Raw genomic sequence first — 451907 nt, 5'->3', positions numbered from 1 at the left:
ACCATCACCGGCCATCCGCCCAGGTCGACGGCGAGATGTCGTTTGGGTCCGTTGACCTTCTTGGCGGCGTCGTAGCCGCGGGTGGCCTTGCTGGCGGTCTCGGCGGCGCGGACGGTCTGGCTGTCCAGCACGATCGCGACCGGGTTGGGTGCGTAGTCGCGGTGGGTGCGTAGGCGGGCGCGCAGCTGGTCGCGGATGCAGGCGACCACCCCGGTGCGTGCCCAGCGCGCGAAGAACCCGTAGACGGTCTGCCATGGGACGCCGTAGTCGTGCGGGATGGCGCGCCATTTTATGCCGTTGTCGACCACGTAGCGGATCGCGTCCACGATCGCCCGCCGTGGGTGCTTCTCCGGCCGGCCACCGCGTTCGGTCTGGCAGGCCGGGACCGGCAGCAGCGGCTCGATCAGGGCCCATTCGGCCGCGGTGGTGTCGGAGGGATACCGTCGCCTGCGCACCACGTCCTCACCCCTCCTTGCTGGTCAGTAGCCTTTGGCCAGCTGGGACAGGCCCGCCTTGACCCCGGTGAGCAGGTCCAGCATGGTCTGGGCATCCTCATCATCAGGCCGGGCGGCGACCGCCGGTGCGGCGGTCGAGGTGATCAGGCGGCGGGTGCGCACCAGCATCTGATGACAGACCGCCGCGGTGTAGGCGACCCACTCGGCCGGGTCAGAGGCCAGCCGCCATCCGTCGCCGCGGGTCCAGGTCAACGGCTCCAGATTGGCCATCGCGGCGGTCTCGCGGATGTAGAGCAGCCCCTTGCGGACCTGGTAGAGCGTCATCCCGGTCGCCGCGACCAACTGCGCGGTGGACAGCCCGGCGGGCCGGGCCTCGCGCAGCGCCATCAGGACCCGGTCCCCGCACACGTTGGCGGCCAGGCGGCCGCCCGCACCGGCCATCACCAGCCTCCCGGCTACTGCTGGTCGCGCAGCAGCGCGGCCAGGCCCTCGTCCAGGGCGGTGTTGCCGGTGTCGACCGCGTGCTCCATCCAGTCGGCGGTCGTGCGGACCCGCGTCAGGTTCTTGTGGATGCGGGCGCGTTCGTCGTCGGTGAACGACCGGCCCCGCAATCCCGGCACGATCCGGCCGCCGGCGGCCACGAAACTGGCGCAGGCGCCGATCAGGTCGATGCAGCCCATTGTGTGGTCCACCCGCCGCAGCGCCGGGCCGGCGACCTGCCGGGCGGGTTCGCCGGCGGCGTGGTCGACCTCGTGCTGGGCCCGGTTCACCAGATGCCGGGCCGTGTGGTCCTGCATGGCCGTCCGCGCGACCGCCGGACGCCGCAGCAGGTCGGCGGCCGCGGCCGAGGCGACCTGGTCATCGGCGGCCAGGTCGTGGATCGCGCGGACCTTCTGCGCAAGGGTGGTCGGGGTCCGGGTCGGCTGCCCGATCCGCGTGCGAGCCGCGTCCTCGGTCCAGCGGCGGCGGCCGGTCCGCTCGTCCAGCGGCGGGTCCGCAATGGCCGCCCACCGCTCGTCGTCGTCGGTGATGCTGGCCAGGATCCGGTGGATGTAGTGCGACACCCCGGCGCGGCGGCGGGCCGCCGGCCAGCGCGAGGACACCCACCGGTAGGTCAGCAACGCCTTGGTCGGAACACCGATGTCGTCGGCGAACATCGCCAGCACCTCGGTCACGCCGACCATCTTCTCGACCGGGCTGTGACCTTGCCCTCCGTGCTGCTGGATCGGTTCGATCTCCAACGCGGTGCCCCCAGGGCGAACTGGCAACGTGACTGCACCTCCACCAGCTCGCGCGCCTTGGTCACCAGTTCCAGGTAGCGGTCCTGGCTGACCCGCCCGACCATGCTCGCGCCCATGCCCATGCCTCCTCAAACGGGGCGAACGGACTCTTCTCTGGCGCGGCTGACGTCAGTGTGCGCTTGATCGCAGTCGGTGACAATCCCTGGTCACAAGAACCTTTTCCGGTGCGGTCAAACCTCAGGTGCCGATCAGCGATCCGTTCGCGGATCGGGCACTGCGCCCCCAACCCGAACGGCTTGCGCGGCCGCCGCCTGCCGCCGGCGCCGCGCCCGCGTCTTGCACCGCCGCGAACAAAAGATCGCACCCCGCTTGTGCTCCACCCCCACCACCCACACCGCCCCGCACTCCGGACAACTCACCCGGCTGTCGGGAGCGGAATCCACCACCCGCGCGACCCTCTGCCGCGTCCGCACCGCCCACCGCCAATGCCGCGCCCGGCACGCCGAACTGCAAAACACCGCATCCCTACGCGCCCGCACCGGCAACGCCTCACCACAGCCCGGACACAACCGCCGCGCAAACTTCCCGACCACCCCACCCACAGTGCGCCCCGCCCCGGCCGGATCACCAGACTGATTCACCAAGATCAGCATTCAGAGACAGCCACTAAGAGCGCCTCAGTATCATCCGGGAATGCTCTACGGCAGGACCCGTGAACAGGGGACGCTCGACCGGCTTCTCGCCGAGGCGGCGGGAGGCGCCAGCGGCGTCCTGGTGGTCAGCGGCGATCCGGGCGTCGGCAAGTCCGCGCTGCTCGACCACGCCGTGGAGCGCGCCGGCGCGGAGTTCACGGTGCTGCGCGGCATGGGTGTGGAGTCGGAGGCAGAGTTGCCCTACGCGGGGCTGCATCTGCTGCTGGCGCCCGTGCTGGGGCGGGTGGAGGAGCTGCCGGAGGTCCAGGCGACGGCGCTGCGCGGCGCGCTGGGCATGTCCACGGCCCGGGCCGGTGACCGGTTCCTGGTCGGAGTCGCGGTGCTGAGCCTGCTGGCGGCCGTGGCGGCGGAGCGGCCCCTGCTGTGCGTGATGGACGACACGCAGTGGCTGGACCGGGCCTCGGCCGACGCCCTGCTGTTCGCCGCGCGCCGACTGCGCAGCGAACGGGTGGCCCTGCTGCTGGCCGCGCGCGAGGAGTTCCACGCTCCCGGCCTGCCCGAGCTACGGGTGTCCCCGCTGGAGTCCCCGGCGGCGGGCGAGCTGGTGGACGCGGTCGCGCCGGGCCTGGCCACGGACGTGCGCGAACGCGTGCTGGCGGAGGCGGGCGGCAACCCGCTGGGGCTCATCGAGCTGCCCCGCGGCGTGTCCGGCGGCGATCTGGGCGAGCTGCCGCTCACGCGGCGGCTGCTGGAGGCGTTCGGGCGGCGGGCCACCGCGCTGGGCGAACCGGCCGGGACCCTGCTGCTGGTGGCGGCGGCCGAGGACACGGGCGAGCCGTCCCTGATCATGCGCGCCGCGTCACGCCTCGGCGTCGGCGAGCAGGCCCTGGAGGAGTGCGAACGTTCCGGCCTCGTCGAGGTGACCGCGGGGCGGGTGCGTTTCCGGCATCCGCTGGTCCGGTCGGCGGTCTACCAGGCGGCGGGCTTCGCCAGGCGCGGGGCGGTCCACCGGGCGCTGGCGGAGGTCAGCGAGCCCGAGCGGCGGATCTGGCACCTGGCCGCGGCGGTGACCGGAACGGACGAGGAGCTGGCCGCCGAGCTGGCGCGGTCGGCCGAGGCGTTCGCACGGCGCAGCGGGCACGCGGCCGCGGCGGCGTGGGAGCGGGCCGCGCTCCTCACCCCCGAACCGGGTCTGCGGACCGTGCGGCTGGCCAACGCCGCCGAGGCGGCCATCTCCGCCGGGCGGCTGGGCCGGGCCGCCCGGCTCACCGACCAGGCGGTGCGCCTGACCGGCGACGGGCTCGTCCTGGCCCGGCTGGCCAACCTCCGGGCCGACGTCGACTTCGAGCGCGGCGCCGTCGAGACCGCGAGCCTCACCCTGCTGGAGGCCGCCAGGCCGCTGGCCTCGGCGCACCCCGGCCGGGCCGCCGCACTGCTGATCCAGGTCGTGCGCAACGCCTGGTACGCCCATGACCTGAAGCTCTCCCGCCAGGCCACCGACCTGCTGGCCTCCCTCGGCCACGGCGCCGACCCGGCCCGCCCGGCGCTGGCCATGGCCTCGGGGATCACGGCGCTGCTGGAGGACGATCCGGAGCGGGCCCTGCCGCTGCTGCGCCAGGTGGTCGAGGGCGGGAGGCACGTCGACCACGGCGAACACGGCCTGCGCAACAACGCCCTGGCGATCGCCCTGCTCGTCGGCGACCACACCACCGCCCTGAACATGGCGCGTGCGCTGGCCGCCGAATGCGCCTCGCTCGGCATGGTGGCCTGGCTGCCGCACACCCATCTGGCGCTGGCCTCCGTCGAGCTGCTGCGGGGACGCCACCTGGACGCGGCCGCCGACGCCGACCACGCCGAGCAGGTGGCGGCGCAGACCGGCCAGACGCACCTGGAGGCGCAGGCGCGCGGGGTGCGGGCCTGGCTGGCCGCGGTCCGCGGCGCCGAGGAGGACTGCCGGCGGCTGGCCGGGCGGGCGGCGGCGACGCCCTCGGGCCAGGTGTGGGCACAGTGGGCGCTGGGCCTGCTGGAGCTGGCCCGGGGCCGTTACCAGCAGGCCGCCGACCATCTGGCCCGCGCCGCCCGCCGGCAGCCCGCCGCCGCCCCCGACCTGGTCGAGGTCCTGGTCAGGCTGCGGGAGCCGGAGCGCGCCCGCGCGGCCCACGACCGGTTCGTACTGTGGGCGGAGGCCAGCGGCCAGGCCTGGGCGCGGGGTCTGCTGGCCCGCTGCCGGGCGCTGCTGGACGGCGACGAGCGGGACTTCGCCACAGCGATCGACCTGCACCGGGCCGCCGACCGGCCCTTCGACGCCGCGCGCACGCGGCTGCTGCTGGGCGAGCGGCTGCGGCGCGAGCGGCGCAAGCAGGAGGCCCGCCCGGTCCTGCGGGAGGCGGCGGACACCTTCGAACGGCTGGGCGCCGCCCCCTGGCTGGACCGGGCCTCCTCGGAGCTGCGCGCCACCGGCGAGTCCCCGGCCAGGAGCGCCGACGCCGCCCTGCTGGCGCGGCTCACGCCGCAGGAGCTCCAGGTGGTGCGCCTGGCCGCGACGGGAGCCACCAACAAGGAGATCGCCGCCCGGCTGTTCCTCAGCCCCAGGACCGTCGGGCACCACCTGTACAAGGCGTATCCGAAGCTGGGCGTCACCACCCGGACCGAACTGGCCGGCCTCATCCTGTCGTGACGCGCAGCGGGTTCTCCACGACGAGCGCGGCGACCACGACGGCCGCCACCGCGACGGCCGTCAGCGCGGTGAAGGCGACCTGGACCGAGCCCGCCTCGTACAGCGCCCCGGTCATCGTCACCCCGGCCACGCCGCCGAGCTGGCGCAGGAAGGGACCGGCGCCGCTGGCCACCCCGACGTCCGCGACCGGGACGCTGTTCTGCGCGACGAGGGTGACCAGTTGCATGAGCATGCCGGACCCGACGCCCAGCACGGCCAGCACGGCCCCGCCGGCGCCGGTCAGCGCCGTGCCCGCCGCGCCGACCGCGACCAGGGACGTCCCCGCCACCAGGACCGGCTTGTAGCGGCCGGTCGCGCTGATCACGCGTCCGGACAGGAACGAGGCGGCGACCGACCCGGCCAGCAACGGCAGCAGCAGGACGCCGCTGGCGGCCGCGGAGCCGCCCCCGGCCTGGAGGTGGAGCGGGAGGTAGGTGACCGAGGAGAGCATCACCGCGCCCTGGAGCGGGGCGAGGATCGCGGCCAGGGCGAAGTTCCGCACGGCCAGCAGGCGCGGGGGCAGCACGGCCAGGTAGTCGGCCGGCCGTCGGGCCCTGCCCTCCCGCGCCGGTGGCGGGAGCCGCACCAGGAGGGCCAGCGCCACGAAGGCGACACCGCCCAGCGGAAGGTTGACCAGGTAGGCCCAGCGCCAGGACAGCGCGTCGGTGAGCAGCCCGCCCGCCAGCGGGCCGCCGACCATCGCCACGGCCGTCACCGAGGTGACGTACCCCTGGTACCGGGCGCGCTCGCGGGGCGGGACCAGCGCGGCGACCACGGTGATGACACCGACCATCAGCCCGCCCGCTCCGACGCCCTGCACCGCCCTGGCCGCCACCAGTTGGGGCATGTCCTGCGCCGCGGCGCAGGCCGCCGACCCGATCTCGAAGAGCACCAGCGCGGCCAGCAGCACCCGCTTGTGCCCCCGCAGGTCCCCCGCCCTGCCCCACAGGGGCAGGGTGAGGGTGGAGGCCAGCGCGTAGGCCACGACCACCAGCTCCACCTGGTCCCGGCCGCCCAGCTCGGCGACCAGGGTGGGGGCGATGACACCGGTCAGCGTGGTGTCGATGGTGGCCAGCAGCAGCAGTATCAGCAGACTCGCGAAGACGGTCCGCACGGCTACTTCATCATCGCGGCGGACATCTGCTTCTTCAGCGGCGGCACCGCGTTGAAGAAGCGGAACATGTTCCTGGTGAAGAAGCGCCGCGCGGAGCTGTCGCTGACGCCCATCCTCAGGTTCCGCATGGCCAGCGCCACCGCCTTGAACCCGTAGTCGAGCATCTCCACCTCGTAGGCGTGCACCGCGTCGAGCAGCGCCCGTTCCCCCCTGGCGTGGCCGATCAGGTTCGCGCACAGCAGGCGGGCGTCCAGGATCGCGGTGTTGGCGCCGACCCCCGCGGTGGGCGGCATGTTGTGGATCGCGTCGCCGAGCAGCGTGACGTTGGTGCTGCGCCACGGGCCGACCGGGGTGGAGCTCTTCAGCGGGAAGATCGAGATGCTGCCGGGGTCGCTGCGCGCGATCAGCTCGTGCAGCCGGGGGCTCCAGCCCTTCAGCGCCCGGAAGGCGACCCGCTGGAGGCCGTCGCCGTCCATGCGTTCCAGCTCGGCCCGGTCGCCCAGCTTGTCCCAGGTGGTGACGAGGTTCCACATGATGTAGTCGGCGCTGTCGTCCAGCAGCAGCCCGCCACCGGCGGGTGCCCTGGCGACCGAGCTGCGGCTGCGGAACTCGTGCGCGGCCAGGAAGACGGCCTCGCCCTGTGGCCCGAACAGGAAGCCCGAACCGGCGAACAGTTGCCCGGGCAGGAGCGCGCGGGTCCCGTCGTCCAGCGGGACCTTGGCCGAGAGCGACAGCGCGCCGGTGTCGACGCGCTCCGCCTCCGGCAGCAGTTGCCTGCGGACCCGCGAGTTGACGCCTTCCGCGCCCACCAGCAGGTCGCCGTCGGCGTGGGTGCCGTCGTCGAAGTGCGCACGCACCCTGCCGTCCGGGAGCTGCTCGTACCGCGTGAACGTCTTGCCGTAGTGGACGACCCCGTCCAGGTCGCTCAGCAGCACCTCCCGCAGCGAGATGCGACTGACGGACTTGAAGCTGTCGATGTAGCGCTCGGGCGCGTCGGGGTCCCCGATGGTCAGCAGCTCGGAGAAGTCGGAGTCGTAGAAGCCCAGCGTGGTGTTGGGCTTGCCGGACGTCGCCACGAACCGGTCGTACAGCTCCTCCGGCAGGCACTCGTGCAGCGCCGCGCACCCCTTGGGCGAGATGTGGATCCGGTAGCCCTGCAACCGGTCGTCCCTGGTCCGGTCGCGCTCGTGGACCGCCACCGAGATGCCCGCCTTGCGCAGCCCCTGGGCGAGCGTGAGCCCGCCGATACCGCCACCTGCGATCAGGACATGGAACGCCATGACGTCCTCCGAACCGGGTAGAGAGTTGATCACGAATCGACGTCTCCGACGGTAGGGATCCGGCCCCTGCCGGGGCATCGGGCATTCGACTTACGCGGCGCCCCATCCCGGTGACGGAGAGGCGCACGCCGGGCGGTGACACGGCGGGGCGGTGACACGGCGGGGCCGCGCGCCGGGGCGGGTTCCCGGTGCGCGGCCCGCGAGGACGGTGTCGCGTCAGGGGCGGCGGGCGGTCAGCCTCCGACGCGGTCGTAGAGGAGGCAGAGCGCGCCGCTGTCGGTGACGGCGGGAGGCCCGGCGGGACGCCAGCTCGACGCGGGCAGGCCGTCGTCGAACAGGCGGCGCCCGCCGCCGACGATCTCAGGGCACTGGGTGACGCTCAGCCGGTCCAGCTCGCCGGCCCGCAGCAGGGCGGTGATGACGTCGGCGCTGGCCAGGACGAGGATGTCGCCGCCGGGCATCCCCCGCAGGTCCTTGACCGCCGCGGCCGGGTCGGTCGCGAGGATGCGGGAGTTCTGCCAGGTCGGCTCGGTGAGGGTGGTGGAGAGCACGACCTTCTCAGTGGCGTCGAGCCACTGGGCGAACGCCCGGTCCCGGGGGTCGGCGGCCGGGTCCTGGGCGACGGTCGGCCAGTAGCCGCCGAAGCCCTCGTAGTTCTTGCGGCCGAGCAGGACGGTGGTGGCCGCCCCAGTGAGGCGGGCGAGGTGGTCGCGGGCGCCGTCGCTGATCGCGTGCGGGCCGATCCAGCCCATGTCGTACGCGCCGCCGGGCCCGGTGATGCGGCCGTCCAGCGACAGGGCGATGTTGCCGACGACCTTGCGGCCGTCGTGGTGCGTCGTCATCGTGGTCATCCTTCGTCTGCGTGGGTGAGAGCGTCCTGCCAGGAGCGCAGGAACGCCGGGTAGTCGGCGGCGAACCGGTCCAGGTCCTCGGCGGCGCCGGGCGTCAGCGCGGTGAGGTCGTAGGTGACCTCGACGGTCGAGCGCCGGTCGCCGTCGGCGGTGAGGGTGACCGTGACGGTGCCGGCCCGCACGCCGGGGGTGACCCGGGCGTAGGAGATGCGGCGGCCCGGCCGGCGTTCGAGCACCACCCAGGTGGTGGGTTCGGCGTGCGAGGTCTCGAAGACGGTGCCCGGCGCCGTGTCGTCGGGCGCCGGAGCCGGGAAGCGGGGCCGCCAGCCCTCGACCCAGCGTTCCTCGCCGCGCGGCGTGAAGAGCGTGAACGCCTCCTCCGGCGGGAGGGGAACGGTGAGGCGCCCCGTCAGCGTGTGCCGGGCGGTCACTTCTCGACCAGCCGGTGGGCGTCCTGGGCGGTCAGGGTCAGGTCGTAGACGACCTTGAGCTGCTCGATCTTCTGGAGGGTCTCGGCCGAGAAGGGCGCCTTGCCCTCGAAGACGTGCAGGGTGATGCCCTCGACCAGCTCACCCAGGGGCATGTCCAGGTATTCGGCCAGCCCTTTGAGGACCTTGAGGAGGTTCCGTTCGATCCGCAGCCCGGTCTGGGCCCGTTCGATTTGTACCATGGTAACAATGTAGCACGGTAAATCAATGGATCCCGACGCGGACGGGGCCGGGACAGCCGAAAGCCCCCAGGCGATGGCTCGCACTGGGGGCCGACGTGACGGAGCGCCCGAGCCGTTAAGCGTTCCTAACGCACTGAGGTCTGGCGTGATCGGGCTGGCGGGCGTTGACAAGGATCTCGCCGAGGGCTCCCACGCACAGGTTCCTCTAGAGTTGCCCGTTTCACAGGTTCCGGTCAGCACGGCCTCGCGGCGAAAGGGAACCGGAGCCGGCATCACAACGTCGATGAGTGGGCGAGAACCACCTTGACTAGGGAAAACGGGGAAAGTGATGTTGCGACGTCGCATGGTGAGCGCCGCAGTGATGGTGGCGTGTGTCGCGCTGACGGCCTGCGCCAGGGATACGACGGTCGCGGTGGGACAGGCACGACCAGAGGCCAGGAAGATCGGCATCGCTTGGAAGCCGCGTCAGACGGTCAACCCCGCGCAGTGGCCGAACGCCTGTGACCTGCTCAGCAAGAAAGAACTCCAGGCGATCCTGCCACAGGCCGAAGCCATCAAAACCAAGGCGAGCCGGAGTGAGGTCGACCGCTTGGACTCCTCCGGTCGTCGGGTCGCCACCGACAAGGCACCTCATGCCGACTGCGACTACGAAGTGAGCCTTCCCCACCACATCGCCAGGGACATGTACCGCTGGAACAACATCTGGATCCGGATCGAGGCCATCGGTGACCCCGCAGTGGTGGCGAAGTCCTTCGCCATCAGAAAGAGGGGCTGGCAGCGTGACGAGGACGGTGATCTGAAGGCCCCGGGCGCCGAGGCGTGCTTCTACTACGAGCAGGGCAGCACGTGGCGCATGCCCGACTCCGTCATGTGCCACCGCGGACCGCTCATGTTCTCGATCGCCGTGCTGAGGTGGCCCGCCACCTTCAAGAGCATCGAAGGCGATGACATCATCGAGCCCCGCAGAACCCTTGAGAAGCAGATCTACCCCGCAGTGATCCAGTCGATCACCGCCAAGGTCTGAACCTCCCGAGAGGGGGCAGTGACGAAGCTCCGATGGCCCTCTCTCGCATACAAGGGACTCCAAGGCAGGCCAGATGGTTAGCGGCCAGTTGAGATTCCCCACTAGCGGCCGTTTAGAGCTCCTGACGCAATGTGCGTCGGAGGCGTCGCCAGCAGATGATGTCGCAGGCCAGCATCAGGAACGCCTCGTGGATGTCGTCGCGACGTTCCCAACGGATGCGCAACCGGCCGAACCAGTGCAGCAACGCCAGGGTCTGCTCCACCACCCACCGGTAGACGCCCCGACCCGACCCGTGCGGGCTGCCGCGCCGGGCGATCTTGGGTCGGATGCCCTTCTTGCGCAGCAGGCGGCGGTACTTGTCATGGTCATAGCCGCGATCGGCGTAGACCACCGGCGGCCTGCACCAGGGTCGTCCGACCTTGCCGCGGATGGGCGGGATCGCCGCCAGAAGCGGAAGGATCTGGGTGACGTCGTTGCGGTGGCCACCGGTCAGGGTGACGGCCAGGGGGATGCCGCCGCCGTCGCAGATCAGGTGGTGTTTGGAGCCCGGTCGGCCGCGGTCGACCGGGCTCGGCCCGGTTTTGGGCCGCCTCGCAGTGCCCGCACGTGCGAGCTGTCGATCACCGCCCGAGACCAGTCGATCTGATCGGCTGTGCGCAGTTCGGCCAGCAACACCTCGTGCAACCGGTGCCACACCTTCGCCTGGTTCCAGTCCCGCAGCCGCCGCCAGCACGTCATACCCGACCTAAACCCCAACTCCTGGGGCAGGTACTCCCAGGCGATCCCGGTATGCAGGACGAACAGGATGCCGCACAGGGCTTGGCGGTCGTCCAGGCACTTGCGGCCCGGATAGCGGTAACGCCGCTGGACCACCGGCAACAACGGCTCGATCCGGACCCACAGCTCGTCCGACACCATCCACGGGGGTGACTGTCGTCTCCGACCCATACCCTCCAGCCAACGCCCGCTGCCTGGGCCGCGCTAGACCTCATTGCGTTAGGAACTCTCAGCCCCGTGCCGGACGAGGTCGGGCGCGGGCTGGCGGCGTACCGGGCGGGTGGCATCTCGCAGGCGCGGACCCTGCTGACCACGATCGCCGGTGCGGGACGCACCAGCGTGTCCGGGCATGGCTGGAACAGGTGGCCGCGGGCGAGGACCCCTGGCTGGGCCCCCTGGCCGCCGTGATGCTCACCCCGGAGTTCCAGAGCTCCCTGGATGAGGCACGTTCAACGTGGACCTTGTCTACGAGCAGATGGAGAACAGCGGCGTCTCGGAGGGAGCGGTGGTGCGGGAGCCCTTCGAGGCCGTCCTCGGCCACAAGGAGGTCAGCCGTCCCGCTCTCGTGGACCTCGGCCTTTACCCGTTCCCCGCGGAGTTCGAGCCGGTGCACGCGGCCCTGGGGCGTCTGAGGAGCTGGAGCGACGAACGGTACGAGCGCGGTCGCGGGCTGGTGCTCGCGCTCCACACCTTCGTCGAGGACCGGCGCGACGACGAACGCACGCGGGGCCTGGCGGAGCTGCGGGAGAGGCTCGGCCTTCCCGAACCCCGCTGAGCGCGCCACGGCGCCGGAGGCGATGACGCGGTCGGGCCGGGACGCCGGTCAGGCTCCGATGCCTTCCTGCATGGTGACGGTCGGGGTGACCAGGACGGCGTCGAAGGCGTCGGGGACCGGCATGGTGAGGGTGGTGCTCTGCGTCCGCATCCGGGTGAGCTCGCCGGACCGGCCCGCGGCGCGGGCGGGGCGCAGGTCGATCAGCCCCGGTCCGATCCCCGCGTCGAGCGCGGCGGCCTCGACGCTTCCGGGCTCCGGCGGGCCGAGCGGGGTGTCGGCGATCGTGAAACCGAGGGAGGCGTTCGGGTCTGGACGCATCTCGACGGTGCGGTCGGCGGTGCTGGTGAGCGCCAGCGCGAAGTAGTCGTCGCCCAGCGTCCGGTGCAGGTGCAGCCCCATCGGCAGGGTGGTGAGGCGGCCGTCGTAGGCCACGGGGTGCTTCTGGATGTGGTTGTTGTGGGCGGCCAGCACGACGCGGGTTCCCGGGGCGGAGCGCGAGAGGTGCCACCGCACCGATTCGGCCATGTACCGGTCGCGGACCGAGAGGTCGGCGGGCGGGGCCGTCCCGTCGAACAGCCCGGCCGTCGCCCGGAGCGCGTCGTCGGCGTGGACGGCGGCTTCCAGCCGCCACATCGCGGTGTCGTAGCGGTGCTGATCGCTGCGCGGGACGTAGAGCGGCTCCAGCGCGCGGAAGCGCAGCCGCAGCCGGGCCAGCGCGGCGGTCAGGGCGTCCTGCCGGGCGGTGCCGAGCTCCGCCCGCGCGGGGACGGCCGAGGCCCCGGAGCCACCGGCGAGCCGCGCGGCGATGCCGATCGCGGACTCCGCCAGCGGCACGGCGTCGGGATCGACGTCCTGGAGGTATCCGGCCACCGGGACCAGCGCCGGGAGGAGCGACCCGCCGGCCTGCGGGATGTCGATGCCGGCGAAGCGCACCGGGCGGCCGGAGGAGATGTTGTGCCCGCGGACGAAGCGCAGCAGCTCCCCGATGCCCCAGGTGTCGGCGTTCTCGCTGATCCGCGCGAGATCCGCCTCCGCGCCGACGCCCTGGATCCACGGGTCCAGTTCGAGTCCTTCGCTGAAGCCGAACTCCAGGGCGAGGAGCGTGAACCCGCACCGTTCGGCCAGGAAGCGCAGGATGCGCTGCCGGGCGAGGGTGAACTCGCGGACGAAGTGGGCGTTCTCGCCGACCGCCACGACCCGGGCGCCGCCGATGATGTCGCGCAGCGGCTCGAGGTCGTCGAGCGGGACGTCCGGGTCCAGCGTGGTGAGGGCCACCGCGTGGTGGGCGAGCCAGCCGTCAACGGCCATGTCAAGATCATAACAGGGAGGCCCCGGATGGCGGTTCCCCCAGGTCACGAGCCCTGAGTCGGCGGTCCACCGGTCAGCTTCGTCTCCGCGAGGCGAGGACCAGGCCGAGCACGATCGGCACGGCCAGGCCGCCCGCGATCATCACCCATGCCGTCGATGACAGGCCCTCGTCAACGGGACCGGCGCGTCCGGCGAGAGGCGTGCCCGTCGGCGCGGAGGGCACCGCGAGAGGTCTGTCCGCCGCCCGGGTGCCGCCGCACAGCGACGCCGCCGGTCCACCCTCGTCCCGCGTCACGAAGACCAGGTACTCACGCCCCATCGCCACCTCCAGCCCGCAACCGGCCCCCGAACTCGCGGTCCGGACGCCTTGCCGGCGCGCGACCTGGCCCTTGTGCACGGCGCTCACCTCGAAGACGAGGGTGACGCTCCCGCCGTTCTCCGACTCGCGCAGGGCCGGGCGTCCGGTGAACACCGCGTCGGCGCGCGCGTACGCCTCCGCGTCGGTGACGCGCGCGCAACTGCACGCGCAGGCTCGATCAGGGGTCGCCAGGACGACACCGGAAACGACGGCGCCCACGGTCAGCACCCAAACGATCAGTCCGCGCGCCATCCCCCATAGACGCCGTCCGACGTCCCCCGGTTCCGGGGACCGCCGGACACGGGGTCGGCCAGGCGGGTCAGGGGGCGGTGAAGGTGCAGGGTAGGCGTTTGATGCCGTTGATGAAGCTGGAGGTCAGGTAGTCGGGTTCGCCGGCGGCGCGCAGGTCGGGCAGGCGGGTGAACAGCTCGCGGAACATCACCGTGATCTCGCGGCGGGCCAGGTTCGCGCCCAGGCAGAAGTGCGGGCCGGGTCCGCCGAAGCCGACGTGGTCGCGCACGTTGGGGCGGGTGATGTCGAAGCGGTCGGGGTCGGGGAAGACCGTCTCGTCGCGGTTGGCCGAGTTGTAGAACAGCATCACCTTGTCGCCCCTGCGGTAGGCGTGGCCGTTCATCTCGTGGTCCTCGGTGACGTTGCGGCGGAAGGTGATGACCGGGGTGGAGCAGCGGACGATCTCCTCCACGGCCCCGGCGATGTGGGTGTCGAAGTCGCCCAGCAGCAGGTCGCGCTGGTCGGGGTTGTCGGTCAGCAGCTTCAGGCCGTGGGCGAGGGCGGTGCGGGTGGTCTCGTTCCCGGCGACCACCAGCAGCAGGAAGAACGTGCCGAACTCGCGGGTGGTGAGCTTCTCGCCGTCGACGTTCGCGTTCACCAGCGCGGAGGTCAGGTCGCCGGTCGGCTCGGCGACGCGTTCCCTTCCGAGCTTGGCGGCGATCGCGTGGAGTTCGCGGCTGGCCAGCGCGACCTTGGCCAGGCCGAGGCCGGTGCGCAGCCGGCCCATCTCGGGGGTGATGCCGGTGTACTCGGCGTCGGTGTTGCCCAGCACGATGTTGGTCAGCCGCACGACGCGCGGGTAGTAGGAGTCGGGGATGCCGAGCATGTCGCAGATGACCTCGACCGGCAGCCGCACGGCGACCTTGGGGATGAAGTCGCCGGGGCCCGAGGCGACCAGCTCGTCGACGATGCGGGCGGCGCGGCGGGCGATGTCGTCCTCGGTCTTGGCGAGGGTCTTGGGCGTGAACGCGCGGGACACGATCCGGCGGATCTTGGCGTGCCGCGGATCGTCCATGTCGATCATGGAGCTGATGTAGCGGCGCAGCCAGGACGGGGAGTCCACCATGCTGGTGGCGTTGGGCTCGCTGGAGAAGACCTTGGGGTTGCGGCTGGCCTCGACGACGTCGGCGTGCCGCACCAGGGCCCAGTAGCCGTCGCCGCGCCGGGTGAAGGGCACCTCGGGCTCGGCGAAGAGGCGGGGGGCGCCCGCGGCGCGCAGCACGGCGAACGCGGCCTCGCGTTCGGGACGGGGCCGCTGCCAGAACCGCAGGTCGCTGATGTCGATGTCCTCGACCCGCAGGGTCGCCGGGGTGGTCACCGTCGTGCCGCCTTTCTCGCCGATGTCGGCTCCATGCTTGGGTAAGCGTCAGCTTACGGTCAAGGCCCGGCGCTGTCCCGTGACCCGCCCGGCCCGGGGCGGCGCCGGGCGCGTTCCCGCACCAGCATGCGGCCCGCGAAGCCCAGCACGGTGCCCAGGCCCCATCCGGCGAGGGCGTCGGTGGGCCAGTGGTAGCCCAGGGTGACCACGGCGACGGCGACGCCGACGATCAGGATGTGCGCGGCGGCCGCCCGGCGGCGGGAGGCGCCGGTGAGGGCGACCAGCATCGTCAGGCAGGCGGCGGCGTTGGCGGCGTGCCCGGAGGGGTAGGACAGGTAGCCGTCGGCGAACAGCACGTCGCGGCCGCTGAGCGGCGGGGTGCGGCCGAAGGCGATCTGCGCGGCGCGGATGAGCAGCTCACTGGCCACCAGCCACACCGCCGTGCCCGCCAGCAGCCACGGGTCGCGGGCGCGCCGGGACGCCCACAGCGCCGCCAGCGCGGTGAGGCCGCCGACCAGCCAGTACTGGCCGCCGTTGACGACGGTGCGCCAGAACAGGTGCCAGGCCCCGGTGCGCGGTGGCAGCCCGTCGGCGAACACCCAGCCGTCGAAGCGGCGCAGCGGCCCGCCCGCCAGCACGTCGAGCGTGGTCGCCACGGTGAGGACGGCCGCCAGCAGCGGCAGCGCGTACGGCGGGGACAGGAGGCGCCCGCCCCCCGATCGGAGCACCTGCATGCCCTCGATCCTGCCGCATGGGGCGGGCGCCCCCGTTCACCGGCCGGACTCCTCGGCCTGCTGCTGGACCTTGGCCATGATGGCGTCGGTGGCGGCGCCGATGAACCGGGGCCGGTTGGCGGCGGCCCAGTCGCGGCTGGCGGCCGGGGCGCGGGCCGTCCCCTGGAAGGCGGGGGCGACGTGGCGGGCGAACAGCTCGTAGGAACGGCGGGTGGCGGCGATGTCGGCCCACTCGTGGGCCATCAGCAGGTAGGTGCCGAACCCGCCGGACTGGTCGGCCAGGCGCCGGATCTGGGCGACGGCGTCCTCGGGGGTGCCGATGACGCCGAGGCCGGTGGAGTTGACGGCCTCGACGAGCCGTTCGGGGTCGTCGGTGTCGGGGGCGATGGGCAGGGCGGCGACGTTGCGGAAGTAGCCGATCCAGTCGGCCAGCCCGAACGCCACGTCGCGGGCGGCCCGCTCGCGGGTCTCGGCCAGGTGCATGGGGCCGACCAGCCGCCAGCGGTCGCGGTCGGCGGCGGTGCCGTACCTGGCGGCGCGTTCCTCCATGACGCCCCAGTGGTAGCCGAGGGCGTCGAACCCGGCGGCCTGGGTGGCGCCCAGCGACAGCAGGGAGCAGCCGAAGCGCCCGGCGGCGCGCGGCCCGGACGGGGACACCATGGCGGCGACCGCGACCTCCAGCTCGCGCTGGTGGGGACGTAGTTGCAGGCGGGCGTCGCGCAGCTCGAACCAGTCGGTCTTCATCGTGACCGGCTCCTCGGTGCGCAGCAGCAGGAGGACGGCCTCCAGGGCCTCCTCCATCATGTCGCGCTGGCGGGCGACCTCGATGCCCATCATGTGGGCGTCGGAGGGCAGGGCCCCGGGGCCGACGCCGAGCATGACGCGGCCGCGGGTGAGGTGGTCCAGCAGCACCATGCGGTCGGCCAGCATCAGCGGGTGGTGGTAGGGCAGCGACGACACGCCGGTGCCCAGGCGCAGGTGGCGGGTGCGTTCGGCGGCGACGGCGATGAACACCTCCGGCGAGGCGATGATCTCGAATCCGGCCGAGTGGTGCTCGCCGATCCACGCCTCGTCGAAGCCGAGGGCGTCCAGGTGGACCAGCAGGTCCAGGTCGCGGTGCAGGGCCAGGGTGGGGTTCTGGCCGGCGGGATGGAAGGGGGCGAGGAAGACGCCGAAGCGCTGCGGGCCGGTCGGGGCGGCGGGGCCGGTCGGGGCGGGTGCGGTCATCGGAACCCCCGGTCGTCATCTAGAACGGCGTTCGGAACGTGCCTATCATCCGCACGACCGCCCGTCGAGCCTCGCGCGCCTCCGCCGGACAGGGACCTGCTCAGAAGGTCGGGTGGATGTCGACGGTCTGGCCTCCGGTGGCGGTGTGGTTGGGGCCGAGTGACCATCGGGTGTCGTTGATGAGCGGCTTGTACTCGAAGGGGCGTCCGGCGGGGACGCCCTTCACCGTGCACCTCCAGAGGGCGGCGGAGTGGTTGACGCAGTCGTGGCCGGCGGACCAGCTCAAGGGGGCGGTGCCGCCGCGCAGGGTGATGCGGTTGCCCCAGCCGACGTCCCGGTGAACGTTGATCACGGTGTCGGGGGTGCCGCCGGGGCCCTCGACGGTGGCGCCGACGTGGAGGGCGAGGGCGCTCATCCTGGGGACGTCGGCGGTGAAGGTGCCGTCGGCGGCGACGGTGACGACGTGGGTGGCCTTGCAGCTACGGGCGGCGGGGTCATGGTCGCCGCCGATGACGTTGCAGTAGCGCCCGGCGGGCAGCCGGGTCCGGTAGGTGCGGTTCCAGCCGGTGGTCTCGTCGCGGTTGATGACGACGTAGCCCTTCGCGCCGCGGCTGAAAGCGATCTTGTTGCCGGGGCCGCCCTCGGAACGGTCGCTGTACCAGTCCTGCTCGGGGGCGTCGGCGGCCTTGTTGACCGGGGTGTCGCCGACCGCGTTGCGGAAGCCGACCATGTCGGCGGTCTCGCTGTGGCGGTGTTCGCAGATCCAGTTCGCGCCGTCGCAGGTGACGGGCGTGGTGGTGCCGTCGGCCGTGCGGGGTGGGCTGGTGTCGCGCCGGGTGAACCCGAAGCTGGACATCACCAGCGGGGTGCCGTAGTCCCAGCCGAGCAGGAAGACGTTGGCGAGCCGGTACGCGGCGCCCTTCTTGTAGGTGAGGATCTGGCGGTCCTGGCCGCCGTCGGCGGCCGGGAGCGCGTCGCGCTGGCTGTCGTGGTTGTCGACCATCACCACGGCCCTGTCGCCCGCCTCCATGTCGTCGCCCCAGCCCACGGGGAACGCGTGGAGCTGGTGGATCCGGTCGGCGGGGTCGGCGGCGCTCCAGAACTTCCTGGAGATGAAGTTCATGGCCTGGACCTCCTTGAGGTCGCCGTTGCCGCGGTACTCCGACGGCCTGACCGGTTCGCCGCTCCCGTACAGGACCTCCTGGTAGACGTAGGGGTCGCGGGTGCCGGTGTAGGACGGGTCGGCGTCGATGTGCGCGCGCGTCTCGCGCAGGATCGCGGCGATGTCGGCGGCGGGCATGTGCTTGCTCGCGTCGAGCCGGAACCCGTCCACGCCCAGCGAGGCCAGGTCCTTGAGGTACCGGCCCAGACGGGTTCGCACGTAGGGGCTCTCGGTCTTCAGGTCGGCCAGGTTCTCCAGCTCGCAGTTCTGTACCTCCCAGCGGTCGCGGTAGTCGCGGATGGGGCGGCGGCAGGTGTGGAAGTCGGCGTCGGAGAACGTTCCCGGGTAGGTGTACTTGTCGGGGAAGCGGGTGCCCGCCGAGCCCTGGCCGCCGGACACGCCGGTCGTGTGGTTGACGACCGCGTCGGCGTAGATCTTCACGCCGCCGGCGTGGCAGCGGGCCACCATGTCCTTGAAGTCGGCGAGGTCGCCGCGCCGGGTCCTCAGCCTGTCGAGGTCGTAGCTGACGGGCTGGTAGTCCTGCCACCAGGGGTGGCCGCCGTCCCCGGCGTCGGGGAGGACGACGTGTTCGTGGGGCGGCGAGACCTGCACCGCGCCGTAGCCCTTGCGGCCGAGGAAGGTCTCGCATTCGGCGGCGACGGACTTCCACGGCCACTGGAACAGCTGGACGATGACCGTCCTTCCGCCCGGCGGGGCGGCGAGCGCCCGGGGCTGCGGGGTGAGGGCGGTCGCGACGGGGGTCGCCAGCAGCAGCGCCGCCGCGGCCACCGGGGAACGGGGGATCCGCATGGGTTCTCCTTGGGGTGGGAGGAGGGGGTCCGGCGCGGCCCGGTCAGCGCTGGACGAACACCGCGACGGTCCGGCCCGGGACCTGGAGCGTGCCGGTCGCGGTGTCGGCCGACGCCGTCCGGACGACCGGATCGGAGGAGGCGGCCTGGACGGGGTGCAGCCGCGTCGCCGTGCCCGCCAGGGCGGGGACGGTCTGCCGTTGGACGTGCGGGGTCGCGTTGAACACGACGGTGACGGACCGCCAGCGGGGGTCGAGACCGCGCCCGTCGAGCCGCATGGTGATCACGCCGGGGGCCTCCCCCGGCGTGCCGCTGAGCGGGAACGACAGCCGGCGCTGGACCTGGCCGGCGTCGTCCAGGGCGAACAGCGGCGTGGAGGCGCGGACGCGCAGCAGCTCGCCGACGCGTTCGCGCGTCGCGTCGATGTCGGCGCAGCCGGGCCTGAGGCGGGGGTCGGCGAGCAGGGGGCGGGCGTGGGACCACTTGTCCTGGTTGTCGGCGGCCGGGGGCAGGCCGCCGCCGAAGGCGTTGCCGAGGCGGCAGTCCCAGTGCATCCGGTTGAACCAGTCCCCGGAGTCGTAGGAGTTGCGGTCCAGCGACTTGGAGCGCAGCCGTTCCGAGCCCGCGTGCACCAGCGGCATGCCCTGGGACAGCAGGGCGGTGGACAGCGACAGCGCCTGCATCCGCGTCCGGTCGGCCATCGTGGTGTTCCGGAGCAGCTTGTAGGCGAGCGCGTCGTGGAGCGTCTCGTTGTCGTGGGCGTCCACGTAGGTGACGGCCTCGCCGGGTGCGGCCGTGTAGCCGGTGGGCGCGCCGTTGTAGTCGATCTGCGCGCCGGTGGCGGCGCGGCCGCCGGAGGCGGTGAACCGGTAGTCGCGCAGGTTGCCGGTGAGCCCGACCTTGATCTGGTCGGCCAGGTGCAGCAGGCGCGCGCGCTGCGCGGGCTCGGCGCCGTTGGCCGGGGAGTCGTTCGGCGCGGTCCACAGTCCCGAGCCGAAGCCCTGGACGCGCGGGTCGGCGTCGAACGGGCCGCCGCCGCGCACCGCGTCCCGCAGCCGGTCGTTGAACGTCGCGACGCCGGTCCCGGCCATGGCCGCCTGGGTGGCCTGGACGAACCGGGCGTTCCCGGCGACCTCCCCGAAGTCCCAGCCCTCCCCGTACAGCACGACCGACCGGCCGTCGACGCCGTCGCGCCCGACGGTGAGCCGGTCCAGGGCGCGCCGCACCCGCAGGATGTTCGCCCGGGGGTGGTGGCCCATCAGGTCGAAGCGGAAGCCGTCCACCTTGTACCGCCGCGCCCACGTGACGACCGAGTCGACGACGAGCCTGCCCATCATCGCGTGCTCGGGCGCGGTGTTGGCGCAGCAGGTGGAGGTGGTCACCGCCCCGTTGTCGTCCAGCCGGTGGTAGTAGCCGGGCACGACGCGGTCCAGGACCGAGCGCGGGTCCTGCCCGGCGGCGAAGGTGTGGTTGTAGACGACGTCCATCACCACCCGCAGCCCGGTCCGGTTCAGACCGGCCACCATCTCCCGGAACTCGCGGACGCGCGCGGGGCCGTCGGGGTCGGTGGCGTAGGAGCCTTCGGGGACGGTGTAGTGCAGCGGGTCGTAGCCCCAGTTGAACGCGTCGGCGTCCCGGGTGGCGGCGACGCAGCGTTGCTGGGCGTCGGAGTCGGCGGGGAACGCGGCCAGGTCGCAGGCGGGCGCCCGCTGGTCGGCGCGGCGCTCGGGCGCGCTGGCGAAGTCGAACGCCGGAAGCAGGTGGACGTGGGTGAACCCGTCGCGGGACAGCCGCGCCAGCGCCCGCGTCCCGGCGGTTCCGCGGCGGGTGAACGCGGCGTAGGTGCCGCGCAGCCGTTCGGGCACGGTCCGGTCCGACGCCGAGAAGTCGCGCACGTGCAGCTCGTAGATCGCGGCGCGGCGCGCCGGGCGGGGCTTGCGCAGCGCGGGCCAGCCGGGCGGGGCCAGGGCCGGGTCGGCCAGGTCGAGGAGCAGGCTGCGGCGCGAGTCGGCGGTCAGGCCCGGGCTGTAGGGGTCGGTGACGACGTTGGTGACGATCCGGCCCGCGGCGGGGGCGAACACCGTGACCGCGTAGGCGTAGGGGCGGCCCTTCCAGCCGGGGCGGCCGGTGACCGACCAGACGCCGGTGGCGTCGTCGCGCCGCATGGCGATCCGGCGGCCGTCCAGGTCCAGGGCCACGTCGCGGGCGGTGGGCGCCCACACGGCGAGGGTGGGCGTGCCGCGCCGCCAGACCGGCCCGAGTTCGGCGCGGGCGGCCGCGCCGTACACGTCGTCGAGGACGCCGGGGATCTGGACTCCGGTCGCGTCCAGCAGCGTGCCGTCCGCCGCGCGTTCGACAGCGACGACCTGGCCGCGCAGGACGGAGGCGGCGCGGGCCGCGTCGCCGGGGGCGAGCCGGAACGCGGCGTGCGCGGCCAGGTGCGGACGGCGGGCCCGCTGCGCGGCGGTGAGGCCGCCGGGGACCGGGGTGAGCGGAAGGGCGTGCCGGTCGCCGACCAGTTCGCCGCGTTCGACCCGGAGGTCGCCCGCCGGTGAGTGGACGAGTTCGAACCGGTGGCCCGGGGCGGGGGCCGTCCGCCAGGCCAGCGTGGCGCGGTCGATCCAGTGGGCGCGGGCCGAGGCGGGATCGGGGGCGCGGCGGTCGGCGGCACGAGCGGGAGCGGGCCGCACGGGGACGGTCAGGGCGGCGGCCAGAACGGCGGCCAGAGCGGTGACGAGGACGGCGGCGGAGGTGCGGCGGGCGGGGGACGTGACCACGCGGGCCTCCCGGCGTTGAAAGGGTTGCCGGGAAGTTACAAAGACTTTCAGAAAGTTGCAAGACCCAAGTCGGGTTCTCATCGACCTCGATCACCGATCGCGTCGCAAAATCCATGCTCACCGGCATGGCAAGACCTTCCCGTACGTGCAAGTCATTGCAAGGATCCCAGCCTCGCGAACGCCGAGCACGGCCCTAGACGTCCGGATGGCCGAACGCGTACAGCTCGCGGCCATCGGGTCCGGGGATGGTGACCGGGAGCCGCCCGCGCGGGATGTTGTGGCCGGTGAGGGTGGCGGCGGCCGCGCGCAGGGCCTCGGTGGTGCGCGAGTAGGTGGCCAGGAACGCCGGGACGCCGGGGAAGCGGGCGATGTCGTAGGGGTCGCCGACGGCGACGACGACCAGGGGCGCTCCGGTCGCGTTCAGGGCGGTGACCAGCGCGGCCTGTCCGGGGCGGGTGCGGGTGTCCCAGGCGCGGTCGGTGACGGCGACGACCAGGTCACGGCCGCGCGCCGCGGCGACGGCCCCGGCGACGCGCCCGGGGGCGGGGTCGGGGCCGGTCTCGACGACGGTGGCGGGAACGCGCCGGTCGAGCTCCGCGCCGAGGGCGGCGGCGCCGCATCCGGTGACCAGGAGGTCGCGGGCGTCCGGCGGCAGGGGCAGCAGGCGGTCGCGGTCGGTGAGCAGGGTGACGGCGCGGTCGGCGGCGCGCCGGGCGGCGGCCAGGTGCTCGGGGGCGCCGACGCGGGCGAGGGCGGCGGGGTCGGTGAACGGGTCGTCCAGCAGCCCCAGACGGTGTTTCAGGCGCAGGACGCGCCGCGCCGACGCGTGGAGGCGCTCCTCGGTGAGCTCTCCCGACCGCACGGCCGCCAGCACCGCTTCGAGCTGGGTGAGGAACCGTCCGGCGGGCGGTTTGAGCAGCAGGTCCACGCCCGCCTTGAGCGCCAGTACCGCGACGCGGTCGTCGCCGAAGCGCGCCCGCACGCCCCGCATGTCGAGGGCGTCGGTGACGACCACGCCGTCGAAGCCGAGCGTGTCGCGCAGCAGCCCCGTGATGACGGGCCGCGACAGGGTGGCGGGCAGGCCGGCGGGGTCCAGCGCGGGAACGACCAGGTGGCCGGTCATGACCGAGGCGACGCCGGCGTCGAGCGCGGCGCGCAGCGGCGGCAGGTCCAGGCGTTCCCAGGTGTCCCGGTCGTGGGTGATGACGGGGACGCCGGTGTGGCTGTCGACGGCGGTGTCCCCGTGGCCGGGGAAGTGCTTGGCGGTGGCGGCCACTCCCCCGGCCTGCGAACCCTCGACGTGGGCGGCGGTCAGGACGGCGGCCAGGCGCGGGTCGGAGCCGAAGGAGCGGACGCCGATGACGGGGTTGGCGGCGCAGGCGTTGACGTCGGCGACCGGCGCGTAGGCGTGGGTGACGCCGACGGCGCGCAGCTCGCGGGCGGTCAGCAGGGCCAGGTCGCGGACGGCGGCGGCGTCGCGGGCGGCGGCCAGGGCCATCGCGCCGGGGGTGCGGGTCGCCGGGCGCGGCAGCCGGGTGACGGCGCCGCCCTCCTGGTCGGTGGCCAGCAGCAGCGGGAGGGTCCCGGCGTCGCGGGCGGCGCGTTGCAGCCCGTCCGACAGCGCGGCGATCTGGCGGGGATGGCGCAGGTTGCCGTGCTCGCCGCCGAAGTAGACGATCCCGCCGGGACGGTGCCGGGCCACCAGGTCGGCGGGGCGGTCCACCCCGTACCAGGCGCGGTTGCGGGGGTCGGCGGCGTGGGCGGCGTCGCCGTGGACGGGCAGGACGAACAGCTGGGCGGCCTTGTCGCGCGGGGACATCGCGTCCAGGAGCCGTTCCAGCCGGGAGTCGCCGCCGGTGAGGTCGTTCATGCGGTCCAGCCTGCCGCCTCGCCGTCCGGCTCCCCTGCGCGGGGGATGCGGGAGGGCGGAACGTAGGTGATCATTGCCCGATGGGCGAGATGTTCACGCACCGGCTGCGGGTGCGCTACAGCGAGTGCGACCAGCAGGGCCTGGTGTTCAACGGGCACTACCTCTTCTACTACGACGTGGCGGTGACCGAGCTGTGGCGGGAGGTGATCGGGGACTACACCGCGATGGTCGCCTCGGGCTACGACCTGGTGGTGGCCGAGGCGCGGATCCGCTACCGGCAGGGGGCCCGGTTCGACGAGCTGCTGGACATCTCGATGCCGGTCGCGCACCTGGGGACGACCAGCATGGTGGTGCGGCCGGAGTTCCGCGTGGGCGAACGGCTGATCGCCGACGGGGAGGTGCGGCACGTGTTCATCGATCCGGAGACCCATCGCAAGCGGGAGATGCCCGAGACGGTGCGGTCGGCGTTGCGGCCGTACCTCGCCGTGGAGTGACCGGGCCGAGGCGCCGGGACGGGCGGGTCGTGCGGGACGGGCGGCCGGCGCCTCGTCGGAGTCCTCGTTGTTCTCAGCAACGTTCCCGACTTGGAATCAGGTGTCGTTCCGACGCGCCCGGCGCAGTTCCCGCGCGATTCGATTGAAGTGGGTCGGCGGCCGGAGGGCAACCGATTTCCCGGTCGTCCTCCGGCCGCCGGTCAGGTCCGCCGCGGGTCGGACGTCCGCGGGTCGAACGTCGTCCGCGTGCTGAACAGGGAGGCGTAGACCGTGCGGCCGTGTTCGGTGACGACCTGCCCGGCCAGGTGGGGGGCGGTGACGGTGGACAGCCGCAGGTCCAGGTAGCTGTCCTCGTGTTGCAGGCGGACCGGCCCGGTGGGCAGGCGGGTGAGCCAGGAGGTGATCTGCGCGGCGCGGTGGGCGCGGTCGGCGTCCAGGGCGGCGCGCAGCTCCTCCAGGGAGTCCCCGCGGAGCGGTTCGGCCGTCCGGCCGGCGGGGCCGGGTTCGTGGTGCCAGGCGGGCACGCCGTAGGCGAAGCAGACCAGCGCGGCCCACACGTCGGCGAAGTAGGCGGGATCGGGGGCGATCTCCAGTCCGGCGAAGTGGCCGTTGATGAAGAACAGCGCGCCGAGCTGGCCGGGCTGCAGCTCCAGGCGGCTTTGGAACTGGGTGAGCACGGGGCGCTTGCGCGACAGGATCTGTTCCAGGTGGCCGCGGCGGGGCAGGCCGTAGCGGGTGTTGAGGTCGGCGATGTCGGTCCACAGCTTGCTGTAGCCCTGGACGCCGCGCAGTTCCAGCGCGCGGGCGCGCAGTTCCAGGGGGAGCACGAAGAACCACTGGTCGCGTTCGGCGAGGAAGCCGCCCTGGCCCTCCTGGACGCAGCAGGCGTCGGTGAACAGCAGGGACTGGCCGGCGGCCAGGAACGCCGAGCGGCACAGGGCGTGGTTCTGGGCGGCGTCCTGGATGTAACCGAGGTGCAGGGGGACGATGGCGACCCCGGTGTCGGCGCCGTTGTGCAGTTCGACCTGGCCGTAGCCGGGGACGCGCCGCAGTTTCAGGCCGCCGCGGGGCGGGGTGACGCCGGGACGGGCGGGTCCGGTGACCGGGACCATGGTGAGGGCGCCGGCCTGCTGGGGGGTGCCCAGGCGGTGCCCGGTCAGGTCGAGGGCTCCGGTGAGGTCGAGCGGGCCGGGCGGCGGCGCGGCCGGGTCGGGTCCGGGGTCGGTGGTCGGGGCGCTCATGCGGCGCTCCTCGTCGTCAGGTGGGCGGCCTGCCGGTGCAGGTCGGTCAGGCGGACGCGCAGGGCGGCGCGCAGCCAGGGCTGCCCGGCGGCGCAGTGCCCGAACATCCAGGGCAGCAGTTCGGCGAAGTCGTCCTGGTGCCAGAACCCGCGCTGCGGGAGGGCGGGGGCGGGGCGGCGCAGGGTGAGGTCGTCGCCGGCGGTGAACTGGGCGTGGCAGAACACCACGGGGGTGGCGACACCGGCGCCCGGCAGGGCGGCGGTGAGCCGCGCCAGGTCGCCGGGGTAGCGGTTCTCGTAGCCGTCGGAGACGACGGCGACCAGGTCGGGGCCGCGCGCCAGGGCGTCCAGCAGGCCGCAGGCCAGGTCGGTGGCGCCGCGGGGGGCGCGTTCGTCGCCGCCGACCTCGACGACCTCCAGGCGGTCGCAGACCTGCTCCAGGACCATGCGCAGGGCGGCGGTCTGGGACAGCAGGGCCCATTCGCGTTCGCCGTAGCCGCGCATTGAGGCCGAGGCGTCCAGGACCAGGGCCAGGGTGCCGGGGAACGGCGGCAGGTCGGCGACGGCGGCGGCGACCTGGCGGCCGAGGGCGACGTACAGGTCCTCGTCGTGGGCGCCGCGGTAGAGGTGGACGAGGGTGGCGGCGATGTCGCCGCGGTTGGTGGCGGTGACGGTGGGGGGTTGGCGGCGGGGGGTGTCGAGGGTCAGGGCGGCGTCGCCGGGAGCGGTGGCGGCGGGGTCGCCCGGGCCGTACAGGGCGTTGACGCGGGGCAGGGCGGCGTCGGGGTCGGCGAGGAAGCGCAGCAGGCGGCGGCGCAGGTAGTCCGAGCCGGTGTCGCCGTCGGCGACGCGGCGGGCGCAGCCGCGCGCGGTGGTCTTGCCGAGGGCGTGCTCGAAGCAGTCGGTCAGGGCGGGGCGGCGGGCGGCGATGAGGGCGTCGGCGTCGGGGTGCTCCAGCACGAACCGCAGGATCGCGCGGGTGGTGTGCTTGTGGTTGGCGCGCAGGCGGCGCAGCGCGAGCAGGACGGTGATGACCTGGGCGGGCGGCAGCGCGAGGGTGAGGACGTGGGCCAGGCGCGCCAGGGTGGCGCGCGTGGGGTCGTCCAGCCCGGCCTGGGAGGCGGCCAGGGTCTGCAGCAGCACGCGGGCGCGCTGCCAGGGCGCGACGCCGGGCGCCAGGGCGAGCAGGGCGTAGCCCTCGGGGTCGCTCGCCTGGGCGGCGCGGTGCAGGTCCGCGTCGTCCCAGCACAGGGTGCCGCCCCGGGGCAGGCGCACCGGCGTGTCATGGGTCTCGAGGTGGGCCAGGAGTGTGGGGGTGTCCATGATTGCCTCCGCAGTCATGGAGTGTAAGAACCCTCGTGACCGGCCCGACACTTATTTTCCGTCGGAAGCATCCGGTTCGGAGGTTTTGCGCGCGTAGTCGCCGAGGCCGTTCTCCAGGAGGTCGAAGGCGCGGCGGGCGGCGGCGTAGACGTCCCGGCGCATCCCCTCCAGCGTCTCACCGGCGAGTTTGCGTTCGACGACCTCGTTGACCAGCTGCCACTGCACACTCATGATCATCGCGGCGGCGACGCGGGGGGCGATGTCGTCGGGGCCGGCGCCGGTCTCGTCGGCCAGCGCCCCGGCCAGGCGGCGTTCGGCCTGGCGGCCGATCTCCTCCTGGCGGGCGGTGAGGGCGGGGCTGTCGCGCACGGTGCGCGCCCACACCTCCGAGCCCTCGTGGAAGCCGGTCTGGTGCGCGCCCCGGTCCAGGCCCTCCAGGAACAGGCGGCGGAACAGGGCGACGACCGTCTCGCCGGGGCGGCGGTCGCGGAGCGCGGCGGCGGCCTGCTCGACGATCTCCTCCTGGCGGTCGAAGAACAGGTCCTCCTTGGTGCGGAAGTAGTTGAAGACGGTGTTGACCGACACGTCGGCGGCGCGCGCGACGTCGGCGACGGTGACGTTGTCGAAGCCGTGCGCGCAGAACAGCCCGGTGGCGACGTCGGAGATCCGCCGGCGGGTCTCCCGCTTCTTGCGCTCGCGCAGCCCCAGTTCCTCGGTCATGCGCCCGAGTCTATCTTCGCTGGAGTCACTGAAAACTTGTAGTGACTTAAAAATCGTGGTTACTGTAGCCGCGTTGCCCACGACGGGAGGAGCGAGATGATCGAGGCACGCGGGCTGGGGCGCACCTTCACCACCCGGCAGGGGTCGGTGGAGGCGGTGCGCGGGGTGGATCTGGACGTGGGCGCCGGCGAGATCGTGGGGTTCCTCGGGCCCAACGGCGCGGGCAAGACGGTTACGGACTTGTGACACTTCTCGATATGGGCCCGACGTGGGCGTTGACCTGCACTGCGGGCGGACGGATGCGGCCTTGGCCGGGGCGGCGGGCCGCTTAGCCTGACCGGCTCACGGGCTGCGGCTCGCTGCCCGGCATCGGCCCGTGGTGCGGCTCGCCGAAGGGGTCCCCGGCCAAGGACGCATCCGGCCGCCTGCCGCGCACGTTGCACCGAGGCGGAGACGCCCGCCCCAACGTGCGACGTGGGGTTTCATGGCCGCCAGCCGGGTCGCCCAAGCGCTTTTAGGTACTGCTAGCCGCCGGAGGCGGCATCCCCATAAGGGCGGGGGCGGGGTTGGTTGGGAACCAAAAAAGCGACACCTTGTGCGCCTACTGGGGCGTTGAGCGGCTGGTATTGCATCAACCTAGAGCGCGTCCGCCTACGGAAGTGGTGCGGCGCTGCGGGAAGGCCGTTACTTCCACAGTGCGCATGTATTGGGACCACAGGTAGATGCGTGCAAGATCAAGTTGCCTCGGTCGCCTTGGTCCCACGGCTCGATGGTGGCTGGACGCCCTGGCCATGCGCGCTCGGCGGACTCGACGTCATCAGGGCCGAAAGATCCGTAGAAGATCGGGTGACCGTCTTCCAACTCGACCTTGCGAACTCCCATCGGCCAGTGACCGGCAAGGAAGGCGTCAGCGTCGAACAGCTCGTCAGGCTGTGGGCGGGTCATGAGCCAAGTATGGGCGAGACCTGGGGACGGCATCGCAGGAACCTGAACGCTGTCCGCTTAGTGGACGTTACGCGGACAGCATGGGGCACTTTGAGTAATGCTGACCGTCAAGTCCGGGTATCACCGGGTCCGGTGCGACGGGAGGAATGCATGGCACTGCGTGTTCAGTTCACGGAAGCCCAGACTTGGGGCGGCATCACCGACACTCAACTCACCGTCGATGCGGCGCGGGTGGTGCTGCTGGACAGCAATGATCAAGTAGTGCTCGACGTCCCTGCGGATGTGCTGCGGCAGATCGACCGGGGCGCGGTCGCTCGCACGTCCGATCTGCGGGGTAGGCATCGCAACCACGGGAAAGCCTGGTCGAAGGAGGAACGGACCGCGCTACGGGAGATGTGGGCGACCGCCGCGCCGTGGGATGTCCTGATCCAACAGTTCGGCCGGTCCCGCAACAGCATCACGTCGGAAGCCCGGCGGCTGGGCCTGGGCGAGCGGGCGGCGACGCCGGGTAGCTGAGCGATCCGGTCGGAGCCCGCCGCGCAGCGGGCCGAAGGCGGCGGGAGACGGGGGCGGGGCGGCAAGTCGGCCACGACGTGACGAACCCCCGTCGGGAGGTGCGGTGACCGGCCGCCGTCGCGACGGGCCGCGCGGGTCGAAGACCCGCGCGTGCCCGGATGCGGACGCCGGACCGGGAGAGCGCGCCGATCCGGCGGAGGGGAACGGCGCGGATGGGGCCAGACGCGCCGACCGGCCCACGGCGACGACGCCGACCGGACCAACGCTCGGCGGGCGAGCGGCCGGGATGCGGTTGGCGGTGTCGGCGGAGCCTCACGCGAGCATCTGGACGAACACTGTGACGTCGCGTTCCGGGGTGGGGCGGAAGGGGTCGGACGAACCCTCGCGCGGCGGCGCGCACGGACGGCAGGGAGGGCGCTTGCGCCCGACCTGACCGGACCGGACGCAACGTCGCGCGCTTGACTCAGTAGGGAAAACCCTCACACAGCAAAGGCCCCAGACGGGGCCCTGCGGTGATCGAGAAGGGTCGTGGGTCAGAGTGCGGTTTTGATGCCGCGCAAGAAGTTCTCCCACTGGCGGGGAGTAAGAGCCAAGACCAGTCCCTCCGGGCGCTTGCTGTCCCGGATGGCAATGCACTCCTGGACGCTGGCGACCTCAACGCACTGGCCGTTGCCACCGCTTCGGCGGCTCTTGCGCCACTGCGCATGGGACAGGTCGCGCGGGGTGGTCATCATGCCCTTCTTCCTGGGTGCTGGTGCTCCTCCGCAACCTTGGCGACCAGGGACGCAGACGCATCCGGCGAGATCGCTGCGGCTCGGAGATGTTCAAACACCAGGTTATACCTCTGGATGTCGGCTTCCTCCTCCAGGAAGAGATCACCGGCCTGGCTCTCGATGTAGACGATGCTGGGACCGACGGATTCAGGGAAGTCCATGACCACGAACGACCCCGGCATGCCCGGATGAGCCCCCGCCTCGTAAGGGATCACCTGAAGCGTGACGTTGGGCAGCTCGGACACCTCTCTGAGCTTCTGCATCTGTTCGACCATGATTTGAGAGCCCCCAACAGCGCGACGCAACGCGGCTTCGTCCACGATGGCCCACAACTCAAGTGGGTGCTCACCCGTGAGGATCGCTTGCCGTCGCATACGTGCCTCAACTCTGTTTTGGATCTGCTCCCGAGTGGCTCCCGGCAGGGTGCCCCGGATCGCGGCTCGGGCGTAGTCCTCTGTCTGGCAGAGGCCAGGGATGAAGAGACACTCGTAGTTCCTGACGGCTCGGGCTGCACCTTCAAACTCGATGTACGAGGCGTAGTGCTCGGGAAGAGATGACGCGAGGGTGTGAAGCCATCCCCGTTCGGCGGCCTGCTTGTTGAGGGTCACGAGCTCGCTTCTGCGGGGCTCGGTGACGCCGTAGGCGTCGAGCAGAGCTACAAGAGTCCTCGTTTGCGGACGGGTACGCGCATGCTCGATGCGGTAGAGCGTGGCCGGGTTGATCCCCGTACTCTCGGCCACCTCTTCGCGCGTCTGCCCGGCATCGGCACGAAGTTGAAGCAGCTCACCAGCCAAGCGACGCTGGCGGACGGTGGGGGCTGGCTTGTTCCTCGGCATAGGACGTTCCTCCCAAAGCTTGGCTAGCCGTCATTCCATGATCGTCTGCAAGCGCAATAGCGATCATGCAAGTAGTGCGTATGCATACCTTGCATTCTCACGTTAGGCAGAGGCAAGATAGGCACAGTTTTCCAGAGCCACGGTACGGGCGCGGGTGAACACGAACGGTAAAGCCCACAAGAGTGAATTGATCTTGGTGGGCGTCGCGCTCGAAACAAAGCGGCCCCGGTAGGTGCGGGAACACCAGCCGGGGCCTTGCCCGACTGGAAGGAGTCGGACCATGAGCAACCTACCGGACCCCATCCCCCCAACGCGTGTACCTGAGGCGCGAAAGCGTCTGGATCTACTGCTCGACCTGCTTACCGGGCTCTACGAGTTGGGGCGGGGCGCAACGGTTCGAACGGACGATGCCGGTCAGTCGGTGCTGATGGTGCGCGCCGTCCGGTCTGGGCGGTCGGTGGGCGTCGTGGTGTGGCAGGAGCCTCGACGGGGGTGGGCGTACGTCTGGGACGGTCACAGCGTCCCCGCTGACGGGACCGCTCGTGCGGCCCACCTACTTGCGGCGGTGTCGGAGTGATGCGCGGACGTGGGGTGCGGACGGTCGAGCGTTCGACGTTCTACGCGGATCAGCGCGGCACGGTGGATGTGCGGGCGGTGCGGGCCTATGTGCGGGAGGCGCTGGCGGCGGTGGGTGACGCTGCGGTGCTGGACGACGTGGAGTTGATGGTGGGGGAACTGGTCGGCAACGCGGTCCGGTACACGGCTTCGGGCCAAGCGGGTGGATCGGTGACGGCGATGGTCGGGTGGGGGCCGGATCGGGTGCGGGTGTCGATCACCGATGACGGCGGGGCTGTCACGCGGCCTCGGCTGGTGATGACGGCTGACCTCTTGGAGGAGGGAGGCCGGGGGCTGCGGATGGTGGCAACGATGGCGGCGGCCTGGGGGATCAACCTCGGGCCAGCGCCCAGAGAAGAGGCGAGTGTGTGGTTCGAGGTGAGCATCAATGAAGGCTGACGATCACCTGCGGCCGGACTGTCCGCTGCGATGCCTGCGGCTGCCCGAACACATCGTGCGGCGGCTGGAGTCCTTCCTTGGCCGCACGGCGACGGTGGGGAAGGTGGCGGCGCTGGCCAATGACGGGCACTTGGCGGAGGTTCGCGGGCTGGGTCGCAAGTGGGAGGAGGAGATTCGGGACGCATTGCGGGTGGCCGGGATGCTGGAGCACGATCACCCGACCTACACGCACGCGGTCGATCACCTCAGATCGGTGGAGGCCCTGGAGCTGCTGGCGGAGGCGCTGGAGCCGTCGGGCTGGAACGCGCGGGTCCTGCAACGCGACTGTCCGCCGGTGCTGGAGGTCTACCAGCGGTGGAGGAACGAGATCTCGCTGACGAAGGCGGGGCCGCAAGAGCGTGTGACCGTGCGGTGGCTGGGGCGGGATCGAACGGGGTGGTACTGCGGGGCGGCATCGGGGCGGCTGGCGCTGTGCGCACTGCCGGAACATGCGGTGCGGGCGCTGGATCACTGGCTGATGCACGGCGAACCGTATGGGGGTTCGGATGGCTGAGGAGGCGGAGCGGCGGATGACGTCGGAGGTGGGGCGCTCGCTGGTGGTGGAGGGTCTAGGGGAGCTGGGCTTTCGGCATGACGATCCTGAGTGGTTGTTCGCGCATGTGGCCAGCCACATGGCAAACGTGAAGGACCTGCAACAGCTACGTCGCAAGTTGCGGTCGATACGCGGCCTGGCGGTGACGGAGGTGGGCGGGTGCCCGCCGATGCTGTGGGTGGGCAAGCCTCCCAGCGACTTCCGAGAGCCGGTGTCGGTGGATGTGCGACCGGGGACGTTGCAGCGCTGGTACGTGGGCAAGTGGGCGGACTGGCTGGCTCCCTGTGCGGCAGTGGATGAGGCTGCGCATCAGGTGGCGCAGTGGCTGGAAAGTGGGTGGCGTGCGGTTGAGTGAAGGGGCCGCGGCGTCCTGACGGGTGCGCCGGGGTAGCGGATTTCCACCTTCCTGGGAGGAGAGGTGGACGCCGCTGCCCCGGCGCATCGCTGTCTGCCGGGTGGGGAGCTAGGCCGACGACGCGCGCAGATCAACCTGGCGCTGGGAGGTGACACCGTCAGCCGCGCCGGTCCGGTCGTCGCTGATCCGTTGGTAACCGACGTGTTCGCGTTCGTCCTGCACCTCTCGCCTCCTCCGGGGGAAAGTGGGGCTCTACCTGCATATTTACCCCTGACAAACGCCCCAAATCGGTATCCGGGAAGACCACGACGCTGCGGATGCTGACCACGCTGCTGGCGCCGACGGCCGGGAACGCGACGGTGGCGGGCCGCGACCTGCGGGCCGATCCGGCCGGGGTCCGGCGCGGTATCGGCTACGTGGCCCAGGGCGGCGGCACCGACCCGGCGCTGCCGGTCGGCGAGGAGCTGGAGTTGCAGGCCCGCCTGTACGGGGTCGGGCCGGTGGCCGAGCGGACCGCCGAGCTGTGCGCGCGGCTGGACCTGGCGGGGCTGGAGCGGCGGCCGGTGGCGTCGCTGTCGGGCGGGCAGCGGCGGCGGCTGGACATCGCGCTGGGGCTGGCGCACCGGCCGCGGCTGCTGTTCCTGGACGAGCCGACGACCGGGCTGGACCCGCGCAGCCGCGGCGACCTGTGGGACCACATCCGGCGGATGCGCGCCGAGGACGGCACGACGGTGTTCCTCACCACCCACTACCTGGAGGAGGCCGACGCCCTGTGCGACCGCATCCTGATCATGGATCGGGGGCGGATCGTGGCCGAGGGCACGCCCGCCGAGCTCAAACGGAGGGTGGCGGGCGACGTGGTCACCGTGGAGCTGGCCGACGCGGCGCGCGACGCCGGGCGGGCGTGCGCGGCGCTGGCGGGGCTGGCGGCGGTGCGGGAGGCGCGGGCCGACGGGGACGGGCTGCGGCTGCGGGTCGACAACGGCGACCGGGAGCTCATGGGGCTGATGCGGGCGCTGGACGGGGCCGGGGTGGAGCTGGCGTCGCTGCGGCTGGCCCGGCCGACCCTGGACGACGTGTTCCTGACCGTGACCGGCCGTTCGCTGCGCGAGGCCGCCTGACCCCGGCGGCGGAGCGAGAACCAAGATCGTTGAGGAGGAGTGACCATGGCGAAGGTCGTGCGCGACACGTACCTGATCTTTCTGCGGTACCTGCGGCCGACGCTGCGCAACCGGATGGTGCTGGTGTTCGGGGCGGTGCAGCCGCTGGTGTACCTGGTGCTGTTCGGGCCGCTGCTGACGGAGGTGTTCGGCGGCGCGCGGTCCTGGCGGGTGTTCGTGCCCGGGATCCTGGTGCAGCTGGTGCTGTTCGGGGCGGGGTTCGCGGGGTTCGCGCTGATCGCCGACCTGCGGTCGGGGGTGGCCGAGCGGCTGCGGGTCACCCCGGTCAGCCGGGTGGCGCTGCTGCTGGGCCGGGTGCTGCGCGACGCCCTGCTGCTGGCGGTGCAGGCGTCGATGCTGGTGGCGGCGGGCCTGCTGCTGGGGCTGCGGGCCCCGGTGGCGGGGGTGCTGGTGGGGTTGGCGCTCGTGACGGCGCTGGCCGTCGCGATCGCGTCGCTGTCGTACGTGCTGGCGATGAGCACGGGGCGGGAGGACGCGTTCGCGCCGTTGCTGTCGACGGTGACGCTGCCGTTGATGCTGCTGTCGGGGATCCTGCTGCCGATGGACCTGGCGCCGGGGTGGCTGGAGGCGGCGTCGTGGGCCAACCCGTTCCGGTACGTGGTGGACGCGACGCGGGCGGCGTTCGCGGGCGACTACGCCACCGCGACGGTGGGCCGGGGCGCGGCCGTCACGGTGGCGCTGGTGGTGGTGTCGGTGGCGCTGGGGACCCGCCGGTTCCGCGCGGAGAACGCCTGACCCGCCGGTCCCGCCCGGACGTCAGGCGGTGAGGGCGGGCGCCGGGGTCTCGGGGCTGGCGGCGGCCGGGACGCGGTCGATGACGGCGCGCTGGGCGATGAACGCCCCGGCCAGCACGATCGCGCCGCCGGTCAGCTGCACCGGGGCGAGGCGTTCGCCCAGCACCGCCCAGGCGATGAGGGTGGCGGCGACCGCCTCGGTGTAGCAGACGGCCCCGGCGACCTGCGCCGACAGCCGCTGCACCGCCGCCACGCCGGCGAGGTAGGCCAGCACGGTGGACACCACCACGATCCACGCCGCCAGCAGCCATCCGGGGGCGGTGTGGTCGCCGACGGGCACCGCGGCGGTCAGCACGTGCCAGGGCAGCGCCCACGGCGCGGCCAGCAGGGTCAGCGCGGCGGCGCCGACCACCGATCCGGCGGCCGTCATCACCAGCGGGTCGACCTCGCCGGTCAGGCGGTCGATCAGCAGGAAGTAGGCGGCCTGGCAGGCGGCGGCGCCCAGCCCGGCGGCCAGGCCGAGGGCGTCCAGCGACAGCCCGTTCCAGACCTGCACCACCAGCGCCAGGCCGACCATGGCGACCAGCACGCCGAGCGCGGCGGTGCGGTGGACCGGGGCGCGGCGCACCAGCCGCAGCCAGAGCAGCACCAGGATCGGGCCGGTGAACTCCAGCAGGATCGCGATGCCGACCGGCAGGCGGGAGGCGGCCACGAAGTACAGCGCCTGGCACCCGGCCACCCCGGTCAGCCCGTAGGCGGTCAGGCGGCCCAGGTGGGGGCGCACGGAGGCGGCGGCGGCGCGGCCGCGCAGGACCAGCACCAAGGGGACCAGGATCAGGGCGGCCCCGGCGATGCGCAGCCACACCGCCTGCGGCGCGGTGAGCCCGGCCTGGATGAGGGCCTTGCCGAACGGGCCGGAGGCGCCGAAGCACACCGAGGAGGCCACCGCCAGTCCCAGACCCCAGCCACGGGAGCGCCCCGCGCCGGCCGCACCGCTCATCGTCCCTCCCACCACCACACCGATGTTCAGGAGCATCGTGCCATAACACTCCTTACACCGTCGATGACGTATATCCGCCGGTTCGCCCGGACCGGCAGTGGAATGCCGGGTCTGACGGCGGCGGGGACTAGGATTCCCGGAGTGAGCTGGCAGTCGGCCGGGGCGGGACTCGGCGGAAGCGGAACCTCGGGGGGCGGCGCGGCCGGGAGCGATCTGTTCACGGCCGTCGAGGGCAACGTGCGTGAGCTGGTGGCCTCGCCGTGGTGGCGGTCGGCGCCCCCGCCCCAGCGCGCCGAGCAGGTGCGGGCCCGGATGCTGTGGGGCTCGGGCGAGTGGTGGCTGTTCGGGGCCTGGGGCCGCTGGTACCGGTGCGGCCTGGACGGCGCCTGGCACCCCTGCCCGCCGCCGGGCGACCCGGCCGAGCGCCGCGCCGCCGCCCCCGCGCCGCCGGGCGCGGGCACCCCGCCGATCCCGCCGCAGCTGCTGCCCACCGGCCCCGACCTGGCCGCCGGGCGCATGGCGCCGCTGGGGTTCCTGGGACCGCTGCCCGACACCGGGGTGGTGGCGCGGGTGTCGCAGGCCATCACCACCGCGCTGGCGGTCAACCCGGCGCAGTTCGCCCAGCAGGACCCGATGTTCCAGCCGGGCACGCCCAGCACCGTCGCCGCCGCCTGGGGCGCGCTGCTGTGGTGCGCGGGCTCGCCGGTGGCGCTGACCGACCATCCGCTGATCGAGTCGTTCGTGCCGTTCCTGACCACGCCCGCCGAGCGGCTGCACTGGATGATGCCGCCGGACTTCTCCACCCTGGCCGGGTACTACATCAACCGGCTGGGCGCCGGCGACGGCGGCGGCGCCGCGCACCTGGCGCGGGTGATGTACGAGGTCGCGGTCGGGTTGCAGGGCGACGAGCGGTTCCGGCCCGGCGCCGACGCGCTGGCGGCGGTGACGGCGACCTCGCTGCGCTACGTCCACCAGGACATGGCCACGGTGCGCTACGGCCCGGCGGCGGTGCTCCAGGAGTGGCGGCGGCGCTGCCCGCCGGAGCTGGCGGCGCCGATGCTGCGCGACACCTCCCCCGGCGAGTACCTGCTGCTGGCGCTGTACGACCTCCAGCAGATCGTGGCGGGGCTGACCGGCGCGGCGTTCGGCGGGGCGCTGGCGCAGGTCCCCGGCCGCGGGCACGACCGGGTGCGGCACGCGGGGCTGGCGGTGCTGGCAGCCGACCTGCAGGCCGCGCCGGGGGTGCTCCCGGCGCTGCAACGGTGGATGGACCCCGACGGGGCGCGCACGCTCCAGGCGGTGCTGACCGATCCGGCGCACCCGCTGCGGGTGCTGTGGCCGCGCGACGGGCGGCTGCCGGAGGCGCTGCGGTCGGCCGACGCCGACGCGCTGGCGGCGCTGCTGGCCACCACCTACACCCTCGGCCTGACCTGGTGCCGGCTGGCGCAGGTGCCGCCCCCGGCCACGGGGTTCGCGGTGCCGCAGGCGGTGGCGGCGGAGCTGACCAGCCCCGCCATGCACACCCCGCCCTCCACCGACGAGCTCAGCGCCTGGGACATCATCAAGGCGGCGCGCGAGCACCTGGCGGCCCAGCGCGAGGCCGACGCGCCCGGCGGCCCCGGTGCTCCCGGCCTTCCCGGTGGCCCGGACGCGCCACCGATGCCGGACCGGCCGGTGGCGCCGGGCCGCGGGGACGAGCCTCCGTCCCCTCCGCCCGCGGTCGCCCCGATGGAACCGCCCGCTCCGCCGCCGGTGCCGCAGTCCCCGGGTTTCGGCGCGGAACCGGCTCCTCCGGCCCCGCAGCCCGTCCCGCACCCCGCGCCGCCGCCGGGCGCGCAGCCGCTCCCGCCCTCCGCGGCGCCGGGGGCGGGTGAGCCGGTGTGGCCGTCGGACGCCGACGCCACGCAACTGGACCCCGATCCGTTCCGCACGCAGCTGGATCCGGCGGGTCCGGCCCCGCAGCCGGACCTGCCGCCCCCGCCGCCGCCGGTGGACCCGCCGCCGCCCGCTCCCCCGCCGAGTCCCGCGCCCGGCACCGGGCCGCAGGTCGTCGAGGTGCACGGGATCCGCTTCGTGTGCGGCGCCGACGACATCGAGCGGGTGGTGACCGAGGTGCGGCGGCGCGGCAAGTGGGCGCGGCGGCTGCGCGGCCAGGAGGTGTCCAGCGCGTCGGTCCCGGCGCTGCTGCTGATCGGGGCGCCGTCCAGCGGGCAGCGCCGGCTGGCGCGGATGGTGGCGCGGGCGCTGGCGGAGGTGGAGGTCTCCAGCGGCCAGGTGCACGGCGTGCACGTCGACGAGCTGCGCGAACGCGGCCCGTCGGGGCTGGGCGCGGTGCTGGAGGAGCACGCCGGGCACGTGCTGCTGGTGGACGGGCTGGAGGACCTGCTGCTGGATCCGGCGCAGGGCCGCGCCTACGCCCAGACCCTCTACCGGGCGCGGCTGGAGGGCGTCAGCGAGACCGCGCTGCTGGGCACGTGCGCGCCCGAGAGGGTGGGCGAGCTGACGGCGGCGTCGCCGGAGCTGGTGAGCGATCTGCGGGCGGTGCGGCTGCCGGACTTCTCCGACGCGCGGGTGCGGGCGGAGCTGCTGGGCCTGCTGGCCGAGGAGCGGCGGGTGCGGCTGGCCGGGGACGCCTGGGAGGTGGTGCACCGGGAGATCGGGGCGCTGCGGGGGCGCGGACGGCTGACCGGGGCCCGGCTGGTGGAGGCGTACCTGGACCGGGCGGTGACGCGTCATCTGGGTCGCGCGGAGGCCACGCGGGCGATCGGGAACGCGGGGGCGCTGATGCTGGCGGCCGCCGATGTGGCGGGGCTGGCCGAGGAGCTGTCGAGGCCCTGAGGTCCGGCGCCGGCCGGGGGCCTCAGCGCCGGCCGTTGGGGTGGTGGTCGCCGCCGAGCAGGCGGGTGAACCAGACGGTCTTGCCCGGGGGTTCGGGGCGGATGCCGAAGTCGGTGGCCAGGGCGGCGACCAGCAGCAGGCCGCGGCCGTCCTCGGACCAGTCGGTCAGGGCGGGCCCGGGGCCGGGCGGGGCGGGGGCGGCGGGGCCGGCGTCGTGGATCTCGCCGGTCAGCAGCGGCCCGGCCAGGCGAAGGCGCAGGCGGACCGGGGCGGTGCCGTGCAGGACCGCGTTGGTGATCAGTTCGTCGACCATCAGGACGATGTCGTCGACGGCGGTGCGGTCGGTGGTGCGGTCGCGCAGGACGCGGAGGGTGAACGCGCGGGCGTGGGCGGCGGCGCGCAGGTCGGGGGGCGGTTCCCAGCCGGTCTCCCACACGGCCTCCCATGCGGGCCGGGCGGCCGGTCCCGCGCCGTGGGGTGGGTCCCCGGTGGCGTCGCCCCTGTCGTCCGCCCCCTGGCCGTCCGCCGTCTGGCCGCCCGACGCCGCGCGGGCGTCGCCGGCCGTCCCGAGGTCGGATCGGCCGCCGCCCAGGGCGTTCCCCATGATGGAGCGGCCTTCGACCCCCAGCTGGTTCGTTCCCAATGCCCCGACTCCTCACCTGTACCGGTTTCCGCTGGTCAGTGCTGTTGTCAAGCTTGTTCCCGGCCTGCGCGCGGCGATGGGGCCGCGTGCCCAGATCTGGCCGGACCGGGAGTGCCCCGTGGCGGCGGCGACCGGGTTGTCTGTCCCGGCCGCACCGGCGCTCCCGAGGGGGTGCGCCGCCGGCGGCGACCGTGAGCGGGCCGGGCTTTCCCCGCTTCCGTCGATATAGGTGACGCTCCCGGTTCGGGGGTGGTGCACGCTCGCAGCAAACCCTCACTCCGGGGTGAGGTGCGCCACGCCGCGGCGGACAGGTGGCGGGAGCACTGCCGGGTTGCCGTTATGGTGGGTGTGTCGGTGTGGCATGTGTCCCCCGGGCTCTACCCAACGCCTTCGAGGAATACCGCCGGTCCCCTGTGGTCCGGGCTGGAGCTTCGTTGTGCCTTTCGCCGTGAGGCGACCACCACACCGGCTTGACGTCGAAGGCCCGGTGCCCCCTCAGGGGGCGCCGGGCCTTCGGCGTTGTCCGGGTGTCAGGTGAAGGTGACGACGATCGCGCCGAGCAGGGCGACCAGGGCGCCGGTGGCCGCCAGGATCACGGCCGCCAGGAGCTGGAGCCGGCGTCCGCGCCGGTCCTGGCCGAGGGTTGACAGGCGATGGGCCAGCCGCGGGTCCTCCTCGCTGAGCCGGTGTTCGATCTCGGCGAGGAGTCGCCGCTCCTCCATCGACAGCGCCATGCTTCTACCTCCGGGGGGCGGTCAGGTGCGGTATTCCTGCCCTGGCGCGGTGGGTTTTATCCCCCGGTGAAGGTCACTGTTGAGGGACTGTGATCTTGATGGAGCGGGTGGGGGTGGACTCGCGGTACAGGCGGTCCAGGGCGGTGACGGTGTAGGTGTAGGTCCGTCCGGGTTTGGCGGTGGGGTCGACGACACCGCCGGGCTGCCCGCCGCCCGCCTGCCCGCCGCGGACGGTGGTGAGCAGGGTGGCGGGGTCGACGGGGGCGCAACCGGAACGGGCGCCGTCGGTGCGGTAGACGGCGTAGGAGGTGGCGTTGGGCGAGGGGTTCCAGCGGATGGTGACGCCCTTGGCCGCGGTGTTGGCACCGGTGCGGCCCTCGCGGTCGGCGGTGGTGGCGGTGAGGCCGTGCGCGGGCGCGGGGGCCGGGGTGGCGGCGGCGCGGTCGCGGCCGGCGACCAGGGGCGGGATGGCGGGACGGCCGTAGTGGTCGGCGCGCAGGCGGCTGGCGAAGCCGCGCCTGTCGGCGACCAGGTCGTCCGCGCTGAAGTACACGTCACCGCGGACCTGGGGGTAGCGGGTGTTGAGGGCCAGGTGGCGCGACAGCTCGTCGGGGCGCTTCCAGACCTTGTCCTCGCCGACGCGGTAGCCGGCCTGGCCGATGGTCAGCTGCACGTCGGTCCCGGCGACCTGGCGGGACCACCAGTCGACCAGGGTGGCGTAGTCGGCGCGCGCGTCGCCGATCGGCCAGTACAGCTGGGGGGTGATGTAGTCGACCCAGCCCTTGCGGATCCAGGTGCGGGTGTCGGCGTACTGGGCGTCGTAGCTCTGCAGGGCGTTGGTGTCCGACCCGGCGGGGTCGGTGGTCTTGTTGCGCCACACGCCGAAGGGGCTGATGCCGAACCGCACCCAGGGCTTGGCGCGGCGGATCTTGGCGGACAGGGTCTGGACGAGGGTGTCGACGTTGCGGCGCCGCCAGTCGGCCAGTTTCGCGCCGCCGCCGTGGGCGCGGTAGGTCGCCTGGTCGGGGTACTCGGACCTGCCGTCGGGATAGGGGTAGAAGTAGTCGTCGAAGTGGACGGCGTCGATGTCGTACTTGGTGACCACGTCCATGACGGCGTTGGTGGCCAGCTCGCGGACCTGGGGCAGGCCGGGGTCGTACCACATGCCGTCGCCGTACTTGCGGACCCAGTCGGGGTGGCGGCGGGCGGGGCTGTTGGGGGCCAGCTTCTTCAGGTCGGTGTGGCGGGCGACGCGGTAGGGGTTGAACCAGGCGTGGAACTCCAGGTCGCGGGCGTGCGCTTCGTCGATCATGAAGCGGAGCACGTCGTAGCCGGGGTCCTTGCCGGGCGTGCCGGTGATCCACTGGGACCAGGGCTCGTGGGGCGAGGGGTAGAACGCGTCGGAGTTGGGCCGGATCTGCACGAACACGGCGTTGAGGTTGAGGCTCTTGGCGGTGTCGAGCAGGCGGCGGAAGTCGGCGCGCTGGCGGTCGGCGCCGGCCTTGGGGTCCTTGGGCCAGTCGATGTTGGCGACGGTGGCGATCCACATGCCGCGCAGCTGCCGGGCGCGCGAGTCGCCGGGGGCGCGGACGGCGGCGCACTCGGCGCGCGCGTTGCCGGGGGCGGCGGCGGTGCCGCCGGGACGGTCGTCGTCGGTGCCGCCGAGGGCGGGCACGCACGCGGTGGCCGCCGTCACGGCCAGCGCTCCGGCGGTCAGGGCCCGCGCCGTGCGGGCGCGGGCGGCCGCGGGGGGACGGGCGGCGCGGGTGCGCGTGAGGCGGTCCGACTCGCTGCTGGCCGGAGCCGGGTGGGCAGGGGCGTTGCGGGTGCGGGGTCGCCAAGTCATAGCAGGCCATTGTTACCTACCGGCCGGGATGCTGCGGACGGAACGCCGATGCCCGCCTGATACGCGTTTGGCCGGAAAGTGGCCCTGTGGAAGTGGCCGCGAACCGCCTCGCCAGCGGACATAAAGGGCCCGTGAAGATTTTTTCAAACATCCCGTGGCGGCCGTCACATCTAACAGGGTGTCCGGCCCACCACGCCACGGATCGCTTTCCACGGAGCCTGCCATGAACGCCACCGAGCGCCACCGCCCCTCCCCCTCCCGCACCGCCGCCACCGTCACCGCCGTCATCCCGACCCTCAACGAGGCCGACAACCTGCGATGGCTGCTGCCGCGGCTGACCGGGGTCGACGAGATCGTCATCGTGGACGGCGAGTCCACCGACGGGTCGGCCGAGGTCGCCGCGGCGCTGCGTCCCGACGCGGTGATCATCAGCCAGCCGCCGCGCGGCAAGGGCGCGGCCCTGCAGGCCGGGTTCGCCGCCGCGACCGGCGACGTGATCGTCATGCTGGACGCCGACGGCAGCATGGACCCCGCCGAGATCGGGTCGTTCGTGGCCCTGGTGGAGCGCGGGTTCGACTTCGTCAAGGGCTCGCGGTACGCCTGCGGCGGCGGGTCGGAGGACCTGACGTTCCTGCGCCGCACCGGCAACCGGTGGCTGACCCGCCTGGCCAACACCCTGTACCGGACCGACTGGAGCGACCTGTGCTACGGGTACGTGGCGCTGCGCCGCGACGCGGTGGCGACGCTGCGGCTGCGGTCGACCGGGTTCGAGATCGAGACCGAGATGTGCGTCAACGCCGTCACCACCGGCCTGCGGATCGCCGAGGTCGCCAGCTTCGAGGGCAACCGCCTGTTCGGCGAGTCGCACCTGAACACCTGGCGGGACGGGTGGCGGGTGCTGAAGATGATGGTCGGCAGCCGGATGCGTCCGGTCCGCGCCTCCCAGGAGCACGACGAGCACGTCGTCCCCGAGCCGGTCCGGCTGCCCGCCGGGGTGGCCGCCTGACGGTTCGCGGCGCGGTCAGCGACCGCGTGTGCGTGGGCGTGGAGGGCCCCGGTCCGTTGCGGCGGACCGGGGCCCTTTCGCATGCCCGGGGCCGTGGTCAGGGCTGGTTGAAGCGCAGATGGTTGCCGAACGGGTCGACGAGGGTGAGGCAGGTGCCGATCTCGTCGTGTTCGAGGCCGGGGTTCAGGAACGGGTGGTCCTTGGCGGTCAGCTCGGCGTGCAGGTCTTTCACGCCGCGCGTCTCGACGTAGACGGTGGTGCCCGGGGTGCCGTCGCCGTGGTGCTGGCTGAGGTGCAGCACCAGCGCGCCGCGCGAGACCTGGAGGTAACGAGGCCCCTGCTCGCCGGTGCGGTGTTCCCAGTCCAGGGTGCAGCCGAGGTAGTCCAGGTAGAACGCGCGGGCGGCGTCCAGGTCGTAGACGCGCAGGATCGGCACGGGCGGAGTGAAGGCGACGGTCATGGGCCCACTGTGCCAGCCGGGTGTGACACATCGGGCGCGCGGGACGGGTGGGTCAGGCGGGTTCGGCGTCGAGTTCGACGGGTTCGGCGATGACGTCGACCATGGCGTCGTTGCGCAGGACGGTGATGGACAGGGGACGGCCGATGGCGTCGGCGAACATCAGGCGTTGCAGGCTCTGGGCCTGGTGGACGGGGGTTCCGGCGGCGGTGAGGACCAGGTCGCCGCGGCGGAGCCCGGCGCGGTCGGCGGGGCTGGCGGGCATGACCTGCTCGATGCGCAGGGCGTGGGGCTGGCCGAGGCGGTCGCGCAGGCGGGCGGGGACGGGGACGGGGGTGGCGACCAGCCCGAGGTAGGCGCGGCGGACGCGGCCGTCGGCCATGAGCGCGGCGATGATGCGGCGGGTGGTGGCGTTGACGGGGACGGCCAGGCCCAGGCCGATTCCGGCCACGGCGGTGTTGACGCCGACGACGCGGCCGCGGGCGTCGGCCAGGGCGCCGCCGGAGTTGCCGGGGTTGAGGGCGGCGTCGGTCTGGATGACGTCCTCGATGACGCGGACGGCGGTGCCGCTGCGGGTGGGCAGGGAGCGTCCGAGGGCGGACACGACGCCGGCGGTGACCGATCCGGTGAGGCCCAGGGGGTTGCCGACGGCGACGACGAGCTGCCCGACGACCAGGCGGTCGCTGTCGCCGAGCGGGGCGGGGTCGGGGGCGTCGCCGCCGGCGCGGATCACGGCCAGGTCCGACAGCGGATCGGTGCCCACGACGGTGAAGGGGGTGGTGGTGCCGTCGGCGAAGGCGGCCTGGCCGGTGCGGGCGCGGCCGACGACGTGGGCGTTGGTGAGCAGGAACCCGTCGGCGGTGAACACCACGGCCGAGCCGGTGCCCTCACCACGACGGTGCCGGACCCGCAGGGCGGCGACACGGGGCGTCAGGTCGCGGGCGACGGCGGAGACGGTCGCGGAGTAGGCGTCGAGAGGCTCGGGGAAGCCCTCGGAACGGCCGGTCCGGTCGGGGTCGGAGTCGTGGTCGTGGGGTTGGGGGATCATGGCACCTCCCGATGATTACAACGTTACATCGCAAGTCGGAAAGGTGAACGCCGCCGGCCCCACCAACGCCCCCAAGGTGCACAGCGCGGTGGTGAACGCAGCGCGGTGATACAGGAGGGGATGGGTGCAGGGGGGTGTGGGGGTGGTGTTGGGTCAGCGGAGGGTGGAGAGGCCGCCGTCGACGTGCAGGACCTGGCCGGTGATGTAGGAGGAGCGGCCCGACAGCAGGAAGACGGCGGCGTCGGCGACCTCCCAGGCGCTGCCCTGGCGGGCCAGGGGGATGAGTCGGGTGATCTTGTCGCGGTCGGTGTTGCCGGCGGCGGCGGCGCGGCCCATGACGGTGTCGATGAGGCCGGGGGCGATCACGTTGGCGCGCACGCCGTGCGGGGCGGCCTCGGCGGCGACGTGGCGGGCCAGGCCGTTGAGGCCCGCCTTGGAGGCGTCGTAGGAGGGAGAGGAGCTGCCGGGCTTGGTGCCGGCCAGCGAGCCGACGAACACCAGGGCCGCGCCGCCGGGCAGCAGCGGCAGCGCGGCCCTGGCGATCAGGAACGGGGCGCGCAGGTTGACGGCCATCACCTGTTCCCAGTCGTCCAGGGTGGTGCCGGACAGGCCGAGGCCGACGCCGATGCCGGCGTTGACGACGACGCCGTCCAGGCCGTCCATGCGGGTGGCGGCCTGGGCGACCATGGCGGCGCAGGCGTCGGGGTCGGCGACGTCGGCGCGCAGCACGTGGGCGCGGCCACCGTCCTCGGTGATCTGCTTGACGGTCGTGGCGGCGGCGGTGTCGTCGAGGTCGGCGCAGGTCACCTCGGCGCCCTCGCGGGCGGCGGCCACGGCGATGGCGCGGCCGTTGCCGACGGGGGGATCGGGATCGGGGCTGGGGCGGGTTCCGGCGCCGACGACCAGGACGCGGCGGCCGGCGAGCAGGCGGTGGTCGGGCATGGCCGGAACCCTAACGGCGCGGCGGTCCGGCCGACAGGCCCGATCGGACCGGCCGACAATGCTGATCATGGGCGGCGGTCTCGTTAGGGTCGGGGGTATGGAAGCAGTGCGCACGGAGACCGGCGAGGGCGCGGAGGCGGACGTGGTGGAGCGGGTCGCCGGGGTGGGCGGCGAGCTGGTGCTGCGCCGCGCCGGGACCGACTTCGAGATCATCAGCAACGGGATGTTCCTCATGGACACCCGCAACGGGGAGTCCGAACGGCTGCTGGTGCGCGCGGCGCTGGAGGGGCTGGACGGGCCGGCGCGGTTGCTGATCGGCGGGCTGGGGGTGGGGTTCTCGCTGGCCGAGGCGGTCGCGCATCCGGCGGTGGCGCACGTGACGGTGGTGGAACGGGAACCGGCGGTGATCGCCTGGCACCGCGGCGTGCTGCGGCCGTTCTCGCGGGACGCGCTGGAGGACGGGCGGGTGGAGGTGGTGTGCGCCGACCTGGTCGACTGGATCGCCGGCTCCGACGGCGCGTTCGACGCGTTGTGCCTGGACATCGACAACGGCCCGGACTGGACGGTCACCCCCGGCAACGCCCGGCTGTACGGGGGCGGCGGGCTGGCGGCGTTGGAACGGCGGATGAGCGGGCGCGGGAGGCTGGCGTTCTGGAGCGCGGGCGCCGCCCCGGCGTTCGAACGGGCGCTGCGCGACCGCTTCGGCGGGGTGCGGGCGGTGCCGGTCCCGGTGCCGCGCGGCGAACCCGACGTGATCTACCTGGCGCACCGGTAGAAAGCCCAGGTGAACGCCGGTTTCGATGCGAAATGGGCGGGACCCACAAAGGCGGGGCGGTCGAATCTGTGGACCGCGTGATCCCCACCCGCCGAGCGGTTCGCTAGGTTTCGACCTGACACAACCGTTTTGGAGGGTTCTGTGGCTACTGCTCACGCCGCCGCCGGGCGGCGCACCGCCGTTCTGGGCGACCTGCTCCCGGCTTCCCTGACCCGCGACGTGGCCCTGGTGCTCGGTTCGGCCGTCCTGGTGGGCGTCGCCGCCCAGATCTCCGTGCCGATCCCCGGCACCCCCGTCCCGGTCAGCCTCCAGCCGTTCGCGGTGCTGCTGGCCGGGGCCGCCCTGGGCGCGGGCCGCGCCGCCCTGGGCATGCTGGTCTACCTGCTGGCCGGGATCGCCGGGATGCCGTGGTTCGCCGAGGGCGCCTCCGGCGTCTCGATGCCCAGCCTCGGCTACGTGCTGGGCTTCGTGCTGGCCGCCGCCGTCGTCGGCCACCTGGCCCGGCGCGGCGGCGACCGCACCCCGCTGCGCACCGTCGGCACCATGCTGGTGGGCACCGCCCTGATCTACGCGGTCGGCGTCCCCTACCTGATGGCCGCGGTCCACGTCGACCTGGCCAAGGCGATCAGCATGGGCGTCACGCCGTTCCTGCTCGGCGACGCCCTGAAGGTGCTGCTGGCCGCGGGCCTGCTGCCGGGCGCCTGGAAGCTGCTGGGCGAGCGCCGCTGACCCTCCCCTTCGGCAAGGGCGCGCCGCCCCCGCGACCGCCGGGGCGGCGCGCCCTTCGCGTTCCCCCGCCTCCCCCGCGGGAATGGGCGTGACGTGCGGGAACGTTGAATGCGCCGCACCGCCGCCCCCGCCGTGCCCTCGGGCGGCACTGTGGCGCACACCTCAGCATCAGCACCCACCCCGCCTGTTTGAACGGGTTCAAATCTCCCGTAGAGTGGCACCGTGAAGCTCGCCGTGACCGCTCCGGAACGCCTCCACGTCCGCACCGTCCCGGTCGCCGACCCAGGCGACCTGATCGCGCGGCTTCCCCATCCCGCCGGGCAGGCCTGGGTCCGCCACGGCGAGGGCATCGTCGGCTGGGGCGAGGCCGCCCGCCTGCGCCTGCCCGGGGGCCCCGACCGCTTCACCCGCGCCGACCGCTGGCTGCGCGACCTGTTCGCCTCCGCGGCCATCGACGACCCCGTCCGCCTGCCCGGCACCGGCCCGGTCGCGTTCGGCAGCTTCGGCTTCGACCCCAAGTCCCCCGACTCGGTCCTGATCGTCCCCCGCTGGGTCGTCGGCCGCCGCGACGGGCAGGCCTGGCTCACCACCATCGGCGACGACACCGATCCCCTCGCCCTGGTCCACCCGCCCACCGCGCCGACCCGCCTGACCTGGAACGACGGCGCCCTGTCGGCTCCGGCCTGGCAGCAGGCCGTGGCCGCCGCCGTCGACCGCATCACCACCGGCGCCCTCGGCAAGGTGGTGCTGGCCCGCGACCTGTACGCCCGCGCCGACGAGCCCATCGACGCCCGCGTCCTGCTGTCCCGCCTGTCCGGCCGCTTCCCCGGCTGCTACACCTTCGCCGTCGCCGGGCTGGTCGGGGCCACCCCCGAGCTGCTCATCCGCCGCACCGGCGACACCGTCGAGTCCCTGGTGCTGGCCGGCACCACCGCCCGCGGCACCGGCCCCGCCGACGACGACGCCCGCGCCGCCCGCCTGGCCGCCTCCGCCAAGGACCTGTGCGAGCACGCCTACGCCGCCGAGATGGTCCGCGACGCCCTGGCGCCGCTGTGCACCGAGCTGACCGTTCCCGAACGGCCCGAGCTGCTGCGCCTGCCCAACGTCATGCACCTGGCCTCCCCCGTCCACGGACGCCTGGCCGACCACCGTTCGGTCCTGGAGGTCGTGGCCGCCCTCCACCCCACCCCCGCGGTCTGCGGCACCCCCACCGACACCGCCATGACCCTGATCCGCGAGCTGGAGGGCATGGACCGCGGCCGCTACGCCGGCCCCGTCGGCTGGGTCGACGCCCGCGGCGACGGCGAATGGGGCATCGCGCTGCGCTGCGCCGAGATCGACGGCACCCGCGCCCGCCTGTTCGCCGGGTGCGGCATCGTCGCCGACTCCGATCCCGCCGACGAGCTCACCGAGGCCCAGAACAAGTTCCGCGCCATGCAGTACGCGCTCGAAGGCTGACCCCGCCCGCGGGATCAGTCCCGCTGGCACCCCGGGCACCAGAACAGGTTCCGCCCCACCAGCACCTCCGTCCGCACCGGCGCGCCGCACACCAGGCACGGCAGCCCCGCCCGCCGGTACACGTACACCTCGCCCCCGTGGTCGTCCACGCGCGGCGGGCGTCCCATGGCCTCGGGCGTGTGCTCGGGCCGCACCGTGTCGATCCGCCCCGTCCGCACCCCCTCGGCCATCAGCGCCACCAGGTCGGCCCAGATCGCCTCCCAGCGTTCCCGCGACAGCTCCCGGCCCGGCAGGTCCGGGCGGACCCCCTGCCGGAACAGCACCTCCGCCCGGTAGATGTTGCCCGGCCCCGCCACCACCGACTGGTCCATCAGCAGCGCCGCGATCGAGGTGCGGCTCCGCGAGATCGCCCGCCACGCCCGGTCCGGATCGGCGTCGGGCCGCAACGGGTCCGGCCCCAGCCGGTCATACAGGCGCTTCACCTCGCCCGGCTCCAGCAGCTCGCACGTGTTGGGACCGCGCAGGTCGGCGTAGCCCTCCTCGCCCGCCAGCCGCAGCCGCACCGCGCCCGTCGGCGCGGGCGCGGGCGGCGGCCCGAACGCGTACTTGCCGTAGATCCCCAGGTGGACGTGCAGCCGCCGGTCGTCGCCGAAGTCCAGCATCAGGTGCTTCCCGGCGGCGCCCGCCCCGACCAGCGTCCGTCCGTCGATCAGCGCGGCGCCCTCGGCGAACCGGCCCTGCGGGCTCTCGGCCCGCACGACGCGCCCCTCGAACATCCGACGATGCTCGGCGGCCAACCGGTGGATGGTGTGTCCTTCAGGCATGCGCGTTACAACCCTCTGATCTCACGTGACGGGACGACGACCTGCTCGGGGGCGCCGCGCCTACGCTACGGCCCCTTCCGGTCGCGCTCCAACCCGCGCGATCGGGCCCGGCCGCCGGAGGGAGCGGGCGCGCCGGTCCCGGCGTCCGGGCCGGTGTCAGCGGAAGGTGAGCGGCACCCGCGTCGACGTCGCGTCGCTCCACCGCCGCAGCCGGTGGTTCGGGCTGGACAGCTCCCCCGGCGCACCGGTCAGCGGCCGGCGCGCGGACGCGAAGGCCGTGAACCGCGGCGTGCTCCCCTCCGGCGGGGGGCCGGTCGTGCTGCTGACCCGCACATGCCGGTCCGGCGGTCTCTCCGGCGGTCCGCCGTCCACCCACCAGGACGTCATCAGCACGGTGCCCGGCACCACGACGCCGAGCGCCGCCACGGCCCTCGCCATCGCGAAAGTCGCGGCCGTACCGGAAAGGGCCACGTGAAAACCGCCCTCGCCACGTCCAATTGCCGAGCCATGAAGGCGGGCGCCTCGCTCCGGAGCGGGCCCGGCGCGCCACCGGAACGTCCGGCCCGGTGGCCGCACGGCGCCCGGCCACCGGCCGTCACCCCGCACCGAATTCGCTTATCGACCGGCGGCGGTGAAATTTCGACGGAACTTTGATCCGGACTGGACGGCAGGCCGAGAAAGGCTCTCTGAACTGCTCTTACACCATTCCGGAGATGGCCGGGGAGCATCGGGGCGCCCATTGTCGGACGCCTCAGGAGAGGTCATCGTGACGGCACCACGAGCGCCTTTCCGAATGGCAGGTGTCCCCGCCCATGGCGAAGCTCCCGAAATTGCTCGTCGCCGTCCTGTCGACATTCCTCCTCGTCCTGACGGCAACGGCCCCGGCCCGGGCCGCGGCCCCCGACCCCACGTCCCAGCGGTACCTGGTCAGCGGGCCCAAGACGACCCAGCAGCGCAGCCAGGTCGCCCGTACCGGCGCAGCGATCGACGCCGTGCGCGCGGACGGGTCGCTGGAGATCAGCGCCATCCCGTCCGAGCTGAAGGAGATCAGGAAGCTCGGCCACACGGTGACGGCGCTGCCGTCGCCGACGTCCCATCCGCGCGCGGCGACCTCGTACCACACCCTCGCCGAGACGCTGGCCGAGCTGGACGCGGTCGTCGCGGCCTATCCCCAGATCGCGCGGAAGATCGCCATCGGCAAGTCCTACCAGGGCCGCGACATCGTCGGCGTGAAGATCAGCGACAACGTGGCGACCGACGAGAACGAGCCCGAGACCCTCTACATCGCCAACATCCACGCCCGCGAGCGGCTCACGGCCGAGCAGGCCCTGGACCTGATCGGGACCCTCACCCGGGGCTACGGCTCCAACACCCGGGTCACGAACCTGGTGGACTCCCGGGAGATGTGGATCTTCCCGGTCGTCAACCCCGACGGCCAGGTGTACGACATGACGTCCGACACCCAGCCGGGCCGGATGTGGCGCAAGAACCGGCAGCCCGCCCCGACCGACCTGAACCGCAACTTCCCCTACAGGTGGGGCTGCTGCGGCGGCTCGTCCGGCAACGTGTCCAGCGAGACCTACCGCGGCCCGAGCCCCGAGTCCGCGCCGGAGACCAGGGTGCTGACCAACTTCGTCAGGAGCCGGATCGTCGGCGGCCGGCAGCAGATCAAGCTGTTCCTGGACATCCACTCCTACGGCAACCTGGTGCTCTGGCCGTTCGGCTACACCTACAACAACACCGTCCCCGGCGCGATGTCGGCCGACGAGGAGGCCACGCACCGCACCATCGGCAGGCAGCTGGCCGCCAGCAACGGGTTCACCCCTCAGCAGTCCAGCGATCTCTACATCACCGACGGGACGACCGGCGACTGGACCTGGGGTGACCAGCGCATCTTCTCGTTCACCTATGAGCTCGGCGGTGGCGGCTTCTACCCGTCGCCGTCCCGCATCGACTCGCTGGTGGCCGGTGTCCGCGACTCGCTGCTGCTCCTGACCGAGTACGCCGACTGCCCCTACCGCGCGATCGGCAAGCAGGGCCAGTACTGCTCGGCCTGACGGCCACCAGGTGAGCGGGCCCTCCGGCCCGCCCCGGATCGGCAGGACTCGAAGCACCCGATCCCCTCGGGACCCATGGTCCCGGGGGGATCACTCGTTCCAAGGCCGCGGGGCGCCTGACGCGCGGCCGGCCGTCGCCGCTACTTCCGCAGCGGCGCCCCCGCCTCGTGCAGGTGGCCCAGCGCCAGCCGGTACGACTCCACCAGCCCCGTCTCGGTGTAGGGCAGCCCCACCGCCGCGCAGTGCTCACGCACCAGCGGCCGCGCCCGCCGCAGGTTGCACCGCGGCATCCCCGGGAACAGATGGTGCTCGATCTGGTAGTTCAACCCGCCCATCAGCCAGTCGACCACCACGCCGCCCCGCACGTTCCGCGACGTCAGCACCTGCCGCCGCATGTGGTCCCAGCGGTCCTCCGCCCCCGGCATCGCCATCCCCTTGTGGTTCGGCGCGAACACCGACCCCAGGTGCAACCCGAACAGCCCGTGGTGCAGCAGCATGAACGCCACCGCCTTCCCCGGCGACAGCAACGTGAAGACCAGCCCCACGTACCCGACCATGTGGGCCGTCAGCAGCCCCCCTTCAAGCAGCTGCTCGCGCCGCGGACGCCCCCGCAGGAACCGCAGGCTCCCCACCTTCAGGTTGAACCCCTCCAGCAGCAGCAGCGGGAAGAACAGCGCCGCCTGGTGCCGCTGCACCCACCGCAGCGCGCCCCGGCTCCGCGCCGCCTGCTCGTGCGTCCACGCCAGCACCCCCTCCCCCACGTCCGGGTCCTTGCCCACGTGGTTCGGATTGGCGTGGTGCCGGTTGTGCTTGTCGTTCCACCACCCGCGTCCCATCCCCAGCAGCAGGTTGCCCAGCACCAGCCCCAACGCCCGGTTCACGCGGTGCGACGCCGCGATCTGCCGGTGCCCCGAGTCATGCCCCAGGAACCCCGTGCGCCCCGACACCAGCGCCATCGGCACCGCCAACGCCAGCACCCACCACGACGCCCCCCACCACCAGACCGCCGCCCACAGCCCCACCGTCGCCGCCACGTTCCCGGCCGCCGCCCGCGCGTAGTACCCCCGCCGCCGTTCCAGCAGCCCCGCCGCGCGCACCTGCCGCACCAGCGGCCCGAAATCCCCGCCGACGGCCCGCCCACCCGTACTTCCGGCCGTCTCCCCGGCCACGGTCTCCACCGCGGTCTCCGCAGTCACGCTCACGAACCCTCCATCCACGATCCGGTGCCTGAACACTCCCAACCGCCGGACCGAACGGTCGCCCCACCACAGAGCCAACCCCTATCTGGCTCTCAGGTCCCGTCCGCGACCGAAGGCCGAGAACGCGACCAGCCTCGCCCCTCCTCCACCTCCACCGCAGGAGGGCTAGCACCCCATTTCCGGGGGACCCACCCCCACCCTCGCGCAGGAGGCGTAACCCCCCCTGCGTAAAACAAACGTCATGACCGCCCGATAAAGTCACCAACCATGAGCGAGCGCACGCGGTGGATCCAACTCGAAGGCGCGGTCAACGCCCGCGACCTGGGCGGCCTCCCCACGGCCGACGGACAAGAGACCCGACGCGGACGGGTCCTACGCGCCGACAACCTCCAGGACCTCACCGTCGCCGACCTCCGCGTCCTCCTCGACGACTACGCCCTCAAGAACGTCATCGACCTGCGCAGCCACCCCGAGGTCCGGCTGGAGGGCCCCGGCCCCCTCACCCGTACCCCCTCCGTCACCATCCACCACCTGTCCCTGTTCGCCGAAGGCGGCCGCCACACCGACGTCGCGGCCGACACCGCCCCCGGCGGCATCGACCTCGACCAGGTCCTCCCCTGGCAGCAACGCCCCCACCAGGACGATCCCGAACAGGAACGCTCCATCGGCCACTACCACGGCTACCTTCGCGACCGCGCCGACTCCATCGTCGCCGCCCTGCGCGTCATGGCCCGCACCGACGGCGCCGCCCTCGTCCACTGCGCCGCCGGAAAGGACCGCACCGGCGTCGTCTGCGCCCTCGCCCTGGACGTCGTCGGCGTCACCCGCGAGGCCATCGTCACCGACTACGCCCAGACCGGCGAACGCCTCCACGCCGTCCTCACCCGGCTGCGCAACAGCCCCACCTACGCCGCCGACCTGGACTCGCGTCCCGCCGACAGCCACCAGCCCCACGCCGCCATCATGGACAAGTTCCTCACCCGCCTCGACGAGGAGCACGGCGGCACCCTCCCCTGGCTCGCCCGGCACGGCTGGACCGACGAGGACACCGCCGCCCTCCGCGGCCGCCTGCTCGACTGACCCCGCGCCGGCCGACGGCGCGCGGACCCTCACCGGCCCGCGCGCCACCCGGCTTCTGCGCTGACGCCCGGGTCACGTGGTCAATCCCCAATGTCGGGTGGTGGTGCCGAGCCGCTCCACCCCTGAGGGTCGTGGTGAGACAGATGCGAACTCGACACCCCCTGGGGGATCACCATGGGCGACCGGGACAGGCGTTTCCGCGAGGCGAACGACTACGCGGCCCGCAACGGCTACGTGGCCGGGCTGCCCACCTTCCACCAGGCCGACCACGGCTCCGGTGTGGTCTACGGGACCTTCCTCGTCAAGCCGCGCAAGGCCGAGTTCCGGGACGCCCGACCCGCCGTTCGGCCACGACCGCCACCGCGACGAGTTCGTCGCCATCGGCGGGCTCAACCGTGACGGGGCCGAACTGAAACGGCTGCGGGGCCCGCTGGCCGCGTTCCTGCCGGCGCGGGCGGTGCACCGCTGGCGGCCGCTCATCGAACGCACCGTCCACCACCACCTGGACGACCTCGCCACCCGCGACGAACCCGACCTGCACTACCACTTCGCCGTGCCCGTCGTCACCGGCGTCTGCGCCCGCATCCTGGGGTTCGCCCCCGGCACGACGCGGAGCTGGCCGAGCGGATCGCCGCGCTGGCCAGCGGCCTTCCCCCCGCCGGGCCGGCCGTCCACCTCGACCGGATGAGCGAGCTGATCAGCGCCACCCTCGCCGACAAGATCCGCAATCCCGACGACACGCTGCTCGGCGTGCTGCGCGCCGAACTCAAGGCACGCGCCTGGACCGGATACGAGATCCTCAGCGTGACCATCACCCTGCTGACCGGACGCCCCGACCTGCGCCGCCTGCTCCACGCCCCCGACACCGGCCCCGCCCTGGTGGAGGAGCTACTGCGCTACCGCAACCCCATCAGCCACGGCCTGTGGCACTTCACCACCGCGCCCGTCGACATCGCCGGGACCACCATCCCCCAGGGCGCGGTCGTCGCCCCGGTCTTCAACGCCGCCAACCACGACCCCGCCGCCTTCCCCGACCTGGCCCTCACCATCCCGTTGGACCGGCTGCCCTGGCAGGCGGGCATCGTCGAGCGTGTCCCCCAGGCCCTTCCCGTTCGTCTCCGCTCACCGGCGCGCCCCTGACGGCCCGTCCGTCACCGTTCCGGGACGCACGACCTCCCGTTCGGGTGCGGCGGGCCGGCCGTCAGTCGGCCAGGGCGGTGCGGACGGCCTGGTGGGCCGCCCGGCGGAGTTCGGCGTGCAGGGCCGCGTTGGCCTCCCGGTCGGTGCGGGCCTCCACGATCCGCAACCCCTCCCCCGCGACCGCCTTGGACAGGTCGGCCGCCGACTCCAGGCGCCGGTACGGGATGCGGTGCGCGGCCGCGACGGCCTCCAGGTCCACCTGGTGCGGGGTGCCGAAGACCCGCTCGAACGGCCCCGGCAGCGTCGCCTGCGGCAGCAGCGAGAAGATCCCGCCGCCGGAGTTGTTGACCACCACGATCGCCAGGTCGGGACGCCGGTCCTCCGGGCCCAGGATCAGGCCGTTCTGGTCGTGCAGGAACGACAGGTCCCCCAGCAGCGCGTACGCGCGGCCCGAGTGGACCAGCGCCGCGCCCATCGCCGTGGACACCAGCCCGTCGATGCCCGACGCCCCCCGGTTCGCCATGATCCGGATGCCGCGGCGCGGCCGCATCACCTGGTCCAGGTCGCGGATCGGCATGGACGCCGCCACGAACAGCAGCGACCCGCCCGGCAGGCCCGCCACCAGGTCGCGGGCCAGGCGCGGTTCGGTGATCTCGGGGTGGGCGTCCAGGACCTCGTCCACGGCCGCCGCGGCGGCCAGGTCGGCGGCCCGCCACGACTTCAGCCACCCGTCGTCGCCCGACACCACCGGGATCTCCACGTCCTGGGCGACCTGGGTCGCCGACCGCACCGGGTCGGGCCAGCGCGCCAGGTCCGGTGACAGCACGATGTGCTCGTCGGCCCGCCGCAGCAGCGACAGCAGCGGCCGCGACAGCCCCGGTTTGCCGAGCGTCACCACCACCTCGGGCCGGTGCCGCTCGACGAACTCGGGCACCCCCAGCAGGAAGTGGTGCGCCGACAGCGCGTGGTCGCCGTAGCGGGCGTTGCCGTTGGGCTCGGCCAGCACCGGCCAGCCCGCCATCGACGCCGCCGCCACGTACCGCTTGACGTTGGCGGCGCCGTCGCCGACCACCAGCAGCCCGCGCCGGGTCGCCGGGACGTGCAGCACCGACCCCGGCGTCGCCGCCCGGATCTTCGTCCACGGCCCGCCGGTGTCGGAGTCCAGCGGCTCGCACCACGAGTCGTCGCCGTCGGGGATCAGCGGCTCGCGGAACGCGGCGTTCAGGTGCACCGGGCCCGGCACCGGCGCCTGCGCCAGCCCCCACGCCCGCGCCACCAGCGAACGCCAGTAGGCGACCATGCCGGGCCGGTTCTCCGGCGTCCCGACCTCGGTGCTCCACCGCACCGCCGTGCCGTACAGCTTGACCTGGTCGATCGTCTGGTTGGCGCCGGTGTCGCGCAGCTCGGGCGGCCGGTCGGCGGTGATCACGATGAGCGGGACGCCCGACTCGCTCGCCTCGATCACCGCCGGGTGGAAGTTGGCGGCGGCCGTCCCGGAGGTGCACACCAGCAGCACCGGCCGGGCCGACCGCTTGGCCATGCCCAGCCCCAGGAACGACGCCGACCGCTCGTCGACCCGCACGTGCAGCCGCAGCCGCCCGGCCTGCGCGGCGGCGTGCAGCGCCAGGGCCAGGGGAGCCGACCGCGACCCCGGGGCCAGCACCGCGTCGGTCATGCCGCAGCGCACCAGTTCGTCCACCAGGACGGTCGCCAGGGCGGTGGCGGGGTTCATGGGCGGGACTCTCCGATCACGGTCAGGCCTCCAGGGACGCGTGGGCGTCGGCGACGCGCCGCCGCCACCCCTCGTCCTCGATCTCGAAACGGCGCAGGGCGGCCTCGTCCACCTCCGGGCGGCGGACCGGCACGAACCCGCCCTCGGCCACCAGCGGGTCGCGCACCACATCGCCCTCCAGCAGCGACAGCGTCGCCAGGCCGCACGCGTACGGCAGCTCCGGCAGCGCGGCGGCCAGCGCCACGCCCGCCGCCAGCCCCACCGAGGTCTCCACCGCGCTGGACACCACCACCGGCAGCCCGGTGGCCTCGGCGACCCGCAGCGCGGCGGCGACCCCGCCCAGCGGCTGGACCTTCAGCACCGCCACGTCGGCGGCCCCGGCCGCCCTCACCCGCAACGGGTCCTCGGCGCGGCGGATCGACTCGTCGGCGGCGATCGGGACGTCCACCAGCAGCCGCACCCGCGCCAGCTCCTCCAGCGTCGCGCACGGCTGCTCGACGTACTCCAGGCCGAACCGGTCCAGGGTGCGGATCATCCGGGCGGCGTGGTCGACGTCCCAGGCGCCGTTGACGTCGATCCGCACCAGCCCGCCGGGGCCGATGGCGTCGCGCACCGCCTCCACGCGGGCGATGTCGTCGGCGTCGTCCTGGCCGCGCTCGGCGACCTTGACCTTGGCGGTGCGGCAGCCCGAGGCGCGCACGATCGCGTGCGCGCGCTCGGGGGCGACGGCGGGAACGGTCACGTTCACCGGGATCCGGTCGCGGACCGGCGCCGGCCAGCCGTCGCGGGCGGCCTCCCGGGCCGCCGCCAGCCAGCGCGCGGTCTCCGGCGGCCCGTACTCGGCGAACGGCGAGAACTCGCCCCACCCCGCCGGGCCGTGCAGCAGCACGCCCTGCCGCCGTGTGATGCCGCGGAACCTCGTCCGCATCGGGATCGAGTAGACCCGCACCCGAACCGTTCCCCCTGCCCTGCTCGAAGCCCTAGTAGTGCCACGGGTAGCGCGACCAGTCGGGGTCGCGCTTCTCCAGGAAGGAGTCCCTTCCCTCCGCCGCCTCGTCGGTCCCGTAGGCTAGCCGCGTCGCCTCCCCGGCGAACACCTGCTGCCCCACCAGACCGTCGTCGATCAGGTTGAAGGCGAACTTCAGCATCCGCTGCGCCGTCGGGCTCTTGCCGTTGATCTTCCGGGCCCACTCCAGCGCCGTCTTCTCCAGCTCGGCGTGCGGCACGACCGCGTTGACCATGCCCATCCGGTGCGCGTCCTCGGCGGTGTAGGTCTCGCCCAGGAAGAAGATCTCCCGCGCGAACTTCTGCCCCACCTGCCGCGCCAGGTACGCCGACCCGAACCCGCCGTCGAAGCTGGCCACGTCCGCGTCGGTCTGCTTGAACCGGGCGTGCTCGGCGCTGGCCAGCGTCAGGTCGCACACCACGTGCAGGCTGTGCCCGCCCCCGGCGGCCCACCCCGGCACCACGCAGATCACGACCTTGCCCATGAAGCGGATCAGCCGCTGCACCTCCAGGATGTGCAGCCGCCCCGCCCGCGCCGGGTCGATCGTGTCGGAGGTCTCCCCCTCGGCGTACTTGTAGCCGTCCCTGCCCCGGATGCGCTGGTCGCCGCCCGAGCAGAACGCCCACCCGCCGTCCCGGGGCGAGGGCCCGTTGCCGGTCAGGATCACACACCCCACGTCGCTGGACATCCGCGCGTGGTCCAGCGCCCGGTACAGCTCGTCCACGGTGTGCGGCCGGAACGCGTTGCGCACCTCCGGCCGGTCGAACGCGATCCGCACCGTGCCGTGGTCCACCGCACGGTGGTAGGTGATGTCGGTGAAGTCGAACCCCTCGACCACCTTCCACGCGTCCGGGTCGAACAACTCCGAAACCATGTGTCCCTCTCCCTGCCCGATCCCCTGGCCGGACCCGACGACCGGGCCCTCCCCCATCTAACCGCCTCACCGATTCGAACGCGTTCAGCGGGGTCGTCTACGCTGAACAGACCATGGATCGCCGCCTGCACGCCGTCGTGCTCCCGCCCGGCCCACGCCTGTTCGCCGCCCTGGCCGCCGCCCTCGACGGCACCGGTCCGGCGATCTGCCCGATCTCCCCCGACCTGCCCGGCCCCGCCCGCACCGCCCTGCTGGACGCCCTGGCCCCCCACGCCGTCGAGACCGCCGACGGCGTCACCCCCTACCGGCCCCGCAGCGCCTGCGCGCCGATCGCGGGCATCCCCGCCGGGCCCGACACCGCCGTGCTGATCGCCACCTCCGGCTCCACCGGCACCCCCAAGATCGTCGAGCTGTCGGCCCCGGCCCTGCGCGCCTCGGCCACCGCCACCCTCCAGCGCGTGCGCGCCGAACCCGGCGACCGCTGGCTGTGCTGCCTGCCCACCAGCCACATCGCCGGCGTCCAGGTCCTGGTCCGCGCCCTGGTCGCCGGCACCGAACCGGTCATCCAGCCCCGCTTCGACCCCACCGCCGTCGCCGACGCCGACGCCGCCCACCTGGCCGTCGTGCCCACCCAGCTGCGCCGCCTGCTGGACGCCGGAACCGACCTGTCGAAGTTCCGCTCCATCCTGCTCGGCGGCGCCGCCGCCCCCGACGGCCTGCTCACCGCCGCCCGCGAACGCGGCGCACGGGTCCTCACCACCTACGGCATGAGCGAGACCAGCGGCGGCTGCGTCTACGACGGCCTCCCCCTGGACGGCGTCCGCCTGGACATCGACGCCGAGGGCCGCATCCGCCTCGCCGGGCCCGTCCTGTTCACCGGCTACCGCCTGCGCCCCCGGCTCACCGCCTCGGTCCGCGACGGCGACTGGTTCGTCACCCGCGACCTCGGCGTCGTCGAGAACGGCCGCCTGCGCGTGCGCGGCCGCGTCGACGACGTCATCAACACCGGCGGCGAGAAGGTCGTCGCGGGCGAGGTCGCCGCCGCCCTGGCCCGCCACCCCGGGATCCGCGACGCCGTCGTCGTCGGCCGCCCCGACCCCGAGTGGGGCGAACGCGTCACCGCCGTCGTCGTCCCCGGCGACCACGCCCCCACCCTCGCCGAACTGCGCGACTGGATCCGGCGGACCATGCCCGCCTGCGCCGCCCCGCGCGAACTGGAACTGCTGCCGGAGATCCCGCTGCTCCCCTCCGGCAAGCCCGACCTGGAACGCCTCCGCCGCCCCTGACCCGGCCCCGCCCGCTCCCCCGCCCGGCCCTCCCGTGTCAGCGCCGCGGCGACGGGAATGACAGCCGTTGATCACGGGGGGTGTGCATGGCCGGGGAGAAGCCGGAAAGCGCGTTGACGGTCCTGCTGGCGTTCGGGGCCAATCTCGGAATCGCCGTCGCGAAGATCATCGCGGCGGTCGTCACCGGATCGGCGTCCATGGCCGCCGAGGCCGCCCACTCGGTCGCCGACACCTTCAACGAGGTCCTGCTGCTGGTCGGACTGCGCCGCAGCACCCGCCCGGCCAACCGCCGCCACCCGTTCGGCTACGGCAAGGAACGCTACATCTGGACCCTGCTCGTCGCCGTCGCGATCTTCGGGATGGGCGCGCTGTTCGCCTTCTACCAGGGCGTGGAGACCCTGCTCGGCCACCACCACGGCGACGAGCCCGACCCGCTGGTCGGCTACGTCGTGCTGGGCGTCTCCTTCCTCCTGGAGGCGATCTCCTGGCAGCAGGCGCTGCGGCAGGTCCGCTCCGACGCCCGCGCCGAGGGCCTGTCCACCATCGTCCACATCCGCCGCACCGACGAGCCCACCTCCATCAGCGTCCTGCTGGAGGACTCGGCCGCGCTGATCGGCCTGCTGCTGGCGTTCGCGGGCATGGGCCTGCACCAGCTCACCGGCTCGGCCGTCTGGGACGGCGTCGGCTCGGTGCTGATCGGCGTGCTGCTCACCGCCGTCGCGCTGGTCCTCGGCCGCATCAACCTGAACCTGCTCATCGGCAGCCAGGCCGACCCCCGCATCGTCGGCGACGTCCGCGCCCGGCTCGCCGCCGCCCCCGAGGTCGAGCAGGTCGTGGACGTCCTCACCATGATCGTCGGCGCGGACCGGGTGCTGGTGTGCGCCCGGCTGGACTTCCGCGACGTGCTGACCTCCGTCGAGATGGAACGCGCCTGCGTCCGCCTCGACCACGAGCTGCGCGAGGCCCACGAGGAGATCGACGAGGTCTTCCTGGAGCCGGTCCCCCGCGACGACCCCGAGCTTCGGGCACGTGTCATCGCCCGCTACGGCCCGGCGCTCGGCCACAAGGGGACCGCGACCTCATAGGAGCCACAGGCGGCGCTCTTTACGCGGTAAGGTCAGTCGTTGCCGCGGTCGGGACGCCTCCCGAAAATTACGATCATGTGACACTGTCCGAAGTGATCTTGCGGGCGGGTGCGCGGTGCGGCAGGGTCCGGTGCGGCCCAACGATCCACACGCGCGACGCGTGTCCGAAGGGATCCCCCATGCGACGCTCCCATCTGCTGACCGCCGCGGCCGCGCTGGCCTGCGCCCTGGCCCCCGTCGCCGTCTACACCGCCGGCGCCGCCTCCGAACCGGGCGAGGCACCGGCCGCCCCCGGCCCGGCGGCCGCTCCCCCGGCCGCCCCGCCCGCGCCCGGCGCCCGCAAGGTGATCGTGGACGCGGACATGGGCGAGCTCAACGACGACGCCGCCACCCTGTTCATGCTGGCCAAGGACCGGGGCGTGCACGTCCTCGGCGTCACCACCGTCAGCGGCAACACCTGGGTGGAGGCGGGCACCGCCTACTCGCTGCGCCAGCTCGAACTGATCGGGCGCGGGGACGTTCCGGTGGTCCCCGGCGCCGGGGAGCCGCTGTTCGCCTGGCGGCAGTCCCGGCTGCCCGGGCAGGACGCGCTGTACGGCAAGTCGCCCTACGGCGGCGCGTTCGACACCAAGCGGCCCCCGTCGTACCTGAAGCTGCCCAAGCCGCCCTACGGCGGGTACCCCAAGGCCAGGCCGAGGGGCGGCGCCGCCGCCGACTTCATCGTCGACCAGGTCAGGCGCCACCCCGGCCAGGTGACGGTGTTCGCGATCGGCCCGGCCACCAACCTGGCGCTGGCCGTGCGCACCCACCCCGAGATCGTGCCCATGATCAAGGAAGTGGTCTACATGGGCGGGGCGTTCGACGAGCCGGGCAACACCACCCCGGCCGCCGAGTTCAACTGGTGGTTCGACCCCGAGTCGGCCAAGATCGCGCTGCGCACGCCGTTCCGCAGGCAGACGATCGTGCCGAACGAGGCCGCCATGAAGGTCCTCTACACCAAGGCGCGGTACGACCGGATCGTCGCCGGGCCGCAGACGCCGATCAAGAAGATGTTCAAGGACCTGCACGGACCGGAGTTCGCCAGGAACCCCCGGTACACGACGCCGGTCTGGGACTCCCTCACCGCGGCCGTCTTCCTGGACCCGGGCGTGATCAAGCGCGCGGAGGAGCGGTACGTGGACGTGGACGCCACCGAGGGCCCCAACTACGGGCGCTCGATGGGCTACGCCACGCGGGAGTTCGCCGCACCGCGCAATCCGGCCGGGACCCGCAAGGCCACCATCGTGTTCGAGGTCGACCAGGAGCGCTTCTGGAACCTGTACGTGGACCGCATGACCCGCTGAGCCCCGCGGCCCGGTGTGGGCCGCGTCACCCCCGCCCGACCCGGTCCCCTCGACGTTCCCGCAGGTAAAAAGCGTCTTTTGGCCGGGTCTGGGCGCGTGTTGTGAGACGCTTGGTGTACCGGCCCGGGAACAACGACCCGGCCGTGCGACGTTGCCGTAAGTGCGCGCGTCACCAGAGCAGACATCCTCCGCGTCGCAGACACACACGAAGGGAGAGGGGTGTCCCCATGCCACGAACCGCCGTAGAGACCCCGCTCACGGAGTCGACGAGCTCCGCTCTCGGCGACCTCCTGGAGCGTGGCCGTGCCCAAGGACGCCTCTCGCTCGACGAGGTCCGCCGGGCTTTCGAGGCGGCTGGTATCAGCCCCGCCCAGGGCCGCTCCATCCTGCGCGAGCTGTCGGAGAACGGCATCAGCCTCGCCAGCGAGGAGGAGCCCAAGAAGCGCGCCACCCGCTCCAGGAGCGCCACCAAGGCCACGGCCAAGCCGGCGGCGAAGACCGCCCGGGCCGCGAAGAAGACCGTCGCGGCCGTCGAGGGCGAGCAGGCCGTCGAGGAGACCGCCGAGCCGGTCGAGGCCACCGCCCCCAAGGCCGCCCCCAAGGCCCCGGCCAGGAAGCGCGCGACCCGCGCGACCGCCGACAAGAAGGCCGCGGTCAAGGCCGCCCCCGAGCCCGCCGACGAGGAGGACGCCGACGAGGCGTTCGAGCTGTCGGACGCCGACCCGGCCGACACCGAGATCGCCGACCTGGACGACACCTCCACGGCCATGGGCGACTCGGTGCACACCTACCTCAAGGCGATCGGCCGCCGCCAGCTGCTCACCGCCGAGCAGGAGGTGGACCTGGCCAAGCGCATCGAGGCGGGCCTGTACGCCGAGTACAAGCTGGAGAACGAGCCGGACCTCTCCCACGAGGCGCGCATGGACCTGGAGTGGGTGGCCGCCGACGGCCGCCGCGCCAAGTCCCACATGCTGGAGGCCAACCTGCGCCTGGTGGTGTCGGTCGCCAAGAAGTACTCCGACCGCGGCCTGTCGCTGCTGGACGTGGTGCAGGAGGGCAACCTGGGCCTGATCCGCGCGGTGGAGAAGTTCGACTACTCCAAGGGCTACAAGTTCTCCACCTACGCGATGTGGTGGATCCGGCAGGCGATCCAGCGCGGTTTCGCCGACTCGGCCCGCACGATCCGGCTGCCCGTCCACGTGCTGGAGATGCTGAGCAAGCTCAGCCGCGTCGAGCGCGACATGCACCAGCGCCTGGGCCGCGAGCCCACCCCCGAGGAGCTGGCGGTCGAGCTGGACAAGAGCCCCGAGCAGGTCCGCGAGCTGCTGCGCACCAGCCGCCAGCCGATCAGCCTGGACTCCACGATCGGCGAGGACGGCGAGACCCGCATCGGCGACCTGATCGAGGACACCGACAGCCCCGAGGCGTCGGAGCTGGTGGACCGTCAGCTGATGGCCGACCAGCTGCGCCGCACGCTGGACATCCTCAACCCCCGCGAGGCCAAGATCATGGCGATGCGGTTCGGGCTGTACGACGGCACGCCCCGGACCCTCGACGAGATCGGCAAGGCGCTGGGCCTGACCCGCGAGCGGATCCGCCAGCTGGAGAAGGAGTCGCTGTCCAAGCTGCGGCACCCCAGCAACGCCCAGCCGCTGCTGGACTTCGCGGTCTGATCAGCGCCGCCTGACCCGTCCCTCGTCCCCTGTCCCCCGTCCCCTGGCCCGCCGGTTCCCCGGCGGGCCTTCACCGTTTTCGGCGGGCTTTCCCCGACAATGCCCGGATGACCCCCGTCACCGACGCCCAACGCGCCGCGCTCGCCGACGAGCTGGAGATGCGCGGTTCCCCGCTCTGCGACTGTTCCGGATCGCCCGTCGCCGCGCACGCGTGCGGCTGCGCGGCGGTTCGCGCCTCGGCCCTGGTGCGCCGGACGGCGTCGGCCACCCGCCATTCCCGCGAGTGCGGCTGCGGGATCCCCGACCGTGAGGCGGCGCTGTTCTGGGAGCCGATGCTGTCGGCCCGCCCCGGCTCGCCGGGTCCGGGCCCGGGGGCCTGCTGAGCCGCCGGTTCCGTCCGGGCCGTTCGGCGGCCGCCACGGAGGTCCCCCTCGCCGCGCCCCGTCTCCGGCCGGGCGGCCCCGTTCCCGGGAACACCGCCCGTCGGGGCGCGGCGAGGGGTCTCGCGAGAGCCGTGCGCGGGCGGCCGAGGGTCTGTCCGGCCGCCGCGCCGCGTCGCCTCCAGGCAGTCCCCCACAGATGACCTGGGCGTGCGGCTCGTGCGAGCAGGATCATGCTGCCCGCCCGTCCCCGCCGGCGCGAGCACCACGCCACACATGCGCTGACCTGGTATTTCATATGGTGAACAGGAGCCGCGTGCGGGAACTCCCCGGCGGGGCCGGCCCCTGCGCCAGAAGGGACCCCGCCAAGAACGCGAGGCGGGCCCCGTCGGGAACGATCATTGCCGGGGCGCCCGGCCGGTCCCGGACGGCTCCGGCGCCTTCGCCGTCGAGCACGGGGGCTACCTGATGGCGGCGGGCGTGCGCGCGTTGCGGCAGCGCTCCGGGTTCCGCGATCCGCTGGTGGCGTCGGCGTTCTTTCTGCGACCCGGGGCGCCCGGTCCCGGCAGCTCGCCCTGCTGAGCGCGGGCGGGCTCCGTGGCGCGGGACGAGGCCGACAGCGAGGCGTCGTCCCGCGCCCTCCCGGGAGAGAGTGGAGCCAGTACCGGACGGGCCGTGCGGAGCGGCCGGGGCCCGCCCCGAGACCGGTGCGAGCGAGCATTGGGCCGGGTCGGCCCGCTGTTCGGTACGCCTCTTCCGGGGACCACGACCAGGACTGTTCGGCCGCCGAGCGGGAGTTCGGGGCGGATGATCGCCCTGCGGCCGTCCCCTCGGACCCTGGCCGGTGCCCGGGCCGACAACCTCCTTTGGCAGGATGAGAACCATCTGCCCAGGTCACCAAGTGGTGTGTCGACCGTAACTCCGTATTCGGTCAGACGGAAGTGACAGGGCGCTTACAGTTGTTCACAGCACCCGTCAGTCCCGCGCGGTGATTTTTCCACCCGCCACCCCACCGGGCGCGGGAGAGCCGCGCCGACACGCCGACGCGCGCCGCCGGCCGGGCGAGCGGCGGGACGCCCCCTCGGCCCACCCCCGTCGGCGATGCGGCCCGAGCCACATGTGCGCTGGCCAGAAGCGTGACACGACGGCGAACGAAGATCACTCAGAGTGTTACCAACCCTCCGTCTGTGGTTACGCTAAGTGATCATGATCATGAGACTGGGGAAGCGGGACGGCCCTCTGGCACGCGTGGGACGCCCGGGAACGCTGCTCCTGACGATCGGGCTGGGCGGCACGGTCGTGTTCGCTTTCTCGCCGGTCCAGCCCGCCGAATCCCATCCCTCCCGCATCCTGGCCTTCGTCACCAACACCGGGTCCGACACCGTGACCGTCTACGACACCCGGCTGGAGGAGGTGAGGGCGACCGTGCCGGTGGGCGACGCCCCGGTCGCCGCCGCGGTCGCCCCGGACGGCAACCGGGCCTATGTCGCCAACGCCCTGTCCAACGACGTCTCGGTCATCAACACCGCCACCCTGAAGGTCGTCGCCACCATCCCGGTGGGGCGGGTGCCGTTCGGCGTCGTGGCCGTCCCGGACCGCGTCTATGTCGCCGACCACGGCTCCGACACGGTCACGGTGATCGACGCGGGCAGGGGCCGGCCGGTGGCGACCATCCCCGCCGGGCCCCTGCCGCACACCCTGGCGGCCTCTCCCGACGGAGCCCAGGTCCTCCTGACCAACAACGGCGGCCGCAGCCTGTCGGTCATCGACGTCCGCACCAACAAGATCATCGCCTCGCACCGCACCGGCCTGTTCCCCCACGGCGTCGCCGCCCCCGGCCGCGCCGGCCACGTGTACGTCGCCAACACCGGCTCCCGCTCGGTCACGGTCGTCGCGCCCGGGGCGGAACCGGTGACGGTCCCCGTCGGCCGCACGCCGACCGGCGTCGGGGCCACCCCGTTCAGCGAGTGGGTCTACGTGGCCAACATGCGCGACAACACCGTCTCGGTCATCCACGCGCCGACCGCCCGGGTCACCGCCACCATCCCGGTCGGCCGCCGCCCCGAGGGCGTGGCCGTCGAACCCGGCGGCGACCGGGTCTACGTCACCAACACCGGCTCGGACACGATGTCGGTCATCGACGCCCAGGACAACAAGGTCATCGCCACCGTCCCCGTCGGCGAGGAGCCCGAGGGCGTGGCCGTCTCGCCGCGCTGAGGACGGGCGCGGACCCCCGGGAGGCGGGGCGGGGAGGCGGTCGGACGTCCCCGCCCCGCGACGGTTCCGCTACGACGCCGTCACGGCGTCGCCGGGCTCGGGGACAGGGACGGGGCCGGAGCGCCGGTGCCCTCGACGCAGACGGGGACGTAGCCGGGGGCGGGCTTGACGCTCGAGGTCGGCGCGGGGGCCGCGCGCCGCTCGCCCTCCAGCAGGCTGGTGATGTCGGAGAGCTTGATGCAGGTCGGGGTCACGTTGGCTGAGGTGCTCGGGGTCGGCGCCATGACCGGCGGCCGCCCGGAGCGGCTCTCGTCGGCCGCGGCCAGGGAGATCCCCAGGCCCAGCGTCGCCAGTGCGCTCAGGGCGCCGATGCCGGTGGCGATGGAAAGACGCTTGTTCACGAGACTCCTCGATGCAGGTCGGTGAGCGGCGATGAGCCGCTGGGAGCGTGTTCAGACCACTACCTGCTCGATCGGTGCCGTGTGTATCCGGCCGATCACCCATTGTTGGGTAAAAGAGCTCGGGCCGATGGAACCTCCGCGGCGCCCTCGCGGATGATCATGGCGTCGAACACGCGGGGCGGTCGAGATCCGCTGGTCCGTGGTGCGACGCCTCGACCAGCGCCCTGCACACCCCGACCGCGTCATGGCCCAGCCAGCGGCAGGCCCACAACGGCCTGCCGTTCCTCGTCCAGCCGCCCCCTTGTGACGGGTCCCGCCTCCGCGGTCGTCGGAGGCCCGGTGATCCGGGCCCCGGTTCACCCCTCGCCCGTCGGCCTGCCCGGGCTCGTACCGCCGCGCCGCCGGTCGCCGTCGCGGGCTCGATGGTCGGTCACCGCGTGGCCCGCTCCGCGTCCGTCCGCGCGGGCCACGATCAGGCCGTCGCGGGTGCGGACCGCGAGCTCGGTGAAGTCGTCGGCCGGGTTCCGGCCGACGGCCGCGGCGACCGCGCCGTCGTCGTCGAAGACGAGGCGGAATCGCGGCAGGTCCCCGGGCGCGAACACCCGTCGCAGGCAGGCGATGAGATCGACGGTCCGGAGCCGGGCCAGGCGGCCGGTCTCGGCGGGATCGCCGGTCACGACCACGAACGTCAGCGCGTCGCCCGGCCGCGCCGCGCGCATCGCCTCCTCGGCCGCGGACAGGCGCCGCACGCCCAGCACGACCACCACGCCGTCGCCGTCGAGGTCGGCCCGGCGGCCGGTGATCTCGTCGCGGAGTCCGCGGGGGGCCGTCCAGGGGTCGCGCGCCGGCCGCGCCGGGGCCACGAAGGGCAGGTGGGGCGGGTCCGCGTCCTCGTCGAGGAGGGGGACGTCGGCCAGGTGCTCGGCGGCGCGGACCAGGGCGAAGGGATCGCCGACCCCGGGGGCGCCCTCGGCGAGGCTCGCCGCGCCCTGGAGCAGGGTCAGGACCAGTTCGGCCCGCCGTACCGCCCCGGTGCGCAGCGCGGCGTGCGGTTCGAGTGCCCGGGCGAGCAGCAGGGCTTCGAACCGGACGAGTTCGGCCAGCGCCGCCCGTGCCGGTTCGGTGTCGACGACGCCGGACAGCGAGCGCAGTTGGAGATGGCCGCTGCTCGGGGTGTCGACGGCGAGCGGCAGCCGTTCGAGCCAGACCCGGGCGAAGGCGCCCAGCGCCCGCCCGGCGGTGGCGGGCGGCTCCGGTGGCGGCTCGGCGGCGGCCCGGGCCCGTTCGGCGGTGTCGAGGAGCACCGCGAGGTAGAGAGCGCGCTTGCCGGTGAAGTTGGAGTAGACCGCGCCCCTCGTCAGTTCGGCGCGCTCGGCGATCCGGTCGACCTTGGCCTCGGCGTAGCCGTGCTCGGCGAACTCCCGCCGGGCCGCGACCAGCACGGCCGCGCGGGTCTGCTCCTGCTGCTGCGCGCGGGTCAGCCTCGCCATCGATGCCCCTTTCCCTTTCCCGCCGTGTCATGATACTCAGAACATCCAGATGGTGGCGTCATCGGGATTTCGCGAACATCGGAGATGGGACATGGACGACAACGGCTTCGAGGTCAATGGGTTGATCAAGAGATTCGGTCGGACGACCGCGGTCGGCGGGGTGACCTTCGCGGCTCCCCGGGGGCAGGTACTGGGACTGCTGGGCCCCAACGGCGCCGGGAAGACGACCGTCGTCCGGGTGCTGGCGACCCTGCTGCGCCCCGACGCGGGCGAGGTGCGCGTGGCCGGGATCGACGCGCGGCGGGACCCGGAGCGGGTCCGCCGGCGCATCGCGCTGTCGGGACAGCACACGAGCGTCGACGGCGAGCTGTCCGGGCGGTCCAACCTGGTCATGATCGGCAGGCTGCTCGACCTCGGACGGCGGGACGCCCGCCGGCGCGCCGACGAGCTGCTGTCCCGTTTCGGCCTCGACGACGCGGCCGACCGGCCCGTCGCCACCTACTCGGGCGGGATGCGGCGCCGGCTCGACCTGGCCGCCGCCCTGGTGGGGCGGCCCGAGGTCGTCTTCCTCGACGAGCCCTCGGCCGGGCTGGACCCCGGCGGGCGCGAGGAGCTGTGGCGGATGATCCGCGGGCTCGCCCGGGACGGCGTCACGGTCCTGCTCACGACGCAGTACCTGGAGGAGGCCGACGCCCTCGCCGACGCGATCACCGTCCTCGACCGCGGACGGGTGATCGCGTCCGGCACCCCCGCCGACCTCAAGCGCGAGGTCGGCGGGCACACGATCGCGCTCCGGACGGCCGACGCCGCCGACCTCGACCGCGCCGCGGCGATCATCGCCCGGGTCACGGGCCGGGAGCCCGACCGGTCACGCCGCCACGGGCTCGTCGCGCCGGTCGCCGGTGACGCGGAGTTCTTCGAGATCACCGCCCGGCTCCGCGGAAGCGGCATCGACGTCGGCGAGCTCGCGTTCCGCCTGCCCAGCCTCGACGAGGTCTTCCTGTCCCTGACCGGGGCGCCCGCCACCGGCACCGAGGAAGCGGCATGACCACGACATTCCCCCAGGCCACCGGGCCCCGGCGCCTCGCCGTCCTCCGGCACAGCGCGGTGCTCGCCCGGCGCAGCCTCGCCAAGACCACCCGCAACCCGGGCCCGGCCGTCAACGGCATCGTCACCCCGGCGCTGTTCATGGTCCTGTTCCTCTCCCTGTTCGGCCGCCCGGTCGCCGGGACCACCGCCGGCTACCTGCAGTACCTGTTCCCCGGCATCCTCGTCATGGGCGCCGGACTGGCCGGCATGATCTCCACCGGGTCGGCCATCAACCTCGATCTGAGGAACGGCGTCACCGACCGGTTCCGCAGCCTGCCGATCAGCCGTACGGCTCCGCTGCTCGGCTCCGTGATGGCCGACATCCTCCGTTACACGGTCGCCGTCGCGGTGCTGTTCGGCCTCGGCGCGCTGCTCGGGTTCCGCGTCCGGGGCGGCGTCCCCGACGCGCTGGGGGCGGCCGGGCTGGCGATCCTGTTCGGGTTCTGCCTGAGCTGGGTCACGGTGTACATCGGGGTGCTCGTCAGGAGCGCCGACGCCGTGCTGGCGGTCGGCTTCGTCGCCTTCCTGCCGCTCCAACTGGGCAGCAGCCTGGCCGCCCCGGTCGAGACCCTGCCCGGCTGGCTCCGGGCGTGGGCGGACGTCAACCCCGTCACCCACGTCATGGACGCCTGCCGCGCCCTGCTGAACGGGACGGCGCCCGCCGGAAGCGTCGGCCTCACGCTGCTGTGGTCGGCGGCCCTGTTCGCCGTCTTCTGCCCGCTCGCGGTCCGCGCCTACGGCCGCCAGGAGTGACCGTGCCGTCCCGCAGCCTTCCCACCGACCGGAGAGACGAGACGTGAACCACTCCGAAACCCCCACCACGGACGCCGACCTGCTGGTGCTGCACGCCCTGCGCTGCACCGGCGCCACCGGCCCCGCCCGTCTCAGCCTGGCCACGGGCCTGGACGAGTCCGATGTCGAGTCCGAGCTCATCGACCTCGGCGTCGCCGGACTCGTCACGCGGACCTCCGGCCCCATGCCCGGCTGGAGCCTCACCGACGCCGGCCGCGCCGCCGACATCGAGCGGATCACCGGCGAGCTGGAGTCGGCCGGCGCCCGCGCGGCCGTGACGGCGGCCTACGAGCGGTTCCTCGTGCTCAACCCGGAACTGCTCGACCTGTGCACGGCGTGGCAGCTCCGCACCGTCGACGGCGTCGTCGGCGTCAACGACCACGGCGACCCCGCCTACGACGCCCGGGTCCTCGACCGGTTCGCCGACCTCGACCGGCGCGCCGCGGTCGTGTGCGCCGAACTGGCCGCCGCGCTGCCCCGGTTCGGCCGGTACCGCGACCGCCTCGCCGGGGCCCTCGGCCGTGCCGCCTCCGGCGAGCTGGAGTACGTGACCGACAGCACCGCGTCGTACCACACCGTGTGGGCGGAGCTGCACGAGGACCTGCTCGTCACCCTCGGGATGCCCCGATGGCCCCGATGAGGTGGGTCCGCGCGGTCTCCGCCCGGGTCGGGGAGACGGCGGAGACGCTGGGCGGCAAGGCGCACGGCCTGGTCCTGCTGCACCGCCTCGGGCTGCGGGTGCCCGCCGGGTTCGTCGTCACCACCGGGGCGTGCCGCGCCTTCCTCCGGGACGGACGCCGTCCCCAGGGGCTCGACGAGGAGCTCGCGGCGGCCGTCGCCGACCTCGAACGCTCCACCGGGCGCGTCTTCGGCGGGCCGCGCAGGCCGCTGGCGGTGTCGGTCCGCTCCGGGGCCGGCGTCTCGATGCCCGGCATGATGAACACCGTCCTCAACCTCGGCCTGACGACCGAGGCCACCGAGGGCCTGGCCGCCGAGACCGGCGACCGGCCGTTCGCCCTGGACTCCCGGTCGCGCTTCCTGGCGAGCTTCACCTCCGCGACGAGGGCGGCCGAGGGCCTCGCGGGGGAACGCCGCGGCCGGCCGGTCCCCGACGACGCGATCCGCCAGCTGGAGTGGGCGGTGGAGGCCGTGTTCGCGTCGTGGGACACGCCCCGCGCGCGGACGTACCGCACGTTGCACGGCATCCCGCACGACCTCGGCACGGCGGTGGTCGTCCAGAGGATGGTGTTCGGCAACCGCGACGCCCGCAGCGGTACCGGGGTCGCGTTCAGCCGCGACCCCAACACCGGTGAGAACGTCCCGTACGGCGAGGTCCTGTTCGGGCACCAGGGCGACGACGCCGTCTCCGGCAGGGCGGCGACCCGGCCGCTGGGCGAGCTCGCCGCGCGGGAGCCGGGCGTGTGGGCGGAACTCCTCGACGCGCTGCGCCGCGTCGAGGGGCACTACCGCGACGCCTGCTACGTCGAGTTCACCTTCGAGGCCGGTGAGCTGTGGATCCTCCAGGTGCGGCCGGGCCGGTTCGCCGGCGCGGCCGCCGTCCGCCTGGCCACCGAACTCGTCGACGAGCGGGTCATCGAACGCCACGAGGCGCTGCTCAGGGTCTCGCCGCGGCATCTGCCGCACGTCCGCACGCCGCGGATCGCGCCGTCGGAGCGGACCGACCTTCTCGCCCGGGGGATCGGCGCCTGCCCCGGTGTCGCGGCCGGCCGGGTGGCGACCACGGCGGAGGGGGCCGTGCTCATGGCCCGGGACGCCCCGGTCATCCTGGTGCGGCCGGAGACCTCGCCCGACGACATGCACGGCCTCGCCGCGGCCGCCGGGATCGTCACCGCGCGGGGCGGGCCGGCCAGCCACGCCGCGGTCGTCGCGCGCGCCATGGGCAAGCCCGCGGTCGTGGGCGTCACCGGCCTCACCGTCGACGCCGGGAGCGGCTCGGTGACGGTCGGCGGCCGCGGCGTCGGCGACGGCGCCCTCGTCACCATCGACGGGACGAGCGGCGAGGTCGCCCTCGGCACCCCCCGCGTCGTCGCGGACGCGGCCGGCGGCCACCTCCACCGGCTGCTCGCATGGGCCGACGACGTCTCGGGCGACCACTCCGCACGCGACGAGGCACAGCGCCTCGACGCGGCCCACGCCGCACTGCGCCACCACCCGCCCACCGGCCGCGCGAGCCGTTGAGCGCGGGCCCGACCCCAAGGAGGACGACGATGGCGACCCGGCACGTGTACCTGGTGCGGCACGGAGCCGCGGACCCGTTCGGTGAGCTGACCGACGTCGGGCGGCGGCAGTCGGAACTGGTCGGACGGCGCCTGGCCGCCCTTCCCATCGACACGGTGTGGCACTCGCCCCTGCCCCGGGCGGTGCGGTCCGCGAAGATCATCGGCAGGTGCCTGCCGAGGGCCGCCGTGCGGGAGGCGCCCGAGCTGGTCGACCACGTGCCGCACGTACCGGAGCAGGCGCCGCCGTCCTGGGCGCCGTTCTTCGACGGGTACGGCGCCGCGGAGGCCGCGGAGGCGGAGCGCCGTTCCTCCGCCCTGACCGCCAGGTTCGCGCGCCCCGCCGAGACCGAGACGCACGAGGTGCTGGTCACCCACGCCTATCCGGTGGCCTGGCTGGTCCGGGACGCCCTCGACGCGCCCCTGGTGCGCTGGCTCGGCCTGAACTGCGGGAACACCGCGCTGACGGTGATCGAGTACCGCGACGGCCCGGCGCCGACGGTGCTGCTGTACAACGACATGGGGCACCTGCCGCCCGAGCTGCGGTGGACGGGGTTCGGGGCCGGCGTTCGGCCCTGAGGCGGGCGGCCGGGCCGGCGCCGCGTTCCCGGGCCCTCCCGCATGCACGCGGGTCACCGGTTCGAGGCGGCGTCACCGCCCGGCCAGCCCCCGCATCATGATCTCGAAGGCGCTGTCCCAGTGGTGTCGCGCCTCGTCGGTGCCGCCGAGGGCGCCGCGCAGTTCGAGGCTGCACAGCCCGTGCGCCAGGGCGTTGATCTTGACGGCGACGTCGTGCGGCTCGGCGGGCGCGAAGGCGCCCTCCTCCACGCAGCGGGCGACGGCGGCGACCAGGGTGTCGAAGGTCGGCCGGATCAGCGCGCCGGTCTCGGCGTCGGGCTGGAACTGGGGAACCGGCCGCCCGAACATGAGCTCGTAGAGGTGGGGGTTGGCCAGGGCGCTGGCACGGTAGGCGCGGCCGAGCGCGAGCAGGTCGGCGACGGGATCGCCGGTACGGGGCACGGCGGCGAACGCCGCGGCGAGGCGTTCGAACCCGGCCAGGAACATCTCGCGGACCAGGCCCGCTTTGTCGCCGAACAGGTTGTAGACGGCCGTGGTGGACACGCCCGCCTCCCCCGCGACGCGGCGGGTGCTCAACGCCGCCGGTCCCTCGGCGGCCAGGAGCCGTCCGCCGGCGTCGACGAGTTCGCGGCGCAGTTCCTCGTAGTCCCGGTTCCTCGGTCTTGCCATGCGGACCATCATAACGTAACGTCGTTACGAAACAGCGTTACTAAACCTTTCCGGGAGCCGCGCCATGTCCGAACTCCACGTCGTCCTCGGTGCCACCGGCGCCATCGGCTCGGCCGTCGTCGCCGAGCTCACCGCGCGCGGCCACCGGGTCCGCGCCGTCAGCCGCGGTCCGGCCACCGGCCCGGACGGCTTCCAGGCCGACGTCACCACCACCGAGGGCGCCATCGCCGCCTGCGAGGGCGCCGCGGTGGTCTACCAGTGCGCGCAGCCGAGGTACGAGCGCTGGGCCGAGGAGTTCCCCGGCCTCATCCGCCCGATCCTCACCGGGGTCGAGGCCGCCGGGGCGAAGCTGGTCATGGCCGACAACCTCTACGTCTACGGGCCCGTCGAGGGCCCCATGACCGAGGGCCTGCCGCACGCCGCCGCCAACCCCAAGGGCCGCGTCCGCGCCGAGGTGGACGGGATGATCCTCGACGCCCACCGGTCCGGGCGGCTCCGGGCGACCCTGGGACGGGCCTCCGACTACTACGGCCCCGGCGGCGTCAACACCGTCATCGGCCCGAACGTCTTCGCCGCCGCCCTCGCCGGGAGGACCGTCCGCTGGGTCGGCGACCTCGACCAGCCGCACACCCTCGCCTACCTCCCCGACATCGCCGCCGGGCTCGTCACCCTCGGCGAGAGCGCCGAGGCCGACGGGCGGGCCTGGCACCTGCCGGCCGCCGAGGCGATCACCGGCCGCCGGTTCCTCGACCTCGTGCGGGCCGAGGCGGGAGGCGGGCCCAAGGTCGCCGGGCTCGGCCGGGGGGCGCAGCGCCTCATCGGGCTGTTCAACCCCACCGTGCGCGGGCTCGGCGAGACCTGGTACCAGCGCGACCGGCCGTTCGTCGCCGACGACACCGCCTTCCGCGAGGCGTTCGGCCCCGTCAAGGTCACCCCGCACGCCGAGGGCGTGGCCGCGACGCTCGACTGGTACCGGCGCGACGCGGCCTGAAAGGACGCCTCGCCCCACCCCTCCGGCCGGTCGCAGGCCGGAGGCGATGCCGCGCGGGAGGGGCGGATCAGGCGGGGGCCCCGAGCCGGTACCTGCCGTCGTCGCCACAGCAGAACTCGTAGTCCCAGTTCGCGTCCCGGCTGATGGTGACGAACACCTCGTCGCGGCCGCTCTCGCTGACCGCGAGGGCCCGGAGGCCGTCGAGGAACACGCCGCTGCCGCAGGCGCGCCGGGCTGCCTTCTCCCGGGCCTGGCTCCCGGCGGCGGCCGCCGCCGAGGTCCCGGTGAGCGCGAGGCCTCCGGGCATTCAGAGCCTGTCTGCGATCCCCCTGACGATCAGGGATCGGCGGGCGGGTCGCTGGCCTGGGGGATGACCTTGAACGCGGGAATCCCTCCTCACGGGCCAGTCCGCAGCCGAGGCCGTTCAGATGGGCCAAGCCCTGGTGAGGGCGCGTGGGTGCCGGCTGCGCGAGACACCGTTCTGAAGCAGATCTGAAGCACGCGGGCGGTTCACTCGCTTTGCCAGGCATGCCTGACCGGGCATGCCGCATCGGGAACGGAGAAGCGATATGCGGACCAGCATGTCCGGACGCTCCAAGCGCGCCGTTGTGGTGGGAACGCTGGCCACGGCGATGGCCGGCGGAGGGCTCTTCGCCACGGCGTCCGCCGCCTCAGCCACCACGGCACCGGCGGACAAGGATCACTGCGTCGTCAACCTCGCGACCGACCGGACGCAGTGCTACGACACCTTCCCGCAGGCGATCTCCGCCGCCACGGGCGGCCAGATCACCGACGCGCCGCAGAGCCCGGCGGCCGCCGCCGCCAGCCGGTCGTTCGAACAGCGGATCAACGCCATCGGCAGGCAGGCCGCGTCAAGCGCCGCGCCGCTGGCGACGGTCACACTCTCCATCGAGTACGACTGGAACTACTACCAGACCACCGCGGGCAGCCTCACGATCACGGGCACCTCCGGCTGCGACGGTGACGGCTCGGTGGAATGGATGAAGACCAGCCTCGGTGGCTGGAACGACCGGATCTCGTCGTTCAAGGGCTACAACGGCTGCCAGGTCAGGCACTACCAGCACGAGAACTTCGCCGGAGCGTACACCTCACCCGTCGGAGAGAATCCCTCGATGATGCAGCACGGCGGCCTGAACAACCAGGCGTCCTCGATCCACTTGATCTGAGCGCCGCGAGCGGGCCAGCGCGTGTGAGGCTCTGACGATGTGACCGCGGCCCCCCGGGCCGCGTGAGGAGGCCGTCTTCGATCCCCCAGCGGAATCGAAGACGGCCTCAGCACTCGCGTTAGCAACGGCTACCACGGCCTCGGGGAACGTCGCACGACGACGTCGGTGTCACCAGAGCCCGTGTCGACAGACGCAGAGCAGTTATGCGGGAACTGTGTCCTGCGGATAGCCCTGCGCACCGCCCGCGGCGGTGTTCCGGTCGCATCGCCGAACGCGCTGTGCCGGCCGCTCAGCCGTCCTCCTCCGGACACGCCGACAGGAAGTCCGCGACCAGCGCCGCCGGGTTGGCGGCCTTGGTGAGGGTGAACATCTCGTCGGGGTTGAACATGTCATACAAGATCACGGGCAGGGGGCGTCCCAGGGTCTCGACGATCCGCCCGTCGGCGTGGAGGTCCCGTGCCAGGTCGACGCACAGCGCGTGGAACTGCTCCTCAAGCCGTTCGTCGCGCTCGTCGCGGTCCTGCTCGGAGATCTCGTCCTCGTCCTCGTACCACAGGCCCTGTGCCAGCGACTCCTCGCGGTGCAGCCCGGAACCGACCGGGTCGTGTTCGGGGTCGTGTCCCGCGACGCGGATCCCCTCAAGCCCGGACGGCGCGAAGTAGGCGTAGCTCCAGCGGGCCTCCCACGCGTCCAGCGGTCCCGCCTCTTCCAGCACCCGCGCGACCTCGGACTCGGTGTTGTAACCGATCGCCAGGTAGGGGAACCGGGCGTCCTGGTCGACACAGTCGATTCGGAAGGTGATGGCGTAGATGTCCGGCACGGCCCCGGCCGGGAACTCCGCCAGGGCGCGGCCGACGGCCTGCCCCATGTGCTGCCGAAACGTCATCCAAGGCTCCCGCGCGGTCGACAGGGTCACGATGATCACCCAGGAGCGGGACTCTAACGAGTCCGCGCCCGGCGCGTCGACCGCCTCGTCCTCCGAGGCCCCCGCGGCAGGCGCGCCCTAGGACACGCGGGTGCGGCTGATGGTGACGTTGCGCGCCCGCAACGACACCGGGCCGGTGGGGCCGGGCTGCTGCGCCCACTGCTGGGGGTCGTTCAGCCAGGGCTCGTCCTGCTCGAAGGAGGCGTAGGAGCCCATCTGCAGGTTGATGATGAGGTTCATGGGGACGCCGACCCAGTTGCGGCCGCGGTGGTAGCCGGGGTTCCCGTAGAAGTCCCCGTCGAGGTGGTAGTTCACGGCGACGTCGGTGGCGTCGAGCTTCTGGATGTAGACGCGGTAGGTGTGCCAGGTGCCGGGGTCCTTCCCCAGCGCGGGCATGTCGACCGGGGTGCGCTCCACGACCTCCGCGGTGTCGGGCCTGCCGTCGTGGTCGGACCAGGTGTTGAACAGGTTGACGGGTTTGCCGACGTACTCCAGCACGTCGGTCTCGGGCGGCCAGACCTGGTCGGCCCCGGTGAGCCAGAACGCGGGCCAGCAGCCGCGCGCGGTCGGGGCCTGGAACTCGCCCCTGATCTCGTAGGCGGGGAACCGGTCGTTGACGACGATGAGGTCCCTGGCGTGCACGGCCCCGGAGCGGTACCACAGCGGCGCGTGGGGGTGGCTGGTGCTCTTCCCGTCCGGCTGGGAGAGCCGGTTGGCCGTCAGGGTGAGCACTCCGCCCGACAGGGAGACCTGGCTGTGGTCGGTGGGGCTCCCGTACATCCTGGCCGCGCCGTTGTGCTGGTCGCCCCAGGGGTACAGGTAGTTCCACCTGGCGTGGAACGCCGTGTAGCTGCCGAAGGAGGCGGCGGGCAGGACGGTCTCCCAGGTCTCCGCGGCGGAGGCGGGACGCGGGGTGAGGGGGACGAGGGCGGCGCCGCCCAGGAGGCCGAGCGCCTGCCGCCGGGAGAAAACGATCATGTGAAGAGGAACGCACGGCGGGCCGCCGCGCCACAAGCCGCGAAATGATCTTGGCCGGTTCCGGCTGCCTCTCTTGCCCGGCGCGGCAGTCCATGATCCACACGGCCGGGGCGTCCCGGGTCACGGGCCGTTCCCGGCCTCCCGGCCCGGGTCGAGGGCCGCGGTGGTCGTCATCTGCTCCGCGCCGATGAAGTGGCGGAGCAGCAGCAGGCCCGCCGCGTGGGCCTCGGGGCCGTGGTGGCTGGCGCAGGCGTCCTCGACCAGGTGCGGCGTCAGGCCCCGTTCGAACGCGCCCACCGCCGTCGCCAGGACGCAGGCGTTGGTCGCGATGCCGCACAGGTAGACGTCGCGCCAGCCGCGCGCGGAGAACAGGTCCGCGCCCGCCGGCGCCGCGAACAGGCTGTAGCTCGTCTTGTCGATGACCGGGACGCCCCCGGCGTACGGGCGCAGCCCGTCGACGAGGTCGGTCTCCGGCGGCCCCATGAACCGGGACCAGCGCAGCAGACGGACGTAGGGCGAGCCCGGACGGTTGACGTAGCGGGTGAGGACCACGTCCCCGCCCGCCTCCCGCCAGCGCGCGACCAGGTCCACGACCGTGGGAACGACCGGCGCCGTCGCGGCGTTGACGAAGCCGCGCTGCATGTCGATGACGACCAGGACGGCATCCCCCATGACGGGTATCTCCCCGCCATCGGCGGGCGGCTACCGTCAGGCGGCCGGGATCGCGGCGGCGTGGCGCAGCCAGGCCTCGTCGAAACGGCGCAGGACCAGCCGGGCCAGCGCGTCGTGCGCGCCCAGCGGCGGCGTCACCGCGTCGGCCCCCGCCTCCAGCATCCGCTCGTGGAACAGGCCGGGGGCCAGCAGGTAGGAGGCCACCTTCACCCGGGGCGCGCCCCGGCGGCGGCGCTCGGCGACCACCTCGGCCAGCCGCGGGCCCTCCGCCGCCACGAACCCGTACGGGACGGGCCGCCGCAGGCGCCGGGCCAGCAGCCGCGCCGCCGTGCGGACGTCCGCCACGCCGGCCGGGTCCGAGGAGCCCGCCGCGCCCAGCACCACCGCGTCCGAACTCCGCAACGGCCCCAGGTGGTCGGCCAGCGTCGCGGTGAGCAGGGCGTGCGGCCCCAGCGGGCGCGCGGTGACCGCGTGCGGGTGCACGCGCTCCAGGCGGCCCGGGATGTCGACCAGCGCGTGGTATCCCCGCGCCAGCAGCAGCGGCACCGCGACGACCGGGCCGTCGAGGCCCGCGACCGCCTCCTCCAGGACCGGCTCGGAGATCTCGGCGTAGGCCTCGACCACGTTCAGCCAGGGGCGCAGCCGCCGCACCCGCTCCAGCAGCGCCCGGACCGTCTCCGGTCCCCCGGGGCGGCGGGTGCCGTGGGCCACCGCCACCAGCGTCGGCGCGTACCCCCCGCGCATGGGCCCGCTCGTGAGCTCAGCCATGGGCGTCCGCCCGCAACGGCTCGACGGCGCGCGGGTCGCACGCCAGCCGGTAGCCCCGCTTGACGACCGTCTCCACGATCCCCGAACGCCCCAGCCCCCGGCGCAGCCGCGCCACCGCCATCTCCACCGCGTGCTCGTCGGCCTGCGGACGCGCGTCCCGCGACCACGCGCCGCCCCCGCCCACCATCCGGCTGGGCAGCACCCCGCACAGCTCGGCCCGCGACACCACGTGCCCGGGGCGGCGCGCCAGCGCCCGCAGGATCGCCATCGGCGCGGGCGCGATCGGCCGCAGCTGGCCGTCCAGCACCACCGCGTGCCCGCGCAGCTCCAGCGACGACCCGCGCACCTCGATCCGGCGGGCCCGGCGGCGCGGCAGGTCCGACGACAGCGCCCGGACCAGCGCGCCGATCCGGGCGCGTTCCGGCTGGACGGTCGGCACGTCGCGCTCGGTCAGCGGCTGCGCCGTCACCGGCCCCACGCACGCCGCCACCACGTGCGTCCGCAGCGCCTGGAGGAACGCCTCCTCCAGCCCGTCCTCGGCCGCCACCGCCAGCGTCGCCGACACCGCCGGGGCGCTGGTGAACGCGATCGCGTCCACCGTGCCCGCCACCGCCTGCCCGACCAGCCGCCGCAGCGGCGTCGGGTCGTCGGTCCGCGCCCACCGGTACACCGGGATCTCCACGACCTCGGCCCCCGCCGCCCGCAGCGCCCCGCTGAACTCGGGAAGCTGCTCGCCGTACAGCTGCACGGCGATGCGCGTCCCGCTCAGGTCCTCCTCCAGCAGGTGCTTGAGCACCTCCGCGCAGCTCTCCGACCCCGGCGACCAGTGCTCCTGCATGCCCGCCTGCCGGATCGCGCCGCGCGCCTTGGGGCCGCGCGCCAGGATCCGCACCCCGGCCAGCGCCTCGGCCAGATCGTCGTGCAGGCCCCAGCCGTCGGCCGCCTCCAGCCACGCCCGGAACCCGATCCCGGTCGTCACCACCAGGAAGTCCAGCGGGCCCGACAGGCACTCGCGCGTGGCGTTCAGCAGCTCCACGTCGTCCGACAGCGGGATCAGCCGGATCGCGGGGGCGTGCACCACCCGCGCGCCCCGCCGCTCCAGCAGCATCGCCAGCTCCTCGTGCCGCCGGGCCGCGGTCACCCCGACGGCGAACCCGGCCAGCGGCTCCCGGTCCGGGCCCTGCTCGCGGTCGGTGCTGAGCTCACGGTCGGTGCTGAGCTCACGGTCGGTGCTCATCGGGGAGCGCCACCTCCACGCGGTCCTCCGCCGTCCGGCGGATCGGGAACGTCGGCAGCGCCACCCCGGGATCGTCCAGGCACACCCCGGTGCGCAGGTCGAACACCTGCTTGTACATCGGCGAGGCCACGGTCGGCGCGCCCCCGCGCGTGCCCAGGATCCCGCGCGAGATGACCTGGGCGCCGCTGAAGGGGTCCAGGTTGCCCAGCGCGTACAGGTCCCCCTCGAAGGTGCGGAACACCGCCACCTGCACGCCCGCCACCAGCGCGCACGCGCCGCGTTCGGGGATCAGGTCGGTGTAGTGGCACACGTCCCGCCAGACCGGCGCGGTCCCGGCCGGGCGCTGGTCGAGGGTCGGGGTCGTCATCTGGGTCGTCATCGGGTGGTGACCTCCAGGCGGGGGCCGGCGACCAGGACCGGCTTGATCTGCTCGCGTTCGGGGGTGAAGGCGATGCTCGGGTCGGGGGTGTCGGGCGCGTTCACGAACGACACGAACCGCCGCAGCTTGTCGGGGTCCTCCAGGGTGGCGCGCCACTCGTCGGCGTAACCGTCCACGTGGCGGTCCATCGCCGCGTCCAGCTCGGCGCACAGGCCCAGCCGGTCATCGACGATCACCTCGCGCAGGTAGTCGATCCCGCCCTCCAGCGACTCCAGCCACGAGGCGGTGCGCTGGAGGCGGTCGGCGGTGCGGATGTAGAACATCAGGAACCGGTCGATGTACCGGATCAGCGTCTCGTCGTCCAGGTCGGAGGCGAACAGGTCGGCGTGCCGGGGGCGCATCCCGCCGTTGCCGGCCAGGTACAGGTTCCAGCCCTTCTCGGTGGCGATGACGCCGAAGTCCTTGCTCTGCGCCTCGGCGCACTCGCGGGCGCACCCCGACACCGCCGACTTGAGCTTGTGGGGGGCGCGCAGCCCCCGGTACCGCAGCTCCAGCCGGATCGCCATCGCCACCGAGTCCTGCACGCCGTACCGGCACCAGGTGGAGCCCACGCACGACTTCACCGTCCGCAGCGACTTGCCGTAGGCGTGCCCGGACTCGAACCCCGCCTCCACCAGCCGCCGCCAGATCTCCGGCAGCTGCTCCACCCGCGCCCCGAACAGGTCGATCCGCTGCCCGCCGGTGATCTTGGTGTAGAGACCGAAGTCGCGGGCGACCTCGCCGATCACGATCAGCTTGTCCGGGGTGATCTCCCCGCCGGGGATCCGCGGCACCACCGAGTAGGTGCCGTTCTTCTGCATGTTGGCCAGGAAGTGGTCGTTGGTGTCCTGCAGCGCGGCCTGCTCGCCGTCCAGGATGTGGCCGTTGCCGAGGCTCGCCAGGATCGACGCCACCACCGGCTTGCAGATGTCGCAGCCGCGCCCGCGCCCGTGCTCCTCGATGAGCCGCGTGAACGAGGTGATCCCCCGCACCCGCACGATGTCGAACAGCTCGGCCCGGCTGTGGTCGAAGTGCTCGCACAGCGCGCGGCTGACCTCGATCCCGGCCGCCGTCAGCTCCGCGTCCAGCAGCTTCTTCACCAGCGGCACGCAGCTGCCGCACGTGCTCCCGGCCCGGGTGCAGCCCTTCACCTCCGCCAGGTCCCGCAGCCCGTCGTCGCGGATCGCGCAGCGGATCGTCTCGGCGGACACGTTGTTGCACGAGCAGATCACCGTCGCGCCCGGCAGGTCCCCGCCGGCCGCCTCGGTGCCGCCGAACAGCGCCTGCTCCGGGCTGCCGGGCAGCTCGGCGCCGACGTAGGCGCGCAGCGTCGGGTACGCCGACGCGTCGCCGACCAGCACGCCGCCCACCAGCGTGCGGGCGTCGTCGCTGACCACCAGCTTCTTGTAGACCCCGGCGACCGGGTCGGTGTAGGTGATGTCCAGCGCGCCCTGCTCGGGACCGGCGAACGGGTCGCCGAAGCTGGCCACGTCCACGCCCATCAGCTTCAGCTTGGTCGACAGGTCGGCGCCCTCGAAGCGGGCGCCGCTGCCGGCTCCCCCCGCCGTGGCCAGCAGGTGGTCGGCGACCACCTCGGCCATGCTGAAGCAGGGTGCGACCAGCCCGTAGACCTGCCCGTCGACCAGCGCGCACTCCCCGACCGCCCAGATCGCCGGGTCGGCGGTGCGGCAGGCGTCGTCCACGACGATCCCGCCGCGCTCCCCCACCGGCAGGCCGCAGGCGCGCGCCAGCTCGTCGCGGGGCCGGATCCCGGCCGAGAAGACCACGACCCCGGCGTCGATCGCCGAGCCGTCGGCCAGCGCGACCCGCGCGACCGCGCCGTCCCCGCCCGCCTCCAGGCCCGCCATCGGGGTCCCGGCGTGCACCCGCATCCCGAGGGCCTCGATGTGGCGGCGCAGCATCGCGCCGCCGCCCTCGTCGAGCTGGCGCGGCATCAGCCAGGGCGCGACCTCCACCACGTGGGTGTCGACGCCGAGGTCCTGGAGGGCGCGGGCGGCCTCCAGGCCGAGCAGGCCCCCGCCGACCACGACGCCGCCGGCTCCCGGCCGCGACGCCGCCAGGCCGGCGCAGTGGCGGCGGAGGGACTCCAGGTCGTCGATCGTCCGGTAGACGAACACCCCGGGCAGGTCGCGGCCCTCGACCGGCGGCACGAACGGCGCGGAGCCGGTCGCCAGCACCAGCGCGTCGTAGGCGACCTCCCGGCCGCTTCCGGTGCGGACCACCCGGGCCGCGCGGTCGATCTCCACGGCCGGGTCGCCGGTGAGCAGCTCCACCTCCCCGTCGTGCGCGGGGTAGGCCAGATCGGCGTCCTCGGTCAGGTAGGAGGTCAGCGCCACCCGGTCGTAGGCGGACCTGGTCTCCTCGCCGATCACCGTGATCCGGCAGGAGCCGGTGTCGTCCCGGGCGCGCAGCGCCTCGACCAGGCGATGTCCGGTCGGACCGTGACCGACAACGACCACCTTCATCCGTACGTCCCCTCCGAGGTTCATGCGCCGATCCTCGGAAGGGGCCGTTTCGCGGTTGCGTCCCCTCTGTCACCGCCGTGTTAAAAGGGGCTCACTCCGGGACGCGCCCGAAGTCGGGCGGGTCAGACGGCTGACCAGCCGTTGTCGACCGGGAGGATCGCGCCGTTGAGGTTGCCGGCGTGCGGGCTGCTGTCCCGCGACCAGGTGGCCGCCGCCGTCCCCGTCCGGGGGGTCCTCAACGGCCGCCGCGCCCCGCGCCCGACCGCCTGCGGTTTCACCCTGCGCGACGGCACGCCCGTCCTCGTCACGGTCGAGTGGGTCGCCCGGGACTCCGAGGAAGCGGAGCGCGTCTATCTCGGCGAAGTCGACTCCCTGTACAAAGAGGGCGCGACCCCTCGGCCGGTCTCCCCGACGCTGCGCATCGTGCGCGGTCTTCACCTGGAGGACGTCTTCGACACCGCCCTGATCCGCTCGGGGCGCGTCATCGTCCGGGTGACGGCCCAGCACTCCCCCGGCGCGATCCGGCGGATCGCGCTCCTGGTCGAACGCCGCCTGTGATCCCCGCGCGGACGCCCCCGCGCGGGGCCGTCACCGTCCGGGAGCGGTCGCGCGAACCTTCCGCAGGTGGTCCAGCCAGGCCAGCACGGGGGTGGAGGTGAGGCCGTGCAGGCAGACCGAGACCAGGACGGTGAAGGTCACCACCGCCCACAGCGACCGCGCGGAGACGCCGAAGTCGGCGTGACCGAGGGCGTAGGCCAGGTAGAACAGCGAGCCGATGCCGCGCACGCCGAAGAACGCGATGGTCCGCCGCTCGCGCGGCCCGGCCAGGCCCCGGTGCAGCGACAGCCAGCCGACCAGCGGCCGGACGACCAGCAGCAACAGCAGCCCCAGCGCCGCCCCCTGCCAGGTGAGATCGGCCAGGCCGCCGGTGGCGACGTAACCGCCGAGCAGCAGCAGGAGCCAGGCCGTGAGCAGGCGTTCGATCTGCTCGATGAAGCCGTGCAGGACGCCGTGGTAGCCGTGGGTCCGTTCCGCCGCGCGGATCGCGCAGGCCGTGGTGAACACCGCGATGAAGCCGTAGCCGCCCGCGGCCTCGGCGACGCCGTAGGCCAGCAGGGTGGCGGCCAGCGCCACGAACCCCTCGTTGCGCTCGGCCAGCCGCAGCGAGGTCCGCTGCGCGCGGAAGAACATCCGCCCCAGCAGCCATCCCACCAGCAGCCCGACGACCAGCCCGGCGGCGCACTTGTAGAGCAGGTCCACCGCCAGCCACGTCCCCAGCCACTCCCCCGGCCGGCCGCCCGCGCCGGCCAGGGCGACCGCCAGCAGCACCAGCGGGAACGCCAGCCCGTCGTTCAGCCCCGCCTCCGAGGTGAGGCTGAAGCGGACCTCGTCGTCGTCGTGCTCCTCGTCGTCGTACTCGTCGTCGGGCCCGACGGGTTCGCCGACCTGCACGTCGGAGGCCAGCACCGGGTCGGTGGGCGCGAGCACCGCGCCCAGCAGCAGCGCCGCCGCCAGCGGCCAGCCCAGCATCCACTGCGCCGCCCCGGCCATCGCCAGCGTCGTCACCGGCAGCACCACCACCAGCAGCCGGGCGGTGGACGACCAGCCGCGGCGGCCGAACGGGCGGTTCAGGGCCAGCCCCGCCCCCATCAGCGAGACGATCAGGCACAGTTCGGTGAGGTGCTCGGTGGCCGCCCGCTGCTCCACCGGGTCGGGCGAGGGCAGCGGCAACGGCAGCAGGTACAGCACCACGCCGCTCGCCAGGAACAGCACCGGCAGCGAGACCGGAAGGCGGGCGATCAGCCCGGGCAGCGCCGCCGCCAGCAGCGCCGCCGCGCCCGCGACCACGAAGACAAGATCGGTTTCCCCCACGCCCTCCCGCTGCCCATCTCGTCCCCGATCAATCTTTGATGTCGGGTTTCTCACGAAATTCGGCGGCGGTGGCGCCGTCCGGCACGATCATCTGGAGGCGGCCCAGGAGCATCTGGAGCAGCTCCTCCACGACCTCCGCCAGGGTCGCGTCCACCCAGCCGACGGCCCAGTCGTGCATGAGGCCGTTGACCGAGCCGATGAACGCGGCGGCGGTGACGCGGAAGTCGCGGCGCTCGATCTCGCCGCGGTCGGCGGCGTCGTCGAGCTGGCCGCACAGGAAGTCGACCCAGCGGGCCCGGCGGGTGAGGCGCTGGCGGTCCAGGCGCGGGCTCACCCCGATGATCTCGACGAAGGCGATCCGGGTGTGGCGGGGGTCGCCGGTCGCCCCGGCGGCGTAGGCGCGGAACAGGTGGGTGCAGCGCTCCACCGGTTCCATCCCCTCGGCCTCGGGCAGCGCCGCCAGCACCGCCCGCTCGGCGACGTCGTTGACCCGCAGGTGGAGTTCGGCGAGCAGGTCCTCCAGGGTCTGGAACTCCTCGTAGAACTGGCGGGTCGACAGGCCCGCGGCCCGGCTGACGTCGCTGACCCTGGTGGCGCGGTAGCCGGGCCCCGCCCCGAACAGCTCCAGCCCCGCCGCCATCAGCCGTTCCCGGCGCTCGGCCCGGCGCTCGGCCGCCGACCGGCCGCCGTACCGGCCCTCCGGTGGTGTGATCCTGCCCGACACCGTGCCCCCTGACCGTGCCCTCCGTGGCCCTCCGTGGCCCTCCGTGCGCGACGCGACGATTTTCCCGCACGGGCCCTTGTGGCGCGGATCACCCTTGCCTACCATCCAGTAACCGCAGTCTGAATATCCGCGTTTTCAAACTGTGCACTCCCCCCACTGGAGGACGGACATGAGATCCCCCACCCTCGCCCGGCTCCGCAGGACCCTGCTGTGCGCCGCCGTCGCCGCCTCGGTGGTCGGCACGGCCGCGCCCGCCACCGCGGCCCCCGCCACGGCCCGCAGCGCGCCGCAGTTGCAGGAGGTGATGTTCGTCGGCAACAACTGGGAGGGCACCGCCGACGTCATCAGGTCGCGGGGCGACTTCGCCCGCATCGGCCGCGTCAACGTCGTCCCCGACAAGGACGCGCGGCTGCGCGAGATCTACGCCAACCCCGTCCGACTGGCCTACTTCCTGGGCATCCGGGAGACCGTCGGCGAGGGGCACGACCAGTTCGTCGACGACATGTACTCCACCCCCGACGGCCGCGCCATGGTCGTCTCGCGTCCCAGCTTCGCCGACGTGGTCTCCATCGACGTCACCACCGGGCGGGTCAACTGGCGTTTCCCGGTGTCGGGCCACCGCGCCGACCACATGGCGGTCTCGCCCGACGGCACCCGCGTGGCGGTGTCGGCCTCGACCTCCAACACCGTCCACGTGCTGGACATCCGCACCGGGCAGCAGGTCGGCTCGTTCGCCACCGGCGCCAAGCCGCACGAGAACGTCTTCACCCGCGACGGCCACATCTGGAACATGTCCATCGGCGAGGTCAACACCGACCTGGACGCCCCCTGGCTGGACTGGACCAAGGGCGACCGCCGCATCACCGTCGTCGACGCCGCCACCTTCAGGCAGGTCAAGGTCATCGACATGCGGCAGCGGCTGGACGCCTTCGGCCACCGCGAGGCCTCCGACGCGGTCCGCCCGGTCGCCTTCACCCCCGACGAGTCGAAGCTGTACTTCCAGGTGTCGTTCTTCAACGGCTTCTACGAGTACGACGTCGCCGCCGACAGGATCACCCGCGTGAAGACCCTGCCGAAGAACCCCGGCACCAGCGAGGACCGCACCACCTGGGTCAACGACTCCCGCCACCACGGCGTCTCCATGAACCCCTCGGGCACCAAGCTGTGCGTCGCCGGGACCATGGACGACTACGCCACCGTCGTCGACCGCGCCACCCTGGACAACGGCCCGCTGGTCACCGCGGCCAAGCCCTACTGGGCCACCGTCAGCGGCGACGGCCGCGCCTGCGTCGTCTCCGAGAGCGGCGCGGACCGGGTCACCGCGATCGACTTCGCGACCGGCCAGAAGATCACCTCGGTCGCCGTCGGCGACCACCCCCAGCGCGTGCGCCTCGCCCACGTCCCGGCGGGCTGGACCGGGCCGGCCACCCGCTGACGACGCGTCCGGGCCGGAGACGCCCCCGCCCGCCTCCGGCCCGGACGTCCCACGAAAGGCCCGTCCCGTGGTGGGCGGATGTCCGGGTCCGGCTTTCGCGGATGTGGGGGATCTGGCACTGTTCCTGCCGAGGCGCTGGAGGGATGTGTCGATGGCCGAGGCTCTGGATGGGACCGCCGCACGCAAGGGCTGGTCGTTGGTGGTGGTCGGGTGGATAGGGTTCCCGCTCGTCCTGTTCGTCCTGCTGGCGACGGAGGACACCGCCGGCTGGTGGCGGTGGCCGGTGGCCGTGGCCGGCTTCGGGTTCTTCGTGTGCGTGGCCGTCGGCCTGGTCCGGTTGAAGGTCCACTACCGTGGCGGCCACAAGGCGGGCCTGGTGATCCTCACCCTCTGGGCGGCGTTCCCCGTCCTCGTCCTGCTCCCGTCGATCACTCCGGCGCGGACCAGCCAGGTCGAGTCGTGCCGGGTGTCGGAGCTGAAGCCGACGAGGGAGCTCTGGCTCAGGCAGGAGTACCGGGTCGCCTGCCCGTCAGGGACGCGCGAGGTGGTCTACAAGCCCAGTCCGCGCGCGAAGATGGCCGACGGCAACCGGCAGGTCCACGCCATCGGCAAGAAGGTCTGGGTCTCCTCCCCCAAGGGCGGTACGGGCAACCGGGGCACGTTCGTGCACAGCCCCGGCAGCGGCCGCTTCCGCGAGGCCGGCGTCCCTCTCCTCCTCATCCTGGGGCTGATGACGGCCATCGGCCTCTGGCGTGTCCTCTTCGGGCCGAAGCGCCCCGCCTCCCAGGAGGAGGGGCGGCGCTCGCCCGCCGATCCCGCCGACCGGCGTGTGACGGGCGCCTGACCCCTCCAGGGCCGGTCAGCCCCCGCCGGGCGGGGTGACGACCGCGGTGACGCGGACCTCGCCGCCGTGCCGGAAGACCAGCGTGAACGGCACGGTCCGGCCGGCCCGCAGGGGTTCGCGCGGCTGGATCATGACGTTGACGGTGGCGGGGGTCATGCGCACGGCGGTGTGCGACGGGACGGCGAGCCGGTCCAGCATCTCCATCCGCCCCGCCCCGTCCCGGTAGACGTGCCGGGAGAGCATGGCCGAGGCGGAGACCGGGGTGCGGACGGCCAGCAGCTCGTCGGGCTGGTCGCCGCGGTTGCGCACGGTGAAGTAGGCGCCGGTCCGCGCGGCGGTGGGCGCCATCACCCGCGCGTCCGTGACCTGCGGGCGCGCGGGACGGCCGGCCTGGCCGGTGACCGTCCAGGCCGTCAGCAGCGCCAGCGCGGCCCCTCCCGCCGCCAGCGAGGCGCGTACGGTGCTCATCGTCTCCCCTCGCGGAGCAGGCGCAGGCTGTTGCCCGCGACGAGCAGGGAGCTGAGCGACATGGCGACCGCCGCCAGCATGGGGTTGAGCCGTCCGAGCGCGGCCGCCGGGATCGTGACGGCGTTGTAGGCGAACGCCCACGCCAGGTTCGTCGTGATCGTCGTCCGCGCGCGCCGGGCCAGGCCGATCGCGTCGGCCAGGCCCGCGACGCCGGGGCGCACCAGCGTGACGTCGGCGGCCGCGGCGGCGGCGTCGGTGCCGCCCGCGACCGCGACGCCGAGGTCGGCGCGGGCGAGCGCGAGCGCGTCGTTGACGCCGTCGCCGACGACGGCGACGGCGTGTCCCCGCTCCCGCAGCCCGGCGACGAGCGCCGCCTTGCCCTCCGGGCCGATCCCGGCGTGGACGTCGGTGATGCCGAGACGCCGGGCGACGGCGCGGGCGGCCGCCGGGCGGTCCCCGGTGGCCATCACCGGGCGCAGCCCGCCGCGCCGCAGCCGCCCGACCGCCTCGGCCGCGTCGTGGTGGAGGGTGTCGCCGACCGTCAGCACGGCGACCGGGCGGCCGTCGACGCGCACGACGACGGCGGTGTGGCCCTGGTCGTCGGCGCGGGCGACGGCGGCGCGCAGCGGCGCGGGCAGCGGCCCGGCGTCGTCGCAGCGGACGACCTCGACCTCGCGTCCCTCGACCCGTCCGCGCACGCCGTGCCCGGGGGTCGCCCGGAACCCGGTCGCCTCCGGCGCCGGCGCGGGGGCCGCGCGCACGACGGCGCGGCCGATGGGGTGCTCGGAGGCGCGCTCGACCGCCGCGGCCAGCCGCAGAACCTCGCCCGGGTCCTCGCCCGCGACGACCGCGCGGTCCAGCAGCGTCATGCGGCCGCTGGTGAGCGTGCCGGTCTTGTCGAGCACGACGGTGTCGACGCGGCCGAGCCGTTCCAGCGCCCGGGGCCCGCCGATGACCACCCCGGCGCGCGCCCCGGCGCCGGTGGCGGCCAGGAACGCCAGCGGGACCGCCAGCCCGAGCGCGCACGGGCACGCCACGACCAGGACGGCGATGGCCGTGGTGACCGCCGCCGCGGGGGCGGCCCCGGCGCCGAGCCAGAAGCCGAGGCAGACCACCGAGACCACCAGCACCGCCGGGACGAAGACCCCGGCGATCCGGTCGGCGCGGCGCTGCGCCCGCGCCTTGGCGAGCTGGGCCTCCTCCAGCAGCGCGCCGATCCGGGCGAGCCGGGTGTCGGCGCCGACGGCGGTGGCGCGGACGACCAGCACGCCGCCGACGTTGCCGGTCCCGGCGGTCACGCGGTCGCCCGGGCCGCACTCGGCCGGCACGGCCTCCCCGGTGACCAGCCGTCCGTCGATCGCCGAGGCGCCCTCGACCACGACGCCGTCGGCGGCGACGGTCTCGCCGGGGCGGACCACGAACCGCTGCCCGGGCGCGAGCCGCCGCGCCGGTATCCGCGTGCCGTCCTCCAGGGTGACCTCCTTGGCGGTCAGGTCCTCCAGGGAGGCCAGCGCCGACCCCGTGCGGCGGCGGGCGCGCGCCTCCAGGAAACGGCCGACCGACACGAACAGCGTCACCCCGGCGGCCGACTCCAGGTACAGGTGCGCGGTGGCCTCCGCCGGGGTGGCGGTCCAGGCGAACGGCATGCGCATCCCGGGCTCGCCCGCGCCGCCGAGGAACAGCGCGTACACCGACCACGCGAACGCGGTGAGCACGCCGAGGCTGACGAGGGTGTCCATGGTGGCGGTCCCGTGCCGCAGCCCGCGCGCCGCCCGCGTGTGGAACGGCCACGCCCCCCAGACCGCCACCGGGGCGGCCAGGGCGAAGCTCAGCCACTGCCAGTTGCGGAACTGGAGCGCGGGCACCATCGACAGCACCAGGACCGGGGTGGCCAGGAGGGCCGTGACGGCCACGCGGCCGCGGTCGCCGCGCGCCGGGTCGTCCCGCCCGCCGGGCGGCTCGGGCTCGGGATCGGGCGCGTCCGGCCGTCCCCGGTACCCGGCCTTCTCGATCGCCGAGAGCAGCTCGTCGAGGGTGACCGAGGCGGGGTGGGCGATCCGGGCGCGGCCGGTGACGAGGTTCACCGTGGCGGTGACGCCCTGGAGGCGGCCGAGCCGCCGCTCCACCCGCGCCACGCACGCCGAGCAGGTCATGCCCTCGACGGTCAGGTGGGTCGTCCGGACGCTCATGGCCGTCCCCCCTCCATCGGCATGCCGCCCATGCCCGGCCGTCCGGTGGTTCCGGTGGCGGGCGGGGTGCCGGGCTCGGTGCGGTGCATGCCCGGGGAGACCGGCCCGGCGAGGCTTCCGGCGGCGAACGCGACGGCGAAGGACGCGGCGAGCAGCGCCGCGAACCCGGCGGCGGCCCTCATCGGCCCTCCATGAGGTCCTGGCCCAGGTAGCGGCCGGGCCGGCAGCCGTGCGGGACGGCGAACAGCGCGCTGGACTCGTGCCGGACGAACCGGCTCAGGTCGTCGGCCCGGGCGAGCCGCTGCTGGACGCGCGTGAACCCGTCGCGGGGGTCGGCCTGGAACGCGATGAACAGCAGCCCCGCGTCGGGCGCGCCGTCGGGGCGGTACCCGTCGAAGTAGGACAGGCCCTTGCGCAGGAGGGTCGCGCCGGAGTTGGACAGCGGCGACGACTGGCGGACGTGCGCGCTGGCGGCGATGGCGAGGCTCCCGTCGGGGTTCTGTTTTCGCAGGTCGGGTGCCGTGGACTCGGTGCCTCCCGACAGCGGCGCGCCGGTGTCGGCGCGCCTGCCGATGATCTGCTCCCGCCGGTGCCGGGGCAGCCGCTCCCAGTCGTCCAGCAGCATGCGGATCCGCCGGAAGACCAGGTAGCTGCCGCCGCGCATCCACGCCGGACCGGCCGCGAAGACCTTCCGGCCGAACCCCGGATCGTCCGGCCGGGGGTTGCCGCTGCCGTCCGGCTGGCCCATGAGGTTGCGCGGGGTGGCGCCGGTGCCGTCGGCGGTGCTGAAGCCGGTCATCTGCCAGCGCGGCCGCGCGGTCCCGCGACCGGCGGCGGCCAGGACGCGCAGCGCGTGCGCGACCACGAACGCGTCGTCGGCGGTGACCAGCACGCCGAGGTCGCCGTCGCTGCGGCGCGGGTCGATCGCGTCGCGCGGGAACGCGGGCAGCGGCTCCAGCTCGGCGGGCACCGGCGCCCCGATCCGCCGCAGCAGCGAGGCCCCGAATCCCACGGTGACGGTCAGCGAGGCCGGGCCGTACCCGGTGGGGGCGTCGCCCGGCACCGGGGCACCGGCCGTCAGCCGCCGCGCCGCGTCCGTCCACGCCTTCAGCAGCGCGGTCACCTCGGCCCGGCCCGCCTTCGGTTCCAGGTCGAACGCGGTGAACCGGCCGTGCGCCGCGGGCGGGGCGAGGATGCCCGCCTGGTGCTCGCCGTCGAAGGGGATGCTCCGGCCGGTCCACCGCCCGGACTCCGCACGGGTGGCCCCGACCGCCTGCGCCCCGGCGGCCCCGGCCACCAGGCCGCCGCCGGCCAGGGAGGCGGCGCCGAGCAGGCGGCGCCGTCCCAGCCGTCCGGTCCCGCCGGTCACGACGCGCCTCCCGGACGGCCGTCCCGCTCCAGCAGCCCGGGCAGGTCGGCCGCCAGGTCCCGCGCCGACACCCCGGACGGGTAGATCACGCGAGCCCGGCGGTCGGTGCCGAACACCACGAGCTGCCCGCCGTGGGTGACCTCGTAGCCGCCCTCGCGCACCTGCGGGCGTTCCAGCCCGATGCCGAGCGTGCGGGCCGCGGCCCGGGTCCGGTCGAAGTCGCCGGTCATCCCGATGAAGGACCGGTCGAACGAGGCGAGCCAGCTCTTCACCGCCTTGGGCGTGTCGCGCCACGGGTCGCTGGAGACGAAGACCACGGCGACGCGGGCCCGCTGGCCGGGGGTCAGCCGCCGCAGCGCGGCGGCGACGTCGGCCATCGTGGTCGGGCACACGTCCGGGCAGTTGGTGTAGCCGAAGAAGACCAGGGCCAGCCTGCCCCTGGTGGCCTCGGCGAGGTTGACGGGGCGCCCGGAGACGCCGGTCAGCGTCAGGTCCGGCTGGGGAAGCGGGCGGGGCAGCTCGATGCGGCGGACGCCGTCCGGCGCGGGGGCGGTCGTTCCGGCCGACGCCGGCGGCTCGGCGCCGTCCCCGCAGCCCGCCAGCAGGGCGGGCAGGAACAGGCCCAGCACCAGGGCCCGGCGCGAACGCCGTCCGGGAGGGGCATGGCGGTTGTGGGCATGCCGAAAGAACATGGTGCTCCTCGATGGGATCGGAAGGTCGGTGTCCTGCGACGACCACGACCCCGCGCCCGGCCCGCCGAACGGCGGATCACCGGTCGGCGGCGCGGGCGGAGCGGGCGGCGCGGCGCTCGAGGCGCGGCCGCCGCGGACGGGCCGTGATCAGATGGGGGCGTCTACCGCGACGCCGACCGGCCGAGGAGGACCGCGTCGTACGAGGGTGTGGCACAGCACGGCCACGTTCGGCGGGCGCTCGTCCTCACCCCGCCCGCGCCCGATGCGAGGGGCCCGCGCCTCAGCGGGGAGACCGCCGCCGAACAGGACGGCGAACGTCCACAGCACGGGCCGCAGCAGGAACCCGGCGACGGCGTCCAGCATCCGCCACAGGGCGCGCTCCCCCGCGTACAACCAGAGCGCGACCAGCGCGCCCGCCAGCGCGTGCGCGCCGAGCATCCCCGGTGACGCGCCGCCGTGGTCCATCGGCACGGGCGTTCCCGCGCCGCCGTGATGGGCGGCGCCGGGCACCGCGGCGGCCGGGTGGCCGAGATGGGCGGACCAGGTGAACCACAGATGCAGGACCCCCTGCACCACCTCGACGGCGAGCAGCAGCCACCAGGCCGAACGCCGCCGGTCGGCCAGGCAGTGGCCGGCCGCGGTCAGCCCGGCCAGCGCCGTCCACCCGGCCCAGGCGGGCGCGGGATGCGGGGTCATCAGGTCGTGCCCCGCCAGCGACAGCACGACGCACACCGAGGCGAACAGCCCCGAGCGCATCAGGCGGAACCAACCAGGGGGACGCATGACCTCACCATGAACTACGACCTGTAGTAGAAGAACGCTACACCGACCCGCCGCGCGGCCGTTCGGGGGGATGCGCGCACCCTGCCGGGACGTCGTGAGCGGAATCGCAGCGTGCGGGCCGCGATGTGACACAGTGCACATTCGTGGGCGGAAACAGTGGGTTCGACTCCCATAGCGGTCCGTGTCGGCCGGGTTTCTAATTGGGAGCCACCTCGGTCCCACCCCTGATTTTCCGTCGGCCTGACCGAGTGGCATGAGCCGTTCTCCTCATGCGGACGCCGACGGACAGGAGGATTCGATGCTGCTCCCCACCCCCGCCGAAGCGGCACGGCCGTCCGGAAGGACCAGGCGCGGCCGCGGGCTCCTGGCCGCCGCCCTGTCGGCCGGAGCGGCGGCGCTGACCGCCGTCGCCGCGTTCGCGGTCCCCTCGGCCACGGCCACCGCCGCGCCCGTCCACGACCCGGTGATCATGATCCCGGGGATGACGGGCAACACCACGTCGATGGACACGATGAAGAGCAACCTGCAGTCCAACGGCTGGCCCGCCGACCGGTTGTTCACCTGGACCGACAGCAGCAAGATGACCCAGGACCTGGCCGTGGCCGCCCGGGAGCTGGGCGCCAAGGTCGACCAGGTCCGCTCCCAGACCGGCGCCTCCCGGGTGGTGCTGGCCACCTGGTCGGCCTCCACCCTGGCCGCCCGCTACTACATCAAGAACCTGGGCGGCGGCGACAAGGTGTCGCAGTACATCGGCTTCGCCGGCCCGCAGCACGGCACCACCAACAACGGCTGCCAGTTCTACGTGTCCTGTCAGCAGTTCGCCTCGCCCAACACCCCGTTCCTACGGGCCCTGAACTCCGGTACCGAGGTGCCCCACAGCAACAAGGTCGCCTACATGACGGTGCGGTCGGTCAACGACATCAACGCCGCCCCCTACGACACCGCCAAGCTGGAAGGCGCCCACCTGAACTACCTGATGTCCGGGCCCACGGCGCCCACCCACTTCACCATCATCAGGGATGCCACCGCCCTGGCCGAGATGCGCAGGTTCATCAAGGAGCACGAGGGCACCACCCCGCCCACCACACCCCCGACCACGCCGCCGCCTTCCTCGGGCACCTGCTACATCACCAGCAACACCGGTCACGTCCAGGCCGGTCGCGCCCGCGCCGTCTGGGGCCAGACCTACGCCAACGGCTCCAACCAGTACATGGGCTACCACTCGGCCTACGTCACCACCAAGCTCCGCCAGAAGGCCGACAACCACTACGTCATCGACAACACCTGCACCTGACCGCACGCCCCACGGCCGGGCCCGCAGAACCGGGCCCGGCTAGGTCGCGCTGCGGACGAGGTCGTGGACGGCCTCGCTCATCGTGACCGGGTCGACCTCGCCGAGCGGCACCGTGTCCTGCGGCGAGGGGGCGGGGGCCGGGCCCGCCCACAGCGCGTTGATCCTCTGGGGCTCGCCCTCCCCGTACATGTAGGCGGAGAGGCCGGGGCTCAGGTCCGCCACGACGTACAGGCCCGCGGGGTCGCGCCGGGCGAGCCATCCGCCCGCGAACCCGCCGTCGGCGGTCACGGACTCCCAGCGCCCCTGGGAGTGCCCCTTGGCCTTGCCGTAGGGCAGCACGAGCCCCTCCACGCGGGCGAGCCGGTGCGCGGCGCGCTCGTCGTCGGTGAGCCGGTGGACGGGCCGCCCGAGCTGCTCGAACGGTTGCAGGATCTCGTAGTCGGCGAACAGTTCCGCCCAGGCGTCGAGGTCGTCCAGCAGGATCGGGTGGGCGATGCCGACGCGGGCGTCCGGCTCCGGGGTGAACGGGTCGTCGTTCACGTCGGCGTAGGTGCGGTCCTCGGCGACGCGGAAGGCGGTCCCGCCGTCGGTGATCCACACCAGCCGGCGGGTGATGTGCCCCATCAGCGGGTGGGCGACGAACAGGGCGTGGAAGTCCTCCGGTGTCCACTCCCGCCGGTTGATCATGGCCAGTTCGAGGCGCTTGATCTCCTGGTCGGCGATCGTCCGCAGGTCCTTCCGCAGGCCCGTGAACAGGGCGTGCGCGGCCGGGGCGAGGGCCGGGTCGTCCTTGGGGCCGGGCTTGGGCGCGCTCCTGCGGAGCTTGCCGTTCGGCTCCACGACCAGCGGGACGAGCTGCTGGTCGAAGGTCACGGTGAACCGGCGGGGGCCGTAGTCCAGGACCAGGGTGCCCTGGTCGTCCAGGCCGAAGTCCGGGACGGCGCGGTCGGCCAGGGCCTCCGGCGTGATGCCGCGCGCGGCGGCGATCTGGTCGATCTTCCGGAGCGCCCTCGCCTTCAGCCCCTTGTGCCGCCCCCGGCGGGCCAGTTCGAACAGGTGGGTGAGGGCGACGTCGGAGCCGATCTGGGCGAGGACGTCCAGCGCGGCGGTGGCGCGGGTGGAATTGCCCTCGCCCGGCCAGAGCCTGATCAGCGGGCTGAGCCGCCGCACCGTCGTGTCGTCGCCGATCAGGCCGAGCTGGGCGAGCGCCCAGTTGTACCGGCCGAGCGCGCCGAGGGCGTACCAGTACTGGAACAGGGCCCAGGAGAACTCGGCCAGCGAGTGCCGATCGCAGAACTCGCGCACGGCCGCGGCCTCGGGGTCCTTCCTGGCGAGCAGGTTCAGCAGGCGCCTGGTCGCGTTCTCGGGCAGTGCCCGGTCGCCGCCCCGCGTGAGGATCTGCGGGAGCAGCGCCGGGTCGGCCCAGTCCACCTTCGCGCTGCGGGCGGGCTTGCCCGCAAGCATGTCGGGCACCTCGTCGCTGTCCGGAACGGCCGGGCGCGGCAGCAGCGCCTCGACGGCCCTCGACGGTTTCGACGGCAGTTCCGCGGCCAGGTCGGGCCGGGCGTACAGCAGGCTCCGCAGCAGCCCGGCCGCCCGGAGGCCGCGGGTCGTGCCGTCGTCGACCGTCGACGCCAGCGACCGGACCGCGTGGACCGGGTGGCGTTCGATCGCCTCCCGCAGGACGGCGGGCACGCCCTTCTGGCCTGTCCGGTCCAGCATGATGGGAAAGACTCCTTCGTCGGGGATCGCCAGGAGGGCCTTCAACACGAACGGACGCCTCTCGTCGGCGCCGTGGTAGGAGGAGTTCTCAAGTGCCCTTTCGAGCAGCGGGAGGGCGCCCGCGCCCAGCCCGTCGAGCAGCGTCCCGAGCACGGCGGGGGTCTCCGGTGTCCAGCCGATCCGGTCGGCCTGCCCGGCGTGGGACAGCGAGCAGAGCACGTGTTCGGGCCTGAGGGTCCGCTGGAGGGAGGAATCCGCGAAGGAATCCTCCACCCAGGCCGTCTCGGTCGGTACGAGATAGGAGACCGTGCCGCGCCTCCAGGTGTCGCCGCGGTGCGCCGCCAGGCGCGCGACCGCGTCGCGGTACTCCGCCTCCGGGGCCGCCGCCAGCAGCGTGCGGAGCCGCTTCATCACGGTGTCCTCGGCGATCCACTCGCCCGCGCCGAAGTGGTCCGCGGAGGTCCTGCGCCGGATCTCCCCGCGCCACCCGGCGGGCCCCTCACCGACATAGCTGTAGGCGACGAGCCGGATGACGCCGTCGGCGTCGGGTGTCGCCGGTCGCGGCACCGGGCCGAGCTCGACGGAGGCCGTCTCGGTGACCGCGCGGGCGGCGAAGGCGAGCCCGTGGTCCAGGACCCAGGCGTCCAGGAAGGCCGCGCCGTCGGTGCCCGGGAGGTACTTCACCGCGACGGCGGCGACGACCGCCGCGCCCACCGGGTCGGGCTCGCCGTCCAGCCACGCCCGGACGGCCTTGGCCAGCTCGGGGTCGGTGCGCTCGTGGCCCGCCATCTCCGCGGCGATCGGGCGTGCCTCGCGCTCCTGTTCGCGCGCCCGCCGCGCGGCGTCCTCGTCCAGGACGACCCGCGGCCCGGCGACCCCGCCGCGCCTGGGATGTATGTGCTCACGCCATTCGACCGGAATGTCCACCGTCTCGACCATGGCCCCGCAACCTAGCGATCACGGCCGACATTTCCGCCGAGCGTCCTCTCACAGGGGGTGTGGGCCGACGGCGGTGGATCGCGGGTGGGGTCGTGGGCCGAGGTGGTCCAGGTGGATCGTGCCGATGACGAACGCCGGCAGCCCGCAGGGCGACGGCGCGCCCGGGCTCGGTGAGGCCGGCGATGACGAGCCGGCGGCCACCATGGATCGCCCCTGGTTCACCGGGGCGCTGGCCGCTGATACCGCGCCGCGGATGCTGGACGCCTTGGTCGCCGCTACGACCACGGTCCTGGAGCTCGTCGCCCCGACCGGCAGGGTGCCGGAGGCCGCCGCCGCGAGCGATCCCGAGGTCGCCGCCCTGTGGCCGAGGGACGTCGATCCGCGTCACGTCGTCCATCGGACGGCGGCCGAGGCGGCCGACCTGCCGTACGGGCTGCTCAGCCCCGATCCGTACCTGCCTGTTCGTGCGCGAACGCGGCTGGCCGCTCGAACGCCGGACACGATGGGTGGGCCAGACCCTGCACGCCCAGCTCCACTCCGGGTGACCCCGGCGCGGGTCGAGCGGGCCGGCGGACCACCACCGGAAAAACGTGGTTTCCGCCTGCCGACCGCCAGATGTCCGGTGAACGCCCCTGTCGTCCCGCTCTATCACAGGTTGATCTCTCCCGTACCGGCCGGCCCCGCTCATCGGATAATCGGGAAGCGGGCGTGGACGGCCGGCCAGAGCGTGTCGAGGTCGTGTCCACAGGGGGACGATTGACGGAATCAGACGGGTTGTTCGGCCGTATTCGCGGGGATATTTCGGGCTTGTTCGCCCTGCTCATCGCCGCGTCGGAGGACCCTCACGGGACGGGCCCGACCCACCGGTGCATCCGTGTGCTACTGTTACATCAGTTGCGGTTCCCATAGACATTTGCACGCGCCTGTAGGTTCTCCACACAACCTCTGGCGCGTTTTTTGTTGTTCTGGATTTTCCGGATGGGTCTATCGCGGCGCTCCCGGTCCACACGGTGTGGATCGGGATCAAACCCAGAAGGAGAACGATATGGCCACCGGTACCGTCAAGTGGTTCAACTCGGAAAAGGGCTTCGGCTTCATCGAGCAGGACGGCGGCGGCGCCGACGTCTTCGCCCACTACTCCAACATCGCCGCCCAGGGCTACCGTGAGCTCCAGGAGGGCCAGAAGGTGTCCTTCGACATCACCCAGGGCCAGAAGGGCCCGCAGGCGGAGAACATCGTTCCCGCCTGAAACGGCTGACGGTCTCCCGCGGCGGGCGCCGGCCCGTTCCGCCCCGCCGCGGGGGCATCGCCACCAGCGGCCCCCACCGGCCGCCCACCCGGCACGACCGGGCCGCGCATCCGCGGCCCGCCGCCCGCGGTTCGTTCTTGAGAATCCCGCATACGGCCCCGCTTCGGGCCTGTGGAGCCTTCCTCGACACGCGCCGTTCTGAGGAAGGTCTCTCACCATGCCCCGTACTTCGCGTACCTCGCGACCGCCCGCCCACGGCCGGTCCCGCGCCCGCGGCCCGCAGGCCGCCCACCCCTCCCGGCCGCAGCCGGGCGAGGGCGAGTTCACCCAGCCCACGCCCGTCACCCCGGCGCTGCCCGCCGTCACCTCGTTCGCCGAGCTGTCGATGCCCGCGCCGCTGCTGGCCACGCTGACGCGCCAGGGGGTGACCGCCCCGTTCCCCATCCAGGGCGCGACGCTGCCCGACGCCCTCAACGGCCGTGACGTGCTGGGCCGGGGACGCACCGGCTCGGGCAAGACCCTGGCCTTCGGCCTGGCGCTGCTGGCCCGCACCGCGGGGCGACGCGCCGAACCGCGCCGTCCGCTGGCGCTGGTGCTGGTCCCCACCCGGGAGCTCGCCCAGCAGGTCACCGAGGCCCTCACCCCCTACGCCCGCGCCGTCGGGCTGCGGATGACCACCGTGGTGGGCGGCATGCCGCTGCCGCGCCAGGCCAACGCCCTGCAACGCGGCACCGAGGTGCTGGTCGCCACCCCCGGCCGCCTGACCGACCTGATCGACCGGGGCGCGTGCCGGCTGGACCAGGTGACCCTCACCGTGCTGGACGAGGCCGACCAGATGGCCGACATGGGCTTTCTGCCCCAGGTCACCCGGCTGCTGAACGACGTGGCGCCCGGCGGCCAGCGGATGCTGTTCTCGGCCACCCTGGACCGCAACGTCGACGCGCTGGTGCGCCGCTTCCTGCACGACCCGGTGACCCACTCGGTCGACCCCACCGCCGCCACGGTCACCACGATGGAGCACCACCTGCTCCATGTCACCGAGGCCGACAAGCACGACACCACCGCGCACATCGCGGCCCGCGCCGGCCGGGTCATCATGTTCGTCGCCATGAAGCACAGCGCCGACCGGCTGGTGCGCAAGCTGACGGCCTGCGGCGTCCGCGCCGCCGCGCTGCACGGCGGCAAGACCCAGTCCCAGCGCAACCGCACCCTCAACGGCTTCCGCTCCGGAGACCTGACCGTGCTGGTCGCCACCAACGTCGCCGCGCGCGGCATCCACATCGACGACCTGGACCTGGTCATCAACGTGGATCCGCCCACCGACCACAAGGACTACCTCCATCGCGGCGGGCGCACCGCCCGCGCCGGGCAGTCCGGCACCGTGGCCACCCTGGTGCTGCCCTCCCAGCGCCGCGCGATGAACCATCTCATGTCCCGGGCCGACATCACCCCGCACAACACCACCGTGCGCCCCGGCGACCCCGAGCTGGCCCGCATCACCGGTGCCCGGACCCCGTCAGGCGTCCCCGTCGACGTCACCGCCCCGGCCGGCGGTCAGGCCCGCCCGCGCCACACCGCCCCCAGCCGCCGCGGCCCGCGCGACTCGCAGCCCGCCCGCTCCGCACGAGGCGGACGTCCGGCGCGCAGCAAGACCTCTCGCTAGGGACGAGGCGCGAGCGAAGCACCCCACACCCCGCGAGGCCGACACCGTTCGGCGGCCTCGCGGGGTGAAGGCCGTCAAGAGACGGTCAGGTTCCAGGGTCGGTCCCGGGGGTGGATGCCGGGTAGGGCCGCAGCAGCGGACGGGCCTCGGCCAATGTCATCTCGGTGAGACCGTAGGAGCAGACCTCCAGCCATGACAGGTAGCCGCCCTGGACGAAGAGCAGGACTTCTCCCAGCCATTCCTCCCCGCCGGTGACGATCTGCGCCTCAGCGGCGATCACGGTGCCGCGGCCGGGGACCGACGCGGGCGGCACGGCATCGGTGTCCAGCTCGAAATAGGCGGTGCCGCACCCGCACCCGCAGCGCTCCCGCACACCGAGGTGCGGAAGCTGACCGCGAAGCTCCCGGTGCGCCGGGCCGTCGCCGTCCAGGAGGAGGTCCAGGACATCGGCGACGTCCTCGGGAAGGTTCCGCATGAGCCGATACCGTATCCGACCTGCGTTTCCTCAGGGATCACGGAGCGGGGTGGGGCGCCGTAGGGGTCGTCGGCGCTTGACCTTGACACGGTGACAACGTCTTCACTGCGGTCAGGGAGGTGGTCCCGATGACCATGCCGGAAGAGGACACGAACGTCATGCGAGCCCTCCAGGGGCTGGAGAGCAGCGGTTCGTCGGTGCGGCTGCGGGCGGCGATGGCGGTCGGCACGGCCCCTGACCCGCGGTTCGTCGGCAAGCTCGTCGAACGGTGCGCGATCGAGCCCGAGTTCTTCGTGCGCGACATGCTCACCTGGGCGCTCACCCGCCACCCGTCGTCGGTGACGGTGCCCAGGCTCATCGACGAACTGCGCTCGGAGCGTGCGCAGGCACGGAGCCAGGCGCTGCACACGCTGTCCAAGATCGGGGATCGGCGGGCGTGGCCGGCGATCACGCGGGCGCTGCTGACCGACGCCGACGACGAGGTGGCGCGGAGCGCGTGGCGGGCGGCGGTCGTGCTCGTGCCCGAGGGCGGGGAAGCCGAGCTGGCCGCGGTGCTGGCGACACAGCTCGGGCGCGGGGCGCGCGAGACGCGGTTGAGCCTCAGCCGAGCGCTGATCGCGCTCGGTGAGGTGATCATGCCGGTCCTGCGTGCCGCGATGACGGGTCCCGACCCCCGGGCGCGTCACCATGCGATCGTCACGGAACGGCTGTTGCGCGACCCGGACGCCGGGTTCGAGTTCGCGGTCGAGGAGGCCAAGCGCCTCGTCGCCCTCGGCATGGCCGGCCAGGAGGGATGATGGACGGTGTTGATCGGTGATGTGGCGCGACGCTCCGGGGTCAGCGCCCGCATGCTCAGGCATTACGAGTCGCTCGGCCTGGTGCGGCCGACGGGGCGTACCGCGGCCGGTTATCGGGAGTACTCCGGCGAGGACATCCGGCGGATCTTCCATATCGAGAGCCTGCGGTCGTTGGGGCTGTCGCTGCGTGAGGTCGGGTCCGCGCTGGACGACCCCGGCTTCACGCCCTCCGGGCTCGTCGACGACCTCATCCGCCGGACGCGGGAGCGCATCGCGAGGGAGACGGAGCTGCTCACGCGACTGCGTCGGATCGGTGCCGCGGAACCCGCCGGCTGGGAGGACGTCCTCCAGATCGTCGCGCTCCTGCAGGCCCTGGGGGCGGAGAGCGCCGCGAAGCGTCAGCGCGCGGCGCTGTCCTCCGTCGAGGAGGTTCCGGCGCCGGTGGAGGCCCTGGTCGAGGCGGTGTTGAGCGAGACGGACCCGAACGTCGCCGGAGCCCTCCGATGGGCTCTGGCGCGGTCGGGCGATGACGGGTTGCCGCTGCTGGCGGAGGGCCTTGGCTCGCCGGTGGCCGAGGTGCGCAAACGCGCCGTCCAGTCCATCGCCGAGATCCCGGGCGAGGAGGCGACCGCGCTGCTGCGGAGCGCCCTCACGCACCCCGACATCGCGGTCCGCGGGTGGGCGGCCCTGGCACTCGGGCCACGGGGGGTGGCCGACGCGGTCCCGACGCTCGTCGACATGGTCGCCGAGGAGGCGAACGACGCCGATGCGGCCGACGCGCTGAGCGCGCTGGCGGGCGATCCCGCGTTGGCGGATCGGATCGCCACCGGGCTCGTCGAGCGCCTCGCCCCGGGCGTCGTGGACTCGTCCGCACGCCGGAGGCTGACGCAGGCGCTCGCGGACATCCCGGGAACCACGGCGTCCCGCGCCCTCGCGGAGCTGTCGCACGACGAGGACCATGCCGTCGCGCTTACTGCGACATACATCCTGAAACTACGCGATGTGGGGTAGCCGCACCGGCCACGGCCGTGCCGGTGAGGCGGGCGGCGGCCAGGTCGTCGCGGTCACCGTCCAACTCCAGGCTCTCGGCGGTCGAGCCGAGGTGTGGCTCTGTAAGCGAGAACGGGAGCCGGATGTTGGTCCGTGGCTCTGAGGTTGCACAGGCCAGCTACGCAATAAAAGCCACCAGCACCGACTGCGACGATCCCGGCTCCATCGCCCCCGAGGTGCTCACCGGACCGCCGGCAAAGCCGGACAAGCCCATCCCAGCCGATGATCGAGCCGATGACGGCGCGACCGTGCCCTCGCTGACCGAGCGGCGGCTGCGCTTGGCCCGGCTGCCGTCTGGCACCCGGCCGTCACCGCCGGCCGCGAGCAGATGTCCCACCTGGGATTCCTGGCCCCGCTGCTGCTGACCGAGTGCGACGGCCGGGCCCGCCGCCGCTGTGAGCGCCGCATCAAAGCAGCCCAGTTCCCCCGGCCAAAGTCGCTGCGCCAGTTCGACTTCGAGGCCAACCCCAACGTCGACCCGGCCGTCATTCACACCCTCGCCACCTGGTCATCTCGCTGGGCACCGAGGCCGCCACGAAGGGCTTCCGAGTCCGCTACACCCCGGCCACCAAGCTGGTGAACGAACTCGTCGAGCCACCCACGACAAACAGCTCCAAACGAGGCCTTCCGCGGCTCTGCGCCGCCATCGTTGACCGCCTCACTTTCGGCGGCGACATCATCGAATCCGGCAGCGCCTCCCACCGCCCCGCCCAGACCCGCGCCAGAGCTGAACAGGGATCGGATTGGCCCCCTAGATTCGTTCCTGGGCGGCAAGGACGTCGGCCCTTCGCCCAACACGCAGCCTGGAGAAGGCGATGATCGATGTGTCCTGGTTGGGATCGCCTCTTGACGTCCGGCCGCTGTTCGGTGCGCAGCATGCCGCGTTCATCGATCTGTTGCGTGGTCTGCGTGACCAGGAGTGGAGCCATCCCACAGTCTGCCCGGGTTGGGACGTCAAAGACATCGCTGCACATGTGCTGGGCGATCACATCGGCCGTCTGTCCATCCACCGCGATGGTTTCCAGGGCCTGCGCCCCCATGCCGATGAGGCCTTCGCCGCTTTCCTCAACCGCATCAACGACGAGTGGGTCACCGCTGCCCGCCGCATCAGCCCGCCGATGCTCATCGACTTGCTGTCGAGCACCGGTGATCAGATCGTGGAGTTCTGGCAGACCGTCGATCTGGACGCACCCAACGGATCGGTGCGTTGGGCCGGCCCCGAGGCACATCCGGCCTGGCTCGACGCAGCTCGCGACTTCACCGAATACTGGACCCACCACCAGCAGATCTGCGACGCCACCAACCGGATCGGTCTGACCGAACCCCACTTCCTCGGACCCGTCCTCGACACCTTTCTGCGGGCTTTGCCGCACACGCTGCGCGACGTGTCGGCTCAGGAAGGCAGCACGGTCCAAGTCACCGTGCCCGGTCCCGCCGGAGGCACCTGGACCTGTCTCCACGGACCGAACCGGTGGGCACTACAACACCAGCCGCACCCCTGCCCCACATCGCGGATCCGACTTGACGCCGACACCGCCTGGCGTCTGTGCACCCGCGGCATCACCCCCAAGCAAGCAGCCGAACGCGCCGAGATCGAAGGCGACCAACAGCTTGCCAACGCAGCTCTGCACATCGTGTCGATCATCTGGACCCCGCACCAAGCCACCTGACGATCCTGATGAGCGCCGGACACTCGCAGTGACGGTCCCGACGACGGACACAGAAGCGGCTGGCTCCCAAACTCACCTACGAAGCCACGAGGTGGCATCCGTGAACGCGGTCCCGAGAGGCACGACCATGCGATTCAACCTTCGGCGAGATCCCCGGCATCCTGTGGACGCCCGTCCCGCGCCCGCACCGGCCCCGTTCGGCCGCCGCCGGGCAGGCCCGCGCTGACCTTCACCGAGCGCGGGAGGCCGGCCGGGCGTGGCACACGGTCAAGACCGGGCGAACGTTGCCTGACGGGGCGCTAGCGACCGAAGTCGAAGAAGACGTCGCCTTGACCGCCGTTGTTCGGTTGCGCCGAGGCGCCTGCCGGCGGGTGTGGGGCGACATCGGGCCGCGACGGTTTGTCATGGACGCGGAACGTGCCTTCGGCGGTCGGATGGGACGCCCGCCTGAACACTTCGGCCAGGCGGTCGTCGGGCCATGTCGTGGCGCCGTCCCAGGTGGCCCCGCCGAAGAGGGACGCCGCCAAGGACACCTGCTCGGCGGTCGACGCACGTTCCATGCCCGTCCAGAATCTGGCGCCCGCGAAGTCCGCGCCGGACACGTCCGCGCCGGTGAAGTACGCACCCAGCAGATCGCTGCCGGTGAAGATGGTGCGTACCAGTTTCGCCTCGGTGAACTGCGAGAAGCCGCACTCGGGCGCACCGCCGAGGTTCAGTCCGGCAAGGTTGGCGTCGGTCAGGTCCGCCCTGCTGAAGTCGGGGGCGATGCCGAGGTCGGCGCCGCGCAGATCGGCCCCGACGAGATTGGCGCCGGCGAAGTCCGCGTACACGCCGCCGCCCGCGAGGTCCGCCCCGGACAGATCCGCGTGGCGCAGACCGGCTCCGCTGAGGTCAGCGCGGGTGAGATCGGCGCGCGGCCCGGATGGCGGAGTCCCGGTCCGTTCGCCCTGGACGATGTCCTCCCGGACCACCCGCCCGTGCAGTGCGTACAGGCACCAGCCATCGCGGTAGCGCATTGCCGGACCGTCGCGGCGGTGCAGCCGCACGTCCGCTTCACCGCGCTCGCGCCAGGGCTCGACGTGAACGACGATCGGCCGCTCTGACACCACGCACACCCGCTCGAACGGCCACCAGCCGCCGCAGGAGCCGACAAGGTCCCTCCAGAGGGTCAGCCGCTGCTCCCACACCTCCCGGCGGCGGGCTTTGGCCCGCCATCGGCGGGACTCGCCGTCCGGAACAGTGCCGTTGAGGACCGGTAGCAGCCAGGCCCCCGGCGCCGGTCCACCGTGCGCCTCCGCGACCGCCTCGGCCGTGGGCTCGCAGAAATCATCGCCTGGCGGGCAGGCGGCCGCGGGCGAGTCGATCCACACCAGCCGCGGTTCCTCGGCGCCGATCAGCCGGTACAGGCCGATGATCGCGGCTTCGGCGGCGGGCCGGTCGGCGGGAGCGGTCGCCCGATCGTGCCCCGGCCACTCGCTCCGCAGGCGGGCGGCCAGCTCCGCCAGTCCTGGAGCGCGTATGTCCGCGCTGACGAAGATCTCGGTGTTGAACGGGTAAGGCGGCCCCATCTCCGCTGCCTATCACAGGCGGGTGGGCCCGTCCATCGCCGCGACCTGCACGCACCGGTACTCGACGAACTCCCGATCGCCGTCGTTCAAGCGCCAGCACCCAACCCGACCTCAGGACGACCGGGCGAACGTTGCCTGATGCGGCACCAGCCGCCGCGGTCGGGGCGGCGCATTGTAGAGGCGGCGTTGCAGGTCGCCGACGCGCGGCGCTACCGGTCCCCCGCCTTGCGGATGACGGACCAGACGGCCTTGCCGCCGTTGGGCAGCGGCGTGACGCCCCAGCGTGCGGAGAGTTCGCAGACGATGTTCAGGCCCCGCCCGGACTCGGCCTCGAAGTCGACCGGCATCACGCGCGGCGGCTCGGGCGACCGGTCCCACACCTCCACCACCGGCCCTTCGGCGGACATGTAGGCGCAGACGATCATCCCGTCCAGGAGCTTCCCGTAGCGCAGCGCGTTCGTCGCGAGCTCGCTGACGACGATCGCCGCATCATCGATCACTTCGGCGTCGATCCCCTGGCTCGCCAGGGCCCCGGTGACGAATTCCCGGATCCTTCCGATCGACCGGACATTCGCCCGCAGCATGATCGCCGATACCGTCGACAGCCGTTCCGGACATGATCGACGCCCTTCACTGATCATGAACACACCTTCGGGTTCCGAAGCCCCCCGCGGACGGGTTCCGCACTTCTCACTCTCAGTGAGCCACTCGCGACCTAGACTGGCTATCAACAATGAAGAACTGACCAAAGGTCGAAAAGCGTCAAGTGGTTTGTGAATTCAGTGAAAGGATCTGATCATGTCTCCTCGGCGGCGTTCCCCCACGTCACAGCCCGCGCTCGCCGCCTTCGGCCGCCAGATGGCGCGCTATCGTCTGCGCGCCAACGTCGTACAGCAGGCCATAGCCGCACGAACCAACACATCCGTGTCGTTCGTCTCGCAGGTCGAGACCGGCAAGCGACGGTGCAAACGCTCGTTCGCGGAGATCGTCGACGAGGTGACCGGCGCCGGTGGTGCGCTGCTGGAGCTCTACGACGACCTCACCAGGGACGGGACCCCGGTCCCCCTCTGGTTCGACTGGCCGACCGTCGAGCAGGAGGCCGTGATGCTGGTCGGCTACGAGCACTCGCTGGTTCCCGGCCTGCTCCAGATCCCCGACTACGCCCGCCCCATTCTCCGTTGCGAACAAGCCGTGTCGGCGCGTATCGAACGCCAGCAGGTCATCATGCGAGAAAGCCCCGCACCCGCGACCCTCGTCGCACTGGTCGACGAACTCGCCCTGTACCGGCCGGTCGGATCTCCTGAGATCATGCGGGCGCAACTGGAGCACCTGATCACGGTGAGCGAGCGGCCGAACGTGACGATCCAGGTCGTCCCCGCCGGGGGAGAGCACATGGGCTGCGGAGGCGCTTTCGTCCTCGCGACGTTGAGCGACCGAAGCGAAATCGCTTATCTGGAGACGACGATCCGGGGCATAACATCGGACGAGGCCCAGGACCTCACCGCATTGAGCAGGGCTCTCGTGGAATTGCGCGAGAACGCACTTCCGGGCAGAATGTCGAGAGATGTTATCAGGAAGGTTGCAGAGGAAAAATGGAGCTGAACGGGTCGGAGTGGCGGAAGGCGAGCAGGAGTTCAGCCAACGGCGGAAACTGCGTGGAAGTCTCCGCCGCTCGCGACGGCGTTTTTGTTCGCGACAGCAAGGACAGGCAAGGCCCCATGATTTTCGTGAGCCGGGTTGCGTTCCAGCAGATGTCGATGACGGTCAGGGGCGGAGTCGATGGCTGATACCGGGCGTGTCAGCCGGTGAGGCGGCGCAGGACGACGCCCACGTAGTCGGCGGGGCGCACGAAGCCGTACTCGCGGGAGTCCCAGCTCACCGACGGGTTGTCGCCCAGCACCACCAGTGACCCCGGTGGGACGACCGGTTCGGTCGTGTCGCGCAGGGCCGGGAAGTCGTCTCTCGGCACCGGGTCGCCCGCCACGGCCACCGCGCGTTTGACCAGCAGGCGGTCGGCGGGCGGGGGCTCGATCTCGGGGGCGTTCGCCTCCTCGGGGGTCAGGGGGCCGTCGGGCTCGTAGGCCAGCGGCGGGTCCGGAGCGCGGACCACGACGGCCTGCCCGGCGCGCGGACGGGCGGCGCGGCGGACCAGCAGTTGGTCGCCCTCCCGGTAGGTGGGTTCCATGCTGCGGCCCCGCACGGTCGCCACCAGGTAGTGGCGGCGGAACCACAGCACCGCCCCGGCCGCGAGCAGGGCCCCCAGCGCCGCCGTTCTCACGTGGCCTCCTGTCATGTGGCCTCCTGGTATCCGGCGGCCTGGAGGCGGAACAGGCGGGCGTACTCGCCGTCGGCGGCCATGAGGTGGTCGTGGTTCCCGCGCTCGATGATCCGCCCCTCGGAGAGGACGGCGATGAGGTCGGCGTCGCGGACGGCGCTGAGCCGGTGGGTGATGAGCAGGCTGGTACGGCCCTCGCGGTGCTCGCGCATCCGCTGGTGGATCTCGTGTTCGGCCTCGGGGTCCAGGCCGGAGCTGGGCTCGTCGAGGATCATCAGGTCGCGGCCCTCGCGGACGAACGCGCGGGCCAGGGCCAGGCGCTGCCACTGCCCGCCCGACAGCACCACGCCGGTCTCCTCGTCGCCCTCGTCGGTGTCCCCGAAGAACATGCGGCTGAGCAGGGTGTCGTAGCCGCGTGGCAGGGCGGCCAGCTTGTCGTCGATCCCGGCGCGGGCGGCGGCCTCGGCGAGGCGGGGACGGTCGTCCAGCGCGGTCAGGTCGCCCAGGGCGATGTTCTCGGCGGCGGTGAGGTCGTAGTTCATGTGGGCCTGGAACACCGCGCTCATCCGGGCCCGCAGCCGCTCGGGCGGGACGTCGCGCAGGTCGACGCCGTCCCACAGGATCCGGCCGCGCACCGGGTCGTACATGCGGCACAGCAGTTTCACGAGGGTGCTCTTGCCCGCGCCGTTGAGCCCGACGAGCGCGACGGCGCGGCCGTGCGGGATGAACAGGTCGACGCCGCGCAGCACCCAGGGGTGGTCGTCGCTGTAGCGGAACCACACGTCGCGCAGTTCGACGCCCTCGCGCAGCTCGGGGGCGTCGCCGTCGGCGGCGCGGGGCAGGTCGGGGTCGGCGCGGACGACGGCGACGTAGTGGCCGAACGCCAGCAGCCGCCCGTGCACCGACGCGATCGCCGCGACCAGCCCGTCCAGGGCGCTCTGCACGCCCGCGACCCCGGCCACGAACATCGACACGTCGCCGACGGTGAGGGCGCCGCGCCGCGCGGCCAGGACCGCCCACCACAGGCCGAGGCCCGCGACGGTGGCGCTGAGGGTGGTCAGCCCGCCCTGGACGGCCAGTTCCCAGCGGTCCATGCGGCGCTGGGCGGCGTCGGCGCGACGGCGTTCGGTCATCATGCGGGCGCGCAGGAACGTGCCGACGCCGAACAGCCGGATCTCGGTGGCGGCCTCGACGCCGGTGAGCAGGCGGCTGTAGAAGAACTCGCGGCGCTGGGTCTTCTCGGTGTCCCACTCGACCTGGGCGCGGCGGCGCGACAGCAGCAGTTCGGCGGCCAGGGCGGGCAGGGCGGCCAGCAGCACCAGCCCGGTCATGGCGGGGCTGATCACCAGCAGCGATCCGACGAATCCGGTGAGGGCCAGCACGCCCTGCAGGCCGCCGCCGACGCCGTCGACGAGTTCGGCGACGCTGCCGGCGCCCTGCTGGCCGAGGCGGAGCCGGTCCAGGAACGCCGGGTCCTCGAAGCGGCGCAGGCCGACCTGCTTCTCGGTCGCGGCGAACAGCCGGTCGGTGGCGGCGACGCCCGCCGCGCGTCCGGTCTGGGCCCGCAGGTAGCGGGCCACGCCGGGCAGCGCCGCGGCGGCCAGCCCCGCCGCCGCCAGGCCGAGGGCCAGGCCGCCGACCGCGCCGCGCCCGGACGCCAGGCGGTCGATGACGAGCTTGGTGAGCCAGGCGGTGGCGATCGGCGCGGCGGCGGTGGCGAGGGTGAGCAGCAGGTAGCCGGCCACCCCGGCGGGGGCGGCGCGGGCGGTGAGCGTCAGGGCCTCGCGGGCCGCCGCGAGCAGCGCGCGCGGGCCGGAGCCCCGGCTCATACGGTCGTTTCGAGGGGCAGGTCGTGCAGCCGCCCCCCGGTGGCGACGATCCGGTGGTCGGGGCCCAGCAGGTACAGGGCGGGCGTCCAGTCGTTGCGGAACGCGGTGGAGACCGGACCGTCGAAGTCCTCCACGACGACGCGGGTGAACGGCGCGAGCGCGTCGACCAGCGCGTCGTCCTCGCCGGAGACCACGGCGAGGACGCTGGCACGGTCGGCGGAACGGGCGTGTTCGGCGACGCTGGGGGCCAGTTTGTGGCAGGGGTCGCAGCCGGCGGAGAAGAACGCGACCACGCCGACCAGGTCGGTGTCGGAGACGCTCTCCCCCGCGGTGGTGACGGCGGTGAACGCGGCGGGGCTCTTCCCCGGTCCCAGGGCGACGGGCGGTCCGGCGTTCATGCCGCCATGGCCGTGATCACCGTGGCCGTCGCCGCGTTCCCGCATCGTGCGGGCCAGGCGCAGGGTGAGCAGCAGGTTGAACACGCCGAGCAGGCCGACGAGCACGACCGCCGCGGTCAGGTAGGGCATCAGTGGCTCCCTGCGAACAGGTCGACGAGGTCGTCGAAGGAGACGATGAGCAGCCCCGCCACGAGCCCGGCGGCCGCGGCGACGGCGAGGCCGGCGGCGGGCGCGGCGCCGCCGGGCGCCAGGGCTCCGGCGGACGCGGCGGCCAGGAGCACGCCGTTGCGGACCAGGTGGCGGGGGCCGAGCGGGGCGGCGGAGGCGCCGAAGCAGCGGCAGGGGGCGCGGCGGCCCCGGCGCAGCGCGCCCGCGATCGCGACGGTGAACGCCGCCAGCAGCACCAGCGCGACCCCGAAGCCGAGGATCCGGGTCGCGGGCACCGCCAGCAGGACGGGGACCGCCGCCTCCAGGGCGATGACGGTGTGGGCGAGCGGCCCGAGCAGGCGGGCCGGGAGCGCGGGGACCAGGTCCGGCACCGATCGGGTGAAGCCCGCGCGGTCGCGGAGCTTGGTGAACGCCGAGACGGCGAAGACCAGGCCGATGAGACAGGCGAAGACTGCGGGAAGGTACTGCACGGCACCCCTTCGTACCGCCGGGCGCGGGCGGCCCGGCCCGACCGGCTCAGGGGGCCGGGCCGCCCGCGGTGGTTCAGCGGAGTCCGGTCAGCACCTGCCGATCGGGTTGGTGTAGCAGCCCTCGTCCTTGCAGCACATCCGCAGGTACTTGATGCCGTTCTTGCAGAACTCGTAGCGGCTGCAGCCCGCGTCCACGGTCTCCTTGTGGGCGACGCGGGCGAGTACGCGGTCGATGAGGCGGGTCATGACGCCTCCTCCTTCCCGGCCGGGCTCCCGGCCGATCGGCAAGCAGGAAGATCATCTGTAGCTTGGCATTTTCGGCGCAAGGAAAAACGACCCGTTTAATCAGCCAAAGGCGTTCCGGCTGGCCGACGTGTTTCGGACGGGGGCTTGATGATCATCCCTGAGCACCTAAATGGACACCAAACATACTTTTCAGGTTCGTTTATCGGTGCGTCAGGGGCCGGGGGCGGGGGTCAGCCCGCGGGGACCGCGTCCTGTTCCCCCAGCCACGCCACGATGCCCTCCAGGGCGTCGCGGCAGCCGCCGCAGCCGGTGCTGGCGCGGGTTCCCTCGGCGACCTCGTCGGCGGTGCGGGCCCCCTTCTCCCAGCAGGCGCGGATCTGGCCCTTGGAGACGTTGTTGCAGTGGCAGACGGTGGCGGCGTCGGGCATCCGCAGCGGCGAGTCGGCGGTCGCGGCGCCCTCCATGCCGGGGAAGAACAGGCTGAGCCGGTCGCTGGGCGCGGGGGCGGAACGGTCGTACAGCTGGGTGAGGGTCCCGGCGGTGCTGGTCTCGCCCAGCAGGATCGCGCCGATCACGCGGTCGTCGCGGATCGCCACCTTCTTGTAGGTGCCGCGGCTGGGGTCGGTGAAGCTGAGCACCTCCACCTCGGGGTCGTCGTCGCCGTGATGGGTCTCCCCCATCGCGACCAGGTCCACGCTGGCGGCCTTCAGCCGGGTGATCTGCCGCGCGCCGGTGAAGCGGGCGCGGTCGTCGGCGCCGGTGAGCAGGTCGGCCAGGACCGTGGCCTGCTCCCAGGCGGGGGCGACCAGCCCGTAGACGGTGCCGTCGTGCTGGGAGCACTCGCCGATCGCGCGGACCGCCGGGTCGGTGACCGAACGGAGGGTCCCGTCGACGACCACGCCCCGGTCCACCTCCAGGCCCGCCGCGCGGGCCAGGGCCGTCTCGGGGCGGACGCCGCAGGCCAGCACGACCACGTCGGCGTCCAGCCGTTCCCCGGTGGCCAGCCCGACCCCGGCCACCCGCTCCCCCTCCACGTGCAGGGCGGAGACGGTGACGTCCAGGCGGGCGCGGATCCCCAGGCGGCCGAGGGTCCGCGCCAGCACCCGGCCGGCGCCGGGGTCGAGCTGGCGTTCCATCAGGTGCCCGGCCAGGTGGACGACGGTGACCTCCAGGCCCCGCCCGGCCAGGCCGCGGGCGGCCTCGATGCCCAGCAGCCCGCCGCCGACGACCACGGCGCGGCGCGCCCCGTCGGCGGCGGCCAGGATCTCCCGGCAGTCCTCCAGGGTCCGGAACGCCACCGCCCCGGCGGGCAGGCCGCCCTCGGTGCCGGGGATCGGCGGGACGAAGGCGGTGCTGCCGGTGGCCAGCACCAGCGTGTCGTAGGGGACGGCGGTGCCGTCGGAGGCGTGCACGACCCGGGCGGCGCGGTCGACGGAGACGACCTCGACGCCGAGCCGGGCGTCGACGTCGTTGCGTCCGTACCAGGCGGGGTCCACCAGGCTGATCTGGTCGGGCGCGGCGGTCCCGGCCAGCACGTTGGACAGCAGGATCCGGTTGTAGGGCTGCTGGCGCTCGGCGCCGAAGACGGTCACCGGGACCTGCCGGTCGCGGGCGCGGATCTCGGTCACCAGCCGGGATCCGGCCATGCCGTTGCCGATGATGACGATGCTCATGCGTTCACTCCGAGAGGTTCCAGCCGGACGGCGCAGACCTTGAACTCCGGCATCCGGGAGGTCGGGTCGAGGGCGGGGTTGGTCAGCAGGTTGGCGCGGCCCTCCCCCGCCCAGTGGAAGGGCATGAAGACGGTGTCGTGGCGGATCGCGGTCGTCAGCCGGGCGCGGGCGGTGGCGGCGCCCCGGCGGCTGGTGACGCGCACGTCGTCGCCGTGGGCGATGCCGAGGCGTTCGGCCAGGTCCGGATGGATCTCCACGAACGGTTCGGGCGCGGCCTCGGTGAGCGCGGCCACCCGGCGGGTCTGCGCGCCGCTCTGGTACTGGGCCAGCACCCGCCCGGTGGTGAGGGTGACGGGGTAGTCGGCGTCGGTCGGCTCGGCCGGGCCGTGGTGCTCGACCGGGACGAACCGGGCGCGGCCGTCGGGGGTGGCGAACCGGTCCAGGAACGGGCGGGGCGTGCCGGGGTGGTCCTCGCCGGGGCACGGCCAGAACACCCCGCCCTCGTTCTCGACGCGCTCGTAGGTGATGCCGGAGTAGTCGGCCAGGCCCCCGGCGCTGGCGGCGCGCAGCTCGTCGAACACCTCGGCCGGTTCGGTGGACCACTTGCCGGGGGCGTCCAGGCGGTCGGCGAGCGCGGCCAGGATCTCCAGGTCGGTGCGCACGCCGGGCGGCGGCGGCAGGGCGCGGCGGCGGCGCAGCACGCGGCCCTCCAGGTTCGTCATGGTGCCCGACTCCTCGGCCCACTGGGCGGTGGGCAGCACCACGTCGGCGCGGGCGGCGGTCTCCGACAGCACGAAGTCGGCGACGACCAGCAGGTCCAGGGAGTCCAGGCGTTCGGTGACGGCCAGGGCGCGCGGCGCCGACACCACCGGGTTGGAGCCGAACAGCAGCAGCGCCTTCGGGCCCTCCGCGGTGCCCAGCGCCATCAGCAGCTCGTAGGCCGAGCGCCCCGGGCCGGGCAGGTCGTCGGGGTCGACGCCCCACACCCCCGCCACGTGCGCGCGGGCGGCGGGGTCGGCGATGCTGCGGTAGCCGGGCAGCTGGTCGGCCTTCTGGCCGTGCTCGCGCCCGCCCTGGCCGTTGCCCTGCCCGGTCAGGCAGCCGTAGCCGGAGCCCTCGCGTCCCGGCAGGCCCAGCGCGAGCGCCAGGTTGATGAACGCGGTGACGGTGTCCACGCCCCTGGCGTGCTGCTCGGCGCCGCGCGCGGTGAGGATGTAGGAGCGTTCGCCGCGCGCCAGCAGCCGCACCGCCTCGCGCATCAGCGGCACCGGGACGCCGGTGATGCGTTCGACGCGGTCGGGCCAGTAGGCGTTGACGGCGGTGCGGACCGCCGCGAACCCGGTGGTGCGTTCGGCGATGTGGTCCTCGTCGAGCAGGCCCTCCATGACCGCCAGGTGCAGCAGCCCGTTGGCCAGCGCCAGGTCGGTGCCGGGGGCCGGTTGCAGGTGCAGGTCGGCCTGGCGGGCGGTGGCGGTGCGGCGCGGGTCGACCACCACCAGCGCGCCGCCGCGTTCGCGCATGTCGGTCAGGTGCCGCACGAACGGCGGCATCGTCTCGGCGACGTTCCCGCCCACCAGCAGGATCGCGTCGGCGCGCCCCAGGTCGGTGATCGGGCCGGGCAGTCCGCGGTCCATCCCGAACGCCCGGTTCGACGCGGCGGCGGCCGACGACATGCAGAACCGGCCGTTGTAGTCGATCTGGGAGGTGCGCAGCGCGATCCGGGCGAACTTGCCGAGCTGGTAGGCCTTCTCGTTGGTGAGCCCGCCGCCGCCGAACACCGCGACCGCGTCGGGGCCGTGCGCGGCCCGCAGCCGCCGCGCCCCGGCGGCGATCCGGTCCAGCGCCTCGTCCCAGGTGCACGGCTCCAGCGGCGCGCCGCGCCGGGCGCGCATCAGCGGCGTGGTGATCCGGTCGGGGACGGTGAGCAGCTCGGCGGCCGTCCAGCCCTTCTGGCACAGCCCGCCCCGGTTGGCGGGCACGTCGTCGCGGGGCGTGACCGTCAGCGGCCCGGCGCCGTCCAGCCGCATGCCGCACTGCAGCGCGCAGTAGGGGCAGTGCGTCGCCGTCGAGCGCGGGGGTGCGGTCTGTGGAAGGGTCGCGGTCATGGTGCCGAGACTCGACAGTGCCCGTTTCGCGTCCGCGTCCCGCGTGTGACCCGGCCGTTAAAAGCCCCTCACACCGTCCCGTTCGGCAAGGTCAGAACGATCGTGACGGTTCCGGCGAACAGCACTGACGATCACGTGTCAAGTGTTGTTGCGCTTTGTCAAGGTCCATTCGGAGCCGCCGTCGTGGGGGGCGAACGGATCGACGGCCGACCGTGGAGATCTTTTACGGATGCGGCCGGAGCTGTGCCGGAGGACGCATGACCGCCCGCCCGGCGCGCCTACCCTCGGAGCATGCCCGACGCTGCTTACTACGCCTCCCTGCCACGCACGCGCGGCGCCGCCGCGGCCCTGCTGCTGGACGACCTGGGCCGGGTCCTGCTGGTCAAGCCCACCTACAAGGACGGCTGGTTCCTGCCCGGCGGGGTGATCGAGGCGGGCGAGTCGCCGCTGGAGGCGTGCGTGCGCGAGTGCCAGGAGGAGCTGGGGCTGGTGCCCCGCCTGGACGGCCTGGTCTGCGTGGACTGGGCGCCGCCGCGCGACAGCGTCGTGGACGCCGCCAACGTGTTCGTGTTCGGCGGGGCGATCTCGGGCGCCGAGATCGAGGCGATCCGGCTGCCGGCCGACGAGCTGTCGGACCATGTGCTGGTCGCGCCGGAGAAGGTCCCCGAGCTGGCCCCCTCGCACATCTCCCGCCGGATGGACCCGTGCCTGCGCGGCATGGCCGAGGGTCGCGCCGTCTACCTGGAGGACGGCCGCGAACCGGTCTTCGGCGTCGCCGAGGCCTGACCCCGGCGGCCCCGGTCACGGCGGCGCGGTCGCCGCCCGCGCGGAGGCCCTCCGAGGCCGGAGACGTTCCGGGACCGGGGGCCTCCCGCGGCTCAGGCCGGGACGCTGTCGCGGACCTGCGTGCCCCGTTCGGGATCGGCGGCGCGGGCGCAGTGGGCCGAGCAGTACCAGTGCCGGTCCACCTCCATCCCGTGCCCGAGGATCCGGCACTCGCAGTGCTCGCAGATCGGCGCCATCCTCGTGATCGCGCACTCGAACGAGTCGAACGTGTGCACGCTCCCCTGGGCGTGCACCTCGAACGACAGCTCGTAGTCGTTCCCGCAGACCTCACAGGTCGCCATGGCTGGCTCTCCCCCTCCCCCGGGCATCGCGACAGGGGACCTACCCCGCCCGGAGCGCGCTATCCCTGACGCGCCCCAGGTCAGAGCCCCGAACCGGTCGACGGCGAGGGAACGGGCCACGGCCGGGCGCTCAGTTGGCGTCGCGCCACCACCGAGACCAGGAGGAGCAACCCCACGGGCCGCATCCGGCCTGTCCTCCGGGCGAGGTCAGAACGGTCGGCGGACCGGGACGCGTGGGCCGGGCCGCCTTGGCCCGGCCCACGCGTCAGGTGTCCCTCGACGGGACGCGCCGGCGGCGGCCCCGGTCAGACGCCGGCTTCGGCCAGGCTGGTGCGGACGCCGCCCACGGTCACCTTGCGCAGGTAGCACGCCCAGGTCAGCACCACGCACACCCCGTAGAACCCCGCCAGTGTCAGCAGCGCCGGGCCGATGCCCCCGCTCTGCTCGATCGAGATCCGGAACGCCTGCTGGATCAGCACCCCGCCGGCCGCGCCGACCGCCGAGATGATGCCGATCGCCGCGGCGGCCGTGCGGCGCGCCCGGGTCGTCGCCCGCCGCACCGCGGCCGGGTCGGCGCCGTCCACCTCCGCCAGCTCCCGCGCCCGGAAGATCGCCGGGATCATCTTGTAGGTGGAGCCGTTGCCGATCCCGGTGGTGACGAACACCAGCAGGAACGCGCCCAGGAACAGCCCCCAGCTCCCGGCCCCCACGGCGGCGGCGACCACGGCCACGCCGAGGCCCATCACGAAGAAGTTCACCATCGTCACCCGGGCCCCGCCGAACCGGTCGGCCAGCCAGCCGCCCAGCGGCCGCGCCAGCGACCCGGCGCACGCGCCCAGCCAGATGAAGTTCGCGCCCTTGACGTCGGGGAACTGGCTCTTGATCAGCACGCCGAAGCTGAACGAGTACCCGATGAACGACCCGAACGTCCCGATGTACAGCACCGACATGATGACCGTCTGCCGGTCGCGGGCGCCGGCGGCCATCTCCCGCATCGTGTACGCCGAGGTCGCCCTGGTCAGGTTGTTCATGAACAGGTAGGCGCACACGGCGGCGACCAGGACCAGCGGCATCCACACCCAGCCGACCGCGACCAGCCCGAACGCCACGATCAGCGGCGGCATCGTCAGCTGGGTCACGCTGGTGCCGAGGTTCCCGCCCGCCGCGTTCAGGCCGAGCGGCAGGCCCTGCCGGGACGCCGGGTAGAAGTGGGTGATGTTGGCCATCGAGGAGGCGAAGTTCCCGCCGCCCAGCCCGGTGGTCGCCGCGATCAGCAGCAGCGCCCAGAACGGGATGTCCGGGTTGTTGACCGCGTACACGAACAGCCCGCACGGGATCAGCAGCAGCAGCGCGCTGACCACGGTGAAGTTGCGCCCGCCGAACCGGGCGGGCGCGAAGGTGTAGGGGATCCGCATCGCGGCCCCGACCAGGTTGGGCACGGTCGTCAGCCACAGCGTCTGCCCCACCGTCAGCTGGACGCCGACGCTCGGCAGGTGGAGCACCGCGATGCTCCACAGCAGCCACACCGAGAACCCCAGGTGCTCGGTGAGGATCGAGAAGACCAGGTTGCGGGCCGCCACCCGCCGCCCGGTGGCCGCCCAGAACCGCTCGTCGTCGGGGTCCCAGTGGTCGATCCAGCTCCGCCCCCGGGACGTTCTCGACGGGGCGGGGTGATCGGTCAGCGCCGTCATGCCCTTCCTCCAGGTGTCGTGCGGAGCGCCCGGACCGGGCGCGTCGCACCTGGAAAACTAGGAAGGGCCGGTTACACGGGGCGGCACGCGGTGTACCCGCCGTGCAACATCCCTCGCACAAGCGACATCGGGCGTTGTGAAGGGGCTCAGGAACGGTGGACGCGCCGCCGCGCCGTCCCGGCGGTCTCCTCCGGCCACAGCGGCGAGCGCCCCGACGACCGCAGCACCGACTCCCACGGGTCGCCGGGCCCCAGCGGCAGGTGCGGGACGCCCCAGTGCCACGCCGACACCAGCAGCCCCGAGTCCTCGGGCCGGTAGTCCTCCCCGAGGGCGCGCGCCAGGTCCCAGGCGTGCAGGTGCCACTCCACGCACGCCGCCCCGGCGTGGTCGCCGACGGTGTACTTGGTGCCCCGGTAGATCAGGTGGGTGCGGTCCCACCGGTCGGGCATCAGGTCGGCGTAGGCCCCCGCCGCCACGGTGAACGCCATGATCCGGCTGAGGCCGTGCTCGGCGGGCAGCACCGCCAGCTCGGCGGCGTTCTGCCGGGCCTGCTGGCGGATCAGCACGGCGGTGGCGGCGTCCTGGGCGAACAGCTTGGCCAGCCGGCTGTCGGGCGAGTCGTGCAGGTACTCCAGGTAGTTCTCGGCCACGCACCGCAGGTGCCCGGCCAGGTCGATCACCTGCCACTCGTCGCAGGGGGTCGGCGCCGCCCAGTCCTCGACCCGCGCCGCGAGGGCGCGAATCGCCCGCACCCCGTCCTGGTAGCACTCCAGGACGCGATACCGGTCCGGCGGCGTGCACTCCACCTGCTTCCATCCCCCCGCGTTCTGGGCGCCGCGCACCGGCACCGCCCCCTTCACCGGAACGCCCTCCCCTCGCGCCGGGCCGTCTCATGCGACGCGGCGCGCGTACGGTACGCGCGCCGCGGCACGGCTCCGGTGCGGGACGTCCCGACTTTCCCCAAGAGGGCAGACTCTCAAAGTTCGACGACCGGTGCCACTCGGTGACGCTGTGTCGCCGGGGACGCCGTGCCGCCCGGGCGGGTCAGGCGGGCACCGCCGGAGGGTTGCGGTAGCTCAGCCGGTGCGCCTCGCGCGCGGTGCGCAGCCGGTCCACCTCGTCGGTCCACGGCCGCACGGCGGGCTTGGCCCTGCCCTTGCGGCGCTCGATCTCGGCCGCGCGGCGCGCCTTGGCGTCGGCGCCCTCGGGCGCGTACCCCCTGGGGCCGATCGCGACGCGCTCGGCGGCCTCGGCGGCCTCCACGGCGGCGGTCAGCGCCCGGTCGAACGCGATCATCAGCTCGCGGATCTCCGCGTCGGACCGCCGCTCGGACTGGGCGGCGCGCAGCGCGTGCTCGGCCTCGGTGGCGGCCGTCACCCGCTCCCGGTAGGCCTCGGCGAGCCGCCGGTCGGCCTCGACCGGTTCGGCGACGTCCTTGCTCACCCGGCGCCCTGGCAGCAGCGGCATGGCGACACTCCTCGACCCTCGGTGATCTTCCAAATCGGACCGGTCCCAAGAGTACGCTCGGGGCTGCCCGATTGTGACGGCAGACACCAAAGTTTCTCCCTTTACGCAGTAAGGTGGGGTCGGTCGCGCATCCGTTCCGCGCGTCGCGTCCGAAGACAGCGGTGTGACGCGAACACAGATCTCCGCTCCCCCGGGCCCCCGGCCCGCGCACGGGCGGAGCCCTTGGGTGTGGGCCGGGTGCGGGCTGCTGGCGGCGACGCTGGTCGCGCAGTGCGCCTCGGGGGTGCGGGCGCGGCCGGTGGGGCTGACCGGTGCGATCGTGCTGCTGGTCGCGGCGACCGCGGTGGCGTTCGCGGCGGGGCGGTACGGGCCCGGACGGGCGGCGGGCGCGCTCGGCGGGGCGTTCGCGGTCGGGTACGCCGCCGAGTGGACCGGGGTGCGCACCGGGGTGCCGTTCGGCGAGTACCGCTACACCGGGGTGCTCCAGCCGCAGGTCGGGGACGTGCCGGTCGCGGTGGCGCTGGCATGGGCCGGGATGGGGCTGGCGGCGTACGCGGTCGCGGCGGCGATCACGGGACCGGCCGCGGGGAACGGCGCGGCGCGGGCGCGGCGGCTGCTCGTGGGCGCGGCGGCGCTGACGGCCTGGGACCTGTTCCTCGATCCGCAGATGCTGCGGCTGGGGCTGTGGGAGTGGGCGCACCCGGGTCCCTACCGGGGCGTGCCGCTCACCAACTTCGCGGGATGGCTGGCGGTGTCGCTGCTGCTGATGGCGGTGGTCGACCGGGTGCTGGCGGACCGGGGACGGCCGTCGGCGGGCCTGGTCGCGGTGTACACGGCGATGGCGGTGATGGAGACGGTCGCGTTCGCCCTGGTGTTCCGGCCGACCGATCCGCTGGTCGCGGCGGCCGGCGGCGTCGCGATGGGGGTGCCCGCCGCGCTGGCGTGGACCCGGCTGGTCGGGAACGCTCCGGTGGGGAGGCGTCGGTGAGTGACGTGGTGGTGGTCGGCGGCGGCGTCGGCGGGATGACGGCGGCGCTGCTGCTGGCCCGGCAGGGACGGCGGGTGCGGCTGTACGAGCGGCTGGACCGGCTCGGCGGCAAGCTCGCCGAGCACCGCCGCGACGGGTTCGCCTTCTCGGTCGGCCCGTCGCTGCTGACGCTGCCGGAGGTCTTCCGGGAGCTGGGGGTGCCGGTCGACCCGGTGGAGCCGGCCGAGCTGTGCCGCTACCGCTTCGCCGACGGGTCGGAGCTGACGGCCCGCCGCGACCCGCGGCGGATGGCCGCGGAGGTGGAGCGGCTCGCCCCCGGCGAGGGCCGGGCGTGGCTGCGGTTCCATGACTGGGCGCGGGGCTGCCTGGAGGCGGCGCGGCGCACGTTCTTCGCCGGGCCGCCGACCCGGCCGCCCCGCGCGGCGCGGCCGGGGGACCTGCTGGCGACCGCGCCGGGCCGCACCCTGGACGGGCTGGCCCGCGGGTTCTTCCGCGACCCCCGGCTGCGGCAGTACGTGGGGCGGTACGCCACCTACGCCGGGTCCAGCCCCTACCGGGCCCCGGCGGCGCTGGGCTGCGTCCCGGCGATCGAGCACGGCACGGGCGGCTGGTACGTGCCCGGCGGCCTGCCGGTGCTCGCCGACGCGCTGGCGGCGCTGCTGAAGGAGGCGGGCGTGGAGGTGTACCTGAACGCGCCGGTCGCCCGGGTCCTGACCGACTCCGACCGGGTGCGGGGGGTGGTGCTGGCGTCCGGCGAGCGGGTGCGGTCGGACGTGGTGGTCGCCAACACCGACGCGGCGGCCCTGTACGGGCGGCTGCTGCCCGACCGGCGGCGGCTGCGCCGCGTCGCCGGGCTGGGCCTGTCGTCGTCGGGGTTCCTGATGCTGGCGGGGGTGGAGGGGCGCACCGAGGGCCTGGCGCACCACTCGGTCGTGTTCTCCGCCGACTATCCGCGCGAGTTCGACGACATCTTCGTCAGGCGGCGTCCGCCGGAGGACCCCACGGTCTACATCGGCTGCTCGAAGGTCGACGACCCCGGCCAGGCCCCCGACGGGTGCGAGAACTGGACGATGCTGGTGAACGTGCCCGCCCGCGACCCCGGGCGCTGGCCGCTGCCGCCGGAGTCCTACCGCGACCTGGTGCTGGAGAGGCTGGCCGAGCGCGGCCACGACCTGGCGGGACGGCTGCGGTTCGTCGACCTGCTCACCCCCGCCGACCTGCGGGAGCGTTACGACTGCTGGGGCGGGGCGATCTACGGGCCGGCCTACGACGGCGCGCTGTCGCCGTTCCGGCGGCCGGGCAACCGGGGACCCCGGCGCGGCCTGTACCTGGTCGGCGGGTCGGCGCATCCCGGCGGCGGGCTGCCGCTGGTGGCGATGGGCGGCCGGATCGTCGCCGCGCTGGTGGACGAGGACTTCCCGAGATGGGCGGGCCGGTGAACACGCCGCCCCTCCCCCTGCCGGTCCCCACGCCGCCGAGTCCCGCACTGTCGAAGCTCGCACTGTCGAGGCCCGCGCGGCTGGGGTTCGCGCCGCCGAGATTCGCGCCGTTGGCGCTTGCGCAGGGGGTGGCTGCTGCGGTGGTGCTGGCGCGGCTTTCGCGGGGCCGTCGCAGGCGTCCTCCGCTGGAGCCGCGCGAGGGCGCGCCGGGGTCGGTGTCGGTGGTGGTCCCGGCGCGCGACGAGGAGCACCGGATCGGGCCGTGCCTGCGGGCGCTGCGCGCCGACCCGGCGGTCGCCGAGGTGATCGTGGTGGACGACGGGTCGCGCGACCGCACCGCCGGGGTCGCCGCCGGGCTCGGCGCGCGGGTGCTGCCCGGCGCGCCGCTGCCGGAGGGCTGGGTCGGCAAGCAGTGGGCGCTGCGCCAGGGCGTCGAGGCGGCGCGGCGCGAGACGGTGGTGACGCTGGACGCCGACGCCCGGCCCCGTCCCGGGCTGGTCGGGGCGCTGGCGGCGCTGCTGGACGACCACGACCTGGTGACGGTGGGGCCGCGGTTCGTGTGCGACGGGGTCGCCGAGCAGGCGCTGCACGCCTCGTTCCTGGCGACGCTGGTGTACCGGTTCGGGCCCGTCGGCCCGGTCTCCCCTCCCCCGCCGCACCGGGTCCTCGCCAACGGCCAGTGCATGGCGTTCCGCCGCACCGCGATGCGGACCGCCGACGGGTTCGCGCGGGTGCGCGGCCACCTGACCGACGACGTGGCGCTGGCGCGGACGCTGGCCCGCGACCGGTGGCGGGTGGCGTTCCTGGACGCGGGCGGCCTGCTGGAGGTGGACATGCACGCCTCGGCCGCCGAGGTGTGGCGCGAGTGGGGGCGCTCCCTGCCGCTGGCCGACGTCACCGGCCCGGCGGGCCGCGCGGCCGACCTGGCGGTGGTGTGGCTGACGGCGGCCCTGCCGGTGGCGCGGCTGGCGCTGGGCCGCCCCACCCGGCTGGACCTGGGCCTGCTGGCGGTGCGGGGCCTGCTGACGGTGGCACTGCGGTCCGGCTACGCGCGGCCCGGACCGGGGCTGGCGCTGTCGCCGCTGCTGGACGTGGCGACCGCCGTGCGGCTGACGCAGGCCACGGTGCGTCCGGTCCGCACGTGGCGGGGCCGGGCCTACCCGCGGGGCCGGGCCTCCCCGGCCCTCACGCGTCCCGCCCGGCCAGCGCCGCCTGCCCGAACCGCAGGCCGATGAGCGACATCAGCAGGCCGGTCGCCGCCACCGCCGGGACGGGCGCGAACCACAGTTGCAGCACCGGCAGCGAGAACACCGCCACCCGCGCCCCGACCGCGAACGACGCGGCCTTCCCGACCAGGACGAGCAGGGCGATGCCGATCCCGAACGCGGGCGGGCAGATCACCGCGAAGCCCCCGGCGAAGGTGAGGATCGACCGGCCGCCCCGGAACCCGGCGAACACCGGCCAGGCGTGCCCGACCATCGCCGCCGCGACCGCCGCGTACACCGGCACGAGCGCGGCACCGGCCGACAGCCCGGCCGCCAGGCCTGCCAGACCGGCGAGGGCGCCCTTGGCCATGTCCCCGGCGAAGACCGGGGCGGCCGCGCGCCCGCCGAGCAGTTCCCTGACGTTCCAGAACCCGGGGTTGCGGTCGCCGGTGTCGCGCGGGTCGAACCCGTGCGCGCGGCACACCAGCACCGCGACCGGGACCGAGCCGAGAAGGTAGCCGCCGATGACGGCCGCGAGCAGAGCGAGCACGGATGGATCAAGCACGGGCGGGACGGTCATCGTGTCCTTCCACCTGGTCAGGTACGCGCGTGTGGACGCCATGCGGTACATGGCCTTCGACCGGCCGGTGCTGCGCGGCACCGGCGGCCTGAGGTTCTGGCGGCTGCTGGGCACCGCCCGGGGCGGCTCGATGGGCCTGAGCGCCGACCCGCGCCGCTGGGCGACGCTGGCGGTGTGGGACGGGGAGGCCGCGCTGGAGGGGTTCCTGTCCCGCTCGCCGATCGCGCGGCGCTGGCGGGAGGAGGCCGTGGAGTCCTGGCACGTGCGGATGGCGCCGCTGCGCGCGCACGGCCGGTGGGGCGGGGTGGAGCCGTTCGGCGCGCCCTCCCCCGGCGCGTCCGGCGCGGAGCGCGGGCCGGTGGCGGTGCTGACGCGGGCGTCGATCCGGCCGTCGCGGCTGGTGGAGTTCTACCGGGCGGTGCCCGCCGTGGAACGGGACCTGGCCGCGCAGGACGGCTGCCTGGCGTCGGTGGGGATGGGCGAGTGGCCGGTCGCGCGGCAGGCGACGTTCTCGCTGTGGCGGGACGCCGCCGCCGTCGGCGGGTTCGCGCACCGCACGGACGCGCACCGCCGGGTGATCGGCCGGGTGCGCGAGCGCGGCTGGTACGCCGAGGAGCTGTTCGCGCGGTTCGCGCCGCTGTCCAGCGAGGGCACGTGGAACGGCGTGGACCCCCTGCGCCCCGGGTGACTCAGCCATCGGCCCGGCCGCCGGCCCGGTCACCGGCCGCCAGGTCGCGGGCGACCGCGCAGGCCCGCGCCAGGGCGCGCGGGCTGGAGGAGCCGTGCGCGACCACGACGGTCCCGGCCAGTCCCAGCAGGGCCGCGCCGCCGTGGGTCTCGGGGTCGTAGAACGCGGCCACGCGCCGCAGGTCGGCGGGCGCGGCCAGGCCCTGGCGCGCCACCAGCTCCAGGGTGGCGCGGACGGTGCCCTCGATGTTCTTCAGCACGACGTTGCCGGTGAACCCGTCGGTGACCAGCACGTCGACCGCGCCGGTCAGCACGTCGTGGCCCTCGACGTTGCCGGCCGACCGCAGCGGCAGCGCCGCGACCAGCTCGGCGGCGCGGCGGACCAGGCGGTTGCCCTTGCCGGGCTCGGCGCCGATCGTCAGCAGGCCCACGCGCGGGTCGGCCACGCCCAGCACGCGCCGGGCGTAGCCGGCGCCGAGGGTGGCGAACTGCGCCAGCATCTCGGGGGTGGGGTCGGCGGTGGCCCCGGCGTCGACCAGCACGGTCGCGCCGCCCGCCAGGTTCGGCAGCGCGATCACCAGGGCGGGGCGCAGCACGCCCTCGGCGCGGCCCACCGTCCGCACCGCGCAGGACACGACCGCGCCGGTGGACCCGGCCGACACCAGGCCCGCGCCGTCGCGGTCGCGCACCGCCCGGCAGCCGACGGCCAGGCTCGACCGCTCCCGGCCCAGCGCGCCGGGGCCGCGTTCGGTCATCGGCACCGCGTCCTCGGCGTGCAGCACCCCGACCTCGCCGGTCGCGCCGTGCCGCCGCAGCCGGTCGGCGATCTCGTCGGCGCGGCCGGCCAGCAGCACCGGCACGCCGTGGTCGCGGACGGCCAGGACCGCGCCGGCCACGGTGGCGTCGGGGCCGCGGTCGCCGCCCATGGCGTCCAGCACGACCGGCGCGCCCGTCACGGCGTCCCCGCGGTCACGCGCAGCTCGCCGCGCCGGGCGACGGCGGCGGCCAGCAGGTTCCGCGCGAAGATCGACGCCCGGTCGCGGCGCGGCACCCGCGCCCGTTCCGCCAGCACGTCGTGCCCGGCGGCCTCGATGCGCTGCAGGATGCCGCCGTACAGCAGCAGCGCGGCGCGGACGCACGGCCGGGAGGAGGGCGCCAGCAGGTCGATGCCGGGCACGGCGCGGCGGTAGTGGTCGCGGGCGCGCCCGGCCTCGAACGCGACCAGGTCCCGCACCCGCCGGTCGGCGACGCCGCCGCGCAGGTCGTCGTCGGTGACGCCGAACCGGTCCAGGTCGGCGCGCGGCAGGTAGACGCGGCCGCGGCGCAGGTCCTCGGCGACGTCGCGCAGGAAGTTGGTGAGCTGGAAGGCCAGGCCGAGCTGGCGGGCGGGTTCGCGGGCGGCGTCGCGGGCGCCGGGGACGGTCTCCAGCACCGGCAGCGTCATCGTGCCGATCGCCGCCGCCGAGCCCTCCATGTAGCCCAGCAGGTCGTCGTAGGTGTCGTAGCGGGTGACGGTGAGGTCGGCGCGCATGGAGCGCAGGAAGACGTGCACGTCGGCGTGGTCGATGTCGAAGGCGCGGACGGTGTGCGCGAACGCCGGGACCACCGGGTCGTCGACCGGCTCGCCCTTCAGCGCCAGGGTCAGCCGTTCCTCCAGCCGGTCGAGGGCGGCCGCGCGGTCGCCGGTCATGGTGAAGGAGTCCACGATCTCGTCGGCGTGGCGGGCGAACCCGTACAGCGCGTGGACGTGGCGGCGTTTCCAGCCGGGCAGCAGCAGCGTGGCCAGGTAGAAGGAGCGGCCGTGGCGGGCGTTGAGCAGGCGGCAGCGTTCGTAGCTGGCCGACAGCGTCATCGTGGGCGGGGTCATCGCGCACTCTCCAGGACGCGTTCGGCGGCCAGGCGGCCGGAGATCAGGACCGGGGGGACGCCCACTCCGGGCGCGGTGAACATCCCGGCCAGGTGCAGGCCGGGGACGCGGCGGGGCGCGCCGGTCGGCCGGAACCAGGCCGTCTGGGTGAAGCGGTGGTCCAGCGCGAAGGGGGTCCCGGCCGAGTGGCCGAGGCGTTCCCAGGCGGGCGGGTCCAGGACCAGGCGGGGCGCGCCGGACAGGTCGCCGTACCCCAGGGCGTTCAGGCGCTCCAGCAGCCGGTCCTGGAGCTCGGCGCCCCGGCGTTCCCAGTCGACGGTCCCGCGCAGGTTGGGCGCGGGTTCCAGGGCGCTGAGGGTGACGTGGCCGGGCGGGGCGGCGGTGGTGTCGGCGGCGGGGCGGGTCACCAGCAGGCTCGGGTCGGGCTGGGGGCGCCCGGCCTCCAGCGCGGCGAACGTGCGGTGCCACTCCCGGCCCAGGTGGAGGGTGTGGTGGGCCCGGCCGGGCGGGGGCCGGTCCAGGCCGAAGTGCATCACCAGGCAGGACGGCGAGTGGCGCGGGTCGCGGGTGCGCCAGTCGGCGGCGCCGGGCGGCAGCATCCCGTCCAGGGCCCGGGGCAGGTCGCAGGTGACGACGACGTGCCGGGCGGGGAGGCGTTCGCCGCCCTCCAGGCGGACGCCGCGCACGCCGTCGGAGTCGGCCTCGACGCGTTCTACGCGCGTCCCGTAGCGGAACCGCGCCCCGTGCTTCTCGGCGACGTCGGCGAGGGCGCGCGGGATGGCGTGCATGCCGCCGTGCTCGGGGAAGTAGACGCCGCCGACGGTGTCCATGTGGGCGATGACGGCGTAGACGCCCAGGGCGCGCCGGGGCGGCAGGCCGACGTAGAGGGACTGGAAGGTGTGGGCGCGCACGAGGCGGTCGTCGGTCAGGTGGCTGCGGGCCAGCCGGTCCAGCCGCCGGAACCCGCCCATCCGCGCCAGCCTCAGCAGGGCCACGGGGCGGGCCAGGGAGCGCAGGCGGGTGGTGTCGGCGTTGATGAACACCGGCCAGGCGGCCTCGAACATCTCCCCCAGGTGCCGCCGGAACCTCCGGTACCGCTCGGCCTCGGCGGGGCCGCACAGCGCCGCGACCCGCCCGACCATGGCGTCCTCGCCCTCGACCACGTCCAGGTGGGTGCCGTCGTGGTAGGCGATGCGGTAGTAGGGGTCCAGGCGGCGCAGCGGCAGCCGGGTGCGCAGGTCCTCCCCCGCCGCGCCCAGGATCTCCGCCAGCACCTCGGGCATCGTCAGCACCGACGGGCCGGTGTCGAACCGGTAGGGGCCCACGCGGGCGGTGCCGCAGCAGCCGCCCGGCTCGTCGCGCGCCTCGACCACCCGCACGGCGCGTCCGGCGGCGGCCAGACGCACGGCGGCCGCCAGCCCGGCCAGCCCCGCGCCGACCACCACGATGGGATCGTCGTCCATGAACCGCTCCTCGTGATCGCTCACCGGGTCTTCGGAGCCGGGCGGGGCCGCGGATGCGTCCGGTGGCGACCGGTTCCGCCGATCCGTGCCGCGGGTGCCGCCACGGCGCCGGTGGGACCTGCGATGATCGGGGGAACGCACAGGGAAGCGGCCCACGACTGCGAGGCCCGGGACGGAAGGCACTGACAGCGCATGGTCCGGCAGCCACAGATCAACGCCCAGAACCGCCCGCCGCTGACCATCGAGCGGATCATCGAGTCGGCGCTGCACATCATCGACGGCCAGGGCCTCGGACGGCTCACCATGCGCCGCCTCGGGGACTCCCTGGAGGTCGAGGCGATGGCGATCTACCACCATCTGCCGCGCGGCAAGGAGCAGCTCCTGGACGGGCTGGTCGCACACGTGGCCGCCGCGCCCGCCGACGCGACCGGCGCGGCCGGGTGGCGCGACGCGCTGCGCCGCTGGGCGATGGCCTACCGGGCGCGGCTGCTGGAGCACGCCGGGGTGCTGCCGCTGCTGGTCACCGGCCGCAACCCCGCCGCGCTGACCGAGACGGTGCTGTCGCTGCGGGAGATCCTGCGGCAGGGCGGCGTCCCCGAGGCCGCGGCGGCGACCGCCGCGCACACCCTGCTCGGCTTCGTGATCGGGCACGCCTCGCTGGAGGTGCGCGGCACGGCCGCGTGGGCCGAGGCGGTGCGGGCGATGGAGGGCCCGGTGGACTGGGACGCGCGGTTCAGCGCGGGCCTGGACCTGGTGATGAACTCGGTCAACCCCGGTTAGCGGCGTCCTCCCTTTTTATGGGGCGCACCTTTTACCGGATTTCTCAAAAAATCAGTGAGAGAGTCAGGGAAATGCACGGGAAAGACCGCCAAGCGGAGCCGGAGTAACGCATTCGGTGACACCCGGCTCCACTTTTGGCAACTTTCCCCAAGATCCTAGGAAACGGTTTCGGCGGGCTTGGGAAGGGGTAGCCGGTCCACCGCGTGGGACGAGGCAGTGACCGTTCCGTTCGGGTCGATCACCACGAAGGTCGGGTAACCGTCGACAGCGAACGCGGCCCCCATCGGCCCGTCCGGCTCCTCGATGACCACCTCGGCGGCCCCGCCGAGCGCGTCGCGGTGGGCGCGGGTCTCCTCCTCGTTCCCGTGCAGGACGGCGACGGCGCGACGGCCGGCCGCCCGCGCGGCGAACTTCGGCAGTTGGACCTCGCAGGCAGAGCAGCCGGGCGAGAAGAACCCGACGAGAGCGCCGCCCAGCGAGTCGCGCGTCACGACCTCCCCCGCCGTCGTCATCACGGTGAACTCCGGCACGACGGTGCCCGCCGGAAGAAGCGGGACGGCCTCGCCGTCGTCGCGCCGTAGTCGACGGACCACCCCCAGGATCAGCATCAGATTGAACACGCTCAGCACAGCGAGCAGGATCACGGCCGCGACCAGGTAGGGCATGGGAAACCTCCCGCGCCGGACTCCGACGTCCAGCATGATCAGGTTGCGGGCAATGTAACCCATCGACAGTTTGCGCGCCCGAGAGATGATCACTGGATTATTGACTCTTGCGCTTTCAGAAGGGCGGACTTACCTCGATCATCGTTTGGTCCGTTCCGACTGGGAGGTGCTTTATGGCACGCATTCTCGGCACGATGAGCGACAGGCTGCTCAGCGCGATCCTGCGGGAGAGGGGCGCGTGCGTTCCCGAGCACGGCCAGCTCTGCCCGACCTGCAAGTCCGGCTACCGGTACCGCTACAACTGCAACGGCTACTGCACCTCCAAGACCGCCATCCCCTGCTGACCCGATGACGCCGGGATCCGGCGGGTCAGCATTGATCACGATGAGCCGCGATGAGTGACCTGTCCGGTCGGGACCCGGCCGACGACCCCCGGGGCGGGGAACCGTCCCGGGGGCGCCGGTCGCGTCCCCGCGTCGCCGCCATGGCGGTGGCCATGCAGTTCCGGGCCGCGCCGTTCGGCGCGTGGGCGCTGCTGGCCGCCACCGTCGTCGCCGGGACGGGACCGGCGGCCGTCGCCTGGTGCGGCAAGCTGCTGTTCGACGAGCTGGGGCGCGGCGGCGCCGCCGACGCGGCGCGGGCGGCCTGGCTGGCGGCGGCCCTGGGGATCGCGGGGCTGGTGCTCGCGGTGACGGCGCAGGCCGCCGGGTACCTGGACGACCTGGTGCGCCAGCGGCTCGCGGTGGACGTCGAACGCCGCCTGTTCGCCAAGGTCAACGAGTTCCGGGGGCTGCGGCGGTTCGAGGATCCGGTGTTCCACGACCGGCTGCGGCTGGCGACGCAGGCGTCGGCGGACGCCCCCCACAACATCACCGGCTTCTGCCAGCAGACCGTCCAGACGGTGGCCACGGTGGGCGGCTTCCTCGGGGCGTTGCTGGCGGTGTGGCCGCCGATGGCGTTGTTGCTGCTGGTCTGCGGCACGGCCGCACTGGTGTCGCGGTTGGCGGTCGCCCGCCGCCAGATCGAGGTCGCCGAGAGCGTGTCGGGCCGGTACCGGCGGCAGACGTTCTACCGGTCGCTGCTGACCGACCCGCGGGCGGCCAAGGAGATCCGGCTGTTCGGGCTGGGCGGTTTCCTGCACGGCAGGCTCGTGGCGGCCGTCGGCTCGGCGAGCGAGGCGGAGCTGGCCGTCAAGCGGCGCGGCGCCCTCACCCAGGCGGGGTTCGCGGCGCTCAACGCCGTCGTCACCGGCGGCGGGGTGCTGCTGGTGGTGGTCGGCGCGGCGCAGGGCCGCTTCACCGTCGGGGACGTCACCCTGTTCGTCGCCGCGACGGCGGGCGTGCAGGGGGCCTTCACCGGGGTGGTCCTCCAGGCGGGCGCGGCCGCCGAGGCCGTCCGGCTGTTCGGGCACTACGCCGACCTGCTGGAGACCCCGACGACCTGGCGTCCGGTTCGGCCCCGGTGCCGGGGCTGAGCGGGCGGGTGGAGTTCCGCGACGTGTGGTTCCGCTACGACGAGGACGGCCCGTGGATCCTGCGCGGGGTGGACCTCGTCCTCCCGGCCGGGAGCGCGGTGGGGCTGGTGGGCCGCAACGGCGCGGGCAAGAGCACGCTGGTGAAGCTGCTGTGCCGCTTCTACGACCCCGACCGGGGCGCGATCCTGTGGGACGGCCGCGACCTGCGCGAGCTGGACGTGGCCGAGCTGCGCGCCCGCATCGGGGTGACCTTCCAGGACTACCTGACCTACGACCTGTCCGCGCGCGACAACATCGGCGTCGGCGACCTGCCGCACCGCGAGGACGAGGAACGGGTGCGCGCCGCCGCGCGGCTGGCCGACATCGACGCCACCCTCGCCGCCCTCCCGAACGGCTACCGCACCCAGCTCAGCCGCGTCCACCACGACGAGGAGGACGAGGAAGGGGACCTCGCCGGGAACGGGGTGACGCTGTCGGGCGGGCAGTGGCAGCGGGTCGCGCTGGCGCGGTCGCTGATGCGGTCGGACGCCGACCTGCTGGTGCTGGACGAGCCCAGCTCCGGGCTGGACGCCGAGGCCGAGCACCGCATGCACCGCACGCTCACCGCGCACCGCGCCGGGCGCACCGGCCTGCTGATCTCCCACCGGCTGGGCGCGCTGCGCGCCGCCGACACCCTCGCCGTGCTGGCCGACGGGCGGATCGTCGAGACCGGCACCCACGAGGAGCTCATGCGGCGCGGCGGGCACTACGCGAGGCTGTTCGCCCTCCAGGCGGAGGGCTACCGGGACGGCGTTCCCCTCGACGGGGCGGAGGCGGCCCGGTGAGGGCGGTGCTGGTCGGCGCGTTCGCCGTCCCCGTCGTGGCGCTGTGGTCGCTGCGCCGCAGCCTCACGCTGGTACGGGTGGCGGGCGGCAGCATGGCCCCCACCTACGCCGACGGCGACCGGCTGCTGGTGCGCCGCACCCGGCGGGTGCGGCGGGGCGAGGCCGTGGTGTTCCGCAACCCGGTCGCTCCCCCGGGCGGCGTGCCGGATCCCCCGTGGCTGGTGAAGCGGGTGGCGGCGACGCCGGGCGACCCGGTCCCGGAGGAGGTCCGTCCGGCGGTGCGCGCCGCGCCCGGCGCGACCGTCCCGCCGGGGAGCCTGGTGGTCAGCGGTGACGCCCGGCGCAGCCAGGACTCGCGGCACTTCGGGTACGTCCCCGCCCGGGACGTCGTCGGCGTCGTCCTGCGCCGCCTGTGACGGTCAGGCGGCGGGCACCAGCGCGCCGTCGCGGGCGACGAGGGCGGCGTAGCGGCCGCCCAGCGCCATCAGCTCCTCGTGGGTGCCGCGTTCCGCGACGCGTCCCCGATCCAGCACGACGATCTGGTCGGCGTCGCGGACGGTGGACAGGCGGTGGGCGATGGTGATGGTGGTGCGGTCCCGGCTCAGCTCGTCGATCGCCCGCTGGACGGCGCGTTCGGTGCGGGTGTCCAGGGCGCTGGTGGCCTCGTCCAGCACCAGCACCGGGGGGTCGCGCAGGATCGCGCGGGCCAGCGCCAGGCGCTGCTTCTCGCCGCCGGAGAAGCGGTGGCCGCGTTCGCCGACGAGGGTGTCGTAGCCGTCCGGCAGCGCGGCGATGTGGTCGTGGATCTGGGCGGCGCGGGCGGCGGCCTCCAGCTCGGCGTCGGTGGCGTCGGGCCTGGCGAAGCGCAGGTTGTCGGCGACCGAGGCGTGGAACAGGTAGGTCTCCTGGGCGACGACGCCGATCGCGCGGGTCAGGTCGGCGAACGACAGGTCCCGCACGTCCACCCCGTCGATGGTGACGCGGCCGGAGGTGACGTCGTACAGGCGCGGCACGAGCTGGCCGAGGGTGGACTTGCCCGCGCCGGTCGCGCCGACGACCGCCAGGGAGGTGCCCGCCGGGACGGTCAGGTCCACCTCGCGCAGCGTGGGCTCGGCGTCCGGGTCGTAGGAGAAGACGACACGGTCGAAGCGGACCTCACCGCGCGCCCTCGGCAGCGGCGTGGGGTCGGCGGGCTCGGTGATGTCGGGCTCCAGGTCCAGGTACTCGAAGACCCGCCCGAACAGCGCCATCGAGCTCTGCACCTCGACGCCGGTCTGGAGCAGCATCACCATCGGGCGCAGCAGGCCCGACTGGAGGGTGGTGAACGCCACCAGCGTGCCGACCGACACCAGCGGGCGGCCCTGGGTGACGGTGAGCCCGGCGACCCAGTAGATCACCGCGGGCATCGCGGCCATGACGATGCCGATGGTGGACTGCCGCCAGCGCCCGGCCATGCTGGCGCGGATCTCCAGGTCGACCAGGCGGCGCGACTCTCCGGCGAACCGTTCGGTCAGCGCGGGCGAGCGGCCCATGGTGCGGCCCAGCAGGACGCCGCTGACCGACAGCGACTCCTCCACGATCGCCGACATCCCGGCGAGCTGCCTCTGGCGTTCGCCGGTGATGCGCTTGCGCTCCTTGCCGACGCGGCGGCTCACCCACACGAAGAACGGCAGCATCGCCAGCGACACCAGCGTCAGCCGCCAGTCCAGCACCACCATCGCGACGACGGTGGCGACCACGGAGGTGAAGTTGGAGACCAGGGAGGTGGCGGTGGAGGTGACGGTCGACTGCATCGAGCCGATGTCGTTGGCGATGCGCGACTGGACCTCGCCGGTGCGGGTGCGGGTGAAGAACGCCAGCGGCATCCGCTGCAGGTGGGAGTAGACGGCGGTGCGCAGGTCGTGCATGACGCGCTGGCCGACGCCGGTGGACAGGTAGGTCTGCAGGACGCCGAACACGCTGGTGGCGACCGCGACGACGACCATGCCGAGCGCCAGCAGCGTCAGCAGGTCGGTGCGCGCCCGCGGCAGGGCGACGTCGAGGATCTCGCGCAGCAGGAACGGCGAGGCCAGGCCGACCAGCGACGACAGGCCGACCAGCAGGGCGACCACGGCCAGCCGGCCGCGGTAGGGGCGGAACAGGCGCAGCACGCGCCGGGGCGGGACCGGGTACTTGTCGTCTCCGGGCTTCACAGGCGGCTCCTCTCGGGGTGCATCCCCCTAACTGAGCTTTACTCATAATTATTCCATACAACTGTGAGGTAGGCTCTGAAGCATGGAGGACGACCTGGCCGACCTGCTGCTGCGCACCACCAAGCGGATCCGCCACGCCCAGTCGCGGCGCCTGGCGCCGCTGGGCCTCACCCCCTCCCAGGCGCGGGCCCTGCGGGTGATCGTCCGCGACGGGCCGCTGCGCATGGTGGACCTGGCCGGCCGCCTCGGGGTGGTGCCGCGTTCGGTCACCACGATGGTGGACGGGCTGGAGGCGGCCGGGCTGGTCGGCCGCGCGCCCGACCCGGCCAACCGGCGTTCCCTGCTGGTCCGGCCCACCGAACGGGGCCACGACGCGCGCGTGCGGATGGCCGAGGCGCGCCGCGCGGCGGTGGAGGAGGTCCTGGCCCCGCTGTCGGCCGACCAGCGCCGGGCGCTGCGGGACCTGCTGGCCGTCATCGACGAGGCCCGCGACTGCGGTCACGGCGCCTGACGGCCGGGGACGCGGTCAGGCGGACCCGCCGCCCGGGTCACCGCCGGAGTCCCCTCCGCAGCCTCCCCCGTGGTCGGCGCCGTGGTCGGCCCCGTGGTCGTGCCCGGAGGCCTCGGTCTGCCGCGTCAGGTGGCGTTCGAGCTGCTTGGCGGCGCGTTTCATGCGCCGCCCGTCGGGCGCCGGATTCGCGGTCGTGGAACGCAGGACGATCTTCGGGCGCGCCCATTCGGCCAGCTGCGGATCGGGGGTCTCGAAGATCCTTCTGAGCCTCGCGTCCTCGATGCCGGGCGCGCCCAGGACCGCGGCCCGCCGCAGCCCCTCCCCCGGATCGAGCGCCGGCCGCCGGCGCGGCCGGCGGCTCGGGCGCAGCCCCCGGTCCCGCAGCGAGGCCGCGACCAGCGCCACCGCGGGATGGGCGGCGATCCTGGTCAGGGCCCGCCAGAGCGGCAGTCCGGCCGGGGGGATCACCTCCAGGGCGGCGGCCTCGACCGGATGGCGGGACTCCGGACGCACCACCGTGACGCGCCGCCGGGCGGGCGCGATCCCGATCCGCCCGTCCTGCCGCAGCGCCACCAGGACGACCAGCGCGACCCGCTCCGCGCCACCGCAGAGATACGCCGTCTCGTAGAGCTCCAGCTCACCGGCGGAAACACCACGCCTGCCCACAAGGCCCCCTTCGCAGCCGAAGGTCCAAGCGTGAACGGCTTCCCCCGCCGCCACTGGGCCCGGTGACACAAAACCCGTGGCCGGGCGTGTCCTGGGGCCTGTTTCAAAGGAGGCCTCAGCCACGCACGCGAGCGCGTGACCTGACCGGCGGGCCCGAAGCCGCAGGCGAGGGCCCGCCGGTCAGATCGCGAAGCGATGCCGCGCTCGCCAAGTCCTGGTGAGGCGCGAGCCCCCGGGCGAGCGCCGTAGGCCAGGGCTTTGGAACTCGGCCTAGTCCTCCACCACCAGGATTTCGAGGGTCCGGGGGCCGTGGGGCCCCGGTGCCCGGGTGCCGCCGAGGTCGAGGGTCGCCGCCGGGCCGCTGATCCAGGTGAGGGGGCGGGCCGGGTCGAGGCGCGGCAGCGCCTCGGCGACCGTGCCGACGATCTGGTCGGCGTGCACCACGCACAGGTGGTGGTCGGGCACCAGCGACAGCGCGCGGCGGCCCTGGGCGCGCCCGCCGTCCAGCACGACCGTGCCGGTCCGGGCGACGGCGACGGCGCAGCCGGTGACCGCGCCGTCGCAGGACTCCAGCACCGCCGCGTCGGTCGCGGGCGTGTCGGCCAGGGCGTGGACGCCGTCGAGCTCGGCCAGCCAGCCGAACGGCAGGTCGGCGGGGACGATGACGCGCTTGGCCTCGCGGCCCCACAGCGCGGCGGCGACGGCGGTGGCCAGCTCGTCGGCGTGGACGTGGCGGACCGAGGCGCGGTGGTCGGCGACGCGCTCGGTGAACAGGGCGATCACGTCGGCGCGGTCGGCGGCCTCCTCGGGGCCGAGGCGCCGCCGGTAGCCGCGCGGCACCGGCACGGCCGTGCCGCGCGCCGGGCCGAGCGCGGCGCGGACCCGCCGCAGGACCTCCTCGCGCCCGGTCACCGGCCCTCCTCCCGGGCCCGCCACCAGTCGCGGAACGCGCGGGCGGGCGGCGCGGGCAGGTCGCGGGCCTCGGTCCACCGGCCCAGCAGGCCGGGCAGCCGCCGGATCCGGCCGCCGCGCGCCAGCAGCCGCCCCCACCGGGCGCCGCGCCGCAGCGCGGTCTCGTAGCGGCGGCGGTCGCCCATCGCCCAGGCCACCGCCCGCATCATCGCCAGCTCCGGGGTGGGGACGGGCCGGTGGCGGCGCGCCTCGACGACCCGGCCGCGCAGGTGGACCAGCACCTCCGGGATGTCGATCTTGACGGGGCAGACGTCGGCGCACCTCCCGCACAGGGTGGAGGCGAACGGCAGCGACGCGGTCGCCGCGGCGGCCACGCCGCGCAGCTGCGGGGTGAGGATCGCGCCGATCGGGCCGGTGTGGGGCGCTCCGTAGGGGGCGTCGCCGACGCGTTCGTAGACGGGGCAGACGCTCCGGCAGGCCGAGCACTGGACGCAGCGCAGCGCCGAGCGGCCGACCTCGTCGGCGAGGGCGGCGGTGCGGCCGTTGTCGAGCAGCACCAGGTGGAAGTCGCGGGGGCCGTCGCCGGGGGTGACGCCGCTCCAGGTCGAGACGGCCGGGGTCATCCGCGCACCGGCCGCGCGCGGCAGCAGTTGCAGCAGGACCTCCAGGTCCTGCCAGGTCGGCACGGTCTTGTCGATCCCGGCGACGCAGACGAGGGTGTCGGGCAGGGTCAGGCACATGCGGGCGTTGCCCTCGGACTCCAGCACCACCGGCGTGCCGGTCTCGGCGACCAGGAAGTTCGCGCCGCAGACCGCGACCCGGGCGGTCAGGAACCGGTCGCGCAGGTGGGCGCGGACCGCCGCGGCCAGGGAGCCGGGGTCGTCGGACAGGTCGGGCGGGACGCCCGGCATCGCGCGCAGGAACAGGTCGCGCAGCTCGGCGCGGCCGCGGTGGACGGTGTCGGCGGGCGGCTCCCCGGCGAGCCGGGCGACCAGCTCGGCCAGCGCGGTCCGGTGGACGGTGATCCCGGCCGCGGCGAGGGCGTCGTCCAGGCCGATCTCGTGGAGGGTCGCCGACCGGGCCCGCAGGACCCCGGTCCCGCCGGTCGCGCGCACCAGGCCCGTCACGACGCGGCGGGCCGCGGCGGCGTCGGCGGCCCAGTGGACGGTGCCGCCCGCCTCGGTGACGGCGCGTTCCAGCTCCTCCAGGTGGGTGTCCAAGTTGAGCAGGGCGCCGTCCCGGATGGCCCGCCCGGCCTCGCGCAGCTCCTCCCAGTCGGGCAGCTCCGCCACGGCGCGCGAACGGTGTTCGCGGGCGGCGCCGGCCGCGCCGCGCAGGCCCCGCCGCAGCCGGGTGTCGTTCAGGGGGGCGCGGGCGGCGTCGGCGAACCTCGGCCGGGCGGGCCGCGCGGGGACCGTTCCCGGGGAGGAGGGGGTCCGCCCTTCGGAGGAGGCGGTCACGCGGGCCCCGTCCCGGCCAGGATCTCGGCCAGGTGGGCGGTGCGGACCCCGGCGCGCAGCCGCGACAGCGCCCCGCCGAGGTGGGCCAGGCAGGAGTTGTCGACCGCGCACACCACGTCGGCGGCGGTGGCGCGGACGTGGCGGACCTTGTCGGCGACCATGGCCACCGACACGTCGGCGTTCTTCATGGCGAACGCGCCGCCGAACCCGCAGCACTCCCCCGCCTCCGGCAGGTCCACCAGCTCCAGGTCCCGCACCGCGCGCAGCAGCCGCAGCGGCCGGTCGCCCGCGCCGCCGGGCCGCAGCGAGTGGCAGGTCGGGTGGTAGGCGACCCGGTGCGGGAAGCGCGCGCCCACGTCGGTGACGCCCAGCACGTCCACCAGGAACTCCGACAGCTCGTACACCGCCAGGCCCGCGGCGGCGCGGGCGAGGCCGGCGTCCCCGGCCGCCCGGGCGATCCGGGGGTAGGACTCGCGGACGGTCGCCGCGCACGACGCCGACGGCGTCACCACGGCCCCGCCGGCCGACGCGCCCCCGAACGCCCGGACGAACCCGCGCGCCAGGTCGGCGGCCTCCCGGTGGTAGCCGGTGGTCCAGTGCACCTGGCCGCAGCAGGACTGGGCGGGCGGGAAGACCACCTCGTGGCCCAGCCGCTCCAGCAGCCGCGTCACCGCCCGTCCCGTGCCGGGGAACAGCGCGTCGTTGAAGCACGCGACGAAGAGCGCCACCCGCACCGCGCCCTCACCTCCCCCTCGCGTCGCCCCCGATCCAGGCGCCATCGTAGGCGGCGGAGGGGCGGCGGGCCCGGGGAAGCGGGCGACCGGTGGTGGCCGGAGCGGGCCGTCACCGCGCGGCCGGGGCCATCCCCAAACCGTTATGGGGAGAACGGTAGGAAATGTTTGCGGATCAGACGGCGTGTCGTTCTTGGACCGTTATGCAGATCAAGGCACGCTATGCTGCGACACCTCAGGGTGAGACACGTCACAGCCCACTGGTACTCCGGTACCACAGGACAACCGTCCTGACGGGCTATGGCCGCAAGGACGCGAACCGTTCCACACTGAGATGCGTCAATAAAGACAACACCACCCACCAGTAGTTGAGACCGGAGGCACGCCGATGTGCCGTCACCAGCCGCCCTGCCCCTCACCCGACGGACCCGACCGCGACGCCGCGCGGACGGTCGCCAGCCACCCCGAGCAGGGGTGGAGTCTCCTGTGCAACGGCGTCGTGCTCTTCGAGGACACCGGTGAGCTGCTGCCCGACGGGGTAGTGGTCGCACCGCACCGGCCGACCGACCTTCGGGCCACGGCGGCCTGACCGGACCTCGGCTCCGGGGCCCCGGCCCCGGACGCGCGGAGGACTAGTCAGAACGGGTGATCTTCCTCGGGGGCGCCCCATCCGCCCTGACCCTCCGGACCCGCTCCGGGTCCGGAGGACACCGCACCGGACGACCGTCCCGGCCCTCACCACCGGCCCGACCCTCACCACCAGCCCGGCCCGATCGGCCGGGCCTTCGTCTTTTCCGGACGGGGAACGCGTCAGGGGCGCCCGGCCGCCGCACCGTCCCGTGCGTCCGCCCAGCGGCGCAGCCACGGCCCGACCGCAGCGCCGACCGCCGCCGGGGCCCTGGCCAGTTCGTGGCGCTCGCCCGGCAGCACCGCCACGTGCGCCGCGTCGGCCGGGTCCGGCACGCCGAACGGGTCGCGGTCGCCGTTGACGACCAGCACCTCCACGCCCGCCCCCCGCAGCTCTCCCGCCCGCGACCTGTCCGGCTTGCCCGGCGGGCGCAGCGGGAACGCCAGCGCCACCACCCCCACCGCGCCCGCCGCGCGGGCCGTCCGGCACGCCACGCGCGCCCCGTTGCTGCGCCCGCCCTGCACCAGCGGCACGTCCCCGAACCGCTCCCGCAGCACCCCGATGATCTCCAGCCACGCCTCGTCCTGCCGGGCGGCCGAGCCGGGCGCGCGGCGGCCCGCCCGGCGGAACGGCTGGAGCACCCGCGCCACCGCCCCGCCCAGGCCGAGCGCGACCTCGCGGACGGCCAGCAGGTCCGGCGCGTCCACACCCCCGTTCGACCCGTGCGTCAGGACCAGCAGGAACGCCGGGTCGTCCGGCCCGTCCAGGGTGACGTCGGCCGGGCCGTGCGCCGTCGCGATCTCAAGCATGCCGCCCACCGTAGCGGCGAACGGGATCTGGCAGGGTGAGCGGCATGGGACAGAGGATGACCGACGGGGAGTGGCGGGCGTTCGTGTCGGAGGGCACCCGCACGGGCAAGCTCGCGGTGACGCGCAGGGACGGCCGCCCGCACGTGACGCCGATCTGGTTCGTGCTGGACGGCGACGACCTGCTGTTCACCACCTACGGCAAGGGCGTCAAGGCCAACGCCCTCAAGCGCGACCCGCGCGTGTCGCTGTGCGTGGACGACCAGACGCCGCCCTACTCCTACGTGATGATCGAGGGTGAGGCGGCGCTGACGGAGGACCCGGACGAGACGCTGCGCTGGGCGACCGCCCTCGGCGGCCGGTACATGGGTGCCGGCCGGGCCGAGGAGTTCGGCCGCCGCAACGCGGTGCCCGGCGAGTACCTGGTGCGGGTGCGGATCACCAACGTGATCGCCGAACGCGGCGTCGCGCACTAGAACCGCGGCACCGGAACCGCGGCACCGGAACCGCGGTGCCGGAACCGGGCGGCGCGCCCGCGCGGTCAGGCGTCGGGCGTGCCCATCGCCAGCCGCAGCCGCTCGGCGAAGCTCTCGTGCAGCAGCGGCCCCCAGGCGTAGCCGCCGGGCACCGCCACCGCCTCGCCGATCGCCTCGTCGGCGCCGCCGCGCGCGTACCGGACGGCCAGCAGCGCGTACATGTGGTCCAGCGCGCCGAACGCCTCCTGCGCCAGCGCGGGCAGCGACCCGTCGGCCACCGACTGCTCCACGACCGGCTCCCACCACAGGTCGGCCGGGTCGGTCCCCTCGCCGTCGCCGGCCTCCTCGCCGAAGTCGCGGCGCAGCCGCGCGCGGACCTGCCCGGCCACGCCCGGGTCGGCCAGGCCGCGCCGCCAGGCCTCGCGCGCCTCGGCGTCCCGGCCGCGCAGCGGCAGGGTCCGCGCCAGCAGCTCGGTGGCCAGCGGGCCGACCTCGGGATCGGCGGGCTCGTCGGCGTCGCCGAGCGCGGCCCCGAACGCGCCGATCGCCTGGTCCAGGTAGGCGATGCCGAGCGCGACCGCCAGCCGCGAGTAGGCGTACGGCGAGCCGTCGCGGTCGATCAGCCGCAGCCCGGCGGTCAGGACCCGCTGGGCGCGGGCGGGCTCGCCGCGCTCCAGCAGCCGCTGCGCCAGGTCGTGGGCGGCCAGCGGGCCGTACTCGGGGTCGCCGGTCTCCACCGCCTTCTCCCAGTGGCCGCGCGCGGCCTCGAAGTCGCCGGAGTCGTCGGCCAGCCGCGCCAGCGCCAGGTGGGCGGGCGGCAGGTAGGCGGGGTTGCCGAAGTCGACCACGACCCGCCAGGCGGGCTCGGCCTGCTCGCGCTCCCCGGCGCGTTCGTGGGTGAGGGCCAGGTGGTAGGCGGCGCGCGGCCCGTACTCGGGGTCCCCGGTGGCGATGGCGGTCCGGTCCGCCTCGCGGGCCCCGGCGACGTCGCCGGAGTCGTCCAGCACGACCGCCAGCCCCAGGGCGGCCTGCGCGCGGTGGGGGGTGTCGCCGAGGGCGAGCACCTGTTCGAACAGGCGGGCGGCGCGGGCGGCCTCGCCGTCCTCGGCCAGCCGCCGGGCCCGCTCGCACAGCCGGGACGGGTCCTGGGACTGTTCGAGGGGGTGTTCGAGGGTCGGGTCGTGGGACGGGTCGTCGGACGCGGTCGCGTCAGGCTTGCTGCTCATCGCTCTGCTGCCCTCTGGGGGTCGGGGTCCGCTCCGAGCCTGGGGCCTGTTTCACGGCGGGCCCCGGCCACGCACGCGAGCGCGCCACCCCACCCGCGGGCCCGCAGCCGGGGGCGAGGGCCCTCAGGTCAGACCGCGAAACGATGTCGCGCTCGCCAAGACCTGGTGAGGCGCGAGCCGCCGGGCGAGCGCCGTGGGCCAGGGCTTGGGAACCCAGCCTAGCGACCCGGCCGCCCCGCGTCCCGTGCCGACACACACATCCCCACCAAGATCATCCAACGGGGGTCAGAACGACCTTGCCCGCGATCTCGCCCGCCTCCCCCGCCCGGTGCACGTCGGCCAGCTCGCGCAGCGGACGCGCCGCGGCCTCCACCCGCACCGCCCCGGCGTCCACGAGCCCGACCAGCGCGGCGAGCTGCGCGGTGTCGTTGCGCGCGACGAAGTGGACGGCGCGCACCGACGGGTCGGCCACCGGCACCGGGCCGGTCGCCGAGACCAGCGAGCCGCCGGGGCGGACCAGGGCGGCGAGCGCGGCCCCGGCCTCGGCCGAGGGCACCAGGTGCAGGGCCAGGTCCACGGGCTCCCCGACGGCCTCGGCCGGCGGGGTGCGGGTGTAGTCGACGATCTCGTGGGCGCCCAGGCGGCGCACCGCCGCCGCGCTGCGGCCGCTCGCGGTGGCGATCACGTGGGCCCCGGCGTGCCGGGCGAGCTGGACGGCGAACCGGCCCACTCCCCCGCCCGCGCCGGCCACCAGCACCCGGTCGCCCGGCCCGGCGGCGGCGTGCTCGAACAGGGCCTGCCAGGCGGTGAGCCCGGCGACGGGCAGCGCGGCGGCCGCGGCGAGCGGAACGGCGGCGGGCGCGGCCGTCAGCTCCGTCTCGGCGGCGACGGCGTACTCGGCCGCCGCGCCGCCGCCGTCCAGGCGTCCGACCACGCGGTCGCCGGGCGCGAACGCCGTCACGCCCGGCCCGGTGGCGGCGACCGTCCCGGAGACGTCGGTGCCGAGCACGAACGGCGGCTCGACGGGCAGGACGCCGCGCAGCGCGCCGGACCGCAGGCCGACGTCGGAGGGGTTGTAGGAGGTCGCCGCGACGCGGACCAGCACCCGGCCCGGGCCCGGGACCGGGCGGGGCACGCGGGTGTAGGTGATCACGGACGGGTCGCCGAACGCGGTCACGAGCGCGGCGTTCATGGTGGGCACGGTCGTCATGGCCGGATCCTTTACAAAGTAGATCTTTTGCTTGGTTCCAGCCTAGGAACGGACCTTCCGGACGTTCCATGCCGTCTCGTCTCGTTTTCCTACGCGCCCGTCTCACCGGGGCACACGGCGTTAGAGTGCGGGCGTGGACGTGCTCAGCGACGTGGTCGCGGTGACGCGCACGGGGGAACCGCGGTCGGCGCGCGTCGCCTGGCACGCGCCCTTCGGGCAGCGGTTCGGGGAGGTCCCCGGGGCGGCGGGATTCCAGGTGGTGCTGCAGGGCTCGTGCTGGCTGCGGCCCGAGGACGGCCCGCCGGTCGCGCTCGGGGCCGGGGACGTGGTGTTCTTCCCGCACGGCGGGGCGCACGCCCTGGCCGACTCCCCCGGCACCCCGCTGACGGCGCGGGCGTGCCTGCCCGACGACGCCCTCCCCCGCTACGCCGCTCCCCCGGACGGGCCGGGCGAGCCGGCCGCCGTGACGCTGTGCGGGGCCTACCGGCTCGACCCGCGCCGCGCCCACCCGCTGCTGCTGGACCTGCCGGAGATCGTGCACCTGCCCGCCCGGGCCGGGCGGCACACCCGGGTCCGCGCCGCCGTGGAGCTGCTGGGCGCCGAGCTGACCGACCCGCGCCCCGGCGTCGACGCGGTCGTGCCCGCGCTGCTGGACACGCTGCTGATGTACATCCTGCGGGCCTGGTTCGCCGACCGGCCCGCGCACGTCCCGGTGTCGGGGTGGGCGGCGGCGCTGGCGGACCGGGGCGTGACGGCCGCGCTGGACGCGCTGCACCGGGACCCGGCCCGGTCCTGGACGATCGCCGGGCTGGGCGCGGTGGCGGGGATGTCGCGGGCGGCGTTCGCGCGGCGCTTCACCGCGCTGGTCGGCCGCCCGCCGCTGGCGTACCTGACCTGGTGGCGGATGACCACGGCGGCGCGGCTGCTGGAGGAAGGCGACGACCCGCTCGTCCGGGTGGCCGAGCGGGTCGGGTACGGGTCGGAGTTCGCCTTCGCCAACGCCTTCAAGCGCGAGTTCGGGGTCGCGCCGGGGCGTTACCGCAGGACGTCGCGGGCCCCCCTGGGGGCTCAGTCCTCGAACGCCTCCGGCGGCGGGCAGGAGCACACCAGGTTGCGGTCGCCGTAGGCCTGGTCGATCCGGCGCACCGGCGGCCAGTACTTGCCCTCCCGCAGCGACGGCAGCGGGTAGGCCGCCTCCTGCCGGGAGTAGGCGTGCTTCCAGTCCTCGTCCAGCAGGGCCGCCGCGGTGTGCGGGGCGTGCTTCAGCGGGTTGTCCTCGCGGTCGTGGGAGCCGTCGGCGACCCGCTGGATCTCCCGGCGGATCTCGACCATGGCGTCGACGAACCGGTCCAGCTCGGCCAGGTCCTCCGACTCGGTCGGCTCGATCATCAGGGTGCCCGCGACCGGGAACGACAGGGTCGGCGCGTGGAAGCCGTAGTCGATCAGCCGCTTGGCGACGTCCTCGGCGGTGATCCCCGTCTCCTTGGTGATCTTGCGGAGGTCGGCGATGCACTCGTGCGCGACCAGGCCGTTGCGGCCGGTGTAGAGGATCGGGTAGTGCGGGGCGAGCCGGGCCGCCAGGTAGTTGGCACCGATGATCGCGGCCTCGGTGGCGGCGCGCAGACCGTCGGGGCCCATCATCGCGATGTAGGCCCAGGAGATCGGCAGGATGCCCGCCGAGCCCCACGGGGCCGCCGAGATCGGGCCGACGCCGGTCTCGCGCGGGCCGGCCTCCGGCCGCAGCGGGTGGTTGGGCAGGAACGGCACCAGGTGCTCGCGGACGCCGACCGGGCCGACGCCGGGGCCGCCGCCGCCGTGCGGGATGCAGAAGGTCTTGTGCAGGTTCAGGTGCGACACGTCGGAGCCGAACTCGCCGGGCCGGGCCAGGCCGACCAGGGCGTTGAGGTTGGCGCCGTCGACGTAGACCTGGCCGCCCGCGGCGTGCACGGCCTCGCAGACCTCGGTGATGGTCTCCTCGAACACGCCGTGCGTGGACGGGTACGTCACCATGATCGCGGCGAGGTCGGCGCCGTGCTTGCCGATCTTGGCGTGCAGGTCGGCGATGTCGATGTTGCCGTGGTCGTCGCACTTGACGACCACGACCTTCATCCCGGCCATCACGGCGCTGGCGGCGTTGGTGCCGTGCGCCGACGACGGGATCAGGCAGATGTTCCGGTGCCCCTCGCCGCGCGAGGCGTGGTAGCCGCGGATCGCCAGCAGGCCGGCCAGCTCGCCCTGGGATCCGGCGTTGGGCTGGACCGACACCTTGGCGTAGCCGGTGATCTCGGCCAGCGCCGACTCCAGCTCCTCGATCAGCTCGACGTACCCCTGGGCCTGGTCGATCGGCGCGAACGGGTGGATGTTCGCGAACTCCGGCCAGGTGACGGGCTCCATCTCCGTGGTGGCGTTCAGCTTCATCGTGCAGGAGCCCAGCGGGATCATCGACCGGTCCAGCGCGATGTCCTTGTCCTGGAGCCGGCGCAGGTACCGCAGCATCGCGGTCTCGGAGCGGTGCTGGTGGAACACCGGGTGGTTCAGGTACGGGCTCTGGCGGCGCAGCGCCTCGGGGAACGCCGGCGCGACCTCGGCGGTCCCGGCGCTCTCGATCCCGAACGCGGCCAGCACGGCGGTGACGTGCTCGGGCAGCGTGGTCTCGTCGCAGGCGACCGCGACGTGGTCGGCGTCCTGGCGCCGCAGGTTGACGCCGCGCTCCAGGGCGGCCCGCACGACCTCGTCGGCGCGGCCGGGCACGCGGGCCAGCACGGTGTCGAAGAACGAGCCGTGCACGACCTCCACGCCCCCGGCGCGCAGCGCGGCGGCCAGTTCGGCGGCGCGGGCGTGGGTGCGCTGGGCGATGGCGGCCAGGCCCTCGGGGCCGTGGTAGACGGCGTACATGCTCGCCATGACGGCCAGCAGCACCTGGGCGGTGCAGATGTTGCTGGTGGCCTTCTCGCGGCGGATGTGCTGCTCGCGGGTCTGCAGGGCCAGGCGGTAGGCGGTGGCGCCGTCGGCGTCGACCGACACGCCGACCAGGCGGCCGGGCAGCTGGCGCTGGATGCCCTCGCGGACGGCCATGTAGCCGGCGTGCGGGCCGCCGAAACCGTAGGGGACGCCGAACCGCTGGGAGGAGCCGACGACGATGTCGGCGCCGAACTCGCCCGGCGGGCGCAGCAGCGTCAGCGCCAGCAGGTCGGCGGCGACGACGACCTGCGCGCCCCGCTCGTGGGCCTGCGCGGCGACCGGCTCCAGGTCGCGGACCGCGCCGGACGCGCCGGGGTACTGGAGCAGCACGCCGAAGAAGTCGCCCTCGGGCAGGCCGCCGGACAGGTCGGCGGTGACGACCTCGATGCCCAGCGGGACGGCGCGGGTGCGCACGACCTCGATCGTCTGCGGCAGGGCGTCGGCGTCGACCAGGAAGGCGCCGGGCTCCTTGCGCCGCGACACCCGGTGGGCGAGGGTCATCGCCTCGGCGGCGGCGGTGCCCTCGTCGAGCATGGAGGCGTTGGCGACCGGCAGGCCGGTCAGGTCGGCCACCACGGTCTGGAAGTTCAGCAGGGCCTCCAGGCGGCCCTGGGAGATCTCCGGCTGGTAGGGCGTGTAGGCGGTGTACCAGCCCGGGTTCTCCAGGACGTTGCGCAGGATGACGCCCGGGGTGATCGTGCCGTGGTAGCCCAGGCCGATCATGGAGGTGTACACCTTGTTCTTGGCGGCCAGCTCGCGCAGCCGGGCCAGGGCGGCCGGCTCGCTCAGCGCCGGCGGCAGCTCCAGCGGCCGGTCGGTGCGGATGGCGGCCGGGACGGCGTCGTCCACGAGCGCCTCGGCGGAGGCGTAGCCGATCGCGGCCAGCATCCGGGCCTGGTCGTCGGGGGACGGCCCGATGTGCCGGTCGGCGAACTGCTCCCGGGCCTGCTGCGGCGATGCCACCGGGGCGAAGTACTGGGCGGTCATTGGGGAGCCTCCTGGCTGCTGGGGTCGCTCAGGGCCGCCAACGGCCCTGGCTGGGCCGGTGGCCGGTCTCCCCCTCTGTCATGGGCACCTGAGAGCTTCACCCGCCGGAGCGGGGTTTCCCCTTCGGTGAGCCGCCCCTTCCCCGCCGGGGGAAGTCACGCCTGCTTTCCAGAGGTGCCTCGCCCGAGCGGTCCTTTTGCCTGAGAGGTTCCGGGGAGGGTTGCCCCTTCGGCGCCCCACGCTGGCCGCGTGGGATCTCTCCCGCACGGGGTCGACGGCTGTCCTTGGAGTGAACTCTATCCAACGGATCGTCCCCGCGATCTACCCGGGAGGCCCGCGTACCGCGCTCCCCCGACCCGGAGTCGCCCGCGGAGGCCCCGCAAGTACGATATGCACAGCTCAGGAAGACGGGGACCGGCCGTGGCCAGGGGCGGGGCCGCGAGGCGGAAGGGCATGGGGGCTGGGTTTGGAGCATGCGCACGGTCAGGTCGACGCGAACCGCCCTCGACGGGGCCGCCTCCGTTCTGCGACGCTGATCACGGTGACCTGTCCGGACGGCGGTGCGCGGTGACGCAGACCCACGACGAGAGGACCGAGCGGGCGACGCGGTCCGACCCCGGCACGGCGGCCACGGCGGCCGTGACCGTCGACGAGCCCGCCCGCCCCAACCGGGTGCGCCGCTCCAGCGACGCGTTCCGCTTCGCCGCCTCCCTGCTGGGCCTGGCCGCGGTGATCCTGCTGGTGTCGTTCGCCCAGCAGACCACGCGCGGGATCCAGACCGACATCACCGAGGGCACCGCGCACGCCCCGCACGCCCTGCTGGCGCTGGCGACCCTGGCCTCCAGCTTCGGCGTGCTGGCGGTGCCGGTGGCGTTCGCGGTGGAACGGCTGCTGCACCGCGACGGCCAGCGCGTCGCGGTCGCGCTGCTGGCCGCCACGATCGCGTTCGCGCTGACGGTGCTGCTGGACGGCTGGGAGATCCCGGCCGCGCCCGGCGGCGTGCTGGACTCGCTGATCTGGGGCGGCACCGGCACCGCCCCGCTGCACACCGACATCACCCCGGTGATCGCGTTCGTGACGGCGGTCGGGATGGCCGGGCGGACCCGCTGGCAGACCGCCGCCTGGCTGATGATCGGGCTGGCGGCGCTGACCGGCCTGACCGCCGCCTACGCCTCGGTCGCGGCGCTGACCGCCACCTACTTCCTCGGCCGCGCCATCGGCCACGGCACCCTGTACGCGGTCGGCGCCCCCAACACCCGCCCGCCCGGCGCCGCCGTGCTGGGCGCGCTGGAACGCCTGGGGCTGCGGCCGGCGCGCGCCGAGCGGGTCCCGGCCCCCGCCGACGAGCCCCGCTGCTACCTGGTCGGCGTCGCGCGCGACCCCGACGGTTCCCCCGCCGACGCCTCACCCGCCGACGCCACCGGCCCGGCCCTGCCGTGCGGCGAGTGGCAGCTGCGGGTCCACGTCCTGGACCGGGACCTGCAGACCGCCGGGCTGCCCTACCGGCTGTGGCGGCTCGCGCGGCTGCGCAGCGGCGCGCCCCGGCGGGCGCTGCGGTCGCTGCGCCGCTCCCTGGAGCAGGAGTCCCTGATGTCCTACGCCGTGACCGCCTCGGGGGTCCGCACGCCCCGGCTGGTCGCCACGGCGGAGGTCGGCACCGAGGCGGCGCTGCTGGCCTACGCGCACGTCCCCGGGCGGCGGCTGGACGACGTCCCCGACGAGGAGCTCACCGACGCGCTGCTGACCGACGTGTGGCGGCAGTTCCGGCGGTTGCAGGCGGCGCGGCTGGCGCACCGGCGGCTGGAGGGCGACGCGATCCTCGTCGACGACGAGGGCCGCCCCCACCTGGTGGAGCTGGGCGCGGGCGAGATCGCCGCCGGTGACCTGCTGCTGCGGCTGGACCTGGCGCAGCTGCTGACCACCCTGGCGCTGCGGGTCGGCCCGGAGCGGGCCGTGCGCACCGCCTCGGGCGTGCTGGGCGAGAAGGCCCTGGCCTCGGCCGTGCCGCTGCTCCAGCGGGTCGCGCTGTCGCGGGGCACCCGCAGCGCCGTGCGGCACGACAAGGAGCTGCTGACCCGCATCCGCGAGCAGATCCTGCGGCTGGAGCCCGAGAGCGAGGCCCCGCCGATCCGGCTGGAGCGGTTCCGCCCCCGGACGATCTTCAGCATCGTCGCGCTGACCGCCGCCGCCTACATCGTCGTGCCACAGCTGGGCAGCGTTGACCTGCCCCACCTGCTGGCCACCGCCAACTGGTGGTGGGCGCTGGTCGGCCTGGCGGCGGCGGCCGCGACGTACCCGGCGGCGGCGTGGATGGTGATGGGGTTCGTGCCCGAGCGGCTGTCGCTGTGGCGCACGGTGCTGGTGCAGCTCGCCGCGTCGTTCGTGAAGCTGGTGGCCCCGGCCGCCGTCACCGGCGTGGCGCTCAACACCCGCTACCTCCAGCGCTCCGGGGTGCGGCCGGGCCCGGCGGTCGCCAGCGTCGGCGCCTCCCAGCTCGCCGGGATGGTCATCCACATCCTGCTGCTGATCATGTTCGGGTTCCTGACCGGGTCGGCCGCCAACGCCACCCGCGACCTGGCCCCGTCCCGCACGGTCGTCATCGCGCTGCTGGCCCTCGCCGTGGTCGCCAGCGTGGCCCTGGCCGTCCCCCGCGTGCGGCGGCTGGTGGCCGGGCGGCTGCGCGACATGTTCTCCGGGGTGGTGCCGCGCCTGGTGGACGTGCTGCAGTCGCCGGGCAAGATGCTCACCGGGTTCGGCGGCACGATCCTGCTGACCGTCGGGTTCGTGGTGTGCCTGGACGCCTCGATCCGCGCGTTCGGCGGGGAGCTGCCCTGGACGGCCGTGGCGGTGGTGTTCCTGACCGCCAACGCGGTCGGGTCGGCCGCCCCCACGCCGGGCGGCCTGGGGGCCGTGGAGGCGTCGCTGGCGCTGGCGCTGACGATCTCGGGGCTGCCCGCCGAGACGGCCGCCTCGGCGGTGCTGCTGTTCCGGCTGCTGACGTTCTGGCTGCCGGTCCTGCCGGGCTGGGGCGCCTTCACCTACCTCCAGCGGAAGAAGGCGATCTGACCGGGCCGGCCGGGCCCCGGCGGGGCCGGTTCCGGGCAGGGCTCAGCCGGTCCTACGTGCCCGGCGCCGGTGGGCCAGTTCGTCGTGGGGGTGTTCGGTAGGGCCCATGGCGTCGGGCTCGGCGCGTTCGGCCGGAAGCTCGGCCAGGGTGCCCTCCACCTCCTGCCACACCCGTCCCAGAGCGATCCCGAACACGCCCTGACCGCCCTGCACCAGATCGACGACCTCGTCGGCGGAGGTGCACTCGTACACGCTCACGCCGTCGCTCATCAGCGTGATGCGGGCCAGGTCCTGCACGCCGCGGTCGCGCAGGTGCGTCACGGCCGTGCGGATCTGCTGGAGCGAGACCCCGGTGTCCAGCAGCCGTTTGACGACCTTGAGCACCAGGATGTCGCGGAAGCTGTACAGGCGCTGGCTGCCCGACCCGTGCGCGGGCCGGACGCTGGGCGTCACCAGGCCCGTGCGGGCCCAGTAGTCGAGCTGGCGGTAGGTGATTCCCGCCGCGGCGCACGCCGTGGGGCCCCGGTAACCGACGTCCTCCGGCGGCGCCGACACCTGCGTCTCGAAGAGCAGGCCCTGCTCTCCGGCGCGCTGCGACGCCACATGCCTGTCGGGGGTCGCCTTGCCCTCGCCGCTGCTCACCGCCACGCGGACCTCCGGCTTCTATCAGCCCGTTGTGTTCCGTCAAGGGGGTTTGACGAATTGCACCACGGGTGTTCCACCAGCACGGTAGGTGCCGGTCAGGGTGTGGTCAACGTTCGTCGTCGGCGCGTCGCATGCCCGGATGAACCGGCTTCACGTGGGCAAACTGCACACCTTCGCTCTCCTGGAACTCCTACCCCGTTACGCCCGGGGCGGAAACGGCTCGATCGCCGCGATGCAAGAACACTCGTCCAAGGGCATAAACGTGCAGAACGGCACAGGAGGGCGGCAACGGGAGCTGCGGCGCGCCACGGAGCGTCCCCGGGATATCACGGGCACGCCGCCCGGGGGCGGCCGTGGATGGGCCGTGGATGGGCCGTGTGGCGGCGGGCGGCTCAGCCCGCGCGGCCGAAGTCCTCGGGGGTGATGGTGTTGAGGAACTCGCGGAACTTCTCCACCTCGTCCTCCTGCTCGTCGGGGATCGCGACCCCGGCCTCCTCCAGCACGTCCTCGCTGGCGAAGATCGTGGCGCCGGTGCGCAGCGCCAGCGCGATCGAGTCCGACGGGCGGGCGCTGACCTCGACCCCGTTGGAGAACACCAGATCGGCGAAGAAGATGCCCTCGCGCAGCGCGGTGATGTTCACCGTGCGCAACTGGACGCTCAGGGCGTCCAGGACGTCCCGGAACAGATCGTGGGTGAGCGGCCGCGCCGGCAGCACCCCCTGCTGGGCGAAGGCGATCGCGGTGGCCTCCACCGCCCCGATCCAGATGGGCAGGTAGCGGTCCCCGTCGCTCTCCTTCAACAGGACGATCGGCTGGTTGGAGGGCATCTCGACCCGGACGCCGACGACCTCCATCTGCTTCACAGCGGCTCCCTGCTGGTCCTCGAAGTCTCGATCACCACGTGGCCCGGATCGTCGCCTGACCGACCCCTGTAGCCAACGTACACCCGGTGACCGTCGCCGCGTCCGGTCGGCGGGGTGGCAAAATCCTTTGCCCGGCCCATGATCAGGGGTCGAGGCTTTCCCGCAGACCGGTGGCGACCAGGGCCGCGTGCAGCCGTACGGCCAGGTCGGCGATGCGCCGGGCGGTGTCGGCGGCCTGCTCGTGCGCGCCGGGGCTGCGCCGGCGCAGCTGCGGCGCGACGACCTGCTCGACCAGGCCGACCTGCCGGTCGGCGGCGGCCTTGACGGCGCGCAGGTGCCGGGCCTCGAACCCGAACTCCCCCAGCGCGGCGGCGGTCCGGGCGACCGTCAGCGCCTCGCCGTCGTAGTGCGTGCCGTTGCGGCCGACCAGCCCGTACTCCTCCAGCTGGGCCAGCAGCGCCTCGTCGATCCCGGCGCCGTCGAGCAGCTGGCGGCGGGTCAGGCGGACCTGCGGGCCGGGGGCGGCGGCGTCGGCGGCGACCAGGGTGCGCGGGCCGCGTCCCTCCCCCGGGCGGGGGTCACCGGCGCCCCGCGGCGCGGCGCCGTTCCCGCCGTCGGCACGGCCGTCGGGGCGGCCGTCGGGGCGGCCGTCGGCGGGGCGCGCGTCCGGCGGCGGCAGCGGCTCGCCGCGGTCCAGGGCCTCCAGGCGCTGGCGGATCACTCGCAGGGGCAGGTAGTGGTCGCGCTGGGCGGTCAGCACGAACCGCAGCCGCTCGACGTCGGCGTCGGAGAACTTGCGGTAGCCCGCGGGGCTGCGCTGGGGCGTGACCAGCCCCTCCGCCTCCAGGAAGCGGATCTTGGAGATGGTGACGTCCGGGAAGTCCTCCCGGAGCAGCCCCAGGACGTCCCCGATCGTCATCAGGGCGCGGGCCGGCTGTGCCGTCATGCCCCTCCCCTCGTCGCCGCGTTCGTCCGGTGGTGCGCCCGCCTGCCGGTCCGGCGCGCCCGCCTGGCGGACGCGCCGGACGGACCGGTCAGCCGTGCTGCGGGTTGGTCAGGAAGACCAGGCGGAACTTGCCGATCTGCACCTCGTCGCCGCCCGACAGCCCCGCCTGGTCGATCCGCTGCCGGTTGACGTAGGTGCCGTTGAGGCTGCCGACGTCGCGCACCGAGAACGTGCCGCCGTGGCGGGAGAACTCGGCGTGACGCCGGGAGACGGTGACGTCGTCCAGGAAGATGTCGCTCTCGGGGTGCCGCCCGGCGGAGGTGCGGTCCTTGTCCAGCAGGAAGCGGCTGCCCGCGTTGGGGCCGCGCTTCACCACCAGCAGCGCCGTGCCCGGCGGCAGGGCCTCCACGGCGACCTGCTCGGGGCCGGCGGCCTCCGGTTCGCCCTGGTCGTTGTCCAGGGCCTCGAACCCGCCGATGGAGATGGTGGAGGTGGACTCGCCCGGCGACTCCCGGTAGGGCGAGGCGCCCCGCGCCAGCGGTGTGCCGCAATTGGAGCAGAAGCGGGCATCATCCGGGTTGGCGTGACCGCACTGCGTGCAGTAGACGCTCGGCATAGATCGGCTCGGCCTCCTACGATCGGCGCGGCGCCCACGGCCGCCCCGGTCCGGGGAGCCGCCCGCGCCACGCGCATCCTTCTACCAACCCACGCCGGGGACCCGCCCCCCGGCCTCGGTCCGGCTCACGCCGCCTTGTGACACGACGGTCGCCGCAACTTACGCGGGTAGTGCCCGAGGGGTCAACCATGGCGGAGAGCCGGCCGCCTCCCAAGCTACATTCGACAATGATCGCAGGTCTACGCCGCCGCGCGGACAAGCCCCCGTGACCGGCCCCCGCGATCCGTCACCCCGACCGTACCGCGCGCACGGCGACACGGGCACTCGGGGTGATCGTCACGGTGGCCCCGGCGGCCTGCAGGGTGCGCACGACGCCGCCGGGGATGTTGAGGGCGGTGGTCATGGTGTGCGCGTCACCGATGGCCAGGAACCGGTAGGGCGCCTGCAGCCGCCGGCCGTCGGCCTCGATGCCGCCGGACCAGTCCAGGAAGTAGGTGCCGGCGCCCGCGCGCACGTCGTTGACCTGCACGACCTCGGCTCCGGCGTCGCGCAGCTCCTGCAGGGCGTCCAGCAGGTGGACCGACCGCACCGTCCCGCGGGGGTCGTCGATCCGCACCTCGATGCCGGGTCCCTCGGCGGGGAGGGTCCCCGCCAGCAGGCCGTAGGTGGCCGCCCGGCGGCGGGCCTCCTCCAGGGCCGTCTCGCCCTGCACGTCGCGTTCCAGGCCCACCCGGACGCCCTCCAGGTCGCGCAGGTCGCCGCGCAGCCGCTCGGAGCGCTGTGACAGATCCGACAGGATGCCGACCAGCTCGTCCTGGCGGGCGGTGGCGAACGTGGTGTCGTGCTGGGTGGTCTGCACCTGGGCGACCACCGCGAAACCGACCACCAGGCACAGCAGGCCTCCCACGAGCTGCCCCCAGGTGGTGCGGGGGCGCAGCAGGTCCACCAGGCCCGCCAGGCCGTTCCCGGACGCCTTCTCGGCGGGGCGCTCGCCCGGATGCTCGTCGGGGTGCTCGTCGGGGCGCTCGTCGCGGTGCTCGTCCTTCTCCCGGTCGCTCATGCGCCGAACAGCTTCCGCCGGATGGCCGCCGCGTTGGAGAAGATCCGGACGCCGAGGACGACCACGACGCCGGTGGACAGCTGGGAGCCGACGCCGAGCTGGTCGCCCAGGAAGACGATCAGGGCGGCGATGATGGTGTTGCTGAGGAACGACACGACGAACACCTTCTCGTCGAAGATCCCCTCCAGCCGGGCGCGGACGCCGCCGAACATGGCGTCCAGCGCTGCCACGATGGCGATCGGCAGGTAGGGCTGCAGCCACAGCGGCACGGTGGGCTCCAGCAGCAGCCCCAGCGCCACCCCGGCCACCAGGCCGATCAGTGCGATCACCCTCGGATCTCCTTCCCCCCGCTCATGGTCTCCCCCGCCGCTCCCGGTCCGGTTCCTCCCGTTCGCGCAGCGGACGGGCGTGCCGCAGGCGCAGCGCGCTCCCCGCCGGGAGCCGCGCGGAGGCCGAGCGCCGCCACTCGTAGCGCATCCGGAACCGGTCGGCGAGGGCGCGCAGGCGGCGGTCGGCGGGCGAGCCGCGCAGCGCCCGTTCCAGCCGGTCCGGGTCGCCGAGGGCCGTCACCTCGTAGGGGCCGCTCAACGGCCGGTAGTCGACGAGGATCGCCTCACCCGCGGTGCGCACGGCGGTGGTGGGGGTGAGCCGCTGCCCGTTGATCGCGATCGCGGTGGCCCCGGCCGCCCACAGGCCGTTCACCAGGACCTGGATGTCCTGATCATAGACCCGGCCCTCGTCGGCCCGGCCCCCGGCGCGGCCGTCGCCGCCGGAGCGGGGGGCGTCGTCCAGCACGACCACCAGCGCGGGCCCCGAGGCGGGCGCGGCGGCCGCGGCGCCCTCGGCGGCGGACAGGGCGCGGCGGGCGTCGTCGCCCTCGTTGCTGCGGGCCAGGGCGGCGGCGCGCAGCCGTTCGGTCTCGGCGCCCAGCCGCTCCAGCCGCCGCTGCAGGGCGTCGGTCTCGCCGGTGCGGGCGCGGATCTGCTCGACCAGGCGGGACCGCTGGGCGGCGGCGACCGGCTCGCTGCGGCGCGCCTCGGCGCCCGCGACGGTGGCCAGCAGGCCCGCCAGGACGAGCACCAGCAGCACCCCGGTGCCGCGCAGGCCGCGCAGGCCGCGCCCGGCGGTCTCGCCGGTGCGGGCGCGGCGGGCGGCGGCCTCGGCGTAGCCGGGGTCCAGGAGCCTGCCCGTGAACATGTCCGACAGCAGGGACATCGACGCGTCGGGCCGCCATCCCGGCGGCCGGTCCCCGGTCCTCGGCTCTCCCGTCTTGCCGCGCTGTCGTCCCGTCACCGGACCATCATGGCAAGATTCGCAAAATCCCGCAGGTCAGGGGGCGGCCACCACGATCTTGGAGCGGTCCAGTCCAAGGTGGACGGCGAGCCCGCCGAGCACGGTGCCCATCGCGTAGCGCTGGAAGCGCCGCCAGCCGGGACGGCGGGCCAGGAACGCCGCGACGCCCCCGGCGGCGAGCACCCACAGGGCGTTGCCGGTGACGGCGACGACGATCTGGGTGAGGCCGAGCAGCAGGCCCTGGAGCGCGACGTGGCCGCGTTCGGGCTCGATGAACTGCGGCAGCAGCGACAGGTACAGGATCGCGATCTTGGGGTTGAGCAGGCTGGTCATCAGGCCCATCGCGAACAGCTTGCGCGGCGGGTCGTGCGGCAGCTCGGTGGGGGTGAACGCGCCGCGCCCGCCGGGGCGGACCGCCTGCCAGGCCAGCCACAGCAGGTAGCCCGCGCCCGCCAGCTTCAGCGCCACGTACAGGGCCGGGACCAGGGCGAACAGCGCCGACAGCCCGGCCACGGTCGCCACGACGTAGACCAGGAACGCGGTCGCCACCCCGCCCAGGGAGATGAACCCGGCGCGGCGGCCCTGGGTGAGGGAGCGGGACACCAGGTAGATCATGTTGGGGCCGGGGGACGTGACCATGCCGAACGCCACGACGGCGAGTCCGGCCACTGCACCGAGGGAGATCATTGCTCGATGCTATGCCCCGGCTTTTCGAGGTGCAATAATGACTTTGCACTCGGTGCAATCGGGAGGTTCCGGTGGAGCACTATCGGCAGGTCGCCGACGCGGTCGCGGCGGACATCGCGGCCGGGCGGCTGCGGCCCGGGGACCGGCTGCCGCCGCAGCGCGCCTTCGCCCGGCGGCACGGCCTGGCGGCCTCCACGGCCGCCCGCGTCTACCGGGAGCTGACCCGGCGCGGGCTGGTGACCGGGGAGGTGGGGCGCGGCACGTTCGTGCGGGCTGCCGTCCCGGCGGCCGGTCCCCCGCTGGTCGAGCCCGCCGGGGCGCGCGTCGACCTCGAACTGAACTACCCGGTCGTGGCCGGGCAGGCCGAGCGGCTGGCGGGCGGGCTGGCGCGGCTGCTGCGCCCCGACGTCCTGGAGGCGGCGCTGCGGCCGGTTCCGGCCGCCGGGACGCCGGGGGCGCGGGCGGCGGTGGCGTCGCTGCTGGCGCGGTCCGGCTGGGCGCCCGACCCCGGGGACGTGCTGTTCACCGGCAACGGGCGGCAGGCGATCGCCGGGGCGGTCGCGGCGCTGGCGGCGGCCGGGGACCGCCTCGGCGTGGAGGCGCGCACCTATCCGGTGATCAAGGGGGTGGCGGCGCGGCTGGGCGTCGTCCTGGTCCCGGTCGAGGGCGACGGGCACGGGATGCGCCCGGACGCGCTCGCCGAGGCCCACCGCCGCGCCCCGCTGGCCGGGGTGTACCTCCAGCCGACGCTGCACAACCCGACCGGCGCGACGATGCCGCCGCCGCGGCGCGCCGCCCTGGCCGAGACGCTGGAGCGGCTGGCGCTGACGGCGGTCGAGGACGCGGTCTGGGCGTTCCTGCGCGAGGACGCCCCGGCGCCCCTGGCCGCGCTGGCCCCCGGGCGGGTCGTGCTGGTCGACAGCCTGTCCAAGCGCCTGGCCCCGGGCCTGACGCTCGGTTTCGCGGTGGCCCCCCGCCCGCTGGCCGCGCGGATCGCCGCCGCGCTGCGGTCGGGGGCGTGGCTGCCCACCGGCTACGCGCTGGAGGCGGCCGCCGGCTGGATCGGCGACGGGACGGTGGCGGAGGTGGGCCGCGCCAAGCGCGCCGACGCGGCCGCCCGGCAGCTCATCGTCGCCGAGCGGCTGGCGGGCGCGGCGATCACGACCGACGCCCGCTCCTACTTCTGCTGGTGGGACCTGCCCGAGCCGTGGCGGGCCGAGACGTTCGTGGCGGCCGCGGCCCGGCGCGGGATCGCGGTCACGCCGGGCGCGGCGTTCACGGTGGGGCCGGGGGCGGCCCCCTCGGCGGTGCGGATCGGGCTGGCCTCCCCGCCGCCGGACGTCCTGGGGCGCGCGCTGGGCGCGCTCGCCGAGATCGCGTGCGCGGCGCCCGAGGACGTGCTCGCCGACTGATCCTCCACCCGCCGCGCCGGACCGGTCAGGATCCGGCGCGCTCCACCACGACCGCCCACTCCTCCAGCAGGGCCTGGGCGGAGTCGGTGTCGGGGCCCTCGGCCCACAGGTGGGTGACGGGCTCGGACGGGTCGGGCAGCACCAGGGCCCAGCGCCCGTCCTGCTCCACGACGCGGACGCCGTCGGTGGTGTCGATGCGGCGGCCCGCCGCGGCCTCGACCACCGTGCGCATGACGCCGCCCTTGGCCGCCCACGGGGTGGGGACCGAGCGGCGCAGCAGGTGCGCCTCGGGGATGCGGCGGTCGATCTGGGACAGGGTCAGGCGGGTGCGGGCGACCAGCCCGACCAGCCGGACGAACGCGGCGATCCCGTCGATGGTGGCGGTGAACTCCGGCAGCAGGAACCCGCCCCGCCCGTCCCCCGCGAAGATCACGTCGGGCTGGGCGGCGGCCTTGGTGAGCACGTCCTGGGAGGTGGAGGTCCACTCGACCTGCACCCCGTGGAAGCGGCAGACCTGCTCGGCGACGCGGGTGGTGGTGACCGGCAGCGCGACCCGGCCGCCGCGGCGCTCGGCGGCGACCAGGTCCAGCATGACCAGCAGGGCGCGGTCGTCGCTGATCAGCTCGCCGTTCTCGTTGACCAGGGAGATGCGCTCGCCGACCGGGTCGAAGCGGACGCCGAACGCCGCCCGCGACGACGACACCAGCTCCCCGAGCCGTTGCAGGTCGCGCATGCGCTCGGCGAGGGTCTCGGTGGGGTTGGCCTCGTCGAGGGCGTTGTTGCGGGTGAGGACCTCCACGCCCATCAGGCCGAGCAGCGACGGCAGCACCAGGGAGGCGGTGCCGCCCGCGCAGTCCAGGACGATCTTCAGTCCGGCCTCGCGGACCCCGCCGGTGTCGACGCGGCGCAGCAGGTCGCGGGTGTAGGTCTCGACGATGCGGGCCGGGTAGGCGAGCTCGGCGATCTCGCCGGGGAACGCGCGCCGGTACTCCTGGCGGCCGAAGACGCGCTCCAGCTTGCGCTGGGCGGTCAGCGACAGGTCCGCGCCGGAGGAGTCCAGGAACAGGATGTCCACGCCCTGCGGGTCGCCGAGGGTGGTGCGGATGTAGATGCCGCCCGCGCAGTCCTCCTGGCCGACCTGGAACCGGGCGACCGGCAGCGAGCACGCCTCCAGGTCCCGGACGTTGATCGCCGAGGCGGTCAGGGCGCTGATCACGGCGCGTTTGAGGGTGCGGGCGGCGCGGGAGGCGTCGCGGCCGGTGACGACCGTGGAGCCCTTCTTGAGGGTGGTCGCGTAGGCGCTGGCCAGCCGCACCGCGAGCTCGGGGGTGATCTCGACGTTGATCAGCCCGGACACGCCGCGCGGGCCGAACAGGTTGCGCTGGCCGCGCGACTCCCAGATGACGCTGGTGTTGACGACGGCCCCGGCCTCGATCGTCTTGAACGGGTAGACCTTCACGCCGCTGGACACGTACGCCTCGGCCTCGATGACGCACTCGTCGCCGATGACCGCGCCCTCCTCGACGCGGGCGCCGGACATGATGTCGGTGTTCTTGCCGACCACGCAGCCGCGCAGGTTGGTGGAGGGGGCGATGAACACGTTGTCGTGGACGACGGCGCGGTGCAGGAACGCGCCCTCCTTCACCACGACGTTGCTGCCGAGCACGGTGTACTCGCGCAGCTCCACGCCGGCCTCGACCTTGGCGTAGTCGCCGATGTAGAGCGGGCCCTTCAGGACGGCCTCGGCGTCGACCTCGGCGCCCTCGGCGACCCACACGCCCGGCGACATCTCGAAGCCGTCCAGGGCGATGCCGACCTTGCCCGACAGCATGTCGGCCTGGGCCTTCAGGTAGGACTCGTGGGTGCCGACGTCCTCCCAGTAGCAGTCGGCGACGTACCCGTACAGCGGCGCGCCCTCGGCCAGCAGCTTGGGGAACACGTCGGCGGACCAGTCGACCTGCTCGTCCTTGGCGACGTGGTCCAGGACCTCCGGCTCCATGACGTAGATGCCGGTGTTGACGGTGTCGGAGAACACCTGGCCCCAGGTCGGCTTCTCCAGGAAGCGCTGGATGCGGCCCTGCTCGTCGGCGATGATGATGCCGAACTCCAGCGGGTTGGGGACCCGTTTGAGGCCGATGGTGACCAGCGCGCCGTTGCGCTCGTGGAAGCGCACCATGTCGGTCAGGTCGATGTCGGTGAGCGCGTCCCCGGAGATCACCAGGAAGCGGTCGTCGCGCAGCGCCTCCTCGGCGTTCTTGACGCTGCCGGCGGTGCCGAGGGGGATCTCCTCGGTGGCGTAGCTGAGCGACATGCCCAGTTCCTCGCCGTCGCCGAAGTAGTTGCGGATGAGCGCGGCCAGGAACTGCACCGTGACCACGGTCTCGTCGAACCCGTGCCGGCGCAGCAGGCGCAGCACGTGTTCCATGATCGGCCGGTTGATGAGCGGGAGCAGGGGCTTGGGCTGGTTGGCGGTCATCGGACGCAGCCGCGTCCCCTCGCCGCCCGCCATCACGACGGCCTTCATCGGGTGGTCTCCGCTCCCTTCTGGTCGCCCGGGCCGCGGTCGCGTCCGGGCTCCGGATCCGCCGCGCCGGCGGGGTCCGGGTCGGAATCGGGGCCGGGGGGACCGCCGGCGGACGCGGCGGCCCCGCGCCCGGCGCGGTCGGCCAGCACCAGCTGCCGGGTCTGCCACCAGTAGAGCGCCGCCGCCCACCAGTACAGGCCGGTGCCCCAGACGGCGAACGACCAGCCGACGACCCTGGCCCCGGTCGCGATCGCCCCGGTGTGGTCGCCGAGCAGCAGCAGCGGGAAGGCGTACAGCAGGCACATCGTGGCGGCCTTGCCGATGAAGTGGACCGGCAGCGCGCCCCGGTAGCCGAGGCGCCGGGTGATCGGCCCGATCGGCAGGATCGCGAACTCGCGGGCCACCAGCAGCACCACCAGCCACGCCGGGATGATGTCCCGGACCGCCAGCCCGATCAGCGTGACCAGGATGTAGAGCCGGTCGGCGGCCGGGTCCAGCACGACGCCGAGCTTGCTGGTCTGGTTGAGGGCGCGCGCCAGCTTGCCGTCCAGCCAGTCGGTGAGCCCGGCCAGCACCAGCACGCCCAGCGCCCACCCGTCGGCCTCGACCAGCACCAGCCACAGGAACAGCGGCACGCCCAGCAGCCGCGCGAAGCTCAGCAGGTTGGGCACTGTCCAGATCCGGCCGGACGCCGCGTCCGGGACCAGGTCCGACACCGGGTCCGGAACGGGGTCCCCCGCGGCCCCTGACACGCGGCCCGCCGCGGTGTCCGGCGCGGTGTCGGAACCGCCGCCCGGCTCGCGTGTCCCGTTGACCTCAGCACTCACCGACGTGTTCGCCTCCCCTGTCCCCCAATGATCCTGACCCTACCGTCAAGGATCGGGAAGCCCCCGGCCGTGTCCGGGTCACGGCCGGGGCCCCGCCGTCGGTGGTTCCGGGCTCCAGGGGGAGCACGGCGGTGACGGTGAAACCGCCGTTCGGACCGGGTCCGGTGCGCACGGCGCCGCCGACGCTGCGGGCGCGTTCGGCCATCCCAACGAGCCCGTACCCCTCGGTCGTTCCCGGTCCGGGGCCGCGACCGTCATCGGCCACCGTGACCGCCAGCGCGTCGCCGTCGCGGGCCAGGCCGATCCGGACCCGGCGCGCCCCGGCGTGCTTGATCACGTTGGTGAGGGCCTCCTGGACGATCCGGTAGGCGACGACGCCGACCTCCGGCGCCGGCTGCGGCCCGGCCCGTCCGGTGAGGCGGTCGGCGAGGTCGACCACCAGCCCGGCGGCGCGGGCGGCCCCGGCCAGGTCGGCGACGTCCGCCAGCCCGGGCGGCGGGGCGAGCGGGGCGGGCGCGTCGTCGCCGCGCAGCAGCCGCAGGGTGGCGCGCAGCTCGCGGCGGGCGTCGCGGCAGGTCGCGGCGATCGCGTTGAGGGTGGCGGCCAGCTCGGCGCGGTCGACGGGGCGGTCCCCGGCGACCCGGTGGGCGGCGGCCCCGGCCTGGACGCCGACGACGGTGATGCTGTGGGCGAGCAGGTCGTGCAGGTCGCGGGCGATGCGCAGGCGTTCCTCGACGACCAGGCGGCGGGCCTCCTCGGCGCGGTCGCGCTCGGCGCGCTCGGCGCGCTCCAGGATCGCGGCCATGCGGGCGCGGTGCATCCGCCAGGCCTGCACCACCAGAACGGCGGCGATCACCGCCTCCATCATGGCGATCTGCTCGATCGCGGCGCGCCCGCCGAGCAGCGCGGCGCACGCGGCGGCCCCGGCCGCCAGCAGGGCCATCGCGCCGACCAGCACCGCGCGCGGGCGGCGGCCGAGCACGGCGTAGTTGAACAGGGCGGCGACCTCGCCGGGGACGGCGGCGTGGTGCTGGTACTGCAGCACGTGGAAGCCGAGCGCCGCCATGATCGTCACGGCCAGGACCGCGCCCGGCCGGCGGCGGCGCAGGGCCAGCGGCAGGTACACGCCCGCCAGCAGCAGCGCCCCGGCGGCGTCGAGCGGCCGCGTCCAGGGCCAGGCCGCCGCCATCGCCAGCGCGCCGCCCAGCAGCGCGACCGCGATCACCGTGTCACGCGCCCCGCGCGTCCAGAGCACCGTCGCCACAGGGCCATCCTGCCGGGGGACGCGGCGGTGCCCGCACCCGCCCCCGACCCAGGGGCCATAACCATCTCTTCTGATTGCGCGAAGGATCCTTTCTTGGACTTATGGTCCGGTTGTGGCCAGACTTGATCACCTGGACCGGCGAGGGGAGCGTTCGATGGACGTCAAGGGCATGATCGCGGCTGAGCGGCGGGAGCTGGCGGACCTGCTGGACGGGCTGCCGGCGGAGCGGTGGAGCGCTCCAACCCTGTGCGCGGGCTGGCGGGTGCGCGAGGTCGCCGCCCACATGTCGATGGGGTTCCGGTACCCCTTCCCCAGGATCGCCGCCGAACTGGTCCGGGCGCGAGGCAGTCTGAACCGGATGACCGACCGGCTGGCCCGCCGGGACGCGGCCGCGTTCTCCCCGGCCGAGATCGCCGGTTTCCTGCGGGACAACGCCCACCACCCCTGGACGCCGCCGGTCGGCGGGAGCGTGGCGGCGCTGGGACACGACGTGGTGCACGGCCTCGACATCACGGTGCCGCTGGGGCTGGACCGGCGGGTCCCCAAGGACCGGCTGCGCGTCCTGCTGGAGGCGGTCACCCCGCGCGGCGCGCGGTTCTTCGGGGCCGACCTGGCGGGCGTGCGGTTGTGCGCCGAGGACCTGGACTGGTCGTTCGGCGACGGCGCGCCGCTGTACGGGGACGCGCAGGACCTGCTGCTGGTCGCGTTCGGGCGGCGGCTGCCGGAGGGGCGGCTGCGGGGCGAGCGGAGCGACCGGTTCGTCGCCGCGTGATCACCCGGTGATCTCCTCGATGAGGGCGGTGTAGCGGGGGCGGCGGTCGGGGCGGGCCCGGCCCTCGGCGTGCCGCAGGGCGGGCAGCGCCGCCGTCCCGAACCGGGCCAGCCCCTCGGCGGCGGCCCTCCGCAGCCGCTGGTCGGAGTGGGTCAGCAGGTCGGCGAGGGTGGGGATGAGGGGCCGCCAGCCGGCGTGCGAGAGCGTCCGGATCGCCGAGCGGACCACGTCGGGCGCCGGGTCGTCCAGCAGGCGGGCCGTCTGCTCCAGGTAGGCCGCCCGGTCCAGGTGGGTGCGGGCGAGGCGGTGGGCGTGCAGGCGGATCCGGCGTTCGGGGTGGCCGATCGACTCGACGAGCAGTTCCGCCAGTTCGGGGCCGGGGTGGGTCTCGGCGAGCGTGGTCAGGGCCCGGCGGGCCTCCTCGACGGCGCCGGTGCGGGCCGTCCGGAACAGGTCCTCGGGGTCGGGGGTCTGCGCGCCCGGGGGCCGGGTGCGGGCGCGCAGCGCGGTGAGGGTGGCGGCGTCCCGCCCGACGGCGCCGGGGGCGCGCAGCGGACCCTCCACGAGGGTGACCTGGTCGACGCGGTCGCCGTGGCCCGCGTCGCGCAGTTCGCGCAGCGTCCGCCGCAGGGCGGGGGTGCCGAGCAGCGGGACGCCGGTCAGGACGCCGAGCAGGGACGGGTGCGCGGCGAGCCGGTCGGCCAGCAGGTCGGGGGTGGTGCGGCGCAGCGCCCCGGCGACGGCGGCGCGGAGGTCGCGGTCGTCGTCCTCCCACCAGTCGAGCAGCAGGGGGACGAGCCGCGCCGCGTCCAGGGGGTCGAGGTGGGCGGCGGCGCGGGCGGCGCGCGTGCGGAACGCCGTGCCGCCCTCCCGCAGTTCCCTCTCGTCCAGCTCCGTCAGGGGGCGGGCGAGGTCCGCGGTGAGGGACGGTTCGATCCGGCCGCGCAGGAACGCGCGCAGCAGCGTCAGCCGGATCTCCGGCTCCGGCCAGCCGGCCAGGACGCGGGCGGCGGTCGCGCGGCGGCCCGGGTCGGGGTCCTCCAGCATGGCCAGCAGGCGTTCGCGTTGCGCGGCCGAGCGGGGCTGGTCCAGGTCCCGGGGGTCGGGTTCGCGGTGGTCCGGCGCGCTACGGGCCTCCTCGGCGATCGTCCAGGGCGGCGCGTCGATCGGCTGCAGCCCGGTCATCCAGTCCAGCAGGGCGGCGCGGACGTCGGCGCCCGCCTCCGGGAACACGCGGACCAGCGCGTCCAGCCGGTCCCGCGAGCCGGCGGGGTGGTCGGCGACCCGGAACCGCCGCAGGCGGGCCGGCGAGGTGACGGCCTCGCGGAGCGCGGCGCGCCAGCGCTCGCCGGTGTCCGGTCGTTCCCCTGAGCCGGGGGCGGGGCCGACGGCGGATGACCTGCCGGCCTCCCGGAGGTCGTGCGGGTCCCCCGGCGGGGCGATCCCGAACGCCTCGCGCAGCACCTCCTCCAGGGTCGGCAACGGCGCGGCGGCCAGCGCCCGGTCCAGGTCGGCACGCGTGAGGAAGGCCCCGGCGCGGCGCAGCAGGACCAGCAGGCCCCGGCCGTCCACGGCGCCCGGGGGCAGCGCGCGGACGCGTTCGGCGATCTCGGCCCTCCGGGCCTCGGGGAGCCGGGGAAGCGCCTCCTCCAGCGCGGCCACCAGGCGGTCGCGGTCCTCCCCGGCGACCTCGGTCAGGCCCGCCACCAGCGTCGGCGCCGAGCGCGCGAAGCTCCGCACCTCGCCGTCCGACCAGGGGGCGGGGCACAGGCGCAGCGCGAACCGCAGGGCCGGGCCGCGCAGGTGACGCCCGTCGGCGGCCAGGTCCAGCCAGCGTTCCAGCATCGGCCGCAGGTCCTTCAGCGCCTTCGGGTCGAGGTCGTCGCGGAGCGCCAGCCGACGTCCGGGCCCGGCGTCCCAGCCGAGCGTGGTCAGCGCCTCGACGTCGGGGTCCGGGGGCGGGGGCTGCTTCTCCGGCTCGGGAAGGGCCTGGAGCAGCAGCGTGCGGGTGCGGTGGTCCCCGGCCCGCTCCGCCGCCGCGATGACGGTGGCCCGCCATGCCCCGCCGAGGACGCTCCGCAGCGCCTCGACGATCGACTCCCGCAGGCCGGGGTTGTCGTGCGCGCCGAGCCAGTACAGCAGTTTCGGCACCGCCGCCGGGGCCCCGGCCCGGTGGAGGGCGGTGGCGGCGGTCTTCTTGACGTTCATGTTGGGGTGGTCGAGGCACGCCGCGACCGCCTCGGCCGCCCAGGCGGCCCGCGCGCCGCCCAGCGCCGACACCGCCTGCCGCACGGTCTGGACGTCGGGGGCGGCGGTGAGCGGGATCAGGCTCGCCGACAGCGCGTCCGCGCCGCCGGTCCGCGCCAGCAGGTCGATCGCGTGCTTGCGGACGTGCCGGTCCCGGTGGCGGAGCAGGGGGTGGACGCGGGCGCGGGCACGGGCGCCCGGGACGTCCTGGAGCAGCCGCAGCAGGACGACCTGTTCGGCGGCGCTGACGTCGGGGCGTTCCAGCAGGTCCAGTGCCAGGTCCGCGAGGAGCGCGTGACCGGCGTCGGTCGCGTTCGCGGCGTCCAGCAGGCAGCGGGGGCGGATCGCGCCGCGTTCGTGCAGCCGGGTTCCGAGGCCGCGGATCGCGTCGCGGACCTCCTGCGGCACGTCCGGTTCGTGGGGCTGCGCGCCGATGGTCCACGCGGCGGCCAGGTCGGAGACCACGCGCAGCAGCAGGTCGGCGATGGCGGGGAGGGTGGCGCGGCCCCCGTTGCGCGCCAGCCGGCACAGGGCGTCCTCCGGCCGTTCCGCGGCCAGGCCGGTGCGCAGGACGGCGAGTTCGCGCTCGTCGGGGCCGCCGAGGTCGGCGGCGATCCGGCGGGGCAGGTCGCGGGGGTTGAGGCGGACCAGGATCGACCGGCGCCGTCCGGGGTCCTCGGTGAGATGCCACAGCACCTCCAGCGCCCGGTGGCGGACCGGCCGCAGGTGGGCGAGGACCGGATGCCCGCCGTCCACGCCCAGCCCGGCGCGCAGGACCTCCGCCGTCCGTTCCCCGCCGATGGCCTCCAGCGCGTCGAGCGCCGCCCCGGGCGAACGCGGCAGCGCCTCCAGCACGTCCTCCTCTGCGGGGACGTGCCGCAGGGCGCGCAGGGCGCGCAGGAACGGCTCCGGGTCCCGGGCGGTGCGCAGCGCGCGGGTGACGGCGTCGCCGACGGGAAGGTCACCGGTGCCCTGGGCGGCCAGCGCGGTGAGCAGTTCGAGCCGCCTCGGCCAGTCCCCGTCGCCGTCGGTGAGCGTGCGGAGCAGCTCGGCGCGGCACGTGAACAGCACCGTGGCGACCTCGCCGGCGGGCACGGTGTGGTCGGCGAGGGCCAGCGCGGCGATCCCCGGCACGTCGGCCGGGGCCGGGAAGTGGCCGCGCCGGTGCATCCCGCGCAGGCAGCGCACGGCGGGACCGGCCAGCAGCAGCGGGTCGGCGGCGGCGATGCCCACCAGCGCGGGGACGTCCTCGCGGCGGGCCAGTCCGCCGAGCAGCTCCAGCGCCCGGCGGCGCAGCGCCGGGGCGCGCCCGGGGTCGGCGGCGACCTCGCGGAGCAGGTCGGCGTGCCCGTGCCGCGCCGCCGTCCCGAGCGCGGCCTCGGCGTGGCCCGTTCCCAGGAAGCGGGCCAGCCGGTCGCGTGTCAGCGGCTCCAACGCGGCCCACGGCTCGGCGAGCTCGCGCAGCACGTCCCCGGTCGCGGTGTCGTCGACCTCGGTGAGCCCCACCAGCAGGCCCCGCGCGCGGGCCGGGGTCAGCGCGGCGTCGTGCAGGGCCTCGCGGACGATCCGCAGCGCCTCGCCCCGCAGCACCGGATCGCCCGTGGCCGCCAGCTCCCGGGCCAGCGCCCCGGGATCGGCCGCCTCCGCCGCGCGGACGCCCCGGACCGCGTGGTAGAGCAGCTCCCCCGGGGGCTCGTCCCGGACGCGGCCGGGCCGTGCCGTGATGTCGTCGGTCAGCTCGGCGATCCGGGCCCGGACCGGTGTCTCCTCCGCGCGCATGGCGCGATCATAGGATTCCGGCATGACGGGTCTGCACGTGAATTTCCACGGCGCGGGGCGGCCGCTGGTCGCGTTGCACGGGATCGGCGGCCACGGGGCCCGCTGGCGGCGGCTGGCCGAACGGCACCTGGACGGCTTCCGCGTCCTGGCGCCCGACCTGCGCGGGCACGGGCGTTCCCCCCACGACGCGCCGTGGGACGTGGACACCCACGTCGCCGACCTCCTCGCGGCGCTCCCGGAGGAGCGGTTCGACCTGGTCGGCCACTCCTACGGCGGGATGATCGCCGTGCACCTGGCCCGCGCCGCGCCCGAACGCGTGCGCCGCCTGGTGCTGCTCGACCCGGGCATCGGCCTGGATCCGGCGCACGCGCGCCGGAGCGCGGGCCGGTACCTGCGGGACCTCTCGTTCGCCGACCCCGCCGAGGCCCGCGCCGAGCGCGCCAGGGGCTGGGCCGAGGCCGCGCCGGAGGCGGTGGACGCCGAGGTCGCCGACCACCTGGAGCAGGGCGCCGACGGCCGGTGGCGGTGGCGGTACGAGCGCGCCGCCGTGGTGACGGCGTTCTCGGAGATGGCCCGGCCCGCCGCCACTCCCCCGCGCGAGGTGCCCACCCTCCTGGTGGTCGCCACCCGCGCGGGGGTCGTGCGGCCCGCGTACGTCACCGCCTGCCGCGCGGCCGTCGCGGACTTCGCGGCCGCCGAACTCGACGCCGGCCACATGCTCTACCTGGACCGCCCCGAGGAGACCGCCACCCTGATCCGCGACTGGCTCACCCCCTGAAACCCCGCCGCAACGACCTCCCCTGTCCTGCGGTGCGGCTTGGGGCTGTTCAGGGTGTGGGGCGGTGTGTCGCGGTGGTCGTCGGTGCGTTCGTCCATACCTCACGGGGCCGGGTTGCGGCAATGGGGGTGGAACGCGTTAACGTCGTCGGCGACAGATCGCGGGTGCCCGGCGAACCGGGCTGAGATTGCGGCTGGGACGGCCGCTGACCGCTGGAACCTGACCGGGTAATGCCGGCGTAGGGAGAGATCGAGTCGTCATGACGAACGACACCGTGGTTTCGCACGCCCGTAAGACCTACCTCCAGGGGTCGCGTCCCGACCTGAGGGTCCCGATGCGGGAGGTCCCGCTCACCAACGGCGACACCGTCGTGCTCTACGACACCTCCGGGCCGTACACCGACCCCGACCACGAGGCGGACGTGCGGCGCGGGCTGCCCGCGCTGCGGGCGGCCTGGATCGCCGAGCGCGGCGACACCGCCGAGTACGACGGGCGCCCGGCGCGGCCCGAGGACGACGGGCGCCGTTCCGGTGACCCGCTGCGCGACCGGGCGGGCTTCCCGTCCCGGCGGCCGCGGCGGGCGGCCGGAGGGGCGGTCACGCAACGCGCGTACGCGCGGCGCGGGGAGATCACCCCGGAGATGGAGTTCGTGGCGCTGCGCGAGGGCGTGGAGCCGGAGTTCGTGCGGGCCGAGCTGGCGGCCGGGCGCGCGGTGCTGCCCGCCAACGTCAACCACCCCGAGATCGAACCGATGATCATCGGGAAGAACTTCCTGGTGAAGGTGAACGCCAACATCGGCAACTCCGCCGTGGCGTCCTCCATCGAGGACGAGGTCGAGAAGATGACGTGGGCGACCCGCTGGGGCGCCGACACCATCATGGACCTGTCCACCGGCCGCGACATCCACACCACCCGCGAGTGGATCCTGCGCAACTCCCCCGTCCCGGTCGGCACCGTCCCGCTGTACCAGGCGGTGGAGAAGGTGGGCGGCAACCCCGCCGACCTCACCTACGAGGTCTTCCGGGACACCGTCATCGAGCAGGCCGAGCAGGGCGTGGACTACATGACCGTCCACGCGGGCGTGCTGCTGCGGTACGTGCCGCTGACCGCGCGCCGCAAGACCGGGATCGTGTCGCGCGGCGGGTCGATCATGGCGGCGTGGTGCCTGGCGCACCACGAGGAGAACTTCCTCTACACCCACTTCCGCGAGCTGTGCGAGATCTTCGCGGCCTACGACATCACCTGGTCGCTGGGCGACGGACTGCGGCCCGGCTCCATCCACGACGCCAACGACGAGGCCCAGTTCGCCGAGCTGCGCACCCAGGGCGAGCTGACCCGGATCGCGGCCGAGTTCGACAACCAGGTCATGAACGAGGGCCCCGGGCACGTCCCGATGCACAAGATCAAGGAGAACGTCGAGCTCCAGCAGGAGTGGTGCGCCGAGGCCCCGTTCTACACCCTGGGCCCGCTGACCACCGACATCGCGCCCGGCTACGACCACATCACCTCCGCGATCGGCGCGGCGATGATCGGCTGGTACGGCACCGCGATGCTGTGCTACGTCACGCCCAAGGAGCACCTGGGGCTGCCCGACCGGGACGACGTGAAGGCCGGCGTGATCGCCTACAAGATCGCCGCGCACGCCGCCGACCTGGCCAAGGGGCACCCGGGCGCGCAGGCGTGGGACGACGCGCTGTCGGACGCGCGGTTCGAGTTCCGGTGGGAGGACCAGTTCAACCTGTCGCTGGACCCCGACACCGCGCGCTCGTTCCACGACGAGACGCTCCCGGCCGCCCCGGCCAAGACCGCGCACTTCTGCTCCATGTGCGGGCCGCACTTCTGCTCGATGAAGATCACGCAGGATGTGCGGCGGTTCGCCGAGGAGGGCATGAAGGAGAAGTCCTCCGAGTTCCGCGAGGCCGGCGGGCGCGTCTACCTCCCGGTCGCCCCGGCCGAGTAGGTGAGCAAGCGCTCACTCACTATGCTGGCGGTGTGCGGGTGCGGGGCCCGCACACCGCCTTTTCACGGGGAGGGACGATGGCACGCCGTCCGGCCGGGACGCCGCACCGCTGGGCGTCCAACGAGCGGGAGGCGCGCGAGCTGGAGGCCGCCTGGGCGGGCGTGGTCGAGACGGAGACCGCGCGGCGGCTGATGGTGGCGGGCGTGCTGGCGTTCGCGGCCAAGGGCTACCACGCGACCACGACCCGCGACATCGCCGAGCACGCCGGGCTCAGCCCCGGCGGCCTGTACGTCCACTTCCGGTCCAAGGAGGAGCTCCTCTACCGGATCGCCGTCCTGGGAACGCGGCAGACCCTCGAACGCGTGCGGGAGGCGGTCGCCGAAGCCCCCGACGACCCGGAGGCGCGGCTGGGCGCGGCGATCCTGGCCCTGGTGGAGCGGGGCGCGCGCTACCACACCACCAGCCGGGTCATCGAGGACGAGCTGCGCTCGCTGGACGGCGCGCACCGCGCCGAGGTCGCCGGGCTGCGCAGGGAGATCGAGCACACCGTGCGCGCCATCCTGGAGGACGGGGTCCGGCGGGGCGTGTTCGAGGTGGCGGACGTCCCGGTGACGGCGCTGGCGGCGCTGTCGCTGGTGGTGGACGTGGCGCGGTGGTACCGGGTGTCGGGCCGCCGTTCCCCGGCGGAGGTCGGCGCGCTGTACGCCGAGCTGGTGGGCCGCATGGTCCGGCCGACGTCCTGACCCCGCCCATCGGACCCGCCGGACGGTCGTTCACCGCCGTCAGCCGAGTTCCTCGGCGAGGCCGACGACGATGCCCTCGGGGCCGCGGACGTAGCAGAGCCGGTAGACGTCCTCGTACCGCACGACCTCGCCGACGAGTTCGGCGCCGTGGGCCCGCAGGCGGGCGACGACGTCCTCGATGTCGTCGACGGCGAACATGACGAAGAAGGCGATGACGGCCTCAAGGTCGTCGACGACGATGAGGACATCGTCCATCCGGTGGATCGCCATGCCGGGCCTCCTTGGTGTGGGACGGCCGCGCCAGCCGTTCCCACCTCCGGGACGGAGCCGGTGAGCCGTCCTCGACATCCCCGGCCACGTCCCCTTCGGCCGGCGGCCCGCGCATCCGGCGGTCACGGCCCGGCGGTGGTCATGCGGTGGTCATGCGGTGGTCATGCGGTGGTCAGCCAGACGATGTCGGCGAGGATCTCGGAGGCGGTGATCGCGTCCGGTTCGGAGAACGGCAGGGGGCGGGAGTCGGCCCGCCGGGTGAGCCGGACGCGGACGACGCGCTGCTCGGGCCGGTGGTCGAGGTCACCGACGACGATGCCCGGTGCGATGTCGATGACGACGGTGCGGTCCCCGGGGAGTTCCCGGCGGACACCGACCTGGACGCCCTCGTCCTCGGCGTCGCCGCGCAGCCAGCCGCGCCGTTCCATGCCGAGCAGCCTGCCGACCGGCACGGTGATGTCGTGGAAGCGTTCCAGTTCGGTGCTCGCGCGCTCCCGCCCGGTCAGCGCGTACGTGGGGCGGTCCAGTTGCGGGAAGGGCTGGCTGATCTCGTAGTCGTCGAACACCCCGGCCCAGGACTCCAGGCTGCCGGGCAGGTGGAGCGGGTGGGCGACCCCCACCCGGGTCGGATCGGCCAGGGTCAGTTCGCCGTCCTGGAGGTCGGCGAGCGTCCGGTCCTCGGCGACGCGGAACGTGCGGCCGTCGTCGGTGATCCACACCAGGCGCCGGGCGACGTGCCGCACCAGCGGATGCTCGACGATCAGCCCGCGGAACTCCCCGGCGGTCCACCGGCGCTGGGCGACCATGGCGTGTTCGAAGCGCCGGAGCTGCTGGGCGGCCACGGTCCGGACGTCCTTCTTCAGGGCGGCGAACCGCTTGTGGGCGGCCGGGGCCAGCTCCCGGTCGTCGCGGGCGCCCGGCTTGGGGAGGGTCGCGCGCCTTCCGCCGGTGTCGTCGGTGACGTACGGCCTGAGCTGCTCGTCGAAGCCCACGGTGAAGCCGCGCGGCCCGTAGTCGAGGAACAGCCCGCCGCTCTCGTCCAGCCCGAAGTCGGGAACGAGCCGGTCGCCGAGCTGCTCGGCGCTCAGCCCGAGATCCTCGGCCAGGGAGTCGAGCCGCTCCTGCGCCTGCCTCGCGAGGCCCTTGTACCTGGTTCTGGTGGCGATGCCGTGAAGGTGCATCAGCGCCACCTCGGTGCCGATCGCGAGCAGGGTGTCCAGCCCTCTGACCGCCTTGTGGTGGCCGCCGTCGCCCGGCCATGCCTGGATCACCGGCGCGAGCCTGCGCGCCGTCTCGTCGTCGCCGAACAGCCCCAGGGCGGTCAGCACCCAGTAGTTCCCTTTCGCGTCGAAGTCCTGCTCGCGCAGGCCCGACAACTCGAACAGCCGCCAGGCGAGTCCGGCCAGGGAGGCGGGATCGCAGATCTCCCTGACGACGTCGAGGCCCGCGTACGGCTTGTCCGGCGTGGAGATGGCGAGCATGGTGACGATGTGGTCGACCGCGTCGGCGGGGAGGGCCAGCCCGTTCTCACGAAGGAGCACCTGGGGGAGGAGATACGGATCCCGCCAGACCGGCCGCCGGGGCATCTCGGCCGGAAGGTCCTCCAGGGGGTCGGCGGCGAGCAGCGCCCCGGCCGCCTTCGCGGCCTTGGCACCGTATTCGCCGGCCACCTCAAGGACCATCTCGTCGCCTTCGGCCGCGGCGATGCGCCGGAGGGCGGCTTCGGCCTTGAAACGCTGCGGGCCGACCTTTCCGAGGGCGAGGGGAACGAGGGCACGGGCCGCCGCCCGTTCCTCCGGCTCTCCCGGAACTCCGCCGGTCAGCGGTTGGAGTCCCTTGACGGTCACCCGCTTGAATCCGGCATGCCCACGCGTCCACGGCGGCTCCACCAGCAGTCGTGGCAGGGACTCCACCGGAGCCTCCGGCGCCCATCCGGCCGCCCGCTCGTCGATCGACTCGACGACTTCGCGGACCTTGGCGGGCAGGCGCGGCAGGACGGCGGCGGTGACGTCGGGACGGGCCGCCACATGGTCGCGCAGCAGCCGGAGGGCGTAGGAGGCGATCGGCGCGGGGCCGGACACGGCCGCCTCGCCGAGCAGCCGCAGTGTCCGTTCGGGGAAGTGACGGGCCGTCTCGATCACGGCCCGGTGCGCGCGCGGCCGGTCGAGGCGGTCCACCAGGAGCCGGAACGCCTCGTCGGTCGCCAGCACGCCGAGCGCCCGCAGGAGCTCGTACGGGTCGCGCCCGATCTCGGTCTCCTCGTCGGCGACGGTGGCCAGCGTCGGGGCCAGCGCCGGTCCGACGCCGTCGACGGCCGTGGAGAGCACGCCCGGCCTGCCGTCGAGCCAGTGCCACCCGCGTTGGGTGTCGAGCAGCGTGGCGAGATGGTCGGCCGACCCCATCGTGCGCAGCACCATCATCCAGGTGTGCGGCTGCAAGTCGGGCAGGGTGGCGCAGAGCTCGTCGACCCACTGCGTCTGCGTCGGCGCCAGGTAGGCGGCGGCCAGGCGCCGCATGCCGTCGTGGCGGCGCTCGCCCAGCGCCTCGACGGCCCGCCGGTACTCCGGTTCGTCGGCGGCCGCGAGGAAGGCGCGGACGCGTCCCGCGACCCGGTCGAGGCAGTCCAGACCGCGGTTGTGACCGGAATCCTGCTTGTCCAGGCGGCGGATGCGGAGATGGCGCCCGTGCTCCCGTCCCTCCCAGGAGTAACCGTCGACGAAGACGCCGCTGAGCTCGACCGCGGCCACGGCGGCGAACACCAGGCCGTGCTCGGCGATCCACGCGTCCGCGAAGACGGCGAACGGCTCCTTGCCGTACTCGTGATCGTCCCGTAGCCGCCACTCCGCGGCGAAGACGGCCGCGAGCACGGCGGCGCCTTGGGGGTTCGCCTCGCCCCGCAGGTACGCGCGGGCCGATTCGACCAGTTCTGTTCGGCTGGACCGGTGGTCGAGCAGATAGTCGATCTCGTCGCGCGTCTGTTCCACCCACCGCCGGACGGTGGAGACGGCGTCCGGGACGAGCGCGAGCGGGGGGCCGGGCGTCCCGCCACGACGTGGATGGAGGGTGGCGCGCCAGTCGTCGGGGATGACGAGAAGATCCTCGTTCTGGGTCATGCGGAGCACCGTAGTGCCGACGCCCGACAAGATCATGCAAACGGCGATCGTTCCGTCATCCCCGGCTCTCAGCGGTCGCGCAGTTCGCGTTTGAGCAGCTTGCCGGTGGCGTTGCGCGGCAGCTCGGGCAGGATCACGACCTCGCGCGGGTACTTGTAGGCCGCCAGGTGCCCTCGGGAGTGGGCGATCAGCTCCTCCGGCGTCGCGGCCGCGCCGGGCCGCAGCGCGACGTACGCCGCGACCTCCTCGCCCAGGCGCTCGTCGGGGCGGCCGACGACGGCGGCCTCGGCGACGGCCGGGTGGGCGTGCAGGACCTCCTCCACCTCGCGCGGGTAGACGTTGTAGCCGCCCCGGATCACCAGGTCCTTCATCCGGTCGACGATGTAGAGGAAGCCGTCGTCGTCGGTCCGGGCCAGGTCGCCGGTGTGCAGCCAGCCGTCGCGGATCGCCTCGGCGGTGGCGGCGGGGTTGCCGTGGTAGCCGCGCGTGACGCAGTGGCCGCGCACCAGCAGCTCGCCGACCTGGCCGGGCGGCAGTTCCTCCCCCGCCGCGTTCACGACCCTGGTCTCCACGCCCCACACGGGCTTGCCGATCGACAGCGGGCGGCGCTCGCCGGGACGGTTCATCGTGGCGGTGCTGGCGGTCTCGGTCATGCCGTAGCCCTCCAGCACGACGATGCCGAAGCGGTCCTCGAACCGCGTCAGCAGCGCCTCGGACATCGCCGCGCCGCCGGACCCGGCGACCCGCAGGCTCGACAGGTCGCGGTCGCCCTCGTCGGCCTCGGTGAGGGCGTGGAACATCGCGGGGACGCCGAGGAACACGCTGACCCGGTGGCGGTGGATCGCGTCCAGCACGTCCGGGACGGTGAAGCGCGGCACCACCGACATCGTGGTGCCGCGCCGCACGGCGGTGTTGACGACGCCCGACAGCCCGAACACGTGGAAGAACGGCAGCACGGCCATCACGACGTCGTCGTCCTCGACGCCGAACAGCTCGCTGGAGACCGTGCAGTTCATGTAGAGCTGGAAGTGGCCGAGCTCGGCGCCCTTGGGGCGGCCGGTGGTGCCGCTGGTGTAGATGAGGACGGCCGTGTCCCCGGGGCCGGTCGGCGCGGTGCCGGTGTCGCCGCCGCCGTCGTACAACTCGTCGAACGGGCGGGTCCCCTCGGGCGCGTTCCCCACCACGAACAGCGGCACGTCCCCGGCGGCCTTGGCGGCCTGCTCCAGGCACCCCTCCCACACGACCATCAGGCTCGCGCCGGAGTCGGCGAGCTGGTGGGCGATCTCGTCGGCGGTCAGCAGCGGGTTCATCGGGACCATGACGAGCCCGGCCTTGAGGATGCCGAAGTAGGCGACCAGGAACTGCGGCAGGTTCGGCAGCTGCACCGCCACGCGCGCGCCGGGCGCCAGGCCCTCGCGGCGCAGTCCCGCGGCGAGGCGGCCGGACAGCGCGTCGAGCTCGGCGTAGCCGAGGTCGCCGTGGGCGGTGCGCGCGACCGGCCGGTCCGGGTGGGTCCGGGCCGACTCGGTGAGCATGGTCGCGAGGTTGAAGCTCATGGGGTTCTCCTTCTCCTGCGGCGGCTCAGAACGCGGCGGCGTCCAGGTCCATGAGGGCGTTGTCGGTGTCGCGCAGCGCGGCCAGCCGCGCGGTCAGCTCGGGCAGGACGGTGCCGGCGAAGAACCGGGCGGCGGCGAGCTTGCCCTGGTAGAAGGCGGTGTCATCGGCGTCGGCGGATCCGGTGTCGAGGGTGGTCAGGGCGACGGCGGCCTGCCGCGCCAGCAGCCAGCCGACCGCCAGGTCGCCGACGCTCATCAGCAGGCGGGTGGTGTTCTGCCCGACCCGGTAGACCTCGGCGGGGTCGTGGGCGGCGGCGCGCTGCCAGCCGAGCATGGTGTCGACCATGGCGCGGACGTCGTCGAGCGCGGCGCCGAGGGCGTCGTGCTCGCGCTTGAGCCGCGCCTCGTTCTCGATCCCGGTGAGGAACGCCGAGATCTCCCCGGTCAGCGCGCCCCAGGCGCGGCACCGGTCGCGCACGATCTTCCGGAAGAAGAGGTCCTGGCCCTGGATGCCGGTGGTGCCCTCGTACAGGGTGTCGATCCTGGTGTCGCGGAGGTACTGCTCCAGCGGGTGGTCCTGGAGGTAGCCGGAGCCGCCGAACGTCTGCAGCGCCAGGCCGAGCAGCTCGCAGGCGCGTTCGGAGCCGGCGCCCTTGACGACCGGCAGCAGCAGGTCGTTGACGCCCTCGGCCAGTTCCGCGGTGATCTCGTCGCCGTCGTGCCGGGCCTGGGCGGCGGCGTCCATCCGGTCGGCGGTGTACAGGTACAGGGCGCGCAGTCCCTCGGCGTAGGACTTCTGGAGCATCAGCATGCGGCGCACGTCGGGGTGGCGGTCGATCGTCACGCGGGGCGCGGCCGGGTCGGCGGCGCGGGTGAGGTCGGGGCCCTGCACGCGGGTGCGCGCGTACTCCAGGGCGTTGAGGTAGCCGGTGGACAGCGTGGCGATGGCCTTGACGCCGACCTGCATCCGCGCCGACTCGATGACGCGGAACATCTGCGCGATGCCGTCGTGGACCTCGCCGACCAGCAGGCCGACGGCGGGTTCGCGGTGCCCGAACGTCAGCTCGCAGGTCGTGGAGACCCGCAGGCCCATCTTCTTCTCGACGTTGGTGGCGTGGACGCCGTTGCGGCCGGTCAGCTCGCCCGACACCGGGTCGAAGGTCCACTTGGGGACCAGGAACATCGACAGTCCCCTGGTGCCGGGTCCGGCGCCCTCGGGGCGGGCCAGCACGAAGTGGACGATGTTCTCCTCCAGGTCGTGCTCGGCGGAGGTGATGAACCGCTTGACGCCCTCGATGTGCCAGGTCCCGTCGGGTCGCCGGACGGCCCGGGTGGTGCCCGCGCCGACGTCGGACCCGGCGTCCGGCTCGGTGAGCGCCATCGTCGCGCCCCAGCCCCGGTCCACCATGATCTCGGCGATGCGCCGCTGCCCGGGGGTGCCGATGCGGTACAGCAGGCCCGCGAAGGCGGGGCCGCTGCCGAACATGAACACCGGGGCCTGCGCGCCCTGGACCATCTCGACGGCCGCCCACCACAGCGCGCGGGGCGCGGGGGTGCCGCCCAGTTCCTCCGGCAGGTCCAGCCGCCACCACTCGGCGTCGGCGTAGGCGCGGTAGGAGCGGCGGAACGGCGTGGGCATCTCCACCGAGCCCGTCCCGGGATCGTAGACGGGCGGGTTCCGGTCGCTCTCGGTGTAGGAGGCGGCGACCGGGCCGGTGGCCAGGCGTTCCACCTCGGCCAAGACGTCGCGCGCGGTGACGGCGTCCAGCGCGGCGAACGGCCCCGCGCCCATGCGTCGGTCCGCGCCGAGCACCTCGAACAGGGTGAAGTACAGGTCACGCAGGTTGCTGCGGTAGTGGGTCACGCGCGTTCCTCGCCGGTACGGAAGGGGCCGCGAGCCCCCTTGTGGGTAACTAAGCGCTCGCTTAGCATTGCCCTCACTTCACGGAGGTGTCAATGTCCGGAACGCCGATGTCCGCCGCGCCGTTCGCCGCGCCGGTGACGCTCACGGGGCCGGAGCGCGCGCCCCGCAACCTGCTGGCGGAGCAGACCTACGGCGACCACGCGAGCATCCACGACGAGGCGACCGCGCAGGGGCTGGGCGTCGCGGGCGCGGCGGTCGAGGGCCCCACGCACTTCAGCCAGTTCGACCCGCTGATGGCCGCGCTGTGGGGGCGCCGCTGGTTCGAGCGGGGCCGCCTCAGCGCGCACTTCACCGCGATCTGCGTCGACGGGGAGACGACCCGCGCGGTCGCCGAGGTCGCCGGGACCGGCGCGACGCGGGCGGTGCTGCGCACGGAGAAGGCCGACGGGACGGTGGTGCTCACCGGGACGGCGGACCTGGGCGGCTCCGGGGAGGGCGGCGCGGACGGCGGCGCGGACGGCGGGCCGACCGCCGCGCGGGAGCGGCTCGCCCGGATCCGCCCCCTGACCGATCCGGTGATCTACGCGGGGTGGGCGCCGGGACGGCGCGGCGCGGCCCCCGAGCGCGTGCGGATGGGCTTCGACACCCACATGGGCGACCTGTACCCGTTCACGCTCCGCGACAAGCTCGCCTCCATCACCGAGCCGAGCCCCTGGTACGAGGGCGGCGACAACCCGTGGGGGCGCCCGGTCGTGCCGTTCGAGATGATCAGCGTGCTGGCGATGGCGAGCTACGGCGAGTCGGGGCTGACCAAGGCCGAGCCGTCGGTCGGGCTGTTCCTGGACCTGGAGATCGCGCTGCTGGACGGCCCGGTGTTCGTGGACGAGCCCTACGTGCTGGAGCGCGAGGTCGTCGCGCTCGGCGAGAGCCGCCGCACCGAGTCGGCGTGGGTCCGCACGACCGTCACGTCCGAGGGCACCGGTGCGGCGGTCGCCGAGGTGCTGCTGCACCAGGGCGTGTTCAAGGAGTCCTACCCCGGCTACCCCGCCCAGTAGGGGGCGCGCAGCCCGCGCTTGTCGAGCTTGCCCATCGCGGTGCGGGGCAGGTCCGACACGAAGTCGACCGAGCGCGGGCACTTGTAGTGGGTGAGCCGGTCCCGGCAGAACGCGATCAGCTCCCCCTCGGTGAGGCCGGGGTTCCGGCTGACCACCAGGGCCTTCAGCTCCTCAACCATCTCCGGGTGCGGGACGCCCACGCACGCGGCGTCGACCACGTCGGGATGCTCGAACAGCACCCGTTCGGCCTCGGCCGGGTAGATGTTGACGCCGCCGGAGACGACCATGTCGGAGAACCGGTCGGTGATGTAGACGAACCCGTCGTCGTCCACGCGGCCGATCTCGCCGAGGGTGAAGACGCCGGGCTCCAGGTGCGCGGCGGCGGTCTTGCCGGGGTCGTCCTCGTACAGCACGCCCCGGCCGGTGGCGTCGCGGAAGTACAGGCGGCCCTCGGCGCCCGGCGGCAGCGGCCGCCCCTCCTCGTCCACGACCAGGACCTCGAACGGCGGCAGGGGCCGCCCGACCGAGCCGGGGTGCTCCAGCCACTGGTGGGAGTCGATGACGCAGACCGTTCCGGCCTCGCTGGCCCCGTACGCCTCCACGATCACCGGGCCCCACCACTCGATCATGGCGCGCTTGACGTCGGCCGGGCAGACCGAGCCGGTGTGCACCACCAGCATCAGCCCGGAGACGTCGTACCCGGCGCGGACCTCGGCGGGCAGCTCCAGCAGCCGCACGAAGTGGGTCGGCACCATCACCGACACCCTGATCCCCCACTCCTCGATCGCGCGCAGCACCGCCTCGGCGTCGAACCGGCCCAGCACCCCCAGGGTGATCCCGCCCGCGAACGCCCGCACCCCGTACAGCGGCCCGGTGTGGTACAGCGGCCCGACCGCCAGGTGCGGGCCGACCATCGTCAGCGGCTGCGCGCGCAGCGCCTCCACGTGCTCGGCGACGGTCGCACCGCCCGCGTACATGTTGGGCGGCAGCGGGGTCGCCTTGGGAACGCCGGTCGTGCCGGAGGTGTAGAGCAGGTTGGGCAGCGGCTCCAGGTCCGACGGGGGCTCGGCGGGGGACGATCCGGCGAGGAACTCCTCCCACGACCCGACGCCCTCGGCCGGTCCGGAGCGCCAGGCGAGGATCCGGGTGATGCCCGCCTCCTTCGCGGCGGCGACGGCGCGCTCGACGTTCTCCGGGCCGGTCAGCAGCACGGCCGCGCGGGAGTTGCCCAGGATGTAGGCGGTCTCGGGCGCGGTCAGGTGGAAGTTGACCGGGACGACCGACATCCCCGCCAGCAGGCCCGCCACGTGCGCCAGGACGGTCTCCACGGAGTTCTCCGCGTACACCGCGATCCGCCGCTCCGGGCCGACGTCCAGGGTCAGCAGCCCGTTGACGGCCCGGTTGAGCAGGTCGTCGGCCTGGGCCCAGGTCAGGGTGGTGCGCTGGTCGCGCAGCGCGGTCTCGTCGGGGCGTTCGGCGGCGTGCCGGGCGGTGGAGACGGCCATGGACTGCCCTCCGGGGCGGGACGGTGACGGCGGTGGCAGGGATCACTCAAGCACAGTCCGGCCCGGAACAGAACGGGATTCGGTTGCCGGATTCCCGTCCCACCGCCGATGGATCGTTCCAACCGATCTTCCAGGGTGAGGGGCATGTCCCGGGAGACGGCCGCGCGGGATGGTTCGCGGCGACGGCGCTGGTGGCGGCGGTCGGGCTGGCCCTGGAACTGGTGCTCTCGGCGACCGCCGGCGGCGGGCGCTTCACCACGCCCGCCGGACGGATCGTGAACACCCTCTGTTACTTCACGATCCAGTCCAACATCATCGTCGCGGTGACGAGCCTGCTGCTGGCGCTGCGGCCGGGGCGGTCCGGCGCCCCGTTCCGGGCGCTGCGGCTCGACGGCGTGCTGGCGATCGTCGTGACCGGCGTGGTCTACCACCTGGTGCTGGCCGGGCTGTCGGACCTCCAGGGCGCGCGCGCCGTGGGGAGCTTCCTGCTGCACACCGCCTCGCCGGTGCTGTGCGTGGCGGGCTGGCTGCTGTTCGGCCCGCGCGGGGCCGTCACCGCGCGCGTGGTGGCGCTGTCGCTGGTCTGGCCGCTGGCGTGGGTGGCGCTGACGCTGGCGCGGGGGCCTTTCGTCGGCTTCTACCCGTACCCGTTCGTGGACGTGGCCGGGCTGGGCTATCCGCGCGTGCTCGCCAACACCGCTCTGGTGGCGGCGTTCTTCCTGGTGCTGGCGGGCTTGGCTGCGCTGTTCGACCGCTGGCGGGCGCGCCGGGAGGTCCCGGTTTCCGCGGAGTCGAAGAGTCCCGCCCTCCGGGGCGGCCCGGACCGGTAGGTTGCGGCCGTCAGAGTCGGAGGGTGGGGATGACTGCTACGGCCTCGGCGGGCGAGACGGCGGGCGGACCGGCGGGCGGGACGGCGGGCGGGACGACGCTGTCGCGGGCGGTGCGGGTGCTGGAGGCGTTCGGTCCGGACCGGGCCGCGCTGTCGGTGGCGGAGATCGCCCGGCGGTCGGGGGTGTCCATGGCGACCACGTCGCGGATGGTCGCCGAACTGGTGCGGCTCGGGCTGCTGGAGCGCGGCGCCGACCGGCGGGTGCGGGCCGGGTCGCGGCTGCGGGAGCTGGCGTCGCGGGCCGCGCCGGCGGGGCTGCGCGAGGCGGCGGCGCCGTTCATGGAGGACCTGCACGCGGTCGTCGGCCACCACGTCCACCTCGGCGTGCTGGAGGACGCGCGGCTGCTGGTCGTCGAGCGGCTGTCGGCCCCGGACGCGGTGGTCGACGCGTCGCGGTTCGGCGGCCGGCTCCCGGCGCACGCCTCCTCCGGCGGGCTGGTGCTGCTCGCCCACGCGCCCGCCGAGATCCGGGAACGGGTCCTGGCCGGGAGGCGGGAGCGGTTCACCGCCGCCACCGTCACCGACCCGGCGCGGCTGCGCGCGCTGCTGGCCGACGTGCGCCGCGGCGGGTTCGCGTTCTGCCGGGGGCACGTCCACCCCCGCGCGGCGGGCATCGCCGCGCCGGTCCGCGACGCGCGGGGGCGGGTCGTCGCGGCGCTGACGGCGGTGGTGCCCAACGACGCGGGCGCGCGGGCGCAGGTGTCCGCGCTCCGGGTGGCCGCCCGGGGCGTCTCCCGGGCGCTCGGCGCGCGTCCGGCGTGACCCGCGCGGGGGCGGCGGCGCGGCGTTGCTACGCTCCCCGCGGGGGGTGGGTGCGCTGGTCACCGGGGGCGAGAGGCGCGGGCCGCGGGTCCGCGAGCTGCGGACGCTGGAGGAGCTGGCGGAGGTCAACCGCCTCTTCGACCGGATCTGGCGGCCCGGTGAGCCGCTGTTCCAGGTCGAGCTGCTGCGGGCGCTGTCGCACGCGGGCAACTACGTGGCCGGGGCGTTCGAGGGCGGGACGATGGTGGGCGCGTCGGTGGCGTTCTTCGCCGAGCCCGCCGGGGAGGCGCTGCACTCGCACGTCACCGGCGCCCTCGGCGGGCGCGGCGTCGGGCTGGCGCTGAAGCTGCACCAGCGCGACTGGGCGCTGGAGCGCGGGCTGCGCCGGATCACCTGGACGTTCGACCCGCTGGTGCGCCGCAACGCCTACTTCAACCTGGTGAAGCTGGGCGCGCGGCCCGAGGAGTACCTGCCGTCGTTCTACGGGACGCTCGACGACACGATCAACGAGGGCGACGAGACCGACCGCGTGCTGGCGGTGTGGCGGCTGGACGGGCCGCCCGCCCCGGCCGCCGCCGGGGGCCCGGTGCTGCTGGGCGACCGGGGCGGACGGCCCGTGGTGCGCGCGGCCGGGGGCGACGTCGTGCTGGTCGAGGTGCCCGCCGACGTCGAGGCGCTGCGGCGCGAGGACCCGGCCGCCGCGCGGGAGTGGCGGGCGGCGGTGCGGGAGGTGCTGGGCGGGCTGCTGGCCGGCGGCGCGCGGGTCGTCGGGTTCCACGGCCGCTCGGCCTATGTCGTGGATCGCTCCACCGGGACGCGGGAGGACGCATGAGGATCACCGGGGTCGAGCTGCGGCGGATCGCGATGCCGCTGGTGGCGCCGTTCCGCACGTCGTTCGCCGTGGAGACGGCGCGGGACGTGCTGCTGGTGCGGGTCGTCACGCCGAACGCCGAGGGGTGGGGCGAGTGCGTGGCGATGGCGGACCCGCTGTACTCCTCCGAGTACGTGGACGGGGCGGTGGACGTGCTGCGTCGGTTCCTCGTCCCGGCGCTGCCGAAGACCGGCGTGGACGAGCACGCGGTGGAACGGGCGCTGGAGCCGTTCAAGGGGCACCGGATGGCCAAGCACGCCCTGGGGACGGCCGTGCTGGACGCGCGGCTGCGCGAGGACGGGCGGTCGCTGGGCCGCTATCTCGGCGCGTCCCGCGACCGGGTGCCGTGCGGCGTCTCGGTCGGGATCATGGACTCGGTCCCCGAGCTGCTGGACGCGGTCGCCGGGTACCTCGACGAGGGGTACGTCCGGATCAAGCTGAAGATCGAGCCCGGCTGGGACGTGGAGCCGGTGCGGGCGGTGCGCGAGCGGTTCGGCGACGACGTGCTGCTCCAGGTGGACGCCAACGCCGCGTTCACGCTGGTGGACGCGCCCCGGCTGGCGAGGCTGGACGACTTCGGGCTGCTGCTGGTCGAGCAGCCGTTCGCCCACGACGACATGGTGCAGCACGCCCGGCTGGCGCGGCTCATGCGGACGCCGGTGTGCCTGGACGAGTCGATCGAGTCGGCCGCGCACGCGGCGGCGGCGATCTCGCTGGGCGCGGCGTCGATCATCAACGTCAAGCCGGGCCGGGTCGGGGGCTACCTGGAGGCCCGGCGCATCCACGACCTGTGCCGGGCGCACGGGGTCGCGGTGTGGTGCGGCGGGATGCTGGAGACCGGCGTCGGGCGCGCGGCCAACGTCGCGCTGGCCGCGCTGCCCGGGTTCACGCTGCCCGGCGACACCTCGGCGTCCCGGCGGTACTTCGCCGAGGACGTGACCGAGCCGTTCGTGCTGGACGACGGCCACCTGGCCGTGCCGACCGGCCCCGGCATCGGGGTGGAGCCGGTCGCCGAACGGCTGCGGGCGTTCACCACCTGGTCGGAGTGGCTGCCGGCCTAGGACGGGTCACAGGGCCTTGAGCAGCGCGTCGGCCAGCGGGGCGGAGGAGGCCGGGTTCTGGCCGGTGTGCAGGTTGCGGTCGACCTCGACGTGCGGGGTCCACGGCTCGCCCGCGACGAAGTCCGCGCCCAGCTCCGTCAGGCGGTCCTGGAGGAGCCACCGCGCCTTGCCGGCGTTGCCCGCCAGGGTCTCCTCGGCGTTGGTGAACCCCGTCAGCCGGTAGCCCGCGAACGGCGAGGCGCCGTCGCCGTCCACGGCGGCCAGCAGCGCGGCCGGGCCGTGGCACACCACGCCCAGGGGCTTGCCGGAGGCCAGGAACGCGCTCAGCAGGCGGCCGGAGTCGGCGTCCACGGCCAGGTCCTCCATGGGGCCGTGGCCGCCGGGGTAGAACATCGCGTCGAAGTCGGCCGGGTCCACCTCCGCCAGGCTCACCGGCGAGCGCAGCTCCTTGATCGCCTCCAGCCGGGGGGCGAGCTCGGGGGCCAGGCTGGCCGGGTCGACGGGCGGCACGACACCGCCGGGGGTGGCCACGACGACCTGGTGGCCCGCCGCCGTGAACGCCTCGTAGGGGACCACCGCCTCCTCGGCCCAGAACCCGGTCGGGTGCCCGGTGCCGTCGGCCAGGGTCCAGCGGTCGGCCCCGGTCATCACGAACAGGATGGTCGCCATCGTGGATTCTCCTTCAGTGGTCGGACTGCCTCAACGCGGTCGACACTAGGCGGGCGAGCCATAGGAGGACCAATAGGCTCGGCTCTATGCGATATCAGGATTCCGATGGCTCGCTGGACCTGAACCTGCTGCGGACGTTCCTGGCGGTGCACCGCGGCGGGTCGTTCACCGCCGCCGGCCGGCTGCTGGGGCTGGCGCAGCCGACGGTCACCGCGCAGATCCGGGCGCTGGAGCGGAGGCTGGGGCGGGAGCTGTTCGAGCGGCGGGCGCGCGGCGTCGTCCCGCTCCCCTACGCCGACGACCTGGCCGCGCGGGTCGTCGGCCCGCTGGACGCGCTGGCGGCCGTCGCCGGGGGCGAGGCCGGGTCCCCGGCGCAGCCGGTGTACCTGGCGGGGCCCGCCGAGCTGTTCTGCGAACGCGTCCTGCCCGCCCTGGCCCCGCTGGCGGCCGAGGGCGTCGAGGTGCGGGCGGCGCTGGGGCTGACCGAACCGCTGCTGGAGGAGATGCGGGGCGGGCGGCACGACCTGGTGGTCGCCACCTCCCGGCCGCGCCGCCGCACGCTGCCCGCCGAGCCGATGATGGACGAGGAGTTCGTGCTGGTCGCCGCGCCCGCGTGGGCCGGGCGGATCGGCGGCCGGGTGCCGGAGGGCCTGGGCGGGGCGCCGCTGGTCACCTACGCCGAGGACCTGCCGATCGTGCGCCGGTACTGGCGGCACGTGTTCGGGGAGCGGCCGTCGTGCCGCGCCGCCGTCACCGTCCCGGACCTGCGCGGGGTGCGCTCGGCGGTCGTGGCGGGCGCCGGGTTCGCGGTGCTCCCCCGCTACCTGTGCCTGGCCGAACTCGCCTCCGGGGCGCTGGTCCCGCTGCACGAGCCCGACGACCCGCCGATCAACACGGTGTACCTGGTGCGGCGCCCCGGCTCCGAACGCAACCCGCACGTCGCCGTGGTCCGCGACCTGCTGCTCCACGCCGCCCGGGAGTGGTGACCACCGGGCTCAGCGACCGTCCGGTCCGGCCTCGCCGGTGATGTAGCGCTGCAGGGTGGGCCCGATCCAGGCGACGACCGCGTCCCGGTCCATGGCGGCGACGGGCGGCAGCCGCAGCACGTACCGCGTCAACGCCAGCCCGAGCACCTGAGCCGCGACGAGCCCGGCCCGAAAGGCGACATCCCCGGAGGACACACCGCCACCGGAAGACGCGGGAGCGTTGGGAGACCCGGGAGCACCGGGAGCCCCCGACGTGCCCGGCGACACGGCACCGCCGGAAGACCCGGCACCGTCAGAAGACCTGGCACCGCCGGAAGACCCGGCACCACCGGAAGACGCGGGGACGCCGGAAGACTCGGGGACGCCGGAAGACTCGGGGGCATCCGGAGACATGGAGGCGCCGGGAGTCATGGTTTGCCCGGACGCCGGCGTGGCGGCGGGGAAGGCGTCGTTTTCGGAAGCGGCGCCTTCGGCGGGGGCGGTCTCCTCAGGGGACGCAGTGTCGCCGGGAGGCGCATCGCTTCTGGGCGGGGTCTCGTCGGCGGAGGGGGCATCGTGCTCGGGCGCGGTGCCGCTGACAGGCGCGGCGGCGTCGGCAGGGGCGGGGGTGAAGGTCGCGAGTGCCGGTTGCAGTTGGGTGGCGAAGATCTCTCGCATGCGTTCGGCGGCGGCCGGGTGGGTCACGGCGGCGCGGAGGAGCGCCATGAGGGTCTCGTCGCCGTCCCAGCGGTCGATCACGTGGCCCGCGATCCTGCGGCCGATCCGGTCGCGGGGCGTTCCGGTGAGGTCGGGCAGGCGCAGGTCGAAGTCGGCGGCCAGCGCGAAGAGCCGGTCCTTGCTGCCGAAGTACCGCATGACCATGGAGGGGTCGATGCCCGCGTCGGCGGCGATGGCCCGGATGGTGGCCCGGTCGTAGCCGTCCTCGGCGAAGCGTTCGCGGGCGGCGGTGAGGATCGCTCTGCGGGTGGCGTCCGAACGCCGTTCCCTGCTCGTGGCCTGCATGCCAACAACTGTAGGCCAACAGGTGTTGACTTCCCGGGGGCGGCGTGTTGCAGTGAAGTCAACAAGCGTTGGCCAACAAGCGTTGACCTGAAGGAGGGACCATGACCGAAGTGATCGTCGTGGGCGCGGGGCCCACCGGGCTGCTGCTCGCGGGGGACCTGGCGGAGGCGGGGGTCGCGGTCACCGTGCTGGAACGCCGGGACGGCGAGATCTCCAACCTGTCGAGGGCGTTCGTGGTCCACGCCCGGACGCTGGAGCAGCTGGACGCGCGGGGCCTGGCCGAGGCGCTGACGGACACCGGCACGGTCCTGGACGGCCTGCGGCTGTTCGGGCGGGTGCGGGTCGATCTGAGCATGCTGCCCAGCCGCTTCCCCCATCTGGTGGTCACCCCGCAGTACAACGTCGAGCGCCTGCTTCTGGAACGCGCGCTCCGGGCCGGGGCCGAGGTCGTCCACAACGCGGAGGTCGTCGGCCTGTCGCAGGACGGCGCCGGCGTCACCGTCACCACGAACGGTGGGACCTACCGGGCCGCCTACGTCGTGGGCGCCGACGGGATGCGCAGCGCGGTGCGGCACCTGGTCGGGCTGCCCTTCCCCGGCCGGTCGGTGCTGCGGTCCATCATGCTCGCCGACGTGAAGGTCGCCCGGGAGCCCGACCAGGTGCTGACGGCCGACGCGGTCGGGGACGCCTTCGCGTTCATCGCCCCGTTCGGCGACGGCTACCACCGGGTCTTCGCCTGGGACCGCCGCCGTATCCTCCCCGATGACGCGCCGCTGGCGCTCGACGAGGTCCGCGAGGCGACCCGGCGGGCCCTGGGCGACGACTTCGGCATGCACGATCCGCGCTGGCTGTCGCGCTTCCACAGCGACGAGCGCCAGGCCCCGCGCTACCGGGTCGGCCGGGTGTTCCTGGCCGGGGACGCCGCCCACGTCCACTCGCCCGCCGGGGGCATGGGCATGAACACCGGGCTCCAGGACGCCGCCAACCTCGGCTGGAAGCTGGCCGCCGCGCTGCGCGGGGCCCCCGACGCGCTGCTGGACAGCTACCAGGACGAACGCCATCCGGTCGGCCGTTCGGTGCTGCACACCAGCGGCGCGATCGTCCGCGTGGCGCTGGTCAGGTCGTCGGTCGGCCGCGTCCTGCGCGGTCTCCTCGGGCAGGGCGCGCTGGCGGTCCCGGCGGTCCGCGCGCGGGCCGCCGGGCGGATCAGCGGCGTCGGCTTCGCCTACCGCGCGCCCGCCGGGGCGCACCGGCTGGTCGGCACCCGCGCCCCGGACGTCCGGCTCGCGGGCGGCGGCCGCCTGTACGAGGCGCTGCGCGGCGGGCGGTTCGTGCTGGTCGGGGACGCCGACGTCACCGGCTGGGAGGACCGGGTCCGCGTGGCCGGGCACGCCGGGCCGGGCGGGTCGGCGGTGCTGGTCCGGCCCGACGGCCACGTGGGCTGGGCGGGCACGGACGCCGCCGGGCTCCGCCGGGCCCTGACCGCGCTGGCGGGAGCCCCCATGAGCAGGTCAGAGGTTCCACACGCCTGAGGCGGCGGCCTCCTTGACGTACTCGGCGAAGGAGCGCGGCGAGCGTCCGAGGACGCGTTCCACGTCGCCCGACACGGGTGCGCCCGCGTTCCGGGCGACCGAGTCCATCAGGTCCGCGATGGTCCGGGCGATCTCCCCGGGGTGGCCCTGCCGGGACGCCAGGTCGACGAAGGCCGCGCGGTCGAGCGGGGTGTAGCGGACCTCGCGCCCCGAGGCCTCGGAGATGAGGGACGCGGCGGCGCGGAACGACAGCGCCTCCGGGCCGGTCAGCTCGTACACGCGGCCCGCGTGCCCGTCGCCGGTGAGCGCGGCGGCGGCGACGTCGGCGATGTCGCCGGCGTCGACGAACGCCTCGCGCCCCTCACCGGCGGGCAGCGCCAGCTCCCCGGCCAGGACCGGGGGCAGCAGGAAGTCCTCGCTGAAGTTCTGCGCGAACCAGGCGGCGCGCAGGATCGTCCATTCCGGGGCCGCCTCGCGCACGGCCGTCTCGACCGGCTCCTGGTGCGGGTGCGCGCCGCCGCCCTCTCCCCGGGCCGACAGCAGGACGATCCGCCGGACGCCCTCCCGCCCGGCCCGCCGGGCGAACGCGACGACGTGGGCGGGGTCCACGTACTCGACCATGGGGACGAGGTAGACGGCCCCGGCGCCCTCCAGCGCGGGCCCCCAGGTCTCCGGGTCGCCGTAGTCGAAGCGGGTCCCGGTGGAGCGGGAGGCGGCGCGGACGGGGGCGCCGAGGTCGCGCAGCCGGGCGGCCACGCGGCGGCCGGTCTTGCCCCGGCCGCCCAGTACGAGGATCGGTGCTCGGTTCATGACATCCATTCCAGCGCGCGGGATGAGACGTTCACATGGCCGTTCGTCTCGGACGCATGTGAGATCGTCTCGCCGGCTAGGACCCCCGGCCCCACACGAACATCCCGAACGCCGCCAGCAGCAGGGTGATCCCGCAGGCGACGCCGCGCAGGTGGTTCCAGGCGGTCCAGCGGCCCGTGTAGTCGGCCCAGATCCGGGCGGCCTCGGCCGGGTCGGCGGGGATCGACGCGGCGTCCAGGACGTTGTTCAGCGGGACGTTCACCACGGCCGTCGGGGCGATCGAGCCGACCACGTACACCACGGCCGCCGCCAGGAACAGCAGCGCCGCCGTCTTCTGGTCGAGCAGGAAGAACAGCAGGATGGCGGTCAGCAGCGCCGCCACCGGCGTCAGCGTGAAGGAGGACAGGAACAGCGGGTTGAGGATCTTGCGGTTCATGTGCTGCATGGCCTCGATCGCCGTACCCGGCCGCGACGCGTCCAGGCCCGGCATGACCGAGGTGGAGAAGGCGAAGAACACGCCGGTCATCCCGGCGGCCATCAGCAGGGTGACGGCGGCGGGCACGGCGGTGAACAGGGTCTTCACAGGGTTTCCTCTCCTGGCCGGGGACGGGCGCGCGGCCCGGCCCCGGCGGGTCGGGGGGCAGGGGGTCAGGGCGTCCAGACGCCGGTGGCGGCGGTGGTGTGGGCGTAGTCGGCGAAGTCGTTGGGCTCGCGGCCGAGCGCGCGGCGCACCCCATCCTGGGGCTCGGCGTTGCGGCCGTCCAGAACCGTGGTGAACAAGTAGGTCAAAAACGCCACGATGTCCTCGGGCAGGCCGTGGGCGCGCAGCGTGCCCGCGTACTCCTCGACCGGCACCTGGACGTAGGCGATCGGGCGTCCGGTCGCCTTGGCGATCTCGTCGACGGCCTCGGCGAAGGTGAGGGCGCGCGGCCCGGTGATCTCGTAGACCTGTCCGGCGTGGCCGTCCCCGGTGAGGGCGGCCACCGCGACGTCGGCGATGTCGTCGGCGTCGGCGAACGGCTCGGGCACGGACCCGGCGGGCAGCACCACGTGCCCGGCCAGCACGGGCTCCAGCAGGTAGTCCTCGCTGAAGTTCTGCGCGAACCAGGAGCAGCGCACGACCGTCCACTCGACGGGCGCGGCCCGCACGATCCGCTCGCACGCCTGCGCCTCCTCCTCTCCCCGGCCCGACAGCAGCACGATCCGGCGGACCCCGGCGGCGACGGCCGCGTCGGTGAACGCCCGGATCGCGTCGGGCGCGCCGGGGGCGGCCAGGTCGGGGTAGTAGGCCAGGTACACGGCCCGGACGTCGCGGAGCGCGGGCGCCCAGGTGTCCCGGTCGTTCCAGTCGAAGGGCAGGTCGGCGGAGCGGGAGCCCCGGCGGACGGGGACGTCGCGGGCCTCCAGGCGGTCGGCGACGCGGCGGCCGGTCTTGCCGTTGGCGGCGAGGACGAGGGTGAGTTCGTTGCTGTTCGTCATGTCCTCAAGTCAACCGGCGGCGGACTTCGTGGAACATCGTTGAGACGCCGGGCTCCATACGTCAGCGTCTACGGTCCGGCCGCCAGCAGCCGGGAACGGGCCTCGCGCAGCGTGGCGAGGGGGTCGTCGCCGCCGCGGACCTCCAGCACGTGACGGCCGGGGTAGCCGATCCCCCGGAACGCCGCCACCGCCGCGGGCCAGTCCACGACGCCGTCGCCGGGCACCAGGTGCGGGTCGCGGCCGACGCCGTCGGAGTCGTGCAGGTGGGTGTGGGCGAGCAGGTCCCCGGCGGCCTCGATCTCCGCGCGGAGCCCGTCGCCGAGGTGGCCGTTGAAGACGGCGTGGCCGACGTCGAGGCAGATGCCCACCGGGCGGGCGACGCGGGCGAGCGCGGCCCGCAGGTCCCGCACCGAGCGCAGCGTGGGGCCGCGCAGGGTGTGCATGTTCTCCAGGGTCAGGCGCATCCGGCGGGCGCGGGCCCGGTCGGCGATCGCGCGCAGCGCCGGGACGAACCGCTCGACCATCCGGTCCCGGTCGTCACCGTCGTCGCCGAACAGCACCGGGTGGGCGACCGCCAGCTCCGCGCCGAGGCGGTGGCCCAGGTCGAGGGTCCGGCCGCACAGGTCGGCCCACGCGGCGGCGCGCTCGTCGGCCGGGGCGCCCGGCAGCACCGCGTCGAACGGCAGGTGCACCGACCGCACGGCCAGCGGGTGCGCGCGCAGCCAGCCCTCGACGCCCGCGACGTCGGGGTCGGCGCGCGGGTCGAGGTGCATGCCGTCGGCCCACACCTCGGCCTCGGCGAAGCCCGCCCGTTCCAGGGTCTCCAGCGCCCCGGCGAGCGTCAGGCCGGGGCAGCTCCAGGTCGTTCCCACCATCAGTCGGCCGTCCACGGGGCCTCCGCGAGTCGCCGGGGCCTCCATCGAACCACGCGGCGACCGTATCGTGGCGGCATGGACGCGCTGACCGACCTTCTCGACGGCCCCCGCGCGCGGGGCGCGTTCCTGCTGCGGGCGTCGCTGGACCCGCCGTGGTCGGTGCGGATCGAGGACCGCGCGCCGCTGTGCCTGGTCGCGATGGTCCGGTCGGGCGCGTGGATGCGCTACGACGACGGCGAGCGCGTCGAGCTGCGGCCCGGCGACGTGGCGGTCACGCGCGGGCCCGAGCCGTACGTGGTGTCCGACGCCCCGGCGACCGAGCCGCAGATCGTCATCCATCCCGGGCAGCGCTGCACCACCCCCGACGGGGTGAGCCTGTCGGAGGCGATGGACCTCGGCGTGCGGAGCTGGGGCACCGCCCCGGACGGCGCCACGGTCATGCTGGTCGGCGCGTACCAGATGCGCGGGGCGGTCACGCAGCGGCTGCTGGCGGCGCTGCCGCGGCTGGCGGTGGTGCGGCGCGAGGACTGGGACTCGCCGCTGGTGCCGCTGCTCGGCCAGGAGATCGTCCGGGACGAGCCGGGGCAGGACGTGATGCTGGACCGGCTGCTGGACCTGCTGCTGATCACGGTGCTGCGGGCCTGGTTCGCCCGGCCCGGCGCGCGGACGCCCGGCTGGTACCGGGCGCACGGCGACCCGATGGTGGGCCCGGCGCTCCGGCTGCTGCACGACGACGTCGCCCACACCTGGACGGTGGCGGGGCTGGCGGAGAAGGTGGGCGCGTCCCGGGCCGCGCTGGCGCAGCGGTTCGTGAGGCTGGTCGGCGAGCCGCCGATGACGTACCTGACGAGCCTGCGGCTGGCGCAGGCGGCGGACCTGCTGCGCGAGGGCGACGGCACGCTGGACGCCATCGCGCGGCAGGTCGGCTACGGCACGGCGTTCGCGCTGAGCACCGCGTTCAAACGCGAGTACGGCGTCAGCCCGCAGGAGTACCGCTCCGGCGCCCTCGCGCCGTCCTGACGCCGGTCGTCGACAGGGTGGACGTCGCTTGGCACGGATCTTCCCGGCGGGTGTCAGAGGAGTGCGTCGAGGGACCAGGCGGTGATGCCGTCGGAGCCCGATGCGACGAACGCCCGGCCGTCCGGGGTGAACGAGGCGACCGTCTGTTCCGGTCCGGTCCAGAGGACGCGGCCGTCGGTGGCGTCGAACAGCACCGCCAGGTGGTCGTCAGCGGTGAACACGGCCGGGCCTCGGCCGGTCCAGCAGGCCCGGGTCGTTATGGCCGTCCAGGGCAGCGTGGCGTCGATGGTGAGCGTGGCATCGGCCACCACCACGTCCGTCCGGTCCCCGTCCGCCGTGAACAGACAAGCGGTCGGACGGTCTCCACCGGCTGCGACGAGCCCGGTGCCGTCCGGGGAGAAGGCCAGCGCGTGTACCGCCGGAAGGCCGGTGTCCCAGGTCGACAGGGCGGCGCCGGAGGTCGTCTCCCGCACGGAGACCCTGCCGTCCGGCCTGGCGTACGCCAGGCGCCGTCCGGTGTGGTCCAACGCCACGGGCCCGGCTCCGTCCGGCACGGTCAGCAGGACGCGACCGGTCGCCGAGTCGGCCACGGCCACCGCCTGCGCCCCGGGGCTGCCGCCGACGAGCAAGCGCCCGTCGCCGGACTGGGCGAGCCGGACGAAGTCGACCTCACCACCCCCGCCGTCGTCCTCGTGGGGCTCCCCACCGATCGCGAAGCCATGTCGTGGAGCTCCGTCGAGCCCGTATGTCACCGGACCGCCCCTGCCCTCGCCGACGTCCGCGTACCCGATCGTCACCCGCGCGCCGTCGGGGCTGAACACCGCGTCCACCGCCGTCGACTGCTCTGCCAGCACGGCGATCCCGCTCGGCTCTTCAGCGTCGGGATCCGGGCTCAACAGCAGCACATCACCGAGGTCGCCGTTGCCGGTCGCGCCGGCCCCCGCCAGCACCACGCTCAGGTCGTTCGGGCAGGCGACGACGCTGACGTGGAAGTATTCGTCAAGCCGGCACAGCAGTCGATGCGGGGCATTCCTCACAACCACTGATCCTCCCACGGACGGCAGGCGGCACCAGGTTCCGTCCGGATGGCCGATGACTTCCGTCCCGTCGCGTCGTCTACCTGTCGGGAGCGTTCCGCCTGCGGAAGCCCGAGACGAGATGACGAGGAGCGTGCGTGACCGTGGACCAGGAGAACGTGAGCGCCAGCCTGACGATCGCCGCGCCGGCCGCGAGGGTGTTCGCGGTGCTGGCGGATCCGGCGGCCCATTCCGCGATCGACGGGACCGGCTGGGTCCGGGAGGCCGTCGACCGGGCGCCGCTGACCGAGGTGGGGCAGATCTTCCGGATGGACATGTACCACGCCAACCATCCGAACGGCGACTACCGGATGGCCAACAAGGTCCAGGTGCTCGACCCGCCGCGCGCCATCGGCTGGCTGCCGGGTCAGGAGCAGGGCGACGGCCGGCTGGAGTTCGGCGGCTGGACCTGGCGTTACGACCTGGTGCCGCTCGGCCCGTCCGAGACCGAGGTCACGCTCACCTACGACTGGTCGGCGGTGCCGCCGTCCATCCGGGAGTACCTCCGGTTCCCGCCGTTCGGCCCCGACCACCTCACCGACTCGCTGCGCCACCTGGCCGGGCTCGCCGTCGGCGGGTGAGGGCGGCGATCCGCGTGGATCGCCGCCCTCGATGACCGGTCACGACGTCGCTTCGAGGGCGCGGGCTAGCGGAGTGGGGCGGTCAGGGACGCGGTGCCGCCCGCGCGGGACTCGAACGCGACGGCGAGCGTGCCCCGCGCGCCGGGAACGGTCACGGTGCGCACGCCCGCACCGGTCACGGCGACCCGCACGCTGCCGAGGACCCGGCCGTCCCAGACGTGGGCGTGGACCCGGCCGGGCCCGGCGGTGCGGATCCGGAACGTCGTGGAGCCGCCGGAGACGCTCGGCCTCCCGACGAGGCGGGCCCGGGCGGCGGGGCCTCCGGCGAGCGGGACGCCGGTCGCGGCGGCCTGGATGATCGACTGCGGGGACGCCACCGAGCGGGCCGCCTCCGACGGCAGGACCGGCGGCTTGGCGGCGACCCGCGGCGGGGTGAGGCCGGGCAGGGCGGCCAGGCCCCACCGGTAGGGGTCGCCCTGCACGCCGCCCCAGGTGGACCAGCCGATACGGGTCTGGCCGGTCCTGTCCCGGGTGTCGGAGTCGTAGACGAACAGGTTCAGGCCCATGCGGGCGGGGTCGACGGTGCCCGGCAGCGCCGTGAACGGGATCCTCGCCTCGACGGTGTAGCCGGTGTAGGGCGCGGTCACCGACGCCGCCACCCGCATTCCGGGCGCGGTCCGGGCCCCGGGGCCCTGGTGGTTGTCGGCGTCGCGCTGGAAGCAGGGCCTCCCGTCGGCCATCGCGGGGAAGATCCCGGTCTTGAACGTGGTGGAGGTGTTCTCCGAGTCGCCGCGCGGATCGACGGTGATCTCGACGGAGTCGGTGCGCCAGTGCCGCTTGCAGTCGTCGGCGCCGAGGACCGCGCCCCGCGTGTCGTCGCGGACCGTCACCAGGACGTGCAGGGCGTCGGCGGTCCAGGCGACCCGGCCGGTGGCCGAGCAGTCGGCGGGCGACGCGCAGGCGGTGCCCTCCCAGACCCGCGACAGGTCCAGCTCCGGCCCGGGGTACTCGCCGGGGCTCCCCCGGCCGTCGAGGACGGGCGCGGCCGGGGCCTTGGCGAGGGTGGCGACGGGGACGAGCTCCAGGGCCGCCTTCCGCACGTCCGCCGGACCGGAGGCGCTGGTGGTGGTGATGGTGTAGTCGTGGTCGCCGTTGGCGCCGCCCTGGTTGGAGGTCGGCAGCGACGGGTCGGTGTTGCGGACGGTGAACGTGACCGACCCTCTGGCGTTGGCCGCGAGGGTGTAGGGCCTGCTCGCGGCGTCGGCGGCGAACCCCTTGGGCAGGGCGAGGGTGACGGTTCCGGACTGGGCCCTGCCAGTGGTGTTGGTCAGGTCGATCCGCACGGGGCGCGACCGGCCCGACCCGAGCGTGAGGACGCGCTTGACGCGTCCGGCGAGGGCGGGCAGCCCGGCGCGGACGGCCCAGGCGTCGTAGTCGGCGACGCGCGGCAGCGGCTCCTGCTCGCCGGTGACGGCGGGCCCGGCGGGCGCCCCGGGCGCGGCGGCCCCGGTGTCGGCGAGCATCCCGGCCGCGTCGCGGGACCCGCCGGGCCCGGTCGAGCGGCTGTGCAGCTGCGTGAAGTAGTCGCACCCGATCCGGTCCGGGTCGGCGGGGACGTCGGGGAACCCGGCCCACCCCTGGCTGACGTACTGGCGTTGCGCGTCGCGTTCGATCTGCGCCCAGGTCCGGCCGCCGTGGGCGGTGGAGCGGCGGCCCGCCCACACCCCGTACACGACCGCCCTCGGGTCGGCGGGGGTGAACGCCGTCTCGCAGGAGGGTCCGGTCGGCCCGGTCGCGCCGCCGCCCATGAACAGGCGGCGGGGCGCCCACGTCCGCAGCCCCTCGTTCCGGAGCTGGCCGGGGAACGCCGTGCGGTCCGCCGCCGCGAAGTACGCCTCGGCGGCCAGCCGCGCCGCCTCCTGGTGGTGCCCGTGCTGGCCGGGCAGCGGCGCGGGGTCCATCGTGACGACGACCCTGGGCCGGGTCTGGCGGACCAGCCGGACGACCCGTTCCAGGGCGGCCCGGTGGTTCCAGGCGCGCGCGGTGAGCGGGGCGCTGACGGTGTAGTAGAAGTCGACCTCGTCGAGGTAGTGGACGTCGGTGATGCCCGCCCTGCCGACGGCACGGCGCTCCTCGCCCTCGCGCAGCAGCCCGAGCGGCGGGCCCTCCTCGGTGCCGACCGCGTTGCCGCCGCCCTCCCCGCGCGTCACGGTCAGCACGCCGACGCGCGCGCCCCGCTCCCGGAGCTGGCCGAGCGTGGACAGGGTGGACGCCTCGTCGTCGGGGTGCGCCCCGACGAACAGCACGTCGAGGCGTCCCCGTTCGGGGGGCCGTCCGGAAGGCCCCGCCTGCGCCGCGGGGGCGGCGCCGAGGCCGAGCGCGGCGGCCAGCAGCGCGGCCAGCGGCGCGGGCGGCACGGTTCTGCGCATGGTGACTCCTACTCCTTGACGGCCCCCGAGAGCATCCCGGTGATGAAGTGGCGCTGGAGGAAGACGTACAGCACGACGATCGGCGCGGCGATGATCAGCGCTCCGGCGGTGAGCAGCGTGTAGTCGGTCTGGTGCGCGCCCTGGAAGAACGACAGGCCGAGCGGCGCGGTGCGCAGGTCCTCGGCGGAGTTCAGCACCACCAGCGGCAGCAGGAACTCGTTCCAGGTCCACATCGCGACCAGCAGGACCATGGTGAGGACGGCGGGGCGGCCCATCGGCACCAGGACCCGCCACAGCGTGGTCCAGCTGGACGCGCCGTCGATGCGGGCCGCGTCCAGCAGGGCGCGGGGCACGCTGCGGAAGTAGGCGCGCATCCAGAACGACCCGAACGCCACCGACTGCGCGACCTGCGGCAGGATCACCCCGGCGTAGGTGTTGTCGAGGCCCAGCGTCCGCAGGTCGAAGTACAGCGGCACCACCACGGTCTCGGTCGGGACGGTCAGCCCGGCCAGGAACAGCAGGAACAGCGCGCCCGAGCCGCGGAACTCCAGCGTGCCCAGCGCGTACCCCGCCATGATCGACAGCACGGTCGCCAGCGCGACGGTGACCGTCGTGACGATCACGCTGTTGCGCAGGTAGGTGCCGAAGTGGCCGTCCCGCCACGCCCGCTGGAACGCCGACAGGTCGAGGTCGGGCAGGTGCAGCGCCTGCTGCACCGCGCCGACCAGCGGGAACAACGCGACGAACGCGAACGCCACGAGGATGGCGTAGTTGAGGACGCGTTCCCGGGTCCCGATCACGCGGCCCCCCTCCGCCCCTCGGCCAGGCGGCTGATCCCGGCGGTCAGCGCGAACACCAGCGCCGCCAGCGTCACGCCGATCGCGCAGGCCAGGCCGACCTCCCCGGTCTCGAACGTGCGGTGGTACACCTCGTAGGCGGGGACCTTGGTGGCCTCGCCCGGCCCGCCCTTGGTGGTGACGTACACCAGGTCGAAGTTGCGCAGCGCCGCGACCGAGGTGAGCGTCAGCGCCACGCCCAGCTCCCGGCGCAGGCCCGGCAGGGTGACGGCGCGGAACTCGGCGACCGGCCCGGCCCCGTCGATCCGCGCGGCCTCGTACAGCTCGCGGGGGATCTTCTGGACGCCCGCCAGGAACAGCACCATCGCCAGCCCGACCTCCACCCACGTGCCGACCAGCCCGACCGCCGGGAGCGCCAGGTCGAAGTCGCCGAGCCAGCCGCGCGACCAGTCGGGCAGGCCGAGCGCGTGCAGCAGCCGCAGGAACCCGTTGACCGGGCCGTCCGGCGAGTACATCCACTGCCAGGCCACCGCGACCGCGACCATCGCGACCACCTGGGGCAGGAACAGCACCGTCCGGAAGAACGCCAGCCCCCGCACCCGCGTCCGGGACACCACCGCGACCAGCACGAACGCCAGCAGGCACGGGATGACCGCGTAGAAGACGACCAGGACCAGGGCGTGGCCGAACGCGCCGCGCAGCGACGCGTCGGTCACCACCCGGGCGTAGTTGGACAGGCCCGCCCAGGTGCCCGTGCCGAGGCCGTCCCACTCGTACAGCGAGAACCACACCCCGCGGATCACCGGCCACACCAGGAACGCCGCGTAGACCAGCAGGGCGGGCAGGACGTACAGCCACCCGATGTTCCGGGGCGCTCCGGGCGGGCGCCCCCTCCCGCGCGGCGGGGTCACTTCTTCAGGAAGGTCGTGTAGTCCTTCTGCGCGGCCCGCATGGCCTCGTCCGCCGTGGTGCGGCCCGCGACCAGCTCCTGGAGGGGGCCGCCGAACGCGTCGCCGAAGGTGGGCGTGGCGTAGTCGAGGTAGGGGGTGATCCCGTCGCCCTTGCTGAGCGCGTCCCAGGCTGCGGCGATGTCCTTCATCACCGGCTCGGTGGGCTGTTTCGTCGGCGGTTTCAGGGCGGGCAGGTTGCCGGTCTCGACGGACACGTCCATCGCCTCGGGCGAGGTGATGAAGTTGATGTAGGCGGCGGCCACGTCGGGGTGCTTCGACTTGGCGGTGATGGAGAACGGCAGGCTCTCGCCGCCCATCGTCGTGGGCGCCGCGCCCGCCTGCTGCGGGGGCGGGGCCATGAACCCGACCCTGTCCTTCATCCGGTCGTGGAGGTCGGCGGCCCACCAGGTGCCGCCGATCATGAACACGCCCCGTCCCCTGGCGAAGTTGACGGGGGTGTCGTCCCACTTGACGGCGTTGGCGTCCTTGTCGAGGTAGCCCTGCCTTGCCCAGTCGGCGAGTTTCTGCGCGGCCTGCACGTTGGGCCCGTCGGTCCAGGCACCGCCGCGCCCGAACACCAGGTCGCGGACCTTGTCCTTGCCGGTGAGCTGGTCCTGGACGACGCCGTAGACCTGGATGCCGGGCAGCTTCTCCAGGTTCCCGAACGCCAGCGGCTGCTCGCCCCTGCCCTTGGCGGTGGCGAGGGCCCGTTCGAACTCGTCCCACGTCCGGGGCGGCTGGACCCCGATCTTCGCGAGCTTGTCCTTGTTGTAGTAGACGCCGACGATCTCGCCGTTGAGGGACAGCCCGTACAGGTCGCCCGACCCGATCGACCTGCCGTCGGGGGTGACGCTGTTGAGGTCGGTGAGGCCCTTGGGGTAGCGCTTGGTCCAGCCGTAGACCTGGTCGTAGGGCTTGAGGGACAGCAGCATCCCGGCCTTGACGAACTGGCCCATCGCGGCGTAGCCCTGGTTGGCCTGCACGACGTCGGGCGGGTTGCCGCCCGACAGCGCCAGCCGCAGCGTCTTCTGCAGGTCGGTGAACGACCGCGCCACCCGGTTGATCTTGACGTTGGGGTACCTCGCCTGGAAAGCGGCGTTCAGCTTCTCGATCTGCCGCCGCTGGCCGCCCTGGACCTCCTGGTCCCAGACGGTGAGCGTCACGTTCCCCGCCTTCGCCACGTCGGTGCTCACCGATGCGGGCGTCCGGGCGGCGGGCCGGTCCCCTCCCCCGCCCGGCGCGCACGCCGCGGCCGCCAGCGCGGCGGCCCCCAGCACGACGGTTCCCAGCAGCGTCCTCCGCCCGACCGGTGTCTGCATCTACGGTTCCCTTCGGGGTGTCGGCGGTTCCCTTCGCAGGGTGGGCTCGGCGCGCACGACCGTGTCGGCGGCCGCGTCGGGGATGAACGGGATCACGAACGCGTACTCGGCCAGGACCGACTCGGGCACCTCGCCCGACTCGCCGAACGCCGCGATCTCCCCCCAGCACGGCGATCCCAGCGATCCGCTGCGGTGGCGCACCGACAGGCCCGCGCACAGGTTGGCGAACCGCAGGCGCTCGGGCAGCGGCAGCTCCGCCAGGGTCGCGAACACGAACCCGGCGGCGAACACGTCCCCGGCTCCGGTGGCGTCCAGCGCCCGCACCGGCAGCGCGTCGGTCTCGGCCCGCTCCCCGGTGCGCGAGTCGATCGCCACCGCGCCCCCGGAGCCGCGTTTGACGACCACGACCGGCAGCCGCTCGGCGAGGGCGCGGGCGGCGTCCTCGGGGGTGCCGGTGCGGGTGTAGGCCATGGCCTCCACGGCGTTGGGCAGGAACACGTCCACGTGCTCCAGCCGGTCCAGGACCTCGGCCGACCAGGCGCCGGTGGGGTCCCAGCCGAGGTCGGCGAAGACGGTCGCGCCCCGGCTGCGCATCGCGCGGGCCCAGCCGGGGACCGGGCGGTCCACGTCGACGAAGCAGGCCCGCGCGTCCGGCGGGTCCCCGCCGACCAGGTCGTCCTCGCCGACGGGCGCGGGGCGCTCGTAGGTGACCATGCTGCGGTCGGCGTCGTAGGCCATCGACACCGTCACCGGCGTCGCCCAGTCCGGGACCAGCCGGGACCGGCTGAGGTCCACGCCCTCCTGGACGGCGAGGGTCCGCCACAGGTAGGAGCCGAACAGGTCGTCGCCGAACGGCGCGGCCAGCCCGACCCGCAGGCCGAGGCGGCTCATCGCGACCGCGATGTTGGCGACCCCGCCGGGGGCCGAGCCGAGGCCGTCGGTGACGATCTCGGTGCCGGGCGGCGGCAGCCCCGGCAGTCCCGTGAAGATCATGTCCATGAAGACCCGGCCGGACAGGAACACGTCCAGCCCGGTCCGGCCCTCGTGCAGCCGTTCGCCGGCGGGCTCGCGCTCGGGGCAGGGGTCGTCCAGTGACGGCTCCGGCACGGCCGGGCGCGCGTCCGCGGTCTGGGTCACGGCGCCTCCACGGTGAGGCCAACGGCGGGTGTCGCGACGATAACCCGGCGATGCGCTGGAAGGCACGTTCCACGGACCAAAATGATCATATTTTCCGGGGCGGTGCGGCCCGGTGGCGGCGCGGCGCGCCCGGCGCGGCCCTCCGTCCGGCCCCTTCTTCCGGAAAGGTTCCCGGCGCCGACCGATGATGTTGGGAACGCGTTGTCCCCTCGGTTCACCGGCGGTGTTTCCCTGGCTTCACGCCTTTCCCACCGCGTGAAAGGAAGGCGCGGAGGGGCGGTGTGATGTTCCTCCCGACCGGCATGACCTCGGCATTCGTGGGCAGGGGGGCGACATGAGCGAAAAGAACGAACACCCCGGCCGGCGGGCGGAGGAGGACGAGGCCGCGCGGCGCGAGGGACCGCGCGGCGACGTGGGCCCCGGCGGCGGGGGCGAGGGCGACGTGACGTTCGAGTTCCGGCCCGAGCCCGTGCGGCAGCGCGAGAGCGAGGGGCACGGCCCCGCCGAGGCGCCCCAGGTGGAGCCGGAGGACAAATGAACGGCGGGGAAATCCGCGGTGGCCGCCGCCGGTGGGAACCGGCGCGGACGCGGCGGCGTTTCTCTCCGTGATCCGCCATTCCCTTATGGCATGATGCGGGCACATTCGGACTGACACAAGGAGTGAGATGACCACCAAGCCGACCGAGGGCGATCTTCTTGCCGTGTTCACGCGGGCCGACCTCGGCGGTGACGAGCAACTCGACCTGATGGAGTTCACCCTGGTCCTGGACAGCCTCGGGATGTCCTGGTCCAAGGCGGAGGTGCAGGACCGCTTCGAGAAGGCCGACACCAACCGCGACGGGCTGATCTCCTTCCCGGAGTTCCGGGCGCTGCTCGAGACCCAGGGCTGGGCCGAGGGCGGACTGCAGACCGCGCGCGGCTGAGCCCGCGGTCGTCACCGCGTTGACCCCGTCCGGTGCCGCGCCCGCGCGGCGGCGGCACCGGACCGCCCCCGTGGACGCCCCCTGCCCGGATGCACGGCCGGATGCGCGGCCGGGAACGTGGCCGGGTGCGGGCGGGGATCTTGCCGGGTGCGGTGGGCGGGGTTATCTTCCGGTCACCACTGGGACGCCCGGAAGGCGTGGTGATGTCCGTGCGCGCGCGTTGGTCCTCGCTGGTAGTCGCGGTCGTCGCCGCGTTGTCCCTGGTGGGCGCGGTGCCCGCGCGGGCGGCGGAGCCGGACTGGTCCCGGCCCGGCCCGCACGAGGTCGCCGTGGAGGTCCTCCCGGCGCACACGCTCTTCTATCCGAAGCACCCCGGCCCCGGACGGCGGCCGGTGATCCTGTGGGGGAACGGCACCGCCGCCATCCCCCTGTTCTATGTGAGCCTGCTGCGGCACTGGGCCGGTCACGGGTTCGTCGTGGCCGCCGCCAACACCCCCATGTCGGGGACGGGCCGGGAGATGCTCGCCGGGCTCGACGTCCTGGCCGCGCGCGATGCCGGGACCGGCCTGCTGGGCGGGAGGATCGACCTGCGGCGCGTGGCGGCCAGCGGGCACTCCCAGGGCGGGGCCGGTGCGATCAACGCCGCCGCCGATCCGCGCGTGGTGACCGCCGTCCCGATCCAGCCGGGCGGGCGGGCCGACGGGGCGCGGCTGCGCGGGCCCGCGCTGTTCCTGGCCGGGGAGAAGGACTCGATCGTGACGCCCGCCGAGGTCAGGCGGTACTTCGACGCCGCCGGGCAGGTGCCCGCGATCTACGCCGAGCTGCGGGGCGCCGACCACTTCACCCCGCTGGCGGACGGCGGGGGGTACCGGGGGCCCACGACGGCGTGGCTGCGTGCGACGCTGCTCGGCGACGCCCGGGCCAGGGCCCTGTTCTCCGGTCCCGGCTGCGGGTACTGCGCTGACCCGCGGTGGTCGGCGTTCGTGCGCAACGCCGGGGCGGGCGGCGCCTGACCGTCCGCCCCGGCGGCGCGTGTCAGACCCGGCGGCCGCGCAGCGCGCGGTAGCGCCGCACGAGCGCGGCGGTGGACGGGTCGGGCGCGCCGTCCTGCGGTTCCTGCGCGGTCAGCGCCGGGGTGAGCTGGTTGGCCATCACCTTGCCGAGCTCGACGCCCCACTGGTCGAACGAGTCGATGCCCCACACCACGCCCTGCGTGAACGTGATGTGCTCGTAGAGCGCGACCAGCTGGCCGAGGACCGAGGGCGTCAGCTTCGGCGCGAGGATCGTGCTGGTGGGCCGGTTGCCCGGCATCACCTTGTGCGGCACGACGGCGGCGGGGGTGCCCTCGGCGGCGATCTCGTCGGCGGTCTTGCCGAACGCCAGCGCCGAGGTCTGCGCCAGCAGGTTGGCGGTGAGCAGGTCGTGCATGCCCTCCCCGCCCTCGGCGGCGGCGTCCCGGAACGGCTCGGCGAAGCCGATGAAGTCGGCCGGGACCAGCCGGGTGCCCTGGTGCAGCAGCTGGTAGAACGCGTGCTGGCCGTTGGTGCCGGGCTCGCCCCAGAAGATCTCGCCGGTCTGGGCGATGACGGGGACGCCGTCGGCGCGCACCGACTTGCCGTTGGACTCCATGGTGAGCTGCTGGAGGTAGGCCGGGAAGCGGGCCAGGCGCTGGCTGTAGGGCAGCACCGCGTGGGTCTGGGCGCCGAAGAAGTCGGTGTACCAGACGCCGAGCATCGCCATCAGCACCGGCATGTTCTCCTCGAACGGCGCGGTGCGGAAGTGCTCGTCCATCGCGTGGAACCCGGCGAGCATCTCGCGGAACCGCTCGGGCCCGACGACGACCATCAGGGACAGGCCGATGGCGCCGTCGAAGGAGTAGCGGCCGCCGACCCAGTCCCAGAAGCCGAACATGTTGTCGGTGTCGATGCCGAACTCGGCGACGCGCTCGGCGTTGGTGGACACCGCCACGAAGTGCCGGGCCACGGCCTTGTCGTCGCCCAGCCGCTCGACGAGCCACTGCCGAGCCACCTTGGCGTTGGTGAGGGTCTCCAGGGTGCCGAAGGTCTTGGAGGCGACGATGAACAGCGTCTGCTCGGGGTCGACCTCGTCGAGCACGCGGGTGATGTCGGCGGGGTCGATGTTGGAGACGAACCGGGCGGTGATCCCCGCGTCGGCGTAGTCGCGCAGGGCCTCGTAGGCCATGGCGGGGCCGAGGTCGGAGCCGCCGATGCCGATGTTGACGACCGTGCGGATCGGCTTGCCGGTGTGGCCGGTCCACTCCCCCGACCGGACGCGGTCCGAGAAGGCGGCCATCCGGTCGAGCACCTCGTGGACGTCACGCACCACGTCCTGGCCGTCCACGACGAGCCGGGCGTCGCGGGGCAGCCGCAGGGCGGTGTGCAGCACCGCACGGTCCTCGCTGACGTTGATGTGCTCGCCGGTGAGCATCGCCTCGATCCGCTCGCGCAGCCCCGCGGCCCCCGCCAGCGCCGTCAGCAGCCGCACGGTCTCGGCGGTGACGCGGTGCTTGGAGTAGTCCAGGTACAGGTCGGCGGCGGTCACGTTCATCCGGCCGACCCGCTCCGGGTCCTCGGCGAACAGCTCGCGCAGGTGCCGGACGGACACCTCGGCGTGGTGTTCGGCCAGCGCGGACCACTCGGCGGTCTCGGTGATATCAGTCACGGTCCTCTTCTCCTCGCCATGCCAGGCGAACGCCGACGGCGCCCCCAGGAAGGAACTGCCTCACGCCCCCGCGGCGATCTTATTTCGGCGTTCGCTCGCATGGACGCCAACCCGCGCGGGGCGCGCCGTCTTCCCGGCACGCCCCTACCCCGCGCGGGACGCGTCGAACGCGACGCCGATCACCGGTCCCCGAAGATCATCGGTGCGCGTACAGTGGCCGGGGACCACGGGAACGGCGGAGGCGAGGGCGGGGATGGACGAGCGGCGCTTCTGGGTCGGGACCTACACCGGCGCGATGGGACCGGGCGAGGGCGTCTACCTGGTGCGGCGCGGCCCGGACGGCGCGCTGCGCGACCCGGTGCTCGCGGCGCGCGCGACGAGCCCGTCCTACCTGGCCCGGCACCCGCGCCTGGAGGTGCTGTACGCGGTCGGCGAGGACGCCGAGGGTTCGGTCACGGCGTTCGCCGTCGAGGACGGCGCGCGGCTGCGGCCGCTGGGGTCGCGCCCGGTTCCGGCCGATCCCTGCCACCTGGCCGTCTCGCCGGACGGCGCGACGCTGCTGGTGGCCAGCTACACCGCCGGGACGGTCGCCGCGCAGCGCCTGGACGCCGCGGGCGCGTTCACCGGCGACCCGGCGCTCTTCCAGGGGAGCGGCGGCGGCCCGCGCGCCGACCGCCAGGAGGGCCCGCACGCGCACGCCGTCGCGTGGGCCCCGGACGGCACGGTGCTGAGCGTCGACCTGGGCGCGGACCTGGTGCGGGCCTTCCGCCGCACGCCCGGCGGCCTGGAGCCCGTCGCCGAGATCCCGGTCCCGGCCGGGTACGGCCCGCGCCACCTGGTCGTGCGTCCCGGCGGCCAGGTGTACCTGCTGACCGAGCTGGAGCCGCGCGTCCTGGTGCTGACGCCGGGCGACTCGTACGCCGACCTGAAGGTGACCGCCGAGTCGCCCGCGACCGCGGGCGACCCCGGCCCCGGATCGCTGTGCGCGGCGATCCGGCTGGGCGGCGACGGCCGCTTCGTCTACACCTCCACCCGGGGCGCCGACGTCGTCACCACGCACCGGGTGCTGGACGGCGGGGCGCGCCTGGAGCCGGTCGCCGACGTGCCGACCGGGGCGTCCTGGCCGCGCGACTTCGTGCTGGACGGCCCGTGGCTGCACGTGGCGCACCAGCACGCGGGCGACGTGCGCACGTTCCGGCTGGACGAGGAGACCGGCGTTCCGGCGCCGGTGGGCGGGACCGTCGCGGTGCCCGCCCCCGTGTGCCTGCTGCCCGCCTCCTGAGCGCCCGCCCTCCGCGCGCTACTTCTTGAGCAGCGGCGTCATCTGGTCGATGGCGTAGGGGATGCTCAGCACGGTGTTGAACGACAGCGCCGCGCCGATCGGCGGGTCCTGGTAGGTCAGGAACAGGTCGCGGCCCTCCCTGGCGACCTTCAGCTCCTTGTAGACCCTGTCGTTCCTGATGCGCTCGTGGGGCTCCTTGCCGGTGGTCAGCCACACCAGGCGGTCGACCTCCAGCATGTTCAGCCCCTCGGAGCCGAACTCGGCGACGTTGGACTTGCCCGCCGCCCTGGTGATGTTCTCGGGGACGGTGAAGCCGAGCTCGGCCAGGAACGCCGACTTGGGGTCGCCCTTCTGGAACGCCGAGTAGGTGCCGGCCTTGAAGCTGTCGGCGGCCACGGCCGTCTTGCCGCGCCACTGCGGGTTGTCCTGGCGGACCTTGGCGAACCGGGCCTGCATGCCGTCGATCAGCTCCTTGGCCTTGGCGTCCTGCGCCAGGGCCTTCCCGGCGAGCCGGGTGTACTCCTGCCACGGCGCGGCGTAGGGGTCGAAGCCCTTGGGCTGGGCGACCACGGGGGCGAGCTTGGAGAGCCTGTCGTAGTTCTCCTTGGTGACGCCCGCGTACATCGCGAAGATCAGGTCGGGCTTGAGGGAGACGAGCTTCTCGAAGTCGACGCCGTCCTCGCGCAGGCCGAGCACGGTCGGCTCGGCGCCGGCCCAGGCGGCCTGGGTCCACGGCCAGTCGGTGAACGGCTTGCGCTGGAACCAGTCGACCACGCCGACCGGCCGGTACCCGAGCGCCAGCACGGGCTCGTGGTCGCTGAGGCCGATCGTGACGATCCGTTCCGGCCGCTTCCGGATCTCGGTGGTGCCGAAGGAGTGCTCCACGGTGACGGGGAAGGAGCCGCCCGCCGCGTTCGGACCGGCGGGGGCGGGGCCGTCGTCCTTGGCGCCCGATCCGCAGGCGGCCAGGGACAGTCCCAGCGTCAGGGCGGCGAGCGCCGCGGTCAGGCGCCGGGTACGCCGCGCGCCCGCGCGGGTCTTGCGGAGATAAGGCATCGTGTCCTCTTCGGGTGGGGCCGGCCGGCCTGGTGATACTAAGGTGAGGCTTACCTAAGATCAACACCGGAGCCGGACCTCCCCCTTAGATCGGATCTTCGTGACGCTCTCCACCGCCCCTCCCCCGGCGGTCGCCGCCGGGACGGGCCGCACGGCCCGGCGGACCCTGGTGCTGTCCGTGGCCGCCGCGGTCCTCGTCTTGCTCTGCCTGGTGTCGCTGGCCGTCGGCAGCCGCTCGATCCCCCTCGACGCGGTCGTGCGCGCGCTGTGGGACCCGGCGCATCCGGCGGTGGACGCCGAGACCGAGGCGATCGTGCGCGGCACCCGCGCGATGCGCACCCTCGTCGCCGTGCTGACCGGCGCGGCGCTGGGGCTGGCGGGCGCGGTCATGCAGGGGCTCACCCGCAACCCGCTGGCCGACCCGGGGCTGCTCGGCGTCAGCGCGGGCGCGGCGTTCGGCACCGTGGTCGCCGCCGGGCTGCTCGGGCTGACCGGGCTGCTCGGGTCGATCTGGTTCGCCTTCGGCGGCGCGCTCGCCGCCGCGGTCGCGGTGTACCTGCTGGGCAGCCGGGGCCGGGGCGGGGCCTCGCCGGTGAAGCTGGCCCTGGCCGGGGTCGCGGTGACGGCGCTGCTGGACTCGCTGACCAGCGGGATCGCCCTGACCGACCCCGAGGCGCTGGACCGCTACCGGTACTGGTCGGCCGGCTCGCTGACCGGGCACGACGGGGCCACGCTGGCGCGGGTGGCGCCCTTCCTGGCGGCCGGGGCGCTGCTGGCGCTCAGCATCGCGCCCGCGCTCGACAGCATCGCCCTCGGCGACGACGTCGCGACGTCGCTGGGCCGGCGGCTGGGCGCGGTGCGGATGCGCGCGGCGCTGGCGGTCACGCTGCTGACCGGCGCGTCCGTCGCCGTCACCGGGCCGATCGTGTTCGTCGGGCTGGTGGTGCCGCACCTGCTGCGGTCCCTCATCGGCCCCGGCCACCGCTGGCTGCTGCCGGGGTCGATGCTGGTCGCGCCCGGCGTGCTGCTGGCGGCCGACATCCTCGGCCGGGTGGTCGCGCGGCCGCAGGAGATCGACGTGAGCCTGGTCGCCGCGTTCCTCGGCGGCCCCTTCTTCATCGCCCTGGTCCGGCGGCGGCGGATGGCGGGGCTGTAGGCGATGCGCGCGAAGACGACGAGGGCGACGGAGACGATGGGGACGACGAAGACGATGGACGCGACCCGGAAGGTGGCCTTCCGGCTGGACCGGCCCGCCGTCTCCGGCACGGTGCACGTGCGGACGGCGCTGGTGGGGCTGGCGCTGGCGGCCGTGACGTTCCTGGTGTTCTGCGGGACGGTCGCGTTCGGCAGCGGCGGTTACACGGTGCCGCTCACGCAGGTGGTGCCCGCGCTGTGGGGCGGCGGCGACACCGCCTCGCTGTTCGTGGTGCGCGAGCTGCGGCTGCCGAGGGCGTCGGTCGCCCTCGCGGCGGGCGCGGCGTTCGGCGCGGCGGGCGCGGTCTTCCAGTCGGTGACGCGCAACCCCCTGGCCAGCCCCGACATGCTCGGCATCACCCAGGGCGCGGGCGCGGCGGTGGCCGCCGGGATGGTGCTGGGCACCGGCGCCGGGCTCGGCACGCAGGCCCTCGGGCTGGCGGGGGCGCTGACGGCCGGGGTCCTGGTGTACGCGCTGGCGTGGAACCGGGGCACGACCGGGTACCGGATCGTGCTGGTGGGCGTCGGGGTGAGCTGGATGGGCCTCAGCCTCACCTACCACCTGCTCAGCCGGGCCGAGCTGTACCAGGCGCAGAAGGTGCTGGGCTGGCTGGTCGGCAACCTCAACGACCGGGGCTGGGAGCACGCCCGGCCGACGGCGCTGGCGCTGGCGGCGCTGCTGCCGGTGCTGCTGCTGCTCGGCCGCCTGCGCCGGACGCTGATGCTGGGCGACGAGGTCGCCGCCGGGCTCGGCACGCCGGTCCAGCGCACCCGGCTGGCGCTGCTGCTGTGCGGGACGGCGCTGGCGGCGTTCGCGACCGCCGCGGCCGGTCCGGTGCTGTTCGTCGCGCTGGCCTCGCCGCAGATCGCCCAGCGGCTGACCCGCGCCGCCGCCCCGCCGGTGGCGGCCGCCGCGCTCACCGGGGCGTCGCTGGTGCTGGTCTCCGACCTGGTCGCCCAGCGGGCGTTCGGCTCGCTGATGCTGCCCGTCGGCGTGGTGACCGGGGTGCTCGGCGCGCCGTTCCTGCTGTGGCAGCTGGCGCGCGCCAACCGGTCGGGCTCGGGCGGGTGAACGCGGCGGCCCCTTGAATTCGCCTCGGCGCGGGCGGGGCCGGAGGATCGTGCGGCGGGCCGGGGCCGGGCCGGGACCGTCAGGACCCCTGCCCCTCCTGGGCGGCGATGTCCTTGCGGATCTCCTCCATGTCCAGGGCGCGGGCCTGGGCGACCAGGTCCTCCAGGACGTGCTCGGGCAGCGCGCCCGGCTGGGAGAAGACCATCACGTTGTCGCGGATGATGGCCAGCGTCGGGATCGAGGTGATCTGGAACGCCTCGGCCAGCTCCTGCTCGGCCTCGGTGTCCACCTTGGCGAACACGACGTCCTCGTGGCGCTCGGAGACCTTCTCGTAGACCGGCGCGAACTGGCGGCACGGCCCGCACCACGACGCCCAGAAGTCGATCAGGACCATGTCGTGGGACTCCACCGTCTCGGTGAAGGTCTCCTTGGTCAGCTCGATCGTGGCCATGCTCTCCTCCTGGATCCTCGGGCGGGCCGGGTGCGCGGTCGGCCACCGGCGCCCCGTACAACCGGAGGAGGGCCGTCCGCATTCCGCCCGATCACTTGCTGGGTTCCGGCGCGTCGCAGGAGATCTTGGGGTTGAGGCCGATGTAGTTGAGCGGCCCCGCGATGATCGTCACCAGGATCGTCCCGACCTTGCTGCAGTTCTCGACCTCGCCCGTGTAGTAGCCGCGCTGCCCGCCCGCGATGGCGCCGATCACCAGCCAGACGATGAGTACGAGCGATCCGATCCTCATGACATGACCTCTCTTCCAACGGCGGTGTCGGACCTGTCCCCGCAAAACGGGACAGAAAACGGCGCCCAGATCATGTTTTGCCCGCTTCGTGGCTCTCCTGGTTTGATAAGGCTTACCTAAGTTGCTGATCATCGAAGTGGGGGGACGTGGACGAGGCGCTGACAGGGCGGCGGGTGCTGTGGGGCGCCGTCCGGGGACAGTGGCGGGACGTGACGGTCAGCTCCGTCCTCGCCTCCGGGCACCAGATCGGCGAGACGCTGGTCCCCGTCCTGATCGGCCTGGCGGTGGACCGGGCGATCGGGCGCGGCGACGGCGGCGCGCTGCTGCTGTGGCTGGCCGTCCTCGCCGTCGTCTACCTCGGCCTGTCGTGGGGCTTCCGGCTCGGCGCCGGAGCCGGGGAGCGGGCCGGGGCCCGCGCCGCCCACGGCCTGCGGACCGCGCTGGTGCGGCGGGTCCTGGACCCGCGCGGCGGCGCCGCCGACGGGCGGCTGCCCGGCGCCCTGGCCACCATCGCCACCGAGGACGCCCGGCGCGTCGGCGCGGTCAACGTGGCGGTCTTCGCCGGGGTCGCGGCGCTGGTGGCGATCGTGGTGGCGGCCGTGGTGCTGCTGCGGGTGTCGCTCCCGCTCGGCCTGCTGGTGCTGCTCGGCACCCCCGCGCTGCTGGCGGCCGGGCACCTGCTGAGCAAGCCCCTGGAGCGCCGCAGCCACGCCGAGCAGGAGCGCGCCGCCCACGCCTCGGCCGTCGCCGCCGACCTGATCGGCGGGCTGCGGGTGCTCAAGGGCATCGGCGCCGAGTCGGCCGCCGTCCGGCGCTACCGGCGCATCAGCGGCGAGTCGCTGACCGCCACGGTCCGCGCGGCGCGGGCCGAGGCCTGGCAGAACGGCACCGTGCTCGCCCTCACCGGGACCTTCATCGCGATCGTCGCGCTGATCGGCGGGCGGCTCGCGGCGGCCGGCGACATCTCCCTGGGCGACCTGGTCACCGCCGTCGGCCTGGCGCTGCTGCTGCTCGGACCGCTCCAGGTGCTGGCGTGGGTGAACACCGAGTTCGCGCAGGCGCGGGCCTCGGCCGCCCGGATCGCCGAGGTGCTGGCCTCCCCCGCCGCCGTCCCGCCCGGCGACGCCGAACCGGCGCGCCCGGTGCGCGGGCACGTCCGGCTGACCGGCGTGACCTGCCGCACGCTGCGCGGCCTCGACCTGGAGGCGCGGCCCGGCGAGCTGGTCGGGGTGGTCGCCGCCGACCCCGCCGACGCCGTCGCGCTGCTGCGCTGCCTGGGCCGCGAGCGCGATCCCGACGACGGCGCGGTGGAGCTGGACGGCGTCCGGCTGGCCTCGCTCGACCCCGGCGACGTGCGGCGGGAGATCCTGGTGGCCCCGCACGACGCCGACCTGTTCGACGGCACCCCGCTGGACAACGTCTCCGCCGCCGCCCGCCTCGACGCGCGCGCGGCCCTGGCCGCCGCCGGAGCCGACGACGTGGACGCCGCCGCCCCGGTCGGCGAGGGCGGCCGGTCCCTGTCGGGCGGGCAGCGGCAGCGGGTCGCGCTGGCCCGCGCGCTGGCCGCCGACGCACCCGTGCTGGTGCTGCACGACCCGACGACCGCCGTCGACGCCGTCACCGAGGCGCGGATCGCCGACGGGATCCGCGCCCTGCGCACCGGCCGCACGACGATCGTGGTGACCACGAGCCCGGCGCTGCTGGCCGTCACCGACCGCGTGGTGCTGCTGACCGGCGGCCGGGCCGCCGACACCGCGCCGCACGCCGAGCTGGTCGACCGGCACGACGACTACCGGACGGCGGTGCTGGCATGACCCCCTCCCCCGAGTCCCCCGAGTCCCCCGAGTCCCCCGGGGCTCCCGACGCCCTGCTCCCCACCGCCTCCGGCGCGCGCGTGCGCGCCGTGCTCGGCGAGCTGGTCCGCCCGCACCGGGGGCTGGCCGCCGCCGGCTTCACCGTGCTCGCCGCCGCGACCGGCGTCGGGCTGCTGACCGCCCCCGCGCTCGGCCGCGTCGTCGACATCGTGGCCGACCACCGGCCCGCCTCGGCCGTCACGCCCGTGGCGGTGCTGCTGGTGGCCGTCGCGGTCGTCCAGGGCCTCGCCACGGCGGCCGGGCTGTCGCTGGTGTCGCGGCTCGGCGAGACCGTCCTGGCCCGCCTGCGCGAGCGGTTCGTCGAACGCGCGCTGTCCCTCCCGCTGGCGGAGGTCGAGCGGGCGGGCACCGGCGACCTGACCGCGCGCGTCACCGGCGACGTCTCGCTGGTCGCCGAGGCGGTCCGGCGGGCGCTGCCCGAGCTGGTCCGCTCCGGCCTGGCGATCGTCCTGACGCTGGCCGCGCTGGCGCTGCTGGACTGGCGGTTCCTGCCGGCGGCGCTGGTGGCGCTGCCCGTCCAGGTCGCCACGGCCCGCTGGTACGTGCGGCGCGCGACGTCGCTGTACGCGCGGCAGCGGATCGAGACGGGCAGGCAGCAGCAGCGCCTGCTCGACAGCATCGGCGGGGGCGCGACCGTGCGCGCGTTCCGGCTGGAGGACGACCACACCGAACGCGTCGCGCGTTCCTCCGGGTCGGTCGTGGACTGGACCCTGCGGGGCGTCCACCTGGTGCTGCGGTTCTACAACCGGCTGCACGTGGCCGAGTTCGCCGGGCTGGCCGCCGTGCTGGCCGCCGGGTTCTGGCTGGTGCGGGGCGGGTCGGTGTCGGTCGGCACCGCGACCGCCGCCGCGCTGTACTTCCACAACCTGTTCGCCCCGATGAACACCGTGCTGGTGCTGCTGGACGACGCGCAGGCCGCCGCCGCGGGCCTGGCCCGCCTCGTCGGGGTCGCCGACCGTCCCGCCGCCGAGGCCACCGGCCGCCCGGCCCCGGCCGAGGCGACGGTGTCGGCCAAGGGCGTCGAGCACGCCTACCTGCCGGACCGCCCCGTGCTGCACGGCGTGGACCTGGACCTGCGGGCCGGGGAGCGCGTCGCGCTCGTCGGCGCCAGCGGCGCGGGCAAGACGACGCTGGCCCGGATCGTCGCGGGCGTCCACCCGCCGGCGGGGGGCACCGTGCGGCTCGGCGGCGTCGCCCTGGACGAGCTGGGCCCGGACGCGACCCGCCGCGCCGTCGCGCTGGTCACCCAGGAGGTCCACGTGTTCGCCGGGCCGCTCGCCGACGACCTGAGGCTGGCCCGCCCGGACGCCTCCGACACCGACCTGCGCCGGGCGCTGGACCGGGTCGGCGCGCTCGGCTGGGCCGAGACCCTGCCCGAGGGCCTGGACACCGTCGTCGGCGAGGGCGGCCACCGCCTCACCGGGGCGCAGGCCCAGCAGCTCGCGCTGGCCCGGCTGGTGCTGGCCGACCCGCCGGTCGCGGTGCTGGACGAGGCGACGGCGGAGGCGGGCAGCACCGGCGCCCGCGCGCTGGAGCGGTCCGCCGCCGCGGCCGTGGAGGGCCGCACCGCGCTGATCGTCGCGCACCGCCTCACCCAGGCCGCCGCCGCCGACCGCGTGCTGGTCATGGACGGCGGGCGCGTCGTGGAGAGCGGCACCCACGCCGAGCTCCGCGACGCGGGCGGCCGCTACGCCGAGCTGTGGGCCGCCTGGTCCGGCTCCCGCACCGCTCCCTGACCCCGTCCGGCCCCGTCGGGAAGGCTGATCCATGACCGTGACCGAGCAGAACGTCCCGGAGCTGAGCGCCGCCGGGCTCCGGCTGGCCTACGACGGCCGCGTCGTCGTGGACGACCTGGACCTGACCGTCCCGCCCGGGAAGGTCACCGTCATCGTCGGGGCCAACGCCTGCGGCAAGTCCACCCTGCTGCGGGCGCTGGCGCGGCTGCTGTCGCCCCGGGCGGGGCGGGTGCTGCTGGACGGGCGCGCGCTGTCGTCGATCCCGACGCGGGCGCTGGCGCGGCGGCTGGGCATCCTGCCCCAGTCGCCCGTCGCGCCGGAGGGCCTGACCGTCGGGGAGCTGGTGGGCCAGGGCCGGTCGCCGCACCAGACGTGGTGGCGCCAGTGGTCGGCCGACGACGAGCGCGCCGTCGCCCGCGCCCTGGAGTGCACCGGGATGACCGACCTAGCCGGCCGGGCGGTGGACGAGCTGTCGGGCGGGCAGCGGCAGCGCGCCTGGATCGCGATGGCCGTCGCGCAGGAGACGCCGGTCCTGCTGCTGGACGAGCCGACGACCTACCTCGACCTCGCCCACCAGGTCGACGTGCTGGACCTGGTCGTCGACCTGAACCGCGACGAGGGCCGCACCGTCCTGATGGTGCTGCACGACCTGAACCAGGCGTGCCGGTACGCCGACCACATCGTCGCGATGAAGGCCGGCAGGGTCGTGGCGCGGGGGGCGCCCCGCGAGGTCGTCACGGCGGCGCTGGTCGCCGACGTGTTCGGCCTGGAGTGCGAGATCGTGCCGGATCCGGTCAGCGGCACGCCGCTGGTCATCCCGATCGGCCGCCACCACCGGGCGCCGGGCGCCCCCGCCTGAGCGGGGGCGCCCCTCCTCCCCGGCCGGCGGCTCAGCCGGTCCGCTGCGGGACGTTCCAGGGGTTGTCGTCGCGCAGCGGCTCCGGCAGCAGCTCCGGCGGCCAGTTCTGGAACGCCACCGGGCGCAGGAACCGCTCGACGGCGGCCGTGCCCACCGAGGTGGTGAGCGGCGCGGTGGTCGCCGGGAACGGCCCGCCGTGCTGCATGGCGGAGGTGACCGACACGCCGGTGGGCCACTGGTTCCACAGCACCCGGCCGCTGCGGTCGACCAGCGTCGCCGCCAGGGCCGCCAGGTCGGCGGCCTCGTCGGGCTCGGCGTGCAGCGACGCGGTGAGCTGGCCGGGCAGCGCGGCGACGGCGTCCGCGACGTCGGCCAGGTCGTCGTAGGTCACCACGAGCCCGAGCGGCCCGAAGCACTCCCGCGCCGCGCCCTCGTCGGCCCGGAACGCCGCCAGCTCCATCGTCAGCAGGCGGGGCCGCAGGACGTCCTCCGGCCACACCACGCGGCGCACGCCGGGGCGTTCGGCCAAGGCGGCGGCGGTGTCGACGAACCCGGCGGCGATGCGCTCGTTGAGCATCGGCGCGGCCGGGGCCCCGGCCACCAGCGGCGTGAGGTGCTCCACCAGCGACGCGGGCGCGAACAGCAGGCCGGGGTTGGTGCAGAACTGGCCCGCCCCCAGGGTGAGGGACCCGACGTACCCCTCGGCGATCTCCCGGCCGCGGGCGGCGGCGGCGCGCGGGGTGACCACGACCGGGTTGACGCTGCCGAGTTCGCCGTAGAACGGGATCGGCACCGGGCGTTCGGCGGCGATCCTCGCCAGGGCCAGCCCGCCGCGTTCGGAGCCGGTGAACGCGGCGGCGGCCAGCGCCGGGTGCCGCAGCGCCTCGACGCCCTCGGCCTCCCCCTCGACCAGGCCGAACACGCCCTCGGGCAGCGCCTTGGCGACGATCTCGGCGGTGCGGCGCGACAGCCGGGGGTGGCCGGGGTGGGCCTTGACCACGACGGGGCAGCCCGCCGCCAGCGCCGCGGCGGTGTCGCCGCCGGCGACGCTGAACGCGAACGGGAAGTTGCTGGCGGCGAACACCAGCACCGGGCCGATCGGCGCGCGGTAGCGGCGCAGGTCGGGACGGGGGCCGGTGGGCCAGCCGGGGTCGGGCCGGTCGATGCGGGCGTCGTGCAGGGCGCCCTCGCGGACCAGCTCGGCGAACAGCCCGAGCTGGAAGGTGGTGCGGGTCAGCTCGCCGTTCAGCCGCGCGTCGGGGAGGTGCGACTCGGCGGCGGCCAGCGCGACGAGCTCGGCGCGGGCCGCCTCCAGCGCGGCGGCGACGGCCTCCAGGGCCTCGGCGCGCGCGGCGGGCGGGGTGCCCGCCCAGCCGGCGGCGGCGGACGCGGCGGCGGTGACCGCCTGGTCCGGGGTCATGTGCTGCTCCCTTCGGGGGTCGCGGGCGGGGTCGGGTCGGCGGCGCGGCGGTTCTCCGCCGAGTGCCGGTAACCGTAGAACGCGTACACGATCATGCCAAGGACCATCCAGCCCGCGAAGCGGGCCCAGGTGACCCAGTCGAGGTTGGCGATCAGCCAGACCGAGAACGCGACGCCGACCAGCGGGACGACCGGCACCCACGGGGTGCGGAAGCCGCGCGGCAGGTCGGGGCGGGTGCGGCGCATCACGATGACGGCGAGCGCCACCACGATGAACGCCGACAGGATGCCGATGTTGGTCAGGTCGGCGGCCTCGCGGATCGGCAGCAGCCCGGCGATGACGGCCGAGCCGACGCCGACGATCCAGATCACGCGGGTCGGCACGGCCCGCGTGGGGTGGTTGCGCGCGAAGTAGGCGGGCAGCAGCCCGTCGCGGCTCATCGAGAACCAGACGCGGGTGACCGCCAGCATGTTGGCCAGGGCGGAGCTGGCGATGCCGAGCACCGCGCCGACCGCGATGATCGTCCCGACCCAGGCCAGGCCGACCGAGGACATGGCGCTGGAGAACGGGCTCCTGGTGTCGATGTCCCGGTAGCTCTGCATGCCCAGCATCACCAGGCAGACCAGCAGGTAGATGACGGCGGCGATGCCGAGCGAGATGACGATCGCCCTGGGCAGCACCTTCTTGGCCTCGGCGCTCTCCTCGGCGGCGGCGCTCATCGCGTCGTAGCCGTACACCGCGAAGAACGTGGTGGCGGCCCCGGCGACCGCACCGCTGATGCCGAACGGCAGGAACGGCGTGTAGTTGCCGCCGGAGATGTGGAAGGCGCCGACGACCAGCACCAGCGCGACGATGGCGAGCTTGACCACCACCAGGATCGTCTCGAAGCGGGCCGACTCGCGGGTGCCGCGCGACAGCACGAACGCCAGCAGCAGGCACAGCAGCGCCGCGAACAGGTCCACCTTGTGGCCCGCCCCGGTGCCGGGCGCGCCCAGCGCCCAGGTCGGCAGGTCGAGGCCGATCTGCTCGCACAGGTAGGACAGGTAGCCGGAGATGGCGATGGCGACGACCGCGACGATCGCGGTGTACTCCAGCAGCAGGTCCCAGCCGATCGCCCAGCCGACGAGCTCGCCGAGGGTGGCGTAGGAGTAGGTGTAGGCGGAGCCGGCCTTCGGGATCATCCCGGCGAACTCGGCGTAGCACAGGGCGGCGGCGGAGCTGGCGATGATCGCGATCAGGAACGAGACCATCACGCCGGGTCCGGCGTCCTCGTGGGCGACGACCCCGGCCAGCGAGAACACGCCCGCGCCGACCAGGCCGCCCAGGCTGAGGGCGACCAGTTGCCACAGGCCCATGGTGCGCCTGAGGCCGCCCTCGGTCTCCTCCTCGGAGGAGTCGACGGGCTTGAGGCGGAACACGCCCGTCCTGGTGAAGGGTCCGGTCCGCCCGGCGGGGGCCGGGCCGGAACCGGTTTCTGGCATGACTCGGGACATGGGGGTCCCTCCCGGATGGGTGCGGGGGATGCGATGGGGGTGACCGCGCGCCCGGAGTCGGCGGACGCGCGGTGAACGGCGGCCCGGGGGCCGCCGGTTGCCCGTTCGGGGCGTGGCGATCTGTTCTCCGGTGGCCCCGGGCGGATCGCGAGGCGATGCCGCACTCGCCCGGGCACGGTCACGGCGCGGGCCGCCAGGCGGGCGCCGTGGGCCGGGACCGTGGAGGCGCGGCCGTCAGAGGGCGGGTGTCAGAGGACGAAGCCCTCGGGGAACGGGTCGCTCGGGTCGAGCAGGTAGTTGGCGGTGCCGGTGATCCAGGCGCGGCCGGAGAACTCCGGGACGACGGCGGGCACGCCGCCGACCTCGGTGGTGCCGACCAGGCGGCCGGTGAAGCGGGTGCCGATGAACGACTCGTTGACGAACTCGGTGTCCAGGGCCAGTTCGCCGCGCGCGTGGAGCTGGGCCATGCGGGCGGAGGTGCCGGTGCCGCAGGGCGACCGGTCGAACCACCCGGGATGGATCGCCATGGCGTTGCGCGAGTGCTCGGCGTCCGAGCCGGGCGCGAGGAACTGCACGTGCTTGCAGCCGCCGATCAGCGGGTCGGCGGGGTGGCACGGGCGGTTCCGCTCGTTGATCGCGGCCATGATGCCGAGCCCGGCGCGCAGGATGTCGTCCTTGCGGGCGCGGTCGAACGGCAGGCCGACGCTCTCGATGTCCACGATGGCGTAGAAGTTGCCGCCGTAGGCCATGTCGTAGCGGACCTCGCCGAGGCCCGGCACCTCGACCCGGGCGTCCCGGTCCAGCGCGAACGACGGGACGTTGCGCAGGGTGACCTGCTCGGCGCGGCCGTCGCGGACCCGGACGCGGGCCTCCACCAGCCCGGCGGGCGCGTCGAGGCGCACGACGGTCTCGGGTTCGGTGACCTCGACCATGCCGGTCTCCACCAGCACGGTCGCGACCCCGATGGTGCCGTGCCCGCACATCGGCAGGAACCCGCTCACCTCGATGTAGAGCACGCCCCAGTCGGCGTCGGGCCGGGTGGGCGGCTGGAGGATCGCGCCGCTCATCGCCGGGTGCCCGCGCGGCTCGTCCACCAGGAAGCGGCGCAGGCCGTCCAGGTGCTCGATCGCGTGGCGGCGGCGTTCGGCCATGGTGTCGCCGGGGATCACCGGGACGCCGCCGGTCACCACGCGCGTCGGCATCCCCTCGGTGTGGGAGTCGACGGCGCTGATGGTCCGGACCGACCTCATGCGCCGCCCCTCTTCCGGAGGGCGGCGATGGCGCGTTCCATGTCGGCGGTGACGCCCGCGCGGTGCTCGTCGACCAGCGGGCCGCGCGGCGGGCGGCACGGGCCGCCGTACCGGCCGACCATCTCCATGCCGAGCTTGATGGCCTGCACGAACTCGGTGCGCGAGTCCCAGCGGAACGCGGCGACCAGCGGCTCGTACAGCTCGCGGGCCTCGGCGACCCTCCCCGCCAGCGCCAGCTCGTACAGCTCGACGGACTCGGCGGGGAACACGTTGGGGAACCCGGCGAACCATCCGGTGGCGCCCATCAGCAGCGCCTCCAGGGTGACGTCGTCGGCCCCGGCGACCACCTCGACGCCGGGGGCCTTCTCGCGGATCTCCAGGACGCGGCGCACGTCGCCGGAGAACTCCTTGACGGCCACCACGTTGTCGATCTGCGCGATCTCGGCGAGCAGCCCGGGGGTCAGGTCGACCTTGGTGTCGATCGGGTTGTTGTAGACCATGACCGGCAGGCCGACCGAGGCGACGGCCTCGAAGTGCGCGACGACCTCGCCGGGGCTGGCGCGGTACATGGTCGGCGGCAGGCACAGCACGCCGTCCGCGCCGTCCTCGGCGGCGACCTCGGCCCAGTGCCTCGCCTGGTGGGAGCCGGGGCCGTGGACGCCGACCACCACCACGCCGTCGTCGCCGACGGTCTCCACGGCGGTGCGGGCGACGCGGCGGCGCTCCTCGTCGGTGAGCGAGGAGTACTCGCCGAGGGAGCCGTTGGGGCCGACGCCGCGGCAGCCGTTGTCGACCAGCCAGCGGCAGTGCTCGGCGTAGCGGTCGTAGTCCACGGCCAGCCCGGCGGGCGCGGACGCGTCCTCCCTGTAGGGAAGCGCGGTCGCGACGATGACGCCGCCGAGGCCGGTGACCTTCTCCTTGCTCACGGGGTGCCCTCCTTGGGGGGTCGTGCCAGTTCGCCGAGCCGGATCGGCTGGGCGACGGGTCGGTGGTGCGGGGTGGCGGTCCGGGTGACCCGGCCGCCGAGCAGCGCGGCCACGGCGGGCCCGCAGATCCGGGCCTGGCAGGGGCCGAGGCCCGCGCGGGTGCCGAGCCTGACGGCGCGGTCGGAGCCGCCGGCCGGGTCGTCCGCGGCGCGGCACAGCGCGCCGTAGGTGGTCTCCTCGCAGCGGCAGACCACGGTCCCCGGGGTCAGCCAGCCCTTCCAGCCGTCGCCGACCGGATGGGCGGCGGCGAGGCGGCGCGCGAACGCGCGGCCCTGGTCGCGGCGGCGGCGCACGGCGCGCAGCGCGGGCGCGTCGGGGGCCCCTCCCCCGGCGAGCCAGCCCGCCAGCAGCCCCTCGGCGCGGGCGGCGGGCGCTCCGGCCACGCCGGTGATCTCACCGGCGGCGTGGACGCCGGGGGCGGTGGTGCGCTGGTCGTCGTCGACGTCCACGAACGCCGTGCCGTCCTCCGGCCCGTCGCGCAGCGCGCATCCGGCGGCGAGCGGCAGTTCGAGCTGGGGGCTGAAGCCGTGGGTGACGCACACGGCGTCGACGGGGACGGCGCGTTCGGTGCCGGGGACCACCGACCAGTCGGCGCGCAGCCGGGCGGTGACGGCCTCCTCCACGCGCCCGTCGCCGCGCGCGGCGATGACGGCGCGGCCCGTGCGGTAGGGGACGCGGTGGCGCGCCAGCAGCGCGGCGTACTCGGCCAGCTCGGCGGCCTTGCCGGGCTGGGACGCCAGCTCGCGGGGGCGGGCGCCCCAGCCGCGCAGGACGGTGGCGGCGGGGTTGGCCTCCAGCACCCCCCGCACGCGGGACCCGGCCTCCAGCAGGGACGCGGCGACCGGCAGCAGGAACGGCCCGGACCCGGCGACCAGCACCTCGTCGCCGACGGCGAGGCGTTCGCCCTTGGCCAGGGCCTGGGCGGCCCCGGCGGTGAACACGCCGGGCAGGTCCCAGCCGGGGAACGGCAGGACGCGGTCGTGCGCGCCGGTGGCCAGCACGAGGGCGTCCGGGTCGAGGACGGACCGGTCGCGTCCGGCGCCGTCGGGGCCGTGCACCAGGTGGACGCGCGGGGGCCGCGCGTCGCCGGGGTCGCGGCGTTCCAGCGACCACACCGACGTCTCGGCCAGCCAGGCGCAGCGCGGGTGTCCCAGCACGTGGCGGCGGGCGCGGTCGAACGCGGCCCAGCCGTGGTGCAGCCGGTCCGGGCGCTCGGCGGCGAACGCCTCCGGCAGCATCCGGTGGTACTGCCCGCCGGGGGACTCGGCCGCGTCGAGCAGGGTGACGCGGGCCCCGGCGCGCAGGGCGGCAGCGGCGGCGGCCAGCCCGGCGGGGCCCGCGCCGACGATGGCGACGTCGCGGCTCACCGGGCCTCCCGCGACTGGGTGGCGACCTCGTCACCGTCGGCGGCGCGGCGGCGGCAGGCCCGCACGTCGGGTTCGCCGTTGACGGTGACCAGGCAGTCGAAGCACACGCCGATGCCGCAGAACACCCCGCGCGGCGCGCCCGACGGCCCGGCGCGCCAGGCGCGGCGGCCGTTGGCCAGCAGCACGCCCGCGATGGTCTGGCCCGCGACGCCGGGCAGCGCGTCACCGTCGACGGTGATGCTCAGGGGCGTGTCGCGGCGGCGGACCGCGTCGCGGTCGGCCCGGACGAGTCTGGGGCTCACTGGTCGTCTCCTTCGAACAGCACGGCGGGCCGGTCCACCCGGAACGGCCCCGCGTCGATCTCCGGCTCGCGGCCCAGCAGCAGGTCGCCCAGCACGCGTCCGGTGCCGACCGACAGGCCGATCCCGGCGCCCTCGTGGCCGGTGGCGTGCCACAGGCCGGGCAGGCGCGGGTCGGGGCCGATGACCGGCAGGTGGTCGGGGACATAGGGGCGGAAGCCGCCGTAGGCGCGCATCACCGGGACCCCGGCCAGGCAGGGGAACAGCCGCAGCGCCTTGCCCGCGATCACCGACAGCACCTCGGGGCGGATCCGGTCGTCGAAGCCGACGCGGCGGCGGGAGGAGCCCAGCAGGATCGTCCCGGCGCGGGTGGACTCCACCACCGCCGACGCCTGGAGCTCCTCCGCGCCGCTGCCGACCGCGCCCACGTAGTCGGCGTCGTAGACCTTGTGGAAGACGGTGGGCGGCTGCGGGGTGGTGACCAGCACCTCGCCGCGCCGGGGCCGCACGTCGACCGGCGCGCCGAGGCGTGCGGCGACGGCGCCGGACCAGGGGCCGGCCGCGTTGACGAACACGTCGCCCTCGACGGTCCCGGCGGAGGTGCGGACGGCGGTGATCCGGCCGCCGCGCGTGACCGCGCCGAGGACCTCCACGCCGGTGCGCAGCCCGGCCCCGGCGCGCAGCGCGTCGCCCAGCAGGAACGCCGCCGCGCCCACCGGCTGCACCTGGGCGTCCCCGGGGTAGTGGACGGCGAGCGCGAAGTCGCGGGTCACCTGGGGTTCGGCGGCGGCGAGGCCGGGGGCGTCCAGGGTCTCGACGGTGACGCCCGCCGCGCGCTGCCCGGCCGCGAACTCCGCCAGGCCGCGGGCCCCGGCGTCGGTGGTGGCGACGACGATGCCGCCCTTGGGGTCCCACTCGACCCGGTCGGCGTCCGGTCGTCCGCCGGCCTCGGCGAGGGCCTCCTCCCACAGGCGCCGCGACATCCGGGCCAGCTCCAGTTCGGGGCCGGGGCCCTTGTCGGACACCAGCACGTTGCCCTCGCCGTGCGCGGTGGTCGCCGCCGCCGGGCCGCCGCGGTCCAGGACGGTCACCGCCAGCCCGGCCCGCGCCAGCTCGCGCGCGCAGGCCGCGCCGACGATCCCGGCGCCCAGCACCACGACCCGCATGCTCACCTCCGATGAACGTTCGGTAAACCGAACGCTTCGGAGGCTATGCCTCGCGGCCGACCAGTGTCAACGCCCCCGGGCGCACCGGGTCACTCTTTTTCCGGCAGGCAGGGCAACCCCGTGGGCGCCGAGTGAAGTTGCTGGTCAGCGCGGTACTGGAGGAGGAGCACCGAGCGGACGGGGCCGTCGAGGGCGGTGTAGGAGTGCGGCAGCAGCGCGTCGAACCCGACGTAGTCGCCGGGGTCGAGCTCGACCTCCCGTCCGTCGACCCGAACGCCGAGCCGCCCGGCCTGCACGATGGTGTGCTCGGTGCCGACATGGCCGAGCGAGTCCTGCCGCGAGTCGGCCCTGACCCGCTGGTCGTACACCTCGAAGATCGCCTCGCCGGACTCGATGCCGCGCAGCGGGCGCAGGTCCACGCCCTGGCCGCGCAGCACCTCGACGTCCGCGCCGCGCACCACGGTCAGGCCGGAGGCGCGCGGCGGGTCCAGCAGGTCGGAGATGGGGACGGCCAGCACCCGCGACAGGCTGAAGACCGTCTCGATGGTCGGGTTGCCCGACCCGGCCTCCAGCTGCGACAGCGTGGCCTTGCCGATGCCGGAGCGGCGGGCCAGCTCCGACAGCGACAGGTCCCGTTCGCCCCGGACGCGCCGGAGGTTGGCCGCCAGCGTCTCCCGCACCGACTCGCCTGGAGCGTTCACACCCGTCCCTTTCCCTCACCGTTCGCTTTACCGAACGAGTATAGGCGCGGGGCCTCAGCCGGCCCGCCGCAGCATTCCCCAGCTCCGCGGGCCGCCGTCGGGCAGGTCGGTCTCGGCGGTCACCGCGAAGCCGAAGCGGCGGTAGAAGCGGACGTTGCGCTCGTCGGAGGTCTCCAGGTAGACGTCGTGGCCGTCGCGGTCGGCGGCCTCCAGGCCGGGCAGCAGCACCGCGGCCCCGAGCCCGGCGCCCCGCCGGTCGCGGCGCACCCCGATCGAGGCCAGGAACCAGCACGGCCCGGCGGGCCGGTGCGGGCCCATGGCCTCCTCGAACGCCATGCCCCGCGCGGCCCGGTCGCCGTACAGCTCCAGCACCTCGGGGGCGGTGAACAGCTCGGCAGGAATCTCGCTGTCCGGCCGCGTCCACAGCGACACGGCCTCCGGCGCCCCCTCCCCCACCACCCAGACGCCGCCGTAGGGCAGCGCGACCCGTTCGGCGAAGTACCGCTGCAACGCGCGCAGCCGCCGCTCGTGGTCGTCGGCGGGGATGACCCAGCGGGTGTAGGCGTAGCCGGCGAAGGCGTCGGCCAGGACGTCGGCGATCCCGTCCAGGTCGTCGGGCGTGGCGGTGCGGACGGCAGCGGTCCCGATGTTCTCGTCACTCATCGTGATCATGCTATTCGCCCGGCGCGGTCGCGGTGGGCATGGCGGTCTCCGCTCCCCCTGCGTTCGACGACGGTCAGGAGGTGACGGGACGGGGGACCGGTCCGCGATCGGCCGGCAGCCGGGCCACGACGACGGCTCCGATCAGGGACAGGGCCGACAGCAGCCACAGCGAGGTGTGCAGCGCCCCGGCGTAGGCGGCGGTCGCGGTGTCGGCGAACCCCGTGTCGGCGAACCCCGGGCCGACGCCGCGCGCGGCTCCGGCCATGTCGCCCCGGAGCAGGTCGGAGGCGGCGCGGGCGGCGGTGTCGTCGCCGTAGCGCTCGGCCAGCCGGGCGCGGGTCAGCGTGAACGGCGACGCGCCCAGCAGGGAGAGCGCGACGACCTCACCGGTGATGCGGGCGGTGTTGAACAGCCCGGCGGCCATGCCCGCCCGGTCGGTGGGGACGGCCGACAGCGCCGCCCCGTCCAGGACGGCGAGGGAGACGCCGAAGCCGGTGCCGATGAGCAGCAGCGGCGCGGCGAGCGCGGCGAGCGCGCCGGGGCCGGCGCCGCCGGGGACCAGGGCGAGCAGCGCGGTGCCCGCGGCGACCAGCAGCAGGGTCGCCACCAGCAGGGTCCGCTGGGTGGCGCCGCGGGCGACCGCCGCGCTGGTGAGCGGCGGCATGACCAGGGTCGGGCCGGTGAGCAGCAGCAGGGTCAGTCCCGCCCGTCCCGGCGACATCCCGAGGGTGGCCATGAGGTAGGGCGGCAGCACGATGGTGAGCGCGACGAACCCGAACGCCAGCAGGAACGGCATCGAGCAGATCGCCGCGAACCGGGGCCGCAGCAGCAGCGACAGGTCGACCAGCGGGGCGGGGTGACGGCGTTCGGCCACCGCGAACACGCCCAGCAGGACGGCGCAGGCGGCGAACGCCCCGAGCACGGCCGGATGGGTCCAGCCAAGTGCGGGTCCCTCGACGACACCGAAGGCGAAACCGGACAGGCCGAGGGTGAACGCGGCTGCCCCTCCCCAGTCCATCGGGGCGTCGGCGGGCCGCCGCGACTCCTCCAGCAGCGGTGCCGCCGCCAGGGCCGGCAGCAGGACCACGGCGGCGGCGGCGAAGAACGCCCGCCAGCCCCACGCGCCGACCAGCGTCCCGGCGATCACCGGCCCGAAGGCCAGGCCGAGCCCCAGCACGGTGCCGAACACCGCGAACGCCCTGGTCCGCGGGCCCCTCCGGGTGGGCGATCAGCGCGCTGTCGCCGGTCGACACGGCGGCGGCCCCGGCGCCCGCCAGGGCACGCGCGGCGACCAGCACCGTGACGTCGCGGGCGAGCGCGGCGACCAGCATCGCGGCGGTGAACACCGCCACTCCCCCGGCGAACATGCGGCGCCGCCCGACCCGGTCGGCCAGCGCCCCGGTGCTCGCCATGAACGCGGCGAAGGTGAGGAAGAAGGCGTTCACCACCCACTGCACGGCGGTGGGCCCGGCATGCAGGTTCGCGCCGATGTCGGTCAGCGCCTCGGCCGCGCCGGTGGCGGTCACCGGGACGAGCAGCAGGGCTCCGCAGACGACGGGCAGCACGGCCCGGCGTCGCACGGAAGGCGAAGGGTTCACAGGTGCACTCCAACTCTGATGACCATCAATGTTCTGATGGGCATCAGAGTTTGATCTCAGCTCATCCCGATCGTCAACCCGAAACTGGTAGTGTGCTGTGACACATCAGGATCCTGATGGTGAAGACGGCGGGAGACCGGATGGCGACGGACGAGAGGATCGACGAGGCGATCGCCTGGCGGCCCGGCACCAGCGTCAAACGCGCCGAGCAGGCGCTGATCGCGAAGAAGACCCAGGTGCTGCGGCCGTTCGAGCTGACCGTGCCGCAGTACGTGGCGATGTACGCGCTCTCGATCACGCCCGGGATCTCCGGCGCGCGGCTGGCCCGCTACTGCGCGGTGACCCCGCAGAGCATGACGACGGTCCTGAAGACCCTGGAGGCGCGCGGCCTCGTCGAACGCCGCCCCTCCCCCGACCACTCCCAGGTCCTGATCACCCGCCTGACCCCGGCCGGGCAGGAGCTGCTGGCCCGGGCCGACGAGGCGGCGGTGGCGGTCGAACGGCGCCTGGCCGACGCCTACTCGCCCGACGAGCTCGAACGACTCCACGAGCTTCTCGACCGCGCCATCAAGGTGCTCACCGACCAGTGAGGCGGGGCCGCGGCCCCCGGCGGGAAGGGCGTTCCTTCAGGCCGTCGTGGCGGCGGAGCCCCGGCGGGACAAGGCGCGGGGCAGCCGCGCCGACGGCGAGCGGCACCCCCGAGAATCCATCGGGGACGTCCTAGGGCCTGCTTCAAAGGGGGCCTGGGCCACGCACGCGAGCGCGTGACCAGACCTGGTGAGACGCGAGCCCCGGGCGAGCACCGCGTAGGCCAGGGCTTCGAAACACGATCTAGCGGCGTCGCAGCGCGTCGAGAGCCTCCAGCACCGCCTTCTGCCCGCCGGGCCAGCGGGCGTCCCGGGCGGCGCGGTCCAGGTCGTACCCGTCCAGCAGGGCGTGGTCCAGAGGGGCGACCGGCTCGGTGACGCCCTCGCCGTCCAGGTACCTGCGGCACGGGACGCCGACGAACCCGACCTCCCACAGGACGCCCGCGCAGTCCCGGGCGAACGAGCCGCCCCGCTCGAACAGCATGATCAACGGTTCGTAGGGGTCGGGCAGGTCCGGCAGCGCCGCGCCCTCGTCCCGGACGGCCGCCATGGCCAGGGCCCACCGCGCCGAACGGCGGTCGTAGTGGCTGGCGTACGCGTCCGCCAGCGTCTCGTCGACCCGCCGGACGAGGGCGGGGTCGGCCTCGATCCCGGGCGCGACCTCGCCGGGGATGTCGAAGACCGTGGCCCGCAGCCCCAGGTGGCGCGCCCACAACGCGCCGACGCGCAGGTGCTCCAGGAACAGCAGCGGCCACGACGGCAGCGGTTCGCCGCCCCACCGGGCGGCCTCCAGCCGTTCGGTGAGCGTTCTCGCCCGGTCGCCCATCCGCCTCCCGCCTCCTTCCTCCGGTGACCGCGACAACGGTAGCCCCCCTCATGTGGAATGAAGCATTCCGTTCTGCTATTATAGGAACAGAACGTTCCGCTCTGACAAAGGAGTTGCGGTATGACCTTCCTGGTGACGGGTGCGACGGGCACGGTCGGTCGGCACGTGGTGGCGGAACTGCTGCGGCTCGGACGGGACGTGCGCGCGCTCAGCCGCACCCCGGAGAAGGCGGACCTGCCCGCGGGCGTCGAGGTCGTCGGCGGCGACCTGGCCGACACCGGGTCCCTGGAGGCCGCGTTCGACGGCGTCACGGGGGTCCACCTGATCAACTTCGCGGGCGACGGGTACGGGGCCCTCGAGAACGGCCCGGGGCTGGTGGACCTGATGGTCCGCAAGGGCGTGCGGCGGGTGACCCTGCTCGGCGGGCGCGACGAGGGGGCGCTGGAGAAGGCCCTGACCGCGAGCGACCTGGAGTGGACGATGCTCGCCCCGGTCGAGTTCATGGGCAACACGCTGCTGTGGTGGGCCGACGGCGTGCGGGCCGAGGGCGTGGTGCGCGAGCCGTTCGGCGGTCGGCTCAGCGCGATGGTCCACGAGGCCGACATCGGCGCGGTCGCCGCGACCGTGCTGGCCGAGGGCGGGTACGCGGGCCGGGAGCTGGTGCTGACCGGACCCGCGGCGATCACGACGGCGGAGAAGGTGCGGATCCTGGCCGGGGCGGTCGGGCGCGACATCGCGTTCGTCGAGCTGACCGAGCAGGAGGCGCGGGACAGGTGGGCGGCCGACGGGATGGCCGCCGAGCTGATCGAGTTCCTGGTGGGCGCGCTCGGCGACACCCCCGAGATCGGCTACACGGTCGTGCCGACGGTGCCGGAGGTGCTGGGACGTCCGGCGCTGACGTTCGCGGAGTGGGCGGCCGACAACGCCGACGCGTTCCGCCCGGCGGCCTGACCCCGGCATCGGAGGAACAGCGCTACAACTCTTGTCTGTTTGTAGCGCTGTTCCCTACGATCCGGGGCATGGTCTCCCTTCCCCGGATCGTCGCCGAACTGAACGGCCTGCGCGCCGCGCTGCGCGCCGGGATGCTCGGGCCGACGTCCCCGGCGGCGCTGGCCGCGACGCTGCGGGCGCTGCGCGGGTACGGCCCGCTGGGCGCGGCGACGACGCTGCCCGCCTGCCGCTTCCCGCACCGGACCGGGCTGGTCGACGAGCGCGGCGCGCTGACGTTCGGCGAGCTGGAGCGGCGCTGCAACGCCCTCGCCAACGCCTGGCGGGCGCGCGGGATCGGCGTCGGCTCCACGGTCGGGGTGCTGTGCCGCAACCACCGGGGCCTGCTGGAGGCGATGTCGGCCGGGGCCAAGACCGGCGCGTCGGTGCTGTTCCTCAACACCGACTTCGCCGCCCCGCAGCTGCGCGACGCGGTGGAACGCGAGGGCGTGACCGCGCTGGTGTACGACGAGGAGTTCGCCGCCGTCGCCGAGGGGCTGGAGCCGCCCGACGGCGCGTTCACCGCCTGGCGCGACGCGGGGGACGGCGACCTGGACGCGCTCATCGCCGAGGGGGACCCCGCTCCCCCGCCCGCGCCGTCGCGGCAGGGCGCGATGGTCATCCTGACCAGCGGGACGTCCGGGCGGCCCAGGGGCGCGCCGCGCCACCAGGGACCCTCGGTGGCGCTGCCCGGCGGGATCCTGTCGAAGGTCCCGCTGCGCGGCGGGGAGGCGGTGTTCGTGGGGCCGCCGATGTTCCACGGGCTCGGGCTGACGATGGCGCTGCTGGCGCTCGGCGTCGGCTCCACGCTGGTGCTGCGCCGCCGGTTCGACGCCGCCGCCGTCCTCGACGACCTGGTGGGATACCGTTGCACGACGTTCGTCGCGGTCCCGGTGATGCTGAAACGGCTGCTGGACCTGCCCGGGACGGCGGCGGCCGACCTGTCGGGGCTGCGGGTGGTGCTGACCGGCGGCGCGCCGCTGGGGGCCCCGCTCGCGCGGCGGGCGCTGGCGGCGCTCGGGCCGAGGCTCTACAACTTCTACGGCTCCACCGAGGCGTCCTGCGTCACGATCGCCACGCCCGCCGACCTGGCCGTCGCGCCCGGCTGCGTGGGCCGCCCGCCGGCCGGCACGGTCGTGGCGGTCCTGGACGGGCACGGGCGGCGCGTCCCGGCGGGCGTTCCGGGCCGGATCTTCGTGGACTCCCCGGCGCGGTTCGGCGGCTACACCGGCGGGGGCGGCCGGACCGAGGTGGGACGGATGATGGAGGTCGGCGACCTCGGGCACCTGGACGCGGCCGGACGGCTGTTCGTGGACGGCCGCGCCGACGACATGATCGTCTCCGGGGGCGAGAACATGTACCCCGGCGAGGTCGAGGAGCTGCTGTCGGCCCACCCGGCCGTCCGGGAGGCGGCGGTCGTCGGGGTGCCGGACGAGGAGTTCGGGACGCGGCTGCGGGCGTTCGTGGTCGGCGACCTGACCGCCGACGAGGTGCGCGCGCACGTGGCCGCGCGCCTCGCCCGCTACAAGGTGCCGCGCGACGTGGTGTTCCTGGAGGAGCTGCCCCGCAACCCGACCGGCAAGGTCCTCAAACGCAAGCTGCCCCGCGACTGACCGCGCCCCGGCGCCCGGCGGCCCGGGCGGTCACACCTCGACCGAGCACCAGGAGTACAGGTGGTCGCCGTCCTCGCGGGCCCGGCGCGCCAGCCCCACCAGCTGCGCCAGCAGCGCCGCCAGGACCTCGGGGTCGGCGTCGTCGGTGAGCTCGTCGGTCCGCTCGATCCGCGCCCACCGCCCGGCGAGGGCGGGCAGCTCGGCGTCCGGCACGGCGGCCAGGTCGTCGCGCAGCCCGTCGTCCAGCTCCTCCACCGTGACGCCGCTGTTCCACGGCGAGTCCTCCGCCAGGTCCCCGGCGTCGGCGGCGTCGGGCTCGGACTCGGGCCACACCAGGTCGACGCGCACCAGGTCCGAGTCCCACGGCACCTCGCGGACCAGCGCCACCAGCTGCCCCAGCATGACCGTCGAGTCGATCCCCTCGGCGCGCAGCGCGTCGGCGGTGGTGGCGGTCGGGGCCGAGGGCGGGTCGCCGTCCGGGCCGAGCAGCACCAGGGCCGCGCCGCGGTCGGCCGCGCGGAAGTATTCGAACAGCACGCCCATCATGTCTCCTCGCTCCGTCTTCCCGGGGGCTACCCGCGAGGTCATCGTTTCCCCGATCCTCCTCCCCCTAGCGTCGGAGATGTCAGCGACACGCGGACCTCCCGGAAGGGGAACCCCGATGACCACCGTTTCGTCCGTTACCGCCGCCCGCCCGATGCTCCGACTGGCGCTCCGGCTGGACGCCGTCGTCACCGGCGTGAACGGCCTGGTCCACCTGGCCCTGGCCGGTCCCGTGGCCGACCTGCTCGGGCTGCCCGCCGGGCCGGGCCGCGCGATCGGCGCGTTCCTGCTGGTGTACGCGGCGGCCGTGTGGGCGGTCTCGGTGCCCGGCCGTCCCCGCCGCGTCGCGGTGCGGGCGGTGGTCGAGGCCAACCTGCTGTGGACCGTCCTCAGCGTGGTCGCCGTGGTCACCGGCTGGCTGTCGTTGAACGCCCTGGGCTCGGTGTGGGCGGTCATGCAGGCCCTTGTGGTCGCCGGGTTCGCCGCGTTCCAGTGGACGGCGCTGCGCCGCGACCGCTGAGGCGGCGCGGGGCGCCGGGCGGCCCGCTGCGACAATCGTGGTCATGACCTACGCAGCGGCAGCCGACCGCTATGACCGAATCCAGTACCGCCGGTGCGGGCGCAGCGGGCTGAAACTGCCCGCCGTGTCCCTGGGGCTGTGGCACAACTTCGGCGACGACCGCCCGCTGGACACCCAGCGGGCGATCCTGCGCCGGGCGTTCGACCTCGGCATCACGCACTTCGACCTGGCCAACAACTACGGCCCGCCGTACGGCTCGGCGGAGAGGAACTTCGGCCGGATCCTCCGCGAGGACTTCGCCGCCCACCGCGACGAGATGGTCATCTCGACGAAGGCGGGCTACGACATGTGGCCCGGCCCGTACGGCGAGTGGGGATCGCGCAAGTACCTGCTGGCCAGCCTCGACCGGTCGCTGGAGCGGATGGGCGTGGAGTACGTCGACATCTTCTACAGCCACCGCTTCGACCCCGAGACGCCGCTGGAGGAGACGATGGGCGCGCTGGACCGGGCGGTCCGGTCCGGCAAGGCCCTGTACGCCGGGATCTCCTCCTACTCCCCCGAACGCACCGCCGAGGCCGCCGCGATCCTGCGGGAGATGGGCACGCCGCTGCTGATCCACCAGCCGTCGTACTCGATGCTGAACCGCTGGATCGAGGGCGGCCTGCTGGACACCCTGGAACGGGAGGGCGCGGGCTGCATCGCGTTCTCCCCGCTCGCCCAGGGCATGCTCACCGACAGGTACCTGGACGGGATACCGGAGGGGTCGCGCGCCAGCCAGGGCAAGTCGCTGTCGCCGGACCTGCTCACCGAGGAGACCCTGCGGCACGTCCGGGCCCTGAACGGGATCGCCGCCCGGCGCGGCCAGTCCCTCGCCCAGCTCGCGCTGGCCTGGGCGCTGCGCGACCGCCGGGTCACCTCGGTGCTGATCGGGGCCAGCAGCGTCGCCCAGCTGGAGGCGAACGTGGCGAGCCTGGACCGCCCGGAGTTCACCGCCGAGGAGCTGGACGCGATCGACAAGGACGCGGTGGAGGCCGGGATCAACATCTGGTCGGCCTCCAGCGCGCACTGACCCCCGGAGCGCACGGGCGCGGTCGAGGCCCGGCGGGCCGGTCGCCGCGCTCAGGCGCTCCGCGGGACGCCCAGCTCCCTGACGAACCACTCGATCGTGGCGCGCAGCCCCCGCTCCACCGAGACCCGCGGCTCCCAGCCGAGGACCCGGCGGGCGAGGGCGGTGTCGGGGCGGCGCACCGCCGGGTCGTCGGTGGGGCGTTCGATGAACCGGATCCGCGACCGCGACCCGGTCATCTCGATGATCAGCCGGGCGAGGTCCAGCATCGAGGTCTCGAACGGGCTGCCGATGTTCATCGGCCCCGGGTGGTCGGACGCCGCCAGGTCCAGCACGCCCCGCACGGTGTCGTCGACGTAGCAGATGGAACGGGTCTGGGAGCCGTCGCCGGTCACGGTGAGCGGCTCGCCGGTGAGGGCCTGCCCGAGGAACGTGGGGATGGCGCGGCCGTCGTCGGGCCGCATCCGGGGGCCGTAGGTGTTGAAGATCCGCACGATGGCGGTGTCCAGCCCGCGCGCGTGCCGGAACGCCGAGGTCAGCGCCTCCCCGAACCGCTTGGCCTCGTCGTAGACGCTGCGCGGGCCGACCGGGTTGACGTTGCCCCAGTAGCTCTCCTTCTGGGGATGCTCCAGGGGGTCGCCGTAGACCTCGGAGGTGGAGGCGAGCACGAACCGCGCGCCCTTGCGTTCGGCCAGCTCCAGGGCGTTGCGGGTGCCCTGGCTGCCGACCTCCAGCGTCTGGATCGGCAGCCGCAGGTAGTCGGCGGGCGAGGCCGCCGAGGCGAAGTGGTACACCTCCGTCACCGGCCCGGGCACGTCCACCGGCCGGGTCAGGTCGCAGTGGACGAACCGGAACCCCGGCCGCGCGCGCAGGTGCGCGACGTTGCGGGCCGTGCCGGTCAGCAGGTTGTCCAGGCACACGACCGCGGCCCCCCGGTCGAGCAGCGTCTCGCACAGGTGGGAGCCGAGGAAGCCGGCCCCGCCGGTCACCACGGCGCGCCGCCCGGCCGGCCCCGCCGCCGTGTCCCCCGCGGTGTCCCCCGCGGTGTCCCCCGCCGTGTCCCTCGCCGTGTCCTCCGCCGTGTCCCCCGTCATGCCGGCCGTCGTCTCGCCTGTCGTCTCACCTGTCATGTCGTCTCCAGAGAGTTGTGGTGGAGGGCGAGCGTCCGCCGTGCCGTGTCCGTGACGACGGCCGCCGGGATCGCCAGCAGCCCGGGGTCGGGGACGCGGCCGTGCGGGTCGCCCCTGCGGCCCGCCCACAGCACCCGGTGCCGGGTCCGCCCCGGCGGCGGCCCCCACCAGGCGGGCGGGGTCGGGCCGAACAGCAGCACCGACGGGGTGCGGTAGGCGGTGGCCAGATGCCCGGTGCCGGTGTCCCCACACACCACCAGGCGCGCCTCGCGGATCAGCGCGGCCAGCTCCAGCGGGCCGGTCCGGCCGGACAGGTCGGCGTCGGGGTCCAGCCCGGCGCCCTCGACGACGCGCCGCGCCAGGGCGGTCTCGTCGGGCCCGCCGGTCACCACCACGCGGTGCCCGTCGTCGCGCAGGGCGGCGGCGACGGCCGCGAAGCGCTCGGGAGGCCAGCGGCGGGACGGGAACGCCGCGCCCGGATGCACCACCACCGCGCCGGGCGCGGGCGACGCGCACGGCGGCGGGGGCAGGTCCAGGTCGCCGGGGTCGGCGGGGAACCCGTACCACGACACCAGGCGGCACCAGCGGCGCACCTCGCGCTCCTCGGGGTCCCACGGCGGCCCGTCGATGTCGGGCGAGTCGGGATGGGCGAACGCCAGCAGCCGCCGGGGCCGCGACGGCCGCAGCAGGTCGTGGCTGGCCGGGTCGCAGCCGTGCAGGTCCACGGCGACGTCGACGCCGTCGACCGGCGGCAGCGGCGCCAGCTCGACGCTGTGCACCACCTCGTCCACCGCCCCCGACAGCAGGGCCAGGGGCTCCAGCGCGCGCGGGGCGGCCAGCGTGATGCGGTGGTCGGGCAGCCCGCGCCGCAGCGCCCGCAGCGCGGGGACGCCGGTGAGCAGGTCCCCGAGGCCGAGGGCCCGCAGCACCAGGGCGCGCGGGACGCTCATCGCGCCCCTCCGGCCGGCGAGCCGTTCGAGGGCGACCGCGCCGACGACAGCAGGCGGGTGGTGGAGCGGCCCTCCAGCAGGGGCAGCAGCACCACCTCGCCGCCGTAGGAGCGCACGACGCCGGCCTCGGGCAGCGGCGTCCCGGCGTAGTCGGCGCCCTTGACCCAGATGTCGGGCCGCAGGCGCTCCAGCAGCGGGGCCGGGGTGTCGTCGTCGAAGACGACGGCGGCGTCCACGTCGGCCAGCGCCCGCAGCACGCGCACCCGGTCCCCGGCGGTGGTGACCGGCCGGTCGGGCCCCTTGCGGCGGCGCACCGAGGCGTCGGAGTTGACGCACACGACCAGGCAGTCGCCGAGCCGCCGGGCCTGCTGGAGCAGGCTCACGTGCCCGGCGTGCAGCAGGTCGAAGCAGCCGCCGGTCGCCACGACCGTGCCGCCGGCGCGCCGGGTCCGCTCGGCCACCTCGAACGCGTCGGCCTCCCGCGGCGCCGGCGTCCGGGGCGAGCCGGTCTCGGCCAGCCGCGCGGCCAGCGCCGACGCGCCGCCCGCGCCGACGAACCGGGACGCGTCGCGCACCCCCTCGCCGACGGCGTCGGTGAGGGCGCCGCCGTCGGCCAGCGCCAGCGCGGCCCCGGCGGCGAAGCTGTCGCCCGCGCCGCAGGTGTCGCCCTCGGCGGGCTCGGCGGGCACCAGGAACGGGGTGCGCGCGCCGTCGTGCAGCAGCGCCCCGCTCGCGCCGAGCGTCACCGCGACGCCCGCCGCGTTCCAGGTCCCGGCCAGGAACCGGGCGCGGCGCGCGGCGGCCGACAGGCCCGTGCCGCCGGTGTCGCCGCCCAGCGCGGCGGCCAGCAGCGCCGCCTCGTCCTCGTTGGGCGTCACCAGCCGGACGCCCGGGACGGGCGGCTCGCCGCGCGGGTGCGGGTCCCACACCACCGGCGTGCGGCCGGTCAGGCGCTCCAGCAGGGAACGCACGGCCCGGTGCCGGGTCATGCCGCGCCCGTAGTCCGACACCAGCACCGTCCCGGCCCCGGCGAGGGCGTCGGAGACGGCCGGGCCGACCGGCCCGTCGGCGGCCTCGCCGTCGCCGACGTCCAGCCGGGCGACCGGGTGGCGGCCCGCGCGGACCCGCATCTTGCAGGGCGTGCCGCCGCCCAGCCGCAGCGCCACCACCTCCACGTGCGGGGCGAGCAGCGCCCGCAGGCGGTGGCCGGGGTCGTCGTCGGCCAGGGCGGTCACCAGCACCACGTCCCGGCCGGGCCGGTCGGCCGCCGCCAGCAGCGCCGCCAGGCCCGCGCCGCCGGGCCGGGGCCGCTCCACGGCCCGCCCGATGACCGGCACCGGCGCGTCCGGGCACAGCCGGGCGGCCTCCCCGACGATGTCCACGTCCAGCAGTGTGTCACCGATCACGACCAGGGGACCGTTCACCGCTCCCCCTCCAGCGTCCGGTCGACGACCGCGCACAGCAGGTGCACCGCCGCCAGGTGGATCTCCTGGACGGTGCAGGTGCGCTCCGCCTCCACGGTGATCGCGTCGTCGCACGCCTCGGCCAGGGGGTTGGGGCCCGGCCCGGTGATCGCCCAGGCGGTCGCGCCGAGCCGCCGGGCCTGCCGCGCGGCGGCCAGCACGTTGGGGCTGCGCCCGCTGGTGGACAGGCAGACCAGCACGTCGCCGCGGCGCGCGTGCGCCCGGACCTGCCGGGCGAACACCTGCTCGGCGCCGTAGTCGTTGCCGATGGCGGTGACCGCCGAGGCGTCGCCGTGCAGGGGGATCGCCGACAGCGGGGGCCGCTCGTCCTCGAACCGGCCGGTGAGCTCGGCGGTCAGATGCTGGGCCTCGGCGGCGCTGCCGCCGTTGCCGCAGGCCAGCAGCCGCCCGCCCGAGTCCAGCACCCGGGCCAGCCGCACCCCCCACCGGTTGAGCACCGGGGTCCAGGCGCGGAAACGCAGCGCGGCCCGCGCCAGTTCCTCCAGGCGCTCGTCCTCGGCGGTGGACGCGTGCCGCAGGGAGACACGCCGCTGTGACGTGGCGGTCATGCCCGCACCTCCCGTCGCCGGCCGGCCCTGGTGTAGACGTCGGCGGTGGCGCGGGCGACGCGTTCCCAGGAGTGGTCGAGCCGCGCCCGCAGCAGCGCGGCCGCGCCCATCCGCGCGCGGCGGTCGCCGTCGGCCAGCAGGTCCCCGATCGCCCGCGCGGCCCCGGCCGGGTCGCGGGGCGGGACCAGCAGCCCGGTGCGGCCGTCGGCGACGGTGTCGAGGTGGCCGCCCACGGCGGTGGCGACGACCGGGACGCCGCAGGCCATCGCCTCCAGCGGCACCATCCCGAACGGCTCGTACCAGGGCAGCGTGACGACCAGGTCGGCCGAGCGCAGCAGCGCCGGGACCTCGTCGCGGCCGCGCCGCCCGGTGAACGTCACGCGCCCGGCGACCCCGGCCCCGGCGGCGACGTCCCGCAGCCGGCGCACCTCGGGGTCGGCGTCCAGGGCGTCGGCGGGCGGGCCGCCGGCGACGACCAGCTCGGTGCCCGGCAGATGGGCCAGCGCCCGGATCGCGGTGTCGACGCCCTTGCGCTCCACCAGCCGCGACAGCGCGACCAGCCGGTGCCGGGCGGCGCGCGGCTCGGCGGGGCCGTCCGGGCGGAACCGTCCCAGGTCCACCCCGCACGGCACGACCGCGACGTGGTCGGTCGGCACGCCCATGCCGGCGAGTTCGCGGGTCTCGTCGGAGCAGGTCGCGATGATCGCGTCGACCGACCTCCCGATCCGGCGCTCCCAGTCGACCCGGTCGGGCGGGCTGGTGTCGCGGTCCCCCTGGTGGCGGCGCTTGACGGTGCCGAGCGCGTGGTAGGTCTGCACGACCGGCACGCTCGGGCCGGGCAGCCGCCCGGTCGCCCAGAGGGCGGCCATGCCGCTCATCCAGAAGTGCGCGTGGACGACGTCCGGCGGTTCCTGCGCCCAGCGGCGCTCCAGGTGGCGGGCGAAGTCGGGCATCCAGCGCACCAGCTCGTCCTTGGGCACCTCGGCGGCCGGGCCGGCCGGGACGTGCTCGACCGTCACGCCGGGCGCGAACCGGACCCGTCCGGGCAGGCCGGGGTCGTCGCGGCGGGTGTGGACGGTCACGTGGTGGCCCTGGCGGCCCAGCTCGGCGGCCAGGTCGGCGACGAACACGTTCTGCCCGCCGCCGTCGGCGCCGCCCAGCCCGCCGCGCGCGGCGAGCGGGCTGGCGTGCTCGGAGATCATGGCCACTCTCATCGGATCACCTCTTCCAGCAGGCGCTCCCAGTCCCGCAGGAAGCGGGCCAGGCCGTACCGTTGCGCGGCGACGGCCCGGCCCTCCTTGCCGAGCTGGCGGGCGCGTTCGGGATCGTGGGCCAGCGCGCGGGCCGCGTCGGCGAGGGCGTCCACCCGGGTGGACAGCACCCCGGCCTCCGGCGGCACCGCCTCCACGGCCTCGGTGGTGGCCAGCGCCACCACCGGCAGGCCGAGCAGCATCGCCTCGATCAGGGACAGGCCCAGCGACGTCCAGCGGTAGGGGTGCAGGTAGACGCGGCGGCGGGCCAGCTCGGCGTGCATCCGGGCCTGGGGCAGGTCCTCGAACGTCCACAGCGACTCGGCGGGCAGGCCGAGCGCGCGGGGCGCGTCGGTGACGTTCATCCCGAACAGGTCCAGCGGCACCTGGCGGGCCAGCCGCGGCAGCAGGTCGGTGCCGGTGATCCGGCCGCGGCGCAGCGGGTCGTTGATGACGACCCCGGCGCGCGGCATGTCGCCGACGAACCGGTAGCCCGGGTCGACCACGCCGTGCTCGATCACGGTGGTCGGGGCGCGTCCGGAGTTCCAGAACAGCTCGTTGAAGTGGGTGACGTGCACGAGCGGGACGTCGGAGCGGCCGTGCAGGAAGTGGCGGATGTCGGGGACGGCCTCCTCGGGAAGGTCGGCGTCGGCGAAGCGGCGGTGCGGGGTGTCGTGCTCGACGTACACGGCCGGGACGTCGCGTCCGGGCCGGCGGCCCAGCCACTCCTCCACGAGGCGGAACTCGTGGGGGCGTTGCAGCACCACGGCGTCCACGTGCTCGTCGCGCAGCCGGTCGTGCGGGACCTCCACGGCGCGGTCGGGCCAGGGGAACGTGCGGGCCCGGCCGAGCCCGTCGGGCCCCCGGTCGGGTGTGGCCGGCACGACGCTGGTCCAGGGGCCGTGCACGAACGACGTGGCCCAGGAACCGTGCACGTGCCAGAGCAGCACTCTCATGCGATGACCTCCTCCACGGCGGCGGCCACCCGGTCGGCGGTCACCGAGGACAGGCACGGGTGGCCCGGAACGGGGCAGACCCGCGCGCGGCTGTCTTTGCAGGGAGCGTTCTGGTCGCCCAGCAGTACGGTGCGGACCCCGTAGGGGGCCCAGCGCGCCGCCGGGACGGTCGGCGCGAACAGCGACACCACCGGGGCGCCGACGGCCGCGGCCAGGTGGGCGGGGCCGGTGTTGCCCGCGACGACGGCGGCGGCCCCGGCCAGCACCGCCGCCAGTTCCGGCAGGGTGGTGCGGCCGCCCAGGTCGACGCCGTCGATCCCCGCGACGTGGGCGGTCAGCTCCTTCTCCCGGCGGTCGCCGGTGACCACGACGCGGTGCCCGGCGGCGGTGAGGGCCCGCACGGCCTCGGCGCAGCGTTCCGGCGGCCAGGCCCGCGCGGGCACCGAGGTGCCGGGGTGGACGACGACGTAGCCGGTCGCGCCGGTGAGCGCCGTGACGTCGGGAAGGGGCCCGCGGACGCGCAGCCGCGTGTCGTGGGGGGTGGGGAACCCGGCGTCGGCGGCGAGCGCCAGCATCCGCTCGGGTTCGGGGACGTCGGCGTCGCAGCGGTGGCGCAGGTCCAGCAGCGAGCCGGGGTAGTCGTCGCTGATCCCGCCGATCCACGGCACCCCGGCCAGCCGCAGCAGCAGCGCCAGCGGCAGCGGCGACTGGTGGAACGAGGTGAAGATCAGCGCGCGGTCGGCGCCGCGCACCAGGTCCACCAGGCGTTCGGCCTCGGCCCGCTCGACGGGGCCGGGTTCGGGGTCGATCCACGGGGCGCACCACTCCACGACGCGGTCCACGCCGGGCAGCAGGTCGGCGGCGGCCCGGCCGCGCGGGCCGCACAGCATCACGACCTCGTCGGCGCGGGCGGCGACCGCGCGGACCGCCGGCCCCGCCAGCAGCACGTCGCCGAGGTTGTCGAGCCGGACCACCAGGGCCCTCATCGCGGCCTCCCCGGTCGCGCGCCGGACAGGACCAGGTCCACGGCGGCCGCCAGGTCGGGGGCGACCTCGCGGGCCGCGCCGACCTCCTCGGGGCGGGTGCGGCCGGTCGGCACGAGGATGCCGCGCGCCCCGGCGGCCGCGGCGGCCTGCATGTCGCCGCCGATGTCCCCGACCACGACGCAGTCGGAGGGGTGCACGCCGAGCCGGGCGGCGGCGCGTTCGATCAGCCCGGGGTGGGGTTTGCGGCAGGCGCAGCCGTCGGCGTCGTCGTGCGGGCAGAACTCCCAGACGTCGATGGGGCCGAGGAGGCGTTCGACGCGGGCGTTGACGCGGCCGACGTCGGCGGCGGTGATACGGCCCTTGGCGACGCCGGACTGGTTGGACACGACGCCGACGCGGACGCCGTGGCGGCGCAGCCGGTCCAGGGCGGCGCGCGCGCCGGGCACCGGCTCGACCCTGGCGGGGTCGCCGTTGTAGGGGACGTCGTGGATCAGCGTGTCGTCGCGGTCGAACAGCACCACCGGACACGGGCTCCAGGGCCCGGCGCCGCGGTGGGCGAGCTCGCCGCGGAGCCGGTGCGCCACGGCGACCGGCGGGATCACGACGCTGGTCACCAGCATGCGGGCGATCTCGTCGGGGGTGCGCGGGCCCGGCCGGATCCGCGCGGCGGCGAACTCGGCGGTCAGCGCCGCCCACGCGGCGGCGGCCCCGAACGCGGCCGGGCGCCGGGCGGGCAGGGCGGCCAGCGCCAGCAGCCCGGCGGCGGTGGTCGCGACGTGGCGGCCGAAGCGGCCGCGGTGCTCGCGGGCGCGGGTCCGCCAGTCGCGGCCGTGCAGGCGGGCCATCAGCGCGTCGTCGCGGTTTCCCGCCTGGGCGCGCACCGACGCCCAGGGCCCGGCGGGCCGCACCGGGTGGACGGTCCGGCGCTCCCCCCGGACCAGGCGGCATCCGGCGTCCTGGACGCGCAGCGCCAGGTCGGCGTCCTCGCGGAACGCGCGGGGGAAGCGCTCGTCGAACCCGCCGGTCGCGGTGAGCGCGTCGCGCCGGTAGGCCATGTCGGCGGTGATCCAGGCGGCCGACTCCAGCCCGGCGGTGTTGCGCTCCCAGTCGGTGGGGCGGCGGCCGGGCGGCAGCGGGACGGTGACGCGCCCCTGGGACCCGCCGACGTCGGCGGGCAGGCCCGCCAGGTCGGCGGCCAGGTCGGCGGCCCATCGGTCCGAGGGCACCACGTCGTCGTCCAGGAACACCGTCCACTCGCCGGTCGCGGCGCGCCAGCCGACGTTGCGGGCGGCGGCGGGGCCGCGCCCGCCCGACCGCAGGACCCGCAGCCCGGGTCCCGCGGCGCCGGGCAGCGGCAGCGGCGTGCCGGGGGCGGGCCGGTCGTCCACGACGAGGATCTCGCGCGGACCGGGGCCGGGCGCGGCGGCCAGCGACTTCAGCAGGGCCTCCAGCAGCGCGCCCAGGCTGGGACGGCCGACGGTCGGCACCACCACGCTGTAGGAGACCCCGGCGGGGGCCTCCCGGGAGGCGGGCGTCATCGGGCGAACACCTCCCCGCGCCGCACCACGTAGGGCCCGATGGCCAGCAGGTCGACGGGGGCCGAGCCGAAGCACTCCAGGGCGTCGCGCGGGTCGTCGACCATCGGGCGCCCGGCGGTGTTCAGGCTCGTGTTGACGACCACGGGCAGGCCGGTGCGGGCCTCGAACGCCGCCAGCAGGTCGGCGACCAGGGGCTCGTCGGCCCGGTCGACGGTCTGGACGCGGGCGGTGCCGTCCACGTGCACCACGGCGGGGATCCGGTCGCGCCACTCGGGGTGCACCCGGTGGACGAACAGCATGTACGGGCTCGGCAGCGGGCCGTCGAAGATCGTGGCGGCGCGTTCCAGCAGGACCATCGGCGCGATCGGGCGGAACCGCTCGCGGCCCTTGACGGCGTTGAGACGCTCCAGGTTGCCCGGATCGCCGGGGTGGGCCAGCAGCGACCGGTGGCCCAGGGCGCGCGGCCCGTACTCGGCGCGGCCCTGGAACCACGCCACGATCTGGTCGCGCGCCAGGGCGTCGGCGACGGTGGCGGCCAGGTCGGCGGGCTTGTCGTAGGGGACGCGGGCGGTGGCGAGCCAGTGCGCGAGCTCGGCGTCGTCCCAGCGGCGGCCGAGGTCCGCGCCGGGCATCGCGGTGATCGTGTCGCCCGCCCGCTCGGCGACGTGCAGGGCCGCGCCGAGCGCGGTCCCGGCGTCCCCGGCGGCGGGCTGCACCCAGATCTCCTCGTAGGGGCCGTCGGCGGCCAGCCGGGAGTTGGCGACGCAGTTGAGGGCCACTCCCCCGGCCATCGCCAGCCGGCGCGAGCCGGTCCGCTCGTGCAGCCATCCGGCCAGGTCGAGCAGGACCTCCTCCAGGCGGAGCTGCGCGCTGGCGGCCAGGTCGGCGTGCTCCTCGTCCCACTCGTCGTCGGCGCCGCGCGGCTTGGCCAGCGACGACCAGTCCACGCGGCCGACCGAGAAGCCGCCGTCGTCGGTGGCGCGCACCAGCCGCCGCATCTCGTCGGCGAAGCGCGGGCGGCCGTAGGACGCCAGCGCCATCACCTTGTACTCGTCGCTGGAGCGCAGGAAGCCCAGGTGCTGGGTCAGTTCCTCGTACATCAGCCCCAGCGAGTGCGGGAGCCGCTGCGCGCCCAGCGTGGTGAGCATGCCGTCCCGGTAGGTGCCCGACAGGTGCGAGTGGGACTCGCCGCGCCCGTCGAGCACGAGCACGTCGCCCTCGCCGGGGGTGGGGGCGGCCAGCGCGGCGGACGCGGCGTGCGCCACATGGTGCGGGACATACCTGAAGATTCCGGGATCAAGTCCGGGGAGCGCCTCGGCGAGCATCGCCGGCGCGCGCCGGGCGTACAGCGTCCGCAGGCGCTCCCACTCGCCCTCGTGGCCCTCCAGACCCGGTTCGACCAGGGACGGATCGTAGGAGTAGGCCACCGCGTCCAGCTCGCCGGGCTCGATCCCGCCCTCCTGGAGGCACCAGCGGGCGGACCTCTCCGGCAGTTCCCACGCGGAGAAGGCGTGGGGCCGTTTGCCGTGCTTGCGGCGGCTGAACCGCTCCTCCTCGGCGGCGGCGACCACCTGGCCGTCCACCACCAGCGCGGCCGCCGGGTCGTGGAAGACGGCGTTGATTCCAAGAACGCGCATCCGGAGTCTCCGATCCCCTTCGGAAGGTCAGGCCTAGGAAGTTGTGAAGGGCGCGGCGCCCCACCCCGAAGCGGGAGAAGCGGAACCGCCCCGGGCGGTCGGCCGGCGGCTCTCACGGCCGGTCGTCGGGGGCCTCCACCGGGCTGCCCGCACCCGAGCCCTCAAATGGCTCTCTGCCCCGCTTTGCCTTTAGGTAAGGTCAAACTAACTTTCGGATGCGATTCGTAATCACCCGATGTCCCGCTGTAGTCACCTGCGGTACAGATTGACCACAGGGCGAACGGGTACCGCGCCGCACATGCGTGGCGCCGTCATCGTGATCACACATCTCCGCCGGGACGCCGTGGGCAGTGCGCGGGCGGCGTCCCGTTCCACCCGGCGCCGCGTCAGCCGGCAAAGGACCTTTACCGACCTTTCACCCGGGGGGAAGCCGTGTCGGACGTGACGGTGGCCGTCGCCACCCGTGACCGCGCCGCCGAGCTGCGGCGCAGCCTGGCCGAGCACACCGCGACCGGGGACGCGGCCCCGGTGATCGTGGTGGACAACGCCTCGGCCGACGAGACCGCCGCCATCGCGAGCGTCGCCGGGGCCCGCGTGATCCGGCTGTCCCGCGACCTCGGGGCCGCCGCCCGCAACCTCGCCGTGCGGGAGGCGGGCACGCGCTACGTGGCGTTCGCCGACGACGACTCCTGGTGGGAACCGGGCGCGCTGGACCGCGCCGTGGAGATCATGGACGCGCATCCGCGGGCGGCGCTGCTGGCCGCGCGGGTGCTGGTCGGCGAGCAGGAGCGCCCCGACCCGGTGTCGGAGGCGATGGCGCGCGCCCCGCTCGGCCGTCCCGCGGACCTGCCGGGCCCCTCGGTGCTGGGCTTCCTGGCCTGCTCGGTGATCGTGCGGCGGGACGCGTTCCTCCAGGTCGGCGGGTTCTCGCCGGTGCTGCGCTTCGGCGGCGAGGAGGAGCTGCTCGCGCTCGACCTCGCGGCGGCCGGATGGGGGCTGGCGTACGTGCCCGAGCTGGTCGTCCACCACCATCCCTCGCCGCACGGCCGCGACCCGGCCGCCCGGCGCCGCCGCGAGGTCCGCAACCGGCTGCTCACCGCCTGGCTGCGGCGCCCGCTGCCGGTGCTCGGGCACCAGCTGCTCACCGCCCTGGCCGGCGCCGACGGGCGGCGCGGCGCGCTCGCCGCCGTCCGCGCGTTCCCGGCGGTGGCCCGCGCCCGGCGGCCCGTGCCGCCCGAGGTCGAGGCGGCGCGGGCCGCTCTGGCGGACTACTGAACGGCGGGGTGGAGCTCGGCCTCGACGTTCCAGGCGTCCTGCCGGACCTCGACGTGCGGGGAGCGCCGCAGCTCCTCCAGCAGCTCGCGCCAGCCGCCGTTCCAGCCCGCCGCCGCGCCGTAGGAGCCGACCAGGTTCACCGCCAGCAGGTGGGACGCCAGGTCGCCGCGCCGGACGAGCCTGCGGGCGGCGGGCCGCACCAGCGCCGGGGGGAAGCCGGCCTCACGCCGGTACGGCCGGTGCCGCAGGCCGTCGCCGGCACGCGAGGCCAGCACGGGCCGGTCGCGCAGCAGGGCGGCGATCGCCTCCACCTCGTCGGCGAGCTCCCCGGCGTCCGGTTCGTCGTCGACGTACCGGTCGAGGCGGGCGACGGCCAGGTCCACCGCTTCCTTCAGGTGGAGCGGGTCGGCGGCCAGCACGGCCACCGCGCGGCGGAACAGCTCGTCGCGGCCCGGCACCGCCGCGGGCACGGAACGGATGTTCCGCGCCACCCCGCCGACACGCCGGTGGGTGTGGAAGTCGCGTTCGGCGGCCAGGAGCCGGGCCAGGACGTCGCAGATCTCCACCCCGACGACGCCCGCCCGCAGCAGCGCCCCCAGCAGCAGGGACTCCACCTCGCCCTCGGCCGCCGCCGGGTCGGCGACGGCGGCGAGCATGTCGGCGAAACCGTCCTCGTACCAGCGCGCCCAGCTCCCGAACGCCTTGTTCACCCGGAACCGGACGCCCGGCCCCTCCGCCGCCAGGACCAGCCGCCGCATCAGGGCCGCGTAGCGGGGCCGGTCCCGCGGCGCGTACCCGGCCGGTGTCGCCTGGCAGAGCGCGCGCAGCATCGGCTCGCTCGCGTAGGGTCCGGCGGCCTCGCCGAGGGCGTCCCAGACGCGGGGGTCCTCGGGCATGCGGCGCAGCGCGCCCGCCACGGCGATCCGGACGTCGCGGTGCAGATCCGGGTCGTTCCAGGCGCGCAGGAGGGCGTCGGCCGCGCCGGGCGGGCGGTGGCGCTCCAGCAGCCGCGCGGCCTGCTTGCGGACGGTCACCTTGCCCGCCGGTCCGGTCAGCAGCCCGTCGAGCAGGCCGCCCAGCCGGGACGGCGGCAGCGCCGCGCAGCAGCCCGCGAGGGCCGCCACGGCGACGCGGGAGGCGTCGCCACGGGCGCGGTCCAGCAGCACCGGCACCGCGCCGTCCGGATGGTCGACGCCGCCCAGTGCCTCCGTCGCGGCCTCGGCGAGCACGACCTCGGCGTGGCCGGTCCACGGCCGCAGCGCGTCCAGGCCGCCGGGCAGGCGTCCCAGGGAGGTGAGCGCGGCGGCGCGGGCGACCACCGGGCGGGTCTCGTCGGCGGCGTCGGCGAGCAGCCGGTCGCGGACCAGGCGCCGCTGCGCCGGGGTCCAGCGTCCGGCGGCGCCGCCCTCGACCGGCGGTGACCAGAGGCGGGCCGCGTCCGCGAGGTTGCCCGTGGCGGGACCGGTGGGCACGCCGTCGAGCAGGCCCGTGTCCAGCAGGCCCGTGTCGAGCAGGTCGGTGCGGCGCGCGGCGACCGCCCGCCACACCTCGGGCAGCACGGCGGTGGACGGGTCGCCCGCCACCAGGTCGGCGGGGTCGCCGGACCACAGCGCGGCGGCGGCGCGGGCGACCGGCTCGGGAGCGGTCAGGACCGCCGCGCGCAGGTCGTCCTGGAGCTCGCCGAACCTCGCGGCGCGGCGGCCCAGGAACCGCGCGACCGCCACGGCCAACGTGAGGTCGCGTCTCTCCCGCGCGGCGCGCAGGGCCGGGAGCAGCGCCTCGAACAGGTCGCGTTCGCGCTCCCGGGGCACCGCGGGATCCCGCCGGACCGACCGTGGGCCTCGCCGCCGTCTCCGGCCGTAGGGATCCGGCTCGGGGTCGGGCGGGACGAAGGCCTCCGCGCCGAAGCGGAGCGCCAGCCTCCCGTGGACGCCGACCGCCCAGCCGACGAGCGCGCCGGACGGGTGGTGGCGCAGCACGCGGCCCGCCAGGGCGAGCAGTGCCCGCACGGTCGCCGGCGAGGTGTCGCGCGCCTCGGCGACGGCGGCGGCGAGGCGTTCCAGCGGCTCGGCGCACGCGTCGTCCAGCAGTCCGGGCGGGACCTTCGCGAGCGCGGTGAGCAGTCCGCCCCGCAGCGGGTCCTGCTCGTTGCGGGTGCGGTCGACTAGGTCGGCCAGCAGGGCGCGCAGCCGTCCGGCGTCCCCGGTCCGCGCGGCGCACCGCACGAGCAGGGAGCGGGCGAGCCCGCGGCGGCGCGGGTCCCCGCCGAACGCCGCCGCGGCGAGCGTCCCCTCCGCCTCCTCGTACGGCAGGTGCGAGGTGAGGATCAGGGGCAGGTCCGGGTCGTCCAGCCGGGAGCGGGACGAGTGCCAGACCGAGGCGTGCCAGTCCAGGATCCGGCGCGCCTCGGCCGCCGCCCGGTCGGCGGGCAGCACGTCCAGCAGCCACCGCGCCCCGTCCCCGGCGAACCTGCCCGGGGCGCGCTCGCGCAGCCGGTCCACGACCCCCGCCCGCCGGGACGGCGGCAGCGCCGCGATCGCGGGCCGCGCGCTGTGCGGCTCGGCCGGGAGGGCCGCGCCCAGCGCCTCGTCCGGGCAGGCCCGCAGATGCCGGAGGAACGCGGGCGGAACGTCCCAGCGGCGGGTCCCGGTGGTGAGCGCCAGGCGCATCGTCCGCACCGGGTCCGCACCGGCCAGCGCCGTGACGGCCGCGGCGGGAAAGCCCCGCGCGCAGGTGCCGAGACGGTGGCGCTCGGCGACCTCCAGGGCCCGTTCGGGTTCGGCGCGGGCGGCCCACGCGAAGCCGCGCCCGCGCCGCCGCCACCACCGGAGGGGGTGTCCGGCGCCGGTCAGCTCCCGTTCGGCCTGGTCGAGGAACGCGCCCGGGTGCCGCGCCCCGACCGCGCGCCACACGGTGACGGCGTGGGCGAGTCCGGGCAGCTCGCGGGCGACGGCCTCGGGGCCGCACGCGGGCAGCAGCGCGGCGGCCTCGCGGTCGCCCCAGCGTTCCCGCACCTGCGGCAGCAGCCGGTCGGCGAGCGCGCAGCGGCCGCCGTGCCGCAGCGCCTTGTAGAACGCGCGGCGCAGGCCGTACGGCGCGTCGTCGAGGACGCGCGCCACCGCGTCGTCGGGGACGGGCAGGGTGCGCACCGCGCGCAGGGCGGCGCGGCGCAGGTCCATGTCGGGGCCGGACAGCACGTCCGCGACGTACGGCAGGTCGCGGGCGGCCATGGCCAGGTGGAGCGCGGTGCGGCGTTCGTAGGGGCCGCCCGCCGACAGCTCGCCGAGCAGGGCGCTCAGGTACGGCGTCCCGGCGTGCGTCCGGGCGTGCAGGGCCAGCTCCCGCATGCGGCGCGGGTGGGGCAGGGGTTCGACGTGCGCGAGGAGTTCACGTGCGGCCGGTTCCCAGACCGGCGGCGTGGGGCTCAACGGCCCGGGCGGTGACCGCCCTTCCTGAAGATCATGCCGATGATGATGACGGATCGTCCGGCTCCCGGCAACCCCGCACGGCGCGGACGGTCCCCGCGCGTAGACTCCCGCGCATGTTCGTCGGGATCGACATCGGCACCTCGGTGGTCAAGGCCGCGGCCTTCGACCGGGACGGGCGGATCCTCGCCGTCGAGCGCGCCAGGGCGCCCCTGGTCGCCGAGGGCGACCGGGTGGAGCAGGACTTCGAGGAGGTCTTCGCGGCCGTGGCCCGGGTCGCGCGGGCCGTGTGCGGCGGGCGCGCGCCCGCGCTGGCCGGGATCACCGCGCAGGGCGACGGGGCGTGGCCGGTGGACGCCGCGGGGCGGCCGGTGCGGCGCGGGATCTCCTGGATGGACGGGCGGGCGGCCGGGATCGTGGCGGAGTGGATCGCCGACGGCACCGCCGAGGCGGTCTACCGGGCGACCGGCAACACCGTCTTCCCCGGCTGCGCGGCCCCGCTGCTGGCCTGGCTGGACCGGAACGAGCCCGCCGTGCTGGACGCCGCCGCGACCGCCGCCTACGTCAAGGACGTGGCGTTCCAGCGGCTCACCGGGGTGCGGGCGACCGACGTCAGCGACGCCTCGGTGCCGTTCCTGGACCCGCGCGGCCGGGACTACTCCCCCGCCGTGCTGGAGGCGTGCGGGCTCGGGCGCCGCGCGGGGCTGTTCGCGCCGGTCCACGACCCGCTGCCGGGCGCGGAGGCGGTCGCCGGCGGGGTGCTGCCGGCCGGGACGCCGGTGGCCGCCGGGCCGACGGACGTGACGGCGGCGGCGATCGGCGGCGGCGTCGCCGAGCCCGGCGACGGGCTGCTCAACATCGGCACGAGCCTGGTGTGCGACGTGGTCACCGACGTGCTCGACCTGTCCGGGGAGCCGTCGGGGTTCCACTTCGCGACGGCGGAGCCGGGCCGGTGGCTGCGGGTGATGGCCGCGATGGTCGGGACCGCCGGGCTGGACTGGGTCCTGGAGACCACCGGCACCTCCCACGGCGAGCTGGACGCGATCCTGGACGGCACCGCGCCCGGCGCCGGGGGCGTGGCGGTGCTGCCGTTCTTCGCGCCCTCCGGGGAGCGGTCGCCGTTCGTCGAGCCGTCCGCCCGCGCCGAGTTCACCGGTGTCAGCCTGCGCACGACCCGCGCCGAGCTGGTGCGCGCCGTCTGCGAGGGGACCGCCTACGCGGCCCGGCACCTGCTGGAGGCGGCGGGCCTGCGCGGCTCGGTGACGGTGTGCGGCGGCGGGACGGGCAGCGCGGCGTGGCTGCGGATGTTCGCCGACGTGCTGGGGCGGCCCGTGCGCGTCGCGGCAGGCCCGGAGACCGGGGCGCGCGGCGCGGTGCTCGCGGCGGCGGACCGGCACGGGATCGAACTCGACACGACCGCCTGGACGCGGCCGTCGGCGACGGTCGACCCCGACCCCGGGCGCGCGGCGTTCCACGAGCGCGGCTACGCCGACCACCTGGACCGGGTGGCGCGCGCCCGGGACCGCTGGGCGGCGCGGGCGCGGCCCTATTCGACGCGTTCGGCGTTGGAGTCGTAGCCTCCCCCGCCCGGATAGACCCAGGCTCCGGTGAGAGTGCGGTCGTCGGAGCCGAAGGTGCCCTGGAAGTAGGCGGGGGATCCGCGGTCGCCCGCCCAGATGGTGAGGGTGTCGCCGTCGAGCTCGTAGGTGTAGTCGAGGGTGCTGCCGTCGTCGCCGTAGTACCGGGACCTGATGTCGGCGCTGGGCTCGGCCATCAGCGGACGCTCCCGTCCGATGATCTCGAAGCCGTGGGTGTCGCCCAGCCGCACGTCCTGATGGAGGAAGAAGTCGTTCAACCACCGGTAGGTCACCGTCCCCTGGTGCCCGCCGGTGATCTTCCAGGTGCCGACCAGCCGGTCCAGGGCCCGCAGTGCCGGGTCATGGGTCATCGCCGTCTCCTTCCGGGAGGATCCCGCTTCCGCCGTCCCGCGTCGGTGGGAAGAATCATCGCTCTCCCCGGCCCGGCGGGCCAGGCCGGAGCGCCGCCGGCCCGTGGCCGCCCTGTGCCAGGAGACGGGAAGGGGGGTCCGAAAGGTGTGGCCCGTTCGCGATCATCGCGGATACGGTCCCGGATCATGACCACCGTGCTGTGTGTGCCCCAGTGGCAGGGATCGAGCTCACCGAACGCCCGCCGGCTGGTGCCCGGCGCCCGGATCGCCGCGGCGGCGATCCGGGCCGACGCGCACGTGACGGTGCCGGTGCTCGACACCGACGGCGAGCGCGAAGCCGGTGTCCGCGCGCTGGATGTGCTCACGGAGAATCTGCGGCTCACCAGGGAGGCCCTGGCCGGCATCGACGACGCGGTGATCACCGTCGGCGGGGAATGCGCCGTGGACCTGGCGCCGCTGTCGGCCGCCCGGGCCCGGTACGGCACCGAGCTGAGGGTGCTGTGGATCGACGCGCACCCGGACCTGTACACCCCGCGGACCCTGCCGTCCGGTTCGTTCCACGGGATGATCCTGCGCACGCTGCTCGGCGAGGGCCCGGCGCCGCTCGTCCCGGAGCAGCCGCTGGCGCCGGAGCAGGTGACGATCGCGGGTTTGAGGGCGTTCGAACCCGACGTCCGCGAGCAGGTCGAGGACTACATCGAGCAGTCGGGCATCCGCCGCTTCGGCGTCGGCGACCTGGAGGGGGCCCTCGACGGTCTCACCGGGCCGGTGTACCTGCACGTCGACCTCGACGTCCTCGATCCACCCGGGTTCGGCGCCACCTGCTACCCCGAGCCGGACGGGGTCGAGCCGCAGCGGCTCATCGACCTGGTCTCCCGGATCGACACCGTCGTCGGAGCCGCGATCACCGAGCACGCGCCGGCCGGCGACGGGAATCCTCGTGAGACCGAGGTGATCCGCCGGCTGGGCGCCGCGTTGAGGATGGTCGGATAGCCCGCTCGGCCTGGGATCCCTCGCGCCGCCGGGCGGCCGTCGTCTCGTTCCCGGGGCTGGACGGCGACCGGGAACGAGGACGACGGCCCTGCCGCGCGTCAGTCGGTCACCGCCAGGTCGTGGGCGGCGGCGACGATGGCGTCGGCGTCGAGCCCGGCGGCCCTGAGCTCCTGCTCGGGCGTCGCCGACCCCGGCATGGTCCGCACCGCGAGACGCGTCATGCGGGGCACCGGGCGTCCGTCGGCGAAGGCGTCCATGACCGCGTCGCCGACGCCGCCCTCGGGCCAGTGGTCCTCGACAGTGACGAACCGCCCGGTCGCGTCGGCGGCCTCGTGCAGCGTCGCGGCGTCCACCGGCTTCACCGAGTACAGGTCGACGACGCGGGCGGGCACCCCGGCGGCGGCGAGCCGGTCGGCGGCCTTCACTGCCTCGTGCACCGTCACCCCGGCCGCGACGATGGTGACCTTGTCCTCGCCGGAGGAGCGCAGCACCCGGCTGCCGCCGATGACGAACTCCTCGTCCGGCCCGTAGACGACCGGGGTCTCGCCGCGGCTGGTGCGCAGGTAGCGGACGCCCTCGGCGTCGGCCATCGCGGCGACCAGCCGGGCGGTCTGGTTGGCGTCGCACGGGTACAGCACGGTGCTGCCGTGCACGGCGCGGAACGCCGCCAGGTCCTCCAGCCCCATCTGCGACGGGCCGTCCTCGCCGATCGCGACGCCCGCGTGCGAGCCGACCAGGTTGAGGTCGGCGCGGCTGACGGCGGCCATCCGCACGAAGTCGTAGGCGCGGGACAGGAACGCCGCGAACGACGACACGTACGGCCGCCAGCCGCGCGCCTGCATCCCGACCGCCGCCGCGACCAGCTGCTGCTCGGCGATGTACATCTCGAAGAACCGGTCGGGGTGCTCCTCGGCGAAGTGCCGGGCCTTGGTGGAGTCGCTGACCTCGCCGTCCAGCGCGACCACGTCGGCGCGGGCGCCGCCCAGGGCCGCCACGGCCCTCCCGTAGGCCTCGCGGGTGGCGACCCGGTCGCCCACGTCGAAGCGCGGCAGCTCCAGGGGGCCCGGCTCGGGGCGGGCGGGGTGGTCCTCGGCGTCGGGCAGGCGGGGCTCGACCCGCAGGTTCCGGCGGCCGCCGAGCTCGGCGACCGCCTCCTCGGCGTCCGGCAGCGGCTTGCCGTGCTTGCCCTCCTGGTCCTCCACCGCGCTGACGCCGCGGCCCTTCCTGGTGCGCGCGAGGATCGCGGTGGGGCGGCCGGTGGTCTCGCGCGCCTCCCGGTAGGCGGCGTCGATCGCGGCGACGTCGTGGCCGTCGATCTCGATGGTGTGCCAGCCGAACGCGCCGACGCGCCGGGCGTAGGCGGCGGTGTCCCACCCGTGGCGGGTGGGGCCGCGCTGCCCGAGCCGGTTCACGTCGACGACCGCGGTGAGGTTGTCCAGGCCCTCGTGCCCGGCGTGCTCGAACGCCTCCCACATCGACCCCTCGGCCAGCTCGCTGTCGCCGCACAGCACCCAGATCCGGGCGGGGGTGCGGTCCAGGCGGCGGGCGGCCAGCGCCATCCCGACGCCGACCGGCAGCCCCTGGCCGAGCGAGCCGGTGGCGACCTTCACCCACGGCAGCCGGGGCGTGGGGTGGCCCTCCAGGCGGCTGCCCTCCTTGCGGAAGGTCAGCAGCTCCTCGTCGTCGATCAGCCCGGCGGCGGCGTAGAGGGCGTACAGCAGCGGCGAGGCGTGGCCCTTGGAGAACACCAGCTCGTCGTTGCCGGGGTCGTCGGGGGTCGCGGGGTTCCACCGCAGGTGCCCGGCCAGCAGCACCGCCATCAGGTCGGCCGCCGACATCGACGACGTGGGGTGCCCGGATCCCGCGGCGTCGGCGGCGCGGACCGCGTCGACCCGCAGTTGCTGTCCCAGCTCGCGGAGACGGTCGTAGTCCATGTCCCTCCTCCTCGTGTCGGCACGGACGGACCGTCCCTGCCTACCCGTCCTCGGCGGAGGGATACCTGGTCGGCCTGATCAGTGGACGTGGTCGTGCACGGCCAGGTCCGGGTCGTCGATCAGCCGTTCGACGCGTTCGCGGTCCTCCGGCGACACCGGGCGGTAGACGACCATGCGGGCGCCGGGGGCGCCGGACACGTCGAAGGCGGTGGCGCGGGCGGCGACCTCCCCCACCGCCGCGTGCCGGAACACCTTCAGCCGCGATCCCGACTCGGCGACGTCCTGCCGGGCCCACAGCCGCGCGAACTCCGGGCTGGCCTCGCACAGCCGCCGCACGAAGTCCCGCCAGCCCGGCTCGCCCAGGTGGCGGCTGTAGCGGTGCCGGAAGGCGGCGACGAACAGCGGCCCCTCCTCGGCGAGGTTGACGAAGGGGTTGCAGCACGGCGGGAGGGTGAAGGTCATCCACAGCGTGTTGCGCTCGGCCTCGGGCGCGTTCACCAGGAACGGGAACAGGGCGGCGTAGCCCCTGTTCCAGGCGAGCACGTCGCTGCGGGCGTTGGTGACGCAGGCGGGCATCGGGTCCAGCCCGGCGAGGATGGCCGGCAGGTCCTCCGGCAGCCCGGCGGCGGGGGCGGGGCGCGGGAGCTCGGCGGTCTCGGCGAGGCGGTACAGGTGGGCGCGTTCGGCGCCGTCGAGGCGCAGCGTGCGGGCGACCGCGTCCAGGACCTGGGGGCTGGCGTTGATCGGGCGGCCCTGCTCCAGCCACGTGTACCAGGTGACGCCGACCCCGGCGAGCTGCGCGACCTCCTCGCGGCGCAGGCCGGGGGTGCGGCGGCGGGGGCCGGGCGGCATGCCCACGTCCTCGGGCGTGATGCGGGCGCGGCGGCTGCGCAGGAACGCCGCCAGCTCGGTGCGCCTGCGGTCCGGTCCGGCCGTCCGGGTCATCGTGCTCACCCCACCACCCTCGGGGATCGGCCCGGCGTGTGCCAGGTGCTGTCGGTACCAGTATCGCGGGGCTCTCGTTACGGGTACCGGGGCGCCCCGACGCTGGAGCCATGACAACGATGACCGACCGGTCGGCGTCCTCCCCTTCGGCGGCGGCCCGACGGCCCGGCCGGGCGCTGCTCGCGGTGCTGCTGACCGGGCAGTTCATGTCCCTTCTCGACGTCAACATCGTCAACGTGGCGCTGCCGACGCTCCGCTCCGACCTCGGCGCCTCCGGCGCGGGCCTGCAACTGGTGGTCGCCGGATACGTGATCGCCTACGCGGTGCTGCTGGTCACCGGGGCGCGGCTGGGCGCCCTGGCCGGTCCGGGCCGGATGTTCCGGATCGGGGTGACCGCGTTCACCGCGGCGTCGCTGGCGTGCGGGCTCGCGCCGGACACCTGGACGCTGGTGGCGTTCCGGTTCGCGCAGGGCGCGGCGGCGGCGCTGATGCTGCCGCAGGTGATGAGCCTGATCCAGCGCGAGTACACCGGGGCGGCGCGGGCCCGCGCGCTCGGGGTCTTCTCGGCCGTGGTGTCCGGCGGGATCGTCGCCGGGCAGGTCGCCGGAGGGCTGCTGGTGGGCGCGGGCGTGCTGGGCGGGTGGCGGCCGGTGTTCCTCGTGAACGTGCCGGTCGGCCTGGCGCTGATGCTCGCCGCGCCGCGCGTGCTGCCGCGCCGGGAGGAGCGCGGGGACGGCGGGCTGGACCTGCCGGGCCTGCTGCTGCTGACCCCGGCCGTGCTGGCGCTGGTGGTGCCGCTGATCCTCGGGCACGAGCTGGGCTGGCCGGTGTGGGGGTGGGCGTCGCTGGCGGCGAGCCCGGTCCTGGTGGCGCTGCTGGTCGTGGTGGAGCGGCGGGTCGCGGCGCGCGGCGGGCGCCCGCTGGTGAACCTGCGGGTGCTGCGCGCGCCGGGAGTGCCGTCCGCCGCCGCGGGGGTGCTGCTGGGGCCGTGCACGTGGGCGGCGTTCCTGTTCACCACGACCCTGCACCTCCAGGGCGACCTGGGGTACGGGCCGCTGGCCTCGGGGCTGGCGTTCGTGCCGTGCGTGACGGCGTTCGCGCTGGTGTCGACGCGCTGGCAGCGGCTGCCCGAGCGCTGGCACCGTCCGCTGGTGCCGATCGGGTACGGGGTGGCGGCGCTGGGCTACCTGTTCGTCGGCCCGCTGGCCGGGGGCGGCCCGGCCCACCTGCTGCTGACCGTGGTGATCGGGACGGGCCTCGGCGTGATGCCGATCGCGATGAACGCCACGCTGGCGCACGTCCCCGCCGGGGACGCCGCCGACGGCAGCGGCCTGCTGCTGACGCTCACGCAGCTCGGCCAGGTGATCGGCATCGCGACCGTCGGGACGCTGTTCCTGACCTCGGCCGCCGGGCCGGGGTCCACCCGGCACGCCGAGTACGCGACCGGATGGGCCCTGGCGGCGGTGGCGCTGCTGACCGTGGTGTGCACGCTGCCGCCGGCGCTGCGGCGAAGGGGGCCGCGCGTCACGGCTCCAGCAGGATCTTGATCGCGCCGTCCTGCTTCTTCTGGAAGATCTCGTAGGCGTGCGGGGCCCGGTCCAGCGGCAGCCGGTGGGTGGCCAGGTCCGCCACGCCGAGCGGGTCGGCGTCGTCGAGGACCAGCGGCATCAGGTCGTCGATCCAGCGCCTGACGTGCGCCTGCCCCATCCGGAGCGTGACGCCCTTGTCGAACAGCTGGAGCATCGGCATCGGGTCGGCCATGCCGCCGTAGACGCCGGACAGCGAGATGGTGCCGCCGCGCCGCACGATCTCGATGGCCTGGGTGAGGGCGGCCAGCCGGTCCACCCCGGCGCGCGTCATCAGCGGGGCGGCGGCGCGGTCGGGCAGCAGCCCGGTGAGCGTCTGGGCGAGCTTGCCGACCGGTGAGCCGTGCGCCTCCATGCCGACCGCGTCGATCACCGAGTCGGTGCCGCGGCCCTGGGTGAGCTGCCGGACCGCGCCGGGGACGTCGTCGGTGACGGCGGCGTCCACGACCTCGGCCCCGTGGCGGCGGGCCATCTCCAGGCGCTCGGGCACCAGGTCCACGCCGATGACGCGGTATCCCAGGTGGCGGGCGACGCGGCAGGACATCTGCCCGATCGGCCCGAGGCCGAGGACGGTGACCGAACCGCCGTCGGGGACGTCGGCCCACGCCACGGCCTGCCAGGCGGTGGGCAGCACGTCCGACAGGTACACGAACCGTTCGTCGGGCGGCCCCTCGGGCACCCTGACGGGCCCGAACTGGGCCTGCGGGACGCGCAGGTACTCGGCCTGGCCGCCGGGCACCTGCCCGTACAGCTTGGTGTAGCCGAGCAGGGACGCGCCGGTGCCGTGCTCGCGGTTCTGGGTGGTCTCGCACTGGGCGTACAGCTCCAGCCCGCACATGTGGCAGTGCCCGCAGGAGACGTTGAACGGGATGACCACCCGGTCACCAGGCCGGATGTGCGACACCTCCGACCCGACCTCCTCCACGATCCCCATGGGCTCGTGGCCGAGGATGTCGCCCTCCCCCATGAACGGCCCGAGCACCTCGTACAGGTGCAGGTCCGAACCGCAGATCGCGGTCGTGGTGATCTTGACGATGGCGTCGGTGGGCTCCTTGATGGCCGGGTCGGGAACGGTGTCCACGCGCACGTCGCGCCGGCCGTGCCAGGTGACCGCCTTCACGGGCTCCCCCTCTCCTCCGGAATGCCGGACGAGGTGGCCCTACCCCCTGCACACCGGCCAAACGCCGCATCCGGACACCCCGGATCGGGACACCGGGGTGTCCGGCCCCTCCTGGCGGGCAGGGGTGCCAGAGATCACCGGAAGGAGTCCGCATGACCACCTCGTCCCCGCCCCGTCCCGGGATCGGGCTGCCGGGGGTCGTCCTCGGCGTCGGCCTGGGCGGCTTCGTCGACGGCATCATGCTCCACCAGGTCCTCCAGTGGCACCACATGCTGACCAGCGCCGGCGACGACCGGCTGGGCCTGCGCCCCTATCCCGCCACGACGGTCTCCGGGCTGGAGATGAACACGCTGTGGGACGGGTTCTTCCACGTCTTCACCTGGGTGTCGGTGCTGACCGGGCTGGCGCTGCTGTACTCCCGGCTGAACCGCGCCGACCGCCCGGTGTGGCGCAGCCGGGCGCTGTGGGGCTGGCTGGCGGTCGGCTGGGGCCTGTTCAACCTGGTGGAGGGCGTGATCGACCACCACATCCTCGGCGTCCACCACGTGCGCGGCGGCCCGTACCAGACCTGGTGGGACCTGGGCTTCCTGGCGCTGGGCGCGCTGCTGGTCGCCGGCGGCTGGCTGCTCCAGCGCAAGGGTGAGGCGCGGTGACCGTGGCGCACGGCGGCCACGCCCCGGCGGCCGCGCTGCTGCCGCTGGTGGCGGTCGCGCTGGTGCTCGTCGCCTACCTGGCCGCCGCGCTGCGGGAGCAGCGGCACGGCTCGCGCGGCTGGAGCGCGTGGCGCACCGCGGGCTTCTCGGCCGGCGCGGTCCTGCTGATGGTCGCGCTGGCCCCGCCGGTGGCGGCGTTCGCGCACGAGGACTTCCGGGGCCACATGCTGCAACACCTGCTGCTCGGCATGTACGCGCCGCTCGGGCTGGTGCTGGGCGCGCCGGTGACGCTGGCGCTGCGCGCGACCAGCGGGCGCGGCGGCCACCGCCTCGGACGCCTCCTCAACCGGCCCCTGGTCCACGCGCTGACGCACCCGGTGACCGCGCTGGCGCTGAACGCGGGCGGCCTGTACCTCCTCTACGCCACGCCCCTGTACCGGGCGACGACGACCGACCCGCTGCTCCACGAGCTGGTCCACCTGCATTTCCTGGTGTCGGGCTGCGTGTTCGCCTGGGTGGTCGCCGGGCCCGACCCCGCGCCGCGCCGCCCGTCGGTGCCGTTCCGGCTGGTCGTCCTCGGCGTCGCCGTCGCCGCCCACGCCACCCTCGCGCAGTTGCTGTACGCGGGGCTGCTCCCCGTCGCCGCCCCGGCCGAGCAGGTGCGCGGCGGCGCCGAGCTGATGTACTACGGCGGCGACCTCGCCGAGATCCTGCTGGCCCTGGCGCTGATGGCGACCTGGCGCCCGCGCCGGGTCGCGGCCGACCCGGCGCGGGCCGCCTAGGCCCGCCGGTGGTGAAGCGTCAGCGCCTCGCGGGCCGGGGCAGCTTGCAGCCGCGGTCGAGGCGCACGTCGTTGCCGCGGGTCAGGCAGCGCGCCAGCAGGTAGGTCTGCTGGCCGTAGCCGATGCCGCGGCGGACGGTGACCCTGCCGTTCCGGTCGACCTCGCACGGGTTGTTGAGGGTGCACCGCTCGCCGTCGGTGTTGCCGGTGTTGTTGACGCCGATCACGCGCTTGGAGCGGGTGTCCACGATCGGGGAGCCGGAGGTGCCGCCGATGATGTCGCACTCGGGCGTGTAGCGGATGGAGTCCTTCCAGGTCCAGCCCGCCTCCTTCATCCGGTACGCGAAACCGTCGATCTTGCAGGTCCACGTGCGCCGCCAGTAGCCGCTGGGGATGGCGATGCGGGTGCCGGCGTGCGGGCGGGCCAGCGACAGCTTCAGGGCGGAAACGCCGTACCGCTGCCGGATGGCCCGGTAGGTGGTGTTCAGCCGGTAGACCGTGACGTCGGTGTCGGTCATCGTGGCGTACTCGATCCGGGTCGCCCGGAGCTTGCCCAGCACGTTCTTGCCGGCGCGGTCCAGCAGGTCGAACGTGCGGCCGGAGGGCCGGTCCACGATCACCTCGCCCGCCTTCGGCATGCCGGTCTCCAGGCAGTGGCCGTTGGTCATCACCAGGGCGGCGTCGGTGTCGCGGCTGAGCGGGCCGCGCACGATCGAGCCCGAGCAGTTGCTGAGGGCGACGATCCCGGTGAAGTCGACCTCGCCCTTCGTGGCGGAGGCGTGGGCGGGGGCGGCGGCGAGCAGGCCGCCGGCGGTGACGGCGGCCAGCGCCGCGCCGAGCAGACGTCGGGTCATGTGACGGGAGATCCTCTCCGGTCGAGGTCAGGAGCACGGCGATGCTAGATGATCATCAGGGGCGGGGGAAGCCTCCGGGCCGTTAGGATCGGACGGTGAGTGACACACCGATCCGCTGGGGAATCCTGGGCACCGGGGGCATCGCCTCCGTCTTCACCGAGGACCTGCTGCGCCTTCCCGGGCACCGGGTCGTGGCCGTCGGGTCGCGGTCCGAGGCGACGGCCGCGGAGTTCGCCGGGCGCCACGGCGTCGCGCGGGCCCACGGCTCCTACGCCGGCTTGGCCGCCGACGCGGAGGTGGACGTCGTGTACGTCGCCACGCCGCACCCCATGCACTACGAACCGGCCCGGCTCTGCCTGGAGGGCGGCCGGGCGGTGCTGGTGGAGAAGCCCTTCACCACCTCGGCCGCCGACGCCGAGGCGCTGGCGGCGCTCGCCCGCGACCGCGGCCTGTTCGCGATGGAGGGCATGTGGACGCGGTTCAGCCCCCTGGTGCGCAGGCTCGGCGAGCTGGTCGCCGACGGGGCGATCGGCGAGGTGTCGGCCGTCTACGCGGACTTCTCCATCGCCCCGGCCTACGACCCGGCCGGCCGCCTGTGGTCCGCCGAGCTCGGCGGCGGCGCGCTGCTGGACCTCGGCTGCTACCCGCTGTCGTTCACCTGGCCGCTGCTCGGCCCGCCCGACACCGTGCAGGCCACCGCCGCGCCGGCGCCCACCGGCGTGGACGCCAACACCGGCATCCTGCTCGGCTACCGGTCGGGGGCGGTGGCGCTGCTGCACTGCGGCCTGATGGGCGACTCGCCGCACGCGGCGACCGTGGTGGGGTCCAAGGGCCGGATCGAGGTGGCCGGGCCGTTCTACCGGCCGGTGTCGATGACGCTGTACCGGGCCGGGGCCGAGCCGGAGACGATGACCGCCGAGCTGGCCGGGCACGGCTACACCTACCAGGCCGAGGAGGTCGCCCGCTGCCTGCGCGCCGGGCTGACCGAGTCGCCGCTGCTGCCGCTGGCCGAGTCGGTGGAGGTCATGCGGGTCATCGACCGGGTGCGGGAGCGCCTGGCCTCCGGGTGAGCGCGCGTGACCGGGCGTCCGGCCGCGCGCGGCGGTACGGGTGACCGCGCGCGGCCGGACGGGCCGGGTCAGTCGACGTCGACCCAGCCGAAGGTGCGTTCGACGGCCTTGCGCCAGCCCGCGTAGCCCTTCTCCCGCTTGTCCTCGTCCCACTGGGGCCGCCAGCGCCGGTCCTCGTTCCAGTTCTGGCGCAGCTCGTCGGTGTTGCGCCAGAACCCGACGGCCAGGCCCGCCGCGTACGCCGCGCCCAGCGCCGTGGTCTCGGCCACCACGGGACGGGACACCGGGACGCCGAGGACGTCGGCCTGCAACTGCATGCACAGCTCGTTGGCGGTGACGCCGCCGTCCACCTTCAGGACGTCCAGGGACACGCCGGAGTCCTCGCGCATCGCCTCCACCACGTCGCGGGACTGGTAGCAGATCGCCTCCAGCGTCGCGCGGGCCAGGTGGGCGTTGGTGTTGTACCGCGACAGCCCGACGATCGCGCCGCGCGCGTCGCTGCGCCAGTAGGGGGCGAACAGGCCGGAGAACGCGGGCACGAAGTACACCCCGCCGTTGTCCTCCACCTGCGCCGCGAGCGCCTCGCTCTGCGACGCGCCGGAGATGATGCCGAGCTGGTCGCGCAGCCACTGCACGGCCGACCCGGTCACCGCGATGGAGCCCTCCAGGGCGTAGACGGGGGCCTGGTCGCCGAACTTGTAGCAGACGGTGGTGAGCATGCCCGCCTTGGAGCGGACCAGCTCGCCGCCGGTGTTGAGCAGCAGGAAGTTGCCGGTGCCGTAGGTGTTCTTGGCCTCGCCCGGGGAGAAGCAGACCTGCCCGACGGTGGCGGCCTGCTGGTCGCCGAGGTCGCCGCTCAGCGGCACCTCGCCGCCGAACGGCCCGTCGGCGCGGGTCACGCCGTAGGGGTCGGGCGCCGACGACGGCCTGATCTCCGGCAGCATCGCGCGCGGGATCCCGAAGAACGACAGCAGCTGGTCGTCCCAGTCCAGGGTCTCCAGGTCCATCAGCATCGTGCGGCTGGCGTTGGTCGGGTCGGTCACGTGCACGCCGCCGTCGGGGCCGCCGGTGAGGTTCCACAGCACCCAGGTGTCGATGTTGCCGAACACGGCCTCGCCGTTCTCGGCCGCCTCGCGAACGCCGTCGACGTTCTCCAGGATCCACTGGATCTTGCCGCCGGAGAAGTACGTCGCCGGAGGCAGGCCCGCGCGGTGCCGGATCGTCTCGCCGCGCCCGTCGCGCTCCAGCGCCGAGGCGATCCGGTCGGTGCGGGTGTCCTGCCACACGATGGCGTTGTAGTAGGGACGCCCGGTGCGGCGGTTCCACACGACGGTCGTCTCGCGCTGGTTGGTGATGCCCACCGCGGCCAGGTCGGACGCCTGGAGGTTCGCCTTGTTCAGGGTGGACTGCACGGTGGCGCGGGTGCGCTCCCAGATCTCGATCGGGTCGTGCTCCACCCAGCCCGCCCGCGGCAGGATCTGCTCGTGTTCGAGCTGGTGGCGGGCCACCTCGTTGCCACCGTGGTCGAAGATCATGAATCGGGTGCTGGTGGTGCCCTGGTCCAGCGCACCGACGAAGTCGGCCATCCGACTCTCGCTTTCTGGGGTCGAGGGGATGAGGGGGTCGGTCAGGGTTTCACGTCGTACTGGGGCTCGGGCCGGGTCGGGTCGGGCCGGGCCGGCTCGGGCAGGTTCCGCCCGACGAGCAGGCCGTACAGCCCGGCGCCGAGCACGCCGCCGACCAGCGGGCCGACGATCGGCACCCAGAAGTACAGGTCACCGTACTGGTCGCGCCACGCGCCGCCGTAACCGGTCAGGAACTGGGCGAGCCTCGGTCCGAAGTCGCGGGCCGGGTTGATGGCGTACCCGGCGTCGGTGCCCCACGCCATGCCGATCGCCACGACCAGGAACCCGATCACCACGGGGGCGAGGTTGGCCAGCGGGGGCTGGTTGCGCAGGTCGGTGAGGGCGACCACGATGAACAGCAGGATCGCGGTGCCGATGATCTGGTCGCGCAGCGCCCCCCAGGTGCTCACCGGCAGGGTGCCGTTGCCCGGGAGGGTGGAGAACACGCCCTGCGACTTGATGGTGTGGCCGGGGTCGAACCGGGCCAGCACCTCGGTGTAGTTCCACCGCACGACCAGCGCCGCGACGAACGCGCCCAGCGTCTGCGCCAGCATGTAGGGCGCGACCTTGCGCCACGGGAAGCCCTTGAACACCGCCAGCGCGAACGTCACGGCCGGGTTGAGGTGCCCGCCGCTGATGGTGGCCGCCACGTACACGCCGAGCGTCACGCCGATGCCCCACGCCCAGGCGATGCTGTCGTGGTCGCCGATGCCTCCCGCGACGACCTGGGCGACCACTCCCACGCCGAACAGGATCAGGATCATCGTTCCGGCGAACTCGGCGGCCATCTCCCGGCCCAGTGGGGGCAGTCTCAGCCGTTCCGCCATGTCTCCTCCTCGGGGCGGTGTGACGTGAGGCACAACTGCCGCGACGGTAAGTAGGGCACGCGAAAACGGTCAACCTGCAAGCCGTGACAACAAAACGCCAATTCGCTGGCACGCTCCAAAGGCTTGGGCCGCGCCGGAACGGGGTACTGACGGGTAGCCGTTTCCGCGGCCGGTCCGGCGGCCGGGTCAGTGGCCGGGTCAGTGGCCGCGGAACGCCTCCTCCAGCCACCACGCCGGGCGTTCCCGGGTGACCTTGGCGTCCACCACCAGCGGCCGGTCGCGCGGCCCGGCCAGCCAGTCGGCGACGGCCGACAGGTCCTCGGGGCGCCGCACGGTCGCGGCGGCGCAGCCGTAGCCGCGGCCGACGGCGGCGATGTCCACGGGCGGGAACGTGACGGTGTCCAGGGCGTGCCCGCCGGGCCCGAAGTGGTGGACCTCCGCGCCGTAGGCCTCGTCGTCGTAGACGACGACCAGCAGGCCCGCGCCGAGCAGGGGGCCGAGCCGGACGGCGGTCTCCAGCTCGACGGCCGACATCAGCGCCCCGCCGTCGCCGAGCGCGGCGACCGTCAGCCGGTCGGGGCGGGCCAGCGCCGCGCCGACCGCGGTGGCCAGTCCGAGCCCGACCGACTGGAACGCCTGGGTGAACACCAGCCCGTCGGCGTCGGGGACGTCCAGGTACATGACGGGGTAGCCCATGAAGTTGCCCGAGTCGACGGCGACGGTGCGCTCGCGCGGCAGCATCTCGTCGAGGGCGATCGACAGCACGCGCGGGTCGATGCGGCCGTCGGCGGGGTCGTCCTCGGGCGGGTGGTCGCGCCAGCGGGACTCGCGGGCCAGGCGTGCGGCCAGCTCCGGCGAGCGGTATCCGGCGGCGGCGTGGCCGCGCGCGGTCAGCTCGGCGAGGACGGCGCGGGCGGTCTCGGCGGCGTCGCCGGCCACGCCGAGGTCGAGGGGGTGGTGCGCGCCGAGCGCGGCGGCGTCCAGGTCGACCTGCGCGACGGCCGCGCCCTCGCCGACCAGCGCGCCGTGCCGCAGCGTCCACATGTTCAGCGAGCAGCCCCACCCGACGATGAGGTCGGCGCCCCGGATCAGTCCGGCGGCGGCGGGGGTGGCGAAGCCGCCGCTGACGTCCAGGTCGAACGGGTCGCCGCGGAACAGGCCGCGCGCGACGGCGGAGGTGGCCAGCAGCGCGCCGCAGCGTTCGGCCAGGGCGCGCAGCGGCTCCCCGGCGCGGGCGAGGCGCGCGCCGCGCCCGGCCAGGAACACCGGCCGTCCGGCGCCGGCGAGCAGGTCGGCCAGGCGGCCGACCGCGTGCGGCGGGGGCGGCGGCAGCAACGGCACCGGCGCGCCGTACGCCAGCGACCGGTCGGTGGTGTCGGGCCCGGTGTACTCGGCGGCCTGCACGTCCAGCGGCAGCCCGAGCAGGACCGTGCGGCGCTGGGTGAGGGCGGTGCGGCAGGCGCGGGCGACGTCGGCCAGCGCCGACTGCGGGGAGTGGACGCGTTCGGGGACCGCGCCGACGGCGGCGGCGAGCGCGGCCTGGTCGATCCGGAAGTTGGAGCGGACCGCCGACGCGGCGACCTCGCCCGCCAGCACCAGCAGCGGGGTGCGGCTCTTGGCGGCCTCGGTGACGCCGGTGAGCGCGTTGGTCAGGCCGGGCCCCTGGTGGACCGACACCACGCCGAGCCCGCCGGTCAGCCGGGCGTGGGCGTCGGCCATGGTGGCGGCCCCGCCCTCGTGGCGGGCGGCCACGAACCGCGCGCCGTGGGCGACCAGGGCGTTGGTGACGTGGAAGTTGCCGCTGCCCACCACGCCGAACACGGTGTCGGCGCCGAGCCGGGCCAGCGCCGCCCCGACCGCCTCGGCGACGATCATCGTTCGACCAGCGCCAGCACGCGGGCCGGGCTGCCGGAGCCGCCGACGATCGGCAGCGGCGCGGCGACCAGCACGGCCCCGCGCGCCGGGAGGTGGTCCAGGTTCCGCAGCTGGGTGAGGCCGTACTTGTCCGCGCCGAGAAGGTAGGAGTGGCACGGGAACGGCGGCTCGAAGCCGTGCGCGGCCCCCGCGTCGGTGCCGACGGTCTCCACGCCGATCCCCTGGATCGGGGTCTCCTCGGCCAGCCACCGGGCGCACTCGGCGGAGATCCCGGGGCTGTGGGGGCCGGTCCCGTCGGCGTTGAGGAACGCCGCCTGGTCGCCCGCGCGGGCGTCCCAGCCGGTCCGGTACAGCAGCCAGCCGCCCTCGGGCAGCGGGCCGTGCGCCTTCTCCCAGTCGCGGACGTGGTCGACCTCCAGCAGGAAGTCGGGGTCGCCCGCGACGTGCGCGGCGGCGTCCAGCACGACGGCGGGGCCGACCAGGCGGCGCGGCGCGACCTGGGAGACGTCCTCGCCGTCGCGGCCGGTGATCCAGTGGACCGGCGCGTCGAAGTGGGTGCCGACGTGCTCCCCGGTGGTGATGTCGTTCCAGTACCAGGCGGGGCCCCGGTCGTCGTAGCGGCTGATCTCCCTGAGCTGGAACGGGACGGTGTCGGCGAACGGCTCGGGCAGCTGGAGGATCGGTGTGGCCGACGACAGCGGGGCCGTCAGGTCGACGACCTCGACGCTTCCGTCGGTGAGCGCGGCGAGCAGGGCGTCCAGCACGGACATGGTTCCTCCCGGGGGCGCACGGTGCACCGAACGTACCGACTCGCTCCCCGGGGGTAAAGGTCAGCCGACGCGCCCGCCGAGGCGTCCCTCCAGCAGGACGAGCAGCTCGCTGAGGCCCCGCGCCATCGCGTCGCGGCGCTCGTCCGGCAGGTCCGACAGCAGCGACGCCTCGTGGGCGGGCCGGGCGGGCAGCAACCGGTCCACCAGGGCGCGGCCCTCGCCGGTCAGCGCCAGGTGCTGGACGCGGCGGTCGCGGTCGTCGGCGCGTCGGCGGCCTGCTGGAGCAGCGCGGCGGTGCGCGTCGCCCGAAAGGTCAGCAAGTATTTCACCAGTAAATTAATGTGCGGCCGGAACCATCTCCCCCGACGGGAAGTTAGGCTTACCTAAGTACTTTCGAACGAGGGGGACGCATGGCGACACCGACCGAGCGCAGGGCTCCACGGCTCCACGTGGGCACGGTGCTGCGCACCGAGCAGATCACCCCGCACATGATCCGTGTGGTGCTCGGCGGCGAGGGGCTGGCGGGGTTCGCCGCCGGCGAGTTCACCGACCACTACGTGAAGCTGCTGTTCCCCCAGCCCGGCGCCGTCTACCCCGAGCCGTTCGACATGGCGCGGATCCGCGAGGAGATGCCGCGCGAGCAGTGGCCGGTGACCCGCACCTACACCGTGCGGGCCTGGGACCCCGGCACGCGCGAGCTGACCGTCGACTTCGTGTACCACGGCGAGGAGGGCCTGGCCGGGCCGTGGGCCCGGGGCGCCAAGCCCGGTGACCGGATCCGCTTCCTCGGCCCCGGCGGGGCGTACGCGCCCGCCGCCGAGGCCGACTGGCACCTGCTGGTCGGGGACGAGAGCGCGCTGCCCGCCATCGCCGCCTCCCTGGGACGCCTCCCCGGCGGCGCCCCCGCCCGCGTCCTGCTGGAGGTCGAGGGCCCCGAGGAGGAGCAGGACCTGAAGGCCCCCGGCGGCGCGGAGATCGTGTGGCTGCACCGGGGCGCGGGCCGGGTCGGCGAGGCGCTGGTGGCGGCCGTGCGGGAGCTGGAGTTCCCGGCGGGGCGCGTCCACGCGTTCGTGCACGGCGAGGCCGGGTTCGTCAAGGAGCTGCGCCGCTTCCTGCGGGTGGACCGGGGGCTGCCGCTGGAGCAGCTGTCGATCTCCGGCTACTGGCGCCTCGGCCGCGACGAGGACGGCTGGCAGTCCGGCAAGCGCGAGTGGAACCAGCGGATCGAGGAAGAGGAGGCCAGGGCCCTGGCCTCCGCCTAGCCCCCGCTCAGGCGGTCTCCTCGCCGCCCTCCCGTCCGGTCTCCTCCGGGTCGTCGGCGAAGCCCGGCAGCCACCGGACCACCTCGGCCCGGTAGTTCCCCTCGGCCTCCAGCTGGCACAGCACGCCGCCGCAGCTGGCCAGGGCCCGGCTGACCGCCATGTACTGCGGCGGCAGCCGCAGGTGCCGGGCCAGCGCGCCGGGCCGCATGTCGGTCGCCACCCCCATGCCCCGGGTGGTCTCGCGCCGCAGCCACTCCCGGCTGTAGCGGAACCGCTCCCGCGTGAACGGCGTGACGTGCGGGGAGACGATCGCCGCGACCTGCTCGGGGTCCACCTCCCCCTCGGGGGCGAGGAACCCCTCCGCGCGGGCCGCCGCGACCATCGCCTCGCCGCTGCCAAGGGTGCCGATGCGCAGCAGCCGCCCGATCGACCACTGCAGCTCGGCCGGGACGTGGGCCGCGCCGCCGAAGTCCATGACGCCGAGGCGGCCGTCGTCCAGCAGCCGGAAGTTGCCGGGGTGCGGGTCGATGTGGATCATCTGGCAGCGGGCCGGGCCCGACAGGATGAACCGGAACAGCAGCAGCCCGGCGCGGTCGCGCTCCTCCTGGTCCCCCTCGGCGATGACCCTGGCCAGCGGCGTCCCGTCGAGCCACTCGGTGACCAGCACGTGGCCGGACTGGGCGACGACGGCCGGGACCACGAAGTCGGGGTCGCCCGCGTACGCCTCGTGGAACGCGGTCTGCGCGCGGGCCTCGTCGTCGTAGTCGAGCTCCTTCTCCAGCCGCCGCTTCAGGTCGGCGACCAGCGGCTTGACCTCGACGCCGGGGAACAGCGGGGTGATCAGCCGGCTCAGCCGGGCGATCTGGTTGAAGTCGCTCATCAGCGCCTTGCCCGCGCCGGGGTACTGCACCTTCACCGCGACGGCGCGGCCGTCGTGCCACACGGCCCTGTGGACCTGGCCGATGGAGGCCGCCGCGGCGGGCCGGTCGTCGAACTCGGCGAACAGGTCCCGCCAGTCCGGGCCGAGCCCCTCGGCCAGCACCCGGTGGGTGGTGGCGGCGGGCATCGGCGGCGCGGACTCCTGGAGCCGGGTGAGGCTGGCGCGGAACGGCCCGGCGACCTCCTCCGGCAGCCCCGCCTCGAAGATCGACAGTAGCTGGCCGACCTTCATCGCGCCGCCCTTGAGCTCCCCGAGCACCGAGAACAGCTGGTCGGCGGTGCGGCGCTGGACCTCCAGCGCCACGGTCTCGGCGGGCCTGCCGATCGTGCGCTTGCCGAACCCGAGGGCGGTGCGCCCGGCGAAGCCGAGGGGCAGCGAGGCCAGTTTCGCGGTGCGCGTCACCGCGCGGCGGGGGATGTCACTCACGATCGTTTCCTTCCCTTCGGCGCTCGGCGCACTCCGCCCTGACCGGACGAACCATAACCTTTCCGCTCACCCCTTGACGCCTTCCCACCGTGAGACAAACATGGCGGATGTCTTGTGAGACACATCACTTGAGTGTCTCGGAGCCGACACTGTGGAGGAGGTCGGCGCCATGAGCCCGACGGTGACGGCTCTAGTGGCGGTCGTGCTCTACTACGTGGGAGCGGCGCTGTTCAAGCGGGCCGGGGCGGGGATGCCGCCGCTGCACGGCAGCCGCCCCGGGCTCCTGCTCCGCACGGTGCTGCGCGACCCGATCTGGCTCACCGGCCTGTTCGTCTTCACGATCGGCATGGAGCTGCAGATCGTCGCGTTCGCCGAACTGCCGCTGGGCATCGCCCAGCCGCTGTTCGCCTCGACCCTGCTGGTGCTGCTGTGGACGGGGACCGCCTTCTTCGGCGAGTGGCTCACCGTCCGCGAGTGGTGCGGCCTCGGCCTGTTCGCGCTGTCGACGCTGCTGGTCTGGGCGTCGGTGCGGCCCGAGCAGGCCGGGATCGGCTCGCTGCCGCCGCTGTCCCCGCTGCTCGCGACGACCGCGGCCGCCGTGCTGGTCTCGGTCGCGCTGTTCGTGTTGAACGGCCTGTGCCCCGCCGGGCGGCACGCCCGCCCCTCCACGGGCGTGGCCTACGGCCTGGCCAGCGGGATCGCCCTCGGCGCCGGAGAGGTCGCGATCAAGGGGCTGGCCATCGTCAACGCCGAGCAGGGCACGGGCCCGCACCTGCTGGCCACGCCCTACCCCTACCTGATCGGGCTGACGGTCCCGGTCGGGCTCGCCCAGGCGATGATCGCGATGCAGCGGTGCCGGATGGTGGTGTGCATCTCGGTCTGCACGATCGCCGCCAAGACGTACCTGCTGCTGGCCGGGACGCTGCTGTACGGCGGCGACTGGCCCGAGGACCCGCTGTGGGGGGTCCTGCGGATCGGCGCGGCGGCCCTGGCGGTCGGCGCGGTGCTGCTGTTCCCCCGCTACGAGCCCGAGCTGCCGGACGACTCGGGCGCCGGGCCGGGCCGCAGCAGCAGCCCGATCACCTCCAGGGCGGTGTCGATCTCCGGGCGGGTGCCGCCCAGGTAGTGGGCGTACATGAACGAGTCGGCGATCCGCACGATCGCCTGCGCCAGCGTCTCAGTGGGGACCGTCACCCGGAGAGCGCCCCGGTCGATCTCCCGTTGCAGCTCCCGCACCAGCATGGCCTTGGCGCGTTCCTCGACCGGTCCCGGCGCGGCGGCCAGCCGGACGAACAGCCCCGGCTCCCGCGCGGTCAGCGCCTTCAGCGGGGCGGCCTCCACCACCGCGCGCATGAAGCGCTCCAGGGCGTCCAGGATCCGGTCCGCGCCGGTCCCGGTGACCTCGCGCATCACCCGCCGGTAGGTGCGCTCGGTCATCTCGGCGAGGATGGCGCCGAGCAGGCGCTCCCGGCTGCCGACCCAGCGGTACAGCGTCGCCCGGCCCACGCCGAGCTCGGCGGCCAGCGCCGACATGTCGATCGGCTCGCCCGCCAGGTAGTGGGCGGTGGCGGCGGCGACCGCGGCGGCGGGTCCGCCCGCCCGGCCGTTCCCCGTGCCGTCCCCGGCTCGTGGCTGCCCGTTCACGCGCCCAGCATCGCACAGCCCGCTCAGCGGCCCGGGCGCACCAGCGGGAACGCGATCGTCTCGCGGATCGAGCGGCCGGTGAGCGCGATCAGCAACCGGTCCACGCCCATGCCCATGCCGCCCGCCGGGGGCATGCCGTACTCCAGGGCGCGCAGGAAGTCCTCGTCCAGCTCCATGGCCTCGGGGTCGCCGCCCGCCGCCAGCAACGACTGCTCGGTGAGCCGCCGCCGCTGGAGGATCGGGTCGATCAGCTCCGAGTAGGCGGTGCCCAGCTCCATGCCGAACACGATCAGGTCCCACTTCTCGGCCAGCCGCGGGTCGTCGCGGTGCGGCCGGGTCAGCGGGGAGGTCTCGGCCGGGTAGTCGCGCACGAACGTCGGCCATCGCAGTTCGTCCTCGACCAGCGCCTCGTACAGCTCCTGCACCAGGCGGCCCTGGCCCCACTCGGGGACGTCGGCCACGCCGGCGCGGGCGGCGTGGCGGGCCACCGCCGCGCGCGGGGTGTCCGGGGTGACCTCCTCGCCGAGCGCCTCCGACACCGACCCGTACACGGTGATCGCGTGCCAGGGCTCGGCCAGGTCGTACTCGACGCCGCCGCGCGCCACGACCGTGGTGCCGAGCGCGGCACGGGTCCCGGCCAGGACCAGGTCGCGGGTCAGCGCGGCCATGGTGTCGTAGTCGCCGTAGGGCTCGTACGCCTCCAGCATCGTGAACTCGGGGTTGTGGGTGGCGTCCACGCCCTCGTTGCGGAAGTCGCGGCCCATCTCGAAGACCTTGCCCAGCCCGCCGACCAGCAGCCGCTTGAGGTACAGCTCGGGCGCGATCCGCAGGTACATCCGCATGTTGTAGGCGTTGATCCGGGTGGTGAACGGCCGGGCCGCCGCGCCGCCGTGGACGGGCTGCAGGATCGGGGTCTCGACCTCCAGGTAGCCGCGGTCGCGCAGCACGTCGCGGACGGCCGCCACCGCGTCGCCGCGCATCCGCAGCATCCGCCGGGACTCGTCGTTGACGATCAGGTCGACGGCGCGCAGCCGCACCCGGGCCTCGGGGTCCGACAGCCCGGAGCGCTTGTCGGGCAGCGGGTGCAGCGACTTGGCGGTCAGCGTCCAGGAGTCGGCCAGCACCGACAGCTCGCCCTTGCGGGAGGTGACGACCTCGCCGGCCACGCCGACCTGGTCGCCGAGGTCGACCAGCGACCGCCAGGTGCGCAGGCTCTCCGGCCCCAGCCGGTCGGCGGTCAGCATCACCTGGATGTCGGCGCTCTCGTCGCGCAGGGTCGCGAAGACCAGCCGGCCGTGCTCGCGGGCCAGCATGATCCGCCCGGCGACGGCGGCGCGCTCGCCGGTGCGGGTGTCGGCGGCCAGCCCGGCGAACCGGGCGCGCAGGTCGGCGGCCAGGGCGGTGCGGTCGAAGCCGAGCGGGTAGGGCTCCATCCCCGCCGCCTCGATCCTGGCGAGCTTGTCGTGCCGGACGCGTTCCTGCTCCGACAGCCGCCGCTGCGGGGCGCGCAGCGCCTCGGCGCTGTCCTCGATCTCCCTGATCCGCGCGACGAGCCCGGCGGAGGGCACCGCGCCCGCGGCCTGCTCCAGCCGGCGGCGGCCGAAGCTCGGCAGGAAGCCCTCGGCGACCGCGTAGGCGACGCCGACGCGGATCAGGCCGGTGCTGCCGTGCGGGAAGCAGATGAAGCGCGGCACCCACTCGGGGTGGTACTTGGCGTTGGCCAGGTACAGCGACTCCAGCTGCCAGAAGCGGGAGGCCAGCGACAGCCACCGGTAGGCGAGCCGGACGACGGGCCCGGCGCCGATCTGCTGGCCGCGTTCGAACACCGCCCGCAGCATGGCGAAGTTCAGCGAGACCCGGCGCACGCCGATGGCGCCCGCGCCCTCGGCGAGCTTGGCGACCATGAACTCGTTCAGGCCGTTCTCGGCGGCCCGGTCGCGGCGCATCAGGTCCAGCGACAGCCCGGAGCGGCCCCACGGCACGAAGCTGAGCAGCCCGCGCAGCTCGCCCTGGGCGTCGAACGCCTCCACCATCACGCAGCGCCCGTCGGTGGGGTCGCCGAGCCGGCCGAGGGCCATGGAGAAGCCGCGTTCGGTCTCGCCCTCGCGCCAGTGGTCGGCGCGCTGCACGATCGCGGCCATCTCGGCGGCCGGGATCTGCGAGTGGCGGCGGACGCGGACGGTGTACCCGGCGCGCTCGACGCGGCGCACCGCCTGGCGCACCGGCCGCATCTCCCGGCCGTCCAGGTTGAACTCCGACAGGTCGAGGATCGCCTCGTCGCCGAGCTCCAGGACGTTCAGGCCGTGCCTGCGGTACTCGACGGCGGCGCGCTCGCCGGCGCTGACCGCGCCGGGCGTCCAGGAGTGGGCGCGGCACTCGGCCAGCCACGCCTCGATCGCCTGCCCCCACGACTCGGGGTCGCCGAGGGGGTCGCCGCTGGCCAGGCAGACCGAGCCCTGGGCGCGGTAGGCGATGGCGGCCCTGCCGTTGGGCGCGACGATGACGTCCTTGTCGCGGCGCAGCGCGAAGTAGCCGAGGGAGTCGTCCTCGCCGTGCTCGGCCAGCAGCCGCCGCGCCGGCAGCTCCTCCTCGGCCGACAGCTGCGCCGGCCGGCGGGCGGGCCGGAACAGCGCCCACATGGTCAGCACCAGCAGGCCCGCGCCGACCACGCCGAGGATGAAGTCCACCCAGGCGGGGACCGCGACGTAGACGGTGCTGCCGGTGACGCCCGCGCCCAGCACCGTCTGGAGCACCACGTAGACCGGCTGGGTCCAGAACCCGCCCCGGGGGTCGGTGTCCGTCAGGTGCACCAGCGTCACCCCGACCACGCCGCTGACCAGCACCAGCGCGCCGAAGACGGCCAGCGCCAGCCGCCGGTTGGCCCGGTCGGGCAGCGCGGAGAACTCGCGGCGGGCGGCCAGCAGCAGCGTCAGCACCAGCCCGTAGGCGACGGCCGCGATCCACTCGCCCCCGCCGGTCCGCAGCTCCGGGTCCTGCGGCGGTTCCACCGCGTTGAGCAGCACGGTCAGCACCAGCAGCGCGAAGTACGCGCCGATCACCAGGGAGGTGATCCGCCACGCCGACTTCTTGTGCCGCCGGACCCCGGCCGACAGCAGGAGCATCATCAGGCCCCAGGGCAGGCTGGCCCACCAGCCGAAGTACCCGATCCAGCGCAGCACCCACACGCTCGCCAGGTCGTCGAACCAGGTGGCCGACAACCGGGCCGACACCCATGCCACGATCGAGACGATCCCCGACACCAGCAGGTACCAGGAGACGATCTCCGGTACCCGCTCGATCACCCTTCCGACGCGCATCTGTCCCCCGGCCCCCGCGTGCCCGGCGCGGTCCTCCCCGCCGCCGCACCTGGTCAGGGTACCCGTGGCGTGATCAGCGATAACACCGACGAAAGTCGCGGCGGCGCCCGACCTTGGTCGGGCGCCGCCGCGCCGGAGGCCGCCCCGCGGTCAGGTGCGGGCCGCCGCCGGGACGGGCTCGTCCTCGGCCGCGCCGGGCAGGGCGTGCCGCAGCTTCTCGCCCTCGACGTCGACGTCGGGCAGCAGCCGGTCCAGCCAGCGCGGCAGCCACCACGCCGACCGGCCGAGCAGCGCCATCACGGCCGGGACGATGGTCATGCGGACCACGAACGCGTCGAACGCGACGCCCGCGGCCAGCGCGAACCCGATCATCATGATCATCGTCTCGTCGGAGGCGACGAACCCGGCGAACACCGCGATCATGATGACGGCGGCGGCGGTGACGACCCGCGCGCCGTGCCGGAACCCGGCGACCACGGCCTCGCGCGGCGCCGCGCCGTGCACGTACGCCTCGCGCATCCCGGTGACCAGGAACACCTGGTAGTCCATGGCGAGGCCGAACACCACGCCGATCAGCAGGATCGGCAGCAGGCTCATGATCGGCCCGGTCTCCGGGACGCCGAACACCTCGGCCAGCCAGCCCCACTGGAACACCGCCACGACCGCGCCGAAGGTGGCGGCGACGGTGAGCAGGAAGCCCGCGGTGGCCTTCAGCGGCACCAGCAGCGACCGGAACACCAGGGTCAGCAGCAGGAACGCCAGCCCGACCACGACCAGCAGGTAGGGGACGAGGGCGTCCGACAGCTTGGCCGAGATGTCGATGTTCATGGCGGTCGAGCCGGTGACCATGGCGCGCGCGCCGGTGGTCTCGCGCAGGTCGCCGCCCCGGTCGCGGATGGCGGCGACCAGGTCCTCGGTGGCCTTGTCGCTGGGGCCGCTCTTCGGCACGACGGTCAGCAGCGCGGTGTTCCCGGCGGGGTTGGGCGCGGGCGGGGTCACCACGGCCACGTCCCTCATGCGCTGGAGCTCCCCGGCGAAGCGCTGCGCGGGCTCCTGCACGCCGCCGCCGGAGCCGGACTCCACGACGACCATCAGCGGGCCGTTGACGCCCGGGCCGAAGCCCTCGGCGATCAGGTCGTAGGCCTTGCGCTGGGTGGTGTCGGGCGCGGCGACCTCGTCGCCGGGCAGGCCCAGGCGCAGGTCGGTGGCCGGGTAGGCGACCGCGCCCATGGCGGCGACGGCCAGCAGCAGCACCGGCAGCGGGCGCCGCACGACGAACCGGGCCCAGCGCTCGCCCAGCGGGGCCCTGCCCTCGGCGGGGCCGCCGCGCAGGCCGGGGATGCGGCCGCCCAGCACCCGGCGCCCGGCCATGCCGAGCAGGGCGGGCAGCAGGCTGAGCGCGATGAGGACGGCGACGACCACGGCGAACGCGGCGGCCAGCCCCATCTCGGTGAGGATCGGGATGTTCACCACCATCAGCCCGGCCAGCGCGATCACCACGGTGAGACCGGCGAACACCACGGCCGACCCGGCGGTGCCGACGGCGCGGCCGGCGGCCTCCTCGGGCGCGCGGCCCTCGCGCAGCTCGGCGCGGTAGCGGGAGACGATGAACAGCGAGTAGTCGATGGCCACCGCCAGGCCCAGCATCAGCGCCAGGGTGGAGGTGGTGGAACTCATCTCGATCAGGCCGGTGGCGGCGGTGATCGTCGCCATCGCGATGCCGACGCCCAGCAGCGCGTTCAGCAGCGGCAGCCCGGCGGCGATCAGCGAGCCGAACGTGATGACCAGCACCAGGGCGGCGACCGCCACACCGATGATCTCGGTGGCGCTCTGCTCGGGGATGCCCTGGGTGGCGCTGCCGCCGTACTCGACGGTCAGCCCGGCGGCGCGGCCCTGCTCGGCCGCGGCCTTCAGGGCGTCGCGGTCGGCGCCGGTGACGTCGATCGGCGACACCTTGTAGGCCACCTGGGCGTAGGCGGTGCGCCCGTCGGGCGAGACGGCCCTGGTCTGGAACGGGTCGGCGACGGAGGCGACCTTCGGCGCGGTCCGCAGCCTCGCGACCACCCCGTCCACGGCCGCCTTCGACGCCGGGGCGGTGATCTTCTCACCGCCGGGCGCGCGGAACACCACGCGGGCGGTCGCGCCGTCGGCGTTGGCCTGCGGCATCCGTTCCTTCAGCAGGTCCATGGCCTGCTGGGACTCGGTGCCGGGCATCGAGAAGTCGTTGGCGGTGGGGCCCTTCAGGGTGGCGGCGCCGACGCCCGCCAGGACGAGCAGGCCCGCCCACAGCGCGGCGACCAGCCATCGCCGCCGGAACGAGAACCGGCCGAGCCGGTACAGGAACGTGGCCACGGGTGTCTTCCCCTCGATGGTTGCCGGACATGCTTGCCTCGCCCGGTGGCGGGCCGGCCGCCGGGCCTTCAGGGGTGGGATGGGCCGCCGGGTGCCGTCTCCGGGCCGTGCGGCGGCCGTCCGGCCCGGCGGTCGGGGGTCTAGGCGGGCGCGGTCCCCGCGCCCTCCGGTGGGGCCTCCTCCGCGGGCCCGTGGGGGGTGGGCAGCCCGGAGCGAAGCCACAGGAAGGCCTCGTCGACCAGCGTGCCGGGGTCGGCGCCGTCGGGGCCCTCGGCCCACATCGCCATCGCGGTGCGCAGCGCCAGCCCCGCCGCGCCCGCCATCAGGTGCGGGTAGACGTCGCGCGCGGGGTCGGTGCCGGAGCGTTCGGCGATCAGCTCGGTGGCGCGCCGCAGCATCTCGTCGAGCCCGGACAGCTCCCGGGCGATCAGAACGGGCTCGGCGAGGACCACGCGGACCAGGGCGAGGGTCTCGGCGCGGTCGCCGAACGAGGCCAGGGCGACCCTGGCGACGTTGTGCAGGGTGTCCCAGAGGGGCTCGTCCGCCGGGCGGGACGCCAGGGTGTCGAGACCGGTCCGCGCCCCGTCGAGGAGCGGGGCGACGATCGCCTCCTCCTTGCCCGGGAAGTAGTTGTGGAAGGTGCGCGCCGACACCCCGGCGGCCTCGGCGACCGCCTCGACCGTCACCCCGGCGACGCCGTGCTCCAGCGCCAGCCGCACGGCGGCGCGGCTGAGCGCCTGCCGGGTCGCGGCCTTCTTGCGTTCACGGAGTCCATGCACGGTCATGCGGACCACGCTAGGACAAACCTGCGTGGTCCGCAAAATTTCCGGATATGCAAAGTTGCGTGATATGCATCTCAGTACACATCGGCCCAGGTCACGGGCTACTTCAGCGGCAACCCCGCGTAGTTCTCGGCCAGGGAGGTCATCGCGGCCTGGGAGGAGACGACGTAGTCCAGGTGCGAGCGCTGGAGGCGGTGCTCGAACGGGGTGGCCCCGGGGTCGGTGTGCAGCAGCGTCGTCATCCAGTAGGAGAAGTGCTCGGCCCGCCAGACGCGCCTGAGGCAGCGCTCGGAGTAGCCGTCGAGCAGGGTCTCGGAGCCGGAGGCGTAGCGCTCGGTGAGCGCCTCGGCCAGGACCGTCACGTCGGCGACGGCCAGGTTGAGGCCCTTGGCCCCGGTGGGCGGCACGATGTGCGCGGCGTCCCCGGCCAGGAACAGCCTGTCGTGGCGCATCGGCTCGGCGACGAAGCTGCGCATCGGGGTGATCGCCCGGTCGGTGATGGGGCCCTCGCGCAGTTCCCAGCCGTCGCCCGTGGCGAACCGGGCGGCCAGCTCGTCCCAGATCCGGGCGTCGGACCAGGCGCCGAGGTCCTCGTCGGGCGCGACCTGGAGGTACAGGCGGCTGACCTTGGGCGAGCGCAGGCTGTGCAGGGCGAAACCGCGCTCGTGATGGGCGTAGATCAGTTCGTCGGTGGACGGCGGGACGTCGGCGAGGATGCCGAGCCAGGCGAACGGGTACTCGCGGGAGAAGGTCCGCACGTCCGGGACGGCGGGGCGGCTGACGCCGTGGAAGCCGTCGCACCCGGCGATGTAGTCGCACTCCAGGACGTGCTCGGTGCCGTCCTGGCGGAAGGTGACGCTGGGCGCGGCCGGGTCGACGGCCAGGACCTCGGCCTCGAAGCGGACGTCGCCGCCGTCGGCGAGCCGCCGCTCGACCAGGTCCTTGACGATCTCGGTCTGCGCGTAGATCGTCACGGTGCGGCCGGTCAGGTCGGTGATCGGGACGCGGTGCCCGGCCCCGCCGAACCGCAGCTCCAGGCCGTGGTGGACCAGGCCCTCGCGGTCCAGGCGCCCGCCGACGCCGGTGTCGCGCAGCACGTCGGTGGTGTTCTGCTCCAGCATCCCGGCGCGCTGGCGGCGTTCGACGTAGGCGCGGTCGCGGCTCTCCAGCACCACCGAGTCGATGCCCTGCCGGTGCAGCAGCTGGGACAGCAGCAGTCCGGCGGGCCCTGCGCCGATGATCGCGACCTGGGTGCGCATGAGGATCTCCTTGGGTGGGGTCGGGGGTGGGGCGCCGTGGCTCAGGCGTGGGTCGGGCGGGAGGCCGGCGGGGGTCAGGCGCTGTCGCGCCGGGCGGCGGCATCGCCGCGCCAGTGCACGGCCACGTCGCGGGACAGGGCGCGCGCGGCGGTGGTCAGGGGCGGCAGCAGCCGCCGCAGGTCGGCGCTGCGGGTGCGGGCGACCAGCGACAGCGCGGCCACGACGGTGCCGTCGGCGGCCCGGACGGGGGCGGCGACCGAGGCCGCGCCGATGGTCATCTCGTCGCGGGTGACGGCGTAGCCGTCGCGGCGGACCTCGGCCAGGCAGCGCCGCAGCCGCTCGGGGTCGGTGATGGTGCGGGGGGTGAGCGCGGGCAGCCCGGCGGCCAGCACCGCCTCGCGTTCCCGCTCGGGAGCGAAGGCCAGCAGCACCTTGCCGACGCCGGTGGCGTGCAGCGGCAGCGCCGACCCGACGTGGGTCACGATCGGCACCGAGCGGGTGCCGCGCAGCCGTTCCAGGTACAGGGCGCTGCCGTCGCGCAGGACGGCGAGCTGGACGTTGTCGTGCGTGGCCTCGTAGAGGTCCTCCATGTGGGGCAGCGCCAGCTCGCGCAGCCCGGTGACGGCCCCGGCCCGGGTCCCGATCCGCCACAGCCGGGTGCCGACGTGGTAGGTGCCGTCGGGGGCGCGTTCCAGGAAGTCGCCCGCCGTCAGCTCGCCGACCAGGCGGTGCCCGGTGGCGGGCGGCAGCCCCGCGCGGCGGCAGATCTCGCTGAGGGTGAGGCGGACCCCGCCGTCGGCGAACGCGTCCAGGATCGCCATCACCTTGCCCGCGACGCTCGGCGGGCGTGTCCGCTCGGCCACTTCGATCACTCCGGTCGTTCCTCGAGCACCCGCTGCGCGACGGCGAAGGCCGCGTTGGCGGCGGGAACCCCACAGTAGACGGCCGTCTGGAGGAGGACCTCCTTGATCTCCTCGGGGGTCAGGCCGTTGCGCAGCGCGGCCCGCACGTGCATCGCCAGCTCCTCCAGGTGGCCGCCGGCGACCAGGGCGGTGAGGGTGACGCAGCTGCGGGTGCGGCGGTCCAGGCCGGGCCGGGTCCAGATCTCGCCCCAGGCGTAGCGGGTGATGAGGTCCTGGAAGTCGGCGGTGAGGTCGCTGGTGCGGGCGACGGCGCGGTCCACGTGGGCGTCGCCGAGCACCTCGCGGCGGACCCTCATGCCCGCGGCGTGCCGCCGCGCGTCGTCCATCCTGCCGCCGTCCCTCGCGTCGCCGTCCATGGTGTCACCGTCCATCGCGGGTTCCCTCCAGATGCTTGATGATCGCTTCGGTGACGGGGCCGGGGCGTTCGGCGTTCGCCAGGTGCCCGGCGGCCTCGACGACCGTGTGGGCCGCGCCGGGGACGCCCTCGGCCAGGACCCGGCCGTGCCCGGCGGGCGGGGTCGGCAGGTCCTCGGCCCCGGAGATCACCAGCGTGGGCGTGGTGATCTCGCCGAGGCGGGCGGTCGCGTCGAACGCGGCCAGCGCGTCGCAGCACGCCGCGTATCCCTCGGGGTCGGTGGCGCGCAGCATCGCCGCGTAGGGCCCGGCGCCGGTGAAGCGCGGCGTGAACCAGCGGCCCGGCGCGGAGTCGGCGACCGGGCCGACGCCCTCGCGGCGGACCAGCGCGGCCCGGTCCCGCCACCCCTGCGGGTCGCCGAAGCGCGGCGAGGTGCAGCACAGTACGAGGGCGGTGAGGCGTTCGGGGGCGCGCAGCGCCAGGGCCGTGCCGACGGCCCCGCCGAGGGAGACCCCGGCGTAGGCGGCGCGGCCGACGCCGAGCCCGTCCAGGAGCGCCACGACGGCGTCGGCGAGGTCGTCGACGGTGAAGCCGGTCGCGGCCGGGGTTGCGCCGTGGCCCGGCAGGTCGTAGCGCACGACCCGGTACCGGGCGGTGAACGCCTCCATCTGCGGCCGCCACAGGTCGGCGGTGGTGCCCAGGGAGGGGCCGAGGACCAGCGGCGGCGCGTCCGCCGGGCCGTCGACGCGGTGGCGCAGGATCATGCGGGGCTCTTCCGGTAGGTCGCCAGCGCCCGGTCCACCAGCGCGGACGCCGCGCCGGTGCCGGCGGGCCCGCCGTGGTCGGCCAGGACGGCCAGCAGGCCGTCGAGGTTGGCGCGCATCCGGTCGGGGCGGACCTCCAGGCCGGGCAGCAGCTCGGCGGCGGTCGCGGCGGCGCCGCCGGCCAGCCGCAGGCACTCGCGCAGCGGCTGCCACTCGGCGTGCCACTCCCCCGCCGGGCGTTCCAGCGGCGCCGCCTGGGCGGCCAGCAGGATCTGCGCCTGCGCGGGGACCTGGAGCGCGGCCGACCGGATCAGGACGGCCAGGGCGGGGTTGCGCTTGTGCGGCATCGCCGAGGAGCCGCCGCGGCCGGGCCCGGCGGCCTCGGCGACCTCGTCGATCTCGCTCTGCGCCAGCACCGCCACATCGGTGGCGATCTTGCCGAGGGCCCCGGCGACCAGCGCCAGGGCCGCGCCGAGCTCGGCGACCGGGGTGCGGCGGGTGTGCCAGGGCAGGTCGGGCCGGGCCAGGCCGGTCTCGGCGGCGAACGCGGCCGCCAGGTCCAGCGCCCGGTCGCCGTAGGCGTCGAGCGTTCCGGCCGCGCCGCCGAGCTGGGCCGGCAGCGCCACGGCGGCCAGGCGGTCGCGGGCCTCCAGCAGGCCGAGCAGCCAGCCCGCCGCCTTCAGCCCGAACGTCACCGGCAGCGCCTGGCGGCCCAGGGTGCGGCCCGCCATGGGCGTGTCGCGGTGCCGTTCGGCGTGACCGGCCAGCGCGTCCAGTGCCGTGTTCAGGTCGGCGAGGATGACGCGCCTGGTCCGGTCCGCCACCAGCATCGCGGCGGTGTCCACGATGTCCTGGCTGGTCGCGCCCCGGTGGACGTGCTCGCCCGCCGCTCCGGCGAGCGCGCGCAGGTCCTTCACCAGCGGGACGACGGGGTTCCCGGCGCCGCGGGCCCGGCGGGCCAGCGCGGGCAGGTCGATCCGGTCGGCGTCCGCGGCGGCGGCGATGGCCTCGGCGGCCTCGCCGGGGATGATCCCCAGGCGGGCCTGGGCGCGGGCCAGCGCGGCCTCGGCGTCCAGCATCGCCTGGAGCCAGGCCCGGTCGCCGGTCGCCGCCTCGGCCCGCGTCCCGGCGCGGACCGGGGACAGCAGGCCGGCGTCGAGGCCGGTGTCGAGGTCGGAAGGGTCAGAAGGCAAAGAAGACCGTCTCCTGTTCGCCCTGCATGCGGATGTCGAAACGGTACGCCCGCTCCCCCTCGGCCGCGGCGACCAGGGTGGCCCGGCGGTCGGCGGGGACCTCGTTCAGCGCCGGGTCGGCGGCGTGGGCGGCGGTGTCCTCGGGGAAGTACAGGCGGGTGAACACCTGCCGCAGCAGGCCCCGCATGAACACCTGCACGGCGATGTAGGGCGCCGAGCCGTCCCCGGCCGCGCCGGGCCGGACGGTGGTGAAGTGGTAGCGGCCGTCGAGGTCGGTGGGGCAGCGGCCGAAGCCGGAGAACGCGTCGTCCTCGCGGCGCAGCGCGCCCTGCCTGCGGGGGACCCGGCCGTCGCCGTCGAGCTGCCAGATCTCCACGACCGCGTCGGGGACCGGGTCGCCCGCGCCGTCCAGGACGCGGCCGTGCAGCCTGATCGCGCCGGTCCGCCAGCCGGGGACCAGGTCGGGTCCGCCGTCGTAGGGCAGGGCGTAGCCGAAGAAGGGGCCGACGGTCTGCGAGGGGGTGGTCATGCGTCCTCCGTCGGGGTCTGGCCGAGCACGATGTCGAACTGGTAGCCCAGGGCCCACTCCGGCACGGTGGTGTCCAGGTCGAAGCGGGAGACCAGGCGCTGGCGGGCCTTCTCGTCGGGGATCGACTGGAAGATCGGGTCGTGGGCGAACAGCGGGTCGCCCGGGAAGTACATCTGGGTGACGAGCCGCTGGGTGAACGCCGTGCCGAACACCGAGAAGTGGATGTGGGCGGGCCGCCAGGCGTTGTGGTGGTTGCGCCACGGGTAGGCGCCCGGCTTGATCGTGACGAACCGGTAGCGGCCCTCGGCGTCGGTGAGGGTGCGGCCCGCGCCGGTGAAGTTGGGGTCCAGCGGCGCCGGGTGCTGGTCGCGCAGGTGGGCGTAGCGGCCGGTGGCGTTGGCCTGCCAGACCTCGACCAGCGCGCCCGGGACCGGGCGGCCGGTGGAGTCCAGCAGGCGGCCGGTGACGATGATGCGCTCGCCGATCGGCTCGGCCGGGTGCTGCTTGGTCAGGTCGTTGTCCAGCGCGCCGAGCTCGGCGTGCCCGAACACCGGGGAGGTCAGCTCCACGCTGTCGGGGCCGAGCTTGGGCAGCACCAGCTCCCGCGAGGGGGCCCGCAGGACGGTGCTCTTGTAGGCCGGGTACAGGTACGGGGGGTGGGTCACGGGTGGACCGCCTCCTTCAGCGGGGGTTCGGTGGCGGCGCGGATCTCGTCGGGGGTGACGCCGGGTGCGGTCTCCACCAGCACCAGGCCGTCGTCGGTGACGTCCAGCACGCCGAGGTCGGTGATGACGCGGTCGACGCAGCGCGCGCCGGTGAGCGGCAGCGCGCACTCGTTGACGATCTTGGGTGAGCCGTCGCGGGCGGTGTGGCTCATCACCACGATCACCTTGCGGGCGCCGTGCACCAGGTCCATCGCGCCGCCCATCCCCTTGATCATCTTTCCGGGGACCGACCAGTTGGCCAGGTCGCCGCGGGCCGAGACCTGCATGGCGCCGAGCACGGCGATGTCGATGTGGCCGCCGCGGATCATGCCGAACGACAGCGAGGAGTCGAACGCCGCCGCGCCGGGCAGCAGGGTGACGGTCTCCTTGCCCGCGTTGATGAGGTCGGGGTCGACCTCGTCCTCGGTCGGGTAGGGGCCGACGCCGAGGACGCCGTTCTCGGCGTGCAGCACCACCTGGCGCCCCTCGGGCAGGAAGCCGGGGATCAGGGTGGGCAGGCCGATGCCGAGGTTGACGTAGGCGCCGTCGGGGAGTTCGGCGGCGGCGCGGGCGGCGATCTGTTCGCGGGTCCAGGGCATCAGCGCGTCGTCCTCTTCTCGATGGGCTTGTCGGCGGCCTGCTCGGGGGTGAGCGGGAGGACGCGCTGCACGAACACGCCCGGCAGGTGCACGGCGTCGGGGTCGAGGTCGCCGGGCTCGACCAGCTCCTCCACCTCGGCGACCGTGATCCGCCCGGCCATCGCGGCGAGGGGGTTGAAGTTGCGGGCGGCCTGGTGGAACACGAGGTTGCCGTGCCGGTCGCCCCGGGCCGCGCGCACCAGGGCGAAGTCGGTGGTGATGGCCTCCTCCAGCACGTAGGAGCGGCCGCCGAACTCGCGGACCTCCTTGGGCGGGGAGGCGACCGCCACGCTGCCGTCGGCGTGGTAGCGCCAGGGCAGCCCGCCCTCGGCGACCAGGGTGCCGACCCCGGCGGGGGTGTAGAACGCCGGGATGCCCGAGCCCCCGGCGCGCAGCCGTTCGGCGAGGGTGCCCTGCGGCATCAGCTCGACCTCGATCTCGCCGGCCAGGTACTGGCGGGCGAACTCCTTGTTCTCGCCCACGTAGGAGCCCATGGCGCGGGCGATCCGCCCGGCGGCCAGCAACTGCCCGAGGCCCCGGCCGTCCAGGCCGCAGTTGTTGGACACGACCCGCAGGCCGGTCGAGCCCCGGTCGTACAGGGCGCCGATGAGGACCGCGGGCACGCCGCACAGCCCGAAGCCGCCGACCGCCAGCGACGCCCCGTCGCCGATGTCGGCGACGGCCTGCTCTGCCGAGGCCACGACCTTGTCGAGTGTCACGCCGAGGTGCCCCCTTCCGCTGAGTGGAACAACACCGCCCTCACCTTCCCAGGTTCCCCGGGAGGCGGGCACGGGCGCTTTCCGCTCAGCGGAAAAGGGCGGCTATCCGGCGGGGAGCGCCTCCGGGAGGCCGAAGTAGGGGAACAGCGTGGTGTCGAGGAACGCCGCCACGTGCGAGATCCGCCCGTCCGCGATGGTGACGACCTCGAGCTGGAACGGGTGGTAGGCGCCGTCCGGGCCGCGCCGGTACATCCCGAACGCGGGCTGCCCGTTGGCCGCGGTCGGCACCATGCGCAGGTCGCCGGGCGACGGGGCGCACTGGGCGGCGATGAGCCGGGCGATGTGGTCAATGCCGGAGAACCACTGTGGGAAAGGCGGCATCTCCCAGGTCGCGTCCTGCTTGAACAGCTCCACCAGGGCCGCGATGTCGGCGTCCTCGAACGCCCTGGCGTAGCGCTCCAGCAGGGCGCGCTGCTCGGGGTCGGTGGGCTCGGCCAGCTCGTCGCGCTCGGGGGCGGCCTGCTCCAACTGGGCGCGGGCGCGCTGCAGGGCGCTGTTGACCGAGGCGACCGAGGTGTCGAACAGCTCGGCGACCTCGGCGGCCTTCCACTTGAGGACGTCCCGCAGGATCAGCACGACCCGCTGCTTGGCGGGCAGGTGCTGGAGCGCGGCGATGAACGCCAGCCGGGTGCTCTCGCGGGCCGCCACGATCGTCGCCGGGTCGGAGGGGTCGGCGTCCAGCACGGTGTCGGGCACCGGCTCCAGCCAGGGCACCTCGGGCGAGGCGAAGACCGGCCGCTCCGGCTCGTCGGTGGGCGCGCCCAGCCCGGACGGCATGGGCCGCCTGCCGCGCTGCTCGATGGCGGTCAGGCACGCGTTGGTGGCGATCCGGTACAGCCAGGTCCGCAGCGAGGAGCGTCCCTCGAAGTCGTCGTAGGACCGCCAGGCCCGCAGGTAGGTCTCCTGGAGCAGGTCCTCGGCGTCGTGGATGGAGCCGAGCATCCGGTAGCAGTGCGCCAGCAGCTCGCGCCGGTAGGGGTCGACGAGTTCCTGGAAGGCCCTGTCCTGCTCGATCGTGCTGTTGCCCATGGTCGTCACCTCGGTCTGCTGCACAGCGGCAATGCCCTGCCTCCGACGTTAGGACACCCCACCGACAAAACGGAGGGGAACCACGGCAACCGCGGTGGCCTCCCGTGGCCGCAGTGCCGAAAGCGAACCAAATCGAAAAAATGTTCGGCTTCGGCGATGCTTCCGGCGCCGGTCCACGGTCGGTACTGGCGACCGTACCGAGACGGAGAGGACCACGATGGACATCGCCACCACGTCGGGGGACGGCGCCCCGCCGCGCGCCGGGCGGCGGGAGTGGACGGGGCTGGCCGTGCTGACGCTGCCCACGCTGCTGCTGGCCCTGGACATGAGCGTGCTGTACCTGGCGCTGCCGCGGCTGAGCGCCGACCTCGGCGCGGACGCCGTCGAACAACTGTGGATCATGGATGTGTACGGCTTCATGATCGCCGGGTTCCTGGTGACGATGGGCTCGCTGGGCGACCGGATCGGCCGCCGCCGCCTGCTGCTGGTGGGCTCGGCGGCGTTCGCCGCCGCGTCGGTGCTGGCCGCCTGCTCCACCGGTCCGGCCATGCTGATCGGGGCCCGCGCGGTGCTGGGGATCGCGGGCGCGACGCTGATGCCGTCCACGCTGGCGCTGATCGGGAACATGTTCGCCGACGCCCGGCAGCGCGGCGTGGCGATCGCGGTGTGGATGAGCGCGTTCATGGGCGGCACGGCGGTCGGGCCGCTGGTCGGCGGGGCTCTGCTGGAGCACTTCTGGTGGGGGTCGGCGTTCCTGCTGGGCGTGCCGGTGATGGTGCTGCTGATGGCCACCGCGCCGTTCCTGCTGCCCGAGTACCGCGACCCGCGCGGCGGGCGTCTCGACCTCGCCAGCGTGGCGCTGTCGCTGGGCGCGGTCCTGCCGCTGGTCTACGGGCTGAAGGAGATCGCCAGGCAGGGCCCGGCGGCGGGCCCGGCGCTGGCGGCGGTGGCCGGGCTGGCGGTGGGCGCGCTGTTCGTCCGGCGGCAGCGGCGGCTGGCCGACCCGCTGCTGGACCTGCGGCTGGTCGCCGACCGGTCGATCCGCGCGGGGTTGACGATCATGCTGCTGGGCGCGGTGACGATGGTCGGCAGCTTCCTGCTGATCAGCCTGTACCTCCAGCTGGTGGCGGGGCTGTCGCCGTTCGTCGCGGGCCTGTGGACGATCCCGGGCGCGGTCGCGATGGTGGCGGGCACGACGCTGTCGCCGCTGGCGGCCCGGCGGCTGCGCCCGGCGTACGTGCTGGCGGCCGGCATGGCGGTCGCCGCGACCGGCCTGCTGCTGATCGCCCAGGTACGGGACTCCTCCGACGTGGGTGTGCTGGTGCTCGGGCACGTGGTCGTCTGTTTCGGCGCCGGGCCGATGGGGGCGATCTGCACCGAGCTGGTGCTGGGCGCGGCCCCGCCGGAACGGGCCGGGTCGGCGTCGGCGATGTCGGAGACCAGCGCCGAGTTCGGCATCGCGCTGGGCGTCGCCGCGCTGGGCAGCCTGGCCGGGGCCGTCTACCGCGCCGACCTGGAGGTTCCCGGCGGCGTCCCCGGCGACGCGGCGGCGGCCGCGCGCGGAGGGATCACGGGTGCGGCGGAGGCGGCCGGGCGGCTGCCGGGCGCGGCCGGCGCCGAGCTGCTGGAGGCCGCGCGGGCGGCGTTCGTGACCGGGTTGCAGGTGACCGTCGTCCTCAGCGCGGTGCTGGCGGCCGGGCTGGCGGTGCTGGCGGCGGTGACGCTGCGCCATCTGCGCCCGACGGAGGCCGCGCCGGACGGGGCGCGAAGGGATCCTGTTCCGGTCGCCGACTGAGCATGGACGCGCGGGCCTCGTGCCGTCACGATGGGGACGGGCGATCCGAGGCGGGGTCATGGGCGTTTTCGAGGCCGAGCGGGACGACTCCCCCATGTCCGCCGACCCGGTGGCCTCCCTGGTCGAGGCCGACCGGGGTTCCTGCACCCCCGAGCAGCGCGCGCTGTTCCGCTACGAGCTGGCGCGGGCGATCGGGGCCGGTTACGGGCGGGTGCTGCTGCTGCGGATCGCGCGGCCGGTGCCCGTCCGCGGGGCGGTGCGCGGGCCCGCCGTCCGGGCGTTCCTGCGGCTGGCGGTCCTCGGGGCGTGGCCCTACGCGGTGACCACCGCCATCGGGGCGAACCTGACCGTGCGGTCCCACCTGTACGGCGCGCTGCTGTCGGTGGTCTGCACGCTGATGCTGGCGATGGCGTGGGCCGGGTGGCGGTACGCCGAGCGCAGCGCCGCCCCCGTGGGCGAGATGCTGTGCACCTCCCCCGACGCGGAGGCGTTCGTCTCCTGGCTGGCGCGGACGCAGCGCCTCGCGCCGCAGCTCGCGTGCTCGCTGACGGGGCTGGGCCTCGGCGTGTGCTCGGCGTACGCGAACTTCTCGCGTCCCGGCGGCACCGGCACCTCCGCGCTGGCACCGTACCTGCCCGCCGCGTGGGCGGGCTTCCTCGGCGGCGGCGTCCTGTACTGGTTCTTCGTGCTCGCGCGGGTGCCGCTGCGGCTGCGCCGCGCCGCGCACCTGCGGCTGTCGTGGCTGGACCCGGCGCACACCCCCGGCATCGTGCGGCTGTGCACCTGCTACGTCCTGGTCTCCACGGGCCTCGGGGCGGGGGTCGTCGTGATCGAGGCGGCCGGGGTGGCGGTCGCGACCGGGCGGACGCCGGGGCTGCTCGACGCGTTCGTGTTCGGGTTCCCGGTCTTCGCCGCGGCGCTGGCCCTGTACGCGGGGGTGCAGCCGTTCTGGACGCTGTCGCGGATCGTGCGCTCCTACCAGCAGGAGGCGTTCGGCCCGCTGCTGACGCAGGTGGCGCGGCCGCCGCACACCCTGCTCCTCGACCCGGCGATGCGGGAGGCGCTGGAGACCTACCGGAGCCTGCGCGCGCTGCGCACCCTGCCGGTCCGCACGTGGGCGATCCTCCAGTACGTCACCGGCATCCTCGCCTCCCTGATCATCTTCTTCCTCCAGGGGATCCTCAAGTAATTCTCACCTTGAGAAAATTCCGGTCCCCAGTTATCGTCCAAGTGACGACAACGGAGGGGGTCCCGATGGCGGACATCCAGCGGCGGCCGTTCCTGCGCCACCTGCGCGGCGCGCCCACCAGCTACGTGCGGCACCTGCGCGGCGGGCGCGTCGCGCACGAGGGCACGGGGATCTCGTTCTGGTTCCGGCCGCTGTCGGCGGCGATCAGCGAGGTGCCGGTGGACGACCGGGAGCTGCCGATGCTGTTCCACGCCCGCACCGCCGACTTCCAGGACGTCGCCGTGCAGGCGACCGTCACCTACCGGATCGGCGACCCGGCGCTGGCGGCGCGGCGGCTGGACTTCGCGATCGACCCCGGCACCGGGCGGTGGCGGTCGGCGCCGCTGGACCAGGTCGCCGCGATGCTCACCGAGATCGCCCAGCAGCACGCGCTGACCCGGCTGGCGCGCATCCCGCTGCGGGAGGCGATCACCGACGGCCCCGCCGCCGTCCGCGACGACGTGGCGGCTGGCCTGGACGGCGACGCGCGCCTCACCGACACCGGCGTCACCGTGGTCGGCGTGCGGGTCGTCGCGGTACGGCCCGAGGCCGAGGTGGAGCGGGCGTTGCAGACGCCCGCCCGCGAGCGGGTGCAGCAGGAGGCCGACCGCGCCACCTACGAGCGCCGCGCGCTGGCCGTCGAACGCGAGCGCGCCATCGCCGAGAACGAGATGCAGAACCAGATCGAGCTGGCCGCCCGCGAGCAGGCCCTGGTCGCCCGGCGCGGCGCCAACGACCGGCGCCGCGCCGAGGAGGAGGCCGCGGCCGCGTGGGTCGAGGCCCAGGCCCGCGCCGAACGCGACAAGCTCGCCGCCGCCGCGCAGGCCGAGGCCCGGCGCGCGGTGGGCGCGGCCGAGGCCGACGCGCAGGCCGCGCAGCTCGCCGCCTACCGCGACGCCGACCCGGCCGTCCTGCTGGCGCTGGCCGCCCGCGCGGTCGCCGAGCACCTGCCGGAGATCGGGCAGCTCCACGTGGCGCCCGACGTGGTGGCCACCGCGCTGGCCAGGCTCGGCGGGCCCCGGTGACGCTCGCGCCCCGCGCGGTGGTGGTCCACCGCCGCACCGAGTACGACGGGCTGCTGGCCCGGCACGGCACGCGCGGCCAGGCCGATTTCCACCTGCGCACGCGGGGCCGCGGCATCGCCGAGGTGGAAGCGGCCCACATCCGGGTGACGCGGGCGCGGGCCGAGGTCGCCGCGGCCGTTCCTCCGCGCTGGCGGCGCGGCGCGGTGGAGCGCGCCGACCTGGACCGGTTCCTGTTCGCGCCGGACGACCTGGTGGTGGTCGTCGGCCAGGACGGCCTGGTCGCCAACACCGCCAAGTACCTGGACGGCCAGCCGGTGATCGGCCTGAACCCCGATCCCGGCCGCAACCCCGGCGTGCTCGTCCCGCACCCGGTCGCGGCCTGCGCCGACCTGCTGCGGGACGCGGCGGCGGGCCGCGCCGCGACCGAGGACCGGGTGATGGCGGCGGCCGTCACCGACGACCGGCGCTCGCTGACCGCCCTCAACGAGATCTACGTCGGCCACCCCTCCCACCAGTCCGCGCGCTACCGCCTGGCCGGGGAGCGCCAGTCGTCCTCGGGCGTGCTGGTGGCGACCGGCACGGGCGCGACGGGGTGGGCGCGTTCGGTGTGGCGGGAGCGCGGCGGCCCGCCGCTGCCGGAACCGACCGAACGGGGCCTGGCCTGGTTCGTCCGCGAGGCGTGGCCCTCGCCCGCGACCGGGACGGCGCTCACCGAGGGCCGCCTCGGCCCCGGCGAGTCGCTGTCGCTGGTCTGCGAGACCGACGGCCTCGTCGTGTTCGGCGACGGCGTCGAGTCCGACCGCCTCGTCCTGTCCTGGGGCCAGCAGGTGGAGGTCACCCTGGCGTCCCGCACGCTCCGGCTGGTGCGCTAGAACCCGAAGCCGCCGGGCCGTCCGTTGCGGTCGGCCAGCAGCCCCGCCAGCGTCGCGACCGCGATCTCGGCGGGGGTGCGGGACCCGATGTTGAGCCCGACCGGGCGGTGCACACGAGCGATGGCGTCCTCGGAAACCCCCAGGGCGCGCAGCGCCGGAACATGCGGGGCGGGGTGGCGGGGATTGCCCATGACACCGACCCAGCGGACCGGCTGGGCCAGGACATCCCGCAGCACCTCCCCCAGCTCGGGGCGGTGATGGTCGGTGACCACCACATCGGCGGTGCCGTCGAGCTCCGGAACGCGCACCAGGGCGTCCCCGCCCTCACCCGCAGGATCCACCAGCAGGCAGGCAAAACCCAGGTCGAGCCCGTAACGCAGCAGATACTCCGCCACAGGCGAGGCGAACACGGCGACCAGCGTGCGCTCCCCAGCAGAGCCGCCGACACGACCATGCGCCACATCACACGCGGGATCGTCCTCACGAGAAAGCCCCATGCGAAGCAGTCTCCCAAACCGGCTACGTGAGCCCGCCTTCCCGTCGCCCGCTCCACCACCTTCTCAGGTCAGAGGATTGATCATCCCCCTGATGACCAGGGACCAAGATCCTTTGTCACTCATTTGCCACCCGGAGCCAGCGTGATCATGTGTTCGACCGCGACACGAATCCCCCCGGCGGCACCTCCCGGCCCCCGAGTCGAACAAGATCCAGAGCCTTCGCCAACCGTCGCCCGCGCGGCGTCGCGGCCCCGGCCGCAGGAACGGCACGCAGCCCTACGCCCCATCCTTGATCCCGTCTCCAGCACGGCGATCGAGGAAGCTCAGGCGGGGCCCTCACTGCCCGCTGGCAAGACACCTGCCACACCGCCGGGGATCGCACATCTGGTCAAGGCGACCGGCATGAGCCGTCCGTGGATCTACCAACGGCTTCGCGAACTCGCCGACACCGGCCGCGTCACCCAGGTCTCCCGAGGCCGCTGGCGCGCGATGCCCGAACACGTTCGGTGACTTGTCCACGTCTATGTCTACGCGCGCGCGCCTGCACGTATGGCGGACAGACGAGCCGTAGACGAAGACGTGGACAATCACGCAACGTAACGAAAGGACGGTGATGCCAGATGCCGGAACTCGATGACAACGACCGCAAGTGGGCGCATCGCCAAGCCGCCCGCGCACCGAAGTGGACCGAAGCGAAACGCCAGCGGATCAACTCGATCGTTCAGGCACCGAGAAGACGCAAGGAGCGGGACCCTCGGCTGAGGGTCCCCGCTCGCTTTCCAGATCCGGTCAGTCCGCCGGACGCCACAGCGGTCCGAGACGGTCGGGCTTCCACCGCGTTCGGCCGTTCGCAGGGTCGACCAGCACTGAGATCAGCGCCTCCTCGATGTAGAGCGTGAGGTTCGGCCACTCCTCACGCAGCCGGACGGGCCGCGCCGCCGCCCCGTACGTGCGAGAGATCCGCTGTGGCCTCGCCCGCCATGCCGCCATGCCGCCGTGAGGTCGGTGATATTGGCCCGGACCTGAGCCAACCCGTCTTCACGCGACCACGGTTCCGGCTTCTCGTCCCCGCCCCGCCGCCGTGCCTCCTCCCCGTATTTGGTGATCATCGTTTCCGCGAGTACCGCGTCCACCTTGGGACCGGGGATGCTGACGACCCCCGCAGCCACCCGAGCTTTTGGCAGGGCACGCGTAGTGGAAGAGGCCGGGGGGCTTCGTGCGGCTGGCATGTGTCTTCACCGCGCGCAGCTTCGCGCCGCAGCCCGGCTCGCCGCAGCGTGGCGTTCCTGTGAACAGGTACTTCCTGCTGTTCCCTCAGCATCTCGATCGGATCACCTGCGCGGCCTGAAGACAGACCGCACGGTGTCATCACGATGCGCCACGGAGGCAGCTCCGCGGTGGTCAGCGCAGGTCGCGGCGGAGGAAGAGCACGAGGCCGGTGGTGAACAGCACCGCGGTGACGGGAAACGGAGCCCACAGCGCGGTCGCGTTCGGGCCGTTGGCGAGCATGTTGCCGTCCAGGTACCACGACCAGGGGCTGAGAGAGCGGAACGGGCCGCCGGTGAGCAGGTTCTGGGTCAGGTAGCCCAACACGGCGGTCGCGGCGGCCCCCGCGACGGCGGGGCCGCGCCCGCCGGTGGCCGCGCCGATCGCGAACGCCAGCGTGGTGTGCGTCAGGGCCAGACCGAACGCCGCCGCGCACGCGCCGGCCACATGTGCCGCGGCGATACCGTCCAGCGCGCCGAACAACGGTCCGAGCACCGTCAACGCCGCTGCGAACACGATCACCACGGCTGCGACCTGCACCACGGCCGCCAGATAGCGTTCGGCGGCGACGCGGCGGCGGGTGACCGGGTTGGCCAGCAGCGGTTCCAGGGTGCCCTCCTCTTCGGCCCCGCCGATGGCGCGGGCCCCGGCGCCGATGCCCAGCACCAGCAGCAGGATGGGGAGCATGGTGGCGAACAGTCGTGCCTGCAGGAAGCCCGCCGGTGAGTTCAGCGGCACCTCGGCCTGGTGACCGATCATCGCCCGGACCGTTTCCGGCAGGTCGGCCACCAGGTCGTTCAGGGAGGCCTGATCTTTCAGGGACGGGTACAGCGACACCGTGAACAGCACCAGGCCGATCACGCCGAGGGACCACCATGCCAGGGTGCGTCGCCGGTCGGTCAGCAGCCGTGTTCCCACTGTCAGCGTGCTCATGACCGGGCCTCCCCACTGGTCGTGCTCTCGGCCGCCGGGATGTCGCGATCGGGGTGGTAGTAGCGCAGGAACACCTCGTCCAGGTCGGCCTCGTGGCTGACGACGCGCACGACTCCCAGCGGGGCGGCGGCGTTGAAGACCGCGGCCGCCGATCCGTCGATCACCAGGCGCAGTACCGCGCCGGGGCCGGTCGGTCCGTTCCCGGTCATCACCTGGGCTTCCACGACTTCGGTGATCTCGGCGAACGCGGCGGGACGGGGCCGTTGTTCCAGATGCAGGTCGATGCGCTGGCGGGCCTGACGGCGCAGTTCCTCGACGCCGGCGATGGTCACCAGTCGCCCTTCGCGCAGGATCGCCACCCGGTGCGCGAGCAGTTCCACCTCCGGCAGCACGTGGCTGGACAGCAGCACCGTGGCACCGTCGGCGGCCAGTTCCCGTACCAGTGCCTGGAACTCGTGCTGGAGCAGCGGATCCAGTCCCGACGACGGCTCGTCCAGGAGCAGCAGTTCGGGTCGGTGCGCGGTCGCCGCCACGATGCCGACCTTGCGGCGGTTGCCCGTGGACAGCTCGCCCACGCGCCGCCGCGGATCCAGGTCGAACCGCTCCAGCAGTTCCGACACCCAGCGCCGGTCGTGGCCGCCGCGCAGCCTGCCATAGAAGTCGAGCAGGTCGCTGGCGGTGTAACGCGGGTCGATGCGCAGTTCGGCGGGCAGATAGCCGATCCTGCGGCGGACCTCGGGGTCGGCTCCGGAACCGCCCAGGACCCGTGCGGTTCCGGAGGTGGGACGCAGGAAGTCCAGCAGCAGCCGGATGGTGGTGGTCTTGCCCGCGCCGTTGGGGCCCAGGTAGCCCAGGATCTCGCCGCGCGAGACCTCCAGGTTCAGGTCCTCCAGGGCGTGGACCGCACCGAAGTGCTTGGTCAGGGCGGTGGTGACGATGGCGGCGTGCGCGCTCATGGCCGCTCTCCGAGAAGTCGTCGGGACAGGACCGCCGACCAGACTTCCCGGCACACCTGAACCGACCATACGCCTCCACCACGCCGATGCCCAGCCCCTGATCGAGCGCGCTGTGTCACCCGCCGCGCTGTCCTTGGTGGCGGTTTCCGCTCGGCGACGGGATAACCGGGATCGTCCCGCTGGGCCCGGGGCAGAGAGGCTGTCCCGGGTTGGTCGAGCCGACGCTGTTCGCGGTGCGGTGCCTGGGTGGAATGCAGCGTGCGCTGTTGACATGCCCATGGTCCCTGGGCCGGGGACCGACGCAGATGATGGCTTTTCGGATCCAGGGCCTGATCGGTGACGTGCGCCAGAGTGCGGAAGGGGGAGCAAACGACAACCCGCAGGGCGGGCAGAACGTCTCCGGGGCTCGACGCGGGATCTCTCTGGTGAATTCTTCAAAGAGTTGTTAAAGTCAGGGAATCGGTGCGCCGGGAAGCCTGGTCGGCAAGTCCTAGCCGACCCCTGTAAGGCGCCCTTATGGATTCTCCCTTCTTCACCGAAGAGCCAGCCCCGGGTTTCGACATCCGTTGGCGAGGTTACGATCGCGTCCAGGTGGACGATTATCTTCGCGGCCTGACGAAACGCCGTGGCCTTCGGAGTGAGACGCCGCCTCCGAGCTTCGAACTGGTCCTGCGCGGTTACGACCAGGACCAGGTGGACTCCTTCATCCAGCGGCTCTCCCAGCCTTGGACACGGGCTCAAGAGACCGCGTCACGCCCGCTCCCTGTCCCCGGTGGCGAGATCACCGGTGCGGACGGCTGGGAGTACCGCCTGCCGAGGTCAGCGTTCATCCCAGGCGCTATAGGCATGGGGGTCCCTGTCCTGGCCGGGGCATGCGTCGCAGGCACCAGCGATGACAACCCTCCCGCACTCCGGGTGCTGCTGTTCGTGCTGATGACCGGAGGGCTGACTCTTTTCCTGTGGTCCGCCTGGCGGTCGGGCACCTACGTTTCCCGCCAGGGCATCGTCACCTACGGCATGCTCCGGCGCACCGAGACCCGCTGGCGGGACATCCAGGGGATCAGCAGAAAACAATCGCTCAGCACGGAAACCGCCGTCATCTATACGCGTCAGGGCAAGGAACTGAAACTCCATCAGCTCCACAGCCGGAACTTCCTGGTCGAGCACGAGGTTCTCGTACTGCGCGCGATCTGGGAACAGCGCCGAGGCTCGGGGTGGAAACCCATCCCCGAAGTCGTCGCGGAGATGAAACACCGCACGCTGAGCTGAGCGTGTCCGACCGTCGCCGAGCCGGTGCCGCCCCGTGAAGCCAGTCGAAGAGGGCCACGGAGGTCTCGGTGGCCAAGTGATCACATCGCAGTGGGAGTCCGTCGATGACCCTTTCCTCACCATCAAGCCCCTGCCTCCGGCCACCATCGGTGGCGGCGCTGGTCCGGCGAAGGATTCCGGCTCCGTCTTCGCGCCGGAAGCGGCCCTGGACTACCGCAGATTCCCGTGCGTCCCGATCCGCCTCGTCGCCGAGTGCGGCCACCGTTCGGCGGGGAACCGGCACGGCGGGTGCGTCAGTGCGGCGAGGTGAGTGATGGCATCGAGCGGGGCGCACGCGGCGCCGGAATCGTGGTGGGGACGCCGGGTACGGCGGCCCGGAGGGTGGGGGATCGTGATCTTGGTGCCGCTGGCGGTGGTGGCCATGGCGGTCCTGTACGCGCCACCGGGTTTCCAGGCGTGGCGGGGGCACGGCACGTGGGGCGTTTTCACGGCGGAGGAACGACGGTGCACCGGCGGCAAGTTCGGGACGAGTTGCCGGTGGCACGGCAGGTTCGTGTCCGACGATGGAACCGTGCGGCTTACCGGCGTCATCGCGAGAGGTGACGCCATCGAGGTTCCCGGCGGGAAGGCACGCGTGTTGATGAACGACGGGGACTTGGTCCGGGCGGGCTCGCGCGAGTGGATGTTCTGGGCGATATGGGGACTGTGCGGGGTGGCCGGGGAGTTCTTCGTTCTCAGGGCGCTGGCGCGGCGGCTCAGAACTTCACGATCGAGGTGACCGGACTGCTGTCGATCAGGCGGCCGTCCTTCGTTTCCCAGTTCGGCCGGAAGCCCTGCCGATGCCCGGAACTCAAAGCGAGATCACTCGAAGCGATGGAATGATCACGGATGCGGCGAGGGGACGAGGACAGGGAACGGATCATTCGGGCCGCCACGCGCCTGTTCGCGGCGCTGGGGTTCGACGCGACGCCCACCGAACTGATCATCGAGGCCGCCGGGGTCCCGGCCGACACCGTGCGCCGTCACTTCTCCAGCAACGCCCAACTGTACCGGAAGGTCATGAAGCGGGCCGCCATCGCTGAGCAGCGGGCGCTGGCCGATGCGGTGGCCGCCTTCCCCCCCACCCATCAAGGGATGGTCCGCCTCCTGGACGCCTACCTGGACTTCTACGCCTCCGAGCCCGACATGCCGGGGTTGTGGTTGCAGCGCCGCGCCGGAGACGCCATCGACACCGCCGACCTGGACGAGCGCTACTCCCGCAGCGAACTCACCTGGGTCGCCACCGCCATCCGCGACGCCGTTCCCGACCCGACCCGACCCGATCTCCGGGTTCCTCGGGCACGGCATGGTCTACTCCGACGAACGGGGCGGGTGCTTCGGGGACGGGCACGTCAACCGGCAGCAACTCGAAGAGTCCCGCGCCTACCTGCACACCCTGGCGGCCCGCGTCCTCGCCCTGCCCGGCGCCAAGGCACCCGAGGGCAAGGCAGCCGGAGGGCGGCATGGCCGGCTTCGCGAGGACGTCGTCGGATGGGAGGTCTGATCTATAGGTAATCGCGCCGCCATGCCTCAGCGGTCCGTGCCCACTCGGTGTCGATCTCCTCGCTGTCGCCCGCTGTGTCGGGATGCCGTCGATGCGAACGGTCCCGGCGTTCGTCCTTGCGTCTCCGCAGCGTTTTGAGCACGGCCAACAGCGCCCAACGCGCGGTGACGCCCAAAGCCAGCAGCGACGCCCACATCACCGGTTCCGGCAGCGTCGCCACCGGCTTCACCGCCTGGCAGGCGCGGGCAAGGCGTTTTCGACGGGGAAGGAAAACGCTGATCGGTCGGCGATCGGAGTGGCCACGGGTACTCCTCGGTCGTCAGTCATCCAACGCGGCACCGCGGTCGCCTTCGCCGCAGCGTCGTTGACCATCGCGCTGGACAAACCCCCGGGTTCCATCGTCGAAGTCCACAGCCGCTTCAGCACGGCGGTCAGGGCGTCGGCGGCCTGGTGGGGATGGGGCGGTCATGGGCGCGAGGTCGAGGAGTTCTGGTGCCCGTGCTGGTTGGCGTGCTGCGGTTGCGGCTCCTCGTTGCCGGGCGCGGTGCCGGGCTGGGGCGCGGGGCCGGTGATCTGTGGGGTGCCGTCGGCCTCGGCCGCGTCGGCGAGTGCCTGGGCGGCGGCGTGCGCGGCCTGGGCGGCGTCGGCGGCGGCCCGTTGGGCCGGCCGGTCGGAGGCGGTCTGGCGGGTGGCCGGGGACTGGGGCAGGGCCTGGGTGAAGGCGCGGGACACGTCGTTCAGGGCCGAGGTGACCTCGCTGGGGATCACCCAGAAGGTGTTGCCGGGCCCCTGGGCCAGCTCGGGCAGCATCTGCAGGTACTGGTAGGCCAGCAGCTTGGGGTCGGGATCGTTGCGGTGGACCGCCTGGAAGACCTCGTCGATGGCCTGGGACTGGCCCTCGGCCTTGAGCACCTGCGCGGTCCGGTCGCCTTCGGCGCGCAGGACCGCGGCCTGCTCGTCGCCCTCGGCGGTGAGGATCTGGGACTGGCGCTGGCCTTCGGCGTTCAGGATGGCGGCGCGTTTGTCCCGCTCGGCGCGCATCTGCTTCTCCATCGCGTCCTTGATGGTCTGCGGAGGGTCGATGGCCTTGATCTCCACGCGGTTGACCCGCAGGCCCCACTTGCCGGTGGCCTCGTCCAGCACGCCCCTGAGCTGGTTGTTGATGGTGTCGCGGGAGGTGAGCGTGCGCTCCAGGTCCATGGACCCGACCACGTTGCGCAGGGTGGTGACCGTGAGCTGCTCGACGGCCTGCAGGAAGTCGGCGATCTCGTAGGCGGCGGCCCGCGGGTCGGTCACCTGGAAGTACAGGACTGTGTCGATCTCAACGACCAGGTTGTCCTCGGTGATGACCGGCTGCGGTTTGAACGAGACGACCTGTTCGCGCAGGTCGATCACCGGATAGACCCGGTCGATGTAGGGGATGACGAAGTTGAGGCCGGGCTTGAGGGTGCGGTGGTAGCGGCCGAGCCGTTCGATGTTGCGGGCTCGGGCCTGGGGCACGATGCGCACCGCCCGCAGCACGGTGAAGACCGCGAGCACGGCGAGCAGCAGGCTCGCGACCAGGAAGGTCGGGTTCTCCATGGTTCACTCCCGAGGGTAGACGAGTGCGGTGCTGCCGCTGATCTCCAGGACGTCGACGCTCGCTCCGGCCGGGATCACCAGCGTCCGGTCATAGGCGCGGGCGGTCCACTCCTCGCCGCCGATGCGAACCCTGCCGTCTGTCCCGGTCACCTCCTGAGTGACGTGGGCGGTCTGGCCGATCAGGGCGTCCACGCCGAAGCGCCAGCGTTCGGACTGGCCCCTGTGGCGCAGGGCGATGGGACGGACGAGCAGCATTCCGGCCGTGGCGGCGACGGTGAACACCAGGAGCTGGACCGGCGCCGGGAGACCGATCGCGGCGAAGCCGGCGGTGGCCAGAGCGGCGCCGCCGAGCACCGCGAGCGCGGCGGTGAGGGTGAAGATCTCGGCCACTGCCAGCATCGCCGCGACGATCAGCCAGACGAGCCACCCATCCATGCCAGGCCCCTTCGTCAGCAGTTGACGGGCACGCGAGCAGGGAACGCGTTCCCTGCCTCCATGGTGTTGGGAGGGACGCGCGCGCATAAGGCGGTAGATCCGCCAGGGAAGCTCGGCCTTACTTGCCGGGTTCCGGCAATGTAGGGCCGCTTCGGCGCCTGCCGTGGGCGGGAGCACGGTCCACCGCTTTCCGGAGCCTTCACTCGACCGTTCGAAAGAGCACAGACGTCTCAGGGGCGCCGGGCTCGCTCCCGAACCCGTGGGTACGACCGAAGGGAGCGCCTGATCCGGTCACTCGGACGGCGGCAGCGGCCGGCTCGGCCAGTCGAGAAGGCGCGCCCCCAGCACGGCCGCCTCCAGCGCGAACCGCTGTGTCGGGTCGGCGACGTCATGGCCGGTCAACTGCTTGATCCGGTCGAGCCGGTAGGTGACGGCGCGAACGCTGAGATGCAGATGGCGGGCAGCGGCGGCGGTGATCCCGCCTGATGCGAAGTATCCCGCGAGCGTGTCCAGCAGGGGCCGGGCGCCGCCTCGCGCCTGTTCCAGCGGCCCCAGCACGGTGGCGACAAGATCGATGAGGGCTCCCCGGTCACGCAGCAGCACCTGGAAGACCAGCAGGTCGGCCGCGTTCATCACCGGGGCGGCGAGTCCGAGCGACTCGGCCAGGTCCAACGTCTGGCACGCCTCCTCATACGAGCGCACGGCGCCCCCCGGCCCCGTGTGCGGGCGTCCCACCCCCACTCGCCAGCGGCGGTCGGCGCCCAGCGCCAGTTCCACCTGCCGGGCGAACTCGGCCGGCATGTCGGCGGTGGCGGTGCCGGTGGCGATGCAGACCAGCGACCCGTCCTTGGCGGTGACGAGCACGTCGCGCGCACCGAAGCGCACCCGCATGCTGGACTCGACGCGGCGGGTCATGCCGTCGCCGTCGACCAGGCTGTGACCGGCCCTGGCGACGGCGACGGCGAGCTGGCCCGCCAGGTGCAGGCCGAAGCGCTCCGCCGTCTCGGCCAGCCGGCCGAGATCACTGCGGCCGTAGAGCAGGTCGTCGATGAACTCGCGGCGGCGCGCCTCCTCCTGGCGCACCACCAGGCGCTGCGCCTGGTCATAGCCCTCGGCCAAGGCGACGATGGCGTCGTCGTCGGCGGCGCGCATGACGCTGTCGGCGATGGCGCGCACCGTGGCCCCGTCGGCCTCGGCTATGCCGGGAAGCTCACGCCAGGTCAGCCAGTTCGCGCTGAGATACAGATCGACCAGTGCGCGCAGGGGAACGTTCTGCTCGACCGCGGCGGCTCCCAGCACACGCCGGGTCTCGAGTTCGGCCCGCCCCAGCCGGCGACCGGTCGCGCTCACCGCGACCAGCATTTCGATGTAACCGTCGAGGAAGGACGCCAATTCGGCGCTGGCACCGGCGTCGGCGGCCGCGCGAGCGGCGATGGCGCCGGCGTCCACCGTCCAGGTCTCGTGCTCGGTCGTCACGGCCGCTCCTCAGCGTGCGCACCTTCTGTACGCGTCGTGGTTGCCGGATTCCGGCAGGTGGTAAGCCCAAAGTAGCTTGAAGGCCAAGCCCCGGCCGGACAGGCGGTGTGGATCTTCTGGCGGACCGGAGGCGTCCGTTCCCGGGTGGAGCCTCGCTACCAGCCTGAGGGGTGGGGTGCTGGCCGGCCCGCGCGTGGCGGGCCCGTCAAGACCCCGTTAAGGTGTCCTGAGGTGTGCCGGGAAGTCTGGTCGGCGATGTCCGTATCCGTTCTCCCGAAAGCCCGGTGCGCCGATGACGACCCTGCTGACCGCGTTCGCGGCCTTCCTGCTGCTGGCGGTGCTGATTTCCAGCCTGGCCAACCGCACCATCCTGTCCACCGCGGCGTTGTTCCTGGTCGGCGGCTTCCTGCTCGGCGACGGCGTCACCGGAGTGGTGTCGCTCAAGCCCGGCGACTCCCTGGTGGGCGGGCTGGCGGAGCTGGCGCTGTTCGCGGTGCTGTTCACCGACGGCATGCACGCCGGGTGGAAGGACCTGCGTTCGGCGTGGCGGCTGCCCGGCCGCGCGCTGGGCTGGGGCCTGCCGCTGACCCTGGTGGTCACGGCGCTGCTCGCGCACTACGTGGTGGGCCTGGGCTGGATCGAGTCGCTGCTGGTCGCGGCGATCCTGACGCCCACCGACCCGGTGTTCGCCGCCGCGCTGGTGGGCAACGACAAGGTGCCGCCCCGGCTGCGGCATCTGCTCAACGTCGAGTCCGGCGTCAACGACGGGCTGATCCTGCCGTTCGTGGTGCTGTTCCTGGCCATCGCCAAGGGCTCCGACGACCTGCACCTGGGCGAGTTGGGCACCGAGCTGGCGCTGGGGCTGGTCATCGGCGTGGCGGTGCCGTGGGCGGCCATCATGCTGGAGCGCACCCGCCTGTTCGCCATCGCGCCCAAGTACCAGCCGCTCAACGCCGTGGCGATCGGACTGCTGGTGCTGGCGCTGGGCAAGGCCACCCACGGCAACCTGTTCCTGGCCGCCTTCGCCGCCGGGATCACCGTGGCCACCATCGGCGAGCAGCACCGCAAGGCGTTCGAGGAGTTCGGCGAGCTGGTCGCCGAACTGCTCAAGCTGGCGGCGCTGCTGGTGTTCGGGGCGCTGCTGACCCCCGCGTTCCTGGGCGACGTCGGCTGGACCGGCTGGCTGTTCGCGATCCTGGCGCTGGTGGTGGCCCGGCCGGTGGCCATCTGGATCTCCTTCCTGCGCTCGGGACTGAGCATGCGCGAGCAGGGCGCGGTGATGTGGTTCGGCCCCAAGGGGTTCGCCTCGGTGGTCTACGGGCTGCTGGTGCTGGAGTCGGGCATCCCCGCCGCGGACCAGATCTTCCACCTGGTCGCCGTCACCATCGTGCTGTCGATCCTGGCGCACTCCTCCACCGACGTCGTCGTGGCCCGCGGCTTCGACGACGAACGCGACGTGCCCGCCTGGCACGGCAAGGCGCGTGCCCTGCTCCGCCGCGACGGCTCCTCCCCCGCCGACCCGCCTCCCAGCGTCGAGGGCGACCAGGGCTGATCATCGACCGGAAATGATCAATGCCTCCTTGCGGCGAGCTGCGGTCTTTACGTAGCGTTGATGGCAATGCGTGCACGTATGGCGCAGGGTGTGCCGGGAAGTCTGGTCGGCGTCCGACTTCGCCGTCCCCGCCACCCGAGGAGCCCGCGCACGTGCGTCTGCCTTCCCCGCTCAAGCAGTTCACGCGCTCCGGCCCCGGCCGGACCGAGGCGCTGGCCGACTTCTTCCGCAGGGAGGCCACCGGCGGGCAGATGCTGCTGGGGGCCACCGCCCTGGCCCTGCTGTGGGCCAACCTCGCCCCCGGCGTCTACGACGATCTGTGGGGGACCAAGGTGGGTCCCGACTGGCTGCACCTGCGGCTGTCGCTGTCGGCGTGGGTGTCGGACGGCCTCCTGGCGATCTTCTTCTTCGTCGCCGGCATGGAGGTCAAACGCGAGCTGACCGTCGGGGAGCTGGCCGGATGGCGCGCGGCGGCCCTGCCGCTGCTGGCCGCGCTCGGCGGCATGGTCGCTCCCGCCGTGGTGGCGCTGGCGGTGTCGCGTGGCGCCGCGGCCGAGGGCGGCGCGTGGGCGATCCCGGTGGCCACCGACATCGCCTTCGCCCTGGGGGTGTTGGCTCTGGTGGGGTCGGCGCTGCCCACCGGGGTGCGGGTGCTGTTGCTGTCGCTGGCCGTCATCGACGACCTGGGCGCCATCGGCCTGATCGCGCTGCTGTTCACCAAGAACCTGGATCTGGTGTGGCTGGCGGCGGGTCTGGCCCTGTGCGCGCTCTACTGGCTGGCCCAGCGCCACCGCCGCACTCCCCTGGTGATGATGGTCCCGCTGGTGGCGGCGGCGTGGATCTGCATCCACGCCAGCGGCGTGCACGCCACCGTCACCGGCATCGTGCTGGGCCTGCTGACCCCCGTGGTCACCGCTCGCGGCGAGGAACGGTCACCGGCCGAACGGCTGGAGAAGCGCCTCCACCCGATCTCGGCGGGGATCATCGTGCCGCTGTTCGCGCTGGCCGCCGCCGGCATCCAGCTGGCATCCCTCGGCAAGGCCGTGGCCGACCCCCTCGCCCAGGGCGTGTACCTGGGGCTGCTGGCAGGCAAGATCGTGGGGATCTTCGGTGGCGCCTGGCTGGCGGTGCGGCTGCGGCTGGCGACGCTGCCGGGCGGGATCGGATGGGCCGACGTGCTTCCGGTCGCGGTGCTGGGCGGGATCGGTTACACCGTCAGCCTGCTGATCGCCCGCCTGGCCACCGACGATCCCACCGCGATCCAGCACACCTCCACCGCCGTGCTGGCCGCCTCCCTCACCGCCACCCTGCTCGCCCTGGTGCTGCTGCGCCTGCGCGCCGGCGCCCACCTGACCAGGCCGGGCGAGTGACCTCCCTGCCCGACGATCCGCTCATCATCGGCGCTGGCCAAACGAGGGTGCCGCCCGATGAACACCGGACCGTCACCGATCGTCGTGTGCCACGGCGGGTTCCAGCAGTGCTCGGCGTCGCGATCACGGGGTGGGTGCCACGCTTGGTCCTGCAGCGCGAGTCGCTCGTCGCGGCGGTGCTGGGCGCAGGTCCGGACGCCCGTTTCGCCGCCATCGGTGTCATGATCACCACCGCGCTGACAATATTCCCACTAGGGCTGGGGCGTCCGTGAACGTCAGACGTCGGCTCGGTCGCCGTGCGGGGGCGGGGACGGAGGTGCCGGCCTGGTGACGATGGACACCAGGGCGCACCGGTCGGAGTTCGGTGAAGTCGTCATCCTGACCCTCATCCAGATCGGCGGACTGGAATTCCCGGTGATGTTCGAGGTGCTGGGCGTTGGCGGCGTCCCAGTCCCGTGCGAGCGTCCGCCCGGCATCCCACAATGGTCGCCGGGCCACCGCACCACCAGGCGTACTGCGCGCTCTCGCCGCCCCTCCACGGTGGCCCGGCGGTGCTGTGACGTTACCTTGCGAACAAGATTCCGACTCGGCCGTATAGGTGCAGAGGAGGGGTTGGAGGCGGCTCAGAACGCGCGTTCGGCCACCGTCACCCGCTGGCTCGCCTCCAGCGCGGCGCGCAGCCTGTGGGCTGGCAGCGGCGCGGCGGGGGCGAAGAGTACGCGCTCGGCCGGCACGTCGGGTCCGGCGAGATAGATCTGGGTGTCGGCGCCGGACCCGGGCTCAAAACGCCAGCTGTCGGCGAGGGTTCCGGCGTCGACGGTGTCGAAGCCGAGCCGGTCGATCAGCCGTGCCGCCCGGGCTTTGGCGCCGGGGTCGTCGCCGGCGATGGGCAGGGCGCTGCGGTCCGCGCGAGTTGGCGATCACCACATCGATGCCCGCCGCCACCGCCAGCCGTGCGACCGCAGTCCCGATACGCCCGCTCCCGATGATCCCCAGGGTCGACACCGTCAGCTCCTCCTCCTGGTGGCCGCCCAAAGCCCATCCGCTCCTGGACGCACAGACCACCCGACCACGTTAGTGGGCGTTGATCTCATGATCGTGTGACTCAGCCGTCGCGCCAGGCGAGGGTGTTCTCGCGGGTGAGACGGCGGGTCATGAGATTGATCAAGGCAACTGGATGATGGCTTCGGAACCGGCAGAGGTAGAGCATCAGCCAGCTCAGGGGGCTCCACCACCCAGCGGTGCGGCAGCGGGGTGAGGACGGCCTCTGATCGTTCTTGTTCAGCGGGTGGAGGACGATCGCATGATCGGGACAGCCGGAATCATCAGCCTGCCGTCCCGGATGCCGCGGCCTTACGGCGACGCGGGGTGGGTGGGCTGGTCCGGGAGGGATGGGGGTTGCCAGTCCCACAGTGGTGCGAGGGCGCGGGGCGCCAGGCGATTCCACAGCGCGGAGGGGGTCAGCCGCAAGGACAGGGTGGTCAGGTGGTGGGCTGCGGTTCCGGCGTTGAGGACCTGCTGTCCGGCGCGGCGGGCTGATTCGGCGGTGGTCTGGGTGCGCGGGCGGCGTTCGCGGTCGTAGCGGGTCAGGGCGTCGGTGACCGTGGGTTCGGTGGCCAGGGCGGCGGCCAGCACGACGGCGTCCTCGATCGACTGGCCCGCGCCCTGCCCGCGGTCGGGGCTCATCGCGTGGGCTGCGTCGCCGAGCAGGGCGACGTTCCTGTGGACGAACGTGGACAGCGGCGGCGCCTCGTGAATGTCGATGCGCCGCACCTGGTCGGCAGGGGTGGCGTCCAGCAGCGCGGGGACCGGCTGGTGCCAGGCGCCGACGCGGCGGCGCGCCTCGGCCAGCTCGTCGGGATGGCGGACGCCCGGCCGGTCGGCGGCGGCGAGCAGCGCCCAGTACGTCTGGCGGGCCCCTACCGGATGGATCAGAAGTGCCTGGCCTCGCCCCAGGGTCATGCTGCCGCGGAGTTCGGGGGGTCCGTCCGGGCCGACGGGGTGGTCGAGTTCGGCCAGGCCCAGCCAGGCGGTGTAGTTCAGGAAGCGCGGGGGCGGGGCGTCGGGCCACAGCAGGCCGCGCGTGGTGCTGTGGATGCCGTCGGCTGCCACGACCAGGTCGGCGGTGAATTCCTCGTCATCGCAAATGACCGTGGCGGTAGGGCCGTTGGCGCGCAGGGCCGTCACCTGCGCTCCGGTTCGCACCCGTCCGTCGGGCACCGCCTTCAGCAGGAGCTGGTGCAGCGCGGCACGTCGGAACGCCAGCAGCGGCGGGACGCCCTGGTCGGGAGCGCGCATCAGGTGGCCGCCGGACGGGGTGCGCATCGCGTGCGTGGCCCAGGTGGGGACGCCGACGGCGCGGGCTCGGTCGCCCAGGCCCAGGGCGTCGAGCGCCCGCAGCGCGTTGGGCGACAGCGACAGCCCGACGCCGACCTCCTCGAAGCGGGCGGCCCGTTCCAGGACGGTGGCCCTCCAGCCGATCCGGTGCAGGGCGACGGCGGCGGCCAGGCCACCGATGCCGCCACCGATCACTACGGCGGTTCTGCTCATTTCTCCCCCAGGGGGGCTGGCGGCGGAGCCTGGTCGAACACCTCGGCCATCCAGTCGAAGACGTCGCGGGCCTCGCGGAGCCGTGCCGCTCGCGCGGTGCCGGGGCCGACCAGGGCCATGCCGTCTGCGGCGACCTCGCGGAAGGCCGTCAGGGCCGCCACCTGGCGCCGCACGACCTTCTCCCACGCGCCGTCGACGACCCGGTAGTAGGCGGTGCGTCCGCCGGGGCGGGTGCGGCGCTCGATGAACCCCATGGTCATCAGGGTGCGGGTGCTGGTGGTCAGGGCCGCCCGGCTGGCGCCGATCGCCGCGCAGATCTCGGCGGCCGACTGCTCGGGCGGGTCACAGACCATCAGCCAGCCCAGCACGCGCCCGGTCACCGGCGGCACACCGTCGGCGGCCAGGTACATCGCCACCCGCTCGACCCACTCCAGCAGTTCCTTGTCGGCGGGCCCGGCGTTGTCGGTCAAAGTTCGCCCACTTCAGCTATAGAAAGCTGTTTCACAAACTACTGAAACAATACAGGTGGGCCATGGCGGATTGTCAACCTTCGAGGCGTCCAGAAGTGACCTGGCGGGCAGACCTCTGACCTCTTCGGGTCGGCCCGGCTCACCTGCGCGGGATCTCGTATCGAGCTTTGCGAGGCACGGTCTCGGCAACGGAGTGGGGGTCGACGAGCAGGGCCGCGTGTCCCGCGCCGGTCGCCGGATTCGGCTTCCGGGGCGGGGCACGCGGCCGGGTGGGGCCGTTCAGCGACCGAGGTCGCGGCGGCCGAAGCGCCAGGTCCCGAGGGCGATGAGGACGACGGTCGCGGCGGCCAGGACGCCCGCGTCGGCGAGCTGGAGGCCGTTCTTCAGCGGCTCGCCGCCGATGTAGTAGTGGAACGGGGTCAGGTGGCGCAGCCAGTCAGCGCCGATCTGCGGGGCGAAGCCGTTGACCGCGTAGGCCAGCACGCCGACCCCGGCGGTGACGCCGAAGACGACGGGGCGGCTCTTGCCGGTGGCCGCGCCGATTCCGGTGGCCAGGGCGCCGAACAGCAGGCCGAGCAGCGCCAGGTGCAGGGCCTGGGCGGCGAAGTTGGTGACGCTGATGGAGTCCAGTTCGGCGCTGGTGCGGATGGCCAGCATGCCGGCCAGGACGACCAGGGCGATCAGCACCGTCCCGGCGGTGAGCGCGGCGAACCGGTGCAGCAGCAACCGGGTGCGGCCGATCGGGTGGGCCAGCAGCAGGTCCAGGTAGCCCGACTCCTCGTCGGCCGAGACCATGCGGGCGCCGGTGGCGGCCCCGTAGAAGGTGACCAGCAGCGGCACCAGCAGCCCGAACACCGCGCCCTTGAGGTATCCGGCGGCGTTGGACAGGTCGTTGAGGCCGAAGCCCTCCATCGCCTCGGGGACCGAGGCCATCGCGTCGGCCGACAGCTGCGGGTAGAAGGAGCCGTACATCATCGCCAGCACCCCGGTCGCCAGGGCCCAGACGGCGAAGATCCGCCGGTTGTCGTAGAGGGTCTTGGTGAACATCGACCGGCCGGAGGCACGGGCGAGACCGGAGGTGCCGGGCAGTGGGGCGGTGTGGCGGGTGGCGGTCATGGCGCGTCCTTGGAGGGAGAAGGGGGGCGGATCAGGCGGCGACGGGGCCGGGGGCGGCCTCGCCGGTGTAGTAGGCGTGGAACAGCTCTTCCAGGTCCTGGCTGTCGGCGCGCAGGGCGGTGACGGTGTGCCGGGCGGCGGCCTTGACCAGGGCGTCGGGGCTCCCGTCGACGCGGCAGGTGAGCGTGGCGTCGTCGATCCTCACATCGGTCACGCCGGGCAGGGAGGCGAACTCCTCGGCGGCGACCGGCGCCGCGAAGTCGATCCGCACCTCCAGGAACGACCGGGCGCGCAGTCCCGCCACGGTGTCGGTGGCGACCAGGCGGCCCTCGCGGATGATGGCGACACGGTCGGCGACGGCCTCCACCTCGCTCATGATGTGGCTGGACATGAACACCGTCTGTCCGGCGTCGCGCGCCTCGGCGACCATCTCCAGGAACGTCTGCTGCACCAGCGGGTCCAGCCCGGAGGTGGGCTCGTCCAGGATCAGCAGTTCGGGGTGGTGCATGAACGCCTGCACCAGGCCGACCTTCTGCCGGTTGCCCTTGGACAGGCTCTTGATCCGCGCGGTCAGGTCCAGGTCGAGACGGTCGGCGAGCTCGGCGATCCGAGCGGCCGGGACGCCGCCGCGAAGGTTCCCCAGGAAAGCCAGGCACTCCCCGACGCGCTGGCGGCCGTCGACCACGAAGTCCCCGGCCAGGTAGCCGATGCGGCGGTGCAGTTCGACCGCGTCGGTGCGCGGGTCCAGGCCCAGCACCCGGGCGGTGCCGGAGGTGGGGCGGATCAGGTCCAGCAGCAGCCGGATCGTGGTCGACTTGCCCGCGCCGTTGGGGCCCAGGTAGCCGAACACCTCCCCGGGGTTCACCCCCAGCGTCAGTCCGGTCAGGCCTCGCCGGGATCCGTAGGTCTTGGTGAGCTCGGTCAGCTCGATCGCCGTGTTCATGCCTGGAGATTATCAGAACTTTCAGAGATTTCTGAAGATTCAGAGCTGTTAAACTTCCGTCAGGATCACGGACGAGGGGGACGACCTTGGCAGACACCACCGAAGCCGCCGAGCGGATGGCACTGTCCCTGTCCCAGGGCGGGCTGCAGAAGGCGACCGCGCGGGTGCTGGCGGCGCTGATGTTCGCCGACACCGACAGCGTCACCGCACCCGAGCTGGCCGAGCAGCTGGGCATCAGCTCCGGCTCGGTGTCGGGGGCGATCAAGATGCTGTCCACCGTCGGACTGATCGAACGCGTCCCGGCGCCGGGCAGCCGCCGCGAGCACTACCGGCTGCGCGAGGGCGCGTGGGCCACGTTGATGTCGACGCAGAACGGCATGGTCCAGGCCATGTTCGAGGCCGCCGACCAGGGCATCGCGGCGGCCGGGGAGAACAGTCCGGCCGCGCGCCGGTTGGAGGAGATGCGCGACTTCTACGGCTTCATGTTCCGCGAACTGCCCGTGCTGTTGGACCGCTGGAAAGCCGAGCGGGGTCTCCCCCGGACCGGCGACCGGTGACAGGTTGAAGCGGGGTGCGTTCTCGGGCAGGGCGCTGAGCAACGAGGGAAGGGCGCGGCGGCGGTCACGTTCCGATCAGGTCCCGCACGACGAGCACGTACAGGCCCCAGACCGCGACGACGGCCATGAGGGCGTACTCCCGCCAGGCGAGCCCTGGCCGCGCCTGGATGGCGAACGACATGAGCTTGACCGGCGGGAAGGGGCTCCGGGGCGCCCTGTCCTCTGGGAGAGGGTGGATGAAGCGGTGGAAGTACACCTGGATGAGGCTCATCCCGACGAAGAGCCCGGTGAGAAAGCTGAGATGGTGCGCCCCGGTCGCGAACAGCAGGGCGACCAGGAGGATCTGGACGACCAGGGTGACGTCGTCGTAGACGGCGATCACCTTGTGATCCTTGGCGTAGTTCCGCTCCATCTGCCGGATCCGCTTGTCGTAGGGCAGCAGGAAGTGGATCGCGAACCGGACGAGCGCCTGCACGCAGTAGAGGACCAGAAGGATCTTCAGCGCCGGCTCCATCGTCAGCCTTCCCTCTCTTGCCGGGGCGGGTCGAACCAGGCGTGGAGAGCGGACGGATCGACGATGTGGACCGCCCCGGGGGCGACGCCGAGGATCCGTTCCAGGGCGGCCGTGTAGGCGGCGACCGTCCGATCGACGGCACTCGGATCGGCACGCCCCTCCTCGCAGGCGAAGAACAGATCGCCGAGACGTTCGTTGAGGTCCTGGACCAGGGACACCAGGACCTGCCCGAATCCGACGGCGGTCGGCAGGGTGAAGACGCCGTCCCGCACGCCCTGCTCGACCACCCGCTCGAACAGGGGCGCGAGCCGCTCGGCGATGCCGGCACGGGTCCTGTGCCGCGTCAACGCGTTGCCGTCGGAGTTCCAGACACGCAGCAGGGCGACCAGCCGATCGCGGTGTCCGGCCTTCCATCCCGCGAGTGCCTGGAAGATCTGGTTGAGCTTGCCGAGGGCGTCGGAGCCCGGGGTCTCGACCACCTCAGCGAGATGCTCTTCGATCTGGTCCGCCGTCCGGTCGACGATGCCGGCCAGCAGTGCCTGCTTCGAGCCGAAGTAGTGGTAGAGCGCGCCCTTGGACATACCCAGCTCATCCAGGACGTCCTGCACGCTCATCTGCTCGTAGCCACGGGTCTCCACCAGCCGCTGGGCGACGTCGAGGATCTGCCGCCGCCGCGTCGCGTGCGCCGCCTGGTCGACCGTCCGGGCCATCTCCACTCCCCTATTCTTAAACCGACCGTCGGTTTAAGAATAGGGCGGACGTGCCCGCAAGCGGCCACCGCGGCATCGGGCCGGTCCGGAGGGCCGGCCCGATGCCGCAGGTCAGGTCACCGCTGGGCGGGTTCGGCTTCGGTTTCGCGGGGGCGGTCGCGGAAGTAGTCGCGGGTCTCGCGGTAGACCAGCGGGGACAGGATGAGCAGGCCCACCAGGTTGGGCAGGGCCATCAGGCCGTTCATGACGTCGGAGAAGGTCCACACGGTGGTGAGGGTGGTGGTGGAACCGACGTAGACCACCGCGATGAACAGCAGCCGGTAGGGCAGGACCGAGCGGCGGCCGAACAGGTACACCATGCAGCGTTCGCCGTAGTAGGACCAGCCGAGGACGGTGGAGTAGGCGAAGAAGATCACGCTGATGGTGACGATCACGCTGCCCCAGTCGCCGGGCAGGCCCTCGTCGAAGGCGCGGCCGGTGAACTTGGCGGCGTCGTCCTTGCCCGCCTCCTTCCACACGCCGGTGACGATGATGGTCAGGGCGGTGAAGCTGACGACCACCAGGGTGTCGATGAAGGTCTGGGTCATCGACACCAGGGCCTGGCGGACGGGGTGGGTGGTCTTGGCGGCGGCCGCGGCGATGCCGCCGGTGCCCAGGCCGGACTCGTTGGAGAAGATGCCGCGGGCCACGCCGTAGCGGATGGCGGCGGCCACGGCGGCGCCGGCGAAGCCTCCGGTGGCGGCGGTGCCGGTGAAGGCGTCGGTGAAGATCAGGCCGAGGGCGGCGGGCACCTCGCCGATGTTGAAGGCCAGGACGGCGGCGGCGCCGAGCACGTACAGGACGATCATCACGGGGACGAACGCGGCGGTGACGCGGCCGATGTTCTTGATGCCGCCCAGGATGACGGCGGCGGTCAGCAGGGTGATGATGGCGCCGGTGGCCCAGGTGGGCACGCCCCACTCGTCGTTGACGTTGGCGGCGACGGTGTTGGCCTGGGTCATGTTGCCGATGCCGAACGCGGCGATGGCGCCGGCGATGGCGAAGAAGCCACCGAGGAAGACGCCGAGGGGGCCCTTGATGCCGTGGCGCAGGTAGTACATGGGGCCGCCGCTCTGTTCGCCGACGGCGTCGGCGCGGCGGAAGCGGACGCCGAGGAACGCCTCGCTGTACTTGGTGGCCATGCCGAGCATGCCGGTGACCCACATCCACAGCACCGCGCCGGGACCGCCCAGGGCGATGGCGGTGGCGACGCCGGCGATGTTGCCGACGCCGACGGTGGCGGCCAGGGCGGTGGCCAGGGCCTGGTAGTGGGAGATGTCGCCTTCGGCGCCGCCGTCGCTGCGTTTGAAGAAGGCGAGCCAGAAGGCGAGGCGGAAGCGGCGGACCTGCAGGCCGCGCAGCAGGACGGTGAGGTAGAGCCCGGTGAGCAGCAGCAGGGGGATGAGGAGCCAGGGACCCCAGACGAAGTCGCTTGCGTTGGTGAGGATGTCGTTGACGGTATCCACGTCACCACCGTTGGCAGAGGGAGCGGGCTGGTCACCAAGGAAACTAAGGAGACGGCCGGTGACTTGGAAGACCTGGGACGAAGAGTTACGAAATCATGTTGGTTCGACGTCGGAAAAATCGACGACTGGCGCTGTCACGTTCGAGGCGGACCGGGTTCGCTCAGCAGGTCGCCCCGGATGATGCGATGCAGCCCCCGGTCGTCGGAGAGTTCTCCCCGAGCGTCGGGATGGGCGTGGTAGTAGCACAGGGCGTGCCACAGCAGCGCCGGATCGACATTGAGCGTCTGGGCGTGAAGCTCGATGCGCGAGTGTGGAAGGAATCTCCGGAGGCCGGGGTCCCGCGGCTCCCCCTCTGAAAGGAGCAAGACGATGAACTGCGTGTTGTCCGCCCCTTGAGCGGTGATCTCTCGGATCCTCCGCCAGGGCACGGCACGCGGATCGGGTTTTCGCTCCAGGACGACGGCGGCCGGGGTCAGGGTCACTCGGCGTGCGCGACGCGGTCGGCCGGTGGCGAGGCGGGCCGACAGGACCACGCCGACGCCGAGGAAGACCAACGCGATGGCGACGAGGAGGGGATCGCCACGGGTCCCGGAGGTGGTGGAGAACGCCAGGGCTCCCGCCGCCGTTCCCGTCCCCAGCGTGTAGAGGACGCTCGCCGGGCCCCCGGTCCCCGCGCGGCAGGGGAAGACGACGCCCGTCCCGTCATGGCGGACCGCCGCGCGGTCGCGTGCGAGGACCGTCAGCCGTGCGGCGGTCAGGCACATCAGGCCGAAGACGGTGGTCGCGGCGGCGAGTGCCGGGTCGAAGGACGGGCCGCCGCCGGTGGCCAGCGCCCCCGCCGCAAGGCAGAGCACACCGAACACGGTGATGACGGCCGCGCGAGGCCGTCCGGCCGCTTTCGGCAGGGACCAGGCCAAGGGCCAGGGAAGTCCGGACGGGCTCAGGCGGTCGCGTGCCATCGGGTCACCGGACCCGGTGGTCGCCGTTGGAGGGGAGGGCGGCGGCGCGTTCGATGGCCTGCTCGACGGACCCCACCCGGTCGGCGAGCAGGTGGATCGCCCGGGCCACCGAGTCGTCGTCGCCGAGAGCCTGCGCGCGCTGGTGGGCGGCCTTCACCTCGGCCCAGCGGCGCTGCTGGACGGCGGTCATCAGGCCGCGCAGCTCGGCGAGCTTGAGCAGGTTCGCCTCGGCGTCGGAGGTGAGGGTCTGGGCTTCGGCCTGGTAGTGGTCGGTGATCGTGCTTTCCAGTTCGTCGTCGTTCATCACCGGGACGATGCGTTCGGCCAGCTTGTTCATGTCGCGGTAGGAGCCCTGGAGCAGGAAGGGCGGTTCGGTGCGGGAGGCGTCGGCCTGGGCCGCCGAGGCGATGTAGGCGCGGTTGACGGCCCAGACCGTCCGCTGGACGCGCAGGAGCTTGCCCAGGACCGCGAGGATCTGGTCCAGTTCGGCCTGCTGGTAGGGGTGCGTCAGGCGGTCGGGGCGGACGGTGTCGTCGTCCGCGGCCATGCGGACCAGCAGGTCGATGTCGCCGCGGTCGCGGGTGGACAGGGGTGCCAGGACCGGGTTGGAGGTCAGGGCGTTCTCGATGTAGCTGAGGGCGAACAGGTCCTCCCGGCCCGACAGCACGTCGCCCAGGTTCCACACGTCGGCGCGGTTGGCGAGCATGTCGGGGACGTGGAAGCGGGTGCCCGACCCGGTGTAGGGGTTGCCCGCCATGCAGACCGCGAAGCGCCGACCGCGCAGGTCGAACGTGCGGGGCTCGCCGTCGCGGACGCCCTCGATCCGGCGCTGCGCGTCGCACAGCGGGATGAAGCGCTGGAGCAGCTCGGCCGAGGTGTGCTGGATGTCGTCCAGGTAGAGCAGCACGTTGTCGCCCAGCTCCAACGCGAAGTTGATCTTCTCGACCTCGCGGCGGGCGGCGGCGTCGGGTGCTCGGGCGGGATCCAGGGAGGTGACGCCGTGGCCGAGGGCGGGGCCGTCCACCTTGATCAGGAGCAGCCCCAACCGGTCGGCGACGTACTCCATCAACGTGGTCTTGCCGTATCCGGGTGGGGAGAGCAGCAGGAGCAGGCCCGTCCGGTCGGTGCGCTTGTCGTTTCCGGCCGCGCCGAGCTGTTTGGCGAGGTTGTCGCCGACGAGGGGCAGGTAGACCTCATCGATCAGCCGGTTGCGGACGAAGGAGCTCATCACCTTCGGCTTGTACTCGGCCAGGCGCAGGCGCTTGTTCTCGGCGGCGACCAGGGCGTTGCGGCGCTTTTGGTAGACGCGGAACGCCGGGACCCGCTCGGTACGGAAGCGGTGGACGCGGGACAGCACCTCGTCCAGGCGAAGGTTCAGGGCACGATCGGCGACGCGGGGGTGGGTGCCCAGCAGGTCGGTGATCGTCGCGGTGAGGACGGCTTCGGAGTCGTAGCGCGGGAACGCTTCCCCGCACAGCGTCACCGCGACCGCCTCGGGCAGGTCGTCGGGGTTCCCGAACGACGCCAGCCACGCCTCCGCGAGCTGGCGGCGGGCGTCCAGGTCGTCGCCGAGGGCGTTCAGGTCCTTGTGGAAGTCGGCGCGGGCCTCCCCCATCGCCTCGTCGAAGTCGCGCAGCAGCGTTCGCGCCCCCGCGCCGGTGACGAAACCGGCGGGGGCGCTCGCCAGCTCTTCGACCAGGTATTCGGCGGCCGACACGGCGTGCGGACCGCCGATGGCGGCGGCCAGTTCGCCGACCAGGTCGGTCACGGGTCGGGTGCGGCCGAACGTCTCGCGCGCCCTGACCAGGGACGCGGCGCGTGTCGCCCACAGCGCGCGGGCGGGCTCGTCGAGGTCGAACGCCCAGAACAGCTGAGCGGCGGCCCGCGCATGGGTGGAGTAACGCAGCAGCCCCGCCTCCTGCCGCAGGCGCAGCAGTACTTGCAGGATCTTGGCGGCGTCGTGGTCGTGGACGCCGCGTTCATAGCCCTCGTCGTAGCGCGCGGCGGCGGCCGTGCGGACCACGTGGAGCAGGTCGTCGCCGGGATCGGCTTCGTCGAGCAGGGTGACGGCCAGGTATTCGGCCCGGTACACCTCGGCGTTCTCCGAGGGCAGCGTCTGGGTCCAGAACGCCCGGGTCTCCGCGAACCCCTCCTCCCGCACGGGCGACCGGTAGCCGGTCCCGGTCACGGTGAACGCCATCGCGTCGCCGTCCGGGACCAGCGTCAGCTCGATCGGCTGGGTGTTGACGGCGAACCGGTGCCGTCCCAGGCGGATGGTGCCGCCGCCGTCGCCGTACAGGTCGAGCCGGTCGCGCAGGGACCGCCCGGCCTCCTGCCGGGCCGCCTTGACGCGGCCGTCCAGCTCCTCGGCGCGGGCCTGGTCGCCGAGGCCGCGCAGCTCGTCGGCGACGGTGCGCAACCGCGTGACCATCGCGTCGGTGGCGAAGAAGGCGTTGATCTCCTCCAGGGAGGCCAGCATGGCCGCGCGCCGCCGTACGCCCGCCAGGATGCGTTCGGCCGACTCGGTCAGCCGGGTCGTCTGCCGGGCGCGCTCGTCCAGCAGTGACTGCTTGCGCGCCGAGAAGGCCTCGTAGACGTCGGTGCGCTTGTTCTCCAGTTCGGCCAGGAAGTCGTCGAAGTCGGCGAAGCGCGACTCCAGCGACTCGATCTGGAGCAGCAGCCGCCCCAGGTGCTCGTCGCAGCGTTCGGGGGCGTCGGCGGTGGCCAGCGCCCCGGCGACCGACTGTTCCAGCAGCGCGAACTCCGCCCCGAACGCCGCCCGTCCCTCGACGTCGAGGAGGTCGCGGCGGCGGTTGTCCAGCACGGCCCGGGCCCGGTTGACGCCTCCCAGGACCTCTCCGACGTGTTCGAGGATGGCGGTGCGGACGGTCGCGTCGGCGATGTCGAGGGAGCCGACGGTCTCGGTGACGACCTCCAGGCCCTCGGTCTGCGCCGCGAGCCGTTCGGCGACCGGCATCGCCTCGACGGCGGTCGCGATGGCGGCGGCATCGGCGGCGAGGCGTTCGATGGCGGCGTGGTAGCCGGTGAACGCGTCCGCGCCCTGGAGGAACTCCACCGCGCCGCGTCCGGCGGCGTCCAACGCGTTGTTCAACGACGCCGCAAGGTCGTCGATGCGTTCGGTGTCGGCGTACCGGATGTCGCGCAGCGTCTCCACGCGGCCCTGTGCCCGCCGGAGCCCGGCCAGCAACGCCACCCAGCCGTCGGCGCCGTCGGGAGCCTCGGTCGCCGCGCGCCGTACCAGCGCTCCGACCGTGTCGGCGGCCTCGTTCACGGCGGTCTCGGCCTGCACGGTCAGCGCTCGGACCTTCTTGTACTCGTCGAGCACCAACGTGGCGGTCCGGCGGACCTGTTCCAGGGGATCACGCAGGTCGCCCAGCTCGGTGTCGCCGAGCCAGTGGTGCCGGTCGGCGGCCCGCGCGCACGCGGCGATCAGCGCCTGGAACACCTCGGCGGAGGGTTCCATGTCCCGGACCATGCGGGTGATCGCCAGGCTGTCGGCGATGCCGCGCACCAGGTCGGCGTTGCCGACGCGCTCCAGCGGGCCGGTTCCGGCGGGCTGGGCGGCGGCGTGGGCATCCGACACGAACGGCGTCGCCCACACCTGCACCGGATGCACGCGGGCCGGTTCGTCGCCGAACGCCCGCAGCGCCACCAGCGTGCCGTCGTCGAACAGGGCGAAACCGTGGCAGACGATCGGGTTGGCGACCTGTTCGCGGACGGTGTTGTAGGGCAGCAGCAGGCAGCGGCCGCCGTCGCGGGAGTGGAAGACGTACAACACGTCCTCGCCGTTGGGCGACCGCACGACCCCTTCGTACTCCAGGCCCGTGACATCGGTGTCGAAGGTCTTGGCGACGCCGGTGTCCAGGTAGTAGCCGCCGGGGAAGATGACGCCCCGGTCGTCGGGGAGCCTGCGGCACGCCTGCTCGATCCCGTCGAGCCGGACGACCTGCCCGGTGCGGGTGTTGAAGACCAGGTGCCGCCAGGCGGTCTCGTTGTAGGGGCGGATCCGCAGCAGGATCAGCGCGCCGACGCGGGCGTGCAGCACGCCGGCGTCGGCGAGGCTCTGCAACGGCTCGTCCACCGGTTCGCTGTGGACGCCCGCGTCCGACTCGGTGTCGTTCTCGACCTTGACGGTGAGGGTGCCGCCGAGGGTGTCGACGAACACCTCACCGTTGATCGAGATGTGCGGGAAGCGACCCGGCACGTGGTCGTCGCGGGTGGTCTCGGTCCAGGTGAAGTCGTGCGGGTCGGGCAGGACGTGGTCGCGTTCGCCTCGGTTGTCCTCGTAGACGACGGTGCCGTCGGCGCCGGTCCGCCAGCGCAGCACCCGGATGTCGGTCAGCCGCGGGCCGGTCTGGAAGACCGCCAGCAACCGCCCCTCGACGCGTCGTAGCCGCAACAGCCGTGCCTGCCGGTAGTACCGGTACATCTCGGCGAAGTCGCGGCGGAAGCCGGGACCGTCCAGCAGGCCCGGCACCGTCTCCGGCGCGACCTCGGCGAACACGATCCGCCCGTCGTCTCCGCGCGCGCGGCGGCGCAACGCGAACACGTCGGCGACCTCGGTCCCGGGTCTCGCGCCAAGGGACGGGTTGGAGCCGAACAGCATCAGCCCGCCGACGGCGACGATGTCGCGGGGCGCGCAGTCGTGGTCGGTGCGGACGCGCTCGGTCCCGACCAGGCGCAGCTCGGCGCCGCCGAACGTGGCCAGGCGGCGCGCGTTCAACGCCTCGGCGCGTTCGGCCAGCTCGGCGGTGTGACGCGCCAGGCGGGAGCGCAGCACTTCATAGGTGCCGTGGTCGAGCCCGGCCTCGCCGGTGGGAACCGTCTGCTGGCTCACGTCTCCTCCTCACGCGGGGCGGCGTTCCGGCCTGTGGAACGCCGCCGTGTCGGGACCGTCAGTTCTGGGCGGGGACGGCGCCGTTGGCCGCGGTGGCGGTCGACGGAGCGGCGTTCAGCGGGGCGTCGGCGACGCCCAGCTCGCGCGCGGCGTCCAGCAGCTCCCGGAGACGTCCGGTCTCCGGGCCGCCCGCCTTGATCAGCCGCAGCAGCAGCGCCGACAGGGTCAGGTCCCGGACGCCCGAGGCGTCCAGCGATCCCAGCAGCCTGCCCAGGTCGTCGGTGAGGCTGCCGGTGCCGTCCAACCACGGCCCTGCGACGTCTTGGACGACCTGCGAGCCGTTCACGAACCCGTCCACGCTCTTGCCGAGCGCGATCGAACCGACGAGCCGGTCGAAGAACACGCTGTCGCCGCCGACGATGTCGATGTCGGCCTTCTCCAGCCCGGTCGCCACGATCCTGGCCTGCGCCTCGGCGACCTGCCGCTGGGTCTCCAGCCCGGCCAGCCGCAGGTCCTTCTCCGCCTCCAGCCGCAGCCGGTACTCCTCGTGCTGGCGGGTGGCGTCGTCGAGCGCGGCCATCGCGGCGGCCTTGTCGGTCAGCCCCTCGGCCTCGGCCTTGAGCCTGGCGCGGATCGCCTCGGCCTCGGCCAGCGCCAGTTCCTGCGCGGCGGCGGCGTTGGCGCGGCCGACCTTCTCGATCGCCTCGGCGTCACGCTCGCGCACCCGCACCTCGGCCAGGCCGGGCGCGGCGGCCTCGGCCTGGACGCCCTCGGCGAGGGTCTTCTTGGCGGTGGCCTCCAGCTCGGCGGTCTGCTGCCGCGCCTCGGCCAGCACCAGCCGCTCGCGCGCCCGGTGCCGGGCGGCGGCCTCGGCCGCCTCGGCGGCCTTGATGTCCTTGACCAGGTTCTCCTGCGCCTCGGCCTCGGCGCGGATGATGATCTGCTGGCGTTCGCGCTCGGCCTCCTCGGTGGCGCGCAGCCGCTTGATGGACTCCTCCTGCTCGGCCACGGTCCGCTCCACCGCGATCCGCTCCCGGACCACGTCGGCGATCTCCCGCTTCTCGCCCTCGATCTCCTTGTCGGCGGCGATCCGGGTCAGGCCGGTCTCGCGTTCGCGGGCGATGACCTCCAGCAGCCGGTCCTTCTCGATCCGCTCCGACTCGATGGCGATGACGCGTTCGCGGTTCTTCTCGGCGACGGCGATCTCACGGTTCTTGTTCTCGGTCTGCACGCCGAGCTGCTCGTCGGTGCGGATGTGCGCGGTCTGGGCGCGCAGCCGCTCCTCGGCCTGGACGCGTTCGATCTCGGCCTGCTCGCGGGCCCGCACGGTCTCGACCTCGCGCCGCTGGCGGATCTCGGCGTCGGCCTGGCGGCGCTCCAGCTCCAGGATCGCCTCGCGCGCCTCGACGTTCTGCCGGGTGATCTCCTTCTCCTCGGTGCGGGCGTGCTCGTTGGTGGCCACGTGCTGGATCGCGGTCAGCTCGGTGATCTTCCGGATGCCCTGGGCGTCGAGGATGTTGTTCTTGTCCAGCGACAGCAGCGGCGTCTGCTCCAGGTGGTCGATCGCCGCGTCCTCCAGGCTGTAGCCGTTCAGGTCGGTACCGATGACCTCGATGATGTGGTCACGGAACTCGTTGCGCCGGGTGTAGAGGTCCTCGAAGTCCAGGTGCTTGCCGACGGTCTTCAGCGCCTCGGAGAACTTGGCCGCGAACAGCTCCTGCAACGTCTCCTGGTTGCTGGCGCGCTGCGCGCCGATCGCCTGGGCGACCTTGATGACGTCCTCGGCGGTCTTGTTGACCCGCACGAAGAACGTGATGCGGATGTCGGCGCGGATGTTGTCCTTGCAGATCAGGCCGTCGCGGCCGGTGCGCTCGATCTCGATCGTCTTCACCGAGATGTCCATCACCTCGGCCTTGTGCAGCACCGGCAGCACCACCGCGCCGGTGAACGTCACGTCCACCGACCGCGTCTTGGAGATGATCAGCGCCTGGCCCTGCGGCACCTTGCGGAACAACCGCGTCACCACCAGCACCAGGCCGAACGCCACCAGCAGCGCCAACGCCACCAGCACGCCGATCCCTATGGTCAGGGCATCCATCGAAAAGTCCCGTCTGTGAGGGGAAAAGGAGAGGACGCGGGGAGGTCAGCGACCCGGGTCGAGCGCCGTGTCGTACGGCATGACCAGGAAGACCTCGCCGCCCGCGTCGTAGTCGAAGATCAGAGCGGTGGCGCCGAACGGAAGCGCCGCCGCGTCGCCGTCGGGTACGCGGATCTGCACCACGGCCGTGGAACCGTCGGCGGCGGTGACCTCGGCCTGCCCGAAGCCGGCCGTCACCCGCCCGGTCCGGACGACGCAGACGCGGCCGACGAAGTCGCGGCGCGACGGCGCGACATCCGCGGGGAAGACCCAGCGCAACGGCCGCACCAGCGCCCGCGTCCCGAGCCAGGCCCCGGCCACCGCCGCCCCCAGCACCGGCACCGTCACCCAGGCATGCGCAACGCCCACCAGCACCTGGCCCGCCAGGCTGAGGAACCAGGCCAGCGCCACCAGCAGCGACAGCGCGACCGTCACCGACACCCCGCCGAGCCCGGCCCAGGCCATCAGGTCGCCGAGACCGCCGCCCTCGCCACCGTCGCCAGCCCCCGCTTCGGCGTCGACGTCGAGGGCGTCGGTCCCCAACGCCCCGAACAACACCAGCGCCCAGTACCCGGTCACGACCATCAGCGCGAAGCTGAAAAGAACGGCCGGGAAACCAAGCGCGGCGTCGAGGAATTCACCCATGACAAACACGCTCTTCCGCATTTATGGCAGCAGTCGTCAAGCCAACGGCGACCGCAGGGAATGCGGCTACCCGGCTTGTGAGAAAGACAGCGGAGTCTTCAGAGCAAGAGCCCGCGACCGAAAGCGGTCACGGGCTATCAGGGAAGGCGCGCGCCAGCAGCACGCAGCGCATGAGTGAGATTCGAGATGAAGGTGCCATCAGGTCCCCGTCGGCCATGGACGCGCTCCAACAGCACGTCTCCCAATGCCGACCAGACTTCCCGGCTCACCTGACGGTGATATTAGCGCATCCTTTACAAGGACGAAAGAGGGTTACCCACGGTTCCGCCCATAAGGATGTCCCGTGCGGGCAGTACGTTCGCCATGAGGACGGATGTCACCCACCCGTCGCACCGCCCCTCCCGTACCAGGATGAAGCGATTGCGGAGATACGTGGCAGATAAAGCTACAGATGGCTAGAAACTTCCTGGGGCAGCCACGGAAGCTTGAGGCCCCAAGGGCCGACGGTCGCTCTCCACAGCAACGAGCCGTCGATCACAAGAGGACCTCATATCGTCACTCTAAGTGATCTCCAGAGGCGTACTCCCGCACGACCGGTCAGCGTGCCGGTGGGCACACGGTGGGCACGAACCGCAATGGATCATGGCGGATGGTGCACCCATGAGACGTCTGACCTGCGAAATCAGGAACACGGGATACGACAGGACATCTGGTAACACGCAGGATGCGGCACTGCTCATGCGATTTGGATTCACGCTCATCGAGGGTTCGAATCCCTTACCCTCCGCTACTACCAGCGCCTCTGCTGAGGATCACCCCTGCGGCCGAGGCGTTTTGGTCTCTGGCGTGGCCATCGCGGCGAAGGGGCACCACGGGCGCCACCGCCAGGGCGTTGTGGGAGTAGGCGATTATCTTGGGTTCGGCCTCCGAGCCGGAGGAGACCAGGATCCGGGCGGCTCCGTCGGCGCCGGTGCGGTCCGTCCAGGGCACGCCGCCCGGCGGTGGGTCCTGCGGCTCGGCGGCGACCACCGCCCGCAGAGCGGGCAGCCGGTCGGCCGCGTGACGGTGCCCCCGATGCTCGGTGGCGGCGACGACCACCCGCGCCCCGACCGGCCGGGAACGGCAACGCCACCGCGTCCCGGCCGTTGGGCGGCTGGACGCCGACGACGTCGCCCTCGCGGACGCCCAGCCGCCGCAGCCCCGTCGCGGCGACCCGGACCAGCCGGTCCAGCTCGGCCTAGGTGAGCGTCCCCGCCTCGTCGACGACCGCGACGCGGCCGGGATCGGCGCAGCGGTGCGCCCGGAACAGGGCGTACAGATCCAGGTCGGGGCAGACGCCCTCGGCCGCCCACCGCCGTCGGAACGTGGCGGGCACCAGGTCGTGAAGTTCCAGCGTCATGTGAACCTCCAGGGAACGGGCACGGCTACGGCGCCGTGCTCATTGCGCGGCAGCGCGGACGCGGAGCGGGGGTCGGCGGGGAGCTCCTCCAGGGCCGTCGTCACGGCGACCGCGCGCAGCCCTTCGCGGCGGAGCGCGGCGACCGCCTCGTCGGTGGTCCGGTCCGGGTACGAGGCGTTCACCCGCACCGCGTCGCCGTCGGCCAGGGCCACCCAGCCGTCCGCCGTCGGCACGGGACGCCGGAACCCCTCAGGGCCCGTCCCTTCCCGCCCGCGGCGACCCGGCGAAGCGCCGGGCCGGTCAGTTTCTCGGCCGCGCCCAGCAGCGAGGGGTCGACCCGGACGTCGCGTCCTTCGCAGACGCGCGCCAGCACCCCGCCCAGCAACGTCATCAGCGACAGCGCGAGGGGCCTCGCCGTCCGCCCGCGCGGCCTCCCCCACGCCGGTCCGGGCCTGGCCCATGAAGTCGGTTCCCAGCGGAGCGTCCGCCAGCCGCCCCGCCCAGCCGCTGGTGTGGGCGTAGACCAGGCCGGGGTTGACCGCCCGCAGATCGGCGTCGTCCGAACCGAGGCGCTCGGCGGCGCAGGGACCGCCCGGCCTCCTGCCGGGCCGCCTTGACGTCGGCCGTCTCGGGCGGGTGGCCCGGTGGCGCGGAGCCCGGTGCACTCCAGCGCGCGGATCGTCGGATCGGCGGTGGCCTGCGCCATCGGATCTCCCCTCCCTGCGGGAACCGTGCCGCGCGTTCGCGTGACCTGTTCGCCATGAGGAGTCGGACGCCACCGCCGACCAGTTCCCGAAATGTCTGGAGTTGCGATGATCTGGCGTCAAGACGACGAGCACTCCCCGTGGGGCGCCCCCGCGTGCCCGCCGGACGTCCTGCGACTACGCGAGAAGGTGGCCGCTTTCGTCCGCGAACGGGTGATCCCCCGCGAACCCGAACCGCACGCCGACCTCGCGCTCCTCGAACGGCTCCGCCGGCAGGCGCGGGCCTGACCCTGACCGGCCACGCCCACATCGCCGAGGCCGAAGGGCCGGCGACCACGGCCCCGACGTGCTCGGCTCCACCGCCCTGCTCGACATGACCACCCTGACCGGCTACGCCCGGCCCGCCGTTCGGGACCGCCACCTGCTGGGATCGCCGCCGGGGAGGTGACCCTGTGCAACGCGATGACCGAACCCGACTCCCCCGGCTCCGACCCCCGCCCTGACCGCCACGCGGGCCGGGCGGAACGCAGGCGGCACCTGGACCGTCCACGGCCGCAAATGGTTCGTCACCGGGGCGGGCCGCGCCGACCTGGCCCTCGTCCTGGCCCGCACCTCCGGCGCGCCACCCGCCAGGACCGGCCTGCCGGTGCTGCTCGTCCCCGCGTCCGCGCCCGGGTTCGAGATCGTGCGGGAGCTGCCGGTGCCCGGCGCCGGCGGGCAATGGGAGATCGGCTCGGCCGGCGTCACCGCTCCCGCCGACCACCTTCTCGGCGAACCCGGCGACGGGCTGCGCGTCTCGGCCGAGCGGGTGCGGCCCGGCCGCCTGCCGCGCTGCCTGCGCTGGCGCGGACAGGCCGAGCGGGCCTTCACCCTGATGCTCGACCGCGCCCGGTCCCACCCCACCGCGTCCGGACGACTGGTCTTCGACGCCATGCCGGCCATCCGCACCACCCGCCCTCTGGTGTTCGAGACCGTCGCGCGGATCGAGGCCGGGTTCGACACGCGCTTCGAGACGAGCCTGGCCAAGGTCGCCACCGCACGCACCCCGCAACAGGTCACCGACGCGGCGATCCAGGTCCACGGCGCGGCCGGGCCGGGACCCGACACGACGCTGCCCGCCCTGTTCCGCACCGGCCGGACGGCCCGCATCCTCGACGGCCCCGGCGAACTCCACATCACCGGCGTCGCCCGCCGTCTCCTCCGATGATCGGGGCGGGGCCGACGCCCGCCCGAGAGATCTGCGGTCCTGTGCTAGGTTCTCCGCGAACATGGTTTCCGTTTTCATTTTCGGAGTTGGTTCATGCCCTCACCCGCGGTCTCCGGGCCATCGGCTGATGCCGAGCCCACAGAGCCGGCGCCGACAGCGCCCGCCTCACCGGCGGCCGGAGCACGGAGGCGCGTCGTCTCCCGCACGGGTCTGACCGCGACCTGCCTGGTGCTGGCGGCCGTTCTGGCGGTCTCCGTCGTCGTGGCCATCGGGCTGGGGGCCACCGTGGTCCCGCCGGAGGAGACGGCGCGGTATCTGTGGGCGGCGCTCAGCGGCGGGCGCATCGGCGCCGACGAGGCGTCGACCTACCAGATCATCTGGCAGATCCGCACGCCGCGGGTGCTGCTGGCGGCGCTGGTGGGGGCCGGTCTGAGCGCGATCGGGGTCGCGATCCAGGCGCTGGTGCGCAACCCGCTCGCCGACCCCTTCGTCCTGGGGGTCTCCTCGGGCGCCTCCGTCGGCGCGGTCGTCGTCACGGTCACCGGCGGGCTGGCGGCGCTGGGCGTGTACGCAGTCTCCACCGGCGCCTTCGCCGGCGCTCTGGCCGCGTCGCTGCTGGTGTACGCCGCGTCCTCCAGCAGGGGTGCGCTGTCCCCGCTGCGGCTGGTCCTGACGGGCGTGGCCCTGGCGCTCGGGTTCCAGGCGCTGATGAGCGTGATCATCTACTTCGCGCCGGACGGCGAGGCGACCAGCACGGTCCTGTACTGGACGATGGGCGGCTTCGGCGCGGCCAACTGGGGAGCGCTTCCGCTGGTGGGGTCGGTGGTGGTCCTCGGCACGGCCGTGCTGTACCGCCATGCCCGGGCCCTGGACGTCCTGGCGCTCGGCGACGAGACCGCCGCGAGCCTGGGCATCGACCCCGACCGGCATCGCCGGAGCCTGCTCGTGCTCGTCTCGCTGGTCACCGGGGTGATGGTCGCCGTGAGCGGGGCCATCGGCTTCGTCGGGCTGGTCATGCCGCACCTGGTGCGCATGGTGGTCGGGGCCGTCCATGCCCGGGTGCTGGCCGTCGCGCCGCTGGCCGGAGCGGTCTTCATGGTGTGGGCCGACCTGGTCTCCCGGACCCTGGTGGCTCCGCGCGAGATGCCGCTGGGCGCCATCACCGCGCTGGTCGGTGTCCCGGTGTTCATCGTCCTGATGCGCCGTCGCGCCTACATCTTCGGAGGTCGCTGATGGACCTGGTCCTGGACGGCCTGTCGGTGGTGACCGACGGCGAGCACCTGCTGCGCGACCTGTCGCTGAAGGTGGGCAGCGGGCAGGTCGTCGGTCTGGTCGGCCCCAACGGCAGCGGGAAGTCCACCGCCCTGCGATGCGTGTACCGCGCGCTCCGTCCCAGCTCCGGCACCGTACGGGTGGGCGCCGACGACCTGTCCCGGCTGCCCGTGCGCCGCAGCGCGCAACTCGTCGCGGCCATGACCCAGGAGGGCGCCGTCGACCTCGACTTCACCGTCGAGGAGGTCGTCGCGCTGGGCCGTACCCCTCATCTGCGGGGCAACCAGGCGCTCAGCTCGCGGGAGCGGGAGGTGTGCGAGCGGGTGATGGGTCTTCTCGACATCGGCCATCTGGCGCACCGCGGGGTGCTCACGCTGTCGGGCGGGGAGCGCCAGCGCGTCCTGCTGGCCCGCGCCCTGGTCCAGGAGCCCGAGGTCCTGGTGCTCGACGAGCCGACCAACCATCTGGACGTGCGCCATCAGATCGAGCTGCTGTCGCTGCTGCGGGGATACGGGCTGACCGTCCTGGTCGTGCTGCACGACCTCAACCTCGCCGCGGCGGCCTGCGACCGGATCGGCGTGCTGTCCCAGGGCCGGCTGGTGGCCGCCGGCACCCCCGCCGAGGTGATCACCCCGGAGCTGGTCGACCGGGTGTTCGGCGTCAAGGCCAGCCTCGTCGCCCATCCGCTGACCGGCGCCCCCCAGTTGCTGTACTCGCTGACCCCTCCGGCCTGAAAGGCAGATCATGAGCATGACCCCCCTCCCCTTCCGGGGACGGCGCCGCGCCGCCCTCGGCACCGCCGTCGCGGCCACCCTGCTGCTCACCGGCTGCGGCGCCAAGGTCGAACAGGACACCGCGGCCGGGAAGGCCACCGTCAACAGATGCGGCGAGCCGGTCCGGTACACGCTTCCCAAGCGGACGGTCGCCTACGAGGGCGGCAGCGCCGACAAGCTCTTCGCCCTGGGGTTGACCAAGCACGTGCACGGTTACGTGATGCCGCCCGCCAACCCGCCGGTCACCGAGTCCCCGTGGGCGTCCGAATACGCCAAGGTGAAGATGCTCAGCGACGACCTGCTCAACAAGGAGGTCGTCGTGGCCGCCAAGGCCGACCTGGTCGTGGCGGGCTGGAACTCCGGCTTCAGCGACCGGCGGGGCATCACCCCGCAGATCCTTGACAAGCTCGGCATCCAGAGCTTCATGCACACCGAGAGCTGCTTCAACTACCCCGGACACCCCGAGCGCGTCACTCCGTTCGAAGCCCTCTACACCGACCTCGAACGGCTCGGCAAGATCTTCCGCGTGGAGTCCAGGGCGGCCGAGGTCGTGGCCGGTCTGAAGAAGCGCGTGCAGGACGTCCGGGCCCGCGCGCCCAAGGGCGAACCGGTCCCGGTCTTCCTCTACGACTCCGGCACCGACCAGCCGTTCACCGCCGGACGCCAGGTCCCGCCGACCGACATCATCGCCTCCGCCGGAGGCCGCAACGTCTTCGACGGCCTCGACCAGCGCTGGACCCAGGTCACCTGGGAGGCCGTCACCAGGTCCGCACCCGAAGTGATCATCATCCTGGACTACGGCGACCAGCCCGCCAAGAAGAAGATCGACTTTTTGAAGACGTCGCCCCACACCCGGGACCTGCCCGCCGTCAGGGAGGACAACTTCTTCGTCCTCGACTACAACGAAGGCATCAGCGGCCCCCGCGTCATCGACGGCCTGGAGAAGTTCGCCAAGTACCTGCACACCCTCGGACGCTGATCGCCCATCCCGGCGGGCCGGGATCACCGGCCTCCTCGCGCCTCCGCAGACCGGCGAGGTCTTCGACGCCGCCGCCGCCCGCGACTATGGCGCGGTCGCCTCGGCGATCCCGGCCGCCCGCGCGGTCGGCGCCACCGGCCGGGTCGACGCCGTGGACCTGGCCGACGGCCTGGTGGAACCGGGCCGTCGGCGGGCCGCGGCCGAGGGACTCGACCAGGTGAGGTTCCATGCGGCCGATGTGACGGAATGGTCCGGCCCTGGCTCGTACGACCTCGTCCTGTGCGGTTATGGGATCTTCTTCCTGCCGGACAGGACGCCTCGGCCCGCAGGCTGGCCGGGCTACTGCGGCCGGGCGGCCGGTTCTCCGTCGCCACCTGGGCCGAAGGCGCGCTGGAGGACTTCGGCGCGCTGTCGCACCGCAGTGCGATGGCCGAGCGTCCCGGCGGGCCCGGGCCTCACCGCCGTGAACGTGCACCGGATCGCGTGGCAGGTGGAACTGACCCCGGGCAACGCCTGGAGTCTGGTGGTCGGTACCGGTTTCCGCGCGATGCTGCACGACCTCGACGAGGCGGCGATCGACCGGGGGCGAGATCGTTTCCTCAACGCCCTGACCGACGAGAGGATCGATCTTCTCGACGCGACCTCTCCGGTGGTCGTCGGTTCGGTCTGACGCCGGCCTCGTGTCCCGATCGCTCTTCCGGCCGTGGGTTCGGTCATCGCGGCGCGGTCGGCACCGGTGCGGGTGAGGAGCCCGCACCGGGCCCCTCACCGATAGGTGAGGCTGAGGGAGCCGGTGCTGTCCCGGCCGAGTTCGGCGTCGACCTCGAAGACGTCGCGGATCCGGTCGGCGGTGAGGACCTGTTCGGGCGGACCGGCCGCGACGAGCGAGCCGTGGTGCAGCATCAGCAGCCGGTCGCAGAACCGGGCGGCAAGCGGCAGGTCGTGCAGGACGACCAGGACCGTCTGGTCGGTGTCGGCCAGCAGCCGCAGCAGGTCGAGCTGGTGCCTGACGTCCAGATGGTTGGTGGGTTCGTCGAGCAGGAGGGCCCACGGTTGCTGGGCCAGGGCGCGGGCGATGTGGGCGCGCTGGCGTTCGCCGCCCGACAGGGTGCGCCACTGCCGGTCGGCCAGGTCGGTGAGTTCCATCCGGGCGAGCGCGGCGTCGATGACGGCGCGGTCGGTGCCGCCCAGTCCCCGCCACCGGTCGCGGAAGGGGGTCCGGCCGAGGGCGACGATGTCGGCGATCCGCAGTTCGCTGTGGGTGTCGGCGGTCTGCTCGACGAAGGCCGCCTGCCGGGCGACGCGGCGGGCGGACCAGCCGCGGATGTCGTCGCCGTCGTAGCGGACGGTCCCGCGGGAGGGCGTGCGCAGGCCCGCGACGCAGCGCAGCAGCGAGGACTTGCCCGAGCCGTTCGGGCCGATCAGCCCCACGGTCGCCCCGGCGGGGATCTCCGCGGTCACGTCCCGGACGATGGTCCGGCCGCCCGCCGCCCAGTCCAGCCCCTCGATCGAGATCCTCACAGCTCACCTCGCCTGCGCAGCACCAGCAGGAACAGCGGAACGCCGAGCAGCGCGGTGACCGCCCCGACCGGGATCTCCTGCGGGGAGAACACGATCCGGGCCAGCACGTCGGTCCAGACCAGGAAGATCGCTCCGGTCAGGGCGGCGAACGGCAGCAGCACCCGGTGCAGCGGCCCCACCACGAACCGGACGCCGTGCGGCACGATCAGGCCGACGAACCCGACCGCCCCCACCGACGCCACCGCCGCCGAGGTCACCAGCGCGGTGACCACCAGCAGCACCAGCCGGGTGGTCCGCACGTCGATGCCGAGCGAGGCGGCGGTGTCGGCGCCGAAGGACATCCCGTCCAGGGCCGTGGAGAACGACCACATCACCGCCAGCCCCACGGCGGTGGCCAGGGCGCAGATCACGACCGTGTCCCAGCGGGCCGACGCCATCGAGCCCAGCAGCCAGTGGGTGATGGCCCGGTTGGTCTCCGCGTCGGCGGACGCCATCAGGACCATCGAGGTGATCGCCGAGAAGAGCTGCCCGACGATCACTCCGGTCAGCACGATGCGGGCGGAGTCCAGCCCGTCCCGGCGCAGCAGCAGCATCAGCATCCCGAACGACGCCAGCCCGCCGGCGAACGCGGCTCCGGTGATGCCGACCTGGGCGGCGCCGACGCCCAGGACGACCAGCAGCACCGCGCCGGTGGAGGCGCCCGAGGACACCCCGAGCAGGTAGGGGTCGGCCAGCGCGTTGCGGGTCACCGCCTGCAGCACGGTCCCGCACACCGCGAGCATCGCCCCCACCACGGCGGCCAGCAGGACGCGCGGCAGCCGCAGGTCCCACACCAGGGAGTCGACCAGTCCGGGCAGCGGCTCGACCGGCAGTCCGAGACGGACGCCCAGCGCGCGGCCGATCTCGCCGTAGCCCAGGTCGCTGACACCGATCCGCGCCGACACCGCGACCGAGGCCGCCAGCGCCACCGTGCCCAGCAGGAACAGCGCCGCCAGCGACAGCCCCGAGCGCCGGGGCGCGGAGACGGGAGCGGCACCCTCGGCCACCGGCCGCGACCGGGCGCTCGGATGCAGGAGTGAGGCGGTGGTCCGGTCCTCGCCGAGGCCGTCCGGCACGTCGCCGAAGACCCGCGGCTCAGCGGGCATGGCCGAAGCGCCGGACTCCGTCGACCAGGGCGCGCAGGACGTTGACCGAGCGCACCCCCGGATCCATCTCGATCGCCGTGACGGTGATGGTCCTGTCGTCGCGTACGGCCGGGAGCCGGGACAGGGTGGGGTGCGCGCGCATCGTGGCGAGCTTCTGCGCCGCGGTGTTCCCGGCGGGCGACGCCTGGGTGGTCAGGTCGCCCAGCACGATGACGTCGGGCCGCCGTTCGGCCACCGCCTCCCAGGTGACCTGGGGCCACTGCTCGCCGACGTCGTCGAAGACGTTGCGCACGCCGGTCAGCCGGCTGATCTCGCTGGGGATCCCGCCCTTGCCCGCCACGTAGGGGGTGCCGTTGAACACCGAGTACACGTAGGCCACCGAGACCGGCCCCTTGAGTCCGCCTTTGAGGCGGGCGGCCTCGTCCAGGGCCTTGCGCTGCTCGGCGACCAGCCGGGTGGCGCGGTCGGTGACGCCGAAGACGCGCCCGTAGTTCTGGTAGTCCTGGAAGAGCAGGTCGAACGGGGTGAGCCCGGCGGTGTTGTCCTTGGGGCAGTCGACCGCGCTGACGTAGGTGGGCAGGCCGAGCCTGTGCAGCTCCTCACGGGTGCCCGCCCGGTCCTTGGTGAACAGGCTGGTGAACGAGGCCACCGCGACGTCGGGGTTGGCGTTGCGCAACCCCTCGGCGGTGAGCGCCTTGGCGCTGAGCACCGGCACCTTGCGGTAGTCGGCCTGGTACGGCGGTGAGATATCGGCCTTCAGGAACGCCGTGCCGGCCATCCGTCCGGCCAGGCCGAGCGCCAGCAGGGTCTCGGTGGCCGACTGGTCCAGCGCCACCGCCCGGCCGGGCGTCCTGGCGAACGACAGGCGCTGCCCGCAGCTCTGCACCGACACGGTCCGGGACGCGTCACCGGAGGAGGTCTTCTGCGCGGGGGAGGCGCAGGCGGACAGGGCCACGGCGGTGGCCGCGAGAAGGCCGGCGGCTGCACGGCGTGACATGGGGGGCTCCAGGGGGCTTCGTGTACGGTCATGCCCAGCTTATTGCGAAGGAGTTGCAACTAGCATGCATCGGCGATGATAATCACTTTCATCAATTCTCGGACAACGAGCTCCTCCCGGGAGATTCGTCCCAGAGCGCGTAGGAGCAGCGGCAACTCGTGACAGCATCCCCTTCATCCGTCCTCGGCGAGGGCGCCTCACCCCGTCCGGTTCTGCGCGAGGTGCGCTTCCTGCGGCTGTGGGCGGGCACCACGGCCTCCGGCCTGGCGACCTGGGCGCTGCCGTTCGTCCTCGGGCTGGCGGTCCTGGAACGTTCGCTCTCCCCCACCGGCCTGGGCGTGGTGCTGGCCGCCCGCACCGTGGGGTTCCTGGCCGCGGTGCCGGTCAGCGGCGTGATCGCCGACCGGCGTTCGCGGCGCGCCGTGGTGCTGTGGTCGGGGCTGACCGCCGCCGTCGCCGCGCCCCTGATCGCCCTGGGACTGGGCCGTTCGGTGGCGCTGATGGCGGTCGCGGCAGCGGTGTCCGGCGCCGGGCAGGGCGCCTGCCGGCCCGCGTTCCAGGCCCTGACGGCCGAGGTGGTCGAGGAGGGACGGCGCCGGCAGGCCAACGCCGCCATCACCCTGGCCGTCCGGGTCACCACCCTGGTCGGCCCCGCCGTGGCCGCCCTGCTGGCCGTCCTCGTCGACGCCCGGGGCCTGCTGATCGGCATCGGGGCGCTCTGGCTGGTCGCCGCCCTGGCGCCCCCGGCCGGAGTTCCGATCCGGAGACCGGGCACCGGCCGCCCCGGGTTCTGGGCCGAGTTCACCGAGGGCGTCCGCGAAGCACGCCGGCATCCCTGGTTCCTGGCCGGGCTGGCCGCGCTCACAGCCGTCATCGCCACCGGGTACTCCGCGACCGGAGTGGCCCTACCGCTGGTCAGCCGCGACCGTTACGGCAGCGAGGCGGTACTCGCCGGGGCCGCCACCGCCTACATCGTCGGGGCGCTGGTGGGCGCGCTGCTCGTCGCCCGCTGGCGGCCCCGGGCGCAGGGCTGGGCCGCGCTGGCGGGCCTGGCCTGCTACGGCGTCGCCCCGCTGGCCCTGCTGCTACCGGTGCACCCGACGGTCGTCATCGCCGCCTACGTGCTGACCGGGATCGGCATCGAACTGTTCAACGTGCCCTGGTTCACCGCCACCCAGCGCGAGGTCGCCCCCGACAAGCTCGCCCGCGTGTCGTCCCTGGACTTCCTGCTGTCCTACGGACTGGCCCCTCTCGGGCTGGCCCTCATCGCCCCGGCCATGGACGCCTTCGGGTACGGCCCCGTCCTCGGCGCCTGCGCCGTGGTCTGCTTCGCCGCGCCCGCCGCCGCCGCGCTCGTTCCCAGCTCCCGTCACTTCTCGGTCAGGTAGCCGCCCATGTCCACGTTTCCGCCGTCCGTCGGCGTCGTCCCGGCCCGCATCGACGCCTCCGAGGCCGACCGGGCACGCGAGCGGCTCGTCCAGGACGGCGCGGTCATCCTGACCGGCCTGGAAACCGGCGCCGACAACCTCACCGTCGCCGCCGCGCTCGTGCTCGGCGGCCGCATCCGCCGCCTGTTCCCGCATCGCCGCAGGCACAGCACGGACGGCGGCACCGTCCACCTGCACGCCGACGGCTTCGACGTGGTCGTCGACGTCGGCGGCGTCCCCGAACGCCGCCGCCACCCCGACGAGGACCACGTGCTCGTCCAGTGCGTCCGGCCGGCAGACGAGGGCGGGGAGTCCTTCGTCGCCGACGCCTACCGGTTCACCGACCACTGCGCCGAGGCCGATCCGGAACTGTGGGCGTTCCTCACCGGCACCGACGTCGACCTTTACGGCGCCTGGGCGGGACTGCGCGGGCTCCCGGCGACGCCGCGCGTGGCCCGGCACGTCGAGTACACCCGCACCGGCCGCCGCATCGTCCGCCGCACCGACGGCGCCGTCCCGCTGCACCGCGACCCCGACGAGGACCACACCCGCGCCATGCTCGAACGCTTCGAGCACGCCGTACGCCGGTTGGAGCCCGCACTGCCGCGCGTCCTGCTGGACGAGGGCGACATCCTCGTCCTGGACAACCACCGCTGCTGGCACGGACGCGACGCGCACACCGGAGACCGCGTCGTCGAGATCCTGACCCTCCTCACCTGTGACGCCAGATGAAGCAGGATCCTGCCGAGCGGGTGGGAGGCCTGATCAGGAGCCGACGGAGGGGCGCGGTCTCATCAGGGTTCCATCATGCCGGTGTGAGGCCGGCGGCGCAGTAGTCCCGGGTCCAGGATGACGAGGACCGATGACCTGTCGAATCCGCGGATGGGGTGTCGTCTGGGCTCATCATCGGCGACAGGCTCTTGACGTTGATTCCTTCCGCCCCGTGCGGTGCCGCTCTTCCCGATAGGAGGGCACCTTGCCGCATCACGGACTACTACAACAGTAATTCTTTGAACGCCCTTCGGCAGCGCCGCTGAACCGGCGGGCCGCGCAAGTCCTCAGGACCGTCGGCTTCGACCGACCGCTCCTGCCCCATTCCCACCTGAGGCCGCCAAGGAGATGCACGCCTCCGCAGGGCCGTGACCGGGGCGCCACGATGGGCGAAGCAACCGCCGTGGAGCGCCCGGCTGTCGTCGCCGGGGCCCAGCACACCGACCTGCGGCCCCGTTCCCGGGCCGTGCGGTATGGCGGACACACCGACCGCGTCGAAGGTGAAGCGCTACCCAGGCTCCCCCGCGGGACGGCCATCGTCGTCTCGCGGATGACGGCGCCTGTCCACCACTGGCGCAATAGACGAAGAGGAGTGTCCGGGCGCTCCCCAGAGGGCACGAGTGATCATCGCCCTCCCGGGCCCACCGTTCCCGCCGTCCTCCGACGGCGGGAACGGCAAGGGCCTCAGCCGCCGAGTCTGTTCGGTGGGCGAGACGTTGCCGCCTCGCGGGATCCGCTCGGGCCGGCACTGCTTGATCGCTAAAGTGCCTGCGCGAAGGGTGGCAGACGCGAGCCTGTCGGCGCGGTGGCCGCGCGGCGACCGGCCACGCTCGCCGGGGCGGTCGCGGGCCAGGAGGCCGGAGCGGGCACCCGGCAGCCCGCCAGAAGATTTTCCGGGCGAACCCTGCCGCGGCACAGGATGGTCAGGCCGGTGCTCCACCACGACTGTTGCCGCCGCCCCTGGGGGTCGAACAGGTCGGCGAAGACCACGGACAGCCTGGACCGCCGGTGGGATCATGCGGCGAACTGAAGTGTCAGGTCGCCAGCGCCACACCCCGATGACATGGGGCCATGGTCGAGGCACCCCTGGGCCTTGCCGCCATCACGGCGGGGCCGCCGATCTACTACAAACATAATATTGAAGGGTGTCCTCGTCACCCCTGGCCGGATGTCGCGGCTTCGGCCTGAGGTTTTTCAGCGGGCACAGGGGGAACCTTCCGCCCTTGCCCACCGTCCTGGTGGGCACGTCGTCCAACAGAGAGAGTCATGAGCAGCGACCTACCTCCTGACCCCGTTCCTCCTGATACCGCCCGCCCGTCGGCCGGCACCCGGGCGGTCCTGCGTTGATCACCGCACTGTCCCTGTTGCTCGGCGTGGTGGTGGTCCTGGCGATCACCGCGCTGACGGGCTACTTCGTCGCCCAGGAGTTCGCCTACATGGCGGTGGACCGCTCGCGGCTGAACGCGCGCGCGGCCGCCGGGGACCGGGCCGCCGGGCGTGCGCTGGCGGTGACCCGGCGCACCTCGTTCATGCTGTCGGGGGCCCAGCTCGGCATCACCGTGACCGGTCTGCTGGTCGGTTACGTGGCCGAGCCGATGATCGGACGGGCCTTCGGCGACATCATCGGCGGGGTCGGCGTGCCCAAGGGCGTCGGCGTGGCGGTCGGCACCGTGCTGGCGCTGGCTCTGTCGACGCTGGTGCAGATGGTGTTCGGCGAGCTGTTCCCCAAGAACCTGGCCATCGCCCGGCCCGAAGCGGTGGCCCGGCGCCTGTCACGCTCGACGCTGATCTACCTGAAGGCGTTCGGCTGGCTGATCCGGGTGTTCGACCAGTCGTCGAACCTGCTGTTGCGGCTGCTGCGCATCGAGCCGGTGCACGACGTGGAGCACGCCGCCACCGAACGCGACCTGGCGCACATCGTGGCCGACTCGCGCCGCAGCGGCGACCTACCGCCGGACCTGTCGATCCTGCTGGACCGCATCCTGGACTTCCCGCACCGCGACGTCGAACACGCCATGATCCCCCGGGCACACGTCGACACCGTCGACGACACCGCCACCGTCGCCGAGGTGCGACGGCTGATGAGCACCGGTCACTCCCGCTATCCCGTCCTGGACGACGCCGAGCGCATCGTCGGCGTGGTCCACCTGGACGACGTGCTGGCCGCCCCGGACGGCTCGGACCCGGTCTCGGCGATCATGCGTCCGGCCACGGTGGTACCGACGCTGATGACACTGCCCGCCGCGCTGGACCAGCTGGCCGACGACCGTAACCAGCTGGCCTGCGTGATCGACGAGTTCGGCGGCTTCGCCGGGGTGGTGACGCTGGAGGACCTGGCTGAGGAGCTGGTCGGCGAGATCACCGACGAGCACGACGCCGACGCCGACGAACCCGCCGCGACCGCCGTGGGCGACGCCTGGATCATTCCGGGCGGCTTCCACATCGACGAGGTCGAGCGCACCATCGACCACCGGCTGCCCGAGGGCGACTACGAGACCATCGCCGGCCTGGTGATCGCCGCCCACGACGCGCTGCCCGAGGTCGGTACGGAACTGGACATCGAACTGCCCGCCGACCCCGCCGACCTGGCCCACGCCGACGAGCCGCCCGCCAGGTTCGTCCACGTGGAGGTCCTGGAGGTCGACAACCACGTGCCCTCCGTCATCCGGCTGCAGGTGGTCACACCCGACGCCGCCGTCCCCGCCGACGACGAAAGGCAGGCCCGGCGATGAGCAACCCGTGGGTGGTGCTGGCCGCCACCGTCGCCATCATCGCGCTGAGCGCGTTCTTCGTCGCGGTGGAGTTCGCGCTCATCGCCGCCAAGCGGCACCGGCTGGAGGACGCCGCGCCCACCAGCCGGTCGGCACGGGCCGCGCTGCGCAGCGCCTCGGAGCTGACGGTGCTGCTGGCCGGGGCCCAGCTCGGCATCACGGTGTGCACCCTGGCGCTGGGCGCGGTCTCCAAACCGGCGGTGCACCACTGGCTCACGCCGCTGGCGGAGTCGTGGGGCGCGCCGCTGTGGCTGGCCGACGCGGCGGGTTTCGTGCTGGCGTTGCTGATCGTGACGTTCCTGCACCTGGTGATCGGAGAGATGGCGCCCAAGTCCTGGGCCATCGCCCACCCCGAGAAGTCGGCGACGCTGCTGGCGCTGCCGATGCGCGGCTTCATGTGGCTGACCCGCCCGCTGCTGCGCGCCCTGAACGAATCGGCCAACCGGTGCCTGCGCCTGGTCGGCGTCGAGGCCGCCGACCAGGTCGACTCCGGCCAGGATCCCGACGCGCTGCGCCACCTGGTCGAGCACTCGGCCAACGTCGGCGCGCTGGACGCCGCCTACTCGGCCCAGCTGTCGGAGGCCCTGGACCTGCGGAACCTGCGGATCGGCGACCTGGTCAAGCGCGGGAGCACACCGGCCTCTGTCGTTTCGGAGGCCACCGTGGCCGACGTGCAGGCCGCCAGCCACACCTCGGGCCACCTGCGCATCCTGGTCCCCGGCCCCGGTACCGGCTGGAAGGTCGTCCACGTGCGCGACACGTTGGCCGAGCCCGAGACGGCCGGCATCGCGCACCTCACCCGGCCCGCGTTCCTGATGACCGCCGACACGCCTGTCTACACGGCGCTGGCCCGGATGCGCGAGACCGGCGAGCAACTGGCCCTGGTCACCGAAGGCGAACAGGTCCTGGGCGTCGTCACCATCAACGACGTGCTCCGGCGCCTGTTCCCGCGCGCCGACCACAACCGGGACCTGTCAGGCACCCGCTAGGTGTGTTGTCCCGGGACGTTGGTGACACGCGTGCTGGGCGCTTGAACGGGTGAGGGCCTTCTGGGTTCGGTGTGGATTGCGACATCTGCACCGAGTTCCAGGAGGCCCTCATGGTCCACCGTAACGCTCCGCTGACCCCAACAGGACGCCTTCGTCTGGCCCGGTGCGTGGTGGAGGAGGGCTGGCCGCTGCGCCGGGCCGCCGAACGCTTCCAGGTCAGCCACACCACCGCCCAACGCTGGGCCAACCGCTACCGACAGCACGGCCAAGCCGGGATGGTCGACCGCTCCAGCCGCCCGCACCGCCAGCCCCGACCGACGCACCCCGACCCCGCTTGAGGCACAAGTGGTGCGTTTGCGGCGCGAGCACCGTCTGGGGCCGGTGCGGCTGGCCGCCCGCACCGGCATCGCCGCCTCCACCGCCCACCGCGTCCTGGTCCGCCATGGCCTGCCGCCGCTGGCCGCCTGCGACCGAGCCACCGGCGAGCCGATCCGCCGCTACGAGCGGGCCCGGCCCGGCGAGCTGGTCCACATCGACGTCAAGAAACTCGGCCGCATCCCCGACGCAGGCGGGCACCGCACCCAAGGCCGCACCCAAGGCCGCACCCAAGGCCGCACCCAAGGCCGCACCCAGGGCCGTGCCCAGGGCCGCCGCAACCGGACCGGAGCCGGCTACACCTACCTGCACACCGCCCTGGACGACCACCCCCGCCTGGCCTACACCGAGCACCTGCCCGACGAAACCGCCGCCACCTGCGCGACCTTCCTGCGACGGGCCACCGCCTGGTTCGCCACCCACGGCATCACCATCCAACGGGTCCTGACCGACAACGCCTGGGCGTACACCAAGACCACCTGGCGCGCCACCTGCCACCAGTTGGGCATCACCCCCCGCTGGACCCGGCCCTGGCGACCCCAGACCAACGGCAAGGTCGAACGCTTCCACCGCACTCTGGCCGAGGAATGGGCCCACATCCGCCCCTACACCTCAGAGGCCCAACGACAGGCCGCGTTTCCCGACTGGCTGGACTGGTACAACTACCACCAACCCCACACCGGCATCGACGGCCAAACACCCGCCAGCCGCGTCACCAACCTGTCGGAACAGCACACCTAGGGCCTGTCCGCAGTCCAGATCAGGGAGGGGCTGGCAGGCCGCATGGCCAGATGATGCATCCGTGCAGGTGGAGTCCGGACAGGTGGCCGTTCTCGCGCCATGCCCTTACCGTCCCGTCCCCGGGTCTCACGGCCTGGGCTGGCGCGGATCTTTCCGGGTGGATGAACTTCCCGGCAGCGGCGGCTGAACGTTCTGCCCGCTCCGAGCCGTAGGTGCCTGCGCCACCCGGCGAAGAGGACAAGGTCCACCGGATCAGCGTTCCCGACTCCTGACCGTCTGTCTTCACCCTCACGGGTGGTTCCCGGCGGCGCGCGTGGGGCACCGCTTGAGAGGACCAAGACCATGGTCAAGGACGCCGCCCGCAAGAACGCCATCCGGGCCCGCATGACGCAAACGGGCAAGAGCTACACCGACGCCGCCCGCGAGTTGGAGCGGGAGGCCGCTGAGGTCGCTGAGGCCCCCGACCACCGACGGCAGCCGGTCATCACCTTCGAGTGGTTCAGCGGCCAGGCCCACGGAGTCGTCGACCTCGCGCGAGAACATGCCCGATCGCACGGGCACGGCACCGTCGGCACCGAGCATCTGCTGCTCGGACTGATCGACGATCAGACAGGTGGCCTGGCCTTTGAGATCCTGGACGACCTGGCGGGCGCGGTGGAGGTCGTGGAGTCGGCCGTCGCGGCCGCGATGCCCCCGGGCGCGACCATCGTGCCGCAGGATCTCGCCTGGAGTGAGCACGCCGCGTTCGTGCTGGCCCGAGGCGCTGATCGGCAGAGGGACCGGACCGGGCACGGTCACATCGGGCCCGAACACCTCCTGCTCGCCCTGCTGGCCCGCGGCGACAGCCGTGCCTGCCAGATCCTCACCGACCTGCGGATCACCTACGAGTCCGTCAGGACCGAGGTCGTCGACCGGCTGAACGCCATGGGAGTGGTCAGCCGTTACAGCCAGGCCACACACCGGGGTTGAGGGGCCCGGGAAGGTAACGGGGCAGGGCCGATGCGAGAGCGGGCCTCCTGGTGGCGACGGCGGTGTGGCGGTCCGGTCGTCGTGCTGGAGGCCCGCGTCATGTCGTCCTCCCCTCGTAAGGTCCAGGTCGTGACGCCCGAGGTCGGTGGACCTGCCGGTTCGGGCACGGAGCCGCGCAGCCGCCCAGGGCAGGTTCGTGGTTCGGATGACGGCGTCCGTCCGATCAGCCGCGACACCCGGCTTTACGCTGAGCGCAACGCCGTCGAACGCCGCATCAACGATGCTCAAGGAAGGGAGAGGGCTGGCCCCTCGCCACGACAAGACGACCAGCAGCTACCTGGCCGGACCTCACCTGCGCGGATGCATCATCTGGCCACGCAGCCCGCACGTCCCTCCATGACCTGAACGACGAACAGGCCCTAAAGCGCGAGCTTGAACCCTTCATGGCTGTCTGCGAAGCCCAGCGCGGTATAGAAGCGGTGCGCGGCTTCACGCCGCTTGTTGCTGGTCAACTGCACCAGCACGCACCCGCGCGAGCGTGCTCTGTTGATCGCGTGCGTCATCAGGGTCCGGCCGAGCCCATCCCCGCGCCGGTCCGCGCGGATCCGCACCGCCTCGACCAAGGCGCGCTCGGCGCCACCCTTGCCGAGTCCCGGGATGTACGTGGCCTGCAAGCACCCCACCACCGTGCCGCCGCCGTCCACCAGGACCAGCATCTCGTTGCGCGGATCCGCGTCGATCGCCGCGAAGGCGCGCTCGTACGCCTCCGTCACCACAACCGCCGCCGGATCGACCACCTGCTCCTCATCAGCGAGCAGAGCCAGTACCGCGGGCAGGTCAGCACGGGTCGCGGGGCGCAGGGTATGAGCGGGCGCGGGCTCGGCGACAGCAGGCATGGCACAGACCCTAACCGTCCCCTCACCGGGAGGGCCGTGCCTGAACCGTTTTGCTCCGCGAGCGTCAGGAGGGTAGGAAGTCGGCCATGGTCGTATTTCACTGTGCCGTCTGTGACAGGGCTCTCACGGCGGAACTCGAACGGGTTCCGGCGGTCCCTGCGCGGCACCGGTTCGATGGGGCGCTGGTCGACGGTCGCCGGCTGGCGCCGCCCACGCTCCCTCGCGGCGCTTACGCGATCGATCCCGAACCGCACGGATTGCCGTTCGTTCCAGCCGAGAACCCCGACGACTGTCCCGCGGCCTACCCCGGCGGCCCGTGCATCAGCGACTCCAACGGCACGATCATCGTTTCGGCCGGTCCCCGGAACACCGTCGTCCTGCACCCGGAAGACGCCCCCGGCCTCATCCCGCACACGACACCGGAAACGCCCTCGGGCTGCTGCGGAGCGCGGGGAGACGGCCCGCCCAACCGAGCGTGCCCTTGCGGCTCCGTCGTGGGGAACGAGATGTCGGAGTGCTACGGCCCCTACGAGCTGCACCTGCTCCCGGACGCCGTCCGCCTTGCCCCCGGCGATGCCTAGCTTCAGGGCGTCCCAGGGCTGTATGCAGCTGATGGGCCGGTCTCCATAGCGGGCCCGTCCCCGCTTTTGGCGGTGCAGACCCTGTCTCGCCCTGATGGTCGAGGCGTATGGCTGGTGCGGGAGACTGGGCCGGTGACCACCGACGACGGCCGCCCGGTCCCGCCCGTGACGAGCACCTCCATCGTGGTGCTGTCGCTGGCGCGCCGGATCGAGACCGAGCTCAACGCCGCTCTCGCGCCGTTGGGGCTCACCGTCGCCCGGCTCGGACTGCTCGGTCACATCGCCGGTGTGCCGGGCGCGTCCTTCAGCGAGCTGGCGCGCATGTCGGGGATCACCGTCCAGAGCGTGCACGGGGCGGTGAAGGCGCTGGTCGCCGCCGGGCTGGTGCGTGACCGCAACGCCCGCGCCGGGTCGGCCTCGACGCTGGAGGTCACCGAGGAGGGAGCCCTCCTGCTGGAGAAGGCGCAGCAGGCGGCGGCCGAGATCGACGAGCGGTTGTTCGGTCCCGGCGCCGATCCGATCCGGCAACGGATCGGCACCGCCATCCGCACCGCGTTCTCGGGCCCCACCCCCTCCTGACCTGGTATCGGACGAACCCGCCCACCGTGATCCGACCCCACCTTCAGCAATCCTGAAGCAGGCTCTAAGCTTCAGGGAGTCTGAAGGTTCGTTGGAGCGAGGAGTCGCGTATGTCCGAACGACCGGGGCGCCGTCTGTCACGGCGCGCCCTCCTCACCACCGCGGCGGCCACCGGAGCGGTGGCGGCCACGGGCGCAGCGGCGGGCGGGGTGCTCCTGGCCGACGGCGACGCGACACCGTCGGCCACCTCGGTGCCCGCTTCGACTGAGCCGTTCCACGGAAAGCACCAGCCCGGCATCGCCGCACCCCAACAGCGCCACGCCCTCTTCGCCGCCTTCGACCTGGAGACCACCGACCCGGTGAAGCGCACCCGCCGCAGCGCCGAGCAGCTCGCGACGGTCTTCGGCACCCTGATGGAGCAGTGGACGCTGGTCACCGCGAACCTCATGGCGGGACGGGAACCGGGCCTGCGCCCCGCCGGTTCGCCCCAGGCCCCCGCCGACTCCGGCGTCGCCGACGGCCTGGCCCCGGCCCGGCTGACCCTCACCTTCGGCCTGGGGCCCGAGCTGTTCGAGCGCATCGGCCGAGCGGACCGCCGGCCCCGCGCGCTGGAGCCGTTGCCCGCCTTCGAGAACGACCGGCTGGAGGACGCCTGGTGCGGGGGCGACCTGCTGGTCCAGATCTGCGCCGACGACGCCCAGGTCCTCAGCCGTGCGTTCCGGACCCTGCGCAGCCGCACCCCCGGCTCCGCCCGGCTGCGCTGGACCCAGCAGGGATTCCTGGGAGCGTTCGGCGACGCCACCCCACGCAACCTGTTCGGCCACAAGGACGGCACCGCCAACCCCCGCCCCGGCGACACCGGGTTCGACGCCGCGGTCTGGGCCGACCCCGCCGCCGGACCGGCCTGGTTCACCGACGGCACCTACCTGGTCTTCCGCAAGATCCGCATGGACCTGCCCAAGTGGGACACCTCCCCCGCCCACGTCCAGGACCAGGTCATCGGCCGCCGCCGCGACAACGGTGCCCCGCTCAGCGGCGGACACGAGTTCACCACCCCCGACCTCACCAAGACCGGGCCGGACGGCGAACCCCTCATCCCCGCCGACTCCCATCTGGCCCTGGTGCGGGACATCCCGATGCTGCGCCGCTCCTACAACTACGACTACGGCATCCAGGGAACCGCCGAACCGACCGAGACCGGCCACCGGCACGCCGGCCACGACCACGGCCCCGGCATGCCCGCCCACTCCGGCAGCGGCCACGACCGCTATGACAGCGGCGTGCTGTTCTGCGCCTACCTGCGCGACCCCGAACAGTTCGTCCGGGCCCAGCGCAGACTGGCCACCGACCGGCTGAACGCCTTCATCCGCCACACCGGCAGCGCCGTGTTCGCCATCCCGCCCGGAGCACGCCCCGACCGTCCCCTCGCCGCCGGATTGCTCTCCGCCCGTTGACCTGCAAGGAGACCTGACATGAACCGACGCGGCCTCCTGCTCCCGGGCACGGCCGCCCCGCCGGCCGCCGCGGGTGCACACGGTGCTCTACGACGGGGTGGAGGAGCAGGACCTCGACGGTCCCGTCGAGGTGCTGGGCATCATCGCCGACCAGCACGGCGTGACCACCTTCTCCGGCGTGGAGATCAGGGTGCGGTCCCGGTGGTCCCCGCGTTCGGCCGATGTGATCGTGGTGCCCGGCGGCGGGCTGGGCGAGGGATCGGCGGTGGAGGAGCAGATCGGCCGCGGCGTCCTGCCCCGGGCGCTGGCCGCCGCCGGCATCACCGACGGCCGTTCCTGCACCACCCACCACGCCGCCAAGCAGGACCTGCGGGCCAGGGGCGGCCGGGTCGTCGACGGCCGCGTGGTCGACGACGGTGACCTGGTCACCTCCGGCGGCGTCACCTCCGGCCTCGACCTGGCGCTGTGGCTGGTCGAGCGGTTCTACGGGGCCGAGACGGCGCTGTTCGCCGAGAAGGTCCTGGAGCACGAACGGCGCGGCACCGTCTGGCGCGCTGGCGACTGACCTCGCCGGGCTCACCGCCCCTGCGCATATGACGGTCGCCGGCCCTTGGCCGTGCCGTTCCCATCGCTGGGGCCCAGCAGTTCAGGAGTGTCGGGCGCACCAGCCGGGTCGTTCCATTCTGCGCTTCGCCGGTGGCGGGACCCGCGTTCGGCTCGGGCTGGGTCGTCTTCCCTGGGGCCGCGCCGACGTAGTGCGGTGCGAAGGTCTCTCCCCGCGCGGAGCCTGGTCCATCCAGGTCGATCTGGTCTGCCGAATAGGATAATAGGGTCGTGTCATATTTCAATCTCACCTGGCTTGTGCGTAACGCCTTCATGGCCGTTCTCACCCTGCTGGGCGGTCTGGCCTTGGTGGTGTCGGCCGTCGCCCTTGTGGCGGCAGGGGCGCCCGACGGCGCCCGCGACCTGCGCGCCTACCAGGCCGCGCAGCGCTGCCCGGCGGCTCCGGTCGCACCTGCCGAATGCCGTTGGACGCAAGTGTTCACGGTGTCGCACATCGCTCTGACCAAGAGCAAGTCGAAGTCGAACCGTGCCGTGCTGACGAGCGCGGACGGTGCCAGGTGGGAGACCTTCTACGCCTCCAGAGGGCCGGTCCTCAACGGGCTCGATGAGGGCGACCGGGTCACCGGCACCCTCTGGCGTGGCCGGCTGACCGAGATCGCGGCGGCCGGGGCGTCTCAGGAGACCCGGGCCGCCCCGGTCGACACGCGCGCGGGAGTTCTCATCGGCGCGTTGATCATCGTCCCGCCGGGGCTGCTCATGATGGCCACGGGCATCTGGCGGCTGCGCCGCCGCACCTCCCCCCCGACGCCGGGCATGGTCGCCACCCTGGGGCTGGCGTTCGGGCTGCTGGTCGGCGGACTCTTCTGCCCTGTCCTGGTCGGCGACAACGGTGATGAGTTCTGGCCGGTGGCGGCCGCCTGGCTCGCCGTCGCCGCCGTCCTGGCCATCGTGGCCCGCCTGCACGTGTCTCAGGAGCGCGCCTCGGCACGGGTGTCCAGCCCATGATCAGACCACCTGCACGGAAATGACGCATCAGGCGTCGTCGTCCTCGACCTCCATGCGGCAAATCTGCCCACAGCCCCGCCGTCACTCTCCGAGAGAACCCCGCCGCCGGCAGCGCCAGGCGTGCCGCCGGGATCGAAGTGGATGGTCCGGGCACGGGCTCGAAGACCTTCCTCACCACAAAGGCGGGCCAGATGCCAGAGTCCGTTCGCTGAATCAAGGGGTGACGACGGTGGCGCAGACCACGCGTTTCTCCTCGGGCCGCCACTGCACCTTCTCCATCGGCGCGATCAGGTACTCGACCGGGCGGCCGTCCTTACCTGCGAGGCCCTTGTGGAGCTTGGCGAACTCGACGTCGCAGAACTTCAAGGTGAAGTCGTAGACCTTCTGGTAGCCGGGGAAGGGGCCGTCGCGCATATCGGCGGGCAGGTCGGTGGAGGCGTAGGTGCGGTACATGTGGGGACGGGCGCAATCGACGGTGACGACCGCGCCGTCGGGACGCAGGAAACGGTCATCAGCCAGGCACGAGCCGTTGGGCAACTCGGTGAGCCTGAAAACCTTGGGAGCCGAGGACGGCTTGGCCGCCGAGGTGGCCATGGCCTGGCCCCCTGTGGTGGAACAGCCCGTCGGCAGTGACATCAGCACCAGCGCGACTGGCACCAGCGCAGCGGTACGCGGCAGGCGGGCGCGGGGACGTCGGGCGTCCCCGCGCCCGCTCTCGGGAGCGGGCGCGGGGGGCCTGGTCACGGGGTGACGTTCAGGGCGCACTTGTCGGTGCGGTAGGGGGTGTCGGGCTTGTCGCGGTCGGGCAGCAGCTTGGTGTCGTTGTCCTCGTACCAGTGGCGGGTCTTGGTGCCGTCGGAGTTGCGGCGCACGTGGTGGACGTAGTGCTCGCCGGTGGTGTGGCTGTGGCCCCAGACGGTGGACGGGGGCTCACTGCCGGTGCCGTCGTTGATGACGACCTTGCCCTGGTTGCCGCAGCCCCCGTGGGCGCTGGCGGTCGGCGCCGTCAGCGAGAACAGGCCGCCGGCAGCCGCGACGGCCAGGCCGACAGTGGCCCAGCGAGTGATCGAACGCGTCACTGTTTCCTCCAGCGGAGAAGTGGGACAGAGAGGCTCGGCCCCCTCTGCTCGCAGGTCACTGGTACACGAATACCGCAGCCGTTAACGAAACAAAGGGAACCAACGCATGATCATCATCAAGCACCGACGACAGGCCCCGCCATAGGCGCAAATGACGCCATGCCCACGGTCTACGCCATAGCCCCGCCCTGTCGTCACCACGGAGCTCGCTTACGCGCCGCGCAAACCGAGCGTGAGCGGCGTCGCGGGAGCTACATGCGCGGATCGATCAGCCCTCGCTGCGGAAGCTGGAGCGGCGTACCAAGACCGATCCCATGCCGTTGGGCCGTTCCACGCTGTCGGGCATACTCGCCAGCCGTCGCCTGCCCCGCCGCAAGGTGCTGGTCAGCTTTCTGACCACCTGCCAGGTCCCCGTCGACCAGCACCGGCCGTGGCTGCGCGCCTGGGACCGCCTGGCTCTGACCCACACCCGGCAGCCCTCCGCAGCCCTGGCCGAGGAGTTGCGTCTGCAAGTCGCCCAACTGCTGGTAGAGGGCCGCCAAGCGGTTCCGCCGCGTCGACGGGTTCATGCACCTGGGGCGGCTACGCGCCTCACCAGACCGGCACGCCGCCGCCCGGAAACACACCTCCACCTGCTACAACAGGATCATTGCCCGACCAAGCGGCCCGTCACCTGAGTTTCACGGCACCCGGGGCATCCTCGCCGACCGGGGCGGTGTCGTCTGCGGTTCCGGCGGTGGTCTCCTCCCTCTGAGCGCCGCCGGGCGGCGCGCTCCGCAGCGACCAGGCCCTCATGACGGCGACTCCGGCCAGCAGGGCCGCGTTCACCACGGCCGCGACATGCATGCCGCCGGCGAAGGCCTCCTGACCGGAGTTCTTGATCGCCCGACGATTGATCACATCGAGGGGGCGTACAACCGTTGCCCCTGTCCGAGGTTGTACGAGTCTGCGTGCAGACAAATGTGGACGTTCTCGAACAGCTCGTGACCTGGTGCGAGCCGATGGGAGCGATCAAGCATCGCCTGGGTCGGCCTCGTGGGCGGCACGGCCGACGTCCGGGGCCGCGCCGCTGCCCCGCGCGGCCTAGCCGAGCGTTCGGATGTTCTTATCGAGAGGGAAACAGACATGACTGTGTGAGTCCGGCGGGCTACCGCCGTTGCGCTGGGCGGGACCGTCCTGGCGCTGGGGGCCAACGCGGTGCCCGCCCAAGCGGCGGCTCCCGCCGCCTCCTGCGGCTTCCTCGGATGGTCCGACATGGACGTTGGGACCAAATTGGTCGTCTGTGCAAGTACCGCAACAGCTCGGGCAACACCTGGCACTTCGTCGATGCCCCTGGCACGAACTGGGATGACGGCTGGATCTATTCGGGCAACATCGGCGGCATCAACAAGCCGATCCCGACCTGTGTGCTGTAGGAGGCCGCAAACCCCCAGCGGCCCTCAAGAAGGACGTCGGGCCGCTGCGGTGCGCGCCGCACGCGGGTGCGCTTGGGATTTCGGCGGCGGGGCGGGCTGTGACGTCACAGGCAGACCGGCACCGCCCGGCTGCTGCCGCGCCTGCTGAACGGCCGCACTTCAGGGCCGGTGTTCCTGTCCGGCGGCCACGCCCCACCTCCGGCCCCCGCATCCCCGCGGCCGCCTGCCCTACCCACGCGCCGAATACCTGTTCAAGAACACCACCCGCGCCCTGGACCCGCACGGCAACGGATGGAGCCTGCACCAACTGCGCCACTCGGCGCTGCAGCACCTGGCAGCCGCCGGCCGCACCGCCGCCGAACTCCAGGCCAAGTCACGCCACCTACTGTCGGCGTACGCCTGAACTGCTCAACCCCGTACAGGTGAACGTGCTCAGTTGGTGATGCGCTGACCGTGGGTTCTCGTCAGTCCGCAATGGACGGTCGACGGCGTCGGGCGGCCGGGCACTTCTCATGCCACCTTGATGACGACCTTGCCCGAGGTGTGACCGTTCTCGACGGTGGCGAGGGCGGCCGGGGCGTCGGAGAGCGGGTGGACCGCGGTGATCACGGGCGCGAGGAGTCCGTCCAGGGCCAGCCGGGCGGACCGCTCCAGGTTTTCGCGGTCGAGGCGACGCTCGACGAAACGCCCACCGAGATCGGGCACGGACATATCACCCACGGCGATGACAGTGCGGGGATCCCGGGCCAGCGGAGCGACCATCCGCAGCGAGGTGCCTCCGACCAGGTCGACGATCCCGTCGAAGCCGTCCGGAACCAGCTTGCGTGCCGCGGCGCCGACGTCCTCGGCCGTGTAATCGATGAACCGCACCCCGATGGCCTCGGCGTGCTGGCGTTTGGCGGTACTCCCGGTGCCGATCACACGCAGCTTGCGCCCGACAGCCAGCCGGGCGACGGCGAGACCGACCCCGCCTCCGACCCCGTTGACCAGGATCGTGGCACCGGCCGGGAGGCCGAGCTGGTCGAGCAGGTCCACCGCGGTCGTCCCGGCCACTGGCAGCGTTGCCGCCACGGTCGCGGACAGACCGGCCGGGATGCGCGCGGCGTTCGGTGCGGACAGCACGGTCGTCTCGGCGTAGGTGCCGCCACCGGTGAGTGCGAGGCCGAAGACCGCGTCACCCACCTCGAGCCCGTCGACGTCCTCGCCCCGGGCGAGAACGGTTCCGGCTGCCTCCATGCCCAGCACGCGGGGAAACGGACGGCCGCCGTCGAGCCCGGGGACCAGACCCGAGCGCAGCAGGTGATCGAGGGGGTTCACGCCGGCGACGTCGACCCGGATCAGAACCTCGCCGCGACCGGGAACGGGATCGGGACGATCGAAGAACTCCTGCATCTCGGGCCCGCCATACCTGCCGAAACCCCATGCCTGCCCCATTTTCTGCTGCCTCTCGTCCGACCGGCCCGGTGGTTCCGGGCGTTGTCGCCATCCTCACCCCTCACATCGATGTAAGGGGCAACCGGTTGAGAGGCAGGTCACAGCATCAGGCCGACTGTGGCACCGGTTGCGGGGTCGTGGACAGCTCCGCCCGGTGCCGGCTGTTGGCCTTGATCAGCACGTCGAGCGCATCCCGGGTCTCGATCAGGTGCGCGATGTCGGCGTCGATCCGGTCGCGCTCGCGCATCATCGCCGTGAACGTCTCCTCGGCGACGCCCAGGTCACCCGGGACGTCCACACACGGCAGCACAGTCACGATCACCCGGCTGGACATACCCGCGTCGAGCAGCTGTCGGATGAGCGACACGCGCTGGACCGCGGCATCGGAATAGTGACGCTGCCCCGCGTCGGAGCGTGAGCTGGTAAGCAGGCCCTGCTCTTCGTAGTACCGCAGTGAGCGCGGACTCACGCCCGTGCGCTTGGACAACTCGCCTATCCGCATCCCTGAGAGCCTACGCCCGCCTGCTCCAGGTCCAGACCGCCGGCGAGTCATGGACGCTCACGGACACCCCCACGGCCGCAGGGTTGTCATCGTCCCGGTCCCACGACTGAGCGCCGCCTTCGCCCGCCGGTTCACCCATCTGATCGGCCAGCCGCCCCTCACCTACCTGACCTGGTGGCGGATGACCACCGCCGCCCGGCTCCTGCGCACCTCCGACGCCCCGTCAACACGATCACCCAACAGGTCGGCTACAGCTCGCAGCACACCTTCACCCAATGCCTTCAAACGCCAGTACGGGTCACCGTCCGGCAATTACCGGCACCACGCCGGCTGAAGCACAACACCCGCGCAGAAATCCTCAAGGCCGGCGGCCTAGGTGTTAGTGGCCAGTTCGGATTCCCCGCTGGCGACCATTTAGCGGGGGATCCGAACTGGCCGCCGATCGTTGCTCTCGGTAATGGGAAGGCGGGGACTGCAATGAGGCGGTAACGTCCCGCGCGTGGCGAGCGAGGATGTGTTGCAGGACGGGCCCCACCGGCAGATAGTACGGGTCGGGGACACCGTTCGTCGGCCGGTGCAGCCCTGGACCGCGACGGTGCACGCCTTGCTCAGGCATCTGCAAGCGGCTGGCTTCCCCTACTCGCCCCGGCCCCTGGGGTTTGATGAGCAGGGCCGGGAGATTCTCACGTTCATCGAGGGCGAGTCCGGGCCCCAGGGCTGGGCCAAGGTGGCCAATGACCAGGGCTTGTCCGCTTTCGCCCGGCTGCTGCGCGACTACCACGACGCGACTGAGGGTTTCTCGCCGCCAGATCAGGCGGTCTGGTCTTGCGGCGCAAGCGCGCTCGGCGAGGGACAGGTGGTGTGCCACGGCGACTTCGGCCCGTGGAACGTGGTGTGGCAGGGCGACCACCCGGTGGGGATCATCGACTGGGACTTCGCCCGACCGGCACCAGGTCTGCAGGACGTCGCTTACGCGTTGCAGTACGTGGCCCCGTTTCGCGATGACGCCGAGTGTCTGCGGTGGTTGAGCTTCACGCAGGTGCCCGATCGACACAGACGCCTGGAGCGGTTTTGCTCCGCCTACGGTCTCACCTCGACCCTGGGCATTGTGGATGCGGTGATCGACCGACAGCGGCAGAACATCGACCTTGTGCGCCGGCTGGCCTCCGCGGGGCGCGAGCCACAGACCACGTGGGTCCGCGAGGGTCTGTTGGAAGACCTTGACCGCCGTCTTGCTTGGAGCCTTTCGAACCGCCGTCTGTTCGAGTAACGGACCCCGCGCTGTCTGCTCCCGCCGTCATCGAGCTCGCGTCACCGAGCGTGCATCTGGCCACGAGCGGGCAGTGCAACTGGCCGTCCCGGGGGAATTCCGGTTGGCCACCGCCACCCACACCGGGCCCAGCTGGCGCAGGTGCCGGTTGTACTGGGCCTGGCAGGGCAGTCGGGGGAACAGATGCCCGATCCGCATCGGCGCGACCCGCAGCCAATGGCGCTCGGCGTCACAGCCCAGCAGCACCTGAGCGACCGCGACGCAGACCAGCTCGGCATCGGTCAGCCTCGAAGGCCGGCCCCGTCCGCACCGCCGCGTTGGCAGGACGTGGTCGTCCAGATGAACGTAGAGTGCGGTCACAAGGGCGTCCAAGTCTGTTTTCACACACCGACCATGGGCGCCCTTCCCCATGCCCGCACCCGGTTCAGCAATTTCCCATCAACGATCTAGGCCTTGTCGGCGGAGTCGGCGCGGGTGGTCGTTGGCAAGCCGAGTAGCGAGTTCGTCCAGATGCAATGCATGACTCGCTTTGAGGCACGCGGTGACGCCTGGCTTGAGCAGTTCATGTCGATGTCGAGGGAGGCGGCCGGTGGCCATGGCGGTCAGAGTGTGCAGGCCTGCGGTCATGGAATCGACGTTGGCGTTGAAGGCGTCGTTGATGATGACCACGCCGTCAGCCCGTTCCAGGACTTCCAAGCGACCTGAGGACAGGGGCTGGGCGTTGCTGAGCGCCTCCACTATGGCGGCGGCTGCGGCCCAAGTGCTGGAGACCTGGTGCTCACCCAGAACCTGAGGGGCTATCGGGGCTGAGCCCAGGGGCGTGGTCAACGTGAAGCGGGCGCGGCCGAAGGTGGAGACGACGACGTGGGTGCGGGTGCGCATGGCGGCGACCAGGTCGTCGTCGGCGTGGAGGACGGCTAGCCCGCGCCACTGGTGAGAGGAGATCTTTGAAGGCCTGGCGCGAGGTGAAGGCCGGTCCCGTTCGGCCCCAGGTGGTTCAACGGCGTCGGGATCCTGGCCGATGTTCTGTTCGCCGCTTGGCAAGCTCGGTGTTGTGCACGGTTATGGGATGCCGTATCCGTGTTCGGACAGGTCGAACCAGTTGCCTTCGGGTCGATCGCGCGGTATTCGGCGAAGGGCCGCTTGGACGCGCGCAGCGCGGGTTCTTCGAGCCCGGCGGCGGACAGGGCCGCGCATGTCCGCGCCGCATCGGGCACGTGGAAACCGAAGTGGTTCATGCCGGCCGGGGCGACACCGCCAGATGGAGCTGGCCGCGCAGTCGGCCGGCCACATCACCGCCCTCTTGCCAGGGCCAGGTCGTCCTCTCGGGGGCCTGCGAAGCGAACGTTCGGAGTCGTGCCGCCCGGGGCCCGGAAATGAGTTGATCTCCAGGTGGGTGTCGGGGAGGCTGCCTGCCGGAGTGGCCCGATCGGGCGCGGAGCGGAGGTCGGGGCCGTGGGGTATCCGAAGATCCCGCAGCGGTTCGGTGACGGGCCGTTGCCTGGCGGGGGCTGGGTCGCCGAGGAGAAGGTGCACGGCGCGCATCTGGCGCTGGTCAGCGACGGCCGGACGGCGCGGGCCGCCGGGCGGCGCGGTCTGCTGGACGGGGAGCGGCTGGAGACGTTCTTCGGGGTGACGCGTCTGTGGCCGGTGCTGGCGACAGCGGCGGCGGCAGCGGCCCGGGAGGTCGGGCAGGACGTGGTCCTGTACGGGGAGCTGGCCGGTGGAGGCTATCCGCATCCGCAGGTACCACCGGTCGAGGGCGTCGGCCCGGTGCAGACCGGTGTGTGGTACAGCCCTGACCTGGTGTGGCTGGCGTTCGACGGCGCCGTCGGGACGCGCTGGATGAGCCGCGGCGAGCTGGCGGATCTGATGTCCTGTGTGGGCTTGCGGTGCGTGCCGCTGCTGGGTCAAGGTCCTCGGCAGAAGCTCAGGGAGCTGACGGTGGACTTCCCGACGCGGGTGCCCGGCGCGCTGGGCCTTCCGGAACTGCCCGGCAACCGCGCCGAGGGCTACGTCCTCAAGCCCGCCGGCCCCTGGGACACCGGCGAACGGGGGCCGCGGCCGGTACTGAAGGTCAAGCACCCCGGCTTCGCCGAGGACGCCCGCTACGACGGCGCGCGGCCGTTCGTGCCGCCACCCGGCGGAGTGACGGGAGTGCCGCCCTGGCTGCTGGCCGCTGCGGTGGAGCGGCTCACCCCGCCGCGGGTGGACGCGGCCCGCAGCAAGCTCGGCCCGGCCGCCGACACCGCCGTGTTGGCCGCCGAGGTGGTGGCCGACCTGCTCGCCGATCTCGACGGCGATCTGGGCGGCCTGCCCGAGCCCGACCGCCAACGCCTGGCCGCCGCGCTCGCGCCCGCCGCCCGCACGTTGACCGCACTTCGATTCCGCTTGGGCTAGGTGAACGAGACCCCCTACAGAACAGTGGCGCCCCGCCCTCTGCGTGCGCTTTCGTGTTGGCGTGGGGTCACAGCTGGATCCAGGTGGTCTTCAGTTGGGTGTACTTGTCGAGGGCGTGCAGGGACTTGTCGCGGCCGAAGCCGGACTGGGCGTAGCCGCCGAACGGCACGGTGATGTCGCTGGCGTCGAAGCAGTTCACCCAGACCGTGCCCGCGCGGATCGCGCGGGCCATCAGGTGCGCCTTGGACAGGTCGCGCGTCCACACGGCGGCGGCCAGCCCGTACGGGGTGCCGTTGGCGAGGCGGATCGCCTCGTCCTCGTCGTCGAACGGCAGCACCGCCAGCACGGGGCCGAAGATCTCCTCCTGCGCGGCCCGCATCCCCGGCGTGACGGCGTCGAGCACGGTCGGCTCGACGTAGTAGCCGCCGGTCTCCTCCAGTACGCGGTTGCCGCCGGCGAGGGTGACCGCGCCCTCCTGCCGGGCGGTGTCCAGGTGGCCGAGGACGCGGTCCAGATGGGCCTTCTCGACCAGGGCGCCCATGGTGGTGGCCGGGTCGAGCGGGTCGCCCGGGCGCATCGCCTCGGACGCGCGCACCACGGCGTCCACCAGCTCGTCCTTGCGGGAACGGTGCACGAGCAGCCGGGACCCGGCCGAGCACACCTCGCCCTGGTTGAAGAAGATCCCGTCGACGACGGCCTTGGCGAGCGTCTCGGTGTCGGGGGCGTCCCGCAGGACGATCTGCGGGCTCTTGCCGCCGAGTTCCAGCGACACCTGCTTGAGGTTGGAGTCGGCGGCGTAGCGCAGGAACATCCGCCCGACCTCGCCCGAGCCGGTGAACGTGACCGCGTCCACGTCCGGGTGGCGGCCGAGCGCCGCCCCGGCGGTCGGGCCGAAGCCGGGCACGACGTTGAGCACGCCCGGCGGGAGCCCCGCCTCCGCCGCCAGCTCGCCCAGCCGCAGCGCGGTCAGCGGCGACTGCTCGGCCGGTTTCAGCACGACCGAGTTGCCGGCGGCCAGCGCGGGCGCCACCTTCCACGCGGCCAGCATGAGCGGGAAGTTCCACGGGACGACGGCGGCGACCACGCCCAGCGGCTCCCGCGTGATCGTCGCCAGGGTGCGGCGGTCGGTGGGCGCGACCTCGTCGTACCGCTTGTCGATCGCCTCGGCGAAGAACTCGAAGGTCTGCACGGTGACGCGCAGGTCCACCGAGAGCGCGTCGGAGACGGGCTTGCCCATGTCCAGGGTCTCCAGGCGCGCCAGCTCCACGCGGTGGTCGTCGATCAGGCCGGCGAGGCGTTGCAGCACCCGGCGGCGGTCGCGCGGGTGCAGGTCGCGCCAGCGGCCGTCCTCGAACGCGGCGCGCGCGGCGGCCACCGCCGCGTCGACGTCGGCGGCGTCGCCCTCGGCCACGCGGGCGATCACCCGGCCGTCGCGGGGTGACACGCAGTCGAACGTGCGCCCGCTGACCGCGGGGACGCGCTCGCCGTCCACGAACGCTTCAACGTCGATCATGATGGGAGTTCCTCCAGCCGGTGACGGGCGGCGTCCTCGACGACCGCGTCGAAGAGGGCCTGCTCGTACGGGGTCGTCTCGGCGTCGTCCTCGGGGTGCCACTGCACGGCCAGCACCGGGGCCAGGTCGTGTTCGAGGGCCTCCACGCACCCGTCGGGGGCGCGGCCGACGACGCGCAGGCCGCGGCCGACCTCGTCGACGGCCTGGTGGTGGTAGGAGGAGACCGACACGGCGTCGGCCCCGAGGACGCGGGCGGTGCGGCTGCCGGGGTCCAGCGCCACCTCGTGGAACGCGTCCAGGTGGGTGACGCCGGTGTCGGGCAGGTGCTGTACCAGCGTGCCTCCGCAGGCGACGTTGAGCACCTGCATGCCCCGGCAGATCGCCAGCATCGGCATGCCGCGGGCGAGGACGGCGCGGACGACGGCGAGGTCTGCCTCGTCCTGGACGTCGTCGGGCGGCTCGGTGCGTTCGTGGGCCCGCGCCCCGTAGCGCCTGGGGTCCATGTCGCGGCCGCCGGGCAGCACGACGCCGTCGAAGCGCGCCAGCCGCCCGGGAACGTCCCCGGGCCGCCCGTGGTAGAGGATCGCGGGCTCGCCTCCGGCGCGGTAGACGGCCTCCAGGACGGCGGCGGCGGTGACGACGCCGTCGAACCGCAGGCCCTCGATGCGCGGCGAGCGCAGCCCGGCCACGGCGATCAGCGGGCGCACCGGCTCACCCCCCGCCCAGCGGGTAGTCGAGGCCCGGCATCCAGGCGCGCCACGCCTTCTCCAGCCGCCCGTCGGCGATCACCGTGGCAAGCGCGCCGTCGATCGCGGCGAGAATGTCGGGGCGGTCCTTGGCCACGGCGACGCCCCAGCGGTTGCCGGTCGGCACGGTGAACGCGACCTCGAAATCCGGGCCGTCGTCGAGCGGGGCGAACACCACGTCGTCGTCCACCACCGCGTCGACCTCGCCGCGGCGCAGCGCGGCGAGCATGTCGCCGAACACGTCGTCGGTGTCGCCGCCGAACGGCACGGTGACCGCGCCGGGGAACGTCTCGGCCAGCGCCATGTTCGTGCTCCCGGCGATCGCGGCGACGCGCCGTCCGCGCAGGTCCCGCGGCCCCGCGACGCCCGCGCCGGGCCGGACCAGCACCGACTCGTTGAAGATCGCGTACGGGCGGGTGAAGTCGGCCTGCGCCAGCCGCCGCGCGGTGATGCCCTGGCCGCACCAGACGGCGTCCACCCGGTGGGCGCGCGCGGCCGGGATCATCTCGGCCCACGGCGTGAAGACCCACTCCAGCGGGCGGCCGAGCACCTCGGCGACCAGCGCGGCGGCGTCGGGTTCGTACCCCCGCCGGGTCACGCCGTCGGGGCTGCGCAGGAAGAGCGGCGGGGCCTCGGCGTCGATGCAGGCCAGCCGGAGCGGGGTCACGGGATCGCCTCGGTGTACATCGCGCGCTCCCAGTCGGTGACGGCGCCGCAGAACCGCGCCCACTCGTCCGACTTCAGCGCCAGGAACAGCGCGGCCATCTCCTCGGGCATGGCCGACCGGACGACCCTGTCGTCGACGAACGCGTCCAGGGCCTCGCGCAGCGTCAGCGGCAGCGGCCCGAACCCGGACCCGTCGCCGTCGTAACTGCTGCCCGCGTGCGGCGGGCCCGGGTCGATGGCGTTGTCGAGCCCGTCGGCGATGGCGGCGATCAGGACGGCGTGCGACAGGTACGGGTTGACGGCGGCGTCGGGCAGCTTGTCCTCCAGCCGCCCGTTGGCCGACAGCCGCACCGTGCAGGTCTTGTTGTCCATGCCCCAGTTGATCTGAGCGGGCGCGAACTGCCCGGCGTCCCAGTACCGCTTGTAGGAGTTGACGGTCTGCCCCATGACCGCCATCGATCCGGCGGCGTGCGCCAGGATGCCGCCCAGCACGTGCCGTCCGGTCTCGGTCAGGTGCAGCTCGCGGACCGCCGGGTCGGCGAGCACGTTCTCCTCGCCGCGCCAGACGCTGAGGTTGTGGTGGCAGCCGTTGCCCATCATCCCGGTGGCGGGCTTGGGCATGAAGCTGGCGGTGACGCCCAGCTCGCGGGCGACCTGGCGGCAGATCTGCCGGTAGGTGACCAGGCGGTCGGCGGTGCGGTCGGCGTGGTCGAAGCCCCAGTTGAGCTCGAGCTGGCCGGGGTCCTCGTAGTCGCCCTCGATCATGTCCAGGCCCAGCTCCTGGGCGTAGCGGATCACCTTCTGGTAGATCGGCCGCATCAGTTCCAGGCAGTCGGCGTGGTAGGCCGGGCTGGTGCCGGGCCGGACGAACACCTCCAGGCCGGGTCCGGTCCAGGTCATCTCGGGTTCGCAGCCGCTGCGCAGGTGCAGGCCGGTGCGTTCGGTGAACGCGGCGTGCACGCGCCTGAGGTTGCCGCGCGCGTCGGCGGCCAGCGGGCGCCCGCCGATCTCGGGGAGGTGGTCGGGCTCGTAGGTCCGGCAGAGGAACCGCGCGACCGTGCGGTCCCAGGGCAGCACGGCGAAGGTGTCCAGGTCGGGCAGGGCGGTGAACTCGGCCGCCTCGGGGCCGCCGCCGAGCAGGTCGCCGGACCGGGTGACCTGGAAGTCGGCCATGACGGTGCGGTGCATGTTCACGCCGCGTTCCAGGTTGCGGCGCAGGTGGCGGGCGGGCACGACCTTGCCGAGGACGCGGCCGGTCAGCGACACGGTCTGGTAGTAGACGAACTCGACCCCGGCCTCCTCGATCCGGGCCTGGATGTCGCGCACCGCCGCGTCGTCGGCGTTGCGTTCCCGGTGCTCGTCCAGCGGGGTGGCCGCTGGGGCGGCCGGTGGGCGGGTCAGGGACATGGGGACAGACCTCTCGTCAGGAAGCGGTCACGAGTTCGCGGTAGTGCCGGTGCCGGGAGGCGGGCACGCCGATGAGCACCACGCCCACGGGGCGGTCGTCGCGGTGGTAGGCCATCGCCACGCCCCCGGCGAGCGCGCCGATGTCGCCTTCGAGCGGCACCCGGCGGTCGCCGAGCGCGGGCATGCCGAAGCTCTGCAGGCGCAGGTCGTGCTGGTCGCTCCAGAACGACGGCAGCGGAGTGAACGGCGCGTCGTCGGGCGGGCGTCCCGCCAGGTGCGCGGCGAGGGTCGCGGCGGCGCGGCGGGCGGTGTCGGCGGGGACGCACCAGTGCTCCACCCGGCGCGGCACGTCGTCGTAGCGGAGGTTGGGGAAGCGCGCCACGTCGCCGACCGCCACCACCTCGGGGCGGCCCTGCACGCGCATCCGGTCGTCGCACAGCACGCCGTCGGACAGGTCGAGCCCGTTGCCGTCGAGCCACTCGACGTTGGGGACCGAGCCGATCGCCTCGACGACGACGTCGGCGGGCACGGTCCGGCCGTCGTCGAGGACGACCGCGCCCGGCGCGAACGCGGTGACGGCGCGTCCGGTCAGGAAGCGCACGCCCCGCTCCTCGTGACGGCGGCGCAGCGCCTCCCCCAGTTCGGGGCCGATCGCGCGTTCCATCGGCACCGGGAGCGGTTCGACGACGGTGACCCGGCAGCCGCGGCCGCGCGCGGTGGCGGCGGCCTCGCAGCCGACGAACCCCGCCCCCACGATCACGACGCGGCGTCCCGGGGCCAGCTCGGCGCGCAGGGCGAGGGCGTCGTCCAGCGTGCGCAGCACGTGGCGGCCGGCGGCCGGGCCCGGAACGGCCAGGCGGCGCGGGCGTATGCCGGTCGCGACGACCAGCCCGTCGTAGGCGAGCCGGCGGCCGTCGTCCAGGGTGAGCGCGCGGTCGGCCAGGGACGCGGCCACGACGCGGCGGCCCAGCTCCCAGCGCACGTCCTCGACGCTCCGGCGCCGCCGGAGCGCGGTCGCGCCGGCGTCCGCGCGTCCGGCCAGCACCTCCTTCGACAGCGGCGGCCGGTTGTAGGGCGGGTGGGGTTCGGCGCCGACGACGGTGACGGGGCCGTCCCAGCCCTCCGCGCGCAGCCTCTCGGCCGCGCGCAGCCCCGCCATCCCCGCCCCGGCCACGACGACGTGCGCGGCCATCAGTCCTCGATGAGGATGGCCTGGACGGGGCACACGTCGGCGGCCTCCTCGACGGCCTCGCGCAGTTCGTCGGCGGGCTCGCCGTCGAACTCGAGCCTGCCCTCGTCGTTGATGCGGAAGACCTCGGGCGCGGCGATCGCGCACTGGCCGTGGTCCTGGCACCTGTCCAGGTCGACGGTGACCTTCATGGCGTCTCCTTCTCCTCGGTGGGGGTGAACGCGACGGGCAGTTCGACCGGGCCGGTGTTGCCGCTGCGCGGCAGCCAGCGCGACGCGCCGCCGGGGCGCGGGTCGCGCATGCGGCGGGCCAGCAGCGGCAGGGCCTCGCTCATGTCGCTGCGGGCGACGAAGTGGCCCAGGCAGTGGTGGGCGCCGCCGCCGAACCCGAAGTGCGGCGGGCGTTCGGCGGTGATGTCGAACCGGCCGTCGGGCACGGCGCGCGGGTCGGTGCCGGACGCCTCGGTGAACAGGTGCAGGGTGGTGCCCTCGGCGATGTCGAGGCCCTGGAAGGTGAAGTCCTCCAGCGCCTCCCGGGTCACCCACGTGACGGTGGGGTTGACCCGCATGACCTCCTCGACGGCCGCGGGGCCCAGTTCGGGGCGCTCGGCCAGCAGCCGCCACTGGTCGGGGTGGTCCAGGAACGTCTGCATGGCCAGGCCGAGCTGGTTGCGGGTGGTGTCGTACCCGCCGAAGACCAGCAGGACGAGGGAGTCGCGCAGCTCGGCCCCGGTGAGCCGGTCCTCGTCGCGCTGGGCCCGCATGATGCGGGTGACGAAGTCGTCGCGCGGGTCGCTCCGCCGCCGCTCCACCGCCTCGTCCACGTAGCCGTAGAGGCTGTCCAGCGCGGCCTCGATCCTGGGCAGGTCCTCGCGGAGGGTGACGCCCATCGCCAGGCCGATCGTCGCCGAGTCGCGCGCCAGGACCGGCCACTCCTCCTCGGGCAGGCCGAGCATGATGGCGATCACGCGGGCCGCGTACGGGGAGGCGAACTCGGACATGAACTCGCAGCGCCCCGGTTCGGCGAAGCCGTCGACCAGCTCGGCGGCCAGGGCCTGGAAGCGCGGCACGAGGCCGTCGATGAGGCGGCGGGAGAACGCCGGGTTCATCAGGCGGCGCAGCCGGTGGTGCTCCTCGCCCTCCTTGTTGAGCACCCAGTTGGCCCACCAGTCGGCGAACGGGCCGCTGGTGATGCCGTGGTGCGCGGGCCATCTGGCGCTGCCCTGCCGCAGCTTGGGGTGCCGCAGCAGCAGGCGGGTCTCCTCGTAGCGCAGCACGGCGACGCCGTAGTTGGTCTCGGCGTACCAGCTCTCGTCACGGGCCATGCGCACCTGTTCGGACTGCACGGAGAAGGAAGGGTCGGCGATGTCGAAGTACATCGGATGGGTCGCCTCTCGGAACGCGTTGTCTCAGTGGGCCGTCTGGGGGCGCGGCTCGGCGGCGGCGGTCGCCGGGACGGCGTCGCCCGCGGGGGCGTCGCCGCGGTGGTGGTGCCGGGTCAGGGTCATGTAGACCGCGCCCAGCGCGACGACGACGAGGCCGGACAGCACGACGATCCAGTCGTCGTACCAGGGCCCCTCCGGAGTGCGCGGCCAGGCCATGTTGACCATCGCCGACACGCCGTACGCCAGTGCCAGCACGTTGACCGGCAGGCCCCAGCGGCCGAGCGTGAACGGCCCGGCGGGACGCCATCCCCGCGTCCGGGCCCGCAGCGCCGCCAGCACCACCATCTGGAAGCCCATGTAGATGCCGAGCGACGCGAAAGAGATGATCTTGGTGAGGGCGTCCTCGGACAGCTTGGAGCCCAGCGCCACCAGCGCCGGGACCACGGCCGTGACCAGCAGCGCGTACGGCGGCACGTGGCGGGTCGGCGACAGGCGCCGCAGCGCCCCGCTGCCCGCGATCATGTCGTCGCGGGCGTAGGCGTACAGCAGGCGGCTCGCGGCCGCCTGGAGGCTCATCGCGCAGGACACGAACGAGATCAGCACGATGCCGAGCACCACCTTGGTCCCGCCCGGGCCGAACGCGGCGGTCAGCGAGGTGGTGACCGGGTCGGCGTCCCGGCCGGAGACCACCGCGCCGAAGTCGGCCACCGACAGCGTCAGCGCCAGCGCGACGAACGTGGCCGCGGCCCCGCCGACGTAGATGGTCATGCGCATGGCCCTGGGGATGCGGCGGGCCGGGTCGCGGACCTCCTCGGCCACGTCCCCGCACGCCTCGAAGCCGTAGTACTGGAAGACGCCGATCAGCCCGGCGGCCAGGAACGCCGCCGCGTAGGAGCCGGTCCCGGCCGCGCCGAAGTCGTCGAACAGCGCGCCGAGGCCGTGGTGCCGTTCGGTGAGCAGCAGCCAGCCGCCGACGGCCAGGGCGCCGACCAGCTCGGCGGCGAACCCGATGATCGCGGCACGGGCGAGGGTGCGGGTGCCGGCGAAGTTGATGACCGTGGCCAGCACCAGGATGGCCAGCGCGCAGCCGATGGTGGTGTCGACCGTCGGTTCGGCTCCCAGCAGCGCGGCGGCGTAGGGGCCGGCGCCGTAGGCCACGCTGGCGATCGTGACGAGCAGGGCGACCAGGTAGATCCAGCCGCTCATCCAGGCCCAGCGGCGGCCCCACAGGCGGCGCGCCCACGGGTACAGGCCGCCGCTGACCGGGTACTGGGACACGATCTCCCCGAACACCAGGGCGACCAGGAGCTGGCCGATCCCGGCGACCAGGAAGCTCCAGATCATCGGGGGCCCGCCGGTGGCCAGCGAGAACGCGAACAGCGCGTACACGCCGACCACGGGCGACAGGTAGGTGAAGCCGAGCGAGAAGTTGGCCCACAGGCTCATGTCCCGCTTGAAGCGCGATTCGTAGCCGAGGGCGGCGAGGGCGGCGGAGTCGTCGTCGTGAGGGGTCGCGTCACGGGGGATCGCAGAGGACACGGCAGTCTCCCTCATGGGGGGGCGGCGGTGGTCTCCCCACCGGGGGCACGGCGGGGCCGGGTGGGCTGGATCGGCGGGACCCGGGGTCGGCGGGTCCCGTGCGGCGCCTGTCCTGAGAAGCTGACGTCAGCGATGCCCCTGCAGTAGCATCTGGCCGAAAACATACGGGTCCAGATGTTTAATGGCAAGGGGTTGCTTTCCCGTTCCCGGACCCTCGTGAAGGAGCCCGATGCCCGCGCCGGACGCGTCCGCGATCACGCGGCTCGCCGTCTTCAGCCCGCTGGACAGCCTGGGCCGGGCCGAGCTGATCACCCGGCGGCTGGCCGACGCGATCGCGCTCGGGCTGCTGGCCGACGGCGAGCAGCTGCCCAGCGAGGCCGACCTGGCCGAACAGCTCGGCGTGGCCATCGCGACGGTCCGCGAGGCGCTCGGCGGGCTGCGCGGGCAGGGCCTGGTCGAGACCCGCCGCGGCCGGGGCGGCGGCAGCTTCGTGCGCGCCCCCGCGCCCCGGGAGACCGCCGACCACCTGCGCGCCCGGCTGCGCGAGCTGTCCGCCGAGGACCTTCGCGACCTCGGCGACCACTACGGCGCCCTGGCCGCGGGCGCGGCGCTGCTGGCCGCCGAACGCGCCTCCGCCGACGACGTGCGGCGGCTGGAGGACGCCGCGCGGGCGTTCGACACCGCCGAGCGGCCCGAACGCCGGCACCGCGCCGACGGCTGGTTCCACGTCGAGGTGGCCGCCGCCGCCCAGTCGGCCCGGCTCACCCGTGAGGAGATCGGCATGCAGACCGAGATCGGCCCGTTGCTGTGGCTTCCCAGCGCGGACGCCGCCACCCGCGACAGGATGGCCCGGCAGCACCACGAGATCGCCGGGGCGATCGGGGCCGCCGACGGCGAGGAGGCCGCCCGGCTCGCCCGGCGGCACGTGACCGAGGCGATCGAGCGGCTCATCGAGCTGCACCTCGGCCTCATGGGACGGTGAACGCGATGACCGAGGCACTTGCGCGGGCCGCCGCCGCGAGCCGCGAGGTCGGCGACGTCTTCGACGCCGTGCTGGGCTCCGTCGAGGACCTGGGCGGCCGGGCCGTGACGCTGATCCGCGCGGCGCCCCGCCCCGACCGGGCGGCCGTCGGGCCGCTGCGCGACGACGCGGCGGCGCTCATCGGGCGGCACGCGGTCCTGGTCAGCGGCGCCGGGTTCGTCGCCGCGCCCGGCCTGCTGGCCGACGCGCCGATGTGGCTCGAATGGTGGCAGGTCGCGGGCGCCTCCCCCGCCGAACGCCTCGCCGTCGACCTCGACCCGGCCAGCCCCGGCTTCTACGACTACACCCGCTACGGCTGGTTCACCGTGCCGCGCGACACCGGGCGCGTCCACGTGCACGGCCCGTACGTCGACTACTACGGGACCGACCAGTACATCCTCACGCTGTCCACGCCCGTGCTCGACGGGGAGGAGTTCCTGGGCATCGTCGGGGCCGACCTGTTCGTGCGGCGCCTGGAGCCGTCGGTGCTGCCGCCGATGCCGCCCGGCGCGGTGCTGGTCAACTCCCAGGGCCGCGTCATCGTCTCCAGGTCGGCCCGCCACCTGACCGGAGCCCTGCTGCGCGGGCTCGACCTGGGGACCGTCCGCGAGGCCGGACCCGGCGAGGCCGTGGAGGGCGACGACTGCGTGCTCGCCCGCTGCGGCAGGCTGCCGCTGTTCCTGATGTCACGGCGCCTGTAGCGGCACCGCGCGCCGGGGCGTCCCCGCGGAACGGACGCGGGTCAGCGGCCGGTGGGGGCGGCCGTGTCGCCGTGGGACTCCAGCAGTCCGGAGAGCACGGCCGCCAGATCCCGGCGTCCGCCGGCGTCGAGGCCCTCCAGGAGGCGGGCCTCGTTGGCCAGGTGGAGGGGCAGGACCCGGTCGATGGTCTCCCGTCCCAGCGGGGTGAGGCGGATCCTGACCGAGCGGCGGTCGGTGGCGTCGGGCACCCGGGTGACCAGGCCCTTGGCCGCCATGCGGTCGACCCGCAGCGTGATCGCCCCGGTGGTGACCAGGGACGCCCGCAGGAAGCTCCAGGCCCGTCGCCACAGACGGCCCCACCGTCGCGCAGGGCACCGCCTACCACTACCTGTCCACCACCGCCTCCACCGGTGGCGAGTACGGCCTGTACCGGGTGGACATGGGACCGGAGGCGGCCGGGCCCAGCACGCACTTCCACAGGGCGATGTCGGAGTCGTTCTTCATCCTGTCGGGCACGATGCGGCTGTTCGACGGCCGCCGCTGGGTCGACGCCACCTCCGGCGACCACCTGTACGTCCCGGTGGGCGGACTGCACGCCTTCCGCAACGAGTCCGGCGAACCCGCCTCCATGCTCATGCTGTTCGCCCCCGGAGCGCCCCGCGAGGAGTACTTCGAAGGCATCACCGAGCTGGCCGGCCTCGGCGAGGAGGAGCGCGCGGAGTTCTTCCTGCGCCACGACAGCTTCTTCGTCTGACCCCGGGACGGTCCCGCTCCAAGGATGGCCATGACGGTGCGCCGCCGGGATCAGGTGCGGTTCGGCCGCAGGTCAGGACCCGGCTCCCGACCATGGGGCCGCCCGCGCGTCCGCCCGCCGGCGGGCGGACGGGGCCAGTGCCGTGCCCAGCACGCGCTCGACCGGGAAGAAGCCCAGGTGCCGGGAGTCATAGCTGGCCCGGTGGTTGTCTCCCAGCAGGACGACCCTGCCCTCCGGCACCACGCCGTCCGGCGTGCCGGCGAGCAGGGGCACCCGTTCACGGGGCACGGGGTCTCCAGGGGCGGCCGCGACACGTTTGATCATCCAGTTCCGTGAGGACGCCGCCCCCGGGGCGTCCTGACGGTCCGGCGGAGGGCCGGCCGGTGTGGCGTCACCGCCAGGACCCTCCACCACGACCACCTGGCCCGCGGTGAGCGACCGGGTCCGGCGTACGAGGACCCGGTCACCGTCGCGGAAGGACGGTTCCATGCTGCTCCCCCGCACGGTGACGACCACCAGGTGGCGCCTCAGCAGCCCGGCGGCGGCCCACCCCGCGCAGAGGATCACGGCCACCGCTCCGCCGACCACGCCCCACCATCGGCCGGTGCGGAGCGACGCCTCCGCCGCCGCTCCCCAGACGGCGGTGACCGACGCGTTCATGAGGCGGGGGTGTCGGCCTGGTAACGGGAGGCCTGCAGGTGGAACAGCCGGGCGTACTCCCCCGCGGCGGCCAGCAAGGCGTGGTGGTCTCCCCTCTCCACGATCTTCCCGTCGCGCAGCACGACGATGGTGTCGGCGTCGCGGACGGCGCCGAGCCGGTGGGAGATCAGCAGGCGGGTCTGCCCACCACGATGGCGGGCCAGACAGGTGTGGATCTCGTGCTCGGCCGCGGCGTCGAGGCCCGACGAGGGCTCGTCCAGGATCATCAGTTCGCGGCGGTCGCGCACGAAGGCGCGCGCTATCGCCAGGCGTTGCCACTGCCCGCCCGACAGCACCACCCCGGTGGCCGGATCCTGTTTGTCGGACTCCATGAAGAACAGCCGCGTCAGCGGCGTGTCGTACCCGTGCGGCAGGCCCGCGAGGGTGTCGTGAACGCCGGCCTCGGCGGCGGCGGCCTCGATCCGCGCCCGGTCGTGCAGCGCGTCCAGGTCGCCCAGGCCGATGTTCTCGGACGCGCTCATGTCATAGCTCATGTAGTCCTGGAACACCGCGCCGATGCGCCGCCGCAGTTCACCGGCGTCGACGTCCCTGATGTCCACGCCGTCCCAGAGGATCCGGCCCCGCGTGGGGTCGTAGAACCTGCACAGCAGCTTCACCAGCGTGGACTTCCCGGCGCCGTTCAGGCCGACCAGCGCCAGCGCGCTCCCCCGGGGGACGCGCAGGTCGAGCCCGCGCAGGATCCACGGATGCTGGTCGGAGTAGCGGAACCACACGTCCCGCAGCTCGATCCCCTGGCGAAGGGGCGGCAGCGGACGTGGCCGCGCCCGCACCTGGAGGTCGGGCCCGGCCGTGGTCACCTCGAGGTAGTGGTCGAGCAGCAGGAGCGCGTGGTGGCATCGGGCGGTGTCACGGGCCAGCGTGGCGAGCCCGCCCTGCACCGCGGCCACCGCGGCCACGAACATGGTCAGGTCCCCGGCGGACACCGCGCCCGCATGCGCCGCCGTCACCGCCCAGAGCAGGCCGCCACCGGCCACGAGCGCCGCGAGCAGCCCGAGCCCCGCCTGCGCACCGATCTCGCGGCGGTCCAGCTTCCGCTTGGCGGCGTTGGCGGTGCGCCGATCGGCCAGCATCCGGCCGCGCAGAAAGGCGCCGATGCCGAACAGGCGTATCTCCTTGGCGGCTTCCACGCTCGTCAGCAGGTCGCCGTAGAACATCTCCCGCCGCTCCGTCGGCCCGATCTTCCAGAACATCCGCGCGCGCCGGCGGGACAGCACCAGTTCGACCAGCAGCGTCGGGATCCCGGACGCCAGCACCAGGGCGACGACCACCGGGCTCAGCGCGAACAGCGAGAGGACGAAGCCCGTGATGGTGAGCAGGGCGCGGACCACTCCCAGCGCTCCGTCGACGACCTGGTTGGGCGCCGCCTCCCCGCCCTGCTGGGCCAGCCGCAGGCGGTCGAGGAACGCCGGGTCCTCGAACCGGGCCAGCCCGACGAAGCCGTCCACGGCGGTGAACAGCCGGTCCTGGGCCAGCAGCCCCACGGCGCGTTCCAGTTCACCGCGCAGGTACTCGATCAGTTGCGGCGCCAGCGCCGCGAGCATCCCGGTCACGGCGATGCCCGCGCCGACGCCGGTCAGGGCGCTCAGCCGGGCCCCGTCGAAGAGGCCGTCCAGCAGCATCTTGGTCAGCCAGGCGGTGGCGACCGGAAGCGCGCCGGTCGCCAGGGTCACCACCGCGTACGCCGCCAACGTGCCGGGGGCGGCCCTCCACGCCAGCGAACAGGCCCCGAGAGCCGTTCGCGGGGAGACCTTCTGCGAGGGCTCGGCCGATGCGGCGGCGACCGTGCCGGACCGCTCCGGCCGCGGCGGGGAGGAACCGTCGTCCATCACGCCGACGCGGGCAGGGGTGACAGGTCGACGTTGTTGTCCGCCACCACCAACCGGCCGTCGTCCCCCCGCGTCACCCTCAGGACCGTCGGAAAGCCCTGCACCGCGAAAGCCTTGCTCAAGGGCCCGCCGTTGCCCTCGGTGGCGACGGTGACCACCGGTGACAGGCGGGTGACCATCTCGGTGGCCTCGTCATCGGCGCCGACGACGACGGCCAGCACCTGATCGGGCCCGTCCGGCAGGGCTCTGGCGTACGCCGCGAGCTCTGGCGCCTTCTCCTGGCAGGGGCCGCAGGTCGGCGACAGGAAGGCGACCAGCGTTCCCGATGCCAGCGACTCGCTGGTGAGCCGTTGGCCGTGCGCGGTGGAGGTGGCGAAGTCGGCGATGCGGTCACCGACCTCCAGCAGGGGTTTGCCGATCTGGAAGTGGGACAGCACCTCGGTGTGCTCACGCAGGCGTCTGATCACCCCCAGCAGGAGGACCAGGTTCAACCCGCCGAGCGCTCCCACGAGCACCGTCGCCGCGAGCAGCAATGACATGAGGACTCCTCTACCTTCTCCGGAGGGGACGCGGACCTCGCCCGGTCGCGCGACGGACCCCGATTTCCAGACGGCGCTTTGAGCTTCTCTCTGAGGGCCGGGTGACGATGTCATGATTCGGGTTGACCGAGGTGCCGTGGGTCTCCCGATATGACCGTTGACGGGACCTGCCCCCGGATCTAGGTCACGGCAGGGTCATGGTGATTCCGATGCGGTGTTCAGCAGTAGCAGTTCCTGGGATTGACCGTGCAGCCGCATCCGTCGCGGCAGACCGCGTGGCAGGGCGACCAGTATCCGCACTGCGGCTCGCACTGCCAGCAGCTCGAGAAGTACTTCGACTTCAACGGGCCGCACGCGGCCGCGGCGTCGAGAGTGGGGACGAACAGGCCGAGGAACGCATTCCCCAGCGCTTCGAGTTTCCTGTACATGGCTCGCTTCCCTTCGGTTGGGGATGGCGGAAAGCACCTCGATCAACAGCCACGGTCAGTGTTGAGGCGCAGCCCGGACCCGGCAAGCCTCTAGGGTGTACGAAACGCCTCCGTACGGTGTCCACGCAGGTCAAGCAGCCGATGCCGGTACACATCGGGACAGGGGGCCGTGGTGGTGCCGACGGCTACAGCCGCATCGTGATGACGGTGAGTGTTCCCCTCGGCCGTGCGGACGCCATCCGAGAACGATGCGGAGGAAGGCAAGAGGATTTCACCTCAGCCGCGCGCGAAAATAGGAGCACCTGCCGAACGTCGTCGGGGTTGTCGCCATATACATGGGCGCGCCGGATGAACGAACTCGCGGCCGGACCGACGATTTTTCTCTTTTCCAGCAGAGCGCCACAGCGGCCGGCGTGGCCGGTGTTTGCCAGGGACCACGCTTGATCACTTTGCGGAAGTAGGCGAGGCTGAGAGGCGTGCACACCTGTCCACACATGTACGCGCAGGTGTTCGCGCAGGTGGAAGGGTCCCTGGTCTGCTGAGGAGAATCGACGTGCAGCCGAATCCCACCCAGAGCCTGGGCGATGTCACCACCATTGCGGAGTTCAGGAGTCGCCTTCGCCAGTTGAAGGCGTGGTCGGGGCACTCGTTCCGCGCCCTGGAGCGTCGAGCCCGCCTGGCCGGGGACGTGCTGCCCGCCAGCACCATCTCCGCGATGCTCGGCAACCAGCGGCGCGGGCTTCCGCGCGAGGAGACCGTGGCGGCGTTCACGCGAGCCTGCGGATGCACACGCGGCCAGACCAGCGCATGGCTGCAGACCCGAAAGCGCTTGGCCGTGACCGCCGAGCAAGCGGCGCATTCCGTGGTGGCGTCCTCGAAGGGAACCGACCCCCCTGCGGCCTCCGCGGCAAGCGGTTCGCCGCCCTCCGATACCGCACCGCCCCTCCCCCTTCGGTCCGGCGACCCCACCACGGCATCAAGAGCTCCCAAGGCGCGGCGGAAGCGACCCAAGCGCGGATGGCGCGTCCTTGCCATGTCGTCCATGACTTTGGTCGCGCTGTGCAGTGCGGCCGGTTCCTCCGGCCCTGTTGTCACATCCGACCCCCGCGCCGGAGATCTGGTGTCAGAGGTGCGACGATGCCCGGGACAGCTGGCGATGAATCATCGCGGCCCCTGCGTCCAAAGACTGCAACGGATGTTGCGGGGAAAGGGTCTGGCCTTGCCCGCTGACGGCTGGTACGGACCGTTCACCAAGCAACGCGTCACGGTCTTCCAGGCTTACGTGGGCCTCCCCACCACGGGCACGGCCGATCAGGACACCCTGCAAGCGCTTCGGACCGGCGAAGCCCTCGCACTGCCGCACTGGCCGGCCGCCAGGATCGAAGAACGTCTACGCGAGGCGTTCCCGACCGAGCACCGGCAGGCGACCGAACTCGCTCGGTGCCTGTCCTACCTGGATCCTCTGTGGACGTACAAGGACGGCCGGGGCGTCAGACGATGGGGGTTGTTCCAGTACTCGGACCTTGAACTGCTTGAGATGGGAGCAAGCCCGGTCCATGCGATGAACCCTGAATGGAACATCCGGACCGCACGTGTCATCTGGCGTCGGACCGGTGACTTCCGCCATTGGGAGTGCCGCTCCTCCGGCGCGCACTAAGAGCCGGGCCGGTTTCCAGAACACGATCCGATCGTCGGTGCTCACCCGCCGTGGCCGTCGGGTCGGCCGTTGGCGCGGAATCGCTGGAGTTCGGGAAGCAGGCGGGTGCGTAGTTCGGTGTCCTCCACCCCCAGGCCGGCCTTGGGCGCCAGGCATCGCACGCCCACCTTGCCGTGGTGGCGGCCGCGGGCGACCTCGGTCACCGCTTCGGGGGCGCGCTCCAGCGGGTAGGTGGCGGAGAGGGTGGGGTGGATGCGGCCCTGGCACACCAGCCGGTTGGCCGCCGCGGCCTCGTGGTGGTCCGCGACGTGGGTGCCCACCACGCGTTCGAGCTCGGTCCACAGGTAGCGGTTGTCGTACAGGTGCCAGGGGCCGCTGGTGGCGGCGCAGGTGGTGGTGCCGCCGCGCCGTGCCACGTACACCGACGCGCCGAAGGTCTCTCGTCCCGGATGCTCGGACACGATGTCGCGGTCCTCGCCGCCGGTCAGTTCGCGGATGTGCCGGGACAGGCGGCGCCACTCGCGCGGGTCGGGCGTGTCGGGGTCCTTCCAGAACCGGTAGCCCTCCGCGCGCCGGTCGATGACCAGTTCCGCTCCCATCCTCCGGCACAGATCGGCCTTCTCGGCGGAGGAGACGACGCAGATCGGGGTGGCGCCGCCGGCGAGCGCGTACTGGGTGGCGTACGGGCCCAGCCCGCCCGTCGCGCCCCAGACCAGCACGAGGTCGCCCAGCTTCATCGCCGCGCCGTTCCGCGACACCAGCTGCCGGTAGGCGGTGGAGTCGACCAGGCCGTTGCAGGCGGCCTCCTCCCAGGTGAGGTGGGCCGGTTTGGGCAGTAGCTGATCGGCCCTGACCAGGGCGAGTTCCGCCAGGCCGCCGAAGTTGGTCTCATACCCCCAGATCCGGCGCCGCGGGTCGAGCATGGTGTCGCCGTGCATGGCCGAGCCGGCGGGCGGAACGTCCAGGCAGTGCGCGACGACGCGGTCACCCGGCCGCGGGTGCCGGACGCCGGGACCGGTGCGCAGGACCACGCCCGACAGGTCGGAGCCCAGAACGTGGTAGGGCAGGTCATGGCGGTGCCCGGCGGGGTCGCCGCGGGCGTACTCGGCGAGGGACCGGAAGGCGGGAACGGGCTCGGACACCGCGGACCAGACGGTGTTGTGGTTGATCGCGGAGGCCATGACGGCCACCAGGACCTCCCCGTCCGCCGGTTCCGGGACCGGCACCTCGTCCACGTGCAGGGAGGCGCACGGGTCGCGCCGATCCTCGGGCACTCCCGCGAACATGCCCGTCTCGTCCCGGTGGACGGTCAGGGCGCGGAACGAGTCCGGCAGCGGCAGGGCGGCCACGTCCTCGGCGGCGCCGCGGCGGTGGGGCCGCGCTATTCGGGCGGTGGGCCGAGCACCAGGCAGGCGTTGTGGCCGCCGAAGCCGAAGGAGTTCGACAGCACGGGGCCGGCGCCGACGTGGCGGGGGCCTCCGGTCACCACGTCCAACGGGCAGTCCTCCGCCCGGTTCTCGTGGTTGGCGACCGGCGGCGCCAGGCCTCGGGAGGCCGACAGCAGGCCCGCCACCGCCTCCACCGCGCCCGCCGCCCCCATCAGGTGGCCGAGGACGCCCTTGGGGGCGGTGACCGGAGGCGGCGTCTCACCGAACGCGCGCCGCAGCGCGTTGGCCTCGGCGGTGTCGTTCAGTTGTGTGGCGGGGCCGTGCGCGTTGACCTGGCGGATCTCCTGTGGCGGCACGTCGGCCACCGTCTCCACCCCGCGCACGTCCTCCTCCGTCAGGCTGATGCCGAAGGTCTCGGTCACCCCCTCGGCCAGCTCGGAGAAGTCGAGGCTGTCGGCGCCGAGCCCGGCGACCGGCCGCGCCTCCGGTGTCACCTCCTCCAGCGGCGCGGTGAACACCTTCACGCACGGCTCCCGCACCTGCCGGTAGATCTCCGGATCGAAGTCCTTCTCACCGTCGCTCACGGGTTCCTCCTTGGATCGATGTCATCTCCGCGGTCACAGGTCTCCCGCCGCCGGTCACGGTAGGGAGCCGGCCAGGACGGCGATGGTCGCCTCGGCCCCGCCAGGCGCGTGCCGTCGGGGCCGTACACGACGGCGGTCGCGCGTGCCCGGGTCGCCGCTCCGGGTGAAAGGCCGCCCTCCAGCGTGGGAGCGGTGGCCACGCACCGCAGCGGGCCGCCGTCCAGGCGCACCGGACGGCGATAGCGCAGCCTCAGCTCCCGGGTGACCGGGTAGGCCCCCGGCGGCAGCCGCGTCTGCACCGCGTATCCGCAGGCGGTGTCGCACAGCGTCGCGGTGACGCCGCCGTGCACGATGCCGGTGGCCGTCAGGTGGTCGGCACGCGGGGTGAGGGTGGCCGAGCCCGGGGCGGCCGCGGTGAGCCGGTAGCCGAACACGGCCGCGGTCGGCGAAGGGTCGGACCGTTCCGCGGCCAGCCTGCGGACCAGGCTGAGGCCGTCCAGGGAGCGCAGCTCGGCCAGCGGCTGATCGCTCACGGCCGCAGTCCCCCGTGACGCATGGCGCGCAGCACGGTGTCCCGGCCGATCAGCTCCATGCTGCGCAGCGGCCCCATGGCCTGCCCGAGCCCCTGCTCGCACAGCAGGTCGATGTCCTCGGCGGTGGCGGCCCCCGCCCCGCGCAGGCGCATGGCCTCCGCCACCAGCACGCCGAAGAGCCGGCTGGCGACGCTGCCCGCGACCGTGCCGTCGATCACCAGGCAGCGCATGCCCCAGCTCTCGATCACGTCGCGGGCTCCGCGCAGGGCCCAGGCGGCGGTGGCGGAACCCCGCTGCATCTCGCACAGCGGCTCGCGCGGCGCCGGGAAGAAGAAGTGGGCTCCCAGGAAACGTTCCGGATGACGGGTCAGCGCCGCCGCCAGATGATCGACCGGCAGGGCGGAGGTGTTAGTGGCGATCACGGTGCCGGGTGGGCAGTGCTCATCGAACTCGGCCAGTGCGTCCACCACCGTGACGCTCTCCGGCAACCGGGCCGCCCGCTCCACGGGCACCGCCCCCACACCAGGCAGCGGCTTCCCCCGAGCGCGGCGGCGTGGACGATCCCGACGCCCATCACCCCGGCTCCGACTACACCGACGACCTGCGCCACAACGCTCCTATTCCTCCATGCCGGACACACCCCCACGAACAAAGAGTATTCATATGACTTCGGATAGTGGCGAGCAAGGGTGGCAAAAGAGGATCATCGAAGACGCGAGCGAGCCGTGCCCGGTGGCGGCCCGCACGGTGCGTGCCGGTCACCGCCCCGGCCGCCCCCCTCCGCCCTTCCGCCCGGCCGGTATCTCACTCCTGCGAGGGAACCGGTTCGCCCGAGCGAGTGATCAACAGTCCTGGCAGGCCGGAGAGGGTGGGGGCCATGACGATCAAACTGATGCACGCGGCCCCCTCGGTCAGCGACACCCAGCGGCCCGTCCCGCGCTGGGCGCTGCGCACCGCCTACGCGATCCCGCTGCTCCTGCTGCCCTCGTGCCTGTGGCGGCTGCCGTTCGCCTTCCACTTCGAGATGGGCCAGGTCGACGACGGCGCGACCACGGCGCCGCTGTGGATCAGCATTCCCTACGTCTTCGGCCTCAGCGTGCTCACCGAGGTGGCGGCGTTGCTGTGCATCGGGCTGGTACGGGGATGGGGCGAGGTCGCCCCCGCCTGGATCCCCCTCGTCGGCGGCAGGCGCATCCCTCCGGCGGCGGCGATCGTCCCGGCGGCGATCGGCGGGCTGGTCATGACCGCCGTCACGGTGATGATGACGCTCACCTGGATCGGCGCCCTCGACGGAACGGACTACCAGAACGGCTGGTGGGAGGCGCTGGCGAAGGTCTGCATCAGTCCGATCGGCCTGTGGGGACCGCTGACGCTGGCACTGACCTACGCCTACTACGTACGCCGCTGCCGCCCGGCGAACACCGCATGATCCCCCTGGACGGCGGGGCGGGTCGTGCACGAGCGCGTCGTCAGTGAACGGGCGCCCGCCCGGTGGGGCGCCGAGGGGCGACGGCGTCCGCCCTCACCAGGCTCCGGGTGACGAGCCGCCGTGAGGGCGCGGCCGGGCCTTCTCCTCCGGGCGCCACAAATATACGATCATGTTCCTACAAGGGGGTGGGCATGGTCAGGTCGGGCGCCTGGATGATGGCCATCGGGGCAGCGGTGCTGCTGCTCTGGCTGGTCGTGGCCAAGGACGCGGAAGAACCCCGGTGCGGCTTCGAGCGGATGAGCCCCGGCGACTTCTGCTCCAGCCGCAAGTCCGGACCCCGGAGCTACGAGGAGAGCAAGCGGAACGCCTCGACCGTGGCGTCCGGAATGCTGCTGGTCGGCGGGACCCTCACGGCGGGTGGCGCGCTCCTGCTGGTCGGAGGCCGCGTGAGCGAGCGCCTGTCCGTCCCGAGGGCGCGGATGCGCGACCGGCGCCGGTCGCGAGCCGCGGCCCGCACCCCGCGGGCGCGGCTCGTACGGAAGATCCGCAGCACCAAGGTCCCGGTCGCCACGCGGGGCTGCAGCCCGCGGGAGGTCGACGCCCTCATCGACCGGATCATCGCGGGCCTCGAGAACCGGGGCCCCGCCGTCCGCGCGGGGGCCTCCTCGGGCGGGATCACGATCCGCCCCAGCTTCACGATCACCTCACCCGGCCTCGACACGGCCGCCATCGACAAGTTCTTCGCCGAGCTGGACGAGGCGATGGACCGGCTCTAGCCCGTGTTCCACCACCCTGGCCCAGGGCGCGCGCACCTCACCAGGTCCCGGCGGGCACGGCGCCACCTCGCCCTCTGGCCTGCGGGCCCTGGGCGCCGCGGGGTCACGCGGCGTGGAGTCGCTGGTCGTGGCCGGTGAGGGCGCGGACTTCGGCGACCAGGCGCGTGATCAGGGGCTGGGGGGCGCGGTCGGACCACACCACGGCCAGGTCGAAGCGCTCCGCGTCGGTGACCGGGATCCAGCGCAGGTTGCCGGGGGGCATCACCGTCTCCAGCGGTTGCGGGGCCAGCCAGACGCCACGGCCGCGGCCGACTTCCAGCAGGCAGTCCTCCACGAGGGGCACGAGCGGGCCGCGTGGCGCGGGAGCGCCGTCGGGCCGGGGGTCCGCGAGCCAGAACCGTTCGGCCTCCGGGGACGTGGGCTGAGCGGTGACGAGACGGCACGGCACAGGTCGCTGCCGCTGGTCTCGCCGGTCATGGCGGGCGTCACCACGGCGGTCAGCGTGGGGGCGCCGGCGGCCTCGGCGGAACGGCCTTGTCGCCGGTCCGCGTGACGTGTTCGCGTGGACCGCCGGAAGGCAGCAGGCCGCGGCTCCGTGCGGTGACGCGCACCGTCGCCGCCGGAGCCAGCCGGTACAGATGCCACAGCAGCCTCGCCCGCCTGGGGGCGACGATGACGGCCTTGTCGCGGGCGACACCGGCCAGGATGTCGTCGGCGAGCCGGTCGACCGGGTAGAGGCGGAGCTGGAAGCGCCGGGCGATCCGCCGCCAACCGTCCTCCATACCGGTCCGGGCCAGCCCCGCGTTGACGCGTTCGAGCAGCGGGGTGTCGGTGAAACCGGGGCACACCACGTTGACCCGCACGCCGTGCCGGGCGGCCTCGGCGCGCAGCGCCAGCGACAGCCCCACCACCGCGTGCTTGGTGGTCGAGTAGGGCAGCATGAACGGCACCGGCGCGAGGCCCACCACGGACGCGACGTTGACGATCTGCCCGTACCCCTGCTCGACCATCACCGGATAGGCGGCATGCACGCCGTGGACGACGCCGTGCAGGTTCACCGCCAGGACCCGGTCCCAGTGCTCGGCCGACAGCGTCTCGGTCCGCCCGGCCACGAAGATCCCGGCGTTGTTGAACACGTAGTCCAGCCGGCCGTCCCGGTCCCGCACCCGGTGGATCAGGGCCCGCACGGCGTCGGCGTCGGCGACGTCCAGCACGGCCGCGTCCGCCCCCAGCTCGGCGGCGGTGCGCCGGACCGCTTCGGCGTCGATGTCGGCGAGGGTCACCGCGCAACCGCGCCGCACCAGCCCGGCGGCGATCGCGGCCCCGATCCCCGAGGCCCCGCCGGTGACGACGGCGGTGGGCACACCGCCGGGCACCGCGCGCGCCCTCTTGCCCGGGCCCCTCATCGGGTCATCGCCGATCGCCGTCCTCCGGAAGCCTCCATGTGTCATCACGTTAGAGGCCGCCTTCGGCGTTGCCCAGCGGCCGGGCCGGAACCGACGATGATCTCTTTCACGCCCTCCCCTGAGATGGCCATGAACGAGTACAGGGGACGCGCCTCCCCAACGGCTCGCCGATGCAGCGGGCCGCAAGCCCGTTCCAAGGGCGGTCCTCATCGAGGCTGCATCTGGGAGAGCAGCCGCCGTCCGGTCTCCTTCATCTCCGGGCAGCTTCCTTCGTCGTGTTGTTCCCTGACGGCGGCGGTGATCTGGCGTCGGTAGTCGGCCGCGAGGTGGGCGCGCAACGCCTCCAGCACGGGGCCCGGCGGGGAGGGCGGTCGGCCCACCGACGGGGTGGGCATGGGGCGGGCGGGGGCGGTTCCGTTTTCCTCGGCCAACCACCGGGCGGCCGTCCGGGCGCTTGCCTCGAACCGGCTGAAACGTGAGCGCAGCCCGGGGTCGCTGGACGCCTCGGCCGGCCACCTTCCCTGGTGGGCCGCGTCTTTCGCGACGCGCAGCAGGGTCCGCGAAGGTCAGGTCGGCGTCATTGAACTGACAGCCGGTGGTGTCGGCGGGAGGTTCGGCGGCAGGCGCGTCCGCCGGCGCGGTCGGAGGTGAGGGGCGGGGGTGGGCGGTCGTGGCGCGGGTCGCGGGCCGTCGGCTTCGCTCCGCCGCGTCGGGGGAGGTGCGCCGGCGCCGGTGCGGCCGTGTTCCGGGACGATGCCGACCCGCAGGCCCGGGGCCTTCGCCGTCGTGGCCCGCACGTACACCTGGTGGGCGGTGACGTCCGTCAGGTAGAGGACCGGCAGTGTCAGCGGGATGGGGGCAGCGGGAGCTCCGCCGACAGCGGCAGGGGGATCAGGCCCAGCGCCTTGCCGGTGATGAACGTGGTCTCCATGACGACGCCGCCCAGTTCGAGGCGGGAGGCCCGCACGGTGAGCCGGTCGCCTCCGCTGAAGACGTCCTGGCGGACCCCGTGCAGGTCCGCCGAGGACATGCGCATGCGGAGCACCTTGCGGGGGCCGCTCGCGGTGGGGACAACCTTGACGCCGTCGAAGCGCACTCCCCGGCCGGTGACGGTGGTGGCCTTGAGAACGCTGGGATCGGCCGCGGCCACCACCCCGCCGCGGGCCCCCTGCCGTTCGGCGTCGGCCGGCGGGCCGTCGGTCACCGCCGCGCCGGGCAGGGCCCCGCCGAGCACGGGCGGCACGACCAGGCCGACGTGCCCGGCGGGACGGTCGCGGTGGCGGGGCCGGGTGGTCCAGGCGAAGCACCAGACCCCGCCCGCCAGCACCAGCAGGGCGCCGAGCAGGAACCCGCCCAGGTTGGAGGTGATCAGCGAGGCCAGCCCGAGCAGGATCGCGACCACCCCGAAGAACCCGTTCAGGAGCGGCTGGGCGAGCGCGGGGACCCCGACGGTCACCAGGACCAGGCCGACGACGTAGCCGGCGACCCCGGCGATCCCCTGGTGGACGACTGGGACGCAGCTACGACCTCCAGGCGAGCCAGGTCCCGGGGCCGCACCGCCCCCTCCACGTCGCCGGCGCCGCCGTCACCGACGCCTACAGCTTCGGTCCGGCCCCCGGCTGCGCGGTCATGACGGTGCTGGTGGCCCACCGGGAACGGTGCTCCCTCGGGGTGACGCTGGACGCCGCGGCCATCGCCGATCCGGTGGCGTTCATGCGGGCGCTGGACGAGGGGTTCCGGGAGGTCCTCGAAGCCGCCCCCCGACGACCCGCGACCGTCACCCCGCCCGAGCCGAACAGAGAACAGAAGGACTCCGTCGCATGATCCGCTCCTCCGGTCACCACGATCCGGCCGAGCACCTCGAACAACCACCCTCCACCGACGGCAGCGGCCGGCGCCCGACGAGCGCCTCAGGCACGCCCCGGACACCCTGGCGGAGCTGGAGAGGGCGATCGTCCAGATCAGGGAGGCGCTCCTGAAACAGACGAGCGCCCCGCGCTCCCTGGAGGCGATGCGCGACCTCCTGCTCGCCGCCCCTCCCGTTCCGCCCGCCGAAGAACCCACGGGCTCCCAGCTCACCGCCCAGGAACGCCGCATCCTCCCCCTCATCGGCCAGGGGCACTCCAACCGCCACATCGCCCGGACGATGGGCATCTCCGAGAAGACCGTCAAGAACCACATCTACTCGATCTTCCGGAAACTCGGCGTGCACAGCCGTACCGAGGCCGCCGTCGTCGCCCTCAAACACGGCTGGCTGGAACACGACCTCCACCGATGGCCCCCGGCAGATGGGGCACGGTCCCGCCCGGGCGCCCGTCCCGCTGCCCCTTCTGGCCTGATCTTGTGCCGTCTACCCTGTGAGTGGGCCACGGCACACGTGAGGAGACCCGGAGTTGCGCGCGATAGGTGAAGACCACTCCGTGAAGTTGCACCACAGGGTGAACTCACGCCAGGTCGGCGACACGATCGTGGTCAGTTACAGGGCGACTCCGATCAAAGTCCGGCGGCCCGCCCAGGGAAGCAGCGTCGTCGATGTGCGCTGCGGCGCGTGTGACGGCACGGTTCAGCTGCGAGTCCACTCCGTCCAGCGCACCAGGAGGGCACGGTTGCGCTGGTTGGGCCTCGTCGTGCTGGCACTGCTGGTCGCCGCGGCGGGGACGTACCTGCACTTCCGCTCCGATTGTCGGGATCCGATAGCCCTGGCCCTCGTGGCCCTGATGGCATGGATCCTCGGCCTGGCCGCCGCCGTTTTCTGGACTTTTCGCTGGCACCTGGAAGACGGCGTCCGCATCGCCTCGAAGTCGGCGGCGAACGCCGCACACGAGTTGATCCCGTTCGTCCGCTAGACCGGTGTCACCGGTGCAACGGCTGGATCAGCTCACCCCCGGACGCGGTCCCCGGGTGGCGCCGGTCGCGCCGCGGCCGCGGGCTCGAAACGCCTGACACACTCGGGCCGTGATGGATGTCGAGGAGTTCTGGGCCCTGATAGACGAGGCGTGCGCCGAGGTCGACGCGGTGGAACCGGACTTCGACGATCGGCGCGACGCGATCGAGCGCGCGTGCGAGGAGCGGCTCGTGAGCCGCACGCCCGCCGAGATCATCCAGTTCTCCCTGCGCCAGTGGCAGCTGCGCGACCACGCCTACCGGTACGACCTGTGGGCGGCGGCGTTCCTCATCGATGGCTGGTGGTCCGACGACGCGTTCATGGACTTCCGCGACGGCCTCATCTCGCTCGGCCGGCACTGGTACGAGCGCGCGCTCGCGGACCCGGACTCTCTCGCCGACCATCCGGCGGTGCGGGACGGCGGGAACGTGCTCGTCGCGAACGAGGACTTCAACCAGGTGGCCCACCGGGCCTACCGGCGTCTCACCGGTGAACCGGACGGCCTCGACAAGGCGCTGGAGGCCTCCCCGGAAGCCGGCCCGCTCAGCGCCATGACCGAGCCGGCCGGAGCCCGGTGGGACGTCGACGACGGCGATGAGATGCGCCGCCGCCTGCCCCGCCTCGCCGCCGTCTTTCTGGACTGATGCTCCAGCGGTGGACCCTGATCACGCTGGCGGGGCCGTGCGGAACGTATGACGGCTCGGCTCGCGTTGAGCCTGCCGGGTCCGTTACGAAGCCGGGGAGGGTGTCTGCGCGTCACCGGCGGTTCGGATGGTCACCGGGATCGGCGCGTCGCGGACGGGCGTGGTGACCATGGCGTGGAGCCGGGCGGCGGTGGCGGGGGCGGCGACGATGGTGGTGGGGGCGGCGCGGTCGGCGGCCAGTTCGACCAGTTCACCGGTGATGTGGAGGTCGGGCAGGTTCAGACCGGTGACGTCGACGGTGACCGGGCCGGTGACCGAGCGCAGGAGGGTGAGCACGGCGGCGAACGACTCGCGGTTGCCGGCGTCGGCCCGTCCGGTGAAGCGGATGCCGGGCGGGGTGGTGGTGCGGACGAACCGGAGTCCGGCTCCGTCCGGGCCGAAGGGGTGCACGGCGTGGACCCGCCGCAGGGTGGCCGGGTCGAAGTCGCCGCCTTCGAGATAGGTGTCGCGAGCGGCGCACACCTCCAGGGCACCGCGCTCGAAGGCCGCGGCGGCCCCGGGGAGGCGGGACTACAGCCAGGGTGACACCTGTCAGGGCCATACGCACGGCTTTCATCGCAACGTCCGCTGCGGTGTCAACGCTCCCGGTGGGCTGCTCCGGGTCGCCTCGGACGCCGGTTTCAGGATCGTTCGCAGTCGCCTCAGGGACCGGCGGTTGGCGTAGCCGTTCCAGGCGGGGTTGAGGAGTCCCCAGTTCTCGACGGCTCCGTGCCTGCGGCTGTATCCGGTGGACTGGGTGCCGTTCAGCGGCCAGTACGCCCAGTCCACGTCGGACGAGCGAGCCCATCGCACGAAGGTGTCGAAGAAGACCGTGCTCGCCCTGTCGCAGGGGGTCCGGTCATCCGAGGGCCGCTGGCAGCCTCCCCACTCGCTGACGTAGACCGGCGAGGTGTACGGCTTCCCCTCCTCCAGCAGGAAGGCCCATCGTTTCCGCAGCGTCGCGGCGAAAGCCGCGTCATCGCCGAGGTCGCCCGCGGGATGGAACCACGGGTAGTCGTGCGCGGCGTAGACCAGCCGCCCTGGCCTGCCGAGCCGTACGGGATGTTCCGGTACGCCGGACAGGTCCGCCTGGTAGTCGAGGCCGCCCACGATGATCAGCAGGTCGGGATCGACCGCCAGCACCGCGTTGCCGCCGCGCTCGGCCGCGGCCCGCCAGTCGGTGCGCCGATCGCCGCTCCCCCAGGTGGGCTTGAGCCCCAGGCCGGGGTCGGGCCGGATCTCGTTGCGCAGTTCGGCGCCGATGACGTGGGGGCGGTCGCGGTACCTGGCGGCCATCGCCCGCCAGTCGGCGAGCCAGGCGGACTCGGGGTACCGGGCCGTGTGCCACAGGCCGTCGCCGTGCTCCTCGTCGCAGCACCAGTCCCCTCGGCTGCGATGGTTGTCCAGGATGACCATGAGCCCTTGGCGACCCAGCTCGTCCACCACGGCGTCGAACACCTCAAGTCCCCGTTTTCCGGCGAGCGGCGGGTTGGCCGCCAGCCGCCGTGGGTCGATGACGGGGTTCCTTTCGACGAGTTCGTTGCTCCACGGCAGGCGTACGGAGTTCATTCCGCTCCGCCGGATGAGCCGGACGATCCTGGCCAACGGCTGCCTGTCGAGCCCGCCTACGACGAAATCGCTCGATTCGGCGCCATACCAGTTGACGCTCGCGATTTTCACCCGCCGGTCCCGGGCGTCCACGATCCAACGCCCCTTGGTGCGCAGCGGTGGGACCACCCCTGACAAGGCAGGTCCCGGCGCGTTCTCGTCGGCGTCGACGCGCGGTGCCATCGCGACGCCGAGAAGAACCGCCAACGATACGGCGAGCAACCCCAAAATCCCCGACCGACCGACCAGCCGCTCATGCATGCACGCACCCCCGGCGCGACAGGACCTGCTCGAATTCAGCCGGCCAATGATCGCATCACCGCGCCCGCAAAATTGTGCGACAGAGCCGTCCGTCGCGATTTCAATTCGGGAGAGACATGTTCATGGATGCCGCGATACAGCCGGACGCGCCCCATGAGGCGGCACGGATATTCCGGACGAATTCGCCCGATTCAAACCCATCGCTCCGCCGTGCCGCCTGTCCTTCGGGTGTCGGGGTCCGGGCCGGTCGGTCTCAGCTGGTCAGGACCAGCCACCTTCTGCCGTCGATCAGTTCGCGGGCGGCGTCGAGATGGCCGGCGTGGCAGGCGGTCTCGGTGATGACGTGCAGCACGAGTTCCCGCAGCGTGCGTGCCCGCCAGTCGGTGAACCGCTCGGGCCACCATGCCGGTGCGGCCTCCAGCGGGGTGGCGGCGATGACGGCGTCCGCGGCGTCGATCTCCCGCCGGTAGCGGTCGAGGACCGATGCGGCGGACGCGTCCCGGCCGACCCGCCACGCGTCGCCGGCCCGGCCGAGTCCGTCGATGACGGCCGGGTCGCCCGCGGCGACGGCGCGGAACCAGAACCGCTCGACGTCCAGGGCGAGGTGCCGTACCAGTCCCAGGCAGCTCCAGCCCGACGGCAGGAGGGGCCGCCGCAGGTCGTCCTCGCCGAGGCCCTCCAGGATGCCCTGGACGTGCCGTCGTTGCGTGTTCAGGGAGGCGAGCAGGGTCTCGGTCTCCGTGGTCATGGTCGGTCCGGCTCCTGTCGGGAGTGCTCGTCGGCGCGGTCGAGCAGCGCGCGGCGTTCCGGCTCGCTGTGCGCGGCGGCGGCCGCCCGCCGGAACAGGGCCGCCGCGCGGTCGCGGTCGCCGCTCCGGGCGGTGAGGTCGGCTTCGGCGGCGAGGGCGAGCGGATGGCCGTCCAGCGCTCCGCCCGCACGCGCCCCGGCCAGCAGCGCCAGGCCGGCCGCCGGTCCGTGCGCGTAGCCGTGCGCGACGGCGCGGTTGAGCTCGACCACGGGCGTGGAACGTATCCGGGCCAGCTCGTCGTAGCACCGGGCGATCCGCGGCCAGTCGGTGTCGGACGGCGACGGGGCGGTCGCGTGGCAGGCGGCGATGCGCGCCTGCAACCCGTACGGGCCGTCCTCGTCGATGCCGGCCAGGAGGTCGAGGCCCTCGGCGATCGCGGACCGGTCCCAGCGGGACCGGTCCTGCCTGTCGAGGGGGAGCAGCCCGCCCTCGGCGTCCCGGCGGGCGTCGCGGCGGGAGTCCTGGAGGAGGAACAGCGCCAGCAGCGCCGACACCTCCACCTGCCCCGGCATGAGCAGGCGCAGCAGCCGGGCCAGCCGGATCGCCTCCCGGGCGAACGCGGGCCTGCCGTCGGCGTTGTACCCCTGCGTGAACAGCAGGTAGAGCACGGCGAGAACGCCGGGCAGCCGCTCGGCCAGGGCCGCGCCGCCGGGCACCCGGTACGGGATCCCCGCCTCGGCGATCTTCTTCTTGGCCCGGGTGAGGCGGCGGGTCATGGTCGCCTCGGTGACCAGGAACGCGCGGGCGATGTCCGCGGTCGGCACCCCGCAGACCGTCCGCAGGGTCAGCGCCACGCGCGCCTCCAGCGCCAGCGCCGGGTGGCAGCACGTAAAGACGAGCCGCAGCCGGTCGTCCACGGCCTCCTCCCCCATGGTCTCCGGCCCCTCCCGCGCGGTCGGCGCGAGCGTGGCCAGCTCCTCCAGCTTGCGGCGCTCCACCGAGGCGCGCCGCAGCGCGTCGATCGCGCGGTTGCGGGCCACCGTCATGAGCCAGCCGCCGGGGTTGGCGGGCCTGCCCTCCCGTGGCCACCGCCGCACCGCCAGCGCCAGCGCCTCCTGGGCGCAGTCCTCGGCCAGCGTCCAGTCGCCGGTGACGCGGATCAGCGCGGCGACGATGCGCGGGTAGGCGTCGGCGGCCACCTCCGCCAGGTCGTCCGTCACCGCTCGGAGCCGGCGAACGGGCGCAGCTCCAGCCGTCCCGCCCTGGCCATCGGGTGGGCCCGGGCGACCTCGATCGCCTCGTCCAGGTCCGCGCACTCCAGGAGGTCGAACCCCACGATCATCTCCTTGGTCTCGGTGAACGGGCCGTCGGAGAGGATCAGCTCGCCCCCGCGCACGCGGACGGTGGTCGCCGCGGACTCCGCCGCCAGCTCCGCGCCCCGCAGGCGCCGCCCGCGCGCGTCGTTCTCCGCCACCCAGGCCTCGATGTCCGGCAGGTCCTCCCGGTCGGTGTCGGGCTCGGCGTCGGTGCAGACGAACATCATGTACTTCATCGCGTGCTCCTCGGATCGGCGGCGCTTCACCCTAGTGACGAACGGGAGCGACGATTCCGGACACGTTCCGCACCGAAGTCTCGATCGCCCGCAGAACCGGCGGCCGTCCGGGTCAGCGGGTGGCGAAGCGGGCCAGGCTGACGGAGATGATCTCGGGCCTGCCGCCGTTCTGGACCGGCGCGGCGGTCAGCACGTCCAGATGCTGGTAACCGGGGCCGACCACGTCGCCGGGCCGCGGGTCGGAGAAGCCGATGCCGTCACCGGCCTGGAGGTTGATGGTGGGGTTGGCCTTGATGCCGTCGTCGTGGACGGCGCCGTCGGCGACGCCGGGGGCGGCGGCCAGCGCGATGTCGGTGACGATCCTGGTGGGGAAGTAGTCCTCGGTGAAGTCCAGCGGGTGCTCCGACAGGCTCCGGGCCAGCTGCGCGATGGCGGTGACCTCCTTGGCCGGGGAGGTGAAGGGCGTGCCGTCCTTCGACCGGTACGGGAGCCCGGCGACGTCGTCGAAGTCGCGCCAGCCGTACAGGGGGCCGTTCGGCTCGTCCGGGATCGCCTTGCTCTCGGTGCCGAGGAGGTTGCGCAGGACCGGCAGGCCCGCCCTGGCCAGGTCGTTCGGCACGGGGAAGTCCTTGTCGACGACCCGGCCGCCGTCGAAGAAGCCCACGCTGGCCTGGATGAACGCCAGCGGCTGGGACTGGTCGTCCATGAGGCCGCCCAGCGCCGCCGCGTTGGTGAACCCGAAGTCCTGGACCCTCGGGGAGCCCCTGAGGAACGTCGCCAGATCCCTGGAGAACAGCAGCCGGTAGGTGGTGTCGGTGTTGAAGCCCGCCGGGATGTAGGTCGACAGGTCCGACCGTCCGCCCGGGTCGACGCGCGCCGCCAGACCCGCGATGGCCAGCAGGTTCATCGTCTCGGTGTTGATGACCGCGGGCGCCGACAGGGCGCGCGGGACGGCACCGGACTCCAGGCCCGCCCGCACCGCGTCCGCCCCCCGCTCGATGACCGGGACCAGCTCGGCCGGCACCTGCCCCTCCAGCCCGGGAAGCCCGGTCTGGATGCGCGTGTCGAGGGCGAAGTAGCCGGAGCACTGGTTGTACCCGGCGTCGGCGGTCGTGGACTCGTCCCCGTCGAAGTCCCACTCGGCGAAGTATCCGGTGAGGATGCCGCCGAGCGAGTGACCGCCGCACAGCATCTTGCGCTTGCGCGCCGCCGGGTCGGGCAGTTCGGCCGTCATCAGGTCGTACTGGTCGCGGACGGTCTGCGCGAGCCCGACGTTCTGGAGCCACCTCACCTGGTCGTTGGTCTGGTAGCCCGCGAACCTCCGGCCGCCGACCGGCCTGTCGCGGTAGTAGTAGTCGACGGCCAGGTGGGGGTCGCGGGCGGCGAGGCCCGCCAGCACGCCGGTGTTGTCCTCCAGGCAGTTGGAACGGCGGTCCAGCGCCCAGAACTCGACGTACTTCCCGTTTCCCGCCGCCTCGACGATCGTGTTGCGCGCGACGCCGTCGAACGCCCCGGCGCCCTCCAGCACGCCGGGCTGCGCCACCAGGATCCGGTCGGCCCCGGCGGAGGCGGCCGGTCCGTTCCGGTGCCGGAACCTCAGGTAGGAGAGCCAGTCGCAGTCCCGGGGGCGCGGCCCCGCCGAGGCGGGCAGCGGGATCCTCACCCGGACCACCGACTCGGCGACGTCGGTGATCGGCGAACTGGAGGCGACCGGCGTCTCGACGCGTTCGGGCGCGCCGGCCGCCGCGGGCACGACCCCCGCCGTGACGACGAGTGAGCCCAGGGCGGCGGCCAGGGCGCGTGGCGTGCGGCGAAGTGGTCGTCCCATCGGCAGCCCTCCAAAGGCGAGCCGGACCTCTTCAGCGAGGAAGGGGCATCGGCGAGTGGGGGCCATGGTGTCGCCAACAAAGCCGGTGCGATATGCGCGAATGAACGAAATCCGGATCGGTGGTTAGCAGTCGCACGCAGGCCCGGCCGCTGAACTGCGACGTTCACCCGCGCCGCACCGGGGCCGGAGTCGCGCCAGGTGCTGCCATGATCGACGGGTCGAACCAGCGATCTTGTGGAGGAGCGATGGCCGCGGTCACGCGTGACGATGTCGAGTGGGTCGGCGGCGACGGGGCGCTGGGTGAGATCTTCTGCCTCACCTTCATCAAGCAGGTCGACGAGGCCGAGGCGCTGTCGCGCCTGGGCGCCCTGCCGGACACGTTGTGCCGCCGCACCCTGCAGGAGGCTCACGAGGCGTACGACTCCTATGAGTCGGGCTATGCGGAGCTGGCGTTCGCGTTGGACCTCGGCACCTGGACGGTGCTGATCGAGCCCGACGGCTTTCAGGGTTCGCTCATCGAGCTGCTGACGGCGCTGTCGCGGGGCACCGAGGCCGTCTCGGTACAGCGGCACGACTACGCCGACCACGGCTTCGGTTACGCCGTGGACGGCACACTCGTCACCAAGTTCGAGCCCACCTGGCCCGATCGGCGCTGGGGCGCCGAGCCCGACCGTCTGCTGGAGCAGATGCGCGCGGCGGGTCTGGACCCCGACGTCGAAGACGACCACGTGTCGGGTGCCTACGTGAAGGCCCTGCTGCTGGCGGGCCTGATCACCGGCACCGTCCCGCACCCGGACGCTCTGGCCGGGGAGCTGCTGTCCGCCGAGGTCGAACCCTGGTTCAGCGCCGCCTCACCCCCGCTCTCCCACGGACCCACCGACCCCGAGATGACCGCGGCCCTGCGGGCCGCGCCGCCGCACCTGCTCCGCGCCGTCGCCGCGCGCGAGACGACGCGCCTGGCCACCGTCCTGAACCTGGAGGACACCCCGGGCCTCACCGAGGCGATCGCCGCGGCCGAGCGCGGCGAACCGGTCACGGTCTCCCCCGACTCTGAGCTGGGCGCCCACGTCCGTTCCTGGCTGAGGCGCTCGCGTCAGGCGGGCCGGTCCCTCAACGACCCGTCCGCCCGCTCCGAGATGAGCGACGACGAGCGCAACACCGCCTTCATGCTGGGCTGGTTCGCCGACGCGTTGAACGCCGCGTTGTGGCCCGAGCCGCACGCCGCGGCCCGCGCGGCGCTCCGCCCGCTCACGCAGGGCCCTCCCCCACTTCACGACCCCGTCCAGGAAGCCACCGTCCTGCGCGTTCTACGCGGTGAGCCGAATCCGAAATGACCCCCGCGAAAGAAGACCCGGAGCTGCAACGGCACCACGAACGCCGGTCAGCCACGCCCTCGGCTCAGGAAGCCAGGCACCTGCTCAGGAGGCCGGGGCCAGGTTCTGTTCCAGGCGGGGAATCAGGTCGACAAGGTCCTGCGACCAGCAGTTGTAGGCTCCCGCTCCGCCGGTCCAGTGCTTGCCGTCGCAGCCGGCCCCCCAGGAGGACCCGTCACCGTAGTTGACGTAGTGGTACGGATAACCGAGTCGGTCCAGGCTGGCCTTGGTGTTCTTGGCGGCGGCCTCGACCACGGATTCGACGAAGCTGTTGTTGCCCGTGTAGATCGAGATCCCCATACCGGCGAGGGCCCGCATGTTCGAGACGGGATTCCGCTGCGTCCAGTACCAGTCGCCTCCGTTGGCGCCCCACCAGTACGGCGAGCCGAAGATCGCGTCGCTGGAGACGACCGGTCCGAACCCCGAGCAGTTCCCCTCACCTGAACTCGCTCCGCCGCTGCCGCTGCTGCTGATCGCGCATATCGCGCCCGTCGCGTTGAGTTCGGTGGCGACGACGGCACTTCGGACGTACGCGAGGGACAGGTCGTTGGCGCCCGAGAGTGTGGCGACCTGGCTGAACAGGTCCGGCCGGCGCTGCGCGTAGTGCAGCGCGCCGAATCCGCCCATCGAGATGCCCGCTATGGCGCGGCCCTGCTTCGTTCCGATGGTCCGCAGGTTGGCGTCGATGAACGGGATGACCTGCGTGAGATGGAAGGTCTCCCATTTCTGCGCCCCGGCGGCGGTGTTCTGCATGAGCCAGTCGTTGTACCAGCCGCGCAGACCGCCGTCCGGAATCACGGTGATCATTGATGATCGCGCGATGGTGGAACGGATCGCCGGATAGGCCAGGGAGGGGTTGGTGGGATTGTCGCCCGTTCCGTGCAGCAGGTACAGGACCGGATACCGCTTGGTCGGGCTGGTCGCGTAGTCGGCCGGCAGGATGATTCTGATCGGATGCTTTCCGGCCACCTCGGGAGTGGTCACGGTGATCACGAAACCGCTCGCGGGGTCTTTGGGATCGCTCACCGCGTCCCCGACCACGGTGAGGCCGGATCCATCGGTGAATTCCGGTGCAACGACCTCCGCCCGAGCCGAGGGGGTGGTGAGAAAAGCGGCCAGGAGCACCGGCACGGCAGCGATGGACGCCCGCAAACGTTTCATTTGCACCCTTCGGGTCGGATCCGACAGCCGGATTCTCCCTACAAACAAACATGCATGTCTGCACGAGGGCAACCGCTGGATCGGCAGCTATCGCGATCAAGGGTGTGATGTTCGACACCGGCACTCGCGCCCGACCGCGGAACGATCGCGAACGTCGTCCCGGCCGTGCAGCCCGTTCCACTGCCGCTGCCCGGCGACCACGCCGCAACTGGTTCCCGTGACCCACGCCGGTCCCGGCGCAGCGGCCCGACCCTCCGAACGATAGGAGCCGAGCTGGGCCGATGCCTCCTACTCAGACACCACGAGTCCATCGCCATCGCGGCATGGGAGGCTCATGGGGACAGACGCGCACGCTGGCACACCGAGCGAAAGCCCGACCGGCGTCGGGACACCCGACGCCTCCGACGAGAACCAAGAAACCGCCGTCTGGTCACGCGAAAAGACCCCTGCGGGGGATCGGAGGGGGACGGTTCCGCCGCGTGGGTGGTGTCGGGTGCTCATCTCAAGGGCGACGTGCGCATCGGCAGCCGGGGCGCGGCGGAACCTCACGTTCTCGTTTCTACTGCTGGCCGGTGAACCTGACGGCGGGGTCGCTGGTCGCGCCCGGTCCCCACACCTGGTCATGGACGCTGGTGTCGCCGCGGAGGTAGTACAGGAACCAGGCGGTGAGCACGCGGCGGGTGATCGACAGCTGGGCGGCCCGGGTGATCTGGCCGCTGTCGCAGCCGAAACCGCTGGAGTCGATGAACCCGCAGTGGAAGCCGCCGACGATGGCGCGCAGCTGCTTGGGCGCGGGCTTGGCGTTGTACATGTTCTGCTGGTTCGACAACGGGACGATCGTGTCGTTGGTGCCGCCCACCAGTTGCATCGGCGCGGCCACGCGGGCGGCCGCGCTCACCGCCGAGGGGTTGGTCTCGGCGGCGGCCAGGTTGGCGACGGTGGTGACCGCGGGGTTCTGCGCGGCGGCCAGAATGCTGGCGCCGCCCCCCATCGAGTGTCCCGACAGGGCGAGCCGGTCGGTGCGCACATGCCCGGCCAGCCGGGACCCCGCGGTGGTGTCCTGGGCGACGGCCCAGGACAGCGCGGCGTTGAGGTCGAGGGCGAACGCGCTGTGGCTGGGGAACAGGCCGCCCTGGGACTTGGGCGCCACCACGATGAGCCCCCAGGACGCCAGGTGGCTGGTGGTGGAGGAGTAGGTGGTCACCGACTGCACGAAGCCGTGCCCGAAGGACACGACCGGGAAGCGTCCGGCGGCCACCGGGGTGTTCTGGCCCGCCGAGGAGGCGGGGTACCACATGCGGGCGGAAAAGGAGCGGCCCGCGGCGCTCACCGAGACGTCGGAGTACCCGACGGGATCGGGGCCCGGCGCCGACAGGTCGATGGCGGCGCGGGCGGGCGGGGACAGCAGTGCGGTGAGTGCGAGAAGCGAAACGATCAACGCTCCAATTCGTTTCCCCATGGGAAACTCCTTTTGCGAGGGGGGAACAGCGCTCTGATCGTTGATTCTCGGCACCAGCCTGTCAAGCCCCAATCTCCGGGGCGGGTTCGACGAGGGGGATGCCCCGGGAGGCGGTGGCGGTCCGGCAATGGGACGACCAGTCGTGGCAGGTCTGGCTCAGGACCGACGCCTGACCCCGGTAGCGGGCATGTGACAGGCCTGTGCAAGGACGGCGGTGTGTCGTTGGCGAACGGCTGGACCGCGACCGGTGGCGGCGCAGGCTTCGCGGTCTGGCCTGCGAAGGTGGGGGCCGGGGTGCGGATTGTCGTCAGGGGCCGCCTGAGGTGGGCGGAAGAATGGGAACCGCCCTGCCTGTCGGGTTACGACGGGCAGGGCGGCGTTCCTCTCTCAGGTTCAGCACTTGACCCAGTAGCCCGGTGAGGTCTGCTCGAGCGTGCTGTTGATGGCGGTGTTCCAGAGGCCGAGCGCCTGGTTGGAGCCGCGCGCGTAGGTGTTGCCCCCGGAGGTGTACGCGCGTGCGGCCACGGTGTGGGCGTAGTTGCTGGCGGTGATGCACTCCGGTGAGGGGGTGGGCGTCGGCGTGGGTGTGGGCGTGGGTGTGGGCGTGGGTGTGGGCGTGGGTGTGGGCGTGGGTGTGGGCGTCGGCGTGGGCTCGCCACCACCGTCGCCGCCGCCCAGGGCCTTGACCATGTTGACCACGGCGGCCATCTGCGGCCCGGACTTCAGCGGGTACCGGGCGGACTGGTAGCCCCACCAGTCCCAGCAGCCGCGCGGGTTCCCGGCCATGGTGGTGGCCTGCGGGTACAGGACGATCATGTCGTTGGTGTCGGCGTACTCGTTCAGGTACGCCTGGTCCATGAGCGCGTTGCCGACCAGGCCGTAGTACTGGTAGCAGCCGTGCAGCGTGACCATCAGCCTGCAGGGCCGGCCGCTCTCGCACGCCTGCGGGACATAGGCGAAGCCCTCCCTGCCCATGCTGATGCCGGTGGCGTTGCCTCCGGGCACGTGGGTGTTCTGGTCGAACTGGACGAGCTTGCCGCTCAGACGGGAGGCGGGTGCGTTCACGCCGCCGAACAGGTGGGTCAGCATCTCCCGCACCGGGTCGCCGCCGCAGTCGTTGACGTACGGCGAGGCGGTGGAGCCGCAGGAGCCGCGTCCGATCGGGCTGATCCACGCGTGTCCGGCCGGGGCGCCGGTGTTGTACCGCACGCGCGCGCCGAAGTCGCGGTAGTAGGTGGCCAGGTCGTCGTTGACCGCCCGGTCGACGGTCTGGTCCTGGCCGCCGTGCAGCAGCCACACCGGGTCGCCCGACAGGTTGGCGGGCGGGTCGACGGTGCCCTGGGACGCCCGCTGCCGGGTCAACTGCTCCAGCTCGCGCGGGGTCCGGCGCGGCGTGAAGGTGTCCATGCAGGCGTTGAGCGCGGTGCTCAGGCTGTTCTGCGCGCAGTCGTAGGGTCCGGCCGAGTAGATCCCGGCGCCCTGGAAGATGCTGGAGTAGGCGACGTGCAGCTGGTTGGCCATGAACCCGCCGGACGACAGCCCGCTGACGTAGGTGCCGGTGATGTCGTACTGCTTCAGGGTTCCCTGGGTGGGGGGCGGAACCGCGGCCAGGGCGATGGAGAGCGTCGCCACCACCAGACCGACGGCCGTCAGGACGGACAGGAGCGCATGTCTGAGTCTCACGTTCGCGTCACCTCCTCGGTGTGACCGCCAGTCTGAAGACGGCATGTGACCCGGACCACATGTCCCGAACACAGAATCGTGAGGCTGGATGTAGCGCGGACCACCATGTCGGGCGATCCGGAGGGGCTGGCCTGCGATTCGTTGGTGGGAGCCGCATCGTCACGGCCGCCTCGTCCGGTGATGCGCCTGTGCCCAGGCCGGTTCTGCGGATGGATCGACCGTTGCCGCCGGTCAGCGGCGGGTCTGGTGTGCCGGACACCGGCGCGGGCGAGTGGGGTCCAGGAGAACGCCGGGTCAGGGCTTGTCGGCGCTGGGGACGATGGTGAACACCTGGTCCAGGCCGACGAGGGTGAGGGTGCGCATCAGGTTGGAGGGGACGGCGGCCAGGATGATGACGGCGTCGGCGGCCCGCACGTGCTGGCGTGCGGCGAGGAGGGCGGTGATGCCGCTGGAGTCGCAGAATTCCAGGCCGGACAGGTCGAGCACCAGGCACTGCCCCGCGGTCAGGGTGAGCTGCTGGACGCGGTCGCGGAAGCCGGGGGCGTGGGTGTAGTCCAGATCGCCGGCCACATGCAGGACGGGCCCGGTGGCGGTGTCGCGGCGGGTGATGTCCAGGGGGCTCATCGCGGGTGATCCGTCGTCGGGCGGGTGCGGGAGGCGTCGGCCGGGACGCCCAGGGCCAGCAGGGCGGTGTCGTCGTCGAGGCCGTCGCCGAAGCCGTCGAGCAGTTCGGTCAGCGCGGTGATCGTTTGTCGGGGCGTGGCGGGGGCGTGTTCGTCGGCGAAGGCGTACAGGGCGTCGTCTCCGTACAGGTCGTCGCGGGTGGGGCCGGTGCGGGCCTCGGTGAGGCCGTCGGTGTAGAGCAGCAACGTGTCGCCGGCGGCCAGGACGGTCTGGGCGGTTCCGACGGACGCGGCGGGGAACACCCCGACGAGCATCCCGCCGGGGGTGGGCAGGAAGTCGGCGTGTCCGTCGGCGCGCAGGACCAGCGCCGGGGGGTGGCCGCCGGAGGCGAGGCGGACCGTGACGTGCCCGTCGTCGTGGCCGGATTCGAGAACGCCGAAGACGCACGTGCAGTAGCGGGGGTCGCCGCTGGCGGTGTACCGCTCGTGCAGGGCGTCGTTGAGCGTGGTCAGCGCGGTGACCGGGTCGGGGTCGTGGTGGGCGGCGGCGCGCAGGGTGTAGCGGGTCAGCGAGGTCAGGGAGGCGGCCTCGGGGCCCTTGCCGCACACGTCGCCCAGGAAGAACGCCCACTGGTTCTCCCCGACGGGGAACAGGTCGTAGAAGTCGCCGCCGAGCCGGTCGGGAGAGGCCGTGTGGTAGTGCGCGGCCGCCTCCAGGCCGGGCACGTCGGGCAGGGTGTCGGGCAGCAGGGACTGTTGCAGCACGGCCAGCGTGTCGGCCAGGCGTACCCGGTCGGTCTCGGCCTGTTTCCAGGCCTGTTCGGCCTCCGCCTGGGCCTGTTCGGCCTCGGCGCGGGCCTGCTCGGCCTCGGTACGCGCCCGTTCGGCCTCCTGGCGACGGCGCAGGAGCTCCTCTTCGTAGGCGCGGCGGTCTGAGGCGTCGAAGACCGTGGTGCGGATCAGCAGCGGCTCTCCCCCGCCGCCGTACTTGATCGCGGAGGAGACCAGCACCGGCAGCCGGCCGCCGTCGGCGGTCCTCATCTCCAGGGCGATGCCGCCCAGCTCTCCCTGCATGCGCAGCAGCGGCGCGAAGTGCGTCTCGTGGTACAGCCTGCCGCCGACGGTGAGCAGGTCGGCAAAGCGTTTCCGGCCGACGACGGCCCGGCGCTCCAGTCCTAACCAGCCCAGCAGGGTGGCGTTGATCTTGGCGATGGTGCCGTCCATCGTCGTGGACAGGTAGCCGCAGGGAGCCGACTCGTACAGTTCCTCGGCGCTGTCCTCCAGCAGCGCGGTGAACACCGCGTCCGTCCCCGCCTCGTCTCCGGTCGGCTCCCGCCCGCCGGTGCGGCCCGTCACGGGCGGGCCTCCAGGGACCCCAGGAAGTCCAAGATCGCTTCGGCGGTGGCCTCCGGCGCGCTCAACTGCGGGCAGTGCCCGGTGGCGTCGAGGGTGACCAGGCGGGAGGAGGCGATCGCCGCATGGACGTAGGCGCCGACCTCGCGAGGCGCGATGGCGTCCTGGGAGCACTCCAGCACCAGCGTCGGCACCCGCACGCTTTCGAGGTCGTCGCGGCTGTCGGACAGGAACGTGGTGCGGGCGAACACGCGGGCGATCTCGGGATCGGTGGCGCAGAAACTGTTGGTCAGCTCCTGCCCCAGCTCCGGCCGGTCCGGATTACCCATGATCACCGGAGCCATGGCCGAGGACCAGCCCAGGTAGTTCGACTCCAGCGAGGCCAGCAGTTCGTCGATGTCCTCGACGCTGAAGCCGCCGCGGTAGCCGTCGCCGTCGATGTAGCAGGGTGAGGGCGCCACCATCACCAGCGCCCCGATCCGCTCCGGCGCGGCCCGCGCCGCCAGCACCCCGACCATGGCGCTGACCGAGTGCCCCACCAGCACCGCCCGTTCAAGGTCCAGTTCCCGGCAGACCTCCACCACGTCCTGGGCATAGCCCTGGAGTGAGGAGTACCGCTCCCGGCTCCACGCCGACAGGTCCGAGCCACCGGAGCCGACGTAGTCGAACGTCACCACCCGGTACCGCTCGGCCAGCGCCGGCACGACCAGGCGCCACATGTTCTGGTCACAGCCGAAGCCGTGCGCCAGCACCACCGCCGGTCCATCGGCCGGACCGGTGACCGTGACGTTGTTCCTATGGCGGATGTCCATCTCCGCCTCCCCTCGCCTGCCCCGATACCCCCACAATACGGTTCTCGATCAGCGCTGCGACCCGTGCCCCGCGCCGCGACCTCCCGGAGCCCGGCCCCCGTTCGTTTCGCCTGGTCGGCGCCGTTGACCGCGGAGGACCGGCCTGAGCGGACGCCGGTGTTCCCGGGTCGCCCGGCAGGGGCGTGGCGCTCGCGGAGGCGAAAGCGCCTCGCCGAACGGGCTTCCCGCCCCAGCCGCGGGGGCTTGGCATCGGGTCGCTCCGGCGCGGCCGCAGCGGTCCTGACCAACTCCGCTCCTCACCCTGTGCGTCGATCGAGATGCGAGAGGTGATGTTCGGGGTGTCAGCCGCACACTCGCAGGAGCGATCGTGACGCCCGAATCATCTGGGTCCCGGCAGGGACTGCGCATTCCGCGCGCACCGTGACGCTCAGGCCTGGCCGCCACCGTCGCGGCGGGCATCGATCGGTCTGCTGGGGCCGGCCCACCCGCCGGTCTGGCCTGCTACGGCGGCGAACATCACGGATCGGCGGTCTGTCCGCCCTCGGGCTCCTCGGTGCGTCGGCTGCCGCCGTTCCCAGTGAACGGGCCAGGGGCGATCGGGCGGGGAGCGACCCTCTACGCCACCGCCTGGCACGTTCGGCCGACTCTGCCCGCGCCGCCCGGAAGGTGCGACCCGCCGCGTTCCAGCACACCACAGCCACGAAGGAGAAGCAGATGAGCACGTTGACGTTCGACCACGAGGCCACCGGCTAGGACTGCCGCACGCCCGCTGTCTGGCCGAGGCCGCCGACCTGGCGTACAAGGACGAGCGGACCGTCCGCCTGCGACCAGATGATCATCGTGGCGTTCCGCGGCACCGAGGCCCGCCAGATCCGCGACTGGCTGAGTGACGGCGGGGCGATGATGATGCCCTGTCCCGGCGGCAAGGGCCTGGTGCACCCGGGGTTCCACCAGGCGCTGGAGGCGGCCTGGCCGCAGATCCGCCAAGCCGTCCAGGACCTGCGCGATCGTGGGCGGTCGCTGTGGTTCACCGGCCACAGCCTGGGCGGGGCGCTGGCGATGCTGGCCGCCGCCTACGACCAGGCCCTCGAAGGCCGGGTGTTCAGCTTCGTCAACAACAACGACATCGTCGCCCAGCTCCCGCCCGCCCCGGTGTATGCGCACGTGGCCGCCGAACGCTACATCGACTCGCGCGGCAAGATCCACGACAAGCGCCCCGGCGGGCTGCTGGGCGGCCTGGCCGACAAGGCCCGCGGCCACCTGGCCGACCCGCTGGCGCCCGGCACCGATGGCATGGCCGACCATGCCATCGCCCGCTACATCGCCCACCTCACCCACGTCACCGGCTGAGAGGCCGTCGTCAGCGCGCAGCGTTCCGTCTCCGGCCACCTCCAGTGCGGGCGGGGGCGAGGGCGTGCCGAGAAGGGTGCCGCTGAACAGCGGCAACGCGTCCGGAATCCAGCACGGCCACCTGTGCCGGCGGAACCGGCCTCGACATCCGGACGCCCGGTCACAGCGCGTCGCGTTGTCCCCGCACGCCAAGGGTGAACCCGGCTCAGAAGGTCGATGAGGACTTCCCTGCCAGGTGTGGCGTGCCACACCTGGCAGGGGTCCGGTCCGGCCGCGGTGACGGCCCTTCCCGGGATTGACATTGTCGCAACCTATGACTCATCTTATTGAGACAACACTTGCGACAATCGGAGGTGGCGGCATGCGTCATCCGGATCACACAGAGGCTGGACGGTGGCTCGCCCTGCACGGCTTGGCCGACGCCGAGCCGTCCCCGCTGATCGCGGCGCGGCTGGCGGTGCGGCGGCGCGCCAAGGTCGTCGACAGCCTCCTGCTGGCTGCGTTCATAGTCGGCGCGGCGCTCACGCATGCGTTGACGTTGCCCGCCGACGTCACCTCCTCCTGGCCGCCGCTGCTGGTGCTGGCGGGGTTGGCGGCCGGGCTGCTGGTGGCGCAGTGGCTGCTGGGCTGGTGGGTGCGGCGCGTCGACCGCAGGCTCGGCGCGCAGTTGTCCCGGCGGGTGGCCCACCCGGTCGAGCTCGGCTGGCCGGCGGTGCTGGGTCGGCCGTACGCCCTGTTCGTGGCCGGCACCTACACCGGTGCCTTGCTGCTGGCGGTGAGCGTGCTGCCGATCTCGGACTCCGGCCTGCGGTCCGGCGCGGTCATCGTGCTGATCGGCCTGGCAGGCACGGGCGCCGGCATCATCATGCAACTGCACCAGGTGCTGGCGAGCCCGGCCGTGGCGCAGGACCAGGCGTCGCTCACCGCCGATGTCATCATGCGGGTCGAGGACGCCCGCGCCCTGGTCACCCCCAGCCTGGCGTGGGCGCTGCCGGCCATCTTCCTGCACGGAGAATCGCTCGGCTGGTGGAACGCGGTCGCGCTGGCGCTCGTGGTGGCGGGCGTCATCGCGCTCTGGCTGATCCAGCTCCGCGGCGCCGAGGTCGCGGAGGCGGCACGGCGGGCCATGGACACCCGATGATCGTCATCGACGCGGCCTCGCCGACGCCGCCCTACGAGCAACTGCGGGCCCAGCTCGCCAGGCAGATCCAGGACCGCTCGCTCGCCGTCGGGACCAGACTGCCGCCGATCCGCCGCCTGGCGGCCGATCTCGGCCTCGCCGTGAACACCGTCGGCCGGGCCTACCGGGAGCTGGAGGAGGCCGGACTGATCGAGACCCGCGGACGGGCCGGCTCCTATGTCTCGGCCGCCGGCGAGCAGGCCCGCGAGCAGGCCCACCGCGCCGCCCGCGACTACGCGGCGGTCATCACCAGCCTCGGCATCGACCCCGCCGAGGCGATCCAGATCGTCCAGGCGGCACTGGGCCATGCTTCAAACCCATAAGAACCACCGGCTACTCGCTCCTGCGACATGACCGACCACGCCCGGCCCCCGTGACGGGTGTGCCGAGACTCGTGAACAAAGCCAGGAGGCATGGGGCCGTTGCTGCTGCGGACGGGACGGCCCTGGGACGACCTGCACCCGTCGGGCTGGTCAGCCGGTACGCCGCCGGTGAGCGGCCGTGACCATCGTCGTAACGCTCGGCCCGCTTGAAGACCGTGATGATCTGCGTCAGGGTCGGTCCGGCCACCGAGGCCCCACCCGGGTGCCCGATGAGGTGCGGCCGCGGTCAGCGGGGGTCGATCGGCGTCAGCGTCCCGGTCGTCGCCTCCACCACCGCGGCGGCGTCCAGGCACAGATCCTCGCGGAACCTCGGCCCGATGATCTGAACGGCGTGGGGCAGGCCGTCGGCCGGCCCGACAGGCACCGCGACCGCGGGCAGCCCGAGAAGGTTGACCACCACGGCCAGGCGCATGGTGGCCGGCCAGTCGGCCAGCCACCGGGGATCGAGATCGGAACCGACCCGGAAGGCCGGACGCGTGCGAATCGGCGCGAGCACCAGCGGTGTCCGGCTCATCCACGCACTCCACAGGCGCGCGATGGTCGCCCGCTCCATCATCGGGTCGAACGCCTGCTCCCCGGCGGCTTGCGCCCAGATCGGCTCGTAGGTCTGCCAGAAGCGCACGAACCCGGGGGACGCGACCGTCTCGACAGGGGGCTGCTCCCGGTGCACCCGGCCGTAGCTCGACATGATCTGCGTGTAGATCTCGCTGGCGCGGGTCAGGGCCGGAGCCCGGCCTTCCTCGACGAGATAGCCCGCGTCGGCCAGCGCTTCGGCCGCGCGCCTCAGCGCGCCGGCCACCTGCGGGTCGGTCCGGACTCCGTCGGGATCGGTCACCACGCGGACCCGCACCGGCGCCGGCAGGGGCGGGCCGTGCAGGGGCACCGGCGCGTACCAGGGGTCCCCGCCGGGCCGTCCGCACATGTGGCCGAACGCCAGGCGCAGGTCCCGCACGTGCCGGGCGATCGGCCCCTGGACGCCGAGCAGCTGGAAGGCGAAGGGAGTCGGCCCGGCCGCCCGTTCCCCGGTCTGTGCCACCCTGCCCAGCGAGGGCTTCAACGCGCTGACGCCGCAGCACTGGGCGGGCCAGCGCAGTGAGCCCGCGCCGTCGTTCCCGATTCCCAGCGCGGACATCCCCGTCGCCACCGCGACCGCGTCTCCACCGCTGGAGCCGCCCGGGGTGTGCTGGGGGGACCAAGGGTTGACCGTCGCGCCGCGCAGCGCGTTGTCGGTGTGCCAGCGCATGCCGAACTCGGGCATGTTCGTCCGGCCGATCGGGATCGCTCCCGCCGCGCGCAGCTCGGCGACGCAGGGCGCGTCGGTGGCCGCCGTCGCCTCCCGCAGGGCGAGGACGCCCATCGTCGTCGCCGAGCCCTCGACGTCGATGTTCTCCTTGACCGTGATCGGCACGCCGCACAGGGGGCCGGCCGCCTCACCCCGCGCAAGCGCCCCGTCGGCCGCGTCCGCCGCGGCGAGCGACCGCCGCTCCAGCGTGACGGTGACCGCGTTCACGCGGGGGTTCACGCCGTCGATCCGCCGTAGGTGCGCCTCGACCACCTCCCGGCACGACACCTGCCCGCCGCGGACCAGCTCCGCCAGATCCCACGCGCCCAATGCCCACAGTTCCGTCAACACGCCCCTCCTCGGTGCCGGTGCCGGGAAATCTAGAAGCGGACACCGGAAAAGAGCAGTCTTGTGTTTCCCGGCGGCCTCAGCCGGTCCTCGCCGCACAGCAGAGGGGAAGGGAGGTCCCTCAGGGAATCCCGGCAATCCTCTTCATCCGATGCGGACCAAGGGGCAGCGGAAGATCTCGCGGGTCAGCGGCGGCACGTCGCGCCGAACACCAGGTGGCGCAGCAGCGCGCTGACCAGGCGGCGGGTCTGATCCGGCTCGGCTCATCGCGGTCGTCCAAGCGATCAGGGGCTGTCGCGAGGAGGGAGGCGAGAGACCGCCTGCCCTACGGAGGCTTCGCCGCTGTTCAGCTCCGTCGGCGGGTGACGCTTTGTTCCGCAGGATGGCCTGCGGCGCTGGATCGGTCGTTCAGGACGTGACGGGCTCGCGGTCGTTCTCGCTGCGGTCGTGCGGGGAACGATGCACGCGGCTGCGGAGCTTCAGCAGCAGGACCGCCAGCAGTGAGGCGACCAGGGAGGCGGCCAGGACCGCGGTGGCGGCGCGTTCGGCGGCGGAGGGGTCGTCGCTGGCCAGGCGTGCGACCAGCAGGCTGACGGTGTAGCCGATGCCGCCCAGGACCGCCACGGGGAACACGTCGGCCCAGCCCACCCCCGGTGGCAGCGCGCCCAGGCGGAACCGGACCGCCAGCCACGCCCCACCGAAGATCCCGATGGCCTTGCCGGCCAGCAGGCCGACGAACACTCCCTGGGCGACGGGGTCGCCGACCGTCTCGGTGATCGCTCCGAGGGGGATGCCGGCGGCCGCGATCGCGAACAGCGGCACGATGATCCCGGCCGAGACCGGGTGCAGCCGCCGTTCCAGCCGGGTGGCGGCGCACTCGGGCTCGCCGCCGACGGGGGTGACGGGGGTGAGCAGGCCCAGCAGGATCCCGGCGACGGTGGCGTGGACTCCGCTGGCATGGACGCAGATCCACACCGCGACCACCAGCGGGATCATCAACCATGCCGAGGTGACGCGGCGGCGCTGCGCCAGCAGGTAGCCGCCGCACAGGATCAGCGCCGCCGCCAGCCAGAGCAGGTTCAGGTTCTGGGTGAACAGCGCGGCGATCAACGCGATCGCGCCCAGGTCGTCCACGACCGCCAGCGACAGCAGCAGGACCCGTACCCCCGAGGGCAGGCCGGATCCGACCAGTGCCAGCACTCCCAGCGCGAAGGCGATGTCGGTGGCCACCGGGATCGCCCACGCGCCGCCCTCGGCCGCGCGGCCGCCCGACACCGCCAGAGCGATCAGCGCGGGGGTCAGCATGCCGCCGGCGGCGGCGAACATCGGCAGCGCCGCCGCCCGCCATCCGGCCAGCTCCCCGACGGTCAGCTCGCGTTTGACCTCCATGCCCGCGATGAAGAAGAAGATCGCCAGCAGGCCGTCCGACACCCATGCCGACAGGTTCAGGTGCAGGTGGAGCCAGTCGGGCCCCAGGCCCAGCTCGGTGCCCCAGAGCCGCTGGTAGTGGCGGGGGGCGAGATTGGCCCACAGCAGCGCCACGGCGGTCGCGGCGAGCAGCAGCTGCCCGCCGGTGGTCTCGCGGCGCAGGAAGTAGGCGAGCGCCTCGACCCTGGGCCCTCCGGTCCTGGAATCCCCGCGGGATCGGGACATGCTGAACGGGGAGGGCAGGCGCACGGGCGATCTCCTTCACCAGGTGACGGCAGCGACATCGCCGACCAGACTTCCCGGCACACCCTGCGCCTCGCACGCATTGCCATCAAAGCTACGTAAAGAACGCAGGCCAGTACAAGTCGGGATGGACGTGATCGATTCCCATGCCCCTCGTTGCGGCCCGCCCGAGGTTCGCGGCGGCGCGGCGGCTGATGGGGTTGGCCGGCAGTGGTTCCAGCGTGCCGTCCTCCTCGGCCCCACCGATGGCGCGGGCCCCACACCGATGCCCAGCACCGGCAACATGATGGTGAGCAGCCGCGCCTCCAGGAAGCCCCGGGCGAGGTCAGCGGCGTCCCGGCCTGGTGGCCGACCATCCGGCGGAAAGCCTCCGGCAGGCCGTCACCAGCTCGTCCGTGGAGGCCTGCCCCATCAGTGATGGCACAGCGCCACGGTGAACCGCACCAGACCGACCACGCCGGGCGACCACCGCACCAACGCCCGTCGCCGATCGGCCGGCGACCTCGTTCCCACCGCTGGAGGGTCAGAGACCGCCGGTGATCTTGGCGGCTCGGCCCATGACGCGTTCGACCGCCTCGGGGACCAGGAGGTCGAGCAGGTGTCCGGCGGTTCCGGCGGGGTGGCTGACGCGGGCCGGGCGGTGGACGACCGCGTGCGCGATCATGCGGGCGCCCGAGCGCGGTGTCATGGCGGGGAGCGCGCGGTACACGCCGGTCGGCTCGATCATCTCGGTGCGGACCAGGGGCATGTGGACGGTGGTCCACACGACGCCGTCGCGGCGGGTCTCGGGCGCGGCGGACCGGGCGAACGCGTCCAGCGCCGCCTTGGAGGCCAGGTACCCGGCGAACAGCGGCTGCGCGCCGACCTGCACGCCGAGGGTGGAGACGTTGACGACGTGGCCCCGGCGGCGGGTGCGCATGTGCGCGACGACCGGGACGGTCAGCCGGAGCGCGCCGAAGTAGTTGAGCCTCATCAGGCGTTCGGCGTCGTGGAGGCGGCCGGTGGTCTCGTCGAGGTTGCGGCGGATGGAGTGGCCCGCGTTGTTGATCAGGACGTCGACGCCGCCCAGGCCCTCGGTGGCGTAGGAGACGAGGGTGTCGACCTGGTCGTCGTCGGTGAGGTCGCAGGCGTAGGGGTGGGCGGCGCCGCCGCGCCGTTCGACCTGCTCGGCGAGGTCCTTCAGGAGGGCGCCGCGCCGGGCGACCAGGACCAGCTCGGCGCCCGCGCCGCCGAGCATCAGGGCGGTCTCGCGGCCGATCCCGGCGGACGCGCCGGTCAGCAGGACGCGGCGGCCCGCGACGGCGTCGCGCAGGGTGCGTCCGGGGGCGCGCAGCCGGTCGATCTGGCGGCGCGGGTCGAGTTCCTCGCCGACCCGCCAGACGAGGTCTCCCAGATCCATCGCGGTCCCTCACTCTCGTCGGACGGGCTCCGCCCGGTCGGCTCCCCTACCCCGGTACCGGAGGATGTACCCGTTTCCGGCGGGGAGCCCGGGGGTTGGCGGGCGCGCTGTCGGTGCGGCATGGCAGGGTGACCGGAAAACGGTGTTTCGGGAGGGGCGAGTGTCCGACGCGCATCAGGGGTCGCACGAGGGGATGGCCGACCCCCGGCTGGAGGCCGAGGGTGAGCTGAGCATGGCGCGGCTGGCGCTGGACGACGGCGAGCTGGGGCATGCCGCCGAGCACGTGGCGCGCGCCCTGGTCCACTCCCCCGCGCTGCCCGAGGCGCACGAGCTGCTGGCGCGCCTGGCCGGGCATCCCGGCGGCGGGCCGGAGCTGTTCGCGCTGGAGGAGCCGGTGTTCCTCGGCACGGTGCTGGCCCGCGCGCACGTGCTGGCCGCGCGGGGCGCGCACGCCGAGGCGTTCCGGCTGCTGGTGTCGGCGCAGTGCCACCAGCCGGAGGTCGGCTGGGCGGACGTGCCGTGGATGCGCGACCCGGCGCTGGCGGCGAAGCTGCCGCCCGAGGAGATCAGCGCGGGCGTGGTGCGGTTGACGGGCGTGCTGCCCGACCCGGTGCCCGAGGAGGAGCGGGCGGCGCTGGAGCCGTTCGCGGGGCTGGTGCGGGTCGCGGCGGTCGCGCACCCGGGCGAGGCGACCCTGCTGTGGACCGGGTCGATGCTGCTGCGCCGGGTCGGCACGGCGGACGAGGCGATCGACCTGGCGATGCGGGCGGAGGCGGCGGACCCGTCGTTCAACGCCGCGATGGCGCTCGGCTACGCCTACCGCGCCGCGCGACGCTGGGACGACGCCAAGCACGCCTGGCTGCGAGCCCTGGAGCTGGATCCGGACAACACCGCGCTGCTCACCGACATCGGCGAGCTGATGGCCACCGCCGGGCGGCCCGACGAGGCGCTGGAGTGGGTGGAGCGCGCCCTGCGGATCGACCCGGACTGCCCCAGCGCCTTCCCGACCGCCTGCGGGATGCGCTTCGACCGCGACGGCGGCCTGTTCCACCTGGTGGCGATGGCCGACCACCTGCGCGCCCACCCCGACAACGGCCACGCCGACCGGCTGCTGACCCACACCGCGCAGCGGCGGTACTGGCTCGGCCACATCCCCCGCCCCAGCGAGGCGGTCGTCAACGTGCTGCGGCAGATCACCGAGCAGGACCCGATCCCCGACTCGGTCGACCTGGCGCTGTCGGCGCTGGAGGCGCCCAGCGCGCTGATGGCGTTCGCGCACGTGGTGCCCGGTTCCCCGGTGATGGTCGAACGGTCCCAGGAGCCCGATCTGCGGCGGCCCGTCCCCGAGGTGTTCGACGGGACCCCGGTGGGCGGGGTCGCGCGGCGCGTGTGGGAGTACGACGGGCTGGTGGCGCGTCCGGCCGTTCCGCCGCCGTCACCGCAGGCCGTGGAGGTCGTGGGGCGTTTCGCCGGGTACCGCTGGCGGCATCTGCCCGCCGCCTACGACGACGCGGTCCACCTGTCGGGGCTGAGCCTGGACGACCTGCTGGGCCTGCTCGTCCACCCGCCGGTCGCCCCCGACCCGGCCGAGACGCCGGAGTGGATCCGGTCGGTGCAGGCGTGGGCGTGCCTGGGGATCGCCCACCACCGCGCCGACCAGCCCTGGGCCGAGTCCGAACGCCGTTCGGTCCTGGTCGACCTGGCCTACGGGCCCGAGGACTGGGTGACCGAGGCCGCGCTGCTGGCACTGGTCGCGGTCGCCTGGACGCACCCGGAGGCCCGCGCCGACGTCGCCGGGCTCGTGGCCTGGCGGTTCCTGGCCGCGCTGCGGGCCTCCCGGACCCGCGCGGTGACGATCCTGGACTCCCTCGCCTTCCTGGTCCGCGCCACCCCGGAGATCGACGACGACGTGCGCGGGGTGGCCGACGAGATCGTGGATCGTTCCGCCGGATAACGGGTCCGCGCGCCTCTTCCACACCGGCATCGTCGCCTGTCAAGCTGTCAGGCACAGCTCCACAAGGTGTTCGGAGGATCGAGGCACCGTGATCGCGAGACCGGACGGCGGCCCCCGCGTGGTCGTCGGGGTCGACGACTCCGCCGGGGCGCGCTGCGCCCTGTCCTGGGCCATCGGCGAGGCCCGGCTCCGGCGCCTGCCCCTGCTGGTCGTGCACGCCGCGCCGCTGCCGCCGCACGTGTCGGCGGCGGGGCAGCTCGGATGCGGCATCACCGAGGCGCTGCGCGGAGCGGGCGCCGAGCTCATCGACCGGCTGCTGGACGAGGTCGCCGGCGGCGTCCCGGCCGACGTGCCGACCAGCGCGCTGGCGCTGGTCGGCGAGCCGGGCGCGGCCCTGGTGCGGCTGGCCCGCGACGACGACATCCTGGTCGTCGGGCACGGCACGCGCGGCCTGCTGTCGCGGCTGATGCGGCCGTCGGTGCGGCTGCACTGCGCCCGCCGCGCCCGCGCCACGCTGGTGTGCGTGCGCCCGCCGACGCTGGAGTCGCTGCTGCGCTCGCTCAGCGACCACCCTCCCGATCGCGGCCTGCTGCGCCGCCTGGGACGCCGCCCGCGCCCCTGAGGTCCGGCGTCCGCGCGACCCCGCGTCCGGCGGGTCCCGCGTCCGGCGGATTCCGCTTCCGTGAGACGCTGCGCCCATGCGCAAATACGTGATCATCGGTGCCCAGGGCAGCGGCAAGGGGACCCAGTCGCGGCTGCTGGTGCGGGACCTGGACCTGGTGCACATCAGCGTCGGTGACATCTTCCGCTGGCACGTCCAGCACCACACCAAGCTCGGCGCGCAGGTCCGCCGCACCATGAGCGCCGGGGAGCTGGTCGGCGACGACCTGGTCGAGAGCATCGTGCGCGAACGCCTCGCCCAGCACGACTGGAACTACGGTTTCGTCATCGACGGCTTCCCCCGCAACGCGCGCCAGGCGGAGTTCTTCCTGGAGAGCTACGACATCGACGGCGTGATCCACCTCGACCTGCCCGACTCCGAGGTGCGCCGCCGCGTCCTGGCCCGCCGCCTGTGCGCCCGCTGCGGCATGGACTACAACCTGATCGCCCACCGTCCGGAGGTGGAGGGCCGCTGCGACGTGTGCGGCGGCGAGCTGGTGTCCCGGGAGGACGACACCGAGGAGGCCCTGGCCGAGCGGCTGCGCCTGTACCACGAGAAGACCGACCCGATCATCGAGCTGTTCGGGCGCAAGGAGTTCGTCTTCACGATCGACGCCCGCTCCGACGTCCACACGATCCAGCAGGAGATCCGCACCCGCCTGGGGCTGCCCGACTACACGCGCCCGTAGACGGGGACGGGGGCCACGGGGGCGGGCTCCTCGGCGAGGCCGATCCGCCGGTGCAGGCGGCGCAGCGGGCGGGGCGCCCACCAGTTGGCCGGGCCCGCCAGGCGCATCAGCGCCGGGGCGAGCACACCGCGGATCAGGGTGGCGTCCACCAGCACGGTCAACGCCATGCCGACGCCGAGCTGCTGGAGGAACACCACGCGCCCGGTGGCGTAGGCCGCGAACGACACCGCCAGGATGACGGCGGCGGCGGTGACCAGCGGCGCGCTGCGGGCGATCCCGGCGGGCACGGCCGCGACGGCGTCGCCGGTCCGGTCGTACTCCTCCTTGATCCGCGACAGCAGCAGCACCTCGTAGTCCATGGACAGGCCGTAGGCGATGCAGAACATCAGCAGCGGCACGCTCGGCTCGATCGACCCGGTCGGGGTGAAGCCGAGCAGCCCCGACAGGTGGCCGTCCTGGAAGACGAACACCAGCGCGCCGAACATGACCGTCAGGCTGACCGCGTTCAGCAGCGACGCCTTCAGCGGCGCGACGACGCTGCCGGTCATCAGGAACAGCACCGCGAACGTCACCACGACGATCAGCCCGGCGACCAGCGGCAGGCGTTCGGTGACGCCGTCGCGGTAGTCGGCCAGCTCGGCGGGGTAGCCGCCGACCCGCGTCGCGAACGGCGCGGGCACGGCGCGGACCTCGCGGACCAGCCCGACGGCGTCCCGCTCCAGCCGCCGTGAGGAGGGCACCACCGCCAGCCGGTCGCGCATCCGTTCCGTGGCGGCCTCCACCCGGCGGCCGCCGGTGAACGACCCGGCGGGCGAGTCGACCCGCACGACGCCCTCGATCCGCGACAGCCTCCCGGCGTAGGCGGCGATCCCGGCGGGGTCGCCGCCGCTCGTCACGACGTGCAGGGCGTCGGCCTCCTCGGCGGGGAAGTTGGCGCGGACCTGGTCGTACACCTGGCGGACCGGAGCCGAGCCGGGCAGCACGCGGTCGTCGGGCAGGCCGAAGCGGATGCCCAGGAACGGCGCCCAGCAGCAGCACGACACCGAGCGCCGCGCCGCCCAGCAGCAGGGGACGCCGGGTCACCAGGGCCGCCGTCCGGTACCAGGCGCCCGACGGGCCGTCGTCCGCGGGCGGCCGCCTGCGTTCGACGCGGCGGCCCAGCAGCGCCAGCGCGGCGGGCAGCACGACCGTGGCGCCGACCACGGCGGAGATCACCACCGCGACGCCCGCGTAGGCGAACGAGCTGAGGAACGGGAAGGGGAACACCAGCAGCACCGCCAGGGACGCGGCGACCGTCGCGCCGCTGAACAGCACCGTGCGGCCCGTGCCGCGCACCGTCCGCGCCACGGCCTCGGGCACCTCCGCGCCGCCGCGCAGCTCCTCCCGGAACCTGAAGATCATGAACAGGCCGTAGTCGACGCCCAGGCCGATCCCCATCACCAGGGCGATGTTGGAGGCGAACGTCGAGATCTCGGCGAAGCCCAGCACGCCGCGCAGCAGCGCCAGCGACCCCGCCACCGCGAACAGCCCGACGCCGACCGTCACCAGCGCCGGGACCAGCCGCCGGTAGACCCGCCACAGCATCAGCAGCACCAGCGGCAGGATCACCAGCTCGGCGCGCAGGAAGTCGCCGCGGGCCTGCTCCATGACCTGCCGGAACACCTCGTCGCCGCCGCCGACGCGCACCTGGAGGACCGGGCCGTCGCGGGTGAAGCGCGGGGCCAGCTCCGGCAGCACCTCGCGGCGGACCCGGTCGGCGTCGCCGGGCACCCAGGCCAGCACCAGGGCCTGGCGGGCGTCGGTCCCGCGCAGCGTTCCGGCGCTGCCGCGCGTCCAGTACGACCAGGCGTCGCCGACGCCGGGCCGGGCGCGCAGCTCCTCGGTCAGCGCGCGTCCGGCGGCGGCCGCGACCGGGTCGTCGACGGTGCCGTTCCGGGCGGTGACCAGCAGCGCCACGTTCGGGCTGCCGGTGGAGTGCTCCCGGGCCAGCACGTCGCGGACCCGCATCAACTCCGACCCGGGCGCCTCGAACCGGTTGAGCGACAACGCGCCGATCGTCCCCGCGCCGACCAGCGCCGCCCCGACCGCCAGCAGCACACCGGCGGTGACGATCCACCGCGCCCGGCGCACGAGTGTCCTTCCCAGCATGGGTTCCCCCGCTCCGATTTACGAGCGATCGCTCGTGTTTCGACCGGAGATTACGAGCAATCACTCGCGTTTGCAATACTCTGCTGACAGACGGGGAAGGGGCGGCGTTGGCGGACGAGGAGCGGCCGCGCAGGCGGCAGGCGCGCGGCGAACGGCGGATGGCCGAGATCCTGACGGCCGCCGCGCGGGTGTTCGCCGACATCGGCTACGAGGCGGCCACCACCAACCGCATCGCCGCCGCGGCCGGGATCTCGCCGGGCTCGCTGTACCAGTTCTTCGCCAACAAGGAGGCGATCGCCCAGGCGCTGGCGGACCGCTTCGTGGCCGACATGGGGGCGGCGCACCGGGAGGCGTTCGACTCCCTCGACTTCGCGGCGCTGGAGCTGCCGGAGCTGGTCGACCGGATGGCGGACCCGATCGTGGCGTTCAACCTGGCCAACCCCGGCTTCAAGGCCCTGTTCGCCCGCCCCGACATGCCGCCGGGCCTGGCCGCCGCCGCCCGCCCCATCCAGGCGGCGCTGCTGGGCCGCGTCGAGAAGATGATCGCCGTCCGCGCCCCGGACCTGCCCGCCGCCGACCGCGCCCGCACGGCCCGCGTCCTGGTCCGCGTCTTCCAGGCGATGATCTCGATGGTCACCGCGGCCGACGAGGCCGAACGCCCCGCCGAGATCAGGGAGATGAAGAAGGTCCTGCTCGGCTACCTGGAGCCGGTGGTGGGGCGATCGGGCTCTTGAGGAGTCGCGTCCACAGCGTCCGCGGGCAGGACGCGGCCGTCCGCGTGGACGACGCTAGTCTCCGGCCATGACGCTTGATGAGCACCTGGCGATCGTGGACGAGCTGCTCGCCTCGCCGTTCCTCGAACGGAGCGAGTGGACCGGAGGCGCTCTCAGCGGGCCCGGTCACCATGTGAGGGTCCTCGAAGCCAGCCAGGACTTCTGGGAGAGCCGCGACCCTGAGATCACCGAAGCCGCCGAGGAACGGATCGACTCCGCGCTCCAGGCGCTGGCGGAGGTGTTCACCACGCGCTGGGGCGCTCCCGGAAAGATGGACCTGGAACCGTATCTGGAGAGCACGGCTCCAGCGCCTGAGCCCATGGCGCAGCTCTGCCTGCTCAGCTCCCAGATGCTGGTCTGGCGGCCCGCGGCGGCCGATCGGTGGGTCGGCCTGTGCGTCGGGCAGGCCGACGCGGAGTTCCCCATCGAGCTGCGTGTGGTCGTCGCCGACGTTGCGATCCTGGTCGAGCCGAAGCCGTGACGGGTCGCGCCGCCAGTGAGGGCGAGCGTGAAGGGTTCCGGCTTCCCGGCGGGGCTCGTCGGGTCCGCCTCAGGTGGTGTGGGGCCTTCCCGCGCCGCGTGGGGCCAGGACGGCCCGCAGTCGCTCGACCGCGGTGATCAGCGTGCTGTCGTCGACGGCGAAGCACACGCGGATGCGGCCGGGGGCGCGGAACGCCTCGCCGGGCACGACCGCCAGACGGGCGGTGTCCAGGAGCCACGCGGCGAGGTCGGCGCCGCTGGTCCAGCCGCGGTCGCGGAGCAGCGCGCCGACGTCGGGGAAGGCGAACATGCCGCCGTCGGGCAGCGGGCAGTCGATGCCGTCGATCCCGTTCAGCGCCCGCACCAGCAGCGCGCGCCGGCGGCGGTAGTCGGACGCGGCCCGGACGGGGGTGGCGGTGTCGTCCAGGGCGGCCAGGGCGGCCCGCTGGTTGACCGTCGGGACGTGGGTGATGGTGCGGGACACGTGCAGCCGCGCCGAGGCGATGACCTGCGGCGGCGCGGCGAGCCAGCCGACGCGCCAGCCGGTCATGGCGTGTTCCTTGGACACGCCGCCCACCACGACGGCGCGGCCGCGCAGTGAGGGGGCCGCCCGCAGGATGGACCGGTAGGTCCCGGTGTAGTCGAAGGCCCGGTAGATGTCGTCGCTGATGACCCAGACGTCGTGCCGCCGCGCCCAGTCGGCGATCTGCCGCAGCCGGGCCTCGGGGTGGACGGCGCCGGTGGGGTTGCCGGGGCTGGAGAGGATCACCGCCCGCGTGCGCGGGGATCGGCGGGTCTCCAGGGCCTCGGCGGAGAGCCGGAACGTCCGGTCGGTGGCGACCGGGACGGCGATGCCGCCGGCGGCGGTGACGGCCTCGGCGTGGCCGGGCCAGCCGGGCGCGGCGACCAGGACCTCCTCGCCGGCGCCGACCAGGGCCTGGACGGCCAGGAAGAGGGCGTGCTTGGCGCCGAGGGTGACCTGGACGTCGTCGGGGGTCCAGGAGAGCCGGGTGTCACCGGCGACGGCGGTGGCGACGCGCTCGCGCAGGGCCGGGTCGCCCTGCGCTGTCGCGTAGTGGTGGGTGGCGGGGTCGCGGGCGGCGTCGACGGCGGCCTGAACGACCACGGCGCTGGTGGCCGCCTGGGGCTCTCCGGCGGCCAGGGTGATGACGTCCACGCCCTGGGCCCGCAGCGCCCGCGCCTTGTCGGCCACGGCGAGGATCGGGTTGTCGGTCATCGTCGTCACCGCCCGGCGGCTTCGAAGCCGTCGTGCAGCTCCAGGGTGCTGCGGCCTTCCCGCAGCCGCTCCATCAGCTCCCTCTCGTGGGCCACGCGCGCGTCGGCGCGGTCGAGGATCGGCCGGGTGTCGGACGCGGGAAGCGCCACGACTCCGTCGAGGTCCCCGACGACGAGGTCACCGGCGTGGACGACGACACCGCCGACGGTGACGGGACGCCCCAGGACGCCGCGGAAGTCCTTGCGGGTGCCGAAGATCGCGTTGTTGCGCGAGAAGACCGGGAAGCCCAGCGCCTGGATCTCCGCCGCGTCCCGGACGCCGCCGTCGATGAGCAGGCCCGCGATCTCGCGCTGTCGGGCGGCCACCGTGAGGATCTCGCCCCAGTGGCCGAAGCGGGCGCCGCCGACGTCGGCGACCAGGACCGAGCCGGGCGGCGCCTCCAGGACGGCGTGGTGCAGGGCGAGGTTGTCCCCGCCGGCGCCCTGCACGGTGAACGCCGGGCCGCACAGCCGGGCACCGGGCCACAGCGGCCGGATCCGCGGGGAGAGCGCCACGGGAAGCCCGGACGCCTCGGACAGGGTGGCGCTGGAGTGGCCTCGGGCGAGGTCGTTCGTGCTCACGAGGGGTCCTTACGGGTCTGTAGGGAGTGGTAGCCGTGCCGTGCACGCGCCTCGGCGAGGGTGGCGCCGCCGAGGACGGCCTCGACGACGGCCTCCTCGACGCGGTCGATGCGCCGCGCGATGTCCGCCACTTCGTCCCAGCGCCCGGCCGGGACGGCCACGGCGCCGTCGTCGTCGGCCACGAGGACGTCGCCGGGGTGGACGAGGACGCCGCCGATGGTGACGGCCGCCTGGACCGCGGCCACCCGCACGCGGTCCTTACCGGTGCGCATGAACCGGGAGACCGACCAGATCGGGTAACCGGCGGCGGCCGCGACGGCGACATCCCGGCAGGCGCCGTGGATGACGGTGCCCGCGATGCCGCGCTCGCGGGCGGTCCGGCTCATGATGCCGCCCCACACCGTGCAGTCGGTGCGGCCGGCGTTGTCGATCAGGACCACCGCGCCGGCGGGGACGTCGTCCAGGAAGTCGCCCACCGTGCCGCCGGTCTCGCCGACCGGTTCGTAGGTGACGGTGAAGACCGGTCCGGCCGTCCGCTGGCCCTGGCGCAGCGCGCCGATGCCGTGGAGGGACCCGGGGAGCCCGAGCGAGTCGAGGGCGTCGGAGACCGACGCGGTGGACAGGCCGGCGGCGAGGCGCGAGGCGGCGGTGGGGTCGCTCATCGGCCTACCTCCCCGTCCTCGGTGAGGCGGGCGTCGTGCATGGCCCGGGAGAGCGGCGCGCCCGCGCGCACCTCGCCGGCGATGGCGCGTTCCCGGGTGACGATCGCGGTGGCGATCCGCACCACTTCCTCGGCCCGCTCGCGCGGGACGACGGCCAGGCCGCTCTCGTCGGCGACGACGACGTCGCCCTGCTCGACCGTGAGCCCGGCGACGCCGACCGGCTCGCCGGTGGAGCGCTGCCGCAGCCTGCCCCGCGCCGTGGCCGGGACCGAACCCCGCGCGAACACCGGGAAGCCCAGCTCCCGGGCCTCCGCCACGTCGCGGCACGCGCCGTCGGCGACGACACCGCGAACACCGCGAAGGGACGCGCCCAGGCTCAGGATGCCGCCCCAGCACGACACGTCGGTGCGGCCCTGGTTGTCGACGACGATCACGCTCTGGTCATCGCACCTCTCGACGGCCGTGGTGATGATGTGGGCTCCGGCGGGTCCTTCGGCACGCGGTTCGAGCCCCACGGTGACGGCGAACCCCACCACCGCCGCGGGACCCCACACCGGACCGATGCCGCCGACGCCGCAAGGAAGCCCGAGCCGGTCGAGGGCGTCGCTGACCGCGGCGGAGTCGAGCGCCGCGAAGCGGTCCAGGAGAGATGAGTCGCTCATGCCCTCCACTTCAGCAGCCTCCAGATATATTCGGAAGGTCTGATCACCTCTCTCAGTAAGAGGCCGAGCGAATCATGGTTGAGATCCGGCAGGCCCGGTACTTCGTCGCGGTCGCCGAAGAACTCCACTTCGGACGCGCGGCGCGGCGGCTGCGGATGTCCCAGCCGCCGCTGTCCCAGGCGATCAAACAGCTGGAGCACCAACTCGGCTGTGAACTGCTGCACCGCACCCAGCGGTCGGTCGCCCTCAGCCACGCCGGAGCGGTGTTCCTGAACCACTGCCGCGCCCTGATCCGGCAGGCCGAGGAAGCCGAGGCCGCCGCCCGGCAGGCCGCCACCGGGCGCGGTGGACGGCTGAGCCTGGGCGCCGTCGCCTCGGCTTTCTCCTGGCCCCTGCCGCTCGTGCTGGAACGCTTCCACGCGGCCCTGCCGGACGTCGAGATCCGCACCCAGGAGATCGACACCCACGAGGCCGCGAAAGGACTGCTCGACCACTCGCTCGACTGGGCCATCGTGCGCCAGACCGCCCCCGTGCGCGGCACCACCGCGACCTCGCTCTTCGCCGACCGGTTCGTCGCGGCCCTGCCCCCGCGCCACCCCGCCGCCGAGGCCACCGGCCCACTGGACCTGGCCGACCTCGCGGACTCCCCGTGGGTGTGGCTGCACCGCCACATCTCGCCCGACTACCACGACGCCATGGCGGCCCTGTGCCGGGCGGCCGGCTTCAGCCCCGCCCCGGCCCACTGGGCACGGTCGGTGACCTCACAGATCGCCATGGTCGAGTGCGGGCTCGGCGTCACCGTCGTGCCCGCCGCGGCGTCCGCGCCACGCCCCGCCGTCCGCTTCAGACCGCTCCGTCACGCGACGGCGACCATCGAACTCACCGCGATGACGAGATCCGCCCCCGGCGCGCTGGCCGAACGCCTCACCGCCATCACCGTGCGACTGACCGCGGCGCAGGCACCACCCACCGCAGCCGGTGGGAGCCCGTGTTCAAAGCCGGATTGATCTGGTCTGGCCGGGGTGACCGGCACCATCACCAGCAGGTCACGGGGGCCGACCACGACGTGCCGCTCGCGGCCGTTGATCTTCTTTCCCCCGTCGTAGCCGCGCTCGATGCTTGGCGGCCGGGCGCGGGCGGCGTTGCGCGTGCACCCGGACCTGTTCACGACGCTGGTCACGGATCTGGGTGATCACACCGGCTCGGGTCCAGCGGGCGAAGAAGCCATAGACCGTCCGCCAGGGCCAACAGGCCACCTACATCCGCTCAGCCCGGTCGGCCAGGCCACCAGCCTCAGCAGGAAGGGCTGACGTTCGCGTCCTGTTCCGCAGGTGCCGGGGTCCGGCCGGTCTCGGGGCGGCGGCGCAGGTAGTAAGCGCCGGCGAGCACGAGGACGACCGGTCCCCATATGCCGATCGGGGCGGTGCAGATCATCGCCAGTGCCTTCCACCAGCCGTTGTCGTAGGAGATGTCGTCGCCCACGCCGAACACGGTGAGGTGTTGCCCGCCGTCGATCGGCACGGAGCCGAACACCGCGGTGAGGATCAGCCCGCCGAGCACCGCGGGGATGACCGCCGCCAGGGGCCGGACTCGCCTGCCGCCGACCAACGGGATCCAGGCGGGCGCGACCTCACCCCAGCGGCGCACCAGCCCGATGCACAGGAAGGCGATCAGCTCCGACACCACGCTCAGCGCGAACACATACGGAATGCTCACCCACAAACTCGGCATGCCGGCCTCGTGCTGCTGTCCCATGTCGAAATGGAAGGCGAAAGGCAGCCGCCACAGGCAGGAGGGCAACAGCAGCAACGGCATCGCATAGGCGAGTCGCAGCACCCGACGCGGAACGGGCCGCTCGGTGTCGCCGCCGGCCGGGGCGGTGTGCAGGATCATGCGCACGAACGTGTCGATGGCCATGGCCACCAGCGTTCCCTCCCGCCCCGCCCTGGTGATCACCCGTGCCGGGCGGGACGCTCCCCCGCCCGGGTGATTCATGTCCGCGAGACTGCGGCGATGGCGAATCCGGTGCCGCTGACCTGGACACGGGGCGGCGGTGGGCGGCTGGCCTACACCACGGTGCCTATCACCAGATCGCCATGGTCGGCGCCATCCGCTACCAGGTCCTTCAAAGCCCTCCTGAGCGCCGGGTTCAGAGACAGGCACTGACGGCCGACGCGGAATACCGACCGCGCGGACGGTCTCGCCTCCGGTTCTGCCCAAGCAGGTGCCCGGCGTTCCGGCATCGGCGTCGCCGCCGCTCTCGTCCGCCTCCGCTGACTCACCGCATGAGAGGACCCCTCATGCGGGAGGGGCCGTCTGGGAGGAGGCCGGTGACGGGGCCAAACCGGCGAGAGCGGTGTCCACGATCGCGTTGATGTGCTCCTCGTCGGGGAGACGCTGGCGTATGAGATAGCGGTAGTAGATGGGGCCGTAAAGCAGCTCGACGACGAGGTCGGGAGCCAGGTCCGGGCGGATCTGGCCCTGGCGTTGCGCGAGCTGGATGCGCTGGACGGCGGCGGCCACCAGATGGCTGATGAGACGGTCCCACAGGGCGCGGGCGAGTTCGGGGTCCTGCTGGGCCTCGCCGATCAGCGCGGCGTAGTGGGGGCCGATGTCGGGGCTGGCGATGCTGCCGGCGACGGTCACCATCTGCGTTTTGAGATCGGCGGCCACGTCCGCGGTGTGGGGGAAGGCGACGTCCGTCACGGCGGACACCAGCCCGTCCAGCAGGACGGCGGACTTGGAGGGCCACCACCGGTAGATCGTGTTCTTGCCGACCCCGGCGCGGGCGGCGATGCCCTCGATGCTGAGCTTGCGGTAGCCGACCTCACGGCAGAGGTCCAAAGCGGCTCGCACGATGGCCCTGGCTGACTCTTCGCTGCGGCGTTCCGGTCGTCGGGGTGACATGACCCCAGGATAACCATCAGGCGGCACGGATCGTTCCGTCTTGACTGCGCGCGAACGATGCGCGCATACTTCAGGCGGCACGGAGCGTTCCGTATCGCTTAGCGTGGCGGCGCGGCCCTCGCCCCCACCGCCTGAAAGGTTGCAACACGTGGAGTACACCCGCCTTGGCCGCAGTGGCCTTTCCGTGTCCCGGCTCGTGCTCGGCACCATGAACTTCGGGCCCCAGACGGCCGAGAAGGACAGCCACACGATCATGGACCGCGCGCACGAGCACGGCGTCAACTTCTTCGACACCGCCAACGTGTACGGCGTGGAGCCGGGCGACGGCGTCACCGAAGAGATCATCGGCCGGTGGTTCACCACCGGTGGCGGACGGCGCGAGAAGACCGTCCTGGCCACCAAGCTCTACCTCCCGACGGGCGACTGGCCCAACGAGAGGTTCCTGTCGGCGCTGAACATCCGGCGCGCGTGCGAGGCGTCCCTCAGGCGCCTGCAGACCGACCACATCGACCTGTACCAGATGCACCACGTCGACCGGGACACGCCGTGGGAGGAGATCTGGGAGGCGTTCAGCGTCCTGCGCCAGCAGGGCAAGGTGCTCTACTTCGGCTCCTCCAACTTCGCCGGCTGGCATATCGCGCAGGCGCAGGAGGCCGCCCGGTCCCGGCACCTCCTCGGCCTGGTCAGCGAGCAGTCGATCTACAACCTGATGAACCGTTGGGTCGAGCTGGAAGTGCTGCCCGCGGCGAGGCACTACGGGCTGGGCGTCATCCCGTGGTCGCCGCTGCACGGCGGAGTGCTCGGCGGCGTCCTCCGCAAGCAGAGGGAGGGCGGCGCCTCCCGGGGCGACTCGGGGCGCTCGGCCGCCACGCTCGCCCGGCACCGGGAGACCATCGAGGCGTACGAGAAGCTGTGCGCCGAGCTCGGCGAGGACCCGGCCCACATCGGGATGGCGTGGCTGCTCGCGCAGGACGGCGTGACCGGGCCGATCATCGGACCGCGGACGGTCGAGCAGCTCGACGGCTCGCTGCGCGCCCTGCGGATCACGCTCGACGACGGCACGCTCGCCAGGCTGGACGAGCTCTTCCCCCCGCCCGCGCCCAACGGGGCCAAGCCCGCGCCCGAGGCGTACGCCTGGTGATCACACCCCGGCGCGGCGGACCGGCCGGTGGAACAGCCCCCTCGAACGAAAGGCAGAACCTTGACCGCACCGGAAGTCGCCTTCGGCTTCGGCACGCACCCCGGCATCGACGACGCGCAGGAGCTGCTGCGCATGGCGCAGCTGGCCGACCGCGCCGAGCTCGACCACTTCTCGCTCTCCGACCACCCCTACATCGGCGGCCGCCTGGACGCCTACGCCTCGATCGGTTTCATCCTGGGGCGTACACAGCACATCTCGGGCTTCGCCAACGTCACCAACCTGCCGACCCGGCCGGCCCCCGTGCTGGCGCGGACGCTGGCATCGCTGTCGGCGCTGTCGGGCGGCCGCGTCGTGCTCGGCATGGGCGCGGGCGGGCTGTGGGACCGGATCTCCGACATGGGAGTGCCGCGGCTGTCGCCCGGCGATGCCGTGGACGCCTTCGAGGAGGCGATCGTCCTGGTCAAGATGCTCTCGGGCGGCGGCCCACCGGTCACCTACCAGGGCCGCCACTACCAGGTGAACGAGATCGAGCCGTCTCCGGTGGCCGCGCCTCCGGTGTGGACCGGATCGGTCGGCCGAAAGTCCCTGGCCGCCACCGGCCGGGTGGCCGACGGCTGGATCCCCGGCCACGCGGCGGACTGGCTCAGCGAGCGGTACCGGGCGTCGCGCCCGGTCATCGACGAGGCGGCGGCGGCCGTGGGCCGCGATCCGCGCGAGATCCGCACGATCTTCAATTTCCCCGGGCGCGTCACCGACCGGCCGCTGCCCGCCACGCGTGACCGCGAGGGCCGCTGGGTCGGCGGTTCCGTCGGCCAGTGGACCGAGGAACTGACCGGCGCCGTCCTGGAACACGGCGCGTCGGGCTTCACGCTCTTCTCGGCCGGCGGCGGAACACCCGACCTCGTCTCACTCGGCCGCTGGGCCGACGAGATCGTCCCGGCCGTCCGCGAGGCGATCGCGAAGGACGAACGCGGCTGAGCCCTCTCATGACGCTCACCGGGCCAGGTGGATGACCTTGCTTGCATGGGTGCGGCTCATTTCCAGGGAAGTGATGGAGTCCACCGCCGTCGGCAAGTCGAAGTTCCCGGCCGCCTGGGCGGGTCGCGGCATGCGGATGAAGGTGCCATCGGCGAAATCTGGTGAACGGGCACGTCCCGCCGGTCGTCCGCGGCGGGGTTTCGGCTCAGGCCGCCGGACCGCGGTTCGCGAGCCACCAGGCGCGCACCCGCTCCATGGACTGTTCGTGGTGGCGAGCGATCGGCGCCATCGTCCGAGGGCCGTTCTTGAACGCGGTCACCGAGGTCCGGCGTCGCCTGCCCGCGTGGTCCTGCCAGGAGATCTCGGCGTCCAGGACGTGGACGGCGATGACCCGGTCGACGGGCACGCGCGCGGTCCTCAGGTAGCCCCGAACGACGATCTCGCCGGGCCGGCAGACGACGCCCATCAGGAACCCGCGGACCGCCAGCACCACCCCGAAAGCCAGCATCGCCAGCGTGACCACGACGGCGACGGCCATGCCAAGGGCGGAACCCTCCGCCAGAGGTTCCAGGACCGCCCCTGACACGCCTATGGCGGGGAGGACGGTGACGCTGAGGAACGCTTGGGCGACGCGGGTCACGAGCCTCGGCCGGAACGTCGGTTCTCCCATGGGGATCGGACGTCCCCTCCCCGTCCCCGGTTTCGCTCGATGACAGCGCGTCCGCCGTCCGGCCTTGGGGGAAAGCGTCCCGGGCCGGACGGCGGTAGGCGTCAGGTGGAGCTGTCCGAGGTGGTCCGCGAGGGTCACACGTGCTTGGTCATGCCGCCGTCGATGAGGTACTCGTTGCCGGTGATGTTGCTCGGTGAGGCGAGGAACGCGATGAGGCGCGCCACCTCCTGCGCCGTGCTGAGGCGGCCGGTGGTCACGCCGAACCCGCCCATCGCCTGCTCCACGAACGCCTCGTGGGGGACGCCCTGCTCCCTCGCCAGACGGCCGACGAAGCCGTCGGGGTCGGTCCACACCCCGGTGTCCACCGGTCCCGGCGACACGGTGACGGCCCGCACCCCCTGGTCTCCGAACTGCTCGGCAATCACCTTGGTGAGGGCGTTGAGCGCGGCCTTGGAGACGTTGTAGTCGGCGGGCCCGGCGGTGAGGTTGCGCGCCCCGACCGACGAGACGTTGATGATCGTGCCCTTCCGTTCGACCAGGCTGGGAAGCGCGGCGCGGCTGGCTCGCAGCGCGCTGTAGAAGTGCAGGTCGAAGGTGTGCTCCCAGGCGTCGTCGGGCAGTTCGAGCAGGTTGAGCAGGACGCCCTTGGCGAAGTCGTCGGTGTCGCCGACCCCCACGTTGTTGACGAGCAGGTCGATGCCGCCGAGCTCGTCGATGGCCCTGTCGATGAGCCGGGCCGGTCCATCGGCGGTGGCGAGGTCGACGGTCACGGGGACGGCGCCGGTCTCCTTCAGCTCCGCCGTGATGGTGCGCGAGCCGGTGACCACGCGCATTCCCTCGGCGAGCAGGGTGCGGACGAGCGCCAGGCCGATGCCCTTGCTGCCGCCGGTGACGACCGCGGTCTTGCCTGCCAGTTGCAGATCCACTGGGTGTTCTCCTTGTGTCATGGCCGCGGCGCGGCCAGGTCGGGTGCGGGCCGGTGCCGGTGCGGTCGGGCCTGTCCCGTCCGCGGTCGCAGCCCGATCCAGACCAGGGCCACGCTGATGACCGTCACGGCCACGTTCACGCTCAGCGCGAGGCGGATGCCGGTGAGCTCGACGCTCCGGGTCGCGGCGACCGCGCTCAGGATCGGGATGCCGACGGAGACGGCCACCTGCTGGGTCATCGTGGTCAGGCCCGTGGCCAGGCCCTGCTCCTCGTCCGGCAGGCCCGACGTTCCGGTCACCGTGTACGCCACGATGGCCGCGACGTGCCCGAAGAAGCCGACGAACAGCGCCGGGACCAGGACCACGAGCGCCGTCCGGCCGGTGCCGAGGAAGACCAGGGGAAGGGTGGCGAGGCCCTGGACGAGCATGGCCGTGGTCAGGACCTCGCGGGCGCCGAAACGTCCGACCAGACGTCCGGCGATCACTCCGGCCGCCACCGCGGCCAGACCGGGAACGCCGAAGACCAGGCCGGTGGCCAGGGGTGAGAAGTCCAGGACGCGCTGCAGATACAGCGTCAGCAGGAAGATCATCCCGGTTTCCATGGCGAAGATCACGAACCCCGCGTAGTTGCCCCACTTCACCGTGGGCCGCCGGAGGATGCGGACCGGGGCGAGCGGCGCGGGCGCCCTCAGCTCGATCATCCAGAACGCGGCGAGCAGCACCGCGCCGAGCCCGGCCGCGATGACGTTCCTCTCGACGATCGCGTAGACGACGGCCAGCAGGCCGCCGGTCACGGTGACCGCACCGGCGAGGTCCGGCTTCGCCCGCTCGGGCGTCCGGCTCTCGCCGATCACCAGCGGCGTGCACACCAGCACCAGCACGGTGACCGGAATGTTGATCAGGAAGGTGGCGCGCCAGCCCAGCAGGCTGACCAGGGAGCCGCCGACCAGCGCGCCGACGGTGAAGCCGCCGGACAGCAGCGCGCCGTTGAGGCCGAGGGCGCGTTCGCGCGTCGCGCCTTCCGCGAACGTGGTGGTGAGCAGGGACAGCGCCGCGGGGAGCACCATCGCGGTGGCCAGGCCCTGCAACGCACGCGCGGTCAGCAGCACCTCGGGGCTGGACGCCAGGCCACCGAGCAACGACGCCCCGGTCAGCAGGACCATGCCGGCCATGAACAGCCCGCGGCGGCCGAACAGGTCCGCCAACCGGCCGAAGAGCAGCGCGAAACCCGCCGAGGGCAACGCGTAGGCGGCGGTGATCCAGGGGTACTCCGCCACCCGCATCCCGACGCCCGCGCCGGTCTCCGGGAGCGCGACGTTGAGGATCGAGAAGTCGACCGACACCATGAACCCGGCGCCGAGCAGGACGAGCAGGATCACCCGCTGCTTGCCGGTGAAACGTGTCGGCGAGGTCGTGCCATCAGACATGAGGCGTCTTTCTCTTTCGTGGACCCGTTGACGGGCACGGGTGACGAGTCGCCGGGCTGACCGGCTCGTTCGGTGACGTGGGGTCTGGGATCAGGGCATGGCGAAGCCCGTCCACGGTCACGGGGTTCCCGCAGCGATGAGCGCGGGTGAAGGACGGGTGTGAGCGCGGCGGCCGGGTGACGACCGTGGGCACGCGCCATCGGCCGGATCGGCCGGTCCACCGTCGGTCAGGTGAGGGAACGGGGACGGAGCGCTAGGGGGCGTCGCGCTCCGCCGCTTCGGCGATGCGTTTGATGTTCGCCAGCCGGCGGTCCCAGTCGGCTGCGAGCGAGGCCATCCACCGCGCCGTCGCGTCCAGCGCCGCGGGCCGCACCGCGTACCGCACCTCGCGTCCGACGCGGCTGCCGCTCACCAGCCCGGCGGCGTCCAGGGTGGCGAGGTGCTTGACCACCGCCTGGCGCGAGACGGGAAGGCGCGCGGCGAGCGTCGTCGCCGTGGCCTCGCCTTCCGCGGCGAGCAGATCGAGCAGCTGGCGTCGGGTCGGGTCGGCCAGCGCGGCGAGGACGCTGTCGACCGCCTGGACGTCGCCGCGGTGTTCGGCCGTCACACCGGTGGCTGCTCGGCGCGCTTCTTGAAGGCGTCGAACACCTGGGCCCAGCCGGTGGTGTTGGACCGCCATGCCTGCTCGCGCGACTTCTGGGACGTGTTCAGTGCCGCGAACCCGCTCTCGACCACGCGCAGCCGCGTCCTGTCGCCTTCGGTGCTCAACGTGAACTCCACCAACGTGCTGTTGTCCTCACGCAACTCTTCTCCGGGGAACGCGCTCGTCCAACGGTAGGCCACGTACGTCGGCGGCTCGACCTTCTCCACGCGCACCCGGACCTCGCCCCCATGGGGGGTGTTCGTGATCAACGACGCGCCCTCCGTGGCCACGGTGCCCGCCACGGCCGCCTCGTCGGCCACCCAGAAGCCGGGCTCGGCCACCAGCGACCACACCCGCTCCAGCGACGCCTCGATCAGGGTCTCACGTTCGATCCGGTCCTCGTTCATGAGGTGACTCCTTCTCGGTCTCCTTTAGTGCAACTCCAGAGTTGCACATGGATTCCCGAGGAGCAACCCTCCGGTTGCACTTCGGTCGGCGAGCACCCCGTCGGGACGGTGCGCGCGCAGGCGCCGCACGGCATCGCATGGCGGCTCCGCACCGGAGTGAGCCGGTGGAACGCGCCTGGCCGCCACGGCCAACCGGCGTTCGACGCGAGCCTCGGTGGCGCGTCCCGCCGGGCGGGCGCCGACCCCATGAGTCGGCGCGCTGACCACAGGCGTTCACCGTCCGGGGCGGGATGGCGGGCGTGTTCATCGGCGCGGACGACGGCGAGGAAGGCGTGAGCGAGCATGGCCAGGGTGACCCGGCGGAACCATGAGGTGAAGCGTCGGACCTGGTGCCCGTCCAGTCCGGCCAGGCCCCTTTCCGGCCTGGAATGTCTCCTCCATCCACCATCTCGACCCGGCGACGCGGACCAGGGTGGTCAGGGGCAGCGGAGCGGGCGAGTAGCAGCGGTAGCAGGCGAGTTCACCGGTGGTGCGGTTGCGGCGGATCACCAGCCGGTGACAGCCGGGCTGGGGCTCGGCCAGGTCGATGACGGCCCAGTCGTAGAAGCGGTGGTCCTTGGCGCCGGCCCCGGCCGACAGCTTCTGCCAAGCTCGCTTCGGTGCCCTCGCGGCCAGGGCCGTCCGCACGGAGCTTCCCGGCGCTGGTGGTCGCTTCGGCCGAGCAGGCGACGGCGAGCACGTAGCCCACCTGGCGCTCTTCCAGCGCGGACCGTAGCTTGGGGTTGCCGCCGTAGACCTCGTCACCCGCGGCCCGGCAGCGGTCCGGGTCGCACGTCCACGAGCGCGGAATGTACAGCTCCCGGTCCACCGCCGCGTGCCCGCGTCGGCCTGCGCGTTTTCGATCCTCCCGGCGGTGCCGGTGTACTGGCGCCGGACACCGACGGTGTGCGTGCCCTTGTTCACGTCCCCGGTCTCGTCGACCACCAGCACCGCATCCTGGTCGCCCAGATGCTCCAGCACATACGCACGCACGTCATCACGCACGCGGTCGGCATCCCACCTGGCCCGGGCGAGCAGGTGCTGCATGCCGTCCGGACTCGCCTCCCCGGCCAACTCGGCGATCGACCAGCAGTTCTTGCGCGGCAGGTCCGACAGCGGCCCCAGCACCAAGTCCCTCACCCGGCGCCGGGGCTCCACCCGCGCGAACCGGCCCGCCATCCGGGACATCGCTGCCTCGAACGCCTCCTGCCAGCGGGCAGGGTCCACGCTGTGACCTGCGGCCACCGCACGAGCGTTTGCCTTCACACACCGATGATCAGCGGTGGCCGTAACCGGTCCACCAGCAAGATCACGGTCTACCGCTGCGGTACCAGGTCGCGCTGATACCAGGGGCCTGACCTACCACCGAGGTCGGCCGGGTCGGCCGGGTCGGCCAGGACAAACCCGGCCTTGATCAGCACCCTCTGGGACGCGACGTTCTCGCGGGAGGTGCCCGCCCGCAGGGTGCGCAGCCCGTGCCGCGCCACCGCCAGCCGGCACAGCTCCCGGACGGTCTCGGTCGCCACGCCGCGTCCGGCGACGTGCTGCGCGACCCGGTAACCGAGCTCAGCAGTGCCGTTCTCGAGGTCGTACAGGTTGAACCGGCCCAGAACCGAACCGTCCTCGGCAACGAGCAGGTAGAAGGCGCAGATGCCGGCCTCCTGCTCGGCCAGCAGGGCGCCGTACCGGTCGGTGAACTCGTCGAAGAAGTCGTCGCCGCGGTCGGGGACCGAGGCAGCGAAGTAGGCGCGGTTCTCCAGCTCGAAGGCCAGGACCGCCGGGGCATGGCCAGCATGCAGCCGCTCCAGCTTGGGCACCGCCCGACCCTAACCGGATGGTGGCCTCAGATCATCTGAGTTTCCGCCAGCGGCGGACGATCCCAAGACCAGGGCATGTAACGATCTACGGCTGGAGTACCAGAGGGCGTCCTGCCGCTTGCACCGCTGGGAGGAGCGGGGGTCGGCGGCGGTGATGGCGCGTCCGGCCGGTGCGCGGGGCCGCGATGAGGCCACCACGATCATGGCCTCGACGGGAGCCGGGTTCCGGCTACCGATCGAGGCCATGAGGTTCGGTGCCGGCCGTCGGCGCACCCGGTGCGCCGACGGCCGGCCGCGCGGCTTCTTGCGGCATCGGCCCTGCCGGGCTAGCCGGTCTGTCGGGCGAGGACCGGGCCGGACTCGCCGTTGCCCTGCATGCCGATGATGACGGCTCGCTTCACCCGGTTCTTGAAGGTCAGCTGCGTGAAGGCGGCGCCCGAGTACCAGATCGGCGGGCTGGACTGGTTGACGCCGGTCACGTCCTGGCCGGCCAGGAAGAAGGCGGCGTAGCTGTTGGTCGGGACGGCTCCGCAGCCTCCGTGCAGCACGGTCCTCTGGATCGTCGTGGTGCAGCCCTGCGCGGTCGGCGACGTCGCCTTGGCGGCCTTCGCCTTGGCAGCCTTCGTCTGGAGCCTCGATGCCAACGCCGGGTTGGCCTTGGCGGCGGGCAGGCGCACGGCCGGGACCTTGTCGCCCTCCCGGGCGAGGGTCTGGCCGGGCGTGCCGTCGTCCTGCACACCGACGATGGCGGCTGACTGCACCGGCTTCTTGAAGGTCAGCTGCGTGAAGGCGGCGCCCCAGTACCAGATCGGCGGGCTGTACTGGACGGCTCCGTCCTCGTCGACGGCGACCAGGTAGAAGGCGTCGAAGTCGGTGGCGGGGGGCGTGGTGGCGCAGCCTCCGTGCACCTCCTTGTCGTCGATGGCGGCGATGCACGACTGGCCGCCCTGCGTCGCCTTGGCGGCCTTCGCCTGGAGCTTGGCCCCCAGCGCCGGGTGGGGGTTGCCGGCGGGGCGCTGCTCGGCGCTGGCCGCGGTCGCGTTCACACCGAACGTCAACCCGGACGCGATGGCCAGGCCAGCGGTGACCGCCATGACTTTCGTTTGGTTGCGCATGATGGTTCCTTCGAGTGGGAGCTTGAGCGTGATTTCTCGGAGGGGACGAGTTCTGCTCGAGTTCGTCGTCTCGTGTCGAGGACCTAGCTTCCGTACATGGCACCTCCCGCAGCGCGTTCGAGTTGTTGTGGTGTGGCTGACGGAGAACCCTGGCCGACCCTGGCGCCATCGCGGCTCCGCTCATTACAGGCGTGGTCGTTGCCGGAGATGTGATCGCGAAATGGACGGGCGCCGTGGGCGGCCGGATTTGTTCACACTGCGGGCGTCCGCGCATCGCCCGCAGGGATTTGCCGTTTCTCCCCAGCCGACCTGGAACGGGTCCCGTTCCTCAGCGGGTCGGCCGCAGTTCCGATCCCGTTGGGGCGGGCGGCCCGATCAAGGGCATGTGTTGTCGATGACGTAGTAGTTCGCGCTCTTCATGCGGAGCTTGGTGGTGCGGGAGGCCAGGTTGTAGCCCATGTACTGGTGGGAGCCGTTGGCGTAGGCCCGTCCCCAGACGGCGCGGGCGCGACCGGCCTGAACGTGGGTGGGGTTGGTGGCGGTGTAGCAGTCACCCGGCGGCGTGGTGGGCGGGGTCGTCGGCGGGGTGGTGGGCGGCGTGGTGGGCGGGGCGGTGCCCTCGTGCTCGACGATGAACTTGCGCATCTCCGCCAGCGCGGTGGAGTTGAGGACGATGCTGAAGTGGTCGGGCGCGGTGACGCCGGTCATCAGGTAGTTGTGGTGAGCGCCCTCGAGTTTGGCGGTGTCGTAGGGGGTGGCGTTGATGTCGTTGACCGACCGCACCGTCATGTAGGCGACCTTGTCGCGGTGGGGCACCTCGGTCCCGGAGTTCAGGTCGCGCAGGAACGGGGTGTCGGCGGATTTGAACTGCTGGCAGGACACGTACTGCTGACAGCCGTTGTTGGTGGTGCCGTGCTGCGGGCCGGCGAAGCCGATGTACTGCGACACCTTGTCCTGGCCGCCCAGGTTCTTGATGTAGTAGCGGGCGGCCAGGGTGGAGGCCGACCAGGTCACCAGGACCACCCGGGAGGCGCCGGTCTGGGAGCGGACCTGGTCGACCTTGGCGCCCAGCTCCCGGGCGGCCACGGCCAGGTCCTGGGTCATCTTGCTGCTGTCGGTCCAGGTGAACAACCGGTTGGAGGGCCAGCCGTTGGACTGCAGGTTGGTCTGCATCGGGATCATGTAGCCCGGATCGCCCGTCATCCCCGGGATCATGATCACCGGGTCATGGGCCGGCGCGGCGGTGGCCGTGGCCGAGGGGACCGCGAACGCGGCGACGGTGGCGGTCAGCGCGGCCACCGCGGCCGAGACGACGCCGGCGAGGAATCCGCGGCGTCCATTTCTGGGCGGCCGAGCCGTTTCACCAGAACCGGGGTACGACATTGAAACCTCCTACCCGTCACCTTCAGCATGCGCGTGAACAACGCATGCGGCTCGGCAGGGCGGACGGGTGAACAGATAGGCGGGGGCCGAGGTGGCTTCACGTTAAGATCGCAACGGAACGGCCGCCATGGGAACCAAGACCACTGTTGTCCGCGCCCATATGTGAACCGCGTCACTTTGCAACAGGAAGGTCGCGCGGACCGTTCGATCATTCCCCGGTTCAACGTGCGGGGATACAGGTCCATATAGCACGTGCGCGCTTCAACGAGGCGGTCGCGTGGCCTCTGCCCGAGCCGGACGCTTTGAGAACGCGTTCGACAGGTGATCGTCTGGATCAGACCGCGTATTCGAGTGGGCGTGGTCCGGGCCGGTGGGCGAGGTGTCCATGGACCGGCCGCCGCCAGTGCGACAGCGACCGGCCCAGCGTGCGTTCCAGCGCCCAGCCTTTGGGGTGCACCCGGAAATCGTGCTGTCAGTGGGCTTGCGCACGATGATCCCCAGCGGCCCGCCGGTGCTGCGCACTGACCGGGCGCACCCGGCCTGGTTCAGATGCAAGATCGAATCGACGATGTCCCGGTGGGGACGCTTCTCCTTGCGGCCAGCCCAGTGCGGCGGCGGAGGGGCACCGGGCGCGCCAGGATCCGCCCCACCCGTCCTCCGGCTGCCAGGTTGGCCAGTGGTGGTCGATCGTCTACCACGACGGCAGATCATGAGGGACCAGCCGCTAGGCGCACCCGGCCCGCATCCAGTACGCCAGGGCGTTCACGATCTCCCGACGGGTGCGCACCGGCGGTCGACCTCCACTCGGCAGCGGAGAGATCGGTCGGGCGGGAACCGCGTTCGGTCATCGCCACCAGGTGACGCGGCTGTACGTCGCGCATCTGTGGATCGGTGATCCGGGCAGTTCCTCGGACGCCTCGCGGTCGGCGGCGTTGTCGGCCTGGTCGGTTCCATCCCGTTCGGGACGAACTCCATCGACGCCCGGTATTCCACCGGGCACGTCCGGGTGGGCGCCTCGCTCGACTCCATGGGAGCGGTCGGTGACTGCCTCGAGCACGCGTTCATGGAGTCATTTCGGGGAACGACACAACAGGCTCATTCGAGTGAACCGGGCACTGGTAGAACCCCTTCGGGGGTCGTTCCCGCATTAAGGCCTACCCGAAACCCTCCACCGAACGCCTGACCGGCTAGCGTTACCGCAGGTCAGTGTGCCGTTATAGGCAGGGCAGGGGTTTCGGGTAAGCCTCATTGAAATGCGTCGGTCAGGCCTTGACGCAGATGCCCTTCTTGCCCTTCTTGAAGGCCTTGATGATGCTGACCGGGTTCAAGGACGCCGCCGGCGGGCTGTACCTCGGGGGGAACTTCACGTACACGTAGCCCTTGCCCTGGTAGCCGCGCTTGCTCGACACACAGGCGAGGTCGCCGCCGGTCTTGGCGCTGCGGAAGCCCTTGTCCGTGCTCACCTTGCCCGCCCGGCGGCCATCGACCATCCGTGAAGCGACCGTGACGTGCGTCGCTCCGGCACCCCCACCGGTGCAGGTGACCGACAGGTGAGCGTTGATCCTGCGCTTCTTCGAGCTCGCCCCGGGGTGCGGAGCGTCATAGTACTTGCCGCCCCTGTACGCGCCCTTGCAGGTGATGCGATCGGCAGCGGCGCTCTTGGCGCCGGGCGCGGTCGACCGGGCCGTGAAAGTGAAGACCTCCTCGCCATCGGCGCTGGTGGAGGCCACGGGGCCCTGAGGCGTTCCCGCTCCGAGGCTTTCAGCGGCGGGCGCGGCCGCAGAGCCGGTGCCGGCATGGACGGGTGACGGAGAGAACGAGACCGCACCAACGACGAGGGCCGCAGAAAAGCAGGCCATCCTCGAAAGTTTCTTCATTTTGCCTCCTGACGCGTCCGAACAATCATAGGGAAAATATCAGGAGCCGATCACGTTCTCAACCAATAAACCGAGTACCACGAGAGGGCGATGGAAGTCGTCACAGCACATCGGGCTGCTTCAACGGGCCCGCCTTCCCGAAGCCACCCCACCTCGTCGAGCGGCGGGTCGCGATAGCCGACATGACCGTGGACACGACACACTGTATCGACATACGGGGCCAGCGGATGAAATTTTCAACAACTTCCCACTCTCTAGGTAGAGTTGCAGGTCAGGCCGCAACACGCCTTCCGCGGTCATTCCATGACCCGCCCTCACCGTCTCACAATCCGAGAATGCGAACGGCCCTGGGGCAATATAGGTTTGTCCCATGCTCGAACGCATCGCCCCAGATCAGCTCTCCTGGTTCGCCGCCTGGGCCGCAGCCTCGGCCGAACGGGCTGACGGCCCTCCGCTGCCGGCGGACTACGACCGCACGATCGCGGTGCTCCATCCCGGTGCCGAACCCGCTACCAGCGACCTGACCGCGCCCTTCCTTGGACCGTCCTCGGCCGAAGGACACCCGTCGGACGGGCAGAAGACCGTCCTTGAGCGGATCCTGCTCACCACCACCGGCCCCGACGCCCCGGCCTGCCTGGCGTCCTATGACGCCGACCCCGGCTCCGGCACGGATCCCATCCTCACTTCCACCGGTCCCGGCCCGGCGTCACCACCGGACGACGTCGTGTCCCCCGACAGCCTCGGTGGCCCGCCTGTCGACGACCTCGCCGAACGGGTGAGCGGGCACATCGCCTACCTCCTGGTCGCCGGCCCCCTTCAGGACCTGGTGTACACCTCATGGGAGGCGCGCTGGGACTACGAGCAGCCCGTGACGATGCTCTGGCCCGCCGACCGCTCCTGGTGCCTGTCAAGCGACCCCGACCTCTCGTACACCGTGCTCGGCTGCGACCACGCGCTCGCCGCCCGCCTCCTCGCCGAGCCCGTCCTGCGCGCACGGCAGATGTGATCTGACAGCCGCACTTCGTTTCCCGGGCTCCACGGGCCAGACCGACGAGTGGCACGGCCGGATGCGCCTGGCGGGGCGCGGCTTGTTTCAGGGACGCGTCTGCGCTGCTCACGGGTTCTGGGCTGAGAGGGCGTCCTGGTCGGCCGATGGTGGTTCTTCCTGGGGGATCAGGCTCCTTCCCGCATGCGCCGACAGGAAGCTCCGGATCTCGTGGGCTCGGGCGGTGGGGGCGGTGGGGGCGGGGAGGTCGTCCGGTCGAGGCCGAAGAAGCTCCAGCAGCTCGTCATGCAGCCGGGGGTCGAGGATCGGGGCCTGCCAGCGATCGATGGTGCCCTTGAAGAACAGCCAGGCCGAGAGCCGGGCGGCAGGGCAGCGGCATGACCGCGGCAGTAGTTCCTCATGCTCCTCACCCCATGAGCCCACGTAGATATGGGGCGCACGCCTCAGCGCCTCGTCCAGCGCCGGGGTGGGCTCATCCTTGCAGTTCCAGAAGATCCGAGCTTCCGCTTCGGGAACGGGGGCGGGCAGCGCGGCCAGCCACAGACGGTACGTGGTCACCTGCCCAGTCTGGAGCAGGGTCGGCCTGGAGGCTGGAAGGAGCCCGGCTCGTTCCGGACCATGGCACCTGCTCGTCTCGGTGCTGCTCTATGGTTCCGTGGTGATGCGCTGGGATCTGGACGACCTGACACCGATCTGGAAGCTGATGGAGCGCGACGGTCGCGGTGACCAGGTGCGTATGACTCTTGCCCAGGAGGATGCGGCGGCGGCGTGGGGCTTGGCCGCCGACTGGGCGTGGGAGTCCATCGACGGAACGCCTCACCGCGTTGCGAACCACGACCGGGATCGGCGGGCCGCCCTGGACGACACGGTCTACGGCGACACCCTCGAACGTGTCGGCGCGGTCCTGGCCGACGAGGGATTCAGCAAAGCCGTGGACACCGCGCTGTGGCCAGAAGCGTCGGGGGCCGGTGACGGGGAGCGCATCCACCAGGTGGCCTTGTGGTACAGCGGCGACGGATTGTTGGTGGAGACCGTGTACCGGGCGCCGACCTCCTCGGCTGGCGCGGTGCGCACAGAGGTCGACGCCGTGAGGCTGTACTGGGCCGGGCTGGTGCCCGTGCCCCGCACGCCGCCCTCCGAACAGGGGTGGGTGGACGTTCCCCTGGACAGGTCCAGCCTCGCCTACGCGATCTACACGCTGCACGAGGGCCCCTCGGTTCCGCACGACGAGCTGGATCTGCCGTTGAGGCTGCTTCCAGGCGGCCCGGACGGCGCTTGTCTGGTCCGGAAGGCCGGAGCGTCCTGTGTCGATCATGCGTTGCGGGTGCACCTGGCCGCGCTGCGCGCCAGCACCCGACTGGTCGTGCCTTGGCCCGACCCTGTCGTCGGCGTGCTGGGCGGCACCGCCGGACACCGCAACGGTGACGAGGCGGCCCACACCAACACCCTGCGGATCATCGGCATGCTTCCGGCCGAGGTCCGGGAGCGCTTCGGGCGGATCGTCCCCGTCTCCCCCGCCGGCAGGGTCCTCTGACGGCGGTCCGCCACGGGCCGGGCGGGTGGGCGGGAGGGCGCGGCTCTACCGGTCGGCGAAGCGTCCCATCAGCTCGTCCGCGGTGATCAGCGACCGGTGCGTTCCGGCCGCGCCGCAGGCGTGCAGCCCGGCGATGGCGCCGTAGCGGACGCATTCGGACGGCGGCCGTCCGGTCAGGTGGCCGAAGAGGAACCCGGAGACGAACGCGTCGCCCGCCCCGTTGCTGTCGACGACGGGACCGCGCTCGGCGGCGAAGCGCTGGACCGTCCCGCCCCGCCGCAGGAAGGAGCCGCCGCGCTCGCCGTCGGTGGCCACCACGACCTGCGCGCGGCCACGCTCGACGATGCCGGTCAGCACGGCATCGACCCGCTCGCCGAGTCGGGCGGCGCTCAGGAACACGATGTCGCAGCCGTAGGCGAAGTCGCGGTGGTGGTGGTTCTCACCGTCCCAATCGTGCAGGTCCGTGGAGACGGGCAGGCCGAGCCGCCGTACGTCCGGGAGCAGGTGGCGGGCGTAGTCGACGATCGACAGGTGCACGTGACGCGCGTTCTCCAGGAACGGGCGGTAGAACGACTCGGGCATGCGCTGGTCGGGAACGTCACGGGCGTCGTAGAGGGAACTGCGCCGCCCCTTGCCGTCCACCAGGTTGACGGCGCGGCGGGTGCCCGCCGGGGAGATCTGCCAGGAGAAGGCCAGGCCGCGTTGCCGGTGGTGCTCGACGATGAGGCGGCCGTGGCGGTCGTCGCCGATGAAGTCGATCAGTCGCGCGCGCAGGCCGAGGGCGTGGCAACCGAGGGCCACGCCGTTGCCGGTGTGGCCGACGTACTCCTCGATCGGCGGCACCGCCACCGAGTCCGCGAACGGGACGGGCAGCTCGGGGACCCTGACTATGGTGTCGATCCCCGCGCCACCGACCACCAGGACGTCGTGCACGCGACTCTCCTCACGCAAGAACCGGCGTTGCTCAGCAAGGGGTGACGCGGCCCGCGCAGCCGTGCGGGCCGATGCGACCGGTGGTCGCTCCTCCTGGAGGAACCGGCGCGGCCACGTTACGAACTTGCAGCCATCTTGCGCAAGGTTTCAGAAAGAAGCGCGGGGTGCGGGCGCGTCGCCCTGCTCGCGGATGCGTTCCGCCCAGTACTCGGGGAGTTCGTGGTAGGCGATTTCCAGGCCGACGATCCAGACGCGCGGCTTCGGGTCCGGGCCGTTGTCGGACCAGTGGCGGTTCACCTGGGCGACCGCCTCTTCGCGGGTGACGCCGAGGTCGGCCGCCAGCGCTTCGGCCACCTCGCGGCAGAACTCCAGCGCCTCCGCGTCCCCGGCGCAGGGGAACTCCCCCTGGGAACGCAGCATCGACGCGTGGACCAGGTACTCCTGCATCCCGTAGGGCGCGGGGCGGACGCGGACCGCGTCGCGCGCCTCGTCCTCGGTGAGCCCGTACTCCGCCAGCAGCCTGTCCAGGTACTCGCGCGGCCCGATGCTCACGTAGCCGTCGTCGGAGGAGTCAAAGGGCTCGTCCATTCCGCGAGTATCGCCCAGGTGAGGGGTGGTCCGGCCTCTCCCCCAGCACGGCGTAGACGGCCTTTCCGCCCGACGCCAGATGCTGGAACCCCCAGGAGCGAGTGATCAGCTGGATCGTCGCCAGCCCCCGGCCGGAGAACTCGGTGAGCGTGAACGGCTTCACGTACGGCTCGGCCGCGCTCGTGTCGCGGACCTCCACCACCGGGCCGTCGTGCGAGAGGTAGAGGCGCACCAGGACGGGGCCGCCGGGCTCGGAGCCGTGCCGGTAGGCGTTGGTGACCAGTTCGGAGATGACGAGCAGCCCGGTCCCGCGGTCATCGATCGCCTTGGCCTCGAACCAGCGCCGCGCGAAGTCACGCGCGGTCTTGATGTCCTCCGGAACGGCGGCGATCACCAGCGTGGACGGGTCGGTGACGGGGACGGGCGGCGCGTTTTCCCGCGCTGTGGCCATGGCGGCTGCCTTCGCGTGAGGTTTTCGGCTATTGCCACCTCTAGTTAGTCACCCATCACGTACCGTGTCGGTTAACCAGACCTGATGGACCACAAGCCGAAAGTTCGAGCTTGTTTGGTTAATCGAGTGAAAGGATCGCGGCATGGCCGCCCGGCGTCCCCGCCCCACGCCACAGCCTGCCCTCCAGGCGTTCGGCCGCCAGATGCGGCGCTATCGCGAGCAGGCGAACCTCCTCCAGCAGGCCGTAGCGTCGCGCACCAACACGACGACCTCGTTCGTGTCGCAGGTGGAGACGGGCAAGAAGCGCTGCCAGCGTTCGTTCGCCGCGACGGTCGACCAGCTGACCGGGGCGGGCGGCGCGCTCCTCGACCTGTACGACGATCTGAACAGGGACGGCTCGCCCGTGCCGCTGTGGTTCGACTGGCCCGAGGTCGAGCAGGAGGCCGTCACGCTCACCACCTACCAGCACTCGATGATCCCCGGCCTGCTCCAGACTCCGGAGTACGCCGGCGCTTCGCTGCGTTCCGAGGAGAAGAGCGCGGCGCGCATGGCGCGGCAGCAGATCCTCACCCGTGACAGCCCCGCTCCCACCTCGCTCGTCGCGCTCGTCGACGAGCAGGTGCTTCACCGTCCTGTCGGTTCCCCCGAGGTCATGCGCGCGCAGCTGGAGCACCTGATCGCCATGGGCGAGCGTCCCAACGTCACGGTGCAGGTCGTGCGCAGCAGCGGCGAGCACAACGGCAACGGGGGCGCGTTCGTGGTCGCGACGATGGAAGATCGGAGCGAGGTAGCGTATATGGAAATGACCATCCGGGCCATCACGACGGATTCCACCGACGATCTCGCGGCCCTCGCGCTCACGCTGATCGATCTGCGGTCACGCGCATTGCCTGCGGACATGTCCCGCGACTTCGTCAGAAGGGTGATTGAAGACCGATGGACCTGAGCAGGGTTCGATGGCGCAAGTCAACGCGTAGCGCGCCCAACGGGGGCGACTGCGTCGAGTTGGCGTTCGTTCACACCAGGGTCGCCATCCGCGACAGCAAGGACCCCGGCGGTCCCGCCCTCGTTGTCGGAGGGGACGGCTTCCGGCTTCTCACGGAGAGCATCAAGCGTGACGGTGCGGGTTCCGTCGGCGGTTGAGGAGGTTCGGGACGGGCGGCTGGAGCGGGTCGGGGTCCGGCTGTCGTTGAAGCGGGACGACCTCGTCCATCCGGACCTGCCCGGCAACAAGTGGCGCAAGCTCAAGTACAACCTCCGGGCCGCCTCCGAGCAGGGGCACCGCACGTTGCTGACGTTCGGTGGGGCCTACTCCAACCATCTGCGGGCCACGGCGGCGGCCGGGAGGATCTTCGGGTTCGGCACCGTCGGGATCGTGCGCGGGGAGGAGCGCCTTCCGCTCAACGAGTCGTTGGCGTACGCGGTCGCGCAGGGCATGAGGCTCGACTACATGGACCGGGGCACCTACCGGCGCAAGACCGAGCCGGACGTCATCGCCTCTTTGCGCGAACGGTGGGGCGACTTCTACCTCGTTCCGGAGGGCGGCAGTAACGCGCTGGCGGTGCGGGGATGCGCCGAGCTGGGGGCCGAGGTCGATCCGTCATTCGACGTCGTGTGCTGCGCGGTCGGGACCGGCGGAACGCTCGCGGGCCTCGCCGCCGGGCTCGCCCCGCATCAGCGGGCGCTGGGCTTCGCCGTCCTGAAGGGCGGCGCGTTCCTGAACGAGGACGTCGAGCGCCTGCAACGTGAGGCGTACGGGGAACGTCGGGGGAACTGGAGCATCGACACCGACTTCCACTTCGGTGGCTACGCCCGGCGCGACGGGGAGCTGGACGCGTTCGTCGCCGACTTCCAGCGGCGGCATGGGCTGCTGCTGGACTGGGTGTACGTCGCGAAGATGCTGGCCGGTGTCCACTCGCTTGCGGAGCGCGGCGCGTTCCCCGAGGGCACCCGGGTGCTCGCGGTGGTCACCGGCTGACCGGTGCGCGTTCGCCGCCTCGCGCCAGAACGACGAGCGCGGGCAGCGGGAACAGCAGCAGGAACAGGTTCGGCAGCCACCATGCCAGGGTGAAGTCGCCGCGCAGCGCCCAGAACGCGATCGCCTGTAGTCCGGCCGTGCTCGTCAGCGTGAGGGAGACCGTCATGAGGGGACGCTGCGCCGCGCGGGCGCACAGCGACGCCAGGCCCGTGAGGCTCGCGGCCAGGTCGAGCGGGACGAACGAGTGGTTCCAGTCGCTCAGGATCGGGTTCGTGTAGTCGCGGTAGGCGTACTCCGGCGGGATCAGGCCCGCGAACACCACCGCCCAGTACAGCAGCAGCCCGACGTCGGTGATCAGCATGGCGGTCTTCGTCGGACCGAGGACGCGGCTCACCGGGCCTCCTGCCCGATCATGGCGTCCAGCCGGGCGCGGACCTGCCGGTGCAGGTCGTCGCGGGGCGGGGCCAGGTCCAGCAGCCGCGCCATCCACCAGCCGTCGACGGCGAGCCGGACCAGGGAGGCCGTGGCCGGGTCGAGGCCGTCGCCGGCCAGGCGTTCCTGCCAGATCCGGTAGCGGCGCCGCAACGCGTCGAGCACTTCGGGGCCGCCGGACAGCCCGGCCAGTATCGCGACCGCGACCCGGTCGCCATGGGCTTTCGCGGGGACGTCGTCGGGCGGGATCGTGGCGTCCAGCCAGGCGCGGGTGAACGTCCCCGGTGGTGATCCCGGCGGCGGAAGCTCGGCCTCGAAGCGTTCCACCAGCCGGTCGAGCACCCCCTCCAGCAACGCCTGCTTGGTCCGGAAGTGGTGCAGCAGTCCGCCCTTGCTGACCCCGGCCTCCGCCGCGACCGCGTCCAGCCGGATCGCGTCGGCCCCGCCCGCCACCAGTATCCGTTCGACCGCGTCCAGAATCCGATCCCGCACCATTACCTCCCGACCGTCCAGACGGTCGGTACGCTAGCCGGGAAAATCCGGCCATTTCCAGAGGGTCCAGGCGTCAGAATCGGCCCTGTGGGAGCGGGCACGCGGTGAACGCGGTGGGGTGGACCGGCTTCGCCCTGCTCATGCACACCACCGAGGGCATCCCCTGCCACAAGCCCCGAACCTCGTGGCGCGTGGCCTGGCCGACGCGGTCATCGCCGTGCGGGACGCGGCCGGTCGCCTGTCGTTCGGCGGCTGGGCGGCCCCTTCGAGGAGGTCACCGCCCTCGCTGGCCCCGGCCTCCTCCTGGAGCCCGTGCCCCAGGAGGAGGTGCTGCGACGCGTCCGGGCCGCGTGGGGAGGACCGCCGCTCACAGGCCGTGCCGCCGGGCGCCGACGACCCGTTCGCTGACCTCGGCCTCGATCCGCGCCGAGAACGGCTCCTCGGAGCGGGCGCGGTGCTCGGCGACCGCCCGTTCGACCTCCTCGGCGATGAGGGAGGCGTTGAGGGCCCCCGCGGCCGTCAGCCCCGCCGCGGCCGAGCCGATGACCTGGCCGAACGGGTCGGCCGCGTTGCCCGCGACGAACACCCCGGGCACGGGGGTGGCCCCGGTCGCGTCCGCCTCGACGCGGGTGCCCATGACGGCGTCGCCCATCCGGTGCTCGACCGGTTCGAGCCCGAGGCCGGACAGGAAGTCCGCGCGCGCCTCGAGCCTGGTGCCGACCGCCAGCGCGGTGCAGGGCAGGACGCGGCCGTCGGCCAGCCGTGCCCCGGTGAGGCGGTCCCCCTCGGTGAGGAGTTCGGTGATCGGCCCGTCGGTGACCTCGACGCCCCGCGCGGCCAGTTCCTCGGCCTGCTCCGGCCGGAGCCGCGTGCCCGGTTCCAGCACCAGCGTGACGTCGTCGCTGAGCTGCCGCCACATCTGCGCCGCGTGCGCCGCCATCGGGTTGGTGCCGTAGACGACGATGGCCCGGTCGCGGGCCTCCCAGCCGTGGCAGTAGGGGCAGTGCAGGACGTCGCGCCCCCACCGCTCCCGCATCCCCGGCACGTCCGGCAGGCCGTCGACCACTCCGGTGGCGACCAGCAGCCGACGCGCCCGCAGCGCGCGCCCGTCGGCCAGCTCGACCGCGAACCCCTCGTCCGCCCGCCGGGCCGCGACGACGGTGCCCTCGACGACCTGTCCGCCGTACCCGGCCAGTTCGCGGCGTCCGGCGGCCAGCAGCTCGGCCGGGGGCATCCCGTCGCGGGACAGGTAGTTGTGCACCCCCTCGGCGGGCGCGTTGCGCGGCTGCCCGGCGTCGACCGCCACCACGTGGCGGCGGAACCGGCTCAGTGCCACCGCCGCGGACAGCCCGGCGGCGCCTCCGCCGATGACGACCGCGTCCATGACCTGCTCACTCGTTGCTCTCGACACGAGAACCACCTCCGCCTCGACTCTGCGTGATCGATGCGGAAGAGGCAAACTTCCTTGCCGAACCGGCAACAAATGATCAAGTCAGTCGTCGATCTCCTCGAACGTGAAGGTGGAGCCGTCCTTCGTCCACACCGCGTAGGAGTAGGTGATGGAGCCGGGGTTGCGCGTGTGGCAGCGGTATCTGAGCTTGACCCCCTCCCCGCCCGTCTCCTTCGGCGTGGGCGGGATGACCTCCGCGTCCCCGGGGATGGTGTCGCACCGGACGTGGTGGCCCTCGCGGCGTTCCCGGTCGGTGCGTCCCCAGAACGCGTTGTGCAGATGCCTGGTCGTCACGAAGTAGGCCCGCGGTTCCAGCCTGTACTTGCACGACCGTATGGTGCCCCAGGAGGTGCAGCCCTGGTTGAGGACGGCGATGGTCGCCTGCTTGCCCTTGTAGGTCACGACGCAGTCGTCCGGGCAGGCGACCTTGACGTCGGTGTCGCAGGTCATGCCCACCGCGTCCCTCCGCGCGTCGTACTCCAGTTTCGCGCGCCGGTCAAGGCGCTTCTCCTTCGGCAGGGGCGGGACCGTGATCGTGTAGCACTTCGGCGAGGGCTGGACGACCTTCTGGGTGGCCGCCTCGCTGTAGGGAACCGGCGGGTCCCATCTGAGGAACGACACCACGGCCCAGACGAGACCGCCGATCAGTCCTACCCCTAGCAGCATGACCAGGCATCCGCACGCCATGGCCCACTTGCCGGGCTCCTTCTGGTCCCCGGCGTTCGCCGGTGTCTCCGCAGCACCCATACGACGGCATTCTGGCAAAGGGATCAGCGGCGGCGTTCCCATTCCGCCAGGCGCAGGGCCAGGAACAGGTCCACCCGGTCCGGGAAGCGGCCCAGGTCCCGGCCGGTCAGCTCCTCCACCCTCCGCATCCGGTAGCGGACCGTGTTCACGTGGACGTGGAGGTCGGCGGCGCAGCGCTGCCAGGAGCCCGAGTGGGACAGGAACGCCGACAGCGTGTCCAGCAGCCGCGCGTTGTGGCGGGCGTCGTACGCCTCCACCGCGCCGATCAGGCCCTCGCGGAAGCGGCGGCGGATGCCGCGGGGCATCGCGGCGATCAGCAGGTCCACCGAGTCGATGTCGTCGCCGCTGGTCACGGCCGCGGTGTCCGGGCGCAGCGCGGCCAGGCGGCGGGCGTTGCGGGCCTCCTGGAGCGCCTCGCGCGGGCCCAGGCCGCGCGAGGCCGTCCCGCTGACGCCGACGGTCAGGCGGCGGCTCGGGAGGGCGGCCGCCAGGAGGCGGGCGGCGGTGCGCAGGCGCGGGGCCGGGTCGGGGTCGGCGGGGACCAGGGCCAGGGTCTCCCCGTCCCACTCGGTGATCGCCGCCGGGTCCAGGCCGTGCAGCAGGAACGCCGCCGCGGCCGGGCCGTCCGCGCCGGTCACCGCGACCGACACGGCCGTCAGCGGCATCGTCAGGCCGAGGTCGGCGCGCAGTTCGCCCAGTTCGCGGGGGGAGCGGTCGTCGGTGAGCAGGCCCCGGACCAGGCGCGCGGCCGGGACGCGCCGGGCGGCGGCGCGTTCCTCCTCGCGGGCGGCGTGCAGCGCGACCGCCGAGGCCAGGTCGGCGGCGACCGGGCCGAGGTCGAGGTCGGGGTCCCCGCCGGTCTCCACCGCCAGGAAGCGGGACCGGGGGGCGGGCGTGAGCGGGTGCAGCGCGAACGCGCGCCCGGCGTGCCGGGCCCGGCGCGGCTGGCAGCCGGAACGGTGGAACCGGGCCGTCAGCGTCTCGGCCAGCGCGGGCGGCAGGGGGCGGGAGGCCGCCAGCGTCGCGCCGGTGGAGCCGAGGATCCAGCAGGGCCGCCCCAGCTCCCCGGCGACGATCGCCAGCGGCGCGGCCAGGTCGCCGCTCGCGGCGACGGCCGCCAGCAGCGCGCCCCGGTCGGCCGGTCTCCCCCGCCGGTCGGTCATCACCCGGCGGGTCAGCGCCGCGAACGACACCTCGGCGGGCACCTCCAGCAGCGGCAGCCCGTGCCGGGCGCACGCCTCCACCAGGTCGTCCGGGACGCCGCCGAGCGCCGCCGCGCCCGCCGCGACGCCGACCGCGCCCCGGGCCGCGACGGCGGCCGCGAACACCTCGGAGTCGGCGGGCCGCCGCCGCCACATCAGCCCGGTCAGCACCAGCTCGCCGCCCGCCAGGTAGCGGCCCGGGTCACGCAGGTCGGTGGTGAACACCCAGCGGACCGTGCGGTCCAGCAGGTCGCCGCCGGTCAGCACGCGCAGCCCCAGGTCCTCGGCGGACACGAGCCGGGCCAGCGTCGGCCCGCCCAGTGTCGGCCCACCCGGCCGTGGCCCGGCCACGACGCTCACCCGCTCCGGGCCCACCAGCGGGAGACGGCCAGCTTCACGGCGTCGATGATCTTCTCGTAGCCGGTGCAGCGGCACAGGTTCCCGGCGAGGGCCTCGCGGATCTCCTCCTCGGTCGGGGCGTAGCCGCGCCGGACCAGGTCGTGGGCGGCGACGACGAAGCCGGGCGTGCAGAACCCGCACTGCACCACCCCCGCCTCGACGAACGCCTCCTGCACCAGGTCGAGCCCGCCGTCGTCGCCCAGCCCCTCGACGGTCACGACCTGCCGGTCGCGCGCCTGCCCGGCGGGCACCAGGCACGCGCACACCGGAACGCCGTCGAGGTAGACGGTGCAGGACCCGCACTCGCCCTGCTCGCAGGCGTTCTTGCTGCCGGGCAGGCCCATCCGCTCGCGCAGGACGAACAGCAGGCTCTCCCGGGCCCGGACACCGTCGGCGCAGCGCCGCTCACCGTTCACATGGCATGACAGCCGCATCCGCTGGTCTCCTTCCGAAGGTCGGCCCACGCCCAGGTGAGCGTGCGGCGGGCGATGACCGACAGCGCGTGCCGCCGGTAGGCGGCGGTGCCGCGCACGTCGTCGACGGGGGACGCCGCGTCGGCGACGAGCCGCCCGAAGCGGCGGGCCAGGGAGCCGGGCAGCGGGCCGCGCGAGTCCCACAGCCCGGCGGCCTCCAGCTCCCCGGCGGCGAACTCCTCGGCGGCGGTGGCGCGGCGCGGGGTGGGCGCGGCCGACCCGACGCCGGTGCCGACGCGGCGGCCCTCCAGGTCGAGCGCGACCGCGAACGAGCACACGGCGATCACCATCGCGTTCCGAGTGCCGATCTTGGCGAACCGCTGGGGGCCGCGCGCGACCGGGACGCGGACGGCGGCGATCAGCTCGTCCGGGGCGAGCGCGTTGGCCTTGACGCCGGTGAAGAACTCCGCGGCCGGGATCAGCCGGGTGCCGCGGACCGAGGCGGCCTCGACGGTCGCGCCGGCGGCCAGCAGCGGAGGGTGGGCGTCGCCGGCGGGCGAGGCGGAGCCGAGGTTGCCGCCGACCGAGCCCCGGTTGCGGATCTGCGGGGACCCGACCGTGCGGGACGCCTGGGCCAGCGCGGGCAGCGGGTCCCGCAGCCGCTGGACGATCCTGGCGTAGGGCTCGGCGGCACCCAGGCGGACGTGGTCGCCGTCGCGTTCCCAGCCGGTCAGCTCGCGCAGCCGCGACAGGTCCAGCAGCGCGGCGGGACGGTGCCGGTCGAAGTTCAGCCCGACCATGACGTCGGTGCCGCCCGCGACGGGGACGGCGTCGGGCCGCTGGGCGCGCAGGGCCAGGGCCTCGGCCCAGCTCGCGGGCTGGAGGTAGTCCATGCGTTCAGTCCTTTCCGGCTGTGTCGGGGAACGTGCGGGCGGGGAGGGCGCGGTCCAGCAGGCGGGCGGCGCGGTCGCGGGCGGCGGGCGACAGCTCGATGGGCTCGCCGTCGAAGCCGGGCCCGCGCGTGGCGTCCAGCGCCATGCGGGAGGTGGTGCCGTCGCCGCCGGAGGACGGGTCGAGGGGGCTGCCGGGCAGCCCGTCGACCACGAACACGTCGCGGTGCGGCTGGAGATGGGCGGCCAGCGCCCACAGCACGGCGGCGTCGTCGGTGACGTTCACGTCGTCGTCCACGGCGACGACGGTCTTGAGGTAGGGGTCCCAGCCGAGCAGGCCGAGCATCACCTGCCGGGCCTGGCCGGGACGGCGCTGCCGGAGCGCGACGTAGGCGTGGAAGTGGGTGCCGGAGTTCGGGTAGTGCAGCGCCGTCACGTCGGGGAAGCGGGTGGTGAGCTGCTCGGCCATCTCCGACTCGCGCGGGATGCGGGCGAGGTTGAGATGCTCGGCGGAGTTGCCCGCGACGACGTCGAGCAGGACCGGGTCGCGGCGGCGGCAGACGGTCTCCACGCGCAGGACGTTGTTGGTGGAGCGGTGCGAGGAGTAGCCGGAGAACTCCCCGAACGGCCCCTCGGGCGCGTGGTCGCCGGGGTCGATGACGCCCTCGATGACGTAGTCGGCCGTCGCGGGGACGCGGATGCCGTGCCGGGGCGTGCGCACCACCTGGAGGGGCTCGCCGAACAGGCCGCCGGCGATCTCGCGTTCGTCGACGTCGGCGCCGACCCGCGCCGAGGCGGCCAGCATGAACAGCGGGTGCCCGCCGACCACCATCGCGACCGGCAGCGGGCGGCCCCGCTCGCGGGCGCGGCCCAGCAGCCGCCACAGGTCGCCGCGCGAGTGCAGGCTGAGGGCCAGCTCGCGGGGCGAGTGCGGGGTCGCGCGGTGGTAGCTCATGTTGCCCGCGCCGCCGTCCGGGTCCTCGGCGACGACGATGCCGCTGGTGAGGTAGCGGCCGAGGTCGGAGGCGAAGTGCCGGATCATCGGGACCGCGGCGAGGTCGGCCCGGTCGCCGGCCAGCACCTCGTCCAGGGCGGGGCCGGCCGCCAGCACCTGCATGGGGCGGCGGTCCCGGAAGCGTTCCTGGTAGGCGGCGTGCAGCCCGGCCGGGTCGGTGCCGAGCAGCCCCGCCACGCGGGCGCGGGAGGCGAACACGTTGGTGACCAGCTCCACGCCCAGCCCGGCCACCCTCGGGCAGCGCAGCAGGTCGTGGCGCCCGCGCGCCGCCAGCCCGAACGCCAGCGCGGTCACCTCCTCCTCGGCCGACACCTCCGCGTCCACCACGAGGACGTCGTCGCCGTCGTGGGCGTCCAGGAAGGCGTGCAGGTCCTGACGGGGCGAGAGGGTCACGAGAACTCCCGGGTGGGGCCGGTCCAGCGCCGGAACAGGTCGTGCTCGACCCCGAACTGGTCGAGCACCTTGCCGACGATGTGGTGGATCAGGTCGTCGATGGTGCGCGGGCCGGAGTAGAAGCCGGGGACGGGCGGCAGCACCACCGCCCCGGCCTCGGTCACGGCCGTCATGTTGCGCAGGTGGATGAGGCTGAGCGGCGTCTCGCGGGCGACCAGCACCAGGCGGCGGCGCTCCTTGAGCGTCACGTCGGCGGCGCGGCTCAGCAGGTCGTCGGTGTGGCCGTGCGCGACGGCGGCGAGGGTCTTCATGGAGCACGGCGCCACCGCCATGCCGAGGGTGGGGAACGATCCGGACGACACGGCCGCGGCCAGGTCCCGGGAGTCGTGCACCACGTCGGCCAGCGCGCAGACCTCGCCGGGGTCGCGGCGGGCCTCCAGCTCGATGGTGCGGCGCGCGCCCGCCGACACCACCAGGTGCGTCTCGACGGTTCCGAGCTTACGCAGCGCCTCCAGCAGCGCGATGCCGTACTGGGGCGCGCTGGACCCGGAGATCCCCACGACCAGCCGCGGGCGTGTCGTCGTCATCAGGCGGCTTCCTGTTCGGGCCGCTCCCGGCGGAGCGGCGGCGGATGGTGGAACAGCAGGTTGAGCAGGACGGCGGTGACCGTCCCGACGGCGACGCCGCTGTCGAGGAACAGCTGCGCCCACTGCGGGAACCGGTCGTAGGCGCCGGGCAGCGCCATCGGCACCAGGCCGACGCCGAGGGACACCGCGACGATCACGAGACCGGCGGTGTCGCCGCGCGCGTTCGCCAGCATCCGCAGGCCGATGACCGCGACGGTCGCGAACATCACCAGCGTCGCGCCGCCCAGCACCGGACCCGGCACCGCCGCGACCACCCGGCCGATCACCGGGAACACGCTCATCAGCACCAGGATCGCCCCGGCGCAGGCCGTCACCCAGCGGGAACGGACCTTCGTCAGGCTCACCACGCCGATGTTCTGGGTGAAGGTGACGTAGACGAACGGCTGGAACACCCCGCCGAGGGCGGTGACGACGCCGTCGGCGCGCAGCGCGGCGGCGATGTCGCGGCGGGACGCGGGCCGGTCCACCGCCTCGCCCACCGCCAGGACCTGCCCGGCGGTCTCCACCATCAGCACGAACTGCACCAGCACCAGCGACAGCGAGGCGACCGGGTGGAACGACGGGGTCCCGAAGTGGAACGGCTCGGGCAGCCCCGCGACCGGCCCGCCGCCCACCCCGCCGAAGTCGGCGTGTCCGGTCAGCGCCGCCCCGGCCGTCATCACGACCAGCGCGGCCAGGATCGACAGCTGCGAGGCCGGCGGCGGCAGGAACCGGTACAGCAGCACCACCAGCACCAGGGTCAGGCCGCCCAGCACGATGCCGGACACCGCGCCGAACCCGGGGTCGCCGGGTTCACCGCCGAACACCATGCGGGCCCCGGCCGGGATCAGCGTGATCCCGATGAGGGTGATGGTGGTGCCGACGACGACCGGCAGGAAGAACCACAGCAGCCGTCCGAAGACCGGCGCGAACGCCACCATCACCAGCCCGGCGGCGACCACCGACCCGTACATGACGGGCAGGCCGTACTCGGTGCCGATCAGCACCATCGGCACGACGCCGTTGTAGGCCGCGCCGATGACCAGCGGCAGCCGCGCGCCGACCCGCAGCACGCCGGCCGACTGGAGCAGCGTGCCGACCCCGCACAGCAGCAGGTCGGCCGCCACCAGGGCCCCGATGTCGCGGTGCGGCAGGCCGAGGCCCGCCGCGACGATGAGCGGAACGGCGATGGTGCCGGCGTACATCACCAGCACGTGCTGGACGCCGAGGGGGACGAGCCGTCCGGGGCGCGGAACCTCGTCCACGGGATGCTTGGGAACGGTCGGAACTTCTGCTTCTTCGCCAGGCGTCTGCCGCACGCCGGCCACCTCCAGGCGGTGTTGACACAGTCCCGGCCCAGGGCGCTCGCCTGGGGGCTCGCGCCCTGACCGTGCCTGGGCGAGCGCCGCGTCGCTTCGCGATCCGCCCCGGTGAGGCTCGCCTTCGGCGTCGCCTCACCGGGGCGGGTCAGGCGCTCGCGCGTTCAGCCAAGGTCCGTGGACCAGGTGAACCTGCGCGGATGACCGTCCTTGGGAAGGCCCTAGCCCGCGGCCGGGACCGGGGCGGGCTCGTCCGCGTAGGCGTAGGTGTCGGTGAGGCGGGCCTCGGCCTCCACGAGGTTGCGCGGCGGCGGGGTGGGCTTCAGGCCGAGCAGCTTGGCCATGTTGTTGCCCAGGTAGCCCTCCAGGTCCTCCTCCGACAGGTTCATGCCCTGCGGCGGGGGCCCGCACAGGACCTCCAGCTCGCGCGCCCACATGCCGGGCTCGTTCGGCGGGGAGTCGGTGCCGAACACCAGCTGGTGCCGCTCCATCTGCTGGGCGAACTCGACGATGCGGGACTGGAGCAGCCAGCCCGACTCGCCGTAGACGTTGGGGCTGTCGAGGATCATGTAGAGGGCCTCGAAGCAGTACACGCCGCCGGTCTGCACGCCGAAGTGCGCCAGGATGAAGTTGACGTCGCGGAACTCCCGGATGATCGGGTAGAACTGCGTCGGGATCGAGTACGGGCCGTCGCCGGTGTGGATGAGCACGACCACGCCCAGCTCGTCGCACACCCGCAGGACCGGCCGCAGCCAGTCCAGCGCCCGGTCGGGGCGGTAGGCGTGCATGTTGGCGTGGAGCTTCATCATCTTGTAGCCGTGTTCCTTGACGTGGAACTCCAGCTCCTTGGCGCCGTTCTCGGGGCCGAACCGCGGGTTGTACATGAAGTTCCCGATGAAGCGGTCCGGATAGCGCTGGACCAGCTCGGTGATGTACGCCATGTAGTCGCGGATGCCCTCGCGGCCCCCGCGCATCCCGTCCTGCCAGACGGAGTTGCCGGGCGGCGGCATGATGCAGCCGTAGTCGATCCGGCGCGGCTTGCCGTTGATCATGTACGGGCCGTTCATCATCTCCAGGGTGCGCTCGCCGGTGAACGGGTCGCCGTCGTGCCGCCACGCCTGGTCGACGATGTTGGTCGGGTGCATGTGGGTGTCGATGATCACGGTGGATGACCTTTCTGCCACGGTGTTCCGGCGCGGGGGCGCGCCGGGTCTTGCGTGGCCGGCCACGGCCCCGGTCACGGGTGGGGGCCGTACCTACGCCAGGTCAGGAAGTGCTCACCTCCTCGATTCCGGCCAGCTGGTCGGGCCGGACGGGGACGCGGGGCAGCTCCAGCCCGGTGGCGTCGCGCAGCGCGTTGACGATCGCCGGGGTGGACGACAGGGTGGGCGGCTCGCCGACGCCGTTGAGGCCGTAGGGCGCGTCGGGGTGCGGGGTCTCCAGCAGGTCGATCCGCACCGGCGGCATGTCGAGGATGGTGGGGATGAGGTAGTCGGTGAACGAGGGGTTGCGCACCCTCCCGTCCACGACCCGCACCTCCTCCATCAGCGCCAGCCCGAGGCCCTGGGCGGTGCCGCCCTCGATCTGGCCCTCGACGGCCAGCGGGTTGATCGCCCTGCCCACGTCCTCGGCGGTGGCCATCTCCACGACGCGGACCAGGCCGAGTTCGGTGTCGACCTCGACGACGGCGCGGTGGGCGGCGAACGCGAACGCGATGTGGGCGTCGCCCTGGCCGCGTTCGGGGTCGACGGGCTCGGTGGCGCGGTGGTGGTACTCGAAGGTCGCGGCGAGCTCCTCCCCCGCCAGCAGCTCGGCCAGCGGGATCGCGACGTCCCCGGAGGCGGCGTCCACGACCGCCCCGCCCTCCAGGGCCAGGTCGTCGGGCACCGCGCCGAGGACGCGGGCGGCGCGGTCCAGGACGCGGGCGCGGACGGCGCGGCAGGCGCCCTGCACGGCCCCGGCGGTCATCCAGGTCTGGCGGGAGGCCGAGGAGGAGCCGGAGTCGCCGATCAGGGTGTCGGCGTTGCGGACCGTGACGTCGGCGACGCCGAGCTCGGTGCGGGCGACCTGCGCCTGCACGGTGACCACGCCCTGTCCGCACTCGGCGGAGGCGGTGTACACCTCGGCGTGCGGGCGGCCGTCGCGGACCGCGACGGTGACGCGGGCGGTGCAGATGTCGTCGACGCCGCCGGAGTAGCCGATCGCCTTGACGCCGACCGCGTAGCCGACGCCGCGCCGCAGCGACTCACCGCGGGTGACGTTGCCGAGGCCGCCGGGCCAGGCGCGGGGGTCGCGGTGGTGGCCGGGGTCGGGCGGCAGGGGCGTGGCCCTGAGGCGTTCCAGCAGTTCCCGGACCGGCGCGGGGCCGTCGACCGCCTGGCCGGTGGGCAGGACCGTGCCGGTGGTCATGGCGTTGCGGACGCGCAGGTCGACGGGGTCCATGCCGAGCGCGCGGGCGAGCTTGTCCATGTTGGACTCGACGGCGTAGGCGGACTGGACCGCGCCGAAGCCGCGCATCGCGCCGCAGGGCGGGTTGTGGGTGAAGACCGCGTGGCCGTCGATGTCGGCGTTGGGCACCTCGTAGGCCCCGGCGGCGAAGTAGCAGGCGTTGGCGATGACGATCTGGGAGGTGGAGGTGTAGGCCCCGCCGTCCAGCAGCAGCCGCGCCGTCAGGTGGATGATCTTCCCGTCGCGGGTCGCGCCGTGCTCGACGCGGATCCGCGCGGGATGCCGGTGGACGTGCCCGAAGAACGACTCCTCGCGGTTGTAGACCATCTTCACCGGGCGGCCGGTGCGCAGCGCCAGCAGGCAGGCGTGGATGTGGACCGACAGGTCCTCGCGACCGCCGAACGCGCCGCCGACGCCCGCCATGGTGAGCCGCACCCGCTCCCGGGGCAGCCCGAGGGACGCGGCGACCTGGCGCTGGTCCTCGTGCAGCCACTGGGCGGAGACGTACAGGTCGACGCCGCCCTCGCCGTCGGGCACGGCCAGCCCCGACTCCGGTCCCAGGAACGCCTGGTCCTGCATGCCGACCTCGTACTCGCCGGACACCACGACGTCGGCGCGGGCGCGGGCGGCGGCGACGTCGCCGTGCCGGATCCGCACGTGGCGGACGAGGTTCCCGCCCGGGTGCACACGCGGCGCGTCCGGGTCGAGGGCGCGTCCGGGGTCGGTGAGCGGCGGCAGCACCGCGTACTCGACGACGATCCGCTCCAGCGCCCGCCGCGCGGCCTCGGGATCGTCGGCGGCCACGACGGCGACCGGCTCCCCCTGGTGGCGCACCACGTCCCGGGCGAGCACCGGCTGGTCGGGGACCTTCATCCCGTAGGTCCCGCTGCCGGGCACGTCCTGGTGGGTGAGGACCGCGCGCACGCCGGGCACCGCCAGCGCGGGCGCGGTGTCGATCCGGACGATCCGGGCGTGCGGGTGCGGGCTGCGCAGCGTCGCGCCCCACAGCATGCCCTCGCGGCGCAGGTCGGAGGAGTACTCGAAGGTGCCGCGGACCTTGGGGATCCCGTCGGGGCGGCGGGCGCTGGCGCCGACCCCGTCCGGGGTGGTGGCGCGTGCCCGGCGCCCGGTGGTCATGGTGCTCACGCGGGTCGTCCTTCCTCCGCGCCGCGCGGCGCGCTCGGGGGGTGGGAGAAGAGGAGGCGTGGCGGTGGTCGGAGGGAGGTCGGAGGCCGGTCAGGGGTCGGTGCGGCCGGTGGCCTGGCGGAGGCGGACCCGCAGCCGCGACACGTGGGTCCGGGCGGCGTGCTCGGCGGCGTCGGGGTCGCCCGCGGCCATCGCCTCGTAGATCCGGCGGTGCTCCTCCAGGGCGAGCCGGGGCGCGTGCGGGTGCCGCCACAGCGAGTGCAGGCCCAGGTGGGCCCGGCCCTGGAGCTGGTCGAGGACGTCGATGAGGTGCCGGTTGCCGGTGAGGGCGCGGATGGCCTGGTGGAAGCGCATGTCCTGGCGGACGTGGGCGCCCTCGCCGCCGCCCTCGGCGAGGACCTTCTCGTGCTCGCCCAGGATCCGTTCCAGCTCGGTCAGCGCCGCGACGTCCAGCCGTTCGGTGGCCAGCCGCGCGGCCAGTCCCTCCAGGGACTCGCGCACGGCGTAGAGCTGGTGCAGGTCCTCCACGTCCACGCTGCTGACCTCCGCGCCCCGGTGCGGGACGTGGGTGGCCAGTCCGTCGTGGATGAGCTTCTGCACCGCCTCGCGGACGGGGCTGCGGCTGATGCTCATCCGGTCGGCGAGGGCGGGGACGCTCAGCGGCGTGCCGGGGGTGAGGCGGTTCTCCAGGATGGCCGCCTTCAGCTCCTCGTAGGCGCGGTCGGCCAGCAGGCTGCCGGGGGCGATGGCCTTCACCGCGCTGTAGCTGGTCGTCATGTCCACTCCCTCGCTCGCGACACACGTTACATGCAATCAACCTCTCCGACTAGAGGCTGCTGAGGGCGATTGCATGTAAACGCGACCCCGCATCGTCGCGGCCACGGAATCATGGACGGCCGGTAAGTGCCTTGTAAGGACTTTCTCCGCAGGTCACAGGCAAGATCAATTTTATGGACAATCCGTCGTCTCCCGGTGACCACAAGGTCACGGACCCTCCCGGCGAGCCGTGCCGCCCCGACGGAGAACACCCTCACGACCGCGGGCCGACCTTCGACCCGGCCGGGCTCTCGGGGCCGCAACGGCGCGGTACGGCCTGCGTGGTGTGCGACAAGCGCTGGCCGCGCCCGGACGTCAGGATCGGCCGCCTCCCGGACGGGAGCCCGGCCTACTCCTGCGCGGACTGCGCCCCGGCCATGCCCTCCTGCGCGTCCGGCCCCACCCCCTGATCCACCGCTCCGCCCGGCGCGGGCGCGACGGCCGTTCCACCGGGGACGGAGGCGAGCTTGTCGGGGTTGCGGACGACGTCGATGGCCGTGATCCGGCCGTCGTCGACGGTCAGGGACGCCACCGACAGGACCCCGTCGTCGCCGCGCAGCACCAGGCCCGCCGCGCCGTTGACGGTGGTGATCCGCATCTCGCGCAGCGGGTCGCGGACGAACGACAGCACCAGGCGCGCCACCCGCCCCGCGCCGCGCTCCTCCCCCGGCAGGGAGCTGACCTTGCCGCCGCCGTCGCCCCGGCACACCACCCGGGGGTCCAGCAGCGCCGTCAGCCGTTCCAGGTCGCCGTCGCGGCAGGCGGCGGCGAACGCGGTGACCACCCGCCGCTGCTCGCCCGGGGTGGGCGGGAAGCGGGGCCGGCCCTCGGCGACGTGCCGGCGGGCGCGGGAGGCCAGCTGCCGCACGGCGGCCGGGGAACGGCCCACCACCTCGGCGACCTCGTCGAAGGTCAGCCCGAACACGTCGTGCAGCAGGAACGCGGTGCGCTCGGCGGGCGACAGGCTCTCCATCACCAGCAGCAGCGCGGTGCTGACCGACTCGTCCAGGGTGACCCGGTCGGCGGGGTCGCAGGCGTGGCCGAAGGCGGGGTCGCCGACCAGCGGCTCGGGCAGCCAGGTGCCCACGTACCTCTCGCGCCGGGCGCGGGCGCTGCCCAGGGCGTCCAGCGCCAGCCGCCCCACCGTCCTGATCAGCCAGCCGCGCAGGTCGCGGATCGCGTCCGGGTCCTCCAGCCCGCGCAGCCGCAGCCACGCCTCCTGCACGCAGTCCTCGGCCTCGGCGAGCGAGCCCAGCGTCGCGTACGCCACGCGCAGCAGGCGCGGCCGTTCGGCGTCGAAGCGGCGCGCGAGTTCGTCGGGGGTCACGGGCGCTCCAGCCAGGCGGTGAAGGTGGCGCTGCCCTGATGGTCGGGACGGACGCTGGTCAGCGCCCCGGCGCGCAGTTCCCGGCCCAGGCGTCCGGGCAGCGGGACCGGGAACGTCAGTGCCCGCCGCCCGGTCACCGAACGCCAGGTCCGCGCCAGGGCGCGGGCGTCGGCGACCTCGGGGCCCGCCACCTCGACCCAGCCGCGGCGCGCGGGCCGTTCGGCGACCTCGGCGATCGCGCGGGCGGCGTCGGCGGCGGCGACCGGCTGCAACAGGACCCTGGGCAGCGGCAGCACCGGGCCGCCCAGGGTCGCGGCGACCAGCTCGTGGAACTGCGCGGCCCGCACGATCGTCCACGGCACCGGCCCCTCGGTCACCGCGGCCTCCTGGCGGACCTTCGTGCGGAAGTACCCGATCGGCACGCGCCCGCAGCCCAGGACCGACACGCACACATGATGCCCCACCCCGGCGGCCGCCTCGGCCTCCAGCAGCCGCCGCGTCCCGTCCACCAGCGTCCGCGCGGCCTGCCGGGACTGGTCGTTGCTGGCGTCGACCACGACGGCGCAGCCCGCCAGCGCCTCCGGCAGGCCCGCCCCGGTCCGCAGGTCCACCGGGTGCTCGGCCGAGCCGCGGCTCAGCGCCCGCACCCGGTGCCCGCGCCCCTCCAGGTCCGCGACGACGTGGCGTCCCAGCGTTCCCGTCCCACCGATCACAGCGATTCTCATATCCGAAGGACGACGCGGGCCGCCCGAGTGTGACACCTACCGGGGCGGGCCCTCCAGCAGGGACGGGTCGGGGGCCGCCGCGACGGCGCGGGCGATCAGCTCCTTCTCGTCCACGCGGGTGCTGCGGCCGTCGGCGACCAGGACCTCGCCGTCCACCAGGACCGTGTCCACGGTGCGGGCGCTGCCGGTGGTCAGCAGCGTCGCGCCCGGGTCCAGGACCGGGACGCACCCCAGGTCCCGGTCGAAGCGCAGCAGGACCAGGTCAGCCCGGACGCCCGGGACCACGCCGTCCGGGCGCTCCTCCAGGCCGAGGACGGCGTTGGCGCCGTTGGTGGCCAGGTCCAGCATGTCGGCGAAGCCGAGCAGGTCGGAGCGGCCGTGGACGGCGCGTTGCAGGTAGGCGCCCATGCGCATGGTCTCCAGGGCGTCCTGGGTGTCGTTGCTGGCCGCCCCGTCCACGCCGAGGCCGACGCGGATGCCCGCCTCCAGCATCGCCGGGACCGGGGCCACACCGCTGCCCAGCCGCATGTTGCTCAGGGGGTTGTAGGAGACGCCCACGCCCCGCCCGGCCAGGACGCGGCGGCCCTCGGCGTCGAGCGCGCAGCAGTGGACCGCGAGGAGCCGGTCCCACAGGAAACCGGACTCCTCCAGGTAGGCGACCGCGCCCGTCCCGGCGTGCTCCCGGCACATGTCCTCGTCGGTCGCGGTCTCCAGCAGGTGGATGCTGGCGGTCATGCCGCGTTCCCCGGCGAACGCCCGCACCGCCCGCAGCCCCCGCGGGGTGAGCGAGCGCGGGTTCGGCACCGCCACCCCCATCCGGATCCGGCTTCCGGCGGTGCGGTCGGCCAGCGCGTCGATGTGGGCGAAGACCTCGCCGAGGGGCTCCATCAGGCGGGGCTCGAAGCCCCACCGGCGGGTGGCGTCGCCCCGGTCGGCCACGCCCCGGCACACCAGCGCGCGGATGCCGGTGTCGGCCAGCGCCTGGAGGATCGCGTCGTGGACCGCGCGCGAGGGGTGCGGCCACATGTGCTCGACCAGGGCGGTCGTCCCGCTGCGCAGCGCCTCCAGCGAGGCGGCCGCCGCCGCGACGTAGGCCTGCTCGGGGGTGAGCGCGACGGTGCCCTCGGCGACGTACCGCAGCCAGCGGATCAGCGGCTCGCCCTCGGCGATCCCGCGCATCACCGCCTGGTGCAGGTGGGTGTGGGTGTTGACCAGGCCGGGGATCAGATGGCCGCCGCCCCCGTCCAGGACCTCGCCGGCCGCCGGGCCGGTGCCGTGCGGCTCGACCGCCGTCACCCTCCCGTCGCGCAGGCGCACGTCCTGGCCGCCGATCCAGCGGCCCTGGGTCCACACGGTCACATCGCGGATCATCGTGGGGGCGGTGCTCGTCATCGCGGGGGTTCCCTTCCGTCATGCGGGTCTGTCACGCGGGTTCGGGCGCGGGCTCGGCGGCGCGTCGGCGGCGGGTCTCGTTGAGCAGCAGGTTGAGCAGGAACGCCGTGATGCCGCCCGCCGCGATGCCGCTGCCGAGCACCGTCTGGGCGAACGCGGGGAACCGGTCGTACACGTGCGGCGCGCCGACCGGCATGAAGCCCATCCCGAACGACACCGCCACGACCAGCATGTTGCGCGAGTCGGCCAGGTCGGCCTGGGCGAGGATGCGCAGGCCCACCGCCCCGACCACGCCGAACATCACCACGCCGACGCCGCCGAGCACCGGGCCGGGCAGCGCGGCGACGACCGCGCCGAGCTTGGGCACCAGGCCGAGCACCACCAGGATCACGCCGGACCCGGCGACCACCCACCGGCTGAGGACCCGGGTCATGGAGACCAGGCCGACGTTCTCGCCGAAGGTGACGATGGTGAAGGAGTTGAACACCCCGGCGACGGCGGTGCCCGCGCCGTCGGCGCGCAGCGCCCGGGCGACCTCGGGCGGGCCGACCTCGCGGCCGACGATCTGCCCCATGGCCAGGGTGTCGCCCGCCGACTCGACCATGTTGACGAGCTGCACGATGACCATCGGCAGGATCGCCGACAGCACGAACACCGGCGCCCCGAAGTCGAACGGCATGACGATCCCGAACGCGTCGGCCCTCCCGACGCCGGAGAAGTCGACCAGTCCCATCGGGACCGCCACGGCCGTTCCGGCGACCAGGGCCAGCAGCACCGCGACGCGGGCGACGACCGGCGGCCCGAACCGCTCCATGAGCAGGATGAACGCGATCGTCCCGGCGGCCAGCGCGATGTTGGCCGGGGCCGCGCCGTCGGTGGCCGCCTTCGGGTCGTGGTGCGCGACCAGGTGGGCGGTGGAGGGGACCAGGCTGAACCCGATGATGGCGATGACCGTGCCGGTCACCAGCGGCGGGAAGAACCGCAGCAGCCGGGAGAAGTAGGGTGCGGCCAGGAACGTCAGCGCGCCCGCGACCAGCGTCGCGCCGAACACGGCGGGCAGCCCGGCGTCGCGGCCGACGATGATGGCGGGCCCGATGCCGGTGAAGGTGGAGCCCATGACGATGGGCATCCGCACGCCGACCCGCCAGACGCCGATGGTCTGCAGCAGGGTGGCGACGCCGCTGACGAACAGGTTGGCGGTGATCAGCGCGGCGATCCGGTCGCCGGGCAGGCCGATGCCCGTGCCGATCAGCAGCGGGACGGTGACCATGCCGGAGTAGGCGATCAGCACGTGCTGGACGCTCAGCGGGGCGAGGACGCGCAGCCGCGGCACGGCGTCCACGGGGTCGGGCCCGGACGCGCCGGGTGGTTCCGGAGACCGGTTGCGGATCGAGGACATGCGGCGTCTCCCTCCCCTCCGCGCCGGGCGCGGAGGATTCCATCCGTCCTGCCGGCTCCGGCTCACCAACACATTGCATGTAATGTGAACCGGGCGACAACCCCCGAGATCGTGCGTCGTGGGCTCAGTACAGCAAGTGGCGCCGATCACTCCTAGTGGACCGGGCTACGAACACCGGGCCGCGGCGGACCGAACTTTTGTAGGCGGGCACCAAAAGCGGCCTCCGTTTTCCTCGCGCTTTCCGCGTGCCACGCCGGGATCGCAGACGCCTCACCCGCGCCCTCCCCCGCCGCCCGCGCGCCCTCCCGTCAGAAGACAGGCGATCTCGCCGATGGCGGACGGCCCGGGCCCTCCAAGAATCACGGCTGTCGATTTCCCCCCGGAATCCTCACGCGGAACGCGCCGTGCCCCCGCATCGCGTCCCGGAGGATTTCCTCCCCCGAAGGAGTGCATCGACATGCTCCCGAAGAAGACCGCAGCCGCCACCGCCCTGGCGGCCGTGATGTGGGGCGGGCTGCTCAGCCCGCCCGCGCAGGCCGCACAGAACCCCTACGAGCGCGGTCCCGCCCCGACCGAGGCGAGCATCGAGGCCCCGCGCGGCCCGTTCGCCACCTCGCAGACGACCGTGTCGTCGCTGTCCGTCACCGGCTTCGGCGGCGGCACCATCTACTACCCGACCAGCACCGCCGAGGGCACGTTCGGCGCGGTCGCGATCGCGCCCGGCTACACCGCCGACCAGAGCAGCATGTCCTGGTACGGCCCCCGGCTGGCCTCGCAGGGCTTCGTGGTCTTCACCATCGACACCCTCACCCGCTTCGACCAGCCCGACAGCCGGGGCCGGCAGCTGGAGGCGGCCCTGGACTACCTGACCCAGCGCAGCTCGGTCCGGTCCCGCATCGACGCCACCCGGCTCGGCGTGATGGGCCACTCGATGGGCGGCGGCGGTTCCCTGGAGGCCTCGGTGAGCCGCCCGCAGTTGCAGGCGGCGATCCCGCTCACCCCGTGGAACCTGGACAAGACCTGGTCGGACGTGCGCGTCCCCACGCTCATCATCGGCGCGCAGAACGACTCGGTCGCGCCGGTGTCCTCCCACTCCGAGCCGTTCTACTCCACGATCCCCGCCTCGTCGGAGAAGGCGTACCTGGAGCTGGCGGGCGCCTCCCACTTCGCGCCCAACATCTCCAACACCACGATCGCCAAGTACAGCATCTCCTGGCTCAAGCGGTTCATCGACAACGACACCCGCTACGAGCAGTTCCTGTGCCCCGCGCCGCGCGAACGGGAGATCTCCGAGTACCGCGACACCTGCCCGCACGCCTGACCCCGGCGGGCTCCCCGAAGGACCATCACCGTGACACACCCCACCGACGGCGGCCGCTCCACGCGGCCGCCGTCGGCCGTGGGGCGCCGCAGGCGGCGCGGCCGCCGGTTCCCGGTCGCCGCCACCGTCGCCGCCCTCGGCTCCGCGGCCCTCTGCGCCACCGCGACGGTGTACGCCGTCGAGGCCGTGCGCGGCTGCGACGCCCCGCTGGTGCTCGACGTCGCCGTCGCGCCCCGGCTCGCGCCCGCCGTCGCGGCGGTGGCCGGGCGGTTCGGGCGGGCCGGGCACGAGGCCGGGGGCCGGTGCGTGCGGGCCGCGGTCCGCGCCGCCGACCCCGCCGACGTGGCGACGCTGCTGTCCGGGCGCGCCCTGCCCGGCCCCGGAACGCGGCGACCGGACGTGTGGATCCCCGACTCGTCGCTGTGGCCGGGCCGGATCCCGGCCGGCCGGCGGCCCGCGGTGGGCGGGCCGGTCGCCGCGACCCCGCTGGTGCTGGTCACCGTCGGCGCGTCCGCGCCGGTGACGTCGTGGCGGCCGGTGCTGGCGGCCGACGGCCGCACCCGCGTGCGGCTGCCCGACCCCGAACGCGACGCCGCCGGGATGGGGGTGCTGGTGGTCGCGCGCACGCTGCTGGGCGGGTCGCGGGACGCCGGGGCCTCGTTCGCCGCGCTGGCCCGGACGCTGCGGCAGGGAACGCTGGGCGACGTCCGCGCGGGCCTGACCGCCGCGCCGGGCCGTCCGGCCGTCGTCGTGGCCCCCGAGCAGACGGTGCGGGAGCACAACCGCCGCTCCCCGGCGCCGGCGGCCACCGCGGCGCTGCCCCGGGAGGGCACGGTGGTGCTGGACCACCCGTTCACCGTGCCGCGCGAGACGGAGGCGTCGCCGGACCGGGCCCGCGCCGCGCGCCTGCTGGAACGCGCGCTGCGCGAGCGGAGCGCCCGCGCGGCGTTCCGGCGGGAGGGGTTCCGCGACCCGGGCACCGCCTCGGACGCCCTGCCGGTGCGGGCGCTGCCGGTCCCGGCGGACGCGCGGATCCGGGAGATCGCGCAGTCGTGGTCGCGGCTGGCGCTCGGCTCCCGGATGCTGTCGCTCATCGACGTGTCGGGCTCGATGGGGGCGGCCGTCCCCGGCGGCGGCACCCGGTTGCAGGCCGTCGCCGAGGTGTCCCGCGAGGGGTTGGCGCTCCAGCCCGACGACACCGAACTGGGCCAGTGGCTGTTCGCCACCCGGCTGGACGGCTCCCGCGACTGGCGGGAGACGGTGCCGATCGGCCCGCTCGGCGAGCGCGCCGGATCGGCCACCCGCCGCCAGCTCATCCTGAGCTCCCTGGCCGCGCTGCGGCACGAGCGGGGCGGCGGCACCGGCCTGTACGACACGATCCTGGCCGCCTACCGGCACCTGATCCGCACCTACCGGACCGACATGGTCAACACGCTGCTGGTGTTCACCGACGGCGGCAACGACGACCCCGGCGGCCCGTCGCTGGACCGGACGCTGCGGCTGCTGCGCGCCGCCCGCGACCCGGTCCGTCCGGTGCAGGTCGTCGCGATCGGCGTCGGGCCCGGCGTGGACACCGCCGCGCTGCGCCGCGTCACCGGGGTGACCGGCGGGGGCGTGTACGCCGCCCGGCACGCCGCCGACATCCGGCAGATCTTCCGGACGGTGACGGCGCGCCGCGTCTGCGCCCCCGGCTGCTGAGCCGTCCGGGCGGTGTCACCCGTGGCGGCTCACTCGGGCGGGGAGGGCCGCAGCAGCCGCACCGAGCTGAGCGCGAGGACCAGTTCGACCAGGTCGGCCGGGTTCGACAGCACGCGCCCGGTGAGCCTCTCGATGCGGCGCAGCCGGTTGAGGACGGTGTTGTGGTGGCAGTAGAGCCGGGTCGCGGCGCGGGCGGCCGACCCGTCGCACTCCAGCCAGGCCGCCAGCGTCTCCAGCAGCACCTCGCGCGAGCCGGGGTCGGTCGCCAGGACCGGGCCGAGCACGGTGGAGCTGAGCCGGTCGGCCAGCCGGGGCTGGGACACCAGCAGCGCGTCGGGCAGCCGCCGGTCCAGCAGCACGATCTCCTGTTCGCCGGGGCGGCAGGAGCGCAGCGCCAGCTCGGCCAGCCACCGCGCGGTGCCCAGCTCGGCCAGGGTGCCCACGACCGGGCTGATCCCGGCGCTGGCCCCGGCGTGCGGGCGCAGCATCCCCACCAGGTCGGCGGGGTCGGCCGCGCCCAGGGACACCAGGGCGGCCTGCGTGCCGTCGGCGCGGGTATGCCACAGGAACCGGACGCCGTCCTCGCCCGCCGGGCGGTGCGCGACCGGCTCCGGCTGGCGTCCCAGCACCACCACCGCGTACCGGCCGCGCGCGGGCAGCCCCAGGACCTCGGTCGCGGTGGCGGGCAGGCCGTCCTCGCGGCCCTCCAGCAGCGCGTCCACGACGGCCTGGACGCGTTCCTCGTTGCGGCGCAGCAGGTCGTACTCGGTGCGGTGGTAGGCGGCCGCGACCGCGCTGGACTGCTCGTCGATGGTGTCCCAGGTGCGGGTGGCCTGCCGGACCAGCACCGGGACGTGCGCCGGGTCGTCCTGCGCGACCACCTCGACGACGGCCTCCCAGAACACCCGGCCCGCCAGCCGGTAGGAGCGCAGCAGCAGGTCCAGCGGCAGGCCCTGCTCGGCGCGGCGGCGGCCGAGCCGTTCGGCCCACTCCAGGTCGGCGCGGCGGCGGCCGGGGTCGAGGATCGACTCGATGCCGTGGCCGAGGCCGGTGCGGGCGACCTGCCACAGGTCCTCGCGGGACGTGGCGGGCCGCGCGCGCTCCTCGCCGTTCAGGATCTCGGCGACCAGCCGGTCGGCCAGCTCGGGCAGCCGGTCGGCCAGCCGCCGGACCGCGCCACGCATGATCTCGCCGCCGGAGCGGTCGGCGGCCGTCGTCACCTGCGCCAAGGGTCACCTCCAACCGAGTGGGCGTCATCGTCCCACCGCCGCCGCCCGAAGACCAGGGGATTGTGAGCCGTCACAACCGGACCGCTCCCGCGTTGCGCCCGCTCCCCGAATTAGAACGTCGCTCTAGACCTGCGGGCGGACCGCGTGCTGACGTATGCCCCCGATCACCCCACGCGAGGACCGAGGAGGCAGGGTGCGCGATGAGCAGGGCCGGCGCGGGAGGCCGCCCCGATGAGTTCCCCCGCATTGACCGTCCGCGACCTGACCGTCGACTACGGGCCCGTGCGCGCCCTGCGCGGGGTGTCGCTGGAGGTGCCCGAGGGCGGGCTGGTCACCGTCCTCGGCGGCAACGGCGCGGGCAAGTCCACGCTGCTGCGCGCGGTGTCGGGCGTGCTGGCGTTCCACGGCGGCGCGGTCCGCGAGGGCGAGGTGCTGGTGGACGGCGTGTCGCTGCGCGGCCGGCGGCCCGACCAGATCGTCGCGCGCGGCGTGGTCCACGTCCCCGAGGGACGGCAGGTGTTCGCCCGCATGACGGTCGGCGAGAACCTGCGCGCCGGGGCCCTGGGCGCCCGCGACCGGCGACGGGTGGCGGCGGCCCGCGACCGCGTGCTGCGGCTGTTCCCGGTGCTGGCCGAACGCGAGCGCCAGCGCGCCGGGCTGCTGTCGGGCGGCGAGCAGCAGATGCTGGCGATCGGCCGCGCCCTGATGGCCGGGCCCCGGCTGCTGCTGCTGGACGAACCGTCGCTCGGGCTGGCCCCCATCATGATCGACCGGATCGCCGAGACGGTCCGCGCCGTCAACCGCGAGGGCATCGCGATCCTGCTCATCGAGCAGAACGCCGCGCTGGCGCTGCGGCTGGCCGACCACGCCTACGTGCTGGAGGTCGGCCGCGTGGCCCTGTCGGGCCCGGCCGACCGGCTGGCCGACTCCCCCGAGGTCCGCGACCGCTACCTGGGGCTGGTCCCGGAGGAGGCCCCCGAGGACGAGACCGCCGCCCCGGCGCTGGCGAGGTGGTCGCCGTGACCGCCACCGACGTCCCCGAGCTGGTGGCGACCGGGCTGACGGTGCGGTTCGCCGGGCTCACCGCGCTCGACGGGGTGGACCTCACCGTGCGGCCGGGCTCGCTGCACGCGCTGATCGGCCCCAACGGCGCGGGCAAGTCCACCTGCTTCAACGTGCTGTCGGGCGTGTACCGGGCGGACGCGGGCAGCGTGCGGTTCGGCGACGCCGAGCTGACCGCGCTGCCCCCGCACCGCATCGCCGCCCTCGGCGTGGCGCGGACGTTCCAGAACATCGCGCTGTCGGAGCGGCTCAGCACCGCCGACAACCTCATGCTCGGCCGCCACCGGCTCACCCGCGCCGGGGTGCTGTCGGCCGGGCTGCGGCTGCCGCGCGCCCGGAGCGAGGAACGGCGGCACCGGGCGCGCGCGGCGGAGATCGCCGAGTTCGTCGGCGTCGCCGAGCACCTGGCCGTGCCCGCCGGGGCGCTGCCCTACGGGGTCCGCAAACGCGTCGAGCTGGCGCGGGCCCTGTGCGCCGAACCACGCCTGCTGCTGCTCGACGAGCCGGTCGCCGGGATGAACGGCCCCGAGCGGCACGCGATGGCCCGCGCGATCCGCCAGGCCCGCGACGCCCTCGGCCTGTCGGTGGTGCTGGTCGAGCACGACATGGCGATGGTCGCGCGGCTGGCCGACGAGGTCACCGTCCTGGACTTCGGCCGCCGCATCGCGGCCGGACCGCCCGACCGGGTCCGCCGCGACCCCGCCGTCATCCGCGCCTACCTGGGAGAACAGTCATGACCCCCGCATCACCGTGCCTCCGGCACGACGGACCCCGGCACCTGGACGCCGGGTCCTCCCCCGCCTCCGGCCCGACCCGGTCGACGCCATGACGGCGCTGATGGCCGCGCCTCCGCGCGGCGGGTCCTGGCGCTGGGACTCCAGGCCTTCCCTCGTCGCTTACAAGATCGCTCGCAAGCTCCCGATCTCGACGCTCCTCAGTCCAGGCCAGGAGGCGCCATGACCGGGCTCGTCGAGGTCCTGGTGAACGGCCTGTCGGCCGGCTCGGTGTACGCGCTGATCGCGCTGGGCTTCGTCATCATCTACAAGGCCACCGAGGTGGTGTCGTTCGCGCACCCCTCGCTGCTGCTGGCGGGCGGCTACGTGATCGCCGAGTTCCACGACGAGCTGGGGTTCTGGCCCGCCGTCGTCGCCGGGGTCGCCGCCACCGCGCTGCTGGCCGCGCTGGTGGAGGTGCTGGTGCTGCGCCGGGTGCGCTCCGGTGTGCACGGCACGCTCAGCATCGTCACGATCGGCGTGGACATCGTGCTGACGGTCGAGCTGGCCCGGCGGATCGGCACGCGGGTGCTGCCGCTGGGCGACCCGTGGGGCGACGCGGTCGTGCGGTTCGGCGGGGTGACCGTCGCGCAGGCGCGGCTGGCGGCGATCGCCGTCGCGGTCGCCGCGATCGCCGCGTTCCTGCTGGCGTTCAAGTTCACCTCCTGGGGCGTCGCGATGCGCGCGACGGCCGAGCGCCGGGAGACCGCGGCGCTGATGGGCGTGCGGCTCGGCAGGGTGTCGGCCGGGGCGTGGGCGGTGGCGGGGGTGTTCGCGGCGCTGGCGGCGGTGTTCCTGTGCGCCTTCCCCACGCCGGGGCTGGACCGGGCGACCTCGTTCGCGGCGCTCAAGGCGCTGCCCGCCGCCGTCATCGGCGGCGTGGACTCCACCACCGGCGCGCTGGTCGGCGGGCTGCTGATCGGGATCACCGAGGCGGCGGTCGTCGGCTACCAGAACGAGTGGGGCCTGCTCGGCCACGGCTTCGCCGACGTCGCGCCCTACCTGCTGATGGTGCTGGTGCTGCTGTGGCGTCCGGCGGGCCTGCTCGGCACCCGGGAGGTGGCCCGTGTCTAGGCTCCCCCTCGTCCTGCTCGTCGCGGGCCTGGTGGCCCTGCCGTTCTACGCCGGGCCGTTCTGGCTGCAGGCGGGCCTGTTCGCGATGTCGGCCGCCGTCGGCGCGATCGGGCTGAACATCCTCACCGGCGCGGCCGGGCAGCTGTCGATGGGCCACGCGTTCTTCCTCGCCGTCGGCGCCTACTCCTACGTGTGGCTGTCGGCCGGATCCGAACGCGCCGCCGGCGTGGAGCTGAGCGGGCTGGGCCTGCCGACCGGGCTCGCTGCGGTCGCGGCCGTGGCGCTGGCGGGCGCGGTCGGCTGGCTGTGCGCGCCGCTGGCCGGGCGGCTGAAGGGCGCGGCGCTCGGCATCGCGACCCTGGCGCTGGTGTTCGTCGGCCAGCACGTGATGTACCGCGCCGAGGAGGTGACCGGCGGGGCCAACGGCCGCGCGGTGCCGCCGCTGGAGGTGTTCGGGCTTCGCTTCGCCGACGCGCCCGAGCCGCCGCTGGTGCTCGGCGTGCCGTTCGGCGGGCTGGAGCAG

427 protein-coding genes, 8 pseudogenes and 3 riboswitches (2 of these 438 running past the window's edge) are annotated in these 451907 nt (G+C 73.7%); of the genes and pseudogenes, 161 read left to right on the top strand and 274 right to left on the bottom strand.

Translation table 11 applies throughout. The features are described from left to right. The 4 genes and pseudogenes from HNR61_RS22690 to HNR61_RS46895 form a co-directional block, all read right to left on the bottom strand. Positions 1-455 (bottom strand): annotated as a pseudogene (locus tag HNR61_RS22690) (IS5 family transposase) (its annotated part extends 355 nt beyond the left edge of the window); the annotation flags it as partial. Positions 456-479: 24 nt separating this feature from the next. After that, a complete protein-coding gene (locus HNR61_RS22685; protein WP_182845159.1) occupies positions 480-896 on the bottom strand; it encodes a hypothetical protein in 417 nt (138 codons plus the stop codon). Positions 897-910: 14 nt separating this feature from the next. Next, entirely contained in the window at positions 911-1630 is a 720-nt protein-coding gene (locus HNR61_RS22680) for a DUF6192 family protein (protein ID WP_220509620.1), read from the bottom strand. Next, positions 1627-1812, bottom strand: a complete 186-nt coding sequence (locus HNR61_RS46895; protein ID WP_220509619.1) for a hypothetical protein — start codon at positions 1810-1812, stop codon at positions 1627-1629. Before HNR61_RS46895 ends, HNR61_RS22680 begins: the two co-directional genes overlap by 4 nt. 577 nt (positions 1813-2389) lie before the next feature. Between HNR61_RS46895 and HNR61_RS22675 the strand changes: the two genes are divergently transcribed. Further along, positions 2390-5026, top strand: a complete 2637-nt coding sequence (locus HNR61_RS22675; protein WP_182845158.1) for an ATP-binding protein — start codon at positions 2390-2392, stop codon at positions 5024-5026. On the opposite strand, the gene HNR61_RS22670 is transcribed toward HNR61_RS22675, so the two are convergent. The 5 genes from HNR61_RS22670 to HNR61_RS22650 form a co-directional block, all read right to left on the bottom strand. Further along, a complete protein-coding gene (locus HNR61_RS22670) occupies positions 5013-6179 on the bottom strand; it encodes an MDR family MFS transporter (protein WP_182845157.1) in 1167 nt (388 codons plus the stop codon). The genes HNR61_RS22675 and HNR61_RS22670 overlap by 14 nt on opposite strands. 2 nt (positions 6180-6181) lie before the next feature. Further along, positions 6182-7459, bottom strand: a complete 1278-nt coding sequence (locus HNR61_RS22665; protein ID WP_182845156.1) for an FAD-dependent oxidoreductase — start codon at positions 7457-7459, stop codon at positions 6182-6184. 233 nt (positions 7460-7692) lie between these two features. Next, positions 7693-8301: a dihydrofolate reductase family protein gene (locus HNR61_RS22660; RefSeq protein WP_182845155.1), complete on the bottom strand. Its 609-nt coding sequence runs from the start codon at positions 8299-8301 to the stop codon at positions 7693-7695. 5 nt (positions 8302-8306) lie between these two features. Further along, on the bottom strand, positions 8307-8741 hold the full coding sequence (locus tag HNR61_RS22655) for an SRPBCC family protein (RefSeq protein WP_182845154.1): 435 nt from the start codon (positions 8739-8741) through the stop codon (positions 8307-8309). Then, positions 8738-8980, bottom strand: a complete 243-nt coding sequence (locus HNR61_RS22650; protein ID WP_182845153.1) for a hypothetical protein — start codon at positions 8978-8980, stop codon at positions 8738-8740. The genes HNR61_RS22655 and HNR61_RS22650 overlap by 4 nt, the downstream gene beginning before the upstream one ends. 328 nt (positions 8981-9308) lie before the next feature. On the opposite strand from HNR61_RS22650, the gene HNR61_RS22645 reads away from it, so the two are divergent. Beyond that, positions 9309-10004 (top strand): hypothetical protein, encoded by a 696-nt coding sequence (locus HNR61_RS22645; RefSeq protein WP_182845152.1) that lies wholly within the window; start codon positions 9309-9311, stop codon positions 10002-10004. Between the two features lie 112 nt (positions 10005-10116). Here HNR61_RS22645 and HNR61_RS22640 read toward each other — a convergent pair. Continuing rightward, a protein-coding gene (locus HNR61_RS22640) for an IS5 family transposase (protein ID WP_376770267.1) occupies positions 10117-10922 on the bottom strand; the annotation gives its coding sequence in 2 pieces (ribosomal slippage) (positions 10117-10589 and positions 10589-10922; 807 coding nt in all). A gap of 313 nt (positions 10923-11235) precedes the next feature. Between HNR61_RS22640 and HNR61_RS22635 the strand changes: the two genes are divergently transcribed. Then, positions 11236-11556 (top strand): hypothetical protein, encoded by a 321-nt coding sequence (locus tag HNR61_RS22635; RefSeq protein ID WP_182845151.1) that lies wholly within the window; start codon positions 11236-11238, stop codon positions 11554-11556. A 48-nt stretch (positions 11557-11604) separates the two neighbouring features. Here the strand turns inward: HNR61_RS22635 and HNR61_RS22630 are convergent, their stop codons facing one another. From HNR61_RS22630 to HNR61_RS22595, 8 genes are all read right to left on the bottom strand, one after another. Further along, positions 11605-12864 carry an erythromycin esterase family protein gene (locus HNR61_RS22630; RefSeq protein WP_182845150.1) on the bottom strand — a complete coding sequence of 420 codons (1260 nt, stop codon included), beginning with the start codon at positions 12862-12864 and terminating at the stop codon, positions 11605-11607. 73 nt (positions 12865-12937) lie between these two features. Beyond that, the gene (locus tag HNR61_RS22625; protein WP_182845149.1) at positions 12938-13441 is read right to left on the bottom strand and encodes a hypothetical protein; all 504 of its coding nucleotides are present in this window, start codon (positions 13439-13441) and stop codon (positions 12938-12940) included. 100 nt (positions 13442-13541) lie between these two features. Continuing rightward, on the bottom strand, positions 13542-14831 hold the full coding sequence (locus tag HNR61_RS22620) for a cytochrome P450 (protein WP_182845148.1): 1290 nt from the start codon (positions 14829-14831) through the stop codon (positions 13542-13544). A gap of 59 nt (positions 14832-14890) precedes the next feature. Beyond that, positions 14891-15565 (bottom strand): phosphatase PAP2 family protein, encoded by a 675-nt coding sequence (locus HNR61_RS22615; protein ID WP_182845147.1) that lies wholly within the window; start codon positions 15563-15565, stop codon positions 14891-14893. Between the two features lie 36 nt (positions 15566-15601). After that, a complete protein-coding gene (locus HNR61_RS22610) occupies positions 15602-16792 on the bottom strand; it encodes an LLM class flavin-dependent oxidoreductase (RefSeq protein ID WP_182845146.1) in 1191 nt (396 codons plus the stop codon). A gap of 100 nt (positions 16793-16892) precedes the next feature. After that, the gene (locus HNR61_RS22605) at positions 16893-18764 is read right to left on the bottom strand and encodes an alpha-amylase (RefSeq protein WP_182845145.1); all 1872 of its coding nucleotides are present in this window, start codon (positions 18762-18764) and stop codon (positions 16893-16895) included. A 43-nt stretch (positions 18765-18807) separates the two neighbouring features. Beyond that, a complete protein-coding gene (gene pulA / locus HNR61_RS22600; RefSeq protein WP_312898032.1) occupies positions 18808-21540 on the bottom strand; it encodes a pullulanase-type alpha-1,6-glucosidase in 2733 nt (910 codons plus the stop codon). A 193-nt stretch (positions 21541-21733) separates the two neighbouring features. After that, on the bottom strand, positions 21734-23410 hold the full coding sequence (locus tag HNR61_RS22595; protein WP_182845143.1) for a glycoside hydrolase family 3 protein: 1677 nt from the start codon (positions 23408-23410) through the stop codon (positions 21734-21736). A gap of 80 nt (positions 23411-23490) precedes the next feature. Here HNR61_RS22595 and HNR61_RS22590 point away from each other — a divergent pair, with 80 nt between their 5' ends. Next, positions 23491-23904: an acyl-CoA thioesterase gene (locus HNR61_RS22590; protein ID WP_182845142.1), complete on the top strand. Its 414-nt coding sequence runs from the start codon at positions 23491-23493 to the stop codon at positions 23902-23904. Positions 23905-24104: 200 nt separating this feature from the next. On the opposite strand, the gene HNR61_RS22585 is transcribed toward HNR61_RS22590, so the two are convergent. From HNR61_RS22585 to HNR61_RS22575, 3 genes are read right to left on the bottom strand one after another with little or no spacing between them, the layout of a single operon-like run. Continuing rightward, positions 24105-25145 (bottom strand): ARPP-1 family domain-containing protein, encoded by a 1041-nt coding sequence (locus HNR61_RS22585; RefSeq protein ID WP_220509617.1) that lies wholly within the window; start codon positions 25143-25145, stop codon positions 24105-24107. Next, a complete protein-coding gene (locus tag HNR61_RS22580) occupies positions 25142-26467 on the bottom strand; it encodes a VWA domain-containing protein (RefSeq protein ID WP_182845141.1) in 1326 nt (441 codons plus the stop codon). Before HNR61_RS22580 ends, HNR61_RS22585 begins: the two co-directional genes overlap by 4 nt. Before the next feature lie 51 nt (positions 26468-26518). After that, positions 26519-27187 carry a TetR/AcrR family transcriptional regulator gene (locus tag HNR61_RS22575; protein WP_182845140.1) on the bottom strand — a complete coding sequence of 223 codons (669 nt, stop codon included), beginning with the start codon at positions 27185-27187 and terminating at the stop codon, positions 26519-26521. Between the two features lie 96 nt (positions 27188-27283). On the opposite strand from HNR61_RS22575, the pseudogene HNR61_RS22570 reads away from it, so the two are divergent. Both HNR61_RS22570 and HNR61_RS22565 read left to right on the top strand, forming a co-directional pair. After that, positions 27284-27424: pseudogene (locus HNR61_RS22570) on the top strand (ATP-binding cassette domain-containing protein); the annotation flags it as partial. 858 nt (positions 27425-28282) lie between these two features. Beyond that, positions 28283-28648 (top strand): hypothetical protein, encoded by a 366-nt coding sequence (locus tag HNR61_RS22565; RefSeq protein WP_182845139.1) that lies wholly within the window; start codon positions 28283-28285, stop codon positions 28646-28648. A 533-nt stretch (positions 28649-29181) separates the two neighbouring features. Here the strand turns inward: HNR61_RS22565 and HNR61_RS22560 are convergent. Both HNR61_RS22560 and HNR61_RS22555 read right to left on the bottom strand, forming a co-directional pair. After that, the gene (locus HNR61_RS22560; protein WP_220509615.1) at positions 29182-29379 is read right to left on the bottom strand and encodes a DUF397 domain-containing protein; all 198 of its coding nucleotides are present in this window, start codon (positions 29377-29379) and stop codon (positions 29182-29184) included. Further along, positions 29379-30257, bottom strand: a complete 879-nt coding sequence (locus tag HNR61_RS22555) for a helix-turn-helix domain-containing protein (protein ID WP_182845137.1) — start codon at positions 30255-30257, stop codon at positions 29379-29381. The genes HNR61_RS22560 and HNR61_RS22555 overlap by 1 nt, the downstream gene beginning before the upstream one ends. Positions 30258-30848: 591 nt before the next feature. On the opposite strand from HNR61_RS22555, the gene HNR61_RS22550 reads away from it, so the two are divergent. From HNR61_RS22550 to HNR61_RS22530, 5 genes are all read left to right on the top strand, one after another. Beyond that, positions 30849-31271, top strand: coding sequence for an ATP-binding protein (locus HNR61_RS22550; protein WP_182845136.1), 423 nt, complete (start codon positions 30849-30851; stop codon positions 31269-31271). Continuing rightward, a complete protein-coding gene (locus HNR61_RS22545; RefSeq protein ID WP_182845135.1) occupies positions 31261-31824 on the top strand; it encodes a hypothetical protein in 564 nt (187 codons plus the stop codon). Before HNR61_RS22550 ends, HNR61_RS22545 begins: the two co-directional genes overlap by 11 nt. After that, the gene (locus tag HNR61_RS22540) at positions 31817-32218 is read left to right on the top strand and encodes a hypothetical protein (protein ID WP_182845134.1); all 402 of its coding nucleotides are present in this window, start codon (positions 31817-31819) and stop codon (positions 32216-32218) included. The genes HNR61_RS22545 and HNR61_RS22540 overlap by 8 nt, the downstream gene beginning before the upstream one ends. A 260-nt stretch (positions 32219-32478) precedes the next feature. Further along, complete coding sequence (locus tag HNR61_RS50035; protein ID WP_312898038.1) at positions 32479-33339, top strand: ATP-binding cassette domain-containing protein; 861 nt, start codon at positions 32479-32481, stop codon at positions 33337-33339. 45 nt (positions 33340-33384) lie between these two features. Beyond that, entirely contained in the window at positions 33385-34134 is a 750-nt protein-coding gene (locus HNR61_RS22530; RefSeq protein WP_182845132.1) for an ABC transporter permease, read from the top strand. Between the two features lie 21 nt (positions 34135-34155). Here the strand turns inward: HNR61_RS22530 and HNR61_RS22525 are convergent, their stop codons facing one another. Next, positions 34156-35133, bottom strand: a complete 978-nt coding sequence (locus tag HNR61_RS22525; protein ID WP_182845131.1) for an EamA family transporter — start codon at positions 35131-35133, stop codon at positions 34156-34158. A gap of 141 nt (positions 35134-35274) precedes the next feature. Between HNR61_RS22525 and HNR61_RS22520 the strand changes: the two genes are divergently transcribed. Then, positions 35275-37971, top strand: a complete 2697-nt coding sequence (locus HNR61_RS22520) for a hypothetical protein (RefSeq protein ID WP_182845130.1) — start codon at positions 35275-35277, stop codon at positions 37969-37971. Positions 37972-37993: 22 nt separating this feature from the next. On the opposite strand, the gene HNR61_RS22515 is transcribed toward HNR61_RS22520, so the two are convergent. From HNR61_RS22515 to HNR61_RS49330, 3 genes are all read right to left on the bottom strand, one after another. After that, positions 37994-38614 (bottom strand): ATP-binding protein, encoded by a 621-nt coding sequence (locus HNR61_RS22515; protein ID WP_182845129.1) that lies wholly within the window; start codon positions 38612-38614, stop codon positions 37994-37996. A gap of 530 nt (positions 38615-39144) precedes the next feature. Next, positions 39145-39348 (bottom strand): DUF3040 domain-containing protein, encoded by a 204-nt coding sequence (locus tag HNR61_RS22510; protein ID WP_182845128.1) that lies wholly within the window; start codon positions 39346-39348, stop codon positions 39145-39147. A gap of 73 nt (positions 39349-39421) precedes the next feature. Continuing rightward, positions 39422-41194 (bottom strand): glycoside hydrolase family 10-like protein, encoded by a 1773-nt coding sequence (locus tag HNR61_RS49330; RefSeq protein ID WP_182845127.1) that lies wholly within the window; start codon positions 41192-41194, stop codon positions 39422-39424. A 223-nt stretch (positions 41195-41417) separates the two neighbouring features. Between HNR61_RS49330 and HNR61_RS22500 the strand changes: the two genes are divergently transcribed. Further along, positions 41418-42200, top strand: coding sequence for a glycosyltransferase family 2 protein (locus tag HNR61_RS22500; protein WP_182845126.1), 783 nt, complete (start codon positions 41418-41420; stop codon positions 42198-42200). 97 nt (positions 42201-42297) lie between these two features. Here the strand turns inward: HNR61_RS22500 and HNR61_RS22495 are convergent, their stop codons facing one another. The 3 genes from HNR61_RS22495 to HNR61_RS22485 form a co-directional block, all read right to left on the bottom strand. Next, a complete protein-coding gene (locus HNR61_RS22495) occupies positions 42298-42660 on the bottom strand; it encodes a glyoxalase superfamily protein (protein WP_182845125.1) in 363 nt (120 codons plus the stop codon). A 52-nt stretch (positions 42661-42712) separates the two neighbouring features. Next, entirely contained in the window at positions 42713-43705 is a 993-nt protein-coding gene (locus tag HNR61_RS22490; protein ID WP_182845124.1) for a S1C family serine protease, read from the bottom strand. Positions 43706-43858: 153 nt separating this feature from the next. Further along, a complete protein-coding gene (locus tag HNR61_RS22485) occupies positions 43859-44647 on the bottom strand; it encodes an SDR family NAD(P)-dependent oxidoreductase (protein ID WP_182845123.1) in 789 nt (262 codons plus the stop codon). A gap of 97 nt (positions 44648-44744) precedes the next feature. Here HNR61_RS22485 and HNR61_RS22480 point away from each other — a divergent pair, with 97 nt between their 5' ends. The 3 genes from HNR61_RS22480 (at position 44745) to HNR61_RS22470 (ending at position 47609) form a co-directional block, all read left to right on the top strand. Then, positions 44745-45422 carry a spermine/spermidine synthase domain-containing protein gene (locus HNR61_RS22480; protein WP_182845122.1) on the top strand — a complete coding sequence of 226 codons (678 nt, stop codon included), beginning with the start codon at positions 44745-44747 and terminating at the stop codon, positions 45420-45422. A gap of 141 nt (positions 45423-45563) precedes the next feature. Further along, positions 45564-46151 (top strand): biotin transporter BioY, encoded by a 588-nt coding sequence (locus HNR61_RS22475; protein WP_182845121.1) that lies wholly within the window; start codon positions 45564-45566, stop codon positions 46149-46151. 222 nt (positions 46152-46373) lie between these two features. Further along, positions 46374-47609, top strand: coding sequence for an isochorismate synthase (locus HNR61_RS22470; protein WP_182845120.1), 1236 nt, complete (start codon positions 46374-46376; stop codon positions 47607-47609). Between the two features lie 14 nt (positions 47610-47623). Here the strand turns inward: HNR61_RS22470 and HNR61_RS22465 are convergent, their stop codons facing one another. Together HNR61_RS22465 and HNR61_RS22460 are read right to left on the bottom strand one after the other, a co-directional pair. After that, a complete protein-coding gene (locus tag HNR61_RS22465) occupies positions 47624-48433 on the bottom strand; it encodes an Fpg/Nei family DNA glycosylase (protein ID WP_182845119.1) in 810 nt (269 codons plus the stop codon). Positions 48434-48589: 156 nt separating this feature from the next. Next, positions 48590-48871, bottom strand: coding sequence for a hypothetical protein (locus tag HNR61_RS22460; RefSeq protein ID WP_182845118.1), 282 nt, complete (start codon positions 48869-48871; stop codon positions 48590-48592). A gap of 374 nt (positions 48872-49245) precedes the next feature. Between HNR61_RS22460 and HNR61_RS22455 the strand changes: the two genes are divergently transcribed. Next, positions 49246-50490, top strand: coding sequence for a M14 family metallopeptidase (locus HNR61_RS22455; RefSeq protein WP_182845117.1), 1245 nt, complete (start codon positions 49246-49248; stop codon positions 50488-50490). A gap of 140 nt (positions 50491-50630) precedes the next feature. Here the strand turns inward: HNR61_RS22455 and HNR61_RS22450 are convergent, their stop codons facing one another. Then, complete coding sequence (locus HNR61_RS22450; RefSeq protein ID WP_312898031.1) at positions 50631-51692, bottom strand: fatty acid desaturase family protein; 1062 nt, start codon at positions 51690-51692, stop codon at positions 50631-50633. A gap of 264 nt (positions 51693-51956) precedes the next feature. Between HNR61_RS22450 and HNR61_RS22445 the strand changes: the two genes are divergently transcribed. The 3 genes from HNR61_RS22445 (at position 51957) to HNR61_RS22435 (ending at position 53909) form a co-directional block, all read left to right on the top strand. Next, entirely contained in the window at positions 51957-52769 is an 813-nt protein-coding gene (locus HNR61_RS22445) for a tyrosine-protein phosphatase (protein ID WP_182845116.1), read from the top strand. Positions 52770-53046: 277 nt separating this feature from the next. Beyond that, entirely contained in the window at positions 53047-53457 is a 411-nt protein-coding gene (locus HNR61_RS22440; RefSeq protein WP_182845115.1) for a cytochrome P450 family protein, read from the top strand. Next, positions 53454-53909 (top strand): cytochrome P450, encoded by a 456-nt coding sequence (locus HNR61_RS22435; protein WP_182845114.1) that lies wholly within the window; start codon positions 53454-53456, stop codon positions 53907-53909. The genes HNR61_RS22440 and HNR61_RS22435 overlap by 4 nt, the downstream gene beginning before the upstream one ends. A gap of 61 nt (positions 53910-53970) precedes the next feature. On the opposite strand, the gene menD is transcribed toward HNR61_RS22435, so the two are convergent. From menD to HNR61_RS22420, 3 genes are read right to left on the bottom strand one after another with little or no spacing between them, the layout of a single operon-like run. Next, a complete protein-coding gene (gene menD / locus HNR61_RS22430; protein ID WP_182845113.1) occupies positions 53971-55641 on the bottom strand; it encodes a 2-succinyl-5-enolpyruvyl-6-hydroxy-3-cyclohexene-1-carboxylic-acid synthase in 1671 nt (556 codons plus the stop codon). Between the two features lie 22 nt (positions 55642-55663). Further along, a complete protein-coding gene (locus HNR61_RS22425) occupies positions 55664-56590 on the bottom strand; it encodes an o-succinylbenzoate synthase (protein WP_182845112.1) in 927 nt (308 codons plus the stop codon). Between the two features lie 31 nt (positions 56591-56621). Then, the gene (locus HNR61_RS22420; RefSeq protein ID WP_182845111.1) at positions 56622-57521 is read right to left on the bottom strand and encodes a 1,4-dihydroxy-2-naphthoyl-CoA synthase; all 900 of its coding nucleotides are present in this window, start codon (positions 57519-57521) and stop codon (positions 56622-56624) included. Positions 57522-57634: 113 nt separating this feature from the next. On the opposite strand from HNR61_RS22420, the gene HNR61_RS22415 reads away from it, so the two are divergent. From HNR61_RS22415 to HNR61_RS22390, 7 genes are all read left to right on the top strand, one after another. Continuing rightward, entirely contained in the window at positions 57635-58807 is a 1173-nt protein-coding gene (locus HNR61_RS22415; RefSeq protein ID WP_182845110.1) for an AMP-binding protein, read from the top strand. Between the two features lie 86 nt (positions 58808-58893). Beyond that, on the top strand, positions 58894-59892 hold the full coding sequence (locus tag HNR61_RS22410) for a cation diffusion facilitator family transporter (protein WP_182845109.1): 999 nt from the start codon (positions 58894-58896) through the stop codon (positions 59890-59892). A 179-nt stretch (positions 59893-60071) separates the two neighbouring features. Continuing rightward, the gene (locus tag HNR61_RS22405; protein WP_182845108.1) at positions 60072-61235 is read left to right on the top strand and encodes a nucleoside hydrolase; all 1164 of its coding nucleotides are present in this window, start codon (positions 60072-60074) and stop codon (positions 61233-61235) included. Positions 61236-61462: 227 nt separating this feature from the next. Continuing rightward, positions 61463-62908 carry an RNA polymerase sigma factor gene (locus HNR61_RS22400; RefSeq protein ID WP_182845107.1) on the top strand — a complete coding sequence of 482 codons (1446 nt, stop codon included), beginning with the start codon at positions 61463-61465 and terminating at the stop codon, positions 62906-62908. A 107-nt stretch (positions 62909-63015) separates the two neighbouring features. Then, complete coding sequence (locus HNR61_RS22395; protein WP_182845106.1) at positions 63016-63291, top strand: hypothetical protein; 276 nt, start codon at positions 63016-63018, stop codon at positions 63289-63291. A gap of 288 nt (positions 63292-63579) precedes the next feature. After that, complete coding sequence (locus HNR61_RS50770) at positions 63580-63870, top strand: acyl-CoA thioesterase domain-containing protein (protein ID WP_512698961.1); 291 nt, start codon at positions 63580-63582, stop codon at positions 63868-63870. A gap of 624 nt (positions 63871-64494) precedes the next feature. Continuing rightward, positions 64495-65505, top strand: a complete 1011-nt coding sequence (locus HNR61_RS22390) for a YVTN family beta-propeller repeat protein (protein ID WP_182845105.1) — start codon at positions 64495-64497, stop codon at positions 65503-65505. 80 nt (positions 65506-65585) lie between these two features. Here the strand turns inward: HNR61_RS22390 and HNR61_RS22385 are convergent, their stop codons facing one another. Then, a complete protein-coding gene (locus tag HNR61_RS22385) occupies positions 65586-65906 on the bottom strand; it encodes a hypothetical protein (RefSeq protein WP_182845104.1) in 321 nt (106 codons plus the stop codon). A 356-nt stretch (positions 65907-66262) separates the two neighbouring features. Beyond that, positions 66263-67396, bottom strand: a complete 1134-nt coding sequence (locus tag HNR61_RS22380; RefSeq protein ID WP_182845103.1) for a TetR/AcrR family transcriptional regulator — start codon at positions 67394-67396, stop codon at positions 66263-66265. Between the two features lie 91 nt (positions 67397-67487). On the opposite strand from HNR61_RS22380, the gene HNR61_RS22375 reads away from it, so the two are divergent. From HNR61_RS22375 to HNR61_RS22355, 5 genes are read left to right on the top strand one after another with little or no spacing between them, the layout of a single operon-like run. After that, positions 67488-68444 (top strand): ATP-binding cassette domain-containing protein, encoded by a 957-nt coding sequence (locus HNR61_RS22375; protein ID WP_182845102.1) that lies wholly within the window; start codon positions 67488-67490, stop codon positions 68442-68444. Continuing rightward, entirely contained in the window at positions 68441-69238 is a 798-nt protein-coding gene (locus HNR61_RS22370; RefSeq protein WP_182845101.1) for an ABC transporter permease, read from the top strand. Before HNR61_RS22375 ends, HNR61_RS22370 begins: the two co-directional genes overlap by 4 nt. A 43-nt stretch (positions 69239-69281) precedes the next feature. Beyond that, on the top strand, positions 69282-69917 hold the full coding sequence (locus HNR61_RS49325; RefSeq protein ID WP_182845100.1) for a transcriptional regulator: 636 nt from the start codon (positions 69282-69284) through the stop codon (positions 69915-69917). Then, positions 69905-71476 carry a pyruvate, phosphate dikinase gene (locus HNR61_RS22360; protein WP_246443270.1) on the top strand — a complete coding sequence of 524 codons (1572 nt, stop codon included), beginning with the start codon at positions 69905-69907 and terminating at the stop codon, positions 71474-71476. Before HNR61_RS49325 ends, HNR61_RS22360 begins: the two co-directional genes overlap by 13 nt. A 29-nt stretch (positions 71477-71505) precedes the next feature. Beyond that, complete coding sequence (locus tag HNR61_RS22355) at positions 71506-72093, top strand: histidine phosphatase family protein (RefSeq protein WP_182845099.1); 588 nt, start codon at positions 71506-71508, stop codon at positions 72091-72093. Positions 72094-72165: 72 nt separating this feature from the next. Here the strand turns inward: HNR61_RS22355 and HNR61_RS22350 are convergent, their stop codons facing one another. Next, positions 72166-72762 carry a TetR/AcrR family transcriptional regulator gene (locus HNR61_RS22350; RefSeq protein WP_182845098.1) on the bottom strand — a complete coding sequence of 199 codons (597 nt, stop codon included), beginning with the start codon at positions 72760-72762 and terminating at the stop codon, positions 72166-72168. A gap of 64 nt (positions 72763-72826) precedes the next feature. Between HNR61_RS22350 and HNR61_RS22345 the strand changes: the two genes are divergently transcribed. Continuing rightward, positions 72827-73753 (top strand): NAD-dependent epimerase/dehydratase family protein, encoded by a 927-nt coding sequence (locus HNR61_RS22345; protein ID WP_182845097.1) that lies wholly within the window; start codon positions 72827-72829, stop codon positions 73751-73753. 67 nt (positions 73754-73820) lie between these two features. On the opposite strand, the gene HNR61_RS22340 is transcribed toward HNR61_RS22345, so the two are convergent. Beyond that, positions 73821-74060 carry a hypothetical protein gene (locus tag HNR61_RS22340; RefSeq protein ID WP_182845096.1) on the bottom strand — a complete coding sequence of 80 codons (240 nt, stop codon included), beginning with the start codon at positions 74058-74060 and terminating at the stop codon, positions 73821-73823. 262 nt (positions 74061-74322) lie between these two features. On the opposite strand from HNR61_RS22340, the gene HNR61_RS22335 reads away from it, so the two are divergent. Next, positions 74323-74940 (top strand): hypothetical protein, encoded by a 618-nt coding sequence (locus tag HNR61_RS22335; RefSeq protein WP_182845095.1) that lies wholly within the window; start codon positions 74323-74325, stop codon positions 74938-74940. 289 nt (positions 74941-75229) lie between these two features. Here HNR61_RS22335 and HNR61_RS22330 read toward each other — a convergent pair whose 3' ends face one another. The 7 genes from HNR61_RS22330 to nirB form a co-directional block, all read right to left on the bottom strand. Beyond that, on the bottom strand, positions 75230-75826 hold the full coding sequence (locus HNR61_RS22330) for a hypothetical protein (protein WP_182845094.1): 597 nt from the start codon (positions 75824-75826) through the stop codon (positions 75230-75232). Between the two features lie 117 nt (positions 75827-75943). Beyond that, on the bottom strand, positions 75944-76843 hold the full coding sequence (locus HNR61_RS22325) for a LamG domain-containing protein (RefSeq protein WP_182845093.1): 900 nt from the start codon (positions 76841-76843) through the stop codon (positions 75944-75946). A gap of 120 nt (positions 76844-76963) precedes the next feature. Beyond that, positions 76964-77515 (bottom strand): cysteine hydrolase family protein, encoded by a 552-nt coding sequence (locus HNR61_RS22320; protein WP_182845092.1) that lies wholly within the window; start codon positions 77513-77515, stop codon positions 76964-76966. Positions 77516-77551: 36 nt separating this feature from the next. Then, positions 77552-78283, bottom strand: coding sequence for a sirohydrochlorin chelatase (locus HNR61_RS22315; protein WP_246443267.1), 732 nt, complete (start codon positions 78281-78283; stop codon positions 77552-77554). Continuing rightward, a complete protein-coding gene (locus tag HNR61_RS22310; protein ID WP_182845091.1) occupies positions 78276-79520 on the bottom strand; it encodes a uroporphyrinogen-III synthase in 1245 nt (414 codons plus the stop codon). Before HNR61_RS22310 ends, HNR61_RS22315 begins: the two co-directional genes overlap by 8 nt. Then, the gene (gene nirD, locus HNR61_RS22305; RefSeq protein ID WP_084000337.1) at positions 79504-79899 is read right to left on the bottom strand and encodes a nitrite reductase small subunit NirD; all 396 of its coding nucleotides are present in this window, start codon (positions 79897-79899) and stop codon (positions 79504-79506) included. The genes HNR61_RS22310 and nirD overlap by 17 nt, the downstream gene beginning before the upstream one ends. Beyond that, positions 79896-82424, bottom strand: coding sequence for a nitrite reductase large subunit NirB (gene nirB / locus HNR61_RS22300; RefSeq protein WP_182845090.1), 2529 nt, complete (start codon positions 82422-82424; stop codon positions 79896-79898). Before nirB ends, nirD begins: the two co-directional genes overlap by 4 nt. Before the next feature lie 165 nt (positions 82425-82589). Here nirB and HNR61_RS22295 point away from each other — a divergent pair, with 165 nt between their 5' ends. Further along, a complete protein-coding gene (locus HNR61_RS22295; protein WP_182845089.1) occupies positions 82590-82982 on the top strand; it encodes a hypothetical protein in 393 nt (130 codons plus the stop codon). 30 nt (positions 82983-83012) lie between these two features. On the opposite strand, the gene HNR61_RS22290 is transcribed toward HNR61_RS22295, so the two are convergent. Further along, positions 83013-84296, bottom strand: a complete 1284-nt coding sequence (locus HNR61_RS22290) for a cation:proton antiporter (RefSeq protein ID WP_182845088.1) — start codon at positions 84294-84296, stop codon at positions 83013-83015. Between the two features lie 28 nt (positions 84297-84324). Next, the gene (locus HNR61_RS22285; protein WP_182845087.1) at positions 84325-85020 is read right to left on the bottom strand and encodes a TetR/AcrR family transcriptional regulator; all 696 of its coding nucleotides are present in this window, start codon (positions 85018-85020) and stop codon (positions 84325-84327) included. 169 nt (positions 85021-85189) lie between these two features. On the opposite strand from HNR61_RS22285, the gene HNR61_RS22280 reads away from it, so the two are divergent. Beyond that, a complete protein-coding gene (locus HNR61_RS22280; protein WP_182845086.1) occupies positions 85190-86455 on the top strand; it encodes a YncE family protein in 1266 nt (421 codons plus the stop codon). Between the two features lie 151 nt (positions 86456-86606). Further along, the gene (locus HNR61_RS22275) at positions 86607-87299 is read left to right on the top strand and encodes a hypothetical protein (protein ID WP_182845085.1); all 693 of its coding nucleotides are present in this window, start codon (positions 86607-86609) and stop codon (positions 87297-87299) included. A 15-nt stretch (positions 87300-87314) separates the two neighbouring features. Here HNR61_RS22275 and HNR61_RS22270 read toward each other — a convergent pair whose 3' ends face one another. The 6 genes from HNR61_RS22270 to HNR61_RS22245 all read right to left on the bottom strand — a co-directional run bounded on the left by HNR61_RS22270 (position 87315) and on the right by HNR61_RS22245 (position 92800). After that, positions 87315-87767: a copper chaperone PCu(A)C gene (locus HNR61_RS22270; RefSeq protein ID WP_182845084.1), complete on the bottom strand. Its 453-nt coding sequence runs from the start codon at positions 87765-87767 to the stop codon at positions 87315-87317. After that, on the bottom strand, positions 87764-89956 hold the full coding sequence (locus tag HNR61_RS22265; protein ID WP_246443265.1) for a heavy metal translocating P-type ATPase: 2193 nt from the start codon (positions 89954-89956) through the stop codon (positions 87764-87766). Before HNR61_RS22265 ends, HNR61_RS22270 begins: the two co-directional genes overlap by 4 nt. Then, a complete protein-coding gene (locus tag HNR61_RS22260) occupies positions 89953-90138 on the bottom strand; it encodes a hypothetical protein (RefSeq protein ID WP_182845083.1) in 186 nt (61 codons plus the stop codon). Before HNR61_RS22260 ends, HNR61_RS22265 begins: the two co-directional genes overlap by 4 nt. Continuing rightward, complete coding sequence (locus tag HNR61_RS22255) at positions 90135-91325, bottom strand: Dyp-type peroxidase (protein ID WP_182845082.1); 1191 nt, start codon at positions 91323-91325, stop codon at positions 90135-90137. The genes HNR61_RS22260 and HNR61_RS22255 overlap by 4 nt, the downstream gene beginning before the upstream one ends. Next, on the bottom strand, positions 91322-92017 hold the full coding sequence (locus HNR61_RS22250) for an SCO family protein (RefSeq protein WP_182845081.1): 696 nt from the start codon (positions 92015-92017) through the stop codon (positions 91322-91324). Before HNR61_RS22250 ends, HNR61_RS22255 begins: the two co-directional genes overlap by 4 nt. 147 nt (positions 92018-92164) lie before the next feature. Beyond that, positions 92165-92800 carry a hypothetical protein gene (locus HNR61_RS22245; protein ID WP_182845080.1) on the bottom strand — a complete coding sequence of 212 codons (636 nt, stop codon included), beginning with the start codon at positions 92798-92800 and terminating at the stop codon, positions 92165-92167. Between the two features lie 298 nt (positions 92801-93098). On the opposite strand from HNR61_RS22245, the gene HNR61_RS22240 reads away from it, so the two are divergent. Beyond that, entirely contained in the window at positions 93099-94094 is a 996-nt protein-coding gene (locus HNR61_RS22240) for an esterase/lipase family protein (RefSeq protein ID WP_182845079.1), read from the top strand. A 39-nt stretch (positions 94095-94133) separates the two neighbouring features. Here HNR61_RS22240 and HNR61_RS22235 read toward each other — a convergent pair whose 3' ends face one another. Continuing rightward, a complete protein-coding gene (locus HNR61_RS22235) occupies positions 94134-96755 on the bottom strand; it encodes a DUF4132 domain-containing protein (RefSeq protein ID WP_182845078.1) in 2622 nt (873 codons plus the stop codon). 124 nt (positions 96756-96879) lie between these two features. On the opposite strand from HNR61_RS22235, the gene HNR61_RS22230 reads away from it, so the two are divergent. The 3 genes from HNR61_RS22230 (at position 96880) to HNR61_RS22220 (ending at position 99667) form a co-directional block, all read left to right on the top strand. Beyond that, entirely contained in the window at positions 96880-97515 is a 636-nt protein-coding gene (locus HNR61_RS22230) for a hypothetical protein (protein ID WP_182845077.1), read from the top strand. A 285-nt stretch (positions 97516-97800) separates the two neighbouring features. Next, positions 97801-98004, top strand: coding sequence for a cold-shock protein (locus tag HNR61_RS22225; protein ID WP_045313469.1), 204 nt, complete (start codon positions 97801-97803; stop codon positions 98002-98004). Positions 98005-98221: 217 nt separating this feature from the next. Next, positions 98222-99667 carry a DEAD/DEAH box helicase gene (locus HNR61_RS22220; protein WP_182845076.1) on the top strand — a complete coding sequence of 482 codons (1446 nt, stop codon included), beginning with the start codon at positions 98222-98224 and terminating at the stop codon, positions 99665-99667. A gap of 85 nt (positions 99668-99752) precedes the next feature. On the opposite strand, the gene HNR61_RS22215 is transcribed toward HNR61_RS22220, so the two are convergent. Next, entirely contained in the window at positions 99753-100142 is a 390-nt protein-coding gene (locus HNR61_RS22215; protein WP_182845075.1) for a hypothetical protein, read from the bottom strand. Between the two features lie 128 nt (positions 100143-100270). Here HNR61_RS22215 and HNR61_RS22210 point away from each other — a divergent pair, with 128 nt between their 5' ends. Then, positions 100271-100939: a HEAT repeat domain-containing protein gene (locus tag HNR61_RS22210; RefSeq protein ID WP_182845074.1), complete on the top strand. Its 669-nt coding sequence runs from the start codon at positions 100271-100273 to the stop codon at positions 100937-100939. A 6-nt stretch (positions 100940-100945) separates the two neighbouring features. Continuing rightward, positions 100946-101950 (top strand): HEAT repeat domain-containing protein, encoded by a 1005-nt coding sequence (locus HNR61_RS22205; protein WP_182845073.1) that lies wholly within the window; start codon positions 100946-100948, stop codon positions 101948-101950. Positions 101951-102107: 157 nt separating this feature from the next. On the opposite strand, the gene HNR61_RS50495 is transcribed toward HNR61_RS22205, so the two are convergent. Next, the gene (locus HNR61_RS50495; RefSeq protein WP_220509610.1) at positions 102108-102326 is read right to left on the bottom strand and encodes a hypothetical protein; all 219 of its coding nucleotides are present in this window, start codon (positions 102324-102326) and stop codon (positions 102108-102110) included. On the opposite strand from HNR61_RS50495, the gene HNR61_RS50490 reads away from it, so the two are divergent. Together HNR61_RS50490 and HNR61_RS22195 are read left to right on the top strand one after the other, a co-directional pair. Then, the gene (locus tag HNR61_RS50490; protein ID WP_376770266.1) at positions 102318-102569 is read left to right on the top strand and encodes an ATP-binding protein; all 252 of its coding nucleotides are present in this window, start codon (positions 102318-102320) and stop codon (positions 102567-102569) included. The genes HNR61_RS50495 and HNR61_RS50490 overlap by 9 nt on opposite strands. A 235-nt stretch (positions 102570-102804) precedes the next feature. Beyond that, a complete protein-coding gene (locus HNR61_RS22195) occupies positions 102805-103659 on the top strand; it encodes a maleylpyruvate isomerase family mycothiol-dependent enzyme (protein WP_182845071.1) in 855 nt (284 codons plus the stop codon). Positions 103660-103958: 299 nt separating this feature from the next. On the opposite strand, the gene HNR61_RS22190 is transcribed toward HNR61_RS22195, so the two are convergent. After that, the gene (locus tag HNR61_RS22190; protein ID WP_182845070.1) at positions 103959-105227 is read right to left on the bottom strand and encodes a pentapeptide repeat-containing protein; all 1269 of its coding nucleotides are present in this window, start codon (positions 105225-105227) and stop codon (positions 103959-103961) included. Positions 105228-105436: 209 nt separating this feature from the next. Beyond that, positions 105437-105868, bottom strand: coding sequence for an ATP-binding protein (locus HNR61_RS22185; protein ID WP_182845069.1), 432 nt, complete (start codon positions 105866-105868; stop codon positions 105437-105439). 157 nt (positions 105869-106025) lie between these two features. On the opposite strand from HNR61_RS22185, the gene HNR61_RS22180 reads away from it, so the two are divergent. Further along, positions 106026-106829 carry a helix-turn-helix domain-containing protein gene (locus HNR61_RS22180; RefSeq protein ID WP_182845068.1) on the top strand — a complete coding sequence of 268 codons (804 nt, stop codon included), beginning with the start codon at positions 106026-106028 and terminating at the stop codon, positions 106827-106829. Continuing rightward, positions 106820-107014 (top strand): DUF397 domain-containing protein, encoded by a 195-nt coding sequence (locus HNR61_RS22175; protein ID WP_182845067.1) that lies wholly within the window; start codon positions 106820-106822, stop codon positions 107012-107014. Before HNR61_RS22180 ends, HNR61_RS22175 begins: the two co-directional genes overlap by 10 nt. Before the next feature lie 11 nt (positions 107015-107025). On the opposite strand, the gene HNR61_RS22170 is transcribed toward HNR61_RS22175, so the two are convergent. The 7 genes from HNR61_RS22170 to HNR61_RS22140 form a co-directional block, all read right to left on the bottom strand. Next, the gene (locus HNR61_RS22170) at positions 107026-107520 is read right to left on the bottom strand and encodes a S26 family signal peptidase (RefSeq protein ID WP_182845066.1); all 495 of its coding nucleotides are present in this window, start codon (positions 107518-107520) and stop codon (positions 107026-107028) included. After that, positions 107517-109331 carry an ABC transporter ATP-binding protein gene (locus tag HNR61_RS22165; RefSeq protein ID WP_182845065.1) on the bottom strand — a complete coding sequence of 605 codons (1815 nt, stop codon included), beginning with the start codon at positions 109329-109331 and terminating at the stop codon, positions 107517-107519. The genes HNR61_RS22170 and HNR61_RS22165 overlap by 4 nt, the downstream gene beginning before the upstream one ends. Beyond that, positions 109328-109858, bottom strand: coding sequence for a peroxiredoxin family protein (locus HNR61_RS22160; protein WP_182845064.1), 531 nt, complete (start codon positions 109856-109858; stop codon positions 109328-109330). Before HNR61_RS22160 ends, HNR61_RS22165 begins: the two co-directional genes overlap by 4 nt. Continuing rightward, the gene (locus HNR61_RS22155; RefSeq protein WP_182845063.1) at positions 109858-110367 is read right to left on the bottom strand and encodes a MauE/DoxX family redox-associated membrane protein; all 510 of its coding nucleotides are present in this window, start codon (positions 110365-110367) and stop codon (positions 109858-109860) included. Before HNR61_RS22155 ends, HNR61_RS22160 begins: the two co-directional genes overlap by 1 nt. A gap of 87 nt (positions 110368-110454) precedes the next feature. After that, positions 110455-110613 carry a hypothetical protein gene (locus tag HNR61_RS22150; protein WP_182845062.1) on the bottom strand — a complete coding sequence of 53 codons (159 nt, stop codon included), beginning with the start codon at positions 110611-110613 and terminating at the stop codon, positions 110455-110457. 230 nt (positions 110614-110843) lie between these two features. Beyond that, the gene (locus HNR61_RS22145) at positions 110844-112286 is read right to left on the bottom strand and encodes an FAD-dependent oxidoreductase (protein WP_182845061.1); all 1443 of its coding nucleotides are present in this window, start codon (positions 112284-112286) and stop codon (positions 110844-110846) included. Further along, entirely contained in the window at positions 112283-114391 is a 2109-nt protein-coding gene (locus HNR61_RS22140; RefSeq protein ID WP_182845060.1) for a molybdopterin oxidoreductase family protein, read from the bottom strand. The genes HNR61_RS22145 and HNR61_RS22140 overlap by 4 nt, the downstream gene beginning before the upstream one ends. 291 nt (positions 114392-114682) lie before the next feature. Between HNR61_RS22140 and HNR61_RS22135 the strand changes: the two genes are divergently transcribed. After that, positions 114683-115177 (top strand): NUDIX domain-containing protein, encoded by a 495-nt coding sequence (locus HNR61_RS22135; RefSeq protein WP_182845059.1) that lies wholly within the window; start codon positions 114683-114685, stop codon positions 115175-115177. 92 nt (positions 115178-115269) lie between these two features. Here the strand turns inward: HNR61_RS22135 and HNR61_RS22130 are convergent, their stop codons facing one another. The 4 genes from HNR61_RS22130 to HNR61_RS22115 all read right to left on the bottom strand — a co-directional run bounded on the left by HNR61_RS22130 (position 115270) and on the right by HNR61_RS22115 (position 118676). Then, on the bottom strand, positions 115270-115518 hold the full coding sequence (locus HNR61_RS22130; RefSeq protein WP_182845058.1) for a metallothionein: 249 nt from the start codon (positions 115516-115518) through the stop codon (positions 115270-115272). Positions 115519-115823: 305 nt separating this feature from the next. After that, a complete protein-coding gene (locus HNR61_RS22125; protein WP_182845057.1) occupies positions 115824-117209 on the bottom strand; it encodes an MFS transporter in 1386 nt (461 codons plus the stop codon). Between the two features lie 146 nt (positions 117210-117355). Then, positions 117356-118069, bottom strand: a complete 714-nt coding sequence (locus HNR61_RS22120) for a maleylpyruvate isomerase N-terminal domain-containing protein (RefSeq protein ID WP_312898030.1) — start codon at positions 118067-118069, stop codon at positions 117356-117358. Positions 118070-118253: 184 nt separating this feature from the next. Next, complete coding sequence (locus tag HNR61_RS22115) at positions 118254-118676, bottom strand: plectin (protein WP_182845056.1); 423 nt, start codon at positions 118674-118676, stop codon at positions 118254-118256. A gap of 226 nt (positions 118677-118902) precedes the next feature. Between HNR61_RS22115 and HNR61_RS22110 the strand changes: the two genes are divergently transcribed. From HNR61_RS22110 to HNR61_RS22100, 3 genes are all read left to right on the top strand, one after another. Beyond that, the gene (locus HNR61_RS22110) at positions 118903-119664 is read left to right on the top strand and encodes a carotenoid biosynthesis protein (protein WP_312898029.1); all 762 of its coding nucleotides are present in this window, start codon (positions 118903-118905) and stop codon (positions 119662-119664) included. Beyond that, on the top strand, positions 119661-121103 hold the full coding sequence (locus HNR61_RS22105) for a phytoene desaturase family protein (RefSeq protein WP_312898028.1): 1443 nt from the start codon (positions 119661-119663) through the stop codon (positions 121101-121103). The genes HNR61_RS22110 and HNR61_RS22105 overlap by 4 nt, the downstream gene beginning before the upstream one ends. A 110-nt stretch (positions 121104-121213) precedes the next feature. Beyond that, positions 121214-122338 (top strand): glycosyltransferase family 2 protein, encoded by a 1125-nt coding sequence (locus HNR61_RS22100; RefSeq protein ID WP_182845054.1) that lies wholly within the window; start codon positions 121214-121216, stop codon positions 122336-122338. Here the strand turns inward: HNR61_RS22100 and HNR61_RS22095 are convergent. Further along, positions 122289-122873 (bottom strand): glycerol-3-phosphate acyltransferase, encoded by a 585-nt coding sequence (locus tag HNR61_RS22095; protein WP_312898027.1) that lies wholly within the window; start codon positions 122871-122873, stop codon positions 122289-122291. The two genes, HNR61_RS22100 and HNR61_RS22095, sit on opposite strands and share 50 nt — an antisense overlap. A 16-nt stretch (positions 122874-122889) precedes the next feature. Here HNR61_RS22095 and HNR61_RS22090 point away from each other — a divergent pair, with 16 nt between their 5' ends. Next, positions 122890-123576, top strand: a complete 687-nt coding sequence (locus HNR61_RS22090; RefSeq protein WP_312898026.1) for a spheroidene monooxygenase — start codon at positions 122890-122892, stop codon at positions 123574-123576. Position 123577: 1 nt separating this feature from the next. On the opposite strand, the gene HNR61_RS22085 is transcribed toward HNR61_RS22090, so the two are convergent. From HNR61_RS22085 to HNR61_RS22075, 3 genes are read right to left on the bottom strand one after another with little or no spacing between them, the layout of a single operon-like run. Then, a complete protein-coding gene (locus HNR61_RS22085; protein ID WP_312898025.1) occupies positions 123578-124531 on the bottom strand; it encodes a phosphate acyltransferase in 954 nt (317 codons plus the stop codon). Then, the gene (locus HNR61_RS22080) at positions 124528-125442 is read right to left on the bottom strand and encodes a phytoene/squalene synthase family protein (protein ID WP_246443262.1); all 915 of its coding nucleotides are present in this window, start codon (positions 125440-125442) and stop codon (positions 124528-124530) included. Before HNR61_RS22080 ends, HNR61_RS22085 begins: the two co-directional genes overlap by 4 nt. After that, a complete protein-coding gene (locus tag HNR61_RS22075) occupies positions 125439-126905 on the bottom strand; it encodes a phytoene desaturase family protein (protein WP_182845052.1) in 1467 nt (488 codons plus the stop codon). The genes HNR61_RS22080 and HNR61_RS22075 overlap by 4 nt, the downstream gene beginning before the upstream one ends. A gap of 192 nt (positions 126906-127097) precedes the next feature. Here HNR61_RS22075 and HNR61_RS22070 point away from each other — a divergent pair, with 192 nt between their 5' ends. Beyond that, entirely contained in the window at positions 127098-127685 is a 588-nt protein-coding gene (locus HNR61_RS22070) for a TetR/AcrR family transcriptional regulator (RefSeq protein WP_182845051.1), read from the top strand. 155 nt (positions 127686-127840) lie between these two features. Here HNR61_RS22070 and HNR61_RS22065 read toward each other — a convergent pair whose 3' ends face one another. After that, a complete protein-coding gene (locus HNR61_RS22065) occupies positions 127841-128350 on the bottom strand; it encodes a TlpA family protein disulfide reductase (protein WP_220509608.1) in 510 nt (169 codons plus the stop codon). Positions 128351-128523: 173 nt separating this feature from the next. Between HNR61_RS22065 and HNR61_RS22060 the strand changes: the two genes are divergently transcribed. From HNR61_RS22060 to HNR61_RS22050, 4 genes are read left to right on the top strand one after another with little or no spacing between them, the layout of a single operon-like run. Continuing rightward, positions 128524-128694: a hypothetical protein gene (locus tag HNR61_RS22060; RefSeq protein ID WP_182845049.1), complete on the top strand. Its 171-nt coding sequence runs from the start codon at positions 128524-128526 to the stop codon at positions 128692-128694. Positions 128695-128744: 50 nt separating this feature from the next. Beyond that, positions 128745-129824 (top strand): ABC transporter ATP-binding protein, encoded by a 1080-nt coding sequence (locus HNR61_RS46880; RefSeq protein WP_220509607.1) that lies wholly within the window; start codon positions 128745-128747, stop codon positions 129822-129824. After that, positions 129812-130648, top strand: coding sequence for an ABC transporter ATP-binding protein (locus tag HNR61_RS46875; protein WP_220509606.1), 837 nt, complete (start codon positions 129812-129814; stop codon positions 130646-130648). Before HNR61_RS46880 ends, HNR61_RS46875 begins: the two co-directional genes overlap by 13 nt. Then, a complete protein-coding gene (locus HNR61_RS22050) occupies positions 130645-131064 on the top strand; it encodes a S26 family signal peptidase (RefSeq protein ID WP_220509605.1) in 420 nt (139 codons plus the stop codon). Before HNR61_RS46875 ends, HNR61_RS22050 begins: the two co-directional genes overlap by 4 nt. A gap of 3 nt (positions 131065-131067) precedes the next feature. Here the strand turns inward: HNR61_RS22050 and HNR61_RS22045 are convergent, their stop codons facing one another. Further along, on the bottom strand, positions 131068-132840 hold the full coding sequence (locus HNR61_RS22045; RefSeq protein ID WP_182845048.1) for an ABC transporter ATP-binding protein: 1773 nt from the start codon (positions 132838-132840) through the stop codon (positions 131068-131070). 82 nt (positions 132841-132922) lie between these two features. Here HNR61_RS22045 and HNR61_RS22040 point away from each other — a divergent pair, with 82 nt between their 5' ends. Beyond that, positions 132923-133351 carry a MarR family winged helix-turn-helix transcriptional regulator gene (locus HNR61_RS22040; protein ID WP_182845047.1) on the top strand — a complete coding sequence of 143 codons (429 nt, stop codon included), beginning with the start codon at positions 132923-132925 and terminating at the stop codon, positions 133349-133351. Positions 133352-133366: 15 nt separating this feature from the next. Here HNR61_RS22040 and HNR61_RS22035 read toward each other — a convergent pair whose 3' ends face one another. The 4 genes from HNR61_RS22035 to HNR61_RS22020 all read right to left on the bottom strand — a co-directional run bounded on the left by HNR61_RS22035 (position 133367) and on the right by HNR61_RS22020 (position 137123). Further along, a complete protein-coding gene (locus HNR61_RS22035; RefSeq protein ID WP_182845046.1) occupies positions 133367-134017 on the bottom strand; it encodes a TIGR04222 domain-containing membrane protein in 651 nt (216 codons plus the stop codon). A gap of 270 nt (positions 134018-134287) precedes the next feature. Then, on the bottom strand, positions 134288-134929 hold the full coding sequence (locus HNR61_RS22030; RefSeq protein WP_312898024.1) for a LutC/YkgG family protein: 642 nt from the start codon (positions 134927-134929) through the stop codon (positions 134288-134290). Beyond that, entirely contained in the window at positions 134926-136389 is a 1464-nt protein-coding gene (locus HNR61_RS22025) for a lactate utilization protein B (RefSeq protein WP_182845044.1), read from the bottom strand. The genes HNR61_RS22030 and HNR61_RS22025 overlap by 4 nt, the downstream gene beginning before the upstream one ends. Continuing rightward, a complete protein-coding gene (locus tag HNR61_RS22020; protein ID WP_182845043.1) occupies positions 136386-137123 on the bottom strand; it encodes a (Fe-S)-binding protein in 738 nt (245 codons plus the stop codon). Before HNR61_RS22020 ends, HNR61_RS22025 begins: the two co-directional genes overlap by 4 nt. Before the next feature lie 385 nt (positions 137124-137508). Between HNR61_RS22020 and HNR61_RS22015 the strand changes: the two genes are divergently transcribed. Continuing rightward, entirely contained in the window at positions 137509-137709 is a 201-nt protein-coding gene (locus tag HNR61_RS22015; protein ID WP_067831813.1) for a DUF5999 family protein, read from the top strand. Positions 137710-137930: 221 nt separating this feature from the next. Here HNR61_RS22015 and HNR61_RS22010 read toward each other — a convergent pair whose 3' ends face one another. Beyond that, positions 137931-138557, bottom strand: coding sequence for an alpha/beta hydrolase family protein (locus HNR61_RS22010; RefSeq protein ID WP_182845042.1), 627 nt, complete (start codon positions 138555-138557; stop codon positions 137931-137933). A gap of 44 nt (positions 138558-138601) precedes the next feature. On the opposite strand from HNR61_RS22010, the gene HNR61_RS22005 reads away from it, so the two are divergent. After that, entirely contained in the window at positions 138602-139030 is a 429-nt protein-coding gene (locus tag HNR61_RS22005) for a PPOX class F420-dependent oxidoreductase (protein WP_182845041.1), read from the top strand. A 65-nt stretch (positions 139031-139095) separates the two neighbouring features. Here HNR61_RS22005 and HNR61_RS22000 read toward each other — a convergent pair whose 3' ends face one another. Both HNR61_RS22000 and HNR61_RS21995 read right to left on the bottom strand, forming a co-directional pair. After that, positions 139096-140256, bottom strand: a complete 1161-nt coding sequence (locus HNR61_RS22000) for a tetratricopeptide repeat protein (protein WP_246443259.1) — start codon at positions 140254-140256, stop codon at positions 139096-139098. Between the two features lie 271 nt (positions 140257-140527). After that, complete coding sequence (locus tag HNR61_RS21995; protein WP_220509603.1) at positions 140528-141466, bottom strand: NADP-dependent oxidoreductase; 939 nt, start codon at positions 141464-141466, stop codon at positions 140528-140530. A gap of 133 nt (positions 141467-141599) precedes the next feature. Between HNR61_RS21995 and HNR61_RS21990 the strand changes: the two genes are divergently transcribed. Beyond that, a complete protein-coding gene (locus HNR61_RS21990) occupies positions 141600-142592 on the top strand; it encodes an AraC family transcriptional regulator (RefSeq protein WP_182845040.1) in 993 nt (330 codons plus the stop codon). Here HNR61_RS21990 and gcvP read toward each other — a convergent pair. Then, positions 142535-145414: an aminomethyl-transferring glycine dehydrogenase gene (gcvP, locus tag HNR61_RS21985; RefSeq protein ID WP_182845039.1), complete on the bottom strand. Its 2880-nt coding sequence runs from the start codon at positions 145412-145414 to the stop codon at positions 142535-142537. The two genes, HNR61_RS21990 and gcvP, sit on opposite strands and share 58 nt — an antisense overlap. 65 nt (positions 145415-145479) lie before the next feature. Next, positions 145480-145592: riboswitch (glycine riboswitch) on the bottom strand. After that, positions 145593-145688: riboswitch (glycine riboswitch) on the bottom strand. Between the two features lie 293 nt (positions 145689-145981). Between gcvP and HNR61_RS49315 the strand changes: the two genes are divergently transcribed. Further along, on the top strand, positions 145982-148480 hold the full coding sequence (locus HNR61_RS49315; RefSeq protein WP_312898023.1) for a flippase-like domain-containing protein: 2499 nt from the start codon (positions 145982-145984) through the stop codon (positions 148478-148480). Between the two features lie 42 nt (positions 148481-148522). Here the strand turns inward: HNR61_RS49315 and HNR61_RS21975 are convergent, their stop codons facing one another. The 8 genes from HNR61_RS21975 to HNR61_RS21940 form a co-directional block, all read right to left on the bottom strand. Continuing rightward, the gene (locus tag HNR61_RS21975) at positions 148523-149128 is read right to left on the bottom strand and encodes a MerR family transcriptional regulator (RefSeq protein ID WP_182845037.1); all 606 of its coding nucleotides are present in this window, start codon (positions 149126-149128) and stop codon (positions 148523-148525) included. Positions 149129-149517: 389 nt separating this feature from the next. Next, the gene (locus HNR61_RS21970) at positions 149518-149988 is read right to left on the bottom strand and encodes a bifunctional nuclease family protein (protein ID WP_067831827.1); all 471 of its coding nucleotides are present in this window, start codon (positions 149986-149988) and stop codon (positions 149518-149520) included. 142 nt (positions 149989-150130) lie between these two features. Beyond that, positions 150131-150934, bottom strand: a complete 804-nt coding sequence (ftsR, locus tag HNR61_RS21965; protein WP_182845036.1) for a transcriptional regulator FtsR — start codon at positions 150932-150934, stop codon at positions 150131-150133. 88 nt (positions 150935-151022) lie between these two features. Continuing rightward, positions 151023-151550, bottom strand: coding sequence for an FHA domain-containing protein (locus tag HNR61_RS21960; protein ID WP_067831831.1), 528 nt, complete (start codon positions 151548-151550; stop codon positions 151023-151025). A gap of 286 nt (positions 151551-151836) precedes the next feature. Beyond that, positions 151837-152610, bottom strand: coding sequence for a DUF881 domain-containing protein (locus tag HNR61_RS21955; protein ID WP_182845035.1), 774 nt, complete (start codon positions 152608-152610; stop codon positions 151837-151839). After that, positions 152607-152939: a small basic family protein gene (locus HNR61_RS21950; RefSeq protein ID WP_182845034.1), complete on the bottom strand. Its 333-nt coding sequence runs from the start codon at positions 152937-152939 to the stop codon at positions 152607-152609. Before HNR61_RS21950 ends, HNR61_RS21955 begins: the two co-directional genes overlap by 4 nt. Positions 152940-152961: 22 nt before the next feature. Beyond that, positions 152962-153903, bottom strand: a complete 942-nt coding sequence (locus tag HNR61_RS21945) for a DUF881 domain-containing protein (protein WP_182845033.1) — start codon at positions 153901-153903, stop codon at positions 152962-152964. A gap of 36 nt (positions 153904-153939) precedes the next feature. Then, complete coding sequence (locus HNR61_RS21940) at positions 153940-154590, bottom strand: LysE family translocator (RefSeq protein ID WP_182845032.1); 651 nt, start codon at positions 154588-154590, stop codon at positions 153940-153942. A 71-nt stretch (positions 154591-154661) separates the two neighbouring features. Between HNR61_RS21940 and HNR61_RS21935 the strand changes: the two genes are divergently transcribed. Next, positions 154662-156002 (top strand): aminotransferase-like domain-containing protein, encoded by a 1341-nt coding sequence (locus tag HNR61_RS21935; protein WP_182845031.1) that lies wholly within the window; start codon positions 154662-154664, stop codon positions 156000-156002. Positions 156003-156027: 25 nt separating this feature from the next. Here the strand turns inward: HNR61_RS21935 and HNR61_RS21930 are convergent, their stop codons facing one another. From HNR61_RS21930 to HNR61_RS50030, 3 genes are read right to left on the bottom strand one after another with little or no spacing between them, the layout of a single operon-like run. Beyond that, the gene (locus tag HNR61_RS21930; protein ID WP_067833574.1) at positions 156028-158526 is read right to left on the bottom strand and encodes a mannose-1-phosphate guanyltransferase; all 2499 of its coding nucleotides are present in this window, start codon (positions 158524-158526) and stop codon (positions 156028-156030) included. Continuing rightward, positions 158523-159353, bottom strand: a complete 831-nt coding sequence (clsA, locus tag HNR61_RS21925; protein ID WP_376770265.1) for a cardiolipin synthase ClsA — start codon at positions 159351-159353, stop codon at positions 158523-158525. The genes HNR61_RS21930 and clsA overlap by 4 nt, the downstream gene beginning before the upstream one ends. Beyond that, on the bottom strand, positions 159343-160617 hold the full coding sequence (locus tag HNR61_RS50030) for a sensor histidine kinase (protein ID WP_182845030.1): 1275 nt from the start codon (positions 160615-160617) through the stop codon (positions 159343-159345). The genes clsA and HNR61_RS50030 overlap by 11 nt, the downstream gene beginning before the upstream one ends. Positions 160618-160729: 112 nt before the next feature. Between HNR61_RS50030 and HNR61_RS21915 the strand changes: the two genes are divergently transcribed. Then, on the top strand, positions 160730-161389 hold the full coding sequence (locus tag HNR61_RS21915; RefSeq protein WP_312898022.1) for a maleylpyruvate isomerase family mycothiol-dependent enzyme: 660 nt from the start codon (positions 160730-160732) through the stop codon (positions 161387-161389). Here HNR61_RS21915 and HNR61_RS49305 read toward each other — a convergent pair whose 3' ends face one another. After that, on the bottom strand, positions 161390-165415 hold the full coding sequence (locus tag HNR61_RS49305) for a HEAT repeat domain-containing protein (protein ID WP_182845029.1): 4026 nt from the start codon (positions 165413-165415) through the stop codon (positions 161390-161392). A gap of 22 nt (positions 165416-165437) precedes the next feature. Here HNR61_RS49305 and HNR61_RS21905 point away from each other — a divergent pair, with 22 nt between their 5' ends. The 3 genes from HNR61_RS21905 (at position 165438) to HNR61_RS21895 (ending at position 168896) form a co-directional block, all read left to right on the top strand. Further along, positions 165438-166193 (top strand): alpha/beta fold hydrolase, encoded by a 756-nt coding sequence (locus HNR61_RS21905; RefSeq protein ID WP_182845028.1) that lies wholly within the window; start codon positions 165438-165440, stop codon positions 166191-166193. Positions 166194-166343: 150 nt separating this feature from the next. Further along, positions 166344-166457: riboswitch (TPP riboswitch) on the top strand. Then, positions 166453-168153 carry a phosphomethylpyrimidine synthase ThiC gene (gene thiC, locus HNR61_RS21900; protein WP_182845027.1) on the top strand — a complete coding sequence of 567 codons (1701 nt, stop codon included), beginning with the start codon at positions 166453-166455 and terminating at the stop codon, positions 168151-168153. (Overlaps the previous riboswitch by 5 nt.) A gap of 77 nt (positions 168154-168230) precedes the next feature. After that, positions 168231-168896, top strand: a complete 666-nt coding sequence (locus HNR61_RS21895) for a TetR/AcrR family transcriptional regulator (protein ID WP_182845026.1) — start codon at positions 168231-168233, stop codon at positions 168894-168896. 39 nt (positions 168897-168935) lie between these two features. Here HNR61_RS21895 and HNR61_RS21890 read toward each other — a convergent pair whose 3' ends face one another. From HNR61_RS21890 to HNR61_RS21875, 4 genes are all read right to left on the bottom strand, one after another. Further along, on the bottom strand, positions 168936-169166 hold the full coding sequence (locus HNR61_RS21890; protein ID WP_182845025.1) for a VOC family protein: 231 nt from the start codon (positions 169164-169166) through the stop codon (positions 168936-168938). A 161-nt stretch (positions 169167-169327) separates the two neighbouring features. After that, positions 169328-172279 (bottom strand): DUF4132 domain-containing protein, encoded by a 2952-nt coding sequence (locus HNR61_RS21885; protein WP_182845024.1) that lies wholly within the window; start codon positions 172277-172279, stop codon positions 169328-169330. A gap of 68 nt (positions 172280-172347) precedes the next feature. Further along, entirely contained in the window at positions 172348-173835 is a 1488-nt protein-coding gene (locus HNR61_RS21880; protein WP_182845023.1) for a long-chain-fatty-acid--CoA ligase, read from the bottom strand. Positions 173836-173860: 25 nt separating this feature from the next. Beyond that, positions 173861-175699: an acyl-CoA dehydrogenase gene (locus HNR61_RS21875; protein WP_182845022.1), complete on the bottom strand. Its 1839-nt coding sequence runs from the start codon at positions 175697-175699 to the stop codon at positions 173861-173863. 92 nt (positions 175700-175791) lie between these two features. Here HNR61_RS21875 and HNR61_RS21870 point away from each other — a divergent pair, with 92 nt between their 5' ends. Beyond that, positions 175792-176754, top strand: coding sequence for a hypothetical protein (locus tag HNR61_RS21870; RefSeq protein WP_182845021.1), 963 nt, complete (start codon positions 175792-175794; stop codon positions 176752-176754). On the opposite strand, the gene HNR61_RS21865 is transcribed toward HNR61_RS21870, so the two are convergent. Then, positions 176739-178259, bottom strand: a complete 1521-nt coding sequence (locus HNR61_RS21865) for an AMP-binding protein (protein WP_182845020.1) — start codon at positions 178257-178259, stop codon at positions 176739-176741. The two genes, HNR61_RS21870 and HNR61_RS21865, sit on opposite strands and share 16 nt — an antisense overlap. An 83-nt stretch (positions 178260-178342) precedes the next feature. Here HNR61_RS21865 and HNR61_RS21860 point away from each other — a divergent pair, with 83 nt between their 5' ends. Genes HNR61_RS21860 through menC form a run of 4 tightly spaced genes read left to right on the top strand, consistent with a single transcriptional unit; the run spans position 178343 to position 181842 of the window. Beyond that, a complete protein-coding gene (locus tag HNR61_RS21860) occupies positions 178343-179089 on the top strand; it encodes a Pr6Pr family membrane protein (protein ID WP_220509602.1) in 747 nt (248 codons plus the stop codon). 29 nt (positions 179090-179118) lie between these two features. Next, a complete protein-coding gene (locus HNR61_RS49300; RefSeq protein WP_182845019.1) occupies positions 179119-179910 on the top strand; it encodes an IclR family transcriptional regulator in 792 nt (263 codons plus the stop codon). Positions 179911-179956: 46 nt separating this feature from the next. Beyond that, positions 179957-180742, top strand: coding sequence for a GNAT family N-acetyltransferase (locus HNR61_RS21850; RefSeq protein WP_312898021.1), 786 nt, complete (start codon positions 179957-179959; stop codon positions 180740-180742). Then, the gene (gene menC / locus HNR61_RS21845; protein WP_182845018.1) at positions 180739-181842 is read left to right on the top strand and encodes an o-succinylbenzoate synthase; all 1104 of its coding nucleotides are present in this window, start codon (positions 180739-180741) and stop codon (positions 181840-181842) included. The genes HNR61_RS21850 and menC overlap by 4 nt, the downstream gene beginning before the upstream one ends. A 6-nt stretch (positions 181843-181848) precedes the next feature. Here the strand turns inward: menC and HNR61_RS21840 are convergent, their stop codons facing one another. Continuing rightward, a complete protein-coding gene (locus HNR61_RS21840; protein WP_182845017.1) occupies positions 181849-182511 on the bottom strand; it encodes a type 1 glutamine amidotransferase domain-containing protein in 663 nt (220 codons plus the stop codon). Positions 182512-182597: 86 nt separating this feature from the next. Between HNR61_RS21840 and HNR61_RS21835 the strand changes: the two genes are divergently transcribed. Then, positions 182598-183497, top strand: a complete 900-nt coding sequence (locus HNR61_RS21835) for a LysR family transcriptional regulator (protein ID WP_182845016.1) — start codon at positions 182598-182600, stop codon at positions 183495-183497. A gap of 9 nt (positions 183498-183506) precedes the next feature. Here HNR61_RS21835 and HNR61_RS48020 read toward each other — a convergent pair whose 3' ends face one another. Continuing rightward, complete coding sequence (locus HNR61_RS48020; RefSeq protein ID WP_246443257.1) at positions 183507-184499, bottom strand: TetR/AcrR family transcriptional regulator; 993 nt, start codon at positions 184497-184499, stop codon at positions 183507-183509. A gap of 101 nt (positions 184500-184600) precedes the next feature. On the opposite strand from HNR61_RS48020, the gene HNR61_RS21820 reads away from it, so the two are divergent. Further along, entirely contained in the window at positions 184601-186031 is a 1431-nt protein-coding gene (locus tag HNR61_RS21820; RefSeq protein ID WP_182845015.1) for an FAD-dependent monooxygenase, read from the top strand. Here the strand turns inward: HNR61_RS21820 and HNR61_RS21815 are convergent. From HNR61_RS21815 to HNR61_RS21800, 4 genes are all read right to left on the bottom strand, one after another. Further along, complete coding sequence (locus HNR61_RS21815) at positions 186011-186841, bottom strand: Rossmann-fold NAD(P)-binding domain-containing protein (protein WP_182845014.1); 831 nt, start codon at positions 186839-186841, stop codon at positions 186011-186013. The genes HNR61_RS21820 and HNR61_RS21815 overlap by 21 nt on opposite strands. 76 nt (positions 186842-186917) lie before the next feature. Further along, a complete protein-coding gene (locus HNR61_RS21810; protein WP_312898020.1) occupies positions 186918-187424 on the bottom strand; it encodes an anthrone oxygenase family protein in 507 nt (168 codons plus the stop codon). Positions 187425-187489: 65 nt separating this feature from the next. Beyond that, positions 187490-188320 carry an NAD(P)H-binding protein gene (locus HNR61_RS21805; protein ID WP_182845013.1) on the bottom strand — a complete coding sequence of 277 codons (831 nt, stop codon included), beginning with the start codon at positions 188318-188320 and terminating at the stop codon, positions 187490-187492. A 68-nt stretch (positions 188321-188388) separates the two neighbouring features. Then, positions 188389-189210 carry a sugar phosphate isomerase/epimerase family protein gene (locus HNR61_RS21800; RefSeq protein WP_182845012.1) on the bottom strand — a complete coding sequence of 274 codons (822 nt, stop codon included), beginning with the start codon at positions 189208-189210 and terminating at the stop codon, positions 188389-188391. Positions 189211-189270: 60 nt separating this feature from the next. Between HNR61_RS21800 and HNR61_RS21795 the strand changes: the two genes are divergently transcribed. Beyond that, positions 189271-190215, top strand: a complete 945-nt coding sequence (locus HNR61_RS21795; protein WP_182845011.1) for an AraC family transcriptional regulator — start codon at positions 189271-189273, stop codon at positions 190213-190215. 53 nt (positions 190216-190268) lie between these two features. On the opposite strand, the gene HNR61_RS21790 is transcribed toward HNR61_RS21795, so the two are convergent. Continuing rightward, complete coding sequence (locus tag HNR61_RS21790) at positions 190269-191252, bottom strand: WD40 repeat domain-containing protein (RefSeq protein WP_182845010.1); 984 nt, start codon at positions 191250-191252, stop codon at positions 190269-190271. A 137-nt stretch (positions 191253-191389) separates the two neighbouring features. Here HNR61_RS21790 and HNR61_RS21785 point away from each other — a divergent pair, with 137 nt between their 5' ends. Further along, positions 191390-191872, top strand: a complete 483-nt coding sequence (locus HNR61_RS21785; RefSeq protein ID WP_220509601.1) for an SRPBCC family protein — start codon at positions 191390-191392, stop codon at positions 191870-191872. Positions 191873-191937: 65 nt separating this feature from the next. Here HNR61_RS21785 and HNR61_RS21780 read toward each other — a convergent pair whose 3' ends face one another. The 5 genes from HNR61_RS21780 to HNR61_RS21760 are packed head-to-tail and all read right to left on the bottom strand — an operon-like array spanning position 191938 to position 198504. Then, a complete protein-coding gene (locus tag HNR61_RS21780; RefSeq protein WP_182845009.1) occupies positions 191938-194301 on the bottom strand; it encodes a sugar-binding protein in 2364 nt (787 codons plus the stop codon). 8 nt (positions 194302-194309) lie between these two features. After that, on the bottom strand, positions 194310-195101 hold the full coding sequence (locus tag HNR61_RS48015) for a carbohydrate ABC transporter permease (RefSeq protein ID WP_182845008.1): 792 nt from the start codon (positions 195099-195101) through the stop codon (positions 194310-194312). Beyond that, on the bottom strand, positions 195098-196009 hold the full coding sequence (locus tag HNR61_RS21770) for a carbohydrate ABC transporter permease (RefSeq protein WP_182845007.1): 912 nt from the start codon (positions 196007-196009) through the stop codon (positions 195098-195100). The genes HNR61_RS48015 and HNR61_RS21770 overlap by 4 nt, the downstream gene beginning before the upstream one ends. After that, a complete protein-coding gene (locus HNR61_RS21765) occupies positions 196006-197367 on the bottom strand; it encodes an extracellular solute-binding protein (RefSeq protein WP_182845006.1) in 1362 nt (453 codons plus the stop codon). The genes HNR61_RS21770 and HNR61_RS21765 overlap by 4 nt, the downstream gene beginning before the upstream one ends. Further along, positions 197368-198504 carry a carbohydrate kinase family protein gene (locus HNR61_RS21760; RefSeq protein WP_312898019.1) on the bottom strand — a complete coding sequence of 379 codons (1137 nt, stop codon included), beginning with the start codon at positions 198502-198504 and terminating at the stop codon, positions 197368-197370. It lies immediately after the preceding gene. Between the two features lie 334 nt (positions 198505-198838). On the opposite strand from HNR61_RS21760, the gene HNR61_RS21755 reads away from it, so the two are divergent. From HNR61_RS21755 to HNR61_RS21745, 3 genes are all read left to right on the top strand, one after another. Beyond that, on the top strand, positions 198839-199042 hold the full coding sequence (locus tag HNR61_RS21755; protein ID WP_067816295.1) for a hypothetical protein: 204 nt from the start codon (positions 198839-198841) through the stop codon (positions 199040-199042). A 127-nt stretch (positions 199043-199169) separates the two neighbouring features. Beyond that, positions 199170-199427 carry an EF-hand domain-containing protein gene (locus HNR61_RS21750; protein WP_182845005.1) on the top strand — a complete coding sequence of 86 codons (258 nt, stop codon included), beginning with the start codon at positions 199170-199172 and terminating at the stop codon, positions 199425-199427. Positions 199428-199630: 203 nt separating this feature from the next. Further along, a complete protein-coding gene (locus tag HNR61_RS21745) occupies positions 199631-200440 on the top strand; it encodes an alpha/beta hydrolase family protein (RefSeq protein ID WP_182845004.1) in 810 nt (269 codons plus the stop codon). A gap of 22 nt (positions 200441-200462) precedes the next feature. On the opposite strand, the gene pgi is transcribed toward HNR61_RS21745, so the two are convergent. Continuing rightward, complete coding sequence (pgi, locus tag HNR61_RS21740; protein ID WP_182845003.1) at positions 200463-202109, bottom strand: glucose-6-phosphate isomerase; 1647 nt, start codon at positions 202107-202109, stop codon at positions 200463-200465. A gap of 253 nt (positions 202110-202362) precedes the next feature. Between pgi and HNR61_RS21735 the strand changes: the two genes are divergently transcribed. Beyond that, the gene (locus HNR61_RS21735; RefSeq protein WP_182845002.1) at positions 202363-203391 is read left to right on the top strand and encodes a lactonase family protein; all 1029 of its coding nucleotides are present in this window, start codon (positions 202363-202365) and stop codon (positions 203389-203391) included. A gap of 18 nt (positions 203392-203409) precedes the next feature. Here HNR61_RS21735 and HNR61_RS21730 read toward each other — a convergent pair whose 3' ends face one another. Continuing rightward, positions 203410-204447, bottom strand: coding sequence for an ABC transporter substrate-binding protein (locus tag HNR61_RS21730; RefSeq protein ID WP_182845001.1), 1038 nt, complete (start codon positions 204445-204447; stop codon positions 203410-203412). A gap of 100 nt (positions 204448-204547) precedes the next feature. Here HNR61_RS21730 and HNR61_RS21725 point away from each other — a divergent pair, with 100 nt between their 5' ends. Then, positions 204548-205603: a FecCD family ABC transporter permease gene (locus tag HNR61_RS21725; RefSeq protein WP_182845000.1), complete on the top strand. Its 1056-nt coding sequence runs from the start codon at positions 204548-204550 to the stop codon at positions 205601-205603. A gap of 36 nt (positions 205604-205639) precedes the next feature. Beyond that, positions 205640-206713, top strand: coding sequence for a FecCD family ABC transporter permease (locus HNR61_RS21720; protein WP_182844999.1), 1074 nt, complete (start codon positions 205640-205642; stop codon positions 206711-206713). Positions 206714-206792: 79 nt separating this feature from the next. Here HNR61_RS21720 and trxA read toward each other — a convergent pair whose 3' ends face one another. Next, positions 206793-207164 carry a thioredoxin gene (gene trxA / locus HNR61_RS21715; RefSeq protein WP_182844998.1) on the bottom strand — a complete coding sequence of 124 codons (372 nt, stop codon included), beginning with the start codon at positions 207162-207164 and terminating at the stop codon, positions 206793-206795. 91 nt (positions 207165-207255) lie between these two features. After that, a complete protein-coding gene (locus HNR61_RS21710; protein ID WP_067816276.1) occupies positions 207256-207453 on the bottom strand; it encodes a hypothetical protein in 198 nt (65 codons plus the stop codon). Positions 207454-207599: 146 nt separating this feature from the next. On the opposite strand from HNR61_RS21710, the gene HNR61_RS21705 reads away from it, so the two are divergent. From HNR61_RS21705 to HNR61_RS21695, 3 genes are read left to right on the top strand one after another with little or no spacing between them, the layout of a single operon-like run. Further along, positions 207600-209267 carry an ABC transporter transmembrane domain-containing protein gene (locus HNR61_RS21705; RefSeq protein WP_182844997.1) on the top strand — a complete coding sequence of 556 codons (1668 nt, stop codon included), beginning with the start codon at positions 207600-207602 and terminating at the stop codon, positions 209265-209267. Next, on the top strand, positions 209264-211063 hold the full coding sequence (locus tag HNR61_RS21700; RefSeq protein ID WP_182844996.1) for an ABC transporter ATP-binding protein: 1800 nt from the start codon (positions 209264-209266) through the stop codon (positions 211061-211063). Before HNR61_RS21705 ends, HNR61_RS21700 begins: the two co-directional genes overlap by 4 nt. A 31-nt stretch (positions 211064-211094) precedes the next feature. After that, positions 211095-211922 carry an ABC transporter ATP-binding protein gene (locus tag HNR61_RS21695; protein WP_182844995.1) on the top strand — a complete coding sequence of 276 codons (828 nt, stop codon included), beginning with the start codon at positions 211095-211097 and terminating at the stop codon, positions 211920-211922. Positions 211923-211953: 31 nt separating this feature from the next. On the opposite strand, the gene HNR61_RS21690 is transcribed toward HNR61_RS21695, so the two are convergent. The 11 genes and pseudogenes from HNR61_RS21690 to HNR61_RS50485 form a co-directional block, all read right to left on the bottom strand. Continuing rightward, complete coding sequence (locus HNR61_RS21690; protein WP_182844994.1) at positions 211954-213342, bottom strand: aldehyde dehydrogenase (NADP(+)); 1389 nt, start codon at positions 213340-213342, stop codon at positions 211954-211956. Further along, on the bottom strand, positions 213339-214823 hold the full coding sequence (locus HNR61_RS21685; protein WP_182844993.1) for an amino acid permease: 1485 nt from the start codon (positions 214821-214823) through the stop codon (positions 213339-213341). The genes HNR61_RS21690 and HNR61_RS21685 overlap by 4 nt, the downstream gene beginning before the upstream one ends. A 260-nt stretch (positions 214824-215083) precedes the next feature. Beyond that, complete coding sequence (locus HNR61_RS21680) at positions 215084-216085, bottom strand: proline racemase family protein (protein WP_182844992.1); 1002 nt, start codon at positions 216083-216085, stop codon at positions 215084-215086. Further along, entirely contained in the window at positions 216082-217011 is a 930-nt protein-coding gene (locus HNR61_RS21675; RefSeq protein ID WP_182844991.1) for a dihydrodipicolinate synthase family protein, read from the bottom strand. Before HNR61_RS21675 ends, HNR61_RS21680 begins: the two co-directional genes overlap by 4 nt. Beyond that, a complete protein-coding gene (locus HNR61_RS21670; protein ID WP_182844990.1) occupies positions 217008-218438 on the bottom strand; it encodes an FAD/NAD(P)-dependent oxidoreductase in 1431 nt (476 codons plus the stop codon). The genes HNR61_RS21675 and HNR61_RS21670 overlap by 4 nt, the downstream gene beginning before the upstream one ends. Next, positions 218435-218740, bottom strand: a complete 306-nt coding sequence (locus tag HNR61_RS21665) for a (2Fe-2S)-binding protein (RefSeq protein ID WP_182844989.1) — start codon at positions 218738-218740, stop codon at positions 218435-218437. The genes HNR61_RS21670 and HNR61_RS21665 overlap by 4 nt, the downstream gene beginning before the upstream one ends. Next, the gene (locus tag HNR61_RS21660) at positions 218737-219903 is read right to left on the bottom strand and encodes an NAD(P)/FAD-dependent oxidoreductase (protein ID WP_182845206.1); all 1167 of its coding nucleotides are present in this window, start codon (positions 219901-219903) and stop codon (positions 218737-218739) included. The genes HNR61_RS21665 and HNR61_RS21660 overlap by 4 nt, the downstream gene beginning before the upstream one ends. An 89-nt stretch (positions 219904-219992) precedes the next feature. Next, positions 219993-220604, bottom strand: a complete 612-nt coding sequence (locus HNR61_RS21655) for a helix-turn-helix domain-containing protein (protein WP_182844988.1) — start codon at positions 220602-220604, stop codon at positions 219993-219995. 54 nt (positions 220605-220658) lie between these two features. Then, complete coding sequence (locus tag HNR61_RS21650; protein WP_182844987.1) at positions 220659-221267, bottom strand: GNAT family N-acetyltransferase; 609 nt, start codon at positions 221265-221267, stop codon at positions 220659-220661. A gap of 73 nt (positions 221268-221340) precedes the next feature. Next, positions 221341-222456, bottom strand: a complete 1116-nt coding sequence (locus HNR61_RS21645; protein WP_182844986.1) for an MFS transporter — start codon at positions 222454-222456, stop codon at positions 221341-221343. Between the two features lie 91 nt (positions 222457-222547). Continuing rightward, positions 222548-222793 (bottom strand): annotated as a pseudogene (locus HNR61_RS50485) (MFS transporter); the annotation flags it as partial. A gap of 212 nt (positions 222794-223005) precedes the next feature. On the opposite strand from HNR61_RS50485, the gene HNR61_RS21635 reads away from it, so the two are divergent. Then, the gene (locus tag HNR61_RS21635) at positions 223006-223455 is read left to right on the top strand and encodes a MarR family winged helix-turn-helix transcriptional regulator (RefSeq protein ID WP_182844985.1); all 450 of its coding nucleotides are present in this window, start codon (positions 223006-223008) and stop codon (positions 223453-223455) included. Positions 223456-223696: 241 nt separating this feature from the next. Here the strand turns inward: HNR61_RS21635 and HNR61_RS21630 are convergent, their stop codons facing one another. Further along, positions 223697-224278 carry a hypothetical protein gene (locus HNR61_RS21630; protein WP_182844984.1) on the bottom strand — a complete coding sequence of 194 codons (582 nt, stop codon included), beginning with the start codon at positions 224276-224278 and terminating at the stop codon, positions 223697-223699. A gap of 120 nt (positions 224279-224398) precedes the next feature. Here HNR61_RS21630 and HNR61_RS21625 point away from each other — a divergent pair, with 120 nt between their 5' ends. Both HNR61_RS21625 and HNR61_RS21620 read left to right on the top strand, forming a co-directional pair. Next, positions 224399-225229, top strand: a complete 831-nt coding sequence (locus tag HNR61_RS21625; RefSeq protein ID WP_182844983.1) for an NAD(P)H-binding protein — start codon at positions 224399-224401, stop codon at positions 225227-225229. Positions 225230-225297: 68 nt separating this feature from the next. Further along, positions 225298-226878: an AMP-binding protein gene (locus tag HNR61_RS21620; RefSeq protein ID WP_182844982.1), complete on the top strand. Its 1581-nt coding sequence runs from the start codon at positions 225298-225300 to the stop codon at positions 226876-226878. A gap of 30 nt (positions 226879-226908) precedes the next feature. On the opposite strand, the gene HNR61_RS21615 is transcribed toward HNR61_RS21620, so the two are convergent. Then, the gene (locus HNR61_RS21615) at positions 226909-227421 is read right to left on the bottom strand and encodes a hypothetical protein (protein ID WP_182844981.1); all 513 of its coding nucleotides are present in this window, start codon (positions 227419-227421) and stop codon (positions 226909-226911) included. A 118-nt stretch (positions 227422-227539) separates the two neighbouring features. Between HNR61_RS21615 and HNR61_RS21610 the strand changes: the two genes are divergently transcribed. Further along, on the top strand, positions 227540-227941 hold the full coding sequence (locus HNR61_RS21610; protein ID WP_182844980.1) for a hypothetical protein: 402 nt from the start codon (positions 227540-227542) through the stop codon (positions 227939-227941). Between the two features lie 43 nt (positions 227942-227984). Further along, a complete protein-coding gene (gene mgrA / locus HNR61_RS21605; protein ID WP_182844979.1) occupies positions 227985-229010 on the top strand; it encodes an L-glyceraldehyde 3-phosphate reductase in 1026 nt (341 codons plus the stop codon). Positions 229011-229060: 50 nt separating this feature from the next. Here the strand turns inward: mgrA and HNR61_RS21600 are convergent, their stop codons facing one another. Genes HNR61_RS21600 through HNR61_RS21560 form a run of 9 tightly spaced genes read right to left on the bottom strand, consistent with a single transcriptional unit; the run spans position 229061 to position 239486 of the window. Continuing rightward, the gene (locus HNR61_RS21600) at positions 229061-230101 is read right to left on the bottom strand and encodes a UDP-glucuronic acid decarboxylase family protein (protein WP_182844978.1); all 1041 of its coding nucleotides are present in this window, start codon (positions 230099-230101) and stop codon (positions 229061-229063) included. A gap of 32 nt (positions 230102-230133) precedes the next feature. Further along, positions 230134-231087, bottom strand: coding sequence for a glycosyltransferase family 9 protein (locus HNR61_RS21595; protein ID WP_182844977.1), 954 nt, complete (start codon positions 231085-231087; stop codon positions 230134-230136). Then, the gene (gene rfaE2 / locus HNR61_RS21590; RefSeq protein ID WP_182844976.1) at positions 231084-232511 is read right to left on the bottom strand and encodes a D-glycero-beta-D-manno-heptose 1-phosphate adenylyltransferase; all 1428 of its coding nucleotides are present in this window, start codon (positions 232509-232511) and stop codon (positions 231084-231086) included. The genes HNR61_RS21595 and rfaE2 overlap by 4 nt, the downstream gene beginning before the upstream one ends. After that, the gene (locus tag HNR61_RS21585; RefSeq protein ID WP_182844975.1) at positions 232508-233119 is read right to left on the bottom strand and encodes a D-sedoheptulose-7-phosphate isomerase; all 612 of its coding nucleotides are present in this window, start codon (positions 233117-233119) and stop codon (positions 232508-232510) included. Before HNR61_RS21585 ends, rfaE2 begins: the two co-directional genes overlap by 4 nt. Beyond that, the gene (locus HNR61_RS21580) at positions 233116-234333 is read right to left on the bottom strand and encodes a glycosyltransferase (protein ID WP_182844974.1); all 1218 of its coding nucleotides are present in this window, start codon (positions 234331-234333) and stop codon (positions 233116-233118) included. Before HNR61_RS21580 ends, HNR61_RS21585 begins: the two co-directional genes overlap by 4 nt. Continuing rightward, positions 234330-235325 carry a glycosyltransferase gene (locus tag HNR61_RS21575; RefSeq protein ID WP_182844973.1) on the bottom strand — a complete coding sequence of 332 codons (996 nt, stop codon included), beginning with the start codon at positions 235323-235325 and terminating at the stop codon, positions 234330-234332. The genes HNR61_RS21580 and HNR61_RS21575 overlap by 4 nt, the downstream gene beginning before the upstream one ends. Beyond that, positions 235322-236311 (bottom strand): glycosyltransferase family 9 protein, encoded by a 990-nt coding sequence (locus HNR61_RS21570; protein WP_182844972.1) that lies wholly within the window; start codon positions 236309-236311, stop codon positions 235322-235324. The genes HNR61_RS21575 and HNR61_RS21570 overlap by 4 nt, the downstream gene beginning before the upstream one ends. Then, the gene (locus tag HNR61_RS21565; RefSeq protein WP_182844971.1) at positions 236308-237849 is read right to left on the bottom strand and encodes an HAD-IIIA family hydrolase; all 1542 of its coding nucleotides are present in this window, start codon (positions 237847-237849) and stop codon (positions 236308-236310) included. Before HNR61_RS21565 ends, HNR61_RS21570 begins: the two co-directional genes overlap by 4 nt. Beyond that, the gene (locus tag HNR61_RS21560; protein ID WP_182844970.1) at positions 237846-239486 is read right to left on the bottom strand and encodes a carbamoyltransferase family protein; all 1641 of its coding nucleotides are present in this window, start codon (positions 239484-239486) and stop codon (positions 237846-237848) included. The genes HNR61_RS21565 and HNR61_RS21560 overlap by 4 nt, the downstream gene beginning before the upstream one ends. Before the next feature lie 432 nt (positions 239487-239918). On the opposite strand from HNR61_RS21560, the gene HNR61_RS21555 reads away from it, so the two are divergent. Next, positions 239919-240761, top strand: a complete 843-nt coding sequence (locus tag HNR61_RS21555; protein WP_182844969.1) for a glycosyltransferase family 2 protein — start codon at positions 239919-239921, stop codon at positions 240759-240761. Here the strand turns inward: HNR61_RS21555 and HNR61_RS21550 are convergent. Further along, a complete protein-coding gene (locus HNR61_RS21550; RefSeq protein ID WP_182844968.1) occupies positions 240755-244189 on the bottom strand; it encodes a HEAT repeat domain-containing protein in 3435 nt (1144 codons plus the stop codon). The genes HNR61_RS21555 and HNR61_RS21550 overlap by 7 nt on opposite strands. 113 nt (positions 244190-244302) lie before the next feature. On the opposite strand from HNR61_RS21550, the gene HNR61_RS21545 reads away from it, so the two are divergent. Further along, entirely contained in the window at positions 244303-245763 is a 1461-nt protein-coding gene (locus HNR61_RS21545) for an FGGY-family carbohydrate kinase (protein ID WP_182844967.1), read from the top strand. On the opposite strand, the gene HNR61_RS21540 is transcribed toward HNR61_RS21545, so the two are convergent. Next, positions 245733-246134 (bottom strand): hypothetical protein, encoded by a 402-nt coding sequence (locus HNR61_RS21540; RefSeq protein WP_182844966.1) that lies wholly within the window; start codon positions 246132-246134, stop codon positions 245733-245735. The two genes, HNR61_RS21545 and HNR61_RS21540, sit on opposite strands and share 31 nt — an antisense overlap. A 186-nt stretch (positions 246135-246320) precedes the next feature. Here HNR61_RS21540 and HNR61_RS21535 point away from each other — a divergent pair, with 186 nt between their 5' ends. Then, complete coding sequence (locus HNR61_RS21535; RefSeq protein WP_182844965.1) at positions 246321-247127, top strand: arginase family protein; 807 nt, start codon at positions 246321-246323, stop codon at positions 247125-247127. Between the two features lie 98 nt (positions 247128-247225). On the opposite strand, the gene HNR61_RS21530 is transcribed toward HNR61_RS21535, so the two are convergent. Together HNR61_RS21530 and HNR61_RS21525 are read right to left on the bottom strand one after the other, a co-directional pair. Beyond that, complete coding sequence (locus HNR61_RS21530) at positions 247226-249124, bottom strand: transketolase (protein ID WP_312898036.1); 1899 nt, start codon at positions 249122-249124, stop codon at positions 247226-247228. Between the two features lie 15 nt (positions 249125-249139). Beyond that, the gene (locus HNR61_RS21525; RefSeq protein ID WP_182845205.1) at positions 249140-250006 is read right to left on the bottom strand and encodes a helix-turn-helix transcriptional regulator; all 867 of its coding nucleotides are present in this window, start codon (positions 250004-250006) and stop codon (positions 249140-249142) included. A gap of 110 nt (positions 250007-250116) precedes the next feature. Between HNR61_RS21525 and HNR61_RS21520 the strand changes: the two genes are divergently transcribed. Continuing rightward, the gene (locus tag HNR61_RS21520) at positions 250117-251553 is read left to right on the top strand and encodes an MFS transporter (protein ID WP_182844963.1); all 1437 of its coding nucleotides are present in this window, start codon (positions 250117-250119) and stop codon (positions 251551-251553) included. On the opposite strand, the gene HNR61_RS21515 is transcribed toward HNR61_RS21520, so the two are convergent. Next, positions 251531-252712, bottom strand: coding sequence for a zinc-dependent alcohol dehydrogenase (locus HNR61_RS21515; protein WP_182844962.1), 1182 nt, complete (start codon positions 252710-252712; stop codon positions 251531-251533). The genes HNR61_RS21520 and HNR61_RS21515 overlap by 23 nt on opposite strands. 152 nt (positions 252713-252864) lie before the next feature. On the opposite strand from HNR61_RS21515, the gene HNR61_RS21510 reads away from it, so the two are divergent. Both HNR61_RS21510 and HNR61_RS21505 read left to right on the top strand, forming a co-directional pair. Then, positions 252865-253365 carry a DUF2243 domain-containing protein gene (locus HNR61_RS21510; RefSeq protein WP_182844961.1) on the top strand — a complete coding sequence of 167 codons (501 nt, stop codon included), beginning with the start codon at positions 252865-252867 and terminating at the stop codon, positions 253363-253365. Continuing rightward, the gene (locus tag HNR61_RS21505; RefSeq protein ID WP_312898018.1) at positions 253362-254147 is read left to right on the top strand and encodes a cytochrome c oxidase assembly protein; all 786 of its coding nucleotides are present in this window, start codon (positions 253362-253364) and stop codon (positions 254145-254147) included. The genes HNR61_RS21510 and HNR61_RS21505 overlap by 4 nt, the downstream gene beginning before the upstream one ends. A gap of 19 nt (positions 254148-254166) precedes the next feature. Here HNR61_RS21505 and HNR61_RS21500 read toward each other — a convergent pair whose 3' ends face one another. After that, the gene (locus HNR61_RS21500; RefSeq protein ID WP_182844960.1) at positions 254167-255000 is read right to left on the bottom strand and encodes a S1 family peptidase; all 834 of its coding nucleotides are present in this window, start codon (positions 254998-255000) and stop codon (positions 254167-254169) included. Positions 255001-255095: 95 nt separating this feature from the next. Here HNR61_RS21500 and HNR61_RS50025 point away from each other — a divergent pair, with 95 nt between their 5' ends. After that, positions 255096-256070 carry a Gfo/Idh/MocA family protein gene (locus HNR61_RS50025; protein ID WP_182844959.1) on the top strand — a complete coding sequence of 325 codons (975 nt, stop codon included), beginning with the start codon at positions 255096-255098 and terminating at the stop codon, positions 256068-256070. A gap of 68 nt (positions 256071-256138) precedes the next feature. Here the strand turns inward: HNR61_RS50025 and glpK are convergent, their stop codons facing one another. The 5 genes from glpK to HNR61_RS21470 all read right to left on the bottom strand — a co-directional run bounded on the left by glpK (position 256139) and on the right by HNR61_RS21470 (position 261371). Continuing rightward, positions 256139-257656 carry a glycerol kinase GlpK gene (glpK, locus tag HNR61_RS21490; protein ID WP_182844958.1) on the bottom strand — a complete coding sequence of 506 codons (1518 nt, stop codon included), beginning with the start codon at positions 257654-257656 and terminating at the stop codon, positions 256139-256141. A gap of 41 nt (positions 257657-257697) precedes the next feature. Next, positions 257698-258522, bottom strand: coding sequence for an MIP/aquaporin family protein (locus HNR61_RS21485; RefSeq protein ID WP_182844957.1), 825 nt, complete (start codon positions 258520-258522; stop codon positions 257698-257700). Between the two features lie 198 nt (positions 258523-258720). Then, complete coding sequence (locus HNR61_RS21480; protein WP_182844956.1) at positions 258721-260397, bottom strand: thiamine pyrophosphate-binding protein; 1677 nt, start codon at positions 260395-260397, stop codon at positions 258721-258723. After that, on the bottom strand, positions 260394-261167 hold the full coding sequence (locus HNR61_RS21475; protein WP_182844955.1) for a cyclase family protein: 774 nt from the start codon (positions 261165-261167) through the stop codon (positions 260394-260396). The genes HNR61_RS21480 and HNR61_RS21475 overlap by 4 nt, the downstream gene beginning before the upstream one ends. 60 nt (positions 261168-261227) lie before the next feature. Beyond that, positions 261228-261371: a hypothetical protein gene (locus tag HNR61_RS21470; RefSeq protein WP_182844954.1), complete on the bottom strand. Its 144-nt coding sequence runs from the start codon at positions 261369-261371 to the stop codon at positions 261228-261230. A gap of 206 nt (positions 261372-261577) precedes the next feature. Here HNR61_RS21470 and HNR61_RS21465 point away from each other — a divergent pair, with 206 nt between their 5' ends. Further along, complete coding sequence (locus tag HNR61_RS21465) at positions 261578-262429, top strand: siderophore-interacting protein (protein WP_182844953.1); 852 nt, start codon at positions 261578-261580, stop codon at positions 262427-262429. Between the two features lie 7 nt (positions 262430-262436). Here the strand turns inward: HNR61_RS21465 and HNR61_RS21460 are convergent, their stop codons facing one another. Beyond that, entirely contained in the window at positions 262437-263795 is a 1359-nt protein-coding gene (locus HNR61_RS21460) for an ABC1 kinase family protein (protein WP_182844952.1), read from the bottom strand. Between the two features lie 169 nt (positions 263796-263964). Between HNR61_RS21460 and HNR61_RS21455 the strand changes: the two genes are divergently transcribed. Continuing rightward, a complete protein-coding gene (locus tag HNR61_RS21455; RefSeq protein WP_182844951.1) occupies positions 263965-264921 on the top strand; it encodes a hypothetical protein in 957 nt (318 codons plus the stop codon). On the opposite strand, the gene HNR61_RS50020 is transcribed toward HNR61_RS21455, so the two are convergent. The 14 genes from HNR61_RS50020 to HNR61_RS21390 all read right to left on the bottom strand — a co-directional run bounded on the left by HNR61_RS50020 (position 264816) and on the right by HNR61_RS21390 (position 280063). Further along, positions 264816-265439: a QsdR family transcriptional regulator gene (locus HNR61_RS50020; RefSeq protein ID WP_220509600.1), complete on the bottom strand. Its 624-nt coding sequence runs from the start codon at positions 265437-265439 to the stop codon at positions 264816-264818. The two genes, HNR61_RS21455 and HNR61_RS50020, sit on opposite strands and share 106 nt — an antisense overlap. A 23-nt stretch (positions 265440-265462) precedes the next feature. Further along, entirely contained in the window at positions 265463-268741 is a 3279-nt protein-coding gene (lysX, locus tag HNR61_RS21445; protein WP_376770264.1) for a bifunctional lysylphosphatidylglycerol synthetase/lysine--tRNA ligase LysX, read from the bottom strand. Positions 268742-268906: 165 nt separating this feature from the next. Then, on the bottom strand, positions 268907-271108 hold the full coding sequence (locus HNR61_RS21440; RefSeq protein WP_182844949.1) for an MMPL family transporter: 2202 nt from the start codon (positions 271106-271108) through the stop codon (positions 268907-268909). A 140-nt stretch (positions 271109-271248) separates the two neighbouring features. After that, a complete protein-coding gene (locus HNR61_RS21435) occupies positions 271249-271893 on the bottom strand; it encodes a TetR/AcrR family transcriptional regulator (protein ID WP_182844948.1) in 645 nt (214 codons plus the stop codon). A 98-nt stretch (positions 271894-271991) separates the two neighbouring features. Then, positions 271992-273149, bottom strand: a complete 1158-nt coding sequence (locus HNR61_RS21430; protein ID WP_182844947.1) for a 4-hydroxybenzoate 3-monooxygenase — start codon at positions 273147-273149, stop codon at positions 271992-271994. A gap of 74 nt (positions 273150-273223) precedes the next feature. Continuing rightward, the gene (locus tag HNR61_RS21425; RefSeq protein WP_312898017.1) at positions 273224-274021 is read right to left on the bottom strand and encodes an IclR family transcriptional regulator; all 798 of its coding nucleotides are present in this window, start codon (positions 274019-274021) and stop codon (positions 273224-273226) included. Further along, positions 274018-274443 (bottom strand): 4-carboxymuconolactone decarboxylase, encoded by a 426-nt coding sequence (gene pcaC, locus HNR61_RS50015; RefSeq protein ID WP_312898016.1) that lies wholly within the window; start codon positions 274441-274443, stop codon positions 274018-274020. The genes HNR61_RS21425 and pcaC overlap by 4 nt, the downstream gene beginning before the upstream one ends. Continuing rightward, positions 274433-275191, bottom strand: a complete 759-nt coding sequence (pcaD, locus tag HNR61_RS50010) for a 3-oxoadipate enol-lactonase (protein ID WP_312898015.1) — start codon at positions 275189-275191, stop codon at positions 274433-274435. Before pcaD ends, pcaC begins: the two co-directional genes overlap by 11 nt. Further along, on the bottom strand, positions 275188-276384 hold the full coding sequence (pcaB, locus tag HNR61_RS21415; RefSeq protein ID WP_182844946.1) for a 3-carboxy-cis,cis-muconate cycloisomerase: 1197 nt from the start codon (positions 276382-276384) through the stop codon (positions 275188-275190). The genes pcaD and pcaB overlap by 4 nt, the downstream gene beginning before the upstream one ends. After that, positions 276374-276913 carry a protocatechuate 3,4-dioxygenase subunit alpha gene (pcaG, locus tag HNR61_RS21410; RefSeq protein WP_182844945.1) on the bottom strand — a complete coding sequence of 180 codons (540 nt, stop codon included), beginning with the start codon at positions 276911-276913 and terminating at the stop codon, positions 276374-276376. The genes pcaB and pcaG overlap by 11 nt, the downstream gene beginning before the upstream one ends. Continuing rightward, the gene (gene pcaH, locus HNR61_RS21405) at positions 276910-277578 is read right to left on the bottom strand and encodes a protocatechuate 3,4-dioxygenase subunit beta (protein WP_182844944.1); all 669 of its coding nucleotides are present in this window, start codon (positions 277576-277578) and stop codon (positions 276910-276912) included. The genes pcaG and pcaH overlap by 4 nt, the downstream gene beginning before the upstream one ends. After that, on the bottom strand, positions 277575-278216 hold the full coding sequence (locus tag HNR61_RS21400; RefSeq protein WP_182844943.1) for a CoA transferase subunit B: 642 nt from the start codon (positions 278214-278216) through the stop codon (positions 277575-277577). Before HNR61_RS21400 ends, pcaH begins: the two co-directional genes overlap by 4 nt. Beyond that, positions 278216-278974 carry a CoA transferase subunit A gene (locus tag HNR61_RS21395; protein ID WP_182844942.1) on the bottom strand — a complete coding sequence of 253 codons (759 nt, stop codon included), beginning with the start codon at positions 278972-278974 and terminating at the stop codon, positions 278216-278218. The genes HNR61_RS21400 and HNR61_RS21395 overlap by 1 nt, the downstream gene beginning before the upstream one ends. Positions 278975-279076: 102 nt before the next feature. Then, positions 279077-280063: a sigma-70 family RNA polymerase sigma factor gene (locus HNR61_RS21390; protein ID WP_182844941.1), complete on the bottom strand. Its 987-nt coding sequence runs from the start codon at positions 280061-280063 to the stop codon at positions 279077-279079. Positions 280064-280286: 223 nt separating this feature from the next. On the opposite strand from HNR61_RS21390, the gene HNR61_RS21385 reads away from it, so the two are divergent. From HNR61_RS21385 to HNR61_RS21370, 4 genes are all read left to right on the top strand, one after another. After that, complete coding sequence (locus HNR61_RS21385) at positions 280287-281858, top strand: MFS transporter (protein ID WP_376770268.1); 1572 nt, start codon at positions 280287-280289, stop codon at positions 281856-281858. Positions 281859-281916: 58 nt separating this feature from the next. Further along, positions 281917-283047, top strand: coding sequence for a hypothetical protein (locus tag HNR61_RS21380; RefSeq protein ID WP_182844939.1), 1131 nt, complete (start codon positions 281917-281919; stop codon positions 283045-283047). A 65-nt stretch (positions 283048-283112) separates the two neighbouring features. Beyond that, the gene (locus HNR61_RS21375; protein ID WP_182844938.1) at positions 283113-284111 is read left to right on the top strand and encodes an SPFH domain-containing protein; all 999 of its coding nucleotides are present in this window, start codon (positions 283113-283115) and stop codon (positions 284109-284111) included. Beyond that, on the top strand, positions 284108-284983 hold the full coding sequence (locus tag HNR61_RS21370; protein WP_182844937.1) for a diacylglycerol kinase catalytic domain-containing protein: 876 nt from the start codon (positions 284108-284110) through the stop codon (positions 284981-284983). The genes HNR61_RS21375 and HNR61_RS21370 overlap by 4 nt, the downstream gene beginning before the upstream one ends. Here the strand turns inward: HNR61_RS21370 and HNR61_RS21365 are convergent. The 3 genes from HNR61_RS21365 to HNR61_RS21355 all read right to left on the bottom strand — a co-directional run bounded on the left by HNR61_RS21365 (position 284980) and on the right by HNR61_RS21355 (position 288635). After that, positions 284980-285393: an XdhC family protein gene (locus tag HNR61_RS21365; RefSeq protein ID WP_312898014.1), complete on the bottom strand. Its 414-nt coding sequence runs from the start codon at positions 285391-285393 to the stop codon at positions 284980-284982. The two genes, HNR61_RS21370 and HNR61_RS21365, sit on opposite strands and share 4 nt — an antisense overlap. A gap of 1488 nt (positions 285394-286881) precedes the next feature. Further along, entirely contained in the window at positions 286882-287679 is a 798-nt protein-coding gene (locus HNR61_RS21360) for an ABC transporter permease subunit (RefSeq protein ID WP_182844935.1), read from the bottom strand. Next, positions 287676-288635 carry an ABC transporter ATP-binding protein gene (locus HNR61_RS21355; RefSeq protein ID WP_182844934.1) on the bottom strand — a complete coding sequence of 320 codons (960 nt, stop codon included), beginning with the start codon at positions 288633-288635 and terminating at the stop codon, positions 287676-287678. The genes HNR61_RS21360 and HNR61_RS21355 overlap by 4 nt, the downstream gene beginning before the upstream one ends. A gap of 516 nt (positions 288636-289151) precedes the next feature. Here HNR61_RS21355 and HNR61_RS21350 point away from each other — a divergent pair. Both HNR61_RS21350 and HNR61_RS21345 read left to right on the top strand, forming a co-directional pair. Next, positions 289152-289904 (top strand): DivIVA domain-containing protein, encoded by a 753-nt coding sequence (locus HNR61_RS21350; protein ID WP_182844933.1) that lies wholly within the window; start codon positions 289152-289154, stop codon positions 289902-289904. Between the two features lie 391 nt (positions 289905-290295). Further along, positions 290296-290682, top strand: coding sequence for a hypothetical protein (locus tag HNR61_RS21345; RefSeq protein WP_182844932.1), 387 nt, complete (start codon positions 290296-290298; stop codon positions 290680-290682). Here the strand turns inward: HNR61_RS21345 and HNR61_RS21340 are convergent. Next, on the bottom strand, positions 290660-290878 hold the full coding sequence (locus HNR61_RS21340) for a hypothetical protein (protein WP_182845231.1): 219 nt from the start codon (positions 290876-290878) through the stop codon (positions 290660-290662). The genes HNR61_RS21345 and HNR61_RS21340 overlap by 23 nt on opposite strands. Before the next feature lie 371 nt (positions 290879-291249). Between HNR61_RS21340 and HNR61_RS48005 the strand changes: the two genes are divergently transcribed. Continuing rightward, positions 291250-291447, top strand: a complete 198-nt coding sequence (locus HNR61_RS48005; protein ID WP_246443570.1) for a hypothetical protein — start codon at positions 291250-291252, stop codon at positions 291445-291447. 1 nt (position 291448) lies between these two features. On the opposite strand, the gene HNR61_RS21330 is transcribed toward HNR61_RS48005, so the two are convergent. The 4 genes from HNR61_RS21330 to HNR61_RS21315 all read right to left on the bottom strand — a co-directional run bounded on the left by HNR61_RS21330 (position 291449) and on the right by HNR61_RS21315 (position 294939). Further along, the gene (locus tag HNR61_RS21330; protein ID WP_182844930.1) at positions 291449-291667 is read right to left on the bottom strand and encodes a hypothetical protein; all 219 of its coding nucleotides are present in this window, start codon (positions 291665-291667) and stop codon (positions 291449-291451) included. Positions 291668-291912: 245 nt separating this feature from the next. Then, complete coding sequence (locus HNR61_RS21325) at positions 291913-293028, bottom strand: SPFH domain-containing protein (protein WP_182844929.1); 1116 nt, start codon at positions 293026-293028, stop codon at positions 291913-291915. Between the two features lie 3 nt (positions 293029-293031). After that, a complete protein-coding gene (locus HNR61_RS21320) occupies positions 293032-293463 on the bottom strand; it encodes an NfeD family protein (protein ID WP_182844928.1) in 432 nt (143 codons plus the stop codon). 291 nt (positions 293464-293754) lie between these two features. Then, positions 293755-294939, bottom strand: a complete 1185-nt coding sequence (locus HNR61_RS21315) for a PucR family transcriptional regulator (protein ID WP_312898013.1) — start codon at positions 294937-294939, stop codon at positions 293755-293757. A 292-nt stretch (positions 294940-295231) separates the two neighbouring features. Between HNR61_RS21315 and HNR61_RS21310 the strand changes: the two genes are divergently transcribed. The 3 genes from HNR61_RS21310 to HNR61_RS21300 all read left to right on the top strand — a co-directional run bounded on the left by HNR61_RS21310 (position 295232) and on the right by HNR61_RS21300 (position 298133). Further along, entirely contained in the window at positions 295232-296491 is a 1260-nt protein-coding gene (locus HNR61_RS21310) for a cation:proton antiporter (RefSeq protein ID WP_182844927.1), read from the top strand. 152 nt (positions 296492-296643) lie between these two features. Continuing rightward, entirely contained in the window at positions 296644-297861 is a 1218-nt protein-coding gene (gene nhaA, locus HNR61_RS21305; RefSeq protein ID WP_312898012.1) for a Na+/H+ antiporter NhaA, read from the top strand. Continuing rightward, the gene (locus tag HNR61_RS21300) at positions 297858-298133 is read left to right on the top strand and encodes a hypothetical protein (protein WP_182844925.1); all 276 of its coding nucleotides are present in this window, start codon (positions 297858-297860) and stop codon (positions 298131-298133) included. Before nhaA (HNR61_RS21305) ends, HNR61_RS21300 begins: the two co-directional genes overlap by 4 nt. 508 nt (positions 298134-298641) lie before the next feature. Here the strand turns inward: HNR61_RS21300 and HNR61_RS48000 are convergent. The 5 genes from HNR61_RS48000 to HNR61_RS49280 form a co-directional block, all read right to left on the bottom strand. Continuing rightward, positions 298642-298866 (bottom strand): NAD(P)-binding domain-containing protein, encoded by a 225-nt coding sequence (locus HNR61_RS48000; protein WP_312898011.1) that lies wholly within the window; start codon positions 298864-298866, stop codon positions 298642-298644. 348 nt (positions 298867-299214) lie between these two features. Beyond that, on the bottom strand, positions 299215-300411 hold the full coding sequence (locus HNR61_RS21290) for an FAD-dependent oxidoreductase (protein WP_182844924.1): 1197 nt from the start codon (positions 300409-300411) through the stop codon (positions 299215-299217). Beyond that, a complete protein-coding gene (locus HNR61_RS21285) occupies positions 300408-300881 on the bottom strand; it encodes a GbsR/MarR family transcriptional regulator (RefSeq protein ID WP_246443252.1) in 474 nt (157 codons plus the stop codon). Before HNR61_RS21285 ends, HNR61_RS21290 begins: the two co-directional genes overlap by 4 nt. 279 nt (positions 300882-301160) lie before the next feature. Beyond that, positions 301161-301997 carry an ABC transporter permease subunit gene (locus HNR61_RS21280; protein ID WP_182844923.1) on the bottom strand — a complete coding sequence of 279 codons (837 nt, stop codon included), beginning with the start codon at positions 301995-301997 and terminating at the stop codon, positions 301161-301163. A 31-nt stretch (positions 301998-302028) separates the two neighbouring features. Beyond that, positions 302029-302940: an ABC transporter ATP-binding protein gene (locus tag HNR61_RS49280; RefSeq protein WP_182844922.1), complete on the bottom strand. Its 912-nt coding sequence runs from the start codon at positions 302938-302940 to the stop codon at positions 302029-302031. Positions 302941-303026: 86 nt separating this feature from the next. Between HNR61_RS49280 and HNR61_RS21270 the strand changes: the two genes are divergently transcribed. Continuing rightward, on the top strand, positions 303027-303497 hold the full coding sequence (locus HNR61_RS21270; RefSeq protein WP_246443250.1) for a GbsR/MarR family transcriptional regulator: 471 nt from the start codon (positions 303027-303029) through the stop codon (positions 303495-303497). 64 nt (positions 303498-303561) lie between these two features. Here the strand turns inward: HNR61_RS21270 and HNR61_RS21265 are convergent, their stop codons facing one another. The 9 genes from HNR61_RS21265 to HNR61_RS50765 form a co-directional block, all read right to left on the bottom strand. Continuing rightward, on the bottom strand, positions 303562-304011 hold the full coding sequence (locus HNR61_RS21265; protein ID WP_182844921.1) for a hypothetical protein: 450 nt from the start codon (positions 304009-304011) through the stop codon (positions 303562-303564). Between the two features lie 2 nt (positions 304012-304013). Continuing rightward, a complete protein-coding gene (locus tag HNR61_RS21260; protein ID WP_182844920.1) occupies positions 304014-304721 on the bottom strand; it encodes a TetR/AcrR family transcriptional regulator in 708 nt (235 codons plus the stop codon). Positions 304722-304837: 116 nt separating this feature from the next. Beyond that, entirely contained in the window at positions 304838-306226 is a 1389-nt protein-coding gene (locus HNR61_RS21255; RefSeq protein WP_182844919.1) for an alanine/glycine:cation symporter family protein, read from the bottom strand. 134 nt (positions 306227-306360) lie between these two features. Continuing rightward, positions 306361-307185, bottom strand: coding sequence for a hypothetical protein (locus tag HNR61_RS21250; RefSeq protein WP_182844918.1), 825 nt, complete (start codon positions 307183-307185; stop codon positions 306361-306363). A 4-nt stretch (positions 307186-307189) separates the two neighbouring features. Then, complete coding sequence (locus HNR61_RS21245; protein WP_182844917.1) at positions 307190-312043, bottom strand: DNA repair ATPase; 4854 nt, start codon at positions 312041-312043, stop codon at positions 307190-307192. A gap of 58 nt (positions 312044-312101) precedes the next feature. Beyond that, a complete protein-coding gene (locus tag HNR61_RS21240) occupies positions 312102-314141 on the bottom strand; it encodes a flotillin family protein (RefSeq protein ID WP_182844916.1) in 2040 nt (679 codons plus the stop codon). Positions 314142-314186: 45 nt separating this feature from the next. After that, positions 314187-314825, bottom strand: coding sequence for a DUF1449 family protein (locus HNR61_RS21235; protein WP_182844915.1), 639 nt, complete (start codon positions 314823-314825; stop codon positions 314187-314189). A gap of 1237 nt (positions 314826-316062) precedes the next feature. Further along, entirely contained in the window at positions 316063-316224 is a 162-nt protein-coding gene (locus tag HNR61_RS46870; protein ID WP_220509599.1) for a hypothetical protein, read from the bottom strand. Next, the gene (locus tag HNR61_RS50765) at positions 316221-316889 is read right to left on the bottom strand and encodes a CoA transferase (protein WP_220509598.1); all 669 of its coding nucleotides are present in this window, start codon (positions 316887-316889) and stop codon (positions 316221-316223) included. Before HNR61_RS50765 ends, HNR61_RS46870 begins: the two co-directional genes overlap by 4 nt. Positions 316890-317036: 147 nt before the next feature. On the opposite strand from HNR61_RS50765, the gene HNR61_RS46865 reads away from it, so the two are divergent. From HNR61_RS46865 to HNR61_RS21200, 6 genes are all read left to right on the top strand, one after another. Beyond that, a complete protein-coding gene (locus HNR61_RS46865) occupies positions 317037-317216 on the top strand; it encodes a hypothetical protein (protein ID WP_220509597.1) in 180 nt (59 codons plus the stop codon). Positions 317217-317427: 211 nt separating this feature from the next. Further along, complete coding sequence (locus tag HNR61_RS46860) at positions 317428-318135, top strand: acyl-CoA dehydrogenase family protein (RefSeq protein ID WP_246443438.1); 708 nt, start codon at positions 317428-317430, stop codon at positions 318133-318135. A gap of 93 nt (positions 318136-318228) precedes the next feature. After that, positions 318229-319368, top strand: a complete 1140-nt coding sequence (locus HNR61_RS21215; RefSeq protein ID WP_182844914.1) for a FecCD family ABC transporter permease — start codon at positions 318229-318231, stop codon at positions 319366-319368. Next, the gene (locus tag HNR61_RS21210; RefSeq protein WP_182844913.1) at positions 319368-320141 is read left to right on the top strand and encodes an ABC transporter ATP-binding protein; all 774 of its coding nucleotides are present in this window, start codon (positions 319368-319370) and stop codon (positions 320139-320141) included. Before HNR61_RS21215 ends, HNR61_RS21210 begins: the two co-directional genes overlap by 1 nt. A gap of 16 nt (positions 320142-320157) precedes the next feature. Then, the gene (locus tag HNR61_RS21205; RefSeq protein ID WP_376770263.1) at positions 320158-321159 is read left to right on the top strand and encodes an ABC transporter substrate-binding protein; all 1002 of its coding nucleotides are present in this window, start codon (positions 320158-320160) and stop codon (positions 321157-321159) included. 22 nt (positions 321160-321181) lie between these two features. Beyond that, the gene (locus HNR61_RS21200; protein WP_182845198.1) at positions 321182-321829 is read left to right on the top strand and encodes a class I SAM-dependent methyltransferase; all 648 of its coding nucleotides are present in this window, start codon (positions 321182-321184) and stop codon (positions 321827-321829) included. Positions 321830-321924: 95 nt separating this feature from the next. Here the strand turns inward: HNR61_RS21200 and HNR61_RS21195 are convergent, their stop codons facing one another. Genes HNR61_RS21195 through HNR61_RS21185 form a run of 3 tightly spaced genes read right to left on the bottom strand, consistent with a single transcriptional unit; the run spans position 321925 to position 324822 of the window. Continuing rightward, a complete protein-coding gene (locus tag HNR61_RS21195; RefSeq protein ID WP_182844911.1) occupies positions 321925-322680 on the bottom strand; it encodes an ABC transporter ATP-binding protein in 756 nt (251 codons plus the stop codon). After that, on the bottom strand, positions 322677-323825 hold the full coding sequence (locus tag HNR61_RS21190; RefSeq protein ID WP_182844910.1) for a FecCD family ABC transporter permease: 1149 nt from the start codon (positions 323823-323825) through the stop codon (positions 322677-322679). The genes HNR61_RS21195 and HNR61_RS21190 overlap by 4 nt, the downstream gene beginning before the upstream one ends. Next, positions 323815-324822 carry an ABC transporter substrate-binding protein gene (locus HNR61_RS21185; RefSeq protein ID WP_182844909.1) on the bottom strand — a complete coding sequence of 336 codons (1008 nt, stop codon included), beginning with the start codon at positions 324820-324822 and terminating at the stop codon, positions 323815-323817. Before HNR61_RS21185 ends, HNR61_RS21190 begins: the two co-directional genes overlap by 11 nt. A gap of 158 nt (positions 324823-324980) precedes the next feature. Between HNR61_RS21185 and HNR61_RS21180 the strand changes: the two genes are divergently transcribed. The 6 genes and pseudogenes from HNR61_RS21180 (at position 324981) to HNR61_RS21155 (ending at position 332865) form a co-directional block, all read left to right on the top strand. After that, entirely contained in the window at positions 324981-326210 is a 1230-nt protein-coding gene (locus HNR61_RS21180; protein ID WP_182844908.1) for an MFS transporter, read from the top strand. A 6-nt stretch (positions 326211-326216) separates the two neighbouring features. Next, complete coding sequence (locus tag HNR61_RS21175) at positions 326217-326981, top strand: TauD/TfdA family dioxygenase (RefSeq protein WP_182844907.1); 765 nt, start codon at positions 326217-326219, stop codon at positions 326979-326981. 1382 nt (positions 326982-328363) lie between these two features. Next, positions 328364-329752, top strand: a complete 1389-nt coding sequence (locus tag HNR61_RS21170) for a hemolysin family protein (protein WP_182844906.1) — start codon at positions 328364-328366, stop codon at positions 329750-329752. Further along, positions 329749-330780, top strand: a complete 1032-nt coding sequence (locus HNR61_RS21165) for a CNNM domain-containing protein (RefSeq protein ID WP_182844905.1) — start codon at positions 329749-329751, stop codon at positions 330778-330780. The genes HNR61_RS21170 and HNR61_RS21165 overlap by 4 nt, the downstream gene beginning before the upstream one ends. 110 nt (positions 330781-330890) lie before the next feature. Then, positions 330891-331896, top strand: a pseudogene (locus tag HNR61_RS21160) (IS481 family transposase). Between the two features lie 342 nt (positions 331897-332238). Beyond that, positions 332239-332865, top strand: a complete 627-nt coding sequence (locus HNR61_RS21155) for a Clp protease N-terminal domain-containing protein (protein ID WP_182844904.1) — start codon at positions 332239-332241, stop codon at positions 332863-332865. Positions 332866-333284: 419 nt separating this feature from the next. Here the strand turns inward: HNR61_RS21155 and HNR61_RS21150 are convergent, their stop codons facing one another. Beyond that, a complete protein-coding gene (locus tag HNR61_RS21150; protein WP_182844903.1) occupies positions 333285-333761 on the bottom strand; it encodes a GNAT family N-acetyltransferase in 477 nt (158 codons plus the stop codon). A 713-nt stretch (positions 333762-334474) separates the two neighbouring features. Here HNR61_RS21150 and HNR61_RS21145 point away from each other — a divergent pair. The 4 genes from HNR61_RS21145 to HNR61_RS21130 all read left to right on the top strand — a co-directional run bounded on the left by HNR61_RS21145 (position 334475) and on the right by HNR61_RS21130 (position 337944). Further along, on the top strand, positions 334475-334921 hold the full coding sequence (locus HNR61_RS21145) for a MarR family winged helix-turn-helix transcriptional regulator (protein WP_182844902.1): 447 nt from the start codon (positions 334475-334477) through the stop codon (positions 334919-334921). A gap of 110 nt (positions 334922-335031) precedes the next feature. Beyond that, positions 335032-336375, top strand: coding sequence for a Dyp-type peroxidase (locus HNR61_RS21140; RefSeq protein WP_182844901.1), 1344 nt, complete (start codon positions 335032-335034; stop codon positions 336373-336375). An 82-nt stretch (positions 336376-336457) separates the two neighbouring features. After that, complete coding sequence (locus HNR61_RS49995; RefSeq protein ID WP_220509595.1) at positions 336458-336940, top strand: DJ-1/PfpI family protein; 483 nt, start codon at positions 336458-336460, stop codon at positions 336938-336940. Between the two features lie 311 nt (positions 336941-337251). Then, positions 337252-337944, top strand: a complete 693-nt coding sequence (locus tag HNR61_RS21130) for a hypothetical protein (RefSeq protein ID WP_182844899.1) — start codon at positions 337252-337254, stop codon at positions 337942-337944. 213 nt (positions 337945-338157) lie between these two features. Here the strand turns inward: HNR61_RS21130 and HNR61_RS21125 are convergent, their stop codons facing one another. The 5 genes from HNR61_RS21125 to HNR61_RS21105 all read right to left on the bottom strand — a co-directional run bounded on the left by HNR61_RS21125 (position 338158) and on the right by HNR61_RS21105 (position 342374). Then, a complete protein-coding gene (locus HNR61_RS21125) occupies positions 338158-338601 on the bottom strand; it encodes a hypothetical protein (RefSeq protein ID WP_182844898.1) in 444 nt (147 codons plus the stop codon). Positions 338602-338684: 83 nt separating this feature from the next. Beyond that, a complete protein-coding gene (locus HNR61_RS21120) occupies positions 338685-339023 on the bottom strand; it encodes a hypothetical protein (RefSeq protein ID WP_182844897.1) in 339 nt (112 codons plus the stop codon). A gap of 669 nt (positions 339024-339692) precedes the next feature. Continuing rightward, complete coding sequence (locus tag HNR61_RS21115; RefSeq protein WP_182844896.1) at positions 339693-339923, bottom strand: hypothetical protein; 231 nt, start codon at positions 339921-339923, stop codon at positions 339693-339695. A gap of 1025 nt (positions 339924-340948) precedes the next feature. Further along, positions 340949-341830, bottom strand: a complete 882-nt coding sequence (locus HNR61_RS21110) for an NADP-dependent oxidoreductase (protein WP_220509594.1) — start codon at positions 341828-341830, stop codon at positions 340949-340951. A 148-nt stretch (positions 341831-341978) separates the two neighbouring features. Next, positions 341979-342374 carry a MerR family transcriptional regulator gene (locus HNR61_RS21105; RefSeq protein WP_182844894.1) on the bottom strand — a complete coding sequence of 132 codons (396 nt, stop codon included), beginning with the start codon at positions 342372-342374 and terminating at the stop codon, positions 341979-341981. 499 nt (positions 342375-342873) lie between these two features. Between HNR61_RS21105 and HNR61_RS21100 the strand changes: the two genes are divergently transcribed. Further along, on the top strand, positions 342874-343644 hold the full coding sequence (locus tag HNR61_RS21100) for a phosphotransferase enzyme family protein (protein ID WP_220509593.1): 771 nt from the start codon (positions 342874-342876) through the stop codon (positions 343642-343644). A gap of 105 nt (positions 343645-343749) precedes the next feature. Here the strand turns inward: HNR61_RS21100 and HNR61_RS50690 are convergent. Both HNR61_RS50690 and HNR61_RS21095 read right to left on the bottom strand, forming a co-directional pair. Further along, a pseudogene (locus HNR61_RS50690) lies at positions 343750-344028 on the bottom strand (IS982 family transposase); the annotation flags it as partial. Between the two features lie 54 nt (positions 344029-344082). Beyond that, on the bottom strand, positions 344083-344526 hold the full coding sequence (locus HNR61_RS21095) for a glutamate ligase domain-containing protein (RefSeq protein ID WP_182844893.1): 444 nt from the start codon (positions 344524-344526) through the stop codon (positions 344083-344085). Positions 344527-345099: 573 nt separating this feature from the next. Here HNR61_RS21095 and HNR61_RS21090 point away from each other — a divergent pair. Continuing rightward, complete coding sequence (locus HNR61_RS21090; RefSeq protein WP_182844892.1) at positions 345100-346044, top strand: RNA ligase family protein; 945 nt, start codon at positions 345100-345102, stop codon at positions 346042-346044. Between the two features lie 67 nt (positions 346045-346111). Here HNR61_RS21090 and HNR61_RS21085 read toward each other — a convergent pair whose 3' ends face one another. The 8 genes from HNR61_RS21085 to HNR61_RS21050 are packed head-to-tail and all read right to left on the bottom strand — an operon-like array spanning position 346112 to position 354488. Next, positions 346112-347557 carry an aldehyde dehydrogenase gene (locus tag HNR61_RS21085; RefSeq protein WP_182844891.1) on the bottom strand — a complete coding sequence of 482 codons (1446 nt, stop codon included), beginning with the start codon at positions 347555-347557 and terminating at the stop codon, positions 346112-346114. After that, entirely contained in the window at positions 347554-348264 is a 711-nt protein-coding gene (locus tag HNR61_RS21080; protein ID WP_182844890.1) for a gamma-glutamyl-gamma-aminobutyrate hydrolase family protein, read from the bottom strand. The genes HNR61_RS21085 and HNR61_RS21080 overlap by 4 nt, the downstream gene beginning before the upstream one ends. A 4-nt stretch (positions 348265-348268) precedes the next feature. After that, entirely contained in the window at positions 348269-348970 is a 702-nt protein-coding gene (locus HNR61_RS21075; protein ID WP_182844889.1) for a substrate-binding periplasmic protein, read from the bottom strand. Continuing rightward, positions 348967-350376 carry a glutamine synthetase family protein gene (locus HNR61_RS21070; protein WP_182844888.1) on the bottom strand — a complete coding sequence of 470 codons (1410 nt, stop codon included), beginning with the start codon at positions 350374-350376 and terminating at the stop codon, positions 348967-348969. The genes HNR61_RS21075 and HNR61_RS21070 overlap by 4 nt, the downstream gene beginning before the upstream one ends. 16 nt (positions 350377-350392) lie before the next feature. Beyond that, the gene (locus HNR61_RS21065) at positions 350393-351568 is read right to left on the bottom strand and encodes an NAD(P)/FAD-dependent oxidoreductase (RefSeq protein ID WP_182844887.1); all 1176 of its coding nucleotides are present in this window, start codon (positions 351566-351568) and stop codon (positions 350393-350395) included. Further along, positions 351568-351756 (bottom strand): ferredoxin, encoded by a 189-nt coding sequence (locus tag HNR61_RS21060; protein ID WP_182844886.1) that lies wholly within the window; start codon positions 351754-351756, stop codon positions 351568-351570. The genes HNR61_RS21065 and HNR61_RS21060 overlap by 1 nt, the downstream gene beginning before the upstream one ends. Next, positions 351753-352943 (bottom strand): cytochrome P450, encoded by a 1191-nt coding sequence (locus HNR61_RS21055; protein ID WP_182844885.1) that lies wholly within the window; start codon positions 352941-352943, stop codon positions 351753-351755. The genes HNR61_RS21060 and HNR61_RS21055 overlap by 4 nt, the downstream gene beginning before the upstream one ends. Positions 352944-352973: 30 nt before the next feature. Next, positions 352974-354488: an APC family permease gene (locus HNR61_RS21050; RefSeq protein WP_312898010.1), complete on the bottom strand. Its 1515-nt coding sequence runs from the start codon at positions 354486-354488 to the stop codon at positions 352974-352976. A 229-nt stretch (positions 354489-354717) separates the two neighbouring features. Here HNR61_RS21050 and HNR61_RS21045 point away from each other — a divergent pair, with 229 nt between their 5' ends. Together HNR61_RS21045 and HNR61_RS21040 are read left to right on the top strand one after the other, a co-directional pair. Further along, on the top strand, positions 354718-355470 hold the full coding sequence (locus HNR61_RS21045) for a FadR/GntR family transcriptional regulator (RefSeq protein WP_182844883.1): 753 nt from the start codon (positions 354718-354720) through the stop codon (positions 355468-355470). Between the two features lie 5 nt (positions 355471-355475). After that, complete coding sequence (locus HNR61_RS21040; RefSeq protein WP_182844882.1) at positions 355476-356210, top strand: cache domain-containing protein; 735 nt, start codon at positions 355476-355478, stop codon at positions 356208-356210. 41 nt (positions 356211-356251) lie between these two features. On the opposite strand, the gene HNR61_RS21035 is transcribed toward HNR61_RS21040, so the two are convergent. Then, a complete protein-coding gene (locus tag HNR61_RS21035) occupies positions 356252-356485 on the bottom strand; it encodes a MarR family winged helix-turn-helix transcriptional regulator (protein WP_182844881.1) in 234 nt (77 codons plus the stop codon). Between the two features lie 164 nt (positions 356486-356649). Here HNR61_RS21035 and HNR61_RS21030 point away from each other — a divergent pair, with 164 nt between their 5' ends. Further along, the gene (locus HNR61_RS21030; protein WP_182844880.1) at positions 356650-356964 is read left to right on the top strand and encodes a cupin domain-containing protein; all 315 of its coding nucleotides are present in this window, start codon (positions 356650-356652) and stop codon (positions 356962-356964) included. Between the two features lie 72 nt (positions 356965-357036). Here the strand turns inward: HNR61_RS21030 and HNR61_RS21025 are convergent, their stop codons facing one another. From HNR61_RS21025 to HNR61_RS21015, 3 genes are read right to left on the bottom strand one after another with little or no spacing between them, the layout of a single operon-like run. After that, positions 357037-357624, bottom strand: a complete 588-nt coding sequence (locus HNR61_RS21025) for a S26 family signal peptidase (protein ID WP_182844879.1) — start codon at positions 357622-357624, stop codon at positions 357037-357039. Then, positions 357621-359510 carry an ABC transporter ATP-binding protein gene (locus HNR61_RS21020; RefSeq protein ID WP_182844878.1) on the bottom strand — a complete coding sequence of 630 codons (1890 nt, stop codon included), beginning with the start codon at positions 359508-359510 and terminating at the stop codon, positions 357621-357623. Before HNR61_RS21020 ends, HNR61_RS21025 begins: the two co-directional genes overlap by 4 nt. Beyond that, positions 359510-360049 (bottom strand): redoxin family protein, encoded by a 540-nt coding sequence (locus HNR61_RS21015; RefSeq protein WP_182844877.1) that lies wholly within the window; start codon positions 360047-360049, stop codon positions 359510-359512. The genes HNR61_RS21020 and HNR61_RS21015 overlap by 1 nt, the downstream gene beginning before the upstream one ends. Before the next feature lie 981 nt (positions 360050-361030). Here HNR61_RS21015 and HNR61_RS49990 point away from each other — a divergent pair. After that, positions 361031-362134, top strand: coding sequence for a peptidoglycan-binding domain-containing protein (locus tag HNR61_RS49990; protein ID WP_182844876.1), 1104 nt, complete (start codon positions 361031-361033; stop codon positions 362132-362134). Between the two features lie 41 nt (positions 362135-362175). On the opposite strand, the gene ccrA is transcribed toward HNR61_RS49990, so the two are convergent. From ccrA to HNR61_RS20990, 4 genes are read right to left on the bottom strand one after another with little or no spacing between them, the layout of a single operon-like run. Continuing rightward, the gene (ccrA, locus tag HNR61_RS21005) at positions 362176-363483 is read right to left on the bottom strand and encodes a crotonyl-CoA carboxylase/reductase (RefSeq protein WP_312898009.1); all 1308 of its coding nucleotides are present in this window, start codon (positions 363481-363483) and stop codon (positions 362176-362178) included. 32 nt (positions 363484-363515) lie between these two features. After that, entirely contained in the window at positions 363516-364106 is a 591-nt protein-coding gene (locus HNR61_RS21000) for a phosphopantetheine-binding protein (RefSeq protein ID WP_182844875.1), read from the bottom strand. Beyond that, positions 364103-364639 (bottom strand): PaaI family thioesterase, encoded by a 537-nt coding sequence (locus tag HNR61_RS47975; protein WP_182844874.1) that lies wholly within the window; start codon positions 364637-364639, stop codon positions 364103-364105. The genes HNR61_RS21000 and HNR61_RS47975 overlap by 4 nt, the downstream gene beginning before the upstream one ends. Continuing rightward, the gene (locus HNR61_RS20990; RefSeq protein WP_182844873.1) at positions 364636-365151 is read right to left on the bottom strand and encodes a 3-hydroxyacyl-CoA dehydrogenase family protein; all 516 of its coding nucleotides are present in this window, start codon (positions 365149-365151) and stop codon (positions 364636-364638) included. Before HNR61_RS20990 ends, HNR61_RS47975 begins: the two co-directional genes overlap by 4 nt. Positions 365152-365516: 365 nt before the next feature. Between HNR61_RS20990 and HNR61_RS20985 the strand changes: the two genes are divergently transcribed. Both HNR61_RS20985 and HNR61_RS20980 read left to right on the top strand, forming a co-directional pair. Next, a complete protein-coding gene (locus HNR61_RS20985) occupies positions 365517-366068 on the top strand; it encodes a hypothetical protein (RefSeq protein WP_182844872.1) in 552 nt (183 codons plus the stop codon). 191 nt (positions 366069-366259) lie between these two features. Beyond that, a complete protein-coding gene (locus HNR61_RS20980) occupies positions 366260-366844 on the top strand; it encodes a hypothetical protein (RefSeq protein WP_182844871.1) in 585 nt (194 codons plus the stop codon). A 103-nt stretch (positions 366845-366947) separates the two neighbouring features. On the opposite strand, the gene HNR61_RS20975 is transcribed toward HNR61_RS20980, so the two are convergent. The 4 genes and pseudogenes from HNR61_RS20975 to HNR61_RS20960 form a co-directional block, all read right to left on the bottom strand. After that, positions 366948-367187, bottom strand: a complete 240-nt coding sequence (locus HNR61_RS20975; RefSeq protein WP_182844870.1) for a type 2 periplasmic-binding domain-containing protein — start codon at positions 367185-367187, stop codon at positions 366948-366950. A 154-nt stretch (positions 367188-367341) separates the two neighbouring features. Beyond that, positions 367342-368220: an SDR family NAD(P)-dependent oxidoreductase gene (locus HNR61_RS20970; RefSeq protein ID WP_312898008.1), complete on the bottom strand. Its 879-nt coding sequence runs from the start codon at positions 368218-368220 to the stop codon at positions 367342-367344. Positions 368221-368456: 236 nt separating this feature from the next. Beyond that, positions 368457-368645: a hypothetical protein gene (locus HNR61_RS20965; protein WP_182844869.1), complete on the bottom strand. Its 189-nt coding sequence runs from the start codon at positions 368643-368645 to the stop codon at positions 368457-368459. 449 nt (positions 368646-369094) lie between these two features. After that, a pseudogene (locus HNR61_RS20960) lies at positions 369095-369748 on the bottom strand (DUF6114 domain-containing protein); the annotation flags it as partial. Positions 369749-369759: 11 nt separating this feature from the next. On the opposite strand from HNR61_RS20960, the gene HNR61_RS20955 reads away from it, so the two are divergent. From HNR61_RS20955 to HNR61_RS20940, 4 genes are all read left to right on the top strand, one after another. Then, positions 369760-370074 carry a WS/DGAT domain-containing protein gene (locus tag HNR61_RS20955; RefSeq protein WP_182845194.1) on the top strand — a complete coding sequence of 105 codons (315 nt, stop codon included), beginning with the start codon at positions 369760-369762 and terminating at the stop codon, positions 370072-370074. A 187-nt stretch (positions 370075-370261) separates the two neighbouring features. Further along, positions 370262-370660, top strand: a complete 399-nt coding sequence (locus HNR61_RS20950; RefSeq protein WP_182844867.1) for a response regulator transcription factor — start codon at positions 370262-370264, stop codon at positions 370658-370660. Positions 370661-370670: 10 nt separating this feature from the next. Then, complete coding sequence (locus tag HNR61_RS20945) at positions 370671-371096, top strand: hypothetical protein (RefSeq protein WP_182844866.1); 426 nt, start codon at positions 370671-370673, stop codon at positions 371094-371096. Positions 371097-371208: 112 nt separating this feature from the next. After that, positions 371209-371778, top strand: coding sequence for a DUF4240 domain-containing protein (locus HNR61_RS20940; RefSeq protein ID WP_246443403.1), 570 nt, complete (start codon positions 371209-371211; stop codon positions 371776-371778). Positions 371779-371862: 84 nt separating this feature from the next. Here the strand turns inward: HNR61_RS20940 and HNR61_RS20935 are convergent, their stop codons facing one another. The 6 genes from HNR61_RS20935 to HNR61_RS20910 form a co-directional block, all read right to left on the bottom strand. Continuing rightward, complete coding sequence (locus HNR61_RS20935) at positions 371863-372300, bottom strand: hypothetical protein (RefSeq protein ID WP_182844864.1); 438 nt, start codon at positions 372298-372300, stop codon at positions 371863-371865. 90 nt (positions 372301-372390) lie between these two features. Then, a complete protein-coding gene (locus tag HNR61_RS20930; protein ID WP_182844863.1) occupies positions 372391-373686 on the bottom strand; it encodes a glycoside hydrolase family 5 protein in 1296 nt (431 codons plus the stop codon). A gap of 253 nt (positions 373687-373939) precedes the next feature. Then, positions 373940-374434 (bottom strand): DinB family protein, encoded by a 495-nt coding sequence (locus HNR61_RS20925; protein WP_182844862.1) that lies wholly within the window; start codon positions 374432-374434, stop codon positions 373940-373942. Then, positions 374431-375654 carry an RNA polymerase sigma factor gene (locus HNR61_RS20920; RefSeq protein WP_182844861.1) on the bottom strand — a complete coding sequence of 408 codons (1224 nt, stop codon included), beginning with the start codon at positions 375652-375654 and terminating at the stop codon, positions 374431-374433. Before HNR61_RS20920 ends, HNR61_RS20925 begins: the two co-directional genes overlap by 4 nt. Continuing rightward, positions 375651-375986 carry a YciI family protein gene (locus tag HNR61_RS20915; RefSeq protein ID WP_182844860.1) on the bottom strand — a complete coding sequence of 112 codons (336 nt, stop codon included), beginning with the start codon at positions 375984-375986 and terminating at the stop codon, positions 375651-375653. Before HNR61_RS20915 ends, HNR61_RS20920 begins: the two co-directional genes overlap by 4 nt. A 112-nt stretch (positions 375987-376098) precedes the next feature. Beyond that, positions 376099-377814 carry a hypothetical protein gene (locus HNR61_RS20910; protein WP_182844859.1) on the bottom strand — a complete coding sequence of 572 codons (1716 nt, stop codon included), beginning with the start codon at positions 377812-377814 and terminating at the stop codon, positions 376099-376101. A gap of 245 nt (positions 377815-378059) precedes the next feature. Here HNR61_RS20910 and HNR61_RS20905 point away from each other — a divergent pair, with 245 nt between their 5' ends. Then, the gene (locus tag HNR61_RS20905) at positions 378060-379148 is read left to right on the top strand and encodes a DUF6461 domain-containing protein (RefSeq protein ID WP_182844858.1); all 1089 of its coding nucleotides are present in this window, start codon (positions 378060-378062) and stop codon (positions 379146-379148) included. Between the two features lie 84 nt (positions 379149-379232). Here HNR61_RS20905 and HNR61_RS20900 read toward each other — a convergent pair whose 3' ends face one another. The 6 genes from HNR61_RS20900 to HNR61_RS20875 all read right to left on the bottom strand — a co-directional run bounded on the left by HNR61_RS20900 (position 379233) and on the right by HNR61_RS20875 (position 386278). Continuing rightward, positions 379233-380348, bottom strand: coding sequence for an alpha/beta hydrolase (locus HNR61_RS20900; protein ID WP_182844857.1), 1116 nt, complete (start codon positions 380346-380348; stop codon positions 379233-379235). A gap of 559 nt (positions 380349-380907) precedes the next feature. After that, positions 380908-381786, bottom strand: coding sequence for an alpha/beta hydrolase family protein (locus HNR61_RS20895; RefSeq protein ID WP_246443248.1), 879 nt, complete (start codon positions 381784-381786; stop codon positions 380908-380910). A 414-nt stretch (positions 381787-382200) separates the two neighbouring features. After that, positions 382201-383490, bottom strand: a complete 1290-nt coding sequence (locus tag HNR61_RS20890; protein ID WP_182844855.1) for an extracellular catalytic domain type 2 short-chain-length polyhydroxyalkanoate depolymerase — start codon at positions 383488-383490, stop codon at positions 382201-382203. A 294-nt stretch (positions 383491-383784) separates the two neighbouring features. Further along, positions 383785-384114, bottom strand: coding sequence for an STAS domain-containing protein (locus tag HNR61_RS20885; protein WP_182844854.1), 330 nt, complete (start codon positions 384112-384114; stop codon positions 383785-383787). Beyond that, positions 384111-385469, bottom strand: coding sequence for a PP2C family protein-serine/threonine phosphatase (locus HNR61_RS20880; protein ID WP_182844853.1), 1359 nt, complete (start codon positions 385467-385469; stop codon positions 384111-384113). The genes HNR61_RS20885 and HNR61_RS20880 overlap by 4 nt, the downstream gene beginning before the upstream one ends. Beyond that, the gene (locus tag HNR61_RS20875; RefSeq protein ID WP_182844852.1) at positions 385466-386278 is read right to left on the bottom strand and encodes an alpha/beta fold hydrolase; all 813 of its coding nucleotides are present in this window, start codon (positions 386276-386278) and stop codon (positions 385466-385468) included. The genes HNR61_RS20880 and HNR61_RS20875 overlap by 4 nt, the downstream gene beginning before the upstream one ends. Positions 386279-387109: 831 nt before the next feature. On the opposite strand from HNR61_RS20875, the gene HNR61_RS20870 reads away from it, so the two are divergent. The 3 genes from HNR61_RS20870 to HNR61_RS20860 all read left to right on the top strand — a co-directional run bounded on the left by HNR61_RS20870 (position 387110) and on the right by HNR61_RS20860 (position 389131). Continuing rightward, positions 387110-387628, top strand: a complete 519-nt coding sequence (locus HNR61_RS20870; protein WP_182844851.1) for a lipase family protein — start codon at positions 387110-387112, stop codon at positions 387626-387628. A gap of 361 nt (positions 387629-387989) precedes the next feature. Further along, complete coding sequence (locus HNR61_RS20865; protein ID WP_182844850.1) at positions 387990-388769, top strand: hypothetical protein; 780 nt, start codon at positions 387990-387992, stop codon at positions 388767-388769. Continuing rightward, complete coding sequence (locus tag HNR61_RS20860; RefSeq protein ID WP_182844849.1) at positions 388766-389131, top strand: GntR family transcriptional regulator; 366 nt, start codon at positions 388766-388768, stop codon at positions 389129-389131. The genes HNR61_RS20865 and HNR61_RS20860 overlap by 4 nt, the downstream gene beginning before the upstream one ends. A gap of 286 nt (positions 389132-389417) precedes the next feature. Here HNR61_RS20860 and HNR61_RS20855 read toward each other — a convergent pair whose 3' ends face one another. The 3 genes from HNR61_RS20855 to HNR61_RS20845 form a co-directional block, all read right to left on the bottom strand. Next, on the bottom strand, positions 389418-390824 hold the full coding sequence (locus HNR61_RS20855; RefSeq protein WP_220509591.1) for an amidase: 1407 nt from the start codon (positions 390822-390824) through the stop codon (positions 389418-389420). Between the two features lie 405 nt (positions 390825-391229). Then, positions 391230-392498 (bottom strand): Na+/H+ antiporter NhaA, encoded by a 1269-nt coding sequence (nhaA, locus tag HNR61_RS20850; RefSeq protein ID WP_312898007.1) that lies wholly within the window; start codon positions 392496-392498, stop codon positions 391230-391232. A gap of 517 nt (positions 392499-393015) precedes the next feature. Further along, a complete protein-coding gene (locus HNR61_RS20845) occupies positions 393016-393891 on the bottom strand; it encodes an SDR family NAD(P)-dependent oxidoreductase (protein ID WP_182844848.1) in 876 nt (291 codons plus the stop codon). A 160-nt stretch (positions 393892-394051) separates the two neighbouring features. Between HNR61_RS20845 and HNR61_RS20840 the strand changes: the two genes are divergently transcribed. From HNR61_RS20840 to HNR61_RS20830, 3 genes are all read left to right on the top strand, one after another. Continuing rightward, positions 394052-395845 carry a tetratricopeptide repeat protein gene (locus tag HNR61_RS20840; protein ID WP_312898006.1) on the top strand — a complete coding sequence of 598 codons (1794 nt, stop codon included), beginning with the start codon at positions 394052-394054 and terminating at the stop codon, positions 395843-395845. An 88-nt stretch (positions 395846-395933) separates the two neighbouring features. Continuing rightward, positions 395934-396467 carry a universal stress protein gene (locus HNR61_RS20835; protein WP_067812724.1) on the top strand — a complete coding sequence of 178 codons (534 nt, stop codon included), beginning with the start codon at positions 395934-395936 and terminating at the stop codon, positions 396465-396467. 76 nt (positions 396468-396543) lie between these two features. Beyond that, positions 396544-397194: an adenylate kinase family protein gene (locus tag HNR61_RS20830; RefSeq protein ID WP_182844847.1), complete on the top strand. Its 651-nt coding sequence runs from the start codon at positions 396544-396546 to the stop codon at positions 397192-397194. Here HNR61_RS20830 and HNR61_RS47970 read toward each other — a convergent pair. Continuing rightward, positions 397179-398237 carry an MMPL family transporter gene (locus tag HNR61_RS47970; protein WP_312898005.1) on the bottom strand — a complete coding sequence of 353 codons (1059 nt, stop codon included), beginning with the start codon at positions 398235-398237 and terminating at the stop codon, positions 397179-397181. The genes HNR61_RS20830 and HNR61_RS47970 overlap by 16 nt on opposite strands. A gap of 727 nt (positions 398238-398964) precedes the next feature. Further along, positions 398965-399201: pseudogene (locus tag HNR61_RS47965) on the bottom strand (MMPL family transporter); the annotation flags it as partial. A 248-nt stretch (positions 399202-399449) separates the two neighbouring features. On the opposite strand from HNR61_RS47965, the gene HNR61_RS20820 reads away from it, so the two are divergent. Further along, the gene (locus tag HNR61_RS20820; RefSeq protein WP_220509590.1) at positions 399450-400076 is read left to right on the top strand and encodes a TetR/AcrR family transcriptional regulator; all 627 of its coding nucleotides are present in this window, start codon (positions 399450-399452) and stop codon (positions 400074-400076) included. A gap of 67 nt (positions 400077-400143) precedes the next feature. Further along, positions 400144-400596, top strand: coding sequence for a hypothetical protein (locus tag HNR61_RS20815; protein ID WP_182844846.1), 453 nt, complete (start codon positions 400144-400146; stop codon positions 400594-400596). A 69-nt stretch (positions 400597-400665) separates the two neighbouring features. Here the strand turns inward: HNR61_RS20815 and HNR61_RS20810 are convergent, their stop codons facing one another. From HNR61_RS20810 to HNR61_RS20795, 4 genes are read right to left on the bottom strand one after another with little or no spacing between them, the layout of a single operon-like run. Further along, positions 400666-401832 carry an aminotransferase class I/II-fold pyridoxal phosphate-dependent enzyme gene (locus tag HNR61_RS20810; RefSeq protein WP_182844845.1) on the bottom strand — a complete coding sequence of 389 codons (1167 nt, stop codon included), beginning with the start codon at positions 401830-401832 and terminating at the stop codon, positions 400666-400668. A 5-nt stretch (positions 401833-401837) separates the two neighbouring features. After that, positions 401838-402452, bottom strand: a complete 615-nt coding sequence (locus HNR61_RS20805; protein WP_182844844.1) for an RraA family protein — start codon at positions 402450-402452, stop codon at positions 401838-401840. After that, positions 402449-403114 (bottom strand): RraA family protein, encoded by a 666-nt coding sequence (locus tag HNR61_RS20800; RefSeq protein WP_182844843.1) that lies wholly within the window; start codon positions 403112-403114, stop codon positions 402449-402451. The genes HNR61_RS20805 and HNR61_RS20800 overlap by 4 nt, the downstream gene beginning before the upstream one ends. Then, the gene (locus HNR61_RS20795) at positions 403111-403776 is read right to left on the bottom strand and encodes an RraA family protein (protein WP_182844842.1); all 666 of its coding nucleotides are present in this window, start codon (positions 403774-403776) and stop codon (positions 403111-403113) included. The genes HNR61_RS20800 and HNR61_RS20795 overlap by 4 nt, the downstream gene beginning before the upstream one ends. Before the next feature lie 74 nt (positions 403777-403850). Here HNR61_RS20795 and HNR61_RS20790 point away from each other — a divergent pair, with 74 nt between their 5' ends. Continuing rightward, complete coding sequence (locus HNR61_RS20790) at positions 403851-404783, top strand: LysR substrate-binding domain-containing protein (protein ID WP_182844841.1); 933 nt, start codon at positions 403851-403853, stop codon at positions 404781-404783. 286 nt (positions 404784-405069) lie between these two features. Here the strand turns inward: HNR61_RS20790 and HNR61_RS20785 are convergent, their stop codons facing one another. Both HNR61_RS20785 and HNR61_RS20780 read right to left on the bottom strand, forming a co-directional pair. Next, positions 405070-405693: a hypothetical protein gene (locus HNR61_RS20785; protein ID WP_246443246.1), complete on the bottom strand. Its 624-nt coding sequence runs from the start codon at positions 405691-405693 to the stop codon at positions 405070-405072. Between the two features lie 381 nt (positions 405694-406074). After that, positions 406075-406683 (bottom strand): TetR/AcrR family transcriptional regulator, encoded by a 609-nt coding sequence (locus HNR61_RS20780; RefSeq protein WP_182844840.1) that lies wholly within the window; start codon positions 406681-406683, stop codon positions 406075-406077. A 148-nt stretch (positions 406684-406831) separates the two neighbouring features. Between HNR61_RS20780 and HNR61_RS20775 the strand changes: the two genes are divergently transcribed. Continuing rightward, positions 406832-407824, top strand: a complete 993-nt coding sequence (locus HNR61_RS20775; protein ID WP_182844839.1) for an aldo/keto reductase — start codon at positions 406832-406834, stop codon at positions 407822-407824. 60 nt (positions 407825-407884) lie between these two features. Continuing rightward, positions 407885-408802 (top strand): LLM class flavin-dependent oxidoreductase, encoded by a 918-nt coding sequence (locus tag HNR61_RS20770; RefSeq protein ID WP_182844838.1) that lies wholly within the window; start codon positions 407885-407887, stop codon positions 408800-408802. Between the two features lie 205 nt (positions 408803-409007). On the opposite strand, the gene HNR61_RS20765 is transcribed toward HNR61_RS20770, so the two are convergent. From HNR61_RS20765 to HNR61_RS20715, 10 genes and pseudogenes are all read right to left on the bottom strand, one after another. Next, positions 409008-409340: a hypothetical protein gene (locus HNR61_RS20765; RefSeq protein ID WP_182844837.1), complete on the bottom strand. Its 333-nt coding sequence runs from the start codon at positions 409338-409340 to the stop codon at positions 409008-409010. A gap of 266 nt (positions 409341-409606) precedes the next feature. Continuing rightward, positions 409607-410398 carry an SDR family NAD(P)-dependent oxidoreductase gene (locus tag HNR61_RS20760; RefSeq protein ID WP_182844836.1) on the bottom strand — a complete coding sequence of 264 codons (792 nt, stop codon included), beginning with the start codon at positions 410396-410398 and terminating at the stop codon, positions 409607-409609. 17 nt (positions 410399-410415) lie between these two features. Beyond that, positions 410416-411825: an MFS transporter gene (locus HNR61_RS20755; RefSeq protein WP_182844835.1), complete on the bottom strand. Its 1410-nt coding sequence runs from the start codon at positions 411823-411825 to the stop codon at positions 410416-410418. A 253-nt stretch (positions 411826-412078) separates the two neighbouring features. Next, a complete protein-coding gene (locus tag HNR61_RS49275) occupies positions 412079-412432 on the bottom strand; it encodes an ArsR/SmtB family transcription factor (RefSeq protein ID WP_182844834.1) in 354 nt (117 codons plus the stop codon). Beyond that, positions 412429-412875 carry an SRPBCC domain-containing protein gene (locus HNR61_RS20745; RefSeq protein ID WP_182844833.1) on the bottom strand — a complete coding sequence of 149 codons (447 nt, stop codon included), beginning with the start codon at positions 412873-412875 and terminating at the stop codon, positions 412429-412431. Before HNR61_RS20745 ends, HNR61_RS49275 begins: the two co-directional genes overlap by 4 nt. A 305-nt stretch (positions 412876-413180) precedes the next feature. Then, positions 413181-414102: pseudogene (locus HNR61_RS20740) on the bottom strand (IS701 family transposase); the annotation flags it as partial. 128 nt (positions 414103-414230) lie between these two features. Then, positions 414231-414731 (bottom strand): GNAT family N-acetyltransferase, encoded by a 501-nt coding sequence (locus HNR61_RS20735; RefSeq protein WP_182844832.1) that lies wholly within the window; start codon positions 414729-414731, stop codon positions 414231-414233. 326 nt (positions 414732-415057) lie between these two features. Then, on the bottom strand, positions 415058-415846 hold the full coding sequence (locus HNR61_RS20730) for a hypothetical protein (RefSeq protein WP_182844831.1): 789 nt from the start codon (positions 415844-415846) through the stop codon (positions 415058-415060). A 375-nt stretch (positions 415847-416221) separates the two neighbouring features. Beyond that, a complete protein-coding gene (locus tag HNR61_RS20725; RefSeq protein WP_182844830.1) occupies positions 416222-417145 on the bottom strand; it encodes an esterase/lipase family protein in 924 nt (307 codons plus the stop codon). A 1346-nt stretch (positions 417146-418491) separates the two neighbouring features. Continuing rightward, positions 418492-419106 carry a hypothetical protein gene (locus tag HNR61_RS20715; RefSeq protein WP_182844829.1) on the bottom strand — a complete coding sequence of 205 codons (615 nt, stop codon included), beginning with the start codon at positions 419104-419106 and terminating at the stop codon, positions 418492-418494. 370 nt (positions 419107-419476) lie between these two features. Here HNR61_RS20715 and HNR61_RS20710 point away from each other — a divergent pair, with 370 nt between their 5' ends. Then, positions 419477-420112, top strand: coding sequence for a hypothetical protein (locus tag HNR61_RS20710; protein WP_182844828.1), 636 nt, complete (start codon positions 419477-419479; stop codon positions 420110-420112). Between the two features lie 108 nt (positions 420113-420220). Here HNR61_RS20710 and HNR61_RS20705 read toward each other — a convergent pair whose 3' ends face one another. After that, positions 420221-420670 carry a hypothetical protein gene (locus HNR61_RS20705; RefSeq protein ID WP_182844827.1) on the bottom strand — a complete coding sequence of 150 codons (450 nt, stop codon included), beginning with the start codon at positions 420668-420670 and terminating at the stop codon, positions 420221-420223. 79 nt (positions 420671-420749) lie between these two features. On the opposite strand from HNR61_RS20705, the gene HNR61_RS20700 reads away from it, so the two are divergent. Continuing rightward, positions 420750-421646 carry a hypothetical protein gene (locus HNR61_RS20700; RefSeq protein ID WP_182844826.1) on the top strand — a complete coding sequence of 299 codons (897 nt, stop codon included), beginning with the start codon at positions 420750-420752 and terminating at the stop codon, positions 421644-421646. 45 nt (positions 421647-421691) lie between these two features. Here HNR61_RS20700 and HNR61_RS20695 read toward each other — a convergent pair whose 3' ends face one another. The 3 genes from HNR61_RS20695 to HNR61_RS20685 all read right to left on the bottom strand — a co-directional run bounded on the left by HNR61_RS20695 (position 421692) and on the right by HNR61_RS20685 (position 423618). Further along, on the bottom strand, positions 421692-422579 hold the full coding sequence (locus tag HNR61_RS20695) for a carbohydrate kinase family protein (RefSeq protein ID WP_312898004.1): 888 nt from the start codon (positions 422577-422579) through the stop codon (positions 421692-421694). Positions 422580-422726: 147 nt separating this feature from the next. Continuing rightward, positions 422727-423167 (bottom strand): hypothetical protein, encoded by a 441-nt coding sequence (locus HNR61_RS20690; RefSeq protein WP_182844824.1) that lies wholly within the window; start codon positions 423165-423167, stop codon positions 422727-422729. Then, positions 423151-423618 carry an ATP-binding protein gene (locus HNR61_RS20685; RefSeq protein ID WP_182844823.1) on the bottom strand — a complete coding sequence of 156 codons (468 nt, stop codon included), beginning with the start codon at positions 423616-423618 and terminating at the stop codon, positions 423151-423153. Before HNR61_RS20685 ends, HNR61_RS20690 begins: the two co-directional genes overlap by 17 nt. A 142-nt stretch (positions 423619-423760) precedes the next feature. On the opposite strand from HNR61_RS20685, the gene HNR61_RS20680 reads away from it, so the two are divergent. From HNR61_RS20680 to HNR61_RS20670, 3 genes are read left to right on the top strand one after another with little or no spacing between them, the layout of a single operon-like run. Next, positions 423761-424564 carry a helix-turn-helix domain-containing protein gene (locus tag HNR61_RS20680; RefSeq protein WP_182844822.1) on the top strand — a complete coding sequence of 268 codons (804 nt, stop codon included), beginning with the start codon at positions 423761-423763 and terminating at the stop codon, positions 424562-424564. Beyond that, positions 424555-424761: a DUF397 domain-containing protein gene (locus tag HNR61_RS20675; protein ID WP_182844821.1), complete on the top strand. Its 207-nt coding sequence runs from the start codon at positions 424555-424557 to the stop codon at positions 424759-424761. Before HNR61_RS20680 ends, HNR61_RS20675 begins: the two co-directional genes overlap by 10 nt. Continuing rightward, positions 424733-425596: a 1-aminocyclopropane-1-carboxylate deaminase/D-cysteine desulfhydrase gene (locus HNR61_RS20670; RefSeq protein WP_312898003.1), complete on the top strand. Its 864-nt coding sequence runs from the start codon at positions 424733-424735 to the stop codon at positions 425594-425596. Before HNR61_RS20675 ends, HNR61_RS20670 begins: the two co-directional genes overlap by 29 nt. Here the strand turns inward: HNR61_RS20670 and HNR61_RS20665 are convergent. From HNR61_RS20665 to HNR61_RS20585, 17 genes are all read right to left on the bottom strand, one after another. Continuing rightward, positions 425586-425990, bottom strand: a complete 405-nt coding sequence (locus HNR61_RS20665) for a DUF5360 family protein (RefSeq protein WP_220509587.1) — start codon at positions 425988-425990, stop codon at positions 425586-425588. The two genes, HNR61_RS20670 and HNR61_RS20665, sit on opposite strands and share 11 nt — an antisense overlap. Further along, the gene (locus HNR61_RS20660) at positions 425987-426520 is read right to left on the bottom strand and encodes a TetR/AcrR family transcriptional regulator (RefSeq protein WP_182844819.1); all 534 of its coding nucleotides are present in this window, start codon (positions 426518-426520) and stop codon (positions 425987-425989) included. Before HNR61_RS20660 ends, HNR61_RS20665 begins: the two co-directional genes overlap by 4 nt. Before the next feature lie 367 nt (positions 426521-426887). Then, positions 426888-427931, bottom strand: a complete 1044-nt coding sequence (locus HNR61_RS20655; protein ID WP_312898002.1) for an NAD(P)/FAD-dependent oxidoreductase — start codon at positions 427929-427931, stop codon at positions 426888-426890. An 81-nt stretch (positions 427932-428012) separates the two neighbouring features. Further along, positions 428013-428717, bottom strand: a complete 705-nt coding sequence (locus tag HNR61_RS20650; RefSeq protein ID WP_182844818.1) for a hypothetical protein — start codon at positions 428715-428717, stop codon at positions 428013-428015. 23 nt (positions 428718-428740) lie between these two features. Continuing rightward, the gene (locus HNR61_RS20645) at positions 428741-430213 is read right to left on the bottom strand and encodes a PucR family transcriptional regulator (protein WP_182844817.1); all 1473 of its coding nucleotides are present in this window, start codon (positions 430211-430213) and stop codon (positions 428741-428743) included. Positions 430214-430275: 62 nt separating this feature from the next. Continuing rightward, positions 430276-430752, bottom strand: coding sequence for a (2Fe-2S)-binding protein (locus HNR61_RS20640; RefSeq protein WP_182844816.1), 477 nt, complete (start codon positions 430750-430752; stop codon positions 430276-430278). Then, the gene (locus tag HNR61_RS20635) at positions 430731-431624 is read right to left on the bottom strand and encodes an FAD binding domain-containing protein (RefSeq protein ID WP_182844815.1); all 894 of its coding nucleotides are present in this window, start codon (positions 431622-431624) and stop codon (positions 430731-430733) included. Before HNR61_RS20635 ends, HNR61_RS20640 begins: the two co-directional genes overlap by 22 nt. 4 nt (positions 431625-431628) lie before the next feature. Further along, positions 431629-433029, bottom strand: a complete 1401-nt coding sequence (locus HNR61_RS20630) for a UbiD family decarboxylase (protein WP_182844814.1) — start codon at positions 433027-433029, stop codon at positions 431629-431631. After that, complete coding sequence (locus tag HNR61_RS20625) at positions 433026-433616, bottom strand: UbiX family flavin prenyltransferase (protein WP_182844813.1); 591 nt, start codon at positions 433614-433616, stop codon at positions 433026-433028. Before HNR61_RS20625 ends, HNR61_RS20630 begins: the two co-directional genes overlap by 4 nt. Further along, positions 433616-434920 carry a nucleobase:cation symporter-2 family protein gene (locus HNR61_RS20620; RefSeq protein ID WP_182844812.1) on the bottom strand — a complete coding sequence of 435 codons (1305 nt, stop codon included), beginning with the start codon at positions 434918-434920 and terminating at the stop codon, positions 433616-433618. The genes HNR61_RS20625 and HNR61_RS20620 overlap by 1 nt, the downstream gene beginning before the upstream one ends. A 275-nt stretch (positions 434921-435195) precedes the next feature. Then, positions 435196-436137: an amidohydrolase family protein gene (locus HNR61_RS20615; RefSeq protein WP_067812688.1), complete on the bottom strand. Its 942-nt coding sequence runs from the start codon at positions 436135-436137 to the stop codon at positions 435196-435198. 103 nt (positions 436138-436240) lie between these two features. Further along, positions 436241-438559 carry a xanthine dehydrogenase subunit D gene (gene pucD, locus HNR61_RS20610; protein WP_182845186.1) on the bottom strand — a complete coding sequence of 773 codons (2319 nt, stop codon included), beginning with the start codon at positions 438557-438559 and terminating at the stop codon, positions 436241-436243. 99 nt (positions 438560-438658) lie between these two features. Continuing rightward, a complete protein-coding gene (locus tag HNR61_RS20605; protein ID WP_182844811.1) occupies positions 438659-439345 on the bottom strand; it encodes a GntR family transcriptional regulator in 687 nt (228 codons plus the stop codon). Positions 439346-439733: 388 nt separating this feature from the next. Beyond that, positions 439734-440711 carry an RNA polymerase sigma factor SigJ gene (gene sigJ / locus HNR61_RS20600; protein ID WP_312898001.1) on the bottom strand — a complete coding sequence of 326 codons (978 nt, stop codon included), beginning with the start codon at positions 440709-440711 and terminating at the stop codon, positions 439734-439736. Further along, a complete protein-coding gene (locus HNR61_RS20595; RefSeq protein ID WP_220509586.1) occupies positions 440708-441424 on the bottom strand; it encodes an SDR family oxidoreductase in 717 nt (238 codons plus the stop codon). Before HNR61_RS20595 ends, sigJ begins: the two co-directional genes overlap by 4 nt. 48 nt (positions 441425-441472) lie before the next feature. Beyond that, positions 441473-442828 carry an amidohydrolase family protein gene (locus HNR61_RS20590; RefSeq protein WP_182844809.1) on the bottom strand — a complete coding sequence of 452 codons (1356 nt, stop codon included), beginning with the start codon at positions 442826-442828 and terminating at the stop codon, positions 441473-441475. 31 nt (positions 442829-442859) lie between these two features. Then, positions 442860-444227: a nucleobase:cation symporter-2 family protein gene (locus HNR61_RS20585; protein WP_182844808.1), complete on the bottom strand. Its 1368-nt coding sequence runs from the start codon at positions 444225-444227 to the stop codon at positions 442860-442862. 457 nt (positions 444228-444684) lie between these two features. Here HNR61_RS20585 and bdeA point away from each other — a divergent pair, with 457 nt between their 5' ends. Both bdeA and HNR61_RS20575 read left to right on the top strand, forming a co-directional pair. Next, entirely contained in the window at positions 444685-445548 is an 864-nt protein-coding gene (bdeA, locus tag HNR61_RS20580) for a bis(hydroxyethyl) terephthalate hydrolase (RefSeq protein ID WP_182844807.1), read from the top strand. A 30-nt stretch (positions 445549-445578) separates the two neighbouring features. Further along, positions 445579-447246 (top strand): substrate-binding domain-containing protein, encoded by a 1668-nt coding sequence (locus HNR61_RS20575; RefSeq protein ID WP_182844806.1) that lies wholly within the window; start codon positions 445579-445581, stop codon positions 447244-447246. A 29-nt stretch (positions 447247-447275) separates the two neighbouring features. Here HNR61_RS20575 and HNR61_RS20570 read toward each other — a convergent pair whose 3' ends face one another. Beyond that, complete coding sequence (locus HNR61_RS20570) at positions 447276-448466, bottom strand: PucR family transcriptional regulator (RefSeq protein ID WP_312898034.1); 1191 nt, start codon at positions 448464-448466, stop codon at positions 447276-447278. Between the two features lie 240 nt (positions 448467-448706). On the opposite strand from HNR61_RS20570, the gene HNR61_RS20565 reads away from it, so the two are divergent. The 4 genes from HNR61_RS20565 to HNR61_RS20550 form a co-directional block, all read left to right on the top strand. Further along, a complete protein-coding gene (locus HNR61_RS20565) occupies positions 448707-449498 on the top strand; it encodes an ABC transporter ATP-binding protein (protein ID WP_182844804.1) in 792 nt (263 codons plus the stop codon). Next, positions 449495-450274 carry an ABC transporter ATP-binding protein gene (locus HNR61_RS20560; protein ID WP_182844803.1) on the top strand — a complete coding sequence of 260 codons (780 nt, stop codon included), beginning with the start codon at positions 449495-449497 and terminating at the stop codon, positions 450272-450274. Before HNR61_RS20565 ends, HNR61_RS20560 begins: the two co-directional genes overlap by 4 nt. A 219-nt stretch (positions 450275-450493) precedes the next feature. Further along, entirely contained in the window at positions 450494-451384 is an 891-nt protein-coding gene (locus tag HNR61_RS20555) for a branched-chain amino acid ABC transporter permease (RefSeq protein WP_182844802.1), read from the top strand. Continuing rightward, on the top strand, positions 451377-451907 hold the 5' portion of the coding sequence (locus HNR61_RS20550; RefSeq protein WP_312898000.1) for a branched-chain amino acid ABC transporter permease. The gene runs 576 nt beyond the window's last position; only the first 531 of its 1107 coding nucleotides appear in the window; the start codon lies at positions 451377-451379; its stop codon lies off the right edge, out of view. The genes HNR61_RS20555 and HNR61_RS20550 overlap by 8 nt, the downstream gene beginning before the upstream one ends.

This window comes from Actinomadura kijaniata, assembly GCF_014138665.1.
Classification (GTDB): domain Bacteria; phylum Actinomycetota; class Actinomycetes; order Streptosporangiales; family Streptosporangiaceae; genus Spirillospora; species Spirillospora kijaniata.
The sequence above is the reverse complement of the archived record's forward strand: the minus strand, read 5'-3'. Positions and strand labels throughout refer to the sequence as shown.

Coding starts and splice junctions, on each gene's coding strand:
- HNR61_RS22685 (WP_182845159.1), bottom strand. CDS start 896: ATGGCCGGTGCGGGCGGCCGCCTGGCCGCCAACGTGTGCGGGGACCGG.
- HNR61_RS46895 (WP_220509619.1), bottom strand. CDS start 1,812: ATGGGCGCGAGCATGGTCGGGCGGGTCAGCCAGGACCGCTACCTGGAA.
- HNR61_RS22675 (WP_182845158.1), top strand. CDS start 2,390: ATGCTCTACGGCAGGACCCGTGAACAGGGGACGCTCGACCGGCTTCTC.
- HNR61_RS22665 (WP_182845156.1), bottom strand. CDS start 7,459: ATGGCGTTCCATGTCCTGATCGCAGGTGGCGGTATCGGCGGGCTCACG.
- HNR61_RS22660 (WP_182845155.1), bottom strand. CDS start 8,301: ATGACGACGCACCACGACGGCCGCAAGGTCGTCGGCAACATCGCCCTG.
- HNR61_RS22650 (WP_182845153.1), bottom strand. CDS start 8,980: ATGGTACAAATCGAACGGGCCCAGACCGGGCTGCGGATCGAACGGAAC.
- HNR61_RS22645 (WP_182845152.1), top strand. CDS start 9,309: ATGTTGCGACGTCGCATGGTGAGCGCCGCAGTGATGGTGGCGTGTGTC.
- HNR61_RS22630 (WP_182845150.1), bottom strand. CDS start 12,864: ATGGCCGTTGACGGCTGGCTCGCCCACCACGCGGTGGCCCTCACCACG.
- HNR61_RS22615 (WP_182845147.1), bottom strand. CDS start 15,565: ATGCAGGTGCTCCGATCGGGGGGCGGGCGCCTCCTGTCCCCGCCGTAC.
- HNR61_RS22610 (WP_182845146.1), bottom strand. CDS start 16,792: ATGACCGCACCCGCCCCGACCGGCCCCGCCGCCCCGACCGGCCCGCAG.
- HNR61_RS22605 (WP_182845145.1), bottom strand. CDS start 18,764: ATGCGGATCCCCCGTTCCCCGGTGGCCGCGGCGGCGCTGCTGCTGGCG.
- HNR61_RS22595 (WP_182845143.1), bottom strand. CDS start 23,410: ATGAACGACCTCACCGGCGGCGACTCCCGGCTGGAACGGCTCCTGGAC.
- HNR61_RS22590 (WP_182845142.1), top strand. CDS start 23,491: ATGGGCGAGATGTTCACGCACCGGCTGCGGGTGCGCTACAGCGAGTGC.
- HNR61_RS22585 (WP_220509617.1), bottom strand. CDS start 25,145: ATGAGCGCCCCGACCACCGACCCCGGACCCGACCCGGCCGCGCCGCCG.
- HNR61_RS22580 (WP_182845141.1), bottom strand. CDS start 26,467: ATGGACACCCCCACACTCCTGGCCCACCTCGAGACCCATGACACGCCG.
- HNR61_RS22575 (WP_182845140.1), bottom strand. CDS start 27,187: ATGACCGAGGAACTGGGGCTGCGCGAGCGCAAGAAGCGGGAGACCCGC.
- HNR61_RS22565 (WP_182845139.1), top strand. CDS start 28,283: ATGGCACTGCGTGTTCAGTTCACGGAAGCCCAGACTTGGGGCGGCATC.
- HNR61_RS22560 (WP_220509615.1), bottom strand. CDS start 29,379: ATGACCACCCCGCGCGACCTGTCCCATGCGCAGTGGCGCAAGAGCCGC.
- HNR61_RS22555 (WP_182845137.1), bottom strand. CDS start 30,257: ATGCCGAGGAACAAGCCAGCCCCCACCGTCCGCCAGCGTCGCTTGGCT.
- HNR61_RS22545 (WP_182845135.1), top strand. CDS start 31,261: ATGAAGGCTGACGATCACCTGCGGCCGGACTGTCCGCTGCGATGCCTG.
- HNR61_RS22540 (WP_182845134.1), top strand. CDS start 31,817: ATGGCTGAGGAGGCGGAGCGGCGGATGACGTCGGAGGTGGGGCGCTCG.
- HNR61_RS22530 (WP_182845132.1), top strand. CDS start 33,385: ATGGCGAAGGTCGTGCGCGACACGTACCTGATCTTTCTGCGGTACCTG.
- HNR61_RS22525 (WP_182845131.1), bottom strand. CDS start 35,133: ATGAGCGGTGCGGCCGGCGCGGGGCGCTCCCGTGGCTGGGGTCTGGGA.
- HNR61_RS22510 (WP_182845128.1), bottom strand. CDS start 39,348: ATGGCGCTGTCGATGGAGGAGCGGCGACTCCTCGCCGAGATCGAACAC.
- HNR61_RS49330 (WP_182845127.1), bottom strand. CDS start 41,194: ATGACTTGGCGACCCCGCACCCGCAACGCCCCTGCCCACCCGGCTCCG.
- HNR61_RS22500 (WP_182845126.1), top strand. CDS start 41,418: ATGAACGCCACCGAGCGCCACCGCCCCTCCCCCTCCCGCACCGCCGCC.
- HNR61_RS22495 (WP_182845125.1), bottom strand. CDS start 42,660: ATGACCGTCGCCTTCACTCCGCCCGTGCCGATCCTGCGCGTCTACGAC.
- HNR61_RS22490 (WP_182845124.1), bottom strand. CDS start 43,705: ATGATCCCCCAACCCCACGACCACGACTCCGACCCCGACCGGACCGGC.
- HNR61_RS22485 (WP_182845123.1), bottom strand. CDS start 44,647: ATGCCCGACCACCGCCTGCTCGCCGGCCGCCGCGTCCTGGTCGTCGGC.
- HNR61_RS22480 (WP_182845122.1), top strand. CDS start 44,745: ATGGAAGCAGTGCGCACGGAGACCGGCGAGGGCGCGGAGGCGGACGTG.
- HNR61_RS22465 (WP_182845119.1), bottom strand. CDS start 48,433: ATGCCTGAAGGACACACCATCCACCGGTTGGCCGCCGAGCATCGTCGG.
- HNR61_RS22460 (WP_182845118.1), bottom strand. CDS start 48,871: ATGGCGAGGGCCGTGGCGGCGCTCGGCGTCGTGGTGCCGGGCACCGTG.
- HNR61_RS22455 (WP_182845117.1), top strand. CDS start 49,246: ATGGCGAAGCTCCCGAAATTGCTCGTCGCCGTCCTGTCGACATTCCTC.
- HNR61_RS22445 (WP_182845116.1), top strand. CDS start 51,957: ATGAGCGAGCGCACGCGGTGGATCCAACTCGAAGGCGCGGTCAACGCC.
- HNR61_RS22435 (WP_182845114.1), top strand. CDS start 53,454: ATGAGCGAGCTGATCAGCGCCACCCTCGCCGACAAGATCCGCAATCCC.
- menD (WP_182845113.1), bottom strand. CDS start 55,641: ATGAACCCCGCCACCGCCCTGGCGACCGTCCTGGTGGACGAACTGGTG.
- HNR61_RS22420 (WP_182845111.1), bottom strand. CDS start 57,521: ATGGTTTCGGAGTTGTTCGACCCGGACGCGTGGAAGGTGGTCGAGGGG.
- HNR61_RS22415 (WP_182845110.1), top strand. CDS start 57,635: ATGGATCGCCGCCTGCACGCCGTCGTGCTCCCGCCCGGCCCACGCCTG.
- HNR61_RS22410 (WP_182845109.1), top strand. CDS start 58,894: ATGGCCGGGGAGAAGCCGGAAAGCGCGTTGACGGTCCTGCTGGCGTTC.
- HNR61_RS22405 (WP_182845108.1), top strand. CDS start 60,072: ATGCGACGCTCCCATCTGCTGACCGCCGCGGCCGCGCTGGCCTGCGCC.
- HNR61_RS22400 (WP_182845107.1), top strand. CDS start 61,463: ATGCCACGAACCGCCGTAGAGACCCCGCTCACGGAGTCGACGAGCTCC.
- HNR61_RS22395 (WP_182845106.1), top strand. CDS start 63,016: ATGACCCCCGTCACCGACGCCCAACGCGCCGCGCTCGCCGACGAGCTG.
- HNR61_RS22390 (WP_182845105.1), top strand. CDS start 64,495: ATGATCATGAGACTGGGGAAGCGGGACGGCCCTCTGGCACGCGTGGGA.
- HNR61_RS22380 (WP_182845103.1), bottom strand. CDS start 67,396: ATGGCGAGGCTGACCCGCGCGCAGCAGCAGGAGCAGACCCGCGCGGCC.
- HNR61_RS22375 (WP_182845102.1), top strand. CDS start 67,488: ATGGACGACAACGGCTTCGAGGTCAATGGGTTGATCAAGAGATTCGGT.
- HNR61_RS22370 (WP_182845101.1), top strand. CDS start 68,441: ATGACCACGACATTCCCCCAGGCCACCGGGCCCCGGCGCCTCGCCGTC.
- HNR61_RS22360 (WP_246443270.1), top strand. CDS start 69,905: ATGGCCCCGATGAGGTGGGTCCGCGCGGTCTCCGCCCGGGTCGGGGAG.
- HNR61_RS22355 (WP_182845099.1), top strand. CDS start 71,506: ATGGCGACCCGGCACGTGTACCTGGTGCGGCACGGAGCCGCGGACCCG.
- HNR61_RS22350 (WP_182845098.1), bottom strand. CDS start 72,762: ATGGCAAGACCGAGGAACCGGGACTACGAGGAACTGCGCCGCGAACTC.
- HNR61_RS22345 (WP_182845097.1), top strand. CDS start 72,827: ATGTCCGAACTCCACGTCGTCCTCGGTGCCACCGGCGCCATCGGCTCG.
- HNR61_RS22340 (WP_182845096.1), bottom strand. CDS start 74,060: ATGCCCGGAGGCCTCGCGCTCACCGGGACCTCGGCGGCGGCCGCCGCC.
- HNR61_RS22335 (WP_182845095.1), top strand. CDS start 74,323: ATGCGGACCAGCATGTCCGGACGCTCCAAGCGCGCCGTTGTGGTGGGA.
- HNR61_RS22330 (WP_182845094.1), bottom strand. CDS start 75,826: ATGACGTTTCGGCAGCACATGGGGCAGGCCGTCGGCCGCGCCCTGGCG.
- HNR61_RS22325 (WP_182845093.1), bottom strand. CDS start 76,843: ATGATCGTTTTCTCCCGGCGGCAGGCGCTCGGCCTCCTGGGCGGCGCC.
- HNR61_RS22320 (WP_182845092.1), bottom strand. CDS start 77,515: ATGGGGGATGCCGTCCTGGTCGTCATCGACATGCAGCGCGGCTTCGTC.
- HNR61_RS22315 (WP_246443267.1), bottom strand. CDS start 78,283: ATGGCTGAGCTCACGAGCGGGCCCATGCGCGGGGGGTACGCGCCGACG.
- HNR61_RS22310 (WP_182845091.1), bottom strand. CDS start 79,520: ATGAGCACCGACCGTGAGCTCAGCACCGACCGTGAGCTCAGCACCGAC.
- nirD (WP_084000337.1), bottom strand. CDS start 79,899: ATGACGACCCAGATGACGACCCCGACCCTCGACCAGCGCCCGGCCGGG.
- nirB (WP_182845090.1), bottom strand. CDS start 82,424: ATGAAGGTGGTCGTTGTCGGTCACGGTCCGACCGGACATCGCCTGGTC.
- HNR61_RS22280 (WP_182845086.1), top strand. CDS start 85,190: ATGAGATCCCCCACCCTCGCCCGGCTCCGCAGGACCCTGCTGTGCGCC.
- HNR61_RS22275 (WP_182845085.1), top strand. CDS start 86,607: ATGGCCGAGGCTCTGGATGGGACCGCCGCACGCAAGGGCTGGTCGTTG.
- HNR61_RS22270 (WP_182845084.1), bottom strand. CDS start 87,767: ATGAGCACCGTACGCGCCTCGCTGGCGGCGGGAGGGGCCGCGCTGGCG.
- HNR61_RS22265 (WP_246443265.1), bottom strand. CDS start 89,956: ATGAGCGTCCGGACGACCCACCTGACCGTCGAGGGCATGACCTGCTCG.
- HNR61_RS22260 (WP_182845083.1), bottom strand. CDS start 90,138: ATGAGGGCCGCCGCCGGGTTCGCGGCGCTGCTCGCCGCGTCCTTCGCC.
- HNR61_RS22250 (WP_182845081.1), bottom strand. CDS start 92,017: ATGTTCTTTCGGCATGCCCACAACCGCCATGCCCCTCCCGGACGGCGT.
- HNR61_RS22245 (WP_182845080.1), bottom strand. CDS start 92,800: ATGCGTCCCCCTGGTTGGTTCCGCCTGATGCGCTCGGGGCTGTTCGCC.
- HNR61_RS22240 (WP_182845079.1), top strand. CDS start 93,099: ATGCTGCTCCCCACCCCCGCCGAAGCGGCACGGCCGTCCGGAAGGACC.
- HNR61_RS22235 (WP_182845078.1), bottom strand. CDS start 96,755: ATGGTCGAGACGGTGGACATTCCGGTCGAATGGCGTGAGCACATACAT.
- HNR61_RS22230 (WP_182845077.1), top strand. CDS start 96,880: ATGACGAACGCCGGCAGCCCGCAGGGCGACGGCGCGCCCGGGCTCGGT.
- HNR61_RS22225 (WP_045313469.1), top strand. CDS start 97,801: ATGGCCACCGGTACCGTCAAGTGGTTCAACTCGGAAAAGGGCTTCGGC.
- HNR61_RS22220 (WP_182845076.1), top strand. CDS start 98,222: ATGCCCCGTACTTCGCGTACCTCGCGACCGCCCGCCCACGGCCGGTCC.
- HNR61_RS22215 (WP_182845075.1), bottom strand. CDS start 100,142: ATGCGGAACCTTCCCGAGGACGTCGCCGATGTCCTGGACCTCCTCCTG.
- HNR61_RS22210 (WP_182845074.1), top strand. CDS start 100,271: ATGACCATGCCGGAAGAGGACACGAACGTCATGCGAGCCCTCCAGGGG.
- HNR61_RS50490 (WP_376770266.1), top strand. CDS start 102,318: ATGTCCCACCTGGGATTCCTGGCCCCGCTGCTGCTGACCGAGTGCGAC.
- HNR61_RS22195 (WP_182845071.1), top strand. CDS start 102,805: ATGATCGATGTGTCCTGGTTGGGATCGCCTCTTGACGTCCGGCCGCTG.
- HNR61_RS22190 (WP_182845070.1), bottom strand. CDS start 105,227: ATGGGGCCGCCTTACCCGTTCAACACCGAGATCTTCGTCAGCGCGGAC.
- HNR61_RS22185 (WP_182845069.1), bottom strand. CDS start 105,868: ATGATCAGTGAAGGGCGTCGATCATGTCCGGAACGGCTGTCGACGGTA.
- HNR61_RS22180 (WP_182845068.1), top strand. CDS start 106,026: ATGTCTCCTCGGCGGCGTTCCCCCACGTCACAGCCCGCGCTCGCCGCC.
- HNR61_RS22175 (WP_182845067.1), top strand. CDS start 106,820: ATGGAGCTGAACGGGTCGGAGTGGCGGAAGGCGAGCAGGAGTTCAGCC.
- HNR61_RS22170 (WP_182845066.1), bottom strand. CDS start 107,520: ATGACAGGAGGCCACGTGAGAACGGCGGCGCTGGGGGCCCTGCTCGCG.
- HNR61_RS22165 (WP_182845065.1), bottom strand. CDS start 109,331: ATGAGCCGGGGCTCCGGCCCGCGCGCGCTGCTCGCGGCGGCCCGCGAG.
- HNR61_RS22160 (WP_182845064.1), bottom strand. CDS start 109,858: ATGCCCTACCTGACCGCGGCGGTCGTGCTCGTCGGCCTGCTCGGCGTG.
- HNR61_RS22150 (WP_182845062.1), bottom strand. CDS start 110,613: ATGACCCGCCTCATCGACCGCGTACTCGCCCGCGTCGCCCACAAGGAG.
- HNR61_RS22145 (WP_182845061.1), bottom strand. CDS start 112,286: ATGAGCATCGTCATCATCGGCAACGGCATGGCCGGATCCCGGCTGGTG.
- HNR61_RS22140 (WP_182845060.1), bottom strand. CDS start 114,391: ATGACCGCGACCCTTCCACAGACCGCACCCCCGCGCTCGACGGCGACG.
- HNR61_RS22135 (WP_182845059.1), top strand. CDS start 114,683: ATGCCCGACGCTGCTTACTACGCCTCCCTGCCACGCACGCGCGGCGCC.
- HNR61_RS22130 (WP_182845058.1), bottom strand. CDS start 115,518: ATGGCGACCTGTGAGGTCTGCGGGAACGACTACGAGCTGTCGTTCGAG.
- HNR61_RS22125 (WP_182845057.1), bottom strand. CDS start 117,209: ATGACGGCGCTGACCGATCACCCCGCCCCGTCGAGAACGTCCCGGGGG.
- HNR61_RS22115 (WP_182845056.1), bottom strand. CDS start 118,676: ATGCCGCTGCTGCCAGGGCGCCGGGTGAGCAAGGACGTCGCCGAACCG.
- HNR61_RS22080 (WP_246443262.1), bottom strand. CDS start 125,442: ATGACCCCGCCCACGATGACGCTGTCGGCCAGCTACGAACGCTGCCGC.
- HNR61_RS22075 (WP_182845052.1), bottom strand. CDS start 126,905: ATGGACGACGATCCCATCGTGGTGGTCGGCGCGGGGCTGGCCGGGCTG.
- HNR61_RS22070 (WP_182845051.1), top strand. CDS start 127,098: ATGGTCCGGCAGCCACAGATCAACGCCCAGAACCGCCCGCCGCTGACC.
- HNR61_RS22065 (WP_220509608.1), bottom strand. CDS start 128,350: ATGCCCTACCTGGTCGCGGCCGTGATCCTGCTCGCTGTGCTGAGCGTG.
- HNR61_RS22060 (WP_182845049.1), top strand. CDS start 128,524: ATGGCACGCATTCTCGGCACGATGAGCGACAGGCTGCTCAGCGCGATC.
- HNR61_RS46880 (WP_220509607.1), top strand. CDS start 128,745: ATGAGTGACCTGTCCGGTCGGGACCCGGCCGACGACCCCCGGGGCGGG.
- HNR61_RS22040 (WP_182845047.1), top strand. CDS start 132,923: ATGGAGGACGACCTGGCCGACCTGCTGCTGCGCACCACCAAGCGGATC.
- HNR61_RS22015 (WP_067831813.1), top strand. CDS start 137,509: ATGTGCCGTCACCAGCCGCCCTGCCCCTCACCCGACGGACCCGACCGC.
- HNR61_RS22010 (WP_182845042.1), bottom strand. CDS start 138,557: ATGCTTGAGATCGCGACGGCGCACGGCCCGGCCGACGTCACCCTGGAC.
- HNR61_RS22005 (WP_182845041.1), top strand. CDS start 138,602: ATGGGACAGAGGATGACCGACGGGGAGTGGCGGGCGTTCGTGTCGGAG.
- HNR61_RS22000 (WP_246443259.1), bottom strand. CDS start 140,256: ATGAGCAGCAAGCCTGACGCGACCGCGTCCGACGACCCGTCCCACGAC.
- HNR61_RS21995 (WP_220509603.1), bottom strand. CDS start 141,466: ATGACGACCGTGCCCACCATGAACGCCGCGCTCGTGACCGCGTTCGGC.
- gcvP (WP_182845039.1), bottom strand. CDS start 145,414: ATGACCGCCCAGTACTTCGCCCCGGTGGCATCGCCGCAGCAGGCCCGG.
- ftsR (WP_182845036.1), bottom strand. CDS start 150,934: ATGACGGCACAGCCGGCCCGCGCCCTGATGACGATCGGGGACGTCCTG.
- HNR61_RS21960 (WP_067831831.1), bottom strand. CDS start 151,550: ATGCCGAGCGTCTACTGCACGCAGTGCGGTCACGCCAACCCGGATGAT.
- HNR61_RS21955 (WP_182845035.1), bottom strand. CDS start 152,610: ATGAGCGACCGGGAGAAGGACGAGCACCGCGACGAGCGCCCCGACGAG.
- HNR61_RS21940 (WP_182845032.1), bottom strand. CDS start 154,590: ATGATCTCCCTCGGTGCAGTGGCCGGACTCGCCGTCGTGGCGTTCGGC.
- HNR61_RS21930 (WP_067833574.1), bottom strand. CDS start 158,526: ATGAAGGCCGTCGTGATGGCGGGCGGCGAGGGGACGCGGCTGCGTCCG.
- HNR61_RS49305 (WP_182845029.1), bottom strand. CDS start 165,415: ATGCGCGCGGAGGAGACACCGGTCCGGGCCCGGATCGCCGAGCTGACC.
- HNR61_RS21905 (WP_182845028.1), top strand. CDS start 165,438: ATGACGGGTCTGCACGTGAATTTCCACGGCGCGGGGCGGCCGCTGGTC.
- thiC (WP_182845027.1), top strand. CDS start 166,453: ATGACGAACGACACCGTGGTTTCGCACGCCCGTAAGACCTACCTCCAG.
- HNR61_RS21895 (WP_182845026.1), top strand. CDS start 168,231: ATGGCACGCCGTCCGGCCGGGACGCCGCACCGCTGGGCGTCCAACGAG.
- HNR61_RS21890 (WP_182845025.1), bottom strand. CDS start 169,166: ATGGCGATCCACCGGATGGACGATGTCCTCATCGTCGTCGACGACCTT.
- HNR61_RS21885 (WP_182845024.1), bottom strand. CDS start 172,279: ATGACCCAGAACGAGGATCTTCTCGTCATCCCCGACGACTGGCGCGCC.
- HNR61_RS21880 (WP_182845023.1), bottom strand. CDS start 173,835: ATGAGCTTCAACCTCGCGACCATGCTCACCGAGTCGGCCCGGACCCAC.
- HNR61_RS21870 (WP_182845021.1), top strand. CDS start 175,792: ATGTCCGGAACGCCGATGTCCGCCGCGCCGTTCGCCGCGCCGGTGACG.
- HNR61_RS21865 (WP_182845020.1), bottom strand. CDS start 178,259: ATGGCCGTCTCCACCGCCCGGCACGCCGCCGAACGCCCCGACGAGACC.
- HNR61_RS49300 (WP_182845019.1), top strand. CDS start 179,119: ATGACTGCTACGGCCTCGGCGGGCGAGACGGCGGGCGGACCGGCGGGC.
- menC (WP_182845018.1), top strand. CDS start 180,739: ATGAGGATCACCGGGGTCGAGCTGCGGCGGATCGCGATGCCGCTGGTG.
- HNR61_RS21840 (WP_182845017.1), bottom strand. CDS start 182,511: ATGGCGACCATCCTGTTCGTGATGACCGGGGCCGACCGCTGGACCCTG.
- HNR61_RS21835 (WP_182845016.1), top strand. CDS start 182,598: ATGCGATATCAGGATTCCGATGGCTCGCTGGACCTGAACCTGCTGCGG.
- HNR61_RS48020 (WP_246443257.1), bottom strand. CDS start 184,499: ATGCAGGCCACGAGCAGGGAACGGCGTTCGGACGCCACCCGCAGAGCG.
- HNR61_RS21820 (WP_182845015.1), top strand. CDS start 184,601: ATGACCGAAGTGATCGTCGTGGGCGCGGGGCCCACCGGGCTGCTGCTC.
- HNR61_RS21815 (WP_182845014.1), bottom strand. CDS start 186,841: ATGAACCGAGCACCGATCCTCGTACTGGGCGGCCGGGGCAAGACCGGC.
- HNR61_RS21805 (WP_182845013.1), bottom strand. CDS start 188,320: ATGACGAACAGCAACGAACTCACCCTCGTCCTCGCCGCCAACGGCAAG.
- HNR61_RS21795 (WP_182845011.1), top strand. CDS start 189,271: ATGGACGCGCTGACCGACCTTCTCGACGGCCCCCGCGCGCGGGGCGCG.
- HNR61_RS21780 (WP_182845009.1), bottom strand. CDS start 194,301: ATGCGCAGAACCGTGCCGCCCGCGCCGCTGGCCGCGCTGCTGGCCGCC.
- HNR61_RS21765 (WP_182845006.1), bottom strand. CDS start 197,367: ATGCAGACACCGGTCGGGCGGAGGACGCTGCTGGGAACCGTCGTGCTG.
- HNR61_RS21755 (WP_067816295.1), top strand. CDS start 198,839: ATGAGCGAAAAGAACGAACACCCCGGCCGGCGGGCGGAGGAGGACGAG.
- HNR61_RS21750 (WP_182845005.1), top strand. CDS start 199,170: ATGACCACCAAGCCGACCGAGGGCGATCTTCTTGCCGTGTTCACGCGG.
- HNR61_RS21745 (WP_182845004.1), top strand. CDS start 199,631: ATGTCCGTGCGCGCGCGTTGGTCCTCGCTGGTAGTCGCGGTCGTCGCC.
- HNR61_RS21735 (WP_182845002.1), top strand. CDS start 202,363: ATGGACGAGCGGCGCTTCTGGGTCGGGACCTACACCGGCGCGATGGGA.
- HNR61_RS21730 (WP_182845001.1), bottom strand. CDS start 204,447: ATGCCTTATCTCCGCAAGACCCGCGCGGGCGCGCGGCGTACCCGGCGC.
- HNR61_RS21720 (WP_182844999.1), top strand. CDS start 205,640: ATGGGGACGACGAAGACGATGGACGCGACCCGGAAGGTGGCCTTCCGG.
- trxA (WP_182844998.1), bottom strand. CDS start 207,164: ATGGCCACGATCGAGCTGACCAAGGAGACCTTCACCGAGACGGTGGAG.
- HNR61_RS21710 (WP_067816276.1), bottom strand. CDS start 207,453: ATGAGGATCGGATCGCTCGTACTCATCGTCTGGCTGGTGATCGGCGCC.
- HNR61_RS21700 (WP_182844996.1), top strand. CDS start 209,264: ATGACCCCCTCCCCCGAGTCCCCCGAGTCCCCCGAGTCCCCCGGGGCT.
- HNR61_RS21695 (WP_182844995.1), top strand. CDS start 211,095: ATGACCGTGACCGAGCAGAACGTCCCGGAGCTGAGCGCCGCCGGGCTC.
- HNR61_RS21690 (WP_182844994.1), bottom strand. CDS start 213,342: ATGACCCCGGACCAGGCGGTCACCGCCGCCGCGTCCGCCGCCGCCGGC.
- HNR61_RS21685 (WP_182844993.1), bottom strand. CDS start 214,823: ATGCCAGAAACCGGTTCCGGCCCGGCCCCCGCCGGGCGGACCGGACCC.
- HNR61_RS21680 (WP_182844992.1), bottom strand. CDS start 216,085: ATGAGGTCGGTCCGGACCATCAGCGCCGTCGACTCCCACACCGAGGGG.
- HNR61_RS21660 (WP_182845206.1), bottom strand. CDS start 219,903: ATGCGGGTCGTGGTGCTGGGCGCCGGGATCGTCGGCGCGGCCTGCGCG.
- HNR61_RS21650 (WP_182844987.1), bottom strand. CDS start 221,267: ATGAGTGACGAGAACATCGGGACCGCTGCCGTCCGCACCGCCACGCCC.
- HNR61_RS21635 (WP_182844985.1), top strand. CDS start 223,006: ATGGCGACGGACGAGAGGATCGACGAGGCGATCGCCTGGCGGCCCGGC.
- HNR61_RS21630 (WP_182844984.1), bottom strand. CDS start 224,278: ATGGGCGACCGGGCGAGAACGCTCACCGAACGGCTGGAGGCCGCCCGG.
- HNR61_RS21625 (WP_182844983.1), top strand. CDS start 224,399: ATGACCTTCCTGGTGACGGGTGCGACGGGCACGGTCGGTCGGCACGTG.
- HNR61_RS21620 (WP_182844982.1), top strand. CDS start 225,298: ATGGTCTCCCTTCCCCGGATCGTCGCCGAACTGAACGGCCTGCGCGCC.
- HNR61_RS21615 (WP_182844981.1), bottom strand. CDS start 227,421: ATGGGCGTGCTGTTCGAATACTTCCGCGCGGCCGACCGCGGCGCGGCC.
- HNR61_RS21610 (WP_182844980.1), top strand. CDS start 227,540: ATGACCACCGTTTCGTCCGTTACCGCCGCCCGCCCGATGCTCCGACTG.
- mgrA (WP_182844979.1), top strand. CDS start 227,985: ATGACCTACGCAGCGGCAGCCGACCGCTATGACCGAATCCAGTACCGC.
- HNR61_RS21600 (WP_182844978.1), bottom strand. CDS start 230,101: ATGACGGGGGACACGGCGGAGGACACGGCGAGGGACACGGCGGGGGAC.
- HNR61_RS21595 (WP_182844977.1), bottom strand. CDS start 231,087: ATGAGCGTCCCGCGCGCCCTGGTGCTGCGGGCCCTCGGCCTCGGGGAC.
- HNR61_RS21585 (WP_182844975.1), bottom strand. CDS start 233,119: ATGACCGCCACGTCACAGCGGCGTGTCTCCCTGCGGCACGCGTCCACC.
- HNR61_RS21580 (WP_182844974.1), bottom strand. CDS start 234,333: ATGAGAGTGGCCATGATCTCCGAGCACGCCAGCCCGCTCGCCGCGCGC.
- HNR61_RS21575 (WP_182844973.1), bottom strand. CDS start 235,325: ATGAGAGTGCTGCTCTGGCACGTGCACGGTTCCTGGGCCACGTCGTTC.
- HNR61_RS21570 (WP_182844972.1), bottom strand. CDS start 236,311: ATGAGGGCCCTGGTGGTCCGGCTCGACAACCTCGGCGACGTGCTGCTG.
- HNR61_RS21565 (WP_182844971.1), bottom strand. CDS start 237,849: ATGACGCCCGCCTCCCGGGAGGCCCCCGCCGGGGTCTCCTACAGCGTG.
- HNR61_RS21560 (WP_182844970.1), bottom strand. CDS start 239,486: ATGCGCGTTCTTGGAATCAACGCCGTCTTCCACGACCCGGCGGCCGCG.
- HNR61_RS21545 (WP_182844967.1), top strand. CDS start 244,303: ATGTTCGTCGGGATCGACATCGGCACCTCGGTGGTCAAGGCCGCGGCC.
- HNR61_RS21540 (WP_182844966.1), bottom strand. CDS start 246,134: ATGACCCATGACCCGGCACTGCGGGCCCTGGACCGGCTGGTCGGCACC.
- HNR61_RS21535 (WP_182844965.1), top strand. CDS start 246,321: ATGACCACCGTGCTGTGTGTGCCCCAGTGGCAGGGATCGAGCTCACCG.
- HNR61_RS21525 (WP_182845205.1), bottom strand. CDS start 250,006: ATGACCCGGACGGCCGGACCGGACCGCAGGCGCACCGAGCTGGCGGCG.
- HNR61_RS21520 (WP_182844963.1), top strand. CDS start 250,117: ATGACAACGATGACCGACCGGTCGGCGTCCTCCCCTTCGGCGGCGGCC.
- HNR61_RS21510 (WP_182844961.1), top strand. CDS start 252,865: ATGACCACCTCGTCCCCGCCCCGTCCCGGGATCGGGCTGCCGGGGGTC.
- HNR61_RS21500 (WP_182844960.1), bottom strand. CDS start 255,000: ATGACCCGACGTCTGCTCGGCGCGGCGCTGGCCGCCGTCACCGCCGGC.
- glpK (WP_182844958.1), bottom strand. CDS start 257,656: ATGGCCGACTTCGTCGGTGCGCTGGACCAGGGCACCACCAGCACCCGA.
- HNR61_RS21485 (WP_182844957.1), bottom strand. CDS start 258,522: ATGGCGGAACGGCTGAGACTGCCCCCACTGGGCCGGGAGATGGCCGCC.
- HNR61_RS21480 (WP_182844956.1), bottom strand. CDS start 260,397: ATGATCGTCGCCGAGGCGGTCGGGGCGGCGCTGGCCCGGCTCGGCGCC.
- HNR61_RS21475 (WP_182844955.1), bottom strand. CDS start 261,167: ATGTCCGTGCTGGACGCCCTGCTCGCCGCGCTCACCGACGGAAGCGTC.
- HNR61_RS21465 (WP_182844953.1), top strand. CDS start 261,578: ATGGCGACACCGACCGAGCGCAGGGCTCCACGGCTCCACGTGGGCACG.
- HNR61_RS21455 (WP_182844951.1), top strand. CDS start 263,965: ATGAGCCCGACGGTGACGGCTCTAGTGGCGGTCGTGCTCTACTACGTG.
- HNR61_RS21435 (WP_182844948.1), bottom strand. CDS start 271,893: ATGACCGTGCATGGACTCCGTGAACGCAAGAAGGCCGCGACCCGGCAG.
- HNR61_RS21430 (WP_182844947.1), bottom strand. CDS start 273,149: ATGCGCACCCAGGTCGCGATCATCGGCGCAGGGCCCGCCGGACTGCTG.
- pcaC (WP_312898016.1), bottom strand. CDS start 274,443: ATGGACGGTGACACCATGGACGGCGACGCGAGGGACGGCGGCAGGATG.
- pcaD (WP_312898015.1), bottom strand. CDS start 275,191: ATGATCCTGCGCCACCGCGTCGACGGCCCGGCGGACGCGCCGCCGCTG.
- pcaG (WP_182844945.1), bottom strand. CDS start 276,913: ATGACCACCCCCTCGCAGACCGTCGGCCCCTTCTTCGGCTACGCCCTG.
- HNR61_RS21400 (WP_182844943.1), bottom strand. CDS start 278,216: ATGCCCTGGACCCGCGAACAGATCGCCGCCCGCGCCGCCGCCGAACTC.
- HNR61_RS21390 (WP_182844941.1), bottom strand. CDS start 280,063: ATGGGCAACAGCACGATCGAGCAGGACAGGGCCTTCCAGGAACTCGTC.
- HNR61_RS21380 (WP_182844939.1), top strand. CDS start 281,917: ATGGGCGTTTTCGAGGCCGAGCGGGACGACTCCCCCATGTCCGCCGAC.
- HNR61_RS21375 (WP_182844938.1), top strand. CDS start 283,113: ATGGCGGACATCCAGCGGCGGCCGTTCCTGCGCCACCTGCGCGGCGCG.
- HNR61_RS21360 (WP_182844935.1), bottom strand. CDS start 287,679: ATGAGCACGCTGACAGTGGGAACACGGCTGCTGACCGACCGGCGACGC.
- HNR61_RS21355 (WP_182844934.1), bottom strand. CDS start 288,635: ATGAGCGCGCACGCCGCCATCGTCACCACCGCCCTGACCAAGCACTTC.
- HNR61_RS21350 (WP_182844933.1), top strand. CDS start 289,152: ATGGATTCTCCCTTCTTCACCGAAGAGCCAGCCCCGGGTTTCGACATC.
- HNR61_RS48005 (WP_246443570.1), top strand. CDS start 291,250: ATGGTCTACTCCGACGAACGGGGCGGGTGCTTCGGGGACGGGCACGTC.
- HNR61_RS21325 (WP_182844929.1), bottom strand. CDS start 293,028: ATGGAGAACCCGACCTTCCTGGTCGCGAGCCTGCTGCTCGCCGTGCTC.
- HNR61_RS21320 (WP_182844928.1), bottom strand. CDS start 293,463: ATGGATGGGTGGCTCGTCTGGCTGATCGTCGCGGCGATGCTGGCAGTG.
- HNR61_RS21310 (WP_182844927.1), top strand. CDS start 295,232: ATGACGACCCTGCTGACCGCGTTCGCGGCCTTCCTGCTGCTGGCGGTG.
- HNR61_RS21290 (WP_182844924.1), bottom strand. CDS start 300,411: ATGAGCAGAACCGCCGTAGTGATCGGTGGCGGCATCGGTGGCCTGGCC.
- HNR61_RS21280 (WP_182844923.1), bottom strand. CDS start 301,997: ATGACCGCCACCCGCCACACCGCCCCACTGCCCGGCACCTCCGGTCTC.
- HNR61_RS49280 (WP_182844922.1), bottom strand. CDS start 302,940: ATGAACACGGCGATCGAGCTGACCGAGCTCACCAAGACCTACGGATCC.
- HNR61_RS21265 (WP_182844921.1), bottom strand. CDS start 304,011: ATGGAGCCGGCGCTGAAGATCCTTCTGGTCCTCTACTGCGTGCAGGCG.
- HNR61_RS21260 (WP_182844920.1), bottom strand. CDS start 304,721: ATGGCCCGGACGGTCGACCAGGCGGCGCACGCGACGCGGCGGCGGCAG.
- HNR61_RS21250 (WP_182844918.1), bottom strand. CDS start 307,185: ATGGCACGCGACCGCCTGAGCCCGTCCGGACTTCCCTGGCCCTTGGCC.
- HNR61_RS21240 (WP_182844916.1), bottom strand. CDS start 314,141: ATGGATGCCCTGACCATAGGGATCGGCGTGCTGGTGGCGTTGGCGCTG.
- HNR61_RS21235 (WP_182844915.1), bottom strand. CDS start 314,825: ATGGGTGAATTCCTCGACGCCGCGCTTGGTTTCCCGGCCGTTCTTTTC.
- HNR61_RS46870 (WP_220509599.1), bottom strand. CDS start 316,224: ATGACGCTGGAACTTCACGACCTGGTGCCCGCCACGTTCCGACGGCGG.
- HNR61_RS46865 (WP_220509597.1), top strand. CDS start 317,037: ATGATCTGGCGTCAAGACGACGAGCACTCCCCGTGGGGCGCCCCCGCG.
- HNR61_RS21215 (WP_182844914.1), top strand. CDS start 318,229: ATGCCCTCACCCGCGGTCTCCGGGCCATCGGCTGATGCCGAGCCCACA.
- HNR61_RS21210 (WP_182844913.1), top strand. CDS start 319,368: ATGGACCTGGTCCTGGACGGCCTGTCGGTGGTGACCGACGGCGAGCAC.
- HNR61_RS21205 (WP_376770263.1), top strand. CDS start 320,158: ATGACCCCCCTCCCCTTCCGGGGACGGCGCCGCGCCGCCCTCGGCACC.
- HNR61_RS21190 (WP_182844910.1), bottom strand. CDS start 323,825: ATGCCCGCTGAGCCGCGGGTCTTCGGCGACGTGCCGGACGGCCTCGGC.
- HNR61_RS21185 (WP_182844909.1), bottom strand. CDS start 324,822: ATGTCACGCCGTGCAGCCGCCGGCCTTCTCGCGGCCACCGCCGTGGCC.
- HNR61_RS21175 (WP_182844907.1), top strand. CDS start 326,217: ATGTCCACGTTTCCGCCGTCCGTCGGCGTCGTCCCGGCCCGCATCGAC.
- HNR61_RS21165 (WP_182844905.1), top strand. CDS start 329,749: ATGAGCAACCCGTGGGTGGTGCTGGCCGCCACCGTCGCCATCATCGCG.
- HNR61_RS21155 (WP_182844904.1), top strand. CDS start 332,239: ATGGTCAAGGACGCCGCCCGCAAGAACGCCATCCGGGCCCGCATGACG.
- HNR61_RS21150 (WP_182844903.1), bottom strand. CDS start 333,761: ATGCCTGCTGTCGCCGAGCCCGCGCCCGCTCATACCCTGCGCCCCGCG.
- HNR61_RS21140 (WP_182844901.1), top strand. CDS start 335,032: ATGTCCGAACGACCGGGGCGCCGTCTGTCACGGCGCGCCCTCCTCACC.
- HNR61_RS21130 (WP_182844899.1), top strand. CDS start 337,252: ATGGCCGTTCTCACCCTGCTGGGCGGTCTGGCCTTGGTGGTGTCGGCC.
- HNR61_RS21110 (WP_220509594.1), bottom strand. CDS start 341,830: ATGCAGGAGTTCTTCGATCGTCCCGATCCCGTTCCCGGTCGCGGCGAG.
- HNR61_RS21105 (WP_182844894.1), bottom strand. CDS start 342,374: ATGCGGATAGGCGAGTTGTCCAAGCGCACGGGCGTGAGTCCGCGCTCA.
- HNR61_RS21095 (WP_182844893.1), bottom strand. CDS start 344,526: ATGCGCACCCGCACCCACGTCGTCGTCTCCACCTTCGGCCGCGCCCGC.
- HNR61_RS21085 (WP_182844891.1), bottom strand. CDS start 347,557: ATGATCGACGTTGAAGCGTTCGTGGACGGCGAGCGCGTCCCCGCGGTC.
- HNR61_RS21070 (WP_182844888.1), bottom strand. CDS start 350,376: ATGTCCCTGACCCGCCCACCGGCCGCCCCAGCGGCCACCCCGCTGGAC.
- HNR61_RS21065 (WP_182844887.1), bottom strand. CDS start 351,568: ATGGCCGCGCACGTCGTCGTGGCCGGGGCGGGGATGGCGGGGCTGCGC.
- HNR61_RS21060 (WP_182844886.1), bottom strand. CDS start 351,756: ATGAAGGTCACCGTCGACCTGGACAGGTGCCAGGACCACGGCCAGTGC.
- HNR61_RS21055 (WP_182844885.1), bottom strand. CDS start 352,943: ATGTACTTCGACATCGCCGACCCTTCCTTCTCCGTGCAGTCCGAACAG.
- HNR61_RS21045 (WP_182844883.1), top strand. CDS start 354,718: ATGCCCGCGCCGGACGCGTCCGCGATCACGCGGCTCGCCGTCTTCAGC.
- HNR61_RS21040 (WP_182844882.1), top strand. CDS start 355,476: ATGACCGAGGCACTTGCGCGGGCCGCCGCCGCGAGCCGCGAGGTCGGC.
- HNR61_RS21035 (WP_182844881.1), bottom strand. CDS start 356,485: ATGGCGGCCAAGGGCCTGGTCACCCGGGTGCCCGACGCCACCGACCGC.
- HNR61_RS21030 (WP_182844880.1), top strand. CDS start 356,650: ATGGGACCGGAGGCGGCCGGGCCCAGCACGCACTTCCACAGGGCGATG.
- HNR61_RS21025 (WP_182844879.1), bottom strand. CDS start 357,624: ATGAACGCGTCGGTCACCGCCGTCTGGGGAGCGGCGGCGGAGGCGTCG.
- HNR61_RS21020 (WP_182844878.1), bottom strand. CDS start 359,510: ATGGACGACGGTTCCTCCCCGCCGCGGCCGGAGCGGTCCGGCACGGTC.
- HNR61_RS21015 (WP_182844877.1), bottom strand. CDS start 360,049: ATGTCATTGCTGCTCGCGGCGACGGTGCTCGTGGGAGCGCTCGGCGGG.
- HNR61_RS20985 (WP_182844872.1), top strand. CDS start 365,517: ATGACGATCAAACTGATGCACGCGGCCCCCTCGGTCAGCGACACCCAG.
- HNR61_RS20980 (WP_182844871.1), top strand. CDS start 366,260: ATGGTCAGGTCGGGCGCCTGGATGATGGCCATCGGGGCAGCGGTGCTG.
- HNR61_RS20965 (WP_182844869.1), bottom strand. CDS start 368,645: ATGCCCACCCCGTCGGTGGGCCGACCGCCCTCCCCGCCGGGCCCCGTG.
- HNR61_RS20950 (WP_182844867.1), top strand. CDS start 370,262: ATGCGCGACCTCCTGCTCGCCGCCCCTCCCGTTCCGCCCGCCGAAGAA.
- HNR61_RS20940 (WP_246443403.1), top strand. CDS start 371,209: ATGGATGTCGAGGAGTTCTGGGCCCTGATAGACGAGGCGTGCGCCGAG.
- HNR61_RS20930 (WP_182844863.1), bottom strand. CDS start 373,686: ATGCATGAGCGGCTGGTCGGTCGGTCGGGGATTTTGGGGTTGCTCGCC.
- HNR61_RS20925 (WP_182844862.1), bottom strand. CDS start 374,434: ATGACCACGGAGACCGAGACCCTGCTCGCCTCCCTGAACACGCAACGA.
- HNR61_RS20915 (WP_182844860.1), bottom strand. CDS start 375,986: ATGAAGTACATGATGTTCGTCTGCACCGACGCCGAGCCCGACACCGAC.
- HNR61_RS20910 (WP_182844859.1), bottom strand. CDS start 377,814: ATGGGACGACCACTTCGCCGCACGCCACGCGCCCTGGCCGCCGCCCTG.
- HNR61_RS20905 (WP_182844858.1), top strand. CDS start 378,060: ATGGCCGCGGTCACGCGTGACGATGTCGAGTGGGTCGGCGGCGACGGG.
- HNR61_RS20900 (WP_182844857.1), bottom strand. CDS start 380,348: ATGAAACGTTTGCGGGCGTCCATCGCTGCCGTGCCGGTGCTCCTGGCC.
- HNR61_RS20885 (WP_182844854.1), bottom strand. CDS start 384,114: ATGAGCCCCCTGGACATCACCCGCCGCGACACCGCCACCGGGCCCGTC.
- HNR61_RS20875 (WP_182844852.1), bottom strand. CDS start 386,278: ATGGACATCCGCCATAGGAACAACGTCACGGTCACCGGTCCGGCCGAT.
- HNR61_RS20870 (WP_182844851.1), top strand. CDS start 387,110: ATGATCATCGTGGCGTTCCGCGGCACCGAGGCCCGCCAGATCCGCGAC.
- HNR61_RS20865 (WP_182844850.1), top strand. CDS start 387,990: ATGCGTCATCCGGATCACACAGAGGCTGGACGGTGGCTCGCCCTGCAC.
- HNR61_RS20860 (WP_182844849.1), top strand. CDS start 388,766: ATGATCGTCATCGACGCGGCCTCGCCGACGCCGCCCTACGAGCAACTG.
- HNR61_RS20845 (WP_182844848.1), bottom strand. CDS start 393,891: ATGGATCTGGGAGACCTCGTCTGGCGGGTCGGCGAGGAACTCGACCCG.
- HNR61_RS20830 (WP_182844847.1), top strand. CDS start 396,544: ATGCGCAAATACGTGATCATCGGTGCCCAGGGCAGCGGCAAGGGGACC.
- HNR61_RS20815 (WP_182844846.1), top strand. CDS start 400,144: ATGACGCTTGATGAGCACCTGGCGATCGTGGACGAGCTGCTCGCCTCG.
- HNR61_RS20810 (WP_182844845.1), bottom strand. CDS start 401,832: ATGACCGACAACCCGATCCTCGCCGTGGCCGACAAGGCGCGGGCGCTG.
- HNR61_RS20800 (WP_182844843.1), bottom strand. CDS start 403,114: ATGAGCGACCCCACCGCCGCCTCGCGCCTCGCCGCCGGCCTGTCCACC.
- HNR61_RS20795 (WP_182844842.1), bottom strand. CDS start 403,776: ATGAGCGACTCATCTCTCCTGGACCGCTTCGCGGCGCTCGACTCCGCC.
- HNR61_RS20790 (WP_182844841.1), top strand. CDS start 403,851: ATGGTTGAGATCCGGCAGGCCCGGTACTTCGTCGCGGTCGCCGAAGAA.
- HNR61_RS20785 (WP_246443246.1), bottom strand. CDS start 405,693: ATGGCCATCGACACGTTCGTGCGCATGATCCTGCACACCGCCCCGGCC.
- HNR61_RS20780 (WP_182844840.1), bottom strand. CDS start 406,683: ATGTCACCCCGACGACCGGAACGCCGCAGCGAAGAGTCAGCCAGGGCC.
- HNR61_RS20765 (WP_182844837.1), bottom strand. CDS start 409,340: ATGGCCGTCGCCGTCGTGGTCACGCTGGCGATGCTGGCTTTCGGGGTG.
- HNR61_RS20755 (WP_182844835.1), bottom strand. CDS start 411,825: ATGTCTGATGGCACGACCTCGCCGACACGTTTCACCGGCAAGCAGCGG.
- HNR61_RS20745 (WP_182844833.1), bottom strand. CDS start 412,875: ATGAACGAGGACCGGATCGAACGTGAGACCCTGATCGAGGCGTCGCTG.
- HNR61_RS20730 (WP_182844831.1), bottom strand. CDS start 415,846: ATGCGCAACCAAACGAAAGTCATGGCGGTCACCGCTGGCCTGGCCATC.
- HNR61_RS20715 (WP_182844829.1), bottom strand. CDS start 419,106: ATGAAGAAACTTTCGAGGATGGCCTGCTTTTCTGCGGCCCTCGTCGTT.
- HNR61_RS20710 (WP_182844828.1), top strand. CDS start 419,477: ATGCTCGAACGCATCGCCCCAGATCAGCTCTCCTGGTTCGCCGCCTGG.
- HNR61_RS20690 (WP_182844824.1), bottom strand. CDS start 423,167: ATGGACGAGCCCTTTGACTCCTCCGACGACGGCTACGTGAGCATCGGG.
- HNR61_RS20685 (WP_182844823.1), bottom strand. CDS start 423,618: ATGGCCACAGCGCGGGAAAACGCGCCGCCCGTCCCCGTCACCGACCCG.
- HNR61_RS20680 (WP_182844822.1), top strand. CDS start 423,761: ATGGCCGCCCGGCGTCCCCGCCCCACGCCACAGCCTGCCCTCCAGGCG.
- HNR61_RS20675 (WP_182844821.1), top strand. CDS start 424,555: ATGGACCTGAGCAGGGTTCGATGGCGCAAGTCAACGCGTAGCGCGCCC.
- HNR61_RS20650 (WP_182844818.1), bottom strand. CDS start 428,717: ATGGGTGCTGCGGAGACACCGGCGAACGCCGGGGACCAGAAGGAGCCC.
- HNR61_RS20640 (WP_182844816.1), bottom strand. CDS start 430,752: ATGCGGCTGTCATGCCATGTGAACGGTGAGCGGCGCTGCGCCGACGGT.
- HNR61_RS20635 (WP_182844815.1), bottom strand. CDS start 431,624: ATGGACTACCTCCAGCCCGCGAGCTGGGCCGAGGCCCTGGCCCTGCGC.
- HNR61_RS20625 (WP_182844813.1), bottom strand. CDS start 433,616: ATGACGACGACACGCCCGCGGCTGGTCGTGGGGATCTCCGGGTCCAGC.
- pucD (WP_182845186.1), bottom strand. CDS start 438,559: ATGACCACCGGGCGCCGGGCACGCGCCACCACCCCGGACGGGGTCGGC.
- HNR61_RS20605 (WP_182844811.1), bottom strand. CDS start 439,345: ATGACGACCAGCTACAGCGCGGTGAAGGCCATCGCCCCCGGCAGCCTG.
- HNR61_RS20590 (WP_182844809.1), bottom strand. CDS start 442,828: ATGACGAGCACCGCCCCCACGATGATCCGCGATGTGACCGTGTGGACC.
- HNR61_RS20585 (WP_182844808.1), bottom strand. CDS start 444,227: ATGTCCTCGATCCGCAACCGGTCTCCGGAACCACCCGGCGCGTCCGGG.
- bdeA (WP_182844807.1), top strand. CDS start 444,685: ATGCTCCCGAAGAAGACCGCAGCCGCCACCGCCCTGGCGGCCGTGATG.
- HNR61_RS20565 (WP_182844804.1), top strand. CDS start 448,707: ATGAGTTCCCCCGCATTGACCGTCCGCGACCTGACCGTCGACTACGGG.
- HNR61_RS20555 (WP_182844802.1), top strand. CDS start 450,494: ATGACCGGGCTCGTCGAGGTCCTGGTGAACGGCCTGTCGGCCGGCTCG.